This window comes from Streptomyces seoulensis, from assembly GCF_022846655.1.
Classification (GTDB): domain Bacteria; phylum Actinomycetota; class Actinomycetes; order Streptomycetales; family Streptomycetaceae; genus Streptomyces.
Genome location: NZ_AP025667.1, coordinates 4,586,563 through 5,047,935, shown reverse-complemented (window position 1 = coordinate 5,047,935; position 461,373 = coordinate 4,586,563). Strand labels below are relative to the sequence as shown.

399 protein-coding genes, 1 tRNA gene, 3 rRNA genes, 10 pseudogenes and 1 riboswitch (1 of these 414 only partly in view) are annotated in these 461,373 nt (G+C 70.2%); of the genes and pseudogenes, 225 read left to right on the top strand and 188 right to left on the bottom strand.

The features are described 5' to 3' along the window. The 3 genes from HEK131_RS23165 to eccE form a co-directional block, all read right to left on the bottom strand. Window positions 1-1,951, bottom strand: the 5' portion of a protein-coding gene (locus HEK131_RS23165; RefSeq protein ID WP_244336884.1) for an SCO5717 family growth-regulating ATPase. Its footprint begins 947 nt before the window's first position; the window shows 1,951 of its 2,898 coding nt (coding positions 1-1,951); its start codon is at window positions 1,949-1,951; its stop codon lies beyond the left edge, outside the window. Window positions 1,952-2,168: 217 nt separating this feature from the next. After that, entirely contained in the window at window positions 2,169-2,948 is a 780-nt protein-coding gene (locus tag HEK131_RS23160; protein ID WP_244336883.1) for a hypothetical protein, read from the bottom strand. Beyond that, on the bottom strand, window positions 2,945-4,279 hold the full coding sequence (eccE, locus tag HEK131_RS23155; RefSeq protein WP_244336882.1) for a type VII secretion protein EccE: 1,335 nt from the start codon (window positions 4,277-4,279) through the stop codon (window positions 2,945-2,947). Before eccE ends, HEK131_RS23160 begins: the two co-directional genes overlap by 4 nt. Before the next feature lie 185 nt (window positions 4,280-4,464). On the opposite strand from eccE, the gene eccB reads away from it, so the two are divergent. Genes eccB through HEK131_RS23140 form a run of 3 tightly spaced genes read left to right on the top strand, consistent with a single transcriptional unit; the run spans window position 4,465 to window position 8,714 of the window. Then, window positions 4,465-5,988: a type VII secretion protein EccB gene (gene eccB / locus HEK131_RS23150; RefSeq protein WP_244336881.1), complete on the top strand. Its 1,524-nt coding sequence runs from the start codon at window positions 4,465-4,467 to the stop codon at window positions 5,986-5,988. A gap of 27 nt (window positions 5,989-6,015) precedes the next feature. Next, entirely contained in the window at window positions 6,016-7,242 is a 1,227-nt protein-coding gene (gene mycP / locus HEK131_RS23145) for a type VII secretion-associated serine protease mycosin (protein ID WP_217461002.1), read from the top strand. Beyond that, window positions 7,239-8,714, top strand: a complete 1,476-nt coding sequence (locus HEK131_RS23140) for a PQQ-binding-like beta-propeller repeat protein (RefSeq protein WP_244336879.1) — start codon at window positions 7,239-7,241, stop codon at window positions 8,712-8,714. Before mycP (HEK131_RS23145) ends, HEK131_RS23140 begins: the two co-directional genes overlap by 4 nt. Window positions 8,715-8,782: 68 nt before the next feature. Here HEK131_RS23140 and HEK131_RS23135 read toward each other — a convergent pair whose 3' ends face one another. Next, window positions 8,783-9,070, bottom strand: coding sequence for a DUF397 domain-containing protein (locus HEK131_RS23135; RefSeq protein ID WP_244336878.1), 288 nt, complete (start codon window positions 9,068-9,070; stop codon window positions 8,783-8,785). 293 nt (window positions 9,071-9,363) lie between these two features. Here HEK131_RS23135 and HEK131_RS23130 point away from each other — a divergent pair, with 293 nt between their 5' ends. Then, entirely contained in the window at window positions 9,364-9,702 is a 339-nt protein-coding gene (locus HEK131_RS23130) for a WXG100 family type VII secretion target (RefSeq protein WP_161150876.1), read from the top strand. Between the two features lie 34 nt (window positions 9,703-9,736). Then, a complete protein-coding gene (locus HEK131_RS23125; protein WP_244336877.1) occupies window positions 9,737-10,048 on the top strand; it encodes a WXG100 family type VII secretion target in 312 nt (103 codons plus the stop codon). A 1,062-nt stretch (window positions 10,049-11,110) separates the two neighbouring features. On the opposite strand, the gene HEK131_RS23120 is transcribed toward HEK131_RS23125, so the two are convergent. The 7 genes from HEK131_RS23120 to eccCa form a co-directional block, all read right to left on the bottom strand. Then, window positions 11,111-13,375 carry a ribosome-recycling factor gene (locus HEK131_RS23120; RefSeq protein WP_244336876.1) on the bottom strand — a complete coding sequence of 755 codons (2,265 nt, stop codon included), beginning with the start codon at window positions 13,373-13,375 and terminating at the stop codon, window positions 11,111-11,113. Between the two features lie 10 nt (window positions 13,376-13,385). Beyond that, window positions 13,386-13,820, bottom strand: a complete 435-nt coding sequence (locus HEK131_RS23115; protein ID WP_244336875.1) for a hypothetical protein — start codon at window positions 13,818-13,820, stop codon at window positions 13,386-13,388. Between the two features lie 10 nt (window positions 13,821-13,830). Beyond that, window positions 13,831-14,460, bottom strand: coding sequence for a hypothetical protein (locus tag HEK131_RS23110; protein ID WP_244336874.1), 630 nt, complete (start codon window positions 14,458-14,460; stop codon window positions 13,831-13,833). Between the two features lie 111 nt (window positions 14,461-14,571). Further along, the gene (gene mycP / locus HEK131_RS23105) at window positions 14,572-15,906 is read right to left on the bottom strand and encodes a type VII secretion-associated serine protease mycosin (RefSeq protein ID WP_244336873.1); all 1,335 of its coding nucleotides are present in this window, start codon (window positions 15,904-15,906) and stop codon (window positions 14,572-14,574) included. 29 nt (window positions 15,907-15,935) lie between these two features. Continuing rightward, entirely contained in the window at window positions 15,936-17,474 is a 1,539-nt protein-coding gene (locus HEK131_RS23100) for a WXG100 family type VII secretion target (RefSeq protein WP_244336871.1), read from the bottom strand. Further along, window positions 17,471-17,998 carry a hypothetical protein gene (locus HEK131_RS23095; RefSeq protein ID WP_244336869.1) on the bottom strand — a complete coding sequence of 176 codons (528 nt, stop codon included), beginning with the start codon at window positions 17,996-17,998 and terminating at the stop codon, window positions 17,471-17,473. Before HEK131_RS23095 ends, HEK131_RS23100 begins: the two co-directional genes overlap by 4 nt. An 87-nt stretch (window positions 17,999-18,085) precedes the next feature. After that, complete coding sequence (eccCa, locus tag HEK131_RS23090; protein WP_244336867.1) at window positions 18,086-22,045, bottom strand: type VII secretion protein EccCa; 3,960 nt, start codon at window positions 22,043-22,045, stop codon at window positions 18,086-18,088. 162 nt (window positions 22,046-22,207) lie between these two features. Between eccCa and eccD the strand changes: the two genes are divergently transcribed. From eccD to HEK131_RS23060, 6 genes are all read left to right on the top strand, one after another. Beyond that, entirely contained in the window at window positions 22,208-23,677 is a 1,470-nt protein-coding gene (eccD, locus tag HEK131_RS23085; protein WP_217460983.1) for a type VII secretion integral membrane protein EccD, read from the top strand. A 179-nt stretch (window positions 23,678-23,856) separates the two neighbouring features. Continuing rightward, entirely contained in the window at window positions 23,857-24,144 is a 288-nt protein-coding gene (gene rpsO / locus HEK131_RS23080; protein ID WP_030816847.1) for a 30S ribosomal protein S15, read from the top strand. A gap of 308 nt (window positions 24,145-24,452) precedes the next feature. Beyond that, on the top strand, window positions 24,453-26,672 hold the full coding sequence (locus HEK131_RS23075; RefSeq protein WP_161150863.1) for a polyribonucleotide nucleotidyltransferase: 2,220 nt from the start codon (window positions 24,453-24,455) through the stop codon (window positions 26,670-26,672). Beyond that, window positions 26,669-28,048: a M16 family metallopeptidase gene (locus HEK131_RS23070; protein WP_217460982.1), complete on the top strand. Its 1,380-nt coding sequence runs from the start codon at window positions 26,669-26,671 to the stop codon at window positions 28,046-28,048. Before HEK131_RS23075 ends, HEK131_RS23070 begins: the two co-directional genes overlap by 4 nt. A gap of 38 nt (window positions 28,049-28,086) precedes the next feature. Next, complete coding sequence (gene dapB / locus HEK131_RS23065) at window positions 28,087-28,839, top strand: 4-hydroxy-tetrahydrodipicolinate reductase (protein WP_244336865.1); 753 nt, start codon at window positions 28,087-28,089, stop codon at window positions 28,837-28,839. Window positions 28,840-28,852: 13 nt separating this feature from the next. Beyond that, window positions 28,853-29,305, top strand: a complete 453-nt coding sequence (locus tag HEK131_RS23060; RefSeq protein WP_217460980.1) for a hypothetical protein — start codon at window positions 28,853-28,855, stop codon at window positions 29,303-29,305. Between the two features lie 65 nt (window positions 29,306-29,370). Here HEK131_RS23060 and HEK131_RS23055 read toward each other — a convergent pair whose 3' ends face one another. Continuing rightward, on the bottom strand, window positions 29,371-29,925 hold the full coding sequence (locus tag HEK131_RS23055; RefSeq protein ID WP_244336863.1) for a hypothetical protein: 555 nt from the start codon (window positions 29,923-29,925) through the stop codon (window positions 29,371-29,373). A gap of 92 nt (window positions 29,926-30,017) precedes the next feature. Beyond that, window positions 30,018-30,254: a hypothetical protein gene (locus HEK131_RS23050; protein WP_161150858.1), complete on the bottom strand. Its 237-nt coding sequence runs from the start codon at window positions 30,252-30,254 to the stop codon at window positions 30,018-30,020. 216 nt (window positions 30,255-30,470) lie between these two features. On the opposite strand from HEK131_RS23050, the gene thyX reads away from it, so the two are divergent. From thyX to HEK131_RS23010, 8 genes are all read left to right on the top strand, one after another. Next, a complete protein-coding gene (gene thyX / locus HEK131_RS23045) occupies window positions 30,471-31,199 on the top strand; it encodes an FAD-dependent thymidylate synthase (RefSeq protein WP_217460978.1) in 729 nt (242 codons plus the stop codon). Between the two features lie 221 nt (window positions 31,200-31,420). Continuing rightward, window positions 31,421-32,320 (top strand): 4-hydroxy-tetrahydrodipicolinate synthase, encoded by a 900-nt coding sequence (gene dapA / locus HEK131_RS23040; protein ID WP_217460977.1) that lies wholly within the window; start codon window positions 31,421-31,423, stop codon window positions 32,318-32,320. 157 nt (window positions 32,321-32,477) lie between these two features. Continuing rightward, window positions 32,478-34,163: a ribonuclease J gene (locus HEK131_RS23035; protein ID WP_030816864.1), complete on the top strand. Its 1,686-nt coding sequence runs from the start codon at window positions 32,478-32,480 to the stop codon at window positions 34,161-34,163. 700 nt (window positions 34,164-34,863) lie between these two features. Next, window positions 34,864-36,389, top strand: a 16S ribosomal RNA gene (locus HEK131_RS23030). Window positions 36,390-36,681: 292 nt separating this feature from the next. Then, a 23S ribosomal RNA gene (locus tag HEK131_RS23025) occupies window positions 36,682-39,803 on the top strand. Window positions 39,804-39,892: 89 nt separating this feature from the next. Beyond that, a 5S ribosomal RNA gene (gene rrf, locus HEK131_RS23020) occupies window positions 39,893-40,009 on the top strand. The 16S, 23S and 5S rRNA genes sit together here, the layout of an rRNA operon. 117 nt (window positions 40,010-40,126) lie before the next feature. Beyond that, window positions 40,127-40,792, top strand: coding sequence for a DegT/DnrJ/EryC1/StrS family aminotransferase (locus HEK131_RS23015; RefSeq protein WP_244452126.1), 666 nt, complete (start codon window positions 40,127-40,129; stop codon window positions 40,790-40,792). A gap of 85 nt (window positions 40,793-40,877) precedes the next feature. Next, a tRNA-Thr gene (locus HEK131_RS23010) sits at window positions 40,878-40,950 on the top strand. Window positions 40,951-41,031: 81 nt separating this feature from the next. Here HEK131_RS23010 and HEK131_RS23005 read toward each other — a convergent pair. Then, the gene (locus HEK131_RS23005; protein WP_217460733.1) at window positions 41,032-43,788 is read right to left on the bottom strand and encodes a SpoIIE family protein phosphatase; all 2,757 of its coding nucleotides are present in this window, start codon (window positions 43,786-43,788) and stop codon (window positions 41,032-41,034) included. Window positions 43,789-44,211: 423 nt separating this feature from the next. Between HEK131_RS23005 and HEK131_RS23000 the strand changes: the two genes are divergently transcribed. The 10 genes from HEK131_RS23000 to HEK131_RS22955 all read left to right on the top strand — a co-directional run bounded on the left by HEK131_RS23000 (window position 44,212) and on the right by HEK131_RS22955 (window position 58,978). Then, window positions 44,212-49,671 carry a HAMP domain-containing protein gene (locus HEK131_RS23000; protein WP_217460734.1) on the top strand — a complete coding sequence of 1,820 codons (5,460 nt, stop codon included), beginning with the start codon at window positions 44,212-44,214 and terminating at the stop codon, window positions 49,669-49,671. Window positions 49,672-49,912: 241 nt separating this feature from the next. Next, the gene (locus HEK131_RS22995) at window positions 49,913-50,590 is read left to right on the top strand and encodes a response regulator (protein ID WP_217460735.1); all 678 of its coding nucleotides are present in this window, start codon (window positions 49,913-49,915) and stop codon (window positions 50,588-50,590) included. Window positions 50,591-50,715: 125 nt separating this feature from the next. After that, complete coding sequence (locus HEK131_RS22990) at window positions 50,716-53,430, top strand: DNA translocase FtsK (RefSeq protein WP_244336862.1); 2,715 nt, start codon at window positions 50,716-50,718, stop codon at window positions 53,428-53,430. Between the two features lie 281 nt (window positions 53,431-53,711). Further along, window positions 53,712-54,557 (top strand): helix-turn-helix domain-containing protein, encoded by an 846-nt coding sequence (locus HEK131_RS22985; protein WP_244336861.1) that lies wholly within the window; start codon window positions 53,712-53,714, stop codon window positions 54,555-54,557. Window positions 54,558-54,660: 103 nt separating this feature from the next. Beyond that, complete coding sequence (rimO, locus tag HEK131_RS22980; RefSeq protein WP_217460738.1) at window positions 54,661-56,133, top strand: 30S ribosomal protein S12 methylthiotransferase RimO; 1,473 nt, start codon at window positions 54,661-54,663, stop codon at window positions 56,131-56,133. Beyond that, a complete protein-coding gene (gene pgsA, locus HEK131_RS22975; RefSeq protein WP_217460739.1) occupies window positions 56,130-56,873 on the top strand; it encodes a CDP-diacylglycerol--glycerol-3-phosphate 3-phosphatidyltransferase in 744 nt (247 codons plus the stop codon). Before rimO ends, pgsA begins: the two co-directional genes overlap by 4 nt. Continuing rightward, window positions 56,870-57,415 carry a CinA family protein gene (locus HEK131_RS22970; protein ID WP_244336860.1) on the top strand — a complete coding sequence of 182 codons (546 nt, stop codon included), beginning with the start codon at window positions 56,870-56,872 and terminating at the stop codon, window positions 57,413-57,415. Before pgsA ends, HEK131_RS22970 begins: the two co-directional genes overlap by 4 nt. Before the next feature lie 109 nt (window positions 57,416-57,524). Then, complete coding sequence (locus HEK131_RS22965; protein WP_031183054.1) at window positions 57,525-57,899, top strand: helix-turn-helix domain-containing protein; 375 nt, start codon at window positions 57,525-57,527, stop codon at window positions 57,897-57,899. Window positions 57,900-58,094: 195 nt separating this feature from the next. Further along, on the top strand, window positions 58,095-58,565 hold the full coding sequence (locus HEK131_RS22960; protein WP_217460741.1) for a Dps family protein: 471 nt from the start codon (window positions 58,095-58,097) through the stop codon (window positions 58,563-58,565). A gap of 122 nt (window positions 58,566-58,687) precedes the next feature. After that, window positions 58,688-58,978, top strand: a complete 291-nt coding sequence (locus tag HEK131_RS22955) for a hypothetical protein (RefSeq protein WP_217460742.1) — start codon at window positions 58,688-58,690, stop codon at window positions 58,976-58,978. 41 nt (window positions 58,979-59,019) lie between these two features. Here the strand turns inward: HEK131_RS22955 and HEK131_RS22950 are convergent, their stop codons facing one another. Both HEK131_RS22950 and HEK131_RS22945 read right to left on the bottom strand, forming a co-directional pair. Beyond that, window positions 59,020-59,865, bottom strand: a complete 846-nt coding sequence (locus HEK131_RS22950; protein WP_244336858.1) for an Fpg/Nei family DNA glycosylase — start codon at window positions 59,863-59,865, stop codon at window positions 59,020-59,022. 60 nt (window positions 59,866-59,925) lie between these two features. Further along, window positions 59,926-64,872, bottom strand: a complete 4,947-nt coding sequence (locus HEK131_RS22945; protein WP_244336857.1) for an ATP-dependent helicase — start codon at window positions 64,870-64,872, stop codon at window positions 59,926-59,928. Between the two features lie 100 nt (window positions 64,873-64,972). Between HEK131_RS22945 and HEK131_RS22940 the strand changes: the two genes are divergently transcribed. Genes HEK131_RS22940 through HEK131_RS22930 form a run of 3 tightly spaced genes read left to right on the top strand, consistent with a single transcriptional unit; the run spans window position 64,973 to window position 66,931 of the window. Next, the gene (locus HEK131_RS22940) at window positions 64,973-65,851 is read left to right on the top strand and encodes an AraC family transcriptional regulator (RefSeq protein ID WP_244336856.1); all 879 of its coding nucleotides are present in this window, start codon (window positions 64,973-64,975) and stop codon (window positions 65,849-65,851) included. A gap of 10 nt (window positions 65,852-65,861) precedes the next feature. Continuing rightward, the gene (locus tag HEK131_RS22935; protein ID WP_244336855.1) at window positions 65,862-66,626 is read left to right on the top strand and encodes an AzlC family ABC transporter permease; all 765 of its coding nucleotides are present in this window, start codon (window positions 65,862-65,864) and stop codon (window positions 66,624-66,626) included. Next, the gene (locus HEK131_RS22930; RefSeq protein WP_217460747.1) at window positions 66,623-66,931 is read left to right on the top strand and encodes an AzlD domain-containing protein; all 309 of its coding nucleotides are present in this window, start codon (window positions 66,623-66,625) and stop codon (window positions 66,929-66,931) included. The genes HEK131_RS22935 and HEK131_RS22930 overlap by 4 nt, the downstream gene beginning before the upstream one ends. A gap of 8 nt (window positions 66,932-66,939) precedes the next feature. Here HEK131_RS22930 and HEK131_RS22925 read toward each other — a convergent pair whose 3' ends face one another. Beyond that, entirely contained in the window at window positions 66,940-67,884 is a 945-nt protein-coding gene (locus HEK131_RS22925; RefSeq protein ID WP_244336853.1) for a hypothetical protein, read from the bottom strand. A gap of 79 nt (window positions 67,885-67,963) precedes the next feature. Between HEK131_RS22925 and HEK131_RS22920 the strand changes: the two genes are divergently transcribed. Both HEK131_RS22920 and HEK131_RS22915 read left to right on the top strand, forming a co-directional pair. After that, entirely contained in the window at window positions 67,964-68,158 is a 195-nt protein-coding gene (locus HEK131_RS22920; RefSeq protein ID WP_217460749.1) for a DUF3046 domain-containing protein, read from the top strand. A 298-nt stretch (window positions 68,159-68,456) separates the two neighbouring features. Continuing rightward, window positions 68,457-69,644, top strand: coding sequence for an AI-2E family transporter (locus HEK131_RS22915; RefSeq protein WP_244452125.1), 1,188 nt, complete (start codon window positions 68,457-68,459; stop codon window positions 69,642-69,644). Here the strand turns inward: HEK131_RS22915 and HEK131_RS22910 are convergent. Continuing rightward, window positions 69,641-70,210, bottom strand: a complete 570-nt coding sequence (locus tag HEK131_RS22910) for a CGNR zinc finger domain-containing protein (RefSeq protein WP_244336852.1) — start codon at window positions 70,208-70,210, stop codon at window positions 69,641-69,643. The two genes, HEK131_RS22915 and HEK131_RS22910, sit on opposite strands and share 4 nt — an antisense overlap. A 56-nt stretch (window positions 70,211-70,266) precedes the next feature. On the opposite strand from HEK131_RS22910, the gene HEK131_RS22905 reads away from it, so the two are divergent. The 3 genes from HEK131_RS22905 to recX all read left to right on the top strand — a co-directional run bounded on the left by HEK131_RS22905 (window position 70,267) and on the right by recX (window position 73,595). After that, window positions 70,267-71,436 carry an MFS transporter gene (locus tag HEK131_RS22905; protein WP_244336851.1) on the top strand — a complete coding sequence of 390 codons (1,170 nt, stop codon included), beginning with the start codon at window positions 70,267-70,269 and terminating at the stop codon, window positions 71,434-71,436. 231 nt (window positions 71,437-71,667) lie between these two features. After that, window positions 71,668-72,804 carry a recombinase RecA gene (gene recA, locus HEK131_RS22900; RefSeq protein WP_217460752.1) on the top strand — a complete coding sequence of 379 codons (1,137 nt, stop codon included), beginning with the start codon at window positions 71,668-71,670 and terminating at the stop codon, window positions 72,802-72,804. A gap of 2 nt (window positions 72,805-72,806) precedes the next feature. Then, window positions 72,807-73,595 (top strand): recombination regulator RecX, encoded by a 789-nt coding sequence (gene recX, locus HEK131_RS22895; RefSeq protein ID WP_244336850.1) that lies wholly within the window; start codon window positions 72,807-72,809, stop codon window positions 73,593-73,595. A gap of 118 nt (window positions 73,596-73,713) precedes the next feature. Here the strand turns inward: recX and HEK131_RS22890 are convergent, their stop codons facing one another. The 8 genes from HEK131_RS22890 to HEK131_RS22860 all read right to left on the bottom strand — a co-directional run bounded on the left by HEK131_RS22890 (window position 73,714) and on the right by HEK131_RS22860 (window position 80,173). Beyond that, window positions 73,714-74,121, bottom strand: coding sequence for a rhodanese-like domain-containing protein (locus tag HEK131_RS22890; protein WP_432215669.1), 408 nt, complete (start codon window positions 74,119-74,121; stop codon window positions 73,714-73,716). After that, window positions 74,118-74,648, bottom strand: coding sequence for a cysteine dioxygenase (locus tag HEK131_RS22885; RefSeq protein WP_244336849.1), 531 nt, complete (start codon window positions 74,646-74,648; stop codon window positions 74,118-74,120). The genes HEK131_RS22890 and HEK131_RS22885 overlap by 4 nt, the downstream gene beginning before the upstream one ends. A 67-nt stretch (window positions 74,649-74,715) precedes the next feature. Beyond that, complete coding sequence (locus tag HEK131_RS30240) at window positions 74,716-74,802, bottom strand: putative leader peptide (protein ID WP_324608464.1); 87 nt, start codon at window positions 74,800-74,802, stop codon at window positions 74,716-74,718. 77 nt (window positions 74,803-74,879) lie between these two features. After that, window positions 74,880-76,499 carry an FAD-dependent monooxygenase gene (locus tag HEK131_RS22880; RefSeq protein ID WP_244452123.1) on the bottom strand — a complete coding sequence of 540 codons (1,620 nt, stop codon included), beginning with the start codon at window positions 76,497-76,499 and terminating at the stop codon, window positions 74,880-74,882. 235 nt (window positions 76,500-76,734) lie between these two features. Further along, window positions 76,735-77,637 (bottom strand): amino acid ABC transporter permease, encoded by a 903-nt coding sequence (locus HEK131_RS22875; protein WP_244336848.1) that lies wholly within the window; start codon window positions 77,635-77,637, stop codon window positions 76,735-76,737. Then, window positions 77,634-78,299: an amino acid ABC transporter permease gene (locus tag HEK131_RS22870; protein ID WP_217460756.1), complete on the bottom strand. Its 666-nt coding sequence runs from the start codon at window positions 78,297-78,299 to the stop codon at window positions 77,634-77,636. Before HEK131_RS22870 ends, HEK131_RS22875 begins: the two co-directional genes overlap by 4 nt. 130 nt (window positions 78,300-78,429) lie before the next feature. Next, window positions 78,430-79,263, bottom strand: a complete 834-nt coding sequence (locus HEK131_RS22865) for a glutamate ABC transporter substrate-binding protein (protein WP_244336847.1) — start codon at window positions 79,261-79,263, stop codon at window positions 78,430-78,432. A gap of 133 nt (window positions 79,264-79,396) precedes the next feature. After that, on the bottom strand, window positions 79,397-80,173 hold the full coding sequence (locus HEK131_RS22860; RefSeq protein ID WP_217460758.1) for an amino acid ABC transporter ATP-binding protein: 777 nt from the start codon (window positions 80,171-80,173) through the stop codon (window positions 79,397-79,399). A 292-nt stretch (window positions 80,174-80,465) separates the two neighbouring features. Here HEK131_RS22860 and HEK131_RS22855 point away from each other — a divergent pair, with 292 nt between their 5' ends. Continuing rightward, window positions 80,466-81,155 carry a response regulator transcription factor gene (locus HEK131_RS22855; protein WP_217460759.1) on the top strand — a complete coding sequence of 230 codons (690 nt, stop codon included), beginning with the start codon at window positions 80,466-80,468 and terminating at the stop codon, window positions 81,153-81,155. Between the two features lie 9 nt (window positions 81,156-81,164). Next, entirely contained in the window at window positions 81,165-82,598 is a 1,434-nt protein-coding gene (locus tag HEK131_RS22850) for a sensor histidine kinase (RefSeq protein ID WP_244336846.1), read from the top strand. Here the strand turns inward: HEK131_RS22850 and HEK131_RS22845 are convergent. After that, window positions 82,577-83,593, bottom strand: a complete 1,017-nt coding sequence (locus HEK131_RS22845) for a TAXI family TRAP transporter solute-binding subunit (RefSeq protein ID WP_244336845.1) — start codon at window positions 83,591-83,593, stop codon at window positions 82,577-82,579. The two genes, HEK131_RS22850 and HEK131_RS22845, sit on opposite strands and share 22 nt — an antisense overlap. A 121-nt stretch (window positions 83,594-83,714) precedes the next feature. Here HEK131_RS22845 and HEK131_RS22840 point away from each other — a divergent pair, with 121 nt between their 5' ends. The 3 genes from HEK131_RS22840 (at window position 83,715) to HEK131_RS22830 (ending at window position 86,513) form a co-directional block, all read left to right on the top strand. Beyond that, the gene (locus HEK131_RS22840) at window positions 83,715-84,119 is read left to right on the top strand and encodes a MazG nucleotide pyrophosphohydrolase domain-containing protein (protein WP_217460762.1); all 405 of its coding nucleotides are present in this window, start codon (window positions 83,715-83,717) and stop codon (window positions 84,117-84,119) included. Window positions 84,120-84,195: 76 nt separating this feature from the next. Then, the gene (gene miaB, locus HEK131_RS22835) at window positions 84,196-85,722 is read left to right on the top strand and encodes a tRNA (N6-isopentenyl adenosine(37)-C2)-methylthiotransferase MiaB (protein ID WP_244336844.1); all 1,527 of its coding nucleotides are present in this window, start codon (window positions 84,196-84,198) and stop codon (window positions 85,720-85,722) included. A gap of 83 nt (window positions 85,723-85,805) precedes the next feature. Beyond that, window positions 85,806-86,513: a class III extradiol dioxygenase subunit B-like domain-containing protein gene (locus HEK131_RS22830; RefSeq protein WP_244336843.1), complete on the top strand. Its 708-nt coding sequence runs from the start codon at window positions 85,806-85,808 to the stop codon at window positions 86,511-86,513. Here the strand turns inward: HEK131_RS22830 and HEK131_RS22825 are convergent. Beyond that, window positions 86,510-86,764: an antitoxin gene (locus HEK131_RS22825; protein ID WP_217460765.1), complete on the bottom strand. Its 255-nt coding sequence runs from the start codon at window positions 86,762-86,764 to the stop codon at window positions 86,510-86,512. The genes HEK131_RS22830 and HEK131_RS22825 overlap by 4 nt on opposite strands. 182 nt (window positions 86,765-86,946) lie before the next feature. Between HEK131_RS22825 and miaA the strand changes: the two genes are divergently transcribed. The 6 genes from miaA to hflX all read left to right on the top strand — a co-directional run bounded on the left by miaA (window position 86,947) and on the right by hflX (window position 95,165). Further along, on the top strand, window positions 86,947-87,885 hold the full coding sequence (gene miaA, locus HEK131_RS22820; RefSeq protein WP_244336842.1) for a tRNA (adenosine(37)-N6)-dimethylallyltransferase MiaA: 939 nt from the start codon (window positions 86,947-86,949) through the stop codon (window positions 87,883-87,885). Between the two features lie 107 nt (window positions 87,886-87,992). Continuing rightward, on the top strand, window positions 87,993-88,493 hold the full coding sequence (locus tag HEK131_RS22815; protein ID WP_217460767.1) for a hypothetical protein: 501 nt from the start codon (window positions 87,993-87,995) through the stop codon (window positions 88,491-88,493). Window positions 88,494-88,537: 44 nt separating this feature from the next. Then, window positions 88,538-89,428 carry a diaminopimelate epimerase gene (gene dapF / locus HEK131_RS22810; RefSeq protein ID WP_244336841.1) on the top strand — a complete coding sequence of 297 codons (891 nt, stop codon included), beginning with the start codon at window positions 88,538-88,540 and terminating at the stop codon, window positions 89,426-89,428. Between the two features lie 284 nt (window positions 89,429-89,712). Continuing rightward, window positions 89,713-91,839 (top strand): RelA/SpoT family protein, encoded by a 2,127-nt coding sequence (locus HEK131_RS22805; RefSeq protein ID WP_244336840.1) that lies wholly within the window; start codon window positions 89,713-89,715, stop codon window positions 91,837-91,839. Between the two features lie 99 nt (window positions 91,840-91,938). Further along, the gene (locus HEK131_RS22800) at window positions 91,939-93,450 is read left to right on the top strand and encodes a M1 family metallopeptidase (protein WP_244336839.1); all 1,512 of its coding nucleotides are present in this window, start codon (window positions 91,939-91,941) and stop codon (window positions 93,448-93,450) included. A 221-nt stretch (window positions 93,451-93,671) separates the two neighbouring features. Then, window positions 93,672-95,165 (top strand): GTPase HflX, encoded by a 1,494-nt coding sequence (hflX, locus tag HEK131_RS22795; RefSeq protein ID WP_217460771.1) that lies wholly within the window; start codon window positions 93,672-93,674, stop codon window positions 95,163-95,165. A gap of 82 nt (window positions 95,166-95,247) precedes the next feature. On the opposite strand, the gene HEK131_RS22790 is transcribed toward hflX, so the two are convergent. Continuing rightward, a complete protein-coding gene (locus HEK131_RS22790; protein ID WP_217460772.1) occupies window positions 95,248-96,465 on the bottom strand; it encodes a trypsin-like serine peptidase in 1,218 nt (405 codons plus the stop codon). 285 nt (window positions 96,466-96,750) lie between these two features. On the opposite strand from HEK131_RS22790, the gene HEK131_RS22785 reads away from it, so the two are divergent. From HEK131_RS22785 to HEK131_RS22770, 4 genes are all read left to right on the top strand, one after another. Then, complete coding sequence (locus HEK131_RS22785) at window positions 96,751-98,190, top strand: diaminobutyrate--2-oxoglutarate transaminase family protein (RefSeq protein ID WP_244336838.1); 1,440 nt, start codon at window positions 96,751-96,753, stop codon at window positions 98,188-98,190. Window positions 98,191-98,438: 248 nt separating this feature from the next. After that, window positions 98,439-100,382: an IucA/IucC family protein gene (locus tag HEK131_RS22780; RefSeq protein ID WP_244336837.1), complete on the top strand. Its 1,944-nt coding sequence runs from the start codon at window positions 98,439-98,441 to the stop codon at window positions 100,380-100,382. A 19-nt stretch (window positions 100,383-100,401) separates the two neighbouring features. Next, window positions 100,402-101,181, top strand: a complete 780-nt coding sequence (locus HEK131_RS22775; protein WP_432215668.1) for a GNAT family N-acetyltransferase — start codon at window positions 100,402-100,404, stop codon at window positions 101,179-101,181. Between the two features lie 161 nt (window positions 101,182-101,342). Next, complete coding sequence (locus HEK131_RS22770) at window positions 101,343-103,328, top strand: ATP-dependent DNA helicase (protein WP_244336836.1); 1,986 nt, start codon at window positions 101,343-101,345, stop codon at window positions 103,326-103,328. Window positions 103,329-103,461: 133 nt separating this feature from the next. On the opposite strand, the gene lexA is transcribed toward HEK131_RS22770, so the two are convergent. Further along, window positions 103,462-104,238: a transcriptional repressor LexA gene (gene lexA / locus HEK131_RS22765; protein WP_030803240.1), complete on the bottom strand. Its 777-nt coding sequence runs from the start codon at window positions 104,236-104,238 to the stop codon at window positions 103,462-103,464. 582 nt (window positions 104,239-104,820) lie between these two features. Here lexA and nrdR point away from each other — a divergent pair. Together nrdR and HEK131_RS22755 are read left to right on the top strand one after the other, a co-directional pair. Next, on the top strand, window positions 104,821-105,372 hold the full coding sequence (gene nrdR / locus HEK131_RS22760) for a transcriptional regulator NrdR (RefSeq protein WP_161147348.1): 552 nt from the start codon (window positions 104,821-104,823) through the stop codon (window positions 105,370-105,372). A 166-nt stretch (window positions 105,373-105,538) separates the two neighbouring features. Beyond that, the gene (locus HEK131_RS22755) at window positions 105,539-108,433 is read left to right on the top strand and encodes a vitamin B12-dependent ribonucleotide reductase (RefSeq protein WP_244336835.1); all 2,895 of its coding nucleotides are present in this window, start codon (window positions 105,539-105,541) and stop codon (window positions 108,431-108,433) included. 131 nt (window positions 108,434-108,564) lie between these two features. Here HEK131_RS22755 and HEK131_RS22750 read toward each other — a convergent pair whose 3' ends face one another. Then, window positions 108,565-108,918 carry a MerR family transcriptional regulator gene (locus HEK131_RS22750; RefSeq protein WP_244336834.1) on the bottom strand — a complete coding sequence of 118 codons (354 nt, stop codon included), beginning with the start codon at window positions 108,916-108,918 and terminating at the stop codon, window positions 108,565-108,567. Between the two features lie 95 nt (window positions 108,919-109,013). On the opposite strand from HEK131_RS22750, the gene HEK131_RS22745 reads away from it, so the two are divergent. Beyond that, on the top strand, window positions 109,014-109,799 hold the full coding sequence (locus HEK131_RS22745) for an amidohydrolase family protein (RefSeq protein WP_244336833.1): 786 nt from the start codon (window positions 109,014-109,016) through the stop codon (window positions 109,797-109,799). A gap of 105 nt (window positions 109,800-109,904) precedes the next feature. On the opposite strand, the gene HEK131_RS22740 is transcribed toward HEK131_RS22745, so the two are convergent. Beyond that, the gene (locus tag HEK131_RS22740; protein WP_244336832.1) at window positions 109,905-110,438 is read right to left on the bottom strand and encodes a TerD family protein; all 534 of its coding nucleotides are present in this window, start codon (window positions 110,436-110,438) and stop codon (window positions 109,905-109,907) included. 151 nt (window positions 110,439-110,589) lie between these two features. Between HEK131_RS22740 and HEK131_RS22735 the strand changes: the two genes are divergently transcribed. The 5 genes from HEK131_RS22735 to HEK131_RS22715 all read left to right on the top strand — a co-directional run bounded on the left by HEK131_RS22735 (window position 110,590) and on the right by HEK131_RS22715 (window position 114,347). Next, window positions 110,590-111,195, top strand: coding sequence for a YdbC family protein (locus HEK131_RS22735; protein WP_217460781.1), 606 nt, complete (start codon window positions 110,590-110,592; stop codon window positions 111,193-111,195). An 81-nt stretch (window positions 111,196-111,276) separates the two neighbouring features. After that, window positions 111,277-111,936, top strand: coding sequence for a histidine phosphatase family protein (locus tag HEK131_RS22730; RefSeq protein ID WP_244336831.1), 660 nt, complete (start codon window positions 111,277-111,279; stop codon window positions 111,934-111,936). 12 nt (window positions 111,937-111,948) lie between these two features. Continuing rightward, a complete protein-coding gene (locus HEK131_RS22725; RefSeq protein WP_217460783.1) occupies window positions 111,949-112,860 on the top strand; it encodes an ADP-ribosylglycohydrolase family protein in 912 nt (303 codons plus the stop codon). An 84-nt stretch (window positions 112,861-112,944) separates the two neighbouring features. After that, window positions 112,945-113,646: a ribonuclease HII gene (locus tag HEK131_RS22720; protein ID WP_217460784.1), complete on the top strand. Its 702-nt coding sequence runs from the start codon at window positions 112,945-112,947 to the stop codon at window positions 113,644-113,646. A 68-nt stretch (window positions 113,647-113,714) separates the two neighbouring features. Then, on the top strand, window positions 113,715-114,347 hold the full coding sequence (locus HEK131_RS22715) for a hypothetical protein (RefSeq protein ID WP_244336830.1): 633 nt from the start codon (window positions 113,715-113,717) through the stop codon (window positions 114,345-114,347). Between the two features lie 150 nt (window positions 114,348-114,497). Here the strand turns inward: HEK131_RS22715 and HEK131_RS22710 are convergent, their stop codons facing one another. Both HEK131_RS22710 and HEK131_RS22705 read right to left on the bottom strand, forming a co-directional pair. Further along, complete coding sequence (locus HEK131_RS22710) at window positions 114,498-115,118, bottom strand: hypothetical protein (protein WP_217464974.1); 621 nt, start codon at window positions 115,116-115,118, stop codon at window positions 114,498-114,500. A 256-nt stretch (window positions 115,119-115,374) separates the two neighbouring features. Next, window positions 115,375-116,856: an MFS transporter gene (locus tag HEK131_RS22705; protein WP_244336829.1), complete on the bottom strand. Its 1,482-nt coding sequence runs from the start codon at window positions 116,854-116,856 to the stop codon at window positions 115,375-115,377. Window positions 116,857-116,968: 112 nt separating this feature from the next. Here HEK131_RS22705 and HEK131_RS22700 point away from each other — a divergent pair, with 112 nt between their 5' ends. Continuing rightward, entirely contained in the window at window positions 116,969-117,358 is a 390-nt protein-coding gene (locus HEK131_RS22700; protein WP_217464972.1) for a winged helix-turn-helix transcriptional regulator, read from the top strand. 28 nt (window positions 117,359-117,386) lie between these two features. On the opposite strand, the gene HEK131_RS22695 is transcribed toward HEK131_RS22700, so the two are convergent. Then, window positions 117,387-118,091, bottom strand: coding sequence for a ScbR family autoregulator-binding transcription factor (locus HEK131_RS22695; protein ID WP_244336828.1), 705 nt, complete (start codon window positions 118,089-118,091; stop codon window positions 117,387-117,389). A 190-nt stretch (window positions 118,092-118,281) separates the two neighbouring features. On the opposite strand from HEK131_RS22695, the gene HEK131_RS22690 reads away from it, so the two are divergent. The 10 genes from HEK131_RS22690 to HEK131_RS22645 all read left to right on the top strand — a co-directional run bounded on the left by HEK131_RS22690 (window position 118,282) and on the right by HEK131_RS22645 (window position 132,369). Then, window positions 118,282-119,268, top strand: coding sequence for a ScbA/BarX family gamma-butyrolactone biosynthesis protein (locus HEK131_RS22690; protein WP_244336827.1), 987 nt, complete (start codon window positions 118,282-118,284; stop codon window positions 119,266-119,268). Next, a complete protein-coding gene (locus tag HEK131_RS22685; protein WP_244336826.1) occupies window positions 119,265-120,248 on the top strand; it encodes an NAD-dependent epimerase/dehydratase family protein in 984 nt (327 codons plus the stop codon). Before HEK131_RS22690 ends, HEK131_RS22685 begins: the two co-directional genes overlap by 4 nt. Window positions 120,249-120,442: 194 nt before the next feature. Beyond that, entirely contained in the window at window positions 120,443-121,717 is a 1,275-nt protein-coding gene (locus tag HEK131_RS22680; RefSeq protein WP_244336825.1) for an MFS transporter, read from the top strand. A 50-nt stretch (window positions 121,718-121,767) separates the two neighbouring features. Next, window positions 121,768-123,930: a RecQ family ATP-dependent DNA helicase gene (locus HEK131_RS22675; RefSeq protein WP_244336824.1), complete on the top strand. Its 2,163-nt coding sequence runs from the start codon at window positions 121,768-121,770 to the stop codon at window positions 123,928-123,930. 102 nt (window positions 123,931-124,032) lie between these two features. Continuing rightward, on the top strand, window positions 124,033-125,505 hold the full coding sequence (locus HEK131_RS22670; protein ID WP_244336823.1) for a DUF4192 domain-containing protein: 1,473 nt from the start codon (window positions 124,033-124,035) through the stop codon (window positions 125,503-125,505). 105 nt (window positions 125,506-125,610) lie between these two features. Continuing rightward, window positions 125,611-126,369 (top strand): NUDIX hydrolase, encoded by a 759-nt coding sequence (locus HEK131_RS22665; RefSeq protein ID WP_217464965.1) that lies wholly within the window; start codon window positions 125,611-125,613, stop codon window positions 126,367-126,369. A 161-nt stretch (window positions 126,370-126,530) separates the two neighbouring features. Continuing rightward, a complete protein-coding gene (locus HEK131_RS22660; protein WP_244336822.1) occupies window positions 126,531-128,375 on the top strand; it encodes an ABC transporter ATP-binding protein in 1,845 nt (614 codons plus the stop codon). Between the two features lie 162 nt (window positions 128,376-128,537). Beyond that, complete coding sequence (locus tag HEK131_RS22655) at window positions 128,538-129,425, top strand: FadR/GntR family transcriptional regulator (RefSeq protein WP_161146426.1); 888 nt, start codon at window positions 128,538-128,540, stop codon at window positions 129,423-129,425. A 434-nt stretch (window positions 129,426-129,859) separates the two neighbouring features. Continuing rightward, window positions 129,860-131,386, top strand: a complete 1,527-nt coding sequence (locus HEK131_RS22650; protein ID WP_217464963.1) for an RNA polymerase sigma factor — start codon at window positions 129,860-129,862, stop codon at window positions 131,384-131,386. 122 nt (window positions 131,387-131,508) lie between these two features. After that, window positions 131,509-132,369, top strand: a complete 861-nt coding sequence (locus HEK131_RS22645; RefSeq protein ID WP_244336821.1) for a serine protease — start codon at window positions 131,509-131,511, stop codon at window positions 132,367-132,369. 110 nt (window positions 132,370-132,479) lie between these two features. On the opposite strand, the gene HEK131_RS22640 is transcribed toward HEK131_RS22645, so the two are convergent. Then, the gene (locus HEK131_RS22640; RefSeq protein WP_161146423.1) at window positions 132,480-132,710 is read right to left on the bottom strand and encodes a DUF7455 domain-containing protein; all 231 of its coding nucleotides are present in this window, start codon (window positions 132,708-132,710) and stop codon (window positions 132,480-132,482) included. 439 nt (window positions 132,711-133,149) lie between these two features. On the opposite strand from HEK131_RS22640, the gene HEK131_RS22635 reads away from it, so the two are divergent. From HEK131_RS22635 to HEK131_RS22610, 6 genes are all read left to right on the top strand, one after another. Next, window positions 133,150-135,273, top strand: a complete 2,124-nt coding sequence (locus HEK131_RS22635) for a DNA gyrase/topoisomerase IV subunit B (protein WP_217464961.1) — start codon at window positions 133,150-133,152, stop codon at window positions 135,271-135,273. 297 nt (window positions 135,274-135,570) lie between these two features. Continuing rightward, window positions 135,571-136,110, top strand: coding sequence for a DUF1453 domain-containing protein (locus tag HEK131_RS22630; protein ID WP_244336820.1), 540 nt, complete (start codon window positions 135,571-135,573; stop codon window positions 136,108-136,110). Further along, window positions 136,107-137,258, top strand: coding sequence for a sensor histidine kinase (locus HEK131_RS22625; RefSeq protein ID WP_244336819.1), 1,152 nt, complete (start codon window positions 136,107-136,109; stop codon window positions 137,256-137,258). Before HEK131_RS22630 ends, HEK131_RS22625 begins: the two co-directional genes overlap by 4 nt. Further along, window positions 137,255-137,941: a response regulator transcription factor gene (locus HEK131_RS22620; protein ID WP_244336818.1), complete on the top strand. Its 687-nt coding sequence runs from the start codon at window positions 137,255-137,257 to the stop codon at window positions 137,939-137,941. Before HEK131_RS22625 ends, HEK131_RS22620 begins: the two co-directional genes overlap by 4 nt. A gap of 69 nt (window positions 137,942-138,010) precedes the next feature. Further along, window positions 138,011-138,565, top strand: a complete 555-nt coding sequence (locus tag HEK131_RS22615) for a DUF485 domain-containing protein (RefSeq protein WP_244336817.1) — start codon at window positions 138,011-138,013, stop codon at window positions 138,563-138,565. Then, window positions 138,562-140,154, top strand: coding sequence for a solute symporter family protein (locus HEK131_RS22610; protein ID WP_217464956.1), 1,593 nt, complete (start codon window positions 138,562-138,564; stop codon window positions 140,152-140,154). Before HEK131_RS22615 ends, HEK131_RS22610 begins: the two co-directional genes overlap by 4 nt. A gap of 44 nt (window positions 140,155-140,198) precedes the next feature. Here HEK131_RS22610 and HEK131_RS22605 read toward each other — a convergent pair whose 3' ends face one another. After that, window positions 140,199-140,891 carry a response regulator gene (locus HEK131_RS22605; protein ID WP_161146417.1) on the bottom strand — a complete coding sequence of 231 codons (693 nt, stop codon included), beginning with the start codon at window positions 140,889-140,891 and terminating at the stop codon, window positions 140,199-140,201. A 157-nt stretch (window positions 140,892-141,048) separates the two neighbouring features. On the opposite strand from HEK131_RS22605, the gene HEK131_RS22600 reads away from it, so the two are divergent. Genes HEK131_RS22600 through HEK131_RS22590 form a run of 3 tightly spaced genes read left to right on the top strand, consistent with a single transcriptional unit; the run spans window position 141,049 to window position 143,832 of the window. Next, window positions 141,049-141,864 carry an ABC transporter ATP-binding protein gene (locus tag HEK131_RS22600; protein WP_161146416.1) on the top strand — a complete coding sequence of 272 codons (816 nt, stop codon included), beginning with the start codon at window positions 141,049-141,051 and terminating at the stop codon, window positions 141,862-141,864. Then, a complete protein-coding gene (locus tag HEK131_RS22595; protein ID WP_244336816.1) occupies window positions 141,854-142,723 on the top strand; it encodes an ABC transporter permease in 870 nt (289 codons plus the stop codon). Before HEK131_RS22600 ends, HEK131_RS22595 begins: the two co-directional genes overlap by 11 nt. 59 nt (window positions 142,724-142,782) lie before the next feature. Continuing rightward, window positions 142,783-143,832, top strand: coding sequence for an ABC transporter substrate-binding protein (locus tag HEK131_RS22590; protein WP_244336815.1), 1,050 nt, complete (start codon window positions 142,783-142,785; stop codon window positions 143,830-143,832). A 21-nt stretch (window positions 143,833-143,853) separates the two neighbouring features. On the opposite strand, the gene HEK131_RS22585 is transcribed toward HEK131_RS22590, so the two are convergent. Next, window positions 143,854-145,548, bottom strand: a complete 1,695-nt coding sequence (locus HEK131_RS22585; protein ID WP_244336814.1) for an ATP-binding protein — start codon at window positions 145,546-145,548, stop codon at window positions 143,854-143,856. A 50-nt stretch (window positions 145,549-145,598) separates the two neighbouring features. Then, window positions 145,599-146,540 carry a sucrase ferredoxin gene (locus HEK131_RS22580; RefSeq protein WP_244336813.1) on the bottom strand — a complete coding sequence of 314 codons (942 nt, stop codon included), beginning with the start codon at window positions 146,538-146,540 and terminating at the stop codon, window positions 145,599-145,601. Window positions 146,541-146,664: 124 nt separating this feature from the next. Here HEK131_RS22580 and HEK131_RS22575 point away from each other — a divergent pair, with 124 nt between their 5' ends. Beyond that, a complete protein-coding gene (locus HEK131_RS22575; protein WP_244336812.1) occupies window positions 146,665-147,729 on the top strand; it encodes a CobW family GTP-binding protein in 1,065 nt (354 codons plus the stop codon). Window positions 147,730-147,733: 4 nt separating this feature from the next. Here the strand turns inward: HEK131_RS22575 and HEK131_RS22570 are convergent, their stop codons facing one another. Further along, window positions 147,734-150,187, bottom strand: coding sequence for a DNA gyrase/topoisomerase IV subunit A (locus HEK131_RS22570; protein ID WP_244336811.1), 2,454 nt, complete (start codon window positions 150,185-150,187; stop codon window positions 147,734-147,736). 311 nt (window positions 150,188-150,498) lie between these two features. On the opposite strand from HEK131_RS22570, the gene HEK131_RS22565 reads away from it, so the two are divergent. The 4 genes from HEK131_RS22565 to HEK131_RS22550 all read left to right on the top strand — a co-directional run bounded on the left by HEK131_RS22565 (window position 150,499) and on the right by HEK131_RS22550 (window position 155,293). Further along, window positions 150,499-151,893 carry a M16 family metallopeptidase gene (locus HEK131_RS22565; protein WP_217464948.1) on the top strand — a complete coding sequence of 465 codons (1,395 nt, stop codon included), beginning with the start codon at window positions 150,499-150,501 and terminating at the stop codon, window positions 151,891-151,893. Continuing rightward, window positions 151,890-153,278 carry a M16 family metallopeptidase gene (locus HEK131_RS22560; RefSeq protein WP_217464947.1) on the top strand — a complete coding sequence of 463 codons (1,389 nt, stop codon included), beginning with the start codon at window positions 151,890-151,892 and terminating at the stop codon, window positions 153,276-153,278. Before HEK131_RS22565 ends, HEK131_RS22560 begins: the two co-directional genes overlap by 4 nt. A 231-nt stretch (window positions 153,279-153,509) precedes the next feature. Then, a riboswitch (cyclic di-AMP (ydaO/yuaA leader) is annotated at window positions 153,510-153,664 on the top strand. Between the two features lie 12 nt (window positions 153,665-153,676). Continuing rightward, complete coding sequence (locus HEK131_RS22555) at window positions 153,677-154,420, top strand: M23 family metallopeptidase (RefSeq protein WP_244336810.1); 744 nt, start codon at window positions 153,677-153,679, stop codon at window positions 154,418-154,420. A gap of 192 nt (window positions 154,421-154,612) precedes the next feature. Further along, a complete protein-coding gene (locus HEK131_RS22550) occupies window positions 154,613-155,293 on the top strand; it encodes a GntR family transcriptional regulator (RefSeq protein WP_217464945.1) in 681 nt (226 codons plus the stop codon). Between the two features lie 211 nt (window positions 155,294-155,504). Here the strand turns inward: HEK131_RS22550 and HEK131_RS22545 are convergent, their stop codons facing one another. Continuing rightward, the gene (locus HEK131_RS22545; protein WP_244336809.1) at window positions 155,505-155,786 is read right to left on the bottom strand and encodes an HPr family phosphocarrier protein; all 282 of its coding nucleotides are present in this window, start codon (window positions 155,784-155,786) and stop codon (window positions 155,505-155,507) included. Window positions 155,787-155,973: 187 nt separating this feature from the next. Between HEK131_RS22545 and HEK131_RS22540 the strand changes: the two genes are divergently transcribed. From HEK131_RS22540 to HEK131_RS22525, 4 genes are all read left to right on the top strand, one after another. Next, window positions 155,974-158,775, top strand: coding sequence for a bifunctional GNAT family N-acetyltransferase/acetate--CoA ligase family protein (locus tag HEK131_RS22540; protein ID WP_217464944.1), 2,802 nt, complete (start codon window positions 155,974-155,976; stop codon window positions 158,773-158,775). A gap of 226 nt (window positions 158,776-159,001) precedes the next feature. After that, a complete protein-coding gene (locus tag HEK131_RS22535; protein WP_217464943.1) occupies window positions 159,002-159,589 on the top strand; it encodes a DUF5998 family protein in 588 nt (195 codons plus the stop codon). After that, window positions 159,589-160,779 (top strand): alkaline phosphatase family protein, encoded by a 1,191-nt coding sequence (locus tag HEK131_RS22530; protein WP_244336808.1) that lies wholly within the window; start codon window positions 159,589-159,591, stop codon window positions 160,777-160,779. Before HEK131_RS22535 ends, HEK131_RS22530 begins: the two co-directional genes overlap by 1 nt. A gap of 44 nt (window positions 160,780-160,823) precedes the next feature. After that, on the top strand, window positions 160,824-161,474 hold the full coding sequence (locus HEK131_RS22525) for a thymidine kinase (protein ID WP_217464941.1): 651 nt from the start codon (window positions 160,824-160,826) through the stop codon (window positions 161,472-161,474). Between the two features lies 1 nt (window position 161,475). On the opposite strand, the gene HEK131_RS22520 is transcribed toward HEK131_RS22525, so the two are convergent. Next, window positions 161,476-162,273: a VOC family protein gene (locus HEK131_RS22520; RefSeq protein WP_244336807.1), complete on the bottom strand. Its 798-nt coding sequence runs from the start codon at window positions 162,271-162,273 to the stop codon at window positions 161,476-161,478. A gap of 286 nt (window positions 162,274-162,559) precedes the next feature. Here HEK131_RS22520 and HEK131_RS22515 point away from each other — a divergent pair, with 286 nt between their 5' ends. Continuing rightward, window positions 162,560-163,402 (top strand): sulfurtransferase, encoded by an 843-nt coding sequence (locus HEK131_RS22515; RefSeq protein ID WP_244336806.1) that lies wholly within the window; start codon window positions 162,560-162,562, stop codon window positions 163,400-163,402. A gap of 97 nt (window positions 163,403-163,499) precedes the next feature. On the opposite strand, the gene sepH is transcribed toward HEK131_RS22515, so the two are convergent. After that, entirely contained in the window at window positions 163,500-164,540 is a 1,041-nt protein-coding gene (gene sepH / locus HEK131_RS22510) for a septation protein SepH (RefSeq protein ID WP_244336805.1), read from the bottom strand. Window positions 164,541-165,034: 494 nt separating this feature from the next. Between sepH and HEK131_RS22505 the strand changes: the two genes are divergently transcribed. Further along, window positions 165,035-165,796, top strand: a complete 762-nt coding sequence (locus HEK131_RS22505) for a hypothetical protein (RefSeq protein ID WP_244336804.1) — start codon at window positions 165,035-165,037, stop codon at window positions 165,794-165,796. Here HEK131_RS22505 and HEK131_RS22500 read toward each other — a convergent pair. Together HEK131_RS22500 and HEK131_RS22495 are read right to left on the bottom strand one after the other, a co-directional pair. Then, window positions 165,720-167,039 carry a D-arabinono-1,4-lactone oxidase gene (locus HEK131_RS22500; protein ID WP_244336803.1) on the bottom strand — a complete coding sequence of 440 codons (1,320 nt, stop codon included), beginning with the start codon at window positions 167,037-167,039 and terminating at the stop codon, window positions 165,720-165,722. The genes HEK131_RS22505 and HEK131_RS22500 overlap by 77 nt on opposite strands. After that, the gene (locus tag HEK131_RS22495; protein ID WP_244336802.1) at window positions 166,999-168,237 is read right to left on the bottom strand and encodes an MFS transporter; all 1,239 of its coding nucleotides are present in this window, start codon (window positions 168,235-168,237) and stop codon (window positions 166,999-167,001) included. Before HEK131_RS22495 ends, HEK131_RS22500 begins: the two co-directional genes overlap by 41 nt. 175 nt (window positions 168,238-168,412) lie before the next feature. Between HEK131_RS22495 and HEK131_RS22490 the strand changes: the two genes are divergently transcribed. Together HEK131_RS22490 and HEK131_RS22485 are read left to right on the top strand one after the other, a co-directional pair. Continuing rightward, the gene (locus HEK131_RS22490; protein WP_244336801.1) at window positions 168,413-169,540 is read left to right on the top strand and encodes a ferrochelatase; all 1,128 of its coding nucleotides are present in this window, start codon (window positions 168,413-168,415) and stop codon (window positions 169,538-169,540) included. An 8-nt stretch (window positions 169,541-169,548) separates the two neighbouring features. Further along, a complete protein-coding gene (locus HEK131_RS22485; RefSeq protein WP_244336800.1) occupies window positions 169,549-170,364 on the top strand; it encodes an inositol monophosphatase family protein in 816 nt (271 codons plus the stop codon). Window positions 170,365-170,438: 74 nt separating this feature from the next. Here the strand turns inward: HEK131_RS22485 and HEK131_RS22480 are convergent, their stop codons facing one another. Then, a complete protein-coding gene (locus tag HEK131_RS22480) occupies window positions 170,439-170,612 on the bottom strand; it encodes a hypothetical protein (RefSeq protein ID WP_202495507.1) in 174 nt (57 codons plus the stop codon). A gap of 414 nt (window positions 170,613-171,026) precedes the next feature. Here HEK131_RS22480 and HEK131_RS22475 point away from each other — a divergent pair, with 414 nt between their 5' ends. The 4 genes from HEK131_RS22475 to HEK131_RS22460 all read left to right on the top strand — a co-directional run bounded on the left by HEK131_RS22475 (window position 171,027) and on the right by HEK131_RS22460 (window position 174,622). Further along, a complete protein-coding gene (locus HEK131_RS22475) occupies window positions 171,027-171,680 on the top strand; it encodes a response regulator transcription factor (RefSeq protein ID WP_007387794.1) in 654 nt (217 codons plus the stop codon). A gap of 6 nt (window positions 171,681-171,686) precedes the next feature. Then, window positions 171,687-172,976, top strand: a complete 1,290-nt coding sequence (locus HEK131_RS22470) for a sensor histidine kinase (protein ID WP_244336799.1) — start codon at window positions 171,687-171,689, stop codon at window positions 172,974-172,976. A 406-nt stretch (window positions 172,977-173,382) separates the two neighbouring features. Beyond that, window positions 173,383-173,679, top strand: coding sequence for a DUF4193 domain-containing protein (locus HEK131_RS22465; RefSeq protein ID WP_005481602.1), 297 nt, complete (start codon window positions 173,383-173,385; stop codon window positions 173,677-173,679). 13 nt (window positions 173,680-173,692) lie between these two features. Then, window positions 173,693-174,622, top strand: coding sequence for a hypothetical protein (locus tag HEK131_RS22460; protein WP_244336798.1), 930 nt, complete (start codon window positions 173,693-173,695; stop codon window positions 174,620-174,622). 14 nt (window positions 174,623-174,636) lie between these two features. On the opposite strand, the gene HEK131_RS22455 is transcribed toward HEK131_RS22460, so the two are convergent. Beyond that, window positions 174,637-175,101: a DUF3093 domain-containing protein gene (locus HEK131_RS22455; protein ID WP_217464930.1), complete on the bottom strand. Its 465-nt coding sequence runs from the start codon at window positions 175,099-175,101 to the stop codon at window positions 174,637-174,639. Window positions 175,102-175,202: 101 nt separating this feature from the next. On the opposite strand from HEK131_RS22455, the gene HEK131_RS22450 reads away from it, so the two are divergent. The 7 genes and pseudogenes from HEK131_RS22450 (at window position 175,203) to HEK131_RS22420 (ending at window position 181,795) form a co-directional block, all read left to right on the top strand. Next, window positions 175,203-175,781 (top strand): PaaI family thioesterase, encoded by a 579-nt coding sequence (locus HEK131_RS22450; RefSeq protein ID WP_217464929.1) that lies wholly within the window; start codon window positions 175,203-175,205, stop codon window positions 175,779-175,781. Then, a pseudogene (dut, locus tag HEK131_RS22445) lies at window positions 175,778-176,328 on the top strand (dUTP diphosphatase). Before HEK131_RS22450 ends, dut begins: the two are co-directional and overlap by 4 nt. Before the next feature lies 1 nt (window position 176,329). Further along, window positions 176,330-177,085 carry a DUF3710 domain-containing protein gene (locus tag HEK131_RS22440; RefSeq protein WP_161145737.1) on the top strand — a complete coding sequence of 252 codons (756 nt, stop codon included), beginning with the start codon at window positions 176,330-176,332 and terminating at the stop codon, window positions 177,083-177,085. Window positions 177,086-177,284: 199 nt separating this feature from the next. Then, on the top strand, window positions 177,285-179,840 hold the full coding sequence (locus HEK131_RS22435) for a sensor histidine kinase (protein WP_217464928.1): 2,556 nt from the start codon (window positions 177,285-177,287) through the stop codon (window positions 179,838-179,840). Continuing rightward, the gene (locus HEK131_RS22430) at window positions 179,837-180,523 is read left to right on the top strand and encodes a response regulator (protein ID WP_217464927.1); all 687 of its coding nucleotides are present in this window, start codon (window positions 179,837-179,839) and stop codon (window positions 180,521-180,523) included. The genes HEK131_RS22435 and HEK131_RS22430 overlap by 4 nt, the downstream gene beginning before the upstream one ends. A gap of 66 nt (window positions 180,524-180,589) precedes the next feature. Next, a complete protein-coding gene (locus HEK131_RS22425; RefSeq protein WP_217464926.1) occupies window positions 180,590-180,988 on the top strand; it encodes an OB-fold nucleic acid binding domain-containing protein in 399 nt (132 codons plus the stop codon). 3 nt (window positions 180,989-180,991) lie between these two features. Continuing rightward, window positions 180,992-181,795 carry a DUF3159 domain-containing protein gene (locus HEK131_RS22420; protein WP_244336797.1) on the top strand — a complete coding sequence of 268 codons (804 nt, stop codon included), beginning with the start codon at window positions 180,992-180,994 and terminating at the stop codon, window positions 181,793-181,795. A 69-nt stretch (window positions 181,796-181,864) separates the two neighbouring features. Here the strand turns inward: HEK131_RS22420 and HEK131_RS22415 are convergent, their stop codons facing one another. The 3 genes from HEK131_RS22415 to HEK131_RS30180 form a co-directional block, all read right to left on the bottom strand. After that, window positions 181,865-182,536 carry a potassium channel family protein gene (locus HEK131_RS22415; protein WP_161145732.1) on the bottom strand — a complete coding sequence of 224 codons (672 nt, stop codon included), beginning with the start codon at window positions 182,534-182,536 and terminating at the stop codon, window positions 181,865-181,867. Continuing rightward, on the bottom strand, window positions 182,536-183,207 hold the full coding sequence (locus HEK131_RS22410) for a potassium channel family protein (RefSeq protein WP_217464924.1): 672 nt from the start codon (window positions 183,205-183,207) through the stop codon (window positions 182,536-182,538). Before HEK131_RS22410 ends, HEK131_RS22415 begins: the two co-directional genes overlap by 1 nt. Window positions 183,208-183,319: 112 nt before the next feature. Then, on the bottom strand, window positions 183,320-183,454 hold the full coding sequence (locus HEK131_RS30180) for a hypothetical protein (protein WP_279614271.1): 135 nt from the start codon (window positions 183,452-183,454) through the stop codon (window positions 183,320-183,322). A 160-nt stretch (window positions 183,455-183,614) separates the two neighbouring features. Between HEK131_RS30180 and HEK131_RS22405 the strand changes: the two genes are divergently transcribed. Both HEK131_RS22405 and HEK131_RS22400 read left to right on the top strand, forming a co-directional pair. Next, the gene (locus tag HEK131_RS22405; RefSeq protein WP_217464923.1) at window positions 183,615-185,663 is read left to right on the top strand and encodes an APC family permease; all 2,049 of its coding nucleotides are present in this window, start codon (window positions 183,615-183,617) and stop codon (window positions 185,661-185,663) included. A gap of 101 nt (window positions 185,664-185,764) precedes the next feature. Next, entirely contained in the window at window positions 185,765-187,093 is a 1,329-nt protein-coding gene (locus HEK131_RS22400) for a class I SAM-dependent RNA methyltransferase (protein WP_244336796.1), read from the top strand. Window positions 187,094-188,349: 1,256 nt separating this feature from the next. Here HEK131_RS22400 and HEK131_RS22395 read toward each other — a convergent pair. Both HEK131_RS22395 and HEK131_RS30365 read right to left on the bottom strand, forming a co-directional pair. After that, window positions 188,350-188,766: a DUF5958 family protein gene (locus HEK131_RS22395; protein ID WP_244336795.1), complete on the bottom strand. Its 417-nt coding sequence runs from the start codon at window positions 188,764-188,766 to the stop codon at window positions 188,350-188,352. A 315-nt stretch (window positions 188,767-189,081) separates the two neighbouring features. Further along, on the bottom strand, window positions 189,082-189,495 hold the full coding sequence (locus HEK131_RS30365; protein WP_432215667.1) for an STAS domain-containing protein: 414 nt from the start codon (window positions 189,493-189,495) through the stop codon (window positions 189,082-189,084). Between the two features lie 238 nt (window positions 189,496-189,733). Between HEK131_RS30365 and HEK131_RS22390 the strand changes: the two genes are divergently transcribed. Further along, the gene (locus HEK131_RS22390; RefSeq protein WP_244336794.1) at window positions 189,734-189,991 is read left to right on the top strand and encodes a hypothetical protein; all 258 of its coding nucleotides are present in this window, start codon (window positions 189,734-189,736) and stop codon (window positions 189,989-189,991) included. 163 nt (window positions 189,992-190,154) lie between these two features. On the opposite strand, the gene HEK131_RS22385 is transcribed toward HEK131_RS22390, so the two are convergent. The 3 genes and pseudogenes from HEK131_RS22385 to HEK131_RS30235 form a co-directional block, all read right to left on the bottom strand. Further along, window positions 190,155-190,523, bottom strand: a complete 369-nt coding sequence (locus tag HEK131_RS22385) for a hypothetical protein (protein ID WP_244336793.1) — start codon at window positions 190,521-190,523, stop codon at window positions 190,155-190,157. Beyond that, a pseudogene (locus HEK131_RS22380) lies at window positions 190,523-190,714 on the bottom strand (IS256 family transposase); the annotation flags it as partial. The pseudogene HEK131_RS22380 and the gene HEK131_RS22385, both read right to left, overlap by 1 nt. Before the next feature lie 481 nt (window positions 190,715-191,195). Then, window positions 191,196-191,309: pseudogene (locus tag HEK131_RS30235) on the bottom strand (transposase); the annotation flags it as partial. A 20-nt stretch (window positions 191,310-191,329) separates the two neighbouring features. On the opposite strand from HEK131_RS30235, the gene HEK131_RS22375 reads away from it, so the two are divergent. Next, on the top strand, window positions 191,330-191,476 hold the full coding sequence (locus HEK131_RS22375) for a hypothetical protein (protein ID WP_244336792.1): 147 nt from the start codon (window positions 191,330-191,332) through the stop codon (window positions 191,474-191,476). A gap of 166 nt (window positions 191,477-191,642) precedes the next feature. Here HEK131_RS22375 and HEK131_RS22370 read toward each other — a convergent pair whose 3' ends face one another. Next, window positions 191,643-193,142, bottom strand: a complete 1,500-nt coding sequence (locus tag HEK131_RS22370) for an MFS transporter (protein WP_244336791.1) — start codon at window positions 193,140-193,142, stop codon at window positions 191,643-191,645. Window positions 193,143-193,277: 135 nt separating this feature from the next. Here HEK131_RS22370 and HEK131_RS22365 point away from each other — a divergent pair, with 135 nt between their 5' ends. Next, complete coding sequence (locus HEK131_RS22365) at window positions 193,278-193,862, top strand: TetR/AcrR family transcriptional regulator (RefSeq protein ID WP_244336790.1); 585 nt, start codon at window positions 193,278-193,280, stop codon at window positions 193,860-193,862. 158 nt (window positions 193,863-194,020) lie between these two features. Here HEK131_RS22365 and HEK131_RS22360 read toward each other — a convergent pair whose 3' ends face one another. Both HEK131_RS22360 and HEK131_RS22355 read right to left on the bottom strand, forming a co-directional pair. Further along, complete coding sequence (locus tag HEK131_RS22360; RefSeq protein ID WP_244336789.1) at window positions 194,021-194,206, bottom strand: hypothetical protein; 186 nt, start codon at window positions 194,204-194,206, stop codon at window positions 194,021-194,023. 342 nt (window positions 194,207-194,548) lie between these two features. Next, a complete protein-coding gene (locus tag HEK131_RS22355) occupies window positions 194,549-195,172 on the bottom strand; it encodes an NAD(P)-dependent oxidoreductase (protein WP_244336788.1) in 624 nt (207 codons plus the stop codon). A gap of 289 nt (window positions 195,173-195,461) precedes the next feature. On the opposite strand from HEK131_RS22355, the gene HEK131_RS22350 reads away from it, so the two are divergent. Further along, window positions 195,462-196,286, top strand: coding sequence for an IS5 family transposase (locus HEK131_RS22350; protein ID WP_244452120.1), 825 nt, complete (start codon window positions 195,462-195,464; stop codon window positions 196,284-196,286). Window positions 196,287-196,482: 196 nt separating this feature from the next. Here the strand turns inward: HEK131_RS22350 and HEK131_RS22345 are convergent. After that, a pseudogene (locus HEK131_RS22345) lies at window positions 196,483-197,057 on the bottom strand (IS5 family transposase); the annotation flags it as partial. A 120-nt stretch (window positions 197,058-197,177) separates the two neighbouring features. On the opposite strand from HEK131_RS22345, the gene HEK131_RS22340 reads away from it, so the two are divergent. Next, a protein-coding gene (locus HEK131_RS22340) for an IS5 family transposase (RefSeq protein WP_244452119.1) occupies window positions 197,178-197,977 on the top strand; the annotation gives its coding sequence in 2 pieces (ribosomal slippage) (window positions 197,178-197,517 and window positions 197,517-197,977; 801 coding nt in all). 204 nt (window positions 197,978-198,181) lie between these two features. Here HEK131_RS22340 and HEK131_RS30360 read toward each other — a convergent pair. Beyond that, window positions 198,182-198,379 carry a putative PEP-binding protein gene (locus tag HEK131_RS30360; RefSeq protein ID WP_432215666.1) on the bottom strand — a complete coding sequence of 66 codons (198 nt, stop codon included), beginning with the start codon at window positions 198,377-198,379 and terminating at the stop codon, window positions 198,182-198,184. A gap of 233 nt (window positions 198,380-198,612) precedes the next feature. Between HEK131_RS30360 and HEK131_RS22335 the strand changes: the two genes are divergently transcribed. Together HEK131_RS22335 and HEK131_RS22330 are read left to right on the top strand one after the other, a co-directional pair. Next, a complete protein-coding gene (locus HEK131_RS22335) occupies window positions 198,613-199,137 on the top strand; it encodes a hypothetical protein (protein ID WP_244336787.1) in 525 nt (174 codons plus the stop codon). Between the two features lie 487 nt (window positions 199,138-199,624). Further along, window positions 199,625-200,038 carry a hypothetical protein gene (locus tag HEK131_RS22330; protein WP_244336786.1) on the top strand — a complete coding sequence of 138 codons (414 nt, stop codon included), beginning with the start codon at window positions 199,625-199,627 and terminating at the stop codon, window positions 200,036-200,038. Between the two features lie 111 nt (window positions 200,039-200,149). Here the strand turns inward: HEK131_RS22330 and HEK131_RS22325 are convergent, their stop codons facing one another. The 9 genes from HEK131_RS22325 to HEK131_RS22285 all read right to left on the bottom strand — a co-directional run bounded on the left by HEK131_RS22325 (window position 200,150) and on the right by HEK131_RS22285 (window position 214,472). Then, on the bottom strand, window positions 200,150-201,496 hold the full coding sequence (locus HEK131_RS22325; protein WP_244336785.1) for a DUF2254 domain-containing protein: 1,347 nt from the start codon (window positions 201,494-201,496) through the stop codon (window positions 200,150-200,152). 154 nt (window positions 201,497-201,650) lie between these two features. Further along, the gene (locus HEK131_RS30175; RefSeq protein ID WP_279614291.1) at window positions 201,651-201,989 is read right to left on the bottom strand and encodes a hypothetical protein; all 339 of its coding nucleotides are present in this window, start codon (window positions 201,987-201,989) and stop codon (window positions 201,651-201,653) included. Window positions 201,990-202,765: 776 nt separating this feature from the next. Then, window positions 202,766-203,627, bottom strand: a protein-coding gene (locus HEK131_RS22315) for an IS5 family transposase (protein ID WP_432215665.1) whose coding sequence is annotated in 2 segments (ribosomal slippage) — window positions 202,766-203,263 and window positions 203,265-203,627 — 861 coding nt in all. Because the reading frame shifts where the segments join, the coding sequence is not laid out codon by codon here. 239 nt (window positions 203,628-203,866) lie between these two features. Further along, complete coding sequence (locus tag HEK131_RS22310) at window positions 203,867-205,165, bottom strand: SLC13 family permease (protein WP_244336783.1); 1,299 nt, start codon at window positions 205,163-205,165, stop codon at window positions 203,867-203,869. Then, window positions 205,162-206,430, bottom strand: a complete 1,269-nt coding sequence (locus HEK131_RS22305) for a cation:proton antiporter (protein ID WP_244336782.1) — start codon at window positions 206,428-206,430, stop codon at window positions 205,162-205,164. The genes HEK131_RS22310 and HEK131_RS22305 overlap by 4 nt, the downstream gene beginning before the upstream one ends. Window positions 206,431-206,685: 255 nt before the next feature. Next, complete coding sequence (locus HEK131_RS22300) at window positions 206,686-207,147, bottom strand: CBS domain-containing protein (protein WP_244336781.1); 462 nt, start codon at window positions 207,145-207,147, stop codon at window positions 206,686-206,688. 149 nt (window positions 207,148-207,296) lie between these two features. After that, a complete protein-coding gene (locus HEK131_RS22295; protein WP_244336780.1) occupies window positions 207,297-207,497 on the bottom strand; it encodes a hypothetical protein in 201 nt (66 codons plus the stop codon). Next, entirely contained in the window at window positions 207,497-212,365 is a 4,869-nt protein-coding gene (locus HEK131_RS22290; protein WP_244336779.1) for a DNA repair ATPase, read from the bottom strand. The genes HEK131_RS22295 and HEK131_RS22290 overlap by 1 nt, the downstream gene beginning before the upstream one ends. 73 nt (window positions 212,366-212,438) lie before the next feature. Beyond that, window positions 212,439-214,472 carry a flotillin family protein gene (locus HEK131_RS22285; protein WP_244336778.1) on the bottom strand — a complete coding sequence of 678 codons (2,034 nt, stop codon included), beginning with the start codon at window positions 214,470-214,472 and terminating at the stop codon, window positions 212,439-212,441. A gap of 245 nt (window positions 214,473-214,717) precedes the next feature. On the opposite strand from HEK131_RS22285, the gene HEK131_RS22280 reads away from it, so the two are divergent. Next, a complete protein-coding gene (locus HEK131_RS22280; protein WP_244336777.1) occupies window positions 214,718-215,776 on the top strand; it encodes a PucR family transcriptional regulator in 1,059 nt (352 codons plus the stop codon). Between the two features lie 26 nt (window positions 215,777-215,802). Here HEK131_RS22280 and HEK131_RS22275 read toward each other — a convergent pair whose 3' ends face one another. The 5 genes from HEK131_RS22275 to HEK131_RS22255 all read right to left on the bottom strand — a co-directional run bounded on the left by HEK131_RS22275 (window position 215,803) and on the right by HEK131_RS22255 (window position 219,965). After that, window positions 215,803-216,234 (bottom strand): PRC-barrel domain-containing protein, encoded by a 432-nt coding sequence (locus tag HEK131_RS22275; RefSeq protein WP_244336776.1) that lies wholly within the window; start codon window positions 216,232-216,234, stop codon window positions 215,803-215,805. Between the two features lie 2 nt (window positions 216,235-216,236). Next, complete coding sequence (locus HEK131_RS22270) at window positions 216,237-216,800, bottom strand: PRC-barrel domain-containing protein (RefSeq protein ID WP_244336775.1); 564 nt, start codon at window positions 216,798-216,800, stop codon at window positions 216,237-216,239. 261 nt (window positions 216,801-217,061) lie between these two features. After that, window positions 217,062-218,219 carry a permease gene (locus HEK131_RS22265; protein ID WP_244336774.1) on the bottom strand — a complete coding sequence of 386 codons (1,158 nt, stop codon included), beginning with the start codon at window positions 218,217-218,219 and terminating at the stop codon, window positions 217,062-217,064. Window positions 218,220-218,326: 107 nt separating this feature from the next. After that, window positions 218,327-218,842 carry a MarR family winged helix-turn-helix transcriptional regulator gene (locus tag HEK131_RS22260; protein WP_244336773.1) on the bottom strand — a complete coding sequence of 172 codons (516 nt, stop codon included), beginning with the start codon at window positions 218,840-218,842 and terminating at the stop codon, window positions 218,327-218,329. Window positions 218,843-218,876: 34 nt separating this feature from the next. Continuing rightward, window positions 218,877-219,965, bottom strand: coding sequence for a PP2C family protein-serine/threonine phosphatase (locus HEK131_RS22255; RefSeq protein ID WP_244336772.1), 1,089 nt, complete (start codon window positions 219,963-219,965; stop codon window positions 218,877-218,879). Window positions 219,966-220,125: 160 nt separating this feature from the next. On the opposite strand from HEK131_RS22255, the gene HEK131_RS22250 reads away from it, so the two are divergent. Beyond that, window positions 220,126-220,629, top strand: coding sequence for a nitroreductase family deazaflavin-dependent oxidoreductase (locus HEK131_RS22250; RefSeq protein ID WP_244336771.1), 504 nt, complete (start codon window positions 220,126-220,128; stop codon window positions 220,627-220,629). 269 nt (window positions 220,630-220,898) lie between these two features. After that, window positions 220,899-222,584, top strand: coding sequence for a chloride channel protein (locus tag HEK131_RS22245; RefSeq protein ID WP_244452117.1), 1,686 nt, complete (start codon window positions 220,899-220,901; stop codon window positions 222,582-222,584). 8 nt (window positions 222,585-222,592) lie between these two features. On the opposite strand, the gene HEK131_RS22240 is transcribed toward HEK131_RS22245, so the two are convergent. Continuing rightward, window positions 222,593-223,003 carry a MerR family transcriptional regulator gene (locus HEK131_RS22240; RefSeq protein ID WP_244452116.1) on the bottom strand — a complete coding sequence of 137 codons (411 nt, stop codon included), beginning with the start codon at window positions 223,001-223,003 and terminating at the stop codon, window positions 222,593-222,595. A 415-nt stretch (window positions 223,004-223,418) separates the two neighbouring features. On the opposite strand from HEK131_RS22240, the gene HEK131_RS22235 reads away from it, so the two are divergent. From HEK131_RS22235 to HEK131_RS22225, 3 genes are all read left to right on the top strand, one after another. After that, window positions 223,419-224,921, top strand: a complete 1,503-nt coding sequence (locus HEK131_RS22235; protein ID WP_244336770.1) for a SulP family inorganic anion transporter — start codon at window positions 223,419-223,421, stop codon at window positions 224,919-224,921. Window positions 224,922-225,468: 547 nt separating this feature from the next. Beyond that, entirely contained in the window at window positions 225,469-225,813 is a 345-nt protein-coding gene (locus tag HEK131_RS22230) for an ArsR/SmtB family transcription factor (protein WP_432215664.1), read from the top strand. Window positions 225,814-225,986: 173 nt separating this feature from the next. Beyond that, window positions 225,987-227,384: an amino acid permease gene (locus HEK131_RS22225; RefSeq protein ID WP_244336769.1), complete on the top strand. Its 1,398-nt coding sequence runs from the start codon at window positions 225,987-225,989 to the stop codon at window positions 227,382-227,384. Between the two features lie 504 nt (window positions 227,385-227,888). On the opposite strand, the pseudogene HEK131_RS22220 reads toward HEK131_RS22225, so the two are convergent. Together HEK131_RS22220 and HEK131_RS22215 are read right to left on the bottom strand one after the other, a co-directional pair. Further along, window positions 227,889-228,768 (bottom strand): annotated as a pseudogene (locus HEK131_RS22220) (IS5 family transposase). A 155-nt stretch (window positions 228,769-228,923) separates the two neighbouring features. After that, window positions 228,924-229,779, bottom strand: a pseudogene (locus HEK131_RS22215) (IS5 family transposase). A gap of 135 nt (window positions 229,780-229,914) precedes the next feature. Here HEK131_RS22215 and HEK131_RS22210 point away from each other — a divergent pair. Then, window positions 229,915-231,006 carry an IS630 family transposase gene (locus HEK131_RS22210; RefSeq protein ID WP_244336768.1) on the top strand — a complete coding sequence of 364 codons (1,092 nt, stop codon included), beginning with the start codon at window positions 229,915-229,917 and terminating at the stop codon, window positions 231,004-231,006. Window positions 231,007-232,243: 1,237 nt separating this feature from the next. Here the strand turns inward: HEK131_RS22210 and HEK131_RS22205 are convergent. After that, window positions 232,244-232,567 (bottom strand): hypothetical protein, encoded by a 324-nt coding sequence (locus HEK131_RS22205; protein ID WP_244336767.1) that lies wholly within the window; start codon window positions 232,565-232,567, stop codon window positions 232,244-232,246. 498 nt (window positions 232,568-233,065) lie between these two features. On the opposite strand from HEK131_RS22205, the gene HEK131_RS22200 reads away from it, so the two are divergent. The 5 genes from HEK131_RS22200 to HEK131_RS22180 all read left to right on the top strand — a co-directional run bounded on the left by HEK131_RS22200 (window position 233,066) and on the right by HEK131_RS22180 (window position 239,477). After that, window positions 233,066-233,215, top strand: coding sequence for a hypothetical protein (locus tag HEK131_RS22200; RefSeq protein ID WP_244336766.1), 150 nt, complete (start codon window positions 233,066-233,068; stop codon window positions 233,213-233,215). 693 nt (window positions 233,216-233,908) lie between these two features. Beyond that, complete coding sequence (gene nhaA / locus HEK131_RS22195) at window positions 233,909-235,201, top strand: Na+/H+ antiporter NhaA (protein WP_244336765.1); 1,293 nt, start codon at window positions 233,909-233,911, stop codon at window positions 235,199-235,201. Between the two features lie 890 nt (window positions 235,202-236,091). Then, window positions 236,092-236,529 (top strand): NfeD family protein, encoded by a 438-nt coding sequence (locus tag HEK131_RS22190; protein ID WP_244336764.1) that lies wholly within the window; start codon window positions 236,092-236,094, stop codon window positions 236,527-236,529. Between the two features lie 50 nt (window positions 236,530-236,579). Then, complete coding sequence (locus HEK131_RS22185) at window positions 236,580-237,680, top strand: SPFH domain-containing protein (RefSeq protein ID WP_244336763.1); 1,101 nt, start codon at window positions 236,580-236,582, stop codon at window positions 237,678-237,680. 900 nt (window positions 237,681-238,580) lie between these two features. After that, on the top strand, window positions 238,581-239,477 hold the full coding sequence (locus HEK131_RS22180) for a DUF5655 domain-containing protein (protein WP_244452114.1): 897 nt from the start codon (window positions 238,581-238,583) through the stop codon (window positions 239,475-239,477). Window positions 239,478-240,680: 1,203 nt separating this feature from the next. Here HEK131_RS22180 and HEK131_RS22170 read toward each other — a convergent pair. The 33 genes from HEK131_RS22170 to HEK131_RS22005 all read right to left on the bottom strand — a co-directional run bounded on the left by HEK131_RS22170 (window position 240,681) and on the right by HEK131_RS22005 (window position 271,562). Beyond that, complete coding sequence (locus tag HEK131_RS22170; protein ID WP_244336761.1) at window positions 240,681-241,349, bottom strand: hypothetical protein; 669 nt, start codon at window positions 241,347-241,349, stop codon at window positions 240,681-240,683. A 19-nt stretch (window positions 241,350-241,368) separates the two neighbouring features. Next, on the bottom strand, window positions 241,369-242,727 hold the full coding sequence (locus tag HEK131_RS22165) for a DUF317 domain-containing protein (RefSeq protein ID WP_244336760.1): 1,359 nt from the start codon (window positions 242,725-242,727) through the stop codon (window positions 241,369-241,371). Window positions 242,728-242,783: 56 nt separating this feature from the next. After that, on the bottom strand, window positions 242,784-243,881 hold the full coding sequence (locus HEK131_RS22160; RefSeq protein ID WP_244336759.1) for a DnaB-like helicase N-terminal domain-containing protein: 1,098 nt from the start codon (window positions 243,879-243,881) through the stop codon (window positions 242,784-242,786). Continuing rightward, window positions 243,881-245,158 carry a DNA cytosine methyltransferase gene (locus HEK131_RS22155; protein WP_244336758.1) on the bottom strand — a complete coding sequence of 426 codons (1,278 nt, stop codon included), beginning with the start codon at window positions 245,156-245,158 and terminating at the stop codon, window positions 243,881-243,883. Before HEK131_RS22155 ends, HEK131_RS22160 begins: the two co-directional genes overlap by 1 nt. Then, window positions 245,155-246,000, bottom strand: coding sequence for a hypothetical protein (locus HEK131_RS22150; protein ID WP_244336757.1), 846 nt, complete (start codon window positions 245,998-246,000; stop codon window positions 245,155-245,157). Before HEK131_RS22150 ends, HEK131_RS22155 begins: the two co-directional genes overlap by 4 nt. 181 nt (window positions 246,001-246,181) lie before the next feature. Next, on the bottom strand, window positions 246,182-246,634 hold the full coding sequence (locus HEK131_RS22145; RefSeq protein WP_244336756.1) for a hypothetical protein: 453 nt from the start codon (window positions 246,632-246,634) through the stop codon (window positions 246,182-246,184). Between the two features lie 160 nt (window positions 246,635-246,794). Continuing rightward, window positions 246,795-247,253 carry an XF1762 family protein gene (locus tag HEK131_RS22140; protein ID WP_244336755.1) on the bottom strand — a complete coding sequence of 153 codons (459 nt, stop codon included), beginning with the start codon at window positions 247,251-247,253 and terminating at the stop codon, window positions 246,795-246,797. Next, the gene (locus HEK131_RS22135) at window positions 247,250-248,974 is read right to left on the bottom strand and encodes a type IV secretory system conjugative DNA transfer family protein (RefSeq protein WP_432215663.1); all 1,725 of its coding nucleotides are present in this window, start codon (window positions 248,972-248,974) and stop codon (window positions 247,250-247,252) included. The genes HEK131_RS22140 and HEK131_RS22135 overlap by 4 nt, the downstream gene beginning before the upstream one ends. 93 nt (window positions 248,975-249,067) lie before the next feature. Continuing rightward, window positions 249,068-249,850 carry a DUF317 domain-containing protein gene (locus tag HEK131_RS22130; protein ID WP_244336754.1) on the bottom strand — a complete coding sequence of 261 codons (783 nt, stop codon included), beginning with the start codon at window positions 249,848-249,850 and terminating at the stop codon, window positions 249,068-249,070. A 2-nt stretch (window positions 249,851-249,852) separates the two neighbouring features. Beyond that, window positions 249,853-250,134, bottom strand: coding sequence for a hypothetical protein (locus tag HEK131_RS22125; RefSeq protein ID WP_244336753.1), 282 nt, complete (start codon window positions 250,132-250,134; stop codon window positions 249,853-249,855). 310 nt (window positions 250,135-250,444) lie between these two features. After that, a complete protein-coding gene (locus HEK131_RS22120) occupies window positions 250,445-251,266 on the bottom strand; it encodes a DUF317 domain-containing protein (RefSeq protein ID WP_244336752.1) in 822 nt (273 codons plus the stop codon). Continuing rightward, the gene (locus HEK131_RS22115; RefSeq protein WP_244336751.1) at window positions 251,257-251,613 is read right to left on the bottom strand and encodes a hypothetical protein; all 357 of its coding nucleotides are present in this window, start codon (window positions 251,611-251,613) and stop codon (window positions 251,257-251,259) included. Before HEK131_RS22115 ends, HEK131_RS22120 begins: the two co-directional genes overlap by 10 nt. 26 nt (window positions 251,614-251,639) lie before the next feature. Further along, window positions 251,640-252,443: a DUF317 domain-containing protein gene (locus tag HEK131_RS22110; protein WP_244336750.1), complete on the bottom strand. Its 804-nt coding sequence runs from the start codon at window positions 252,441-252,443 to the stop codon at window positions 251,640-251,642. After that, window positions 252,440-252,823, bottom strand: a complete 384-nt coding sequence (locus tag HEK131_RS22105) for a hypothetical protein (protein ID WP_244336749.1) — start codon at window positions 252,821-252,823, stop codon at window positions 252,440-252,442. The genes HEK131_RS22110 and HEK131_RS22105 overlap by 4 nt, the downstream gene beginning before the upstream one ends. A gap of 282 nt (window positions 252,824-253,105) precedes the next feature. Next, entirely contained in the window at window positions 253,106-253,531 is a 426-nt protein-coding gene (locus HEK131_RS22100) for a hypothetical protein (RefSeq protein WP_244336748.1), read from the bottom strand. Then, window positions 253,528-254,283, bottom strand: a complete 756-nt coding sequence (locus tag HEK131_RS22095; RefSeq protein ID WP_244336747.1) for a hypothetical protein — start codon at window positions 254,281-254,283, stop codon at window positions 253,528-253,530. Before HEK131_RS22095 ends, HEK131_RS22100 begins: the two co-directional genes overlap by 4 nt. A 22-nt stretch (window positions 254,284-254,305) precedes the next feature. Next, entirely contained in the window at window positions 254,306-255,001 is a 696-nt protein-coding gene (locus HEK131_RS22090) for a hypothetical protein (protein WP_244336746.1), read from the bottom strand. A gap of 74 nt (window positions 255,002-255,075) precedes the next feature. After that, entirely contained in the window at window positions 255,076-255,513 is a 438-nt protein-coding gene (locus HEK131_RS22085; RefSeq protein WP_244336745.1) for a hypothetical protein, read from the bottom strand. 186 nt (window positions 255,514-255,699) lie between these two features. Continuing rightward, a complete protein-coding gene (locus HEK131_RS22080; RefSeq protein ID WP_244452112.1) occupies window positions 255,700-256,173 on the bottom strand; it encodes a hypothetical protein in 474 nt (157 codons plus the stop codon). A 228-nt stretch (window positions 256,174-256,401) separates the two neighbouring features. Then, entirely contained in the window at window positions 256,402-258,201 is a 1,800-nt protein-coding gene (locus HEK131_RS22075) for a hypothetical protein (RefSeq protein WP_244336744.1), read from the bottom strand. After that, on the bottom strand, window positions 258,198-259,337 hold the full coding sequence (locus tag HEK131_RS22070; RefSeq protein WP_244336743.1) for an AAA family ATPase: 1,140 nt from the start codon (window positions 259,335-259,337) through the stop codon (window positions 258,198-258,200). The genes HEK131_RS22075 and HEK131_RS22070 overlap by 4 nt, the downstream gene beginning before the upstream one ends. A gap of 194 nt (window positions 259,338-259,531) precedes the next feature. Beyond that, complete coding sequence (locus tag HEK131_RS22065; RefSeq protein ID WP_244452111.1) at window positions 259,532-259,753, bottom strand: hypothetical protein; 222 nt, start codon at window positions 259,751-259,753, stop codon at window positions 259,532-259,534. A gap of 185 nt (window positions 259,754-259,938) precedes the next feature. Beyond that, window positions 259,939-261,123, bottom strand: coding sequence for a hypothetical protein (locus HEK131_RS22060; protein WP_244336742.1), 1,185 nt, complete (start codon window positions 261,121-261,123; stop codon window positions 259,939-259,941). A gap of 469 nt (window positions 261,124-261,592) precedes the next feature. Then, a complete protein-coding gene (locus HEK131_RS22050; RefSeq protein ID WP_244336741.1) occupies window positions 261,593-262,777 on the bottom strand; it encodes a hypothetical protein in 1,185 nt (394 codons plus the stop codon). A 30-nt stretch (window positions 262,778-262,807) separates the two neighbouring features. Further along, window positions 262,808-263,533, bottom strand: coding sequence for a hypothetical protein (locus HEK131_RS22045; protein WP_244336740.1), 726 nt, complete (start codon window positions 263,531-263,533; stop codon window positions 262,808-262,810). A gap of 175 nt (window positions 263,534-263,708) precedes the next feature. Further along, window positions 263,709-264,221 (bottom strand): hypothetical protein, encoded by a 513-nt coding sequence (locus HEK131_RS22040; protein ID WP_244336739.1) that lies wholly within the window; start codon window positions 264,219-264,221, stop codon window positions 263,709-263,711. A gap of 62 nt (window positions 264,222-264,283) precedes the next feature. After that, window positions 264,284-265,798, bottom strand: coding sequence for a VirB4 family type IV secretion system protein (locus HEK131_RS22035; RefSeq protein WP_244336738.1), 1,515 nt, complete (start codon window positions 265,796-265,798; stop codon window positions 264,284-264,286). A 28-nt stretch (window positions 265,799-265,826) separates the two neighbouring features. Continuing rightward, complete coding sequence (locus HEK131_RS22030; RefSeq protein ID WP_244452109.1) at window positions 265,827-266,288, bottom strand: DUF6238 family protein; 462 nt, start codon at window positions 266,286-266,288, stop codon at window positions 265,827-265,829. Between the two features lie 27 nt (window positions 266,289-266,315). Then, window positions 266,316-267,812 (bottom strand): SCO6880 family protein, encoded by a 1,497-nt coding sequence (locus HEK131_RS22025; RefSeq protein WP_244336737.1) that lies wholly within the window; start codon window positions 267,810-267,812, stop codon window positions 266,316-266,318. An 82-nt stretch (window positions 267,813-267,894) separates the two neighbouring features. Beyond that, the gene (locus HEK131_RS22020) at window positions 267,895-269,268 is read right to left on the bottom strand and encodes an SCO6881 family protein (protein WP_244336736.1); all 1,374 of its coding nucleotides are present in this window, start codon (window positions 269,266-269,268) and stop codon (window positions 267,895-267,897) included. A gap of 35 nt (window positions 269,269-269,303) precedes the next feature. Continuing rightward, window positions 269,304-269,996 carry a hypothetical protein gene (locus tag HEK131_RS22015; protein WP_244336735.1) on the bottom strand — a complete coding sequence of 231 codons (693 nt, stop codon included), beginning with the start codon at window positions 269,994-269,996 and terminating at the stop codon, window positions 269,304-269,306. Continuing rightward, entirely contained in the window at window positions 269,996-270,310 is a 315-nt protein-coding gene (locus tag HEK131_RS22010) for a DUF6112 family protein (protein WP_244336734.1), read from the bottom strand. Before HEK131_RS22010 ends, HEK131_RS22015 begins: the two co-directional genes overlap by 1 nt. Window positions 270,311-270,416: 106 nt before the next feature. Then, on the bottom strand, window positions 270,417-271,562 hold the full coding sequence (locus tag HEK131_RS22005) for a C40 family peptidase (protein WP_244336733.1): 1,146 nt from the start codon (window positions 271,560-271,562) through the stop codon (window positions 270,417-270,419). A 439-nt stretch (window positions 271,563-272,001) separates the two neighbouring features. On the opposite strand from HEK131_RS22005, the gene HEK131_RS22000 reads away from it, so the two are divergent. From HEK131_RS22000 to HEK131_RS21920, 17 genes are all read left to right on the top strand, one after another. After that, window positions 272,002-272,757: a DNA-methyltransferase gene (locus HEK131_RS22000; protein ID WP_244336732.1), complete on the top strand. Its 756-nt coding sequence runs from the start codon at window positions 272,002-272,004 to the stop codon at window positions 272,755-272,757. Between the two features lie 177 nt (window positions 272,758-272,934). Beyond that, a complete protein-coding gene (locus HEK131_RS21995; protein ID WP_244452108.1) occupies window positions 272,935-273,480 on the top strand; it encodes a DUF4913 domain-containing protein in 546 nt (181 codons plus the stop codon). Beyond that, window positions 273,477-273,965 (top strand): hypothetical protein, encoded by a 489-nt coding sequence (locus HEK131_RS21990; protein WP_244336731.1) that lies wholly within the window; start codon window positions 273,477-273,479, stop codon window positions 273,963-273,965. Before HEK131_RS21995 ends, HEK131_RS21990 begins: the two co-directional genes overlap by 4 nt. A 17-nt stretch (window positions 273,966-273,982) precedes the next feature. Then, entirely contained in the window at window positions 273,983-274,681 is a 699-nt protein-coding gene (locus HEK131_RS21985; protein WP_244336730.1) for a hypothetical protein, read from the top strand. Beyond that, window positions 274,651-275,448 (top strand): hypothetical protein, encoded by a 798-nt coding sequence (locus tag HEK131_RS21980; RefSeq protein ID WP_432215662.1) that lies wholly within the window; start codon window positions 274,651-274,653, stop codon window positions 275,446-275,448. The genes HEK131_RS21985 and HEK131_RS21980 overlap by 31 nt, the downstream gene beginning before the upstream one ends. A gap of 183 nt (window positions 275,449-275,631) precedes the next feature. Continuing rightward, a complete protein-coding gene (locus HEK131_RS21975; RefSeq protein ID WP_244452106.1) occupies window positions 275,632-275,946 on the top strand; it encodes an SH3 domain-containing protein in 315 nt (104 codons plus the stop codon). Between the two features lie 75 nt (window positions 275,947-276,021). Further along, window positions 276,022-276,492, top strand: a complete 471-nt coding sequence (locus HEK131_RS21970; protein WP_244336729.1) for a hypothetical protein — start codon at window positions 276,022-276,024, stop codon at window positions 276,490-276,492. Next, entirely contained in the window at window positions 276,489-276,932 is a 444-nt protein-coding gene (locus HEK131_RS21965) for a hypothetical protein (protein WP_244336728.1), read from the top strand. Before HEK131_RS21970 ends, HEK131_RS21965 begins: the two co-directional genes overlap by 4 nt. 10 nt (window positions 276,933-276,942) lie before the next feature. After that, entirely contained in the window at window positions 276,943-277,350 is a 408-nt protein-coding gene (locus HEK131_RS21960; RefSeq protein WP_244336727.1) for a hypothetical protein, read from the top strand. A gap of 40 nt (window positions 277,351-277,390) precedes the next feature. Continuing rightward, the gene (locus HEK131_RS21955) at window positions 277,391-278,221 is read left to right on the top strand and encodes a winged helix-turn-helix transcriptional regulator (RefSeq protein WP_244336726.1); all 831 of its coding nucleotides are present in this window, start codon (window positions 277,391-277,393) and stop codon (window positions 278,219-278,221) included. Then, window positions 278,218-278,733 (top strand): regulator, encoded by a 516-nt coding sequence (locus tag HEK131_RS21950; RefSeq protein WP_244336725.1) that lies wholly within the window; start codon window positions 278,218-278,220, stop codon window positions 278,731-278,733. Before HEK131_RS21955 ends, HEK131_RS21950 begins: the two co-directional genes overlap by 4 nt. After that, the gene (locus tag HEK131_RS21945) at window positions 278,730-279,965 is read left to right on the top strand and encodes an MFS transporter (protein ID WP_244336724.1); all 1,236 of its coding nucleotides are present in this window, start codon (window positions 278,730-278,732) and stop codon (window positions 279,963-279,965) included. Before HEK131_RS21950 ends, HEK131_RS21945 begins: the two co-directional genes overlap by 4 nt. A 35-nt stretch (window positions 279,966-280,000) precedes the next feature. Beyond that, window positions 280,001-280,303 carry a hypothetical protein gene (locus HEK131_RS21940; RefSeq protein ID WP_432215661.1) on the top strand — a complete coding sequence of 101 codons (303 nt, stop codon included), beginning with the start codon at window positions 280,001-280,003 and terminating at the stop codon, window positions 280,301-280,303. A gap of 48 nt (window positions 280,304-280,351) precedes the next feature. Beyond that, window positions 280,352-281,581, top strand: coding sequence for an ATP-grasp domain-containing protein (locus tag HEK131_RS21935; protein WP_244336722.1), 1,230 nt, complete (start codon window positions 280,352-280,354; stop codon window positions 281,579-281,581). Next, window positions 281,578-282,450, top strand: coding sequence for a DUF317 domain-containing protein (locus tag HEK131_RS21930; protein ID WP_244336721.1), 873 nt, complete (start codon window positions 281,578-281,580; stop codon window positions 282,448-282,450). Before HEK131_RS21935 ends, HEK131_RS21930 begins: the two co-directional genes overlap by 4 nt. A 25-nt stretch (window positions 282,451-282,475) precedes the next feature. After that, window positions 282,476-282,964 (top strand): hypothetical protein, encoded by a 489-nt coding sequence (locus tag HEK131_RS21925; RefSeq protein WP_244452105.1) that lies wholly within the window; start codon window positions 282,476-282,478, stop codon window positions 282,962-282,964. Between the two features lie 31 nt (window positions 282,965-282,995). Next, the gene (locus HEK131_RS21920; protein ID WP_244336720.1) at window positions 282,996-284,012 is read left to right on the top strand and encodes a SpaA isopeptide-forming pilin-related protein; all 1,017 of its coding nucleotides are present in this window, start codon (window positions 282,996-282,998) and stop codon (window positions 284,010-284,012) included. 279 nt (window positions 284,013-284,291) lie between these two features. Here HEK131_RS21920 and HEK131_RS21915 read toward each other — a convergent pair whose 3' ends face one another. Both HEK131_RS21915 and HEK131_RS21910 read right to left on the bottom strand, forming a co-directional pair. Beyond that, window positions 284,292-284,873 carry a hypothetical protein gene (locus HEK131_RS21915; protein WP_244336719.1) on the bottom strand — a complete coding sequence of 194 codons (582 nt, stop codon included), beginning with the start codon at window positions 284,871-284,873 and terminating at the stop codon, window positions 284,292-284,294. Then, the gene (locus tag HEK131_RS21910) at window positions 284,870-285,190 is read right to left on the bottom strand and encodes a hypothetical protein (RefSeq protein ID WP_244336718.1); all 321 of its coding nucleotides are present in this window, start codon (window positions 285,188-285,190) and stop codon (window positions 284,870-284,872) included. The genes HEK131_RS21915 and HEK131_RS21910 overlap by 4 nt, the downstream gene beginning before the upstream one ends. 343 nt (window positions 285,191-285,533) lie before the next feature. Here HEK131_RS21910 and HEK131_RS21905 point away from each other — a divergent pair, with 343 nt between their 5' ends. The 3 genes from HEK131_RS21905 to HEK131_RS21895 all read left to right on the top strand — a co-directional run bounded on the left by HEK131_RS21905 (window position 285,534) and on the right by HEK131_RS21895 (window position 287,096). Then, window positions 285,534-285,887: a DUF317 domain-containing protein gene (locus HEK131_RS21905; protein WP_244452104.1), complete on the top strand. Its 354-nt coding sequence runs from the start codon at window positions 285,534-285,536 to the stop codon at window positions 285,885-285,887. An 81-nt stretch (window positions 285,888-285,968) separates the two neighbouring features. Then, complete coding sequence (locus tag HEK131_RS21900; protein ID WP_244336717.1) at window positions 285,969-286,259, top strand: hypothetical protein; 291 nt, start codon at window positions 285,969-285,971, stop codon at window positions 286,257-286,259. A gap of 15 nt (window positions 286,260-286,274) precedes the next feature. Beyond that, entirely contained in the window at window positions 286,275-287,096 is an 822-nt protein-coding gene (locus HEK131_RS21895; RefSeq protein ID WP_244336716.1) for a DUF317 domain-containing protein, read from the top strand. A 171-nt stretch (window positions 287,097-287,267) separates the two neighbouring features. On the opposite strand, the gene HEK131_RS21890 is transcribed toward HEK131_RS21895, so the two are convergent. Beyond that, a complete protein-coding gene (locus HEK131_RS21890; RefSeq protein WP_244336715.1) occupies window positions 287,268-287,885 on the bottom strand; it encodes a hypothetical protein in 618 nt (205 codons plus the stop codon). Between the two features lie 219 nt (window positions 287,886-288,104). On the opposite strand from HEK131_RS21890, the pseudogene HEK131_RS21885 reads away from it, so the two are divergent. Then, window positions 288,105-288,348 (top strand): annotated as a pseudogene (locus tag HEK131_RS21885) (Ku protein); the annotation flags it as partial. Window positions 288,349-288,812: 464 nt separating this feature from the next. On the opposite strand, the gene HEK131_RS21880 reads toward HEK131_RS21885, so the two are convergent. The 10 genes from HEK131_RS21880 to HEK131_RS21835 form a co-directional block, all read right to left on the bottom strand. Further along, window positions 288,813-289,505: a hypothetical protein gene (locus HEK131_RS21880; RefSeq protein WP_244336714.1), complete on the bottom strand. Its 693-nt coding sequence runs from the start codon at window positions 289,503-289,505 to the stop codon at window positions 288,813-288,815. 75 nt (window positions 289,506-289,580) lie between these two features. Further along, window positions 289,581-290,024 carry a hypothetical protein gene (locus HEK131_RS21875; RefSeq protein ID WP_244452103.1) on the bottom strand — a complete coding sequence of 148 codons (444 nt, stop codon included), beginning with the start codon at window positions 290,022-290,024 and terminating at the stop codon, window positions 289,581-289,583. Window positions 290,025-290,136: 112 nt separating this feature from the next. Next, window positions 290,137-291,885 carry a relaxase/mobilization nuclease domain-containing protein gene (locus HEK131_RS21870; RefSeq protein WP_244336713.1) on the bottom strand — a complete coding sequence of 583 codons (1,749 nt, stop codon included), beginning with the start codon at window positions 291,883-291,885 and terminating at the stop codon, window positions 290,137-290,139. A 15-nt stretch (window positions 291,886-291,900) separates the two neighbouring features. Then, window positions 291,901-292,344 carry a plasmid mobilization protein gene (locus tag HEK131_RS21865; protein WP_432215660.1) on the bottom strand — a complete coding sequence of 148 codons (444 nt, stop codon included), beginning with the start codon at window positions 292,342-292,344 and terminating at the stop codon, window positions 291,901-291,903. A 164-nt stretch (window positions 292,345-292,508) separates the two neighbouring features. Beyond that, window positions 292,509-292,745 carry a hypothetical protein gene (locus HEK131_RS21860; RefSeq protein ID WP_244336711.1) on the bottom strand — a complete coding sequence of 79 codons (237 nt, stop codon included), beginning with the start codon at window positions 292,743-292,745 and terminating at the stop codon, window positions 292,509-292,511. An 85-nt stretch (window positions 292,746-292,830) separates the two neighbouring features. Next, complete coding sequence (locus HEK131_RS21855) at window positions 292,831-293,022, bottom strand: hypothetical protein (protein ID WP_244336710.1); 192 nt, start codon at window positions 293,020-293,022, stop codon at window positions 292,831-292,833. Continuing rightward, window positions 293,019-294,503 carry a hypothetical protein gene (locus HEK131_RS21850; RefSeq protein WP_244336709.1) on the bottom strand — a complete coding sequence of 495 codons (1,485 nt, stop codon included), beginning with the start codon at window positions 294,501-294,503 and terminating at the stop codon, window positions 293,019-293,021. Before HEK131_RS21850 ends, HEK131_RS21855 begins: the two co-directional genes overlap by 4 nt. Continuing rightward, the gene (locus HEK131_RS21845; RefSeq protein WP_244336708.1) at window positions 294,500-295,141 is read right to left on the bottom strand and encodes a WhiB family transcriptional regulator; all 642 of its coding nucleotides are present in this window, start codon (window positions 295,139-295,141) and stop codon (window positions 294,500-294,502) included. The genes HEK131_RS21850 and HEK131_RS21845 overlap by 4 nt, the downstream gene beginning before the upstream one ends. Window positions 295,142-295,296: 155 nt before the next feature. Then, window positions 295,297-296,013, bottom strand: a complete 717-nt coding sequence (locus HEK131_RS21840; protein WP_244336707.1) for a zinc finger domain-containing protein — start codon at window positions 296,011-296,013, stop codon at window positions 295,297-295,299. Between the two features lie 25 nt (window positions 296,014-296,038). Further along, window positions 296,039-296,905, bottom strand: a complete 867-nt coding sequence (locus tag HEK131_RS21835; protein WP_244336706.1) for a helix-turn-helix domain-containing protein — start codon at window positions 296,903-296,905, stop codon at window positions 296,039-296,041. An 866-nt stretch (window positions 296,906-297,771) separates the two neighbouring features. Between HEK131_RS21835 and HEK131_RS21830 the strand changes: the two genes are divergently transcribed. From HEK131_RS21830 to HEK131_RS30170, 5 genes are all read left to right on the top strand, one after another. Further along, window positions 297,772-298,215, top strand: a complete 444-nt coding sequence (locus HEK131_RS21830; protein WP_244336704.1) for a helix-turn-helix domain-containing protein — start codon at window positions 297,772-297,774, stop codon at window positions 298,213-298,215. A gap of 253 nt (window positions 298,216-298,468) precedes the next feature. Then, window positions 298,469-298,768, top strand: coding sequence for a secondary metabolite protein (locus HEK131_RS21825; RefSeq protein WP_244336702.1), 300 nt, complete (start codon window positions 298,469-298,471; stop codon window positions 298,766-298,768). Then, the gene (locus HEK131_RS21820; RefSeq protein WP_244336700.1) at window positions 298,765-299,973 is read left to right on the top strand and encodes an MAB_1171c family putative transporter; all 1,209 of its coding nucleotides are present in this window, start codon (window positions 298,765-298,767) and stop codon (window positions 299,971-299,973) included. The genes HEK131_RS21825 and HEK131_RS21820 overlap by 4 nt, the downstream gene beginning before the upstream one ends. Beyond that, the gene (locus HEK131_RS21815; RefSeq protein ID WP_244336698.1) at window positions 299,970-301,388 is read left to right on the top strand and encodes an amidase family protein; all 1,419 of its coding nucleotides are present in this window, start codon (window positions 299,970-299,972) and stop codon (window positions 301,386-301,388) included. The genes HEK131_RS21820 and HEK131_RS21815 overlap by 4 nt, the downstream gene beginning before the upstream one ends. A 329-nt stretch (window positions 301,389-301,717) precedes the next feature. Further along, window positions 301,718-301,840 (top strand): hypothetical protein, encoded by a 123-nt coding sequence (locus HEK131_RS30170; protein ID WP_279614270.1) that lies wholly within the window; start codon window positions 301,718-301,720, stop codon window positions 301,838-301,840. Between the two features lie 56 nt (window positions 301,841-301,896). Here HEK131_RS30170 and HEK131_RS21810 read toward each other — a convergent pair whose 3' ends face one another. Then, complete coding sequence (locus HEK131_RS21810) at window positions 301,897-303,264, bottom strand: tetratricopeptide repeat protein (RefSeq protein ID WP_244336696.1); 1,368 nt, start codon at window positions 303,262-303,264, stop codon at window positions 301,897-301,899. Between the two features lie 152 nt (window positions 303,265-303,416). Next, complete coding sequence (locus HEK131_RS21805) at window positions 303,417-304,310, bottom strand: glycosyltransferase family 2 protein (RefSeq protein ID WP_244336694.1); 894 nt, start codon at window positions 304,308-304,310, stop codon at window positions 303,417-303,419. A gap of 603 nt (window positions 304,311-304,913) precedes the next feature. On the opposite strand from HEK131_RS21805, the gene HEK131_RS21800 reads away from it, so the two are divergent. The 7 genes from HEK131_RS21800 (at window position 304,914) to HEK131_RS21770 (ending at window position 312,208) form a co-directional block, all read left to right on the top strand. Further along, window positions 304,914-305,423: an RpiB/LacA/LacB family sugar-phosphate isomerase gene (locus tag HEK131_RS21800; protein WP_244452102.1), complete on the top strand. Its 510-nt coding sequence runs from the start codon at window positions 304,914-304,916 to the stop codon at window positions 305,421-305,423. Between the two features lie 69 nt (window positions 305,424-305,492). Further along, window positions 305,493-306,347: a sugar phosphate isomerase/epimerase family protein gene (locus HEK131_RS21795; RefSeq protein WP_244336692.1), complete on the top strand. Its 855-nt coding sequence runs from the start codon at window positions 305,493-305,495 to the stop codon at window positions 306,345-306,347. Then, on the top strand, window positions 306,344-307,537 hold the full coding sequence (locus HEK131_RS21790; RefSeq protein WP_244336690.1) for a DegT/DnrJ/EryC1/StrS family aminotransferase: 1,194 nt from the start codon (window positions 306,344-306,346) through the stop codon (window positions 307,535-307,537). Before HEK131_RS21795 ends, HEK131_RS21790 begins: the two co-directional genes overlap by 4 nt. A 61-nt stretch (window positions 307,538-307,598) precedes the next feature. Then, entirely contained in the window at window positions 307,599-308,810 is a 1,212-nt protein-coding gene (locus HEK131_RS21785; RefSeq protein WP_244336688.1) for a metallophosphoesterase, read from the top strand. Window positions 308,811-308,827: 17 nt separating this feature from the next. After that, entirely contained in the window at window positions 308,828-310,609 is a 1,782-nt protein-coding gene (locus tag HEK131_RS21780; RefSeq protein ID WP_244336687.1) for a radical SAM protein, read from the top strand. Next, on the top strand, window positions 310,606-311,475 hold the full coding sequence (locus HEK131_RS21775) for a nucleoside phosphorylase (RefSeq protein WP_244336685.1): 870 nt from the start codon (window positions 310,606-310,608) through the stop codon (window positions 311,473-311,475). The genes HEK131_RS21780 and HEK131_RS21775 overlap by 4 nt, the downstream gene beginning before the upstream one ends. Then, on the top strand, window positions 311,468-312,208 hold the full coding sequence (locus tag HEK131_RS21770) for a hypothetical protein (protein ID WP_244336683.1): 741 nt from the start codon (window positions 311,468-311,470) through the stop codon (window positions 312,206-312,208). Before HEK131_RS21775 ends, HEK131_RS21770 begins: the two co-directional genes overlap by 8 nt. A gap of 25 nt (window positions 312,209-312,233) precedes the next feature. Here the strand turns inward: HEK131_RS21770 and HEK131_RS21765 are convergent, their stop codons facing one another. From HEK131_RS21765 to HEK131_RS21700, 15 genes and pseudogenes are all read right to left on the bottom strand, one after another. Next, window positions 312,234-312,371 (bottom strand): hypothetical protein, encoded by a 138-nt coding sequence (locus tag HEK131_RS21765; RefSeq protein WP_244336681.1) that lies wholly within the window; start codon window positions 312,369-312,371, stop codon window positions 312,234-312,236. Window positions 312,372-312,452: 81 nt separating this feature from the next. Continuing rightward, entirely contained in the window at window positions 312,453-312,902 is a 450-nt protein-coding gene (locus HEK131_RS21760) for a DUF6082 family protein (RefSeq protein WP_244336679.1), read from the bottom strand. 103 nt (window positions 312,903-313,005) lie between these two features. Further along, window positions 313,006-313,581 carry a Scr1 family TA system antitoxin-like transcriptional regulator gene (locus HEK131_RS21755; protein ID WP_244336677.1) on the bottom strand — a complete coding sequence of 192 codons (576 nt, stop codon included), beginning with the start codon at window positions 313,579-313,581 and terminating at the stop codon, window positions 313,006-313,008. 102 nt (window positions 313,582-313,683) lie between these two features. After that, a pseudogene (locus tag HEK131_RS30355) lies at window positions 313,684-313,905 on the bottom strand (helix-turn-helix domain-containing protein); the annotation flags it as partial. Next, window positions 313,902-314,477, bottom strand: a complete 576-nt coding sequence (locus HEK131_RS21750; protein ID WP_244336676.1) for a DUF6624 domain-containing protein — start codon at window positions 314,475-314,477, stop codon at window positions 313,902-313,904. The gene HEK131_RS21750 and the pseudogene HEK131_RS30355, both read right to left, overlap by 4 nt. Continuing rightward, window positions 314,477-315,082 (bottom strand): hypothetical protein, encoded by a 606-nt coding sequence (locus tag HEK131_RS21745; protein WP_244336674.1) that lies wholly within the window; start codon window positions 315,080-315,082, stop codon window positions 314,477-314,479. The genes HEK131_RS21750 and HEK131_RS21745 overlap by 1 nt, the downstream gene beginning before the upstream one ends. Further along, window positions 315,079-315,528, bottom strand: coding sequence for a helix-turn-helix domain-containing protein (locus HEK131_RS21740; RefSeq protein ID WP_244336673.1), 450 nt, complete (start codon window positions 315,526-315,528; stop codon window positions 315,079-315,081). Before HEK131_RS21740 ends, HEK131_RS21745 begins: the two co-directional genes overlap by 4 nt. A 196-nt stretch (window positions 315,529-315,724) precedes the next feature. After that, window positions 315,725-316,975, bottom strand: coding sequence for an acyl-CoA dehydrogenase family protein (locus HEK131_RS21735; protein WP_244336671.1), 1,251 nt, complete (start codon window positions 316,973-316,975; stop codon window positions 315,725-315,727). A gap of 88 nt (window positions 316,976-317,063) precedes the next feature. Beyond that, window positions 317,064-317,750 (bottom strand): GAF domain-containing protein, encoded by a 687-nt coding sequence (locus HEK131_RS21730; protein WP_347881867.1) that lies wholly within the window; start codon window positions 317,748-317,750, stop codon window positions 317,064-317,066. A 13-nt stretch (window positions 317,751-317,763) separates the two neighbouring features. Next, complete coding sequence (locus HEK131_RS21725) at window positions 317,764-318,342, bottom strand: GTP-binding protein (RefSeq protein WP_244336669.1); 579 nt, start codon at window positions 318,340-318,342, stop codon at window positions 317,764-317,766. A 10-nt stretch (window positions 318,343-318,352) separates the two neighbouring features. Continuing rightward, window positions 318,353-318,700 (bottom strand): DUF742 domain-containing protein, encoded by a 348-nt coding sequence (locus HEK131_RS21720; RefSeq protein ID WP_244452100.1) that lies wholly within the window; start codon window positions 318,698-318,700, stop codon window positions 318,353-318,355. Window positions 318,701-318,783: 83 nt separating this feature from the next. After that, a complete protein-coding gene (locus HEK131_RS21715; protein ID WP_244336667.1) occupies window positions 318,784-319,287 on the bottom strand; it encodes a roadblock/LC7 domain-containing protein in 504 nt (167 codons plus the stop codon). A 66-nt stretch (window positions 319,288-319,353) separates the two neighbouring features. Next, window positions 319,354-320,916: a sensor histidine kinase gene (locus HEK131_RS21710; RefSeq protein WP_244336665.1), complete on the bottom strand. Its 1,563-nt coding sequence runs from the start codon at window positions 320,914-320,916 to the stop codon at window positions 319,354-319,356. Between the two features lie 38 nt (window positions 320,917-320,954). Then, a complete protein-coding gene (locus tag HEK131_RS21705; protein ID WP_244336664.1) occupies window positions 320,955-322,844 on the bottom strand; it encodes a glycoside hydrolase family 15 protein in 1,890 nt (629 codons plus the stop codon). Then, the gene (locus HEK131_RS21700) at window positions 322,841-323,446 is read right to left on the bottom strand and encodes a DUF6624 domain-containing protein (RefSeq protein ID WP_244336662.1); all 606 of its coding nucleotides are present in this window, start codon (window positions 323,444-323,446) and stop codon (window positions 322,841-322,843) included. Before HEK131_RS21700 ends, HEK131_RS21705 begins: the two co-directional genes overlap by 4 nt. A gap of 657 nt (window positions 323,447-324,103) precedes the next feature. Here HEK131_RS21700 and HEK131_RS21695 point away from each other — a divergent pair. Further along, complete coding sequence (locus HEK131_RS21695) at window positions 324,104-325,060, top strand: hypothetical protein (RefSeq protein ID WP_244336660.1); 957 nt, start codon at window positions 324,104-324,106, stop codon at window positions 325,058-325,060. Between the two features lie 3 nt (window positions 325,061-325,063). On the opposite strand, the gene HEK131_RS21690 is transcribed toward HEK131_RS21695, so the two are convergent. Beyond that, window positions 325,064-326,095, bottom strand: a complete 1,032-nt coding sequence (locus tag HEK131_RS21690; protein WP_244336658.1) for an NAD-dependent epimerase/dehydratase family protein — start codon at window positions 326,093-326,095, stop codon at window positions 325,064-325,066. 669 nt (window positions 326,096-326,764) lie between these two features. Between HEK131_RS21690 and HEK131_RS21685 the strand changes: the two genes are divergently transcribed. Both HEK131_RS21685 and HEK131_RS21680 read left to right on the top strand, forming a co-directional pair. Beyond that, a complete protein-coding gene (locus HEK131_RS21685) occupies window positions 326,765-327,061 on the top strand; it encodes a helix-turn-helix domain-containing protein (protein WP_244336656.1) in 297 nt (98 codons plus the stop codon). 59 nt (window positions 327,062-327,120) lie between these two features. Beyond that, on the top strand, window positions 327,121-328,209 hold the full coding sequence (locus HEK131_RS21680) for a tyrosine-type recombinase/integrase (protein ID WP_244336655.1): 1,089 nt from the start codon (window positions 327,121-327,123) through the stop codon (window positions 328,207-328,209). Between the two features lie 442 nt (window positions 328,210-328,651). Here HEK131_RS21680 and HEK131_RS21675 read toward each other — a convergent pair whose 3' ends face one another. Beyond that, window positions 328,652-329,692, bottom strand: a complete 1,041-nt coding sequence (locus HEK131_RS21675; RefSeq protein ID WP_244336653.1) for a LuxR C-terminal-related transcriptional regulator — start codon at window positions 329,690-329,692, stop codon at window positions 328,652-328,654. Window positions 329,693-329,945: 253 nt separating this feature from the next. Here HEK131_RS21675 and HEK131_RS21670 point away from each other — a divergent pair, with 253 nt between their 5' ends. From HEK131_RS21670 to HEK131_RS30350, 10 genes are all read left to right on the top strand, one after another. Continuing rightward, the gene (locus HEK131_RS21670; RefSeq protein WP_244336652.1) at window positions 329,946-330,701 is read left to right on the top strand and encodes a thioesterase II family protein; all 756 of its coding nucleotides are present in this window, start codon (window positions 329,946-329,948) and stop codon (window positions 330,699-330,701) included. Between the two features lie 94 nt (window positions 330,702-330,795). Further along, window positions 330,796-331,509, top strand: coding sequence for a thioesterase II family protein (locus HEK131_RS21665; protein ID WP_244336650.1), 714 nt, complete (start codon window positions 330,796-330,798; stop codon window positions 331,507-331,509). 2 nt (window positions 331,510-331,511) lie between these two features. Further along, window positions 331,512-332,336, top strand: coding sequence for a mycofactocin-coupled SDR family oxidoreductase (locus HEK131_RS21660; protein ID WP_244452099.1), 825 nt, complete (start codon window positions 331,512-331,514; stop codon window positions 332,334-332,336). Window positions 332,337-332,504: 168 nt separating this feature from the next. Beyond that, window positions 332,505-335,426 carry an amino acid adenylation domain-containing protein gene (locus tag HEK131_RS21655; protein WP_244336648.1) on the top strand — a complete coding sequence of 974 codons (2,922 nt, stop codon included), beginning with the start codon at window positions 332,505-332,507 and terminating at the stop codon, window positions 335,424-335,426. Between the two features lie 43 nt (window positions 335,427-335,469). Further along, window positions 335,470-339,237, top strand: a complete 3,768-nt coding sequence (locus HEK131_RS21650) for an amino acid adenylation domain-containing protein (RefSeq protein WP_244336646.1) — start codon at window positions 335,470-335,472, stop codon at window positions 339,235-339,237. A gap of 28 nt (window positions 339,238-339,265) precedes the next feature. Then, window positions 339,266-344,572: a non-ribosomal peptide synthetase gene (locus HEK131_RS21645; protein ID WP_244336644.1), complete on the top strand. Its 5,307-nt coding sequence runs from the start codon at window positions 339,266-339,268 to the stop codon at window positions 344,570-344,572. 123 nt (window positions 344,573-344,695) lie between these two features. After that, entirely contained in the window at window positions 344,696-345,559 is an 864-nt protein-coding gene (locus HEK131_RS21640) for an AzlC family ABC transporter permease (protein WP_244336642.1), read from the top strand. Further along, window positions 345,556-345,876, top strand: coding sequence for an AzlD domain-containing protein (locus tag HEK131_RS21635; RefSeq protein ID WP_244336641.1), 321 nt, complete (start codon window positions 345,556-345,558; stop codon window positions 345,874-345,876). The genes HEK131_RS21640 and HEK131_RS21635 overlap by 4 nt, the downstream gene beginning before the upstream one ends. 79 nt (window positions 345,877-345,955) lie before the next feature. Further along, window positions 345,956-346,765, top strand: a complete 810-nt coding sequence (locus HEK131_RS21630) for a carbon-nitrogen hydrolase family protein (RefSeq protein ID WP_279614290.1) — start codon at window positions 345,956-345,958, stop codon at window positions 346,763-346,765. Beyond that, complete coding sequence (locus HEK131_RS30350; protein WP_432215659.1) at window positions 346,762-347,496, top strand: 4'-phosphopantetheinyl transferase family protein; 735 nt, start codon at window positions 346,762-346,764, stop codon at window positions 347,494-347,496. The genes HEK131_RS21630 and HEK131_RS30350 overlap by 4 nt, the downstream gene beginning before the upstream one ends. A 143-nt stretch (window positions 347,497-347,639) precedes the next feature. On the opposite strand, the pseudogene HEK131_RS21625 reads toward HEK131_RS30350, so the two are convergent. The 8 genes and pseudogenes from HEK131_RS21625 to HEK131_RS21590 all read right to left on the bottom strand — a co-directional run bounded on the left by HEK131_RS21625 (window position 347,640) and on the right by HEK131_RS21590 (window position 353,720). Next, window positions 347,640-348,422 (bottom strand): annotated as a pseudogene (locus HEK131_RS21625) (IS5 family transposase). Window positions 348,423-348,546: 124 nt separating this feature from the next. Beyond that, window positions 348,547-348,870: a hypothetical protein gene (locus HEK131_RS21620; RefSeq protein ID WP_244336637.1), complete on the bottom strand. Its 324-nt coding sequence runs from the start codon at window positions 348,868-348,870 to the stop codon at window positions 348,547-348,549. A gap of 306 nt (window positions 348,871-349,176) precedes the next feature. Beyond that, on the bottom strand, window positions 349,177-349,938 hold the full coding sequence (locus tag HEK131_RS21615; RefSeq protein ID WP_244336636.1) for a hypothetical protein: 762 nt from the start codon (window positions 349,936-349,938) through the stop codon (window positions 349,177-349,179). 1 nt (window position 349,939) lies between these two features. Continuing rightward, entirely contained in the window at window positions 349,940-351,028 is a 1,089-nt protein-coding gene (locus HEK131_RS21610) for a ComEC/Rec2 family competence protein (protein WP_244336634.1), read from the bottom strand. 736 nt (window positions 351,029-351,764) lie between these two features. Next, on the bottom strand, window positions 351,765-351,917 hold the full coding sequence (locus HEK131_RS21605; RefSeq protein WP_244336632.1) for a hypothetical protein: 153 nt from the start codon (window positions 351,915-351,917) through the stop codon (window positions 351,765-351,767). Between the two features lie 526 nt (window positions 351,918-352,443). Next, window positions 352,444-352,746, bottom strand: a complete 303-nt coding sequence (locus HEK131_RS21600) for a type I restriction enzyme endonuclease domain-containing protein (protein WP_244452098.1) — start codon at window positions 352,744-352,746, stop codon at window positions 352,444-352,446. Next, window positions 352,743-353,003 (bottom strand): hypothetical protein, encoded by a 261-nt coding sequence (locus HEK131_RS21595; RefSeq protein WP_244336630.1) that lies wholly within the window; start codon window positions 353,001-353,003, stop codon window positions 352,743-352,745. Before HEK131_RS21595 ends, HEK131_RS21600 begins: the two co-directional genes overlap by 4 nt. A 24-nt stretch (window positions 353,004-353,027) precedes the next feature. Further along, a complete protein-coding gene (locus HEK131_RS21590) occupies window positions 353,028-353,720 on the bottom strand; it encodes an SDR family oxidoreductase (protein ID WP_244336628.1) in 693 nt (230 codons plus the stop codon). Between the two features lie 117 nt (window positions 353,721-353,837). Between HEK131_RS21590 and HEK131_RS21585 the strand changes: the two genes are divergently transcribed. Continuing rightward, a complete protein-coding gene (locus tag HEK131_RS21585) occupies window positions 353,838-354,398 on the top strand; it encodes a TetR/AcrR family transcriptional regulator (protein WP_244336626.1) in 561 nt (186 codons plus the stop codon). A 382-nt stretch (window positions 354,399-354,780) separates the two neighbouring features. On the opposite strand, the gene HEK131_RS21580 is transcribed toward HEK131_RS21585, so the two are convergent. Continuing rightward, window positions 354,781-356,505 (bottom strand): styrene monooxygenase/indole monooxygenase family protein, encoded by a 1,725-nt coding sequence (locus HEK131_RS21580; protein WP_244336624.1) that lies wholly within the window; start codon window positions 356,503-356,505, stop codon window positions 354,781-354,783. Between the two features lie 71 nt (window positions 356,506-356,576). Then, entirely contained in the window at window positions 356,577-357,797 is a 1,221-nt protein-coding gene (locus tag HEK131_RS21575) for a styrene monooxygenase/indole monooxygenase family protein (RefSeq protein WP_244336622.1), read from the bottom strand. A gap of 322 nt (window positions 357,798-358,119) precedes the next feature. On the opposite strand from HEK131_RS21575, the gene HEK131_RS21570 reads away from it, so the two are divergent. Continuing rightward, a complete protein-coding gene (locus HEK131_RS21570; protein ID WP_244336621.1) occupies window positions 358,120-359,100 on the top strand; it encodes an AraC family transcriptional regulator in 981 nt (326 codons plus the stop codon). 48 nt (window positions 359,101-359,148) lie between these two features. Here the strand turns inward: HEK131_RS21570 and HEK131_RS21565 are convergent, their stop codons facing one another. After that, window positions 359,149-359,880, bottom strand: coding sequence for a spermidine synthase (locus HEK131_RS21565; RefSeq protein WP_244336620.1), 732 nt, complete (start codon window positions 359,878-359,880; stop codon window positions 359,149-359,151). Between the two features lie 272 nt (window positions 359,881-360,152). Here HEK131_RS21565 and HEK131_RS21560 point away from each other — a divergent pair, with 272 nt between their 5' ends. The 9 genes from HEK131_RS21560 to HEK131_RS21520 all read left to right on the top strand — a co-directional run bounded on the left by HEK131_RS21560 (window position 360,153) and on the right by HEK131_RS21520 (window position 368,323). Then, on the top strand, window positions 360,153-360,413 hold the full coding sequence (locus HEK131_RS21560) for a CopG family transcriptional regulator (protein WP_244336619.1): 261 nt from the start codon (window positions 360,153-360,155) through the stop codon (window positions 360,411-360,413). Beyond that, window positions 360,410-360,853, top strand: a complete 444-nt coding sequence (locus HEK131_RS21555; protein ID WP_244336618.1) for a PIN domain-containing protein — start codon at window positions 360,410-360,412, stop codon at window positions 360,851-360,853. The genes HEK131_RS21560 and HEK131_RS21555 overlap by 4 nt, the downstream gene beginning before the upstream one ends. A gap of 550 nt (window positions 360,854-361,403) precedes the next feature. Then, a complete protein-coding gene (locus HEK131_RS21550) occupies window positions 361,404-361,976 on the top strand; it encodes a fasciclin domain-containing protein (RefSeq protein WP_244336617.1) in 573 nt (190 codons plus the stop codon). A 231-nt stretch (window positions 361,977-362,207) separates the two neighbouring features. After that, window positions 362,208-362,630, top strand: a complete 423-nt coding sequence (locus tag HEK131_RS21545) for a hypothetical protein (RefSeq protein ID WP_244336616.1) — start codon at window positions 362,208-362,210, stop codon at window positions 362,628-362,630. Window positions 362,631-362,650: 20 nt separating this feature from the next. Then, window positions 362,651-364,996 carry a hypothetical protein gene (locus HEK131_RS21540; RefSeq protein WP_244336615.1) on the top strand — a complete coding sequence of 782 codons (2,346 nt, stop codon included), beginning with the start codon at window positions 362,651-362,653 and terminating at the stop codon, window positions 364,994-364,996. Next, the gene (locus HEK131_RS21535) at window positions 364,996-365,706 is read left to right on the top strand and encodes a hypothetical protein (protein WP_244336614.1); all 711 of its coding nucleotides are present in this window, start codon (window positions 364,996-364,998) and stop codon (window positions 365,704-365,706) included. The genes HEK131_RS21540 and HEK131_RS21535 overlap by 1 nt, the downstream gene beginning before the upstream one ends. 329 nt (window positions 365,707-366,035) lie before the next feature. Further along, window positions 366,036-366,239 (top strand): cold-shock protein, encoded by a 204-nt coding sequence (locus HEK131_RS21530; RefSeq protein ID WP_008743748.1) that lies wholly within the window; start codon window positions 366,036-366,038, stop codon window positions 366,237-366,239. A gap of 216 nt (window positions 366,240-366,455) precedes the next feature. Continuing rightward, a complete protein-coding gene (locus tag HEK131_RS21525; protein WP_244336613.1) occupies window positions 366,456-367,931 on the top strand; it encodes a DEAD/DEAH box helicase in 1,476 nt (491 codons plus the stop codon). A 77-nt stretch (window positions 367,932-368,008) separates the two neighbouring features. Then, on the top strand, window positions 368,009-368,323 hold the full coding sequence (locus HEK131_RS21520) for an SCO5918 family protein (protein ID WP_217464909.1): 315 nt from the start codon (window positions 368,009-368,011) through the stop codon (window positions 368,321-368,323). 17 nt (window positions 368,324-368,340) lie between these two features. Here the strand turns inward: HEK131_RS21520 and HEK131_RS21515 are convergent, their stop codons facing one another. Together HEK131_RS21515 and HEK131_RS21510 are read right to left on the bottom strand one after the other, a co-directional pair. Then, on the bottom strand, window positions 368,341-368,700 hold the full coding sequence (locus tag HEK131_RS21515) for a hypothetical protein (RefSeq protein WP_217464908.1): 360 nt from the start codon (window positions 368,698-368,700) through the stop codon (window positions 368,341-368,343). 100 nt (window positions 368,701-368,800) lie between these two features. Next, entirely contained in the window at window positions 368,801-369,148 is a 348-nt protein-coding gene (locus tag HEK131_RS21510) for a MerR family transcriptional regulator (RefSeq protein WP_161147409.1), read from the bottom strand. A 612-nt stretch (window positions 369,149-369,760) separates the two neighbouring features. On the opposite strand from HEK131_RS21510, the gene HEK131_RS21505 reads away from it, so the two are divergent. Beyond that, window positions 369,761-370,036 carry a DUF3253 domain-containing protein gene (locus HEK131_RS21505; RefSeq protein ID WP_244336612.1) on the top strand — a complete coding sequence of 92 codons (276 nt, stop codon included), beginning with the start codon at window positions 369,761-369,763 and terminating at the stop codon, window positions 370,034-370,036. 86 nt (window positions 370,037-370,122) lie between these two features. On the opposite strand, the gene HEK131_RS21500 is transcribed toward HEK131_RS21505, so the two are convergent. Further along, a complete protein-coding gene (locus tag HEK131_RS21500; protein WP_244336611.1) occupies window positions 370,123-372,930 on the bottom strand; it encodes a lectin in 2,808 nt (935 codons plus the stop codon). A gap of 290 nt (window positions 372,931-373,220) precedes the next feature. On the opposite strand from HEK131_RS21500, the gene HEK131_RS21495 reads away from it, so the two are divergent. From HEK131_RS21495 to HEK131_RS21480, 4 genes are all read left to right on the top strand, one after another. After that, window positions 373,221-373,940 (top strand): SDR family NAD(P)-dependent oxidoreductase, encoded by a 720-nt coding sequence (locus HEK131_RS21495; protein WP_244336610.1) that lies wholly within the window; start codon window positions 373,221-373,223, stop codon window positions 373,938-373,940. A gap of 38 nt (window positions 373,941-373,978) precedes the next feature. Next, complete coding sequence (locus HEK131_RS21490; protein ID WP_244336609.1) at window positions 373,979-374,707, top strand: YqjF family protein; 729 nt, start codon at window positions 373,979-373,981, stop codon at window positions 374,705-374,707. A gap of 80 nt (window positions 374,708-374,787) precedes the next feature. Next, window positions 374,788-375,249, top strand: a complete 462-nt coding sequence (locus tag HEK131_RS21485) for a pyridoxamine 5'-phosphate oxidase family protein (protein WP_244336608.1) — start codon at window positions 374,788-374,790, stop codon at window positions 375,247-375,249. A gap of 82 nt (window positions 375,250-375,331) precedes the next feature. Then, the gene (locus tag HEK131_RS21480) at window positions 375,332-376,366 is read left to right on the top strand and encodes a tetratricopeptide repeat protein (RefSeq protein ID WP_244336607.1); all 1,035 of its coding nucleotides are present in this window, start codon (window positions 375,332-375,334) and stop codon (window positions 376,364-376,366) included. 124 nt (window positions 376,367-376,490) lie between these two features. On the opposite strand, the gene HEK131_RS21475 is transcribed toward HEK131_RS21480, so the two are convergent. Next, the gene (locus HEK131_RS21475) at window positions 376,491-377,393 is read right to left on the bottom strand and encodes a LysR family transcriptional regulator (RefSeq protein ID WP_217464902.1); all 903 of its coding nucleotides are present in this window, start codon (window positions 377,391-377,393) and stop codon (window positions 376,491-376,493) included. After that, complete coding sequence (locus tag HEK131_RS21470) at window positions 377,390-377,947, bottom strand: PadR family transcriptional regulator (protein WP_244336606.1); 558 nt, start codon at window positions 377,945-377,947, stop codon at window positions 377,390-377,392. The genes HEK131_RS21475 and HEK131_RS21470 overlap by 4 nt, the downstream gene beginning before the upstream one ends. A 54-nt stretch (window positions 377,948-378,001) precedes the next feature. On the opposite strand from HEK131_RS21470, the gene HEK131_RS21465 reads away from it, so the two are divergent. Continuing rightward, on the top strand, window positions 378,002-378,394 hold the full coding sequence (locus HEK131_RS21465; protein ID WP_217464901.1) for a nuclear transport factor 2 family protein: 393 nt from the start codon (window positions 378,002-378,004) through the stop codon (window positions 378,392-378,394). Between the two features lie 25 nt (window positions 378,395-378,419). Here HEK131_RS21465 and HEK131_RS21460 read toward each other — a convergent pair whose 3' ends face one another. Then, window positions 378,420-379,115, bottom strand: a complete 696-nt coding sequence (locus HEK131_RS21460; RefSeq protein WP_244336605.1) for a type 1 glutamine amidotransferase domain-containing protein — start codon at window positions 379,113-379,115, stop codon at window positions 378,420-378,422. A gap of 159 nt (window positions 379,116-379,274) precedes the next feature. Further along, the gene (locus HEK131_RS21455; RefSeq protein WP_217464899.1) at window positions 379,275-380,240 is read right to left on the bottom strand and encodes a GlxA family transcriptional regulator; all 966 of its coding nucleotides are present in this window, start codon (window positions 380,238-380,240) and stop codon (window positions 379,275-379,277) included. Between the two features lie 87 nt (window positions 380,241-380,327). Here HEK131_RS21455 and HEK131_RS21450 point away from each other — a divergent pair, with 87 nt between their 5' ends. Then, window positions 380,328-381,263, top strand: a complete 936-nt coding sequence (locus tag HEK131_RS21450; RefSeq protein ID WP_244452097.1) for an NADP-dependent oxidoreductase — start codon at window positions 380,328-380,330, stop codon at window positions 381,261-381,263. Between the two features lie 65 nt (window positions 381,264-381,328). On the opposite strand, the gene HEK131_RS21445 is transcribed toward HEK131_RS21450, so the two are convergent. Together HEK131_RS21445 and HEK131_RS21440 are read right to left on the bottom strand one after the other, a co-directional pair. Beyond that, window positions 381,329-381,526 (bottom strand): DUF397 domain-containing protein, encoded by a 198-nt coding sequence (locus HEK131_RS21445; RefSeq protein WP_244336604.1) that lies wholly within the window; start codon window positions 381,524-381,526, stop codon window positions 381,329-381,331. Next, a complete protein-coding gene (locus tag HEK131_RS21440; RefSeq protein WP_432215658.1) occupies window positions 381,523-382,392 on the bottom strand; it encodes a helix-turn-helix domain-containing protein in 870 nt (289 codons plus the stop codon). Before HEK131_RS21440 ends, HEK131_RS21445 begins: the two co-directional genes overlap by 4 nt. 147 nt (window positions 382,393-382,539) lie before the next feature. Here HEK131_RS21440 and HEK131_RS21435 point away from each other — a divergent pair, with 147 nt between their 5' ends. Next, window positions 382,540-383,037: an ATP-binding protein gene (locus HEK131_RS21435; RefSeq protein ID WP_244336603.1), complete on the top strand. Its 498-nt coding sequence runs from the start codon at window positions 382,540-382,542 to the stop codon at window positions 383,035-383,037. Window positions 383,038-383,188: 151 nt separating this feature from the next. After that, complete coding sequence (locus HEK131_RS21430; RefSeq protein ID WP_244336602.1) at window positions 383,189-384,268, top strand: PASTA domain-containing protein; 1,080 nt, start codon at window positions 383,189-383,191, stop codon at window positions 384,266-384,268. 72 nt (window positions 384,269-384,340) lie between these two features. On the opposite strand, the gene HEK131_RS21425 is transcribed toward HEK131_RS21430, so the two are convergent. Then, a complete protein-coding gene (locus HEK131_RS21425; protein ID WP_244336601.1) occupies window positions 384,341-385,576 on the bottom strand; it encodes a cytochrome P450 family protein in 1,236 nt (411 codons plus the stop codon). A gap of 129 nt (window positions 385,577-385,705) precedes the next feature. Further along, window positions 385,706-386,413 carry an SDR family NAD(P)-dependent oxidoreductase gene (locus HEK131_RS21420; RefSeq protein ID WP_244336600.1) on the bottom strand — a complete coding sequence of 236 codons (708 nt, stop codon included), beginning with the start codon at window positions 386,411-386,413 and terminating at the stop codon, window positions 385,706-385,708. A gap of 102 nt (window positions 386,414-386,515) precedes the next feature. On the opposite strand from HEK131_RS21420, the gene HEK131_RS21415 reads away from it, so the two are divergent. Both HEK131_RS21415 and HEK131_RS21410 read left to right on the top strand, forming a co-directional pair. Beyond that, the gene (locus HEK131_RS21415; protein ID WP_244336599.1) at window positions 386,516-387,361 is read left to right on the top strand and encodes a helix-turn-helix transcriptional regulator; all 846 of its coding nucleotides are present in this window, start codon (window positions 386,516-386,518) and stop codon (window positions 387,359-387,361) included. A gap of 67 nt (window positions 387,362-387,428) precedes the next feature. Further along, the gene (locus HEK131_RS21410; RefSeq protein WP_217464894.1) at window positions 387,429-387,785 is read left to right on the top strand and encodes an SCO4225 family membrane protein; all 357 of its coding nucleotides are present in this window, start codon (window positions 387,429-387,431) and stop codon (window positions 387,783-387,785) included. Here the strand turns inward: HEK131_RS21410 and HEK131_RS21405 are convergent. The 5 genes from HEK131_RS21405 to HEK131_RS21385 form a co-directional block, all read right to left on the bottom strand. Beyond that, complete coding sequence (locus tag HEK131_RS21405) at window positions 387,782-388,258, bottom strand: nucleotide triphosphate diphosphatase NUDT15 (RefSeq protein WP_244336598.1); 477 nt, start codon at window positions 388,256-388,258, stop codon at window positions 387,782-387,784. The genes HEK131_RS21410 and HEK131_RS21405 overlap by 4 nt on opposite strands. Before the next feature lie 32 nt (window positions 388,259-388,290). Then, entirely contained in the window at window positions 388,291-389,250 is a 960-nt protein-coding gene (locus HEK131_RS21400) for a DUF4232 domain-containing protein (RefSeq protein ID WP_244336597.1), read from the bottom strand. Between the two features lie 67 nt (window positions 389,251-389,317). Continuing rightward, a complete protein-coding gene (meaB, locus tag HEK131_RS21395) occupies window positions 389,318-390,313 on the bottom strand; it encodes a methylmalonyl Co-A mutase-associated GTPase MeaB (protein ID WP_244336596.1) in 996 nt (331 codons plus the stop codon). A gap of 7 nt (window positions 390,314-390,320) precedes the next feature. Beyond that, window positions 390,321-392,495 carry a methylmalonyl-CoA mutase gene (scpA, locus tag HEK131_RS21390; RefSeq protein WP_217464890.1) on the bottom strand — a complete coding sequence of 725 codons (2,175 nt, stop codon included), beginning with the start codon at window positions 392,493-392,495 and terminating at the stop codon, window positions 390,321-390,323. Beyond that, window positions 392,495-394,303, bottom strand: a complete 1,809-nt coding sequence (locus HEK131_RS21385; protein WP_244336595.1) for a methylmalonyl-CoA mutase family protein — start codon at window positions 394,301-394,303, stop codon at window positions 392,495-392,497. Before HEK131_RS21385 ends, scpA begins: the two co-directional genes overlap by 1 nt. A gap of 239 nt (window positions 394,304-394,542) precedes the next feature. Between HEK131_RS21385 and HEK131_RS21380 the strand changes: the two genes are divergently transcribed. From HEK131_RS21380 to HEK131_RS21350, 7 genes are all read left to right on the top strand, one after another. Beyond that, the gene (locus HEK131_RS21380) at window positions 394,543-394,926 is read left to right on the top strand and encodes a cell division protein SepF (RefSeq protein ID WP_217464888.1); all 384 of its coding nucleotides are present in this window, start codon (window positions 394,543-394,545) and stop codon (window positions 394,924-394,926) included. A 162-nt stretch (window positions 394,927-395,088) separates the two neighbouring features. Continuing rightward, on the top strand, window positions 395,089-396,258 hold the full coding sequence (locus HEK131_RS21375; RefSeq protein ID WP_217464887.1) for an ATP-binding protein: 1,170 nt from the start codon (window positions 395,089-395,091) through the stop codon (window positions 396,256-396,258). Then, complete coding sequence (locus HEK131_RS21370) at window positions 396,255-396,599, top strand: nucleotide pyrophosphohydrolase (protein ID WP_217464886.1); 345 nt, start codon at window positions 396,255-396,257, stop codon at window positions 396,597-396,599. Before HEK131_RS21375 ends, HEK131_RS21370 begins: the two co-directional genes overlap by 4 nt. A 175-nt stretch (window positions 396,600-396,774) precedes the next feature. Continuing rightward, a complete protein-coding gene (locus HEK131_RS21365) occupies window positions 396,775-397,245 on the top strand; it encodes a DUF6099 family protein (RefSeq protein ID WP_202494822.1) in 471 nt (156 codons plus the stop codon). A gap of 85 nt (window positions 397,246-397,330) precedes the next feature. After that, a complete protein-coding gene (locus HEK131_RS21360) occupies window positions 397,331-398,254 on the top strand; it encodes an LLM class F420-dependent oxidoreductase (RefSeq protein ID WP_217464885.1) in 924 nt (307 codons plus the stop codon). A 112-nt stretch (window positions 398,255-398,366) separates the two neighbouring features. After that, entirely contained in the window at window positions 398,367-399,842 is a 1,476-nt protein-coding gene (locus HEK131_RS21355) for a 3' terminal RNA ribose 2'-O-methyltransferase Hen1 (protein WP_244336594.1), read from the top strand. Next, the gene (locus HEK131_RS21350; protein WP_244336593.1) at window positions 399,839-402,382 is read left to right on the top strand and encodes a polynucleotide kinase-phosphatase; all 2,544 of its coding nucleotides are present in this window, start codon (window positions 399,839-399,841) and stop codon (window positions 402,380-402,382) included. Before HEK131_RS21355 ends, HEK131_RS21350 begins: the two co-directional genes overlap by 4 nt. A 24-nt stretch (window positions 402,383-402,406) precedes the next feature. On the opposite strand, the gene HEK131_RS21345 is transcribed toward HEK131_RS21350, so the two are convergent. After that, complete coding sequence (locus tag HEK131_RS21345; RefSeq protein WP_217464876.1) at window positions 402,407-403,774, bottom strand: alkaline phosphatase PhoX; 1,368 nt, start codon at window positions 403,772-403,774, stop codon at window positions 402,407-402,409. A gap of 214 nt (window positions 403,775-403,988) precedes the next feature. Between HEK131_RS21345 and HEK131_RS21340 the strand changes: the two genes are divergently transcribed. The 3 genes from HEK131_RS21340 to HEK131_RS21330 all read left to right on the top strand — a co-directional run bounded on the left by HEK131_RS21340 (window position 403,989) and on the right by HEK131_RS21330 (window position 407,917). Further along, the gene (locus tag HEK131_RS21340; RefSeq protein ID WP_244336592.1) at window positions 403,989-405,212 is read left to right on the top strand and encodes an arginine deiminase; all 1,224 of its coding nucleotides are present in this window, start codon (window positions 403,989-403,991) and stop codon (window positions 405,210-405,212) included. 121 nt (window positions 405,213-405,333) lie between these two features. Next, the gene (argF, locus tag HEK131_RS21335) at window positions 405,334-406,362 is read left to right on the top strand and encodes an ornithine carbamoyltransferase (protein ID WP_161146872.1); all 1,029 of its coding nucleotides are present in this window, start codon (window positions 405,334-405,336) and stop codon (window positions 406,360-406,362) included. A 109-nt stretch (window positions 406,363-406,471) separates the two neighbouring features. After that, window positions 406,472-407,917, top strand: a complete 1,446-nt coding sequence (locus HEK131_RS21330) for an amino acid permease (protein ID WP_217464874.1) — start codon at window positions 406,472-406,474, stop codon at window positions 407,915-407,917. Here the strand turns inward: HEK131_RS21330 and HEK131_RS21325 are convergent. Both HEK131_RS21325 and HEK131_RS21320 read right to left on the bottom strand, forming a co-directional pair. Continuing rightward, window positions 407,880-408,329 carry an ATP-binding protein gene (locus tag HEK131_RS21325; RefSeq protein WP_161146874.1) on the bottom strand — a complete coding sequence of 150 codons (450 nt, stop codon included), beginning with the start codon at window positions 408,327-408,329 and terminating at the stop codon, window positions 407,880-407,882. The genes HEK131_RS21330 and HEK131_RS21325 overlap by 38 nt on opposite strands. 298 nt (window positions 408,330-408,627) lie before the next feature. Next, the gene (locus tag HEK131_RS21320; protein ID WP_244336591.1) at window positions 408,628-409,440 is read right to left on the bottom strand and encodes a PaaX family transcriptional regulator; all 813 of its coding nucleotides are present in this window, start codon (window positions 409,438-409,440) and stop codon (window positions 408,628-408,630) included. A gap of 173 nt (window positions 409,441-409,613) precedes the next feature. On the opposite strand from HEK131_RS21320, the gene HEK131_RS21315 reads away from it, so the two are divergent. After that, on the top strand, window positions 409,614-410,042 hold the full coding sequence (locus tag HEK131_RS21315) for a DUF6299 family protein (protein WP_217464872.1): 429 nt from the start codon (window positions 409,614-409,616) through the stop codon (window positions 410,040-410,042). A 33-nt stretch (window positions 410,043-410,075) separates the two neighbouring features. Here the strand turns inward: HEK131_RS21315 and HEK131_RS21310 are convergent, their stop codons facing one another. Beyond that, window positions 410,076-410,858: a hypothetical protein gene (locus HEK131_RS21310; RefSeq protein ID WP_244336590.1), complete on the bottom strand. Its 783-nt coding sequence runs from the start codon at window positions 410,856-410,858 to the stop codon at window positions 410,076-410,078. A gap of 113 nt (window positions 410,859-410,971) precedes the next feature. After that, on the bottom strand, window positions 410,972-411,943 hold the full coding sequence (locus HEK131_RS21305) for an LLM class F420-dependent oxidoreductase (protein ID WP_217464870.1): 972 nt from the start codon (window positions 411,941-411,943) through the stop codon (window positions 410,972-410,974). A 282-nt stretch (window positions 411,944-412,225) separates the two neighbouring features. On the opposite strand from HEK131_RS21305, the gene HEK131_RS21300 reads away from it, so the two are divergent. Next, window positions 412,226-413,023, top strand: a complete 798-nt coding sequence (locus tag HEK131_RS21300; protein ID WP_244336589.1) for an AfsR/SARP family transcriptional regulator — start codon at window positions 412,226-412,228, stop codon at window positions 413,021-413,023. Window position 413,024: 1 nt separating this feature from the next. Here HEK131_RS21300 and HEK131_RS21295 read toward each other — a convergent pair whose 3' ends face one another. Continuing rightward, window positions 413,025-414,245: an HTTM domain-containing protein gene (locus HEK131_RS21295; RefSeq protein WP_347881866.1), complete on the bottom strand. Its 1,221-nt coding sequence runs from the start codon at window positions 414,243-414,245 to the stop codon at window positions 413,025-413,027. Further along, window positions 414,242-414,952, bottom strand: coding sequence for a DUF5819 family protein (locus tag HEK131_RS21290; RefSeq protein ID WP_244336588.1), 711 nt, complete (start codon window positions 414,950-414,952; stop codon window positions 414,242-414,244). Before HEK131_RS21290 ends, HEK131_RS21295 begins: the two co-directional genes overlap by 4 nt. A 245-nt stretch (window positions 414,953-415,197) precedes the next feature. On the opposite strand from HEK131_RS21290, the gene HEK131_RS21285 reads away from it, so the two are divergent. Further along, window positions 415,198-415,956, top strand: coding sequence for a hypothetical protein (locus HEK131_RS21285; RefSeq protein WP_217464868.1), 759 nt, complete (start codon window positions 415,198-415,200; stop codon window positions 415,954-415,956). 47 nt (window positions 415,957-416,003) lie between these two features. Here the strand turns inward: HEK131_RS21285 and HEK131_RS21280 are convergent, their stop codons facing one another. Next, the gene (locus HEK131_RS21280; RefSeq protein WP_244336587.1) at window positions 416,004-418,307 is read right to left on the bottom strand and encodes a tetratricopeptide repeat protein; all 2,304 of its coding nucleotides are present in this window, start codon (window positions 418,305-418,307) and stop codon (window positions 416,004-416,006) included. 268 nt (window positions 418,308-418,575) lie between these two features. Here HEK131_RS21280 and lanKC point away from each other — a divergent pair, with 268 nt between their 5' ends. Continuing rightward, complete coding sequence (gene lanKC, locus HEK131_RS21275) at window positions 418,576-421,158, top strand: class III lanthionine synthetase LanKC (protein WP_244336586.1); 2,583 nt, start codon at window positions 418,576-418,578, stop codon at window positions 421,156-421,158. Window positions 421,159-421,496: 338 nt separating this feature from the next. On the opposite strand, the gene HEK131_RS21270 is transcribed toward lanKC, so the two are convergent. The 5 genes and pseudogenes from HEK131_RS21270 to HEK131_RS21250 form a co-directional block, all read right to left on the bottom strand. Further along, window positions 421,497-421,724: a hypothetical protein gene (locus HEK131_RS21270; protein WP_244336585.1), complete on the bottom strand. Its 228-nt coding sequence runs from the start codon at window positions 421,722-421,724 to the stop codon at window positions 421,497-421,499. A gap of 1,646 nt (window positions 421,725-423,370) precedes the next feature. Continuing rightward, window positions 423,371-423,983: pseudogene (locus HEK131_RS21265) on the bottom strand (nucleotidyl transferase AbiEii/AbiGii toxin family protein); the annotation flags it as partial. Next, on the bottom strand, window positions 423,980-424,372 hold the full coding sequence (locus HEK131_RS21260) for a hypothetical protein (protein ID WP_244336584.1): 393 nt from the start codon (window positions 424,370-424,372) through the stop codon (window positions 423,980-423,982). The gene HEK131_RS21260 and the pseudogene HEK131_RS21265, both read right to left, overlap by 4 nt. 185 nt (window positions 424,373-424,557) lie before the next feature. After that, complete coding sequence (locus tag HEK131_RS21255; RefSeq protein ID WP_244336583.1) at window positions 424,558-426,087, bottom strand: helix-turn-helix domain-containing protein; 1,530 nt, start codon at window positions 426,085-426,087, stop codon at window positions 424,558-424,560. Between the two features lie 64 nt (window positions 426,088-426,151). Further along, a complete protein-coding gene (locus tag HEK131_RS21250) occupies window positions 426,152-426,349 on the bottom strand; it encodes a DUF4236 domain-containing protein (RefSeq protein WP_031181605.1) in 198 nt (65 codons plus the stop codon). Window positions 426,350-426,539: 190 nt separating this feature from the next. Here HEK131_RS21250 and HEK131_RS21245 point away from each other — a divergent pair, with 190 nt between their 5' ends. From HEK131_RS21245 to HEK131_RS21215, 7 genes are all read left to right on the top strand, one after another. After that, window positions 426,540-426,989 carry a hypothetical protein gene (locus HEK131_RS21245; protein ID WP_432215657.1) on the top strand — a complete coding sequence of 150 codons (450 nt, stop codon included), beginning with the start codon at window positions 426,540-426,542 and terminating at the stop codon, window positions 426,987-426,989. A gap of 14 nt (window positions 426,990-427,003) precedes the next feature. Beyond that, the gene (locus tag HEK131_RS21240; RefSeq protein WP_244336582.1) at window positions 427,004-427,636 is read left to right on the top strand and encodes a hypothetical protein; all 633 of its coding nucleotides are present in this window, start codon (window positions 427,004-427,006) and stop codon (window positions 427,634-427,636) included. Further along, window positions 427,636-432,354, top strand: a complete 4,719-nt coding sequence (locus tag HEK131_RS21235; protein ID WP_244336581.1) for a putative T7SS-secreted protein — start codon at window positions 427,636-427,638, stop codon at window positions 432,352-432,354. The genes HEK131_RS21240 and HEK131_RS21235 overlap by 1 nt, the downstream gene beginning before the upstream one ends. After that, window positions 432,347-432,649 (top strand): hypothetical protein, encoded by a 303-nt coding sequence (locus HEK131_RS21230; RefSeq protein ID WP_244336580.1) that lies wholly within the window; start codon window positions 432,347-432,349, stop codon window positions 432,647-432,649. Before HEK131_RS21235 ends, HEK131_RS21230 begins: the two co-directional genes overlap by 8 nt. Window positions 432,650-432,815: 166 nt before the next feature. Then, window positions 432,816-433,517, top strand: a complete 702-nt coding sequence (locus tag HEK131_RS21225; RefSeq protein ID WP_244336579.1) for a hypothetical protein — start codon at window positions 432,816-432,818, stop codon at window positions 433,515-433,517. A 69-nt stretch (window positions 433,518-433,586) separates the two neighbouring features. Further along, window positions 433,587-434,747, top strand: a complete 1,161-nt coding sequence (locus tag HEK131_RS21220) for a colicin immunity domain-containing protein (RefSeq protein ID WP_244336578.1) — start codon at window positions 433,587-433,589, stop codon at window positions 434,745-434,747. A 12-nt stretch (window positions 434,748-434,759) separates the two neighbouring features. After that, window positions 434,760-435,320 carry a hypothetical protein gene (locus HEK131_RS21215; RefSeq protein WP_244336577.1) on the top strand — a complete coding sequence of 187 codons (561 nt, stop codon included), beginning with the start codon at window positions 434,760-434,762 and terminating at the stop codon, window positions 435,318-435,320. 7 nt (window positions 435,321-435,327) lie between these two features. Here HEK131_RS21215 and HEK131_RS21210 read toward each other — a convergent pair whose 3' ends face one another. Next, the gene (locus HEK131_RS21210; protein ID WP_244336576.1) at window positions 435,328-435,732 is read right to left on the bottom strand and encodes a hypothetical protein; all 405 of its coding nucleotides are present in this window, start codon (window positions 435,730-435,732) and stop codon (window positions 435,328-435,330) included. 337 nt (window positions 435,733-436,069) lie between these two features. On the opposite strand from HEK131_RS21210, the gene acnA reads away from it, so the two are divergent. The 3 genes from acnA (at window position 436,070) to HEK131_RS21195 (ending at window position 442,956) form a co-directional block, all read left to right on the top strand. Further along, window positions 436,070-438,787, top strand: a complete 2,718-nt coding sequence (acnA, locus tag HEK131_RS21205) for an aconitate hydratase AcnA (protein WP_217463321.1) — start codon at window positions 436,070-436,072, stop codon at window positions 438,785-438,787. Between the two features lie 386 nt (window positions 438,788-439,173). Continuing rightward, window positions 439,174-442,440: a GH92 family glycosyl hydrolase gene (locus HEK131_RS21200; protein WP_244336575.1), complete on the top strand. Its 3,267-nt coding sequence runs from the start codon at window positions 439,174-439,176 to the stop codon at window positions 442,438-442,440. Between the two features lie 90 nt (window positions 442,441-442,530). Further along, window positions 442,531-442,956: a DUF6003 family protein gene (locus HEK131_RS21195; RefSeq protein ID WP_217463319.1), complete on the top strand. Its 426-nt coding sequence runs from the start codon at window positions 442,531-442,533 to the stop codon at window positions 442,954-442,956. 7 nt (window positions 442,957-442,963) lie between these two features. Here HEK131_RS21195 and HEK131_RS21190 read toward each other — a convergent pair whose 3' ends face one another. The 4 genes from HEK131_RS21190 to HEK131_RS21175 form a co-directional block, all read right to left on the bottom strand. Continuing rightward, window positions 442,964-443,728, bottom strand: a complete 765-nt coding sequence (locus HEK131_RS21190) for a phosphatase PAP2 family protein (protein WP_244336574.1) — start codon at window positions 443,726-443,728, stop codon at window positions 442,964-442,966. Beyond that, window positions 443,728-444,681, bottom strand: a complete 954-nt coding sequence (locus HEK131_RS21185) for a YihY/virulence factor BrkB family protein (RefSeq protein ID WP_161148418.1) — start codon at window positions 444,679-444,681, stop codon at window positions 443,728-443,730. The genes HEK131_RS21190 and HEK131_RS21185 overlap by 1 nt, the downstream gene beginning before the upstream one ends. A 1-nt stretch (window position 444,682) precedes the next feature. Beyond that, complete coding sequence (locus tag HEK131_RS21180; protein WP_432215656.1) at window positions 444,683-446,398, bottom strand: diacylglycerol kinase family protein; 1,716 nt, start codon at window positions 446,396-446,398, stop codon at window positions 444,683-444,685. A 149-nt stretch (window positions 446,399-446,547) separates the two neighbouring features. Continuing rightward, the gene (locus HEK131_RS21175; protein WP_244336573.1) at window positions 446,548-450,351 is read right to left on the bottom strand and encodes a GH92 family glycosyl hydrolase; all 3,804 of its coding nucleotides are present in this window, start codon (window positions 450,349-450,351) and stop codon (window positions 446,548-446,550) included. A gap of 341 nt (window positions 450,352-450,692) precedes the next feature. On the opposite strand from HEK131_RS21175, the gene ngcE reads away from it, so the two are divergent. The 8 genes from ngcE (at window position 450,693) to dxs (ending at window position 461,294) form a co-directional block, all read left to right on the top strand. Further along, complete coding sequence (ngcE, locus tag HEK131_RS21170) at window positions 450,693-452,141, top strand: N-acetylglucosamine/diacetylchitobiose ABC transporter substrate-binding protein (protein ID WP_244336572.1); 1,449 nt, start codon at window positions 450,693-450,695, stop codon at window positions 452,139-452,141. A 61-nt stretch (window positions 452,142-452,202) separates the two neighbouring features. Next, window positions 452,203-453,129 (top strand): carbohydrate ABC transporter permease, encoded by a 927-nt coding sequence (locus tag HEK131_RS21165; RefSeq protein WP_217463314.1) that lies wholly within the window; start codon window positions 452,203-452,205, stop codon window positions 453,127-453,129. Between the two features lie 6 nt (window positions 453,130-453,135). Continuing rightward, window positions 453,136-454,065: a carbohydrate ABC transporter permease gene (locus HEK131_RS21160; RefSeq protein WP_244336571.1), complete on the top strand. Its 930-nt coding sequence runs from the start codon at window positions 453,136-453,138 to the stop codon at window positions 454,063-454,065. A gap of 360 nt (window positions 454,066-454,425) precedes the next feature. After that, window positions 454,426-455,637, top strand: coding sequence for an ROK family transcriptional regulator (locus HEK131_RS21155; protein ID WP_217463312.1), 1,212 nt, complete (start codon window positions 454,426-454,428; stop codon window positions 455,635-455,637). A 133-nt stretch (window positions 455,638-455,770) separates the two neighbouring features. Beyond that, complete coding sequence (locus HEK131_RS21150; RefSeq protein WP_244452092.1) at window positions 455,771-456,874, top strand: sugar ABC transporter substrate-binding protein; 1,104 nt, start codon at window positions 455,771-455,773, stop codon at window positions 456,872-456,874. Window positions 456,875-457,050: 176 nt separating this feature from the next. Next, window positions 457,051-457,842, top strand: a complete 792-nt coding sequence (locus HEK131_RS21145; RefSeq protein ID WP_217463311.1) for an ATP-binding cassette domain-containing protein — start codon at window positions 457,051-457,053, stop codon at window positions 457,840-457,842. Continuing rightward, entirely contained in the window at window positions 457,839-459,155 is a 1,317-nt protein-coding gene (locus tag HEK131_RS21140; protein ID WP_217463310.1) for a sugar ABC transporter permease, read from the top strand. Before HEK131_RS21145 ends, HEK131_RS21140 begins: the two co-directional genes overlap by 4 nt. A gap of 210 nt (window positions 459,156-459,365) precedes the next feature. After that, window positions 459,366-461,294: a 1-deoxy-D-xylulose-5-phosphate synthase gene (gene dxs / locus HEK131_RS21135; protein ID WP_244336570.1), complete on the top strand. Its 1,929-nt coding sequence runs from the start codon at window positions 459,366-459,368 to the stop codon at window positions 461,292-461,294. Window positions 461,295-461,373 lie beyond the last annotated feature (79 nt).

Here is a 461,373-nt window from a genome sequence, read left to right as displayed (position 1 = left end):
CGATGGCGAGGATCTTGTCCTGCCGCTCGGAGGCGAGGGTGGACCCCAGCGCGGTGGTCGTGGTCGTCTTGCCGACCCCGCCCTTGAGGCTGATCACCGCTATCCGGTAGCAGGACAGCACCGGGGTGCGGATCAGCTCCAGCTTGCGCTGCCGCTCCGCCTCCTCCTTCTTGCCGCCCAGCTTGAACCGGGACGCGGCCGCCGCGGAACGACCGCTGCGCGTCTTCTGCCGCTTGTTGTTCAGCAGCCGGTCGGAGGACAGCTCCACGGCCGCCGTGTAACCGAGCGGCGCGGCGCCCGGATGCGTCGGCTGCCGCTGGTCGTGCTGCACGGGCTGCGGCCACGCGGCACCGGCACGAGGGTCGGGCGCCTGCCCCTCCGGACCCTGCGGGAAGCCGTAACCGGCGTGCGGGGCAGGGGGGTTGGCGGGCTGCGGGGAGTCGGTCTGCTGCTGGGGGAAGCCGTAGCCGGGGGGCGGGGTGGGTCCGGCCGGGGGCTGCTGGGGGGCACCCTGCTGCTGAGGGAAGCCGTACGGGGGCGGCTGGGCAGGGGAGTTGGCCTCCGCCGGGGGGTGCGGGGAGTTGGTCTGCTGCTGGGGGAAGCCGTAACCGGGGGGCGGGGTGGGGCCGGCCGGGGGCTGCTGGGGAGTGCCCTGCTGCTGGGGGAAGCCGTAACCGGGCTGCGGGGCAGGCGGGTTGGGCTGCGCGGGGTTCGGGAAGCCGTAGCCCTGCGCAGGGTCGGGGCCCGCCGGGGGATGCTGCGGGGCGCCGTGCGGGGGCGGGAAGCCGTAACCGGGCGGGGGAGCGGGCTGGTTGGGGCCCGCGGGGTGCGCGGGAGCGCCTGACTGGTCCCAGGCGGCGGGGGCCTGCTGCGGCGGGAACGGCGGCTGCTGCGGGGGCAGGGGCGGCTGCCCCTGCGCCGACGCGGGCTGCGGCCGGCCCGGCATGGGACCGGCCTGCGCGGGCCACTCCGCCGCCGGGGCGGGCGCGGCGGGCTGGTACGACGGCGGCAGCGGGGGGACGCCCTGCTGCGGCGCGGGCGGGGGAGTCCAGGCGGGGGGAGCGCCGGGTGCTGGGGCCTCTGCGACCGGCGCCTCTGTGGCCGGGGCTTCTGCGGCTGGTGCCTCTGGAGCCGGTGCCTCTGCGGCGCCGTCGCCCTCGGCGTCCTCCGCGTCAGCCTCCTGCGCAGGGGAGCTCTCCGTGGTGTCCTGCTCGTCGTCGGCAGCGGTGGGGCCCTCCTCGGGAGCCTCCGCCTCGGCCTCGGCGGCGACCGCGCCGCCGTCGGGCTCGGCCGTGCCGACATCCGGCTGGTCGTCGGCGGCTTCGGCCGTGTCGGCGCTCGGTGCGGTCTCGGCGTCCTTGTCACCGGTGTCCGCCTCGGCATCCGCGGCCTCGCGCTCCGCGATCTCCCGCTTCAGCGCGGCGGCGGAGAAGCGCATGGTCGCGCCGCTCTCCAGGTCCCCGTTCTCGGGCTCGGGCTCGGGTGCGGAGGGCGCCGGGGCGGAGGGCGCCGCAGCGGCCTCGGACCGCTGCGCTTCGAAGCCGGTGGGAAGCTGCGGCACCGGACCCGGGGTGCCGGCAGGCGGCGCGGGCGGTGCCGAGGGTGCAGGCGGCGCCGGCGGTGCGTACGGCGCGCCGGGACCGCCCGCCGGGGCAGGCTGCGTGAACGGCGCACCGGGCGCGGGCGGAGCCGAGGGGAACGGGGGGACCGGAGCCGTACCCGGCTCACCGGCACCGCTCGTGGCGTCACCGCCCGAGGCGACCGGGCCCGAGGCCGCCGGAGCAGCCGGGGCCGAAGAGGCGCCGGACGACGACGCGTTCTGCGTGTACCAGGCGGGCGGCGCGTAGTCGATGGTGAACTCGCCCGTGTTCTCGACGGCCGACTCCGCGTCGGGCTGGTCGTCGTCGGGTGTTGCCCAGCCCCCGCGCATACCGTCCCGATCGCTGCTCACAGTTCCTCCTGGTGTGGTCGAGCACTTTCATCGCGTGCCGGGGCGACCGAGTCGAGTGACAGCCCGGTTCACCGGTCCTCCCCCCAGGGACGGCGCCCGTCCACGGGTTCTGGCATCACGCCCGCACCCAGCCTAATCACCACGAGCCCCACCCCGGCAGGCCCGGTTGACCCTCGGAACGCGCAGAATGCGAACAAAGCGGGCGAGAAAGGTCGGTTCAGTCCATCCGGCGCGGGTTGCCCAGCAGCCCGATCTCGGCATCGGTGGGCTGCGTCAGCACGTACTGCCGGTCCCGGTCAGTGCACCACAGGGTCACCCCGTCGGGCAGCGCCGGCAACGACTCGACCTCGGTCGGCGACAATCCCATCGTGCGCCCCAGCTCGGCCGCCTCGTCCGGCGAGACCCGCTGGATGCCGGTGAGCCGCGCCTGGCGCAGCAACCGGGGCGCGACCGGGCTGAGATACGGCAGCAGCGTCACCACCGACTGCCAGGGGCCCGCCGCGACCCGCCCGCGCGGCGGCCGCATCCCGCAGTCCCGCACCACCAGCACCGGCGTGCCCGCGGACGCGCCCTGCGGCGGCACCCGGCCCACCTCGTACACCGAGAGCCCGTTCTGCCCGCCGCCCATGGCGTGCACCATCTGCATCCACGACTGCGGCCGGCCGGTCTCCACCGCGACCCGCGCACCCGTCGCCGCCGTGCGCAGCGCCAGCACCTGGGCCGTCCACAGGCCGCCGATCAGCACCACGTCGTACGGAGTGGGCCGGTTGACGCCCAGCACCGCCGGACGGCCCTCGGTGTCCACCCCGGCCACGACGCCGTCGTCCCCGATGGGCAGCGCCAGCTCGTCCAGTCGCGCGGCGGGCAGGAGATGCCGGCCGTGCCGGGGGCCGAGCAGCCCGAACCCCTGCCGAAGCCGCTCGCCGGCCCGGCGCAGCCCGGACACCGCCCGCGTGGCCTCCGCCTGCGGAGCGGTGGCCGTCTGTGTCCTCGTCATCGCGCGCCTCCCAGGGGCAACGTGGCCAGCATGCCCGGCAGTTGCTCACGATCCAGCCGGGCGAGAGCCGCACCGGCATGCCGGGCCGCGCCCTCCAGCGAACGGCGCGCGGCCACGAGTTCGTCGTCACTGCGCCCCGTCACCCGCAGATGACCGGTCAGCGACACCTCCTGCCGCTCCGCCCGCGCGAGCGTGAGGCTGAAGGTGGTGGCCAGAGCCGGGGTCGCCGTGACCAGCGCGACGAACTGAGGCAGCGTCTCGCCCCGCTCACCGCCCAGTCGCGGCCAGCGCCTTATCCAGTACGTGGTGTGCCGCCGGTTGTCGCACCGCCAGCCGCGCCCGGACTCCTCCGTACGCCGCTCGCGCCGCTCACCGCGCCCGGCCTCGGCCGTGACCAGCGGGTTGGCGCAGGCGGAGGTGGCGAGCGCGCCGATCAGCTCCTCCTCGTCGAGGATGGTCGCCCGCATGCCGGCGCCCGTCAGACGGCTCGCCAGATGGTCCGCGACCCGTGTCACGCACTTCTGCGCCCCCGCGAGCCCGCCCCCGCGCGCGGCCACGGCCTCCGCGCACAGCTCGGGATCGAGCTTCAGCGCGATCCAGGTGATCCGCACCGCAGGAGCGCCCGTCTGCTCCTGCAGCGGCAGGTAGTTGGCGACGGCCACCGACTGCTGGGGCAGATGCAGCGCGGGCGCGGGCTGGGTGTGCAGCACCACCTGGGCCGACTCCAGCCGGATGCCGTCGACCTCCAGCGCGTCCCGCACCAGGGCGAGGGGGAGCGGCTGGTGGTTGCGGTCCGCGCGCAGCGCCGTCGCGTCGGCCTCCACCTGGAGCACCGCGGTGAGGAACGTGCCGTCACCGGCCATCCCGACCGGCCTCCGGTCCCGTCCCCCGTACGAGTACGTCCGCAGCGCGGGTTCGCATTCGAGCGCGGGGACCAGCGCGGGCTCCGTGCCCGGCGGGACGGGTGTGTTCCTGGCGCGCTGTTGACGCGCCCGCAACGCCCGCGCGGTGACCAGCCATTCGGGAAGCGTGCGTCCCCGTCGGCGCACCACGGCCAGCAGCACCAGGGCCACCGCCACCAGACCCGCGGGTGCCAGCGCGAAGGGCGAGATCACCCAGCCGACGACCAGGACGGCGACGGCCAGCTCCAGAAGTACGAGCCGTTGCAGGCGAAACGATCCGACCTGCCCACCCGTCGTGCGGAAGTGGGCCCCGCCGGCGGCCGGCGGAGCCTGCGCACCCGCCGGACCGTCACCCTGCCCGGGGCCGGGCGCGCGAGGGTCCTCGGCCCGTGCCCGGCCCCGCAAGCGCGACCGCGTACCGGAAGCCATCACCGAATCCCCCCGTATCACTCACAACTCACAGGTCCCGGCATCCCATTCGGGCCCCTCGAAGGCCCCGGTACCCTACCCGCTCCACCAGCACCGGCGGCCACCATGCATAGTAGAGGGCCGGTCTGACATCGCGGCGCGGGACCGGTGCCCGCCACTGCGACAACGGGGAGAAGCAGGCACTTATGGCATCACGGCGGGATGAACTCAACGCCTACACGTTTGCGAAGAGGCGCACCCTCGCGGCCTTTCTCCAGCCGTCGCCGTCCGGGACCGAGGAAGGCGCCCCCAAGCCGCTGCGCGCCCTCGTCCCGACGCTGGTCGCGGGCGCGCTGACGCTGGCCGTCTTCGGCGCCTGGGGCATGTTCCAGCCCACCGCGCCCTCCGGCTGGGACGAGCCCGGCACCCGTGTCATCGTCGGCAAGCAGTCCACCACCCGGTACGTCGTCCTCAAGACCGGGAAGACGACCCGGCTGCACCCGGTGCTCAACCTCGCCTCCGCCCGCCTGCTGATGAACGACGCCGGCTACCAGGTCATCCAGGTCAGCGACAAGATCCTCGACTCCGGCAAGCTGTCCCGCGGCCCCATCCTCGGCATCCCCTACGCCCCCGACCGGCTCCCCGCCGCCGACGACGCGGGCACCGCCAAGCGCTGGGCCGTGTGCCAACAGCCCGGCGGCAAGGGCGAGACCGTCCAGCAGGCCACCTTCGTCCTCGCCACGCGGGACGCCCCGAAGACGGACGGCGCGGGCCGCCTCCACGGCGGTGACGTGCTCTACGTCAAGACCCGCACCGGCGCCCGATACCTCGTCGACGCCCACGGCACCGCGTACGCCCTCACCGGCACGGAGAACGACCTGCTGACCAACGCCCTCGTCGGCACGAAGCAGCCCCAGACGGTCACCAAGGAATGGCTCGCCACCCTCCACCAGGGCGCCCCCATCAGCTTCCCCCGGCTCCCCGCGAACGTCGGCGCCCCCGCCGGGGTGCCCGGCCAGCTCTCCCCCGAGGAGAACAGGGTCGGAATGGTCCTGAAGGCCGAGACCGGCGAGGGCACCAGGCACTACGTCGTCCTGCCCGGCAAGGTGCAGCCCATCAGCGACTTCACCGCCTGGCTGCTCATCACCTCGCCCCAGACCGGCAAGCTCAACATGAACAGCCAGGCCCGCAGCGTCGGGCTCCAGGACTTCACCGCCGACCCGGCCCCCTTCGCCGGACAGCCCACCGACTGGCCCCGGCTGCGCGCGGACCAGGTCAACGCCGCCGACTCGGCCTCCGGCCGCGACACCGTGTGCAGCGTGCTCCGCCAGGTCTCCGGCGACAACACCACCACCCTGAGCACCTGGGCGGGCAAGGACTACCCTGCCGAGATCACCGCCGACGGCACCAGCACCTACGTCACCCCCGGCACCGGACTGCTCTACACCCAGAGCCAGGGCACCGCGACCACCGCGGGCGGCCTCTTCCTGGTCACCGACACCGGCCTGCGCTACGCCGTCCAGAACAACGGCGACAGCGACAGCCGCACCTCCGACATCGGCGCCCAGGCCAAGAAGTCCTCCGACGGCACCCCTGAGCCCAGCGAGGCCCAGGTCAAGCTCGGCTACGAGAACGTCCGCCCCGCCAAGGTGCCCGCCGACTGGTCCGAGTTGCTCGCCAAGGGCCCCCGCCTCGACACCAACGGCGCCCGCCAGCCGCAAGGTTCGTGAGACCACGTCCCACGCGAAGACGACATGATGAGGAGCGCCGTAGGAGTGCTGCCCGCGAAGGCAACCCTGCTGACCGCCGCCGTACTGCTGACCACCCTCGGCACCGCCCCGCCCGCACCCGCCCTCCACCTGGACGGCAGCGGTGAGTGCACCTTCCCCGCCAAGACCGTCAAGGGCACCCCCTGGTTCCTCCAGCGCGTCCTGCTCGACGAGCTGTGGCGGGGCACCGGCAAGGGCAAGGGGGTCCGGGTGGCCGTCATCGACACCGGCGTCGACACCAAGAACCCCCAGCTCGGGCCCGCCGTCGACAAGGCGCTGGGCCGCGACTTCCTGACCAAGGGCAAGGGCGCCGACCCCACCGACGACCAGGTCGGACACGGCACCAAGGTCGCCGGCATCATCGCGGCCCGCCCCCGCGCGGGCACCGGCTTCGTCGGCATCGCCCCGGGCGCCACCATCATCCCGATCCGGCAGAACGACGCGGAGAACAGCGGCGATTCCGACTCCATGGCCCAGGCGATCGACCACGCCGTGGCCAAGGGCGCCGGCGTCATCAACATCTCCCAGGACACCACCAAGCCGCTCTCCGGCACCTCCGCGCTCGCCGGCGCCGTACGCCGGGCCATCGCGCACGGCGCCGTCGTGGTCGCCTCCGCGGGCAACGACGGCCTCGACGGCAAGGTCAAGAACACCTACCCGGCCGCGTTCCCCGGCGTCCTCGCCGTCGCCTCCTCGGACCGCAACAACGAACGCGCCGCCTTCTCCCAGGCCGGCTCCTTCGTCGGCGTCGCCGCGCCGGGCGTCGACATCCTCTCCACCGTCCCCGGCGGCGGCCAGTGCACCGACAACGGCACCAGCTTCTCCGCCCCCTTCGTCGCGGGCGTCGCCGCCCTCCTGAAGGAGAAGCACCGCGACTGGAGCCCCGCCCAGATCATCACCCGCATCGAGCAGACCGCCGAACGCTCGGTCAACGGCCACGACAACTTCGTCGGCTGGGGCGTCGTCGACCCCGTGCGCGCCGTGCAGGATTCCGACCGGGCCGTCGCGCCCGCCACCCCCACACCCGACCCCGGCCTGTCCAAGGCCCCCGTGCCCGACGTGGTCCCCTTCTCGCTGGCCGAGTCCCCCGAGGAGCGCGACCGGCGCTACGCCACCTACGCGCTCGGCATCGCCGTCGTCCTCGTCGCCGTCATCGCGGGCACGGCCATCGTCACGCGCGACCTGCGTCGCCGCCGGAAGGACCCCGCCGCGTGAGCTACGGCCCGCCCCCGTCCGTCTACACCGAGTCCGCCCGGTCCGCGGACAGGACACGAGCCGTACGCCGCGGACGCCTCCTGGGAGGAGCGGCCGCGGCCGTGGTGGCCGGCGCCCTCGTGATCGGCGCGGTGGCCCTCTGGCCCTCCTCCGGCGATGACCCGAAGAACACGGCGGCGGTGCGGCAGGCGCCGGACGAGGTACGCGAGACGCACGAGAAGACCCCGGCTTCGGTCGAGGGCCGGCTCGGTGTCCAGCACGACGAGGAGAAACTCACCTCGGACACCCGCTACGGCCCTGGCCTGTGGGCCACCGGGAATCTCGTCGTACGCGGCGTGGCCGACCGTCTGGAGGGCTACAAGTTCTCACCCGGCTACGACGAGACGGCCTGGTCCCTCAAGCTCGACGGCCACATCTGCGCCACCAGCCGGGACATGACGGCCGACCACCGCACCGCCGTCGTCGTCCAGCCGCCCCACAGCGGTGCCTCGGCCGGCAAGGGCGTCTGCGACGAGGTCGTCCTCGTCGACCTGGACACCGGCAAGAAGCTGTGGCAGCGCACGATGCCGGCCGCCGACTTCGCCTACGTCACCAACACGAACGTCGCGCTCACCAAGGGCGTCGTCGCCATCGCGTGGGGCCACGGCGCCGTCGCCTACGACATGGCGAGCGGCAGGAAGCTGTGGGGAGCCTCCACCGGCGCCGAGTGCCAGGACCAGGGGTACGCGGGCGGCCGCGCGCTGCTCGCCCTGGTCAGGTGCGGCCGGTCCGGCGACGCCACCTACCGGGTGCAGAAGCTGGACGCCCGCACCGGGAAGCCCCGCTGGACCTACCAGGTCTCCAAGGGCGTCCAGGGCGTCTACCTGCCCTCAGCGGACCCGCCCGTACTGGCCGTGGAGGCCGGGGACATCGACGTCACCGACCTGATCACCCTCGACGGCGCCGACGGCCACCGGGACGCCACCATCTCGATGACCGGCTACGAGCCCCTGTGCGGCGGCTCCGGGTACTTCGGCGTGCTCGACAAGTGCCCCGGCCTGGTCGTCGGACGGAGCCGCCTCTACGCCATGTCCGAGGAGAGCACCGACATCGACCAGCCCGCCGACCGCATCGTCGCCTTCGACGTCCATAAGGGCACCACGACGGGCAAGTTCGAGGGACGGGCCTTCCAGAACGTCGTCCCGCTGCGCGCCGACGGCGACGACCTGATCCTCTACCGCCGCAGCATGGACACCGTCCAGCCGGCCGCCGTGGTCGCGTGGAACTCCGGTACGGACAAGGAGACTCCGTACCTCTACTTCCACCTCCCGGAGGACGACGAGGGCGCCCTCAGCGACCCGGAGCGGACCCAGATCGCGTACGAGCACGGGCACGTGTTCTTCGGCCTCCGCGAGATGGAGCGCGACGACGAGGACGCGAAGAGCCCGGTGCTGTCGGTACTGGGCGTGGGATCGGTGGGGTTCCAGCACTGAGGTGACGTGACGCGAGAAGGCGGGAGTCGCACCCAGGTGCCCCCCCGCCTCCGCGCGGCCGGTGGGCCCTACTCGGAGACGGCTTCCCGCTCCGTCGGCTCCAGGTCGAACTCCCCGTCACGCGCGCCGAGTACGAAGGCGCGCCACTCGGCCTCGGTGTAGCGCAGCACGGTGCCGGGCTCGAGCGAGGACCGCATGGCCACGGCACCGTCGGGGAGGTAGGCGATCTCCACCCGTTCCTCGTGCTCCTCGGCGCCCGGCGCGCAGTGCCATTCGACGCCGGAGATGTCGAGGGCGTACAGCTCGTCGCGCTCGCGGTCCTTGCGCGCCTTCATCTCCTCAGCCGTCTCCGTCATGACGCGGCGACCCCTTCCCGGCGTTTCAACGCTCCGTGGTGACAGTGGTCGTCACGGTACCGGCAGCCGGAACTCCCGTATCTCGACTTTGCAGTTGGAAGGGCCAGACGAAATGACTAGAGTGGCTCCGGGTGCCACGACTGTGGTACCGCACGGGGGCGGTGCGACGCTGCGGCCACGCGGCGCGTGAACACGCAGCAGGTCTTGCCCGCCAGGAGGGCCGGGACTTCGGTTCCGGCGGACCCGTCGCGGTGGTGAAGGTCACCGTCGCACCAAGAGGAGGGCAAGCAGATATGGCTTCGGGCGTTGACCTCAGCGCACACGCGCTCACCGGTCTGGCCAACGACATCCGCGACTTCCACCACCAGGTGAGCGAGCGCGTGACGTCCCTCAACCGGGTTGTCGACATGATCCAGGCCGGCTGGAAGGGCGCGGCGGGCAAGGAGTTCGACACCGTCCAGCAGGGTGTGAACAAGAACCTCAAGAAGCTCCAGGACGACCTCGTCGACCTGGAGGAGGCCATGCGCGCGAGCGTCGGCGGGTTCACCGACCAGGAGCAGGAGCGGATCTCCGACATCCGCAAGGTCGACAACTCCTACCAGGTCACCAGCCGCATCACGGACCTCGCCTGATCCTCAGGCCGTATCCACGAGGGAGAGACGCATCATGAGCTACGCAGCAGACCGCACCGCCGTCAATTACGACACCGTCACCCAGGCCGCCAGCGACGTGCGCAGCACGGCCAAGAACCTGTCCGAGCAGCTCGAGACCCTGATGCGCCGGGTCAAGGCCGTCACCGAGACCTGGGAGGGCGAGGCGAAGACCGCCTACGCCGGCATCCAGCGCGACAGCAACGAGCAGATGGACCAGATGACCCACAAGCTCGCCCGCATCGCCAAGCTCCTCGACGACTCGGTCGTCGGCTACCAGGACACGGACCAGGGCAACGCGGCCCGGTTCCGGATGCTGATGGGCTGAGTCCGGCTGTGACTCGCTGAGGGGCGCCACGCTTGAAGCGTGGCGCCCCTCAGGCTTTCACCCGAACGAGACCGATTCAGCGCGGACCGTACACCCCGGAAACCGCCTCCGGCGCGCCCTTGGAGAGGTTGGTCCCCTTGCAGCCGAGCTGAAGGGAAACGTCCTTCTTCGGGCTCGTCATGCGGCAGTGGAAGTAGATGGAGGCCACCCGACCTGTGAAAGTTGTGGAGGCTCCGGTCCGACAGTACGTAAATGTTTTCTCGGACTCAGGATTCGCCTTCAGGATGACACGGTCTCCCGGAAATGCACGGTGACGAGTTGATCTCCTGCAGCGGCCGGTCGCAGGAGGAACTTCGGGACCCTGATCGATTTCAGAATAATCGCTGGTTACAAACTATTCCGCTATTCTCGGAGTTGATTCGGTGGCCCTGCGGGCAGGGACGCTGGATCTGAGCAGTGAGCTGAACTCTGCGCGTACTTGGCAAAGGAAAGTGCAACTTCTGCCAGGTCCGCGCGTGTCGACGGGCCCCTCTTGGTGCCGGACACAGTAATGCTCAGGTTCAGCGGAACTTGGATCTTGGAATCTACAGGGTCGCATTTCAAATAGATGGCGGCGGAGCGGGTGGCAGAGACCCCTCGGCCTTTGCTGCTGACGGTAAACTCCTTCCTTTCGCCGGAAGGCCCAAGGTCTCCGTTGGCGGCCAGCGATTCTTCCCATGCTTTGAAATCTCCGTTGTCCCCCAGCTCTGCGATCGCAACCAGAGGGGTCTGGCCATCAGCCTTAACGATGCAGGATGAGCGGTATCTAACGCTCGGAGAGGAAGTTCTAGAGTGCGAGCTTACGGCCTGAGCTGAACCGATCGTGCGGATCATGGCATTACGTGGTCCGGGACCCGAAATGACATCCGAGCAGACATCGTTAAGAGATGCCGATGAAACTGTGGAAGAGGCGCCTTGCGTAATGGCGTACGTAAGAACTCCACCAACTGCCAGACCAGCTGCCACTGCCGCTGCTAGTTGCTTCGTTCCGAACTTTCGATCCATTTATGAGTCCACGCCGTCCTAGTCGTTCGAGCTCTTCGGAATTTTCGGTGCTTCGCCCTGGAAATACCTTTCCACGTCGTCTTGTGCCGAACCGAATCCGCCTTCGACTGCCGTGGAGGCTTCATTCATGTAGAGTCCGGCGTCACGGCTGTGGCCCAGATTAGTCAGCATGATGGAGTCTTGAGTCGTGGTTACTGTGTCGATCTTCAAGTCCTCCCAGTCTCTTCCATTTCGGTACACCTGGTGGGCAAGGTGATCGTTCTTGTTTGCCCCCACAATCCCATTCAGGATTTCGCCGGTCGCGGTTCCCAGGAGGCCGCCAGCGATCGTACCGGAAGGGCCTGCGAATGGAGCTGTTCCGAGGCCCACCCCGATGCCGGCGAGACTTCCGGCCCAGGTTCCGGCCTTGCCTAGAGCAGTGTTGAAATTATCATCACCTTCCACAATTTTATTTTCCAGTGCGTAGGCGCGGCCTGCTCCGATGACGCCCTCGATCTCGCCTGCGTTCGCCGCGAAAGTAGCAACGGCACTCTTCATTGCATCTGGATTACGGGAAGTGAGACTGTTGACGTACACATCTGGATGCTGGGAGTGGAAGTCGATGATACTGGCGGTGTACTGGTGCTGCCCGAGGTTGACGGCCGCATAGCCATCCGGATCTCGGCCGACGGTATGCAGGAAGCGCGTTACATCGCCTTCTCTGAGTTGAGAATCAACCCCGCTGTTCGGGAACAAGGCATCCAAATCCCTCTTGTCCGGGTTAAAGGCTCTGTGGATATCTGACATGTATTCCGCTGAGATCTTTCCGAGGCTCCCCGCCATCCCGTCACGAACGAGATCGGTGTCCTTAGACATGGTGGTCACCAAGCGATTCATGATCTCAGCCTGTTCGGCCGAATGGATTGAGGTATTGCGTGATGGCCCGTCTTCATAGTTGTGGCCGGTCACTGCTGACTCCAACGCATGTCCGAGTGACTCAAATCCGGGTAGCTTTTGCTTCTGATCGGGGCTCGGAACGAAGCTTGCGCTGTCCTGCGGCCAGATCCTGGGCTCCGGGCCCTTCTTGGTCTCCACGCCGGTGAGGTAGTTGAAGTGTTCCTTGTCGTGGAAGAACTCGGTGGAAGCATGCGGGTTGTGCCCCAGGGCTTCGAGGAACCCAGTCATGGGATCCCTGCCGCCGTCGTTCTTCGCCGCTCCAAAGTTGAGTGCGTCGTAGTACTGGCCGCCATGCGACCACAACTGCGGGGCGTTGGTGTTCTTCTCGTAGTCGATCAGCTTGTCGCCGTAGTCGTTCAGGAACTTCTGGTCGAATTCCCCATGCCGCATGAGGCTGCTCGTGATCTGGAAGCCGAACGGCCCGGTGGTCTCCTTGGTCCGGTCAGTGATGAACTGCCGGTCGCCGAGGTCGATCACATCCTTCTTCCACTGCTGCATCTGCGCACTCTTGGAGTGAGTGGCTTCGGCGAGAGTGAGGCTGAAGTTCTTCTGTAGATCCTTGAGGGTGGCCAGTTCCTTCTTGGGCATGTTGCCCTGGTGGGAGTCGACGATCGCGGCCCAGTAGGTCATGGTGCCCTTGCCGCCCATGCCCGTCGCCACCTTCTCGGCGAACAGTCTGTCGCCGTTGTGCTCCCTGAGGAGTTGGTTCGCGTGGGCGAGTTCACTGGGTGAAGCATGGGCGCCCTTCCTGGAAAGGGCGACGAACTCCTTGGCGTCCTGGACCGCCTTCGCGTCCTTCAAGGAGTGGTAGTCGGTGCCGGAGAAGTTGTTCTCGTCCTTGCCGACCAGGGTGACCAGTGCACGGGAGGCCACTTCGTCCGCCTCGGTAGCCCTGTCGAGAGCGGCCTTCATCTCGGAGTGGACCTTGTCGAAGTCCGCTTGCTTCGGATCTGGTCCGTGGTAGTCCTTGCCGCGGCGGTCAGGGTGGATCAGGTAGCTGATGGATCCATCGGTGCCGATGCGCATCCCTTTGCCAGGAGCGGCGTCGACAATCTCCTCGAGCTTCTTTTTCGAGGCCTTGAACTCGGCGAGGGCGTCCCGAAGGATGTTCCGGATGCTCTCGGCCTCCTTGGCCGCGTCGCCGAACTCCTTGGCGGTCTTCTTGATGAAGGGGCGGGTGACGCCGGCGTTCTGGCCCTTCCAGTCCGCCTTCTCCGCCTTGCGCTGCATGCCGTTCTCGGCCTTCTCCTGCAGCGTCTTCAGCTTCTTGACGGTCTCCGACCAGTCGTTCACGGCGTCCTGCATGCCGCCTAGGCGGGCATGGAGGAGATCGTCGAACGCGACCATGCTCAGGTCCTCACTTGAAGTGCTTGTCGATCTTCTCGACGGAAAGGTTGGTCACGAGGGTTTCCTCATGGTTCTTGTGCGTCCACACCGTGTCCTCGAGGTGGTTGTGGATGTGCGCACAAGCGCTGAGCAGCGCCTCGGCCTGTGAACGCCATGTGTCCCAGGCGGTGTATAGAGCCGAGCCCGTCTTGAAACCGTCGTCGGACAGCTCGGTCGAGGCAGTGCTGGTCGTCGCGCCGGCGTGGAAGGCGTCGGTCTCGAGGTGGTGGAACAGCTCCTGCGCGTCGTTCCCGACCGCCTTCAGATCCGGGGAGGTGACGGTGTAGTCGGAGGCGCCACCGGTTGTGATACCGGGGTAGGGATCCGCGTGATTGAGCTGCATACTGCTCTGCTGCCGGGCCGCAGCGGTACTCCGCGCCTGACCCCACATCGCATCGAATGACATGGCTGGCTTTCTATTTCTTCTTGGGAGGCAGGTACTTCATCTCTGCGGGATCCGGGAACTGGATCGCGTTCTGGCACTTGAGGATCTTCGCCACCTTGAGCGACGATTGGAAGAGTGGTTGGAAACGCGCTCTGGAGCTCAGAGGGAAGTCGCTGTAAAATTTTCCGGTGACAGAAAGCGGACGCATCCAGTCTTTTGAGGCACACTGAAAATTGACGCTGGCGCTCTCCGGTTCGATTATGGCCTGCATGCCGTTACCTAGTTTAGATGATCTGTATCCGCCGTAGCTCTGTGTCTCGTCCGGAGAAAACAGGGGTCCGAGTCCTGGAATGAACTTGATGGAAAGCGCCCCGGAGTCGGACTTAGAAGAACTCTTGTCGTCGACGATGCAGGCGTAAGCCGCGTGATCCTCTTCCAGCATGGTTTTCACCGCAGAAGCGTGGGACCTCGTCCCGTCCGCAACATGAAGATCGCCGAAGTTGTCACTTTTTCTGGCTTCGGCGATCATTTTGGTGTCTAATACCCCTTCGCAGGCGTCTTTCAGTGCCGCCTCGCCGTAAGGTTTCGTTTCTACGCCGCAGCCAGCGCACGCCAATACGGCCAACGCCGCACCAAGCGCGAGCAAAATGTGTCGACTCACCTGCTGCCTCCGTGCGTGCGATTCTGGGCACGGCCCCACATCTCATCAAACGACATATGAGTCTTCAATCCGACGATGAGACGAGCGAGCCAGGCTTCCCGACCCGTCCACTCATGGGTTCTGCTCCGAGCGGTGGTGCGAGTCCGCCGGGGGCTGGTGCGGGCTCTGGGCCGGAACGTACTGGGGATAGGCAGGAGGGGGCGGCGGGGTTGTGCCCGTGCGGCGGCGGGAGCGGAACACCGCGAAGGCGGCCGCTGCGCCGACCAGCAGCGCGGCTGCCACGCCTGTGCCGGTCCAGAGGAGTGTGTTCCCGCCGTCGTCCGACTTCGGCGCCGCTTCCTCGTGCTTCACGGGGGCCGTGGGCTTCGGCGCCTTGGGGGAGGGGGACTTGGCGGCTGCGGCGGCCAGGTCGGGGAGTGGGTATTCGTCTGCCGGGCCGGGGTCGGGATTGTCCATCGCGGCCCGTAGACGGATGCCCCCGTAGCCGATGAAGTCATTCCGCTTCGCGCCGTCTGCCGGCTTGTTAAGTGTGTTCAGCATGACCCGGAGGACCTGGTTGTTGGTCCAGTCGGGGTGCTTGGACCAGATCAGCGCGGCAGAGGCCGAAGCGATCGCGGTCGCATCGCTGGTGCCCTTCGACTTGCAGAGCTGGGAACCCCCGGTACAGGCATGCACCATGTCCACGCCTGGCGCGACCATGTCCACCGAAGGTCCTCGCTGGGAGAAGGCAGCCAACCTGGCCTTCTGGTCCGCCGCTCCAACGCCGACAACGCCAGGCGTTGAGGCCGGGTAGGAAGGAAGATTCTCCTTGTCCCCCCTGTTCCCGACCCCCGCGAAGAGCAGCTTTCCCTTTGACAGCGCGTACTTGACGGCAGCCGCGAGCTCTGGAGTGCCGACGTCGTGGCGACCGCGTGATTCGCTCAGCGCAAGCGACATGTTGATGATCTGGGCCTTGGAATCGGCAGCGTAGCGAATCGCCTGCGTCAGCTTCTCCGAGTACTCCGTATTGGCATCCATCCGACCACTGACCTCTTGGCTGTCCAGCATCCGGATGGGCAGGATCTTCGCTCCCGGCGCGAGACCGTAGGAAGCGGACAGTCCCCCGCGTGCTCCCGTCGCCGCGATGATCGCGGCCATGGACGTACCGTGGCCCGCGACATCTGTGTGCTCGTTGCCGCGCAACGTGGAGAAGTCCTTCCCGTCCAGGACTTGGCCCTTGAGATCAGCAAGGGAGCCATCGACCCCGGAGTCGATGACGGCCACCGTCACTCCGCGTCCCGTACTGGACTTCCATACCTCCGGTGCGTGCATGGCATCGAGGTACCACTGCTGCGCCCGGATGGACTCCGCCTGCGCGGGACCGGCCGAGAGACCGACGAGTAGCAGGCCGAGAGCGGCCGAAGCCACGGAGATGACTCGATAGCGCTGCATGCCTCTGGTACGCATGTGCCTTCCTGGGGTTGGTGAGCGCGGACTCAGTCGACCACGGGAGGCAGAGTCCGGCGCCCGTCTCTGGTCCAGGTCTCCTCATCCTCCACGAGGTAGTCCGGCCGCTTGTCGTGCTGCTCCTGCGACTTGCGGGAGTCTGCGGACCGACCTGCCGCGCCAGTGCGGCCGACCTGGGAGCCCTGCGCTTGTTCGGCGCCCTTGACCGGCGGGCGAACAAGTCCGGAACCCCCCGAGGTGAAGGGACGACTACCGGATCGACCCAGCTGGCCAGGGCCTCCACCGGAGACGCCACCCGTCTCGCCTGCGAGTCGGCGCCCGGAGCCCATTCCTCCTGTGGACCGAGCTCCCTGGACAGAGCCGGGAGAGATGGCGCGACCGAGCGGAGTGCGGCCCTGCCCGTTCTCGCTCCCAATGACGGTTCCCCGCGGAATGCCGTTCGCAGGGCGGCCAGTTGCGTTGACCGGCCGGCCTCCGACGATGCCCGTCTCCCGAGGGGGTCGAGGCATGCCTTCGATCGGCTTCGCCAGGCCGGGCATCTGCGGGAGTCGGCCGATGCCCGGTACACGCGACGGCAACGTCGTACCGGGGGTGCGGCCACCTCCGGTGAAGGTCGGCGGCAAACCGGTCGGGAGCCCCGTCGGTGACACCTCACGCGGCGGCAGCGCCGGACCCGCCGACGGTGCAGTGAGCGGCGGCGCCGACGTGCGAGGGAGAGTGTCGGCGCTGTCGATGTTCAACGACACGGGCTCGGGGCGAACAGATACGTGGCTGCTCGAATGTCCCGGAGCTCCGATTACAGGGCCTGTCGAAATGTGTGGCAGCGCAGCAGATCGCACGCCGCCCTTAGATACGGCCGCCGTGCTGGCCGCACCTGAGGAGCCGCCACTCACATACTCAGTTGGCCCGCTCAAGTGCCCCTGATCGTTGACCCACCAGTCGCCCGGCCCCGCCCGACCCGCTGCCGGCGCGAAGGTGGGCGGCGTGATGCTGTTCACCTGCATGGCCGAGTACTCGTACGTCCCCGCCAGCCGCCGCATCTGCTGGATCGCTTCCTGGCGCACCGCGTCGATCCTGGACTGAGCGATGTCCGCGTGCGAGCGTGCCGTCTCCGCCGCCTTCCGGGCGTCAGGGTCGTTACGTGCGCCCGGCTGTTTCGCGGCGTCGATCGTCTTGTGGGCGTCCCCCAGGGCGGCTTTAGCGTCGGTGGTCTCCGCGATGTCCGGCATGGAACGCTTCGCCGCGTTGATGGCCTCTGAGACCGTTGCCATCCACTCGGATGCCGCCCCGGCGTACTGGCTCAGCCGCAGCGTGGCACTGGCCGTGTGACCGCCCCAATCACGGAAGGCGTCGCCGGCCTTGCCCTGCCATTCCAAGTCCTTGACGTGCTTCATGAGGTCTTCGCCGATGTTTTTGATCGTCGACGCCGCGTCGGACAGCTTGGAAGAGAGGTGAGCCGCAGAGGTCATGTCCGCGGAGGCCAACATGGCCGCGAGCTGCTCGTGCGTCATGGACTCGAAGTCCGTGCGGCTGAGCTTGGGCTCGGACTGCTTAGGCTGCTCGCTCAAGACCAATCCTCCTTACGCGGCTGGGCGCCCTCACCAGGCTTCTTCGGCGCATACGGATCCCGCTCAGCGTCATAGTGCTTCTCCGCCTCAGCGTTAACCTCCCGCATCCGCGCCTTGATGTCCTCATCCAGGTTCGCGTAGCCGACGCGCGAAGCGTGTACCGCGAGGCTCATGCTCTCGATCTGGGCGCTCAGCGCCTTCGAGAGGTTCTCCAACTCGTCGTGGACGATGGTGTACGAGTCGTGGAGGAACTGCGCCTCCTTGAAGGTGGACGCGCCGAGCTGGGCGCGCGGCAGGCGGTCCTCGCCGACCTTGCCCGGTGCCGCCTCCGACTTGTCCAGCTCGACGAGCAGTGCGTCGACCCGCTTCTTGAAGCTCTTCATGGCGTTGTGCTGGATGTCCAGCGCCATGGCCGGATTGACCCCCGCCAGGGTGTCGAAGCTCGTCCCCGTGTCGGGCACCTTCTGGCCACCCGAACCGTCGCCGCCCGAACCCGCGGCAACGCCGCCCCCGTCCGAACTCACCTCAGCCGCCTCCCCGTTCTCCCCGTGTCATCCCCGTTCCTTCGCTCGTTCGAACGCGGGAACGGGTTGTGGATTGCATCGATCACTCTAATGGCGTTGCGGAAGCAACCCCAGCTGAATTAGGGACGTTCCGCGCTTGCGCGAAACGAACACGCCACGGCCGGGCGGCATGGGACGCGCCCGTACCGTGCCGAGGATGTCCCCCTCGCTGGGGTCGCCCGAAAGGACCACGCCCTGTGCGCCCAGCTCCTTCACCCGCTGCATGAACGACTCGTACATGGCACGCGAGGCGCCGGCCTGGCTGCGGGCGATGATGAACTTCACGCCGACATCCCGCGCGAACGGCAGGTGCTCCACCAGCGCGGCGAGCGGATTGCCGGAGTTGGTCGCCACCAGCTCGTAGTCGTCGACGATGACGAAGAGCTGCGGGCCGGTCCACCAACTGCGGTCGCGCAACTGCTGCGGGGTGATGTCCGGTTTCGGCGCCCGCATCTCCATGAACTGCCGGATGGCGTCCATGTGGACCTGCATCGCCGAGGCCATCGGCGCGTACTCGAGCAGGTGCTCCTCCGGGACCGCCTCCAGCATGGTGCGCCGGTAGTCGCCGACGACGATGCGGGCCTCGGCCGGGGTGTACCGCTCGGCGATCTGCTTGGCGATCAGCCGGAGCAGGTTCGTCTTGCCGGACTCGCTCTCACCGAAGACCAGGAAGAACGGGTCGGTGTCCAGGTCGACGAAGACCGGCTCCAGGTTGGCCTCGTCGATGCCGATGGCGATGCCCGCCTGCGGGAACTCGAAGCCCTTGGGCAACTGGTCGGCCGGCAGCTTGCGCGGCAGCAGACGCACCGTGGGGGCGGCGGGCCCCTGCCAGTCGGCCTTGACCCGCTGCACCAGCGCGGCCGTCGCCTCGGACAGGTCACCCGCGGACGAGGAGCCGTCGATGCGGGGGAGCGCCGTCATGAAGTGCAGCTTCTCCGAGACCTGACCGCGGCCGGGCACGCCCGCCGGGACGTTCACCGCGACCTTGCGGTCGAACTCGGAGTCCATCGGGTCGCCGAGGCGCAGCTCCAGCCGGCTCAGGATCTGGTCCTTCAGGGCCGCGCGGACCTCCATGTAGCGCGACGCGGAGACGACCACGTGGATGCCGTAACCGAGGCCCCGGCCCGCGATGTCGTTGACGACACCCTCCAGGCCCTCGTACTCGGTCTTGAAGTTGCCCCAGCCGTCGATGACCAGGAACACGTCCCCCCACGCCTCGCCCGGCAGCTCGCCCGCCGCGCGGCGCCTGCGGTAGGTGGCGACGGAGTCGATGCCGTTGGTGCGGAAGAACTGCTCACGGCGGTTGAGGATGCCCGCCACCTCCGCGACCGTACGGCGCACCCGCTCCGGGTCCAGCCGGGACGCCACCCCGCCCACGTGCGGGAGGTCCGCGAGGGAGGCCAGGCCGCCGCCGCCGAAGTCCAGGCAGTAGAACTGCGTCTCCAGCGGGGTGTGCGTCAGCGCGAACGAGGTGACCAGCGAGCGCAGCAGCGTCGACTTACCGGACTGCGGGCCGCCGACGACCATCATGTGACCGGCCGCGCCGGAGAAGTCCCGGTACAGCACCTCGCGCTTCTGCTCGAAGGGCTTGTCGATCAGGCCCAGCGGCACCGCGAGCGCACCCGAGCGGTACTCCGGCGCGTGCAGGCCCCGCTCCGGGGACACCGACAGCGCGGGCAGCAACTGGTCCAGCGCCGGCGCCTCGTCCAGCGGGGGCAGCCACACCTGGTGCGCGGGCACGCCCTGGCCCTCGATGCGCTGGACGACCACGTCCAGCACCGTGTCCGCCAGCGCGTCGTCCTCCGCGCGCGCGGCCCGCTCCCGCTCCTCGGCCGGATCGGACGCTGCGTACGCCATCGGCACCGGAAGCGCCGTGAACCGCGCCGGACGGCGCTCGACGGGCACGCTGCCCTGCGTGACCTCGGCCCCGCCCGCGCGGTACGTGCCCGAGACGTAGGCCGCCTTGAAGCGCACCATCTCGTCCGTGCCGAACTTCAGATAGCCGGAACCGGGCACCGAGGGCAGGTGATAGGCGTCCGGCACACCGAGCGCCGCGCGGGACTCGGCCGCGGAGAACGTCCGCAGACCGATCCGGTACGACAGGTACGTGTCGAGACCGCGCAGCCGGCCCTCCTCCAGCCGCTGCGAGGCGAGCAGCAGATGCACGCCCAGGGAGCGGCCGATCCGGCCGATCTGGATGAACATGTCGATGAAATCGGGCTTGGCGGTCAGTAGTTCACTGAACTCGTCGATCACCAGGACGAGCGAGGCCAGCGGCTCCAGCGGGGCACCCGCCGCGCGCGCCTTCTCGTAGTCGTGGATGTTGGCGTAGTTGCCCGCCGACCGCAGCAGCTCCTGGCGGCGCTGGAGTTCACCGCGGATCGCGTCGCCCATGCGGTCGACCAGGGTGAGATCGTCGGACAGGTTGGTGATCACGGCCGCGACGTGCGGCATCTGGGACATGCCCGCGAAGGTCGCGCCGCCCTTGAAGTCCGCGAGGACGAAGTTCAGCGTCTCCGAGGAGTGCGTGACCGCGAGCCCCAGCACCAGGGTGCGCAGCAGCTCCGACTTGCCCGAGCCGGTCGCGCCCACGCACAGGCCGTGCGGGCCCATGCCGTCCTGCGCGGCCTCCTTCAGGTCCAGCATCACGGGCTGGCCGTCCTCGCCGACACCGATCGGCACCCGGAGCCGCTCCGGCACGGAGCGCGGCCGCCAGGTGCGCCGGACGTCCACCGAGGCGGCGTCCCCGAGACCGAGCAGATCGGTGAAGTCCAGGTTGGAGAGCAGCGGCTCGTCGTCGTCCCCGCCGCCCATCCGCAGCGGGGCGAGCTGGCGGGCCAGCGCCTCGGCGCCGGGCAGCGACAGCCCGTCGGGCGTGCCCTCGAAGGCCACGTCGCCACCGGAGTCCAGCCGCAGCCGCTCCGGGCGCACCACGATGGAGAGGTCACCGCGCGGGGTGTCCAGCTCGCCGGAGACGACCTCCACGATCGTCACGCCCTGCAGGCCCTCCGCGGCCGCGAACACCGACGTGGGCGGCACCATGCCGCCGTCCAGCACCACCATGATGTGCGGCTGGTCCAGCAGCGGCTGCCCGCCCCGGCTGAACCGGGGCCGCTCCTCCAGCCGGCCGGCGAGCAACTGCTCCAGCTCACCGAGGTCGTCGCTGAACAGCCGACGCGTGCCCGCGCCGTCGAACTGGCCCGGCAACTGGCAGTGCGGCAGCCACTTCGACCAGTCCCAGCGCTCCGCCGCGCCCCCCGAGGCCACCACGGCCACGATCAGGTCGTCGGGGGAGTGCAGGGTCGTCGCCTGCGCGACCAGGGCACGCGCGGCGGACTGGGCGCGCTCCTGATCGCCGGAGACCGTCACGTGGTAGAAGGCGCGCAGCGACAGCGCCACCGGCAGGCCGTCCAACTGGCCGTGCACCGACAGGAAGCGCTGCATGGCACCGGCGCACAGCGGCTCCAGCTCGTCCACGGGCGCGGTCTGCGGCGCCATCAGGGGAGTGGCGAGCTGCTGCGGGCCCAGCCCGATCCGGACCTGCCCGAAGTCTTCGTCCGCCACGCGCCGTTCCCACACCCGGCTGCCCTCGGCGACCAGGGACCACAACTGCTCGGGGGCGGGGTGCAGATAGAGCTGGGCGTCCCGCTGACGCAGTGCGGTCTTACGGACCGTGCGCCGCGTCTGGGCGAGGTAACGGAGGTAGTCACGGCGAACGTCGGCCATTTGCCCTTGCGTACCGCGACGGTGCCGGACGATCTGCGAGACCACCATCGCCGCCGTGGACACGAGCATGACCACACCCATGATCCGCATGAACGGATGGGCGTTCGGGGATGCGAAGTAGAACACCACGGAGGAGCCCATGCCGAGAGTCGGCAGGACCTGCATCAGCATGCCCTCCTGCTGCCCGCGCGGCAGCTCGGGAGGAGCCTCCAATTGCACCTCTTCCGAGGACACTTCGGGCGGCAGCGCGCGAGGCGGGCGCTTGATGACGAGCTGGCTCACCGGAGCGTCAATCCTCCTGCGCGGACGATCGGTTGATCACCGGCACCCCCGTGGCGACGGTCGTCCTCCGCTTGCCGGCGATCCTACTGGTCACCACTGACACCGGGCCCCGGTAGGGTGACGCCCGCAGCGTGCGCATCCGCGAACAGGGGGTCTGTGAAGGTGACTACGACAGCGGCGACGGGATTCAGCAGGGTCACGGTCGTGGCACCCGACAGCCGCATCGACGTGGCGCTCCCGGTGGACATCGCCGTGGCCGACATCTATCCGGAGATACTGCGGCTGACCGGCCAGACCCAGGAGGTCGGCACCCCGGCCGGCTACCACCTGGTCCGCCGTGACGGCCGGGTGCTCGACAGCGCCCGCACCCTCGCCGACGAAGGCGTCCTGGACGGCGAGGTGCTGAGCCTGCGCCCCTTCGCCGAGTCCCTGCCGCCCGCGGTCTACGACGACGTCTCCGACGCCGTCGCCTCCGCCGTCATGCGCGACCGGCACCTGTGGAGCGAGGACCTGCTGCGCGTCACGGGCCTCGCGGGCGGCGCCCTGCTCATCCTGCTGACCGGCTTCGTCCTCTGGTACGCCGATCCCGTGCGCCACGACATGCACGGCCTGCCCGGCGTCATCGCCGGCGGCCTCGGCGTGCTGCTCACCGCCTTCGCCGGGGTCCGCGCCCGGGTGTACGGCGACCGGGGCTCCGCGGTCGCCCTGGGCCTCGGCGCGCTGCCGCTGCTGATGATCGCGGGCTCCGGCGTCATCGGCGCACCGGCCGCGCAGGGGCCGGGCAAGCTCCAGTTCATGCTGGGCTGCGTGGCCGTGCTGATCGCCTCGGTCGCCCTGGTGGCGCTCACGCCGGGCGGGGACGCCCCGTTCGTCGCCGCGTCCTTCCTGGCGACCGTCGGCACCCTGGCGACCTTCGTGGCCCTCCTCACCGACGCCTCCGCCACCGCGACCGCCGCCGTCTGCGCCCCGGTCGCCATCGGCCTGGTCGCGTTCCTGCCCGGCCTGTCCGCCCGTTTCGCCCGGCTGCCCATCGGCTACGCTTCGCCGCACTCCGCCACCGACGACGCCTTCGACCCGGACGCCGCGCAGGGCGCCGACGCCGAACCGCTCGACGCCGACCTGGTCGCCGCGCAGGCCCGGCGCGGGCACGAGATGCTGCTCGGCCTCGTCGGCGGTACGGCGGCCCTGGTCGTCGCCTCCGCCGCCGTCCTCGGCTTCTGCGACAACGTCTGGGGCCAGCTCCTGGCGCTCACCACGGGCCTCGCGATGCTGATCCGCGCGCGTCTGTTCCGCTACACCGCCCAGGTGTCCTGCGTCCTGGTCGCCGGTCTCGCCGCGATCGCGCTGCTGCTGCTCGGTCTCGCCCTGAACCCGCCCCAGGACGCCCTCACCGACTTCGTGCTCCACCACGACCGCGGCGCGCTCGACCTGCGCACCGCCTGGCTGACGGCGGCCGTCGCCGTGGGCGCCGTACTGATCACCGCGATCGGCCTGATCGTCCCGAGCAAGGGGCTGTCACCCTTCTGGGGCCGCTTCCTCGACCTCGCCGAGGGCGCCGTCCTGCTCGCCCTGGCCCCGCTCTGCCTGGCCACGCTGGGTGTCCTCGCGGACGTACGCTCGATGGTCGGTTAGGCACCGTGAAGGCGGCCCGGAGCGCCCTGGTACCCTGAGTGACGGCCGTTCGTGTACGCACCCCCGGAGCTCACGCCCTGGAGGCCGCGCTCAGCGAGTCCCCGCCTCCCGAGTAACGGAAGCTCCCCCGAGATTCAGACCGGGGGCACTCGGCGGCACCACCATCATGAGGAGTACGCGTGTCTCTCGACGCCGCTACGAAGAAGCAGATCATCGCCGAGTTCGGCCAGAAGGAGGGCGACACCGGCTCCCCCGAGGTCCAGGTCGCCATGCTCTCGCGTCGGATCTCCGACCTGACCGAGCACCTCAAGGCCCACAAGCACGACCACCACTCCCGCCGTGGTCTGCTGATCCTGGTCGGTCAGCGTCGCCGCCTGCTGCAGTACCTGGCCAAGAAGGACATCCAGCGCTTCCGCGCCCTGGTCGACCGCCTCGGCATCCGCCGCGGTGCGGCCGGCGCCAAGTAAGTCGCCATGAGGGAGCGGTTCCCGACCGGATCGGGAGCCGCTCCCTTTGCTGTACGTACCCGCCGAACGTGCGGGAACGTGCGGAGTGTCACTCCCCCTTTGTAGGGTGTTAGCACAACGCATCACGTACGACACAGAACGAGGAGACGCGCACCGCGCCGCCGCCGGTCCTCGGTAGTGGCTCCCAGGGGGGAAGCGATCCCCTGGGTGCTTCGATCGAAGACCGGCCCGCACCAGACGGAGCGCTTCTCCCACCACCGTCCCCCCGCCACACGGGCGAGAGGGACGAAGACGAGGAGAAAACGCTAGTGGAGAACGAGACCCACTACGCCGAGGCCGTCATCGACAACGGTTCCTTCGGCACCCGCACCATCCGCTTCGAGACGGGCCGCCTGGCCAAGCAGGCCGCCGGCTCCGCCGTGGCGTACCTGGACGACGACACCATGGTGATGTCGGCCACCACCGCCTCCAAGGCCCCCAAGGACCAGCTCGACTTCTTCCCCCTCACGGTGGACGTCGAAGAGCGCATGTACGCCGCAGGCAAGATCCCCGGCAGCTTCTTCCGCCGCGAGGGCCGCCCCTCCGAGGACGCGATCCTCACCTGCCGCCTGATCGACCGCCCGCTGCGCCCGTCCTTCAAGAAGGGCCTGCGCAACGAGATCCAGGTCGTCGCCACGATCATGGCGCTCAACCCGGACCACCTGTACGACGTCGTGGCGATCAACGCCGCTTCCGCGTCGACGCAGCTCGCCGGCCTGCCCTTCTCCGGCCCGATCGGCGGCGTCCGCGTCGCGCTGATCCGCGGCCAGTGGGTCGCGTTCCCGACGCACACCGAGCTCGAGGACGCCGTCTTCGACATGGTGGTCGCCGGTCGCGTCCTGGAGGACGGCGACGTCGCAATCATGATGGTCGAGGCCGAGGCCACCGACCAGACGATCAAGCTCGTCGAGGGCGGCGCCGAGGCGCCGACCGAGGAGGTCGTGGCCGCCGGGCTCGAGGCCGCCAAGCCCTTCATCAAGGTCCTGTGCCGCGCGCAGTCGGACCTCGCCTCCAAGGCCGCGAAGCCCGAGGGCGAGTTCCCGATCTTCCTGGACTACCAGGACGACGTGTTCCAGGCGCTGAAGAAGGCTGTCCAGCCCGAGCTGGCCCAGGCCCTCACCATCGCCGGCAAGCAGGAGCGCGAGGCCGAGCTCGACCGCGTCAAGGGTCTGGCCGCCGAGAAGCTCCTGCCGGAGTTCGAGGGCCGCGAGAAGGAGATCTCCGCCGCTTACCGTTCGCTGACCAAGCAGTTGGTCCGCGAGCGCGTGATCAAGGAGAAGAAGCGCATCGACGGCCGCGGCGTCACGGACATCCGTACGCTCGCCGCCGAGGTCGAGGCCATCCCGCGCGTGCACGGCTCGGCGCTGTTCGAGCGTGGCGAGACCCAGATCCTGGGCATCACCACCCTGAACATGCTCCGCATGGAGCAGCAGCTCGACACCCTCTCCCCGGTGACGCGCAAGCGCTACATGCACAACTACAACTTCCCGCCGTACTCCGTCGGCGAGACGGGCCGCGTGGGCTCCCCGAAGCGCCGCGAGATCGGCCACGGCGCCCTCGCCGAGCGCGCGCTCGTGCCGGTGCTGCCGACGCGCGAGGAGTTCCCCTACGCGATCCGCCAGGTGTCCGAGGCCCTCGGCTCCAACGGTTCGACGTCCATGGGCTCGGTCTGCGCCTCGACCATGTCGATGCTGAACGCCGGTGTGCCGCTCAAGGCCCCCGTCGCCGGTATCGCCATGGGCCTGATCTCCGAGCAGGCCGACGGCGAGACGCACTACGTCACCCTCACCGACATCCTCGGTGCGGAAGACGCCTTCGGCGACATGGACTTCAAGGTCGCCGGCACCAAGGACTTCGTGACCGCCCTCCAGCTCGACACCAAGCTGGACGGCATCCCGGCCTCCGTCCTGGCCGCGGCCCTCAAGCAGGCCCGTGACGCCCGTCTCCACATCCTCGACGTGATGATGGAGGCCATCGACCGGCCCGACGAGATGTCCCCGAACGCCCCGCGGATCATCACCGTCAAGATCCCGGTGGACAAGATCGGTGAGGTCATCGGCCCCAAGGGCAAGATGATCAACCAGATCCAGGAGGACACCGGCGCCGACATCACGATCGAGGACGACGGCACGATCTACATCGGCGCGGTCGACGGACCGTCCGCCGAGGCCGCCCGCGCCACGATCAACGGCATCGCCAACCCGACGATGCCCGAGGTCGGCGAGCGCTACCTGGGTACGGTCGTGAAGACCACCACCTTCGGTGCGTTCGTCTCCCTGCTCCCCGGCAAGGACGGTCTGCTGCACATCTCGCAGATCCGCAAGCTCGCCGGCGGCAAGCGCGTGGAGAACGTCGAGGACGTCCTCGGTGTGGGCCAGAAGGTCCAGGTCGAGATCGCCGAGATCGACTCGCGCGGCAAGCTCTCCCTCATCCCCGTGATCGAGGGCGAGGACGGCTCGGACGACAAGAAGGACGACGCCGACCAGTGACGTCCCGTAGCTTCAAGGCGACGGCCCGCACCTCCTCGGAGGCGCGGGCCGTCGCCCGTACCCAAACCCTCGTCAAGGGCCGGGACGGCATCGGCACCGTCCGCAGGACCACCCTCCCGGGCGGCCTGCGCATCGTCACCGAGACGCTGCCCTCCGTGCGCTCGGCCACCTTCGGCATCTGGGCGCACGTCGGCTCCCGTGACGAGACCCCGTCGCTGAACGGCGCCACCCACTACCTGGAGCACCTGCTCTTCAAGGGCACCGACAAGCGCTCCGCCCTCGACATCTCCGCCGCGATCGACGCGGTCGGCGGCGAGATGAACGCGTTCACGGCCAAGGAGTACACGTGCTACTACGCACGCGTGCTCGACACCGACCTGCCGCTCGCCATCGACGTGGTGTGCGACATGCTGACCGGCTCGCTGATCCGTGAAGAGGACGTCGACGTCGAACGGGGCGCGATCCTCGAAGAGATCGCCATGACCGAGGACGACGCCGGCGACTGCGTGCACGACCTGTTCGCGCACACCATGTTCGGCGACAACGCCCTCGGCCGCCCGGTCCTCGGCACGGTCGACACCGTCAACGCCCTCACCGCCGACCGCATCCGCCGCTTCTACAAGAAGCACTACGACCCGACCCACCTCGTCGTCGCGGCCGCCGGCAACATCGACCACGCCAAGGTCGTCCGCCAGGTCCGCGCAGCCTTCGAGAAGGCGGGCGCCCTCGGCGACACCGGTGCCGAGCCCATCGCCCCGCGCGAGGGCCGCCGCACCATCCGCACCGCGGGCCGCGTCGAACTGGTCGGCCGCAAGACCGAGCAGGCACACGTCATCCTCGGCATGCCCGGCCTCGCCCGCACCGACGACCGCCGCTGGGCCATGGGCGTGCTCAACACCGCCCTCGGCGGCGGCATGTCCTCCCGGCTCTTCCAGGAGGTCCGGGAGAAGCGCGGCCTGGCCTACAGCGTGTACTCCTACACCTCCGGCTTCGCAGACTGCGGCCTCTTCGGTGTGTACGCGGGCTGCCGGCCGAGCCAGGTGCACGACGTGCTCAAGATCTGCCGGGACGAACTCGACCAGGTCGCCGCGAACGGTCTCACCGACGACGAGATCAGCCGGGCCATCGGCCAGATGAAGGGCGCCACCGTGCTCGGCCTGGAGGACACCGGCGCGCTGATGAACCGTATCGGCAAGAGCGAGCTGTGCTGGGGCGACCACATGTCCGTGGACGAGATGCTGACCCGGATCGCCGCGGTGACCCCGGACGAGGTCCGTTCCGTCGCCCGCGACATCCTGGGACAGCGCCCGTCGCTGTCGGTCATAGGCCCGCTGAAGGACAAGCAGGCCGCCCGGCTGAACGACGCGGTCGCCTGACCCACCCGGCACCTCAACTGCGGTAAGGAAACGAAGAGATGAGCAAGCTGCGCGTGGCGGTCCTCGGTGCGAGTGGTCGCATCGGGTCCGAGGCGGTACGAGCCGTCGAGGCCGCCGAGGACATGGAGCTGGTCGCCGCCCTCGGCCGGGGCGACAAGCTGGAGACGCTGGTGGACGCCGGCGCCCAGGTCGCCGTCGACCTCACCACCCCCGCCTCGGTCATGGGCAACCTCGACTTCTGCCTGCGCCACGGCATCCACGCGGTCGTCGGCACCACGGGCTGGACCGAGGAGCGCCTCGCGCAGCTCAAGAGCTGGCTCGAGCTGTCCCCGGAGACGGGCGTGCTCATCGCCCCGAACTTCTCCATCGGTGCCGTCCTCACCATGAGGTTCGCGCAGATCGCCGCGCCCTACTTCGAGTCCGTCGAGGTCGTCGAGCTGCACCACCCCAACAAGGTGGACGCCCCCTCCGGCACCGCCACCCGCACCGCCCAGCTCATCGCCGAAGCCCGCCGCCAGGCCGGTACCGCCCCGGCGCCGGACGCTACGGTCACCGCACTGGACGGCGCGCGCGGCGCAGACGTGGACGGCGTGCCCGTGCACGCGATCCGGCTGCGCGGCCTCCTGGCCCACCAGGAGGTCCTGCTCGGCGGCGAGGGCGAGACCCTCACCCTCCGCCACGACTCGCTGCACCACAGCAGCTTCATGCCGGGCATCCTGCTCGGTGTGCGCCGGGTGGGGTCCGCTCCGGGCCTCACCTTCGGCCTCGAACACTTCCTTGACCTGGGCTGAGTACCCCTACCTCATGCGCGCGAAGATCACCTATCTCGTCACGGCCGCCGTCCTGGTCTTCTACTTCGTCCTGGTCGGCAGCCGGGGCGTGATGCTCATCCAGTCCGGCACGCTCCTCACCGTCACCTTCGGCGTGGCCGTGCTGATCCTGCCGGTCATCGGCATCTGGTTCCTGTGGAAGAACACCCAGTTCGTCCGCCGGGCCAACCAGCTCGCCGCCGAACTGGAGGCCGAGGGCGGTCTGCCCGTCGACGAGCTGCGCCGCACCCCGGACGGCCGGATCGACCGCGACTCGGCCGACGAGGTGTTCGCCCGGCGCAGGGCCGAGACCGAGGCCGCCCCGGACGACTGGCGAAGCTGGTTCCGCCTCGCCGTCGCCTACCACGACGCCCGCGACACCCCGCGTGCCCGCAGGACGATGCAGCGCGCCATCGCCCTGCACGACGGCAGGAACCTCCCCGCCTGACCCCGCGACGCCGAAGGGGCCGCTCCGCGACAGCGCGGGCGGCCCCTTCGGCGTCTGTGCGGTTCTCAGCCGCGCCGGTACTCCGCGGCCCACGCCTCGATCGTGTCCGAGGCCAGGTCGAAGCCGGCGGGACGGTTCAGGAAGTCCAGGCTGTGCGTGGTGAGCAGCGGGGGAGTGTCGTCGGGCGCGCGGTCCTCGCGGACCAGGGTCAGCGCCTGTCCCTGCACGGTCCGGGGCAGGCCCAGCCAGCGCACCGGCTGCTGCGCCGTCCGCAGCGAGACCACCCGCTGCCACGGGACCGTACGGGTCACGAGGAAGCCGACCTGGCGCAGGCCGTTCGCGCTCACCCAGACGCCCATGCGCAGCACCCGCAGCGCGCTGATGACGATGGCGGCGGCGAGCAGGAAGGTGACCCCGGCGGAGGCCGTGGTGCCGGTCAGCGCGGTGAGTACGGAGCCGAACAGCACGAACGAGGAGAACAGCAGCCCCAGCGCCGCTCCGCCGACCCGCCACGGGCCGGGGCGGTACGGGCGCCGCCAGCGGTCCCGGTCGTCGTAGGGCAGCGAGCTCTCGTCGGCCGCCTCGAAAGTGCGGTCGGCCGTCAGGAAAGGCAGGGGCACGGCTGTTTCCTCGCAAGGTCCTCGCACGGGCTTGTGCCCGGTGAGGCTATCCGCCTGTGGTCCACCTCACCAGCCGTGGGCGGCCGTAAGGGTCAGTGCCCCTGCGCGGCCTGCGACTGCCCGGCCGGCGGACCCGACGGGGTGGACAGCGCGGGCATGCCGACGACCAGGGCGCCGACTATCCCGGCGACGAGCGTCAGCATGAGCAGCCCGCGCCCGGCCATCTCGCCTCGGGACGCGCGCTGCGGGGGTGGGGGAGTGACATTGCCGCGGAACCTGTCGGCCTCGGCGATGAAGGCGAAGGGTACGGGCTCACGACGACGGAACATCGGGGGTGGATCTCCTTCCGGGGGGTGCGGGAGCTGTCGGGAGCTGTGGAGCAGCGTCACCGGAGCGGCCTCACCCCTCTAGACGCACGGGTGACCCAAAAGGTGCCCATGTCCCGAAAACCGCTGGATGCGATTTTTGAGGTGAGGTAGTTGCTCTGACCGGTGCGCGTGCCCCGTATGGTGGGCGCAAACCGCAGAAGTGATGGAAGGACTCTAGTGACCACCCCCGAGCCGCTCACGCTCCGTAGCGATGTCACCGTCGAGCTGGTGAAATCCAGCGCGTCGGACAGCGATGTCCTCTTCGCCGCCCGTGTCTCCACCCTGGGCGAGCAGTCCCTGGACGAGCTGCAGAAGGACCCCGAGCGCTCCAAGGGCCTCATCAACTACCTGGTGCGGGACCGGCACGGCAGCCCGTTCGAGCACAACTCGATGACCTTCCTCATCAGCGCCCCGATCTTCGTCTTCCGCGAGTTCATGCGGCACCGCGTCGGCTGGTCGTACAACGAGGAATCGGGCCGCTACCGGGAGCTCCAGCCGGTCTTCTACGTCCCCGACACCTCCCGCAAGCTGGTCCAGGAGGGCCGTCCGGGCAAGTACGTCTTCGTCGAGGGCACCCCGGCCCAGTACGAGACGGTGCGCGGCACCCTGGCGGAGTCCTACGAGCGGGCATACGCCGACTACCAGAAGCTGCTGGCCGAGGGTGTGGCCCGCGAGGTCGCCCGCGCGGCCCTGCCGGTCGGCCTGTACTCCTCGATGTACGCCACCTGCAACGCCCGCTCCCTGATGCACTTCCTCGGCCTGCGCACCCAGCACGAGCTGGCCAAGGTGCCGTCCTTCCCGCAGCGGGAGATCGAGATGGTGGGCGAGAAGATGGAGGCCGAGTGGGCCCGTCTGATGCCGCTCACCTACGCCGCCTTCAACGCGAACGGCCGTGTGGCCCCGTAGCGAAGCCCTGTTCCCCCACGCGGAACGGATGTACGGATCGCCCACCCGAAGTGTCCGTATTGCGGCATTTAGAGAAGTTCATCTAGCCTGATCAAACGGACCCGGCACTGCTTGAACCCCCGAGCAGGCAGTGCCGGGCTCCTCCTTGTCCCGACTTTGTCCTGACTTTCCCGATACCCCACGGGCAGACCATGGATCGAGTACCGAGTAGCGTGTCACCCATGGCTCCGACCTCCACTCCGCAGACCCCCTTCGGGCGGGTCCTCACCGCTATGGTCACGCCCTTCACGGCGGACGGCGCACTCGACCTCGACGGCGCGCAGCGGCTCGCCGCCCACCTGGTGGACGCAGGCAACGACGGCCTGATCGTCAACGGCACCACCGGCGAGTCACCCACCACCAGCGACGCGGAGAAATCGGACCTCGTACGAGCCGTCGTGGAAGCGGTCGGCGACCGCGCCCGCGTCGTGGCCGGAGTCGGCACCAACGACACCCACCACACCCTCGAGCTGGCCCGCCAGGCCGAGCGCGACGGCGCCCACGGCCTCCTGGTCGTCACGCCGTACTACAACAAGCCCCCGCAGGAGGGCCTGTACCGCCACTTCACGGCCGTCGCCGACACCACCGGCCTCCCGGTGATGCTCTACGACATCCCCGGCCGCAGCGGCGTCCCGATCAGCACCGAGACCCTGGTCCGCCTCGCGGAGCACCCCCGGATCGTCGCCAACAAGGACGCCAAGGGCGACCTCGGCCGCGCGAGCTGGGCCATCGCCCGCTCCGGCCTCGCCTGGTACTCCGGCGACGACATGCTGAACCTCCCCCTGCTCTCCGTCGGCGCCGTCGGTTTCGTCTCCGTCGTCGGCCACCTCGTCGCCCCCGACCTGCGCGCCCTCGTGGACGCCTACACCTCAGGCGACGTGGTCAAGGCCGCCGAGATCCACCAGAAGCTGCTCCCGGTCTACACCGGCGTCTTCCGGACCCAGGGCGTCATGACCACCAAGGCCGCGCTCGCCCTGCTGGGCCTGCCCGCCGGACCCCTGCGCGCCCCCATGGTCGAGTGCTCCCCGGAGGAGATCGCCCAGCTCAAGATCGATCTTGCTGCCGGCGGGGTACAGCTCTGACAACAGACTTCAGCACCATCCGAGCCACACAAGCGCAGTACACAACCGAACAGCGGGCGCACCGGTGCCCGCACCCCCCTTATGACAACCGCACGCACTGAACGTCATGCGCGCCACGTGCCCACCGGTACGTGGCGCGTGTGGTCAGGAGAGTCTTTTGAGTCATCCGCACCCTGAACTGGCCCCGCCGCCGCCGCTCGCCAAGGGCGGCCTGCGCGTCACCCCGCTCGGCGGTCTCGGTGAGATCGGCCGGAACATGACGGTCTTCGAGTACGACGGCCGTCTGCTGATCGTCGACTGCGGCGTGCTCTTCCCCGAGGAGGAGCAGCCCGGAGTCGACCTGATCCTGCCGGACTTCTCGTCCATCCGGGACCGCCTCGACGACATCGAGGGCATCGTCCTCACGCACGGCCACGAGGACCACATCGGCGCGGTCCCGTACCTGCTGCGCGAGAAGCCGGACATCCCGCTGATCGGCTCCAAGCTCACCCTCGCGCTGATCGAGGCCAAGCTCCAGGAGCACCGCATCCGCCCCTACACCCTTGAGGTGGAGGCGGGCGACCGCGAGCGGGTCGGCCCCTTCGACCTCGAGTTCGTCGCGGTCAACCACTCCATCCCGGACGCCCTCGCGGTCGCCATCCGCACCCCGGCCGGCATGGTCGTGCACACCGGCGACTTCAAGATGGACCAGCTCCCGCTGGACGGCCGGCTCACCGACCTGCACGCCTTCGCGCGGCTGAGCGAGGAGGGCATCGACCTCCTTCTCTCGGACTCCACGAACGCCGAGGTCCCCGGCTTCGTCCCGCCCGAGCGCGACATCTCCAACGTGCTGGACAACGTCTTCGCGGGCGCGCACAGCCGCATCATCGTGGCGAGCTTCGCCAGCCATGTGCACCGCATCCAGCAGATCCTGGACACCGCCCAGAAGTACGGCCGCAAGGTCGCCTTCGTCGGCCGCTCCATGGTCCGCAACATGGGTATCGCGCGGGACCTCGGCTACCTGAAGGTCCCGCCGGGCCTGGTCGTCGACGTCAAGCAGCTCGACGACCTGCCGGCCGACAAGGTCGTCCTGGTCTGCACGGGTTCCCAGGGCGAGCCGATGGCGGCCCTGTCCCGCATGGCCAACCGGGACCACCAGATCCGCATCGTCGAGGGCGACACGGTCATCCTGGCCTCGTCCCTCATCCCCGGCAACGAGAACGCGGTCTACCGCGTGATCAACGGCCTGACCCGCTGGGGCGCCAACGTCGTGCACAAGGGCAACGCCAAGGTGCACGTCTCGGGCCACGCGTCCGCGGGCGAGCTGCTGTACTTCTACAACATCTGCCGCCCGAAGAACCTCATGCCGGTCCACGGCGAATGGCGCCACCTGCGGGCCAACGCCGAGCTGGGCGCCGCGACCGGCGTCCCGCACGACCGGATCGTCATCGCCGAGGACGGCGTGGTCGTCGACCTGGTCGAGGGCAAGGCGAAGATCGCGGGCAAGGTCCAGGCCGGTTACGTCTACGTCGACGGCCTCTCGGTCGGCGACGTGCGCGAGCCCGCGCTGAAGGACCGCAAGATCCTCGGCGACGAGGGCATCATCTCGGTCTTCGTGGTGATGGACGCGTCCACCGGCAAGATCACGGGCGGTCCGCACATCCAGGCCCGTGGCTCCGGTATCGACGACGGTGCCTTCGCGGAGGTCCTCCCGAAGATCACGGAGTCGCTGGAGCGGTCGGCCCAGGACGGCGTCGTGGAGCCCCACCAGCTCCAGCAGCTCATCCGCCGGACGCTCGGCAAGTGGGTCTCGGACACCTACCGCCGGCGCCCGATGATCCTTCCGGTCGTCGTCGAGGTCTGACCTCCGACGCTCTGACCTGCACTGGGGCCCCTCGACACCGGTCGAGGGGCCCCAGTCGTGTCCCCGCTGGAAAAAATCTTGACAGGGTGGGTTGACACCCCCCGGGTCGATCCGTAGAGTTCTTGGTCTGCCCCGGAGCCGTAACGGTTCTGTGGTGGCACCTCCGCCGCGACAGCGGCACTCCAACCATCAGTTCGACCCTCCCGTTCGGGATTACTTTCGGCGCGTCCGAATTCAATTCGAATGGGGACCGGCAGCCCGATTAGGAACTGCCGGGGGTGATCGGCTAAGGTTTGAGACGTCGGAACGGCCCAGCGGGCCGGGAAGACAACCCCCTCTGACTGGGAATCAGACGCCGAAAGGATCTGATAGAGTCGGAACCGCCGGAAAGGGAAACGCGAAAGCGAGAACCTGGAAAGCACCGAGGAAATCGGATCGGAAAACGATCTGATAGAGTCGGAAACACCGAAGGGAAGCCCGGAGGAAAGCCCGAGAGGGTGAGTACAAAGGAAGCGACCGTTCCTTGAGAACTCAACAGCGTGCCAAAAATCAACGCCAGATATGTTGATACCCCGTCTCCGGTCATCACGACCGGGACGAGGTTCCTTTGAAATAAACACAGCGAGGACGCTGTGAACCATCGGACTATTCCTCCGATGGTTCCGCTCTCGTGATGTGTAGTCCCGATTACGGGAAAACATTCACGGAGAGTTTGATCCTGGCTCAGGACGAACGCTGGCGGCGTGCTTAACACATGCAAGTCGAACGATGAACCACTTCGGTGGGGATTAGTGGCGAACGGGTGAGTAACACGTGGGCAATCTGCCCTTCACTCTGGGACAAGCCCTGGAAACGGGGTCTAATACCGGATAACACTGCGGATCGCATGGTCTGCGGTTAAAAGCTCCGGCGGTGAAGGATGAGCCCGCGGCCTATCAGCTTGTTGGTGAGGTAATGGCTCACCAAGGCGACGACGGGTAGTCGGCCTGAGAGGGCGACCGGCCACACTGGGACTGAGACACGGCCCAGACTCCTACGGGAGGCAGCAGTGGGGAATATTGCACAATGGGCGAAAGCCTGATGCAGCGACGCCGCGTGAGGGATGACGGCCTTCGGGTTGTAAACCTCTTTCAGCAGGGAAGAAGCGAAAGTGACGGTACCTGCAGAAGAAGCGCCGGCTAACTACGTGCCAGCAGCCGCGGTAATACGTAGGGCGCAAGCGTTGTCCGGAATTATTGGGCGTAAAGAGCTCGTAGGCGGCTTGTCACGTCGATTGTGAAAGCCCGAGGCTTAACCTCGGGTCTGCAGTCGATACGGGCTAGCTAGAGTGTGGTAGGGGAGATCGGAATTCCTGGTGTAGCGGTGAAATGCGCAGATATCAGGAGGAACACCGGTGGCGAAGGCGGATCTCTGGGCCATTACTGACGCTGAGGAGCGAAAGCGTGGGGAGCGAACAGGATTAGATACCCTGGTAGTCCACGCCGTAAACGGTGGGAACTAGGTGTTGGCGACATTCCACGTCGTCGGTGCCGCAGCTAACGCATTAAGTTCCCCGCCTGGGGAGTACGGCCGCAAGGCTAAAACTCAAAGGAATTGACGGGGGCCCGCACAAGCAGCGGAGCATGTGGCTTAATTCGACGCAACGCGAAGAACCTTACCAAGGCTTGACATACACCGGAAAGCATCAGAGATGGTGCCCCCCTTGTGGTCGGTGTACAGGTGGTGCATGGCTGTCGTCAGCTCGTGTCGTGAGATGTTGGGTTAAGTCCCGCAACGAGCGCAACCCTTGTTCTGTGTTGCCAGCATGCCCTTCGGGGTGATGGGGACTCACAGGAGACTGCCGGGGTCAACTCGGAGGAAGGTGGGGACGACGTCAAGTCATCATGCCCCTTATGTCTTGGGCTGCACACGTGCTACAATGGCAGGTACAATGAGCTGCGAAACCGTGAGGTAGAGCGAATCTCAAAAAGCCTGTCTCAGTTCGGATTGGGGTCTGCAACTCGACCCCATGAAGTCGGAGTTGCTAGTAATCGCAGATCAGCATTGCTGCGGTGAATACGTTCCCGGGCCTTGTACACACCGCCCGTCACGTCACGAAAGTCGGTAACACCCGAAGCCGGTGGCCCAACCCCTTGTGGGAGGGAGCTGTCGAAGGTGGGACTGGCGATTGGGACGAAGTCGTAACAAGGTAGCCGTACCGGAAGGTGCGGCTGGATCACCTCCTTTCTAAGGAGCACTTCTAGGCCGCCTAGCGGTCCAGAGGCCAGTACATCGGCGAATGTTCGATGCTGGTTGCTCATGGGTGGAACGTTGATTATTCGGCACACTTCACTGACTTTCTCCTAGTACTGCTTCGGCGTGGAACGGAAAAGACGGGAAGGGTGTCGGGCACGCTGTTGGGTGTCTGAGGGAATGGATTTCCTCAGTCGCCGGCCCCAGTGCACTCACCAGTTCGTCTGGTGGGGTGATGGGTGGCTGGTCGTTGTTTGAGAACTGCACAGTGGACGCGAGCATCTGTGGCCAAGTTTTTAAGGGCGCACGGTGGATGCCTTGGCACCAGGAACCGATGAAGGACGTGGGAGGCCACGATAGTCCCCGGGGAGCCGTCAACCAGGCTTTGATCCGGGGGTTTCCGAATGGGGAAACCCGGCAGTCGTCATGGGCTGTCACCCGCTGCTGAACACATAGGCAGTGTGGAGGGAACGAGGGGAAGTGAAACATCTCAGTACCCTCAGGAAGAGAAAACAACCGTGATTCCGGGAGTAGTGGCGAGCGAAACCGGATGAGGCCAAACCGTATACGTGTGAGACCCGGCAGGGGTTGCGTGTACGGGGTTGTGGGATCTCTCTTCTGTCGTCTGCCGGCGACAGGACGAGTCAGAAACCGTTGATGTAGGCGAAGGACATGCGAAAGGTCCGGCGTAGAGGGTAAGACCCCCGTAGTCGAAACATCAGCGGCTCGTTTGAGAGACACCCAAGTAGCACGGGGCCCGAGAAATCCCGTGTGAATCTGGCGGGACCACCCGCTAAGCCTAAATATTCCCTGGTGACCGATAGCGGATAGTACCGTGAGGGAATGGTGAAAAGTACCGCGGGAGCGGAGTGAAATAGTACCTGAAACCGTGTGCCTACAAGCCGTGGGAGCGTCGGATATGTGCTTGCACATATCTCGTGACTGCGTGCCTTTTGAAGAATGAGCCTGCGAGTTTGCGGTGTGTTGCGAGGTTAACCCGTGTGGGGAAGCCGTAGCGAAAGCGAGTCCGAATAGGGCGATTCAGTAGCACGCTCAAGACCCGAAGCGGAGTGATCTAGCCATGGGCAGGTTGAAGCGGAGGTAAGACTTCGTGGAGGACCGAACCCACCAGGGTTGAAAACCTGGGGGATGACCTGTGGTTAGGGGTGAAAGGCCAATCAAACTCCGTGATAGCTGGTTCTCCCCGAAATGCATTTAGGTGCAGCGTCGTGTGTTTCTTGCCGGAGGTAGAGCACTGGATAGGCGATGGGCCCTACCGGGTTACTGACCTTAGCCAAACTCCGAATGCCGGTAAGTGAGAGCACGGCAGTGAGACTGTGGGGGATAAGCTCCATGGTCGAGAGGGAAACAGCCCAGAGCATCGACTAAGGCCCCTAAGCGTACGCTAAGTGGGAAAGGATGTGGAGTCGCAGAGACAACCAGGAGGTTGGCTTAGAAGCAGCCACCCTTGAAAGAGTGCGTAATAGCTCACTGGTCTAGTGATTCCGCGCCGACAATGTAGCGGGGCTCAAGCGTACCGCCGAAGTCGTGTCATTGCAGCAATAAGCCCCAACGGGTGCTGTGATGGGTAGGGGAGCGTCGTGTGCCGGGTGAAGCAGCCGCGGAAGCGAGTTGTGGACGGTTCACGAGTGAGAATGCAGGCATGAGTAGCGATACACACGTGAGAAACGTGTGCGCCGATTGACTAAGGGTTCCTGGGTCAAGCTGATCTGCCCAGGGTAAGTCGGGACCTAAGGCGAGGCCGACAGGCGTAGTCGATGGATAACCGGTTGATATTCCGGTACCCGCTGTGAAGCGTCAAACATCGAGCATCGTGATGCTAAGGCCGTGAAGCCGTTCCGGACCCTTCGGGGAAAGGAAAGTGGTGGAGCCGCCGGCCCAAGCGGTTAGTAGGTGAGTGATGGGGTGACGCAGGAAGGTAGTCCAGCCCAGGCGATGGTAGTCCTGGGGTAAGGGTGTAGGACGTTGTCCAGGTAAATCCGGGCAACACATAGTCTGAGACCTGATGCCGAGCCGATTGTGGTGAAGTGGATGATCCTATGCTGTCGAGAAAAGCCTCTAGCGAGTTTCATGGCGGCCCGTACCCTAAACCGACTCAGGTGGTCAGGTAGAGAATACCGAGGCGTTCGGGTGAACTATGGTTAAGGAACTCGGCAAAATGCCCCCGTAACTTCGGGAGAAGGGGGGCCATCACTGGTGATCCGATTTACTCGGTGAGCTGGGGGTGGCCGCAGAGACCAGCGAGAAGCGACTGTTTACTAAAAACACAGGTCCGTGCGAAGCCGTAAGGCGATGTATACGGACTGACGCCTGCCCGGTGCTGGAACGTTAAGGGGACCGGTTAGCTCTGTTTCGACAGGGCGAAGCTGAGAACTTAAGCGCCAGTAAACGGCGGTGGTAACTATAACCATCCTAAGGTAGCGAAATTCCTTGTCGGGTAAGTTCCGACCTGCACGAATGGCGTAACGACTTCTCGACTGTCTCAACCATAGGCCCGGTGAAATTGCACTACGAGTAAAGATGCTCGTTTCGCGCAGCAGGACGGAAAGACCCCGGGACCTTTACTACAGTTTGATATTGGTGTTCGGTTCGGCTTGTGTAGGATAGCTGGGAGACTGTGAACTCTGGACGCCAGTTCAGGGGGAGTCGTCGTTGAAATACCAGTCTGGTCGTGCTGGATGTCTAACCTGGGTCCGTGATCCGGATCAGGGACAGTGTCTGATGGGTAGTTTAACTGGGGCGGTTGCCTCCTAAAGAGTAACGGAGGCGCCCAAAGGTTCCCTCAGCCTGGTTGGCAATCAGGTGTTGAGTGTAAGTGCACAAGGGAGCTTGACTGTGAGACCGACGGGTCGAGCAGGGACGAAAGTCGGGACTAGTGATCCGGCGGTGGCTTGTGGAAGCGCCGTCGCTCAACGGATAAAAGGTACCCCGGGGATAACAGGCTGATCTTCCCCAAGAGTCCATATCGACGGGATGGTTTGGCACCTCGATGTCGGCTCGTCGCATCCTGGGGCTGGAGTCGGTCCCAAGGGTTGGGCTGTTCGCCCATTAAAGCGGTACGCGAGCTGGGTTTAGAACGTCGTGAGACAGTTCGGTCCCTATCCGCTGTGCGCGTAGGAATATTGAGAAGGGCTGTCCCTAGTACGAGAGGACCGGGACGGACGAACCTCTGGTGTGCCAGTTGTCCTGCCAAGGGCATGGCTGGTTGGCTACGTTCGGGAGGGATAACCGCTGAAAGCATCTAAGCGGGAAGCCTGCTTCGAGATGAGTATTCCCACCTCCTTGAGAGGGTAAGGCTCCCAGTAGACGACTGGGTTGATAGGCCAGATATGGAAGCCTGGTAACGGGTGAAGTTGACTGGTACTAATAGGCCGAGGGCTTGTCCTCAGTTGCTCGCGTCCACTGTGTTGGTTCTGAAACCACGAACAGCATCCATGTGCCACACATGGGTTTTGGCTGAAACAGTTTCATAGTGTTTCGGTGGTCATAGCGTGTGGGAAACGCCCGGTTACATTCCGAACCCGGAAGCTAAGCCTCACAGCGCCGATGGTACTGCAGGGGGGACCCTGTGGGAGAGTAGGACGCCGCCGAACTAATTTTGATAAAAGGGTTGGTCCCTGAACTTCGGTTCAGGGACCAACCCTTTTTTGTTTTCCGTAACTTGTCGTTCACGTGGCCCCCCGAGCATCTCCTCCATGGGTACCGCAGCAATGCTCAGGGCCGCCGGCGTGGGAGCCGGGGACGAAGTCGTCGTGCCTGCCTTCGGGAACGCCGAAGTCGCCGAGGCGGTGGCCCTGGTGGGCGCGCTGCCGGTGTTCGCCGACATAGACCCGGACACCTACTGCCTGGACGCGGAGTCCGTCGCGGCGGCCGTGACAGCCCGGACCGCGGCCGTCGTCGTGGTCCACCGGTTCGGCCGGCGGGCCGACGTGCGGCCACTGCGCGAACTGGGACACCGGCACGGGCTGTTGGTGCTGGAGCGAGGAGAAGCCGAAGCACCGGACGAGGAGTTGGTGCGGCGGCGCGAGCGGGCGGCCTATCTGGACGCCAGGCTCAGGGGAGTTCGGACGCCGGACAGCGGTGACGGTCACACCTACCAGCAGTACGTGGTCCGGGTGCCGGGGAACGGGCGGCCCGACCGGGACGCGTTCGCACGCGCCCTGCGGGCCAGGGGGGTTGCCTGCCGGATTCCCGTGCAGACGCCCGCCCACCGGCTGCCCCGGTTCCGGCACCCCGCCCGGATGCTGCCCGAGACCGAGCGGGCGGCGGACGAGACGCTCGCCCTGCCCGTCGACCCGGCCCTGACGAAGCGGGAGATGCAGCGGATCGTCGCCGCCTGCAATGCCCTTGGCGGACTGCTGCAGCCCGCTTTCTGAACGGGCCGCGAACGGATTTGGGAAGCCGAGCCCGTTCAGGGTACGATCTTCTTGTTGCCGCGAGGGAAACCTCGAAAGCGACAAGGCCCCCATAGCTCAGTCGGCAGAGCGTCTCCATGGTAAGGAGAAGGTCAACGGTTCGATTCCGTTTGGGGGCTCAGCCAAAACGAAAGGCCCCACCCGTCTCGGGTGGGGCCTTTCGTGTGTCCGCTCGCAGGACGCCCGGCCGGGCCGGGGCCTCAGTCCTGCTGAAGCCCCGGAACCCGCATCGCCAGGATCGCCATGTCGTCGGACGGGGCGTCGGACGCGAACCGCTCCACCGCGCGCAGGACGCGCGCGGCGACCGCGCCCGCGGTGAGCCCCGTACAGGTCGTCAGGACGTCCGCGAGGCCGTCGTCGCCCAACATGCGGGTGCCCTCGCGGCGTTCGGTGACGCCGTCCGTGACGCACAGCAGGACGTCGCCGGGATCGAGGGTGACCGTCTCCTCGTACAGCTCCAGGTCCTCGATCACGCCGAGGAGCGGCTGCGGCTCGGCGGCCGGGGTGACCGTGCCGTCCTGGCGCAGGCGCAGCGGGAGGGGGTGGCCGGCGCAGACCACCTTCAGCTCGGCGCCGCCGTTCTCCTGCGGGCGCATCTCGCCGTACAGCAGGGTCAGGAAGCGGCTGCGGTCGCCCTCGTCGAGGATCGCGGAGTTCAGGCGCTCCAGCACCGCCGGGCCGCTCAGGCCCTCGCGGGCCAGCAGGCGCAGGGCGTGCCGCGCCAGGCCGGTCACGGCGGCCGCGTTGGGGCCGGTGCCGCAGACGTCGCCGATGGCGAAGCCGTACGCGCCGTCGCCGATGGGGAAGAGGTCGTAGAAGTCACCGCCCACCTCGTTGCCCTCGCCCGCCGCGCGGTAGATGACGTCGACCTCGACGCCGTCGATGGGCGGCAGGCCGGGGGGCAGGAGGCTGCGCTGGAGGGACTGGCTGATGGCCGTGCGCTCCGAGTACAGGCGGGCGTTGTCCAGGGCCAGGGCGGCCCGGCGGGACAGGTCCTCGGCCAGCTCCAGGATCTCCTGGCGGAAGTGGTCGTCGGTGGGCTTGCCGAGGGTCAGCATGCCGATGACGCGGTTGCGGGCCACCAGCGGCAGCACGACCGTCTCGCCGCCGACCGCCGAGGCCGTCGCCAGCGTCGGGCCGATGCTGGAGGCGAGCTGCTGGGTGGGTCCGCCGGACAGGCCGAGGCTGCGCATGGAGCTGCGCAGGGCGGCCTGGTGTGCGACCTCGCCGGGCAGCGGCCAGACCCGGGCGCCCGGCGTCAGTACCGGGTCGGGCGGCGGGATCTTCGACAGCAAGGACTTGATGCCGTCGATGAACTCCTCGTCCTCGTGCAGGACGTACGACAGGTACGGGTCCGCGGACTGCTCGCTGATCGTGTAGACCGCGCACCAGGTGGCCAGGGTCGGCACGGTCATCTGTGCCATCAGGGCGAGGGTCTGGTCGCGGTCCAGGGTGCCGGCGAGCAGGTCGGACGCCTCGACCAGGAAGCTGAGCGAGCCTCTGCGCAGCCGCTCCAGCTCGCCGAGGCGGGCGGACTCCACGGCCAGCGCGATGCGGTCGGCGGCGAACTGGAGGCGCAGTGCCTCCTCGTTGGAGTACCGGCCGGGCGCCTCGGCCGCGACGCCGAGGGAGCCGGTGAGACGGCCCTCGACCTTGAGCGGCACGGTGACCACCGAGCGCATGCCGGTGCCTGCCAGCAGCGGGACGGCGGCGCTGGGGACGGCGCTCAGGTCCTCGTGGACGGCGGGCATGCGCGCCGAGCCGTAGCGGCCGGGGCCGGCCTCGACGGGGACGCGGGCGAAGCGCTGGCGGGTGGAGGGCAGCCCGGTGGAGGCGCGGACCTCGAGTTCGGTCTCGTCGTCGGTGGCGAGCAGCAGGAAGGCGGAGTCGCCGTCGAGCATGTCGCGGGCGCGCTCGACGGTGCGCTGGAGGAGTCCGTCGAGGTCGTCGGGTGCGGGGGAGCCGATGAAGACCTCGAAGGGGTCCGCGCTCTGGCCGTCGGAGCCGCCCTGGTCGCCCGCGGGGACGCGGGAGGGCGTCTGGAGGACGGCGCGCTCGTGGTCGCGGACCAGGAGGCAGACGGTGGAGGGCTCGCCGCCGGTGTCGCGGACGCGGAGATGGGAGGCGTAGACGGGGGCGACGCGGCCGTCGGCGCCCCGGACGCCGTAGCTGCCCTCCCAGCGGGAGAGCAGGAGCGCCTCGGCGATGCCGGTGCCGGTGCCGGGGGTGTGCGGCCAGGCGGCGAGGTCGGTGAGGGGCTTGCCGATGACCTCGTTGGCCGGGTAGCCGAAGAGTTCCTCGGCGTCCTCGTTCCAGGCGCTGACGCAGCCGTTGCGGTCGATCTGGAGGACGGCCACGCGGACCCGGCTGTCGGCCAGGGGGAGCAGGTCGGGCGGCAGGGCCGGTCCGGCGGTGCGGGTGCCGACCGGGCGTTCGGGCAGGTCGAGCTGGAACCAGACGTTCTTGTGCGTGGGGGTGTACTCGACGCCCCAGCGGGTGGCGAGGGCCGCGCACAGTTGCAGGCCGCGGCCGCCCTCGCGGTCGGGGCTGCCCATGACTGCGTGCGCGCTCTGGAGCGGCACCTCGCGCTCGGGGTAGCGGTCGGAGACCTCGATGCGGACGCCGTGCTCGGTGCGCAGGCACAGGACCTCCGCCTCGGTGCCCGCGTGGACCACGGCGTTGGTGACCAGCTCGCTGGTGAGCACCACGGCGTCGTCGACGATGTCGGCGAACCCCCAGCCCTGGAGGGTGTCGCGGACGAAGGCGCGGGCGGTCGCGACCGAACGCCCGACGGGCTCGAAGCTGGCGGCCGCGCGGGCGGTGATCACGGAACTCCTTGCTCTGTCGTCGACGTGCGGGGCGGGGTGGCCGTCCGGCTCGGACCGCTGCTGCGGCGTCCGCTCGCCCTTCGGCCGTGGCTCCGGGGGAGGTCCCCCCGGGATCAGTCCGGTGGTCATGCTCTGCGGCCGCCCCTCCGATGCCCGTGTCCTTCTCGTGCCGCCGCCCATGCCGGTCGGGCCGGTGCGGCTGGACAGCCGGATGCAAGGTTACTTACCTTCGCCGTCGCAGTGGATGCCGGTCGCCGGTGATTACCCCCCACGGTGTGCGAACCGTGTGCGAAGCTGCCGAACTGTTATGGCCTGGTTCGGCAGGGGTGAAACACTGGGCAGGATTTTGATGAAGGTCCGTTCGGGCTGCGTGTGTTCCGTGCACGAAGGGCAGCAGCCCCTGGATGCCGCCGGATCACCGGTCCGGTGGCGGCACCTGGCAGTACCGAGCGGTAATGAGTACGCGGAAGCAACCGGTGTGCCGGTCCCCGGCAAGCCGGGCCGACGCGGCCGGGTACGGCAGTGACGGTCTACCCCTCCGGGAGGGACACAGTGGAGTCTGGCGCAGCGACGCGGGGCAATAAGACGCGCGCGAAGGGCCGGCCGTCCCCGCGCAGGAGCGGCGGCGTCACCGAGGTGGACACGGCTGCCCTGAACCGGTTGCTCGCCGCGCTGGAATCCATGCGCGACGGGAACTTCCGCAAGCGGCTCACGGTGTCCGGCGACGGTGTGATGTCGGAGATCGCGGCGGTCTTCAACGAGGTGGCCGACCGCAATCTGCATCTGACCGGTGAGCTGGCGCGGGTGCGGCGCACGGTCGGGCGTGAGGGAAAGCTCACGGAGCGGCTGGAGACGGGTGCCTGCGAGGGCTCCTGGGCGGCCGCCGTGGAGAACTCCAACGCGCTGGTCGACGATCTGGTGTGGCCGGTGTCCGAGGTCAGCCGGGTGCTGACGGCGGTCGCGGAGGGCGATCTGTCGCCGCGCATGGACCTGCGCACCGAGGCGCCGGACGGGACCGGGCATCCGCTGCGGGGCGAGTTCCTGAAGGTCGGCCGGACCGTGAACAACCTGGTCGACCAGTTGTCCACGTTCACCGACGAGGTCACCCGCGTGGCCATCGAGGTCGGCACCGACGGCAAGCTCGGCGGGCAGGCGAAGGTGCGGGGCATGTCGGGGTCCTGGAAGGACCTGACGGAGTCCGTCAACACGATGGCGAACCGGCTGACGGCGCAGGTGCGGGACATCGCGCTGGTGACGACGGCGGTCGCCGGCGGCGATCTGTCGCGCAAGGTCACCGTGCAGGTGGCCGGCGAGATGCTGGAGCTGAAGAACACCGTCAACACGATGGTGGAGCAGCTCTCCTCGTTCTCCTCCGAGGTGACCCGGGTGGCCCGCGAGGTGGGCACCGAGGGCATCCTGGGCGGCCAGGCGCAGGTACCGGGCGTGGCCGGGGTGTGGAAGGAGCTGACCGACTCCGTCAACACGATGGCCGGGAACCTGACCGCGCAGGTGCGCGGGATCTCCCAGGTGACGACGGCCGTGGCCAACGGTGACCTGTCGCAGAAGGTGACGGTGCCCGCGCGCGGCGAGGTGGCGCAGCTCGCCGAGACGATCAACCAGATGACCGAGACGCTGCGGATCTTCGCGGACGAGGTCACGCGCGTGGCCAACGAGGTGGGTGCCGAGGGGCGGCTCGGCGGCCAGGCGAACGTGCCGGGTGCGGCGGGTACGTGGAAGGATCTGACGGACTCCGTGAACACGGTGTTCCGGAATCTCACCACCCAGGTGCGGGACATCGCCGCCGTGACGACCGCCGTGGCCAGCGGTGACCTGTCGCAGAAGGTCACCGTGGACGTGGCCGGCGAGATGCTGGAGCTGAAGAACACCGTCAACGGGATGGTGGACCAGCTCTCGGCGTTCGGTGCCGAGGTGACGCGGGTGGCGCGGGAGATCGGCGTCGAGGGTGAACTGGGCGGCCAGGCACAGGTGTCGGGCGCGGCCGGTACCTGGAAGGACCTGACCGACTCGGTCAACACCGCTTTCCGCAACCTCACCGGCCAGGTGCGCAACATCGCCCAGGTGACGACGGCGGTGGCCAACGGCGATCTGTCGCAGAAGGTCACCGTGGACGTGTCCGGCGAGATGCTCCAGTTGAAGAACACCGTGAACACGATGGTGGACCAGCTCTCCAGCTTCGCCGACCAGGTGACGCGGATGGCCCGTGACGTGGGCACCGAGGGGCGCCTCGGCGGTCAGGCGCGGGTGGACGGGGTGTCCGGCACCTGGAAGGAGCTGACGGACTCCGTCAACTTCATGGCCGGGAACCTCACTTCCCAGGTGCGCAACATCGCCCAGGTGACGACGGCGGTGGCCAACGGTGACCTCTCGCAGAAGATCGACGTGGACGCGCGCGGCGAGATCCTGGAGCTGAAGAACACCATCAACACGATGGTGGACCAGCTCTCCGCCTTCGCCGACCAGGTGACCCGCGTGGCCCGCGACGTGGGCACCGAGGGCCGCCTCGGCGGTCAGGCGCAGGTGCCGGGCGTGGCCGGTGTGTGGCGGGACCTCACCGATTCGGTGAACGGTATGGCGGGGAACCTCACCGCGCAGGTCCGCAACATCGCCCAGGTGGCCACCGCGGTGGCGCGGGGTGACCTCTCCCAGAAGATCACCGTGGACGCGCGCGGGGAGATCCTGGAGCTGAAGAACACCCTGAACACGATGGTGGACCAGCTCTCGTCCTTCGCGCAGGAGGTCACCAGGGTCGCCCGTGAGGTGGGTACGGAGGGCATGCTCGGCGGTCAGGCCGAGGTGCAGGGTGTCTCCGGCACCTGGAAGGACCTCACCCAGTCCGTGAACTTCATGGCCAACAACCTGACGATCCAGGTGCGGAACATCGCCGAGGTCACGACGGCCGTGGCCAAGGGTGACCTGTCGAAGAAGATCACCGTCGACGCCAAGGGCGAGATCCTCGAACTGGTCACCACGGTCAACACCATGGTCGACCAGCTCTCCAGCTTCGCCGAGCAGGTGACGCGGGTGGCGCGTGAGGTGGGCACCGAGGGCATCCTGGGCGGCCAGGCGCACGTACCGGGTGTCACGGGCATCTGGAAGGACCTCAGCAACAATGTGAACCTGATGGCCAACAACCTGACCATGCAGGTGCGGAACATCTCCCAGGTGGCCTCCGCGGTGGCCAACGGTGACCTGACGCGCCAGGTCACCATCGAGGCGCGCGGTGAGGTGGCGCAGCTCGCCGACACCATCAACACGATGGTGAAGACGCTGAGTTCGTTCGCCGACCAGGTCACCAAGGTGGCCCGTGAGGTGGGTACGGACGGCATCCTGGGCGGCCAGGCGCACGTACCCGGTGTGGCGGGTACGTGGAAGGACCTCACCGAGTCGGTGAACGGCATGGCGTCCAACCTGACCGGCCAGGTGCGCAACATCGCCATGGTCACGACGGCGATCGCCAAGGGCGACCTGACCAAGAAGATCGACATCGACGCGCGGGGCGAGATCCTCGAGCTGAAGACGACGATCAACACGATGGTCGACCAACTGTCCAGCTTCGCCGAGGAGGTGACCCGCGTCGCCCGCGAGGTGGGCACCGAGGGCGCTCTCGGCGGCCAGGCGCGGGTGCTGGACGTGGACGGCACCTGGCGGGACCTCACCGAGTCGGTGAACGAGATGGCCGGGAACCTGACCCGGCAGGTGCGCGCCATCGCCAAGGTGGCGACCGCGGTGACGCGCGGTGACCTGAACCTGAAGATCGACGTGGACGCGTCCGGGGAGATCCAGGAACTCCAGGACTACATCAACAAGATGATCGCCAACCTGCGCGACACCACGATCGCCAACAAGGAGCAGGACTGGCTCAAGGGCAACCTCGCCCGCATCTCCGCGCTGATGCAGGGCCGCCGGGACCTGGAGGACGTGGCCTCGCTGATCATGAGCGAGCTGACCCCGGTGGTCTCCGCCCAGCACGGCGCGTTCTTCCTGACCATCCCGCTGGTCGACGGCCAGGACCTGGCCGCGGACGGCGAGGAGGAGTACGAGCTGCGCATGCTCGGCTCCTACGGCTGCTCCACGGGCGCGATGCCGACCTCCTTCCGGCCCGGTGAGGGGCTGATCGGGACGGCCGCGCAGGAGAAGCGGACGATCCTGGTCAAGGACGTGCCCAGCGGCTACCTGAAGATCTCCTCCGGGCTGGGCGAGGCCCCTCCGGCGCAGGTCATCGTCTTGCCGGTGGTGTTCGAGGGCAATGTGCTCGGCGTGATCGAGCTGGCGTCCTTCACGCCGTTCACCCACATCCAGCGGGACTTCCTCAACCAGATCGCGGAGATGATCGCCACCAGCGTCAACACGATCTCCGTCAACACCAAGACCGAGCAGTTGCTGAAGCAGTCCCAGGAGCTGACCGAGCAGCTCCGGGAGCGCTCCGAGGAGCTGGAGAACCGGCAGAAGGCGCTGCAGTCCTCCAACGCCGAGCTGGAGGAGAAGGCCGAGCTGCTGGCCCGGCAGAACCGGGACATCGAGGTGAAGAACACCGAGATCGAGGAGGCCCGGCAGGTCCTGGAGGAGCGTGCCGAGCAGCTCGCGGTGTCGATGCGGTACAAGAGCGAGTTCCTCGCCAACATGTCGCACGAGCTGCGTACCCCGCTCAACTCGCTGCTGATCCTGGCCAAGCTGCTCGCCGACAACGCCGAGAGCAACCTGTCCCCGAAGCAGGTCGAGTTCGCGGAGACCATCCACGGCGCCGGGTCCGACCTGCTCCAGCTCATCAACGACATCCTGGACCTGTCCAAGGTCGAGGCCGGCAAGATGGACGTCTCCCCGACCCGGATCGCGCTGGTCCAGCTCGTGGACTACGTGGAGGCGACCTTCCGGCCGCTGACCGCCGAGAAGGGCCTGGACCTGTCGGTGCGGGTCTCCCCGGAGCTGCCGGCCACCCTGCACACCGACGAGCAGCGACTGCTCCAGGTGCTGCGCAACCTGCTGTCCAACGCGGTGAAGTTCACCGACTCCGGCTCCGTGGAGCTGGTGATCCGGCCCGCCGGTACGGACGTGCCGCAGGTCATCCGGGAGCAGTTGCTGGAGGCCGGGGTGCTGACCGACCCGGACGCCGACCTGATCGCGTTCTCGGTGACCGACACCGGCATCGGCATCGCGGCCAGCAAGATGCGCGTGATCTTCGAGGCGTTCAAGCAGGCGGACGGCACGACCAGCCGCAAGTACGGCGGCACCGGCCTCGGTCTGTCCATCTCGCGGGAGATCGCCCAGTTGCTCGGCGGTGAGATCCACGCGCAGAGCGAGCCGGGCCGCGGCTCCACGTTCACGCTGTACCTGCCGCTGCACCCGAGCGAACTCCCGCCGCAGGGCTACCAGCAGTCGGTACCCCCGCTGGAGGCCGGTGAGCTGGTGGCCTCCGAGGCGCATCTGTCCGCCAGGCTGGCGGCGCCCCAGGTCGAGACGCCGGCCGAGGTGAAGTCGTACCGGGAGACGCAGAACGGGCCCGCCGCCCTCTTCCGGCGCCGCCGCCGGAGCCTGCCGTCGGCCGAGCAGCGGCCGGAGCAGTCCATCACCATCGAGCAGCCGGAGGGCTCCGAGCGGCCGGTGCGCACGGTGCGGTTCGGCGGCGAGAAGGTGCTCATCGTCGACGACGACATCCGCAACGTGTTCGCGCTCACCAGTGTTCTGGAACAGCAGGGCCTCTCGGTCCTCTACGCCGAGAACGGCCGCGAGGGCATCGAGGTCCTGGAGCAGCACGACGACGTGGCGGTGGTGCTGATGGACATCATGATGCCCGAGATGGACGGGTACGCGACCACGACCGCGATCCGCAGGATGCCGCAGTTCGCGGGCCTGCCGATCATCGCGCTGACCGCGAAGGCGATGAAGGGCGACCGGGAGAAGGCGATCCAGTCGGGCGCCTCCGACTACGTCACCAAGCCGGTCGACCCCGATCATCTGCTGGGTGTCATGCGACAGTGGATGCGGCCGGAGTGACGGCACGACAGGACCGGTCACGGGGGCGCGGTTCAGTACGCGGGTCAGGTGTGGGAACCTCGGATTCCGGGAACCTTCCAGGCTCTGCCCGCGTTTGAGCCGTGTGCACCGTGACATCGCGGTGACAGGGTGTGGCGACGGGCGGGGTGCGGCTACGATGACCGGCACAAGGACGGGCGGCGAAAGGGAGTCGTCCCCTGGGGCGGCGCCCGGTGTACCGCCGGGGCGAGGAGGGCGGGCCATGGTGCAGAAGGCCAAGATCCTCCTGGTCGATGACCGGCCGGAGAATCTGCTGGCGCTGGAGGCCATCCTCTCTGCGCTCGATCAGACGCTGGTGCGGGCATCTTCCGGGGAGGAAGCGCTCAAAGCACTGCTCACGGACGATTTCGCGGTCATCCTGCTGGATGTCCAGATGCCGGGCATGGACGGCTTCGAGACGGCCGCGCACATCAAGCGGCGGGAGCGGACTCGGGACATCCCGATCATCTTCCTCACCGCGATCAACCACGGCCCGCACCACACCTTCCGGGGTTATGCGGCGGGGGCGGTCGACTACATCTCCAAGCCGTTCGACCCGTGGGTGCTGCGCGCCAAGGTCTCGGTCTTCGTCGAGCTGTACATGAAGAACTGCCAGTTGCGCGAGCAGGCCGCGCTGTTGCGGCTCCAGTTGGAGGGCGGCGGCAAGGACACCGTCGACAGCAAGGAGCCCGCCGGGCTGCTGGCGGAGCTGTCCGCGCGGCTCGCGGCCGTCGAGGAGCAGGCCGAGGCGCTCTCCAAGCAGTTGGACGACGAGTCGGCCGACGCCGCGGCGGTGGCCACGGCCGCCCATCTGGAGCGCAAACTCACCGGACTGCGCCGGGCGCTGGACGCCCTGGAGCCGGGCGCCGACGGCTCGGCCCCACTGCCACCGCAGGGCTGACGTCCCGCCAGGTGCGGCGGACACCATGAGCGGGCGTCAGTTTCGTGCCCCGGCAAGGGCGACACGAACGGGTGAAGCCGTGGGCACACGTGTCCGCTGTCGTCTCCCCCGGTAACCTCGGACCCATGGCCTCACGTCCCTCCGCAGCCAAGAAGCCGCCCGCCAGGAAGGCGGCCGTTCCCGCGAAGGCTCCGGCGCGGAAGGCGGTCGCCAAGAAGGCCCCGGCCAGCAAGGCCCCGGCCAAGAAGGCGCCGGCCCGCAAGCCCGCGGTCCGCAAGGTGCCGGCCAAGCCCGCGCCCAGCCCCACCGGGGGCGTGTACCGGCTCGTGCGCGCCCTCTGGCTGGGCATGGCGCACGCGGTCGGTGCCGTCTTCCGGGGCATAGGGCAGGGAGCGAAGAACCTCGACCCGGCTCACCGGAAGGACGGCGTGGCGCTGCTGCTGTTCGCGGTCGCGCTGATCGTCGCCGCCGGAACCTGGGCCGACCTGAGCGGACCCGTCGGCGACCTGGTGGAGATCCTGGTCACCGGCGCCTTCGGCCGCCTGGACCTGCTGGTGCCGATACTGTTCGCGGTCATCGCCGTGCGGTTCATCCGGCACCCGGAGCAGCCGGAGGCCAACGGCCGGATCGTCATCGGGCTGTCCGCGCTGGTCATCGGCGTCCTCGGCCAGGTCCACATCGCCTGCGGCTCGCCCGCGCGGGACGACGGCATGCGGGCGATAAGGGACGCGGGCGGGCTCATCGGCTGGGCCGCCGCCACCCCGCTGACGTACACGATGAGCGAGGTGCTCGCCGTACCTCTGCTGGTGCTGCTCACGGTGTTCGGCCTGCTCGTGGTGACCGCCACACCGGTCAACCACATCCCGCAGCGCCTGCGCGCCCTCGGCGTCCGCCTGGGCGTGCTGCACGACTACGCGGCCGACCTGGACGACGTCGAGGGCTACGACGAGCAGTGGCGCGACGAACCGCCCGCGCGCCCCCGCAGCCGCCGTGGCGGCCCGCAGGGCTACGACCCCGACGCCGCCGAGGACGAGGCGCTCACCCGGCGCCGCCCCCGCCGGGCCGCGCGGCCCGAGCCGCGCGAGATGGACGCCATCGACGTGGCCTCCGCGGCCAACGCCGCGCTCGACGGCGCCGTGCAGCACGGCATGCCGCCGTCCCCGGTCGTCGCCGACCTCACCCAGGGCGTGAGCGTGGGGGACCGCGAGGAGACCACCCCGGTCCCCGTGCCCTCCCCGGCGCCGTCGTCCCGGCCGGTGCCGGGTAAGAGGAACACCGACTCCGGTGTCCTCGACCTCACCAAGGCGCCCCCCGAGGTGCCCCGCGAGATGCCCGCCCGCGCGGAGCAGCTCCAGCTCTCCGGGGACATCACCTACTCGCTGCCCTCGCTGGACCTCCTGACGCGCGGCGGCCCCGGCAAGGCGCGCAGCGCGGCCAACGACGCGGTGGTGGCCTCCCTGCGCACGGTCTTCACCGAGTTCAAGGTGGACGCCGACGTCACCGGCTTCACCCGGGGGCCGACGGTCACCCGCTACGAGGTCCAGCTCGGCCCCGCCGTGAAGGTCGAGCGGATCACGGCGCTCGCCAAGAACATCGCATACGCGGTCGCCAGCCCGGACGTGCGGATCATCAGCCCCATCCCCGGCAAGTCGGCCGTCGGCATCGAGATCCCCAACACCGACCGGGAGATGGTCAACCTCGGGGACGTGCTGCGGCTCGCGGAGTCCGCCGAGGACGACGACCCGATGCTGGTCGCCTTCGGCAAGGACGTCGAGGGCGGCTACGTGATGCACTCGCTGGCGAAGATGCCGCACGTCCTGGTCGCCGGCGCCACCGGCTCCGGCAAGTCGTCCTGCATCAACTGCCTGATCACCTCGATCATGATGCGGGCGACCCCGGAGGACGTCCGGATGATCCTGGTCGACCCCAAGCGCGTCGAGCTGACGGCCTACGAGGGCATCCCGCACCTGATCACGCCGATCATCACCAACCCCAAGCGGGCCGCCGAGGCCCTCCAGTGGGTCGTGCGCGAGATGGACCTGCGCTACGACGACCTCGCCGCCTACGGCTTCCGGCACATCGACGACTTCAACCGCGCCGTGCGCGAGGGCAAGGTCACCCCGCCGCTCGGCAGCGAGCGCGAGCTCCAGCCGTACCCGTACCTGCTGGTGATCGTGGACGAGCTGGCCGACCTGATGATGGTCGCCCCGCGTGACGTCGAGGACTCGATCGTCCGCATCACCCAGCTCGCGCGGGCCGCCGGAATCCACCTGGTGCTGGCCACCCAGCGGCCCTCGGTGGACGTGGTCACCGGCCTCATCAAGGCCAACGTGCCCTCCCGGCTGGCCTTCGCCACCTCCTCGCTCGCGGACTCCCGCGTCATCCTCGACCAGCCCGGCGCCGAGAAGCTCATCGGCAAGGGCGACGGCCTGTTCCTGCCCATGGGCGCCAACAAGCCGACCCGAATGCAGGGCGCCTTCGTCACCGAGGCCGAGGTCGCGGTCGTCGTCCAGCACTGCAAGGACCAGATGGCGCCGGTCTTCCGGGACGACGTCACCGTGGGCACCAAGCAGAAGAAGGAGATCGACGAGGACATCGGCGACGACCTCGACCTGCTGTGCCAGGCAGCCGAGCTGGTGGTCTCCACCCAGTTCGGGTCGACGTCCATGCTCCAGCGCAAGCTCCGGGTCGGCTTCGCCAAGGCGGGCCGGCTGATGGACCTCATGGAGTCCCGGAACATCGTCGGCCCCAGTGAGGGCTCCAAGGCCCGTGACGTTCTTGTGAAGCCTGACGAACTGGACGGCGTGCTCGCCGTGATTCGCGGGGAGTCTGACGGATAGGGCTTCGGGCCATCCGGCGTGTCGGGACTGCGCCGGGTGGCGGCACCACCGTGATCCACCCGTTAAACATCGGCGGGCAACCGTTTCCCTTCGCAGTACGTCAAGTTGAGCGAGAGCAGGGGTACAGGTACCGGCCTGGGCCTCCCGCTCCCGTCCGCCGTCGGGCTGACCGGCCATTCCGATGGCGTACAAAGTCCGTTCGCCTGCTTGCCCCACCCTTTCGTACCCCGCCTAGACTGAACGCTCAGCACAGGTGGCTCACACGCTCGAAAGGCGCCCCCGTGTCCATCGGCAGCAACTCCCCCGAAGACGAGCCCCCGTTCCCCGACGTCCCCGAGCACGACGGACCCTCCGTCGGCACCGCCCTGCGTCAGGCCCGCGTCGCGGCCGGGCTGAGCGCGGGTGATGTCAGCAACGCCACCCGCATCCGCCTCGGCATCGTGCACGCCATCGAGGAGGACGACTTCACCTCCTGCGGCGGTGACGTGTACGCGCGCGGCCACATCCGCAACCTCGCCAAGGCCGTCGGCCTCGATCCCGCCCCCCTGATCGCGCGGTTCGACGCCGAACACGGCGGCCGGCCCGCGCCCACCCCCGCGGCCCCCCTGTTCGAGGCGGAGCGCATCCGCCCCGAGCGCAGGGGCCCGAACTGGACCGCGGCCATGGTCGCGGCGATCGTCGTCGTCATCGGCTTCGTCGGCTTCACCGCCGTCAAGTCGCAGACCGGCGGCGACACGGACACCCAGGCCGTCGAGGGCAAGGCCTCGCCGACCGCCACCAGGTCCGCCGCGCCCACCCCGAAGACCGGGCAGTCCGCCACGCCGAAGTCCGACCCGTCCGACAGCGCCATCGCGGCCGCCCCGCAGGACAAGGTGACCGTCCAGGTCAGCGCCCCCGACGGGCGTAGCTGGATCTCCGCCAAGGACCACAACGGGCGCATGCTCTTCGACGGTCTGCTCAACAAGGGCGAGTCCAAGACCTTCCAGGACAGCACCAAGATCAACCTGATCCTCGGTGACGCCGGGGCGATCGAGCTGTACGTCAACGGCAAGAAGATCGACGACGACTTCCGGCCCGGTGCCGTGGAGCGGCTCACGTACACCAAGGGCGACCCCGAGGTCGGGTGACGCCCTTCCGGGCGCCCGGGGCGAGCGGACAGTGACGGGGTTGGCCGGCAACGGCCAACCCCGTCGACATGGGGTGCCAGACAGACAAAGTAGTCTTGAGCCCATGCCTGAACGCCGTACCGTCGCACTAGTCACTCTCGGCTGCGCCCGTAACGAGGTGGACTCGGAGGAGCTCGCAGGCCGTTTGGAGGCGGACGGCTGGCAGCTCGTCGAGGACGCCGGGGACGCCGATGTCGCCGTGGTCAACACCTGTGGGTTCGTCGAAGCCGCCAAGAAGGACTCCGTGGACGCCCTCCTGGAGGCCAACGACCTCAAGGACCACGGCAGAACCCAGGCCGTCGTGGCGGTGGGCTGCATGGCCGAGCGGTACGGCAAGGAACTCGCCCAGGCGCTGCCCGAGGCCGACGGCGTGCTCGGCTTCGACGACTACGCCGACATCTCCGACCGCCTCCAGACCATCCTGGCCGGCGGTGTCCACGCCGCCCACACCCCGCGCGACCGCCGCAAGCTGCTGCCGATCAGCCCGGCCGAGCGCCAGGAGTCCGCGGCCGCCGTCGCCCTGCCCGGCCACGGCCCGACCGACCTCCCCGACGGCCTGGCGCCCGCCTCCGGCCCGCGCGCGCCCCTGCGCCGCCGTCTGGACGGCTCCCCGGTCGCCTCGGTCAAGCTCGCCTCCGGCTGCGACCGGCGCTGCTCCTTCTGCGCCATCCCGTCCTTCCGCGGCTCCTTCATCTCCCGCCGCCCCAGCGACGTGCTCAACGAGACGCGCTGGCTGGCCGAGCAGGGTGTGAAGGAGGTCATGCTCGTCTCCGAGAACAACACCTCCTACGGCAAGGACCTGGGCGACATCCGCCTGCTGGAGTCCCTGCTTCCCGAGCTGGCCGAGGTCGACGGCATCGAGCGGGTGCGCGTCAGCTACCTCCAGCCGGCCGAGATGCGTCCCGGCCTGATCGACGTGCTGACCTCCACCCCGAAGGTCGTGCCCTACTTCGACCTGTCCTTCCAGCACTCCGCGCCGAACGTGCTGCGCGCCATGCGCCGCTTCGGTGACACCGACCGCTTCCTGGAGCTGCTGGACACCATCCGGGGCAAGGCTCCCGAGGCCGGCGTCCGCTCCAACTTCATCGTGGGCTTCCCCGGCGAGACCGAGGCCGACCTCGCCGAGCTGGAGCGCTTCCTGACCGGCGCCCGCCTGGACGCCATCGGCGTCTTCGGCTACTCCGACGAGGAGGGCACCGAGGCGGCCACCTACGACACCAAGCTCGACGAGGACGTGGTCGCCGAGCGTCTCGCCCACATCTCCCGGCTCGCCGAGGAGCTCGTCTCGCAGCGCGCCGAGGAGCGCGTCGGGGAGACCGTGCGGGTGCTGGTGGAGTCCGTCGACGGCGAGGACGGGGTGTACGGCCGCGCCGCGCACCAGGCGCCCGAGACGGACGGCCAGGTGCTGCTCACGAGCGGCGAGGGTCTCACCGTGGGACGTATCGTCGAGGCCAAGGTGGTCGGCACCGAGGGGGTCGACCTGGTGGCCGAGCCGCTTCCCGGTTCGTCGGTGTGTAGCGAGGAGGCGGCCAGATGACCGGAGTCCCGGCATCCGCCTCGGGCGGCTCCTCCGGCGCGCGCAGCGCACCGGGTCACGCCGCCGACGGCGCTCCGGAGGTCTCCGACCCGGCCGCCGCGCTGGAGGCGCGGCACCCGCGCGGCGGCAAGCTGGCCGCCGCGGCCGTCAACCAGGCCAGCGTCTGGAACGTCGCCAACCTGCTCACCATGCTCCGGCTGGTCCTCGTGCCCGGCTTCGTGGCGCTGCTGCTCGCGGACGGCGGCTACGACCCGGCCTGGCGCTCGTTCGCCTGGGCGGCCTTCGCCGTCGCCATGATCACGGACCTGTTCGACGGGCATCTGGCGCGCACCTACAACCTGGTCACCGACTTCGGGAAGATCGCCGACCCGATAGCGGACAAGGCGATCATGGGCGCCGCGCTCATCTGCCTGTCCTGGCTGGGCGACCTGCCCTGGTGGGTGACGGCGGTCATCCTGGGCCGGGAACTCGGCATCACCCTGCTGCGTTTCGTGGTCATCCGGTACGGCGTGATCCCGGCCAGCCGGGGCGGCAAGCTGAAGACGCTCACCCAGGGCGTGGCGGTCGGCATGTACGTGCTGGCGCTGACCGGCTGGCTGGCCACCCTGAGGTTCTGGGTGATGGCCGCGGCGGTCGTCCTCACGGTCGTCACCGGTCTCGACTATGTGAGACAGGCCATCGTGCTGCGCCGCCGGGGAATCGCCGAGCGGGCGGCGGCGTTGGAAGAGCGAGAAGCGTGAACCCCACGGCCACCGAGCTGGTTCGGCTACTGAAAGTGAGCGGCGAGACGCTCGCCGTGGCCGAGTCGCTGACCGGTGGTCTGGTCGCCGCCGAGATCACCTCGGTCCCCGGCGCCTCCCAGGTGTTCCGGGGTTCGGTCACCGCCTACGCCACCGAGCTGAAGCACCGGCTCCTCGGCGTCGACGCCGGCCTGCTGGCCCGGTCGGGCGCGGTGGATCCGCAGGTCGCGGCCCAGATGGCGGCCGGTGTGCGCGAGGTGCTCGGCGCCGACTGGGGCATCGCCACCACCGGGGTGGCCGGCCCCGATCCGCAGGACGGGCAGCCCGTCGGCACGGTGTACATAGCGGTCGACGGACCCTTCCGGCAAGGCTCTCCTTCCGCCCCCGGCGGAAAAGTGGAGGCCCTGCGGTTGAACGGCGGCCGTGCGGAAATTCGTATGGAGAGTGTACGGAGCGTACTCGCACTGCTTCTGCGGGAGCTTGCGGGCGAACAGACCGGAAATGAGCGGGCACAGGATACGGAACGGAACGGGGGGTTTTGATGTTTGCAGCCCTGAGTGAACACGACATCGCTCCCCGCACGGCCGCGGCGCGAGGCGGTACGGTGGGGCGAGAAGGATGCGGCTACGCGGTCCGAGGAGGGAGCCACCGATGATTCTGCTCCGTCGCCTGCTGGGTGACGTGCTGCGTCGGCAGCGCCAGCGCCAGGGCCGTACTCTGCGCGAAGTCTCCTCGTCTGCCCGGGTCTCGCTCGGCTATCTCTCCGAGGTGGAGCGGGGGCAGAAGGAGGCTTCCTCCGAGCTGCTCTCCGCGATCTGCGACGCGCTGGACGTACGGATGTCGGAACTCATGCGTGAGGTGAGTGACGAACTGGCACTCGCCGAGCTGGCCCAGTCCGCGGCCGCCAACGATGGTGTCCCGGCCCCGGTCCGCCCGATGCTGGGTTCCGTGTCGGTGACCGGTGTGCCACCGGAACGGGTGACCATCAAGGCGCCCGCCGAAGCGGTGGACGTGGTCGCCGCGTGACCTGCGCGCACGCGGCCTAGCGCCCGAGAACGTGAGCCCCGGCCGGGCCTCCCTGGATTTTCCGGGTGAGGCCCGGCCGGGGCTTTTTCCTGCGCGGACCCGGCCGCGGCCGTCCGGTTTGCTCCGTTTGCCGGGGTGGGGCGGGCCGGTCATGGTGGGAGGGACGTGAAGCCCGCCGAGCCCTGAGGACAGCGGATGTACGTGGTGAAGAGTCCCCTTCCCGAGGACGATCTGAAGACCGTCTCCGAGGCCCTCCAGGGTGCGCTCGTGGATCTGGTCGACCTCTCGCTGGTCGCCAAGCAGATCCACTGGAACGTGGTCGGGCCACGCTTCCGGTCCATCCACCTCCAACTGGACGAGGTGGTCGCCTCCGCCCGCCTGCACTCCGACTCGGTGGCCGAGCGCTCCTCGGCGCTGGGCGTCCCGCCGGACGGACGCGCGGCCACGGTCGCCTCCGGCACCGGCATCAAGGTCCCTCCGTCGGGCTGGATCAAGGACACGGACGCGGTCTCCGGGATGGTCGCCGCTCTCGGCGCGGTCATCGCCCGGATGCGGGAGCGGGTGAAGGCGACCGGTGACGCCGACCCGGTGTCCGAAGACCTGTTCATCCAGATCACGGCGGATCTCGAGAAGCACCATTGGATGTTTCAGGCCGAGACCGCTTAGAAGAAGCGGGTTCCCGGATCCGGCGGTCGGCCTGTCTGCCCGGCGCTGCTCCGGTGAGCCCTTCGGTGCGCCTTCCGCAGGTGGCAGGCGGTGTTCTAGCTTCCGGCCGGAGGTGGCGGACCATGATGGGGCGAATAGTGCGCTGGGGGGCAGGGCTCGGGCTGGGCGCGGTCTGGTGGTGGGCGGTGCTGCGGCTGGCCCTGGGGGACGGCGCGGGCGTGCTGGAGGGCTCCGTGGTCCTCGGCGGGTGGGGGCTGGGCGTGCTGCCGGTGCACTGTGTGGCCAAGGAGCGGGCCGAGGGAGCTGTGCGGACCGGGCGGTGGCGGGAGGCTTGGCGTATCACCGGGAAGGACGGGGGTACGGGGGCCGGGGGTGCTGGGGTCCCTCGTTCGGGTGAAGCCGGAGCGGGGTGAGCGGGGTCGCTGTCGGTGAGCGGCGAGGTCGGCCGTGTGCCTTATCGCGCCGGGCGCGGATAGCGCTCACGCCAGCGCTGGGCTGAGCCCGGTGCGGGGGCGGGGCCGCTCTGGCAGGTGGGGCACCAGTAGGTGGGGCGGTCCTGTGAGCCGTCGCCCTGGTCGGCCACGCGTACCGGGGTGCGGCAGCGCAGACAGGGTCGGGAGGCCCGGCCGTAGACGAACAGGTCGTTGTGGTCCAGTCCGGTGGTCCGGCGGACCGGCCGGGCCCGGTTGGCCTCCAGCAGGCGCTGGGCGACGCCGGGGAGCTGGACGGCGCGGTCCGCGGGGAGCGAGCCGACGGGGAGCCAGGGGGTCACGCCGAGCAGGAAGCACAGCTCGCTCTTGTAGACGTTGCCGATCCCGGCGAGATTGCGCTGGTCGAGCAGGGCTTCGCCGAGGGGGCGGGCGGGGTCGGCGTACAGGTTGGCGAGCGCGCGCTCCGGGTCCCAGTCCGGGCCGAGGAGGTCGGGCCCCAGATGGCCTACGACCCGCTCCTCGTCCTCGGTGCGCAGCAGCTCCAGCACCGAGAGGCGGTAGCCCACGGCCATGCGGTCGTCGGCGCCCAGGACGATGCGGATCTGGTGACCGGCGCCGCCCCGCCAGCGTTCGCCCCGGCCGTACACCTTCCAGGCGCCCTCCATCCGCAGATGCGTGTGGAGGGTCAGGCCGCCCTCGAAACGGGTGAGCAGGTGCTTGCCGCGTGGGGCGGTGTTCAGCACGGTACGGCCGGTCAGGTCGACCGTCGCGTACTGCGGCACCCGGAAGTCGCTGTGGTCCAGCACCCTGCCGGCGAGCGCGTCGTGCAGCCGCTTCGCGGTCTGCCACACCGTGTCACCTTCGGGCATGCGTCCAGGGTGCCACGGCGGGGCCGGGACGACCGGCTTCAGCGGCCCGGTGCGGCGGGCTCAGGCGCGCAGACGCAGGCCGCGCGGGGTCGCCACGAAGCCGGCACCCTCCAGCAGGGTGCCCAGGGGTGAGGTCAGGGCCGCGGTGCCGTTGATCCGCTCGACGGTGACCGTGCCCAGGGAGCCCGCGCGGGCGGCCGCCGCCAGGGCCTCGGCAGCGGCGCGCAGGCGGGGGTCGTCGGTCGCGGAGGCGTCCGGGTCGGCCGGCCAGGCCAGCAGGGACTTGCCGCCGCGCTCCATGTAGAGGGTCAGTTCGCCCTCCACCAGGACGACGAGCGAGCCCGCCTTGCGGCCCGGCTTGTGCCCGGATCCGGTCGGCGGCTCCGGCCAGGGCAGCGCGGCGCCGTACGCGTTGGCGGGGTCGGCTGCGGCGAGGACCACCGCGCGGGAGTCGGCGGAGGTGTCACGGGCCCGGGGGCCGTAGCCACGGTTCGGCGGGGTGCCGTAGCCCGGACCGCCGCGAGGGCCGCCCTGGCCGGGGGAGTCGTAGGAGCCGGGGATGGCCGCCGGGCCGAAGGGGCGGGGGAGACCGCCGTCGTCCCCGCCCCGGGGCGGCCAGGCGAAGTCGCCGTCGAGGCTCGGGTGGCCGAAGGCGCCGGCGGACGGGTCGAACGCGTCGGACGCGGCGTGGCCGTCGCCGGGGAAGGGCGGGAGACTGCCGGCGCCGTCGCCCGCCGGGCCCGGCTCGGGTGCCACGCGCTCGCCCCGGTCACGGGCGTTGGACACCGCACGGAGCCGGTCCACGGCGCCGTCCATGGCGAACTGGGCGGCGCCCAGCCCCTCGACCACGTAACCGCGCCGTGCCTGGCCGCTCTCCTCGAACACCGACAGCACCCGGTACACCGCCGAGAAGCCGCCCTCCACACCCTCGGCGCCCACCGCGCCCCGGGTCACCACACCGTGCCGGTCCAGCAGGGCGCGGGCCCGCGCGTGGGCGCGCACGGTGGCGTCCGGTTCGGGCACGGGCAGCAGCGACCAGCGGCCTCCGACGGTCGGCGGGCCGGACCGGGAGGTGGCTCGGGCTGCGGCGGTCAGGGAGCCGTAACGCCCGCGCGGGACATTGCGTTTGGCGCGGTGGGCCGTCGCACCGGCGGTACGGCCCGAGCCCAGCAGGGCGCGCATCGGCGCCAGGGTGTCGTTGGTGAGCCGGCCCGACCAGGCCAGGTCCCACAGGGCGTCGGCCAGGTGGGCGTCGCTCGCCGCGGGGTGCGTGGTGGCGCGGACCTGGTCGGCGATCTGGCGGAAGAACAGGCCGTACCCACCGGAGAGCGTGTCCAGGATCGACTGGTGGAGCGGGCTCAGTTCCAGGGGGTGCGGGGGCGGGAGGAGGAGGGGGGCCGTGTCCGCCAGGTAGAGCGAGACCCAGCCGTCCTTGCCGGGCAGGGAGCCCGCCCCGGCCCATACGACCTCGCCCGCCGCGGTGAGTTCGTCCAGCATCGACGGCTTGTAGTCCGCCACACGGGACGGCAGGACCAGCTTCTCCAGCGCGGACGCGGGCACCGACGCGCCCTGCAACTGCTCGATGGCGCGCACCAGTCCGTCCGTGCCGCGCAGCGCGTGGCCCTTGCCGATGTGCTGCCACTGCGGCAGGAACTGCGCCAGCGCGGCGGGCGGCACCGGCTCCAACTCGTGCCGCAGCGCGGCCAGGGAGCGGCGGCGCAGCCGCCGCAGCACCGTGGCGTCGCACCACTCCTGGCCGATGCCCGCGGGATGGAACTCGCCCTGTACGACCCGGCCGCTGCCGGCCAGCCGTTGGAGGGCGCCCTCGGTGACCGCCACGCCGAGGCCGAAGCGGGCGGCGGCGGCCGTGGAGGTGAAGGGGCCGTGGGTGCGGGCGTAGCGCGCGAGGAGGTCGCCGAGCGGGTCCTTGACCGGCTCGGTGAACGCCTCGGGCACGCCGACCGGCAGCGCGGTGCCGAGCGCGTCACGCAGGCGGCCCGCGTCCTCGATGGCCGCCCAGTGGTCCTCGCCCCCCACGCGGACCTTGATGGCCCGCCGGGCGGCGGCCAGCTCCCGCGCCCACTCCGGCTCGGCGCCCCGCGCGCCCAACTCGGCGTCGGTCAGCGGGCCCAGCAGCCGGAGCAGATCCGCGACCCCCTCCACGTCCTTGATCCGGCGGTCCTCGGTGAGCCACTGGAGTTCGCGCTCCAGCTCGGTCAGCACCTCGGCGTCGAGCAGTTCCCGCAGCTCCGCCTGGCCCAGCAGCTCGGCCAGCAGCCGGGAGTCCAGGGAGAGCGCGGCGGCCCGGCGCTCGGCGAGCGGGGAATCGCCCTCGTAGAGGAACTGGGCGACGTAGCCGAACAGCAGGGAGCGGGCGAAGGGGGACGGCTCGGGGGTGGTGACCTCGACCAGGCGGACCTTGCGGGACTCGATGTCGCCCATCAGCTCGACCAGGCCGGGCACGTCGAAGACGTCCTGGAGGCACTCGCGGATCGCCTCCAGGACGATCGGGAACGACCCGAACTCGCTCGCCACCTCCAGAAGTTGCGCCGAACGCTGGCGCTGCTGCCACAGCGGGGTGCGTTTGCCGGGGTTGCGGCGCGGCAGCAGCAGCGCGCGGGCCGCGCACTCGCGGAACCGGGAGGCGAACAGGGCCGAGCCGCCCACCTGGTCGGTGACGACCTGATCGACCTCGCCCTTGTCGAAGGCGACGTCCGCCGCGCCGACCGGGGCCTGTTCGCCGTCGTACTCCGCGCCGGCCTTCGCGGGGCCCTGGTCCAGCAGGTCCAGGCCCATCAGGTCGGCGTCGGGCAGGCGCAGCACGATGCCGTCGTCGGCGTGCATGACCTGTGCGTCCATGCCGTACCGCTCGGAGAGACGGGCGCCGAGCGCCAGCGCCCACGGGGCGTGCACCTGGGCGCCGAAGGGGGAGTGGATGACGACCCGCCAGTCGCCCAGCTCGTCCCGGAAGCGCTCCACGACGATGGTCCGGTCGTCCGGGATGTGCCCGCACGCCTCGCGCTGCTCGGCCAGGTAGGACAGGACGTTGTCCGCCGCCCACGTGTCCAGGCCCGCGGTGAGCAGGCGCAGCCGGGCGTCCTCCTCGGACAGCGACCCGACCTCGCGCAGGAACGCGCCGACCGCGCGGCCCAGTTCGAGCGGTCGGCCGAGCTGGTCGCCCTTCCAGAACGGCAGCCGGCCCGGCACGCCCGGCGCGGGGGAGACCAGGACCCGGTCGCGGGTGATGTCCTCGATGCGCCAGGAACTCGTGCCCAGCGTGAAGACGTCGCCCACGCGGGACTCGTACACCATCTCCTCGTCCAGCTCGCCGACCCGGCCGCCGCCCTTCTTCGGGTCGGAACCGACGAGGAACACCCCGAACAGGCCCCGGTCGGGGATCGTGCCGCCGGAGGTGACGGCGAGCCGCTGGGCGCCCGGCCGGCCGCTGATCGTGCCGGTCACGCGGTCCCACACCACGCGGGGGCGCAGTTCCGCGAACGCGTCCGAGGGGTAGCGGCCCGCGAGCATGTCGAGGGTGGCGGTGAACGCGGACTCCGGGAGCGAGGCGAAGGGTGCCGCGCGGCGGACGGTGGCCAGCAGATCGTCGTACTGCCAGGCGTCCAGCGCCGTCATGGCGACGAGCTGCTGTGCCAGGACGTCCAGCGGGTTGGACGGCACCCGCAGGGACTCGATCCCGCCCGAGCGCATCCGCTCGGTGACCACGGCCGCCTGCACCAGGTCGCCCCGGTACTTGGGGAAGACCACACCGGTGGAGACGGCCCCCACCTGGTGTCCCGCGCGGCCCACGCGCTGCAGGCCCGAGGCGACCGACGGCGGGGACTCGACCTGGACGACCAGGTCGACCGCGCCCATGTCGATGCCCAGCTCCAGGCTGGAGGTGGCCACCACGGCGGGCAGCCGCCCGGCCTTCAGGTCCTCCTCGACCAGCGACCGCTGTTCCTTGGAGACCGAGCCGTGGTGCGCGCGGGCGATCACCTGGGGGGCGCCCTGGGCCGCGCCCGAGCCGCCCATCAGCTCGGCCGGGGAATGGTGCTCGTCCAGCTTCTCGCCCGTGGCGCGCTCGTAGGCGATCTCGTTGAGCCGGTTGCACAGCCGCTCCGCCAGGCGGCGGGAGTTGGCGAACACGATGGTCGAGCGGTGCGACTGGACCAGGTCGGCGATCTTCTCCTCGACGTGCGGCCAGATCGAGGGCTTCTCCGCCTTGTCGTCGCCGTCGGCGGCGGGGGAGCCGCCCAGCTCGCCCATGTCCTCGACGGGCACGACCACCGACAGGTCGAACTCCTTGCCCGACTCGGGCTGGACGATCTCCACCTTGCGCCGGGGCGAGAGATAGCGGGCCACCTCGTCCACCGGCCGCACGGTCGCCGACAGGCCGATCCGGCGGGCGGGCTTCGGCAGCAGCTCGTCCAGCCGCTCCAGGGACAGCGCGAGATGCGCGCCGCGCTTGGTGCCCGCGACCGCGTGCACCTCGTCCAGGATCACGGTCTCGATGCCGGTGAGCGCGTCCCGCGCGGACGAGGTCAGCATCAGGAACAGCGACTCGGGGGTGGTGATCAGGATGTCCGGCGGGCGCGTGACCAGCGAGCGCCGCTCGGCGGGCGGGGTGTCGCCGGAGCGGATGCCCACCTTCACCTCGGGCTCGGGCAGGCCCAGGCGCACGGACTCCTGGCGGATGCCGGTCAGCGGGCTGCGCAGGTTGCGCTCCACGTCCACGGCGAGCGCCTTCAGCGGGGACACGTACAGCACCCGGCAGCGCTTCTTCGGGTCGGCCGGGGGAGGGGTGGAGGCCAACTGGTCCAGCGCGGCGAGGAAGGCGGCCAGGGTCTTGCCGGAGCCCGTCGGCGCCACCACCAGCGCGTCCGAACCCTCGTTGATGGCCTTCCACGCGCCCGCCTGGGCTTCGGTGGGCGCGTGGAACGCCCCCGTGAACCACTCGCGGGTCGCGGGGGAGAAGCCTTCGAGGGCCGGGTGGGCGGATCTCACCATGCATCCATCCTGCACCCGCCCACTGACAATCGGGCTGACCTGGGCAAACGGGGCGGATCGCGGCGTGCGGCGACCGGCGGGCGTGGCCGACAATGGGCGTATGGCGGGTTCAGGGGAGCGGGCACGGCACTGGCGGTACGCGGAACTGCCCGGGGTCGACCTGCTCCGCGCTCGCTACATCCGCAAGACCTTCGCCCGCCACACCCACGAGAACTTCGTGATAGCGGCCATAGTGGACGGCGTGGAGGTCTTCCACCACCAGGGTGCCGACGTGTCGGTGGGCGCGGGCGCCCTCGCGCTGGTCAACCCGGACACCCCGCACACCGGCCGCGCGGGCGTCCCCGAGGGCTGGCGGTACGGCGCGGTGTACCCGTCGCCCGAGGTGGTGGCCCGGATAGCGGCCGAGACCAGCACCGTCCGGGGGACGCCCGGCTTCGCCGCCCCGATGGTGGACGACCCGTACACCGTCCGTCTCGTCCACCAGGTGCTGCGCGCCGCTGAGGAGGGCAACGCGCTGGCCGCCGACACCCTGCTGAGCGTGGCGGTGACCCGGCTGCTGCGGCTCAACGGCGGCCCGCTGCCCGAGCGCCGGGCCCGCTCGGCCGGTTCCGGTGTCGCCGCACGCGCGCGTGCCGTGCTGGAGGAGCGGATGGCGGCCCCGCCCAGCCTGGAGCGCCTCGCCACCGACCTCGGCACCAGCCGCTTCGCCCTGCTGCGGGCCTTCCGGGACGCCTACGGCATGCCCCCGCACACCTGGCTCACCGACGCGCGCGTGCGCCGCGCCCGGCTCCTGCTGGACGCCGGCACCTCGCCCGCCGATGCCGCCGCCCTGGTCGGCTTCACCGACCAGCCCCACCTCAACCGCCACTTCACCCGGATCGTCGGCGTGCCTCCGGGGGCCTACCAGCGCGAACGCGAGACCGTGAGAACACTGCCGGGCGCAACAACGTACAAGACCCCGCCGGGCGGGCCACCGTAGCGTCCGGGGCGTGGCACAGCGACAGACAGCACTCGCGGACAGGGCCGCCGAGGACGTGGGAAAGCCGGACAGCGCCGTCGTACGGGACGCCCTCGGGGTCGGCGTCGCCGTAGGGCTCTCCGGCTTCGCCTTCGGCGTCACCTCGGCAGGCAGCGGACTCGGACTCCTCCAGACCTGCGCACTCAGCCTCCTGGTCTTCACCGGCGCCTCCCAGTTCGCCCTGGTGGGAGCGCTCGCGGCAGGCGGAAACCCCTTCACCGCCGCGGCGGGCGCGTTCTTCCTCGGCGTGCGCAACGCGTTCTACGGGCTGCGGCTGTCGCAGTTGCTCGCCCTCCCGCGCGCGTTGCGGCCGTTCGCCGCCCAGTGGGTGATCGACGAGACCACCGCCGTCACCGTGGCCCAGCCGGACCGGCGCTCCGCGCGGCTCGGCTTCACCGTCACCGGGCTCAGCCTGTACGTGCTGTGGAACCTCACCACCCTGCTCGGCGCGCTCGGCGCGCAGGCCCTCGGGGACACCGACGCCTGGGGGCTGGACGCGGCGGGGCCCGCCGTCTTCCTGGCGCTGCTCGCCCCCATGCTGACCACGTTCACCGAACGCGCGGTCGCGGCCCTCGCGGTCGTCCTGGGCCTCGGCCTGCTTCCGGTGCTGCCCGCCGGGGCGCCCGTACTGGTGGCGGCCCTGGCGGCGCCCCTCGCCCTGTTCGTACAAGGTCTGCGCGCCCGCGCCGCCCAGAGCCGCCCGCAGGACCCGGACGCACCGGAGGAGGACCGTTGAACACCTGGCTCGCCATCGGCGTCACCGCGCTCGGCTGCTACGCCGTCAAGCTCGCCGGGCTGCTCGTCCCCGCGAGCGCCGTGGAGCGGCCGCTCGTCAAGAAGCTCGCCGCGCTGCTGCCGGTCGCCCTGCTGGCCGCGCTCACCGCCCAGCAGACCTTCGCCGACGGCCGCACCCTCGTCCTGGACGCCCGGGCCGCGGGAGTCGCGGCGGCGGCCGTCGCCCTGCTGCTGCGCGCACCGTTCCTGCTCGTCGTCGCGGTGGCCGTGGCCGTGACGGCGGGGGTGCGCGCCCTCACCGGCTGAGCGCCGGGTCAGCCGACGTAGCGGCCGTAGGCCCTCAGGGTGCGCAGCGCCTCGATGGTCACCCCGGCGCGCGCCTCCAGCGCCGGAGCCGCGGCCCAACGGCGCCACCGCACGGGCCAGCCCCCGTCCGCCTCCTGCTCGGCGGCGAGGTGATCCAGCGAGCGCTCCATCTCCTCGTCCGTGAACCACGCACGCGCCAGCGAATCGGGGGTGCGGGCGAAGTCGTGCGCGAAGTGGTGCTCACCGGGCGCGTAGCCGGGGGAGACGGGGTACGCGTCCAGGCGGTCCGGCTCCAGCGCCGCGAGCCGCCGCTCGCGCACCAGGCGGCCGAGCCGGTCCGCGGCCGCCTGCGCGCGGGCGCGGTCGGGAGCGGAGTCGAGGAACGCCACGGCGGCCTGCACCTCGTACGGATGCGACACCTCCAGGGCGTCCACCGCCTGCCAGCAGAAGTCGGTGGCCCGGAACAGCCACGCGTGCCACACCTCGTTGCGGTGCAGCAGGCCCACCACCGGCCCCGTCGCCAGCAACTCGCTCGGCGGGTCGTCCACCACCGGCACGAACGGCGCCACCGGATACCCGCGCTGGCTCGGATGGACCGCCGGCAGCGCGCCGTCCGCGGTGGACACCGAGGTCAGATAGCGGCACACCCGTTCCACCCGCTGCCCGCCGCACCGGCCGACCGAGGCCAGCACCCGCAGCGCGCGAGCGGTGTGCAGCGGCTGGCTCACCGGGCCGCGCAGATCGGGCTCCAGCGCGTGACCGTAGCCGCCGTCCTCGTTGCGATAGGCGTCCAGGGCCCGCTCCACCGGGTCCGCGCCGCCGTTCAGGAAGTGGTGCGCGAAGAGCCGCTGCTCCAGCACGCGCGCGGTGAGCCAGACGAAGCGCTCCGCACGGAAGAGGGGGGAGTGCGCCGGGGGCGCGGAGGGGAGCGAGGGAGCACCTGATTCGGCCATGGACCAGACCGTAGGGCCACCGGAGGCCGCCGAGAACGGTCCCGGACGCACCCGCCCCCTGAGGCGGGATACTTGAGGCATGCGGTTGACGGTCTTCTGGCAGCGGATGGCGGAGCACTTCGGTTCGGGGTACGCCGACTCGTTCGCGCGCGATCACATCATGTCCGAGCTGGGCGGACGGACGGTGCACCAGGCACTGGACGCCGGCTGGGACGCCAAGGAGGTGTGGCACGTGGTGTGCACCGTGATGGACGTGCCGGGGGACAAGCGCTGAGTCACGGTCGTCGTCGGGTGCCGGGCGGGGTCGGCCGAAAGACGGGGACGAATTACGCGGATCGCCGGTCCCCCGGTCGACGGACGAGCCGACGGGTGTGTTGACGGCCACATACCGAGTCGGTCACCGAGGCCCCCAGACGGTCGGGGCTGTCGGTGGCGTGGGCCAGACTTGGCCCGTGGCACGCATCGACGACATCGAGCCGACCGACCCGCAGACGGCACCCCCGGCCGGGCCCGCCCCCGCTGCCGGCCCGCCGCCGCGCGAGCCCGCGGCCGGTGCCGTCGCGGGCGCCAAGATGCCGCGCTGGCTGCCGCGCGCCATGGTGCTCGCGCTCGTGCTGGTCGCCCTGTTCCAACTGGGAAGCTGGGCCTTCCACCAGTTGATCGGGCTCCTCGTCAACATCCTGATCGCGTTCTTCCTGGCCCTCGCCATCGAGCCCGCCGTGAGCCGGATGTCCGCGCGCGGGATGCGCCGGGGGCTTGCCACCTTCCTGGTCTTCCTCGGCTTGGCCGTCGTCACCGCGGGCTTCTTCACCCTGCTCGGGTCGATGCTCGCGGGCCAGATCATCAAGATGATCGAGGGATTCCCCGAGTACCTCGACTCGGTCATCAACTGGATCAACCAGACCTTCCACCTCGAGGTGCGCCGGGTCGACGTCCAGGAGGGCGTGCTCCACTCCGACTGGCTGCGCAAGTACGCCCAGAACAGCGCGGCCGGGGTCCTCGACGTGTCCGCCCAGGTGCTCGGCGGCCTCTTCCAGATCCTCACCGTCGGCCTGTTCTCGTTCTACTTCGCCGCCGACGGCCCCCGGCTGCGCCGCGCCCTGTGCTCGGTGCTGCCGCCCGCGCGGCAGACCGAGGTGCTGCGCGCCTGGGAGATCGCCGTCGACAAGACCGGCGGCTACATCTACTCGCGCGGCCTCATGGCGCTCATCTCCGGCGCGGCGCACTACATCCTGCTCCAGGCCCTCGGGGTGCCGTACGCGCCCGTGCTCGGTGTCTGGGTGGGCCTGGTCTCGCAGTTCATACCGACCATCGGCACCTACCTCGCGGGTGCGCTGCCGATGCTGATCGCGTTCACCGTGGCGCCCTGGTACGCGGTGTGGGTGCTGATCTTCGTCGTGGTCTACCAGCAGTTCGAGAACTACATGCTCCAGCCCAAGCTGACGTCCAAGACCGTCGACATCCACCCGGCCGTCGCCTTCGGCTCGGTCATCGTGGGCACCGCCCTGCTCGGCGCGGTCGGCGCCCTGATCGCCATCCCGGCGGTGGCCACGCTCCAGGCGTTCCTGGGCGCGTACGTGAAGCGGTACACGGTCACTGACGACCCGCGCGTGCACGGACACCGGCTGCGGCGGCAGGGGCGCCCGGACACCTTCATCCGCCTTCGCCTGGGACGCCCGCGCGCTCCGGAGCCGGAGCCGGAGACGGAGTCGGTGTCGGAGTCGGAGGGGTCGACCCAGGGGCCTGGCGACAGGCCCTAGCCGGGGTCCTGTGCGGCGCGGGCGCGGCGGTGGGCGGCCACGCGCTCGCGGGTGGCGCAGCGGCGTGAGCAGTAGCGGCGGGGCGGGCCGCTGCCCTGGGTGACGTAGACGTGGTCGCAGCTCGGGGAGTCGCAGATGCCGCCCGGCGGTCGTTGACGGTCCCAGACGAGGACGGTCAGCGCCATGCAGGACGAGGCGAGGAACCACTCGGCCCAGGGGGCGTCGTCGGCGCTGTCGAGGTGGGGGTGCCAGGGGGTGGTGCCGTCGTGCGAGGACAGCCGCAGCGGGCCCGTGTGCTCGCGCAGGAGGCGGTTGAGGGCCGAGGCCGCGGTGTCGGTGTCCCCGGCGGCGAACACCTCGCGCAGTCCGGCGGCGGCCGCGCGCATCTCGGTCAGGTCGCGCGCGGAGAGGTCGATGGGGTCGCTCTCGCCGTACGCGCGGAGCACGTCGGCCACGTCGGCCGGCTCGGGGTGGCCGTCGGCGAGCGCATTGACCAGGTCGGCGGTGCGCTGGGCCGTCGTCAGCACCGAGTGCCGGGTGGACCAGTCGGCGGGAGTGGAGGACACCGGCCGAATGTAACGCACGTTGCGGAGTTTTGAGTTACCTCCGTAACGTCACTGCGATGCCAAGGCGTTACGCGCTCACTTCCTACCTAGCCGGTGCGGTGGCCGCCCGTATCGGGGACGAGACGTCGGGGCCGGCCCTGATGCTGGCCGGGTTCGCCCTCACCGGCTCGGCCTCCGCCGCCTCCGCCCTGCTCGCGGGCGTCACGATCTCCGCCGTGGTGGGCGGACCCTTGCTCGGCGCGGTTCTTGACCGGGCGGAGCGGCCAGGGCGTCTGCTCGCGGGGGCGCTCGGCCTGTACGCCGGGGGGCTGGGGGTGATTCTGCTCGGGCTCGGCCGGCTGCCCTTCGCCACGACCCTCGTGCTCGCTGTGGCGACCGGGTTGTCGGCGCCTGCCGTCGCGGGCGGGTGGACCGCGCAGTTGGCCCGGGTCGCGCCGGGCGGGCTGCTGGAGCGGGCGAACGCCCTCGACGCGATGACGTTCGGCGCGGCGGGTCTGGCCGGTCCGGCGCTTGCCGGGGGTGTGGCGGAGGGGCTGGGCGCGCCGACCGCCGTGGTCGTCGCCGGGGTGCTCGTCGGGTCGGCGGTGCCGGCCGCCTGGCGGCTGCCCAGGGTGCCGGTCCGAGAGCGGGGGTCGGTGGCCGGGGACCTCGTCGCCGGAGTGCGGTACGTCGCGAGGAACGCGGCCCTGGCGCGGGCGACTCTCGTCTCGGTCGGCTCCTGCGCGGCCCAGGGTGTGCTGACGGCCTGCCTTCCCCTGCTGGGCGAGCGCTGCCTGGGCGGGGCGGCCCGAGGAGCGGTACTGCTCACCTGCGCGGCCGCGTCGGCCCTGCTGGCCAACGCCGTGCTCGCGCGCCGCGCGCCCGCCTGGGCTCCGGACACCGTTATCCGGGTCGGTGCCCTGGTCCAGGCGGCCGCTCCGGCGCTCGCGGCGTCGGCTCGACCGGCCTTCCTCGTCGTGGCCGCGCTGCTGCTCGGTGCCGGTGAGGGACCGCAACTGACGGCCCTGTTCGCCGTCCGGCACAGGGAGGCGCCGGAGCGCCTGCGCGGTCAGATCTTCACCACGGGTGCCAGCTTGAAGATCACCGGGTTCGCCGTGGGCGCCGCCTGCGGCGGACCGCTCGCGGCCTGCTCGCTGCCGGGCGCTCTGCTGCTGGCGTCGGGGGTCGGCGCCGCGGCCTGTGTGGGGTTCCCCGTGAGGGGCACCCGCTCGGCGGGGCGACTGTGAATAGCGGGTGTCCTCCGACTCGCGGGTGGCTCCTGAGGTGCTTGACACGAAAATCGAACATCCATTCTCATGGAAGCTCAGGCGAGGCCGTCGACGGGGACTTCGTAGCGGTTCGGGTAGGTATGTCCCTCGGTTATCCACAGGCCGGACCGGCGTCGGGGCGCGTTGTCAGTGGCAGGCGTTAGCGTCTTTGACGTGAAGCGATCGACTCAAGCAAACCGGGTGGAACCCATGGCAGGAACCGACCGCGAGAAGGCGCTCGACGCCGCACTCGCACAGATTGAACGACAATTCGGCAAGGGCGCAGTGATGCGCATGGGCGAGCGGTCGATGGAGCCCATCGAGGTCATCCCGACCGGCTCGACCGCCCTCGACGTGGCGCTCGGCGTCGGTGGTCTGCCGCGCGGCCGTGTCGTGGAGATCTACGGCCCGGAGTCCTCCGGCAAGACGACCCTCACCCTGCACGCCGTGGCCAACGCGCAGAAGGCCGGCGGCCAGGTCGCCTTCGTCGACGCGGAGCACGCCCTCGACCCCGAGTACGCGAAGAAGCTCGGCGTCGACATCGACAACCTGATCCTCTCCCAGCCGGACAACGGTGAGCAGGCGCTGGAGATCGTGGACATGCTGGTCCGCTCCGGCGCGCTCGACCTCATCGTCATCGACTCCGTCGCCGCGCTCGTCCCGCGCGCGGAGATCGAGGGCGAGATGGGCGACAGTCACGTGGGTCTCCAGGCCCGCCTGATGAGCCAGGCCTTGCGGAAGATCACCAGCGCGCTCAACCAGTCCAAGACGACCGCGATCTTCATCAACCAGCTCCGCGAGAAGATCGGCGTCATGTTCGGCTCGCCGGAGACCACGACCGGTGGCCGCGCGCTGAAGTTCTACGCCTCCGTGCGCATCGACATCCGCCGCATCGAGACCCTGAAGGACGGCACGGACGCGGTCGGCAACCGCACCCGCTGCAAGGTCGTCAAGAACAAGGTCGCCCCGCCGTTCAAGCAGGCCGAGTTCGACATCCTCTACGGCCACGGCATCAGCCGCGAGGGCGGTCTGATCGACATGGGCGTGGAGCACGGCTTCGTGCGCAAGGCCGGTGCCTGGTACACGTACGAGGGCGACCAGCTCGGCCAGGGCAAGGAGAACGCCCGCAACTTCCTCAAGGACAACCCCGACCTCGCCAACGAGATCGAGAAGAAGATCAAGGAGAAGCTGGGCGTCGGCGTGCGTCCCGAGAAGCCCACCGCCGAGCCGGGCGCGGACGCCGTCGCGGTCACCACCCCGGGCGCCGACGCCAAGGCCACGGACGCCAAGGCGGCCACCGCCCCGGTCAAGGCCACCAAGCCCAAGGCCGCCACCGCCAAGAGCTGACCGTGACGCGACGAACCGACTGGGCCGAGTACGAGCACACCGCGCCCGGTGCCCCACGGGGGAGGGGCATCGGGAACGACCCGGCGACGGCCGTGCCCGGTGACGACGCGGACGGACACGAGGACGGCCACCCGGCGCCGCGCCGATCCGGGTGGGACGGCACACGCTCGGAGGGGTCCCACGGGGGCGGCTCCTCCCGGCGAGGCCGTCGCCGGCGCGGCTTCGGGGAGCCGTCCGGCACGGACGAGGACACCTCCAGCTCGTCGAGGGCCGAGCCAGGGGTGTCCTCCACGGACCCGGCCGAGAAGGCGCGGAACATCTGTCTGCGGCTGCTCACCGGGACCCCGCGCACCCGCAGGCAGCTCGCGGACGCCCTGCGCAAGCGGGAGATCCCGGACGAGGTGGCCGAGGAGGTGCTGTCGCGGTTCGAGGAGGTCGGACTCATCAACGACAGCGCGTTCGCGGACGCCTGGGTGGAGTCACGGCACCACGGCCGGGGGCTGGCCCGCCGCGCCCTCGCCCGTGAACTGCGCACCAAGGGTGTCGACTCGGCGCTGATCGACGAGGCCGTGGGCCAGCTCGACTCCGAGCAGGAGGAAGCGACCGCCCGCGAGCTGGTGGACCGCAAGCTGCGAGCCACCCGTGGGCTCGACCGCGACAAGCGGCTCCGCCGCCTCGCCGGGATGCTTGCCCGCAAGGGCTACCCCGAGGGCATGGCCCTCCGCGTCGTCCGTCAGGCGCTGGAGGAAGAGGGCGAGGACACCGAGTACCTGACGGAGGACGGCTTCTGAGGGGCGGTCGGCACCGGGCACGAGCCACCGGAGTCAGGCCGGCCACGCAGCTCCGGGCCATGTCGCCCGCAGGAAGGAAGGTCCGCTCAGGGCGCCAGGTCCCGAGCGGACGCACCCCTCACCCCGCCGCCTCCACCGGCAGCCCCGCCGCGCGCCAAGCCTGGAAGCCGCCCACCAGGTCGGTCGCGCGACGCAGGCCGAGCTGGTGCAGGGAGGCTGCCGCCAGGCTGGACGCGTAGCCCTCGTTGCAGATGACCACGACGCGTAGATCGTGTCCGGCGGCCTCCGGCACCCGGTGGCTGCCCTGCGGATCGAGCCGCCACTCCAGCTCGTTGCGCTCGATCACCAGTGCACCGGGGATCAGGCCGTCCCGTTCGCGCAGGGCCGCGTACCGGATGTCGACGAGGAGGGCGTCACCGTCGCGCGCCGCTTGGTGTGCCGCTCGCGCCTCGATGCGCCGGTAGCCGGAGCGGACCCGGTCCAGCAGTTCGTCGATCCCGACCGGGCGCAGTGCGTCGCCGCTCACTGCCAGTCCTCCGGCCGCTCGACCTGCTCCAGCCGGAGCACCTGCCCGGTGCGGCTGTAGCGGCGGATGCGCGGCAGCGGCGGGTAGTAGGCGTGGACGGAGACCGCGTGCCGGTCGGGGGAGTCGTTGTACACCTCGTGCACATGGTGCCGGCCGAACGCGCGGCCCTGACCGGAGGGCAGCCAGCGTTCGCGGTCGACGTCCTCGGTGAGTTCGAGGGTCCGCCAGCCGTCCGTGGGCAGCCGGGCGGCCAGCGAGTTCTCGTGCAGTTCGCCCGACGCGGTGAGGAAGGCGCCGACCGAGTCGGCGTGGTCGTGCCAGCCCGTGCCGGTGCCGGGCGGCCAGCCGATCAGCCACGCCTCGCTGCCGCCCGGACCCTCCAGCCGGAGCCAGGTGCGGCCCTCGGGGTCGAGCGGGAGAGAGGCGATCAGTTCCGCGTCGGCGGCGGCGCGCCGGACGAAGTCGAGCAGTTCGGCCTGGCCGGGGGCCGAGGTGGGCGTGGGGGAGGCGAGGGGGGAGACAGACACGTGCACCGTCCTGAAGATGGTTCGCCGAACGGGCGCACGACGGCGCCCGGAAAAGGGGGATGCGAATTCAGCAGGACGGACGACACACGCAGCCCGCGTAGCGGAGCAGGTCCATATGGACCCTCCGCCACAGGCGTACACGGGTGTCGGTCACGATCCGGAGTACAGCATGCCGCCGCACTCCGGTCAATCGGTCGTCATCATGTGGACAGCCAGGGCCCGGACCCGGGGTCAGCGCACCCCCGAACCCGCCTCCGCCTCCTCCTTCAGCGCGTCCTCCAGCGGCACCGCGCCGCCCAGCGTGGCCTCCGCCGCCGCGTACAGATCGGCGGGCCGGACCCCGCTGAGCGCGGTGACCAGATGGCCGTCCGGACGCACCAGGAGCACGCTGTGCGCCGGGGCTCCCGGATAGTTCTCCGCCACCAGCAGCTCCGACCGGTGCGGCAGCGCGGTCACCGCGGCCGCCAGCCGCGGCATCACCCCGGCGGACATCCAGTGCTTGCGGTCCCACACCCCCGTGCCCGGCGCGATCAGCACGACGAGCAGTGCGCCCCGGCCCATCCGGTCGCGCAGGCGGACGAAGGAGCCGTCCTCCGCGGTGACCCGTACATCGGTGACGGGGGCGCCCGGACCGGTGTCGACCGGGATCTCGCCCTCCAGGTACCGGGGCGCGAGCGGCGAGTCGGCGTACGCCCCCGGTTCGCCGAGCGCCCCGCGTCCCAGGTGACCGTCCGTCATGAGGGTGTCCTGGTTCCGGGTCGCGCCGGGCACGTAGCCGCGCAGCCCGCCCGTGCCGCGCAGCACCGGCAGCAACTGGTCGGCGGCCCGCAGCCGGGCGGCGACCACTGCGCGCCGTTCCGCCTGGTAGCTGTCGAGCAGCGCCTCGTGCGGGCCGTGGTGCCAGGAGACGGCCAGCTTCCAGGCGAGGTTGTCGGCGTCCCGCAGCCCCTCGTCCAGCCCCTGCGTGCCGAGCGCGCCCAGCAAGTGGGCGGCGTCCCCGGCGAGGAACACCCGGCCGACGCGCCAGCGGCGGGCCAGGCGGTGGTGCACGGCGTGCACACCGGTGTCGAGGAGCTCGTAGGCCGGGGTCGCGCCGCCGGTCCAGCCCGCCAGTGTCTTGCGGACGTTGCTCACCAGGAACTCGGGCGTGATCAGGTCCTTGCCGGACGGCAGCAGCCAGTCCAGGCGCCAGGTGCCGTCCGGGAGCGGCCGGGCGCTGACCTCGCTGGAGGGGTGCCCGGAGGACCGCCACGGCGGCGTCCGGTGCAGCAATGCCTGGCCTTCCCAGGGAAGTTCGACGCGCAGGGTGGCGACCGCGTGCCGTTCCACCGCGGTCCGGCCGGGGAAGCGGATGTCCAGCAGCTTGCGGACCGTGGAGCGGGGGCCGTCGCAGCCGACCAGATGGCTGCCCCGCCACCAGGTGCCCTGCGGGCCGCGCGTGTGCGCGGTGACGCCGGAGCGCTCCTGCTCGAGCGCGTCGAGCCGGCTGTCCAGGGCCACCTTGATCAGCGGCTCGGCGTCGACGGCCGCGCGCAGAGCCGCGCTGAGGACGTGCTGTTCGATGTGGAGCGGGGCGGGGTCGTCCGCCGCGAAGGCGATCTCGCTCACCACCTGCCTGCGCCGCTGCGACCGCCATCCGGCCCAGCGCAGCCCCAGCTCGCCGAGCGGGAACGCGGTCAGCCGCTCCAGCAGCGCGGTGGTGTCCTCGCGCAGGACGACGGTGCGAGCGGGCCGGGGCTCGTCCTTGCCGCCGGTCTCGTCCAGGACGACGGACGGCACCTCCTGGCGGGCCAGCGCCAGGGCGAGCGTGAGCCCGACGGGCCCCGCTCCGACGATGATCACCGGGTCCACGGTGCGGCGCCCCCTGCCCATGACGATGCCTCGACGAACACGCGGGAACAGGAAGGTGAAGCGGGGTGCACGATCACAGAACGTATGCAACCCATTGGCAGGGTATGCGTCAAGTGACCGGGGCCCGTGGCGATCACCCCTCCAGGATCGGGCACGGAGCCCAGGACCGCAATGGGGGGCCGGGAGGGCGCTCGCGCGCCGTCTCGGCCCCCCCAGGGGCTCGTCTGAGCGGGTGTCAGCCGGTCTTCCCCGCGGGGACCGCGCCGCCGGTGTCGCCCGTGTTGAGGTCCTCGACCGTACCGGCCCCGAGGACCGCGCCGGTGCCGCGCGTGCTGCGGCGCAGCCTGCCCTCCAGCCAGGAGGCGAAGGAGGTGAGCAGGAAGTTCAGCGCGATGTAGATGACCGCCACCACGAAGAAGCTCTGGATGACGTTGGCGTAGTTGGCCGCCAGGGTGCTGCGGGCGTTGAGCAGGTCGGTGAACTGGAGCATGACACCGCCCAGCGCCGTGTCCTTCACGATCACCACGAGCTGGCTGACGATGGCCGGGAGCATCGCGGTGACGGCCTGCGGGAGCAGGATGCCCGCCATCGTCTGGCCCTTGCGCAGACCGATGGCGTACGCGGCCTCCGTCTGCCCCTTCGGCAGCGAGAGGATGCCCGCCCGGACGATCTCGGCGAGCACCGAGGCGTTGTACAGCACCAGGCCGGTGACGACGGCGTACAGCGGCCGCGCGTCGCTGGGGATGTCGGTGGAGCGGACGTAGAACTCACCGGCGAACAGCATCAGCAGCAGCACCGGGATGGCGCGGAAGAACTCCACCACCACGCCCGCCGGCACGCGTACCCAACGGTGGTCGGACATCCGGGCTATGCCGAATATCGCGCCGAGCGGCAGCGCGATGACCATGGACAGCGCGGCCGCCTTCAGCGTGTTGCCGAGGCCGGGCAGCAGATACGTGTTCCAGGCGTCGCCCGTGGTGAAGGGCTTCCACAGGTCCCAGGCCAACTGGCCCTTGTCGTCCAGCTTCATGACGGCCCACCACAGCAGCAGGCCGAGCAGGGCGAAGAAGACGAACGAGAGGACGACGTTGCGCACCCGGGCGCGGGGGCCCGGTGTGTCGTAGAGGACGGAACTCATCGCTTCACCGCCAGTCGCTTGCCGAGCCAGCCGAGGAGGAGGCCGGTCGGCAGGGTCAGTACCACGAAGCCGAGGGCGAAGACGGCGCCGATGGCCACGGTCTGGGCCTCGTTCTCGATCATCGTCTTCATCAGGGTCGCGGCTTCGGCCACGCCGATGGCGGCCGCCACCGTGGTGTTCTTGGTCAGGGCGATCAGGACGTTGGCCAGCGGGCCGATGACCGCGCGGAACGCCTGCGGCAGCACGATCAGCCGGAGCGTCTGGGAGAAGCTCAGCCCGATGGCGCGGGCCGCCTCGGCCTGGCCGAGCGGCACCGTGTTGATGCCTGAGCGGATCGCCTCGCACACGAACGCCGCCGTGTAGGCGATCAGTCCGAGCACGGCCAGCCGGAAGCCCTGGATCTTGAAGTCCTGGGACCCCATGGTGACACCGAAGATGTCGGCGAGGCCGAGCGAGGTGAACAGGATGATGATCGTCAGGGGGATGTTCCGGACGATGTTGACGTAGGCGGTGCCGAACCCGCGCATCAGCGGGACAGGACTGACCCGCATGCCGGCCAGCAGGATGCCCCAGACGAGGGAGCCGACGCCGGAGAAGACGGTGAGCTGCACCGTCGTCCAGAACGCCCCCAGGACGTCGTAGCCTTCAAGAAAGTCGAACACGTTCTCCCGCGCTTCCGGGTCTGTGGCCTACGGGGTGGTCGGGGCGCGCCGCCGTCCGGGAAGCGGTGGACGGCGGCGCGGACCGTGGACCGTGCGGAGCCCGCCAGGTCCTCGCGTCGTGATGCCGGGACTACTTGACGATGTCGCCGATCTTCGGGGCGCGCTCGTTCTTGTACTGGGCCGGGCCGAAGTTGTCCTTCACGGCCTTGTCCCACGACTTGTCGGAGACCATCTGCTCCAGCGCCTTGTTGATCTTGTCGACGGTCGCGGAGTCGCCCTTCTTGACGCCGATGCCGTAGTTCTCGTTGCTGAGCTTCAGACCCGTGAGCTTGAACTGACCCTTGTACTTGTCCTGCGCGGCGAAGCCCGCGAGGATCGAGTCGTCCGTGGTCAGCGCGTCCACGGCGCCGCTCTGGAGACCGGCGACGCACTCCGAGTAGCCGGACAGCGGGCGCAGGTTGGCGTCCGGGGCGATCGTCTTCTTGACGTTCTGCGCCGAGGTGGAACCGGTCACGGAACACAGCTTCTTCTTGTTGAGGTCCGTGCCCTTGGTGATGTCCGAGCCCTTCTTCACCAGCAGGTCCTGGTGGGCCAGCAGGTACGGGCCGGCGAAGTCCACCTTCTCCTTGCGCTCGTCGGTGATCGAGTAGGTGGCCGCGATGAACTTGACGTCGCCGCGCTGGAGCGCGTTCTCGCGGTCGGCGCTCTTGGTCTGGACCCACTCGATCTGGTTCGGCTGGTAGCCGAGCTGCTTGGCGACATAGGTGGCCACGTCCACGTCGAAGCCGGAGTAGGAGCCGTCCGGCTCCTGCAGACCGAGACCCGGCTGGTCGAACTTGATGCCGATCTTGATCTTCTTGCCGCCGCCCGAGGCGTCGTCCTTCTTGTCGCCGCCGCACGCGGTGACGGACACGGCGAGGGCGAGCACGACGGCGGAGGCGGCGGTGACCTTGCGGAGCTTCATGGTGGACATCCTTTGCGTGATGCGTGACGAGCGAAGTGGGGAAAGAGCGCGAGGGCACGGGCCGCCGCACCGACGACTCCGGGCCGCCCGGTCACCCGGACGGCTCGGACGGTGCGGGAGCCCGGCCCGCGGCTCAGTGGTGCAGGATCTTGGACAGGAAGTCCTTGGCCCGGTCGCTGCGCGGATTGCTGAAGAACTGCTCGGGTGCGGCCTCTTCGATGATCCGGCCGTCCGCCATGAAGACCACGCGGTTCGCGGCCGAGCGCGCGAAGCCCATCTCGTGGGTGACGACGACCATCGTCATGCCCTCGCGGGCGAGCTGCTGCATGACCTCCAGGACCTCGTTGATCATCTCGGGGTCCAGGGCCGAGGTCGGCTCGTCGAAGAGCATCACCTTCGGGCCCATCGCCAGCGCCCGCGCGATGGCCACGCGCTGCTGCTGACCGCCCGACAACTGCGCCGGGTACTTGTCGGCCTGGCTGCCGACGCCCACCCGGTCGAGCAGGGCACGCGCCTGCTCCTCGGCCTTCTTCTTGTCCGTCTTGCGGACCTTGAGCTGGCCCAGCATCACGTTCTCGAGCACGGTCTTGTGCGCGAAGAGGTTGAAGGACTGGAACACCATCCCGACGTCCGCCCGCAGCCGGGCCAGCGCCTTGCCCTCCTGGGGCAGCGGCTTGCCGTCGATGGTGATGCTGCCGGAGTCGATCGTCTCCAGGCGGTTGATGGTGCGGCACAGGGTCGACTTGCCGGACCCGGACGGCCCGATGACCACGACGACCTCACCGCGGCCGATCGTCAGGTCGATCTCCTGGAGCACATGCAACGCGCCGAAGTGCTTGTTGACGCTCTTCAGGACGACCAGGTCGTCGGACGCGGCCACGTCTTCCTTGGCCACCGCTACTTCGGTCATCGCTCTCAGGCTCCGTCCTCCTCGGTTTCGGAGGACAGTAGTGACGACCCCCCGCCAGCGTCACCACATCTGAGGTGAATCTGAGCATCACGATCCGATAGCAATCGGACACGTGTCGTAGCTCTTGCCTTCTGTGTGCGTATCGGCCGGATAACGGAAGTCATGGGCAACCGGAACGCTCTTGACGGCGTCGTCCTTCATCGGCGTCACTGCATGGTGCACACGCGCGCACCATCGGTACGCGCCGGAGAAGAACCCGGACCGTACGACCGCTGAACCGAAGGGGGCCGGAATGAGACTTCTGCTCGTCGAGGACGACAACCACGTCGCCGCGGCCCTCTCCGCCGTCCTCGCACGGCACGGCTTCGACGTGACCCACGCCCGCAGCGGCGAGGAGGCGCTCCAGGCGCTCGTCCCCGAGGGCCCCGGCTTCGGCGTGATCCTGCTCGACCTCGGCCTGCCCGACCAGGACGGCTACGAGGTCTGCGGGAAGATCCGCAAGCGCACCGGTACGCCGGTCATCATGGTCACCGCCCGCTCCGACATCCGCTCCCGCATCCACGGGCTCAACCTGGGCGCCGACGACTACGTGGTGAAGCCCTACGACACCGGCGAACTCCTCGCCCGGATACACGCCGTCAGCCGCCGTACCGTCCCCGAGGACGCCCTGACCGGCGACGACAGCGCCGCCCTGCTGCTCGGCACGGTCCGCATAGAGCTCCCCACCCGGCAGGTCAGCGTGGCCGGGGCCACCGTTCCGCTGACCCGCAAGGAGTTCGACCTGCTCGCGCTGCTCGCCCAGCGGCCCGGTGTCGTCTTCCGGCGGGAGCAGATCATCAGCGAGGTGTGGCGCACCAGTTGGGAAGGCACCGGGCGCACGCTGGAAGTGCATGTGGCGTCCCTGCGCGCCAAGCTGCGCATGCCCGCGCTGATCGAGACCGTGCGCGGCGTCGGCTACCGGCTCGTCGCCCCGGCCGGATAGCGGGGCCGGGTGCGCACTCGGCTTCTGCCGCTGCTGATCGTGCTGATGGCGGCCGTGCTCCTCGCGCTCGGCGTACCGCTCGCCGTCAGCGTGGCCGCCGCACAGCAGCAGGGCGTCATCGTGGACCGCATCGACGACACCGCACGCTTCGCCGCGCTCGCCCAGTTCGTCACCGACACCCCGAGCGGCAGCCGCTCCACCGCCCCGGACGAGCGCCTGCAGACCCTCCACCGGGAGCTGGAGAGCTACCACGACGTCTACGACATTCGTGCCGGTGTCTTCTACAGCGACCGCTCCGCCATGGTCAACGCCCCCGGCGACTGGTTCGTACCGCAACAGGGGGTGGTCCGGGCGGCCTTCGAGGAGGCGCTGCTCAGCCGCCGCAGCCACGACCCCGGCCAGGTGTGGCCCTGGCAGCGGTCCCGGCTCGTGGTCGCCTCGCCCGTCATCCGGGACGGGGACGTGGTCGCGGTCGTCGTGACCGACTCGCCCACCGAGCAGATGCGGTGGAGGGTGCTGCGCGGCTGGGCGCTGATCGCGGCCGGCGAGATCGCCGCCATGCTGCTCGCGGTCGGCGCCGCCCTCCGGCTGACCGGCTGGGTGCTGCGGCCGGTCCGCATCCTGGACGCCACCACCCACGACATCGCCACCGGACGCCTGAAGTCCCGCGTCGCGGTCGGCGGTGGTCCCCCCGAACTCCGGCGGCTGGCGAAGTCGTTCAACGAGATGGCGGACAACGTCGAGGACGTGCTGGAGCAGCAGCGGGCGTTCGTCGCCGACGCCTCCCATCAACTGCGCAACCCCCTCTCCGCTCTGTTGCTGCGTATCGAACTGCTCTCCCTCGAACTGCCCGAGGGCAACGAGGAGATCGCCTCCGTGCGCACCGAGGGCAAACGGCTCGCCCAGGTGCTGGACGACCTGCTCGACCTGGCGCTGGCCGAGCACGCCGAGACCGAGGCCCGGCTGACCGACATCGGCGCGCTGGCCGAGGAACGGGTCGCCGCCTGGACGCCGACCGCCGAGGCCAAGGGGGTCCGACTGGTGGGCGACTGCCCGCCCACGACCGCCTGGGCCGACGCGATCACCCTGTCCAGCGCGCTGGACGCGGTGATCGACAACGCCGTCAAGTTCACCCCCGAGCACGGCACGGTGGAGGTCGGCGTCTTCGCGGGCGGCGACACCACCACGGTCCAGGTCACCGACACCGGGCCGGGCCTGACCGATGACGAACTCGCGCGCGTGGGGGACCGGTTCTGGCGCAGCGGACGCCACCAGAACATCAAGGGCTCAGGTCTGGGCCTGTCCATCACCCGTGCCCTGCTCGCCGCGACGGACTGTTCCATCGCCTACGGCCACCACGACCCCGAGGGGCTACGGGTCACGGTCACCCTGCCCCGGCACGCCCCCGCCGCCGCACCGCGTCAGGGCTTGACCGAGCGGTAGTAGCGCCGGGCGCCGGTGTGCAGGGGGAGCGGGTCGGTGTAGATGGCGGTGCGCAGATCCACGCGCTGCGCGGAGTGCACATGCTTGCCTATCTCGTCCCGGCTCTTGATCACGATGCGGGTCATCCACTCCGTGAGCCTCGGGTCCAGGTCGGCACGGGTCATCAGCAGGTTGGACACCGCGATGGTGGCCACCGTGGAGCCGTCCTGCACGAGCGGATACGCGGACTCGGGCATGTTGGTGGGCCGGTAGTAGCGCGCCGCCTCTCCCTCGGCGTGCAACCGGGAGACGAGCTTTCCCCCTATCGGTATGAACCGGAACCCCGACTTGTCCGCCAGCTCCGCGAGACCGCCCGTGGGCAGGCCGCCGGACCAGAAGAAGGCGTCGATCTCGTGGTCGGCCAGCATGTCCGGACCGGTGTCGATGCCCGCGGAGACCGGGACGATGTCCTTGCCCGGGTCGATCCCGGCGGCCTTCAGCACGCCGTTCGCTATCAACCGCACACCGGAGTTGGGCAGTCCCGTGGAGACCCGCTTGTGCCGGAGGTCGGCCACGCTGTCGATGTCGGAACCGGGCGCCACGATGAGCTGGACATAGTCGTCGTAGAGCCGGGCCACCCCGCGCAGCCGGTGCTCGGCGGGGTGCGCCTGCTCGTACGTCTCCACCGCGTCGGCCGCGGCGATGGCGAAGTCCGCCTTCCCGGTCGCCACCCGCCGCACGTTCTCCTGCGAGCCGGCGCTGCTCGTGAGCTTCACCGTCAGACCGGGCATGTCCTTCGCCAGCTCGTTGCGCAGGCGGCGGCCGTACTCCTCGTACACCCCGCGGGTGCCGCCCGTGCTGAACACGATCGTCCCGCTCGGCGGCTTCTCGCCGAGCGGCACCAGCCACCACAGCAGCAGGCCGAACACCACGACTCCCGCGCCCGACGCCCACAGCATGCGGCGCCGGCCGGGCAGGCGGGCGGAGATCTCGGCGAACGGGAACACCTTGGACATGCGGGCGATCCTGCCAGGCCGGAAGCGGTGCGACCAGGGCTGTGGACAACCGGACGGCCCGGCATCCGCCTGCCTGTGGACAACTTCCGGGGCTGTCCGAGGTGGCCGTTAGAGTCGCCGCATGAGCACTTCTCCCGCCCGTCTCGTCGGCGAGTTCCACCGCGCCTTCGGCCTCGACGCCCGCACCGTACCCACCGAGATCGGTGCCGAACTGGCCGCGCACCGAGGGGAACTGCTCGCCGAGGAGGCCGCCGAGGTGGCCGAGGTGTCGGTCACCGGCCCGCTCGACCATCTCGCGCAGGAACTGGCGGACGTGGTGTACGTGGCCTACGGCACCGCGCTGGTCCACGGCATCGACCTCGACGAGGTGATCGCCGAGATCCACCGCGCCAACATGAGCAAGATCGGCCCGGACGGCGAGATCGCCCGCCGCGAGGACGGCAAGGTCCTCAAGGGCGACCACTACCGCGCCCCCGACGTCTCGGCCGTCCTGCGCCGCCAGGGCTGGACCCCCACCGGGGCCTGACGACCCGCTGTGTCCCCGGTCACGGGCGGCCCGGAGCGGGGACGGAGGGCCTCCGGGGACCGCCTACCCTTGACCCATGACCATCAGCAGCGACCGGAGCCCGGCAGTGGACGTTCGAGAAGCCAAGACGTACGAAGTGCGCACCTACGGGTGCCAGATGAACGTCCACGACTCCGAGCGATTGTCCGGCCTGCTCGAGGACGCCGGGTACGTGCGCGCGCCCGAGGGGTCGGACGGGGATGCCGACGTGGTCGTGTTCAACACGTGCGCGGTCCGGGAGAACGCCGACAACCGTCTCTACGGCAACCTCGGCCGTCTGGCACCGCGGAAGGTGTCCCGGCCCGGCATGCAGATCGCGGTCGGCGGCTGTCTCGCGCAGAAGGACCGGGACACCATCGTCAAGAAGGCGCCCTGGGTGGATGTCGTCTTCGGTACGCACAACATCGGCAAGCTGCCCGTCCTGCTGGAGCGCGCCCGCGTCCAGGAGGAGGCGCAGGTCGAGATCGCCGAGTCGCTGGAGGCGTTCCCCTCCACCCTGCCGACCCGGCGCGAGAGCGCGTACGCGGCCTGGGTGTCGATCTCCGTCGGCTGCAACAACACCTGCACCTTCTGCATCGTCCCGGCGCTGCGCGGCAAGGAGAAGGACCGCAGGACCGGCGACATCCTCGCCGAGATCGAGGCGCTGGTCGCCGAGGGCGTCAGCGAGATCACCCTGCTCGGGCAGAACGTCAACGCCTACGGCTCCGACATCGGCGACCGCGAGGCGTTCAGCAAGCTGCTGCGGGCCTGCGGAAAGATCGAGGGCCTGGAGCGGGTCCGCTTCACCTCCCCGCACCCCCGCGACTTCACCGACGACGTGATCGCCGCCATGGCCGAGACGCCGAACGTGATGCCGCAGTTGCACATGCCGCTCCAGTCCGGCTCGGACACCGTCCTGAAGGCGATGCGCCGCTCGTACCGGCAGGAGCGCTACCTCGGCATCATCGAGAAGGTCCGCGCCGCCATCCCGCACGCGGCCATCACCACCGACATCATCGTGGGCTTCCCCGGCGAGACCGAGGAGGACTTCGAGCAGACCATGCACGTGGTCCGCGAGGCCCGGTTCGCCCAGGCATTCACCTTCCAGTACTCCAAGCGTCCCGGCACCCCGGCCGCGACCATGGACGACCAGATCCCCAAGGAGGTCGTGCAGGCGCGCTACGAGCGCCTCGTCGCCCTCCAGGAGGAGATCTCCTGGGAGGAGAACAAGAAGCAGGTCGGCCGCACCCTGGAGCTGATGGTCGCCGAGGGCGAGGGCCGCAAGGACGGCGCCACCCACCGCCTGTCCGGCCGCGCCCCCGACAACCGCTTGGTCCACTTCACCAAGCCGGACGAGGAGGTGCGCCCCGGCGACGTGGTCACCGTCGAGGTGACCTACGCCGCCCCGCACCACTTGCTCGCCGAGGGCCCGACCCTCGCCGTGCGCCGCACGCGCGCCGGTGACGCCTGGGAGAAGCGCAACGCCGCCGAGACCACCGAGAAGGCCGGCGTCATGCTCGGCCTGCCGAAGATCGGTGTCCCCGCGCCCCTGCCGGCCGCCACCGGCGGCTGCGGCTGCGAATGACCGGCTGCGACCGACCCGTCCCGCGCCTCACCCGCGGCCCACGACGTGCGCGGGCGCGGGTGAGGCGGGTTACGCTGCCGATCATGCTTGTCGCAGCCGCCGTCTGCCCCTGCCCCCCGCTGCTCGTCCCCGAGGTCGCCGCGGGTGCCGCGCCCGAACTGGACGCCGCCCGAGCCGCCTGCGCGGACGCCCTCGGCGTGCTCGCCGCCGCCCGCCCCGACCGCCTGGTGGTCGTCGGCCCCGCCGAGCGCGGCGGCCGACACCCGCAGGGTGCGCCGGGTTCCTTCCGGGGCTTCGGCGTCGATGCCGACGTGACGCTCGGCCCCGCCGCCCGGACCGCACCCGGCCCCGAGCTGCCCGTCTCGCTGGCCGTCGCCGCGTGGCTGCTGAAGCGGAGCGGCTGGGCGCAGGTCCCGGTCGAGGGAGTGGCCGTGGACATGGCACTCGCGGCCGAGCGGTGCGCCGGACTCGGCGCGGAGATCGGCGGCGGGAGCGACCGGGTGGCCCTGCTGGTGATGGGCGACGGCAGCGCCTGCCGCACGCTCAAGGCCCCCGGCTACCTCGACGAACGCGCGGCCCCCTTCGACACCGAGGCCGCACGCGCCCTTGGCGCCGCGGATCTCGGCGCCCTCGCCGCACTCGACGCCGGGCTCGCCCGCGAACTCCAGGCATCCGGCCGCGCCCCCTGGCAGGTCCTCGCCGGGGCGGCCGAGGGCGCGGGCCTCGACGGCACCCTGCTGTACGACGAGGCGCCGTACGGAGTCGGCTACCTGGTCGCCGCCTGGAGCTAGCTCTTCGGCGGGGTCTGCGGGCCGCCCTCGCCGGGCTTGTGGCCCTCCTGGCCGAGGCGGTCCACCGCTTCCTTCGCCTTGTCCGTACCGGCGTGGATCTTGTCGGTGTACTTGCCCTTGGTCCGCTCGTCGACCACCTGAGCGGCCTTGTCGATGCCGCCCTGCACCTTGTCGCCGTGCTGCCGGGCCAGGTCCGTCACCTTGTCCTTGGCCGGGCCGAGCGCGGCCTTCACATTGTCGAACAGACCCATGATCCACCTTCCGGAACAACCCAAATGCGCCTGATTGCGGCACTCGGGAGGGACGCTACCCCTCCTCGGGAGGCGTCACACCACGCGCTCACCTGGACCCCACCCGTCACCCTTGCCCGCCCGAGGGCCCGGCATTCCCCGTCGGCCGCCGACGGCACCGGAACGTTTGCGAGACTGGTGCGGTGAGCAGTGCATCCCCCGCCCCCCGTGTCATCGCCGTCGTCGGCCCCACCGCGGCCGGAAAGTCCGACCTCGGCGTCTTCCTGGCCCAGCAGCTCGGCGGCGAGGTCATCAACGCCGACTCGATGCAGCTCTACCGGGGGATGGACATCGGCACCGCCAAGCTCACCCCCGAGGAGCGCGGCGGCGTCCCGCACCACCTGCTGGACATCTGGGACGTGACGGTCGCCGCCTCCGTCGCCGAGTACCAGAAGCTGGCCCGCGCCCGCATCGACGCCCTGCTCTCCGAGGGCCGCTGGCCGATCCTGGTCGGCGGCTCCGGACTGTACGTGCGCGGCGCCGTCGACAACCTGGAGTTCCCCGGCACCGACCCCGAGGTCCGGGCCCGCCTGGAGGACGAGTTGGCCCTGCGCGGCCCCGGCGCCCTGCACGCCCGGCTGGCCGCCGCCGACCCCGACGCGGGCCGCGCCATCCTGCCCAGCAACGGGCGCCGCATCGTCCGCGCCCTGGAGGTCATCGAGATCACCGGCAGGCCCTTCACGGCCAACCTCCCCGGTCACGACTCGGTCTACGACACCCTCCAGATCGGCGTCGACGTCGCCCGTCCCGAGCTCGACGAGCGCATCGCGCGCCGCGTCGACCGCATGTGGGAGGCCGGGCTCGTCGACGAGGTGCGCGCGCTGGAGGCCCAGGGCCTGCGCGAGGGGCGTACCGCCGCCCGCGCGCTCGGCTATCAGCAGGTGCTCAACGCCCTCGCCGGGGAGTGCACCGAGGAGGAGGCGCGCGCGGAGACCGTGCGCTCCACCAAGCGCTTCGCGCGCCGCCAGGACACCTGGTTCCGGCGGGACCCCAGGGTGCACTGGCTCAGCGGGGCCGTGGCGGACCGCGGGGAACTTCCGGGGCTGGCGCTGGCGTTGGTCGAACGACCGGTCACAGCCTGATCACGTCCTGGCATCGGGATGCGCCACCGGTCAACCCGGCCTCCGGCGCCGTGCCATCATCGAGCTTCGATCGACCAGTGAAGTCCTAGTTGGGAGGGCGCGTGGCGATGGAGGCCAGCCCTCGTGACACCGCAGCAGGCACCGAGCACATCACCACCGACAGTGACGAGCCCGGCGTCGAGGACCGTCTGACCGACGACGGTCCGGACGACCTCCCGGTCGTGGTCACCGCCGACGGACCGACCCCCGAGGAGATGTTCGCGGGCGGACCCGAGGTCGAGGTCGAACTGCGTCCCCAGCGGCGGCTGCGCATCTGGCAGCTCGCGCCCATCGTGGGCCTGGCCGCCCTCGGCTCGCTGATGTTCGCCTTCCCGCTCGCCTTCGACTTCGGCGACAGCGGCGCGGTCATCGCCATGCTGGGCCTGCTGATCTGCTCCTGCGCCGCCGGCTGGGGCATGATGGCCGCCCGCCGCGTCGGCTACACCTGGCCGGGCCTTCCCCCGCGCGGCTCCGGCCGCCGTGCCGACTGGCGCGTCGTGCTCACCTACGCCCTGCTCGTGGGCGTCGTCGCCGTCCTCGCCGTGTGGCGGGTCGCCCGGCTCCGCTAGGGCCGTCCCCGGACGCCGTGGCGGCCACCCCGTACGATCGAGGGATGAGCACGCGGATCGCATTCCTCAAGGGACACGGCACCGAGAACGACTTCGTGATCGTGCCCGACCCCGAGAACGCCATCGATCTGACGCCCGCCGCCGTGGCCGCCCTCTGCGACCGCCGTGCCGGCATCGGCGGCGACGGTGTCCTGCACGTGGTGCGCTCCGCGGCGCATCCCGAGGCCCGTGACATGGCCGCCGAAGCCGAGTGGTTCATGGACTACCGCAACGGCGACGGCTCGATCGCCGAGATGTGCGGCAACGGAGTGCGTGTGTTCGCGCGCTACCTCCAGCACGCCGGACATGTGGGCGAAGGTGACCTCACCATCGCCACGCGCGGGGGCGTGAAGCGGGTCCACATCGCCAAGACCTCCGAGGACGGTTCCGGCGCCGGAGACGTCACCGTGGGCATGGGCCGGGCCCGCCTGCCCGAGGGTGAGGTCACGGTCAGGGTCGGCGCACGCGAATGGCCCGCGCGGAACGTGAACATGGGCAACCCGCACGCCGTCGCCTTCGTGGACGACCTCGATCACGCCGGTGACCTCTACACCGCGCCGCCGGTCGGCCCGGAGGGGGCCTACCCGGACGGTGTCAACGTGGAGTTCGTCGTCGACCGGGCCCCCGGGCACGTCGCGATGCGCGTGCACGAGCGGGGTTCCGGCGAGACCCGTTCGTGCGGCACCGGCGCGTGCGCCGTCGCCGTGGCCGCCGCCCGGCGCGACGACGCCGACCCGGCCGTCACCGGCACCCCGGCGACCTACGTCGTTGACGTGCCCGGCGGCCGGCTGGTCATCACCGAGCGGCCGGACGGGGAGATCGAGATGACGGGCCCCGCCGTGATCGTCGCCGAGGGCGAGATCGCCCCCGAGTGGCTGGAAAACGCACCCCGCTGACCTGGACGTACCGCTCCCTGGCGGCTCCGGAAGCCGGGGACCAGCGGTTCTCCGACAGCAAGGCACTTCGAAACCGCTGACGACTGGAGGGCACGTGGCGCAAACTCTAAACCTCCCCGTCGTCGCTCGAATGGGTGATCCGTTTCACGCTGGCCGAGAGGCGGTCGGTCGCACGTGATGGGCTCGGTAGCATCAAGCACCGGCACGGACGGGGGAACGTCGCCAACCCTGAGTCGCGTATGCCCTTCGGGCCCCGTCCGCCGGTCCACGAGCCGGAGGTGCCCATGAGTGCGGAGGCCACGAACCCTGCGAGCCCAGGCCCGGTAGCGCCCACGGCGCCCACGGTGGCCCGCAGGAAGTCCCGGCCGCGGATCGACCTGCGCAGGCTCGGCCGGGCCGCGCTGCTCGGCCCCGCAGTGCGGAGCAGACTGCCCGACGCCATCGGGCACGTGGCCGAGGCCCACCGCGCCCACCACCCCGACGCCGACCTCGACCCCCTGCGCCGCGCCTACCTCCTCGCCGAGTCCTCCCACCGGGGCCAGATGCGCAAGAGCGGCGAGCCGTACATCACCCACCCCCTCGCGGTCACCCTGATCCTCGCCGAACTGGGCGCCGAGACCACCACCCTGACCGCCTCCCTCCTCCATGACACGGTCGAGGACACCGAGGTGACGCTCGACCAGGTCCGCGAGGAGTTCGGGGAGGAGGTCCGTTATCTCGTCGACGGCGTGACCAAGCTGGAGAAGGTCGACTACGGCGCCGCCGCCGAGCCGGAGACCTTCCGCAAGATGCTCGTCGCCACCGGCAACGACGTACGCGTGATGTCGATCAAACTCGCCGACCGCCTGCACAACATGCGCACCCTCGGCGTGATGCGCCCCGAGAAGCAGGCGCGGATCGCCAAGGTCACCCGCGACGTCCTCATCCCGCTCGCCGAACGACTCGGTGTGCAGGCCCTGAAGACCGAGCTGGAAGACCTCGTCTTCGCCATCCTCCACCCCGAGGAATACGCCCGCACCAGCGAACTCATCGCCGAGAACGCCGCCCGCGAGGACCCCCTGGCCGAGGTCGCCGACGAGGTGCGCGCCGTGCTGCGCGAGGCCGACATCCCGGCCGAAGTGCTCATCCGGCCCCGCCACTTCGTCTCCGTCCACCGTGTCTCCCGCAAACGCGGTCCGCTGCGCGGCACCGACTTCGGCCGCCTGCTGGTGCTCGTGAACGAGGACGCGGACTGCTACGCCGTCCTCGGTGAACTGCACACCTGTCTGACGCCGGTCGTCTCGGAGTTCAAGGACTTCATCGCCGTACCGAAGTTCAACCTCTACCAGTCGCTGCACACCGCCGTGGCCCGCCCGGACGGCCAGGTCGTCGAAGTCCTCATCCGCACCCACCACATGCACCAGGCCGCCGAGGCCGGCGTGATCGCCCTCGGCAACCCCTACACGCCGCCCGCCGAGGAGCAGACCGCGAGCCTCGACGGCGAACGCGCCGACCCCACCCGCCCCGGCTGGCTCTCCCGCCTGCTGGACTGGCAGCAGGGTGCCTCCGACCCCGACACCTTCTGGTCCACCCTGCGCGACGACCTCGCCCAGGACCGCGAGATCACCGTCGTCCGTCCCGACGGCGGCACCCTGGGCCTCCCCGAGGGCGCCACCTGCGTGGACGCCGCCTACGCGCAGTACGGGGAGGACGCCCACGCCTGCATCGGCGCCCGCGTCAACGGCCGCCTGGCCACCCTCAGCACCGTCCTGCGCGACGGCGACACCGTCCAGTTGCTCATGGGGCAGGACCCGGCCTCCGAGCCCTCCCGCGAGTGGCTGGACCACGCCCACACCCCGGCCGCGCGCATCGCCATCCAGCGCTGGCTGGCGGCCCACCCCGGCGCCGACGGCCGCTCCCCGGACGCCGCCGACGGACCCGGCGGGACGCGTCCCACCAGCAGCGCCCCGGCCGCGCGCCCCAGGGGCGCCGACGTCCTGCTGGACGAGCCGGGCGGCCCGGTGCGGCTCGCCGGATGCTGTACGCCCGTGCCGCCCGACGGCATCGTCGGCTTCGCCGTGCGTGGGGGAGCGGTGACCGTGCACCGGGTGGAGTGCTCCATGGTCGCCGACATGAAGAACCGGGGGCGCGCGGAGATCGCCGTGCGCTGGGGAGACACCACCGCGTGCCGGGTCACCCTGGTCGCCGAATCGTTCAGCCGTCCGCATCTGCTGGCCGACCTCACCGAGGCGATCGCCCAGGAGGGCGCCGAGATCGTCTCCGCCACCGTGGAGTCACCCAACCAGCAGCGCGTCCGCCACACCTACACCCTCCAGCTCCCCGACGCCGGCGAACTGCCCACCCTGATGCGCGCGATGCGCGACGTGCCGGGCGTGTACGACGTGAGCCGTGCCCAGGCGCCCGCCGCCTGACCGACGGAAAGCGCGGAAGACCCCGCCGGACCGACCCGATCGGGTGGGTCCGACGCGCGCCGTCGCCGCCGGACGGCGGCGCGCTGGTAGCGGTGGGGCATGCTGCTCACTCGCCCCACGCGCCCCCACCCCGCACGCCGGTTCCTCCGGCGCCCGAAGGCGGCCCTGCTCGCCTCGGCCGTCACGGTCTGCCTCGTCGCCGCCGGAGCCCCCGCCGAACCGCTGGGCGTCGGCGACCGGATCTTCCCGGACCTGGGCAACCCCGGCTACGACGTGGCCGCGTACGACCTGGCCTTCACCTACCCCGGCAGCAACGACAAGCCGCTCCGTGCCGTCACCACCATCGAGGCCCGGATCACCAGCTCCCTGAAGCGGATCAACCTCGACTTCGCGCACGGCACCGTCGAGTCCGTCGAGGTCGACGGCCGCGAGGCCGACTTCACCGGTGCCGGTGAGGACCTCGTCGTCACCCCGGACCACGCGCTGCCGCTGGGCAGCCTGACCCGGATCACCGTCCGGCACACCAGCGACCCCATCGCCGCCGAGGATCAGGACGGCGGCTGGGTGCGGACCACCGACGGCCTCGCCATGGCCAACCAGGCCGACGCCGCGCACCTGGTCTTCCCGTGCAACGACCACCCCTCCGACAAGGCGATGTTCACCTTCCACGTCACCGCCCCGAACGGCTACACGGCCGTCGCCAACGGGCTGCCGACCGGCGCGGTGAAGGCCGGCGACTCCACCACCTGGAGCTACCGCTCCCAGCACCCCATGGCCACCGAACTCGCCCAGGTGTCCATCGGCCGCTCCGCCGTCGTCCACCGCGAGGGCCCGCACGGGCTGCCGCTGCGCGACGTGGTGCCCGCGGCCGACAAGCAGGAGCTGGAGCCCTGGCTCGCGAAGACGCCGGACCAGATCTCCTGGATGGAGAAGAAGATCGGCCCCTACCCGTTCGAGACCTACGGCGTGCTGATGGCGCAGGCCAGCACCGGTTTCGAGCTGGAGACCCAGACCCTGTCGCTGTTCGAGAAGGACATCTTCACCGAGCCCGCCTACCCCAAGTGGTACATCGAGTCGGTCATGGTCCACGAGCTGTCCCACCAGTGGTTCGGCGACAGCGTCAGCCCCCGCACCTGGTCCGACGTCTGGCTGAACGAGGGACACGCCACCTGGTACGAGGCCCTCTACGCCGAGGAGAAGGCGGACCGGCCCCTGGAGGCCCGCATGAAGGCCGCCTACGGTGCCTCCGACCGCTGGCGTGCCGCCGGGGGACCGCCCGCCAGGCCCAAGCCGCCCGCCCCCGGCCAGAAGATCGGCATCTTCCGCCCCAACATCTACGACGGGGCGGCGCTGGTGCTGTTCGCGCTGCGCCAGGAGATCGGCGACGCCGCCTTCGAGCGGCTGGAGAAGGTGTGGGTCCAGGAGAACCGGGACACCAGCGTCGGCACCGCCGACTTCGTCCGCCTCGCCTCCGCCATCGGCGGCCGCGATCTGACCGGCTTCTTCCAGGACTGGCTGTACGCCGAGAAGACCCCGGCCATGCCCGGCCACCCCGACTGGAAGCAGGTCCCGCCTCCGGCGCCCTCGGACTCGGCCGAGCGGAAGAGCTGACCCTCCGGTGCCCCTCGCCCTGGTGCCGGACGGCCCGGCGCCACGGCGGATAACACGATGACGCGGTGGTCCGCGCCGTGCGAACATCTTCCGGTCGGCGCGGCGCGGCGCACGGGAATCTCTCGGGACACCCGCGCGTTGTCCCTGATGCACACCGGTCCCTCGCCGACTGAAGGTCGTACGACCGTCGGACCGGTCCTCCCCTCGACGTTAAGGATCCAATGACCTCCTCCTCTTCTTCCCCTTCACAGGACGCCAAGCGCCTCGCGCACGCTTACCCCGAAGGTCTTCGGGCCGATGCCCTGATGGAAGAGGACGTCGCCTGGAAGCACGACATGGACGGCGAGCGTGACGGCGACCAGTTCGACCGCTCCGAGCGCGCGGCCCTGCGCCGTGTGGCGGGGCTGTCCACCGAGCTGGAGGACGTCACCGAGGTCGAGTACCGCCAGCTCCGCCTGGAGCGGGTCGTGCTCGTCGGGGTGTGGACCACCGGCACCGCCCAGGACGCGGACAACTCCCTCGCGGAGCTGGCCGCCCTCGCGGAGACGGCGGGCGCCCTCGTGCTCGACGGCGTGATCCAGCGCCGCGACAAGCCCGACGCGGCCACCTACATCGGCTCCGGCAAGGCCCTGGAGCTGCGCGACGTGGTGATGGAGACCGGCGCGGACACCGTCATCTGCGACGGTGAGCTGAGCCCCGGCCAGCTCATCCAGCTCGAGGACGTCGTCAAGGTCAAGGTCATCGACCGTACGGCCCTGATCCTCGACATCTTCGCCCAGCACGCCAAGTCCCGGGAGGGCAAGGCGCAGGTCGCGCTCGCGCAGATGCAGTACATGCTGCCGAGGCTGCGCGGCTGGGGTCAGTCGCTGTCCCGGCAGATGGGTGGCGGTCGCGGTGGCCTGGCCACGCGTGGTCCCGGTGAGACCAAGATCGAGACGGACCGGCGCCGTATCCGCGAGAAGATGGCGAAGATGCGCCGGGAGATCGCGGAGATGAAGACCGGCCGCGAGATCAAGCGCCAGGAGCGCCGCCGCAACAAGGTGCCCTCCGTCGCCATCGCCGGTTACACCAACGCGGGCAAGTCCTCCCTGCTCAACCGCCTCACGGGCGCGGGGGTCCTGGTGGAGAACGCCCTGTTCGCCACCCTCGACCCGACCGTCCGCCGCGCGGAGACCCCGAGCGGCCGGCTGTACACCCTGGCCGACACCGTCGGCTTCGTACGGCACCTGCCGCACCATCTGGTCGAGGCGTTCCGCTCCACCATGGAGGAGGTCGCCGACTCCGACCTCATCCTGCACGTGGTGGACGGATCGCACCCGGTCCCGGAGGAGCAGCTCGCCGCCGTGCGTGAGGTGATCCGGGAGGTCGGCGCGACCGGCGTACCCGAGATCGTCGTGATCAACAAGGCGGACGCGGCCGACCCGCTGGTCCTCCAGCGGCTGCTGCGGGTCGAGAAGCGGTCCATCGCCGTCTCGGCACGCACCGGTCGGGGTCTGGAGGAGCTGCTCACCCTGATCGACGACGAGCTGCCCCGTCCCTCGGTCGAGGTCGAGGCGCTCGTGCCGTACACGCAGGGCAAGCTCGTCGCCCGCGCCCACACCGAGGGCGAGGTGCTCTCCGAGGAGCACACCGCCGACGGCACCCTGATCAAGGTCCGGGTGCACGCGGAGCTGGCGGCCGACCTGGCCCCGTACACGCCGGCCGCCTCCGCCTGACCGGCGGTCCACCGGAGCACGAAGAGGCCCGCCGTCCCCTTGCGAGAGGGGGCGGCGGGCCTTCGTCATGCGTGCGGGGCGACTACCGGCCCGCGAACTTCGCGCTCACCGAGTCGTACACGCCCTTGGCCACCTCACCGAGCCGGGGACCGGCCAGCCAGCCCGAGGAGGCGGGGCCGATCGAGGTGTTGGAGACCAGCGTGGGCTCGCCGTCCGCGCCCTGCTCCACCCAGCCGCCGCCGGAGGAACCGCCGGTCATGGTGCAGCCGATGCGGTACATCGTCGGGTCCGCCTTGGTGACCGACAGCCGGCCCGGCTTGTCCTGGCACTGGTACAGCAACTGGCCGTTGTACGGCTCCGCCGCCGGGTAGCCCGTCGCGGTGATCGTGCTCACCTCGGTCGCGGCGGGAGCGGCGAAGTCCACCGGCAGCGCTCCGCCGACCGTCTCCTCCAGCGACTTGCCCCCGTTGCCCTGCTCCGGCGTCACATGGATCACCGCGAAGTCGTACGGGGCACCGTTGCCGCCCGTCTCGCCGCCCCCGTCGATCCACTGCTGCGAGGTCTTGGCGGCGTCCGCCCACCAGACACCGTAGGGCGCGACCTTCTCGCGGGAGGCGCCCTCCATCTCCGAGGAGGACAGGCTCTGGTTGTTGTACGACGGCGCGAAGGCGATGTTGCGGTACCAGCCGCCCTTCTTGCCCGCGTGCACGCAGTGGCCGGCCGTCCAGATCAGGTTGGACTTGCCCGGGTGCGCCGGGTCCTCGACGACCGTGGCCGAGCAGACCATCGTGCCCTTGGGGGAGTCGAAGAACACCTTGCCCGAGGTGGCCGCGTTGGTGTGGTACGGCGGCCTGACCGCCTTGGCCTGCACCGGCTGCGGCGTCGGGTCCGTCACGCCCTGGTCGCCGGAGAGGTCGTCGTCGCCGACCCGCTTGGCCGGGTCGTCGGCGCCCCGCATCCGGTCCTTGTCCCACAGACCGTTGATGATCGGGTTGATGAAGTCGTTGGCCTCGCGCAGCCAGTCGTCCCGGTCCCAGTTCTTCCAGGCGCCGTCCTTCCACTTGTCCATGTCCATGCCGTGCTGCCGGAGCTTGTCCTGAAGGTCCTGCGGGACCCGGACCTTCCCGTCGGAGCCCCGCGCGGCCGCGGACGGATCGCCGCCGGCGTCGTCGTCCCCGCCGCAGGCGGTGGCGGTCAGCGCCAGCGCCGAGGCGAGGGTGACGGCCGCCAGCACGCGGGAGGCCCGGCGGGGCGCACCCCTTCCTCGGCGAGCGGTGGACGACGGCCGTATGGATCGCATGGTGGTGACTCTCCCTGTTGTGACGGAACTTGGCGCTTCGGCCCGGTACCGGCGCCCAACTCGCTCCGAGTCGGGGCAGGTTCCAGGGCTGCCGGGAACGGGACCACACACTATGCGCTCGTCGTAGGGGACATCTGACGGGACCGCAACAGTTACGTCACGGCAAGGATCTTGACGCAACCCGTAACCAGGCGGCCGGACGGCTGTTGGTAGCCGTGGGGGACCGCTGCCTGCGCCCGTCCCCGACGAGCAACTCGCCTCTGGACAGCGGGAGGACAGCGAGCCGTGGCCGTGACCGAGTCGGAGGCCGACAGCACCCACCGGGGAACTCCGGCCGTGCACGAGGGGATTCTCAGGCGCCAGTCGGCGCACGAGTCCGCCGCGCGTACCTACGCCCGAGCCCTGCCGATCGTGCCCGTGCGGGCGCGTGGCCTCACCATCGAGGGCGCGGACGGCCGTCGTTACCTGGACTGCCTCTCCGGCGCCGGAGCGCTGGCCCTCGGCCACAACCACCCCGTCGTGCTGGAAGCCATCCGCACGGTCCTCGACTCCGGCGCGCCCCTCTCCGTGCTGGACCTGGCGACCCCGGTCAAGGACGCCTTCATCACCGAGCTGTTCCGCACCCTGCCGGCCGGGTTCGCCGACCGGGCCCGGGTGCAGTTCTGCGGCCCGGCCGGGACCGACGCCGTCGAGGCCGCCCTCAAGCTGGTCCGGGCCGCGACGGGACGCAGCGGCATCCTCGCCTTCACCGGCGCCTACCACGGCATGACCGCGGGTGCCCTGGCCGCCTCCGGCGGCGCCCCCGACCTCCAGGTCGGCCGCCTGCCCTACCCGCAGGACTACCGCTGCCCCTTCGGCGTCGGCGGCCCGCGCGGCGCCGAACTCGCCGCCCGCTGGACCGAGTCCGTCCTCGACGACCCCAAGTCGGGCGTGCTCAAGCCGGCCGGGATGATCCTCGAACCCGTCCAGGGCGAGGGCGGTGTGATCCCGGCGCCGGACGAGTGGATGCGGCGGATGCGGCGGCTGACCGCGGAGCGGTCCATCCCGCTGATCGCCGACGAGGTCCAGACCGGCGTCGGCCGCACCGGCGCCTTCTGGGCCGTCGACCACTGCGGGATCACCCCCGACGTGATGGTGTTGTCCAAGGCCATCGGCGGCAGCCTCCCGCTGGCCGTCGTCGTCTACCGCGAGGAACTCGACGTCTGGCCGCCCGGCGCCCACGCGGGCACCTTCCGGGGCAACCAGCTCGCCATGGCCGCGGGCACCGCGACCCTCGCCTATGTGCGCGAGAACGGCCTCGCCGGACGGGCCGCCACCCTCGGCACCCGCATGCTGAACCAACTCCGCCAACTGCAGGACGACTTCGCCTGCGTAGGAGACGTGCGGGGGCGCGGCCTGATGATCGGGGTGGAGATGGTGAACCCGGAAGGCGCACCGACGGGCGGGGCCGTGCCCGAGGCCCGCGGCTCCGGTACGGACCACTGGGACTCCGCGACGGTGCCCCACCCCGCCGACCCCGAACTCGCCGCGGCCGTCCAGCGCGAGTGCCTCGACCGGGGCCTGATCGTGGAACTCGGTGGCCGCCACAACAGTGTCGTACGGCTTCTCCCCCCGCTGACCATCAGCGACGAGCAGGCGTCGGCCGTACTGGACCGGCTCGCCGACGCGGTGACGGCCGCGAATCGCGACCACCACCCGGACTGCCCCGCCGAGCGCACGGGCTAGCCACCCCGGCCGGGCCGCCCCACTGCCGACGCACACCATCCGCGCGCGTCGGCGGACTCCGACGAGCCCACCCCGACGGCCGTCACCCCGCACCCTCGCCACACCTCCGTCGGGGCGGCCCCACCGCGCCCGGACACCCGTCCGGTGCGCGCCCGCACACCCGGCTCCCGTCACCGCCCCACCTCTCCTCCGCCACGCGGAACCCTCCGCGACCGACCCCGCACCCGCATCACCCCCGAGGAACCGTCATGAACGCCACCCCCGCACCCGACGGCCGTTCCGAGACCCCCGACGAACCGGCGGACCCCGGCGCCCACGGCGCCCCCGTGCCGCTGGCCGACGCGGTGCCGCACCAGAAGCGGCGCACACCGGGCGCCGGACGGCCGGGCGAGCCCGACGCCGACCCGCTGGAGGCGCCCGACCCGCACATCGCGGCCCAGGCGGCGGCCGTGGAGAACCTCCTGCGCTGCTGGGTGCGGGAGACCGGCCTCGCCTCCCCGGCCAGCGGCGTCCTGCACATCCCGCTGCCCGCCAGCGGCACCGCTCTCATCACCCCCGTCCGGCACTGGTCCCCGACCGGCTGGCACCGCTTCGGCCCGCCCCGGCTCGCGAGCGCCCCCGAGCACGCCCCCTCCGTCGACGCCGTCACCCTCGCCGCCCTGCTCACCCGTGAGACCCCCGGAACCGGCCCCGGCCGGGCAGCCACCGCCGAACCGCACGGCACCGCCGCGGCGGACGGCGCCGACCTCGTCGCCCGCGTCGCCGACTCACAGCGCCACACCGCCTCCTTCCTGCGCGACCGCCGCACCCACCCCGAGGACGGAGCGGACCTCTTCCTCAGCGCCGAACAGGCCCTGCTCCTCGGTCACCCCCTGCACCCCACCCCTAAGGGCCGCGAAGGACTCACCGAGGCCGAAGCCCGGCAGTACGCGCCGGAAGCGCGCGGCTCCTTCCCGCTGCACTGGATGGCCGTCGCCCCCGCCCTGCTCGCCTCCGACTCGGCCTGGACCGAGCGCGGCCGTCCGGTCCCCGCCGACCAACTCACGCGGCGACTCGCCGGAACCCCCCTTCCCTTGCCCGAGGGATACGGAGCCCTTCCCCTGCACCCCTGGCAGGCCCGCGACGCCCGGCACCGCGCACCGGTGGCCGCCCTGCTGGACTCCGGTCTCCTGCGCGACCTCGGCCCCCTCGGCACACCGTGGCACCCCACCTCCTCCGTGCGAACCGTCCACCGCTCGGGCTCCCCGGCGATGCTCAAGCTGTCGCTCGGACTGCGCATCACCAACTCCCGCCGGGAGAACCTCCGCAAGGAACTCCACCGGGGCGTCGAGGTGCACCGCCTGCTGCGCACCGGACTGGCGAAGCGGTGGCAGGCGGCCCACCCCGGCTTCGACATCGTCCGCGACCCCGCCTGGCTCGCCGTGGACGGCACGGACGGACTGCCCGTGCCCGGCCTCGACGTGATGATCAGGCACAACCCGTTCGCGCCCGCCGAGGACGTCGGCTGCGTCGCCGGACTCGTCTCACCCCGCCCGGCCTTCGGGCCGGGCTCGACGGCGGACCCCAGGTTCCTGCGCTCCCGCCTGGCCCAGCTCGTCGCGCGGCTCGCCGCCCGCACCGGCCGACCGGTGGGCGCCGTCGCCGCCGAGTGGTTCCTGCGCTACCTCGAACACGTCGTCCGGCCCGTCCTGTGGCTCGACGGTGAGGCGGGCATCGCCCTGGAAGCGCATCAGCAGAACACCCTGCTCCGTCTCGACCAGGACGGCTGGCCTGCGGGCGGCCGCTACCGCGACAACCAGGGCTACTACTTCCGCGAGTCCCGCCGGGCCGAACTCGACGCCCGGCTGCCCGGCATCGGCGAGCGCAGCGACACCTTCGTCTCCGACGAGGTCACCGACGAACGCTTCGCCTACTACCTCGCCGTCAACAACGTGTTCGGCCTCATCGGCGCCTTCGGCTCCCAGCGCCTTGCCGACGAACACCTCCTCCTCGCCGCGTTCCGCCGCTTCCTCACCACCGCCGCCTCCGGACCCGCCGCCCTGCGCAGCTCCCTGCCGGGAAACCTGCTCGACTCACCCGTACTGCGCTGCAAGGCCAACCTGCTGACCCGGCTGCACGGCCTGGACGAACTCGTCGGACCCGTCGACACCCAGTCCGTCTACGTGACCATCGCCAACCCCCTCCACTCCTGAACCCGTTCCCGTCCGCCCCATGAGAGGAGCGCGCGTGTCCCTCACCGACACCGGCGCCGAAGCCCTTCCCGTCCCGGTCGCCCCCGACGGCCCGGACCCGCGAGCCGGCGCGGACCCTGGTGCGAGCGCACTCCTCGGGGACGGCGAAGAGACGCTGAACCTGCGACTGCCCGCGGAATTCACCGCGCTCCGGGCGGAGTTGCCCGGCCAGGCCCCACCGCGGGAGACCGACCTGCTGGACGGCGTCCACACCTGGGGCCCGACCGCCACACCGGTGGGCGTCTTCGAGCTCGTCCCGGTGAACATCGACCGCGATCTCCCCCTTCTCCAGGGGTGGATGAACGACCCCACGGTCGCCGCGTTCTGGGAACTCGCCGGGCCCCAGGACCGCACCGAGCGCCATCTGCGGGCTCAACTCGACGGCGACGGACGCAGCGTGCCCTGCCTGGGCATGCTCGACGGCACCGCACTGAGCTACTGGGAGATCTACCGGGCGGACCTCGACCCGCTGGCCCGCGTCTACCAGGCGCGCCCGCACGACACGGGTATCCACCTGCTCGTCGGGGAGGCAGCGCACCGGGGGCGGGGGCTCGGCTCCGCCCTGCTCGCGGCCGTGGCCGAGCTGATCATGGAACGCCGCAGCGCCTGTACACGCGTCGTCGCGGAACCTGACATGCGCAACACCCCCTCGGTGACAGCTTTCCTCAATGCCGGGTTCCGGTGCTCGGCGGAGGTCGGCCTGCCCGGCAAGCGGGCCGCCCTCATGATCCGGGACCGGGTCCGGCGCGAATTCTCGTAGCACCACGTGACCGGGCGCTCACCTGTTGTACGTACGGCTGTTCCGTCGAGTTCCCGCCTTCGCGGAAAAAAGTTCAGGAGTTCGGAAGTGACCGCATCCCGCTCCGCACGCCCCGGCGGCCGGGCACGATTGTCAGTGGGGGGCCGTAGGGTGGTCGGGCTATGACGAAGCCCTCACTCCCCGAACTTCTCCACGCCGCCGTCTCCGCCGTCGGCGGCACGGAGCGCCCCGGCCAGGTGACCATGGCCGAAGCGGTCGCCGAGGCGATCGACGACAACTCCCATCTGCTGGTCCAGGCCGGTACCGGCACCGGAAAGTCGCTCGGTTATCTCGTGCCCGCGCTCGCGCACGGGGAGCGGGTCGTCGTCGCCACCGCCACGCTCGCGCTCCAGCGCCAGCTCGTGGAGCGTGACCTGCCGCGCACGGTCGACGCCCTGCATCCGCTGCTGCGGCGCCGGCCCGAGTTCGCCATGCTCAAGGGCCGGTCGAACTACCTGTGCCTGCACCGGCTGCACGAGGGCATGCCGCAGGACGAGGAGGACGGGCTCTTCGACCAGTTCGAGGCGGCCGCGCCCACCAGCAAGCTGGGTCAGGACCTGCTCAGGCTGCGCGACTGGTCCGACGAGACGGAGAACGGCGACCGGGACGACCTCACGCCGGGCGTCTCCGACCGGGCGTGGGCCCAGGTGTCGGTGTCGTCGCGGGAGTGCCTCGGCGCGTCGAAGTGCGCGTACGGGGCCGAGTGCTTCGCGGAGATGGCCCGTGAACGCGCCAAGCTCGCGGACGTCGTGGTGACCAACCACGCCCTGCTGGCGATCGACGCGATCGAGGGCGCCCCGGTGCTGCCCCAGCACGAGGTGCTGATCGTGGACGAGGCGCACGAACTCGTCTCCCGTGTCACCGGCGTCGCCACCGGAGAACTCACCCCCGGCCAGGTCAACCGGGCGGTGCGCCGCGCTGCGAAGCTCGTGAGCGAGAAGGCAGCCGACCAGCTCCAGACCGCCTCCGAGGGCTTCGAGCGGCTGATGGAGCTGGCCCTGCCGGGCCGCCTGGAGGAGATCCCGGAAGACCTCGCCTACGCCCTGGCCGCCCTCCGCGACGCGGCCCGCACGGTGATCACCGCGCTCGGCTCGACCCGCGACAAGTCCGTGCAGGACGAGGACGCCGTCCGCAAGCAGGCGCTGGCCTCGGTGGAGACGGTGTACTCCGTGGCGGAGCGGGTGCTGAACGGCTCGGAGTGGGACGTCGTCTGGTACGAGCGCCACGAGCGCTTCGGTGCCTCCCTGCGAGTCGCTCCCATGTCGGTGTCCGGGCTACTGAGGGAGAAGCTCTTCACCGACCGCAGTGTCGTCCTCGCCTCGGCGACCCTGAAGCTCGGCGGTGACTTCAACGGCGTGGGCGCCTCCCTGGGGCTCGCCCCGGAGGGGACCGAGGGCGACGACCTGCCGGAGTGGAAGGGCATCGACGTCGGCTCGCCCTTCGACTACCCCAAGCAGGGCATCCTCTACATCGCCAAGCACCTCGCCCGCCCCGCGCGGGACGGCGACCGCGGCGACATGCTGGACGAGCTGACCGAGCTGATCCAGGCCGCCGGCGGCCGTACGCTCGGTCTGTTCTCCTCCATGCGGGCCGCTCAGCTCGCCGCGGAGGAACTGCGGGTGCGCATCCCCGAGTTCCCCATCCTGCTCCAGGGCGAGGAGACGCTGGGCGAACTGATCAAGAACTTCGCGGCCGACCCCCGCACGTGCCTCTTCGGCACGCTGTCGCTCTGGCAGGGCGTGGATGTGCCGGGTCCCAGTTGTCAGCTCGTGGTCATGGACAAGATCCCGTTCCCGCGTCCCGACGATCCGCTGATGAGCGCCCGCCAGAAGGCGGTGGAGGACGCGGGCGGCAACGGCTTCATGGCGGTCGCGGCCACCCACGCGGCGCTGCTCATGGCGCAGGGCGCCGGCCGGCTGGTCCGGGCCACCGGGGACCGCGGTGTGGTCGCCGTACTGGACCAGCGCCTGGCGACCGCCCGGTACGGGTCGTATCTGAAGGCGTCACTGCCCGACTTCTGGTCCACGACGGACCGTAATCAAGTGCGCAAGTCGCTCGCGGCGATCGACGCGATGGCCAAGGAAGCCGAGGGGGCCGACGGGAAGTGAGCCGAGGGCGGGGGCGGCTCGGTGTACCGGCCCGCCCTCGCCGCTGACGGCAATGGCAGGGCCCCGGAACCGGCGCAGGGGTTCCGGGGCCCGGTGCGGGGGGACTAGCCGTGCGGCTCGTCCGGTGCGGGCGTCACACGCGGCGCAGTACCGCGACGACCTTGCCGAGGATCGTGGCGTCGTCGCCGGGGATCGGCTCGTAGGCCGCGTTGTGCGGGAGGAGCCAGACGTGGCCGTCCTCGCGCTTGAAGCGCTTGACCGTGGCCTCGCCGTCGAGCATGGCGGCCACGATGTCGCCGTTCTCCGCGACCGGCTGGCGGCGGACCGTGACCCAGTCTCCGTCGCAGATCGCCGCCTCGATCATGGAGTCGCCGACGACCTTGAGGACGAACAGCTCACCGTCGCCGACGAGCTGCCGGGGGAGGGGGAAGACGTCCTCGACGGACTCCTCCGCGAGGATCGGGCCACCGGCCGCGATACGGCCGACCAGCGGGACGTACGACGCGGCGGGCTTGCCGGCGGTGTCCGTCGGCTGGACGCTGACCGCCTGGTCGGAGCCGCGCACCTCGTACGCGCGGGGCCGGTGCGGGTCGCGGCGCAGGAAGCCCTTGCGCTCCAGCGCCATGAGCTGGTGCGCGACGGAGGAGGTGCTGGAAAGGCCGACGGCCTGGCCGATCTCCCGCATGGACGGCGGGTAGCCACGACGCTGCACGGAGTCCCGGATGACCTCGATCACCCGGCGCTGGCGGTCGGTGAGCCCCGAACTGTCCGCGCGGATGCCTGGAGGTCGGCCCGGCAGGGAGCGCTTGTGGCCCTCGGGCGCGGCTTCGTTCATCGCGTGCACCGGCTCCACCCGGCCCTGGGAGCGGTCCTGGGCGGTGATGGCGGCACTGTCTGCGGTCGTGGTCACGTCGGCCCCTCTCGATGGTCTCCCTGCTGCACAACGGTAGTAGCTTTCGAAAGGTTGCGCCAAACACACGTTCGAGTGAAAAAGTGCGATTCGCCTGACGCGATCAAGTGTCCAGGTGTATGGCTTACGCGACGTCCGGCGGGCAAAAGTGCCCATTGTTGTACTCTTCACCGCCGGGGCGGATGACCTCGCGGCCGTCGCCAGTGTGCCATTCGAACGGTGACCGGCCGGTGGCCGGGTCCCGCGGCGGTGTGATCCCCGCCGTGATTCCCCGAGGGCTCCGTGCGGTGTTCACGGTATCCCCGTAGGTCTGCTGGGCACTGCGGGGCGCCTGTGCGTGTCGCCCCGACGGGCTCCCTGGCCGCTCCCGGCGCCTCGGTCCGCAGCGACACGCGCGTTTCCCGCGAAATCTGAGCCATCCCCACATGTAGTGGTGAGACGGCTACAGAGCCCCACAAGTTGTGGTTGATCTTGGACCCTGGGTCTTCCGGCCCTCCGCGATCGCCTATGCTTGGGGCTGCTTCGTGAGGCCCCTGAGGCCCGGCGAGGCCATCGAGTCTGCTGTGAGGAGGGTTGGAGATCATGCACTGCCCCTTCTGCAGGCACCCCGACAGCCGTGTGGTCGACAGTCGTACGACCGACGACGGCACGTCGATCCGCAGGCGCCGCCAGTGCCCCGACTGCTCCCGTCGTTTCACGACCGTGGAGACGTGTTCGCTCATGGTGGTGAAGCGGTCCGGGGTCACCGAGCCGTTCAGCCGCACCAAGGTCATCAACGGGGTGCGCAAGGCGTGCCAGGGGCGTCCCGTGACCGAGGACGCGCTCGCCCAGCTCGGCCAGCGGGTCGAGGAGGCGGTGCGTGCCACCGGGAGCGCCGAGCTGACCACCCACGACGTGGGGCTGGCCATACTCGGCCCCTTGCAGGAGCTCGACCTCGTCGCCTATCTGCGGTTCGCCTCGGTCTACCGGGCGTTCAACTCGCTCGAGGACTTCGAGGCCGCCATCGCCGAACTGCGCGAAGTGACGCCGGACCCCGCCGCGGACGACGAAGACGCGGACGCGGGGAGCCAGGAAGACCAGCGCGGGCCGGGACGGACCACCCAGGTCCCCGTGCCCGCACGCGCCGCCGACTGACCGACCGGCAGGACCAGGGGAGAAGTCCCCGGTCCGGCCGGCAGGCGGCGCACCGAAGACCTGTCGCGGGTCGTAGCTGAAGGCGACCGCGACACCAGACAGAGCACCGTGCCCTGGGAACAATCAGGGCACTTCAGGGCGTTTTCGCCCGTACATGGGAGGCGGCATGACAGAGACGGCGAGCGGTCCGGCACGAGGTTCCCGCGCCAAGGGAACCAAGGCCGGCAAGGGGCTGCGCATCGAGCGCGTTCACACCACCCCCGGCGTACACCCGTACGACGAGGTGACGTGGGAGCCCCGTGACGTCGTCATGACCAACTGGCGCGACGGCTCGATCAACTTCGAGCAGCGTGGCGTCGAGTTCCCCGACTTCTGGTCGGTGAACGCGGTCAACATCGTCACCAGCAAGTACTTCCGGGGCGCCGTCGGCACCCCGCAGCGCGAGACCGGTCTGAAGCAGCTCATCGACCGCATCGTGAAGACCTACCGCAAGGCCGGCGAGGACTTCGCGTACTTCGCCTCGCCCGCCGACGCCGAGATCTTCGAGCACGAGCTGGCCTACGCCCTCCTGCACCAGATCTTCAGCTTCAACAGCCCGGTCTGGTTCAACGTCGGCACGCCGCAGCCCCAGCAGGTCTCCGCCTGCTTCATCCTGTCCGTCGACGACTCCATGGAGTCGATCCTCGACTGGTACAAGGAAGAGGGCATGATCTTCAAGGGCGGTTCGGGCGCCGGTCTGAACCTGTCCCGCATCCGCTCCTCCAAGGAGCTGCTCTCCTCCGGTGGCAACGCCTCCGGTCCGGTCTCCTTCATGCGGGGCGCCGACGCCTCCGCCGGAACCATCAAGTCCGGTGGCGCCACCCGCCGCGCGGCCAAGATGGTCGTCCTCGACGTCGACCACCCGGACATCGAGGACTTCATCCAGACGAAGGTCAGCGAGGAGGAGAAGATCCGCGTCCTGCGTGACGCGGGCTTCGACATGGACCTGGGCGGCGACGACATCGCGTCCGTCCAGTACCAGAACGCCAACAACTCGGTCCGCGTGAACGACGAGTTCATGAACGCGGTCGAGAAGGGCACCGACTTCGGCCTGCGTGCCCGCATGACCGGTGAGGTCATCGAGGAGGTCGACGCCAAGGCGCTCTTCCGCAAGATCGCCGAGGCGGCCTGGGCCTGTGCCGACCCGGGCATCCAGTACGACGACATGATCAACCGCTGGCACACCTGCCCCGAGTCCGGCCGGATCACCGCGTCGAACCCGTGCAGCGAGTACATGCACCTGGACAACACGTCCTGCAACCTCGCCTCGCTGAACCTGATGAAGTTCCTGAAGGACGACGGCAAGGGCAACCAGTCCTTCGAGACCGAGCGCTTCCAGAAGGTCGTCGAGCTGGTCATCACCGCGATGGACATCTCGATCTGCTTCGCGGACTTCCCGACCCAGAAGATCGGCGAGAACACCCGCGCCTTCCGCCAGCTCGGCATCGGCTACGCCAACCTCGGCGCCCTGCTGATGGCCACCGGCCACGCGTACGACTCCGACGGCGGCCGCGCCCTCGCCGGCTCCATCACCTCCCTGATGACCGGCACGGCCTACCGCCGCTCCGCCGAACTGGCCGCGGTCGTCGGCCCGTACGACGGCTACGCCCGCAACGCCGACGCCCACAAGCGCGTCATGAAGCAGCACTCCGACGCCAACGCCAAGGCCGTCCACATGGACGACCTGGACAACCCGGTCTGGGCCGCTGCCACCGAGGCGTGGCAGGACGTGATCCGCCTCGGCGAGAAGAACGGTTTCCGTAACTCCCAGGCGTCCGTGCTCGCCCCGACCGGCACCATCGGTCTGGCGATGTCCTGCGACACCACCGGTGTCGAGCCGGACCTCGCGCTGGTGAAGTTCAAGAAGCTCGTCGGCGGCGGCTCGATGCAGATCGTCAACGGCACCGTCCCGCAGGCCCTGCGCCGCCTGGGCTACCAGGAGGAGCAGATCGAGGCGGTCGTCGCCCACATCGCCGAGAACGGCAATGTGATCGACGCCCCCGGCCTCAAGCCCGAGCACTACGAGGTGTTCGACTGCGCCATGGGCGAGCGCGCCATCTCCCCGATGGGCCACGTCCGCATGATGGCCGCGATCCAGCCGTGGATCTCCGGCGCCATCTCCAAGACGGTCAACATGCCGGAGACGGCGACCGTCGAGGAGGTCGAGGAGATCTACTACGAGGCGTGGAAGCTGGGCGTCAAGGCGCTCGCCATCTACCGCGACAACTGCAAGGTCGGCCAGCCCCTCTCCGCCAAGAAGAAGGAGCAGGAGAAGACCGAGGTCACCGACAAGGCCGAGGCCACCATCCGCGAGGCCGTCGAGAAGGTCGTCGAATACCGCCCGGTCCGCAAGCGCCTGCCCAAGGGCCGTCCCGGCATCACCACGTCCTTCACGGTCGGCGGCGCCGAGGGCTACATGACCGCCAACTCCTACCCGGACGACGGTCTCGGCGAGGTCTTCCTGAAGATGTCCAAGCAGGGTTCGACTCTCGCGGGCATGATGGACGCCTTCTCCATCGCCGTGTCGGTGGGCCTCCAGTACGGCGTGCCGCTGGAGACCTACGTCTCGAAGTTCACCAACATGCGCTTCGAGCCGGCCGGTATGACCGACGACCCGGACGTGCGGATGGCGCAGTCGATCGTCGACTACATCTTCCGCCGCCTGGCGCTGGACTTCCTGCCCTTCGAGACCCGGTCCGCGCTCGGCATCCACTCCGCCGAGGAGCGCCAGCGTCACCTGGAGACCGGTTCGTACGAGCCGTCGGACGACGAGGTCGACGTCGAGGGTCTGGCCCAGTCCGCCCCGCGCCACACCGAGCTGACGGCCGTCGCCACGCCGAAGGCCGAGTCGGAGTCCGCCAAGCCGGCCCCGAAGCAGGCGCACACCAGCGCGGAGCTGGTGGAGATGCAGCTGGGCATCCAGGCCGACGCCCCGCTCTGCTTCTCCTGCGGTACCAAGATGCAGCGCGCCGGTTCCTGCTACATCTGCGAGGGCTGCGGCTCGACCAGCGGTTGCAGCTGACCGTGAGCCCCCTGTGGGCTTGAGTTAGTCGTTCAGGTGGGGTGTCGGCGGTTTGCGCCGGCACCCCACCTGCGCGTTCTGCGGACGCGGCCGCTTGCCCGTGGTGCGACCTCGCCGGGAGAACCGTGTGGCTACTCGCCGCGTTCGGCGGCCGCGATGGCTTGGTGCAGGGCTTGGCGAGCCTCGGCCAATTCCTCCGCGCGCCGGTCGAGACGGTCGAGCTGGGCGTGGAGCTTGTCCAGTACTCCGGGGCACGGGCGCAGCGAACCGTCAGCGAGGGCGCACGGCATCACCTGGCGGATCAACGTGGTGGACAGCCCGGCCGCCAGCAGGGCACGGATCTGCCTGACAGCCTGCTCGGCTGCATCGTCGTAATCGCGGTACCCGTTGGCCTGACGGGTCGAGGTGAGAAGGCCGACGCGTTCGTAGTACCGGAGCAGGCGCTCACTGGTCCCGGTTCTCCTGGCCAACTGCCCGATCAGCATTGCTTCTCCACGGAGCTTGACCTTGGCATGGTGTCAACCTTCAACGATGGGGTCGGCGGCAGCATTCCGTCACCGGCCCCGACCAGGAGAACCCGTTGATCCTCGACGCGCACAGCCATGTCCACGACCCCGTGCACCGTCACATCGCCCTGCTGGACGAGGCGGGAGTCGACCGCGCCGTGCTCTTCAGCACCCGTCCGCATCCCGAGCGGGCCACCGATCTGGCCTCGTTCCGGCGCGAGATGAGCGTGCTGGACGAGACGATCGGCGGGCGGGTCGGACATACGGACGACCACCAGGCCGCAAGGCGGGAACTGTCCTCGGCATGCGCGGCCTACCCCGATCGTTTCATCGGCTTCGGCAAGGTCGGTCTGGAACTGCCGGCTCAGCGGATCGCGGCGGAGGTCGAGCGGGAGGTCGTCGGCCGGGGCTTTCGGGGCATCGGTGAGCTGACCCCGCCACCGGACGGGGCCGGTCGGATCGAGCCGGTCCTGCGGGCTGCCGCCGATCACGGTGGGCTGCCCGTCGTCGTACACGGTTTCGCGCCGACCACGGCGGGAGACCTGGCGACCCTGGCCCGCCTCGCGCGCCGTCATCCGACCGTCCCCCTGGTGATCAGCCAACTCGGTGGACTCAACTGGCTGACGGCGATCGAGCTGGCCCGTGACACCCCGAACATGTACCTGGAGCTGTCGACGGCGAACATCGTCTTCGCGGTGCGGCTGGCCATCGACGAACTGCCTGACCGCACCCTGTTCGGCTCGGACGCGCCCTACGGTGACCCGCTCCTCGCCCGCGCCACCGTCGAACGCGTCACCGCGCCGGGTGCGCTGCGCGATCGCGTCCTGGGCGGAACCCTCGCGGAGCTGCTCGGTCTCTGACCATCAGGAAGTCTCGTTCGGTCGTGGACGTTCACGACGGTCGTTCGACAGCGCACCACCGACAACGCCCCGGCCGGCGGACGAGCGGCCGGGGCGCGGCAGGGCTCAGGTCCGACGTCTGGTTCCCATGACCCGGGTGAAGGTCGCGGGATCCTCGTCGAAGCCATGGACGCCCGCGTGGAAGGTCCATTCGCCGGAGCCGTCGCGAACGAACTCGGCGACCACGGCCGCCGTGGCGTCCGGGGCGGCGCCGAAGTCGCCTTCGAAGAGGGCCGTGTAGCCCTCGGTGACGCGGATCGCCGGGTTCAGGACCGAGGCGAAGGTGGTGCGGGCCTCGTTCTGCTGGATGACGACGCCGACGACCACGCGCGCGTAGCGGCCGTCCAGGCGGTGGAGTTCGAGGTCCATGACCTCGTCCCAGCCGAAGCCCTTGCCGTCGGGGCTGTCCCGGTCGAGGAAGATCGTGCCGTCCGGGGAACGGCTGTCGAAGTGCACCAGATAGGCCGGCTCCCCGTACGCGTCGTCCGCCGTGAACGTCGCGGCGACGATGTCCAGGTCGGAGGGCGGCCGCCCCGCAGGACTGGGGTCCCACTTGAGCGCGACCTCGACCTCGCGGATTCCCTTGCTGAACCCGGTCACCAGGCTTCCCCTTCCCCCTGAAGCGCCATCATCCCCAACTCCCTTGCCGTCGGGACTCCTTGCCCATCGTGTCACGCATACGGCACCGGTGCGCGGGCGATCTCCGCCAGAGAGTGACCGACGCCACGCCCGGTGGCCTTACGATGGCGCGGTGCTGGTCAAGTGGATTCGCTGCACCGTGGTGGACCGTCGCGGGTTCGAGCGCGGGCAGCGGAAATGGGCGGGGCTTCTGGGGGAGCCGGGGTTTCGGGGACAGGGCGGAGGCTGGAGCCGGCACCGGCCGGGAGTGGCGCACATCTTCGCCTTCTGGGAGAGCCGGGCCTTCTACGACTCCTTCATGGCCCGCTCGCACGACCGGCTGGCCGCGGCCCAGTCCGGCACGTTCAAGGACGCCCAGGCCAAGCTGTTCGAGTACCGCTTCGACGTGAAGACCGGCTTCGAACCCCGGTTCACGGACGCGGACCTGGTCCGGGTGGCCCTCAGCCGGGTGCATGAGGAGCGGGTCGAGCACTTCACGCTGATGCAGGAGAAGGTCTGGAATCCGGCCATGGCGGGCTCGCCCGGCATGATCCGGGGCATGTTCGGCGAGGGGCCCGAGAACGACTTCCTGGTCCTGTCGATGTGGCGCTCGGCGGCCGAGCACGGAAAGTACCGCACCGAACGCGTGGAGCGGCTGGCCCTGCGCGCCCAGACCGAGGCCGACATAGCCTCCCTGACCGGCGACATCGTGGAACTGGAGCCCTCCTGGACGGTCTGAGCCGTGCGAGCGGTGTGACCTACGCCGTATGAAGGCCGTACGAGTGCCCTACCCGGCTCCGGGCCCCGTAGGGTTTCCGACATGGCACGACCACGGCGCATCGTCCTTGTCCGGCACGGAGAGTCAGTGGGCAACGTCGATGACTCCGTGTACGAGCGCGAGCCCGACCACGCCCTCGCGCTGACCGACCGCGGCCGGGAGCAGGCCGCGGAGACCGGCGAGCACCTGCGCGAGATATTCGGCCAGGAACGCGTGAGCGTCTACGTCTCCCCGTACCGCCGTACCCACGAGACCCTGGACACCTTCCGCCTCGACCCCGGTCTCACACGCGTGCGCGAGGAGCCCCGGCTGCGTGAGCAGGACTGGGGCAACTGGCAGGAACGCGACGACGTCCGGCTGCAGAAGGCGTACCGGGACGCGTACGGGCACTTCTTCTTCCGCTTCCCGCAGGGCGAGTCCGGCGCCGATGTGTACGACCGCGTCGGCGGCTTCCTGGAGAGCCTGTTCCGCAGCTTCGAGGAGCCCGACCACCCGCCGAACGTCCTCCTGGTGACGCACGGACTGGCGATGCGGCTGTTCTGCATGCGGTGGTTCCACTGGACGGTGGACGACTTCGAGTCCCTGTCTAACCCCGGGAACGCGGAGGTGCGCATGCTCGTGCTCGGGGAGGACGGCAAGTACACCCTGGACCGGCCCTTCGACCGCTGGCGGGACCCGGTTCCGCACTGGGCCGACCGATAGAGTGGCGGGAAGATGATCCCTGATTCCTTCTCCGTCTCCTCCCGGCGCCTGGAGCGCGCCCTGTCCAGCCTGCGCGGCCTCGCGGTGGGCGACGCGCTCGGCTCCCAGTTCTTCGTCCCGGTGAACCACCCGCTGCTCAAGCGCCGCGAGCTGCCCGCCGGGACCTGGCAGTGGACCGACGACACCGAGATGGCCTGCTCGGTCGTCTCCGTCCTCGCAGGTCACCAGCGCATCCACCAGGACGAGCTGGCCCGTTCCTTCGCCGATCACCACGACTTCGACCGCGGCTACGGCCCCGCCGTGAACAGGCTGCTCCGGCTCGTCCGCGAGGGCGCCGACTGGCGGGAACTGGCCGCCCAGCTCTTCGAGGGCCGCGGCTCCTGGGGCAACGGCGCCGCGATGCGCATCGCGCCCCTGGGCGCCTGGTACGCGGACGACCCCGAGCAGGCGACGCACCAGGCCGAGATCTCCGCCTACACCACCCATCAGCACCGCGAAGCGGTGGCCGGCGCCATGGCCGTGGCCGCCGCCGCCGCGCTGGCCGCCGCTCCCGGTGGCCGGCCGAGCCCCGAGGACCTGCTGGACGGCGTGATCGCCCTGGTGCCCAGAAGCGCCGTGGGCGCCGGACTGCGCCGCGCGCGGGACATGCTCGACTACGGGGACGCGGCCACCGTCGCGGCCGTCCTCGGCTGCGGGCGCCGGACCAGCGCGCACGACACCGTGCCGTTCGCCCTGTGGTCGGCCGCGCGCTCCCTCGGCGACTTCGAGCACGCCTTCTGGACGACCGCGCAGGTCGGCGGGGACGTGGACACGACGTGCGCGATCGTCGGCGGCGTCCTGGCGTCCGGCGAGGCCGGAGCACCGCCCGCGGCCTGGGCGGAGCGGACCGAGTCGCTGCCGGACTGGGTGCCGGGGCGCGCCTGACGCACGGGCCGGCGATGTGATGTTCCCGGCTAGGAGGGGCCGGGGTGTCGAGGCGGCGGCGGGGCGGCGTAGTCTAAGTGCGCCATGCCGTACGAACCACCCACTCATACCGTCGAGCGCTCCCTTCGCGCCACGACCGGGGCGAAGGTCATCGCCGGCGTCGACGAAGTGGGGCGGGGTGCCTGGGCCGGACCCGTCACCGTCTGCGCGGCGGTCACCGGACTGCGTCGCCCGCCCGAAGGGCTCACCGACTCCAAGCTCCTGACGGTCAAGCGCCGTGCGGAACTGGACGGGATACTGCGGTCGTGGGTGACGGCCTTCGCCCTGGGTCACGCCTCTCCGGAGGAGATCGACGACCTGGGCATGACCGCCGCCCTGCGGCTTGCCGCCGTCCGCGCCCTGGAAGCCCTGCCGGTCCGGCCCGAGGCCGTCATCCTCGACGGCAAGCACGACTACCTCGGCGCGCCCTGGCGGGTGCGCACGGTGATCAAGGGTGACCAGTCCTGTGTGGCCGTCGCGGCCGCCTCGGTGATCGCCAAGGTGTACCGCGACAACATGATGGCCGAACTCGGTGCCGGCCATGCGGACTTCGGATTCGCGGACAACGCCGGGTATCCGTCGCCGGTGCACAAGGCGGCACTGGAGGAGCGGGGCCCCACCCCGTACCACCGCCTGTCGTGGGCGTATCTTGATGCGCTGCCCCGGTGGCGGCACCTCAAGAAGGTCCGCAGCCTCGCGGACGGCGGCGTCCCGGTGATCGAGGGCCAGCTCGGCTTCGATTTCTGACGCTTCCGCCCGCGCCGATGTGCCACCCGGCCATCGGCGTCGTACCAACGTTTGATAAAGATCAGCTCATGCCTCTCCTTCCCGAGGAGCCTCAGATTCACGAGAGTGCCCAGGGTCCCGTTGCGACTCCGGCCAGCAGCCGCGTCGCGCCGACCCCCCGTCCCGTACCCGGCCCCCGCCCCGCGGCTCCGGCCCGCCCCGGCCGTCCCGGACCCCCGCGGCCCGCGCCGCCGGCGCAGCGCGCGCCGCGTGACGTGGCTCCGGCCAAGCCGGGCCCGTCGGCCCCCGCCGCACCCGCCGCGCCCGCGGCCGGTCCCCAGATCCAGCTCATCCCGGCCTCGGCCGAGGGTGCGCTCGACGCCGCCGAGGAGGCGCTGGACCTGCTGCTGGACTCCGGCCGCGCCCCCAGCGAGGTGCTGGTGCTCACCACGGGTGCCCGGCACCCGTGGGCCGAGCACGAGCTGTCCTTCGGCGAAGCGTCCTACTGGGCGCAGCAGGACGCCGGTGACGACGTCTTCTACGCCGACGGCGCCGCGGCCGACCGTGCCGCCACCCGGCCCGTGGTCATCGTGGCCGTCAACGGCGGCCCGGCCGCCGCTGCCGCCACCGTCCTTCCGCTCGCCCACACGCGGGCTGGAACCCTGCTGATCGTCTGCGGCGACCCGCAGCAGATCAACTCGGTGCTGGGCACCGGGGTCTGACCCCACCGCACGACTGACGGCGCCGCGCGTGCCGGACAGCCGCTCTGCCCGGACGAGGCAGCAGGCGACTGCTCGGCCCGCTCGGCGCCGCAGTGGCGTCCAGGGCCCGGAGCGGCGCCGAAGTGTCCGGCGCCGCCGACGTGTTCCCGCTCAGCGGGCCGCGACCCGGCGCATGACCTCCGAGACCGGTCCCCCGGTGCGCGGCATCAGGGGCGGCGACTCCGACAGGGCGAAGGGCTCCGGCGCGGAGTGCGCGTTGGGATGGCGTCCGCCGCGTCCCTCGCCGAGCACCTGCCAGCCGTCGTGCGTCAGCGTGATGTACGCGCCGCAGCGCAGCCCGTGCAGCGTGCAGGCGTCGCGCAGCCCCCACATCCAGGCGCCGTCCTCCTCGGTCCAGCGTGCGTCGCCCTCGCGGCAGTAGAGCAGCACGGCGGTGCGCACCGGGGTACGGCGGCGCAGGTCGTGCGGGATGACCCGGCGCAACTGGTCCAGCAGCGCGTTGCGGAACATCCAGCCGTCCGCCGGGGCGGAACGCCGGGTGAACGAGGCGCTGGCGTGGAGCCGTTCGTCCGGATCGAGGACGGCCACGATCGCGGTGGACGGCTTGGGGCGATGGCGGACGTGCAGGCCGCTGACGACCTCGCGCGGGTTGCGCAGCAGGGGGATTCCGGCGGCAGCCCACTCCGCGGGCTCGAGCAGACGGCTGACGGAAGCGGCGGACGCGGACGTCGTCAACGAGGCCGCCGAGGACGAGGCGAATCCGAAGGTCACGTTCCTCCCTTCGGCTACGCGCCCACACTGCGGGCGAGGTCGGATTCGGGGGAGCGCGCACCGCAGTGAAGCCCAGCCGGAACACGGGCGAGCCGTGCGGGGAGCGGACTTCAATTCTTCCTGTCGAACTTGGATGCGGCAACGAGCAATTGAGGCTGCCGACACTTATCTGGTGGTCCGGGGCTTATATCCCTACCCACAGAGGCCGTTGATGACGCCTGGGGCGGGGCGGTGTCCGCGATCGGGCTCCTCAGGTTCAGGAGGAAGTGGTCGCGGAAGCCGACGGCTTGCCCCTCGGCAGCAGGACCAGTGTCAGCACCAGCCCCGCGGCGGCGAAGCAGGCTCCGGCGAGGAACGCGTCATGGAAGACCTCGGTGCGGGCCTGGGTGACCCGTGCGGGCACGCCGTCCGCCCAGGTGGTCAGCTCCGCGACCCGGCGGAAGGCGTAGGTGGCCGCCACGGCCAGGCCGAGCGCGCCGCCCATTTCCTGTGCGGTGTTGATCAGACCGGCGGACAGCCCCGACTCGTCCTCGTCGGTGCCCGCGAACGCCGAGACCTGTACCGGCACGAAGGACAGGCCGAGACCGAGGCCGGCGACCAGGAAGGCCGGCAGCAGGCCGGTGAGGTAGCCGGAGCCGGACGGGGCCCGCCACAGCAGGAACATGCCCGCGCCGGTCAGTGCGAGCCCGGCCGTCAGCACCGGCTTGGCGGCGACCTTGGTGACCAACTGTGAGGCCACACCCGCGCCGACCGCCACGATCACCGCCAGAGGTACGTACGCCAGACCGGTCCGCAGCGGCGAGTAGTCGAGTACCTGCTGCATGAAGAGGCTCGCGAAGAAGAACAGGGTCACGCAGGTGCCCAGCAGGAGCACGGCGACCACGTTGGCGGCCCGCAGAGACTTGCGTCCGAAGACCTCGAGCGGGATGAGAGGTGCCTTCGCCCGGCGCTCGACCAGCACGAAGCCGGTGAGCAGCACGGCGGAGAGCGCGAAGCCGCCGTACACGCGGCCCATGGGCACATCGGAGTCGTCGACCGTCTGGCCCAGGCTGAAGATCAGCAGCACCAGTCCGGTGGTGAGCAGTACGGCACCGGCCACGTCGAAGGACCTCCGGCGCTCCGGCGACCTGCTCTCGGCGACGACCAGGGGCGCCACCAGCGCTCCCAGGAGACCGATGGGCACGTTGATGAAGAACACCCAGCGCCAGCCCGGCCCGTCGGTGAGGAGTCCGCCGAGAGTGACACCGGCGACGGCGGCGACACCGCTGAGGGCACCCCACGCGCCGAGCGCCTTGTTCCGCTCGGGGCCCTCGGCGAAGCTGCCGGTCAGCAGGGAGAGCGCGGCGGTGGCGATGAACGCGGCCCCGAGCCCCTGGGCGGCCCGCGCGCCGATCAGCGTGGCCGCGTTCTGCGCCAGGCCCGCGCCCAGCGAGGCGAGGGCGAACAGCACCAGACCTGTGCGCAGCATGCGGCGGCGGCCGAAGGTGTCGGCCAGCCGTCCGGTCAGCAGCAGGAAGCCGCCGAGCAGCATGCCGTAGGTGGTGACGACGTACTGCAAGGCCGTCTGGGAGAAGCCCAGTTCGTCCTCGATGGTGGGGAGGGCGACGTTCACGATGGACACGTCGAGGAAGGTCATGAAGCCGGCCAGGCACAGGAAGGCCAGGACGAGACCGGGGCGGTGGGGCGGTGCCGGGGCCGTGCTGCGGGTGGAGTCGCGCAGGGATTCTCGGGTGGGCATGGCACTCCCTGGGAGAGGCGTCCGGAGCGGACGGAGGCGGGATCTGCCGGGAAGCTAGCACCCTGAGTAAAGTAGGTACCTAGAGGAAAGTGACTTACCTGGGAGGGGTCGCATGACCGCACCGGCCGTACGGAAGACCCCTGTCGACCCGGAGCTGGCCTGTCCGGTCTCGCCGGTGCTCGACATCGTCTTCAGCCGCTGGACCACCCCGATCCTGTGGTGCCTGAACGAGTTCGGGCGGCAGCGGTTCGTCGTGCTCCAGCGGAACATCGCCACCATCACGCCCAAGGTGCTCACCCAGCGGCTGCGCCAGCTCGAGCGGGACGGCCTGGTGGTACGCACGTACCACCCCGAGGTGCCGCCGCGCGTCGAGTACGAGATCAGCGAGCTGGGGCGCAGCCTCGCCCCGATCTTCGCCCAGCTCGCCGAGTGGTCGGCGGAGAACCTGCCGAAGGTCGACCTGGCGCGCAGGGAGTTCGACGAGGGCACCGGGGCGCGCTGAGCCGGGGTACCGCGTCGCGGCGGGTGCCTCAGGCGCTGATGCGGGCGGAGGTGTCACCCTCGTCGTCCGCGCCCTCCTCCGTCTCCACGGGGCGCTGGGCCAGGAGGCGTTCGGCGCGGTCGGGGGCGAGGTCCAGGGTGGGCATCAACTGCGGGAGCGTGATGCTGGGCAGGAGGTGCCGCAGCAGGACCGTCACCCGCTCGCTGAGGTCCGCGCGCTCGCACAGGATCTGCGACATCCACTGGATGCCGGTGAAGGCACCGGCGAGCATGTCGGCGGTCTCCGCCGGGTCGACGTGCGGCAGCAACTCCCCGCGCTCCCGCGCCTCCAGGAGCAACTGGGTGAGCCGGTTCGCCCAGGACTGGAACGGCGTGCCGTGGAACGGGTTGCTCCGCTCCGGGCCCTCTCCCCACTGGTCCATCGCCAGGCCCACACTGGCCCGCGTCAGCGGATCGTGCCGCAGTTGGTGCGCGAAGAGCAGCCCTTGGTCGATCAGTTCCTGCACCTTGGTGCGCTGCGGGGGCAGGGGGCCCACTTCCAACTGGGCCGCGATGACCCCGAGGGCCAGTTCCTCCTTCGACGCGAAGTGGAAGTAGAGGCCACCCTTCGTGACCCCGGCGCGCGCGAGGATCTCGGTGATCGTGGCGGCGCTGTAACCGCGTTCGTCGAAGACGGCGGCCGCTGCCAGCAGGATCGTCTTGCGGGTCTGGATCGCGCGTGCTTGGCGTGCCATGGGCTGTCGCCCCTGTTTCTATGTCAGAGCTTGGTCGGGTTCGCTCACGAAGCGAACCGGACTGTCAGTATTTTGTCGAGGGGGAACGAGCCTCGATCGCACCAGACTCAAAGGGCAATCCATGTCTGAAGGCATTAGCTTCATAGCCGTTCGCGCCGCCGTCGGCACCTCATCGGCCGGACGGACGGTCATGACACAAGCCCCGGACCCCGCCGCACCGCCCGAAGAGCAGACCGATCCGCTGGTTCTTGTACCGGACTCCGCCGACACCGGTCAACCTCCCTCGTACGGCGGCCGGGCCACCGGCGAACTCGTCCACCGGCCGGACGCCGCCGACGCCTTCCCCGTGGAATGGACGCGGCTCGCCGAACACCACTACCTGGTCGCCGCCGACTGGCCCGTCGGCCACCGCTTCTTCGCCCCGCTCCCCGGCGGTGTCCAGGACCCGCTGCTGGTCGCGGAGACCACAAGGCAGACCGCGATGATGCTGGCCCATGCCGAGTACGGCGTTCCGGCCGGCCACCACTTCGTCATGTGGGACGTGGAATACGCCCTCGCCACGGCCGACTTCGGCCTCTCGGACGCCTCGGGGCGCATCGACGTCGTGGTGGAGTGCTCCGAGGTCCAGATGCGGGCCAGGAGCCTGGCCGGGATGAGGGTGCGGCTCACCTTCCGGCGCGGCGGGCGCCTACTGGCCACGAGCGCGGGCAGCCTGAGCTGCACCTCGGAGCGGGCCTACCGCAGGCTGCGCGGCGACAAGCTGGCCGCCGCCGGTGACCCCGTACCGCTGCTGGACGGCGTACCGCCCGAGCGGGTCGGCCGTCGTGACCCCGGGGACGTCGTGCTCGCGCCGGCCGAGGACGGGTCCGGCTGGCGGCTGCGGCTCGACACCGCCCATCCCACGCTCTTCGCACGGGCCAACGACCACGTCCCCGGCATGGTGCTCCTGGAGGCGGCCCGGCAGGCCGCCGTCGCGCTGGCACCCGAGGGCCGTTTCCTGCCCGCCTCGCTGACGATCGCGTTCCACCGGTACGCCGAGCTGACCGAGCCGTGTCTTGTCCGCGCCCGGCGCGAAACCTCGCCCGAGGGTGACGTCTCGGTCCACGTCGAGGGCGTCCAGGGTGACGAGGCCGTCTTCACGGCCACCCTCGGCGACACCCCGGAGGTGGTCCGATGACCCGGCGCGTCCTCATCACCGGATCGAGCGGTTTCATCGGCGGACACGTCCTGAGCGCCGCCCGCGCCGCCGAGGACGTGCGGCTCCGCCTGCTCGTCCGCACCCCGCCGGCCACGCCCGACCCGGACGTCGAGTACGTGCGCGGCGACCTGACCGACCCCGCCTCGCTGCACGGCGTCTGCGCGGACGTGGACGCCGTGGTGCACTGCGCCGGGCGGATCGGCGGCGACGCGGAGCTGCTGCGCCAGGCCAACGACCTCGGTACCCGCGCCCTGGCGCACGAGGTACGGCGGGCGGGGGTCGAGCGGTTCGTGTACCTCGGCACGGCGGCCGTGCACGGACGCGGGCCCTTCCGCGACGTCCGGCCCGGCGAGGTGCCCCTCACCCCGGCCTCCGAGACCAGCCGCACCCGGGCGGCCGCCGAGGAGCACGTCCTCGCGGCGGGCGGCACGGTCCTGCGCCCCCATCTCGTCCACGGCAGGGGCGACCGCTGGGTGGTCCCCGGCATCCTGGCCCTGCTGCGTACCCTGGGCGGCCTGCCGGACGGCTGGGCCGGGCTCCAATCGATGATCGACGCGGACACCCTGGGGCGGATCGCGTTCGCGGCGGCCACGACAGGCCCCGCGGACGGTGGGGGACGCGTCCACTACGTCACCCATCCCGATCCCGTGCCGGGGGAACTGCTGCTGTCCGCCGTGGCCGAGACGTTCGGGCTCTTCGCCGACGACGCACCTCGCATCTCGGCCGACACCGCCCAGGAGCGGGTCCACGACCACCCCGCCGCCCGGCACCATCTCGGCATGCTCGCCACCGACCACTGGTTCACCGACGAGCAGCTCTGGAGCGGGCTCGGCATCGCACCGGGCGACGGATTCGCCGCGCGCTTCCGGGAGTACGCCGACTGGTATCGCGGGCAGGCCGGGCTGCCGCCGTCGGACGCCCGGCGCCGGCCGGCGGCAGCGTTCGAGGGGACGCGGTGAGTTAACGGCGCGTTCTCGTATCCCGGCCACGCGCGCGTGGCCGGGATACGAGCCGCGAGCGCGTGGCCGGGATACGAGCCGCGAGCGCGTGGCCGGGATACGAGCCGCGAGCGCGTGGCCGGGATACGAGCCGCGAGCGGTTCCCCTTCGGCGCGGCTCGGCTCACATCCGGGCGCCCCTGGTAGGACCGGATCATGACGCGAGGACCCGGCCGCCACCTGCTCGCCACCAGCCTGCGCTCCCTGACCGTGCGCAACTTCCGGCTCTTCGCGGTCGGCCAGATCGCCTCCGCCACCGGCACCTGGATGATGGCGGTCGCCCAGGACTGGCTCGTACTGGAACTGACCGGCAACTCCGGCGCGGCCCTCGCCACCGTCACCGCCCTCCAGTTCACCCCGGTCCTCCTGCTGACCCTGTACGGCGGCCGGCTCGCCGACCGGTACGACAAACGCGCCCTCCTGACCGGCGCCAACATCGCCTCCGGCGTCTTCGCCCTGGCCCTCGGCCTCCTGGTGACCGCCGACGCCGCCCGGCTCTGGCACGTCTACGCCGCGGCCGCCGCGCTCGGCGTGGCCAACTCCGTGGAGGTGCCGGCCCGGCTGTCCTTCATCACCGAGCTCGTGGGCCCAGAGCTGCTCCCCAACGCCTCCGCGCTCAGCGGGGCCTACTTCAACATCGCGCGCGTGCTGGGCCCGTCGCTGGCCGGGCTGCTGATCCAGTGGTCGGGCACCGGCACCGCCATGCTCCTCAACGCCGTCAGCTACACGGCCACGGTCGCCGGACTGCGCGCCATGCGCCCGGCGGAGCTGCACCGCGCACCCCGCCCGGCCACGCCCCCGCGCGTCACCGAGGGCCTGGCCCACCTGCGCACCCGGCCCGACCTGCTCACCACGCTCGCGCTGGTCGCGGCGGTCGCCCTCTTCGGTCTCAACCTGCCGCTCACGCTGCCGCTCATGGCCCGCGTCGTGTTCCACACCGAGGCCGCCTCCTTCGGGCTCCTCACCGCCGCGCTCGCCGGAGGCTCCCTGCTGGCCGCGCTGGCCGGCACCCTGCGCCGCGACCGCCCCTCGGCGCGGCTGGTGGCCGTCTGGGGATGTGCCTTCGGCGCCCTGGAGCTGATCACGGCGTGGGCGCCGAACCTGCCGGTCGCGCTGGCGCTCCTGGTGCCGACCGGATTCGCCTCGCTCTACTTCGTCCAGGCGGCGAACCACCGCATCCAACTGGGCGGCGACCCGGCCCACCGAGGCCGGGTGATGGCCCTCTACACCGTCATCCTGCAAGGCAGCACACCGCTGGGCGCCCTCTTCGTCGGCGCCGCCACCCACACCCTCGGCGCCCGCTCCGGACTGTGGGCAGGCGGCCTCGTCGCGCTGCTCGCCGCGCTCGTGGCTCTGGCGGTGGCCCGCGACGACGCGCCTGCACCGGTGCCCGGGCATCCGCAGGCCAGGCCGACGGGCAGCCGTCCGTAGCGGCGGCGGGCGAGTGGCCGGATGTCGGTGCGGTGCGGTTGCATGGGGGCATGAACGATCTGGAGCCGCTGCGTACCGAAGCCGACGCCGTCCTCGCCGAGCTGGTCGGCGCCCCGGAGGGGGCGGCGCGGCTGCGGGAGGACCAGTGGGAGGCGGTCAAGGCCCTGGTGGTCGACCGTCGCCGGGCCCTGGTCGTGCAGCGCACCGGCTGGGGCAAGTCGGCCGTGTACTTCGTCGCCACCGCCCTGCTCCGCCGCCGCGGCTCCGGCCCCACGGTGATCGTCTCGCCGCTGCTGGCGCTGATGCGCAACCAGGTCGAGTCGGCGGCGCGGGCCGGGATCCAGGCCCGCACCATCAACTCGGCCAACCCCGAGGAGTGGGACGCCATCCATGAGGAGGTGGAGCGCGGCGAGGTCGACGTGCTGCTGGTGAGCCCGGAGCGGCTCAACTCCGTCGACTTCCGCGACCGCATGCTGCCCAAGCTGGCGGCCACCACCGGCCTGCTGGTCGTGGACGAGGCGCACTGCATCTCCGACTGGGGCCACGACTTCCGCCCCGACTACCGCAGGCTCCGCACCATGCTCCAGGAGCTGGCGCCGGGCGTGCCCGTGCTCGCGACCACCGCCACGGCCAACGCGCGCGTCACGGCGGACGTGGCCGAGCAACTGGGCACCGGCGCGGGCGAGGCGCTGGTGCTGCGGGGGCGGCTGGACCGGGAGAGCCTGCGGCTCGGTGTGGTCCGGCTGCCGGACGCCGCGCACCGGCTGGCGTGGCTGGCCGAGCACCTGAACGACCTGCCGGGCTCCGGGATCATCTACACGCTGACCGTCTCGGCCGCCGAGGAGGTCACCGCCTACCTCCGCGCACGCGGCTTCGCCGTCGCCTCGTACACCGGCCGCACGGAGAACGCCGACCGCCAGCAGGCCGAGTCCGACCTGCTGGACAACCGGGTCAAGGCCTTGGTGGCCACCTCCGCGCTGGGCATGGGCTTCGACAAGCCTGACCTGGGCTTCGTGGTCCACCTCGGCTCGCCGTCCTCACCGATCTCCTACTACCAGCAGGTGGGCCGCGCTGGCCGAGGCGTCGAGCACGCCGACGTGCTGCTGCTGCCGGGCAAGGAGGACGAGGCGATCTGGCGGTACTTCGCCGAGGTCGCCTTCCCGCCCGAGGCGCAGGTCCGCCAGACCCTGGCCGCCCTCGCCGACGCGGGCCGCCCGCTGTCGGTGCCCGCGCTGGAGTCGCTGGTGGATCTACGGCGCACCCGGCTGGAGCTGATGCTGAAGGTGCTCGACGTGGACGGCGCCGTCCACCGGGTGAAGGGCGGATGGACGGCCACCGGCGCCGACTGGGTCTACGACGCCGAGCGGTACGCGTGGGTCGCCCGCCAGCGCGCCGCCGAGCAGCAGGCCATGCGGGACTACGTCGGCACGGACGAATGCCGGATGGCGTTCCTGCGCCGCCAGCTCGACGACGTGGAGGTCACTCCCTGCGGCCGCTGCGACAACTGCGCCGGCGCCTGGATCGACACGGGCGTCTCCACCGAGGCGTTGTCGGCCGCCGCCGGTGAACTGGACCGGCCGGGTGTGGAGATCGAGCCCCGCCGCATGTGGCCGACCGGGATGCCCGCTCTGGGGATCGACCTCAAGGGCCGCATCCCGGCGAAGGAGCAGTGCGCGACCGGACGTGCCCTCGGGCGGCTGTCGGACATCGGCTGGGGCAACCGGCTCAGGCCGCTGCTGGCCGAGCAGACGCCCGACGGTCCCGTCCCGGACGACATGCTGAAGGCCGTGGTCGAGGTCCTCGCCGACTGGGCGCGCTCGCCCGGCGGCTGGGCGTCGAAGACCCCGGACGCCATGGCCCGCCCGGTCGGCGTCGTCGCCATGCCCTCGCTGAACCGCCCGCAGCTCGTGGCTTCCCTCGCGGAACGGGTGGCCGCGATCGGACACCTGCCGTTCCTCGGAGCGCTCGCGTACACGGGGGAGGCCGGCGCGCATCAGGCGCACCGCAGCAACTCCGCCCAGCGGCTCCAGGCGCTGGCCTCCGCGTTCACCGTGCCCCAGGATCTGGCGGCCGCTCTGGCCGCCGCTCCCGGCCCGGTCCTGCTCGTGGACGACCGGACCGAGTCCGGCTGGACCCTGGCGGTCGCGGCGCGGCTGCTGCGGCGGGCGGGGGCGCAGGAGGTCCTGCCGCTGGTGCTGGCCGCGACGGGGTGAGGTCGCGGGCGCTTCGGGGTGCGCCGGGTCGCTTGTCGTGTCCCTGCTTCGACTTATCCACAGGCTCGAGCGGGATCACGGGATTCGCGGGATCGTCAGCGCATGACGAATCACGGCGAAACGACCGGACCCTTCGAAAACGGTGACATCGTCGCGGGAGCGCCCTTCAGCGGGCAGACCGCGCCCGACTCCCCGATCGCCCTGCGCACCCCGGCCGAGCTGGCCGACGCCCTGCCCTACCTCCTCGGCTACCGCCCGGAAGACAGCATGGTGCTGGTCTGCCTGCACGGCCGTGGCAGCTTCGGCGGCCGCGCCCGCCTGGGCATCCCGGCCAAGGACGAGGACTGGCCGGCCGCCGCGCGGCAGATGGCCAGAGGGCTGGTGATCTCCAGCGAACGGCGCAGCACACGGCCCGACCGGCTCGTGGCCTACCTCTGCCAGGAGCCACGGCCGGGCGAGACGGGGCAGGACGTGATGCGCAGGCTCGCCCCGCTCGCCCAACTGCTGCGCACCGAGTGCGGCAGCCTCGACGTGCCGGTGATCGAGGCGCTGTGCGTCTCGGACAACCGCTTCTGGTCCTACGTCTGCCCGGTCGAGAGCTGCTGCCCGCCCGAGGGCACCCCGATGGGCCTCTCGGGCACCTCGGTACTGGCGGCCGCGGCCACCTATGCAGGGATGCAGGTGCGGGGCACCCTGAAGGAACTGCGCGCGAGGATGCAGCCCTGGGAGACCTCGGCCGCCCTGGAGCAGGAGGTCGCGCTCGACACCGCGGGCATGGCTCTCGTGCCCCGCATCCTGGACGACGCGAGCCGCGCCGAGGTGGCCGGGGAGACGCTGGACCTGGCCGGACGGATCATCCGCCGGTTCGCCGAAGCCGCACCGGTGTCGGGCAGCCACCCGGCGGACGTCCGCGACGACGCGCTCCTCGGCCACGACGAGGCGGCCACCCTCATCCTCGGCCTTCAGGACCGGACGACCCGGGACCGGGCGGCTGCCTGGATGGAGGGCGACGAAGGAGCTCCCGCCCTGCGGCTCTGGCGAGCACTGGCCCGCCGTTGCGTCGGCCCGTACCGCGAGCACGCGGCGGCTCCGCTGACCCTGGCCGGGTGGGTGGCCTGGTCGACCGGCGACGAACTGGAGGCCCGCGAGGCCCTGGCCATGGCCCTCGGAGCGGACCCCGAGTACTTGTTCGCCCAGCTCCTGCACCGGGCGTGCAACGAGGGTCTCGACCCCGAGTCCATCCGCCGCTGCCTCCGCCTGGAGCGGGAAGGGCGCGCGTCCGCCAAGAAGGACGAGCAGCCGCCGAAGGGGAGCGTTCCCGAGCAGAAGACCCGCTCCCAGCTCGCTCCGGGCGCCCCGCCCGCCGCAACGGACTCCCAGGCGAAGGCCGACCGGGACCCGGCCGACCCCGCCCGCCGAAGGCGCCGGAACCGCTCCACCGGCCCCGCCGAACCGGGCCCCCGCCCCCAGCGGCCGCAAGGCCGAAGCTGCCGACCGCCCCGCTCGCAGTCCCAGCCGTCACGCTCCCAGCCGTCCGCCGCCGGCCGGGTATGCGGCAAGAGGAGGGACGGCTGAGCGGTCGCTCCCACCTGCCCGATCCTCGCGTCCGGCACCGGCGGATTCACCGATCCTCCCAGCGAACGGAGTGTTTATCGTCAGGAAGACGACTATGATCGCGGCATGCCCTACGACCCGTCAGCGTTCCCGCCCTTCGCCGTCACCGTGGACCTGGTCGTGCTGACCGTGCGCCGCCACGCCCTGTGTGCGCTGGCGGTACGGCGAGGCGAGGCTCCCTTCCAAGGGCGGTGGGCGCTCCCCGGCGGCTTCGTACGGGACGACGAGGACCTGTCCCAGGCGGCGGCGCGCGAGCTGACCGAGGAGACCGGGCTCTGCGCCCACGATCCGGCGACCCCGGCGCAGGACAACGGCGCCCATCTGGAACAGCTCGCCACCTACGGCGACCCGAAGCGCGACCCCCGCATGCGTGTGGTCAGCGTCGCCCACCTGGCCCTCGCACCCGACCTCCCGGCCCCGCGCGCGGGCGGCGACGCGAGCAACGCGCGCTGGGCACCGGTGGAGGAACTGCTCCAGCAGGGCGGGCACGGCCGCGACGGCGAACCGATGGCGCCCCTGGCCTTCGACCACGCCCAGATCCTCTCCGACGGGGTGGAGCGCGCCCGCTCCAAGATCGAGTACTCGTCGCTGGCCACCGCCTTCTGCCCGCCGGAGTTCACGGTCGGCGAGCTGCGGCGGGTCTACGAGGCCGTCTGGGGCGTGGCGCTCGACCCGCGCAACTTCCATCGCAAGGTCACCGGAACCCCCGGATTCCTCGTCCCCACGGGCGGCACCACCACCCGCCAGGGCGGCAGGCCCGCCCAGCTTTTCAGGGCCGGCGGCGCCACCCTGCTCAACCCCCCGATGCTTCGCCCCGAGGTCTGAGACCGCGCCTCGAACCACCGTCCGCACGGCAGTTGGGCAGGCGGTACGCGCCGGATGCTCATCGGGCAAGTGGGCCATGCAGGTTGACCATGCGCCGAACAACTGCCGGACAGAAGAGGCGATACCCGGAAAACGGGACATAGCGCGCTAGCCTGCTGCAGGTGATCCAGGCTGTCGGACTGACCAGTGATTTCCCCAAAGCCCAGCCACCCGCGGTCGAAGACGTCTCCTTCGAAGCGCGCTCCGGCCATGTGACCGCCCTCCTCGGAGCGGCGGGAGCGGGCAAGACGACGGTGCTCAGGCTGATGCTCGAACTCCAGCGAGGGCGCGGCATCACGTACTTCAGGGGCCGTCCCCTGCACTGCATCGCCCACCCGTCACGCGAAGTCGGCGTACTCCTCGGTGATGTGCCCGGACACCCCGCCCGCACGGTCCGGGGCCACCTGCGGATGCTCTGTGCCGCGGCGGGAGTCCCCGCCCGACGGGCCGACGAAGTCCTCGAAGCGGTCGGCCTCGTCAGTCTCCGCGAGGAACGGCTCGGCACGCTGTCCCTGGGCATGGACCGCCGGCTCGGCCTGGCCTGCGCCCTGCTCCCCGACCCGCACACCCTCGTGCTGGACGAACCCGCGGCCGGACTCGCGACCCCCGAGGCGCGCTGGCTGCACACCACCCTGCGGGAGTACGTCGACCAAGGCGGCGCCGTACTCCTCGCGACCGCCGACCCCAAGGAGGCCGCCCGCAACGCCGACCACGTCGTCACCCTCGAAGCTGGCCGGATCGCCGCCGACCTGGAGGCGGAGGAGTTCGCCCGCACCCGGCTCCGCCCGCGTGTCGCCGTCCGCAGCCCCCACGCGGCACGCCTGGCGAACCTGCTCGTCAAGGAGGCCCGCACCGAACGGCGTCCCGTGGAAGTCGTCCGCGAGGACGGCAACCGGCTCTCGGTCTACGGCAGCACGACCGCCGACGTCGGGGAGGTGGCCTTCCGGAACGGCATCCTCATCCACCAACTCGCCGATGAGGCGGGCGACATGCGGGGCGGTGCGGAGGGGCAGCCGACCGACTGCGCCGAGCCGGCCGGAGAGCAGGACGCGTCACCGCCGCCGGACGCCCCCGACGAGGCTGCCCCGCAGGAGATCGCCGCGCAGGAGGCCGCCCCGCAAGAAGGCGCCGCCCTGGAGGGCGCTGAGACCGCCCAAGCCCCCGACCCGCTGCCGCTCCCCGTCGCCGTCCGCTCCTTGCGCAGTCCGCTCCGCCCCCTCCGCTACGAACTGCGGCGTGCCGCCGGCATCGGCACCGGGTTCGTCATCTGCGGGACCGCGCTCGTGGTGTCCGTCGTCACCGCCGTGGTGCTGGCCCGCATCGGGCACACTCCGCAGGCGCGTCTCTTCGCCGCCTGGCCGCGCGAACTGCCGTTGCCGCCCGTCGCGCTCGCGGCCGGGCTGCTCGGTGCGCTCTCCTTCGGGGACGAATTCCGGCACCCCGCGCTGGCGACGGATCGCGGCACCGTCCCCCGTCGGCTCGGGCTGCTCACCGCGAAACTCGCCGTCTGCGGAATCACCGCCGGAATGCTGGCCTTTCTCGCCCTGGGCTGCGACGCCGAACTTCTCTATCTCGTCTACGGCCGGGAATTGGTCCAGGTCCCCGGAGACTGGCTCCCGCTGTGCGCGAGTTGGCTGGCGCTCGTGGTCGGCTGCGCGTGGGCCGGCGTGCTGGCGGCCGGTGTCTTCCGGTCCACCGCGGCGGGACTCGCCGCCGTCCTCGCGGTGCCGGTGGCCGTCGTGCCGCTCGTACACCGGATGTTCGAAGGTTCATATGTGCGAGCGGCGGCCGGTATCCACTTGCGTATGCGGGAGGTTCTCCTGCTCCAGTGGCCCTTCGGGGGTGAGCGCTATCTGCTCGGGCTGGCGCGGGTCATCGCCCAACCCGTGGGTGGCGCGATGACGTTGTCGCTGGCCGCGCTGCTGTGCGCGTACCTGATCACGACACTGCGCGCCCGGGTGCGATGACGCCCTCAGGAGCGGTTTCAGCGGCGCCGTGCACACAACTCCCCACAGAAAGCCCGTTTATTTCCGATAAGGCGTCAATTGCGACGGGGTGAGCGATCACCCTTTCGTGTGCTTTTCACCAAAGCCCTCAAGGCAGTTGGAGGCAGCGCCGACAAATGATGCGTGAGTACCCTTGCGCACACCATGATGACCGCCGCCCGCTCCGCTGACTCCGGCCTCGCCGGACCGGGCGAACTCGACCGCTACCCCTACGCCGAGGCCCCGATGGCCGACCGCGTGGCGGCGCCCGCCTGGGAAGGCGCCGATTCCGACCTGGGCCGCGTGGGCCGGCGCGCCGCGGGCAGCCGTGGGCGCGGGCTGCACGGCCAGCTCGTCCAGCAACTGGGTCAGATGATCGTCTCCGGTGACCTGGGAGCCGATCGCCCGCTGGTGCCGGAGGAGATCGGCCAGCGTTTCGAGGTCTCCCGCACCGTCGTGCGTGAGTCCCTCCGTGTCCTGGAGGCCAAGGGCCTCGTCAGCGCCCGGCCGAACGTGGGCACCCGCGTGCGCCCGGTCGCCGACTGGAACCTGCTCGACCCGGACATCATCGAATGGCGCGCCTTCGGCCCGCAGCGTGACGACCAGCGCCGCGAGCTGAACGAGCTGCGCTGGACGATCGAGCCGCTCGCCGCCCGCCTCGCCGCCGGGCACGGCCGCGAGGACGTGCAGCAGCGCCTCGTCGACCTGGTCGAGATCATGAGCCACGCCCTCGCCCAGGGGGACGCGCTGACCTTCTCGCGCGCCGACTCCGAATTCCACGCGCTGCTCATCCAGGTCGCGGGTAACCGGATGCTGGAGCACCTGTCCGGGATCGTCTCCTCCGCCCTCCAGGTCTCCGGCGGCCCCGCCACCGGGTGCGAGCGGCCGACCGAGGCGTCCGTCGCGCAGCACGCCCGGATCGTGGACGGGCTCGGCAGCGGCGACGGTGCCGTGGCCGAGGGGGCCATGCGGCAGTTGCTCACCGTCCACCCCGAGGTGGAGCGCGTCGTTCCCGCGCCGCGCGAACACTGACGGGCGAGTGGTCGGGGCGCCCGCCCTCGCGGTGTGCCCCGGTGATCGGGACTGCGGTACCGCGACCGGGGTCCCGCCGTCGCCGGACTCGGCCGGACTCCACGGATTCCGGCCGAGTCCGGCGGTGCGACGGGCCTCCTGGACCGGCTGCGTGATCAAGACGGAATAGGCAGCGGACCGCTTCGTTCACATCTGATCGCTTTCGTCTGTCGACAGGGTGTGACTCGGGCCACGCGGATTGGGCGTAACGCTCCCGGAAACAGCGCGATGACCTAAGAGGTGAACAGCCGCGGAGGGAATACGGACGCCGTGCCAGGCGCTGTGTATCTTCCCGGCCCCGCCCGCGCCGTCGGCCCATCCCCAGGCCGGTGGTCGGCTCCTGTCCTCGCTGGACGGTGCCGAAAGCCGCTTTCCAACGTTCCGAGAGGTTGTTCGTGTCGGCCAGCACATCCCGTACGCTCCCGCCGGAGATCGCCGAGTCCGTCTCTGTCATGGCGCTCATTGAGCGGGGAAAGGCTGAGGGGCAGATCGCCGGCGACGATGTGCGTCGGGCCTTCGAAGCTGACCAGATTCCGGCCACTCAGTGGAAGAACGTACTGCGCAGCCTCAATCAGATCCTCGAGGAAGAGGGTGTGACGCTGATGGTCAGTGCCGCGGAGCCTAAGCGCACCCGCAAGAGCGTCGCAGCGAAGAGCCCGGTCAAGCGCACCGCCACCAAGACGGTCGCGGCGAAGACGGTGACCACCCGGAAGGCCACGTCCGCCCCGGCCACGTCCGCCGACGGCGAGGACTCCGCCGACGAGGCGGCCTCCGCCAAGAAGGCCGCGGCCAAGAAGACCACCGCCAAGAAGACGGCCGCGAAGAAGACCACGGCCAAGAAGACGGCGGCGAAGAAGACCGGCGCCAAGAAGGACGACGCCGAGCTTCTTGAGGACGAGGTCATCGAGGAGACCAAGTCCACCGACGAGCCCGAGGGCACCGAGGCCGCCGGCTTCGTGCTGTCGGACGACGACGAGGACGACGCGCCCGCTCAGCAGGTCGCCGCGGCCGGCGCCACCGCCGACCCGGTCAAGGACTACCTGAAGCAGATCGGCAAGGTCCCCCTGCTCAACGCCGAGCAGGAAGTCGAGCTGGCCAAGCGAATCGAGGCGGGTCTGTTCGCCGAGGACAAGCTGGCCAACTCCGACAAGCTCGCCCCGAAGCTCAAGCGCGAGCTGGAGATCATCGCCGAGGACGGCCGCCGCGCCAAGAACCACCTGCTGGAGGCCAACCTCCGTCTGGTGGTCTCCCTGGCCAAGCGCTACACCGGCCGCGGCATGCTCTTCCTGGACCTCATCCAGGAGGGCAACCTCGGTCTGATCCGCGCGGTCGAGAAGTTCGACTACACCAAGGGCTACAAGTTCTCCACGTACGCCACCTGGTGGATCCGTCAGGCGATCACCCGCGCGATGGCCGACCAGGCGCGCACCATCCGTATCCCGGTGCACATGGTCGAGGTCATCAACAAGCTCGCGCGTGTGCAGCGCCAGATGCTCCAGGACCTGGGCCGCGAGCCCACGCCGGAGGAGCTGGCCAAGGAACTCGACATGACCCCCGAGAAGGTCATCGAGGTCCAGAAGTACGGCCGCGAGCCCATCTCCCTGCACACCCCGCTGGGCGAGGACGGTGACAGCGAGTTCGGTGACCTCATCGAGGACTCCGAGGCCGTCGTCCCGGCCGACGCCGTCAGCTTCACGCTCCTCCAGGAGCAGCTGCACTCGGTGCTCGACACCCTGTCCGAGCGCGAGGCCGGCGTCGTCTCGATGCGCTTCGGCCTCACCGACGGCCAGCCGAAGACGCTGGACGAGATCGGCAAGGTCTACGGCGTGACGCGTGAGCGCATCCGCCAGATCGAGTCGAAGACCATGTCCAAGCTGCGCCACCCCTCGCGCTCCCAGGTGCTGCGCGACTACCTCGACTAGATCGAGCCGGTTCGCACACCGAAGGCCCGTCTCCCCTCGTGGGAGCCGGGCCTTCGTGCTGCGGGCCGACGCGTGCTGGATGACTCTGGGTGTTCCAGAACCACCCTGAGTGAGGAGTCCGCATGCGCCGTTCCGTTGCCCGGGCACTGATCCGGCCGCTCGCCCTGGCGGCCACGCTGACCGCGATACCCCTGATCGGCGCGGCTCCGGCCGCCGCCGACGGCGTCGTGGTCGGAGGCTTTCCGATAGATGTCTCCCAGGCCCCGTGGACGGTGGCGCTCTCCAGCCGTGACCGGTTCGGGGGTAGCCGCGCGGGCCAGTTCTGCGGCGGGGTGGCGATCGCCCCGACCACCGTCCTCACCGCCGCCCACTGCGTGGCCAACGACGTCCTGGGCACGCCGCCGAACCGGGTGCGCGACCTGAAGGTCATCACGGGCCGTACCGATCTGCTGGCGACCGACGGCCAGGAGACGGCCGTGCGGGAGGTGAAGGTCAACCCGGAGTACGACCCCGCCACCAATGAGGGGGACTACGCCGTCCTCACGCTCACCGAGCCGGTGCCGCGGAGCGCCGTCGTGCCGATGGCCGCGGTCGGTGACCCGGCGTACGCGACCGGCACGGAGGCCCTGGTCTCGGGCTGGGGCGACACCAGCGGCAATGGCGCCTACACGACCCGGCTACGCGCCGCGCGGGTCCACGTGCTGGCCGACGACCTCTGCGCCCGCGCCTATCCCGGCGGGCGGAACGGCACCTACCGCGCCGCCTCCATGCTCTGCGCGGGAGAGGCAGCAGGAGGGCCGGACGCGTGCCAGGGCGACAGCGGTGGCCCGCTGGTCGCCGAGGGGCGCCTGATCGGGCTGGTGTCCTGGGGGAGTGGCTGCGGGCAGGCCGGGAGCCCCGGTGTCTACACCCGCGTGTCCGAGGTCGTACGCATGCTGGAGCCGACCGTGGAAGGGTCCCAGGAGGCCCCCAGGCGCTCCTGAGAGGGTCTGCGGGCCCTTTTCGGGTACGCGTACGGGCGGCCGCTCCCTGGGGGAGCAGCCGCCCGTACACCGGCCTATGCCGGGGCTGGCTCGTCGGTTGGGTGCGAGATTCAGCGCTCTTCGGTGTCAGAGGTGCTGGGAACGGACGTCAGCCGCTCCGTCTCGTCCTGTATCTCAGCGGCGATCTTCTTGAGTTCCGGCTCGAACTTGCGCCCGTGGTGGGCACAGAAGAGCAGTTCTCCGCCGCTCAGCAGGACGACGCGCAGGTATGCCTGGGCGCCGCAGCGGTCGCAGCGATCGGCGGCCGTCAGCGGGCTCGCGGGGGTCAGAACAGTAGTCACGTCGCCTCTTCTCTAGCTCGACGAGCTGTCGTACCAGGGTCAACATCCAACCAGGCCGAAATCGTTCCCGCTCGTGGCTTTCCGTCGAAAATTTCTTTCCGGATGGCTGGCTGTTGCCGGTTGGCGGCGAATGTGCCGTAGTGCGTGGTCTGGTGCGTACGGTTTCGCGCGGTCTTGGGGGTCTGTCCTCCCGGCTGGGTTGCCGGTCGTTGATGAGGACGTGCCCGGAGCCTAAATGGTTCATGCCTCGAAGGGAACGTGATGTGTGCTTCACTCCATCGAGGGATCGAACGCCCGTACGACCCTCGGCTAGTCTGAGTTTCCCGACGAGGGTGGCGTTACCCCTGCTCCACCAGGCATCGGTACCCTCTGAGCGGCGACCGAAGCCGGCCCCGTACCCACCAGGGGCCCATCTGAAATTCAGCGAGGAGCGAACCGCGTGACCGCCGATACGTCCGTGCCGTCCACAGCGCTGCTGGCAGGAGCAGACCGGGACGGTTCCAACTACACCGCGCGGCACCTGCTCGTCCTTGAGGGCCTCGAAGCCGTGCGCAAACGTCCGGGCATGTACATCGGGTCGACGGACAGCCGCGGCCTGATGCACTGCCTCTGGGAGATCATCGACAACTCCGTGGACGAGGCCCTCGGCGGTTACTGCGACCGCATCGAGGTGATCCTCCACGACGACGGCTCCGTCGAGGTGCGGGACAACGGCCGCGGCATCCCCGTGGACGTGGAGCCCAAGACCGGCCTGTCCGGCGTCGAGGTCGTCATGACCAAGCTGCACGCCGGCGGCAAGTTCGGTGGCGGCTCCTACGCGGCCTCCGGCGGCCTGCACGGCGTCGGCGCCTCCGTGGTGAACGCGCTCTCCGCCAGGCTCGACGTCGAGGTGGACCGGAGCGGGAACACCCACGCCATCAGCTTCCGCCGAGGTGTTCCGGGCGCCTTCGCCCGAGGCGGCGCGGAGGCCAAGTTCGAGGCCGGGACCGGCCTGGTCAAGACCAAGAAGATCCCGAAGAACCGCACCGGCACGCGCGTGCGCTACTGGGCCGACCGCCAGATCTTCCTCAAGGACGCCAAGCTCTCCCTGGACAACCTGCACCAGCGGGCCCGGCAGACCGCGTTCCTGGTTCCCGGCCTCACCATCGTCGTACGCGACGAGATGGGCCTCGGCGACGGCGGCAGCAAGGGCGAGGAATCCTTCCGCTTCGACGGCGGCATCAGCGAGTTCTGCGAGTACCTGGCGGCCGACAAGCCGGTCTGCGACACGCTCCGTTTCTCGGGCCAGGGCACCTTCAAGGAGACCGTCCCGGTCCTCGACGAGCACGGCCAGATGACGCCCACCGAGGTCACCCGCGAACTGGGTGTCGACGTGGCGATGCGCTGGGGCACGGGCTACGACACCAACCTGAAGTCCTTCGTCAACATCATCGCCACCCCCAAGGGCGGCACGCACGTGGCCGGCTTCGAGCAGGCGGTCACCAAGACGATGAACGAGGTGCTGCGCACCAAGAAGATGCTGCGCGTCGCCGAGGACGACGTCGTCAAGGACGACGCCCTGGAGGGCCTGACCGCTGTCGTCACGGTCCGCCTGGCCGAGCCGCAGTTCGAGGGCCAGACCAAGGAGGTGCTCGGCACCTCTGCGGCCCGCCGCATCGTCTCCACCGTGATCGCCAAGGAACTCAAGGCGTTCCTGACCTCCTCCAAGCGGGACGACGCAGCTCAGGCCCGCACGGTCATGGAGAAGGTGGTCGCCGCGGCCCGCACCCGTGTGGCCGCCCGCCAGCACAAGGACGCCCAGCGGCGCAAGACCGCCCTGGAGTCCTCGTCCCTGCCCGCCAAGCTCGCCGACTGCCGCAGCGACGACGTCGACCGCAGCGAGCTGTTCATCGTCGAGGGCGATTCCGCGCTCGGTACGGCCAAGCTGGCCCGGAACTCCGAGTTCCAGGCGCTGCTGCCCATCCGGGGCAAGATCCTCAACGTCCAGCGCTCGTCCGTGACGGACATGCTCAAGAACGCCGAGTGCGGCGCGATCATCCAGGTCATAGGAGCGGGCTCGGGCCGCACCTTCGACATCGACGCCGCCCGCTACGGCAAGATCATCATGATGACCGACGCCGATGTGGACGGCTCCCACATCCGCTGCCTGCTGCTCACGCTGTTCCAGCGCTACATGCGGCCCATGGTCGAGGCGGGCCGGGTCTTCGCCGCCGTGCCCCCGCTGCACCGCATCGAGCTGGTCCAGCCGAAGAAGGGCCAGGACAAGTACGTCTACACGTACTCCGACCGTGAGCTGCGGGACACGCTCATGGAGTTCCAGCGCAAGGGCGTCCGGTACAAGGACTCCATCCAGCGCTACAAGGGCCTCGGTGAGATGGACGCCGACCAGTTGGCCGAGACCACGATGGACCCGCGCCACCGCACGCTGCGCCGGATCAACCTCGCGGACCTCGAAGCCGCCGAGCAGGTCTTCGACCTGCTGATGGGCAATGACGTGGCGCCGCGCAAGGAGTTCATCTCCAGTTCCGCGGCGACGCTGGACCGCTCGCGGATCGACGCGTAGGCGCTGAGCGTCCGGCCCTGGCCGGGTGCGCAGGGCGACGGGAGTACCGGCCTCGGCCGGTGCTCCCGTTTTCGTTGCCCTGCCCTGCCCTGCCCTGCCCTGCCCTCTGCGCACGGCGCCTCGGGGCCGGCTCAGGGTTCACCCCAAGATCTCTCCACCCCTGGGTGGAGAAGACCGGTCGCCTGAGTTCCACCCGTGATCCACCCCGGCTCCGATCCCGTGGCCTGCGGATTTCCGTAATTTCGAGGGTGTCGGGAGCGACCGCCTCCGACATCCCTCTCGCACACGGAGGCTCTGATGTCCGGGTTCGTCGACGTGGTGGTGATCGTGGCCGTCGCGGTCCTCGTGATCGCCAGGCAGTTCCGCACCCACCCCGTCGACGCCGAGCGGCGCTGGTGGCTGGCGCCCGCCATCCTTGCGGTCATGGCGCTGCGCGGGCCCGGCCTACTCGACGCGCACCACCGCATCGAGTCCCTCGCACTGCTCGCCGCCGAAGTGGCCGTCGGGCTGGCCACCGGAGCGGGCTGGGCGTGGACCACCCGGCTCTGGGCGGCACCGGACGGAGTCGTGTGGAGCCGTGGTACCAAGGCCGGCGCCGCCGTCTGGGCGGGTGGGATAGCGCTGCGCGGCGCTCTCTTCGGCCTCGGAGACGCCCTGGGGGTCCGGCAGGACAGTGCCGCCCTGATGCTGGGCCTCGCCGCGACGCTGCTGGTCCGCGGCGGCATCACCGCCTGGCGGGCGCGGCTGCTGGCCTCCGCGCCCGGCTCGGCACCGACGTACGGTGACGGAACGCCATCGGCACCGGCCGCACGGCCGGCGCGGAAGGAGCGGGTGTGAACGAGAACTCCTGGACACGCTGGCCCTCACGCGAGGCGCTCAGCAGGGAGGGCGTCAGCCGTCCCAGGCGTCTGCTGGCCCAGGCCATCAGGGTGGTGCTGCTCGGGCTGCTGCTGTGGGCCGCGCTCAGTCAGAACCACGTGTCCCTCTGGGGCGAGGCCGCCGCGGTAGCGGGCGTGGTGCTGGCCTCCGCCGCGGCGTGGGGCTTCTTCCGCACCACCTACGCGCACCGGCTGCTGCCGTCCCTGGCGCTCATCGGGGTACTGCCGGCCGTGGCGGTCGCCGCGCAGACCACCGGCTTCCGCGGACCCGCCCTGGTGCTCTGGTGCGGCTGCGGCATCCTCGCCCTGGAGCGGCTGCCCCTCGCGGCGGCGGTCCCGGTGACATCGGTCGCCCTGGCCTCGTATGCCGCCTTCAACAACGACATGTGGCTCACCACCGCCGCCACCGTGGCCGGACTCGCGCTCGCCGGGTACGTCACGCGGCTGGACGCGGAGGCGCGGGGCAACGCACAGCGGCTGCTCGCCCAGGAACGGGCCGCGCGGGAGGCGGAAGCGAGGTCGGCGGCGCTCACCGAGCGGGCGCGGATAGCGCGGGAGATCCACGACGTGCTGGCGCACAGCCTCTCGGCGCAGATGGTGCACCTGGAGGCGGCCCGCCTGCTGCTGGAGCGCGACGCGAGTCGTGAGCAGGTGCTGGAGCGGGTGGTCGCCGCGCGGGGAATGGCCCGTGACGGACTCGCCGAGACCCGACAGGCCCTGTCGGCACTGCGTGGCGAACTGACCCCGCTGGAGGAGTTCCTGACGGACCTCGTCAGCGCGGCCGACGGCGGCGAGGTCACCGTCACGGGTGAGCGCAGGGCCCTGCCCGCCGAGGCGTCCCAGGCCGTGCGCCGGGTGGCCCAGGAAGCGATGACGAACGTCCGCAAGCACGCACTGGGCGCCGAAGTGCGTGTCCGGCTCGACTACAGCGACCACCAAGTGACCCTCGACGTGCGGGACAAGGGTGGTCGTCCGGGCGAACTGGCCGCGTCCGGCGGCGGGTACGGTCTGCTGGGCATGCGCGAGCGCGCCGAGCTGCTGGGCGGCTCGCTGGACGCGGGGCCGGACGAGGAGGGGTTCGTGGTGACGTTGAAGGTGCCGGTATGACGGCGCCGGAGGGGGAGCCGAAGCCCGCGCGGGTGGTGGTCGCCGACGACCAGACCGTGGTGCGGGAAGGCATCGTGATGCTGCTCGGACTGCTGCCCGGCATCGAGGTCGTCGGCGCGGCGGGGGACGGTGAGGAAGCCGTGCGTCTGGTGGGTGAACTCGCCCCGGACGTGGTGCTGATGGACCTGCGGATGCCGCGATGCGACGGGGTGGAGGCCACCCGCCGAATCCGGCAGGGATATCCCGGTACCCAGGTCGTGGTGCTGACCACGTTCGCCGATGACGAGTCGCTGTTCGCCGCGCTGCGCGCCGGAGCGCGGGGATATCTGACCAAGGACGCGGGCGGGGACGAGATCGTGCGCGCGGTGCGGAGCGTCCTGTCGGGAGAGGCGGGACTGGCGCCGGGCATCCAACTCCGGCTGCTGGAGAAGCTGTCCGAGGCCGAGGTGCGTACGACGGCACCGCCGGAGCCCCCCGACGGGCTGACCGTCCGCGAGAGCGAGGTGCTGGTGCTGATCGGGGAGGGACTCACCAACCAGGAGATCGCCCGCAAGCTGCACGTGTCCACCGCGACCGTGAAGACGCACATCAACAACCTCTTCGCCAAGACGGGCCTCAAGGACCGTGCGCAGGCGGTGCGTTACGCGTATGCGAAAGGCATGGTGCGGCCGAGGGCGGAGTGACTCACCTGATGGGGTGAAGTGGTACGGCAAGATGTGTCGCGGATCTTCCCGATCTGTCCATCCTTGGGTATGCAGTCAAGCAATGGTCGACTCTTCGGAGCCGGGGACGGTTCCGGAAGTTCGGCCGACAACCAGGAAGAGCAGGGCGTGACTTCCCGCGACGTGCGGCACGAGGACCCTTGGCACGACACCCTGACCGCCGGCTGGGGCGAACTGGACGGGGCGGGGATGCCCGCGCCGGCCGTCCCGCACCCCCGCGGTGAAGGCGAGCGGGAGATCGCTGCGGCCCGTACCCGCGACGTGTATCTCGCGGTGCAGCAGAGCGAGGCGTTCCAGGAGGTGCGCAGCCGGTACCGGAGGTTCGTGGTGCCGGGAGTCGCCGCCTTCCTCTTCTGGTACGTGGGGTACGTGGTCACCGCGACGGCAGCGCCCGGCCTGATGGCGCGGCCCGTCATAGGGGCGGTGAACGTGGGGATGCTCGCCGGGCTGGGGCAGTTCCTCAGCACCTTCCTGCTCACCTGGGCCTACGCGCGCCACGCGCGTCTCAGGCGCGACCGGCCCGCGCTGGAACTGCGCTGGGACACCCAGGAGCTGACCCGTGGCGTCCAGGGAGGAACCTCGTGACCAGCCACCACCAGACGCTCGCGCTGGTTCTGTTCAGCGTGTTCGTGGCCGTGACGTTGGGCATCACCACCTGGGTGAGCCGTCGCAGACACGGCTCCGCCGAGGAGTTCTACGCCGGTGGGCGCCTCTTCACCCCGTTGGAGAATGGGTTCGCCATCTCCGGCGACTATCTCTCGGCCGCCTCCTTCCTCGGCGTGACCGGGCTCATCGCGCTGTACGGCTACGACGGGCTGCTGTACGGCGTCGGATTCCTCGTGGCCTGGCTCGTCGTGTTGTTCCTCGCGGCCGAACTGGTCCGCAACTGCGGCCGGTTCACCCTCGCCGACGTGGTCGCCGCGCGGATGAGCGAACGGCCCGTGCGTATCGCCACCGGCGCCTCCTCGGTCACCGTGTCCGTGATGTACCTCGTCGCGCAGATGGTCGGCGCCGGAAGCCTGGTGGCGCTGCTGCTCGGCGGCAAGGGCGGGGCCGCGCAGGCGTGGACGGTCATCGGCGTCGGTGCGCTCATGGTGATCTACGTGTCGCTGGGCGGGATGCGGGCCACCACCTGGATCCAGATCGTGAAGGCCGTCCTGATGCTGGTCGGGACGATCGTGATGACCGTGCTGGTCCTGATGCGGTTCCACGGGGACATCAACCAGTTGCTGCTGACGGCCGCCGAGCGCAGTGGGCACGGGGAGTCGTTCCTGGCGCCGGGGCTCAAGTACGGCGGTGACTGGACCGCGCGGATGGACTTCATCAGTCTGGGTCTGGCGCTGGTGCTGGGCACGGCGGGCCTGCCGCACATCCTGTCCCGCTTCTACACCGTCCCCACGGCGCGGGCCGCCCGGCGCTCCACCGTGTGGTCGATCGGGCTCATCGGCGGCTTCTACCTGATGACGATCGTCCTCGGCTTCGGCGCGACCGCCGTGGTGGGCGCCGACGCGCTGCGCCGGTCCAACGCGGCCGGGAACACGGCGATCCCGCTGCTCGCGCTCGACCTGGGCGGCGGTGCCTCCTCCACCGGTGGCACCGTGCTGTTCGCGATCGTGGCCGCCGTCGCGTTCGCCACCATCCTCGCGGTGGTCGCCGGCATCACCCTCGCCTCCTCGGCGTCGGTGGCCCACGACCTGTACGCGTCCCTCAGGCGTACGCCCACCACCCCGCGTGGTGAGGTGGCGGTGGCGCGGGTCGCGGCGGCCGTGATCGGTGTCATCGCGATCGCGCTGGGACTGCTGGCCCGCAACCTCAACGTGGCCTTCCTGGTCGGCCTGGCCTTCGCGGTGGCCGCCTCGGCGAACCTCCCGACCCTGCTCTACTCGCTGTTCTGGCGGAACTTCACCACGCGCGGCGCCGTCTGGGCCGTGTACGGCGGGCTGATCCCCGCGGTGCTCCTGGTGCTGCTGTCGCCGGTGGTGTCGGGGAGCCCCGGCTCGCTGTTCCCCGGCGTCGACTTCCAGTACTTCCCGCTGCAGAATCCGGGCATCGTCTCCATCCCGCTCGGCTTCGTGGCGGGCTGGCTGGGCACGGTCACCTCGGACGAGGTGCCGGACGAGGCCAAGTTCGCGGAGACCGAAGTGCGTTCGCTGACCGGCGCCGGCGCCGTGTGAGGACGGGGCCTGGGTGGCGTCACCCGCGTCATGGCGTCATGGCGTCACGGCGTCACCCAGGCGTAGCGGTGCTCGGGGCGGCCGGTGTCGCCGTACCTGAGTGACAGCCGCAGACGGCCCGCCTGTTCCAGGTGGCGCAGATAGCGCTGGGCCGTCGAGCGGCTCAGCCCCGTGCGGGACGCCACCTCGTGAGCGGACAGGGGCTGGTCCGCGCCGTGCAGGACACCGCAGATCAGGTCGCTGGTCGGCTCCGAATGGCCGCTCGGCAGCCCCGGAGCCGAGGGCGCGGGGGCCGTGCGCAGGGCGCCGAAGATCCGGTCGACCTGCTCCTGGCCCGTCACCCCGCGTCCGCCCACGCGGTCGACGGTGCGGCGCAGGGCGGCGTAGGAGTCGAGGCGGCCGCGCAGCGCGTTGAAGGTGAAGGGTTTCACCAGGTAGTGCAGGGCGCCGAGCCGCATCGCCTGCTGCACGGTGGTCACATCGCTGGCCGCCGTGATCATGATGACGTCGGTGCCGTGTCCGTGCTGGCGCATGCGGTGGACGAGTTCGAGGCCGGTCTGGTCCGGCAGATAGTGGTCCAGCAGCACCAGGTCGACGGCGCCGCGCTCGACGGCGGCCAGCGCCTGGGCGGCACTGTGGGCGCGGGCGGCCACCCGGAATCCGGGAACCTTCGCCACGTACCTGGCGTTGATCTCGGCGACACGGAAGTCGTCGTCCACGACCAGCACGTCAATCATCGGGCCTCTCCTTCAACGCCGGCGAGCGTTAAGCCCGTGTTTCGGCTCCGCAGTTGTAGCGCGAGCAAAACGAGCACAACAGGTTCTTGCGAGCAAAAGAAGGGGTTGCGCGCACAAGACTGCTGCCGGAGCGGCCCCGCCCCTACCGTCCCGGTGCATGAGCGCAGACACCAGCCCCGCCATCGAGCTGAGGGGCGCGAGCAAGATCTTCAGAACCCCTTCCGGTGATCCGCACACCGCGGTGCGCGGCCTGGACCTCACCGTGGAGCGTGGCGAGTTCGTCGCCGTCGTCGGCCCGACCGGCTGCGGCAAGTCCACCACACTGACCCTGGTCAGCGGGCTGGAGGAGCCCACCGAGGGCGAGGTGCTGGTGGCCGGACAGCCGGTCGACGGCGTCGGCGACCGGGTCGGCTTCGTCTTCCAGCAGGACGCCACCTTCCCCTGGCGCACCGTGCTGTCCAACGTGATGGCCGGCCCCCGCTTCCGGGGCGTGCCCAAGGCGGAGGCCCGTGAGAAGGCCCGTGAGTGGCTGGCCCGCGTCGGACTCGCCGCGTTCGAGGACCGTTACCCGCACCAGCTCTCCGGCGGACAGCGCAAGCGCGTCGCCCTCGCCGCGACCTTCGTCAACGACCCCGAGATCCTGCTGATGGACGAGCCGTTCTCCGCGCTCGACGTGCAGACCCGGGCCCTGATGTCGGACGAGCTGCTGGAGCTGTGGGAGGGCACCGGCGCCTCCGTCGTCTTCGTCACCCACGACCTGGAGGAGTCGATCGCGCTGGCCGACAAGGTCGTCGTGATGACCGCCGGGCCCGCGACGGTCAAGCAGGTGTTCACCATCGACCTGCCCCGGCCCCGCAAGGTCGAGTCGGTACGGCTGGAGCCCAAGTTCATCGAGATCTACCGCGAGATCTGGGAGTCCCTCGGTGAAGAGGTCCGCATCACCCGTGAGCGAGGTGCCGCCGATGTCGCCTGAGACCGTGACCGCGCCACCCGGCCCCGTCGACACCGCCAAGCCGCAGGCCCCCGCCCGTTCGCGGGCGCAGGCCGCCCGCAGGCGCCGGGTGATCGTCGTGGTGGCCCGGGTGCTGCTGCTGGTGGTCGTGCTCGGCCTGTGGGAGGCGCTGTCCCGCGCCGAGGTGATCGACCCGTTCAACTTCTCGATGCCGTCCGAGATCTGGGACCAGATCACGTCCTGGGTCCTGCACGGCACGGCGCTCGGCTCCCTGGGCGAACAGATCTGGTACACGCTGTACGAGGCGCTGCTCGGCTGGGTCATCGGAGTCGTGGGCGGTGTCGTCCTCGGCATCGCGCTCGGCCGGGTCGCCTTCCTCGCCGACCTGTTCGGCCCCTACATCAAGGTGCTGAACTCCATCCCGAGGATCGTGCTCGCCCCGATCTTCCTGATCTGGTTCGGCCTCGGCCCCGCCTCCAAGGTCGCCTCGGCCGTGGTGCTCGTGTTCTTCCCGGTGTTCTTCAACGCCTTCCAGGGCGCGCGGGAGGTCAACCGCGATCTGGTCGCCAACGCCCGGATCCTCGGCGCCACCGACCGCCAGGTCACCCTCCAGGTGGTCATCCCCTCGGCCACCTCCTGGATCTTCACCAGCCTGCACGTCAGCTTCGGCTTCGCGCTCATCGGCGCCATCGTGGGGGAGTACATCGGCGCCACCCGGGGCATCGGCCTGCTCGTCGCCCAGTCGCAGGGAACCCTCAACTCGGCCGGTGTGTACGCCGCGATGGTGATCCTCGCGGTCGTGGCCCTCGTCGCCGAGGGGCTGCTGACCTTCGCCGAGCGCCGTGTCTTCCGCTGGAAGTCCTCGGACTCCGAGCACTGAACCGCCGCTCCGCGCGCCGCCCCCCTCGCACCCGCACCGCCACAAGGACGTGACCCGTCATGCGCAAGCGCACCAGAATCGTCTCGCTCTCCACCGCCTGTCTGCTCTCCCTCGCCTCGCTCACGGCCTGCGCCAACGAGGTGGCCAGTCACGGGGGTTCGGGGGGTGACGGCAAGGGGACCCACGTCAAGATCATGGTCGGTGGTCTCGACAAGGTCATCTACCTCCCCGCGATGCTCACCCAGCGGCTCGGCTACTTCGACGCCGAGGGCCTGGACGTGGAGCTGCTCACCGAGCCCGCCGGGGCCCAGGCGGAGACGGCGCTCGTCTCGGGCCAGGTCCAGGGCGCCGTCGGCTTCTACGACCACACGCTCGACCTCCAGGTGAAGGGCAAGTCGGTCGAGTCCGTCGTGCAGTTCTCGCACGCGCCCGGTGAGGTGGAGGTGGTCTCCGCGAAGAGGACGGGGGACATCCACTCGCCCGCGGACTTCAAGGACCGCAAGCTCGGTGTCACCGGGCTTGGCTCGTCGACCGACTTCCTCACCAAGTACCTCGCGGTCAAGCACGGGGTGCAGGTGAACGAGTTCAGCCCGGTCGCGGTGGGAGCCGGTCCGACGTTCATCGCGGCCCTCAAGAAGGGCTCGATCGACGCGGGCATGACCACCGACCCGACCGTCGCCACGATCCTGGCCAAGAAGGCCGGCCGCGTCCTCGTCGACATGCGGACCCCCGAGGGCTCGCAGGAGGCGCTCGGCGGCCCGTACCCCTCGTCCAGTCTGTACATGAACACCGACTGGGTGAACGGGCACAAGGACACCGTCCAGAAGCTGGTCGACGCGTTCGTGAAGACGCTCAAGTGGATGTCCACCCACAGCGCCGACGAGATCGCGGCCAAGATGCCCGCCGACTACTCCCAGGGCGACCAGAAGCTGTACGCCGCCGCGATCAAGAGCACCCTGCCGATGTTCACCGAGGACGGCATCATGCCGGCGCGTGGCCCGGAGACCGTCGAGAAGGTCCTGAAGGCGTTCAGCCCCAACATCAAGAACGCCGACGTCGACCTCGACAAGACGTACACCACCGAGTTCGCCGAGAAGGCCGCCAAGTAGGCGCTCACGGGCGCGGGGTGCTCACCGCCCCCGCGCCTCCCCGGTGCCCGGAGGCACCGGCTCGCCCAGCCCCGGAGGCACCGGCTCACCGGGCCCCGGAGGCACCGGCTCGCCCAGTGCCTCCGGCAGCACCACCGTGAACTCGGCGCCGCCGCCCGCCGCCGCGCCCACCGAGGCCGAGCCGCCCTGCCGTTCGGCAAGGCGCCGCACCAGGGACAGCCCGATGCCGCGCTTGCCGTGCGCGGGCGGCTTCTTCGTGGACCAGCCCTCCGTGAAGACCGACTCCCGCTGCTCCTCGGGCACCCCCGGCCCGGTGTCCCGTACCCGGAGCACCACGGTGCGGCCCTCGGTGCGCAGTTCGGCCTCCACACGCGCGTGCGGGGTGCCCGCGACCGCGTCGAGCGCGTTGTCCACGAGGTTGCCCACCACCGTGACCAGCCCGCGCGGGTCGACCAGCCGGTCCGGGAGCCAGGTCCGCTCCGACAGCCTGAGCGCCACCCCGCGTTCGGCGGCGACGGTCGCCTTGCCCACCAGCAGGGCGGCCAGCAGCGGGTCCTGGATCCTCTCCGTGACCTGCTCGGCCGTCGCCCGGTGCTCCCCGACCAGTTCCCCGATGAACTCCGCCGCCTCGTCGTACATCTCCAGCTCCAGCAGGCCGAGCAGGGTGTGCATCCGGTTGGCGTGCTCGTGGTCCTGGGCGCGCAGGGCGTCGATCAGGCCGTGCGTGGAGTCGAGTTCCCGGCCGAGGCGTTCCAGCTCGGTGCGGTCGCGCAGGGTGGCCACCGCGCCGCCGTCCTCCGTGGGCATCCGGTTGGCGACCAGGACCCGCGGGCCGCGCACGGTCAGCAGATCGGTGCCGGTGACCCGTCCGGCCAGCACGTCGGTCGTACGGCCCGCGCCGAGCGCCTCGTCCGGCGACCGCCCGACGGCCTCGTCCCCGATGCCGAGCAGCCGCCCCGCCTCGTCGTTGAGCAGCCGTATCCGGCCGCCGCGGTCCAGCGCGACCACGCCCTCCCGGATGCCGTGCAGCATCGCCTCGCGCTCCGCGAGCAGTGCCGAGATGTCGGAGAAGGCCAGGTCACGGGTCTGCCGGTGCACCCGGCGCGAGATCAGCCAGGCGGCCAGCGCCCCCACCGCCAGCGCGCCCCCGGCGTAGGCGAGCAGGCCGGGTATCGCGCCGAGCAGCCCGGCGCGCACGCTGTCGTACGCGATGCCCACCGAGACCGCCCCGACGATCCGGTGCCCGGCGTCGTAGAGCGGCACCTTGCCGCGCGCGGAGCGGCCCAGGGTGCCCCGGTCGATCTCCATCACCTGGCGCCCGGCCAGGGCGCGGCTGGGGTCGGTGGAGACGCGGCGGCCGATCTCCCCGGCGGTCGGGTGGGACCAGCGCGTCCCCCGCGCGTCCATCACGACGATGTACTCGGCGTGCGTGGCCCGCCTGATCCGCTCGGCCTCCCGCTGCACCGGACCGTCGCCGGTGGGCCGGGTGTGCAGCACGCCCTCGGCGATCGCCGGGTCCTGCGCGGTGGTCTGCGCGATGACCAGCGCGCGGCGCATCGCCTCCTGGTCGAGCTGTCCGCTGAGCGGCGCGAGGAAGAGCCCGGTCGCCAGGACCGCGACCCCCGCCGCGATCGTCACCTGGGTGAGCAGGACCTGCGCGAACGCCCGCCGGGGCAGGCCGAGTCGTGGGCGTCGGGCCGGGGGAGTGGAACGCATGCGCAGACGGTACGCGGGAGCGCGGGTGCCTCCCCAGGGGCATGCCCGGCTCAGCCGGCCAGGGCCGCCGTCCACAGGGCCCGGATGCCCACGACCTCCATCCGCGCCGGGGTGCCCAGCACCTCCACCCCGCAGCTCTCCGGTCGCGGCGGCTGTGCGGCGCCCTGGTCCACGGTGACCCGCCACGCCCGGCCGTCCACGTGGGCGACGGTGACCTCCCAGCGCGGCGCGGCACCCTCGGTCCGTACGACGTGCAGCGCGTCCGCCGTGTACTCGGCGGTCGCCGTCCGCACGGCCAGTTCGGCGGCCTGGCCGGGGCGGTCCCAGGCGGAGCGGCCGCGGCAGTCCTCCAACAGCACCTGCCCGTCCCGTGCGCGGTGGAGGGCCTCCTTGACCGTGTGCGCCTCGGCGCGGGCGTAGGCGTAGCCGTACGGCAGCACGAGCACCGTCGGGGCGAAGCGATGACCACCCAGATGAGTGACCTCCCAGACGCCGGGCACGTCCGAGGCGGTCAGTTCGGCGGCGAGCGGGCGGCCCAGCAGGGCGCAGCAACGGTCACGCTTGCCGTTGGTGCACACCAGGGCGAGCGGGTCACCGGTCTGCGGGCGTCCGCCGAGCACCGACGCGAAGGAGCGGGGGTCGCCCGCGCCCAGCGCGGCGAAGTCCAGGCCGAGCAACTGGTGCGGATCGAGGGTGGTGGTGCCGTACAGCCACACGCGTCCGGGAACCGTGTGGGCCACGTACACGTGCCGTACGGGCGTCGTGCCCGGGTCGGCGTGCCGGCCGGGGCGCCGGATCAGCGCCACCCGTACACCGGTGTCCTGGGCGGCGGCCTCCAGGGCGCGGCCCAGCACGGGGTCCAGATGGCTCGCGGTCAGCGCTTTCGCGCCCCAGGGGCCCGGCTGTTCCAGCAGCAGCCACGTCGTCGCCGTGGCCGCCGTGCCGGAAACGGGCTCGTCGAGGCTCCGGGAGACGGTCGCACACCTACTCACACAGGTGAGCCTAACCTGAGTTGCGGGTGCCCGAGCGACCGGTGGGGTGCGTCCGGCCGGGGGAGGTGCGGGCCCTCGTATCCTGGCCAGGTCGAAGTCCGTCCGTCGGGAAGGGTGCACCCCGTTGGCGAAGAGCCGTGGTCCGCAGGTTCCGGTCGTCGTGCTGGCCGGGTTCCTGGGGTCCGGGAAGACCACGTTGCTCAATCATCTGCTGCACCGCAGTGGGGGCAGCCGGATCGGGGCCGTCGTCAACGACTTCGGGTCCATCGAGATCGACGCGATGGCCGTGGCGGGCGCGCTCGGGGACTCGACCGTCTCGCTGGGCAACGGCTGCCTGTGCTGTGCGGTCGACGCGAGTGAGCTCGACACCTATCTGGCCCGGCTCGCCGCTCCTGCCGCCGGGATCGACGTCATCGTCATCGAGGCCAGCGGGCTCGCCGAGCCGCAGGAGCTGGTGAGGATGGTGCTGGCCAGCGAGCAGCCGGAGATCGTCTACGGCGGGCTCGTCGAGGTCGTGGACGCCGCCGAGTTCGACGACACCCGCGCCCGGCACCCCGAGATCGACCGGCACCTCGCCCTCGCCGACCTCGTCGTGGTCAACAAGCTCGACCGGGCGCCGGACGCCGACCGCGTGCTCGCCCTGGTCGGCTCGCTCACCGACGGCGCGGCCGTGCTGCCCGCCACCTACGGCCGTGTCGACCCGGAGTTCCTCTTCGACTGCCGCCCGAGCGAGGAGCGCGTCGGCCAGCTCTCCTTCGACGACCTGCACGACCACGGCGGCCATGGTGGCCCGGATGAAGGCAGCGGCCACCTGCACTCCGGCTACGACACGCTGTCCTTCGTCTCCGACGTGCCCATGGACCCCCGCGCCCTGATGCGCTTCCTGGACAGCAGGCCGGAGGGGCTGTACCGGATCAAGGGGTACGTGGACTTCGGCGCCCACGACCCCGGCAACCGGTACGCCGTGCACGCGGTGGGCCGCTTCCTGCGCTTCCACCCCGAGCCCTGGCCGCCGGGCGCCGATCGCCTCACCCAGCTCGTCCTGATCGGCACCGGCATCGATGCCGACGCCCTCGCCAAGGAGCTGGACGCGTGCCGGGGCGGCGAGGCCGAGAGCGACGAGCAGGCCATGTGGGGCGTCCTGCGCTATGTGCCGGGCTCCGAGGACGAGCCCGGCACACCGTGGTGAGCGGCTAGAACACCGGTCCCGCCACCACCGACACCGTCTTCTGCAGCGAGGTGCCCGAGCCGTCGCGGCGTGGGTCCGGCTCCGGCAGCTCCACCGGCAGACCGGTCTTCTGCGCCGCCCGTGCCGGCGTGGGGCCCGCCCACGCCAGCGCCAGGCAGTCCTCGCCCTTCAGGAAGCGCTGGCAGCGCACACCGCCCGTGGCCCGGCCCTTGCGTGGGAACTGGTCGAACGGGGTCAGCTTGGCCGTGGTCTGCACCGAGTCGTCCAGCGTGCCCCGCGAGCCCGCCACCGTGAACACCACCGCGTCGGCGGCCGGATCGACCGCCGTGAACGAGATCACCTTCGCGCCCTCGGAGAGCTTGATGCCCGCCACACCGCCCGCCGGGCGGCCCTGCTGGCGCACCTGGCCCGCCTGGTAGCGCAGCAGATGGGCGTCGTCGGTGATGAACACCAGGTCCTCCTCGCCGGTGCGCAGCTCCACCGCGCCGACGATCCGGTCGCCCTCCCTGAGGGTGATGACCTCCAACTCGTCCTTGTTGGACGGGTAGTCGGGCAACACGCGCTTGACCACGCCCTGTTCGGTGCCGATCGCCAGGCCGGGCGAGGACTCGTCCAGCGTGGTCAGGCAGATGACGGTCTCGTCGTCCTCCAGGGACACGAACTCCGCCAGCGGCGCCCCTCCGGAGAGGTTCGGCGCGGTCGCCGTGTCCGGCAACTGGGGCAGGTCGACCACGTTGATCCGCAGCAGCCGCCCGCTCGAGGTCACCGCGCCGATCTCACCGCGCGCGGTCGCCGGGACCGAGGAGACGATCACGTCGTGCTTGGCACGGCCGCCGTCCCGCGGGACCGGCTCGGCGCCGGTCGTACGGGCCAGCAGGGCGGTCGAGGAGAGCAGCACCCGGCACGGGTCGTCGGCCACCTGGAGCGGCACCGTGGCCACCTGGGAGGCCGCGGACTCCAGCAGGACCGTACGCCGGTCGGAGCCGAACTTCTTGGCCACATCGGCCAGTTCGCCCGAGACCAGCTTGCGAAGCTCAGCGTCCGAATCCAGGATGCGGGTCAGCTCCTCGATCTCCTTGTTGAGCCGGTCCTTCTCCGCCTCCAGCTCGATCCGGTCGTACTTGGTGAGGCGGCGCAGCGGCGTGTCGAGGATGTACTGCGTCTGGATGTCGCTCAGGCCGTAGCGCTCCATCAGGCGCTCCTTGGCCTGCGCGGAGTTCTCGCTGGACCGGATCACCCGGATGACCTCGTCGATGTCGACGAGCGCGGTCAGCAGGCCCTCGACCAGGTGCAGCCGGTCGCGGCGCTTGGTCCGGCGGAACTCGCTGCGCCGGCGCACGACCTCGAAGCGGTGGTCGAGATAGACCTCCAGCAGCTCCTTCAGGCCCAGCGTGAGCGGCTGGCCGTCCACCAGCGCCACGTTGTTGATGCCGAAGGACTCCTCCATGGGGGTCAGCTTGTAGAGCTGCTCCAGGATCGCCTCCGGCACGAAGCCGTTCTTGATCTCGATGACCAGGCGCAGGCCGTGCTCGCGGTCGGTGAGGTCCTTGACGTCCGCGATGCCCTGGATCTTCTTGGCGTTGACCAGGTCCTTGATCTTCGCGATGACCTTCTCCGGGCCGACCGCGAAGGGCAGTTCGGTGACGACCAGGCCCTTGCGGCGGGCGGTCACCGGCTCGATCGTCACCGTCGCGCGCATCTTGAAGGAGCCGCGGCCGGCCGCGTACGCGTCCCGGATGCCGTCCAGGCCGACGATCCGGCCGCCGGTGGGCAGGTCGGGGCCCGGGACGTGCCGCATCAGGGCGTCCAGGTCCGCGTTCGGGTGCTTGATCAGGTGGCGGGCGGCCGCGATGACCTCGCGCAGGTTGTGCGGCGGCATGTTCGTCGCCATGCCGACCGCGATGCCCGAGGAGCCGTTGACCAGCAGGTTCGGGAAGGCGGCGGGCAGCGCGACCGGCTCCTGCTCCTGGCCGTCGTAGTTCGGCGCGAAGTCGACCGTGTCCTCGTCGATGGACTCGGTCATCAGGCTCGCCGCGGCGGCCATCCGGCACTCGGTGTACCGCATGGCGGCCGGCGGGTCGTCGTTGCCCAGCGAGCCGAAGTTGCCGTGGCCGTCGACCAGCGGGACGCGCATCGAGAAGGGCTGCGCCATGCGCACCAGCGCGTCGTAGATCGACGCGTCGCCGTGCGGGTGGAGCTTGCCCATGACCTCGCCGACCACGCGGGCGCACTTCACGTAGGCGCGCTCGGGCCGCAGGCCCATCTCGTTCATCTGGTAGACGATGCGGCGGTGCACCGGCTTCAGGCCGTCACGGGCGTCCGGCAGGGCACGCGAGTAGATGACCGAGTACGCGTATTCGAGGTAGGAGCCACGCATCTCGTCCACGACGTCGATGTCGAGGATCTTCTCCTCGTACGCGTCGTCGGACGGCGGGGTCTTCGTGCTGCGGCGGGCCATCGCTGCCGGCTCCTTGCTTAAGGCGTGGGACGGATCGGACGCGGACCATTGTGGACCGGGGCACTGACAACGCGGGCCGCGACCCGGTCCGTACGGGTCCGTCCCGGTGCTCGGCGGCCTTGCGTTCCACCGCCGTACGCCGGCCGGGGACCGCGCTCGCCATGAGCACGCCTGACGCAGGCTAGTCGATCCGCTGTGGGCGTACGTCGGGCGGGAACTCCGCCGGGCCCTCGCACGCTTTGCATACAGTGGCAGGAACGGCAGGAAAACCGCGGTTTCTTTCAACCGCCTCCGCTTGCGAAGGGACGTACATGCCCATGGGTCACACGACCACAGCCCAGGCAGGCTCCGGGGGCCTGACAGCGACCGAGCACCGCCTGGCCAACGGTCTGCGCGTGGTGCTCTCCGAGGACCACCTGACCCCGGTCGCGGCGGTCTGCCTCTGGTACGACGTCGGCTCCCGCCACGAGGTCGCGGGCCGCACCGGCCTGGCGCACCTCTTCGAGCACCTGATGTTCCAGGGCTCGGGGCAGGTCAAGGGCAACGGCCACTTCGAGCTGGTCCAGGGCGCCGGCGGCTCGCTCAACGGCACCACCAGCTTCGAACGCACCAACTACTTCGAGACGATGCCCGCCCATCAGCTCGAACTCGCCCTCTGGCTCGAGGCCGACCGCATGGGCTCCCTGCTGGCCGCGCTGGACGACGAGTCGATGGAGAACCAGCGCGACGTCGTCAAGAACGAGCGCCGCCAGCGCTACGACAACGTCCCCTACGGCACCGCCTTCGAGAAGCTGACCGCGATGGTCTACCCCGAGGGCCACCCCTACCACCACACGCCGATCGGCTCCATGGCCGACCTGGACGCGGCCACGCTGGAGGACGCCCGCGCGTTCTTCCGTACCTACTACGCGCCCAACAACGCGGTGCTCTCCGTGGTCGGCGACATCGACCCCGAGCAGACGCTGGCCTGGGTCGAGAAGTACTTCGGCTCCATCCCCGGCCACGACGGCAAGCCCGCCCCGCGCGACGGCTCCCTGCCCGAGGCCATGGGCGGCGAGCTGCGCGAGGTCCTCGTCGAGGAGGTCCCGGCGCGCGCCCTGATGGCCGCCTACCGGCTCCCGGAGGACGGCACGCGCGCGTCCGACGCGGCCGACCTCGCCCTCACCGTCCTCGGCGGCGGCGAGTCCTCCCGCCTCTACAACCGCCTGGTGCGCCGCGACCGTACGGCCGTCGCCGCCGGGTTCGGGCTGCTCCGCCTGGCCGGCGCGCCCTCGCTCGGCTGGCTGGACGTGAAGACCTCCGGCGACGTCGAGGTCCCGGTCATCGAGGCCGCCATCGACGAGGAGCTGGCCCGCTTCGCGCAGGAGGGCCCGACTCCGGAGGAGATGGAGCGCGCCCAGGCCCAGTTGGAGCGCGAGTGGCTGGACCGGCTCGGCACGGTCGCGGGCCGCGCCGACGAACTGTGCCGGTACGCCGTCCTGTTCGGCGACCCGCAGCTCGCCCTGACCGCCGTACAGCGCGTCCTGGAGGTGACCCCGGAGGAGGTCCGCGAGGTCGCGGCGGCCCGCCTGCGCCCGGACAACCGCGCGGTGCTCGTCTACGAGCCGAAGTCCCCGGAGGCGGTCGAGGACACCGACCTGCCCGACGACCCGGAGCACGAAGCCACCGTAGAGGCCGGCAACGACGACGAGGAGACGGCCAAGTGACCGAGCTCGCCCCCATGGAGTTCCACCCCCAGCCGCAGGCCGGTGAGGCCAAGCCGTGGGCGTTCCCGGCCCCCGAGCGCTCCACGCTGGACAACGGCCTGACCGTGCTGCGCTGCCACCGCCCCGGCCAGCAGGTCGTCGCCGTCGAGGTCCTGCTCGACGCCCCGCTGGAGGCCGAGCCGGCCGGTCTCGACGGCGTCGCCACCATCATGGCGCGCGCCTTCTCCGAGGGCACCGACAAGGACTCCGCCGAGGAGTTCGCCGCCGAGCTGGAGCGCGCGGGCGCCACGCTGGACGCGCACGCCGACCACCCCGGCGTCCGGCTCAGCCTGGAGGTGCCCGCCTCCCGCCTGGAGAAGGGCCTCAACCTGCTCGCGGACGCCCTGCGCGCCCCCGCCTTCGCGGAGAGCGAGATCGAGCGCCTGGTCCGCAACCGCCTGGACGAGATCCCGCACGAGCTGGCCAGCCCGGCCCGCCGCGCCGCCAAGGAACTGTCCAAGGAGCTGTTCCCGGCCTCCGCGCGTATGTCCCGGCCGCGCCAGGGCACCGAGGAGACCGTCGAGAAGATCGACGCGGGGGCCGTCCGCGGCTTCTACGACCGCCATGTGCGGCCCGCCACCGCCACCGCGGTCGTCGTCGGCGACCTCACCGGCATCGACCTCGACGCGCTGCTCGCCGACACCCTGGGCGCCTGGACCGGTACGCCGGGCCAGGCCCGCCCCGTGCCGCCGGTGACCGCCGACGACACCGGCCGCGTGGTCATCGTGGACCGGCCCGGCGCGGTGCAGACCCAGTTGCTCATCGGCCGTATCGGCTCCGACCGGCACGACCGTGTGTGGCCCGCCCAGGTGCTCGGCACGTACTGCCTCGGCGGCACCCTCACCTCCCGCCTGGACCGGGTCCTGCGCGAGGAGAAGGGCTACACCTACGGCGTGCGCTCCTTCGGGCAGGTGCTGCGCTCCGCCCCGGACGGCACCGGCGCCTCGATGCTCGCCATCAGCGGTTCCGTGGACACCCCGAACACCGGCCCGGCGCTCGCGGACCTGTGGACGGTGCTGCACACGCTGGCCGCCGAGGGCCTGACCGACGCCGAGCGGGACGTGGCCGTGCAGAACCTCGTCGGCGTGGCCCCGCTGAAGTACGAGACGGCCGCCGCGGTCGCCGGCACGCTGGCCGACCAGGTCGAGCAGCATCTGCCGGACGACTTCCAGGCGGAGCTGTACCGCACGCTGGCCGCCACCGGCACCGTGGAGGCCACGGCCGCCGTGGTCAACGCCTTCCCGGCCGACCGGCTGGTCACGGTCCTGGTCGGCGACGCCGCCCAGATCAAGGAGCCGGTCGAGGCGCTCGGCATCGGCGAGGTCAAGGTGGTCTCCGCCGAGTAGCGGAGCAGGCACGCGCGCGTGGGCCCTGATGGCGCATGAGTCGTCGGGGCCCACACGTGTGTTCGGGAGACACATCGAACAGCGGTTGGTAAATGTCCGGATTGGGGCGGAGGTTACCCCTCTGGCGTGTGGGATGCGCTACAAAAGTCCGGACCCGTTTGAAGATCCGCTCCCGTCCCCTTTAGCTTCTTCCGGGCTGTTCGTCAGGCAGTGCGCCGCGTCCGCGGCACCGGACAGTCATCGCCGAGTCCCCCGCAGGGGGGAGCCGGGGACCCACCGCAGTCCCTGGGGTGAATCGGACGCCCGCGCGTGAGCGAGGGCGGCCGTAGGAGACCTTCCTGCTCCGAACCCGTCAGCTAACCCGGTAGGCGAGAGGGAAGGAAAGGACCAGCCAGCTCATGGCGTTCATGTGCGCCACCGGGAAGCACCGCAAGCCCGGCCGGGTCAAGCGCACCACCGCAACTGCGGCCGGTGTCGCGGCCCTCACCACCGGTGTCGTCGGCACCCTCGCGGCTTCCCCGGCACTCGCCGCGGACAACTCCGTCGAGAACACCGGCCTCACCCCCGTCATCACCGTCAGCGACACCCTCGCCGACGAGATCGCCGCGCAGGCCACCGCCCAGAAGGCGACCGCCGAGCGCAAGGCCGCCGAGGAGGCCGCGGAGCGCGCCGCCGCCGAGCGGGCCCGCGAGGCCAAGGAGCGCGCCGCCCGCGACGCCGCGCGCAAGCTTCTCAACTCCTTCGTCATGCCGATCACCGGCTCCTACGTCTCCACCGCCTACCAGTCGTCCAGCTCCCTGTGGTCGTCCGGTTCGCACACCGGCATCGACTTCCACGCCGCCAGCGGCACCACGGTCCACGCGGCCGGTGCCGGGACCGCGGTCTCCACCGGCTGGGGCGGCGCGTACGGCAACGAGATCGTGATCAAGATGGCCGACGGCATGTACACCCAGTACGGCCACCTGTCGTCCATCGGCGTCAGCGTGGGCCAGCGGGTCGTCCCCGGCCAGCAGATCGGCCTGTCCGGCGCCACCGGCAACGTCACCGGCCCGCATCTGCACTTCGAGGCCCGCACCGGCCCCGACTACGGGTCCGACATCGACCCCGTCGCCTACCTCCGCAAGCACGGCGTCGACGTCTGACCCCGAGCCCTGCGAAAGCCCCGGCCCGCCAGGCCGGGGCTTTCGTCGTTCCCGGCGTCCTTTCCACCGGCCCGCTGTCCAAAAAATAGCCATGGATTCCGGTCCGCCATCGGAAATTCCGCCGTATTGCAATAGAGTCACGGAACGGGCGCTGTCGTCGGCGTTTCACGGGGATTAAGGCGGAGGTGGGTCATGCGCATTCCGGCGCACTCGGTGTGCACGGCGATCCGGGACGACATCGTCGCCGGGGTCCACGAGCGCGGCAGCCGGCTCACCGAAGAGGTCCTCGCCCGCCGCTACGGCGTCTCCCGCGTCCCCGTCCGCGAGGCGCTGCGCACGCTGGAGGCCGAGGGCTTCGTCGTGACCCGGCGGCACGCGGGCGCCTGCGTGGCCGAGCCCACCGAGCAGGAGGCCGCCGACCTGCTGGAGATGCGCCTGCTGCTGGAGCCCCTCGGTGCCGCGCGGGCCGCCCAGCGGCGCACCGAGGCCCATCTGAAGGTGCTGCGCGGCCTGGTCAGGCTGGGCCAGGAGCGGGCGCGGCTCGGCAACAGCGACGACCTGCGGGCACTGGACGGCTGGTTCCACGAGACCCTCGCCCAGGCGTGTGGCAGCCACCCGCTGACCTCGGAGCTCACCCGGCTCCGCCACAAGATCGCCTGGATGTACACCGTGGAGGGCCCGGCCAGCCCGCCGGAGTCCTGGGCGGAGCACGGCGCGATCGTGGACGCGGTGGCGCGCGGCGACAGCGAGCGCGCGCGGGCGCTCACGGCGCTGCACACCGAACGCGCGACGCTCGCGCACCGGCCGCGGTCCGCCGCCGACCGGGCGCGGCAGGCGCAACATGCTGTAAACACAGCGGGACTCCGGAATTAACACGGGCGCTGTATACAAAGAGGGATATTCGATCGCCGGGCATTTTCGCTGCCCTTCATCGGCGTGCCGTCAAATTCCGGCGGCACGCTTTTGGTGCTGCCGGAATTCCCTGCACGGAAAACACGCGCCCGCCCGGAAAACACGCCCGCGCGGAAAACGCAGAAGCCGCGCCGCCCCTCAAAGGGGCGACGCGGCTTTCCGTGAGTACGGGTCAGACCGTCTCGGGCAGCTCGTCCAGGCCCTCGGCGACCAGCTTGGCCAGGCGCTCCAGCGCGGCGTCCGAGCCGTCGGCGTCGGAGGCGAGGACGATCTCCTCGCCACCCTGGGCGCCCAGGCCCAGGACGGCCAGCATCGAGCCGGCGTTGACCGGGGTGCCGCCGGACTTGGCGATGGTGACCGGGACGCCTGTGGCCGTGGCGGCTCGGACGAAGATGGAAGCGGGGCGGGCGTGGAGGCCCTCGGCCCAGCCGACGTTGACGCGGCGCTCAGCCATGTGATGCTGCCCTTCAGTCTCTCAGGTTGTCTAGACCAGTTTCCCACACCGGGAAGCGTGTCCGGAGCGGTACTTCACCCCTCCGGAACCTCTCCGGACCAGTCGTCGGACCGCGGCCTCGGCCCGACTTCCGTGTCCCACACACTGCCTCGCGCCGTACGCCCGCGCGAGCCGTACCCTGGGGCCCATGCAGACCCCGGCGGACCGGCAGGACCGGCACGAGTACCCCGCCCACTGGGAGGCGGACGTGGTGCTGCGCGACGGCGGGACCGCGCGCATCCGGCCCATCACCGCCGACGACGCCGACCGTCTCGTCAGCTTCTACGAGCAGGTGTCCGACGAGTCGAAGTACTACCGCTTCTTCGCGCCGTACCCCCGGCTCTCCGCCAAGGACGTGCACCGCTTCACACACCACGACTTCGTGGACCGGGTGGGGCTCGCCGCCACCGTGGGCGGCGAGTTCATCGCCACCGTACGCTACGACCGCATCGGCGCCGACGGCATGGCCGCCTCCGCCCCGGCCGACGAGGCCGAGGTCGCCTTCCTGGTGCAGGACGCCCATCAGGGCCGGGGTGTCGCCTCCGCGCTGCTGGAGCACATCGCGGCCGTCGCCCGCGAGCGCGGCATCCGCCGCTTCGCCGCCGAGGTGCTGCCCGCCAACAGCAAGATGATCAAGGTGTTCACGGACGCCGGGTACACCCAGAAGCGCAGCTTCGAGGACGGCGTGGTCCGGCTGGAGTTCGGGCTCGAACCCACCGACCGCTCGATGGCCGTGCAGTTGGCGCGGGAGCAGCGCGCCGAAGCCCACTCCGTGCGGCGGCTGCTGGCCCCCGGCTCCGTCGCCGTCATCGGTGTCGGCCGCGCGCCCGGCGGCGTCGGCCGCAGCGTCCTCGGCAACATCGGGGCCGCCGGCTACCGGGGCCCGCTGTACGCGGTGAACAACGCCTACCCGGACGGCCTCCACGAGGTCGACGGAGTGCCCGCGTACCGCTCGGTCCGGGAGATCGAGGGCCCGGTGGACGTGGCCGTGGTCGCCGTGCCGGCCGACGCGGTGCCCGCCGTGGTCGCCGAGTGCGGCGAACACGGGGTGCAGGGACTCGTCGTGCTGTCCGCCGGGTACGCCGAGAGCGGCCCCGAGGGGCGTGAGCGGCAGCGGGCCCTGGTCCGGCAGGCACGCGCCTACGGCATGCGGATCATCGGCCCGAACGCCTTCGGCGTCATCAACACCGCCGAGGACGTGACGCTCAACGCCTCGCTCGCCCCCGAGATGCCCCGGCCGGGCCGCATCGGGATGTTCGCCCAGTCCGGCGCCATCGGCATAGCCCTCCTCTCCCGGCTGCACCGGCGCGGGGGAGGGGTCACCGGGGTCACCGGCATCTCCACCTTCGTCTCCTCCGGCAACCGCGCCGACGTCTCCGGCAACGACCTCCTGCAGTACTGGTTCGACGACCCCGACACCGATGTCGTCCTCATGTACCTGGAGTCCATCGGCAACCCCCGCAAGTTCACCCGGCTCGCCCGGCGCACCGCCGCCGCCAAGCCGCTCGTCGTGGTGCAGGGCGCGGGCTCCGCCCCGCAGGGCCACGCGGTACGGGCCACCCAGCTCCCGCACGCCACCGTGTCCGCGCTGCTGCGGCAGGCCGGGGTGATCCGCGTGGACACCATCACCGAACTGGTCGACGCCGGGCTGCTGCTGGCCCGCCAGCCCCTCCCGGCCGGCCCGCGCGTCACCATCCTCGGCAACTCCGAGTCCCTCGGCATCCTCACCTACGACCGCTGCCTCGCGGAGGGGCTGCGGCCCTCCCGCCCGCTGGACCTGACCACCGGCGCCACCGCCGCCGACTTCCACCGGGCGCTGGCCCACGCCCTCGCCGACGACACCTGCGACGCCGTCGTGGTCACCGCCATCCCCGCCATCGGGGAGGGCTCACCGGACGACGCCGAGCTGGCCGAGGCGCTGCGCTCGGCGGCCGCCGCCGTGCCCGGCAAGCCGGTGCTGGTCGTGCACGTGGAGCTGGGCGGCCTCGCCGAGGCGCTGTCCGCCGCCACCAGCACCCACCCGCAGGCGGGCGCCCCCGTGCTGCCCCCCGTACCGCTGCCCGACGGCGACGCCGACGAGGGCGGTCCGCGGCTGATCCCCGCCTACCCCGCCGCCGAGCGCGCCGTCCGCGCGCTGGCCGAGGCCGTCCGGTACGGGCAGTGGCGCCGGGAGGCCGCCGAGCCCGGCAAGGTGCCCGAGTACGACGACGTCGACGAGCGCAAGGCCGCCGAGATCATCGCCGGGCTGCTGGAGCGCGGCGAAGGGCTGGCCGTCGGGCCCGAGGACACCCGTGAGCTGCTCGCCACGTACGGCATCCACGTCCGCCCGGCGCTCCCCGCGCCCACCCCGGACGCCGCCGCCTCCGCGGCCCGCTGCCTCGGCTACCCGGTCGCCCTCAAGGCCACCGCACCCCACCTGCGGCACCGCGCCGACCTCGGCGGGGTCCGGCTCGACCTCACCGACGAGGAGCAACTGCGGCGGGCGTACGCCGAATTGACCGAGCTGTTCGGGCCGCCCGGGCAACTGCGGCCGGTGGTGCAGGCCATGGCACCCAGGGGCGTGGACACCGTCGTACGGTCGGTCATCGACCCGGCGGCCGGTGCCGTGCTGTCCTTCGGGCTGGCCGGGGCCGCCTCCCAGCTCCTCGGTGACATGGCGCACCGGCTGGTCCCCGTCACCGACCGCGACGCCACCTCCCTGATCCGCTCCATCCGCACCGCCCCGCTCCTCTTCGGCTGGCGCGGCTCCACCCCCGTGGACACCCCCGCGCTGGAGGAGCTGCTGCTGCGGGTCTCCCGCCTGGTCGACGACCACCCCGAGGTGGTGGCCATCACCCTGGAACCGGTCGTCGTCGCCCAGCACGGCCTCACCGTCCTCGACGCCACGATCCGCCTGGCACCCCCACCGGCCCGCAACGACCTCGGCCCACGCACGCTGCCGGTGTACTGAGCGGTCCCGCGGCACTGAACGAAGGGAGACCGTGTGCGAGGTGTCCCACAGCTCACTTCTCGCACACGAGGCCCGTCCCTTCCCGCCGGCCCCAGCGGACGCGGACCCTTGTCCTGCCTCATCACCGCCGAGAGCGTCGAGGTGCCGGTCGGACTGGTCCGGCGGGACGCCTCGGGTCCCCGTGACTGGCCCGGAGCGCCCCCGCCCACGGATTAGGATGGACGCCATGGCCAAGACCAGTACGACGACCCAGGGGCTTCGCGCGGCGATCGAGCGCAGCGGCTACTACCCGGCCCTCGTGGCCGAGGCGGTGGAGGCCGCTGTCGGCGGCGAGCCCGTCCGGTCGTACCTGGTCCACCAGGAGACCACGTTCGACCAGAACGAGGTCCGCCGCCATGTGACCGTCCTCGTGCTCACCGCCAACCGCTTCATCGTCAGCCACACCGACGAGCAGGCCGCCGACGGCACCTCCCCGACGCCGTACGCCACCACGTCCACGGAGTCCGTGAAGATCGGCCGGATCTCCTCCGTCGTGGTCAGCCGGGTGGTGGCCAACCCGGAGCAGTACACGCCGGGCACCCTGCCCCGCGAGGTCGTCCTCACCATCGGCTGGGGCGCGGTCAGCCGTCTCGACCTGGAGCCCGCCGCCTGCGGCGACCCGAACTGCGAGGCCGACCACGGCTACACCGGCAGCTCCACCGCCGACGACCTCAGCCTGCGCGTGAGCGAGGCCGGGGACGGCCCGGAGACCGTGCGCCAGGCGCTCGTCTTCGCCCAGGCCATCTCCGAGGCGACCGCGGACGTCACGCGCTGATGTCCCACCCCTCGCCCTGGGACGCCCTGGAACCCCTCGCCCTGGACACCGCGCCGCTGCCCGAGTACGGCAGCGGCTCCCTGGCCGACCTGCTGCCGACCCTGGCCGCCGGCCTGAGCGTCCCCGGCATGACCCCCACCATCGCCGAGCTGACCCCGGCCGACCGGGTCTGCGTCTTCCTCGTCGACGGGCTCGGCTGGGAGCAGCTACGCGCCCACCCCGACGAGGCGCCGTTCCTGAACTCCCTGCTGGCCTCCTCGCGCGGCGGCACCGGCCGCCCCCTCACCGCCGGTTACCCCGCGACCACCGCGACGTCGCTGGGCTCCGTCGGCACGGGCCTGCCGCCCGGCGCGCACGGCCTGCCCGGCTACACGGTGCGCGACCCCGCCACCGGCCAGTTGATGAACCAGCTCCGCTGGCAGCCCTGGACCCCGCCGCACGCCTGGCAGCCGTACCCGACGGTGTTCGAACTGGCCGACCGCGCCGGAGTGCACGCCGCCCAGGTGTCCTCGCCCCACTTCCAGAACACCCCGCTCACCAAGGTCGCGCTCAGCGGCGGCACCTTCCTCGGACGGCTCAGCGGCGAGGACCGCATGGACGTCGCGGCCGAACAGCTCGCCGCCGGGGACCGCTCGCTGGTCTACACGTACTACGCCGAACTGGACGGCGCCGGGCACCGCTACGGCGTCGGCTCCGACACCTGGCGCGGCCAGCTCATGTACGTCGACCGGCTCGCCCAGCGGCTGGCCGAACAGCTCCCGCCGCGCAGCGCGCTCTACGTCACCGCCGACCACGGCATGGTCGACATCCCCTTCGACGAGGACCACCGCATCGACTTCGACGCGGACTGGGAGCTGCGCGCCGGCGTCTCCCTCCTCGGCGGCGAGGGCCGCGCCCGGCACGTGTACGCCGTGCCCGGCGCCCAGAACGACGTGCTGACCTGCTGGCGCGAGGTGCTCGGCGACCGCTTCTGGATCGCGTCCCGCGACGAGGCGATCGACGCGGGCTGGTTCGGGCCGCACGTGGACGAGCGTGTGTACGCGAGGATCGGCGACGTGGTCGCCGCCGCGCACGACGACGTGGTGATCACCGCCTCCGAGCGCGAGCCCAAGGAGTCGCTGATGGTCGGCAACCACGGCTCGATGACCCCGGCCGAGCAGCTCGTCCCGCTCCTCGAAGTCCGCTCCTGACCCTCCCCCCCACCGTCTATTCGCCGAAAGGTGCTCAACCCCTCATGCCCGAGCTGGTGTTCTTCTCCGGAACGATGGACTGCGGGAAGTCGACCCTGGCTCTGCAGATCGAGCACAACCGCTCGGCGCGAGGACTCCAGGGCCTGATCTTCACGCGGGACGACCGCGCCGGCGAGGGCAAGCTGTCCTCCCGCCTCGGCCTGGTCACCGACGCGGTCGAGGCGATGCCCGGCATGGACCTGTACGGCCATGTCGTGGCCCTGATGTCGCGCGGCGGCAAGGTCGACTACGTGATCGTGGACGAGGCGCAGTTCCTCGGCCCCGAGCAGATCGACCAGTTGGCCCGCGTGGTGGACGACCTGGACCTCGACGTCTTCGCCTTCGGCATCACCACCGACTTCCGCACCAAGCTCTTCCCCGGCTCCCAGCGCCTGATCGAACTCGCCGACCGGATAGAGACGCTCCAGGTCGAGGCGATGTGCTGGTGCGGCGCCCGCGCCACGCACAACGCCCGCACGGTCGGCGGCGAGATGGTCGTGGAGGGCGAGCAGGTGGTGGTCGGCGACGTGAACCGCCCCGCCACGGCCATCGGCTACGAGGTCCTGTGCCGCCGCCACCACCGCCGCCGGATGACGGCCGCCGCCACCCAGGCCGGCGCCCTGTCCCCCGACGTGCTTCCGGTGACCTCGGGCTGAGTCACCTCCGGGGCCGTGGCAGCGCCCCCGGTCTGCGCACCACGCCGAGCCGGGCCCCGTGCGGGTCCGCCACCGTGGCCACCCGGCCGTACGGGCTGTCGTGGGCCGGCTCCAGCAGACGGCCACCGAGGTCCAGCACCTGCCGGACCGAGGCGTCCGTGTCCGTCACCTCGAAGTGGGGCATCCAGTGCGCGCCCAGGGAGCGGGGGAGCGCCTGGCCCATGCCGCGCAGCGCCACCACCGGACGGCCGCCGCTGCGCAGGGTGATGTGGTCCGGCGCCGACGGGGGCTGTGCCTCGTAGCCGAACACCCGCGTGTAGAACGTCGTCACGCGCACCGCGGAGGCGGTCCGCAGCTCGGTCCACGCGGGCAGGCCCGGTCCGCCGCCCGCCTTGGCGGGGTGCGCCCAGGCGGTGCAGAAGCCGAAGACCGCCCCGGACGGGTCGGCGGCGATGGCCACCCGGCCGTTGTCCCCGGCGTCCAGCGGGCCCACCGCGACCGTGCCGCCGGACAGCCGCACCCGCTCGGCCGTGAGGTCCACGTCGTCCGAGGCGAGGTAGGGCGTCCAGGCGGCCGACAGCCCGGCGTCCGGGGGCAGTTGGTTGATGACCGCCACCTCCTGCCCGTGCAGCGACGCCCGCACCGGGCGGCCGAGCGGGCCGGCCCGGAACTCCCAGCCGAACACGGCCCCGTAGAAGTCCTCGGCGGCGTCCGCCGCCCGCGTCATCAGGCTCACCCAGCACGGCGTGCCGGGCGCGTGCGGGGCTCGTGGGTCCGCCGACTCCGGTGCCTCGGTCATCGATCACTCCCTCTCCGGTCCCTCCTGGGGGCCGTCTCGCATCCGCTCCCCGCGGGCGGGGCCGGTAGCCGGCGCCCGCGTGCCCGTGCCGCCACCGGTACGTGACGGCGCGTGATTCTGGCGGAAGGTCCGGTCGGCCGCCGTTCGCCGCGCGGGCGATGACCGGCGAGTGCCGCCGAACGCACACTGTGTGCCCGATACCGTACGCCGTGTGATCGGGTCCGTCCGGCCGAGCAGAGTAGCCGGAGCCGGGCGTGGCGGCCACCCCGTGCGCGAGGATGGCGTCATGACAGTCATCATCACCGCCTCCGAACTCGCCCGGGACCTGGCCGGACCGACCCCGCCGACGCTGCTGGACCTGCGCTGGCAACTGAGCGCGCCGGACGCCCCCGCCTTCGACGCCCGCGCCGCGTACGAGGCCGGACACCTCCCCGGCGCGGTCTTCGCCGACCTGAACAGGGAACTGGCGTCGGCCCCCGGTCCTCGCGGGCGTCATCCCCTGCCGGACATCGCGGAGTTCGGCGCTGCCATGCGCCGCGCGGGCGTGTCCACCGGCACCCCGGTCGTCGTGTACGACGGCGGCCAGGGCTGGGCGGCCGCCCGAGCGTGGTGGCTGCTGCAGGCGACGGGTCACCCGAACGTGAGGGTGCTCGACGGCGGGTTGACGGCGTGGGAGGGGCCGCTGTCCACGGACGTACCGACCCCGGCGGAGGGCGACTTCGAGCCGCTGCCGGAGGCGACCGGGGTGCTCGACGCCGCAAGCGCGGCCGAACTCGCGGGCTCGGGTGTCCTGCTGGACGCGCGCGCGGGGGAGCGGTACCGGGGCGAGGTGGAGCCCATCGACCGGGTGGGCGGGCACATTCCGGGCGCGCTGTCGGCGCCGACGGCGGAGAACGTGGGCCCCGACGGCCGCCTCCTGTCCGCCGCCGACCTGCGTGACCGCTTCAAGGCGCTCGGCGTCTCCGGGGACGCGCCGGTCGGTGTCTACTGCGGCTCCGGCGTCTCCGCCGCCCACGAGGTACTGGCCCTCGCGGTCGCGGGCATCCCGGCCGCGCTGTACGTGGGCTCCTGGTCGGAGTGGTCGGCCGACCCGTCCCGCCCGGTCGCGGTGGGACCGGACCCGCGGTAGGGCCGCAGTCGCGGGGCGGGGCGCAGGGTGGACCTGTGTCGCCGCCAGGCGAGGGCCGAGTGGGGGAAGGTGCCCCCACTCCACCCCGACAGCCGGGCTACTCCTGCTTCTTGCGCCGGGTGCCGAACACGATCTCGTCCCAGCTCGGTACGGCGGCCCGGCGGCCGGGGCGCACCCCGTCGGCCTCGGCCTGGCGGTCGGTCGCGCCGGTCAGCCGGTCGCGGTGGCTGGAGACGGCGCGGGGCATGAGCACGTCCGCGTACGCGGAACCGGCCGACGCGGCGGGCGCCGGGGGCTCCTCCTCCAGGACCTCCTCGGCCGGCTCCTCCGGAGGCTCCGGGGGCCGTTCCGGCACCACCAGGTCGCCCCGGAAGCTTGGCACGGCCTCCAACAGGCTGGTCAGGGAGTCGCGTTCGCTCGTGCTCTCGTCGACGGGCTCGGACGGCTGCGCGGGCAGGCTGGGCCGCTCGCGGTCGCCCCGGTCGAGGGCGCGGTCCATGCCGCGGTCGCGCGGCAGCCGCGCGATGCGCGGGACGAACGGGAAGCTGGGCTCGGGCACCGCGAGGTCGTCGGACTCGCCGATCAGCGAGCGCGCCTCGTCGTCGACGGCCTGGACGAGCCGCCGGGGCGGGTCGTACGTCCAGCTCGCCGAGTGCGGTTCACCCGCGACCAGGTAGACGAGCAGGACCTCCCAGGTGCCGTCGTCCCGGCGCCAGGAGTCCCACTGCACGGTGTCCTTGTCGGCGCCCCGCAGCAACAGCCGCTCCTGCACGGCCTCGCCGAGCAGCGGGCCGGAGTTCTCGCCGGGGCGGCGGACGGGGGTCTTGCGGGCGCGCTCGGCCATGAAGGCGCGCTCGGCGAGTACGGGTCCCTCGAAGCGGCGGACCCGGTCGACCGGGATGCCGGCGAGCTGGGCGACCTCTTCCGCGGTGGCACCTGCTCGTATCCGCGCCTGGATGTCCCGGGGGCGGAGGTGGCTCTCCACCTCGATCTCGATCTGGCCGAGGCGGGGGCGGTCACCGCGCACGGCGGCGCGCAGCCGCTCGTCGATCGGAAGGGTGTACTCCGTCGCGTCGGCAGCCTTGAGCACCAGCCGTGTGCCGTCATTCGAGACGGCCACGACACGCAGTTCGGGCATGGGGACCTCCCGGATGGTGCCTGCCGACGTCACGTGCGTCGCTGCTTCCGCTAGTCGAGTGTGGCCTGCCCGAGCGCAACCTGCCACAACCTTGCCGAGTTGCCCGGCGTGTCGGGCACTGGCCCAGCACTGCCGTTATGACACGGTTACTTGTTCGCAACGCTGAGTGACGAACTTCATCACCCTGTGCAACTTTCCCCCTCCTGGCGGCCCTGCGGGCCCCCGGACATCCCTATGGGACACCGGTGCCCAGGGCTCGCAACAGTACTCCATTCGGGCCATGCGCGTGCTTCGGCGCGCCATTCAACTTCAGTCGCGGGGTGCGACTTGGCCGCCCATGGGCGGGTTCCGCCATGCACCAACGTGGCGAAGTTCACGCAATCCGGCGAAACGGAACTAATGGTTTCGTCCGCACGTCCCTCACTCGTGCGATCCACCGGCCGGCGGTGGTCGCGCATCTGATCGAGTACGGGAAAGGCAGGCAGGTTCCGGGTATGCGTGAAACGCCCGATGCGGGTCGAAAGCGGTTCGACCTGAACGTCCCCCAGGTCGCGGGCAGTGCGCTCGCGGCGATCGTGGCGGCCAAGATGGCCTCCTACTTCGGGGTGTACGGCACGATCCTGGGCGCCGGAGTGGTCAGCATCGTCGCCACGTGCGGCGGCTCGGTCTTCCAGCAGCTCTTCCGGAGCACGGGGGAGCAGATCCGCGAGGCCAGGGACACCACGCGCCCCCGTGTGGGGGCCGTCGCGGGTCATCCGGAGCCGGTGGAGGGCACGTTCACCGAGGGCACCGTCTACCGCGCGAAGGTCAAGAGCTGGAAGCGCCCGCTCCTCGCCGCGGCCCTGGTCTTCGGCGTCACGATGGGTGGCATCACCGCCTACGAGGCGGCGTCCGGCAACAACTTCAGCGGCGGCTCGGGCACCACCGTCAGCGACGCCGTCGGCGGCCGTGGCTCCTCCCACCACCACCGCAGGGACGACGACGACCCGGCGCCCGTCACCACCCCGTCCGGGACGACGGCCCCGACCGAGGAGACCCCGTCCGGCGGTGGCGGTGCCACGACGCGTCCGACCACGCCCGAGACCACCAGGACCCCGAGCGGCCGGCCGAGCACCGAGCCCGGCCAGGACGCGACCACCACGGCCCCCACGCCCAGCGAGGGGACGACCGGGTCGACGCCTACCGCCCCAGAACCCTCCGCAAGTAGTCGTTCTGGAACAGGCGTTCCGGATCCAGTCGGTTCCGCACTGCCGTGAACTCGGTGAAGCGCGGATACACCCCTTCGAGGTACCCCGCGTCCCGCGTGTGCACCTTCCCCCAGTGCGGCCGCCCCTCGTGCGCGGTGAACACACGCTCGGCCGCGCTGAAGTACGCCTGATACGGGGTGCCCCGGAACATGTGCACGGCGATGTACGCGCTGTCCCGGCCCGAGGCCGTGGACAGCGCGATGTCGTCCGCCGGGGCGGTGCGCACCTCGACCGGGAAGCTGATCCGCAGACCCGAGCGTTCGATCACCGCCTTCAGCTCGCGCAGCGTCTCCGCCAGCGCCGCGCGGGGCACCGCGTACTCCATCTCCACGAACCGCACCCGGCGCGGTGAGGTGAACACCCGGTACGGGATGTCGGTGTAGGACCGCGCCGACAGGGCCCGGCTGGAGATCCGGGCGATGGTCGGGACGGAGACGGGGGCCGCGCGGCCAGCCCACTGGGCCACCTGGAAGACGCCGTTGGACAGGAACTCGTCCTCGAACCAGCCGGCGGCCCGCCCCACCGGTCGCGCGGGGCCCTCGCTGCGGTTGTTGCGCTTGGTGTTGGTGCTGCCGGTGTGCGGGAACCAGTAGAACTCGAAGTGCTCGTTCTCCGCCCAGAGTTGATCGAACTCGGCCAGTACCCGGTCGAGCGGCATCGGCTCCTCGCGCGCGGTGAGGAGGAACAGCGGCTCCACGGCGAGGGTCAGCGCGGTGACGACACCCAGCGCGCCGAGGCCGATCCGGGCGGCCGCGAACACCTCGGGGTTCTGCCCGGCCGAGCAGGTGAGCACCGAGCCGTCGGCGGTGACGAGTTCGAGCCCCGTGATCTGGGCGGCTATGGAGCCGGACTCCCGGCCGGTGCCGTGGGTGCCGGTGCTGGTGGCCCCGGCGACCGTCTGCTCCATGATGTCGCCCATGTTGGTGAGCGACAGACCCTCGCGCGCCAGCGCCGCGTTGAGGCGCTTGAGCGGAGTGCCCGCCTCGACCGTCACGGTCATGGCGGTGCGGTCGATGCCGCGGATGCCGGTCAGCAGATCCGGGCGGATCAGCACCCCGTCCGTGGCGGCGACCGAGGTGAAGGAGTGTCCGGTGCCCACCGCCTTCACCCGCTGACCGCGTTCGGCGGCCCCGCGCACCTCCGCGGCCAGTTCCTCGACCGAGGCCGGCGTCACCTGCCGGGCGGGCCGGGCGGTCACGTTGCCGCCCCAGTTACGCCACGTTCCGTGCTTCCCGCTCGCCGTGCTGCTCAACGGTGCCTCCCCGCCCCGTGACCGGCCTGTGCAGCCGGCGGTACCCGAGGAAACCGCCCACGACCGCGGCCGCCCCGGCGACCGCCGGGACCCAGTACCCGGCGCGCGCGTCGGCCGCGTCGATCACCCAGCCCGCCATGGCGGAGCCGAGCGCGACCCCGACCGCCAGGCCGGTGCCCACCCAGGTCATGCCCTCGGTGAGGTTCGCGCGAGGTACGTGCTTCTCGATGAGGGACATCGTCGTGATCATCGTCGGTGCGATGGACAGCCCCGCAACGAACAGTGCCGCGGCCAGAAGCGCCAGGTTTCCGACCAGTAGGAGTGGGATCATACTCATGGCCATCGCGCCCACGCCCAGCAGCCAACGGCGCTGCGGCGGACCGGAGAAGCGCAGCAGCCCGAAGACCACGCCCGCGAGGCAGGACCCCGCCGCGTAGAGCGCGAGGACCACGCTGGCCGCGCCCTTGTGGCCGCGCTCGTCGGCGAAGGCGACGGTGACCACGTCGATCGCGCCGAAGATCGTGCCCGTGGCCACGAACGTCGCCACCAGCACCTGGAGTCCGGGGGAGCGCAGCGCGCTGCCCGTGCCGTGCTGCTCGCGCGAGTGCGGCACCGGCTCGGTGGCCCGCTGGGCGGTCAGCCAGAACACGCCCACGGCCAGGCAGCAGGCCGCGAGCAGCGGGCCCGCCTCCGGGAACCAGGCCGTGGACAGGCCGATGGAGAGGATCGGCCCGAAGATGAAGCAGACCTCGTCGACGACCGACTCGAAGGAGTAGGCCGTGTGCAGCCTCGGGTCGCCGCCGTACAGCGCGGCCCAGCGGGACCGGATCATCGCGCCCAGGCTGGGCACCGCGCCGACGCCGGCCGCGAAGGCGAACAGCGTCCAGTCCGGCCATCCGAAGTGCGCGGCCAGCAGCAGCCCGGCGGCCGCGGCGAGCGCCACCAGGGTCGCGGGGCGCAGCACCCGGCGCTGGCCGTGCCGGTCCACCAGCCGGGAGATCTGCGGTCCGAGCACGGCGGCGGAGAGCGCCATGGTGGCCGAGAGCGCGCCCGCGAGGCCGTAGCGCCCGGTGAGCTGGGAGATCATCGTGACCACGCCGATGCCCATCATCGACAGCGGCATCCGGCCGACGAGACCCGCGGCGGAGAAGCTCTTGGTACCCGGTTCGGTGAACAGGGCGCGATAGGGGCTGGGCACGCGGGACTCCGTCTGGACTGCTCGGTAAGGCGCGAAGAAGGTGGATACAGCTTACGAGTTAGGTGACCCTAATGCAGCCGCCCGTCGCATCGGGTGAACCACCGCATAAACCTCCTTTTCCGGCGTACCCCCGTGCCGTTTCACCCCTGTCGGTGCCGGGTGGCAGGATCGAGTCATGCCAGACGAGCTCGATGCCGCCCCCTATGACGCCCTCCTCCTGCTCTCCTTCGGCGGTCCCGAAGGGCCGGACGACGTGGTCCCGTTCCTGGAGAACGTGACCCGCGGCCGCGGGATCCCCAAGGAACGCCTCAAGGAGGTCGGGCAGCACTACTTCCTGTTCGGCGGGGTCAGCCCGATCAACGAGCAGAACCGCGCCCTGCTGGACGCCCTGCGCAAGGACTTCGCCGACCACGGGCTGGACCTGCCGGTCTACTGGGGCAACCGCAACTGGCAGCCGTACCTCACCGACACCCTGCGCGAGATGACCGCCGACGGCCGCCGCCGCGTCCTGGTCCTCGCCACCAGCGCCTACGCCTCCTACTCGGGATGCCGCCAGTACCGGGAGAACCTGGCCGACGCGCTCGGGACGCTCCGGGCCGAGGGCCTGACGCCCCCGGAGGTCGACAAGCTGCGGCACTACTTCAACCACCCGGGCTTCGTCGAGCCCATGGTCGACGGTGTGCTGCGCTCGCTCGCCGACCTCCCCGAGGAGGTCCGCGACGGCGCCCACATCGCCTTCACCACCCACTCCATCCCGACCGCCGCGGCCGACACCTCCGGCCCGGTCGAGGACCACGGGGACGGCGGCGCCTACGTCGCCCAGCACCTGGAGGTGGCCCGGCTGATCGCCGACGCCGTCCGGGAGCGGACCGGCGTCGACCACCCCTGGCAGCTCGTCTACCAGTCCCGCTCCGGCGCCCCGCACATCCCCTGGCTGGAGCCGGACATCTGCGACCACCTCGAGGAGCGGCACGCCGCCGGGGTCCCGGCCGTGGTCATGGCGCCCATCGGGTTCGTCTCCGACCACATGGAGGTCCTCTACGACCTCGACACCGAGGCCACGGCCAGGGCGGCGGAGCTGGGCCTGCCGGTGCGCCGCTCGGCCACCGTGGGCGCCGACCCCCGCTTCGCGGCCGCCGTCCGCGACCTCGTCGTGGAGCGCGCCGGCACCGAGCGCGGCGAGGCCGTCACGCCGTGCTTCCTGGGCGCGCTCGGCGCGAGCCACGACCTGTGTCCGGTCGGCTGCTGCCCGGCGCGGGCCCCGCGCCCGGCCGCCGCGGGCGCCGACAGCCCCTACGCCTGAGGAGACCCGTGACCGACCCCCTCCACTCCGAACTGCTCCGGATCGCCCAGCAGGCCGCCCGTGAGGCGGGCGCGCTGCTGCGCGACGGCCGCCCGGCCGACCTCGCGGTGGCCGCGACCAAGTCCAGCCCGGTCGACGTGGTCACCGAGATGGACCTCGCCGCCGAGAAGCTGATCGTCGACCTGATCTCCGGCCGCCGCCCCGAGGACGGGTTCCTCGGCGAGGAGGGCGCCAGCGCCGAGGGCACCAGCGGGGTGCGCTGGGTGATCGACCCGCTCGACGGCACGGTCAACTACCTGTACGGGCTGCCCACCTGGGCGGTGTCCATCGCGGCCGAGGTGGACGGGGAGACCGTCGCCGGTGTGGTCGCGGCCCCGATGCGCGGCGAGACCTACCAGGCCGTGCTCGGGGGCGGGGCCTGGGCCACCGGCGCGGGGGAGGGTGAGCGCCCGCTGGCCTGCCGTCCGCCGGCCCCGCTGGACCAGGCACTGGTCTCGACCGGCTTCAACTACGTCACCGAGGTCCGTGCCCGCCAGGCCGCGATCGCGGCCCGCCTGATCCCGCTGGTCCGGGACATCCGGCGCGGCGGCTCGGCGGCGATCGACCTGTGCGACCTGGCCTGCGGCCGCCTCGACGGGTACTACGAGCGCGGACTCAACCCGTGGGACGTGGCCGCGGGGGACCTCATCGCGCGGGAAGCGGGCGCCGTGACCGGTGGGCGGCCCGGAGAGCGCCCCTCGGGCGAGCTGACACTCGCGGCCACGCCGAGCGTCTTCGAGCCCCTCCAGCGGCTGCTGGGGGACTTCGGGGCCTGGCAGGACTGACCGCGCCGCGCACATGACCGAAGCGGGACCCTGGGCACGGGCGTGCCGGGGTCCCGCGGATGTCTCCGGGCCGGTCAGGCGTGGGTGACGCCGACCTCCACGCCGTGCTCGGCCGCGAGGCGGCGCAGGTCGTCCAGCTCGCCCTGCTCCACCTCGACGAGGAAGTCGTCCCCCTCGTCACGAGCCCGCGTCAGGTCGGACTCGGTCGCTTTTATGCGCTGCAGAAGTCCCGTGGTGAAAGCGTCCATGCTGCGCCCCCTCGTCCTGGGTCGTGGGTCGGTGGCACGGGTGTGCCTGTTTTCAAGGAAGGGGCGATCATCGCCGCGGGTGCCCAGCGCTGCCCTGCTGGGCGGCGGCGGTGCCGGACATCCGCGCCCGCTCCGCGGAGTGATCGCGGAGTACCGCATGGTGCTGCGGCACATGCAGAGCGTGATCGCGGGGTGTAAAGCCGTCCTCCCCGCGCGCCAAGTCGGGGAAACCTCACCGACGGGAGAAATTCCGGCATTCTCGTCCCGCCACCCCCGGCCCTGCGGCCCCGCACCCGGCTTACAGCCGACTTATGGCCGAAAAGGGCAGGATGGAGGCCACGATCCCACGGACGGCTCCGCCCGCCCGCGCCCCGGCGCGGCTCACGCGGGTGGACTTCAGGAAGGACTAGCGACGTGCGTGTACTCGTCGTCGAGGACGAGCAGTTGCTCGCCGATGCGGTGGCCACCGGACTGCGCCGGGAGGCCATGGCCGTCGACGTCGTGTACGACGGTGCGGCCGCCCTGGAGCGCATCGGCGTCAACGACTACGACGTGGTCGTCCTCGACCGCGACCTCCCGCTCGTGCACGGCGACGACGTCTGCCGCCGCATCGTGGAGCTGGGGATGCCCACGCGCGTGCTCATGCTCACCGCCTCCGGTGACGTCAGCGACCGCGTCGAGGGGCTGGAGATCGGCGCGGACGACTACCTGCCCAAGCCCTTCGCCTTCAGCGAGCTGATCGCGCGCGTGCGCGCGCTCGGCCGCCGCACCAGCGTCCCCCTGCCCCCGGTCCTGGAGCGGGCCGGCATCAAGCTCGACCCCAACCGCCGCGAGGTCTTCCGCGACGGCAAGGAGGTCCAGCTCGCGCCCAAGGAGTTCGCGGTGCTGGAGGTGCTGATGCGCAGCGAGGGCGCGGTCGTCTCGGCGGAGCAACTGCTGGAGAAGGCGTGGGACGAGAACACCGACCCCTTCACCAACGTGGTGCGGGTGACGGTGATGACGCTCCGCCGCAAACTCGGCGAGCCCCCGGTGATCGTGACCGTCCCCGGCTCCGGCTACCGGATCTGATCCGCCGTGGCCGCCACACCCGCGCCGCCCCAGGCGCCCCCGAAGCCCACCTGGGACCCCCGGCCGCAGCCGCCCTTCCCCTGGCTGCGCCCGACCATCCGGATACGCCTCACGCTGCTGTACGGCGGCATGTTCCTGATCGCGGGCATCCTGCTGCTGTCGATCATCTACCTGCTGGCCGCGCAGGCGATCAGCACCGGCAACCAGCCGCTGTTCAAGATCGTCGGCTATCAGGACCTCCGGGTCTCCAGCAGCAACTGCCCGGCGATCAACAACACCACCAGCCTCTCGCTCCAGGACTTCAACACCGCGATCAGCCAGTGCGTCGACCACCAGCGCCAGGTCGCCCTGGACAACCTGCTCAGCCGCTCGCTGCTGGCCCTGCTGGGCCTCGCGGTGATCGCCTTCGCGTTCGGCTACGCGATGGCGGGCCGGGTGCTCTCCCCGCTGGGCCGGATCACCCGCACCGCCCGTCAGGTGGCCGGGTCCGACCTGTCCCGCCGGATCGAGCTGGACGGCCCGGACGACGAGCTGAAGGAGCTGGCGGACACCTTCGACGACATGCTGGAGCGGCTCCAGCGGGCCTTCACCGCCCAGCAGCGCTTCGTCGGCAACGCCTCCCACGAGCTGCGCACCCCGCTGGCGATCAACCGCACCCTGCTGGAGGTCCACCTCTCGGACCCGAACGCCCCGGTGGAGCTCCAGCAGCTCGGCAAGACGCTGCTGGCCACCAACGAGCGCAGTGAGCAACTGGTGGAGGGCCTGCTGCTGCTCGCCCGCAGCGACAACCAGATCGTCGAGCGGGGTCCGGTGGACCTGGCCGAGGTGGCCGGGCAGGCCATCGATCAGGTGCGCGCCGAGGCCGAGGCCAGGAGCGTGGAGATCCGCAGTGGTCTGGAGCCCGCCGTGGTGCGGGGCAACGGGGTGCTGCTGGAGCGCATCGCGCTCAACCTCGTGCAGAACGCGGTGCGCTACAACGTGGCTCCCGAGGAGGGGGCTGCCGGCAAGGGCGACGATGAGGCGCCGGAGAGCGGCTGGGTGGAGGTCGACACGGCGGTCGAGCACGGCCGCGCGGTGCTGACCGTCTCGAACACCGGTCCCGTGGTGCCCGCCTACGAGATCGACAACCTCTTCGAGCCCTTCAGGCGGCTGCGTACGGAGCGTACGGGGAGCGACAAGGGGGTCGGGCTCGGCCTGTCCATCGTCCGGTCCGTGGCCCGTGCGCACGGCGGCCACATCGCGGCCGTCCCGCGCGAGGGGGGCGGTCTGGTGATGCGCGTGACGCTGCCGTTGTGACCGTGCTTGTCACAGATCCCGACACTCGCGGAGGATGTTCGCTTCGCGCGGAATTTTCCGACCACCGAAAGAGGTTTTCCCTGTGTGATCAATCACATGGGCGGATTTCCAGCCATGCACTCACTGTGATCATGAAGGGGGCCGTAAAGCCGGGAAAATCCGGGTTTTCAAGGCTCCTGATCACGGGAAGTACACGATGAGGCGCCTTTGAGGTGCGGCATTCGGACCGTGTACGGTCCACACCGCCATCCAAGCCGATCACTCACGAGGGGCCGGGTTGGGTGTCGATTGAGTAACAGACCTTGATGTGAGGCAAAATCTCCGCCTCAGGTCGGGCACAAGTCCGGCCTCTCACGCGTTACGTGCGCTGAAGACACCGCAGACACCCAGAGGGGGAGAGCGACCCATGGCAACCGATTACGACACTCCACGCAAGACCGACGACGACGTCGACTCGGACAGTCTCGAAGAGCTGAAGGCCCGCCGGAACGACAAGTCCACCTCCGCGGTGGACGTCGACGAGTTCGAGGCCGCTGAGGGCCTCGAGCTCCCGGGAGCCGACCTCTCCAACGAGGAGCTGGCCGTCCGCGTGCTGCCCAAGCAGCAGGACGAGTTCACCTGCATGAGCTGCTTCCTGGTCCACCACCGCAGCCAGTTGGCCCGTGAGAAGAACGGCCAGCCGATCTGCCGCGACTGCGACTAGGGACGGGTCGGCCGTGACTGGCTCGACCCCTCCGCGGAAGCGCCGCTTCCATCTCCCGGGAGCGGACAAAGGGCCCGTCAAGGGCTCGCACGGCACGCGTGACGACGACGAGCGGGGCCCCGACGCAGCGGGGGCCTCGCTCGAACCGGCGCCCGGGTCCGCGACGGCCAGGACGGAGGATTCCCCCGGCCGCGCGGAGCCGCGACCGCCGGGCCGGGCGGCCGCGATCCGCGACCGCGCCCGGTTGCTGGCCCGCGAAGGCACCCGGAGAGGCGGCACCCACGCCCGCGCGGGAATCGCCTACCTCGCCGACCGGATCATCGACCTCGCCCCGCGCGTCCCCGTACGCGACCTGGCCACCCTGCGCCGGCAGTTCCCGGGCCTCGGGCCCGAGCAGCTCGCCGACAAGCTGGTGTCCGGAGCGGCCACCGGGACGTCCACGGTCGGCGCCGGGATCGGCGCGGCCGCCATGCTCCCCGTACCGCCGGCCATGCCCACCGAGCTGGCCGCCGAGATCACCGGGGTCGCCGCGATCGAGCTGAAGCTCATCGCCGAACTCCACGAGGTCTACGGCCTGCGCCCGCCGGGGAATCTCAAGACCCGCAGCACCGCGTACCTGTCCTCCTGGTCGGGGGAGCGCGGGATCGACGTGATGAAGCCGTCGAGCATCGACGTCGCCCTCGGCGGCCGGATGAAACGCGAACTGCGCCAGCAGATCATGAAGCGCATGGTCCGCAATCTGCCCAACCTCATGCCGTTCATGGTCGGCGCCGCCGTGGGCGCGGTCATGAACCGCCGGGACACCAGAAAGCTCGCCGCACGCATCCGCACCGACCTGCGCAAGAGCCAGGTCCCGTGGGACAGGCTGCCCGAGCTGCCGCCGCTGGAGGAGCCCGAGGACCCGCTGCGGATCGCCGGGTACCCGGAGGGCACGGGGAGCTGACGCCCCCGCGTGGCTCAGGCGGCCGGGGCCTTGGCGCCCGCGATCGCCGCCGCCAGCTTCTCCGGCTCGCGCGTCGACAGGTACAGGTACGGCGTCGGGTCCTGCGGGTCGGTCACCTCGACCCGCAGCGCCGTCGGGATGTAGGCGCGCAGCAGCAGGAACGCGCGGGTGTCGGCCTTGTACGTGCGCCAGGCGCGGGCCTCCTCCGCGTCCAGCACCTCGGCCGCGCCGAGCGCCGACACCGGGATCCGGGCCTCGCCCGCGATCAGCGAGTCGCCTACCACGCGGATGCGCGGGGAGCCGTAGGCGCTGGCCATCACCGCCGCGACGGCCGTACCGCCGACCAGGCCGCCGAGCAGCGGCAGCGTGCCGAAGGGCAGCAGGATCAGGGCGAACGAGACACCCACGAGCACGCTGATCAGCCACCACGAGCGCGGGGCGGTCAGGCGTTCTTCGTAGGGGGCGGCGGAGAGCTGCATGGGCCAAGCTTGGCACGGTGTCCGGACATGCCGGACGCCGGGGCGCCGCCCGTACGGCGGCGTGGTGGCGGCCACAGGGTGGACCGGTAAGGTCTGCGCCTGTGAGTTCCGCAAGCCTTCAGCCCCCCGCCGACGCGACGCAGCCCGTACGGCACCCCGACGCTCCCGGACCCGGTGAGCTCCTCGGTGCCCACTACGAACACTGTTTCGGCTGCGGCCCCGGACAGCCGCACGGGCTGCACCTGGAGGCACGCGCGGGCGACGGCGTCTCGCTGACCGCCGAGTTCACCGTCCAGTCCGCCCACCAGGGCGCCCCCGGCCTCGCGCACGGCGGGGTCCTGGCCACCGCGCTGGACGAGACCCTCGGCTCGCTGAACTGGCTGCTGCGCACCATCGCCGTCACCGGCCGCCTGGAGACAGACTTCGTGCGCCCCGTGCCCGTCGGCACCGTGCTGCACCTGGAGGCCGAGGTCACCGCCGTCGCCGGACGCAAGATCTACTCCCGCGCCACCGGCCGCATCGGCGGCCCCGACGGCCCCGTGGCCGTCCGCGCCGAGGCGCTGTTCGTCGAGGTGAAGGTCGACCACTTCACCGACCACGGCCGCCCCCAGGAGATCCAGGCCGCCATGAGCGACCCCGACCAGATCCGGCGCGCCCGCGCCTTCGAGGTGAACCCGTGAGCCGCACCCCGCTCGACGTCCGGCTCCGCCGCATCGACCCCGACGTACCGCTTCCGGCGTACGAGCACCCCGGGGACGCCGGGGCCGATCTGCGCACCACCGAAGCGTGCGAACTCAAGCCCGGTGAGCGGGCCGTGCTGCCCACCGGCGTGGCCATCGCGCTCCCCGAGGGGTACGCGGCCTTCGTGCACCCCCGCTCGGGTCTGGCGGCCCGCTGCGGAGTAGCCCTTGTGAACGCCCCAGGGACCGTTGATGCCGGGTACCGTGGAGAGATCAAGGTGATCGTGGTGAATCTCGATCCGCGCGAGACGGTGCGGTTCGAGCGCTTCGACCGGATTGCCCAACTGGTCGTCCAGCAGGTCGAGAGGGTCCGCTTCCAGGAGGTCGCGGAACTTCCCGGTTCGGTGAGGGCGGAGGGGGGCTTCGGGTCCACCGGAGGCCACGCCTCGGTGGACGGCTAGCGCGGCACGACGGTCCGGCCGCCGAAGGTGGCCGGGCGGGTGGGAATCGATACGCTTCGGTCGTATCCGACCGGGAAGGACAGTGACGTGTTCGGACGTCGCAACAAGAAGGGTGCCGCCGAGGGCGCGGCCGGCGAGGCCGAGCAGGTCGTCGACAGCGTCGGCACCGAGGCGGACGAAGAGCGCACGCGTGCGCGGCTCGAGCCCGAGCCGCGGCCCGACGGACCCTGGGACTCCTCCGAGGTGCGCGACCCGGCCGAGGGTCGCGTGGACCTCGGCGGTCTGTTCGTACCGGGGGTCGACGGCATGGAACTGCGGGTCGAGGTCGCCGGTGACGCGATCGTCGCCGCGACCGTCGTGCTGCGCGACAGCGCCGTCCAGCTCCAGGGGTTCGCCGCTCCCAAGCGCGAGGGCATCTGGGGCGAGGTCCGCGACGAGATCGCGGGCGGCATCACCCAGCAGGGCGGCATCGTCGACGAGGTCGAGGGTCCCCTCGGCTGGGAGCTGCGGGCCCAGGTGCCGGTGCAGTTGCCCGACGGCACGGGCGGTTTCCAGGTCGTGCGGTTCATCGGCGTGGACGGCCCGCGCTGGTTCCTGCGCGGTGTGATCTCCGGCCAGGGCGCGGTGCAGCCGGAGGCGGCCGGGCTGCTGGAGCAGATCTTCCGGGACACGGTCGTGGTGCGCGGCGAGGGCCCGATGGCGCCCCGCGACCCGATCGTCCTCAAGCTGCCCAACGACGCCCAGATGGTTCCCGAGGGCGTCCAGCAGCAGGAGGAGGGCTCCCGCTTCTCCGGCGGCATGGGCCAGCTCCAGCGCGGCCCGGAGATCACCGAGGTCCGCTGAGCCGAGAGGCGCATCAGGCACGAGAAGCACACACGCAGGGCCGTACCCAGGGGGTGCGGCCCTGCGCGCGCTCCCGCCGCCCGAGGCGTCAGGGTTGCGTCAAAGCGCCCCGGCGCGAGGCCCCCCGCCCGCTTTGTCCGCACCGCCCGCCGTAAGGTCGACGCGGCGTAGGCGGCAGTCACCGGAAGACAATGGGGCCATGGCACGCGGCAAGCTTCGGATCTACCTCGGCGCGGCACCGGGCGTGGGCAAGACCTACGCCATGCTCGCCGAGGCGCAGCGGCGCGTGGAGCGGGGCACCGACTGCGTGGTGGCCTTCGTCGAGCACCACGGCCGGCCCCGCACCGAGGTCCTGCTGCACGGCCTGGAGCGGATCCCGCGCGGGCGCCTGGAACACCGGGGCGGAAGCTTCGAGGAGATGGACGTCGACGCCGTACTGCGCCGCGCCCCCGCCGTCGCCCTGGTGGACGAACTCGCGCACACCAACGTCCCCGGCTCCCGCAACGCCAAGCGCTGGCAGGACGTGGAGGAACTCCTCGCCGCCGGGATCGACGTCGTCTCCACCGTCAACATCCAGCACCTGGAGTCCCTCGGCGACGTGGTCGAGTCGATCACCGGGGTGCGCCAGCGGGAGACGGTGCCCGACGAGGTCGTCCGGCGGGCCGACCAGATCGAACTGGTCGACATGTCCCCGCAGGCCCTGCGCCGCCGCATGGCCCACGGCAACGTCTACCAGCCGGACAAGGTCGACGCGGCCCTGTCGAACTACTTCCGCCCCGGCAACCTCACCGCCCTGCGCGAGCTGGCCCTGCTGTGGGTGGCCGACCGGGTCGACGAGCATCTGAACGCCTACCGCAGCGAGCACCGGGTCTCCCGGATCTGGGGCTCCCGCGAGCGCATCGTGGTCGGCCTGACCGGCGGACCCGAGGGGCGCACCCTGATCCGCCGTGCCGCCCGGCTCGCCGAGAAGGGCGCGGGCGGCGAGGTGCTGGCGGTCTACATAGCCCGCAGCGACGGCCTTACCGCCGCCTCCCCGAAGGAACTCGCCCTCCAGCGCACCCTGGCGGAGGACCTGGGCGGCACCTTCCACCACGTGGTCGGCGACGACATACCGGCCGCCCTGCTGGCCTTCGCGCGCGGCGTCAACGCCACCCAGATCGTGCTCGGCTCCTCACGCCGCAAGGCATGGCAGTACGTCTTCGGACCCGGCGTCGGCGCCACCGTGGCACGGGAGTCGGGACCCGACCTCGACGTGCACATCGTCACCCACGAGGAGGTCGCCAAGGGCCGCGGACTGCCCGTGGCGCGCGGCTCCCGGCTCGGCCGGGGCCGGATTGTGGCGGGCTGGGCGATGGCGCTGGCGGGCCCCGCCCTGATGGCGCTGCTGCTCAACGCCGTCGACCTCGGCCTCGCCAACGACATGCTGCTGTTCCTGGCGATCACGGTCGCCGCAGCCCTGCTCGGCGGACTGCTGCCCGCGCTCGCCTCGGCCGCGCTGGGCTCCCTGCTGCTGAACTTCTTCTACACCCCGCCCCTGCACCGGCTGACCGTCTCCGACCCGCGCAACATCGTCGCCATCGCGATCTTCTTCGGCGTCGGCATGGCGGTCGCCTCCGTGGTCGACCTCGCCGCCCGCCGCACCCACCAGGCGGCCCGGCTGCGCGCCGAGTCGGAGATCCTCTCCTTCCTCGCCGGCAACGTCCTGCGCGGCGAGACCAGCCTGGAGGCGCTTCTGGAACGGGTCCGGGAGACCTTCGCCATGGAGTCCGCCGCCCTGCTGGAGCGGGCGGGCGACCTGGAGCCCTGGACCTGCGCGGGCCGCGCCGGGGTCGGGCCCCCGCTGGAGCGGCCCGAGGACGCCGACGTGGACATGCCGGTCGGCGACCACATGGCGCTCGCGCTCACCGGACGGGTGCTGCCCGCCGAGGACCGCCGGGTGCTGGCCGCCTTCGCCGCGCAGGCCGCCGTCGTGCTCGACCGCCGCCGCCTGAAGGCCGAGGCCGACCGGGCCGGCGCGCTCGCCGAGGGCAACCGCATCCGCACCGCCCTGCTCGCCGCCGTCAGCCACGACCTGCGCACCCCGCTCGCCGGGATCAAGGCCGCCGTCTCCTCCCTGCGCGCCGACGACGTGGCGTGGTCGGAGGAGGACCGGGCCGAGCTGCTGGAGGGCATCGAGGAGGGCGCCGACCGGCTCGACCACCTCGTGGGCAACCTGCTCGACATGTCCCGCCTCCAGACCGGCACCGTCACCCCGCTGATCCGCGAGATCGACGTGGACGAGGTGGTGCCGATGGCCCTGGTCGGCGTGGACGAGGACAGCGTCGGCCTGGACGTCCCCGAGACGCTGCCCATGGTCGCCGTCGACCCCGGTCTGCTGGAGCGCTCGGTCGCCAACCTGGTGGAGAACGCCGTCAAGTACAGCCCGCCCGGCCAGCGCGTCACCGTGTCCGCCAGCGCCCTGGTGGACCGCGTCGAGGTGCGCGTGGTGGACCGGGGGCCCGGAGTGCCGGACGACGCGAAGGACCGTATCTTCGAGCCGTTCCAGCGGTACGGCGACGCCCCGCGCGGCGCCGGGGTCGGCCTCGGCCTCGCGGTCGCCCGCGGCTTCGCCGAGGCCATGGACGGCACCCTGACCGCCGAGGACACCCCCGGCGGCGGACTCACCATGGTGCTCAGCCTCCGCGCCGCCCGGCCCCGCCCCGAGCCGCTCCGCACCGCGGAGGACACCGCAGAACAGGAAAGGCAGCCGCAATGACCAGGGTGCTGGTGGTCGACGACGAACCGCAGATCGTGCGGGCCCTCGTGATCAACCTCAAGGCGCGCTCGTACGACGTCGACTCGGCCCCCGACGGCCGCACCGCCCTCCAGCTCGCCGCCTCACGCCACCCCGACGTGATCGTCCTCGACCTCGGCCTGCCCGACATGGACGGCGTCGAGGTGATCCGGGGGCTGCGCGGCTGGACCCGTGTGCCCATCCTGGTGCTGTCCGCCCGCCACTCCTCCGACGAGAAGGTGGAGGCGCTGGACGCGGGCGCCGACGACTACGTCACCAAGCCCTTCGGCATGGACGAACTCCTGGCCCGGCTGCGGGCCGCCGTGCGCCGGGCCGAGCCGGTCGGGCCGGGCGAGGACGACGTGACCACCGTGGAGACGGCCGGCTTCACCGTCGACCTGGCCGCCAAGAAGGTCGACCGCGCGGGCAGGGACGTACGGCTCACCCCGACCGAGTGGCACCTGCTGGAGGTGCTGGTCCGCAACACCGGCCGGCTGGTCGGCCAGAAACAGCTCCTGCGCGAGGTCTGGGGGCCCTCCTACGGCACCGAGACCAACTATCTGCGGGTCTACATGGCCCAGCTCCGCCGCAAGCTGGAGGCCGACCCGGCCCACCCCCGGCACTTCATCACCGAACCCGGCATGGGATACCGCTTCGAGAAGTGAGCCGGGGGCGATCAGGGTGCCCTCTGGAGTACGGCCTCAGGGGCCCGCCCCGGTAGGCTTTCAGACATGAGTGGCGTTCCTCGTTCCGAAAAGCCGGCCGGCCGGTTCCGCCGCATGCTGGACCGGCTCTCCACCTCCCAGGAGGAGCTGGAGTCGGAGGAGCTGCGCGAGGACACCGAGACCGCGGGATGCACCCGGATCGGCGACTGCCAGGACCGGCAGATCGTCACCGTTACTGGTACCTTGCGCACGGTCACGCTGCGACCGCGGGCCGGTGTCCCGGCGCTGGAGGCGGAGCTGTTCGACGGCACCGCCGCGCTGGACGTGGTGTGGCTGGGCAGGCGCTCCATCACGGGCATAGAACCGGGACGCAAGCTGATCGCATCGGGCCGGATCTCGATGAGCCGGGGCCGCCGCGTGCTGTTCAACCCGAAATACGAACTGCGACCCCTCGGACGGGAGTAGCCGGTGACGTCCCTCGACAAGCCGACCCAAGACGCCGGACAGAGTCCGCCGGACGGCACCGGCGAGGCCGAGCAGGTACACGACTCGCGGGCGGTCACCGAGGCAGCGCTGTTCGAGGCGTTCGGCGGCATCCGCGGCATGGTCGAGACGGTGCTGCCCGGCCTGCTCTTCGTCACGATCTACACGATCAACAAGGACCTGCACCTCTCCGCGATCGCCGCGCTCGGCGTCGCGGTCGTGATGCTCGTGGTCCGGCTGCTGCGCAAGGACACCGTCAAGCACGCCTTCAGCGGGGTCTTCGGTGTCGCCTTCGGCGTCGTGTTCGCCATGTTCACGGGCAACGCCAAGGACTTCTACCTGCCCGGCATGCTCTACACCCTGGGCCTGGCGCTCGCGTACATCATCACGACCCTCGCCGGGGTGCCCCTGATCGGCCTGATGCTCGGCCCGGTGTTCAAGGAGAACCTCTCCTGGCGCACCCGCAACCCCGGCCGCAAGAAGGCGTACACCAAGGCGAGCTGGGCCTGGGGCCTGATCCTGCTCGCCAAGTGCGCGATCCTCTTCCCGCTCTACTGGTGGGCCGACACCACCCAGCTCGGCTGGATCCTGGTCATCCTGAAGATCCCGCCATTCCTGCTGGCGGTCTACCTCACCTGGGTCTTCCTGGCCAAGGCGCCGCCGCCCATTGACGTGTTCGCCGAGATGGAGGCCGCCGAGAAGGCGGAGGAGGCCGAGAAGGCCGAGCGTGAGCGCGCGGCCGCCGAGAGCGGCGACTCCGCCGCAGGACGGCACCGCAGGGGCGCGTAGGCGCTCCGCACGCACGAGCGCAGGAGGGCGCCCCCGGAAGATTCCGGGGGCGCCCTCCTGCTACGTGTCTCAGGCGCTTTCGCGGCGCACCGACAGCAGGTCCTCCAACTGCTCCTCGCGGGCCTGCGCGGCCACGAAGAGGAGTTCGTCGCCCGCCTCCAGGGAGTCCTCCTTGGACGGCGTCAGCACGCGGGTGCCGCGGATGATGGTGACCAGGCTGGTGTCCTCGGGCCACTCCACGTCCCCGACCTGGGTGCCGGCCAGCGCCGACTCCTCGGGCAGGGTCAGCTCGACCAGGTTGGCGTCTCCGTGGCTGAAGCGCAGCAGCCGGACCAGATCGCCGACGCTCACCGCCTCCTCGACCAGGGCGGACATCAGACGCGGCGTGGACACGGCCACGTCCACACCCCAGGACTCGTTGAACAGCCACTCGTTCTTGGGGTTGTTCACCCGGGCGACGACGCGCGGGACGCCGTACTCCGTCTTGGCGAGCAGCGAGACGACCAGGTTGACCTTGTCGTCGCCGGTCGCGGCGATCACGACGTTGCAGCGCTGCAGCGCGGCCTCGTCCAGGGCCGTGATCTCACAGGCGTCGGCCAGCAGCCACTCCGCCTGCGGCACCCGCTCCACCGAGATGGCGGTCGGCGCCTTGTCGATCAGCAGGACCTCGTGGCCGTTCTCCAGCAGTTCCGCCGCGATCGAGCGGCCGACCGCCCCGGCTCCGGCAATGGCGACCCTCATCAGTGACCGCCCTCCTCTTCGGGGCCCTCGGCGAACGCCGCCTCGACCTTCTCGACCTCGTCCGTACGCATCATCACGTGCACCAGGTCGCCTTCCTGGAGGACCGTCTGCGAGGTGGGCAGCACGGCCTCGCCCAGCCTGGTCAGGAACGCCACGCGGACGCCCGTCTCCTCCTGGAGCTTGCTGATCTTGTGGCCGACCCACTTCGCGGAGGCGTGCACCTCGGCGAGCTGCACCCCGCCGGTGGGATCGCGCCACAGCGGCTCCGCGCCCGAGGGCAGCAGCCGGCGGAGCATCTGGTCGGCGGTCCAGCGGACCGTGGCGACGGTCGGGATACCCAGACGCTGGTACACCTCGGCACGGCGCGGGTCGTAGATCCGGGCGGCCACGTTCTCCACGCCGAACATCTCGCGGGCGACGCGGGCGGAGATGATGTTGGAGTTGTCACCGCTGGAGACCGCGGCGAAGGCGCCCGCCTCCTCGATGCCGGCCTCGCGCAGGGTGTCCTGGTCGAAGCCCACACCGGTGACCCGGCGGCCGCCGAATCCCGGTCCCAGCCTGCGGAAGGCGGTGGGGTCCCGGTCGATCACCGCGACCGTGTGGCCCTGTTGCTCCAGGGTCTGGGCGAGAGCGGAACCCACTCTGCCGCAGCCCATGATGACGATGTGCACGACCGTCCTTCCGGTGTCCAAAAGTTGCTGCTCGGCATCAGGGTCTCAGACCGAGGCCCAAAGCTGCACACGCGTGCTTCCGGTATCCGGCGTCGACCCGCGGTGACGGCGCTCATCGGCGCTGTTCCGTGACCCCGGTCACCCCCGGCGCCCGGCGTCGAGTGATGCTGCGCACGCTGCAACCGGTGAGGACGGCGAGGACGGCCAGGGCGAGCACGGCCCCGAGCAGCTCGGCGACGGCGGGCATGGGACCTCCGAGGTGCGATGACGGGCCGGGGCTGACATCTAGGCACGGGGGCGCGCACACCCGGCACACCCCACTTCCGCGCGCCCCCGATTTCACTCGTGAGGCAGAACGTGACCGCCGGGTGGGCGGCTGCCTGTTCGAAGCCTTACGATCCTCTCTCGTGTCCAAACTGACCGACGTGCCCAAACGGATCCTGATCGGGCGCGCACTGCGCAGTGATCGGCTGGGCGAGACGCTCCTGCCGAAGCGCATCGCCCTCCCCGTCTTCGCCTCCGACCCGCTGTCCTCCGTCGCCTACGCGCCGGGGGAGGTTCTGCTGGTCCTGTCCATCGCGGGCGTGTCGGCGTACCACTTCAGCCCCTGGATCGCGGTCGCGGTCGTGGTGCTGATGTTCACCGTGGTCGCCTCCTACCGGCAGAACGTCCACGCCTACCCCAGCGGTGGCGGTGACTACGAGGTGGCGACCACCAACCTCGGCCCCCGGGCCGGACTCACCGTCGCAAGCGCCCTGCTGGTCGACTACGTCCTGACCGTCGCCGTGTCCATCGCCTCCGGCATCGAGAACCTCGGCTCGGCGATCCCCTTCGTGGTCGAGCACAAGGTGCTGTGCGCCTGCGCGGTGATCGTCCTGCTGACGCTGATGAACCTGCGCGGGGTGAAGGAGTCCGGCAAGCTCTTCGCCATCCCGACCTACGTGTTCGTCGGCGGCGTCTTCATCATGATCGCGTGGGGCGCGTTCCGGGGGCTGGTCCTCGGGGACACGATGCGCGCCCCGACGGCCGACTTCCACATCAGGGCCGAGCACCAGGGCCTCGCGGGCTTCGCGCTGGTCTTCCTGCTGCTGCGGGCCTTCTCCTCCGGCTGTGCCGCGCTCACCGGCGTGGAGGCCATCTCCAACGGCGTCCCCGCCTTCCGCAAGCCCAAGTCGAAGAACGCGGCGACCACGCTCGCCATGATGGGCCTGCTGGCCGTCACCATGTTCTGCGGCATCATCGCCCTCGCCATGACCACCAAGGTGCGCATGGCCGAGTACCCGGCGACCGACCTGCTCCGCGACGGCGTGCCCATCGGCTCCGGCTACGTCCAGAACCCGGTGATCTCCCAGGTCGCCGAGGCCGTGTTCGGCAAGGGCAGCTTCCTGTTCATCGTCCTCGCCGCCGCGACCGCCCTGGTCCTCTTCCTCGCGGCGAACACGGCGTACAACGGCTTCCCGCTGCTCGGCTCGATCCTCGCCCAGGACCGCTATCTGCCCCGCCAGCTCCACACCCGGGGCGACCGCCTCGCCTTCTCCAACGGCATCGTGCTGCTGTCCGGCACGGCGATGCTGCTGGTGGTCGTCTACGGCGCGGACTCCACCCGGCTGATCCAGCTCTACATCGTCGGCGTGTTCGTGTCCTTCACCCTCAGCCAGACCGGCATGGTCCGGCACTGGAACCGGCACCTGGCCACCGAGAAGGACCCGGCCAAGCGCAGCCACATGGTCCGCTCCCGCGCGATCAACACCTTCGGCGCCTTCTTCACCGGCCTGGTGCTGGTCGTCGTCCTGGTCACCAAGTTCACCCACGGTGCCTGGGTCGCCCTGCTGGGCATGTGCATCTTCTACGCGACGATGACCGCGATCCGTAAGCACTACGACCGGGTCGCCGACGAGATCTCCGCCGTCGACGGTCCCACCGACGACAGCGTGCGCCCCTCCCGCGTGCACTCCCTGGTCCTGGTCTCCAAGATCCACCGTCCCACGCTGCGCGCCCTGGCCTACGCCAAGCTGATGCGCTCGGACACCCTGGAGGCGCTCACCGTCAACGTCGACCCGGCGGAGACGAAGACGCTGCGCGAGGAGTGGGAGCGGCGCGGCATCGACGTACCGCTGAAGGTCCTGGACTCGCCGTACCGCGAGATCACGCGGCCGATCATCGAGTACGTCAAGAGCCTGCGCAAGGAGTCCCCGCGCGACGCGGTCTCGGTGATCATCCCCGAGTACGTGGTGGGCCACTGGTACGAGCACCTGCTGCACAACCAGAGCGCGCTGCGGCTCAAGGGCCGGCTGCTGTTCACGCCGGGCGTGATGGTCACCTCGGTGCCCTACCAGCTCGAGTCCTCCCAGGTGGCCCGCGACCGGGCACGCAGGCGGCAGGAGTGGAGCGCGCCGGGCGCGGTGCGGCGGGGGCCCGCGGAGCGGTCGAAGGACGGGGCCGGGGCGAAGGAGTGAGCGAAGGGGCGTGCGGGACCCCGTAGACTGGACGGCTGTTGTCCTCGCGGGCCGGTCCACGGCCGCCGCCCCACCCTCCCCGACCTTGGAGTCACCCCACCATGCAGGCAGAACAGAAGAAGTCTCTGGTGGGCGAGGAGTACGAGGTCGAGATCGGCCCCGTCGCCCACGGCGGCCACTGCATCGCCCGTACCGCCGAGGGCCAGGTGCTGTTCGTCCGGCACACGCTGCCGGGGGAGCGGGTCGTGGCGCGGGTGACCGAGGGCGAGGAGGGCGCGCGCTTCCTGCGCGCCGACGCGGTGGAGATCCTGGACGCGTCCAAGGACCGCGTCCCGGCGCCGTGCCCCTTCGCGGGCCCCGGCCGCTGCGGCGGCTGCGACTGGCAGCACGCCAAGCCGGGCGCCCAGCGCCGCCTGAAGGGCGAGGTCATCGCGGAGCAGCTCCAGCGGCTCGCGGGCCTCACCCCCGAGGAGGCGGGCTGGGACGGCACCGTCATGCCGGCCGAGGGCGACAAGCTGCCGTCGGGCGAGGTCCCGCAGTGGCGCACGCGCGTGCAGTACGCGGTCGACGCGGACGGCAACGCCGGCCTGCGCCGCCACCGCTCGCACGAGGTCGAGCCGATCGACCACTGCATGATCGCCGCCCCCGGTGTCAGCGAACTCGGCATCGAGGACCGCGACTGGTCGGGCATGGCCTCCGTCGACGCGATCGCCGCGACGGGCTCGCAGGATCGCATGGTCATCCTGGAGCCCCGCCCCGGCGCCCGGCTGCCGCTCGTCGAGCTGGACAAGCCGGTCTCGGTCATGCGCGTGGACGAGAAGGACGGCGGCGTCCACCGCGTCCACGGCCGCGCGTTCGTGCGCGAGCGGGCCGACGACCACACGTACCGCGTCGGCAGCGGCGGCTTCTGGCAGGTCCACCCGAAGGCGGCCGACACCCTGGTCAAGGCGGTCATGCAGGGCCTCCTCCCGCGCAAGGGCGAGATGGCCCTCGACCTCTACTGCGGCGTCGGCCTCTTCGCCGGCGCCCTCGCCGACCGCCTGGGCGAGAAGGGCGCGGTGCTGGGCATCGAGTCCGGCAAGCGGGCGGTGGAGGACGCGCGGCACAACCTCGCGGACTTCCCGCGCGTGCGCATCGAGCAGGGCAAGGTGGAGGCGGTCCTCCCGCGCACGGGCATCACCGAGGTCGACCTCATCGTCCTCGACCCGCCGCGCGCTGGCGCCGGCAAGAAGACGGTCGAGCACATCACCACGCTGGGCGCGCGCCGTATCGCCTACGTGGCCTGCGATCCCGCTGCGCTGGCCCGGGACCTGGGGTACTTCCGGGCGAACGGGTACCGGGTGCGGACGCTGCGGGCGTTCGATCTGTTTCCGATGACCCACCACGTGGAGTGTGTCGCGATCCTTGAGCCTGCCGAAAAGGGCCGCTGACCTGCGGTTTTAGCGGGTGCGCATGATGTGCGCTATGTGCATTACGGGCGATATCTTGACGCTGAAATGACGCTCTCCGAGGCATCTTGACGCTCATTTGACGCTCGTTCTGATGGGGCGTCAGGTGCCCTGCGCCACTGGTCAGACGGTCTGCTGGCTGCATGGGGCGTGGGCGGTGGCCGGGAAATTTCAGCGGATTTTCCGTCTGTTGGTGGTACGGCGGCAACGTGTCGTCGGCCTGCGCACATAGCGTCCATGGGTGTCGTTGGCCCGGGAACGGTCCGGATCTTGTTTGGCCCGGGTCCATCGCAGGCTGGCAGGTAGCAGTCGGGGCCCTGCGGCACCGCTCGTACTCTCTGGCCAGAGGGTGGCACCGTCAACACTGTCCTGCGCGCTGAAGCCTGCACGGGGTCCCCGCAGGCAGTGGCCAAGCGCTCTGACAGGACGGTCCCACCTGGCACATGTCGTAGAAGCCGTCCACGGGCGTCCAGCGGGTCCAATGTGGACGTGTATATCCAGTAAAGGGCCGTCCGGCGGAAGGGTGTCCATGGGGTCTGTGATACCTGTGTGATTCGCGGTGACACGACGAAGCCCCGCCGGTCTACTCCGGCGGGGCTTCGTCGTGCGACTGATCAGGATCGATCAGTGCGCGTGATGGGGGTTCCGTTGTACTCGGGCTCGCCGCTTTCAAGTACGCGGAGGAGCGAGGCGGTGACGACGCGGGTTGCGCGGCCGATCGGCAGCACGCGGCAAGGGAACTCCCCACGAAGCGCGAGGTCGTAGCCCTTCGATTTCGACATATGCCGAACGCCTGGGCGGCGTCTTCGACGCTCGCGGTACCACTCCAGGTGGAACGGATGCGCTCGGGGCTGAACGGCTCGTGGTGCAATTCGCTGTTCTGGCTGGGCATTCCTGTCAGCAGTGCCTTTCGCGTTTGGTTGCTTTCGGGGCAGAGGGGCAGCGGGGAGACGCAATGGACTGACAATGTTCCGAGGGATCACCGGTTTCGGTAACCGGTCATTGACGCCTACCCTGCTCCGCTCGGCGCTGTCTCGGCTCGGCTCTTTCACGCGGCGCGACGGGCCGCTGCCGCGCTGACGAGTGCGTGCGGCTTTCCCGTCGAGGTTCAGCCGGTGCTCGCCTTCGTCGCGGTGGCGCGGCTTCAGGCTGTGCCTCCACTCCGGGTCGTGTGTGTCCTTCAGGGGCGCGACATCGGCCACCGCGCCATCTTCAGAAGTCCACACAACTTCTGATGATCACGCGGTGGCCGCTTCCGCGTCGGCCCCTGTCAACAACTGGTGCCAGGCATGGGTGCATCCGTCGGCGCAGAACCGCTCCCGGCGGCGCTTGTCCGCCACCCGGAGCAGGGCGACCATCAGCCGAAACGCCTTCACGCGCTCGTCCTGCGGCAGATTGATGATCTTTGTCAGCTGTCTGGCCAACTGCCCCCGCGTGATCAGCACCGCCGGGGTATGCGTCGGCCGGATACCGGCGAGTCGCACGCTCTCAGGCCCGTCCTCCACCGTTGCGCGCGCCTGAATGCAGTGTCCGCCCAGATCCCGAAGGACCTCGAACTGGTCCTCGGAGGAGAGGGCTTCGAACGACTCGACCCCCTGCCCCAGCGGGCGCAGCCCCTGCGCGAGTTCGTTCAAAATGACCGTGCGCTCGTCCATCCGCCACCTTCGCGACTCGACTGAGGCCAGTGGACCCCGCAGGTCATCGAACCAGATCACTAAGTGTGACTGGAGTACTAGGTGGAAAAGGCTCATTGGGTGGTATGGCGGAGCCGTTCCACTGCCTGCCGGAGATCGTTGAAGGCCCGCTGTTCCTCCCGCGGGGATGCCCGGCTGGCTGCAAGCACGCTGTCGAGGGCTCCCCGAGCGCGGTCGTAGGCGTTGAAGTAGGCGATGACCTGCTGAATTGCCTGTTCGTAAGGGGCGGGGGAGGGAGAGCGCGTTGTCACTGGTGATGTCTCATCCGGTCGGAAGCTACTGGTCAGAGGGGAGGGCCACGTCGAGGAACTGCTCCAGGCCCAGCTTGCGCAGAACGCGAAGACTTTGCCGGGTGCCGTGTGTGATTACGAGCCGCTTACTGGCCATGCGGGCGTCTCGCGCGGTGGTCAGGAACACGGCAGCGCATTCGGGGGATAGGTACGTGACTTTGCTCAGGTCGACTTCGAGTGTGGCGGGGTTACGAGCGAGAGCTCTCGAAAGCCTCCGACGGAGTCGGTCGGCCTTGTGGTGGTCGAGACTGCCACGCAGCCGAACGGAATCGGGGGTGTGCGGGCGGAGGAGAAATGAGAGAGGCACAGGAAGCCTTCCGAGTACGAATTCACTGTCGCCGACCAGACTTCCCGGCACGCCAGCTGCCTCCACGGGGTGGCGAGGCGAGCCTGCGTTCATGCTAGCCCCCAGTGAGCAACTGGACGTGACCGGTAATGCCAGTGAGCTGGGAGGGGTCGAGGGATCCTTTCGCCCTTCGGCCGACGTATGGGCCCAAAGAGCCGGCTGCGCGTTGGTTTGTACTCCCGGGCCGGGGTGAGGGAGGTACGGTGGCGGGAACATATCTTGCGATGTGCGGTGTGCCGGGAAGTCTGGTCGGCGGGTGCTGAGTTGTTCCCTCGTCGAAGCCGGAGAGTCCGTGTTGCTGCTGCCCGCCCTCGTGATCATCGCCGCCCTGCTGATACGAGTCGGCATGGCCGAGTTGAAGGAGCCTGGGTGCGTTCGGCGGGAGGTGCGCTTTCTCCGGAACGGCCGTGCCGTATGTGTCGGCCTGTTTGCGCTGGTGCACACTGCCGTTGTGGCTTGGGTCCTCGGGAGCCCTGGCGTTTTTCTGTGGGCGCTGTTGGCGGGGCTACTGGTTGCCTTCATCGTTGATCGGGTGTTGGAGCGATCCTGAAGCGTGACGAACGGCGCTTAGAACTCCCACCGAAATGATCTTCGAGATGGTGGGTCACTCCGGGACTGTTGATCCGGGGGTGCGAGGTGGCTCGGCCGCAGCCATGGGAAGTCGACGATGGGCGCTAGGTGGTGATCGAGGAGCAATTGTCAATAGTTGTGGATCAGTTCCGTGTTCGACCGCTCGTAGGGTTGGTCGTCTCCATAAGGTGGCGCAGGCGCCTGATCTCGGCGATGAGACGGGGGACGGAGCTGCGGGCGGCTGCGATGAAGTGCGCGTTCTCGTCCCATCGCTCATCGGCGGCATCGACATAGCGGGGTTGTTGGACGAGGGTCGCTGCCACGATGTCGTGATGGTCGAAGCCAGGCCACCGCTCGCTGAGGCCAGTGTCGGGCACGGTACTCACGGCGACAATGCTCATGGCGTCGGTATCGTCGAGGCTGCGGACGAACCACGGGCCGGGAGTCGCGGCCCCTGCCAGCTCGTCGAGTTCGTCCAGTTCCTCTTCGGTGAGGGGATCCGGGGCGGTCATCAGGCCGCGACCTCGTTTCGCTCCACGAGCTGGCCATTCTCGAACATCGAGCCCGCGCGGACCAGTGCCACCAGGTGTGCGCCGGTGATCGCCCGCCAGCGGGCCTGAGCGGTTTCCACGAGCTTGAACACCATGGCGAGGGCCGCGGCCGGGCTGCCGGCGCCGCGAGTGACCTTGGTGCGGAGCTTGACCGCGTCGTTCGACCCTGGCGGAACTCCTGCACCTCGCGGTAGCCCAGCCGTTGCGGTACGGCGCGGCGGAGCCGGCGGTCCTGGCCCGCCTCTACATGCTGCTACGTGAACTGGCGTGGCACAGCAGGCCCGAACAACGCCCCGCCATCGCCGACCAGCTTGCGCGAGTACGTTCCGCTGCCGAGCGAGAAGAATTCCACCCCAACGACAGGGCAGACCTCACCCACCTCGCCGACAGCGTCGACCAAGCCCTGACCGGCAACTGGCCCCCCATCACACCCTGATGCACGAGCAAGCCACACTGCAGCCGGAGCAGGGAGCAGAGCGAAGGCCAACCGGCTCATACGTATCGGGCCATCTGAGAGGGCGGTCCGGGAGGTTATGTCCGTTCCGGGTTGAGGGTGAATAGGCCGGGTTGGCTCTCGGTCAGGATCTGCCGATTGACCAGGCGTTTCAGCTTGGCTCGGACACCTTCGGTGTCTTTGGGTTCGGTGTCATGCGGCAGATACGCCCGCTGACACCCGGTCCGGTTCTGATAGAAGATCGAGTTCAAGATCTCCCGCAACGAGTTACGGCCCTGATGCCCCGATACCGCAGCGTCGGCTGGCCGAAGCCATGGATCACATCCACTCTCTGGAGCACGACAACGACATGCTCGCCCGCATCGTGAACTTGCTCGCCACCGAGAACACCCAGTTCCCGGAGCCGCTCCACACCGCCCCATCAGCCGTCGTCCGCCCTCTCCGCCAAGTGCCGATGTAGCCCCAGCGACTCCATCGGCAAGCTCGGGCGCCGTGATACATGTGGTGGCCACCGTTTCTGCCGGGCAGGAACCGTTGCGTACCAGACGCCAGCAGATCACTTCGGCACCGCCACCAGCCCGTTGTCTGCATACGTGTCGCCGAAGGAGCGACACCGAAGCGGCGTGTCAGCCGATGTGTACGGGCGCCGCGTCCTCGGTGCGCTGCTGGGGGCTTGCGTTGAGCGTGGTGACGGTGATGACCAGCGCGGCCAGCAGGAAGCCGACGGCGGAGGCGAACGCGACGGTGTAGCCGTGGGACAGCGCGTCGGCCGCCCGCTGGATCAGGGGCTGGTCGCCGCTGGCCAGGGCGCGGAAGAACGCGACGTCGGCGTGCGGCAGTTTGTCATCGGCGGCGCTGGTGGAGACGGTGGCCAGGACGGCCAGGCCGACGGCGCCGCCGATCTGCTGGGCGGTGTTGAGGATGGCCGAGGCGATGCCGGTGTCGTTGCGGTCGACGCCGGAGATCGCGCCGAGCGTCATCGGCAGGAAGCTGGCGCCCAGGCCGAGGGCGGTGATGAACATGGCCGGCATCAGGTGGGTGAAATACGACGAGGACGGTTCGAGTGGGCTGAACCAGAGCATCCCGCCGGCTGCGACGACCAGGCCGGTGCCGGCGAGCGTGCGTGGCGAGAACCGGCCGGCCAGGCGTGAGCCGATCCCGGCGGCCACCCCCATGCCGAGGCTGAACGGCAGATAGGCGAACCCGGCACGAACCGGGCTGTAGCCCTTGACCTGCTGCATGAAAAGCGACAGGAAGTAGAAGGTGGCGAACATGGCCGCACCGACGAACAGCATGGTGACGTAGGACCCGGCCCGGTTGCGGTTACGCAGTAGCCGCAACGGCAGCAGCGGGTGCCGGCTCCTGCGCTGCGAGCGCAGGAAGGTGATCAGCAGGATTGCCGCGACGGTGAACATGCCGAGGGTGACGGGGTCGGTCCAGCCGCGGTCACCGCCCTGGGTGATGGCGTAGACCAGAGAGGTCAGGCCGCCGGTGGCGGTAGCCGCGCCGCGCACGTCCAGTTCGCCGTGCAGCTTCTCGCCGCTGGCCAGCACCCGGGCGCCGAGCAGTACGAGCACGCCGATCGGGACGTTGACGAACATCACCCAGCGCCAGCTCAGGTAGTCGGTGAGCACGCCGCCGAGCAGCAGGCCGACGGTGGCGCCGAGCCCGGACATCGCGGCGTAGACACCCATCGCCCGGTTACGGGCGGCACCCTCGGCGAACGTGGTCGCGATCAGCGACAACGCGGTCGGCGCGATGACGGCCGCTCCGAGGCCCTGCAGGACCCGGGCGGCGATCAGCAACTTCACGCTCGGGGCCAGGCCGCCCAGCAGGGACGCGCCGGCGAACACGGTCAGGCCGATCCGGAATACCCGCCGTTTGCCGTAGAGGTCGCCGGTGCGCCCGCCGAGCAGCAGCAGCCCGCCGAAGGCCAGGACGTAGGAGTTGACGATCCAGGACAGGCCGGAGGCGGACACCTCGAGGTCCTTCTGGATGCTCGGCAGCGCGATGTTCGTGATCGTGCTGTCCAACACGACCATCAGCTGCGCGGCCGCGATGACGATCAGTGCGAGGGCCGGATGGGTGGAGGTGCGCGGCGGAGCCAATTGTGCGGGGATGGACATCAGAAACTCCAGAGCTAGACGGATGTTGAGTTTTCATGAAGGCGCGCGACAATATCTCAACGGTTGTCTAGTTTTTCAAGTAGGGGTGTGCCGGCTTGTAGGATCGGATGCCGACGTACGGAAGGGTGCTGCACGATGACCGAGGCCGCCGCAGGGGCTCCACAGGGTGAACGCAAGGGCGAGCGCACCCGGCGGCGCATCCTGGAGGCCGCTCGCGCCCTGTTCGCCGAGCTCGGCTACGAGCGCACCACGATCCGTGGGATCGCCACGGCGGCCGAGGTCGACAAGTCGTCGGTCCTGCAGTACTTCGGCAGCAAGCAGCAGCTGTTCCGGGCCGCAGTGCACTGGCACATCCCGATTGCGGAGCTGACCGCCGACGATCCGGCGCAGAGTGTGCACAACTTCATGCACGGCATGCTGAGCAGCTGGGCCGCCGACCCGAACAGTCCGATGGCGGTGCTCGTGCGCGCGAGCATGACCAGCGAAGAAGCCGCCGAACTGCTGCGACATCACATCACTACCGAGGTCGTCGACGCGATCGCCGGGACCGTTGACGATCCGGAGGCCCACCTGCGCGCTTCCCTGGCCGGCGCCATGATGATGGGCATCGCCGCGCAGCGCTACCTGCTGCGGATGCCCTACATCGCCGACGCCGACCTCGACGACGTCCTGCGCCTTGCCGGCCCGGCCATTCGCAACGTCATCGCCCCGCCGGCCTGACGCCTACGCATCGGCGCCGATCGCCGGCACAAGCTCGGCTGCAAGGATGCTGAAAGCCGCCTGCTCGAACTGCTCTCGCTCGCCCTGTCGGCAGGTGCGCGACGGCACACCGCATCATGAAGTGCTCCCCCCCGGCTCGCAGCGTGGCGTGCCGGGGGTCAGCGGCTGGCCTCATCGAGGCGTACAGATCCCTGACCACGTTCCGCGAGGCCGTCGTCCAGGTTCAACAGACCACGCGCCTTCATCCAGAGGCAGCCGCAGTCGATACAGCCGACGAGCTGATGCTCAGGGTTCTCGATGAAGCGCTGGCGGCCCTCCAACTCCCGTTTCCAATCGCGAGACATGCCCTCAGTCCCGCCGGGTCGGCACCTGCCGATCGGCAGCGTCGCGACGATCTCCGCGACCTCGGCAAGGTGAATGCCGAGTCACCGAGCAACGAGGATCAGCGAGACGCGGCGCAGCATGTGCCTGCGGCCAGACACTGGTTGCCCTCACTGTGCTCTGCGACGATCAGCCCTTTGCTCTCGTAGAAACGCAGAGCGGGGGCCGCCATCCGGTACGGGCGGTGACCTCCCCCAGCGTCAGCAGATCCTCCGGGCTCGCCTGCTCGGAATGCTCCGCCGTCGTACGCATCACATCCTCGCCGTGCCTTCTCGCCGTACCTAGAAACTGAACCCACGATGAGATCAATAGGTCAGCGTCGGGGCAGCCTTGCTCCACCGGCTGGTGTCGAGTTCGTCGAGCAGGAAGTTCGCCAGATCGGCGCGGCTGAGCCGCGACCCACCGGGCGGGTTCTTCCCGTCCTCGACCCGGAACGTCCCGGTGGCCGGCTTGTCGGTGAGGTAACCGGCGCGGACCAGAGTCCAGTCGAGCCGGCTAGACCGCACGATGTCCTCCATCACGCCCATGTCCTCGTACAACTCACGCAGGAACAGCGGAATCATCAGCCGGAACCACCAGGGCAACCCGGGGTCCTTGGGCTCCACCCCGCCGGAGGAGACGACGATCAACCGCTGCACCTGAGCGTCCTGCAGCGCAGTGACTACCGCCTGGCCACCCTTGGAGTAGATGCCGTTCGGATTCCGGGCCGTGCTGCCGATCGCGGAGATCGCCGCGTCGTGCCCGACAGCGATCTCCCGCAGCGGGCGGCCATCGGCCAGCACGTCGGCGGGTTGCAACGCGAGATCGGGATGTGACGGCAGCCCGTCGAGGTGGCGGGCCACCGCGGTCACCTGGTACCCGCGGTCGAGCGCGCCGGAGACCACGAGGCGTCCGGTGCCGCCACTGGCCCCGAAAACGATCAGCTTCATACGAATTCCTCAACCTGGTGGGTTCGTCGCAGGCAGGTCCCGGCAAGGGCGGAAGCCTCACCGGCAACCCAAAAAATAGACAAGCGTTGAGATATTAGTCAGGCCGTTCCGGGGAAGCAACCCCGGCGCTCACCGCAGCGGCGACGTCACCCAGAGTGAGTCGATCTGCACCCGAGCACTGCCGCACTGGGGGGCGGTTTGTGTGCTGTCTGTAGTTCGTCATCGCTCGATGCCATGACCTTTGAGCTGCGCCGATGCCTGGTTGGTGGGCATGCTGGTTGAGCAGGTCATGGGCGAGCGGAGGGCGTACCCCAGCGATCTCACCGATGAGCAGTGGGCGGTGGTGGGCCCGTTTCTGGACGCGTGGAAGGCAAAGCATCCGTCGGTATCGGGGCATCAGGGCCGTTACTCGTTGCGGGAGATCTTGAACTCGATCTCCTATCAGAACCGGACCGGGTGTCAGCGGGCGTATCTGCCGCATGACTTGCCGCCGAAGTCCGCGACGTACTACTACTTCGCGTTGTGGCGTGACGACGGCACCGACCAGGCCATTCACGATCTGCTGCGCTGCCGGGCGCGGGAGAGGGCTGGCCGCCGGGAGGATCCGTCCGCGATCATCTTGGACACCCAGCCGATCCGGGCCGCGAGCCGTGTTCCGGCCGCCACGACCGGCAGGGACACCGGGAAGAAGGTGTCAGGCCGTAAGCGAGGGCTGGCCCTCGACGCTCTGGGACTGATCATCGCGGTGGTGGTGACCGCGGCGTCGGTCACCGACACCGTGATCGGGGTGCGCCTGCTGGACAAGGTCGTCGAGCACACCCCGACCGTCACTCGGGCGTGGGTGGACGCCGGGTTCAAGCACGACCTGGGCATCCATGGTGCCGTGCTCGGTGTCGATGTCGAGGTGGTCAAGCGATCCGACACCAAGCCCGGGTTCGTGCCGATCGCGAAACGGTGGGTCGTCGAGCAGGTCAACGGCACGTTGATACTGCACCGGCGCCTCGTGCGTGAGTACGAGAGTCGCCCGGAGCCATCGGTATCGCGCACGTTGTGGGCCTCGACAGCCAACCCCGTGCGTCGGCTGACCAGCACGAGCACACCGTCATGGCGGTGACCTGGGCGTGAATACCACGACCGTTCTCGACCTGATCGCCGCCCGCGAAATGGCCGCGTCGGCTGCCCGCGACGAGTTACTCCAGCAGTAGGCCAAGCTTGCTGCCGAGGCGGCCGCCATAGACGCGGAGCTGGCCGACCTGGCCACTACCCGTCAGACACTGACCAAGATCCTCGAAGACGAGATGACCTCATCCGTCGTGGTCGTAGCCTCGGTCGGCGAAGACCGACTGGGGCTTTCGGCGGGGCCGTCCCGGCCGGCCGCGGAGAGGCGGGACGGCGTCGAGCAGCGGCATGAGCTGGGTGACGTCGTTGCGGTTGCCGCCGGTGAGGATGACCGCGAGCGGGGTGCCGTGGCCGTCGGTGATCAGGTGATGCTTGGAGCCGGCCCGTCCTCGGTCGACTGGCGACGGTCCGGTCTGGAGCCCCCTTTTAGGGCCCTGACGTGGCTGGAGTCGACGACCGCTCTTGACCAGTCGAAGCGGGCGGCGGCATTCAGCTCGGTCAGCACCTCGTGTAGCCGTTGCCAGACGCCGGCCTTGTTCCAGTCCCACAGCCGTCGCCAGCACGTCATACCGGACCCGAAGCCGAGCTCCTAAGGCAGGTGTTCCCACTGAATGCCGGTTTGCAGCACGAACAGAATCCCGCACAGCGCCTGCCGGTCCGGGACCGGCCTTCGGCCCGGGAACCTGAACCGCCTCTCCCGCTTCGGCAGCAGCGGCTCGATCCGCTCCCACAGGTCATCCGACACGATCCACGGCGAAGCCCCCATGGCCCGGACAACGCCGAACCCACCGACCGGACACGGCCACCAGGACCGATCCACCTCATTGTGTTAGGCGTACTAAGAGGTCATCTCATTTGGTTGAGTAGGCTGTCCGCTGTGGTGGGGATCGTTGAACGGCTGGTGCCGGACGAGTTGTGGGAGCTGTTCCAGAGGGTCGTGCCGGAGGCGCCATCGCGGCCTCAAGGTGGCGGGCGGCGCCGGCATGGCGACCGTGAGGTGCTGGCAGCGATCGTGTTCGTGGCGACGTCGGGCTGCACGTGGCAGCAGTTGCCGACGTCGTCGTTCGGACCGTCCGGGGCGACAGCTCACCGCCGGTTCACCGAGTGGACGAAGGCTCGCGTGTGGGCCAAGTTGCACCGCTTGGTCCTCGACGAACTCGGGTCCCGCGGGGAGTTGGACTGGTCCCGCTGCGCGATCGACTCGGTGAACATGCGGGCCCTGAAAAAGGGGACCTGACAGGTCCGAATCCTGTCGACCGAGGCAAGTATGGCTCGAAGATCCACCTGATCACCGAGCGGACCGGTCTGCCCCTGTCTGTCGGCATCTCCGGTGCCAACGTCCACGACAGCCAGGCCCTGATGCCGCTCGTGAAGGGCATACCGCCGATCCGATCCCGGCGAGGACCCCGTCGGCGCAAGCCCGGCAAGCTGTACGCCGACAAGGGATACGACTACTCCCACCTGCGGCGATGGTTATCCCAGCGAGGCATCCGACACCGCATAGCCCGCAAGGGAGTCGAGACCTCTCAGCGACTCGGCAGGCACCGCTGGACCATCGAACGCACCATGGCTTGGCTCGCTGGATGCCGTCGCCTCCATCGTCGCTACGAGCACAAAGCCGAGCACTTCCTCGCCTTCACCAGCATCGCCTGCACCCTCATCTGCTACCGCCGACTCGCCAAATGAGATGACCTCTAAGGGGCGACGGGTAAATGCGTCAAGGCGCACGACCCCCTCCCGTCAGGACGGCGCCGGCACCTGGGGTGTTCCACTCAGAGACGCTGAGACCACAGCCCCTACTGGATCGCCGGTCAGTCCCCGCTAACCCGGACGTGGGCATTCTGGTGGCGGAGCCGGCCACAGCTATCGACCTCACCGTGCGGGTCAGGGCTACGTCCAAGAGGTCGAAGTCGTGGGTGAGAGCGGGAGCCGACCGAGATGCTGGGCGAGGTAGTTCGTGCCGATGCTGAGGAAATCGACGCGCTCAACGAACTGGTGGATGGCCGAAGCACAGGCCGGAACTTCAACCATCACCCCAAAGGGGAAGGTGGGACGAGGTCCGGCAGGCTCAGGCGCGGGACCCTGCATCCCGAGGGGCACTTGTACTCACGCGGACAGGTTCAGCGCCAGCATGTCCTTGTCACCGCCGCTGTCCAGCGTTCGCAGGGCCACAGGTGAATCTCCCCACTCCCCCGAGCGATGTCACGGCAAGCCCGGACTTCTCCCTGTAGCCGTAGCCATCCAGGGCAGGGAGACTGCCGGCGGTCAGCGGTAGGGCGTGTAAGCGTGTTATCCCGTCGCTGTGCGGTGAAACTGGGGGCGTGAGTATCAGGAGCCAGCATCCGGCGAGTGCGGATCAGATCTTTCGAGCCCTGGTTGCGCTAAAGGCGGAGCCTGTACTTGATCCGGAGTTGCGTCCGGACGGTCCGCAAGAAGAAGACCGCTTGCGATTGCTCGGTTCTCTGCTGGCCAAGGTGGAACTAGAGATCACCGCTGCGACCAGGCTGGATGAAGGCGAAGAAGCTGACGATGTCGCCCACACGTTGACGGGGTGGATGGAACAGGCTGGTCCGACCGCACTAGAGGTGAACGTGCTACTCAATCGGTTGCAGCGTACCGCCCTGCACCTCATTGGGCCGGGCCGAAGAGGAGATCCCCCGGTTGGCCGCAGCGCAGCCGCGGCAGCCGTGGTCACGGCGGCCGGCATGCTCAGCGCTCACCTGGCGTTCGAAGGCGGGGAGACCGACAAGACCCGGCGGGCTCTGGGCAGCACAGAGTCGCCCATCATCGCAATCTTGGAGGGCATGCACGCACTCCGAGTAGCCATCGGTGATGCGGAGGAGTAGCTACACAACTCGATGGCGCGGAAGACAGGCACCGTCACCGAAGGGCCCGCCCTAACTGCTCGCGAGACCCCCGGGCTGGGCGGCGGGAGAGGCGTTCCCCCGGCCAGCTTCCGACAACCTTGGAACTCCGTTTCGGCCCTCGCACGACGTTCCTGTGATCGTCTTGCAGCCTGCGAGGAGGAGGTTGCCGATGCATAGTCGCCGATGGCCGCATCGCAGGCGGTGCCCGTGATCGGATCAGCCTCGGCGCCTTGCAATTCGGCATGGCGTGCCCGTTCCGTCTGTCTGCCTGTCTGTCCAAGCGCGCACGACGATCAAGTTGTCGCAATGCTCACTAGCCGTTGTCCAGTGCTGTCCGGTTGAGCACTGTCCCTCACCACAGCGGTTCTTGCGCGAACCGGCGGGAGAGTTCAGGGCCAGTCCCCGTTGGACGTCGATCCGGTCGAGGCGTTCACTATAGATACGGCGTAAAAATTTGGAGGATGCCATGTTTGTCGTCGGCCTCATCATCCTCGTCGTCGCAGTTGTCGTGGGCGTGGCCGGTGTGCTCAGCAATGCCGGCAGCGGGCACGAGCTTTCCTCCTTCACGGTGTTCGGCTACCACGTCACTGGTTCTACGGGCACGCTCTTCCTGTCTGGCATCATCGTTGGGGCAGCGGCCATGATCGGGCTGAGCCTGTTGCTTACTGGCTATGGACGCACCGCCCGTCGAGGCCGTACCGCGCGTCGCGGGCTGGATGAATCCCAGCGCCGGTCGGCAGCCATCAGTAAGGACCGTGACGATCTGGTCGTCCAGCGCGCGGCTGAAGCGGACAGGAACGAGCCCACCGGCGATGAACACCAAGGCGCCAGGGAGCACAGTCGATGGCGTCTTTTCGGACACCGCCCGGCCCACAGGTGACCTCATGAAGGACGTTTGTACGCCGCGCCAGTGTCAGATGGCCGGATACGTATGAGCCGGTTGGCTTTCGCTCTGCTCCCTGCTCCGGCTGCAGTGTGGCTTGCTCGTGCATCAGGGTGTGATGGGGGGCCAGTTGCCGGTCAGGGCTTGGTCGACGCTGTCGGCGAGGTGGGTGAGGTCTGCCCTGTCGTTGGGGTGGAATTCTTCTCGCTCGGCAGCGGAACGTACTCGCGCAAGCTGGTCGGCGATGGCGGGGCGTTGTTCGGGCCTGCTGTGCCACGCCAGTTCACGTAGCAGCATGTAGAGGCGGGCCAGGACCGCCGGCTCCGCCGCGCCGTACCGCAACGGCTGGGCTACCGCGAGGTGCAGGAGTTCCGCCAGGGTCGAACGACGTAGGACGACGCGGATCCGGCCGTGATCGTCGTACAGGAGCAGAGGGGACAAGTCGCGCTGCGCGAGATCGGACAGCAGCGCGGAGGAATGCGAGAGCGCATGGACCGCGGTGGTGGGGTCGTTGATGCCGGGGGAGAGCGCCTTGATGGCCACATCGGTGAGCTGGCGCAGACCGTAGGCGATGTCCTGGTCGGGGATGAGTTCGGACTCCGTGGTGAGAGCACTGGCGGCCTGCTCGACCAGGCGGTGCCGCGTGTGCGGGGCGAAGGGCTCGCCGGTGCGGGACCAGGCGGCGCCAGCTGGAGTGCCGGCAATCAGTGAGCTTCCTGGGCAGCGGTCGATAAGGACGACTGCGTCCGCGTCGATGGCTGCGGCGAGGAGCGTCTTTCTGTTCACGGCGGCCAGAAAGCCTGAAGCTCCGGCGGGCAGGGGCAGTGCGTCGGAAGGGGGCAGTGCGCCGGAGGGGAGCTGCGACTCCTCTGTGCGGCGCCCGGACGAGGGGCCGGATTCCGTGAGGAGCTTGCGGATGGTTCCTTCGGCGTCTCGGTGGACGTCTCGCAGCATGGTTTCCACTCGGATCTTGCGTGCCAGGTGGGACAAGAAGACCACGAGCGCGAACACACTCGCCAAGGTGAGGAGGAAGGCCACGGTGACCGACAGTTGCGGAACGAACATGGCTTGTCCACTGGCCTCAGTGCGTACCGTGCGCAGCACGGTCAGCGCGTAGGTGAAGGTCGCGAGGAAGAGTGCCAGCGTTGTCTGCACATAGCGGTCCTGGCTGAACGTTCGCAGCAGACGAGGGGAGAACTGGCTGCTCGCCAGCTGCAGAGTCACCACCGTGAGCGAGAAGGTCAAAGCCGTGACACTGATCAAAGATCCGGCGATCGCCTCCAAAACGGCCCTCGCCGCAGACGGACCGCCCCCGAACAAGTACTCAGCGAGCGAAGGCCGGATGTCGCGCAAGATCCGCCTGTCCAACCGGGGCAGGCCCACGCCTGCGGCGACCGCAAGCAGGACACCCAGGGCTGGTAGCGGCCACAGCTGCGCCCGGAGCGCATCACGCATTGACGGAAGGCGGACCACTACGCTTCTCGCGGGTTCGTCATCGGATGCAGCACAGCCCAACCCTGAGATCTGGCAGCATCCGAAGACCATGCGGACATGACGGTTCCGGCCGCAAAAGCCAGGACCCTCCGGTCAGCGCCGCTAGTCTGCTGCCTCATCTTGACCGCCGCTCACCCTCCATGGACAGCGCCTCCAGAAGCCGATCGGCTGTGATCACTCCGCAAACACGTCGCCCTGCATCGTCACCTTCGGCCACCACGGCTAGCGGACTGCCGGTTCTGGCCATTGCGGTACCGACCTGGAGCGCCGTGGCCCGGGGCCCAACGACAAGAGCCGGCAGGGCCTCTTGTGGAAGCCAGGAAGCGACCGTGACTCCTGCCAGTGCTTGCGATGTTCGACGGTGATGGAGCAGGCGCTCGCGATGTGCTCGCGTCAGCAGCTGAACCAGGCACGAGGCTGGTACAACAGCACACGGCCAACCAGTTCCGTCCATCACCAACAGCGCGGGCATCCGCTGTTCAACCATGAGGCGTACGGCCACCAGCGCATCATCGTCGAGGGTGACGGACGCATAGGGTGCGGCCAAAGCACGTGCAAGCAAAAACGCCTCCTCCGCCACCCGATTGCATTTGACTCGCCGTTCCTGCATGTCTTCGGCCGATCGGCCGGAGACATGCAGGAACGGTCCGGCACTTTCCCAAGCCGACCGCGCAGGGAGAGACGGGTCGCGGTACGACCGCTCAGTTCGTCGCCTTGCGTGCTCGTGCCTGGGCCCGGCATCTCATCCGTTCCGGCTGCAGACCCAGATCCGCAGGTCAAAACGATCACCGAGGCGGCGACAGTTCGGCGAGGAACGCCGGCATGCGCCAGGTAGTTGACCCTCGGCGGGTGAGGGCCAGCAGGGGACCCGGCCGCTACGGAACAAGCACTGGCCGGCTCGCTCGGTGACGGAGTAAGGGCAGCAAGACAAAGTCGTGGACCATCGCAGCCTCGCCGAACCAGGTGCCTGCCAATATGTCCCCGCGCAGCCGGATCGACCGGCTGCGAAGAACTGCCACCCGGACGGTCCGGACCGTCAAAACTCGCCTCCACCCCAGGACACCTCCCGAACACATGACGGCCTGGCGGGCCAAACAGTGAGGAAAAACATCCCGCACCCAGCGTCAGGAACTCTCCAACGACACTCCGGCTCCAACAGGCGATACCGCAGCTCCCACCCAGACCACCCGAATGCCGGAAGAGCAGTTGCACTGATCCGGGATCGCGGCTTCAGGGCTGCCCAGGACACCGATAGTTAAGAGCCCGGAGCTTCTTCAGTCGTCGCCAGCAGATGATGCTGCAAGCGAGGCCGAGGAAGGCTTCGTGGATGTCGTCCCGGATCTCCCAGCGGATCCGCAGGCGGCGGAACCAGCGCAGGTGAGCGAACGCGCGCTCCACGACCCATCGTTGTTTGCCGAGCCCGGAACCGTGCTCGGTGCCCCGTCGGGCGATCTGCGGCTTCACGCCGAGGTCCCAGACCAGACGGCGGAGTTTGTCGTGGTCGTAGCCGCGGTCTCCGAGCACCACGTCTGGGCGGCGCCGGGGCCGACCGCGCTTGCCCCGCACCGGCGGTATGGCCTCAAGCAGCGGGATCAGCTGGGTGACGTCGTTGCGATTGCCGCCGGTCAGGGTGGCGGCGAGTGGGATGCCGGTCGCGTCGGTGATCAGGTGGTGTTTGCTGCCCGTCCTGCCCCGGTCGACAGGACTTCGTCCCGTCTTGGAGCCCCTTTAACGCGCGGATGTGGGAGCCGTCGACCGCCGCGCGGGAGAAGTCCAGGGCGTTCGCGCTGCGGAGCTTCGCGAGAAGTACCTCGTGCAGCTGGGGCCAGACACCCGCCTCGGTCCATTCGGCCAGGCGGCGCCAGCACGTCATGCCGGAGCCGAAGCCGAGTTCCTGCGGAAGGTGTTCCCATGCGATCCCGGTGTGCAGCACGAACAAGATGCCCTGAAACACCAGCCGGTCCGGATGCCGCTTGCGCCCCGGATGTCGAGCCCGACGCTCGACCCTGGGCAACAGCGGCTCGATCACCGCCCACAAGTCGTCATCGACTTCCCACGGCTTCGTCCGCGCCACCCTACACCTCCGGATCATTGGTCCCGGAGTGATCCAATCACCTCGAAGATCATTTCGTTAGGAGTTCTAAGGGTCGTTGCCCCTTGCTCCACCCGTCCGACGTGTCGGCGGCGAAGGGCTGACCGCCGCGCTGGAGCAGGCAGCCGCCCAGGACGAGGAAACCGGCGTCCCAACTGCCTGGTGGGGGCCGTCGTGGACGTGCTGGATGCCCGGGTGTCCGCGCGTGTTCGCCACCGCTGTCGCGGCCCGTGATCACGTCAGGACAGCGCGAAGTAGCGCAGCCAGACGTAGACCAGGGAGACGCTCACCGTGGCGGCGGTAACGACCAGGCCGTACTTGGTGAACTGCCAGAAGCTGATGGGCCGGCGGCTGCGTTCCGCGATGCCGAGGACGACGACGTTGGCGCTGGCGCCGATGGCGGTGGCGTTGCCGCCGAGGTCGGCGCCCAGGGCGAGGGCCCACCACATGACGTGGTCCTTGCCGCCGCCCATGTGCTGTACGAGGTCGGCGGTGATCGGGGCCATCGTGGCGACGTAGGGGATGTTGTCGACGACTCCGGAGAGGACCGCGGAGGCGCCCAGCAGGGTCAGGGAGCCGGCGAGTTCGTTCGTGCCGATGAGGGTGGCCAGGCCCTTGGAGATCTCGCTGATGACACCGGTGTGGATGAGGCCGCCGATCATGATGAAGAGCCCGGCGAAGAACGCCAGCGTGGGCCATTCGACCTCGGCCAGCACCTCACTCGTCTCGGCCGTGGAGACGGCGATGAGCAGGCCCGCGCCGAGGAGGGCGACGATGCTCGGCGCGTAGTGCAGCACGGGGTGGAGGACGAAGCCGACGACCACCAGGGCGAGGACGACCAGACCCTGGACCAGCAGCCTGCGGTCCTTGATGGCTTCGCGTTCCTCCAGCGCCATGATCTCGGCGGCGCGGTCCTCGTCGTAGACGAAGGACGAGCGGAACATGAGCCGGCAGAGCGCGATCAGTACCGCGACCAGGACCACGGCCAGCGGAGCCAGGTGGACGAGGAAGTCGTTGAACGTCAGGCCGGCCCGGCTGGCGATGATGATGTTCGGCGGGTCTCCGACCAGGGTCGCGATACCGCCGATGTTGGAGGCGAACACCTCGGCGATCAGGAACGGGGCGACGGGCAGCGCCAGCCGTTCGCAGACCAGCAGCGTAACCGGGGCGACCAGCAGGACCGTGGTGACGTTGTCGAGCAGTGCCGAGGCGACGGCGGTGAGGACGACCAGCATGGTCATCACCCGGAAGGGGCGCGCTCTGGCCCGCTTGACCGCCCAGATCGCCAGGAACTCGAACATGCCCGTCTTCTTCAGCACGCCGACGATCATCATCATGCCCATCAGCAGGAAGATGACGTTCCAGTCGATGCCGGAGTCCTCCGAGTAGAAGGCCGAGACGTCGTCCGTCGCCCCGAGTGCCAGCATCAGCCCCGCGCCGCCGAGGGCGACGGCGACGCGGTGGATCTTCTCGCTGATGATCAGGGCGTACGCGCCGACGAAGACGACGACCGCGGCCCAACTGTGCCAGTCGTTCACGATCCCGAGGTTCCTCCGGTTCCTCCGAGGGGTTGCAGATCCTTGGCCCGGCCGCTCTCCTCGCCCCGGCCGTCCTCCTCGCCCGGGATCCCGGCCAGGTCCTCGACGTCGAAGGCGCGGGCGATCGGTACGTCCGTGGAGCTGTGGGCGATGATCGAGAAGGCGATGCACACGGCGATCAGCGTGAACGCCTCCTCCCCCTGCGGGATGCCGGACTGCAGGACCAGCAGCCCGTACACGACCGACGCGAAGCCCTTGGGTCCGAACCAGGCCGCCACCAGCTTCTCCTTGCGGGAGATTCGGGTACCGAGCAGCGACAGCAGCAGGGAGGCGGGACGGATCAGGACGATCGCCAGGACGACGGCCGCGTAGCCGCCGAGGGACAGGTCGCCGAAGAGCCGCGGGGTCAGCAGCGCGCCGAAGACCAGCAGCGCGGCGAACTTGGCGAGTTCGGCCAGGGCCTCACCGAGCGGCTCGAAGGACGCCTTCGCCTCCGGAGAGGTGTGCGCCAGCGCGGCACCCGCCGAGAACGCCGCCAGGTAGGGGTTCGCGTGGGTCAGGTGGCAGGCCGCGTACAGGAGGACACCGATGGCCAGCGGCAGCAGGGGCTGCAACTTGGGCTCGGCGCCGAGAAGCCGGAAGCGTACGAGGCCGTTCACGACCAGCGGCAGTGCGATGCCGAGGACCAGGCCGAGCAGCAGCTCCAGCGCGATCTTTCCGGGGGCGGCGGCCGCGGTGCCGGCCGTCGGACCGGCCGCGGCGATGAGCAGCAGGACGACGGGCAGGGCCAGTCCGTCGTTGACGCCGCTTTCCACGTTCAGCAACTGGCGCAGCTTGGCCGGTACTTCGGCTCGCCCCACGATCGCCGAGGCGAAGACCGGGTCGGTCGGGGCGAGGACCGCGCCGACCAGGAACGACGTCGTCCAGTCCAGCCCCGCCACGTAGTGGGCGACCAGTCCCATGAACACGAACGCGAGGGGCATGCCCAGCCCGAGTGCGCGTGCCGGGTTCCTCCAGTTGGCCCGCAGCCTGGGCAGCGACACGTGCATGCCGTCGGTGAACAGCACCGCGAAGAGAGCGAGGTCGGCCGTCACGGACACGATCCCGCTGTCCGGCGTGATGTGGATCAGCCCCAGGAACCCGTCGCTGACGAGCGCACCGCCGACGAGGAAGAGAAGGGACGTGGACAGCACCGTCCGCGCCGCCAGGCCCGACAGCAGCACCGCCACCAGCAGCGCCACGCCGAACACCATCACGAGTACCATGCCGGCACCCCCCGATCGGAAGAGAGAGTTGTCCTCTGTTCGCCGACCAGACTTCCCGGCACACCGAGGGGAACCCTACAGGCCCTTGACGCGGTATTGACAGTTTCCTTACGGGCACTGTGCCGACGGAGGGGTTGCCGGGTTCCGGCAACCAAGGGGTGTCGAGCGCGGCCTCACGATCCGCCAGAACCGCATTTCACCGGCCCTGTCGGGGTACCGCTACCCGCAGAAACGGCTTCCGGGTCGCGGAAAGCCTCAGGACGTGGCCGCGAGCAGCCGTTCGAGGAGGTGCGAGGCGGTGATCACGCCGAGGAGCCGTGCTCCGGCCTTGTCCTTCTCCACGACCGCCACAAGAGGGCTGCGGGCCTGCGCCATCCTGGCGGCGACCTCCAGCGCGGTGTCGTCTGCCGCGGCGACGGCGGGGGGCGGCACGGTCTTCGTCAGACAGTCGCGCACCTTGAGCCCGGCCAGGTTCGCGCACAATCGGTCGGCGTGGCGTTCGTCCACCACCGCGGCGAGGGTCGGGTCCTCGATGACGTAGCCCGGCACCAGCAGCCTGACCATCTGGGAGGCGGGCAGGATCGCCTTCGGCGCGCCCTGTTCATCGAGCACCAGGAGCGCGGGCAGCCGGTATTCGGCCAGTAGCCGCGCGGCGTCCAGCGCGTCATGGTCGAGGCCGACCGTCTCGTACTCCACCGCCAGGTCACGTGCCCGCACAGCCGGCTCCCGTCCCGCGTCCGACGACGTCGCGGCCTCGCCTCTTCGGCATGGTCCGGAAAGGGAGGGCCGCGGGAGCACGATACCGCCGCACCCGCTGCCGCTGCCGCTGCCGCTGTCCGGCCCGCGCGAGGCGGGTCGGGACGAGTTCACTCGGGTTCACGGGGGAACCGGCTCCGGCAGACCTGCGGACCGGGCTGGGTGTCGCGTTCGTCGCGCGGGGCGGCGGCCTCGATCCGTACGGTGTCGGGCCCGTCCGCCATCCACCGGCGGTCCCGGCGGACCAGTACGGCCGTGTCGACTGCCACGACCAGCATGGCGGCGGCCAGCGGGAGCAGGAACGCGAGCATCACTCCTCCTTCCGCCCGGCCGTGTGCCGGGCGAGCGTGGTCCGGGGGGCGGTGGCCCGGTCGATGGCCGACTCGACGGCGGCCACCCGGTCGGCGAGCAGGCCGAGTGCGGCGACGGCCCGGGTGAGCGGGTCGTCCTCCGGGCCGCCCAGGACCTGTGCGCGGACGTGAGCGGCCTTCAGTTCGGCCCACCGACCCGCCTGGACGGGAGTGAGCGTGCCGCGCAGCTCGGCCAGTTTCAGCAGGTTCGCCTCGGCCCCGCCGGTCAGGGTCTGGGCCTCGGCGGTGAAGTGGTCGTCGATGAGGGCGCCGAGTTCGGCGTCGTTCATCACGGGACGGATCCGGCCGGCGATCTTGTTCAGGGTGCGGTACGAGCCCTGGAGGCGGAACGGGGGCTCGGTGCGGGTCGCGTCGGACTGCGCGGCGGAGGCGATGTAGGCGGCGTTGACCGCCAGCACCGTCTCGCGTGCCGCGAGCAGGTGACGCACCACGGCCACGATGCGCTCGGTCTCGGCGGGGGCGTAGGGATGGATGAACCGGTCGGCCCGTGCCGTGGGGTCGCCCTCGGCGAGGCGGACGAACAGCTCGACGTCCGCCCGGTCGCGGCCCGCGAGCGGGGCGAGCACCGGGTTCGAGGTGAGGGCGTTCTCGAGGAAGCTGTACGCGAAGACGTCCTCCTTGCCGGTGAGGACGTCACCGAGATTCCAGACGTCGGCGCGGTTGGCCAGCATGTCCGGTACCTGGAATCGCGCACCGGACTCGGTGTAGGGGTTGCCGGTCATGCAGACGGCGAAGCGTTTGCCGCGCAGGTCGTAGGTGCGTGCCTGCCCGTCCCACACGCCGTCGACCCGGCGGGTGGCGTCGCACAGCGGGATGAACTTCTGGAGCAGTTCCGGGGAGGTGTGCTGGATGTCGTCGAGGTGGAGGAGGGTGTTGTTGCCCGCCGCCAGCGCGAAGTTGATCTTCTCAACCTCCTGGCGTGCCGTGGCGTTCGGTGCCTCGGCGGGGTCGAGCGAGGTGACAGCGTGCCCCAGTGCCGGGCCGCTGACCTTGACCAGCATCAGGCCGAGACGGTCGGCGACGTACTCCATCAGGGTCGTCTTGCCGTAGCCGGGCGGGGAGAGGAGGAGCAGCAGCCCGCCGGTGTCGGTGCGCTTGGCGTCGCCGGACGTGCCGAGCTGCCGGGCGAGGCTGTCGCCCACGAGCGGGAGGTACACCTCGTCGACGAGTCGGTTGCGGACGAAGGACGCCATGGGGCGCGGGCGGTGGTCGTCCAGTCGCAGGCGGGCATGTTCGGCGGCCAGCACGGCGGTGCGCCGACGCTGGTGAGTGCGGAGGGCGGGTACCTCCCGTTCGGCGAACCGCTGTGTGCGGGTGAGGAATTCGTCGATGCGGAGGGTCAGCCTGCCGTCGGTGACGCGCGGATGCGTGCCGAGGAGTCCCTCGACCGTCGCCGCAGAGGAGGCGTCGGACTCGTAGCGGACGAGATCGGCGCACAGTTCGGCGGCGACCGCCTCGGCCAGGTCTCCGGCGGTGAGTTCCGTGCCCGTGGAGATGGCGTACGCCGACAGCCAGGCTCCGGCCAGTTGGTGGCGCGCCACGAGGTCGTCGAGAGCGACCAGGTCTTCGGCGTACGCCGAACTGCCTGCCGTGGCGCGGAACTTGTCGAGTAGCGCACGGGTGTCGGCCGCCAGGACGAAGCCCTGGGGTCCGGTCGTCAGCTCCTCGAAGAGGTAAGCGGCGCACGCGGCGGGGTCGGCCTGCCGGGTCCATGCCGCGATCGCCTCCGCCAGTTCCTCCTGCAGTTCGGCGATCGCAGGTGACAGTCCGAACGTGTCGCGGGCCCGGGCGAGGGACACGGCGCGGCGGGCCCAGGCGGTCCGGGCTCCGGCTGTCGTGCCGTGCGCCCAGAACATGTGGGCGGCGGCGCGGGCGGCGGGTTCGTGGCGCAGGGTGCCCGCCCGTTCGTACAGCGGGAGGAGGGCGGTGAGGATCAGCGTCGCGTCGTGGTCGTGGACGCCGTGCTCGTAGCCCTCGTCGTACGCTTCCCGCGCCGTGCGGCGCACGAGGTCCGGAAGGTCGGCCGTCGTGAGGGCCTCCGCGTCGTGTTCCCGGAGCAGGCGGGCGGCGAGGTGTTCGGCGCGGCAGACCTCGGGGGACTCCGAGGGCAGGCTGCGGTGCCAGTACGGGCGGGCGGCCGTGATCTCCGGGTCGGTGACCGGGGAGCGGTAGTCGGTGCCGGTGAGTGCGAAGGCGAGGCCGTCGCCGTGCGGGACCAGGGTGAGGTCGAGGGGCTGGGTGGTGACGGCGAAGCGATGGCCGCCCAGGCGGAGGGTGCGGCCTCCATCGGTGTACAGGTCGCCGCGGTCGCGCAGCGCGCGGGACGCCTCCTGGCGCGCGGCTTTCAGCCTGCCGTCGAGTTCCTCCGCCCGTACCGGGTCGCCGAGTCCGCGCAGTTCGTCGGCGCTGCGGCGGACCTTGGCGGCCATGGGGTCGGAGGCGAAGTAGGTGCTGAGGGCGTCCGTGTCCGGCAGGGTGGCGGCGCGCCGGGTGACCGTCTCCAGGGCGCGGTCGGCGGAGGCCGCGACCTGTTCCGCGCGGCGAGCCCGGGTGTCGAGAAGGGACTGCTTGCGGGCGGTGAACGCCTCGTGGATCTCGGTGCGGCGGTCGGCGAGTACGGCGAGGAGGTCGTCGGCGTCCGCGAAGCGGGACTCCAGGTTCTCCAGCCGGACCAGGCTCGCGGTGAGCTGCTCGTCGCAGGCGTCCGGGTCGTCGGCCGCCGCGAGTGCGCCGGTGACCGCCTGGCCGAGCAGGGCCAGTTCCGCCGCGAACTCGGCGCGCCCCTCGCTCTCACCGAGGCTCCGGCGGCGTGCGTCGAGCAGGGCACGGGCGCGGTTGACGCCGCCCAGCACGTCGGCGACGCGCTCCAGGACGGACATCCGCACGGTGCTGTCACCGATGTCGAGGCCGGCGACGACCTCGGTGACCGTCCGCAGCGCCTCGGCGAGGTCGTCGATGCGGGCGGCGACGGGCGCGGCCTCGGCGGCGGTGGTGATCGCCTCGGCGTCTTCGGCCAGCCGCTCGACCTCGGCGTGCTGCTCGGCGAAGGCGTCCTCGCGGGCCAGGGAGGAGACGGCCCGTTTCCCGAAGGCGGCGAGGTCGGCCTCGGTCGCTGAGGCGAGGGTGTCGATGCGGGCGGTGTCCGCGTACCGCGTCTCTCTCAGCGTCAGCAGGCGGCCCTGCGCGTGCCGCAGTTCCGTCAGTCCGCCGACCCAGGCCGCGGCGCCGCGGGGCGCCTCTCCCCTCAGGCGACGCACCACTGCGGCGAGGCGTTCGGCGGCCTCGTCGAATGCCTCGGCGGCCTGCCGGGTCAGGGCACGGACCGTCCGGAATTCGTCCACCACCTGCTCGGCGGTCTCGCGCACACCACGCAGCGGGGTGAGCAGGTCGCCGAGGTCCGGTTCGCCCAGCCAGTGGTGGGCGTCGGCCGTCCGGACGCAGTCTGCGACCAGCGCTTCGTACCGCTCGGTCGTCGCGGAGGTCCCGGCTGCCAGACGGCTGACGGACAGGCAGTCCGCGATGCCCCGGACGAGGCCGGCGTTGCCGACGCGCGCCAGCGGCCAACTGCCCTCGCCGGCCGCGGCGTGCGTGTCGGAGACGTACGGCGAGGTCCACATCTGGACCGGGTGGATGTGAGCCGGTTCGTCCTGCTCGGCCCGCAGGAGCACCAGGGTGCCGTCGTCGAAGGATGCCCAGCCGTGGCAGGGCATCGGAGCGGCGACCTCCTTGCGGATCGTGTTGTACGACAGCAGCAGGCCGCGCTCCCCGGCGCGGGAGCGGAAGGCGTACAGCACGTCCTCGCCGTACGGGGAGCGCACCTCGCGCTCGAATTCCAGGTCCGTCGTGTCGAGGTCGAAGGTCTTGTGTGTGCCCGCGGCGAGGCAGTAGCCGCCGGGGAAGACGACGCCCTGGTCGTCGGGCAGGCGCCGGCAGCCCTGTCCGATGCCGTCGAGGCGGACGACCGTCCTGGTGAGGGTGTTGAAGACCAGGTGGCGGTCGGTCTCCTCCTTGTAGGGACGGAGCCGCAGCAGGATCAGCGCGCCCACCCGGGCGTGGGCGACACCGGCGTCGGCGAGGGACTGCAGCGGCTCGGACACCGGCTCGTCGTAGAGGTCTTCTCCCGCCTCCGTCCGGACGGTGAGCAGGCCGCCGACGGTCGAGACACGCACCTCACCCTGGACCAGGGCGTACGGGTGCGCGCCCGCGACGTGTTCCTCGCGAGTGGTCTCCGTCCACGTGAAGTCGTGGGAGTGCGCGTGCTCGTGGTCGCGCTCGCCGCGCGCGTCCAGGAACTGCGCGCGGCCGTCCTCGGCCAGTGTCCAGCGCAGCACCCGGATGTCGTCCGTCCTGTCACCGGTCTGGAAGACGGCCAGGAGCCGGTCGTCGGCGCGGAGGAGGCGGAGGAGACGAGCCTGACGGTAGTAGCGGTGCAGTGCCGTGAACTCCCGCAGGAATCCCGGGTCGTCCAGCAGGCCGGGGACCGCGTCGTCGGGCAGTCGGCCGAGGTCGCGGTCGTACAGGGCGAGCAGGTCGGCCGGCTGCTTCCCGGGGCGGCTGCCGTTGTACCCGAGCAGCAGGCGGTCCCCCACGGCGACGACGTCCTGGGGAAGGCGCGGGTGTCCGGTGCGCAGGTGTCCGGTGCCGGTGAGGGCTAGCCGGGTGGCGCCGAACTCCGCGGCGCGGCGGTCGTTGAGCCGCTGCGCCGCGGCGGCGAGCTCGGCTGCCCGGGCGGTGAGGCGGTCACGCAGCACCTCGTACGTCCCAGCGTCGACGGCGTCGTACGTCTCCGCCTCCACGACGGTCGTCATGGGTCGCGTCCCTTTCGTCGAGGGCGGGCCGGAGCCGCCGTCCCCTGTGCGGCGGCTCCGGTCCCGCTGGTCGTCAGGCCCTGGCCGTGCCGTTCAGGGCGGTGAGCGGAGTGTCGGCAAGACCCAGCTCCCCGGCGCGGTCGAGGAGTTGCCGCACCTGACCGGCATCGGCGCCGCCGGACTTCATCAGCTTCATGAGCAATGCGGAGACGGTGAGGTTCTGCACGTCGGCCGTGGTGAGCGAGCCCAGGACGCGGCTCAGGTCGGCGGTGAAGTCGGCGCTGCCGTCGAGCCAGGGCCCGGCAAGGGTCCGGGCGGTCTCGGAGTGCTGGACAAAGCCGTCGAGGCCCTTGCCGAGGGCGATCGAGGACATCAGCCGGTCGAAGAAGACCGACTCGCCGCCCACGATGTCGATGTCGGCGTTCTCCAGACCTGTGGCGAGCACGGTGGCCTGCGCCTCGGCGATCTGCCGCTGGACGTCGAGCCCCGCGAGCCGGATGTCCTTCTCCGCCTCCAGGCGCAGCCGGTACTCCTCGTGCGTACGGGACGCCTCGTCGAGCGCGGCCATCGCCGCAGCCTTCTCGGTGAGGCCGGCCGCCTCCGCCTTCAGCTTCTCCTCGATGGCCGTGGCCTCGGCCAGCGCCTTCGCCCTGGCACCCTCGGCCTCGGCGCGCAGCCGGGCCTCGGTCGCCCCGGCCTCCGCCCGGCCCGCCTTCTCCACGACCTCGGCCTCCTTGTCACGGACCTGGACGGCTGCGAGCCCCTCGGCGGCGGCCTCGGCCCGGATACCCTCGGCGAGCCGCTGCTTGGCCTTCGCCTCCAGGTCGGCGGACTTCAACTGCGCTTCGGCGAGCGTCAGTTGCTCGGCAGCCCGGTGGGTGGCGGCCTGTTCGGCGGCTTCGGCGGCCTTGATGTCCTTGACCAGCCTCTCCTGCGCCTCGGCCTCGGCCGCGATGACCACGGCCTGCCGCTGCCGCTCGGCCTCCTCCACGGCCCGCAGCCTCTTGATGGACTCCTCCTGCTCGGCGACCGTACGGTCCACGGCGACCCGCTCGCGGACGACCTCGGCGATCTGCCGCTTCTCCGTCTCGACCTCCTTGTCGGCGGCGATCCGCGTCAACTGGGTCTCCCGTTCCCGGGCGATCACTTCGAGGAGCCGGTCCTTCTCGATGCGCTCGCTCTCGACAGCGATGACCCGCTCACGGTTCTTCGCGGCGACGGCGATCTCACGGGCCTGGTTCTCGCGCTGGACACCGAGCTGCTCCTCGGTACGCAGGAAGGCACCCTGCGCCCGCAGCCGCTCCTCCTCCACCACGCGCGCGGTCTCGGCCTCCTCCCTGGCCCGGGACGTCTCGATCTCCCGCCGCTGCTTGATCTCCGCGTCGGCCTGCCGGCGCTCCAGTTCCAGGATGGCCTCGCGGGCGTCGACGTTCTGCCGCGTGATCTCCTTCTGCTCCGTGCGCTGCGCCTCGTTGGTGCGCACGTGCTCGACCACGGTCAGTTCCGTGATCTTCCGGATGCCCTGGGCGTCGAGGACGTTGGCCGGATCGAGCTGGGTGAGCGGCGTCTGCTCCAGGTAGTCGATCGCCGCGTCCTCCAGGTGGTAACCGTTGAGGTCGACACCGATGACCTCGATGATCCGGTACCGCAGTTCCTCCCGCTTGGTGTACAGGTCGGTGAAGTCCAGTTGCTTGCCGACGGTCTTGAGCGCCTCGGAGAACTTCGCGTGGAACAGCTCCTGGAGCGTGTCCCGGTCGCTGGCCCGCGCCGTACCCACGGCCTGGGCGACCTTGACGACGTCCTCGACGGTCTTGTTGACCTTGACGAAGAACGAGATGCGGATGTCGGCACGGATGTTGTCCCGGCAGATGAGCCCTTCCTTGCCGGCCCGCGTGATCTCGATGGTCTTCACCGAGATGTCCATCACCTCGGCCTTGTGCAGTACGGGCAGCACGACCTGACCGGTGAAGGTGACATCGACTTTTCGCATCTTCGAGACGATCAATGCCTTGCCCTGCTCCACCTTGCGGAAGAGCCGCGACACGACGAGCAGCACGACGGCGACGAAGAGCAGGCAGCAGGCGGCGAGCACGCCGATGGCGTTCATGGCATACGTCCTCAGGGCATCAGGGAAACCGGGAGGGGAAGTCAGCGGTGCCACGGCGTGGGCGGTCCGGTGCCGGGCACCTGCCGGTGTCCGGCACCGGAACCATCCGTAGTGCTCCCCTGACGCCATGTTGCCTGGCCCGCGCCCACCGACGCATTGCCGATCTCCGGCAGTCTTCATTAAGGTCTGCGTGCCGGTGAACCGCTAAGAATCCGTCACCGGGACGTCAAGAGGCGGGGGACAGCATGGCGGACCGGGGAGTTCCCGAGCAGTATCTGGACGGGTATGCCCGCATCCTGGCCGACGTGGCGGCCACCGGGCGGCGACTGACCCGGCAGGAGCTCGAATCCCGGCGCGTGCACGGCGAACAGGCCGCCGACGCCGGGCACGGACTGCGTGCCCTGGTCGGCGCCCATCTCGCCGCGGCCCGCGCACTCTGGCCGGACACACCCGGCGCCGCCGACAGCACACTGGCCGCCGTGCAGCAGATCATCGACGCCTTCGCCGAGGGATACGAGCGGGCCCAGCGGCACGCCGTACGCCAAGAGGAAGCCGCACGCCGGGAGTTCATCGACGACCTGCTCTACGGCCGTAGCGACCTGGGCAGACTCGCCGAGCGCGCCGAACGCTTCGGGCTGCGTCTGTCCCACGCGCACGCCGTCGCCGTGGCACAGGGCCCCGCCGCCTACGACGAGGGCGGAGCCGTTCCCCGGCGGGTGGAGCAAGCCCTGATGACCCGCTTCGGCAACCGTGACGTCCTGCTGACCACCAAGGACGGCCGTCTGCTGTGCATCGCTCCCGGTCACGAGGACGAGGTGCTGCCCTACTTCGCCAAGCAGGCGTACGCCGCCACCGAGGGCGGCCGGGTCGCCATCGGACGGCCGCAGCCCGGCCCGGGAGGCGTGGTCCAGTCGTACGAAGAGGCCCTCAACGCCCTGGAGATGGCGGAGCGCCTCGGGCTCGACGAACCCGTCCTGCGCGCCGCCGACCTGCTCGTCTACCCGGTCCTCACCCGCGACCGCCAGGCCATGACCGACCTGGTCCTCGGCACCCTCGGACCGCTCACGGCCGCGCGCGGGGGTGCCCGGCCGCTCCTGGAAACCCTCACCGTGTACTTCGAATCCGGCTGCGTCGCCGCGGAGGCCGCCCGCCGTCTCTCGCTGAGCGTGCGGGCCATGACGTACCGTCTGGAGCGCATCCACCACCTCACCGGCGCCGACCCCTCGGACCCGACCCATCGCTACATGCTGCAGACGGCCGTCATCGGGGCGCGGCTGCTGGACTGGCCGGCCACGGCTCTGTGACGCGGTCCCGCTTCAGGTCGGCGACTTCAGTTGTCGGCGACGACGACGGCGTAGGTGCCGACACCCAGGAGGCGGTCGCCGGAGATGTCCTGACCGGGGGTGATGATGCGCCGGATGTGACCGGTGGCTTCGTCGAACTCGAGGTCGTCCACGGATCCGAGGTCCTGTCCGGTCTCCGTCAGGACGCGCTTGCCGATGGGGTCGTGGTGTTTGTCCGCCAGGATCTTGGCGTCGTCCTCGGTCTGGATGTCGTCGGCGGAGCGGACTGTGACGGCGTCGGACCCGAACGCCTGGAGGCGGTCCCAGGCCACGAGGGTGCCCCGGGCTCTGGTCTTCACCCGCAGCGCGGCGATCCGTGCGGGTGAGGGTGCGATGGCGCATCCGGAGACGGTGGCGAGGGTCTCGGCGGCGACCAGAGAGACGACACCACGGCCCTTGGCCTCACTGAACAGCGGCATCGTCATCTCTCCTGTCCGAGGCGCGCGCGCAGACCATGGGCCGCTTCCGGGAACCCGGTCAGGTCGGCCGCGGTGAACTCGCTGGTCGCGTCGGGAACGAGGACCATCTCGCCGGAGACGGCCACGGGCTCGACCACGGGCAGCAGGGCCCGCTGATGACCGCGATCCGCGGTTTCGATCTCGTAACCGGCCACGGTCGGCGTCCGGCCCGTCTCGAGGATGACATCGACGATCTTGCCGAGGTGGGTACCGCCGTCGGTCATGATCCGGGTGCCGAGGACGTTGCCGCCGCCCGCGGCCGTGAGGCCCTTGGTCGTGCGGTCGTCGTCGGCCAGCGCGCTCTCGTCCCGGATCATCACCGCGTCCGGGCCCAGCGCGTGCACCTCGCTCCAGGGCAGATCCCGCTTCAGGGGGCCGGAGAGCAGCCCTCGGCCGCTGAGAGTGAAGCACTGCACGCTGCCATGGGCGGCGTCGAAGACGATGTCCTTGACTTGGGCGATGTCCTCGCCGCCGAGAGTCACCACAGGCAGCTTGGCGATCTCACGCGCCCGCACATAGCCGGTCATGGCCTGTTCCCGCGGCGCTCGCGCGGAGTACGCCCGCCGGCGATGACCCCGCCCCCGCGTCGGCGCGCCTGCACCAGGAGCGCCGACACGGCACACAGCGTCACAACCACCACGGCGATGACGACCCAGATCCACCAGTCCATGTGCGCCGACCTCCCTGGGGCTTCTCCGCCCTCACCTCAGTATCCGTGGAATCCGCCGTCACCGACAGCGCTGCGCGCGCCCCGTGCGACGCTTTCAGGAGCGGCGGGCCATCGGCGGTCAGTGGCGCGCGTGATCCGGCCCCGTGTCGGGGGCTCCGCCCATCATGCTCAGCATGTCCCTGCCGCCTGTGCGCAGGAACCGGACGACCAGAGCCGCCGCCAGCAGGAGGAAGGCGATGTTGAGCCAGGTGGTGTAGTTCCAGCTCACCCCGCTGTCCGGGACGGTGGCGTGGGCGGAGTCGGGGACGAGACCGAGGCCGCCGAAGGTGAATTCGACGACGTATCCGGCCAGGACCATGGCGGTGTAGAAGGTACCGAGTACGAAGAGGGCCATCCGCGTGCCGTAGTACTTCCGGTAGATGTTCAGGATCGGAAGGATCAGCAGGTCGGCGAAGAGGAACGCCACGACACCGCCGAAGCTGATGCCGCCCTTCCACAGCACGACGGCGAGCGGCACGTTACCCACCGAGCACACGAACGAGGCCATCGCCACCAGCGGGCCGATCAGCGGACCCCACAGCTTCGACGCGAGCGGGTGGCCGTCGAAGAAGAACGTGCGCCAGAAGGAGTCGGGCACCCAGGCGGCGATTGCGCCGGCGATCAGCAGACCGACGACGAGATCACGCAGGATCGCCGCCCACTCCATGACGAAGACGTGAGAGACCGACGTGAAGCCGTCGCGGGAGAACAGCCTGCGCGTGAAGGAGCCCTCGCGCTGGACGGACATGTCCATCGCGGCGTGGCCTTCCATCGAGCCTGCCACACCGCGCTCGGCCTGCTCGCGAGCCCCGCGCAGCAACTGGTCGCGCAGGAAGAGGCGGAACAGCACCGCCAACGCGACGATCATGACGGCGCCGCCGGTGAACTCGGCCGCCGTGAACTGCCAGCCCATGAGCAGGGCCAGGATCACGCCGAGTTCCACGACGAGGTTGGTGGAGGCGATCTCGAACGCCATCGCGGCGGTGAAGTCCGCGCCCTTGCGAAACAGCGAGCGGGCCAGGGCGACGGCGGCGTAGGAGCAGGACGAGGAGGCGATGCCCAGTCCGGTCGCGGTGACCAGGGTGCGTGGCCGGTCGTCGCCGAGCAGGGAGACGACGGTGGACTTGCGGACCACGGCCTGGACCACGGCGGAGAGGGTGAAGCCCAGGATCAGCGCCCAGGCGATCTCCCACGCCATGGACCCGGTGATCGACAGGGCGTGCCAGATCGCATCCATACGTCTCCTCCTGCCCCGGCCGGGCCCGGTGCACCGTTCGGATCGGCTACCTCCAAGGGATAGCCGACGCGGGCTCCACGGATACGGCCCGCAACTCCTCGTACCCCTCAGATCGCCCAGCCGAGTGGATGCGGATCCGGCGTGTCCGCGGTGGGTGCGGGCGGCTCACCCCCTGCCTCGTTGAAGGCGTTGAGGGCTTCGACGAGTGCCAGGCGCTCGGTCGGACGCAGGCGTTCCACGATGGCGGCGATCTCGGAGCGGCGCCGGGCGGTGACGTACTCGACGGTGCGCCGTCCCTCCTCGGTCAGCCGGAGCAGCGTCTCACGTCGGCTGTCCGGGTTCGCGTTCCGCTCGGCGAGCCCCGCGGCGATCAGTCGGTCGACCATGCGCATGGCGGTGGAGGGCGCGACCTGGAGGAGTTCGGCGACGGTCACCAGCTTGGTGGCCCCCCGGGTCGCCAGCACGACCAGCATGCGGAACTGCGGAAGGGTCACCCGCTCCTCCATCCCGGCCAGCGAGCGGGCGGAGACCGCCACCAGCAGCCGGGAGGCGGTCAGTACTGCCCGCGTGACCGCGTCTACGTCGTCCATGGCCCCTGGGACGGGGGAATCTCGCTCCGGCATGAGTCCTTTCTACCGCGCCGTGTCACAGGCCCACTCACGCGGTCGGCCCCGAGCCTCGGCCCGCGGGCGCGTGATAGCGAAGCAGTAGCATCGCGGCATCGTCGTGAAGGGGCCCCGCGGCATGCCGCACCACGTCCTCGCGCAGGGTCTCCAGCGCCCGGTCCGCGTCGGGCTCCTTGAGCAGGTAGGCGCGGTCCCCGAGAGGATAGAAGGTTCCGTCCACGTCCCTGGCCTCCGTGACGCCGTCGGTGTAGAGGAGGATCTGGTCACCGGGCGCGAAGGCCACCCGGTGGGGTACCGGCCCGTCGGCGCCGTGCAGACCGAGGCCGAGCGGGAGAGCGTAGCCGGGAGGTCTCGGGAACTCGACGGAGCCGTCGTCGCGGACGAGCAGGGGACTCGGGTGACCGTAATTGAGAAGGACCGCTTCGTGCTCCGAGCCGATTTCGACGAGCACGGCGGTGACGAACCTCTCCCCCTCCAACTCTCGTGCCACACTGCGCTCCAGACGCTCGCCCAGCCTGAGCAGGTCGGGTTCGTCGTGTGCCGCTTCCCTGAACGCGCCGAGCACCACGGCGGCGGCCTCCACGGCGGCCAGCCCTTTGCCCTGCACGTCCCCCACGATCACCCGAATGCCGTGCGGCGAGGCGACGACCTCGTAGAGATCCCCGCCGATGCGGGCCTCGGCCACGGCCGAGGTGTACGACACCGCCGCCCGCAGCGGTCCGGCCGTTCGGGGAACCGGCCGCAACAGCACTCGCTGGGCCACCTCTGCGATCGACCGCACACTGGCCAGCTCCGCCTCCCGGCGCGAACGCATCACGGCCGCCGCGATGCCCACGGCGGTCACTCCGGCCACCGACGCCATCGCGGTGAAGCCGCGCCGCTCCTCGAACAGGCCGTCGTACAGACCGAGCCCCACGCACAGTGCGAGCGCCACCGCACCGAACAGCGCCGTACGCCGCCATCCACCGATCAGCCCGGAGAACGCGGGCCCGAGCGAGATGAGCGGCAGAAAGCCCACCCCTGGCCCCGCCACGACGTCGGCCCCAGCCACCACGGCCATCGCCGCCACCGGCATCCAGGACAGCGTCGCGGATCCGGAAGCCGGTCGCCACACGCCCATGCACCCTCCCGTCATGTCGCATATGGGAGAGCCGCCCGATCGTTACGGCGCAGTCACCCCCAGACCTTTAGACTATGCAAACATGACCGAGAGGAGACTTTCCCGGCAGGCCCTTTACCGAAGAGAGGCCGAAGGGTGACCGGCCACACGGAAGACGAAGATGCCCCGTAGACAGACCGTTCCGCTCCCGGCTCGACCAGCGGCCGGATGGCGACGCCTCGCCGGACGCCTGCCGATCCTCGTCTACCAGGTGGGGATGGGGCGGCTTCTCGGTAGACGCCTGCTGCTGCACCACACCGGCCGTGTGAGCGGACTCGACCGCCGGGCCGTGCTCAACGTGCTGGAGGGCGAGCCCGGAGCCGGCATGTGGGTGGTCGCTTCCCGATCCGGCACCAGGGGGGACTGGTACCGAAATCTGCACGCACGGCCGAAAATCGTCGTCCAGGTGGGCAGCCGCCACTACGCCGTCACCGCGCATTTCCTCACTCCCGACGAGGGTGCCGACGTCATGGGAGGTTATGCCTGGCGACACCCTCGCTCCGCGCGCCGCCTGTGTTCGCTCCTGAACATCCCGTGCGACGGTACCGAGAGTGGATTCCGGGAGGCGGGCACAGCCATCGCCTTCGTCCGGCTGGACACCGATGGCGGCCATCGGCCGCGGTGACGAGCATGGCGGGCCGTTCGCCCGAACGGCCTTGCGCGAGGTCAGCCGCAGAGTCCGGTGACCGGGCAGATGAAGTCCTTCGTGCCCCCTTCAGGCCCGCACCGGTGGTCCGATCCTGGCGTATGTTTGCATAATGCAAAGGTAAGGAAGGGGAATCGATGAGTGCCGTACCGGCAGCGACCGGCGGGAAGCAGACCCAGAGCGCGGTGTCAGGCGGCTTCACGGCCGTACCCAGGTTCGCGGGACTGCGCAATGCCTCCTGGGGTGTGATGGCGGCGGCCGTGCTGGTCGGTGCGGGAGCGGGCGCGGGCTCCGTCGCCTTCCGCTGGTGCATCAACGTCTTCACCAGGCTGCTGTCCGGACACGCCGACTACGCGGGCGCTCCGGGGGCGGGAAATCCGCACGTCCCCTGGCTGGGGCCGTATTTCGTGCTCCTGGCACCCGTGGTCGGCGGCCTGCTGTACGGCCCGCTGGTGAACCGGTTCGCCAGGGAAGCCCGCGGGCATGGCGTGCCCGAGGTGATGCTGGCGGTGGCCCAGCGCGGCGGACAGATCAGTCCCAAAGTCGCGGTCGTCAAGACGCTCGCTTCCGCGCTGACCATCGGCTCCGGCGGTTCGGTGGGCCGCGAGGGCCCGATCGTGCAGATCGGCGCGGCGTTGGGTTCCACGCTCGGCCGTGTGACGAAGGCGGCCGAGGGCCACATGAAGCTGCTCGTCGCCTGTGGCGCGGCGGGCGGCATCGCCGCGACCTTCAACGCGCCCCTGGCCGGAGTGTTCTTCGCCATGGAACTGATCCTCGGCACCTTCTCGGCGGAGGCGTTCGGCGCGACCGTGCTGGCCAGCGTCACCGCGAGCGTCATCGGACGGGCCGCGTTCGGAGACGTCGCCTTCCTGGCGCTCCCCCCGTTCCACGTCGACCACCTCGACCAATACGCCCTGTTCGCTCTGCTCGGTCTCGTTGCTGCCGTAACAGGGGTGGGCTTCTCCAGGGCGCTCTACCTGATCGAGGACGCCTGCGACTGGCTCTGGCGCGGCCCGGAATGGCTTCGCCCCGCCGTCGGCGGACTGGCGCTCGGTCTGGTGCTGCTCGCGCTGCCGCAGATGTACGGGGTGGGTTATCCCGTCCTGGAGAACGCGACCGAGGGCCGCTACGCGCTCGGCTTCCTGCTGCTGCTCCTGGTCGGCAAGGTGGTGGCCACCAGTCTCACCATCGGCATCGGCGGGTCGGGCGGTGTCTTCGCTCCCAGTCTGTTCATCGGCGCCATGCTGGGCTCGGCGTACGGCATCGGCGTGCATCACATGCTGCCGGGCACGGCCGGTGCGGTGGGCGCGTACGCCCTGGTCGGCATGGGTGCCACGTTCGCCGGTGCGGCGCGGGCGCCGATCACCGCGGTGGTCATCCTCTTCGAACTCACGGGCGAGTACTCCATCATCCTGCCTCTGATGCTGGCCGTCGTGATGGCGACCGCCACCAGCCGCCTGCTGACCCGCGACACCATCTACACCCTCAAGCTGCGCCGTCGCGGCATCGACCTCGAGGGCGCGGCCCCCGGAGCCCGGATCGGCGCCCAGCACGTGGGCGCCGTCATGGAACCGCTTCCTTCCTCGCTGCCCGCAGCCACCGCACTCACGGACGCGGCAGTCCTGCTGAGCCTCTCCGGCCACGGAGCGCTTCCGGTCGTCGGTGACACCGGGGAGTACGTCGGTGTCGTCACCGCGCAGGCGGTGGCCGAAGCCCTCGCCGATCAGCCGGATTCGGCGCCGTCAACCGTCGGACCGCTCGCCGAGCCGCCCGAGCCCCTCACCGCCGACCAGCCTCTCACCCAAGCCCTGCACACCCTGCTCTCGGCCGCCGGTACGGGAGTACCCGTGCTCGACGCGGAGGGGGGCAGTCCGGTCGGCTGGCTCAGCCATCAGAGCGCTCTGCGCGCGGTGGGCTCCGGCGGGACTTCGTGACAAGCCGCTCACTCGCGGAGCGGAGCGGCCGCAGCCCGCGCCGATGACTCCAGCCGGGCGCCCAGCGCGCCGGCGAACTCCTCGGCGCGGGCGAGTTGGACACGGAGCTTCTCGACCTGCTCCCCGGCGGACTGTTCGTAGACGCGGAGACGGTCGAGCAGGGCCTGGTGCTCGTCGGCTTCGAGTGCGTCACCGCTGTCGAGGCGGGCGGTGATGTCCAGGAGGTCGCGCATCTGATCCAGGGTGAATCCGAGCGGCTTCATGCGGCGGATCAGCATGAGACGGGCCACGTCGTGGTCGGTGTAGAGGCGGAAGCCGCCCTGGGACCGGGCGGAGGGGATGACGAGCCCGGTCTCCTCGTAGTGGCGGATGGTGCGCAAGGAGAGTTCGGTGCGCGCGGCGACCTCGCCGATCTGCATGTGCTTCTCGTGCACGGCGGTGACCGTGACCCTTCCAGTCGTGGCGGGTCGTCTCCCGTACGACCCATCCAATGTCTACTCTAACGTTAGGGTAGAGTTGAAGTTGGCGAAGAGGCTGGCTCAGCCGCCCCGCCATGGCCGTTGCGGGCCACGTCAAGCGCCCCGTCGGACATCCGACATTCCGCAGGAGAGAACCGTGCGAGAGTCTGTGCCGCCGATCGCCGTCGCCTGCCCGCCGTGACATTGCGCCCACAGGGGTGACCTCTGGGCGCATCCGCCTCGTTCACCTGCGCTCTTCTCCTTCGACTCCGGCCCGTCCGGGCCGTTCGCGGGCGCCGCTCCGGCTCTCGCACATCGCTCCCGCACGCTCCGTCCGCCCGTCGGCGCGTGCCCGAGATCGACAGGTACCTATCTCTTGTCCTCTTCCGCAGTGACTACTGCCTCATGGCTGCGCGACCTGCGCCCCGACTGGCTGAGCGATCCGAAGGTCTGGCGCATCGAGGTTCTGGCCGGCCTGGTCGTCGCCCTGGCCCTGATCCCGGAGGCGATCTCCTTCTCGATCATCGCGGGGGTCGATCCGGCGATCGGTCTGTTCGCCTCGTTCACCATGGCCGTCACGATCTCCGTCGTCGGCGGCCGCCCGGCCATGATCTCCGCCGCCACCGGTGCGGTCGCCCTCGTGATCGCGCCGGTCAACCGCGAGCACGGATTCGGCTACCTGGTCGCGACCGTGATCCTGGCCGGCGTCTTCCAGGTGATTCTGGGCGCGGTGGGAGTGGCCCGGCTGATGCGGTTCGTGCCGCGCAGTGTGATGGTCGGCTTCGTCAACGCCCTGGCGATCCTCATCTTCATGGCGCAGGTGCCGGAGATGACGGACGTACCGTGGCCGGTCTATCCACTGATCGTCGGTGGACTGGCACTGCTGGTCTTCTTCCCGAAGGTCACGAAGGTGGTGCCCGCGCCGCTGGTGTCGATCGTCGTCCTCACGGTCATCACGATCGCCGCCGGGATCGCGGTACCGACCGTGGGCGACAAGGGCGAATTGCCGGCCTCGCTGCCGGTACCGGGTGTGCCGGACGTGCCGTTCACTCTGGCCACCCTGAAGATCATCGCCCCCTACGCGCTCGCCATGGCGCTGGTCGGCCTGATGGAGTCGCTCATGACGGCCAAGCTGGTCGACGACATCACCGACACCCGTTCCTCGAAGACCCGCGAGTCCATCGGCCAGGGCATCGCCAACATCGTCACCGGGTTCTTCGGCGGCATGGGCGGCTGCGCGATGATCGGCCAGACCATGATCAACGTGAAGGTCTCCGGGGCCCGTACCCGTCTCTCCACGTTCCTGGCGGGCGCGTTCCTGATGGTGCTGTGCATCGTCTTCGGTCCGGTCGTCTCCGACATTCCCATGGCCGCCCTCGTCGCCGTCATGGTCATGGTCTCCTTCGGCACCTTCGACTGGCACTCCATCGCCCCGAAGACGCTCAGGCGGATGCCCGTCGGCGAGATCACCGTCATGGTCATCACCGTGATCGTCGTGGTCGCCACGTCCAATCTCGCCATCGGCGTGGTCGTCGGCACCCTCACCGCGATGGTCATCTTCGCCAGGCGCGTGGCCCACCTCGCCAACGTCACCGCCGTCACCAGCCCCGATGGCGAGACCGTGGTGTACTCCGTGACCGGCGAACTGTTCTTCGCCTCCTCCAACGACCTCGTCGGCCAGTTCGACTACGCCAGTGACCCCGGCAACGTCGTGATCGACCTGTCGGCGGCGCACATCTGGGACGCCTCCTCCGTCGCGGCCCTGGACGCCGTCGAGACCAGGTACGGGCAGCGCGGAAAGACCGTGGAGATCATCGGCCTGAACGTCCCCAGCGCCGACCTACACGGCAGGCTCAGCGGGGAACTTCCCGGCCACTGAGCCGAAGGTTCCCGGCCTACCCGGGTACCTGTGACCGCGCTTTGAGGAGGCCGCACTTGAGTCGGCGGGAACTGGTTTCCCCAGCCTCGAGTGCGGCGCGCCGCGGCGGGTGACAAGCACACGGTTGCGGCCAGGTCATCCACGTGGGCGCTGCGCGCACCGTCTCGCGCCGCAGAGCCCGTTCAGCAGGTGGATCGAGCCGGTTCCCGGGCCGACGGCACGAACGCCAACTCTGCCGGAGCGCTCGGCGTACCCCGACGGCTTCGAAAGCTCCACGTGCCGCCGCCCGCGCGAACCTGGGCTAGTTTTCGACCTCCCAGTGGTCCAGCCGATACAAAATCTGGGCCGCCTCAAAACCGCCGGCACGTCCGCTGCCGCAGCGGCCGGACATCAGAGGATCATGAACGAGGGGCAGTCGGTGAGAAGCAGTCTGCGCAGCGACCGGCGGACGCGCGACAGAAATCGGCGATGCGGCGATACAGGCATGGGTACGACTCCCTCGACAACGGTAAGGTACGTGAAGTTGCGTACCTCAAGGAAGGTACGCATGGATGCGTACCTTGTCGAGGGGGAAGTGGGAATGGCAGGCGAGTTGGCGCACCCTCGCACTGAGGAACTGGAAGTGGGCCCCGTCCTCCTCGCCCTGGCCGACGCGAACCGGCGCCGAGTCGTGGCTGAACTCGCCGAACGGCCGGAGGAGGAGCGGCTCTGTGCCTCCTTCGATCTGCCGGTGAGCAAGTCCAGCCGAACCCGCCACTGGCGAGTGCTGCGCGAAGCGGGGCTGGTCCACCAGCGCGACGCCGGAAACGGCCTGTACATGCGCCTGCGCAAGGAAGACCTGGACCGCAGATTCCCTGGCCTGCTCGAAGCCGTTGTGAACGCGGACCGCTGAGCCGCGCCCTCGGGGACATCTCTTTCACCGGCCGGGCGTCGGCCTTTTGTTGACGTTTCCTTGACGGCTCACTGATGGCATGTCGGCGGCTTACTGACGTAACTTTGACGTCGGTGTGCCGGGAAGTCTGGTCGGCGATGTCCCTCTCCGTTCTCCTGACAAGAGGTCTTCGCTTGCCTGCCACCACCAGGGCCACCGTCCCGTCGGCTACCACCGCCTCCCCGCGCGGCGGTGCACCTCGCCGCAGCATTCTCGCCTTCGCCTTCGCCTTCGCGGTGATCGCCGACCCGGTCTCCTCCGTCGCGTACGCCATCGAGGCGGCACTGCGTGCCCTCCACGGCGACCTAGCGCTCCTGCTGCCCACGATGAGCCTTGTGATCGGGCTCGTCGTCGTGGTCACCGCTAACTACTGGCAGCTGGTGCGCCGATTCCCCCGAGGCGGCGGAGCGGCCGCCGCGGCGGCCAGGGCCTTCGGGCCCCGCTGGACGTTCCTGCCCATCGGCGCACTCGTGGTCGATTTCGTCCTCACCATCGGCATCTCCATCGCGGCGGCCGCGAGCGCGGTGATCGCCCTGTTCCCGGGCCTGGCGCCCCTGCGCGTCCCGCTCGCCCTGGTACTGCTCGTGGTGGTGGCCGGGCTGACCTGGTTCGGACACGGCGGCCGCCTGCTCTTCGCCGTCATGACCGTGGCGTTCGTGGTGATCTCGGCGGCCGTCGTGGTCCTCGGCTTCGCCGCTCCCCACACCGTGGGACACGCGGCCGCCGCACACGACCCCGGTCACCCAGCGATGATCGCGGTGGTCCTGGCCTTCCCCGTGGCCATGGCACTGGCCACCGGTGTCGAGGCACCGTCGACCGCGATCGCCCAGCTCGACCAGCTCGACGACACCGACCGCCGCCGCTTCGGCCGGGGCACCCTGGCCCTGCTGGTGGTGATCGTCGGTGGCCTCACCCTGACGCTAACCACGCTCGCCGTGCGGCTGCACATCGGCATCCCGGGCGCCGACTCCACGCAGATCGCCGACATCGCGCACGCCGCGGCCGGGTCGGGCCGGCTGTACGGCGCCTTCCAGCTCACCAGTTCGCTGCTGCTGCTCGCCGCCGCCAGCTCCTCCTTCCAGGCGGGCCCGGGACTGCTGAAGGCACTGTCCGGTACCCCTGACAAGCCCGGCGTCCTGCCGCCGGTCCTGGGCCGGACCAACCGCCACCACACTCCGTACTGGTCCGTGGTGGTCTACCTGGCCGCCGCCGCGCTCATCATCGTCGCCGCGGCCGGCCGGGAGCAGGAACTCGTCCTCTTCTACGCCGTCGCGGTCTTCGTCAGCTTCCTGGTGGGCCTCCTCGCGATGACCCGCTTCGCCCGGACCGAGAACAAGCCCGCCCTGGCGTGGATCAACGGGATCGCCGCGTTCGCCGTGGCGTTCACCCTCGCGGTGAACCTGCTGCGCGGCTGGCCCGTGCTGTCCCTGGTGGCCACACTCCTCATCGCCCTGGGCCTCTACGCCCGCTGGAACCGGGCCGGCCGTCCCACCGGCATCGAGGACGTCGAGGCGCAGGCGGAAGGCACCTGAACAGGGGCTCAGGGGCGACGAGGGCGCATCAAGGCGTCACATGAACGCGTTTCCGGCTGGTGTTCTTGTCCGTCTGGACGCCCGCAATCACCTGCCGAGTTGTCGACCGACACCGCGGTGACCTCAGTACTCCGCTTGTCGGCACGCGTCGCATGACTGGGCTTTCACTCAAACGACACCTCGTAGAGGTCGTTAAGTCCGTTTCTGGTAGCGGCTTCGTCCGGGTTGGGCGAGGAAACCTTGGCGGGTGAGGCGTCCGAGTCGGCTGCGGGTGATGTTGACGGACGCCTCGTCGGTGGGCATGCCGAGGAGTTCGTGCAGCTCACGGGCTCGGAACTCTTGGCCGGGGTGCTGGTTGAAGGCATTCACGATGGCCTGGTAGGCGGTGTTGGTATCGGGCGGTGCGGGTTGACCTCCAACCGGTGCGAGTTCGGCGATGACCTTCCGGGGGGTGGCCAGGTCCGCGAGTCGCGCTTCGGTCTCGGCTAGGTTCTGTCCGGCGGATCACTGGCGGAGCCAGAGTCGGATCGCTGCGGCGGTGACGGTGCCGTGGAAGACGTAGGCCCGCTGTCGTAACGGGTTGCGACCGCGCGGGAGTTCTTGAGCCGGTTGATGGTCCGCTCGACCTCGTTGCGGCGCCGGTAGTGGTCGCGGTCGAAGCCGGTGGGCCTGCCGCCTTCTCTGCCTTTGCGGCGGCGGTTGGCTCGCTGGTCCTTCGGCTCCGGGATCGTGTGCCGTATGTGGCGTCTTCGCAGGTAGCGGCGGTTTCGGCGGGAGCTGTATGCCTTGTCCCCGCTGACGTGGTCCGGCCGGGTCCGGGGTCGTCCGCCCAGCGGCCGGGGAACTCTGATCCGGTCCAGGACCTCGGCCATCTGCGGTGCGTCGCCCCACTGGCCCGGCGTGAGCAGAAGGGCCATAGGACGGCAGCCGCCTTCGCCGGCGAGGTGGATCTTGCAGGTCAGGCCGCCCCGGGACCGTCCGAGTCCCTCGTCGGGGCGGTGGTGCCGGGGCGTCGTCCTTTTTTCGGGACCCGCGGACGGGCTTTGCGGGCGCCGGCCGCGTGCTGATGAGCCCGGCAGGACGTCGAGTCGACGTCGACCATCGACCAGTCGATCCGCCCCGCCAGGTCGGCGTCGGCCTGGACCGACTGCAGGATCCGGTCCCAGGTGCCGTCCGCCGACCAGCGGCGATGCCGTTCGTAGACGGTCTTCCACGAGCCGTAGCGTTCCGGCAGATCACGCCACGGGACACCCGTCCGGATCCGGAACAACATCCCATTGACCACGGTGCGGTGGTCGTTCCACCGGCCGCCCCGGCCACCCGAGGGCGGCAGATGCGGCTCCAGTAACGACCACTCGCGATTCGTCAGATCCCCCCGACCCATGACCGGGCCAACGAGCGACCGGTCAGAAAGTCACCTGATCCGCCGGACAGAACCTAGGGCGGCCGTCAAGTGCTGGATCTGCTCGCGCAGTTCACTGGCCCGGACGGTGGTCTCGTCGTGCTGGGCTTGAATGTCGGCCAAGAGCTCGATGACGTTCACGCGGTCAGCTCGAGGGCGTTACGCCAGGTCGGACTCGGTGTGGTGAGGCGGCGGGCCATGTTCGCGATCGAGGCCCAGTAGATACGCGAGGTGGAGGTGTCGGGCCGGTGGTCGTACTCACGGGCCAGGCGCCGGTGGAGCATCAACGTGCCGTTGACCTGCTCCACGATCCACCGCCTGGGCTGCGGGACGAACCCTCTCCCCTGGTCAGCCGGATTACGGCGGACCACTTCGACATCGATGTCCAGCAGTGCGCCGTTAATGAGAACCGCGTCCTTGAAGCCCTGGTCTACGAGGGCCTTCTCCAGGCGCATCCCGCACCGCTCGGCCGCTTGGTCGAGCAGGGCGGTGCCAGCGGCGTTGTCGTGCGCGGACGCGGCGAACACGACGACGCCGATGATCAGCCCCAAGAACATCGACGGCCAGGCCCCGCTTGCGGCCCGACATCCTCTTGTTGGCGTCCAGTCCCGTCGTGGTCTTCGGGACACCGGCGGCCGCGCGCACGGACTGGGTGTCGATGATCACGAGGGACGGGTCCTTCAATCGGCGGGCTCTCTCCCTCACCTGGCAGCGCAGGAGTTCCTGGATCCGCTGGTCGAGTCCGTCCTGACGCCACAGGGTGAAGTAGTAGAACACCGCCGACCAGGCCGGCAGGTCGTTGGGCATATAGCGCCACTGGCAGCCCGTCTGGTTCTGGTAGAAGATCGCGTTCACGACCTCCCGCAGATCGCAGGACCCGGGATCCCCGGTCGCCGACCGCGCTACCCGGCCCTGCTTTCAGGCCGTGATCATCGGCTCGATCAATACCCACTGCTCATCCGATAAGTCGCTCGGATACGGCCTTCGCTCCATGCCCGCATCTCGGCATGGGCATGACGAGCAGACCTGGACGAGGATCAGTACCACGTTCGAGCGACCACAAATCAGGGAAGATCGGACTTAACGACCTCTTAGTGACCTGAGTCAGAGATTGGTCGTTAGTCGGGTATGAGTCGTTCGGGTCCGAGGATTCCGCCGTTGTCGGTCACTGGTGCCCAGCGGGTGGTGCTGGAGGGCTGGGTGCGTCGTCGTTCGACGGCTCAGGCTCTGGCTCAGCGGTCGCGGATTGTGCTGGAGTGCGCCGAAGGACACTCGATCATGGAGGTGTCGCGGCGGCTGCGGATGGCTCCGGACAGGGTCCGCACCTGGCGGCGCCGCTTCATCGAACGGGGACTGGACGGTTTGTGCGATGATCCGCGGCCCGGCGTCCCCCGGAAGATCACCGACGCCGACGTCGAGCGGGTCATCGTCAAGACGCTTGAGCAGACGCCGAAGAACGCGACCCACTGGTCGACGAGGTCGATGGCCGCGGCCACGGGGATGTCGCAGTCGACCGTCTCGCGTATCTGGCGGGCGTTCGCCCTGGCGCCGCACCGGTCGCAGACGTTCAAGCTGTCCACCGACCCGCTGTTCATCGACAAGGTCCGTGACGTCGTCGGTCTGTATCTCGATCCGCCGGAGAAGGCCCTGGTGCTGTGCGTGGACGAGAAGTCACAGATCCAGGCCCTGGACCGGTCTCAGCCGGTCCTGCCGATGATGCCCGGCGTTCCCGAACGCCGCAGCCACGACTACGTCCGGGCCGGCACCACGACCCTCTTCGCCGCGCTTGAGGTCGCCACCGGCAAGGTCATCGGCTCCCTCCACCGCCGCTACCGGGCGGCGGAGTTCCAGAAGTTCCTCGCGAAGCTGGACAAGGAAGTCCCGGCTGATCTGCAGGTTCATCTGATCCTGGACAACTACGCGACTCACAAGATGCCCGACATCAAACGCTGGCTGCTGGTCCACCCACGGTTCCACCTGCACTTCACGCCGACCAGCGCGTCCTGGCTGAACCTGGTTGAGCGGTGGTTCGCCGAGCTGACCCAGAAGAAGCTCAAGCGCGGCGCCCACCGCTCAGTCCAAGCCCTCGAACGCGACATCCGGGCATGGCTCACCGACTGGAACGAACACCCCAGACCATTCGTCTGGACGAAGACAGCCGACGAGATCCTCGACAAAGTCGCCGCCTACTGCCGCCGAATCTCTGACTCAGGTCACTAGGAACTGTCCGCCGGATCTCGAGCAGCCGGTGCGCAGACGGCAGTGGTGAAGCGCGGTTATTGCCTGGCACCGGCATAGTCGGGCACCGCCAGGTCCAGCAACAATGTGGGCGTCTTCGGGCCAGACGTGATTCGCGTTTCTGGCCTGTCAGCGGTCAGAGTGGAGCAGCACCATGGCATGGGTAGTAGGAACGGGCGGGCTCTTGGGGCTGCTGGCGATCGCTTTGGGAATCGTGACACTACGGACTGGGTGGATCCTGCCCACGGCGCGTCGCCACGTCACCAGGCCGAAGCTCCACGGCCTCGGTGCCCTACTTACGGGCGCGTCCCCGCTTTTGCATAGCCTCTTCTACTTTGGAATCTTGCCGAGCGTTCCCTGGGAGGTCCGTTTTTTCGGTGCAAACGTCTTCCTGTTCACTGGGCTCCTTCTCCTCGCTCGCAGCCAACTGCTGCCGCTCCGTCGAAACCCGGACCACACCGATCCCTCAGGCGTCTGAAAGATGTCAGCGGATCGCGGCCGAAGCCATAAGCGGATCGCGGCGGCGGTGACTGTGCGGTGGAAGACGTAGGTGTGACTTCGGGACATCGTCGTGGGCGGCCACGTAGCCGCGAGAGCCCCCGCGACCGTCAGCTCGCTTTATGTGCCGACACCGCCACGAGGGGCCGACGGTCATCGTCGGCCCCTTCGGTCCCTCTGGCCAGTCATGTGACCGCCGCCCCCGATCCAGTTGTCGTAGCCTCGACGGAAGTTGCTCCGGCCGCAGTGACGAGGTGCCGTCGTGGCCGGATTCGCCCTCGCCACAGTGCTGTTTGACGCCGACGAGCGCTGCGAGACTCAGGCAGAGGAAGTCCGTATCCGCCCCGCATGGCTTACGGTATCGGCCAACGACTGGGGGGTTTGATGAGGCGTCTAAGTGTGGCCGTGGTTGGTGTACTGCTGGGGGCTGGCCGGCTGCTCGGCCAGCAGTGAGGCGTCGTCTTCGGCTCCAAGTCCCCCGACGCAATCGCGAGGCGACGTGCTGCACGAGGCGCTGCAGAATCCAGGCAACGTGGACGTGGCGGCGTGGGGCGGAGCGAGTGTGAAGGCGGTGAATGCTGGGGCTCGGGCAGTGTGCGCAGACGTCCAGTCGCACAACTACCCGACGGCTGCGGTACGGGAACGCGTGATGCACAGGGTTCGCCGACGACGTCCATGGCCAGCCACTCGTCCATCTCCCACAAGCACGCCACGACGGCGCCTACGGCAGTCGTGGCCAGGGAACAGCGGCGCGATGCAGGCGTACGTCGTCGGGTGAGGGCAGCAGCCAGCAGTGGAAGAGCAACAGATGCACGGCAGCAGCGACCGCCCCCGGGGTCACGAAGTGAACGGTGTCGTACCAGACGACCATGCGGTACCAGTGCCAGACCTCCGACCACGTCGCCAAGGTCAGACTCGCGCACACCAGCAGGCCGAGAAGGGGCGGAAGCCGTGCGAGGCGGGGCACGGGCAGGGCGAGGAAAAGCAGGGCCAGAAGCGGTGCCCTCCCGGGAAGCAATGCCCACAGCCACGCGCTGGCGAGCATCAGAAGCCTCACGCCGTCGGCGGTGACGCGCAGAACCCCAAGGTCCTGGTGAGCCCCCTCCGCTTGGTGGCCGAAGCCCCTTTGGCCACACCTTCCGGGATGAGCTTCCCAGCGGCTACGCCTTCAGCTCGCTGGTGCCCTGCGGCGTGCCGCTCCTGGTCTTCCTGCCTGCGATGGTCCGAACTCGGCGCCGGGTCTTCACGGCGGGAGCCGCGACGATCGTCGCCCTGGTCGGATTCACCTGGATCGCCCTCGGAGTGCGACGTGAACCGGCGCGCGACAGCCCTCGCTGAGCGATGGCGGCAAGCGTCGGCCCGAGGGGGAGGGGTACCCGATCGGCAACCGCCCATGGCGGTGCACGCGACCGGTCAAGACAGTACGTCACGGACAAGGGGTTGCATGCCATGGCCCGAACCGCTCAGTGCCTATGCTTCGGAGGATCGTTCAGAACCTCCTGGCGGTCTTGCGAGCCCGGGCGTGGGAGTCGGCGGCGTCATCATGCGTCGCGCCATGGCCGGCCAGGCCGAGACCGAACGGAACTCCACCCTCATCTTCCCGCCGCCGATGGAGATCCTCCGCCTCGTCGCCATGCTCCGGCGGTCGCAGGAGGAGGCCGGTTCCGGCCCTCTCACACAAGAACTGAGGTGAGGGACATGAACCCCGAGATGAACGACGGACGGATCCTCGCCCAGCTCGAACGGCGACTCGCCCAGGACGATCCCTCGCTGGCTGAGACCAGGGCAGCCCTCAACCAGCAGTTCCCCGACAACCCCCCGCGAAGAGACAACCGGCAGCGAGCAGAAAACCGACAGTCGACAGGAAGGGGACAAGCGGCACCGTTGGTGGCTGATCGCCATCACCGTGCTCGCCATCATCGCCTTCCTGGGCATCTTCATCACCACTGTGCTCAACAGCAGTCCGCACCAGACCGACAAGCAACCGGGACCCCCGCAGGGCCTGGTTCCAGCCGTGACCCTGTACACCCAGCAGCGCTCGCGGACCCAGCCGCGCCGACGCCTGACGGACCCGAGCCACGGGCATCCCCCACCGCCCGCCCGAGAACGTGTCCAGAAGGCAGCCGTGCGTGCGCGTTATCTAGGCCGCCCCGTCTCCTGGTCACCGACGCCGAGGGGCAGCCAAGCCGTTCGCTGCCCTGCCCGCCTGCCAGGTGGTCGCAGCGGTCGTGCCGGGCTAGGTGCAGGAAGACCCCGGCCTGGCCGGAATGATCGTCGAGTCACATGCCGTCTCGGTGTGGTCACCGCCACGCGCCTGCTGGAACGCCTCCTCGGGGCCGCCTGACCTCCTGCTGAACTCACCCCCAAGCGAAAGGCAGCTGACGGTATGCCTCGCAGCAACGGCAGGTCCCGCACGTTTCCCGGCCGTCTCCCCCTACCGGAGCGCGCAGTCGTGGCAGACGCTCTGCGTACGGAGACTGTCGGAGGCATCGTGCTGCTGGTTGCGGCCACCGCCGCACTGGTGTGGGCGAACACGCCGTTGAAAAGCTCCTACGAGACGGTACGGGACTTCCACTTCGGTATTCCGGCACTGGGCCTGGACCTCTCCGTGGCCCACTGGACGGCCGACGGGCTGCTGGCGGTCTTCTTCTTCGTCGCCGGCGCCGAACTCAAGCGCGAACTGGTGATCGGTGAGCTGCGCGACCCCAAGGCTGCCACCGTGCCAGTGGTGGCGGCGCTCAGCGGCATGGCCATCCCTGCCCTCGTCTACGGCATCGTCGCTGCCTCCCGGCACGGAACGTGGAACGGCTGGGCCGTACCCATGGCCACCGACATCGCCTTCGCCCTCGGCGTGCTCGCGGTCATCGCCACGCACCTGCCCTCCGCCTTGCGCGCCTTTCTGCTCACCCTGGCGATCGTCGACGATCTGGGTGCCATCCTTGTCATCGCCCTCTTCTACACCTCGAGGATCAACCTGCCGGCCCTCGTCGGCGCTGCCATCGGGCTCGGTCTGTTCTTCTACCTGCACCACCGGAAACGGGTGCACGGCTGGTACTGGTACCTTCCCCTCGCCCTGGTCATCTGGGGCCTGACCCATGCCAGCGGCGTCCATGCCACCGTGGCCGGCGTCGCCATGGGCCTAATGCTGTGTGTGGCGAAAGACAAGGAGGCAGACCACCGGCCGGCCGAGTATATTGTCCACCTGGCCCGGCCTTTCTCGGCGGGTGTGGCGGTTCCGCTCTTCGCCCTGTTCGCGGCGGGAGTGAGCGTGTCCGGCGACACGCTGTCAACCGTAGTCACTGGCCCGGAACCCCTCGGCGTGGCCCTGGGACTCCTCGTCGGCAAGGCCCTGGGCGTCTTCGGCGGAACCTACCTGGCCATCCGCTTCACCCGCGCCCGGCTCGGGCCGGACCTGGCCCTGGCCGACGTGTTCGCCCTGGCCGTCCTGGCCGGAATCGGTTTCACCGTCTCTCTGCTCATCGGCGAACTGGCCTACCCGAACTCCGTGGAACAGGAGCACATCAAGGCCGCCGTCCTGCTCGGTTCGCTGGCCTCCGCCCTGGTGGCCACGATCCTGCTGAGGCTGCGGAACAACCGGTACTGGCGGCTGTATGAAGCCGAGGCCGCCGCCGCCAACACCAATAGCGGCTCCGACGGCCCGCCTCGCGCCGACGGGTGAGCGTGCCAGGACTGGAGGGCACCGAAGGGGCCGTGCGCTCAGCGTGGGCGAGCGGCGCGTCATAGGGCCAGGGCCGCGATGGTGATCGCGCAGCTCATGATGAGCAAGACGCCCTCGAACCTCAGCCGCCACCGACCGCGCCGCTGCCGTACCAGCCAGACCGCCGAGCAGGACGGCCGTCATCACCAGCGCGCCCGCGGTCAGGAAGCAGCTTCGGCTGCCCCGCGTGGTACGGGGAGCCGCTCTGGTAGGCCACGTCCCCGACCGCGAGATGACGACCGCGGCCGCTCCGGTGAGGACGAGTTCCGCGACACTTCAGCCCAAGGACCACATGCCAGTCACCTGGCCGAGGACCAAGGGACTCCCTCTGTGCGCTGAGTGTCGCCCAGCAGGGCGTAGCCCTCGACGGCTGCGGCATGGAACCTTTGCGGAGGCTCCCGAGCAGCGGATTGAGTGGTTGCGGAATCCCGCTCCCTGGCGGGGCGTGTACCCGGCCCCGCAGGGGTGTCACCTCATGCTGGAGCGCCACGATGACAGGGCAGTGTGCATGACGGAGCACGACCTGACTGATCGAGCCCAGAGCAGTCCGGTGAATTCGCCGCATCCGGACGCCCGCGAAGCGCGCGGAATTGCTGGCGCGGAGCCGCGGTTTCGAGCGGGCCGCCCAGCAGGGGGCGAGGACCTGCGCACCCAGCTCTCCCACGCCGAGGAGTTCGCCGCCACCCTGGCCGGCCGTCTCACGCGCACCCCGCCCCTTTGATCGGCAGGGGTGTCCCTACTGGTCAGGGCACACGCCTCTGCTGCAACGAACCGTGACTCCTGCATGTCTGTCCTGTCCGACGTCGCAGGGAGTAACTTGGTAAAGAGAGCCCCAAGAGAAGGGCGATTCGATGCCGTGGTTCGTCTGGTTGCTCGCCGCCGCGGCCCTGGGGGCTGCGGAGTTCTTCACCCTGACACTTGTCTTCGGACTGCTGGCGGGCGCCGCCCTGGTCACCGCCGTGGTCGCCGGCGTGGGGGTCGGCGCTCTCGGTCAGGTCGTGGCCTTCGCGGTGGCGGCGGCCGCGGGTCTCGTCCTCGTCCGCCCTGTCGCGTTGCGGCTTCTGGCACAGCAACCCCTGACTCGTGAGGGCAGCGACGCGCTGGTCGGCAAGCGGGCTGAGGTCATGCAGGAGGTCACCGCGACGCGCGGCCTGATCAAACTGTCCGGCGAGGAGTGGTCCGCCCGGGCCCTCGACGAGAGTCTGGTGATCCCGGCGGGAGCGCTCGTGGACGTCATGGAGATCGAGGGCGCCACGGCGATCGTCTACCCCCGCGAACTCCTGCCGTGAACGGCCGAAACGCCAGCATGAACAGCTGAACGCATAGCAACGGAGGCACTGTGGACCCAGTGGTCATTCCCGCCATCGTGGCGGCCATCGTCGTCATCTTCCTCGTCGCCTCCACGGTGCGGATCGTCCCGCAGGCGCGCCGCCACAACATCGAGCGGTTCGGCCGGTACCGCCGGACGCTGCAACCCGGCCTGAACTTCGTCCTGCCGGTGGCGGACCGCGTCAACACCAAACTCGACGTGCGCGAGCAGGTCTACTCGTCCGACCCCAGGCCGGTGATCACCGAGGACAACCTCGTGGTGAACATCGACACCGTGCTCTACTACCAGATCACCGACCCCAGAGCAGCGGCCTACGAGGTCGCCGACTACCTGCAGGCGATCGACCAGCTCACCGTGACCACGCTGCGCAACGTCATCGGAAGCATGGACCTGGAGGAGACGCTCACCTCACGCGAGGAGATCAACTCCCGGCTCCGCGCCGTCCTCGACGACGCCACCGGGAAGTGGGGCATCCGGGTCAACCGTGTCGAGATCAAGGCCATCGATCCACCGGCCACCATCAAGGAAGCGATGGAGAAGCAGATGCGGGCCGAGCGTGACAAGCGTGCGGCGATCCTGCACGCCGAAGGGGAGCGGCAAGCCAAGATCCTTACCGCGGAAGGCACGCGGCAGAAGGACATCCTGGAGGCACAGGGCGCCCAACAGGCCATGATCCTGCGGGCGGACGGCGAGGCCAAGGCGGTGGAACTCGTCTTCCAGGCGGTCCATCGCAACAACGCCGACCCGAAGGTTCTGGCCTACAAGTACCTGGAGACGCTCCCGCACCTGGCGAGCAGCGACAACAACACGTTCTGGGTGATCCCGGGGGAGCTGACCGAGGCGGTGCGGACGGTCACCAGCGCGTTCGGGGACCAGTCCACGGCAGGCCGTCCCCAGCCCGCGCAAACCGAGGAAGCCGCCGACGCCGAGACGCCGCGCGACGGCCGGGTTCCGGAACTCGACGCGGGCTCGACGGTCTCACTCGACGCCGCGACGGCCGCCGACCAGGCCGAGAAGCAGGCCGCCGCCGCAGTGAGCGACGCCAAGGCGGAGGCCGAAGCCGCGATGTCGCCCCAGGCGCCCCGCCGCGGGCAGAGGTCCGGCGACTGAGCCCACTCCTGGGCAACGCCGGAACCGCACTGACGGTTCCAGTGCTCTCGTTCGGCCCGCGCGCGTTTGGGTACCCGGGAAATGCCACAGGCTGTTGAACTCGTGAACTTCCTGCGGGACGGGGGCGCAGCAACCATCGGCTGCGCGACGACGACATGCTGCCGCATCTGGTCCACACCGCCGGGAACTGCCGCCTACCCCCGACGTTTACGTTGATCCGACACTGCGCCAGGACCCCGGCGGAATCACGCTGCGGCCGATGAGGGCGGCTGGGACGGCGCGGCCAGCTCGCAGTGATCGGTTGTCGCGGCCTACGGCTGGGTCTCCCCGAGCCGGACTGCTCTGCTGTACGAGGAACGGCGATGTGCTGTTGTCGGCTCACGAGCCCGTTTGAGCCTGCGTGGAAATCCTCAGATGGCTGACACGGGCGAGTACGGAAGGGTAACTTGAGTGATCGTCTTTCCTCTCGTCCTTTGTGCGGCGCCCGTGCTGGATCGGTGCTGGATAGATGGACGTTTTCCCAGGTCAGAGGCTTATTGTGGAATTCCGCTTCAATGTGTAGCGGGTGACATACCACCACGTCGCTGATCTGGCAAACATGCAGGTCAGATGGGGTCCGACTCTTCGGGGTCGGGCCCCTGATTTTTTCCCGTGCTGGGATGGTGCTGGGATAGCTGACCCCTCGTCACCCGTCATCACCCCTGCTCACCCCTACCGTGCTGGGATCGTGCTGGGATGTCCGTGAGACCCCGTGCTGACCCCCGAGTGACCGTCGGCAATGCAGCGCGTAGATGGGCCCAGACGGCCTTCGTGAACCTCTGGCTCGACCGGTCGGGAGAGTTCCGCGGAAATAAGCCTGCCGGTCCTGGCGTTGTGGATCTCCGTACCGAGAAGGGGGAGGTGTCGGGCCTGAAACTGTTCCGGGCGAACACGATGAGTAGCGGCATGACTGAGGTCATGCCGCGTCTTGCTGACGTCGAGGCTGATGTACAGGGACTTGTCGAGGCGCACATGGAGACGTTGCTGGGCGTCCGTTTCCTGGCGAGCGAGTACGGCACCGGGCCGGTTCACGGGGGCCGCATCGACTCGCTTGGGCTGGACGAGAATGGATCGCCGGTCATCGTCGAATATAAGCGGGGCATTGATGCCGGTGTTATCAACCAGGGTTTGTTTTACCTGAGCTGGCTTGTGGACCATCGGGCCGAGTTCGAGTATCTGGTGCGCGACCGGCTCGGGGCGACGGCCGTGTCTCAGGTGCGGTGGAGTGGGCCGCGCCTGATCTGTATCGCCGGGGATTTCACCCGCTATGACGTGCACGCTGTGCGCGAGCACCGGCGGTCGATCGACCTGGTCCGCTATCGACTCTTCGGCAGCGACCTGCTGGGTCTTGAGACTGTCGCCTCTGTAAGCGGCGGCATGCAGGTGGTTCGCCGGGCGCGTCGCCAGGGCGCTGCACGGGCGGCGGCCGGTATCCAGAGCACGTCGATGGTGGAGCTGGCGAGCGCGGTCGACGAGGCCCTGCTCGGTCTCGGGGACGGCGTGACCCGTGTGCAGCGCAAGCAGTACACGGCCTTCCAGCGGCTGCGGAACTTTGCCTGCGTGTGCCCGCCTCAGAAGGTCAAGCTCCTGGTGTATCTGAAGGTTGACCCGACGCAGGTCGACCTCGTACCCGGGTTCACCCGGGACGTGTCTGGGCTCGGACACCACGGAACGGGCGACCTGGAGGTGCAGCTTCGTACGCCGCGGGACGTGGAGCGGGCGCAGGATCTGTTCCAGGCCAGCTACGCGGCGGCCTGATCGTCGGCCGTCCGCCCCTCGGATGGCCTCGGTGTGCTGCCGGGGGCACCCTGAAGAGGTGGTAGGTGGAAGTGCGGCTCCGATTGGCGTGCACCGGCCTTCGGCTGCCGGCGGCCGCCGTGTCACTGCGCGCACTCGCGGGTACGAAGAGTTCCTCGGAACAGCCTATTCGGATCATGATTTGATTGTTTTCCTCGAATCCGCTGGCATTGATAACCCCGAAGGGATTCTGGATGATGCTGGCTGGGTTGAATGGCGTGGCGCCAATCCGCACGACTGGGAAGCATAGATCCCTCGCGAATTCCTGACCTCGTATTCGCTTCGGCTACTACGTTCCCTAGTGCCTCCCGTGTGTATTGTCGCGCAGCTGGAGAAGCGCTGGTGGTTGTCTGGATCGTCGCTGCGATGGGTGCTGGAGGCGTCTTTCGGCGTGTGCGAGGAGGGTGGCGGTGGACCGTTAATTTTCCGGAGTGACCCCGGTTAGGCCAACCGGTGACCCCGTGCTATTTTCTGCCGCTCCTTCTGGCATGGTGAAAGCCGCCGTCGATCTCGCGCGGTGATTGGGGCCCGAGGGGCTCTCGCCACACCAGGCGCTCCCTCCGAAGGCGGCGGAGGTCACGGCATCGCGGTACCACCGGTGCGGTGAGGCGTGGCACCTGCAATCAGGTGAAGACCGGGCCGTAAGCACCACTCGGGACAGGTCCCGCGCGTTGGCACGGAGAAATTCGATGAGAGGATCTTGTTGTGCCGACGTGGCGAGACGAGCCAGGTGCCAATCAGTGGAGGCAAGCTGAGCAGGCGAAGGATCTTCTGCGGGAGCCGGGAGTTCCTGTTCGTGAACTCTCCGGGTATCGCCGGGGCTGCGTCGAGCTGAACGAGGCGCTCCGTTTGGCCGCGAGCCCGGAGACACCGGGAAATCTCACCGCGCTCCGTTCCGCCCTGCGCCGCGCTCTCGGTCTGTTCCCCCAGTCCGGGCCGGACCAGCTGTGCTACGAGCATCGCTGGCGGTCCAGCCGGTGGGGAAGTGAACGCTCGGAGGTGTGCGACCGACGGACATGCGGCCGGTGCCTGCCGCTCAGGGCCGCCGCCGAACGCGATGCGGCACCCGCGTAGTTCGGCCCCCGGCCGACGACAGGCATGAGACTGTATGCGGCGTTGGAGCGCATCACCCGCGGTGAGCCGAACTAGCCCGACTGGGCTGCGTTATCCGGCGTGGGCGTCGGCCCAGGATGAACACAGGTCGTGGAAGTGGGTCTGCAGACCGGCAAGCTGATCTTCTTGGATCTGAGTGGCCAGGGGGAGGAGGTAGACGTTGGCCCGGTAGGGGGTGAAGCCGACGCTCTTCCAGGCTGCGGCGATCTTTGCGTTGATCTGGTCGAACTCGGCCTGCTCCGGCAGCCAGCCTTCCTCGTGCGCGCTGATGCCGGGCGAGCAGGCCACGGCGCGGACGCCGGGTGAGAGGCGGTTGATCGCTTCGGCGGCGAGGATGGGTCCGAGTCCGAAGCCGCGCCAGGCGGGGGCGAGGGTCACCCGCTCCATGATCAGCAGGTTGGTGCCCACGTATTCGAGTCGCTGCTCGGCCTCGGGGGTGAAGTAGCCGGTCGCTGGATCCAGGAGGGCGTTCCCGATCTCGAACAGTTCCTCCGACTCCTCCTCCATGGCCATCCAGGCGTTCATGCCCTGGGTGAGGCGGACGCGGTGGAACACCATGGTGCCGACGTCGTGGCTGGTCCCATCGTCGCTCTGGTACTGGATGAGGACGTCCCATTGCTCCAGGGTCTGCTCCTGGGGGCTGTCGAGTAGTCGGTGCCGGTGGCTGTACTGCAGTCGCAGTCGCGCGGGGTTCGTGGGCAGGTCCTGGGGCGGTCTCACTCACCGAAGGCTAGACGTGTCAGCGGGTCCGGCCGGTCTGCGGGGGAGCTGGCGGCGCGGGCCGGGTGGCTGGGGCGGCGGCGAGGCGCGGGGCTGCCCTGGGCGAGGGCTGGGTCCGGCGGCCGGTGCCGTGGGCGAGTTCTTCGCCGAGGTCGGCCAGGAGGGCGGTGGGGGTACTGGGCGAGGCGTGGATGGTCCAGGTGGCCTGGTCTGGGCTGGGACCTGCCCACAGCGTCCAGGCCGAAAGCGTGCCGTGCGGACGTTGGGCGGCGACGGAGTCGAACTGGACGCCCGCACCGCCGGGAGTCTGCCAGCGCATCGACCGTCCAACGACCGAGTGCTGCCATCCGGCGTCCGCAAGAGGACGGGTGGCCTCGGCGACTGCCTTCTCGGTAGGGGGGCCTGCAACGGGGTCTCCGATCTCACCTGAACCGAGCGTGATGAGCAGGGCCTGCAGGATCGGGGCCGGGGTGGCTCCCGTCGCGGTGAGATGCCAGAGCCGGTCGGAGACGGGCGTCTCGTAAGCGGCCACGGTCCAAGCGGTCTCGCGGGGGTGGGGTTCGTGGACCTGCTCGATGCGCAGGGTGTGGTCTTCTGCGAAGAGGTGAGTGGTTGCGTCGTCCCAAGTGCGCCACTTCTCCCAGTCGCCGTGTTCGGCGAGGAACGCGTCGGTGAGGGCATCGTGGTCGCCAGGGTTGGCCGCGTAGGCGGGGACGGTCTCAGCGCGCAGACCGGTTGGTTCTGGGGTCGCGGCGGGCGTGCCGAGGCAGGTGCGTGCCTCGGCCGCCTGGAGTTCGGCATCAGTCGCGGGTGCGGGGCCCGGGCGCATGCGGGCGCCGTGGTGGCGTGCGAAGTCGGTGAGGGCCTTGGCGGGGGAGTCGTAGTCAGCTTCTATTTGACGCAGGTGGTTCTCACCATGCAGGAGGACGCTCTTGCTGGTGTCGCGGTAGGTGCCGACGGCAACCTTGGTCCAACCGTCGTCGGCGTGGGCATGGACGACCAGACGGCCGTGACGGATGTCCTCGTAGATCCTGTTGGCCGCGTCGGAGACCTCCCGGATTTCCGTGCGAGTGCACCAAGACATGGGGTACGCGGGCCAGGTCCACTCTTCGTCGATCGCCGCGCGCAGCGCGGGCGTGATCTCCGTGACGATGCCCTCGCCGGTGAGGGCCCCGGCTGCCCGCTCGGCCCAGAAGGGCTCCTCCCTGTCGATGCGGGCCATCACCAGGGTGTGGTCGTCGACGGGCTCGAAGCCGCGCGCGGTCAGCAGGGCGCGGGCCAAGGTGTGTTGGGAGCCGGTGACGGTGGCGGTCACAGCGCTGGTGTGGAGGGGGTGGGTATCGAAGCGGACGTGCGCGTCGAGAGGGGATGCGGGCACGGTGGATCTCCTCTGTCGGTGGCCGGGCCTTACGGTCTGGCCACCGTCGTGGGGTGTTATCGGGTGAGGCGGGCGGTCTTCGCCGTCGGCGGACCGGCGCGAGCGCTCGACGTAGGTTGCGGTCGTGCGGGCGGGGGTGGTCCGGTGGCGTGCTGCCAGCGGACGCGGACGGCACCGATGTCGGCGAGGGATCGGCGGGCACCGACGACGAGCTGGAACGGCGTGTTCGCCGGATCGTCGGCGTACGCCGCGATGTGCCGTCCGGCGTAAGCGGCTGTGGCCAGGAAGGAACGCTGCAGGGCGCGTTCGGCCCAATGCTCCACCGACCCGGCCGGTTCGGCCAGCAGACGGAGCACGTCGCCCGGCTCGCTGCCGCTGTCCAGCAGACCGCGCTGCTGGGCTTCCCAGAGAACGGTCACCGGGTCGACGGGCTCCTGACGGCGCGCGAGCGCGGTCAGGCACTGCCACAGTCCAGCGTGCAGCGGCTGGGTGAAGTCCTCCGCGAGCAGCCACCGGACGGAGTCGAGGTCCGCGGGGCCTGCGGTGGCGGTCGCGAGCAGCAACTGCTCCTCCTCCACCGCCTCGGCGTAGTCGGGAGCGAGGGCGGGCGACGGCGCGGGGGTACGGGGCAGGACGCCGGCGCGCGGCGGGAAGCGTGCCCCGATGTCGTCCACTACCGCTGCCAGCGCGCCCGCCTCGGCGAGGACCGCCTGGACGGGGTGCGGGAGGGAGGTGTCATGGACGGTCTGGACGAGGTGCTCGGCGGCGGTCCGTAGGCGGCGGCGGGCGTGCTCGGCCTCCACCATGCGGGCGTAGGCCGGTGCGTGGCGGGGCCAGGGGCAGACCTGGATGAGGTGGTGCAGGTGGCCGGCAGTCAGCCCGCGCGCCTGCTCGCGGCCGGTGGCGAGCACGTGGTCGAGCCAGATGGTGTTCTTCGCGTGCTCGGCCGGGTCGGGCGGGGGGAGGGTGCTGATCGCGGCGAAGACGGCAGCGTGCTCGGCGGTGGAGAACGAGTCGGCGCCGATGCCGGTGATGTCGCCGAGGCGGTGCGGATCGAGGAGGAGGGCACCGAGGAGGGCCTGCTCGACGTGGAACACCGGGTGCGGCGGCGCGGTCTCGAGGTTGTCCTGGTCGGGTTCGGGGCTGTGGGACATCAGGCGGCGAGGGCGAAGTCGTCGGGGTTGAGGTGGACGCCGAGGTGGGGGGCGAGGAGGTGGCCGGCCAGCAGTGGAGGCACGGCATTGCCGATCTGCGAGAACTGCTGGCCCTTGTTGCCCGCCCAGGGATAGTCGGCGGGGAACGTCTGCAGGACTCCCGCCTCGCGGGCGGTGATCCGGATCGGATCCGGCCTGGCCTGGTCCTCCGCAGCCCCCGGCTGCGGGCCGACGGGTTCGGCGATCCAGGTGCACTCGTTGGCCCGGTGCCCGAAGAACAGCGTCCCCGCCGGCTCGCACAGTGACCGGATGGTGGCGTTGGTTTGGCTGTTGCTACGCAGGGACCACCGCCACGAACCGGCATGCCCCGTGAACGTAGGGGCGGGGCCGTCGGCGCGACTTGCGCCGCGCGTGCCATGACGGGCCGTCCAGCCCGCGCCCCGTGCGTGCGGTTCGAGGACCACGTGCGCGGCAGGGTGCTGGGGCAGCCAGTCGCCGCGGTCGCGGGCGTTAACAAGGGTCTGGCGAGAACCGGACGGGAACGGCTCAGGGCCGCCGCCAGGCCCGCCGCCCGCACAGACGGTGGGAACGGGGCGGAGGGTGGCGCCCCATCCGAGAGCCTCGGCCATGCTGACCCAGCGGGCACGGCCCGGCCCGAACAACGAGTCCGGCTCGGCGACTTTGGCGTGCGTCGGCGACGGCGGCTGCGCCGTACGGACCCGGGAGGCGAGCAGGATCGCCCGCCTCCGCGTCTGCGGCACCCCGTAGTCGGCCGCGTTAAGGATCCCCGTCCACACCGAGAATCCCCAGCTGCGGAGCACTGCGGCGTACTGCCGCCACAGAGGCAGGACATCGGGGACCTCCTCCATGGCGACCCACTCCGGCTCACCGACCTGGTGGAGGGCGTGGAGGTAGCGCATCGGTTCCGCCGCGAGCAGGGAGCGCTCGTCACGGCAGGCAGCGAGGAGGCGCTCGCGGGTGTCGCGGCCCGCGGCGAGATCCTCGACCGCCGCGTGGACGAGAGGCTGGTCCACCAGGCCCAGGCGCTTACCGGCCATGCTCCACGCCTGGCACGGCGGGGACGCGATCAGCCCACGCGTGCGGCCGACGAAAGGCCCCACCGGATACCTGGCCACATCGGCCCGAATCGTCAGTTGCCCTGCCGCGGCACGCGTCTTACAGGCCCACTCGTCCCATTCCAGACCGACGTCCCGCACGCCGAGAACACCCAGCGCACTGCTCCAGCCACCCGGCCCCGCGAAGAGGTCGAGAATCACGCGGCCAGCTCGAAGCCGTCCGGTGCCGGCGCGTCCGCATCGCTGCGGCACGCCCAGGGCGAGCAGCCGTCCATGGCCCCGATCTCCAGCTCGTCGGCCCCGTTAGCGGCTCGCTCGGCGGCGGTGACGTGATCGATGGGGGCCTGGTCCAGCGGGACGCGGGAGCGGTGCAGGAATGCCTGCCCGAGCAGATGGTGACCGGCCGCGGTCGCGCGGGCGTTGCCCTGGCGGATCGCCGCGTCGAAGGAGACGACGTCCTCCCATTCCTCGGGGCTGTCTCGGATGTGCCGCCACTGCGCGTTGCCGTGGAAGGGGCAGCCGAGGCACGACGACTTCGGGGTGTCCGCGAGGCCAAGGGAGGTGAGGTACCGGACGCAGTCGGTGCGCGACCAGTTGAGGTCGATCAGGGGGTGGCGGTTGCGCATGTAGCGGACGCCGGAGTCCTTGGCGCGGTGGAACTCGTCGGTGGAGATGCCGACCCACTGCTCGACGAAGACGTCCTTGGGAATCCGCTGAGGGTAGGGGTAGCCGAGGAGATCCCGAATTTGTCGTTTAATCGGTTTGATCTTGTACTCCCCGGTGCACTGGCGCCGGGTCATTCCTGCCTTTCCATCCTGATTCAGGATGTAAAGGGGCATGGATGCAAAGCGATGGCTGGGGTCGAGAGCGTCGTCGCGGATGTTCCCGGCCGAGACGCGCAGGACTGGGATCCCGGCGGGGGCGGCGATCTCGCGCTCGATCCGGTCGAGATGGGCGTACACGGCGCGGGGCTCCCAGCCGGTGTCGGCGAAAACCGCGTAATCGACCTTGGGGAGCACACCATTGGCGGACAGGGCAAGCATGGCGGTGGACTGAACGCCCGCGCCGAGAGATATGGCGCGGAAGGCGGGAGTGCTGGAGATACGTGTTCCTAGGAGGGGATAGAGGGAGGCGGGGAAGGCGTCCGACGCACGCGGCCGTGCCTGGGAAGTGGAGTCCCGGACGGGTTCGGCCGAAGAGCCTGGGCCCAGACGGACGGCATGCTCAGCGGCGGCGTGGCGCCGGCTGTGAGGGACTTGTCGGCAGTGCGGTGGCGTGTCGTGCCTGGGGGTTGGGTGGCACGGGTGCCGAGGTCTGGCTGGCGAAGGCGGGGGCGACGAGCGTGAGGGTCTCGGCGATCTGCAGGGTCTGAGCGTGTGCGGCCCGCAGCTGTTCGGCGACGTCGTCGGGGAGCCGGTCCCACTGCGCCCGGTATTGGTAGCGCTGGATGATCTCTGCGGCGTTGCCCAGTTGGTCGGCGATCTGCCGCAGGATGGCGGTCTTCTGTTCGGGGGCGGTCGCGGTGTGGGTGGCCTGCAGGAGCGCGTCGAAGGCGGTGGGCAGCGGTGTGTCGTCTGGGGGGAGGCCGTAGAGGTGTGCGTGCAGTGCGTGGGCGAATGCCGTCACGGGGCCGCCGCGGGAGCGGTGGTGGTACTCGGCTGCTGCCTGTCGGCGCACGCCGAAGCTGATGGTGACGTCTCGGGGTGCGGCTCCGGGGCTTAGTTGGTCGGCCAGGGCTTGCGCCAGGTCGTGCGCTGTGGGGGAGGAGGAAGGCGTGGGTAGTCTCTGGGAGGGGCGGTCAACGGGCGCTATGGGGGCCCTCGTTGAGTGAGTGCGGTCATTGGGCTTGCCACAGTGTCCGGGCGATCTGCACGGGCCCGTGGTCTGTTCGCGGCCGGGAGGATGTGTGCCAGCCGGGCCGGGGCGGGCGCTGCGCGAGGACGCGCCATCCGGCCCCCCGCAGTGAAGCTCCGCTCTCGCCCGCCTGGGTGTAGGTGATCAGGCATCGGTATCCGAGTGCCTTGGCCGCTCTCCAGGCGGCGCCGTACAGCAACGAGTTGGCGTTGGGCGTGCCGTCGCTGGCGGTGCGGGTGACTTCGAGGGTCGTGCCGTCGTCCAGGTGCCGGGCGACGGGGCGGCCGACCACGGCCACGGCGCGCAGGACGCCGGCCTCGTCCGCGGCACCGACCGAGAAGATCTGCCCGACGGGCGGCGGATGGTGGCGGTGCCAGAGGCGGACGAACTCCTTGGCGTCGCGGGAGCGCACGGGCACCAGGTGCAGGCGGGTCTCGCTCATGCGGCCGGTCCGAAGTCGGCCTGCGTGGGCTCGTGTTTCGCGACGGCGCGGGCGGTGATCGCCTTCGATGCCCGGTCGGATGCTGAGGCCAGTTCCGCTGCGCCGGGCTCCAGGTACCACGGGCGGAGGTTCAACATCGCGGCGCGCAGACCGGTGGCGAAGAGCAGCGCGGTGCCCTTGGGCAGGGCACGGATCGCGTCGGCGGGCAGGATCCGCTCCTGTCGCATGCTGATTGAGGTCGACGTGCCGGACTCCGACTGGGAGGTGGAGGTGGTCTCGACGTCGTGGTCGCCGATCAGCCGGGAGAGCTTGTCGGCGAAGTCGGGGTCGTCGATACCGGAGCCGATGACCTTGATGGTGGAGGCGGACCACATGGCGTCCATGCCGGCGTCGCCCCACACTTTCTGGCCCTGGCGGTAGGACTGCAGGATGGTGATTGGGATGATGCCGCGCGATCCCAAGTGTGAGTACAGGTCGGGGAGATCGCTGATTTTGCAGACGTTGGCGGCCTCGTCGAGGATCGCGAGCATCGGCGGGTCGAGTCGTCCGTCGGCGCGTTCGGCCTGGGCGGTCGCGGCTCGCATCACCGAGTCCGCGCACGCCGCGATCAGCGCCGATGCTCCGCCGCCGCCGTCCTTCGACAGCAGGAACAGCGTGTCGGTGGACGTCACGAAGTCGGCCGGCTTGAACTCGCGCACGCCCTTCTGCGGGGTGACCCAGGCGGCGATCTCGCTGTTCAGCAGCGCGGCAGCGTACTGGCGGGCCGTCTCGTAGATGCCGTCGCGTGTTTCGGGCGGTCCCTCGACCGTGCCCTTGAGCTGGGCGGCGACCGCGGTGAAGCGGTGGTCGCGGAGGATGTCCAGCGGGGTGCGGTCGGCGGGGAAGGCCAGCCACTGCATGACGTCGGTGATCGGCCGCTCGTCGAGCGCGGCGGCGAGGAACAGCTGGCTCAGGATGTTGCTGCCGGCCTTGGACCAGAAGTCGCCCTGCTGGCTCGCGTCCACCGACGCGGCGAGGAAGTGCCCGGCCAACCTGCCCGCACCGTCCAGGGTTTTCGCGGAGGAGAGTGGGTCCCACCACATGTCGCGTGCGGCATGTGCGATCTGCTGCGGGTCCATCGCCCACACCTGACCGACGCGGGACCGGGCGTCGTACGTCGCGGTGAAGGCGTCACCGGCGGCCTTGTTCGACGTCAGGAGGACCGGCCCGGGTGCCGCGAGGATCGAAGGGATCGCGAGGGAGGTGGTCTTGCCCGAGCGGGGGGCCATGATAGCGACGGCCACGTCCTCGTAGCCCATGCGCACCTCGTGCTTGGTGCCCTGCAGGTCGCCGAGCAGGATGCCGGTGTCGCTGGCCTCGATGTGCTTGACGTCCTTCAGGCTCGGGCGCAGGGAGCGGGCCTTGACGGTGATGGCCTTGGCCATCAGCGGCTCGATGTCGGCGGCCTTGGCCATGCTCGTGATCTTCTTCCGGCCGCCGCTGCGGTTCTTGTGCCGGGCCCATGCGATGCCGGCCGCCACCCCGAGGATCAGGAGCAGGAGGGCGGGCACGATGCGGGCGCCGATCAGCAGGGACGCTTCCCCCGCGGCGGGCCAGACCTGCGCAGGGTGGAGCAGCGCGGCGGCCGGCTTGTACGGCGCCCAGTCGCCTCGGGTGAGGTAGGCGGTTATGTTGCCGGACAGCCAGGCGAGGTGGGCGAGGGGGACGACGATCGCGAGCATGCCGAGCAGGAGGCGAAGGACGAGGTCGTACCCGTCGGTAGAACTGTTGGATGAGGAGGGAGACAGAGGGGTGCTTCCGGAGCGGGGACAGGGTTAGCGGCTGCGGGGGTCCCTGGCCGCTGGCCGCAGCTGGGGGATCGGGCCTGCTGGTGAGCTGCTGCGGCGGGCAGCGAGGGACTGGACGCGGATTTCGAGCGCAGCGGCGACCAGGCTGGTGCGGACGTCGATGGATCGCCGGGTCACGACGCGTTCGGCGCGGGCGGGGACACCGCGCCGGCTGCTGGGACGCCAGAGGGGTTTCGGATCAGCGAGCGCCGCGGTGAACGCGGCGACGAGGTGCGGCGGCGTGTGCTCGTCGAAGTGGGCCTGCCATATCGGCCGCCGATCCGGGTCGAGCGTGGCCTCGGCGAACCAGGCGCCTGGGTTCTCCGCGCTGCCGAGCCGCTGGACGTAGGCGGTGCCGTGGGGTGACACCAGGCCCTCGCCTCCGATGGTGGGAGGCGACCAGGCGAACTGCCGGAGCGTCTCGTACGGATCGCACGATGCGGCCGGGTTCGGCGTGGGGGCGGTGAGGGTGTCGGTGACGGCGGCGATGAGTTCGACCGGGGTGTGGGCGCCGAAGCTGGCGTACCAGGCCGGCCGGTCCGGCTCTGCGGCATGGCTCAACGTCCACCCCTGGCCGTCGGCATCGGGCTCCAGGCGCAGGAGGGACTTCTGGTCGGGACTGGATGGCAGGACCCGCGCCAGCAACGAGTCGTCGCCGTGGCTCCAGCCGCTGGCACGGTGAAGGGGCACGGTGACCCAGGCCGGGTCACCACCGCCGGCCAGGTGGCGCGGTGCGATGAAGTCGACCTCGACGGTCTCGGGAAACGCCATGCTCACTTCCGCAGCGCGTTACGCCGGTCGTTCGCCGAGGCGCGGGCCGGTGCGGGCGCCAGGGGCGAGGGGGCCGCACGGGCGGCGGCGTTGATCTCCTGGAGCGTCTTGCCGTGAGTGGCCCAGTCGTCGAGGTAGCTCCAGCATTCGGCGTGATGCTCCGCGAGGACGTCGTCGAATTCCGGCGTGCCGGGCACGGCGGTGGAGGGGAGGGCGTCCCGGGCCAGCAGCCACTGCTCGTGCAGTGCGTCGAGCCGGTCCAGGGCAGCCTTCAGAACGCCCAACTGGTAGACCCAGCGGCCCTGGACGGCCCTTTCGGACAGGTGGGTGAGTTGAGCCTCGGCCGTGGCCAGCAGATGGCGGGCGCCGTACCGCAGCGGCTCGAACGCCGTGAGGGTGTCGGCGTCGCGCTGGCTGGCACGCAGGCCGTAAGCGTGATCGTCGTAGGGCCAGCCGTCCAGGCCGGTGTGCTCGTCGGAGTAGGCGTCCCAGGCGTCGAGGATCTCCTTGCTGTCGCTCAGGTAGCGGTCGAGGTAGCGCAGGAAATCACGGTGTGCGCGGTGATCGGTGGAGATGAGGAAAGGGTCCTGTCGGTCAGCGGCGAGCAGCCGGCTGGGAGGAGCCGGGCTTCGCCGGGATCGTCATGGGCTCCGCCTGCTGCCGACAGACGGAGCGTGCGTGCGCGCGGAGAGACGAGAGGCGGTCGGCGTGGGCGTCCACCACCTGCTGCGGGCGCAGAGAGCTGGGCTTCTGCGCGGCACTGTGATGGCCGGTGCGTTCGTACATGCCCCGCTGGAGCGGGCCCCGGTCGACCATCGCGGTGAGGAAGGAGCCGACCAAGGCGGCGGGCACGTGTTCGTTGAAGTAGGCGTGCCAGATACGCGGGCCGGGGAACGGACCGTGGCCGAGCTCGCGGGTCTCGATGTGCCAGGACGGCCGGTCGTGAAATTCGTTGAGCCTGCGCAGTTCGACGTGGCACAAGGCGTCCGGTGAGCGCGCGGCGCTCTCCGACTCGCGATGCCAGCCTGCCGAGATCACGGCCTGCCATGGATCCGGCTGCTCCGGCGGCGCAACGACGAGGGCGTCCGTGAGGGCGGCGAGGACCTCGGCGGGGACGAGTTCACCGAACTCGGCGTACCAGCTCGGGGCGGTGTCGGTGGACGCGGACACCAGCCGCCACCACGCGGCTGCGGCGCCCCGCGGGTCGAACTGCATCTGGTGCCGGCCGTCGGGGCTGCGCAGGTCGACTTCGGCGCTCAGGGGGTCGGAGACGAGGTTCCATCCGGCGGCGGCCAGGCCGTGGGTGACATGGCGGATATCCCCCGGGCCTGCGAGGTGGCGGGGGCTGGTATCGAACGGGATCTGGCTGGTGTGCTTGTCGGTGAACGCGGCGAGCTGCCGTTTGTTCACCGGCACCCGTCGTCCACCTGCTCCTTCACCGCGCCGTTGCCGTACGGGTTGCGCAGTCCGTCCAGCACGTAGTGCAGGGCGTGCTGGTCGGCCTGCTCCCATGCGGCGACGCGCAGTTCGGTGATGAGCCGGTTGCCGGCGGCGGTGCGCGGGGCATCCGGGTGATCCTGGAGAGCGCGGGCGAGGGCACGCAAGGTGTCGGCGAGCTGGACGGGCAGGCCCGTGTACTCGTCGAGGAGCGGTTCGACGAGGGCAAGAGCCTCCACGGGGTCGGGGCTCTCGCGCAGGTAGTCGGTGAGGTCTGCCAGGGTCTCGGTCGCGGTGCGGATCGCGGCAGGGGTGAGGGCGGGCATCGGGCTCCTAGGGACGGGGCGGATGGTCAGCGGCGGGTTTTGGCGGCGCCGGCGGCAGTACGGAGCCGGGCGGCGGTGCGCGGTCGGGCGCTTTGGGCGCTGTTACGGGCCCAGGTGGCGGCGCGGGCGGCCGTGATCCGGGCCTGCTGCCAGGCACTGAGCTGGGAGGGTGTGACGGAGACCGACCAGGTGCGGACCTCGGCGCTCAGCGGGACATGTCCGCGCGGGCGCATCACGGGATCGGGGCTGGCCAACGCGGCCGCGAAGGCTTGCACCAGGTGCATCGGGGTGGTGGGTGTGAAGGTGGCGGTCCAGGCGGTGCCGCGGCTGTCCTTCGCTCCGCTCCACCACCGTGCCGAACCATCGGGGCTCTGGCGGTACTGCATCCAGGCGGTGCCATCCGGGCTGGCTGCGGTGTAGTGCTCGCCCTCGACCCGTGCGTGCCAGCGCTGCTCCTCCAGAGGCGCCCAGACGTTGGGCGCGTGCGCGGAGCGGGGGAGGGTGAGAGCATCGGTCAGCCCGGCGACGATCTCCACGGGCGTTTCGCGTCCGAGATGCGCCGACCACGAGTTGTTCAAGCCGTCGGCGGCGCCGTTGATGGCCCATCCACCAGGCCGGCCATGGGGGTCGTAGGCGATGCGGACGGTGCGGTCCGGGCTCATCATGGCCAGGGGACCATCCTCTTTGGAGTGGTCTCGCCAGCCTGAGGCGCGCAGGAACTCGCCGACGTGCCGGATGTCGCCGCCGCCGGCCAGGGCCCGGGGATGGACGAGGTAGTGCTGCTCGGCCGGGTCGCCTGGCCCCCAGCCGTGCCACTGCTTCTTCTTCACCGACGTCGCCGGACGACGAGCGGCACGGGTGCGGGCGGCGTTGCCGCGATGGTGGTGGGCTGGGTGCTGATACGGCGCAGGGTGTCCTGGTGTTCGTCCAGGTCGAAGACCATGTCGTCGAGCATGTTCGCGGCGCGGCCCAGCGCGAGCCACACCTCCGCCGGCAGCTCGCCGCGTTCGGCCTGGTCCTTGGCGAACCGGCTGCCGGTGATCATGAGATGGGTGATGCCGCCGAAGACGCCGTTGTCCGCGTCCAGCACACGGGCGATGACCTGTGTGGCCTGGGATGGGGGGAGTTGGGAGAGCCGGTCGGCGAGTCGGCCGAGCTGGCGGGTGATCTCGTCGGCCAACTTCAGCGGGTCAGGTGAGGGATGGGACATGCTCCTCCGGATCGAGAGGACTTCTCAGGCGGGTGGTGGCCGGCGGGCTGTGCTGAGGCGGTTCTTGCTTCCGAGTGGATCCCCGGCGGCGGCGAGGCGCGGTCGGGGACGGTGAGGATGCAGGCGCGCAGGTAGCGACGGAACAGGGCAGTGACGAGGCGGGGTTTGAGTCGCTGGCTGATCGGTGGTGGCGTGCGGGGCGCTACGGGTTTCTCCGGTGGATTGAGCGGTGCGCGGGGCGGGCGGCCCCAGCCGGGTACCGGGGCCGCCCGAAAGGGAGCCTTACGGAGTGCGCCGTGGTACGGGACGCGAGGACGCGGCCGGTACCGGGTGCTTCGCGGCGGCCTGGGACGTGCTGGCGGGCACCTCCCGTACGGCCTGCCGGTAGGCGGCTTCGTCAAAGACTGCGGGGGCGCAGTTGACGTCGTACCCGGCCAGGAGGAGGGCGGGATCGAGGTGGACGCTGAATCCTGCGGCGAGCAGGGCGTGCGAGGCGGCGGTGGCCTTCAGACGCTGCTGCTCGGCGGGGAGGCCGTGTGGCAGTCGGTGATAGTCCCCGCGGGGGCCGGCCCAGGAGAGGAATCCACCGGTGCGCTGGAGGATGTCCGCCGCCTTCTCGGTTCCGCCGATGGCGACGACGAGTTCGGTGCGGGGGTCCTTGGTGATGGTGACGTACTCCAGCACCCAGAAGTCGGGCTCGGGTGTCATCGCGTCTTGGCGGCCGGCGCACGGGTGGTGGCCGGAGCGGGAGGCACGGTCGCTGGGGTGGACGTGGGCGCTGTGCCTGCGGCGGGGTGCTGGAGTGCGGTGACGATGCCGAGCGTGTCGAACTGCGGGCCGATCTGGCGCAGGGTCTGGGCCTGCGCTCGGGTGTCTTCGCCGCTGAGGCGGTAGATGCCGCTGTGAGGGTCCTGGAGGAAGCCGTGTGCCTCAAGGACGGCGCCGGCGGTGTCGCCGACGGACGCGGCGGCGACGCTGCCGTCCTGCTGCCAGGTCAGCACGACCCGGTCCGGCTGGGACGGCTGGATGCTGTCCAGGGCGTTGTTCCGGGCTCGGGCGAGCGCGATGTCGTACCGGGGAAGCAGGTCTCCGGCGACCTGCTCGGCGCTCAGGAACGGGTCATCGGTCAGCGCGACGCCGTTGGGCTCGGCCACGGAGCGGTATGCCTCGTCGGGCAGTGCGCGGGGGGCGACGGCGGCGAGGAGGAATCCGTCGCGTACGTCATGCCGGTCCAGGACGACGAGCTGGGCGCCGTCCGGGCGGCTCAGGACGGATGCCCGGCGCAGCGGGTGCTCGGCGAGGGACTCAGCGACCAGGTCCAGGTCCCAGATGCGCTCGGCCAGGTCGGCGAGGTCGTCCTTGGCTTCCGGAGGGAGATGGGAGCTGGTCCAGGTGTCGGGGAGTTCGCCGGCGAGGACGTCGGCGAACGAGGCGAGACGGTCAGAGGTGTGATCGTGCAAAAGGGTCCTTGAGCGAGATGAATCAGCGGCGCGGCCCGGCGGCCACCAGCGGCGGCGGGACCGGAAGCGTGCGCGGCGGGGGCAGGTAGGCGCACACAGCGGAACGTTCGCGTTCCGAGGCGGGAACCTCTTCGGTGCAGACGCTGCGGCCGGGGTGCGGGGCGTGCCGGTCAGCGAGCTGGTTGCGGGTGTGGACGAGGTCGCTGTGCAGGACGCGGAGGTGCTCGTCGGCGAGGTAGCGCAGCCGCCGGGCGGTGTACGGATCGGCCGCATCACCGAGTCCCTCGTGGAAGTCGGCGACTGCGCTGAGGACGTCGCCCAGGGCGGTCAGGACGCCGTCGTGGCTAGCAGTCAGCTCGGTGAGGACGTCGGCCACCTCCTCCGTCGTGGTGGCCTCGCGGATCCGTTCGCCGAGATGGGCGACCGAAGAACCCAGCGTGGGGTAACTGGCTGGCAGGGAGTCGGTGTCGAAGTCATCGTCGCAGTCGACGTGGTACCCGGCGGAGCGAAGCCGCGCGACGGCGTCGGTGGCCAGCTTCTGTTCCTCTTCATCGCTCAGGCCGGTGGGTGCGCGGTGGTAGGTCTCGTGGACGCGAACGACGGAAACAAAGCCCGCGCGCTGCAGGACGCTGTGTGCCTCGGGATCCCCACCGCGGGCGAGAACCTCGTCAGAGTGCGGATCGCGACGGATGGTCAGGAAACGGTCGGCCAGGGACAAAGAGACGTGTCTCCTACGGTGATCGGCGGGCAGTGTGCGGGTGTGCGTGCGGGATCACGACGCGGTGTCCACCGTCACCGTGCTGCTCCGCGGTCGGCGACGTGGACGATCTGGCCGAGGTCGGTCGTGGTGTACCAACCGCAGTCGACCAGGTCCTCGCGGGCGGCGAACGCAGGGAGGACGGACCTCTCTATGGCGCGCAAGTAGATAAGGCAGTCGGGGCAGGCGGTGCCGAGATGGATCAGGTAGCGGGGGTGCGCGGTGACGAAGGTCTGCTGGCCGCCGGTTGGGTTCCGCAGGCGCCAGCCGTCCTCGTCCGTCGGCGTGTGCCAGGACGGCGTCACGACGCTCATCGACTCGCCCCAGAGTTCACCGGCCATCACACCCTTCAGGACGATCACTTGGTCGCCAGCCTTGAAGTGCTGGTGGGTGATGTCGCGACCGGGCGTGAGCCGGTCTGGGCTGGGGGCGAGCTGGGGAGGGTGAGGTGGGCGCTGGGAGCGGTGGAGCAACGAAGGTCCTTCCACGGGGCGGCGGGAGGATCAATGGTCCGTGTGATTACCGGTTTGGCTAACCGGCGAGCGTCACGTACGTTCCTGGCGCAGCCGCTGGTCCGAAAGGTTCGACCGGACGGGCTTTAGTCCGGAAGCGACGACATCGGTCGGGCCTGGTGACGGTCCGGAGCGTCTGGCCAGTGATCAGCGGAAGGGGTTTTCCGTCCCGCGGTCCTTCTCCCCCGCAGCCTCAAGGAGTTCGACCAGGTCGGCCCCTTCGGCGTCGCGCTGGTCTATCCACCATCCGGCTCGTGTGACTGCACGGGCCTTCTCTTCCAGGACCGTCCAGTCTGTCTCGTCCCAGGTGCCCTCCAGGACGAGCGCGGTGTGCGCGGCGGTCACCAGCTGGTGTCGGGATCGCTCTCCCCAGTCCAGGGCCTTCTCCGGTCCCTCCAGCGGCGGCATGTCGAACTTCTCCGCCCATGCCACGGCGGCCTGCTGTTCTTCGGCCCGCTTGGCGGCGAGCCAGTCCTTCTTGGACCCCGTGTCGGTGTCGCGCGCTGCCTTCCAGCAGTCGGTGCAGTCGCGGTCGGCGAGCCAGCGGGCGAAGCCTGCCCGCCGGTCGGCGGGCCTGTCGGACAGGTCTCGGACGACCTCGTGGCCGCAGGTGTGCTGGATGGTCCACTGCTTAGGGACCCCCGGTGAATTCCGTTTGATGGGCGTTGCGTTCGAGGTCGGACTGCTGGTCTGGGGCTTCAAATCGAGTGGCTTTCGTTGGCGGTTGGGGTGGTGGCCTGCGTCGTTGCTGCGGGGGGCGTGCGTCAGATGCACGAGTCATGCGGCGGACGGAGGTGGTCTGGAGCGCTTGGCGGTGGTCTCGGTGACGCTGCCGCCTTCTGCGTCGTCTCAGCGTGTCCTGCGGATGGCGTCTGTGGCCGCCTTGGCGATGGCGGCGGGAGCGCTGGAGGGCTGGGGCAGGTGCAGCAAGGTGGTCCCCGGCAAGTGCAGGGACTTCGCGGTGAGGGTGAGCTGGAGTACGGCGCAGCCGGCGCTCGTGAGCTGCTTGACGCGGGTGACGGCTTGAGCGGTCTCGTCGCTGCCGTAGTGGGCGTCGGTGACGATCACGAGGAGGCGGCCGGTGCGGGGCCGGCTGAGTTCGAGGCCGTGGTCGAGTGCGTCGATGGCGTCGCCGAGGTTGTGGTGGCCGCCGTTGGCATTGAACGTCGTCACGCGCTCTGGTGCTCGGTGGGTGGGTCGGGTCAGCGCGGTCAGGTGCCTGTCGTAGGCGATGGTGGCGGTGAGGGAGTCGGGGTCGGTCAGGGCTGCTGCGCGTGCCACGATCCAGGCAGCGGACGCGACGGGCGCGCAAGCGGCACGCATGGACCCGGAGACGTCGACGGCGATACCCACACGCAGCGGTGGGGTGGGGGAGTTGCGGCGGCGGGTCTGGGTGAACGGCTCTGCAGTCGGTATCGATCCGGCGGCGCGCTGGGCATCGCGCGCGAGGGCACGGCCCATGTTGAGGCGGCCGGGCGGGGTGGGGCTGGTGGTCCGCTCCTCGGTCCGCTCGCGGTAGGCGGCGGCACGCAGGGCGCGGCTCAGGCGCGCGGCGGCGCTCTTCTCGGCGGCGGTGGGCCTACGGGTGCCGGTGACCGGGTTGCCGTAGGGCGCCGGTGTGCCGTCGGGGTTGACGGTGGTGCCACGGGTGTTGAAGACCGACTTGGCGGTGGCGGCGGCTTTGCGTCGCTGGCCGGCCCGCTCGGCGCGGTCCTGCGCCTGCGCCTTGGACCGCGAGGCCACGGCGTTGGTCGCCGCGGCCTGCGCCGCGAGGTCGGCGGCGTCGGAGGCTGCCGCGCTGTCCATGACGACCCCCACGGCGCCGGACAGCAGATCGGTGAGGTTCTCCGGCACGGGCAGGGCGGGGGCCGCCGCGTCCAGAGCGTCGCACCATTCTCGACCGTGCGCGAGCATGGTCGTGGCGTCGTGGTCGGCGCACTGGTGGGCCGCGGTCCAGATGCGGGTGAGGGCGTCCAGCAGGGGTGCGCCCAGCACCTTCTCGCACAGATCGGCGACGGCCCGGGTCTCGCCGGCGTCCAGGATGCCGACGTCACGGCGGCCGAGGACCAGGGCCGCCACGCCGGCGGCGTGCTCGATGCCCTGAAAGGTGGGGCGGGCGATGTCGGGCATGACCAGGGTCCGGGCACTGGTGCGCAGGTACGTGCGGTCCGTGGGCCGCGTGATCAGATGTGCGCCTTCGACACGGCTCTCCTCCAGCAGGAGCGCGGCCTCGACGACACGGGGGTCCGCTCCGGCAGGCTGTGTCCAGACGGAGTGGGCCGCGTGCGCGGCCTCGTGGACGAACACTCCCCAGGCGGCGGGATACCGCTCCTCGTCGCCCACGATCCGCGGATGGATCTCGTGGGGCTTCAGCGGGGCGAACAGGGCGGCGTCGAACTCGACCTCGCCCAGCGTGGGGAAGAACGCGGCCGGTGCGCCGCTGCGGGTGCCGGGGCGGCAGGTGACGAGGAGGTCCTGGCGGCCGGAGAGGTCGACCAGCCGGTCGCCGAGTTCGGCTCCCACGCGCAGCCACGCGGCCGGGGAGGAACGGGGTTGCGCGGGCGGGGCGCCGTCGTCGTCCCAGCGCGCGAGGTCGGCGTCGTCGTCCGGCCTGGTGGCGGGGGACTGGACGTGGTGGTGGGCGCTCATCGCGAGCGGCCCCGGTGCGCGGAGACGGTGCTCGGGGGCTGCCGGACGGCCGAGGCGGAGAGCTGCTTGCCGAGGGTGAGGGGCGCGACCTCCTTGACACCGACAGCCTTGATGACGGCAGCGGCGACGGCGTCGCGATCCTCCACAGGAGCAATACCGACCAGGTTCGCGAGCGCGGCCTTGGTGCCGAGGACCGCCTCGGTCTTCTGGTAGCTCAGCAGCTCCCGAAGCTGGGGGGCCCAGCCCAGCTCGCCGAGTTCGACCTGGTGGGCGAGGTGTCGGGCGACCCGGACCACCCGGGCATCGATCCTCAACGCCTTGGCGAGGTCATAATCCGTGCCGATCTGGATCTGCACGCTGAACCGGGACGACAGCGCCTCGGTCAGAATTGCCCCGTGAACGCCTGGATTGTGGCCCGCCACCACGTAGAAGCCCGGCTCGGCCTTGATGGTCTCGCCCTTGTGGGCCTTGACCTGGATCTGCCTGCGTCCGTCCATCGCGGGATACAGCGCCGCCAGGACCTTCGGTGAGATCAGGGTGGCATCGTCGATCAGCAGGGCGCGGCCCTCGGTCATCGCGGTGACCAGCGGACCGTACTGGAAGACGTAGGCTCCCGCGTCGTCCTGCGTGTACTCGCCGATCAAGTCGCCGACCGTGGTGTCGCCGTCCCCGGCGACGGTGAGCAGGTCCGGGAACGCCGCCTCGACCAGACTCGTCTTGCCGGTGCCCGGAGGGCCGTAGAGCAGCACCGGCACGTCGGCGTCGCGCAAGCGATTCAACGCCTCGACGTCGGGCAGATCGGCCAGCTCCCGGGGGTGGTAGAGCTGGCCCCCCGCGCGGCGGATCGGGCCGGTCTGCCTGGGCGTGGCTGCTGCGGGCGTGGTCGTGCGGGCTGTGGTCGTCTGGGCGCGGGGCGCGTGGGTGCCCGGTGGGCTGATCACAGCGGTCTGCGCCGCTGCGGCGGTTTTCGCGTTCGCACGGAACTCGGGTTGTCCGCTTCCGCTTTGGCCGGCCTCGCCGCGTCGCACCAGGGTGAGGGCGGCGTTGCGGACGGCGCCGTGGGAGTGGCCCAGCTGCCTGGCCATGTCCCCGATGGTGAGCGTGTCCGCCGGCCGGTCGGCCATCAGTCGGGCCACCTTGGCCCGCAGCTCACCGCCCTTGGTCCGCGCGGGACTGGTAGGCGTTCCGGGTGTGGTCAAAACGAGGGCCCTTCAACAGAGGCGGGTGCGGGCGGGGTTGGCGATGTGCTGGAGAGGCTGGCCGCTCTCGGAGCGGATCACGGACTGTGCCGACATCGGCGACCGGGATAGCCGGGGCGTACCGTCGGCGCTCACCGGCCGACCGAGGGCTCGGTCCAGGTGCAGGGGATGGCCGGCGACGAGCAGCTTGCTGGCTGCCGAGCAGGTCCGTGCGTCGGCTCCGTACCGGGTTCCGTCGCTCGGCAGGCGCAGCCGGGCGTCTCTTCGAAGCCGTCCTGGAGCAGGATCCGCCGGGCGGCGGCGTTGTAGCCGGTGGTGGTGATCTCGCCGGTGATGCTGTGCCTGATCGTCATGAACGGCTCTGGTGCTTCGGGCAAGGCGGATCTCCTATCGGTGGTGGGCGGGAAAGCGGTGGGGTGTTGGGCGAAGGCGAGGCGGGCCCGGAGCTTCCAGCACATCAACGGTGCGTGGCTGGAAACGAACGATGGGCAATGACTGTCGACATGTTCGTACAGGCCGGGGATACCGCGAGCGGCGCCTAGCGGAGGTGGGCAGCCGTAGCGGCCCGGGGCGGCGGCGTGGGCGGGGTGGTGTCCACGGCAGGGCGCGGGCGGGCTCTCGGGCGGGGGGTTCGGTGGGGTGGCAGGACGGCGACGGTCGCGCCGAGGTCTTCGGCCGCGTCGTGCACTTCGGTGGCGAGGAACTCCAGTTGCCGGCTGAGTGCCGCGAGCCGGACAGCGATCTGCTGGCCGTCCGGGGCCTCCAGAGCACCGGCGAACTGTGCTGTGGTGCCCAGCAGTTCCTGGAGGCGGATTACGGGGCCTGCGGCGTAGCCGCGCTGGGTTGCGGTCAGCAGCGCGTTGGACGCGTCGCCGGCGGACTGGGCCTCGACGACGTCCTGGACGAGTTCCTGCAGCGACACCTCGGGTACCGGCTCGGGCCGGGTGAACCGAGAGGCGTCCGCGCGCAGCACCCCTGGCGGGACCGGGGCAGGCAGCGCCCGGCCGGCCTCGTATTCGTGAGCGAACTGTCCGATCACCCGCCAGCCCGTTGTGTCCGGGGTGCCTTCGAGGGCAATCACCGTCGAGTCGTCGTCTTCGATCAGGTGGGCCAGGCTGATCAGACGACCGTCGGCGGCGTACCAGGACTCGATCAGGTCCAGGTCGCCCCGCCTCCGGGCGGCGGCTGCCGCCTCGGTCCACTGCCGCTGATCGTCACCGGTCAAGGGAGCCTGGGGCGAAGGATGGTGCTCCAGGAGGCTGCTGGCGATCAGTGCGTGGTCCGCCCAGGCGGCGAGATGAGGCCACAGCGCCGCGTGCTGAGTGTGTTCGGCTGTCGTGCCCGGGGCGGCGGGCCGGTCGAGGGCCCTGCGGATCTCGGAGGCCGAGGTACCGAGTCCGTGGAGCACACTGCGCCAGCCGGTGGTGTGACGTGCGGCCGGCCGCACGTCCAGCGCACGCTCGGCGGCAGCGAGGAGCTCCTCGGTGTGCGAGGCCAGATACGTGGTGTACGTCTCCAGCGCGGTCTTGTTGCGGCGTGCAACGGCGGCAGCCGCGAGATCGGCGTGCACGTTGCGGCCGTAGCGGTCGCGGGTCGTGTCGAGTGCGGTCTCGGTCTGCTGGACGAGGGTCAGCATGCGCGAGCGATAGTCGCCAACTCGACGCACGAGGTCGGACTTCACCGACAGACGGTGGGCAGCATCCAGGCTGCTCTCGAACGTCATCGGGATCGTCCACGGTCCGCAGGGCTCGGGAGGCTGGCTCGTACGGAGGCGGTGCGCGGCGGGACCGTGCGGGCGGAGGCGGCTGCGGTGGTGGGCGCAGTGCCACGCTGGGTGGTGCGGGCGGCGGCGGCCTCGGCGAGCCGAACGCGGCGCTCGGACTGCCTGGTGGGCAGGACCGCTTGAGGCTCTCCCGGGGTGAGCGAGGGGTCGAGTGCGTAGTCGCCCCGTACCCCGTAGCCCTGGCGGCGCAGATCGAGGACGGCCTGGCGGGCCCGGCGGAGGCCGTCCTGCCCGGGATCGGTGAGCCGGTACAGGCCCGGGGTCTCGGGGACGGGCTGGAACTGGAGGCGGACGAGGAACCAGTCGGCCAGGTGCGGGGTGATGTCTGCGGTGGGCTTGGCGACGAAGCCGTGGTCGGGGTGGGTGCCGAAGTGGAAGTGGGGCAGGGAAGGGTCCTTTCCGCGTCCGATCAGCGGTGCGCTGTCGGGGCTGGGGAGGCGGGCGGCAGGGCAGGGCGCGTGGCGAGCAGCTGGGGGCTGGGGCGTGAGAGGGCGACCGAGCCGCCGGGCACGGCGCTACGCGCCTGCCTCTCAAAGGCATTGCTGTCGGCGACCCATGTCTCGATCGCTGGCAGGACGGCGAGGCCGAGCTGCCCGCGGACCTGGCTCCACTCATCGTGCGACAGCGTCGCGGGGATCGAGTACAGGTCGCGACGGAGGTCGTTCCACTGGGTCCATGCGTCCTGGCTGTCGGCGAGTGCCGCGCGCAGACGGCCCAGGGCCGTCGCGTCCTCGGGCCAGGCGGTGGAGGCCGGGTGGCATCGGCCGAGGAGGACCGGTGCGTGCTCCAGGACCCGAGCGAAGGAGATCCAGGCGATGTCGGCGAAGTCCCTCTCGAATTCGTCGACCAGTCCGGCGTAGCGCAGGGGGACACCGTCGCTGAAGCGGCCGGACGCCTTGATCGCCTCAAGGGTCTCGTGCTCCTCCCGGATACGGGCCAGGGCATCTACGACGGTGTTCAGATCCCGCTCGTGCAGGGCTCGCCGCAGGGAGGGCAGGAAGGTGTGCGTGATGGTCTGCGCGGCCAGGTGCACGTCGGTGGGCAGCAGCGTGCTGCGCGGCGTCGCCGGATCCCGGCGGACATCCTCCTTCTCGTGCTCGGTGAGCGCACCGATGAGGTAGCCCTCGCGGTGACCGGGGCGCTCGATCAGCAGCAGCTCGGTGCCGACGTCGTTGTTCAGCACGGATGCGAAGGGGATCCGGTGCTCGGCGAGAGCCCGGAACATCTCGCCGCCTTCCCACAGCGCGGGCCAGAGGTCCTCCTGCCATGCCGGGTGGCTGTATACCTCAAGCCTTGCGCTCCACGAGCCGGGCAGGCGGGCGGCGATCTCGGCGCCGATGTCGCCGAGGTAGGGCCGCCGGCTGGGGCTGACCGTGACTCCATGCTTGTGGGCCTGGTGCATCAGGGCGCTGGCGGTGGAGCGAGCGTCCCGGTCGTCAGCCAGCGGGAAGACGTGCACCCCGCTGGCCAGCCGGGTGAAGCCCGCGTCCTCCAGAGCCTGGTGTGCTGTCGCGTACTTCTCGCCGGAGGCGATGGCCACTAGCCCCAGGGTCGGGCTGGTGGTGAGCGTGATCTCGGTAGTGGGCGTGAGCATGCAGATCCTGGTGGGGGTCGCGCGGTGCCGTCAGCGGGTGTGCCGGGGCTGCGCCGGCGACGGGACGGGCAGACACGAACGGGCAGTTGCCGGGCGTGGGAGCGGCGGTGACGAGGTCAGGACGCGCATATGGTCCTCGGCTGCATTGAGGACTTCGACGAGTCTGCGGACTTCGACGGCGGCGTCCGCCAGGTCGTACGACAGGTCGAATCCGTCGTCCTGCTCGGCTTCCTTGGCCTTCTCACCGGCCGCCTCGAAGAAGTCGCCGAGCCGCTTCAGCAGGCCATGGACCGGATCGGCGATCTGGTGGATCAGGGCTGCCGCCTCGGCGTAGGCATAGGCGACCGCGGGGTGGGGTGTGCCCCTGCTGGGGGTGGGGGCGACGGGCAGGAGCCTGAGCTGGGTGAGCCGCTGCTCGATCGCGTCGATCAGGTGGGTGGCGCTGCCGCCGTGACGGGCTTCGGGTCGTTCAGGGGCACCCGGGTCGGAGGAGGGGACGGAGTCGTAGATCACCTCGAACAGATCGTTGTCGGGGTGCTGACGGGTCACGATCCAACCCTCGGGGTCTCCCGGCGGGCGACGGGAGGGCGGCTCCTGGGGCGGGCTGATGATCAGGTAGCTGCCGTCGGAGAGCGACACCTGCACGTAGTGCGCGCTGAGCCCCAATTCGATGTCGCACTCCAGCCCGTGCTGGCGCAGGGGCGTGGTGATGTGCGCGTGCTGGCGCCACAGTCGCTGCCACCAGTCGGTGTGCACCGCCCGGTGGTCAGGAAGCGGGGCGATCGGGATGTTCAGAGGGTTCCTTCGGTCAGGGACGACGGGGGAGGGAGGTAGGGGCCATTGCGGGGCTCGCCGGGCAGGATCCTGCGCGTTCCGGGAAACAGTGGGCGGGGCGGTGGGGGTGTGGTGATCGACCCTGCCTGCACATGGATCAGGTACGCCGCCGCGACTTTGCGATGGCCTGCCCCCGGTGAACGCGTCCAGAAATGCTCGGGGTTGCCTGCGGCTCGGCGGCATCGCGCAGCAGGGTGGCGGCCATGGCCAAGCGACGGCGGGCGGAGCCGAGGCTCCACACCAGGCCCTGGTGGGCGAAGGCCGCGGCCTGGTCGCGTGCGGGGCCGGGAGGCCGGTCACGGCAGGCATCGGCGCGGCTGAGACAGGCCACGGCGGCGTTGAGGTCGCGTAGCGCGGTGCTGACCGGGTCGGCGGATCGTACGAGCGCGCCGGCCGCGACCTGCGCGGTGGAAGCGGGCGGGAGTGGCTCGCGGACGCCGGCGCGGGTACGGAAGGCGGACTCGCTGGTGAGATGGGCCAGCACCTGCTTGACCTCGCTGGTCTGCTCGGCGAGGACCCGGGCCAGGACCGGGGAGGGTTGCACCGTGTCAGGCGCCTGCAGCCGGTCGACCACGGCGGTCAGCTGCTCGGCGAGGCCGGTCAACAGCATCCGCTGATTGAGAGGGGGCAGTACTACCTCCCGCATTCGGTCGGGTGATGGAGTCGGGTGAGTCACCGCATCCGGGCATCGGTGTCGAAGAGCATCAATTCCTTCTTGTGGAGCAGATGTTGAACGACGAAGGATCTGCCCGCGACGCGCCACAGTCCCCGCCCGCGGTTGAGGTGTGCGACGGCTTCCTGCTCGACGGAGGTGAGGCCGAGCAGTGAGGCGGCGGCGTGGAGCTGGTCGGTTTCCTGGCGGTAGATGATGCGGGTGGAGCAGTCGGCGAGGAGGCCCTCGGCGAGGGCGCGGCCCTGGGATCCGGCGTCGCCGGCGGTGAGCAGGTCGGAAAGCCGGTGGATCACCATCAAGTTGGCGATGCCGAGTCCACGGCTCAGCTTCCACTGGGCCTGCATGCGCTGCAGAAGGCCGGGATGCCTCATCAACCGCCACGCCTCGTCGTAGACGATCCAGCGCCGCCCGCCGGACGGGTCGGTCAGGGCGGACTCCATCCAGGCGGAGGCGCAGGTCATCGCCAGGACAAGCGCGGTGTCGTCACCGGATCCGCCGAGCCGGGACAGGTCGATGGTGAGCATCGGCGCGCTCGGGTCGAAAACGACGGTGGAGGGCGCGTCGAACATGCCGGCCAGGTCGCCGTGGACAAGGCGGCGCATCGCGTGAGCCAGGTCGCGGGCGGCGTCGCCGAGGTGTCCCGCCATCATCCCCGCGGCCTCGTCGAGGGTGCGGGGGCTGTTGAGGGTGGCGGCGATGTCACCGAGGAGCGGAGTGCGGCCGGTCTCGGTTGCCCGGGTCACGACGGTGTCCAGGGCGATGTCCAGAGCGGTGTGCTCCATGGGCATCAGCTCTCGGCCCAGGACGGTGCGGGCAAGGCTGCCGAGCAGGAGCAGGCGGCGCTTGCGGATCTCGCCGACCCAGTCGGCCTCGGATACCGTCGCGGGGCGCGGGGCCGCGTCCAGCGGGTTCAGCCTGCCGGGCAGCCCGGGGCCGAGGGCCACAGACCGGCCGCCGAGTGCCTCTGCCACCGCGCTCCACTCACCCTTGGGATCGCACGGCACATAGACGCGGTAGCCGAAGGCCACCGAGCGCAGCGCGAGAGCCTTGGCCAGCGCAGACTTGCCCTGGCCGATGACTCCGGCGAGCAGGATGTTGGGGTTGGTGAAGCCCTCGATGCGTCCGTAGAGCGCGAAGGGGTCGAAGACGAAGCTGGCTTCGGCGTGAACATCGCGCCCGATGTAGATGCCTTCGGGGCCGAGGCCGCCTTCGGCGAGGAAGGGGTACGCCCCGGCCGCCACGGCGGTGGTCATGCGGTGGGCGGGCAGCTTCAGCCGGGACCCGCGGGCGGAGGCCGGCCCGGGACGTCCGCTGGGCGGGTAGAGCGCGGCGGGCATCTCCTGCTCGGCGGTTGCGCTCTCGGCCAGGTAGGCGCTGGCTTCCGCGCGAACCTTGGCGGTGGCTTCGGCGAGTTGGCGGCGGGCTGCCCGGCGGCTGGCCCGGTCGGCGCCGTGTGGGGTGAACAGCGGGCTGGCGGAGGCGCGTCGGGCGCGACGGGCGGGCCGGTGGCTCATCGGGGGCCTTCGATTCTGCGGGTGGTGCTCATCGCACGCAGGCCGTGGTGTGCGGGCGGAGATCGGTGGGGGTGGTCTTGCGCCGGATGCTGTGCCCGGCGGCCAGGTGGCGCTGGCAGATGGTCAGCACCGGAGGCCCCTCGGGAAACCGTTCCGGATGGCAGCTCGCTTCGGCGTCCTCGGCGGTGGGGGTGGTGGGCAGCAGGTGGAAGGCGGCGTGGATCTCGGTGGCTGCCTGCCAGAGACGGGTGTGAGCGCCAGCGAGGTGGCGGCCGCCCGCGGGGTGCAGAGGCCGGGTCCCTTCGGTGACCTGGTCCATGAGTTGGTGAAGGGCGGTGAGGTGGGTGTGCAGCACGTCCAGGTGGGCACGGTCCGCCGGGTTGGGCGAGCCGTTGTCCGCTTGTGGCAGTGCGCGAGTGTGGTGGCGAATGCCCGCGCTTGCGGCACGGAGGTAGGGGTGCGCGTCGCCGGGTGCGGAATGCGGTGGGATCAAGAGGGCCTTTCTGAGGGGTCCGGGTCAGGGAGTGAGGCCGTACTTCGTTGGGACGTTGGTGCGCGCGAGGGGGAGGGCGGCGAGAGTGAAGGCCGGGGGCTGCTGAAAGAGCAGGCGACGCAGATCGACTCCGGCGCCGACAGCGGCGGTTTCGATCTGGGCGCAGGCCGCGTCCAGGAGGGCATCGGTCTCGGCCGTGACGGTGACCAGGCCCGTCAGGGCCACGTCCGCGTGCCCGGCGATGAGCTGGCGCTCTCGTGTCTTGATGTCGGCGTACTCGACGGAGTCCTCTTCGCGGTCGACCTGTCCGCGGCGCGCGCGCTCGCTCGCGTCGGAGATGATCGCGGCCTTCTTGCGCTGCACGTCCCGCAGCGCGGACTCGAGCCCCTGCGGCACGTATGTAAGGGACAGGCTGCGTCGGACACCGGCCGTGAACATGACCCCGTGCAGGAACCCGGCACCGGTCTCGGTGCGCGGCCAGTTCTCCACCCAGTAGGTGGCGTGCCGTGCGCTGTCGGTGGCCAGGCGGTCGTGCTCCTCGACCTGGACGACGGGGCCAGCGGCGGCGGGGTCCGCTTCGGCGCGGCCCGTCTCGGACCACTGCTGGAGCGCGGCCAGCGCCTTGGGGTCGTAGGCGGTGCGGATGACGGCGGCGATCTCCCGCGTGGTCAGCCACCCGGTGACCTGGAGTCCGGCACTGCGCGCGGCCTGGGCGATGGACCCGGTCGTCTGCTGCATCACGGCGAACGCCCCGGGCAGCCCACCGCCGGCCTGAGCGATCAGGCGCTTGGCGGACTTCAGATCGAGGGAGATGGCGAGGTAGGTCTCGTGCGGGGCGGCGGCGGGACCGGCGGAGGCGACCAGCTCGGAGTAGATCTCTCCGGCGACCGGGGCCTGGGGCCGGCCGTTCCGGGTCCAGTGGCGGGTCAGGGTGTCGCCGCTGTCGGGAACGGTGCGTTCCAGCACCTGCACGGCGGCGACGTGCCCGTTGCGGGCGATGCCCGCGAGTGCGCGCCCCCAACTGCTGACGTTGTGGTTCTGGGTGGCGGGGTCGAGGAGAGCGAAGGCCCGGGAGCTGACGCGGGCGATGGCGGTGAGGGTCTGGTTGTGCGGGTCGTGGACGGCTGCGGCGTCGCTGGCGGAGTCGCCGGGGGTGACCACCGTGAGGGAAGCGGTGGTGCCGGGCAGGTGAAGGATGCCGTCCTGCCGGGGGCGCGAGAGGGGCCGGGCGAGCCAGGTCGTCTGGCCGGTGCGCCGGCGATGAACGTAGCGGGCGACGATGGGCGCCCAGTCGACCAGTGAGCGGCCGTGCCGACGGATCGCGACCAGCGCACCCGCGGCCAGCCACAGCGGAGTCAGGGCGAGAGCACCCAGCAGCCCGGTGGAAAGCACCGTCATCATCAGCAGCGCCACCGTGCACGAGACGAGGACGAGCTGGGGCAGGGAGAGCCCGAGGAGGATGCCGCGGCGGGACCGGTGGGGGAATTTCACCGTGACCGGGGCGGGGGAGGGATCAGTCAAGGGGCGGGTCCTGGAAGGCGCGGGGGAACCCGGGGGCGGAAGGCGATGTGCGCCTCCCGCCCCCGGTAGGCGGGCAAGGGGGTCAGAGACCGGTCGGGGGCGGCGGCGGTCCGGCAGCCGAGTGGGTGCCGGCGGACTGCTGCCCGGAAGAGGCGGGCGGTGCGCCCTGCGGCGGGGGCGTCGTGGTCGGCGGAGCGGACTGCCATCCGCCGCCGGTACCGAACGCTGCGCCGGACGCCGAGCTCTCCGGGCTCGGGGCGCCTCCGATGTGGCCGCTGGTGTCGTCGGACGCGCTCATCGGCGGAGGCTGCACGGCCTTCTCCAGAGCGGGCTTGAGACCGTCACCACCGGATGCCGTGCCGGGTTCTCCTTGCGCGTGGCCCGTGTCGCCGCTGCTCCCACCAGTGGGACTGGCAGCGATGTCGCCGGGGAAGCCGCCAGCGGCGTCGGGGCCTTGCGGGGCGGCGCCCGCTCCTGCTGCCGCGCCGCCGGTTCCGGCGGTGGCCACCGCCGATGCGGCCTTACGCGTGGCCTTCTCGGCGTGGGCCCGGGCGATCTGTGCTCCGGCACCACCGGCGCGGTGGATGCTCTCACCGTCGGTGCCGTCGGCCGCCCAGTGCACGAACTTGAAGACTGCGTACGGGCAGAGCAGCACCAGGACCATGATCACGATGCCGGACATGACATCGGCGAGGGCGCCGATGCCGTCCTTTGCGTCGGTCTTGCCCATGGCGGCGATACCGAGGACGAAGATCACGGTCATCAGGAGCTTGGAGACAACAAGGGTGGCGGTGGCTTCGATCCAGCCCTTGCGCCAGCGGCGCGCGACCTCCCAGCCTCCGCCGGCCGAGGCGAACACGGCCAGGGTGACCATGACGAGGATGCCGACCTTGCGGACCATCATCACGCACCAGTAGAGGAACGCGCCGATGGCGGCGCCGAGCCCCACGGCGACCGCGACGAGCCAGCCCAGTCCGGACAGGGCCGCGATCTCGCCGACCTTCACGATGCGACGCACGGCCGTCTCGATGTCCAGGTGTGCGGCGTGGAACAGGCCGTCGCTGACGGCATCGACGACCTCGATGGCGATCGTGGTCAGGGAGATGGCGCAGAAGGCGAACAGGACACCGGACGCGGTGCCGGTGAACGCTTGCTTGAGGGCTTGTCCGTCGCGTCGGACCGCGGCGCGGACGAGTTGCGCGCAGAAGGTCGCGACCAGCAGGACCAGCCCGATCGGGAGCAAGGTCTCGTAGTTGTCGACGAACCAGCCAGCGTTCAGGTCGACCTTCGTTGTGGTGTCGACCGCCTCGGCAGCCAGATCGGCTGCCGCGGAGGCGAGTTCACCTGCGGACTTCGCCATCCAGTCCCCGATGGCCTTACCGGGATCGGTGGCGAAATCGACCGCGTCGCCGACCGCACACAGCTTGTCTGCCAGAGGGAAATCACAGAAACCCAAGGGACGTCATTCCTCCATTTTTGTGTCGCTGTGGGTCACTGCGTGACGCTGGGAGCGATGGCGGCGAGCGTGCAGTCGTGTCCGGGGCGGCACTGCACGGCCAGGGTCACGGCGCGCTCCTCGGCCCCGGAGCCGCCCTTCGTCCACGTGATCTGCTGCTTGCCGTTGACGGTGACCACGTAGATGTATGCCTCGGTGATCGCGGACGGGTCGTCGGCGAGGGCCGCCTTGAACGCACCGGGGTAGTGGCCTTCGGTGACGTGCGCGGAGGCGTGCTGGTCCTGGTCGGCCATCCGCGACCACAGCAGCGGGTCGGGGACCTGGCCGGAGACGGATGCCCAGTCGGCGTACTTGGTCTCGCGGGTCATCCAGGCGTGCATTCCTGCGAGTTGCTGGTCGCGGCTAGTGTCGCGGGTGTCGTAGGACCACAGCATCCGGGCGGCGGCCCGGGCGTAGGCGACGGGCTCGGAGATCTGTGGCGGCTTGGCCACAGCCCCGGTCTCGGAAGCGGCCTTCGGCGCGGGCGCGGCAGAACGCGGGTTGCTTGTTGCCGCCGCCGCGGTGGTGCGGGACGGGGAGGGGGCGCCGCCGCGGCCGGACACCCAGGCCACCGCGGCCGCGGTGGCGAGCAGGACGCCGATGACCACGGCGACGACCGTGAGGCGCTGGGTGACCGACCAGCTGCTGCCGAAGGGGGACCCCGATGAGGGGGAAAGGCGGTTCCGCATCAGTGGACCTGGGACCCGAGGGCCGAGAAAAAGCTCACGATTCCGTTCGCGGCGCCGAGACCGAGGGCGGCGCCCGCGGCGACGACCGCACCCTTCTTGCCGTTGGCCTCGGCCTGATGGCCACCGGTGTGGTGGCCCCAGGCCCAGACCCCGAGCGAGACGGCCAGGGCGCCGACGACGGCGATGATCCCGAAGAGGTTGATGCTGTTGACCACGTTCTTCAGCACGCTCAGGCCGGGCAGGCCACCGCCCTGAGGGGAGATGCCCGGGTCGTAGGCGAGCTGAATGACACGGTCGGAGAGGGGGAGGAGCATAGGCAGGGCGGGACTCCTTGCAGACGCCGGCCACGCAGAGGACCAGCGGAAAAGAGGGGGAAGAAAGGGGAGCGCGCAGGGGGCGCGGGAAGCGGCCGCCGCAGCGTCAGAGGACGCGGCGGGCGGCGAGCACCGTCCAGTCCTTGATCGCGGTGATCCTGACCGGCTTGGTGGTGCGCGGAGCCTCGATCACGAGGCCCTCGCCGATGTACATGCCGACGTGCTCGGGTCGGCTCGCGCTGCCGCGGCTGAAGACCAGGTCACCGGGCTGGAGATGGGCGGGCGAGACCGCCTTGCCCTCGTGGACCTGCGTGTACGTGGTGCGGGTGAGCGTGACGCCGGCGTGGGCGTACGCCTGCTGCACCAGCGAGCTGCAGTCGCACCGGCCCATCGGATCGGGCCCGTGGGCGTTGGTGCAGGACCCACCCCATTGGTAGAGCGTGCCGAGCTGGGCCATGGCCCACTCGATGGCCTTGCGCGCCTTCGGGACGGCGCCCTTAGGGATCGTGTATCCCTTCGGGACGCTTCCCTCGGGGATGGGACCGAAGGAGGAGCCGTCCGCGCAGCCGGTCGTGGCGGACGCGGGCGCCCTGTGCCCGCCAGGATCCTTGCCGCCTGTGTCGGTGGCGCCGCCCGGGAAGGTCTTGGCGATGGCTTCCTGCAGCGCGGTGGCGAGCTGCTGCCACTTCGCGTACGCGTCCGGGAAGCCGGACCTCTGGACGGCCTGCGCGGCCTGGGCGACGGTCATCTGCTGCCAACCGTGCACCGCGAGCAGATGCTTGTAGAACTGGGTGGAGGCATAGACGGGGTCGCGGATCTGCTGGGCGGTTCCCCAGCCTTGCGAGGGGCGCTGCTGGAACAGGCCGAGAGAGTCGCGGTCGCCATAGTCGAGGTTGCGCAGCCGGGACTCCTGCATCGCCGTGGCGATCGCGATGACCTGCCCCTTCTGCGGCACGTCGAGACTGATGCCCGTGGCCACGATCGTCCGGGCGTTGGGAATCTGCTCCGCAGGTAGATCGAGCCCCTTGATGTGGACGTCCTTGCCGGACGCCCCGTCGAGGATCTTGCGGACCTGCTGCGCGACTTGGTCGGTATCGACGTCGTTCAAACAGGTGCTGGCCGAGTCGGCGCTCTGAGCAGCCGCGGAGGAGGAGGCCAGCATCATGCCGGTGCCGGCGAGCAGGAGCGGGGAGAGAAAGACGACCCCGATGCCGGCGGCGAGCGCCGCCTTCAACGGGAAGGAAGCACGCACTCATCCGGAACTGCGGGCATAGGTGGGTAACGCGACGTCATGAGGAAGTCCTTCGAGGATGTCCGGCGGACCGGGGAGGAGCGAGGCGAACCGGCGGACGAGCAGCCGCTCACGGCACCTGGTCAGGCGACGGGATGACGGCGCCTGGGCAACGGGGCAGGCACGGAAGCGTTGCTGAGAGCGGTGTGCGCCGGGCGGTTCAAAAACTGTAGGCAGGTAACGGCGGTTGACCAAAAAAGCGGCGTGAGGTGCCGAAATCCGGCACCCCTGTAGCGGACTTCTTGGTCGTCTCCGTGTTCGCTTCTACAGTTTTCGAACTCCCCTCGCCCGATTCCTCGAAGTGAGCCTCCTCGGCTCACGCATGCCCGAACGCGGTCACAAGAGTCCGGGTCGAGTGAGAAGTTCCCTCCGCCTTCCATACCCGAATCGGGGTTCCTCTTTGCCGTTTTCCCTGCACCACGGCGACGCTCTCAACGTCCTTTCCGGTCTTCCGGACAACTGCGTCGACTCCGTCATCACCGACCCGCCGTACAACAGCGGGGGACGAACCGCGAAGGAACGCACCACGCGCTCCGCGAAGCAGAAGTACACCTCCGCCGACGCCAAGAACGGCCTTGCCGACTTCACCGGCGAGAACATGGACCAGCGCAGCTACGGCTTCTGGCTGACGCAGATCATGACTGAAGCCCACCGCCTCACCCGGGACGGTGGCACCGCGCTGCTGTTCACCGACTGGCGTCAGCTGCCGATCACGACGGACGCGATCCAGGCGGCCGGATGGCTGTGGCGCGGGGTGCTGGCCTGGCACAAGCCGCAGGCCAGGCCCCAGAAGGGCCGGTTCACCCAGAACTGCGAGTTCATCGTCTGGGCATCGAAGGGATCGATCGACGGCTCCCGTAACCCGGTCTACCTGCCCGGCCTGTATTCGGCGTCACAGCCGTCGGGTGCGGCACGCCAGCACATCACGCAGAAGCCCATCAATGTGATGCGCGAGCTGGTCAAGATCAGTCCAGAAGGCGGAACGGTGCTCGACTTCTGTGCCGGCTCCGGTTCCACGGGCGTGGCCGCTCTGCTGGAGGGCAGGGACTTCATCGGCGTGGAGAAGACCGCGCACTATGCGTCGATCGCCGCCGACCGGCTCACCGAGACGCTCCGAGAGACCCGCACCCGGGACGACATGGTCCTCGCCACGTAAGACCAGTTCCCGGGCCGCCGCTGGCATCTCCGAATCTCCTTTTCCGCCCTGCGTGTCTTGTAGGAGGCCGTACCTTTCATGCCTGAATCCATAGAGCCCGCAGATGACGGGATGCTGGAGCCGGTCCGTATTCCGGACCGGCAGCTGGAGGGAATCGAGGCGAGCGTCCGACGGCTTATGGAGCAGTCGGCCGAGCATGCCCAGCAGCTCGATCATCTCGCATCCGCCCCGGCCGCGTCGCCGTTCGCCGCCTTCGGTCTGCCAGGGCTCGGCGGCCCGCCCTCCGCAGCCCCGCCCGAGCCCCGCCCGATCCTGGAACTGGCCGGGGAAGAACGCGAGGACGAACTGGACATGCTCAGCGACTGGGTGGACGACTTCCTCCTGCCGGTCTACGGGGCAGAAGTCACCACCGCGGCGCCCTGGTGCCTGCGATGGCAGGAGCACGACGACGTCGTCGCCTGGCTTCACGCCCTGTGGCTGGCCTACCAGCAGCACAAGGACCCCGAAGCCGGACTGTCCGGTCTGTTCGTGTGGCACCGGGACTTCCTCACCCACGCCGTCGCGGCGGTCCGCGCCCCGGGCGGATCATTGTCGGCCTGCATGACCTCTCCCGACCGGCCCGCGCACCGGCTGCTGCCCGGCCCACCGCCGTCCGTGCGCACGGAGGCAGCCGCCACCACGGCGAGCCACGGTCCTGCTGAGCCGGACGAGCCGGCGTCATGACCGAGGCACAGGGACAGCCCGCCTTCGGCCTGAGCTTCGACCCCCGTGCCCTGACCGACCTCCTCCAGGCACCCAGCGACATCCGCGACCTCACCCTCGCCTACCTGCAGGAAGTCGTGAATGCGCGCCGCTTCGGACTGCACCTCACGGGGGATCTGGAGGGCTACCGCAAGCTGTTCGTGGACTCCCGCAAGGAGTGGCGAGTCGTTTACGGCGTCCGCCCCGCGCCCGCGGAGTCCACCTACCGGCGCGAGATCCACGTCGTCGCGATCCGGCCGCGCGCGGGCAACGACGTCTACGACGAGGTCGGGCGCCGCCTGGGCTTGGCCCGTCGGCCGCTGAGCGCCCGCACCCACGCAGCACGCTCACGCTCCCCGCAACTGACCACCCGCGGACCCGCCCCCCGTCCCGGGCCGCGGCCCCCTGCCGCACTGCCGGGCCTTCCCCGTCCCGCGCAGAGCCTCGGACACTCTCCCACCCGCTGACCCACGGAGTTCCACCTATGCCCGCTGACCCCGCCCGGGCCGCAGGCCGGCGTGCGGTTTCCCCCCTCGATCACCGCGTCGAAGCCGCTACCGGATACGACATCGACACCCTGTGGACCTACCGCGACCGTGGTGTTCTCGTTGAACCCCACGCCGAACTGGTCGACCGGCATCGCGAGTTGTCGGCTGCCCAGACCGGTGTCACCTTCCACCTGCGGCTCCTGGCCCATCTGACCAGCGGCGAGTTCCCTGTCGACTACGCGCTGCTCGACCGCATCGACCGCACCGTCGATCAACTCAAGGATGCGGCCGGCGTGCGGGAAACCACGGCCCGCTGGGTGCTCGCGCTTCTGGAGCCCATCGAGGCCGCCGCAACAGCCACGACGCCGGACGAACGCACGCTCTCGGGCGACGACCAGGCAGCGCTGCTCGCGCTCGCGGGCGGAGCCAAGCTTCGCGAGCACCTCCTGACCGGCCGCATGTCCGTGACCACTGCCTCCGGCACCCGCATCCCGCACACCACGCTGCAGAGGCTGGAGGAGGCCGGACTCGTCGTCCGGGACACCAGCCACCCCGTGCACGCCGGCCAGCCGGTCGCCCTGACCGACACGGGCCGCGCCGCGTTGCTGACCTCCCGCCGGCCCGCCGCGTCTCCGGTGCCGGTGCCCCCGGCTCGACCCGGGGCATGGCCCTCCACTTCCCCGCAGCGGCGCTGACGTCCACCGAAAGGCCCTTGTTGCCCACCGCTGACCCACAGCCGAGCCCCAAGCCCATCCCCGAAGTCGACTTCGGACTCGACGACTTCGACGCTGACGAAGAGGTCCACCGCGACTTCTACAGGCAGGTCGCCTCCCACGAGGACATGCTCGTCCCCCTCGCGGAACATCACACCGACGACGGCGTGCACAGCTACTACGTCCTCTACGACCGCACTGCCACCTGGGGAATCCCTGGCGATCCTCAACTGATCGCAGTTCACCTTCAACGGGACCGGATGCAACGGACCTTCAGCTTCGAGCAGGCCCCGATGCCGCTGCCCGCGATGGCACAGTCCTGGCTCATCCACCGCGGCTGCCCCCAAGACGCCATCGGCCTCAAACCCGAGCTGGGGCCCCCGCCGGCGGACCAGACGACGAGAGCGCTCGGGCAACGCCTCGCGAACGACGGCGACCACTACGCGATGGGCTACTCGTACACCTGCGACGACCCGGACGACATGGTCACCGTCGTGGTGCTGCGCGCCCTGAAGGAGCGAACTGCTTCACCGTTCCGCGTCGTGGTCGAGGAAGTCGACACCGACGCGTGGACCCACACCTTGCGCGAGGGCGGCTTCGACACGGCGGCCGAGGCGCTGCAGTGGTGCGATGAGCGGCTCACCGGTGAGGCCAGCCCGCTGCCACCGGTCGGCCTCGCAGCCACGGCCCGTCGTCCCGTTGGCCTGCCCAAAACCCCTGTTTCGCGCCCGCCCGGCCGCTCACGCTGAGCGCACTGGTCAACGGCAGCGGCGAAACATAACCGGCAATCGCCGGTTAGCCAAACCGGCGATTCCCCGGACTCTTATACAGCCGCCGGACCACAACCCTGCGACACCAAACCTTTCTATTCCTCGTGCCTTCTCGGAGGTTTCTTCCGCATGCGCTCCACCCGAATTGCCGTATCCGCAGCGATGCTCGGCGCGCTCGCCCTGCCGGTGCTGGCAGCAACGACCGCCAGTGCGGCCCCCGCAGCCGTCACCGCGGCCTCTTACACCAGCTGCTACTCGCAGCCGCCGCTGCCGTACACGGTCCACACCGCCGCCGTGACCATCCGGTCCAAGGCCACCACGAAGTCCACCGCGGTGGGCGTGCTCTACAAGAGCCACAAGTTCACCGTCACCAAGAAGAGCGGCAACTGGCTCTACATCACGGACCGGACCACGGGCGTCAAGGGCTGGGTCTCCGGTACCTACGTCTACCGCGACGTCCGTATGTGCCTGGACTGACAGTCGCCCACACCTGAAAGGGCTGGAGGAGTCGCCAGCCGCGAATTCCCCTAGGCAGTCGGAAGGAGTGCTCCCTTGACTGACCCGATTTCCGATGAAGGCCAGGACGTCGTGGGCGTTCTCACCGCACATGTCGAATCCTATTTCGGCATGGAATTGGCCCAGTTGAAGGCTGCAGTCGTGGCCGCGCCGACGGTGAACCCTGGTGCCACCGACGTCGTGCGGTGGCACGGCCTCCTCGTCGAGGCCCAGTCGGTGCTCGACCGTGCGGAGGACGACCTCCTTGCCGCGCTGGAGACCCAGCCCGACGAGGTCGACGACCCGACGTTGGGCCTCGCCCACCGCGTGAACGCGGCCGTCGTCGTCCGCGACGGCCGGGCCCAGGTCCTGCAGTGGCTCCTCGACCCGGACGCTCCGGGGCGCAAGGACCTCGCCGCCAAGCGCCTGACGCGCTCGAACGGCCCGGCCGTGCAGACCAGCGCCCCGCCTCGACCCGCAAGTTCCCTCCCGTCGGCGTCGCCGGCCACAGGGAGGGTCCTGCGATGAGCCGGCTCCCGTCCAGCACCATGGACGACGACCTGCAGACCGTCTTCGGCGCCCCCGTGTACGAGCTGTACGACACGGTGGCCGGCCCCGACGCTTCCCCTGCGCTCACCCGAGCCCTGGAGCTCCACCGCTTCCTCGCTCTGGCCGAGGAACAGGTCGCCCAGGTCCGCGACCGCGTGCACGCGAACATGCGCCCGGACTGCGACATGGACGAGCTGTCGGCAGACCAACTCCGGTTCGACGCACAGTGGCTGGAGGCAGCACTCGACGCCCGCACCGGCTACCGCCGGGCGCTCGGTGAACTGCTGCGCACCATGCCACCGCTTCACCAGCAGTCCCGTCCCGTGCGCACCACGCAGTACAGGGCCAGCGCCACCCTGCCTCCCTCCGCCGCCCCGGCACCGCCACGTGCCGGGGCGGCCCCGGCCCACCGACCGTGAAAGCCCCCGCTTGCCCCACCTCACGTCCACCCAGATAGCCGGACGGATCGAGGACCTCTACGGCGCACCGCTCGCCGCACTCGAAGCCCACGCGCGGGATAAGCCGCCCGGGATGCTCTCCGCCCTGCTCGGCATGCACGCCGACCTCGCCCTCGCCGAGCGCAGCATCGACCTCCACCGCGACCACCTGGCCCGGTTCATCCACCCCGAGCGGCAGATCGGCCGGCACGAGGTCTCCCACCTTCTCGACGGCTCCCGCCAGCTCGCGGCAGCGGTCGCCGTCCGCGACGTACAGGCCAAGTCGATCTCCGCCGTCCTGCAGAGCCTCGCCCGCCTCCCGGCCTCGTCCCCGCCGACCGCGACGACCTCCCCACCGGTTCCGCCTCGCCCAGCCGAGAGCACGGCGCGAAGCCGCTGACCGGCAGACGAGTTCCCCTCCCCACCCAGGAGTTCCTTCCTTGACCGCCACCGCTCTGCCCCCCGACACCGGCGCCGACATCGCCCGGGTCACCGAAGCCCTCGCCATGATCACCCCGCGCTGGAACGTGCGGATCCTTCTCGCGCTGGCCGGACCGCCGCAGCGCTACAGCGAACTGGCGGCCAAGGTGTCCTGGCTGCAGGGCGGCCAGCTCCACCCCAAGCTCAAGGCGCTCTGCGACTCCGGGCTCGTCCAGCGCACCGAGCACACCTCCCGGCACGTCACCTACTCCCACACCGACCGCGGCGAGGCTCTTCTGCCGGTCCTGCCGCTGATCGTCACCTGGGCCGAGGCACACCTGGAAACGCCGGAGCGCCCGCTGCCCGCAATCGAGCAGATCGAGGACAGTCTCACCCTGCTCACCCGCCGCCACGCCGCCGCCATCCTGTGGGCGCTCAAGACCCGCACGGAGGTCAGCGGCCGGGCCCTGGCCAGCATCGTCATGCCCTCCAGCGACTGGACCAACATCTACCCGCCGCTGCGCCAGCTCGTCGCAGACGGCCTGGTGCACACGGAGGGGCTCGGCGCGCCCTACCGGCTGTCCGCGGCGGGTGATGGTCTGGGGCCCGTTCTCGGCGCGCTGTCCGCGTGGTCCGCCGGGAAGGCCCTCGACCAGGCGACCCAGCACCCCGTGTGGGGGCGCCCGAGGACGATGCCCCCGGCGAAGCCCTGGGTCAGCAACCAGTCCCGGCCGACCCCCGCGACATCCTCGCGCCTTCAGAGCGGCGCAACCTGGCAGAACCGGGCTCTCTTCTCCCACGCCACCGTCCGCCCCCTGGAGGCGCTTGCCGCAGGAGGCCCGCGCCGATGAGCACCCTCTTCGCCCCGACCGAACTGCGCCCCGTCATAAGCTTGCTGGCCTCCCGCTCCCTGATTCGGCTCATCACCGAGATCGACGGCAACGGGGCGATACCGCCACGACGGCTGACCGGCATCTTCCCCGATGTCTCTCGCCACCGCCTGCGCCGCACCACCGAAGCAGCCCGCGCCCGCGGTCTCGTCCGGATCACCCCCGGCACCGGCCTGGAACTGACCGAGACCGGCATGGAGTTGGCCGACCTCTACGACGCGAGCGCCCGCTGGGCCCGCCACCACGCCTACCCGACGCCGAGCTGCGACTTCACCAGCCGCATCCGTCACTGCCTCCGCCTGCTGGAGTCCTCGCTCGGCACCGAGCTCTCCGACGGCCCTGGCCACCCGCACACCGGACTACTTCCCACTGCCGAGGCCGAAGAGGACCTGGCCCGCCCGCGCGCCCTGCTGAGCCGGTGGCTGACCGCCCACCCGCAGATCACCGGGTCGCCTGCGGAGCCTGCCGCGTGAGCACAGGCGCCGCACCCCGGCACGCACCCCACACTGGTGGACCGCTGCACAGCGTCTACCTGCCACGCTCGGCAAGCGCCCTCACGTCGGCCATGGCCACCTACGGCATCCCACTGCTGGTCCTGGCCACGACCCGCTCGGCCGCGCTGACGGGCCTGGCGTTCGCCCTGGAATGGATCCCGAGACTGGCCGCGTTCGGATGGGCCGGCGCTCTCGTAGACCGGCGCGGGGCAGCCAGCGTTGCCTTCCTCGCCTCCATGGGACGCGCGCTGGCCCTGGCCGCCGGAGCGGTACTCCTGCACCTCCATCCCTCCGGCACCACGGCCAGCGCGACCGTGATGGCGCTTGCGGCCACCACCGGGGTGCTCACCGAGTTCAGCTACGTCGCGTCCGAAACCGCCGGCGCCTCCGCCGGCCGCAAAGCGGGCACGCGAGCCCACCGGGTCCAGGCGGTCCTGTTCGGAATCGACCAGACCGCGACCCTGGCCGGACCGGCCCTCGCCGGGCTCCTCCTGCTCACCGGACCAGCCCGCATGCTCGCGGTAATCGCCGCGCTCTCCCTCCTCACCGCGCTGCTCGCCCTGCGCACAGCCTCCTCGCCCGAAGCCCCGCCCCAGGGACCGCAGGCGCAGACGAATGCGGGGCTGCTCATCGGGCTGCGCACTATCCGCTCGCTGCCCGCGCTCGGCTGGCTCGTGACCGGCCTCGCTCTCTCCAACCTGGCCGGCGCCGTACTCCAGGCTGCCGGTCCGGTCATCGTCGTCACCCACTACGGGCAGTCCACCACCGCAGTCGGCCTGGTCTGGTCCGCCGCTGCCGCAGCGACCCTCCTCAGCATCACGCTGTGCCGGTTCGCGATCGACCGCTGCGGCCTGTGGCCGGTCGGCGTCGCCTGCGCCGCCCTCGCCTCGCTCGCCTGCTTCGCCACCGCCCGAGCCCCGGACTACCTGACCTACCTACTCCTGGTCGCGGTCCTGATGGCCGCCGACGGCGGCATGACGGTGGTCCTGCGGACGCTGCGCTCCCGCCTGATCCCGCCGGACAAGTTCGGCAGCACCCTCTCGGCCGCCATCCTCATCCTGCTGCTGCCCTACCCCGTCGCCGGTGTACTCACCGCGCTGACCCCGCCCGACGCGCTCGGCCCCGTCATCACCGCGTGCGCCGTCCTGCAGGCCCTCGGACTGGCCACCGCCTTTGTCCGCCTGCGCACCGATCCCGCCCTGCGTACCTGACCCTTGCGCATCCCCAGCCTGTGGAGAACTTGCCTGTGTCCACTGCCATTTCCTGGGCGAACCGTACGAACGGTCGCACCATCACCGAGCGGTTCCACGCCTTCGACGCCGAGCACCCGCACGTCTACCGCGAGCTGGAGCGCATGGCCGCCCGACGTCTTGCAGGCGGTGCCACCCGCGTCAGCCTCAAGGACCTCTTCGAAGACCTGCGCCGCCAACTCCCGCACGGAGTAGCCGGGCTGAACAACAACTTCACCGCCCTGTACGCCCGCCGGCTGATTGCCGCCCATCCCCACTGGGCGAGCGCGTTCGAGTTGCGCCGCCGCCGTTCCGCCTGACACCCCCAGTACCTGATCCTGTCGTCCACCGTCTCGGAGAACTCCTACGTGTCCGCTCGTCCCCTCCTGCTCGTCGTCTCCGCAGGCGATCAGACGTTGCGCGGCTACTGCCTTGAGCAGGCCGCCGCCGCGTACGACATCGTCCTGCTGACCAGCACCGAACCGTCATGGGAGAAGCCCTACATCGTCGACCACGCCGTCGCCGATCTCCACGACACCACCGAGCTGCTCGCCGCCGGCCGGGCCCTCGCCGCACGCCACCACCTCGCCGGCATCGTCACCTGGGACGAGTGGAACCTCATCTCCACCGCCCGTCTCGCCCGCGCCCTGGACCTGCCCGCGAACTCCGCCGAGGTGATGCGAGCCTGCCGCAACAAGGCCACCGCCCGCTCCCTGTTCGCCCACCACGGGGTGCCGTCAGCCCGCTCGGTGAAGGCCCGCACCCTGACAGAGGCAGCACGGGCAATCTCGAGCCTGGGCTATCCGGCGGTCATCAAGCCCACCGCGTTCGCCGGCAGCATCGGCGTGATCCGCGTCGACCGCCCCGAAGAGCTGCCCGCGGCCTTCGCGTTCGCCTCGGCTGGTGCGAGCCGCAGCCGCGAGGACACTGACGTCCTGATCGAGGAGTACCTCGACGGCCCGGAGGTCTCCGTCGAGTGCGTCACCATGCGGGGCGTGACCACCGCGGTCGCCGTGACTCGCAAGAGCCTGGGCCCGGAACCGTACTTCGACGAGACCGGGCACACCGTCGCCGCCGCCGACCCGCTCCTGCCGCAGGTCGCCCCCGTAGCCGCTGCTGCCGTCAAGGCCCTGGGAATCACCCACGGCGTGCAGCACGTCGAGATGCGCCTGGTCCACGGTCGGCCCCGGCTGATCGAGGTCAACGCCAGGATCGGCGGCGACATGATCGGCCATCTCGTCCGCCTCGCCACCGGCATCGACCTGCCCCAGGCCGCCGCCGACATCGCCTGCGGCAAGACCCCGGACCTGGCTCCGACCCGCCACGGGGCCGCTGGCATCCGCATGCTCTACCCGGACGTCTCGGGCACGCTCGCCGAGCGGCATATCAACCAGCCGTTCGCCGCCCACACCCCCTGGCTGCAGCAGGTCCAGTGGATCCGTGAAGTCGGCGACGCCCTCCTCCTGCCGCCGGAGGGCGACCTGTTCACCTCGCGGGCCGGCTTCTACATCGTCACCGGCCGCGACACCGCCCAGGTCACCGAACGCCTCGACACCGCCGCCGACGAGATCACCGTGACCACACGAGCCGACCGATGACCCCGCAGCGCCATCTGCGGCGCGACATCGACGGCGACGTCTACGTGTCCCCGCGCTACCTCGCCTCCACCACAGGGACCGGCGACCCGGCCCTCGCCCCCCTCCTCGACCTCGGCTGGGACCTCCAGCACGACGATCTCGGCAACGTCTACGTGACCGCGCCCGACCGGCGTGTTCGACTGGGCTACCTGCCCGAAGGCGAGGACGACGGCCTCTGGCGCATCAACGCCTACCGCGATCCGTTCGGGCCGCCGACCTGGGGCGTGTGTTTCAACGATTCCGTTCCCACGGAGTTCGTGGCCGCCTTCACCACCGCGCTCGCCACGGCCTACGAGCAGGGGCCGGGCACGTACCTCGCCCGACCGGATGCCCGGACCGACGAACACGAGCCCTTCCGCGTCGTCGTCCCGCTGCTGCAGCAGAACTGGATGATCGACCGTCCCCGCTGGGGTGCCTTCTCGATCCAGGCGCCGGACGGACTCGCCGGCCTGGAGTACATCACCGGCGATCTCGATCCGGAAGCCGAACTGACCACCCGCGAAGCCCGCTGGCAGCTATGGGCGGGCAACTCCATCGACCGGCCCGCCTGGTACACGACGGCCAGCACCAACACCCCCGTCGCCCTGCTCGCCTCCGTCACCCGCTGCGTCGCCGATCCGGCGCCCCTGCCCCGCTGGCGCGAGTACAAGTCCAGCTACACCGAGGGCATGGTCCAGCTCACGCCGATCCTTCCGCCGCAGCCGCCGGCCCCCACCCCACTCGACGTACGGCGGGCCTCGGCATCCCGCCGGCCGGCCGCGATCCCCGCGACCAGCGTCCCACGCTGGAGCACCACCAGCCGCCCGGCCCTGCCCGGCCCCCGCCGCTGACGCCGACCGGAGATCTCCCTTGCCCCTGTCCCTGTACGCCCCGGAGTTCTTCGCCGAACTGTGCCTGCCCTTCGCCGACGGCACCGTCGTGGGCAACACCTACTTCGCCACCCCAGCGGATACCTCGCTGCGGATGCGGATCGATTTCACCCGCACCATCTACGCAGACACCTACGGCGGACTGCGCGTAGCGATCGTGCACCCGGATCGCGGCGAGATCGACGCCGTGGCGCTCAGCTTCCTGGACCACCAGACCTTCCATCGCCGCGACGAGGCCGCCAACACCCGCCCCGACACGCACGGATACGGCACGTTCGACAAATACCACCGCCCCGGCCGACCGCCGTGGGACGGAGCCGTGCTCACCGGGCTCAGGGACGCCATCGAGCAGTACACCGCCGTCTGGTTCCCCGGCGCATGGACTGCGTCCGTGCCCGCCCGCGCTGCGGGCCGGACCGCACTCAGGGCTGCTGTCCCGCCGCCCGCGGCGCACGTCGTCGGCCGTTCCCGGTGACCCACCCTCTAATGCTCAAGGAGCCCTCCCCGTGCACGTTCGATTCGTCGGCAGCGCCGTCCGCACCGTCACCGTCGCGGCCGCGCTGACCAGCATGGCCACCTGGGCGCCGGTCGCGAACGCTGCCGAACCGGCTCCGTCGGCCTCAGCCGCCCTCGCCGAGACATCGGCCCCGGACCTAGGCAGCGTTGAGATCACAGCGAAGAGCCCCGCCGACGAGGTGCTCCCCGGCGCGGCGTTCCTGCTGCTCGACTCCCACGGCCAGCAGGCCGGTGTCGGGAACACCGACGCGCAGGGGAAGCTGGTCTTCCCCGGCCTCGCGCCGGGCGTCTACCGGCTCAAGGAGACGTCCTCCGGCAGTCCGCTCCACGGGATCGTCTCCGACCAGGACGTCATCGTCACCCCGGGCGCGGCCACGCGGCTGACGATCACGGATCCGTTCAAGACCGTTACGGTCCACCTGCAGGTCAGGGACCGCGAGACTGGTAAGCCGCTGCAGGGCGCGAGGGTGAACATCGGCACCGGGGATACTTCGACGCCGCTCACCCTGACCACGGGTGCTGCAGGCACGGCCGCCGGAGACCTGCCGATGTCGAGTCGGAAGTCGGAGTTCTCGGCTACGCAGATCAAAGCCCCCGCCGGCTACGCCCGCTACACGCCGTCCAAGACGTTCACCGCCCGCCCCGGCACCTCGGTGACCGTGACCTTCACCAACGCCCAGCAGGCAGCGCGCTCGCAGCCTGGCTCTGCCGATCAGCCGACGCACGAGCCTGCTAGCCGACCGCCGGTCCACGCAGACAGACCGAGCACCGCGCCTCGGCCGAGCGTCTCGGCCACCAGATCCTCGTCCACCGCTGCCGCGGTACCGACCGGCGACGAAACACCGAAGGCCCCCGGAGGCTCCCTCGCCCACACTGGCGCCGATGCCACACCGTGGATCGCCGCGAGCGCGGGCCTCCTCACCGCCGTCGGCGCGATCACCCTGTTTATCGCACGCCGACGTATGACCAATCGGTTCGAACCCGACGATGGCGGCGCGATCACCTAACCGAAGACCAACTGTGCAGGCCCCCGGGACGTGATTCCCGGGGGCCTCCTGGCATCTATAGACGCCGACCTGGTCGTGCCCTCGATACCAGCATCGCCAATCCCTTGCCTTGCCCAAGTTTGAGCGCGAGCACGAGCATGGTCGCGGTGTCGCAGTCAACAGCGGCGCACGTTCCGTCCTGAATCGGTGCGTTCACAGCTTCCAGGGTGCGACGTCCGGGGGAGGTCCAGCGACAGCGCCCTAGTCCTGGTCGCGGGTGCCCGTCCCCCCCTCCCCAGGTCAGGACTCCGGCGGTTTCTTGGCGAGGATGCCGTCGGTGAAGAAGTTCAGAAGGGCAACGGCGAGATGCACTGCGGCCCGCGCTTCGGCGACGGTCTCGTCACGCGTGGGGTGAGAACCGCCGTGTCGGCTGGTCTGGCCAGTCCACAGCAGGCGCATCATCCGTGCGACCGTCTCTGCTCCGGCGCTGCTGGGCTCGGAGCCGATGCCGACCACCCATCGGTCCCGGGTGTTCTCCATGACCTTGATCATGGTGCCCAGCGTGGCTTTGCTGTTGTTCGGCTCCACCGTGGCGTGCGCTGCTGCTTCGACGGCCTTGATCGCCTCGCCGTACGCCTTCCCGGGTTCCGGATGCAGCGCGTACGCGGCTGTCCAGGCCCGCTTCAGGTGGTCGCCGGCCGACCCGCGTGCCGGGTCCTGGTCCGCGCTCGTCACGGCGGCCTTGGCGAGTGCTTCCACCGTCGGGTCGACGCGCTGACGCAGGCCCGCCCGGTCGGCGCGCAGCGTGTACGCAGACCTGCCATCGTCCAGGAGTTGTTGCAGCTCATCGCGCAGCAGGTAACGGGGCTGCAGCGCGCTCATCGCACCCACGGCAGCCAGGCGTCGATGACGTCCGGTAGTAGCGCGCGGGGCGTGCAGTAGGCAAGGTGGTCCACCCCGGGGTTCCAATCGGCGGGCGGATTTTCCCCCTCCACCAGCTCGTGCTGCCGACACCGGTGGGACTCGCGCAGGTCGCAGCGCAGCACGATGCGGTCCAGGTCTGTGTCGTTCTGGCTGATCGCGCGGTATGTCCAGTGCCGGAGCTGGGTTTCCAGCGCCCCGGAGACCGAAGTCCGCAGAGCAGGCGCAGTAGAGCTGGCCCGCTCGGACAGCGGTCGCCACAGGTCGTTCGTCGTCACAGGTCCACACTAGAGGCCCAGTTATTGAGGCAGAACGCAATTTCGCTTTGCCGAGCAGCGACGCCGGGAAGCGCGGGACATCGTCCCTCGCCGTCGAAGCCGCGCTGCCCTCTCCCTGGGACGGGCCGAGGCCAGCGGCGACCGCGCCGGTTCGGCCGGTGGTCATTGGTCCTCGTTGGGCTACAGCCGACGCGTCAGGGCGGCAGGTCGGGAGACGGCTTTGCTGTTGTGGGCCAGTTCGCCGGGGGCAGACAGGAAAAAGCACAGAAACACTGGCCAACCCGTGCGAGAGCATGTCAACGTAGACAACCTTGCAAAACCCCAGGTCAGAGAGGTGATTGCCTTGAGTGCCGTGCCCGACGCCCCTGGTTTCTCCACCACGATCGAGGCCCTGCGGCTGCGTGAATGGCAACTCGGTCCGGGCCAGCCCACGCTCGTGACGGATCTGTTCTCCGCAGAAGACTTCCACCTGATCGTGGACGACCGCGCGGACGTGCACGTCAGCAGCAAGGACGGCAGGTTCTACCTCGGCTGGTTCCCCAACGGCCGCCCCGGCCCCGACAGGGAGGGATGGATCATCGCTGTCACCGGTACGGCCCGTGTTCCTGGGTACCGCATGATGTTCGGCACGGAGACGCCGGCTGACATCGTTGTCGCCGCCGTGGCGCGCGTGCTGGAGACCTCGCGTCGCGTCTGACGGGTGCCGACAAGTAGTCCCTGACCGGAGGACACATTTCGTGTTCCATCGCTCACCGATCCCCGCCCCAGGAGGCTTTTCGTGACGTCCCCAGAGATGACCGTCCGCGAAGTGATCGATCTGCTGTCCGGCTATGACCCGGACGCCCCGGTCCGCCAGGCCGTGAATCCGTACTTCCCGATGGCTCACCGGCTGGCGCGGGTCGTGCAGAGCGTGGACGAGACCGGCCGGACCGTCGTCTACCTCGCCGAGACCAACGACGCTGACGCGCAGCTCGGCCACCTGCCGCCCGAAGTTGCCGTCGCCCTGGCCTGGCAGGGTCCCGTTCAGGCGCCCCCGCGCCGTCCCCGCCGCATTGCCGGCGGCCAGTAGAACCGCATCGAGCCCTTGGAGGCGCCCCTGTACCCCGACGTCCCTCTCTCTCCGTCCGCTTCGTCCGGCGGCCAGCCCGCGTTCTGGGTCGGTCCCCGGCATCTGGCCGGTGACGATGGGCTCCTCTACGACGCCGTCGCCGACACGCTCTCCGGGCTGGGTTGGACGAGCCTGACGATCGTCCGCGGGCGGCACGAACCGCACGACACGGACGAGGATCGCCAGGTCCTGCGCAGCACCGTCCTGCACATCAGCCCGGACACCCTGCGATGGGCCCAGTGGAGCTTGGTCGACGAGCCGTTCCTTCTGGGCGACCTCCCGATCGCGTGGCAGATCTCCGCCCGCGCCGAGACGGGCAGCCCCCTCGCCCAGTGGTCGGCCTACTTCACCCCCGACGTCCCGGGCGAGGCCGTGGCCGACTTCCTGGTCGCGCTCGACGCCCGCGATCAGCCGGCCGAACCCTTGGGGGGAGCCGAACTGGTCCTCGACGCTGTTGCCACGCACGGCTGGCTCCGCGACATCGACCGGCCCCAGGCGGCAGCAACGGACCCGACCTTCACCTCGCACCTCAGCCTCGGCGACGTACCGCCCCTCATCCAGGACGCCGACCCGCGCGCCCTGACAGCTCAGGCCGACGAGCCGGGACCAGCTGGATGGCAGGCGTGGGCCGAGCCCGCGCTCGGCGCCCCGTGCCTGTGGGCGGTGTCCTTCGGCCCGAGCGTTCCGCACGACCTCGTGGCCGCCTTCGCCTCGTCCCTCAGCTCGACCGCGCCGGTCCTGCGCCGGGTCCTGCCCGAAGCAACCCGGGAGCGCCTCCTGCGCGCCCCGGCCAACTAAGTAGGACTCGGCGCCTTCGAGCTCGAGGAGCGGGGCCTTCACGGGCAGGCCGACCTCCTGGACGATGTGATCGCCTACGTGCGGGCGGTCGGGCCCCGGCCGCCCCTGCGTCGATGGAGCGAGAGCCACTGAACGAGCTGCACCCGACCTCTCGCCAGCTCTACTGCTGAGTTATCCCACCGGCTTGAACGTCCCGCACTCCTGCCTGAACAGCTCCCCGACGTGCAAGGTCACCGTCAGCTTCGTCGCCTGGGTCACGAACTGGTTGGCGATGATCGTGCCGTCGGCGGCCGTCCGTTCCCAGTAGCAGTCCGAGAAGTGGCCGGACGCCACGTAGGTGCCGGGGCCGATCTCCTGCACACCGCCGGCGCCACTCTGGTCCAGCGCCTTCGGATGCGTCTTCACCTCGTAGTCGCCGCCGCTGATGTAGCGCTCGTAGGTGCCGGATGCTGCCTGCTGTACGGCGTCCGTCCACTTCGGACACAGCTTCGGAACGCCGAACTTCAGCATTGCCGCGCCGTCGTCGTCCATTTCGCCTGCCTCGGCAAGCCACTGCCCCGGCGACGAGTTCTCTGCCTGATCTGGCAGAGAATCGCAGATGTCCTGGACGAAGGCCGATGCCGAATCGTAGAAGCGGTCGTCGTACGCCCAGCCCTCCTCATCGGCCTTCTGGTCGATCTCGCCCTCGGGCCCGGACGCGTAGACCGGCTCCTCGTCCTCAACGGCTTCCTCGTCGCCCAGGCCCGCGTCCGGAAGCGTGTCGTCCAGCTCCTCCGTCGAAGCGGACACCGACGGACTGGCTCCCGATTCCTGGCCCGCCGCTGACTGGTTACTCCCGCAGCCCCCAGGGCTATGACCGAGATCACCGCAGCGGCTCCGGCCAACCCCCTACGCAATACCTTCATATTGCACATGCTTCCTTCACTTCGACCCTGAGGGAATATGTCAGCCGCGATCGATGATCATCTGTGACCGGGACGGCTTCGAGTTACGCCTTCGTCAAGCGCGGCGATCGACCCGATCAGGATCGGCGCCGGCTACTACCTCCAATCTGATGGCCCTGTCGCAGCGAAGCCGTACCGCCTCCTGGTGGAGGCGCTCGGCCGGTCTACCCGGGTCGCCATAGCGAAGTTCGCCTGGAGCGGGAGGGAGCGGCTGGGAATCCTCCAGGTTCGAGACGACGCCTCGTGCTGCACGGCTTCACTGGCCCGACGAAATCCTTGATCCCGCTACCCTCGCCCTGGCGCCTTTGCCACCAGTACCCGCGACGGGGCGACATCCGGCACACCATCCCCGAGAAGACCAACAGTTAGGCCGCCCGCCTGCGCTAAGGCTCACGCGGTGGACGACCACCGGGCTTCGACGAACAGCGATACAAGAATCGCAACACCCTTGAACGGGCCCTCAACCGTCTCAAACAGCACCGGGCAGTCGCCACCCGCTACGACAAACGCCGCTACGGCTACCTCGGCACTGCAACCGCCGCAGCCCTCAGTGTCTGGCTTCGAACATGATCGGCCGGACACGGCTTAGGGGAATGGCACCCACGGGCTCCGCCTGCCTCACCAGAACGAAGGTCCGCCTCCGGTACGCCGGAGGCGGACCTTCGCGCGTTACGGCCAGCGATCAGCCGAGGTCCTACGGCCCACGGGAGTGCGTCGATACGAAGGAGCCCCCAGCCGCGTGATGGCGGCTGGGGGCTGGGACTTTTCCGGCTCAGTTCGCCACCGTGGCCTTGGCGAGAGCCTTCTCAAGCTGGAGGTCGACGAGGGCAGGGGAGCCGGAGACGATCACCAGCACACTTCCCTTCCGGATCGCGACCTGCTTCATGACGGTGCTGCGCCCCGCGGCGGAGAAGGTCAGGAGCTGGCTCCACTGCTCATCTCCGAGTCCGTGGGGTGCGGGCAGCTTCTGGGCGGAGACGTCGATCGGGGTGTCGCCGGTGACGACCTGATAGGTCGGGCAGCCGGTCATCGCGTCGAAGATGCGGCCGGTGCCGTCGGACAGCGTGTTCGCACGGTCGCTGTAAAGCTCCTCGGAGACGTCCGAGTTGCTGCCCCCCGCGTACGTGAAGGCGGCCTTCGCCTGGTGCGCGAAGGAGGGCGAGCCGCCGGTCGCCGCGTCGCCGCCCAGCTTGCTCAGGGCCGGGCAGCCTACGACGGTGACGTCGTCGTGGCGGGTCGGCCGCTCGGGCTCGCGCAGGTAGCCGCTGCCGAGGTCGTGCTCGTCGAGCAGGCGCGCCTCCAGCGCGGCCGAGGACAGCGGAGCCGCCTGCGTTCCGGTGTCGGCCGGCTTCCGGGCGGAGGTGGCGGTGTCGGAGGTGGTAGGGGTGATTTCGGTGGAGCAGGCGGGCAGGGCGAGGAGGGCGGCGGTGATGCCGAGGGTGGTGGTGACGACGCGAACGCGCATGGCGGAACTGACCCCTTGGTGCTGGACGGTTGGTCAGTGCGGGCTCGTGGGCCCGGTGGGTTGTCGGGGTGGGGGTCAGTGGCCGAGGTGACGAAGGCAGTCCTCGAACGTGGCGTGTATGGCGTCCGCCGGCCCGGTGTGCCGGTTGTACCAGGCGGTGTCGAGACGGGTCTCCTGCTGCTGGTGGCCTGCCCGGCAGCGTAGCCAGATCTGATCACGGGTGGAGAGGATCAGCCAGTCCCGGTACGTGCCGCAGTCGGCGCAGGCGACCACTTCGCCATCGAGGACCAGGGGCTGCGGCCATGCCGTCATCCTGCCGTCGAGCTGGTCGTGGCTGGGTACCCGCAGCTCCGGCGGGAGGAAGTCGCCGACCGTGACGGCCGGCTCGCTGCGTTCCGGCTCGGCCGCCGGGTTCCCGAGGCCGGGAGGGACCAGGTCTTGCATCTGCTCCACCATCTCAATGAATTGGCGTTGTGCCTCGTTGGGCCCCTTCGCCCGACGGCGTATCCGGTGAAACACTCCGGCGTCCTCCTTGCTTCGTCCTGCTCGCGTCATGATCGTGCCTGACACGCCGGGTGGCTTCAATTCACAAAGCCCACAGTGGCCTTCGGGCAGCTCGGAAGCGCCTTCGTCACCGGGTCTTGCCCGATGCTTCCTCCCCGCCGCGTGACCGGCCGGGCGCCAGGGGCCGGGATGCTGCCTTGGGCGTCACGGACGGCGCCGCCGTCGTTGCGCTCTCAGACAGGCCCGAGGTGTCGGCGGGCAGGGCGGCCGTCTGCCGCAGTCGCCAGACCAGTACGTCGCTCACCGAGTCCGCGGTGGTGAGCTCACGGCGCTCCACCGCATCGGACAGGAGGGTGGCAGGGTCGTGGCCTGCTGCCTCGGCGTCGGCGATGGTCGCGGCCAGGGCGTACCAGCCGGGTTCTGCGAGGATCTGCTCCGCCAACTGCGGCAGCGCTTCGCGCAGCAGCACCGTCTGCCGCTGGAGCAGCGGCTGTCCCAGGCGACGGCCGCGCGCGTGGAGCACGCCGATGGGCTGGGCGGCGGCGGCCTGGTAGGCGGAGCGCAGATGTTCGGCGGCTTGCTGGGCGGCGGCGGCCTGCTGCGCATGTCCCTTCTTTGCGTGCCAGTGCATGGTCGTGGTGATGAGGAAGAGCAGCATGTCGATCGCCATCGCGGTGGTGGCGCCGTCCTCACCGCGGCCCAGCGCCGGCCCGCCATGGACGAGGTCGCGGGCAGCCTGCCGCAGGGCCCGGTCGTGCCCCCGCTCGGCCCGGACGTGGGAGCGGGAGGCCCGCTCGAAGGCAGCCGCAGCCTCTCGCAGTTCGCGACGGGTGTGGGCAGCAGACGTCTTCGCGAGCGCGTCTAGGACCTCCCCTGTCGCGGCGATGTGAGCGGCGGCGACCGCGTCGTCGCCGTGCTCGACGACGGCCACGGCCTGCCACGCGACGGCGGCCGTCCTGCGGCGGGCACCGGCAGGAGCGCGCGGTCCAAGACGGACCGCACCATCCTCCTGCCGGGACACCAGAGCGGACTGAATGCCGGTGCCGGACCAGCGCTCCCGGATGCGGGGCAGGGAAAGATCGGGGGCGAGGCGTGCGCCGGGGTAGAACACCGGCTCGTTGTCCTTGTTCAGGTCGTCGGGCAGGGCGACCTTGTATCCGAGGAGGTCTCCGGAGGGCGCGGCGCGCTTGCGGATCAGGAGGCCGGCAGCGGCCAGCCGGTCGAAGAACTCCTCCTCACCGGCCGTCCCGGCGACGGCGCGTCGCACCGTCTCCCGCAGTTCCTCGCGGGCGGTGCGTTCGCGGCCCTGGCGCTTGGCCTTGTGACGTTCGGCGCTGGTCGGGCGTTTCGCGGCGGTGTCATCCCCCTTGTTCAGGCGGCGCAGGCCCAGCTCGACTTCAAGGGCGCGAGCCTGGGCCTGGACGCGGTGGGCGTCGTGGTCGAGGTCGGGGTTGAAGCCGTCCTCGCGCACGAGGGTGGCGATGATGTGGATGTGGTCGTCGGCGTGCCGTACGGCCGCCCACCGGCACCCGGCACCCTGCGCGGGGGTGTCGATGCCGGCGGCGGCCACCATGCGTCGGGCGACCTCGCCCCACTCCTCATCACTGAGGATCCGGTCTTCCGCGGCGTTGCGGACCGAGAGGTGCCAGACGTGTTTCTTCGGTCGGGCCGCCTGCTCGACGTTCTCCACGGGCTGGTCGAGGAGCTGCTGGAGTTGCTGCAGCGTGGCGTTCGGATCACGGCCGGGGTCGCGGGCGTTGTTGTCCCAGGAAGCGACGAGGTGCGGGTCGGTGTGCTCCTCGAACTGGCCGGGCCCGTAGAGGTAGTAGAGGAGGCCGATGGTGCGCTGCCCGCGCTTCTGGATCCTGGGGATCATGCCGTTGGGAGGGTCCTAGTCCTGGTCGAGGAGCCGGTCGGTGGCGTGCTGAACGCGCTGGACTGCGCGGTGGGTGGCGGCGAGGACCGCATCCAGTTCGGCCGGGTGTGCTCCGGCGTTGACCGCTCGGGCGATCTGGTTGAGATTGCTGCCGACGTGGCCGAGGTACCGGCGGGCGGCGAAGAACTCGGCGATGACCTCACGCTCGCTGGCGACGGCACTTGCGGTCCGTTCGAGGTCGCGGGCGGCGGACAGCGCGGCGCGGGCGAGGAAGCCCGCCGGGGTGAGGCCCGCGGCCTTCGCGCCGGCGGTGATGCGATCGAGTTCGTCGTCACTGAAGCGGGCGTTACGCACGTGCGGGCGCTGGCGGCGCTGGTACTTGCGGCGGCGGACACGCGGCTGCTCAGGTCTGTCCTGTGTCCCTGCTGGCTGCGATCCGCCCTCGGTCGCAGCCTCCACGTCTGGCGACCCCCGGCGCCGGACGAGCCCCTGCCCCACGGGGGCGGGGGAACCCTTGGATACTCCGCTCAAGGCGGAGTATCCAAGGGGATAACTTGCTCGCCCCGAGAATGAGTTGGAGTCGGGAGCAGGTTCCGGGGTGGTGCCCTTTCGGGGCGGGATCGTCACGGGAATTCGGGCCTCACAGAGCGGATGCGGTGCTGGATGGTCGCGGCCAGCGTGATGACCTCGGCCGCTCCCGTCAGGACACGGACGGGCCCGTCGGGCTGGTCCTGGACGAGCCATTGGCCGTTCGGCGCGCGGACGGCCGAGTGCAGGAGGCGCCGGCGGACGAGGACGTCCGCCCAGGCGCCGGCCTCTGCGGCCGTGGGCTCGCATGAACGAAGCGGGAGCGGAATCACGATGCCTCCTTGAAGGGGCGGGTGGCCCGGCCCGCTGGCCGGGCCACCCGATACGGATACTGCGCTGAGCTGCGGATTTGCCGGGCTATCCGCACTCGGGGCAGCGCCCGACGTGGCTGTTGAGCGCCCTCGCCATCCGCTGCTTCGCCGAAACAGCCTGTTTCGCGCTGGACTTCGCCGACGGCCTGCCCGCGTGTCGCTCGGAGTGGGCCAGCATGAAGCCGATCTCCCGCTCGTACTCCGCACGGACGATCTTGAACTTCGGGCAGGTCTTCATCGGGTGCTCCTTGTCTTCGTGGTGTCCTCGGTCCGCAGCTCCTGGAGGACGAGGCTCAACCGGTCGTTCCGGCCGCCCTTCAAGCCCTCTCGGCGGAGGATCTCCCGCAGCTGGACCCGAGTGACGGACTCGTTGCCGTCCCGGTCGAGCAGGGCCGGGACATGGGGACGAACCTGCTGGACGAGCTGGCCCACCGACCGCTCCGGCTCACGCGACGGATGCTGCGTCTGCGGAGTCCGGGACCGGCCCCCAATCCCTGGGCCTTTCGTCTTCGGCGACGTCTCCCGCCGTAGGGGAACCTTGTGTCCCTGGTCCCCGGTGGGTTCGGTCCCCGCGTGGGTCGGTCCCTGGTCCCCGGTGGGTTCGGTCCCCGCGTGGGTCGGTCCCTGGTCCCCGGTGGGTTCGGTCCCCGCGTGGGTCGGTCCCTGGTCCCCGGTGGGTTCGGTCCCCGCGTGGGTCGGTCCCTGGTCCCCGGTGGGTTCGGTCCCCGGGTCCATAGGAGCCAGGGAGTCCGTCAGACCGGTGCTCGGTTCCCGTGGCTCCCGGTCCCCGGCCGACCCTCCGGGACCGGCCGCATCAGTCGGCGTACCCGGGGCTTTCTGCGAGGGGACCGCGGCAGCCGCAGCGACCTGGTGTACCGGGGACCAGGGTGAGGCCAGTGGGACCGTGGCCAGCGCGAGTGCGTGGCGTCGGGCGGCGAGCAGATCGAGCAGCAGTGCGCGCTGGCGCGGGTCGGTGCCGACCGAAGCCCTGCCCAGTGCCCGCGACAGCCGCCGGGTAAGCCGCCGGCCGCGCCATGACTGCTGCTCCTGGGCCGTCCGCTCGGCGAGGCGTGCGGCGAGGTCGACCGCGCGAGCGGTGGCCCGATCCCGGGTGATCTGGGCAGCGTCGCGGTCTCGCGCGGCGATCCCGAGGCGGGACAGAAGCCGCTCGCGTGCCTCCCGGCTCAGGGTGGCGAGCAGGCCGTGTGAGGCGGCGCCCGGGGTACGCAGGCGTACCTCGATTCCCATGGCCAGATGCCACAACGTCGCTGCCATGATCGGGCCGACGAAGGCGCGGACCGTGCCGCCGATGGGGCCGCTCTCGGCGAAGGCGGGGATCACCTGCACCGTGGTGATCACCCAGACCAGGGTGCCCGGCAGCCCAGGCGTGCCCTGGACGGCTAGGTTCTGCCGTGCCATCAGCGCGGTCGCGAAGAGCGACAGCTCGGCCGCGGCGAACATCCCGGCCCGCTCGGCGGTGCCGGCCATGTCGAGGTAGTCGGCGGCGAAGCGCCAGCTCGTGTCCGCGCTGTAGGCGGTGCAGCCCAGGGCGGCCAGAGCGGCGACGTGGACCGCCGGGCCACGCAGGTTCTTCCCCGGTGGTGTGCCGCGGCGCCTGACGGTCCAGGCGGTGAGGGCCAAGGCGAGAGCGGCGGGCACGCCAGCGGCGAGGAGGAGGGGGAGGTCGACGGCGGCGCCGAGGGCCAGAAGGTGGGTCATGCGGCCTTTCCGAGAGAGGCATGCGCCGGAAGCTGTGCCACCGGACGGGACGTCGGCTTCCGCGTGCCGGGTGCTGTGAGCGCCGGTCGGGCTGCGGCGGGGGCGGTCTTCTTCCGCTTCTTGGCGGGCCGTGGCACGCCGTGGTTACGGTCGCGGTCGAACACCTTGTTGGCGGCCTGTCGGAGCAGGTCACGGGCGTGCTTGGGGCTGATGCGCAAGGCGGAGGCGAGCCGGTCGGGCCGCCAGCCGCTGACGTAGGCGTGGTCGATGACGACCTGCCGCTCGGCCTCGGTCAGGTGCACGTCCCGCCCCTGGAAGAACGCGCGGATCCGCTGGTAGTCGAGGCGGTGGCGCAGACCGTCGTGCCACGGACGTCGCTCGGCCTGGGTGAGCCCGCCCCAGACGCCCTCCTTGAGATCGTTCTCCAGGGCGTAGGTGAGGCAGTCGCGACGGACCGGGCACAGGCCGCAGAGTTCCTTGGCCTCAGCGATCGCCTCGTGGTCGCGGGGGAGTGGGAAGAAGACGGCGTCGGCGTCTTCGGGGTCCATGCCGTGGCAGACGCCGCGGGACTGCCAGCTGGTGTCACCGATGCCGCGCAGGCCGGTGACGGGCGCGTCGTGGGTGGTGATGTGGCGCAAGGGATGTCTCCGATGTGCTGCCGCGTCGGCCGGTCTGGGCCTGGCCGTGGAGGTACGCGGCGTCGGGTGCCGGCGGCAGCGCGGACGTGCGCTGCCGCCGTGGCGGGACGGTGGTGAGGCGGCGGTGCAGGGAGGGCACCAGCCGGGTGGGCCGGTCAGGCCATGGCGGGCTGCTGGAGCCGTTCGGTCTGCTGGGCCTGTTGGGCGGTGGCGAGTTCGAGGCGGCACGGGTGCGGCTCGGTGCGCAGGGTGGTTCCGCGTACAGCGCCGGTAGGGCTGATCCGGCGGCGGCGGCATGGTTCTCCCTGCTGTGCCTGGCACCAGTCGCAGCGGACACCGAGGGCGTCGGCCTGTCCCTGGGCGATGGCCTCCTCGCGTGCGGCTCGGGCGGGCCGGTAGGGCGCGAGGGCGGCTCGGGCGGCGGGCGGGATCGGGGATCCGACCTGCTTCAGCCGGGCCTCCAGCTTCGGATCGATCTCGTCGCGACCGCTGGTGATGGCCCTGGCCTGGGCGGGCTGGGCGGTGCCCACGGCGACGGCGTGGCGGGTGCCGATCAGTTCGGCGGTCCAGGCGGACTGGTCGTCCGGATCGATCGACGGCGTGGGGTCGGAATGCCGGGCCAGGCGGTCGCGCCGGTAGCCCTCCCAGGGGCGGCCGATGTCCGCGGGCAGGATCGGGTACGGCGAGACGCGGATGTGCTTCTTGGCGGTGACGCGGGCGTCCCAGCCGTACGGGGTGGCGATCGGCACGTCTTCGAGCAGCTCGTGCCACTGATCGAGCTGTTCGCGGACCTCACCGTCGTCGGTGCGGATGAGGCGGGGGTCGAGCCGGCCGATGTAGGCCAGCAGGGCGGCAATTTCGCGGCGGTCCACGGTGGGGCTACTCCGTTCCGGTCGGTCAGAGGGCAGCGAGGAGGGCAGCCTGGTGCGCCTCGGTGCGGGTCATGGCGCGTGCAGGGCGGTCCCCGGAATCCGGCGTGGCGTGCAGGGCGCGGGGAGCCGGGGGGTGCTCACGGGCCACCCACGCTCGCCAGTCGGCAGCCCAGGCATCCGGGGAGCGCGGCTTGAAGTCCGCTCGGTGCTGGCGCCACTTCGCGTCGGCCGCCAGCAGGCCCTCCTCGCCGAGGCGGTCGAGGTGCCCGTGCTCCTGAGTCCAGGTGTGGGTGGCTGGGTCGATCTCCCACGCGGCAGCCGGGACGACCGCGGCACCACCACTGCTGTACCTACGGTTCAAATCCGGTTCACTACGGTTCTGTGTAGCGGAAACCGGTACACCGCTGTGCCGGTTTCCGGTACGTCGAGGTGCCGGATTCCGTCGGGACCTGCCGGTTTCCGGTACTGCCGGTTTCCGGTCCCTCGCGGGGGAAACCGGCACCTCGCGGGGGCGGATTCCGTACCGGCGCAGGACCGAGAGCCGCAGCTGCAGGTGTGGCTCGGGCTCGTCCGCCGCCTCCTGATCCTCGCCCTCCTCCTCGGCCTCGGCCAGGGCAAGGGCCTTCGCGGCGAGGGGGAGGCGGTAGACCGTGCTGCGCTGCGGGCCGACGAGGTCGTCGAGTTCCTCCAGCTCGTCGGCCTCCTTCAGGCGGACGAGGGCTTCACGGACGGTGGAGACCGAAGCGCGGGTTCGCTTGGCGAGGCTCGACAGAGAGGCCCAGGAGACGCACTGCTCGTCGGGCACCCGGTCGGCGATCGACAGCAGGACCAGGCGCGAGACCCCCTTGCTGGCGCTGTGTTCCCACACCCACTCGCGGGCTTCGCTGCTCATCGGCCGCTCCCGCCGGGGGAAAGGCGCCGGCGGGTACTGGGCGTCGTGGTGACGCGCTCCGGCCCGGGGCATGAGGGCGCCGAGGCGGAGGTGTCTGCCGCGCAGGCCGAGCGGAAGGGCCTTTTGCGCAGGGCAGGAGGCATGTAAGAATCCCCTTTGCAGTGTTGCCACGCTGACGCGCCCCGTAGCAAGGGATCAGCGTGGTGATGGTGGGCACCCCGCCTCTCAGGACTTAGCCGAGTCCTGGCGATGAGGCGTTACGTGCCGTCAAGCGTTCGGCGTCCGGGATTAGCCGTCTCGGGCGCCGTCGCTGTATACGGATCCAGGTAGTCCGTGCTTGCTGTGCTCCTCTCGCCGTGCGGCCCTCGGGGTTGGCCGGGGGACGACGAACATACGCACGCAGCCGCGTCAAGATCCAGAGTTGGTACTTAATCTCTGTAGTAGTTGCAGAGAGTGATGCCTCTTTCGGATCGCGTAGCCGCGCGATCGCAGGAGGGGCAGGCGCATCGCCCTGCCGGGCTGTACCCGACCTGGGATGGTGCGCGGTGGAGGCGCAGGGCAGGGCGTGCCGCACATGCGTTGCGGATCACGTGCTTCCACTGCCGTTCGCGCTTTCCGCTCGAAGATCAAAAAATCGATGTCGCGCCAGACGTGATGCAAGTCGCTACTTGAATGTGGTGTGCGCCACCTCATTCAATGTCTCGCCGCCGGTAAACACGAAGGAGTCACCCTTGGGGGCGGCCCGCGTCACACGGAAACGTGCTGGCGAGGAAGAACTTTCCATATTGGGGATCATCGCGTCAACTGGTGTTAATGACGAGGTAGGGTGGTTGAACCGTGACGGGATCTCGTGTCTGGAAAGGATCATGGAAGAGTCAGCAGAGGGCGGTCCGCCGAGTTGCCAGGCGGTAACTCTGGGCGAGCGGCTCAATCGCCTCTTTGAAGCAGTGCACCCCCCTGGCCGTGGCCCCTACAGCAACGCTGAAGTTGCAGCTCTGATGGGGGAGCGGGGTCTGGAGTCGGTGACTGCCACGTATCTGTGGATGTTGCGCACCGGCAAGCGGGATAACCCGACGAAGCGTCACCTGCAAGCGCTGGCAACCTTTTTCGGTGTCCCCCCGGGTTACTGGTTCGACGATGAAGTCGCCGAAAAAACGTCGCAGGAACTGGAGTTGCTCCAGTTGCTCCGCGATTCGAAGATCAAGAACGTCTTGCTCCGCCTATCCGATGTATCCGCGGACGGAAAGGATGCGGTTCTCGGTCTCGTGGACAGTGTCAGGGAAATGGAAGGGCTTCCGCCCTCCGAATAGCCGGTCTCCGGCTGCAGTTCAGAAAAGATCAAGGAACGCAATGTGGCCTGCGCGTAGGCGCCGCCAGGGTGATCTCCTGGCCGAGCTAGACCTGCCCCACGTGACAAATATCCGCGACTTGCGCAACGAGGTCGCTCGTCGTGCGGGTCGGACGGTAGTCCTGGAACCGAGGGAACAGGCTCCCTCGGTGTGCGGGGCCTGCGCCGTCACGCAGAGTGCGATCTACGTGTTCTATGACCCGCGGACGAGCCCCATGCACCAAGATCACATCATCGCCCACGAGTTCAGCCACTTGCTCCTGGGCCACCACGAGGACCGCCCGATCTCGGCCCTGGCCTCATCGCTCATCACCACGATGGACCCTGCGGTGGTGCAGATGATGCTCGGCCGAACCAAGTACGACGACGCCGAGGAGCGCGAAACCGAATCCCTCGCGTCACTCCTGCAGCGCCAGATCATCGACTGGTCGCTCCGTAGCGACGACTCATCAGGAGACGACGTGCAAGACCGCGTCACGCACACCCTGCTGCGCCGGCGGGAGGCACGGTCATGAAAGACGCGCTCCACCCGATCAGCCTCGTCGTCGCCATCCTGGGATTCCTCTGCCTCCTACGCGACCTTCCCGGACGGCGCCGCGACCCTGCCTCCATTGCCCTGGCCGCGTTCTTCCTTCTATCGGGCATGTCCTTCGCGTTCTCGATCACCCCAACATGGCAGTACCTCGACCGCGCGCTGGGCATCGTGAACTTCTCCGTACCACTGGCGATGGGATGCGTGGTCGCACTCATGGCCTGCCAGCAGGTCGTCCTCACGTACTGGGGCTCCACGCCGGACGTGGCGCGCCGGAGAGCGAAGGCATGGCTCGGCGCCGGCCTCGCGGTGATCGCGGGCCTCCTGGCCCTGTTCGCCCAACTCACGCCCAGCACATCGCGGCCGGAAAACTTCACGCTGTACTACGCCCACGACGACGCCTACGCCGCCTACCTCACCCTCTACATCGCGGCCTACACATTCGCCGAGGTGTACCTCACCCGCGCCTGCTGGCGCCTGGCACGCCGCAGCCCCCGCCTCTCCGTACGCTCTGGTCTTCGCATCGTCGGTGCCGGAGCCCTCGTCACCCTGGGATACAGCGCCGTCCGGATCGGCGACGTCGTCGCAGGAATCTTCGGCGGGTCCCTCGCGAACTGGGAGAGCTTTGCCTGGATCTGCGGGGATACCGGCGCGCTGCTCACCCTCGTCGGCTTCCTCATCCCCGCCGCCGCCGACCAGTTGCAGCAGACCCTCTACCGGATCAAGCAGTACCGCAGCCATCACGGCCTGCGCCCCCTGTGGCTGGCCTTCTACAGCGAAGCCCCGGAGATCGAGCTGCCCCTCGACCGCGTCGATCCGGCGCAGCGCCGTCGCTTCCGCGGAATCGGAATCCGCCTCTACCGACGAGCGATCGAGATCAGGGACGGTCGCTTCGTGATCCGTCAGTACCTCGATGCTGACGTCCGTGAGCAGAGCGAGGCTCGCCATCGGGCAGATGGCCTCATCGGCCACGAACTGAACGCGGCCGTCACCGCCGACCAGATCCGCGCCGGCATCCAGGCCCGCGCTGCCGGAGTACGCCCTGCCGCCGGCCGCCTCACCGACTTCGCCGACGCAGAACGCCAGACCGCCCAGCCGATGGACGACATCAACGCCCTCCTCGACGTCGCCCACCACCTGACCCGTGAACCTGCCCGCGCCCCCCACCGTGAGCGAGTCCCCGCATGACCCCCGACCTGACCGCCCAGCCCGCCCACGCTCAACTGCGAGCCCTGCAAAGCGGCGAGATATCCAGCCGCGAACTTCTCGACCTCCACCTGGCCCGCATCGACGCCAGCTCGATCAACGCCGTGGTCACCCGCGACGATGACGCGGCCCACCGCGCGGCCGAGGCCGCAGACAACCGCCGCGCCCGCGGCGCAAGCACCGGAACCCTCGACGGCCTCCCGCTCACGATCAAGGACGCCTTCGAGACCGCCGGCCTGCGCACCACCAGCGGCGCAGAGGATCTGAAGGACCACGTTCCACAGCACGACGCCGACGCGGTCGCCCGACTCCGCCACCAAGGCGCAGTGATCATGGGCAAGACCAACCTTCCCGCCTACTGTCAGGACCTGCACACCGACAACAGCCTGTTCGGCGCGACCCTCAACCCGCACGACCCACGTCACACCGTCGGCGGTTCTTCCGGCGGCTCTGCTGCGGCCGTCGCCGCCCACCTCACCCCCGCCGACCTCGGCAGCGACCTCGCTGGCTCGCTTCGCCTTCCGGCTCACTACTGCGGCGTCTACGGCCTGCGACCCACGCTCGGCCTCATCCCGGCCCGGGGCCACATACCCCGCCCGCCGAGATGGATCACCAGCAGCGACATGGTTACCCCCGGCCCCCTGGCACGCCACCCTCGCGACCTCGCTCTGCTCCTCGACGCACTGACGACACCAGCGCCCGCCGAGAACACCCCTTGGCGCCTCCAGCTGCCCCTCGCGCACCGATCGATGGACCAGCTCCGCGTCGCGCTCTGGGTCGAGGACCCGAACTGCCCCGTCGACGAGATGACGGCCCAGACACTCGACGCCGTCCAGCATGCGCTGACTGCCGCTGGAACGAAGGCCCGCCGCACCACGGGGCCCGTCAGCTTCGCTGATTCCCTCCGGCTGTTCGAGCAGCTCCTGCACGCCACCGCGACCGCCACCAGCGACGACGCAGCCGGCGCCGCCGAACTTGCCGCCGCTCGGGAACTGCAGGAAGACGACACGAGCCCGCGCACCGTGATGCTTCGTGCCCGGACGCAGACACACCGCACCTGGCTCCGCGCCAACGAAGAACGCCTCCGCCTCCGTGAGACCTGGCAGCGCTTCTTCACCGACGCCGAGTGCGACGTACTCATCACGCCGGTCGCCCCGACCCCTGCCATCCCGGCTGGCAGCCGATCCCTCGCGGTCGACGGCGTCCAGCGGAGCTTCTTCGACCAGACCGCCTGGGCCAACCTCACCAGCCACGTTGGTCTGCCCAGCCTGGTCGTACCGGTACTCCGAACCGAGGGAGGACTCCCGATCGGCGTGCAACTCGTGGGACCGGCGTACTCGGATCGAACCCTGATCGCCGTAGCCGAAGAACTTATGTCACTGGAGATACCTCGCTAAGCGTCGAGGGAAGAAGCATAGCGAGCCAGCGGCACATCACTTCGAGACAGGAAGTGACGGCGTTCTCCCATGGCTCACCATGGTCGCCAGCCCTAGGGCGGATCGGCCCGGGCGCCGCCCCACGGCGAAAGGGCGGCAATACCCGGGCCAGCGCCAGCTTCTACTGCGGCCCGCCCCCCGTGGTTGCCCGAGGCTGATGGTGATCCTTGAAAGGCAAAGAGCGCCATCAAGCGGGCGCAGTAGGCTCGAACCAACGTCCGCTCCGCCGCTCAGCGTGAGGCTCGGCTACGCGAGAGCTTTCGATTCGGGATCTTGTGGGGGAGAGTCCCGTGGCGGACAAGTCGGGCCTGCCCCAGGAGCCCCCGCCCATGTCGCCCCAGGCGAACTATGTGTACGACGAGGCCAGCGCTCACCACTGGGCGGAGGTCACGCGTGACGCCCCTGATGCGTGAAGGAGCCCAGGCAGCCGAGTAGATGTCTCGACAGGCGCCCAGCAGCTCCGTGTGCGTCATGCTGGGGGCGCACTGAGAAGAGAGACGCGCTGGTCAAGGTCTGCGGCACCGTGGATCTTCCGCTTCGTGTAGAGCGTCAGAGTGGCGCGGATCTGGTTCAGCTCCTGGCGGGCACGGTGCGAGTCGAGGTCGCCCATCAAGTCCAAAGAGCGGCCCCACATGATGACGGCCTCCTCGGGGCGGATCTGGGCGGCGAGCGCGTTGCCGATGTTGGCGAGGGTGAGTGCGCGCCCCCGGCGATAGGTGTCCTCGACTCGTTCGTTCAACGCTTCGCGGTAGTGACGTTCGGCCGCCGCGTGGTCGCCCATTTCCGTCAAGGTCCGGCCTGTGTGGGAGGCCACGACCGCGGCAGTGGGGCCGGCGGCTGCCGCGTAGAAGGGGAGGCCGCACGATCCGGCGGATGCGGCTTCCTGTGCTGCGGCGATCAGACTTGCAGCTGCAGCGCGGTTGCCGTTGGCACCGTGGGCTCGGGCGGCAGTAATGAGCAGGAGCGCCTCGGTGTGCCGGTCGACGCGGCCCCGCGCGCGGGCGAGCGCGGCTTCGGCCAGATCAACGGTTCCCGCCGGGTGACCGAGGTCGAGGGCCTGGTGGGCGAGTGCCCGCATGGTCCACGCGGCCAGCCCGGCCGGGTCGGCCTCGCAGGCGAGTTGGAAGGCGAGGTTGTAGAAGTGCTGTGCGGGGCCGGGTTTTCCGGCGTCGTGGCATTTCCAACCGACCAGCGTTGCGTGGGCGGAAGCGGCCTCGAATGCGCTGCGGCGGACGTCGCTGTTCTGAAAAGTGCCGCTGAGCATGGGGGAGATGACGTCGCTCAGGAACACGGCGATGACGGCGAGCCCGTGTCCGCCGCCGAGACGTTCGTCAGCCGCCCGGAAAGTCTCGGTGAACTGACGCACCGTGGCTACTTCGGAGGTGCTGACTCGGCGGTTCGTTCCTGCGTCGCGCAGGGTCGCAGCGGCGGTCTGGGGGGTGATCACCGAGAGCGGGTATGTGAGCGCGGTGTAGGAGAAGGCGACCTTCAGAAAGTCGCGGCGGTTGTTCACGATGAGTCTCCCGAGGTCGTATGCGCGGGCCTCGGGGGGCGCGACCGTGAGCTCGGTGCTGTTTCCTTGGCCTAAGCCGAGTTCGGTGACCGTCACGGGCCGCCGCAGTTTCCTGCTGAGCGCCTCGGCCACGTAGAGGGGGGTGTCCCCGGCCGGTATGGCACCGCTTGCGACCCAGGCATGGACAGCGGAGCGGGAGGTGCGCACGGTGACTCCCGCTTCTGCCGCGATCGCCCTGGTCGCCTTGGCCAGCGTTTCGTACGTGAGGCCGGACTCCGCGAGGATCTCGGCCAGTTTGTCGTTGCGCTCTCTGCGTGCTGTCACAACCCCCCCTGGCGGTTGCGGAGAACAGTGCACCTGTCCTGCGCCCGTCCACGCTATCGCCGCGACGCTCCGCAGACTTTCGGACCGACGATGCTGCGGGCCGACCGATCGTCCTCGCCTGCTGATGCTCAGCCATGTTCACGGCCTCGTGTCTAGAGCACCGGCGGGCGTCCCGCGCGAGTCAACCGCCATACGGTGGTCCAGGAGATGGGGCTGCGCTCCCCGTGACCGCCGCGCAGCCCCTCCCACAGACCGACGAACCAGGTGGCCAGCGCCCTGGGCGAGGAGAGGGTTCGGTAGCTGGTGATGCCGATCCAGGCCCCGATGTAGAGGGGGACCAGCAGCGCCGGCAGACGTCGGTAGGCGACCCAGACACGGTTGCGCGCGACCAGCCGCATGTACAAGGCGTGGCGGGCCGGGTCCGTTGCCGGGTGGTGGACGATCACCTCGGGGGCGTACCAACCGGTGTGACCGGCGTCCCAGATACGGAACGCCAGATCGAATCCCTCGTGGTAAAGGAAGAAGTGGCCCGGCCAGCCGCCGACGCGGTCGAAAGTCTCGCGACGGACAAGGAGGACGCCCTCCGCCATCGTGGTGACGGTTCCGGGGCGGGTGGGGTCACCTGCCCGCAGCCGGGGCACCCACCGGCGGACGGTGACACCGGTGTCGGGGTCGCTGATGCGCGGCTGGATGTAGGCGGCCTCGGGGTGGCGACGGGCCTGCGCGACGAGCTGGGCCAGGACATCGTGTGTCGGCAGAACGGCGTCGTTGTCGAAGAAGAACAGGTACTCGCCCGCGTCAGGCCCGGCGAGGGCGGCGGCTCCGACATTGCGGCCTTCGGGGATGCCCACGTTCTCCGGCAGGGTGACGACCTTGACACCCTCCGGGACGTGATCGGGGTGGCAGCCGTTGCCGACGATGACCACACGCAGGTCGATGCCCTGCTGGGCGAGGAGGGAGGCCATGGCCTTCGGGAACTCCTCCGGCCGGTCGTTCATGGTCAGCACGACCGCATCGACCTGGGCGAGCTTCGGGGGGACGCTCATGCCGGCTCCGGGATCACGCTGCGGGTCCGCGGTGGCTCTCGCTGCCAGCCAGTCAGCCACCTTGCTCTCCCTCGTGTCGTTCTACGGCCCACCATACTGGTTGCGATGTCGGCTTCTGTGCTGATGTTGGCGGGCCGGCTCCAGGTCGTCAGCGAGAAGAACTCCCGTTCGCATGGGATGCCCGGCTGCACGAGATTCCGGTGATCCCAGTGAACAGCCCTGTGACAAGCAGCGACAGGGCCTGACGCCGGTGAAGCCGTTCATCTTGTTCATGATCAGTAAGGCTGGTTGGTGATCACGAACGCGATGAACAGGGTCGTGTCCGCTCGTGTCTATCGGTGAGCGGGACGGCGTCGTTCACTGTGAGAGCTTCGATCCGCCAGACGCTGGACCCCGGGTGGAGAGAAGACCGCCGCCGGTCGACACCGCCATGGCCGGCCCTGATCGGCTGGCTGCTCCCGCCCCTGACCGGAGCGCCACGCACCATCCCTGTCCTCACGCCGGCTCGGCGTGCACTTCGCGCAGCGGGCGCGCCCGAAGGGAGAGCCTCGTATGCAGTCCACGACGAACCCGGCTGCCTCGGCTGCGGGCTTACTGTCCGCGATGACCGTCCGGAACGCGGCGACCGTGGCGGTACCGCTGCCGGGGCGGCTGCGGATCGTGGTGGCCTCGGACGCGGCCGGCGCGCTCCACCGGCGTCAACTGGCCGCCGACCTTGCTCTCCATCCGCTCGTCGCAACCCTCATCGACCTGACGCCCAGCACCCCGCCGCCCTATCCGGACGCGGCCTTCGCCGCCGCCCGGCTGATTGCCGAGGGGCACGCGGACCGGGCCTTGCTGGTCTGCCACACAGGCATGGGCATGGCGGTCGCAGCGAACAAAGTGCGCGGCGTTCGCGCCGTCACCGCTCATGACCCTTACAGCGTCGAGCATGCCGTCCGCTACACGAACGCCCAGGTGCTGTGCCTGGGGCAGAAGATCGTCCCGCTGGAGTCAGCCCGCGAGCTGCTGGCCGTCTGGCTCGCCCACCGCTTCGATCCCGCTTGCTCCGCCGCGGTGAAGGTTGCTGCCATCACCGACTTCGAGCATGCCCGGGATCACCGGCCGGCCTGAACGCTGTCGAGACCGCTCGGGCCATGCGGCCCACATTCCGATCCGCACCCGAAAGGGGGGGGCTCCGGCATGGAGCTGTCCATCACCCGCTCGACCTTGAACAAGCGCAGCCCGTACGCCGAAGCAGTGCGCTCGGCCCACGCGGCCGGCTTCCGACACGTCGAACTATCCGCCGACAAGTGGCGTACCGCCCTCGCCCAGGACCCCGCCCTGATCAACCTGCTCGACGCCGATGGGTTCGGACCTTGGCACGCCGGGTGGAACCTGCGCCTGGGCTGGAACACCGCCCGCTGGGCGCAGGCCGTCACCGGCACCCCGGCCGCGATGGACTTCACCGCCGGCCTCGGGGCTCGCAGCGGCACGCTCGTCCTGCCGCACGTCGACGACACCGGCGCTCCGATCCCTGGTCCGGCCGAGGTCGAGGACCGCATCGGAGCCGTGGCCGATCTCGCCGCCGAGCGCGGCCTGAACGTCTGCGTCGAGTACATGGGGCTGCGCCCCAGCGATCCGCCGGAGAACGGCGTGCGGACCCTGTCCGGCACGCTCGGTGTGCTCGCCCGGGTGGGCCGATCGAACGTCGGTCCTCTGATCGACTCCTACCACTGGCACCTGTCCGGTTCCCCCGGCCTTGAGCAGATCCCACCGGAGATGCCGCTGTGGGTGCACTTCAACGACGCCCCGGCCGGCATCGAGGCGGAGCGGCTGCGCGATGAGCACCGGGTACTGCCCGGCGAGGGCGTCATCGACCTGCCCCGGCTCCTGGCCGAGCTGGTTGCCTGGGGCTGGACGGGACCGGTGAGCGTGGAGGTCAAGCACCCCGACCTGCACGCCATGCCCACGCTGGACGCCGCCCGCGTCGCCTACCGTGCCGCACACCATGTTCTTGACCGCGCAGGCCATGCCCCCGCTGGGGGCCGGCCGTGACCACTGCCCGCGCCGACGTCTCGGAGACGGCACTGCGCTGGCCGGAACAGCCCGCCCTCGGCGGCTGGTACACCCAGGACGAGATCGACGCGGTCATGCAGACCCTGACCGATTCCGCCGACTGGCGCACCGGTTTCCGGGCCAAGGCGCAGGAGATGACGTTCGAGGACGCCTTCGCCGCGCACGCCGCGGTCCCGTTCGCCATCGCCTACAACGGCGCTGGCACCGCGATGGACCAGGTCCTCGCCTGCCTCGACCTGCGACCGGGCGACGAGGTGATTTCCGGCGCGCTTAACTTCGTTGGCCCGCATCTGTCCGTCCTGCGCGCCGGCGCCCGCCTCCTCCTCGCTGAACCGTCGCCCGGCGGGTTCAATCCCGACCCCGAGCACGTCGCCCGCCTCCTGACTGGCAGAACCCGGGCCATCCTCGTCACCCACATGAACGGCCAAGTCGCGGACCTGCAGCCGCTGCTCGACCTGGCCGAGCGCCACCCTCACCCTGAGTACGGCCCCGCCCGGATCGTCGTGGATGCGGCCCGCGCGGTGGGCGCGGAGACCGACCTCGGGCCGGTCGGCCGCGCCGGCTGGGCAAGCGTCTTCTCCTTCCAGAGTAAGAAGGGGATGACGACCCTGGGCGAGGGCGGCATGATCACAACGCGTGATGAGGCCCTGGCCGTGCGGCTGCGCCGCCTGCGCAGCTTCGGCAAGGGCCGCTTGCTGGGCAGCAACTTCAAGATGACCAAACTCCAGGCCGCCGTCGGACTGGTCCAGCTTCGCCGTCTGCGGGACATGAACGACCGCCGGATCCACCTGGCTGAGCAGCGCACCGAGCATCTGCGCGACCTCCGTATCCCGGGGCTGGTGCTGCCGCCGAGTATCGGCCGTGCCCACACCCACTACCTCTACAACGTGCTGCTCCCCGAGGACTGGGGCGCGGCAGGGCGTGACGAGGTGCGCCGCCTGCTCGCCGGGCGGCACGGCGTCGGCAGTCTGACGGGCGAGCGGCCCACCCCGCACGGGCACGAGCTGATCGCCCGCGCGACCGCCGGGCAGCACCTGCCGGCTGCCAAGCGGACCGCCGACCGAGCGCTGCACCCCTGCCTGCACCCGCTGATGAGCGACGCGGAGAACCGCGAGATCGCCGAGGCGATCGGCGATGCCGTCCGCACGGCGGCCGCCACCCGCACCTGAGGACGCGTGCACCGGCCGGGCCCGCCCCGGCCCTGGTCCCACCCCCGAGGGGAGTACCTGGATGACAGCCCGGCCGCTGACCGGTATCACCGCCACCACCGACGTCCACTCCAGCCTTCAGCGCGCCCCCGCGCTGCTCGCCCACCTCCACCGGGCCCGTCAGCGGCACCTGGTCGTCGACGCCGGCGACTGGTTCGAGGGCACCGGCTACCACCAGCTCGGCGGCGGCGCCGTCGAACGAAAGATCCTCACCCGCCTCTACGACGTCGTGGTGCCCGGCAACCATGGCTTCGTCAACTACCTGCGCGACCAGGACCTGCACCGCGTCGCCGTGTGCGCCAACATCACGCGCGCCGACGGCAGCCCCGCGTTCCACACCCTCTACCGAACCCTCATCGGCGGCCGGCGCGCCGCCGTCACCGGCATCATGGGCCCCGAGGCGTTCGACGCGATCCGTGTCTCCCAGCGCCCCGGCCTCCGCCTGGTCGATCCAGTACACGCCCTCAAACGCCTGGCCGCCGCCACTGCCGACGTCGACACGTGGGTGCTGCTCAGCCACGCCGGCTTTGACCACGACCTCGCCCTCGCCGACGTTGTGCCCCACCTCGACCTGGTCTTCTCCGGCCACTGCCACAGCGGCGCCCGAGGCCCCACCACCGCTGGGAAGGCCCTGGTCCTCAAGGGCTGCGAGCACGCCCGCGGCTACGCCCAGGCCGAACTCCACCCCGACAGGCGCTGGAGCGGCGGCCACCACGCTCTGCCCGAACGCAGCAGCGTCCCGACCGAGTTGGCCGACATTACGGCCTCGATCGACCGCCTGTCGGCGCGCCTCACCGAACCCCTCGGCGCCATCTCCTCCTCCTGGGCCCGTACCACCCCCGACCGCCACGCCCTCCTGACCGCTGTCGCCCGCCGCCTACATCACCAACACGACCTGCCAGTCGTCCTCTCCGACAGCGGACTGCGCCCAGCCCGACTCGGCACCACGCTCACTGCCGCCGACCTGTTCGCCCTGGAACCCTTCGCCAACCAGCTGATGATCGCCGACGCCCCCGCCGACTGGACCGCCTGGCTCCGGCATCACACCGCCGCGCATCTGGCCGGCCCGATCGCCACATGGCCCGAGACACTCCCCGCCACAGCGCGCCGCGTCCTCACCAGCGACTACATCGCCGAGACCTTCCTGCCCGGGGAGCCGCAGCCGACCGGACTCATGGTCGCCGACACGCTGCGCGCCGTCCTCGCCCCTTCGCCCCTCACCGACTCCCGCTGACGCGACAGGACAAGCCCGTGACCGCAATCGCCAGAGAGACCGACCGCATCCGCCGCCGCGAAATTCACCTCCACGGCCCTTACACCCGCCCTCGCCGCCCCGACGACCTTCGCGTGGTGTTCCTCTCCCCCTACCAGCACGCCTACAGCCTGCTCGCCACCGGACCCATGGCCTTATACGACCTCGTCAACCGGAACCCCGACATCCCGGCCATCGCGGAACGAGCCCTCGCCTACGAGTGCCTCGTCGCCGACGCCAACCGGCTGCGCACCCCTGACGGCGAGCCGTACCGCTCGATCGAGAACCCCACCCCCGTCGCCGACGCCGACATCGTCGGCGTGAGCGTCACCAACGCCGGCGACCTGCACTCCGTGCTGCGCCTGCTGGACGTCGCTGGCATTCCGCGGCGTAGTGCCGACCGCGCCGTGGGCCGCCATCCCCTGGTCGTCGGCGGCAGCGGGGGCTTGGCAAACCCCGAACCCATGGCCGACTTCCTGGACATCGTGGCCCTCGGCGAGGCCGAGCGCTCCTTCCTCGACCTGATCCGTCTGGTCCACCAGCATCGAGACGGCGCCCGTGCCGCGCTCCTGGAACAGGCCGCCCGCATCCCCGGCCTGTATGTCCCATCTCTCTACGAGCACGCCTCACTGCCCGGCGGCGGCACCTCCGCGATCCACGCGCGCACCCCTGCCGCCCCCGACACCGTTCGCCCGCAGTACCTCACCCCCCGCGACCTCGGACCCGCGCACTTCACCTCGCCGATCAGCGACGGAACCTGCGCGCTGATCATCGCCAACCTCGGATGCAAGCACTCCTGCCACATGTGCACCCTCGGCACCCCGCCCTTCCGCAACGCCCCGATCGAACAGCTCACCGACTACGTCGACACCCTGGAGCAGCACGGCATACGGAAGATCATCATCAGCTCCCCGACCTTCACCCAGTACCGGCATCGCGACGCGCTCCTTGACCGCATCGCCGCCTACGCCGACCGCGCCCCCGAGCCCGTGAGCGTGATCATCGGATCGGTCCGCGCCGACGAGGTCACCGCCGGATACCTCGACACGGTCGCCCACTTGGACCCCGGCCACCTGTTCACCGAACTCAGCCTCGACGCCCCCCGCGGCGTGATCACCATCGCCCCCGAGTTCGCCGCCGACAACCTCGTCTCCCTCTTCGGTAAGACGATGGACGAGGCCAAGGTCGGGCGCGCCCTGGACCTGTGCCGCGCCACCACGCACTTCGGCACCGTCATGCTGTATTTCATGGTCGGCGCCCCCGGCGAGACACAAGCGGAGCGCCTGGCCATCGCCGACTACGCCCTGCGCGTCTTCGAGCGCCTGGGCCGCCCGGACGGCGCGGTCATCGTCAAACTGCAGCAGTTCATGCCCCAGCCCGGCACCGTCAGCCAGCGTCTGCCCATGGCGGACCCCGACCTCGTGAACGGGTGGGTCACCGCAATCCGCGACCGCCTCACCTACCTGGCCGGCCCCACCCACGACCGCTTCCGAGTTCTGTGGGGCGAGCACTCCCGGCTGCTGCTCGAAGCCGTGTGCGGCCGCGGCGACCGCCGCGTCGGTCACGCCCTCGAACACCTCCACGACGCCGGCACCGACTTCACCCACCTCACCAAGGCACAACTCGACCATGCCTTGGCCCTCCACGGCCTCACCTTCGACCAGCACCTGCGCACCATGGACACCGCGCTCCTGCCCTGGCACGTCATCAACACCGTCAACCCCGAGCAAGAGCGCACGCTCGCCGCCGCCCTACACGCACGCACGGCGATCCCCGCGTGACGCGCCACCGCCCGGCGCTGCGCACCGCCCTGCCCGGCAAGCACCGCCTGCCCTCGGCGATCGACCCGGCCGAGCACGCCTTCTACGTCCGCACCCGTCATACTGGCGCCACCCTCACCCACCTCGCCGGCGCCGTCCTCGTCCACCAGAACAGCCTGCTGCGGCACGCCTTGGCCGCCCACCCCGACGCCCAGCTTCTTACCGGGTGGTCGAGCGCCGACCTTCATCTGCTGCGCCACCGCGATCACGACGTGGCCCTGTGCTCGGGCATCGGCGCCGGAGCACCGGCCACCGCGCTCGTCATCGAGCAGCTCACCGCGCTAGGCGTCCCCGCGATCGTCTCCATCGGCACCGCCGCCTCCCTCATCCCCACCCTCGGGCCGGGCGACATCGTGCTGTGCGAGAAGGCGCTCCGCGGGGAAGGAACTTCCGGTCACTACCTGCGGCCGAGCCTCTTTGCCCACCCCGAACCGCAACTCACCACCGCGCTCAGCAGCGAGCTGAGCGCCATCGGCGCGACGTGGAGCACGGGACCGTCCTGGACGACTGACGCTCTCTACCGCGAAAGCACCACCGAAGCCGTCCTGTACGCCGGGCACGGCATCCTCACCGTGGAGATGGAAGCGGCCGGGGCGTTCGCCGTCGGCCAGCGCCGTCACCTGCCGGTCGCCGCCGCGTTCGCGATCGCAGACTGCCTGGTCAACCGAGCACCCCGCACCGACTCCCCCCACACCGGCAACGCCTTACGGCAACTTCTGACAGCGGCCCTCAACGCCCTCACCGCGCACGGCCCGCCCCCGGACAACGCTCCGATCGGTACGGGGATGGACGACCACGACAGGGAGCAGGCGAAGCCCCGTGGCTGAAGATCCACTCAAGGGCCTGTTCGTCGTCATTGAGGCCGCCGACGGCTCCGGCAAGACCACGATCGTCGACCACCTCGTGCCCGCCCTCTTAAGCACGGGCCGGGTCGTGCGCAGGATCGACCGGGCCCTGCCCGACGGCGACCACGCTCACGCCGACCTCGTCCGCGCCGTCGACCGCCTGTTCCGCTCCGCCGACGCCACCGACGCCGGCTGGGAACACCTCAGCCTCGCCGCCGCCGTCCAGTACCGATCCATCCTGCACGCCCAGATCGCCCCCGCCATCGCCGCAGGCGAGATCGTCATCGCAGAGAGCTGGTGGGACAAGACCTGGATCCGCCTGGGCGTCGAAGCCGCCATCTACCACGGTCACAGTCCCGAGCAGCAGCACGCGTTCACCGCCTGGCAGCGCAGCCTCCTCCCGGCCGACCCGCAGTGCTTCACCGTCCACATCGACACCGCCCAGGAGGACCGCACCGCCTGGTACCGGGCTGCCGGCTGTCCCGACCCGTACCTCGACCACACCGGCAACCTCAGCCACGACCCCCACGGCTTCGGATGCTTCACAGAACGCATTGCCACCGGCCTGCGCGCACTCGCCACCGAGCTGCACTGGCCCACCGTCACCAACGATGCCAGCCGCACCGCCGCCTCGGTCGCCGCCAAACTCCACCGCCTCATCGCCGACCGCGGCAGCACGTGCACCCGACGTATTGGGAGCGCTGGTTCGAGTTGAGCGTGAGCATCTTCGTGCCGTTGTGTCAGTAGCCCCGTACGGCGTCGTCGTCCTCGTTGCCGACGACCATGCCGACCCGCTCACCGTGCAGCCGCAGCCCATACTCGTCCACCTCGAACGGCGAGTCCTCACGGCTCAGCGAGAGACCTGCGACGTTGTGCACTGGACCGGCACGCGCGCAGGCTCGCGCGCGTGCCGCTGACAGGGCTGCGTCCGAAGGGTGGGCCCCGGGGACGCAGCGGGATTACGCGTCCTGGTGGGCCGTTTCCGTGTGTGCCGCGTACGCCACGTTCATCGCGCGGTTGAAGCGGAGACCGTACGGGTCGTGGCTGCTCTGAGCCTCCCTCTCCCGGAGGGCGCCGAAGCGGTGCCAGTACCGTCGGCCGGGTTCCCGGCTCATGAACTCGTCGGCGAAGAAGCGCAGCGCGTCGGCGCCGGCGAAGCCCAGCCGGTGCCTGAGCGAGATGGCGCACAGCATCCTGTTGGCGTTCAGGAGCTCCACGTACTCCGCGGCGCTCAGGCCCTCGGGCTTCCACTGTTCGGCCAGCTCGGGATGGGTGATCAGGCTGGTGAGCCAGTCGAGCTGGATGCGTGCCAGCAGGGCCTCGTGGTGCTGGCGTTGGTGGCGCTCGCGTTGGAGGAGGTGGGCACCGACGCCGAGGGCGGCGAGTACGAGGCCAGAAGACGGTTTCATCCGAAGGTCCCTTTCTGCCGCGGGCAGTGAGAACGTTTCGGGGCGGTGGACTGCGGAGGGGCGGCGTCGGGCCGGGGCTTGGGGGCGAGCAGGCTTACGGGGATCATGAGGCTGCCTCCCACCGCTCGGCGGCCTGCTTGATCAGCCGGTACGACACGTCGTGGTCCTGGGCTCGCTGGACGGTGTCGCGGAGGCGTTCTTGCACGCTGCGGGCGTCTTCGGAGCGCGCCTCGTACCGGGGGAGGAAGCGGCAGCCGGCGATCATCCGGTGCCCGTGGACGGTGTACTCGGCTACCTCGCTGTTCGCGGGCGTCCTGTACCCGCGTTGGGCGATGCGGATGGTCACCGGGCTCGTCGCCCGGGGGTGGTCCATGAGGTGCATGAGATGCCTCAGCTGCTCGGCCATCACCTTCGGGCCCCCGATTGAGCGGCGTAACACGGTGTCGTCGAGGATCAGCGTCAGGCGCTGACCGGGCGGGATGGGGACGTGGGCGAGCCACGGAGGTATGACCCATCTCCTTCCTTCGGGCTCGTCCGGCGTCGGGGCGGAGGCTGTGACGACGCCGCGGTAGAGGGGCGTACGGAAGGCGGGCGGGATGCGGGCATTTGTGTAGTGCACGCTCTCGGTCGCGGTCCGGGCGACGGCTGCGTATCGTGCGACCGCGTCGCTGCCGGCCACGTCGGCCCATTGATCCCACTGCGGGTGGCTGGCGAGGTCTGGCTGGCTGTGGGGACGGAGCGGGTACGCATGCAGGAGACCGGGGATGCCCGCCGGGGACACCCCGTAGGAGCGCAGGAGTGTCTCCAGGGCCGCCAGAGGTACGGGAGGTGCGGCGTGTTCCCATCTGCTGGCGGTGGAGAGCGAGGTCCGGGTGCGCTGTGCGGCGTCGTCCAGCGTGGCCCCTGCGGCTTTGCGGACGGCTCGCAGGTAGACGGCCAGGACGACCTCGATCGGCGCTGGCGCTACTCGTGTCCGTAGGGGTGGGCGTGCGGCGGGGCTCATGCGGCATCCGCCAGAGCGGTCAGGATGATCGTCTCTGTGACCTCGTGCGGAGACACGACCAGCTGCTCGCGCAGCTCAGCGAGCGCGGCGACCGCAGGCGGCAGGCAGACCGCGGCTCGGCGGTCATCGAGACGGACCGGGTCACGCACCGGGTATGCCTGCGGCCCGTCCAGGCCGAGGTGGCACTGTGTCCCGAACTCTTGCTGCTCACCGTTGTTCAACAGCGCCCGGTCGTGGAGAAAGGCCCACTGGTGCGCCGGGGCGTCGCCCGCGTCGACTGCTCGTCGTAGCAGGAGGGCGGCGACGTGCTGGAAGCCGGGTTGGTCGTCGGCGTGCATGGCGAGCTGCCATGCGGCGCGCGCGGCGTCGGGGCCGACGAGGCGATGACCGGGCCAGCCATACTCGCCAACGACGCGGCTGAGGATCTTGCCCGAGGCGTAGTCCTGGTGGCGGCCCTGGCCGAGGAGGATCCCGTCAAGGTCGTCGCGGACGTGGCGGGTCCAGCGGTCTGCGGCCTGATTTGCGCGGGCGAGTAACTCGCGCGCGAGGAACGGCTGGAGCGGCGGATGCATCACGAGTCGCTCGGTTCGACGGGGAGGGCGAAGCGGACGAGGTGCTGGATGGCGGGACGCCGCTTCGCGGGCACGCGCAGGTGGACGACGCGCGCTCCGACCGGTCCGTTGCTGATCCTGAGGGTGGTCCAGCCCAGTTCGTGAAGGTAGGTGATGTAGCGGGTGATCAACACGCTGGGCGTGCCGATGCCCTCGGCGAGCAGCGCCTCGACATGCACGTGCGCCAGACCGTTTTGGGCTGCGTGGTCCGCCGCCCACAGCGTCAGCAGCCGTGCCACGCCGTTGCTCGTGCTGCCGGGGGCGGAGTAGACGTGTCGGAGCCAGATTTCCGCCGGGGTCTGGTCGAGGACGAGGCAGCAGACCAGCCGCCCTCCATTCTCGAACATGCCGACGGCGGCCGGCTCCTGGCGGAAACGCGACGCGATACTCGTGGCCGCCGGGCATGGCCGATGGCGGCGGGTCAGCCAGATGTGTCTGTCGGTGACCAGGGCTTCGGCTTCCGCCCGTTCGGCTTCGGTGCGGAGCTGTCGCATCTCGTACGCCGCGTACCCCGGAGTGCCGGTCAGCTCCTGGTCGCGGAGGGGCCGGGAATTCGCAGCGCTCATCGGCTCGCACCCCCGAGCAGGTCCCAGGAGTGGGCGCGGATGACGAGCTCGGTGATGTCGGCCGCACCGGTTTTGGCAAGCAGCGTCCCGAGCGCGACGTTGTAGTCGCCCGGGGGAATCCGGGCTCCCCGCGCGATGGCCAGGTGCCTGCTCCATCGTGTGACCGCGCGGATCAGCCGCAACTCCCGCTTGTTCAGCGCTGGGGCGGGCGTGCCAATGATGGGTGTCTCGGCGTGCCCGCCGGCGAGCAGATGGTGCACCAGGATGGCGTTGTAGGAGTGGGTCGGGCAGCCGAGTTTCCTGCGGATCTGAGTCCGGTGCCACCGGACCGTGCTTGGCGCGATTCCGATCTGAGGGGCTATCTCCGTGTCGCGCAGGCCGCGCGCGAGGAACGGAGCTATCCGTTGCTCGCGCGGGGTGAGCTGTGCCGGCTTCGTGGTGGTCATCGATCTACCTGAGGTCTTGTGAAGGGTGACCCGTACGCGGCGGTTGTCAGGAGGGGCCGCCGCGCACGGGAGATCTTGCGCGAGTTGCATCTGGTGGGAGCCCTGGAGCCGACCCCGGAAGGGGGGCCAGCTCCAGGGCGTGGCCCGTGCACGGTGGTGTGACCTCCCTGATGTGGGATCCGCCGTGCACGGGGGTCTATGCGGGGGCTGGGTCCGCGGGCGCCCAGGCGTTCAGCGCGGCGAGGTGTTCGGACCAACTGCGGTCGTCCTCGCCAAGGGCCGCGTCGCCCAGGCGGAGGCGCTGGACCTCGCCCGTCCCGGCCGGCGCGTAGGTGTGGGGGGCGTCCCGCCACAGGCGGGTCAGGACAGGGTCGGTGAGCCCGGTCGCACCGTGCAGCTCCATCGCGTCCTGCGCGGTCCGCATCATCGCGGCGTGCCCCTGATACTTGCCGTTGATCAGCTCCGCGTCGCAACTGCGGCCCTGGTCCAGCAGGAACGCGGCCGCATAGGCGAGCGTGCGAGCCGCGAGGAGGCGTCCTTGCATCTCGCCCAGACGCCCCCGGACCACCGGCTGGTCGGAGAGGGGACGGCCGTAGCGGGAACGGTGGGCGAGATTGTGGCTGGTCACCTCCACGAGGGCTTCGTGGATGCCGAGGCTGACGGCGCTGATGTTCGAGCGGCCGCACAGGATGCTGGCGGACTGGGCCACGGACGAGCCCTGGCCGACTTCCCCGACGCGCGCGGTATCGGGGACGCGGACGCGGTCGAGGCCGACCTGGCCGAAGGAGAAGCCGTGCAGACCGAGACCACGACGATGGCGGTCGAGGGTGAGTCCCTTGCTGCCGGACTCGACGAGGAACGCGGTGAGTGCGGCGCTCGTCGGGACCCCGCTTTCGGCGGTGCGGGCGATGACGAGGTGCGCGCCCGCGAGGTGGCTGTTGCCGACGTGGGCTTTGCTGCCGGTGATCACCCAGCCGTCGCCGTCGCGCTCGGCGACGGTCTCGATCCCGCCGATGTGCCCGCCAGCCTCCGGCTCGGTGGAGGCGATGGAGAGCAGCACCGAACCGTCCGCGACCTGCGGCAGCCACCAGGCCCTCTGCTCGGCCGTGCCCCACATGGTGACCGCGGTGGTCGGGATCTGGCTGGCCTGCAGGATGGCCCCGGCCGCCGCCAATTCCCGGGAGATCCGGTGATTCAGGATCAGCTTGTCCAGGTGCCCACCGCCCAGGCCACCGAACGAGGCCGGGACGGCGACGGCGAACCAGCGCCGGGCGGCCATGAGCTTGGCGAGCGTGCGATCGAGCCGGTCCGGGTGCGCTTCTACGCGGGCGATACGCGGGCCGATGTACTCGGCGGCGAAGGTGTCAGCCTCCTTCCACAGTGCCTCGTGCTGGTCGGTGAGGTACGGGCCGAGCGCGGGTGGCGGTTCGGTGGGTTGGACCGTCATGTCCCTCTCCCTGGGTGAAGATCGCACGGTGGACGGCGGCCGGAGCCGCGCGGGCTTCCGGGTGGGGGGCGCGAGAGATGGCTGCGGGTCAGCGGAGATGGGCGCCCTGCATGATCGCCTTCATGGTCCGCTCGCCGTGGCCGGCGACGAGGTCGCGCAGTCGCGTGGACTCCTCCAGCTTTCGCTTCTCGGGGTCCGCGACGCAGACGGTGCCCAGGGGGACGCCGCTCGGGTGGATGAGGGGCGAGCCGTAGTAGGAGCGGATGCCGACGGCGTCGACGACCGGGTTGCCGCTGAACCTGGGCGCGGCGTGGACGTCGTGCAGGGGCAGGCTCTTCTTGCGTCGGACGACATCGGGGCACCACCCGTGGTCCAGGCGCATGCTCCGGTCGAGGACGGGATGGCCCGCCTCGGGCAGCGGCTGGAACAGGCCGGTGAAGTGCTGCGCGTTCGGGCCAAAGAGGTTGACGAAGCCGTACAGGAAGCCGGTGGCCTTGCCCAGGTCCTCGGCGATCTCATCGAACAGGCTGTGCCCGGACAGCTCCAGCCCCAACTCCGCCAGGAGCTGCGCGCGGGCGGCTTCCTCCTCGGTCATGACCACGCCGGTGTGGATCTGGTGGTCGCCGGCGGGAGAGGCGGCGTGCCGGGTGGGGAGAGTGGGGCCGTGTGTGGTCAGGCCCGCGGTGCGGGTGGCCCGGGTCGGCAGGTGGCGCAGGTCGGGGAGCGGCTGGCCGGGCTGCGGCTGCTGTATCGGGGTGTAGCGCGGGTGAGTCATCGAGTATCCAGGACTAGAAGGTGGCGGGCGCGGGCGGGGAGTTGGTGAGGCCGTGGCGGGTCAGTGCGTGGCCCGCGAGGGTGAGCAGCACGCTGGCGACCTGGTCGGGCTGGCGGGCGTCGAAGGACACGACGGGGATGTCCGCGCTGAGCGCCAGTGCGTCGCGGACGTCGTCGGTCGCATGGTGGTGCGCGCCGTCGAAGCGGTTGAGAGCGACCACGAACGGCATCCGGAGGTGCTCGAAGAAGCTGACGGCGGTGAAGCTCTGCCCCAAGCGGCTGGTGTCGACCAAGACGACGGCTCCGACAGCCCCCTCGGCGATGTCACGCCACAGCGGCACGAAGCGGTCCTGGCCAGGGGTGCCGAACAGGAACAGCTCCAGCGGGAGCGCGCCTCGAAACGTCCGGCGCCCGAAGTCGAGAGCGACCGTGGTCGTCTCCTTCAGCGCCTGGATGCCGTCGAGGTTGTCCACCGCCTCGCCTCGCGCGGTCATGTACTCCTCGGTAGTGAGCGGTGGAATCTCGGAGATCGTGCCGACGAAGGTTGTTTTGCCGGCACCGAGACCGCCACTGACCACGATCTTCAGCGGCATTGGGTCGTGATCAGCTGGCGTGGCGTAGGTCCCGGGCATTGGGACACTCCCTCCTCAGCCCCGCGATCAGGGCTTGCACCAGCGCGGTGGTCGGTTGGTCGTTGTCGTCGTAGGGGACGGCGACGTGCACGACGAGTTCCTTCGTGTCGATCAGGTCCGCGACGAGGACCCTGACGGCAACGGCCGGTCGGCCGAGCGTGCCCGCCAGCTCGGCGACGGTTCGGCGCCGCTCCCGGCAGAGCGTGAGAATCTGCCGGGCTTCCTCCACCCGGCCCGGGGGGCTGGTCCGGCTGGGCCCGACCCGGAGGATCGTGTCCACGCTGAGTTGGTGCCTCGTCTGGGTTCTGCCGCCGGTCATCGTGTACGGCCGCACCAGCGCGCCACCGTCGGACAGCTCGCCGAAGGGAGGCCCGCTGGACGCCCTCGGGGTGTCGGGCCCGTTCATCGCTTGGTGTCGTCGGCGGTGGCGCGGGCGTCGACGGTGAGGTAGGGGCGGAACCGCTCGATCAGCGAGGCCATCTGGTAGCCGATGGCCGCCAGGTCGGCGTTCGGGGCCGCGATCACACCGAGGATGGTGCCGGTCTGGGCGTCCCTGCGCCCCGGGGTCGTCGGGAAGACGTTGGAGGCGCCGGCGTGCTGGAGGAAGAGGAAGCAGTCGCCCCGCTCGACGAGTATCTGGTTGGGGTCCACTCGGCGGTTGCTGGGGCCGGTGAAGGCCGCGCCGAGCGAGGCCATCCCGCTGATGGTCGCCGCGAGCGCGTCGGCCCAGTCCGGGTCCACGTCGCTGTCCAACAGCTTCAGGCCGTCGCGGGAGACCAGCACGGCATGGGTGACGGCAGGATTCTCCGCCACGAACTTGGTCAGCAGAAACTTCATGCGGTCCTTCGGTCCGCTGGTGGGGTCGAGGACCTGCTGGGTGTTCGGTATCGCTCCGCCGCTGTTCATGACGCATCCGCTCCAGAGAGTGAGGGGGGATAGAAGAGAGGTAGGGGGAGGTGAGGTGGTCGGGGGTCAAGGACCGCCGCCGGGCGCGGGCTGAGGCAGCGCGCCCTGGTCCCAGGAAGCCGGCGCGCTGTCGGCCTGGGCTTCGGCGTTTCGGGCCGAGCGGGCGCCCGCCCGGAAGGCCGCGCCGAGCTGCGGGTTGGCTTTCACCGAGGCCGGAGCCTCCGGTCGTTCGAACTCCGTGCTCTGCTGCGGGATACGCCGGGGCAGGAGAGGAGCCCCAGCGGGACCACCTGCCGCACCCGCAGCAGTGTTTTCGGGCGCTGTGCCGTGGTGCTGGTGACCGCGTTCCAGCAGCCGCACTGGTGCCTGCGGGGCAGGGCTGGACGGAGCCGGGACGTCGGCGGAGGGAGCCGTCGCCTCAGGCAGTTTGATCAGGTGCGTGGTCGGGACGACGACCAGTGCCGTGGTGCCGCCGGTGGAGTTTTCCGAGAGCCGGATGGACAAGCCGTGCCGCTGGCCGATCCGGGCGGCGGTCGGCAGGCCGATCTGTCCGCCGCGCACCTGGCGACTGAAGTCCACCGTCTCCGGGTTGTCCAGCAGCTGATTGAGGTGCTCGCGCAGCCGCGGGTCCATGGGGATCGCCCGGTCGACGACCTCGAAAGCCAGTCCGTTGGGCACCGGCTGCACCGCGACCTCCACACGGGTGGACGGGGGCGAGCAGGCCAGGGAGTTGTCAATCAGCTCGGCCAGTACGTGGGCGACATCGCGGCCCACGTATCCGGGCATGGCCAGGTCCGCCGGCACCGAGGGAGTGATCGCAGTGCAGCGCTCGTACCCGACGACCTCGCCGATCGCACCGCGCACCGTGGCGATCACCGAGACCGGGCTCCGGCGCCCGCTGCGCAGGCTCTCCCCGCCCAGCACCGCCATGCTCTCCACGTGGCGCCGCACCATGGTTACCTGGTGATCGATCCGCCAGATCTTCTCCAGCAGCTCCGGATCGTCGGTGAGTCCTTCAAGGGCCTGCAGGGCATCGAGGGCCCGTCCGACCTGGACGTGCTCGCGTTTGGCCAGCTGACGCAGCAGCGCCAGGTCCACCTCGGACCGCGCCTCGGTCCGGACCCGGAGCAACCCCTTGACTGCATCGGCCTGCAACCGGCCAAGCGCCTGCAGCACGACGCCGGCCGCACCGACCTCGACATGCTCCGTGTCCGGGACCGGCGGCATCCCGCCACGGCACAGCTCCTCCGCCGACCAGCTCACGGCTTGGCCCACCGCAGCCACCCCTTGCTGGATCCGCCGGAATTCCTCCGCATATTCCTGCGCGTCGGCCTCCTGCGCCGCCGACCACGCCTCGCCAACCGTGTTCGCAATGGATCGCGTGCGGCGGACGGCCACGGCCACAATGCCCAGCAGGGCCACGACGACCCCATAAGCCAGGAGGTCGCCGGGTATACCCGCCGCCAACCGCAGGACGGCGGCCAGCACCAGCACCACCATGACGGGCCCGGCGAACGTGACGATCACCGCCGAGCGGACCTCACTGAGCAGCAGGCGCTCGATGTTCGAGGGGTGCCGCCGTCGGCGTCCGTGGGCGGCCGAGCGGCTGGGCGAAGCGCGGTCCGACATCAAAAATCCTCAACTGGTGGCGAACGGATAGGGAATGGTCATGCAGCGGGCGTGTGCCACGGGGGCGGGGCGATGTGCGCCAGCACCGCGCTCTCCGGGGGGAGCACGACGTCGGGGGAGCTGGCTGCCCACGCGCAGCGCTGCAGGAGCAGGGCGCTCTCGATGAGGCCGGCGTGACTGAACGCCTGGGGGAAGTTGCCCAGCTGGCGGCGGGCCACCGGGTCGTACTCCTCGGCGAGCAGGCCCAGGTCGTTGCGCAGGCTCAGCAGGTGCTCGAACAGCACGCGGGCCTCCGCCAGGCGGCCGGTCAGGGCGAGGGCATCCACCAGCCAGAACGAGCAGAGCAGGAAGGTTCCTTCGCTGCCACGCAATCCGTCCACCCCGACGTCGCTCCCCTGGGTCGGGTAGCGGTGGACCAAGCCGCCTGCCGTGGCCAGCTCGCGCTGGACCGCTGCCACGGTGCCGATCACGCGCGGGTCGTCGGCGGGGAGGAAGCCCACGCGGGGGATCAGGAGCAGCGCGGCGTCCAGCTCGCGGGAGTCGTAATACTGCGTGAACGTGTTGCGGACCGGGTCGAAGCCGCGTTCGCAGACCTCGCGGTGGATCTCCTCGCGCACCGCCCGCAGCTCGGCCAGGTCCACGTCGAGGACGCCGTCCTCGGCCATGCAGATCGTGCGGTTCAAGGCGACCCAGGCCATCACCTTGGAGTGCACGAACGGGCGGCGTGGACCGCGGATCTCCCAGATCCCCGCGTCCGGCTCGCGCCACCGTTCGATCACCTGCTGGACGAGTCGCTGGTGCAGGACGACCGTGTCCGGGCAGGGGGCGAGGCCGTGGCGGTAGGCGAGGTAGAGGGCTTCGATGGCCTCCCCGTACACGTCCAGTTGGAGCTGGTCCACGGCACCGTTTCCTACCCGGACCGGTGCCGAGTCCTCGTACCCTGGCAGCCAGCCCAGCTCCCGCTCGGGCAGCTCCCGCTCCCCGCAGAGCCCGTACATGATCTGAAGGTTCTGCGGGTCCCCGCCCACCGCCGCCAGCAGCCATCGCCGCCACGCCAGCGCACCGCTTCGGTGGCCGGTGCGGAGGAGGGCGGCGACGGTCACGGCGGAGTCGCGCAGCCAGGTGTACCGGTAGTCCCAGTTCCGGACACCGCCGATCTCCTCCGGCAGCGAGGTGGTCGGCGCGGCGACGATCCCGCCGCTCGGTGCGTAGGTCATCGCCTTCAGCGCGATGGCCGACCGGGCGACGGCCTTGTGGTACGGACCGGTGTAGGTGCACCGCAGCGCCCAGTCCTGCCAGCCTGCGAGCGTCGCGTCGAGCGCGGCCTCCGGATCCGCCACCTCCGGCGCGTCGGCGGCGTGCGCGGGCCAGTAGCTGAGCACGAAGGCGACGCTCTGCCCGGCGGCCACCGCGAAGCCGCTGACGACCGCGCCGTCCTTCTCCATCTGCTTCGCGGAGGTGTCGAGCCAGTACGCGTCCGCGCCGGCCTGGGCGACCATCCGCCCGCCCTGGTCGTGGATCCACGGCACGGTCCGGCCGTAGCCGGGCATCGGCCGCAGCCGCGACACCATCCGCACCTCGCCGGTCAGGCCCTCCACGATCCGGATCACCTGTGGGGTGGACGTGCCCGGCGGCATGAAGTCGACCACACGCACGCTGCCGGCGCCGGTCCTCCACTCCGTCTCCAGGACGAGCGTGTCCCCCCGGTACCCCCGCGAAGCCGCCGAGAGATGATCGGCGTCGTCGCCCGGGGCTGGGGCGAGGGACCAGGAGCCATGCTCCGGGCCCCCGAGCAGCGCCGCGCAGACAGCGTCCGAGTCGAATCTCGGCAGGCACAGCCAGTTGATCGATCCGTCGTCGCGGACAAGGGCGCATGTGCGCAGGTCGCCTATCAGGGCGTGCCGCTCGATGTAGGGGGTGGTGGTCATTGTGAGAGGGCTCCGTGAGACGTCCGGGTCGGGGGCGGGGTGGTGGGTCGCGGCGCGCGCTCCACGGCGGTGCGCAGCTGGGTCAGGGTGGTGGCCAGGGGCGGGAGGCCGACGGCGGCCCGTCGGGCATCGATGGACGTCGCGTCGTGAATCGGGAAGGGCTCCAGACTCCGGGGCTCGACCTGGGTGCCGTAGGTCTGCCGCTGTTTTCGGAGCACGGCGAGCAGGTCGACCACATAGGCCAGGTGGATTGCGGGCGTGCTTTCCTTCGCGACGGCCTCGGCGATGAGTGGCTGACACAGGGCGAGCAGGTGCTGGCTTCGGGCACCGAGGAGGACCGTCACCGCCGCCGTCGACGCTTCTTCACCCACCGCCTTGGAAGTCGGCCACCCGGACCTGCACACGATGTCGCGGAGCCACCGTCCGTGATCAGCCCTGGCAACGAACAGCGCTTTCGCCGGAGTCGCGTCGGCCGGCAGCGTGGCTGCCTCACGGGCGAGGCGTCGGTCTTCTGCGGCGACCACGAGGAGCCGTTCGGCCAGACCGGGCGCACACGCCTGCTCTCCACTCGGGGCAATGACGGGTGTGGGGCTCTGGCTCATGGCGTGCCTCGGCTTCGTAGGGGTGCAGACCGGGTCTCGCCGCCGTCACGACGCGTGTCGCAGAGACAGCGGGAGGGAGGTCAAGGTTTCCGCCGAGCGCCAATCAGTGCCATGTCACGAGGGGTGTCATCTGCACTCCAGCAGGTGATGGGGGGTATCACCGACATGTCATCTGCACCCCACATGAGGTCAAGATCGTTATATGTGGTCAAAGTTGAGCGATAGTTAGGTTGCGGGGCTTGGCCTCGGCTCGACACGGGTGGTCGGAGGGAACCGTTGGCGATTAGGGCGCGCACGCTGCTTCAGCTGCTGGTCTCGGACCGCGGCTGGACGTACGTCATGTTCCGGAGGGCGTACGAGAAGGCGGCGATCGAATTGGCCGCCGCAGCCGGCGAGCGTTCCACGGCGACTGTCGAGGAGCAGACTTTCCGCCGGTGGACCTCAGGACGGGTGAAGGGCATCCCCAACCAGCCGGCACCCGCGGTCCTTGAGCACATGTTCGGATACAACGTCCGAGCGTTGCTCAGCCCTCCGGACTTACTTCCACCCGATGCGAGCGGAGCGTATCTACCTACGATCGATGAGAGTGATCTTGCAATGACTGCTCGGGATGCCGCTTCGCACGCCGGGGACGCAGCTTCCCTGAGCGTGCCGGACATGACACTCGACCAGCTTGACGACGATGTCGTCGCCCTGGCGCGCGAGTACAGCCGTACGCCCCACGTCGAGGTCTACCGGAGGGCGAAGGAACTGCTCGGCATCGCGCAGGCGATGCTGGAACGGACCCAGGTGCCGCGCCAGCGGGAGCGGGGGTATCTGGCTGCTGGGCGGTCCGCCGCGATTCTCTCGGCCGTCTGTTTCGACCTGGGGTCTCTTCCAGCCGCTGTGTCCTTGGCACGTACTGCGGCACTGTACGGACAAGTCATCGAGTACGGCCCGCTTCAGGCTTACGCCCATGGCGCGCTGGCTTTCCTGGCCTTTTGGAGCGGCCGCCCGACAGAGTCCCTTCGCCTCGTCCGCACTGCGCAGCAATTCGGAGGGCTCGGCGACACCGCCATGACGCGCCTCTTCGTGATCGAGGCTCGAGCCCACGGACACTTGGGCGATCAGGCAGCCGCAGAGAGGGCGGTACGGTGCGCCTTGGATCAAGGCGCTGGGCGGCGGGACGAGCTTCACGATGGCATTGGTGGCGAGTTCGGGTTTCCGGCTGACCGCGTAGCGATGAGCAATGCGACCACCCACCTCCTCCTGAATGACGCTGATGGCGCCGAGGACGCTGCGACACAGGCTCTGCACCTCCTCAGCGCTAAGCCGGAGGATCAGCGGCCGCTGCTCATCTCGACTCAGGCGTCTGCGGACCTTGGCCGTGCACGGCTTCTTCGCGGTGATCTCGATGGGGTGCAAGATGCCCTTGGGCCCGTCTTCGAAGTACCGACCGATTGGCGGGGAGCCGGGACTCTTGAGCGCATGGCTGCGGTCCGGGCAGGTCTCACCCATTCGGACTTCCGCGGTGCTCAAGAGGCGGCCGACCTCGGTGAACGCATTGAAGCGTTCACCGAAGCGTCTTCGGCAAGCCGACTCGGAGGCTTGGCGCCTCTGGCTGTTGAGGGCTGATCCTCAGCCACTCACCTTCGAGAGGATCTCCTCTTCCTTCTGTGTTGAGATGCCGTGCTCGGCCCAACGGGGATGCTCAACCGGTACGCCACCGGACTGCAACCACTCCCACGTCGCAGCCACCGTTTCGGCCAAGGGGCGGCACCGCAGCCCAGCCGCCTCTGCGGAAGCAGAGTCGACTGCCCACGCTCCAGCGTGAGTGCGCCAGAGCGGAAGCTCCGTCCACTGCACCACTCCATGCTCGACCAGGAGATCGTCGGGTGCCCAGACGAGACGACCTGCACTTCCCGTGGCATCAAGGCAGGCTGCGAGGAAGCCGCCCATGGACTCGCGTCCCAAGGGAGCAGTGACGTTGAATGCGCCGCCCCCCGACGCAGCCGCCTGATCGAGCGCGAACTCCGCCACGTCTCGTACATCTACGGGCTGGATGGACTTTGCGGGGTCCCCGGGAGCGAGGATTGAGCCGCCCTTTGACACTCGGCGCAGCCACCAGGGGAGCCGGCCAACGTATTCTCCGGGGCCAAGAATCACGCCGGGGCGAAGGATGGCCACGCGTGATGCACCGAAGGCGGCCAGCGCTGCTCGCTCGGCACCTGCCTTCTGCCTCCCGTAATACCAGTCAGGTCCATCCCAGTTCGCTGGCAGTCTGCCGTAGGACACGTCCGCGTTGGGCGGGGCGTCCAGCAACTCCGATTCCTCAGTCAGCGGCTCATTCGGCCACCCCCGGTACGCGTTCACCGTGGAAACGTAGACGTACCTTCCCGCCGCGGGTTCCAGAGCCTTGGCTCCCGCCAGCACATCAAGCGGGGCAAGCTCCGAGGCGGAGGTATCGATTACGGCATCCCAGGGCCCTTGATGCGCTAGCCGGAGCACGTCTTCGTGCACGGTCCGGTCGCCGTGAACTTCACGAGTACCTTCCGGCGGAGCACCGGACCTTCCCCTGTTGAAGACGGTCACCGACCACCCTCGATCCAGGGCAGCTTGTGCTACAGCCCTTCCGAGGAACCACGTACCTCCAAGCACCAGAATCTTCATGCGGGCGATCCTGCCCGCTGGCTGCTTTGCGCGCCAGCGCTTCATGGCAGAGCGGGTCTCCCCGCGCGCCCGGGGGCCGCACCGACCACCAACAAAACCCCTGTCCCGACGCTGCGCGGCATCGCCAGCCACAGTCGAACCTCGCCGCCCGCACGCAGCAAGTCGAGTCGAAGATCGCGGGCCTTGTCGGCGGCGGCGAGCAGGACCGCCGAGTAGCCGCCGCGGCGCGGGGCGGTGATGCGGTGTGCTGCCGCGGTTTCTGCGAATGAGGCCGTTGCGATATCAGAGGCTGAGCTTGGGAATCCGCTCACGGCAGACGAGAAAGAACTCCAAAATACTGGATACCCGCGCTGGACCCATGTCAAGGTACACACCCCCTCGGGAAATGTCAGGCCGGACGGTGTGGTCGGTGGCTGGCTAACCACCTGAGATTGCCGCGCGTACCTGGTCCGCATTTGGGAGGTTCATCTGCATGAATTTGCTGTCCAGTCCGTTCAGATGGCGGCCGGACCTCGCTTGCGGCGAGCGCAGAGCGGCGCCGGTTACGTGACACGGCGCGCAACATAGACCACGATCGCCGGTTATCCAAACCGGCAATCGTCGCCATCATGGAGGAGTTCGCAATCGGCTGTGCTTGGCGGTGGAGCCGAAGCGAATGCAGGAAGCTCCGTGCAGTTGAATGAGCTTGCGGAGCAGCTCGGCCACGGGCGTTCCCTGCATGCCCCGTCCAGTCGATCCCGTCACCTCAAGGTTCCCGTGATGTCTGCACGTCTGTTGTCCATTCCATCTGTCGCCGCTGCCCTGGATGTCGATCGCCGCACCGTCTACCGCATCATCGCCGCCGGCGAGCTGCCAGTGGTCGACCTCCGCACCGGACCAGGCCGGTCTCGTGTACGGGTGCCCGCAGGCGCTCTCGACGAATTCATCAGCCGTCGCGCCGTGGCCCCGTCTGTCGTCCGTACCTGACTGTGCCATCCCGGCACCGTCATTGTTGAACAAGGAGTAGAAACTCGTACCTTCGCAAGTTGAGTTCCGGAAAGTGGCAGGTGACTGTTCGGAACCGAGAAGGAGACCGGTTCAGCGAGTCGTTCCCCCTGAAGGTGCAGGCACGCGCCTGGGGAACCGAGATGGAAACCCAGTTCGCCCGTGGTGGCATGCGCGACCCACGGGCCGGAGAAATAGCGTTCCGCGAGTGGCACGATCGGTGGTGGAACGCGCGAATCGTTGAGCCCCATACACTTCGTGGCGACGCATCCAGCATCAAGAACCACGTCATGCCCTACTGGGCGGACTGGGAGATGCGGGCCATCACCCGCATGGATATGCAAAGTTGGATCCGAACCCTGGTCGAGAAGGGTGCGGGGGCCGCGGCGATTAAGCGGGCCTATAACCTGACGTCCTCTATACTGCGCGCGGCCGTCGACGACGATGTCCTAGCGGTGACCCCGTGCCGCAGCATCGACTTGCCGCAGATCGCGGTCAAGCCGCCGCAGTGGTTCACTGTCGACCAGGCTCAGAGCATCCTGGACGAGCTTCCCGTCGCATGGCGCACGATGTGTCTGCTCGGCTTTTATACCGGGCTGAGGTGGGGCGAGCTCTCCGGGCTGCACCGCCACCGCATCGACCAGCGCCGCTCACGCCTATTCGTCGTCGAGGTCAACACCGCCAGCGGCATCAAGGAATACCCGAAGAGCTCCAAGAGCCGCCGGGAGGTGCCGCTGCCACCCCACGTCCTGGAGGCGCTCGAACGTCACATTCATCGGCTCGACCGCGACTCCGTGGTGTTCACCACCACCACCAAGGGCCGGGCGGGCCGACTCCTCAGGGACGGGAACTGGCGCACGCAGACCTGGTGGCCGGCCGTGGACGGCTCCTACTACTTCGACGGTGATGGCGAGCAGCAGCTCGTCCCCCGGTACCCGCCCCACTCGATGCGTCACACCTGTGCCTCCTGGCTGGTTCAGAAGGGAGTCTCGCTCTACGAGGTCCAACACCTTCTCGGACACGAGAACTTCCAGACCACCCAGCGCTACGCACACCTGCAGCCAGATGCACATAAGGCAGTGCTCGGAGCCTGGGACCGCATGGATGACCCGCTCACTATCGCGGCATAAGCGACGTTCCCTTCGCCCTCTCCTCTGAGGACAGGGCGAGGGCGGACGTTCCTCAGCCCCCGGATACCCCCCCGGCGGGGTCCTGCCGCTCCCGACGCTGAGCCCGCCCCCTCGTTCCCTGGTTGAACTCTGGTCGTGCAGCCGCTGGGAGGTCGGTGAGAGCGGATTCGAACGGTCCCGCGCGGGCTGACCAGCGAGGTCCATCTGGCTTGCGACGGGAGGGGCCTTCCGAAACCCGCCGGGGTGTTGTCAGGCTCTTCGCAGCTTAGTGGCGGCGCGCGGGTTCGTGGGTAAGTTCCGCGTGAACGTGATAGGCGGCGCAGCAACACCGCGCTGGTGATGTGACAGACATGCAGATCAAGAAGGGGCCGGGTTCATGTGGGCGCGACCCCTTCGTTGATCCATGTTGGAACTGGGCCGGATGCGATCCGGCAGGGTGAGGTCAGGTAGCCAGTTTCTGCGAGGGGTCGGGAATCGGCCGGTCGAGCAGGTCATGCTGGGAGATGAGGTAGCCGGCGTGGAGCCGGTTCCGGGCGCCAATCTGCTTCATGATGTGTGCGACGTGGCGCTGGCAACTGCGCAGGGACAGCCCTACGCGTGCGGCGATGCGTCGGTCCTCCTCTCCCGTGACCAGCAGGCGCATGATGGTGCGTCTGACATCCTCGGAGGCTTCGCGGACCTCGACGTGGTCGTAGGCGATGCGGAACGGAGCCGCGGCCACCCAGGCGCGTTCAAACGCGGCCGTTGCGAAGCTGACGATGCTGGGGTCGCTGACCAGCGTCGCCCCGTCGGACCCCTCGTGCAACGGAACGAGCACGGAGCGCTGATCGAAGATCATCAGCTGAGGGAAACCGTCGGCCAGGGTGCGGAACTGGGTGCCCATGGCGGTGAAGTGCTCGACGTATGCGGTGGTGCCGGCGTCGAAAGCCGCGCTGTGCTGATAGAGAGTCCGAATGGCAACGCCGCGCTCCAGCAGGTCGCGCGACCTGGCGACCGATTCATGGAGTACTTCCTGCGGCCGTGGACCGCCCGGGTGGGACGTGAACACCTCGGTAGTAGACAGGGCCGCCAGGCCATTGATGGTCCGCCGGACGTCGCCGCGGTTCGGAATGACCTCGATGCCCGATCGGCGTGAGCGGTTGGTTGCGACCGTCTCGTAGACGTGGATGAAACCGTCGTACGCGGTACGCATCTTCTCGGTCCGTTCCTGCAGGCGCTGTAGTTCGCCGAGCAGCGGCGCAAGACGTCGGAGCTTCGCACCCTCCGGTGACGCGGCGACGAACTGGCCGTCCCCATCGTTCGTTTCGCGCACCAGGTGCAGGGCTCGCAGGTTCTGGATGGCCGCCCGGATCTCGTGCTGAGGCGCCTGGGTCTCCGCTTCGACGTCGCCGAGGGTGATGGAACCCTCTTCGCAAGCGCGGGCGTAGACCCATTCCTCCAGGTCACGCAGGGCGGCGGTCGGATCGCTGTGTACTACTGTCACACGGGGTGAGCATAGTCCCTTTTGTGTGCCTGTCGTATTCGCGCCGCCGGGGAGACGACACCTCGACGATCTTGATGACCCGTTCCGGCCATGGATACCGTGGATCGCGCCTCACAAGGGCTCAGTTTGCTTAGCACGAAATGTGGTTCCGTGATTCACCTCGCTTCTTCTCGCACCTGCTTCGCTGCCTGCCAACCCAGGCAGGCTCCACAATCGACGACGGAGCGCTGCCGGATTCGGCGGTAGTCGTCGCATGCCGTACGAACCCTGGCTAAGCCCCCTGCGGCGGCCGACATCCCTCCCTCTGGCACGGATCGTGGTCATCCCGCATTCCGGTGCTGGTCCCAACTCCCTGCTGCCCCTGGTGAAGCACGTCCCGGCGCCGTTTGAGGTCGTCGGGGTGACGCTTCCCGGTCGCGAACGGCGGTTCGGCGAAGAGCCCGAGATCTCGCCGGAAGACCTCCTGGGAGGCATTGCCCGTGAGCTGTCCGCGATGCCTTCCCTTCCAACGGTTCTGTTCGGGCACAGCCTTGGCGGATCCATCGCCTTCGCCCTGTCGGTGATGGATCCGTGCCTGTGTTCCGCGTTGGTCATCAGTGCTCAACTGCCCTGCGGATCACAGATCGAGCGACCGAGGGAGTGGGGCGACGATGCGCTGATGGGCGTGCTTCGGCGGGGCGGCGGAACCCCCGCTCAGATGCTGGACGATCCGGCCTGGCGCGACCATACGCTGCGGCTCCTGCGAGCCGACCTCGCCCTGGGAGGGCAGCTCGCACTCCGCAACGCGCACTCAGGGGTGGCGCATCCGCTCACTGTGATCGGAGGCGAGCAGGACCTCCTCGTCCCCGTGGAGCGCCTGGGCGCCTGGTCTGAGCGGGTGGACGCCGCGGTGGATGCCCGTGTTCTGCCTGGCGGTCACTTCTATCTTCTCGACGACGCGAACGTCGAGGCCGTGGCTGATGTCGTCACGGCTGCCGCAAGGGCGATTGCGGCTGTCCCTGACGCCTGACGACCGGACCACGTGCCGTGTGCTCGTCCGCGTCCTGGGGCCGCGCTCCGCTTTCTGTTTCATTCACAACCATCCCTATGAGGGGAATGCAGTCATGCCCACGACTCATCTCATATGTCTGCCCTTCGCAGGTTCCGGTGCCTCGTTCTTCAAGGAATGGCAATCCGTCGCTCCGGAAGGGCTCCGGATCGTCCCTGTTCAGCTCCCTGGTCGTGAGGAACGCTTCATCGACGCTCCGCACACCGAGGTCGCCCGGGCCGTGGAGGAGATTCACGCCGGCGTGCTCAATCAGCTTGCCGACGCCGAACGCATTGCCGTCTTTGGGCACAGCCTGGGCGCCGTGCTGGCGTACGAGCTGATGCATCAGCTCTCGGTGTCGCAGCCCGCGTCGCTGAGCCGGCTGTTCGTCAGCGGTTCACCCGGCCCGTGGAACGGCCGCGAGCACCGGGCCACCGGCCTCGACGACGAGGCGTTCCTGGCGCAGGTCCGCGCGTTCGCCGGCTATGACCACCCCGCGCTCGCCCATCCCGAGATGCGGGCGCTCTTGCTGCCCATGCTGCGAGCCGACGTACAGATGCACGAGAGCTATCGCCCGACTTCCGAAAAGCCCCTGGATGTGGCGGTCACGGCCCTGCGCGGCAGGGATGACGAACTGGTCGACGCCGAACAAATCACCCAGTGGCGCGATGCCACGACAGCCGACTTCCGCACGGCGGAGCTGAATGGCGGGCACATGTACCTGGCCGACGGCACAGAGGCACTCCTGCGGCTCATTGCCGCCGAGCTTGAGCTGGTGGATGCTCGATGACCCTGCGATTGTTCGGCAAGACCGCCGTCATCACCGGCGCCGCCCGCGGCCTTGGACGGGCCACCGCGGTGGCGTTCGCCCGTGAAGGCGCCGACCTGATGCTGCTTGATCTGGCAGAAGACCTTCCGGGCGTCCCCTACCCGCTGGGATCCGAGAGCCAGTTGGCCTACACCGCGGAATTGTGCCGTGAGTACGGTGTTGCTGTCTCGACGGAACGGCTGGACGTACGAGACCTCGAGGCGGTGGAGGCGGCAATGGCCACCACCCGCGAGCGGTTCGGGCACATTGATGTACTCGTCAACAACGCTGGGATCGCCGCCCCTTCGGGCAAAGCTGCCCATGAGATCGACGAGCGTGAGTGGCAGTTGATGATCGACGTCGACCTCTCCGGAGCCTGGCGGACCATCCGTGCGGTAGCTGGCCACATGGCCGAGCAGCGCTCGGGCAGCATCATCAACATCGCCTCTACCGCCGGTCTGGTGGGCTACCGCCACTTTGCCGGGTACGTGGCCGCCAAGCATGGCCTCGTCGGCCTGACTAAGGCCGTGGCGCTGGACTACGCACCGCTCAAGGTGCGCGTCAACGCCCTCTGCCCCGGCTCGGTCCGGGACGACTCGCAGGTCGAGGGCAGGATGCTGTCTGAGATCGCGCGTGCCCTGGACGTGCCGGTGGCCGAGCACGAGGAGACCTTCATGCAGGCCCAGCCGATGAATGCCCTGATCGAGCCCGAGGACATCGCGTCGGCAGCCGTGTGGCTGGCCTCCGACGAGTCCCGTCAGGTCACCGGCAGTGTCCTCACAGTGGACGGCGGCTTCACCGCCCGTTAGGACTCGTTTACGAACCTGTCCGGCGGCGCAACGCCGCTGGCCGGGACCGCCCCAACGCCCGCCACGTGGACGAGGCCCCGCCGCGCACTCCACTCCGGGCCGAGCCGTACGCGCCGCTGCCTTCGACGGTTCGCCCCTGTCACTGATCACCGTTCCGGAGACCACCCCATGCCGCCCACCCTCGTCCATTCCCAGCTGATCCCGGCCGACTGCCCGCCGTCGGGGCACACTCATGCATGGCGGGTTCGGCTCCCCGAAGGCGCCGACGCCGTCCGCCTCTCCCACCTGCTCGACACCGCGGTCGCTCGGTGGTGGCCCGAGGCCACCGTCCGTCCGAAGTTCTGGAGCGAATTCGTTCCCGCGGCCACCGATTCCACCGTCGCGAACTGCCGCGTGCAGGCCGAATTGCACCGCCCGCTGGGCACCGGCCAGGCGCAGCTAAGGGTGGTGCTCCTCGCCTACACGGATGGCCGGGCCGACCTAATCCTGGTCGCCCACCGCGGTTTTCTGGACGCCGCGTCGCTGCGCCATGTGGCCGACGTACTGCTCGACCGCGTGCCTGCCGTGCAGTACGCCATGTCCGCGAACGTACCGCTCGCGCCGGTCGACGCCGAGCTGCGCAAGACATGGAGCGTGGGAGAATTCGCCGGCCGGGTCGAATGGGCAGCGGGTGACGATCTGGCCGGGGATCGCACTGCTGTGGTGCGAACGGCCGTGCCTGAGGCGGCCGCTGACATGTCGGGGGACGCGCTCGCGGTCGCGACCGGACTGGTTCTCGGGCGGTACGAGAACCAGGATGTCCCTGTCGTCGGCGCCCTGACCGGCTGTCCAGGGCGCCTGGCCAACGCCCTTGGGGCGGATGCGGGCACTCTTCTGGCCCCGGATCTGTCCGGTGCGCGCTCGACCGCCGAGGTGCTGCGCGAAGCCGCGCACACGTTGGCGGACTCGTGGTGCGACGGACAGACCTACGCTGAGTTGGTTGCCGAGTCGGGCGGCCGCGTTCTGGCGGGAGTGCTCGATCCGGGCGCTCATCCCGCGGACGGCGCCCTTGAGACCTATCTGCCCTGCCAGACCGCCCCATTCCCGCTTACCGTGATGATCCGCCGTCGTGCTGACGGCGAGCCGGCACTGGAGATCCACCACCGGCTCGCCGACATCGACAAAGAAGCGGCCCGGCGGTTCGCCCGGCACCTGGCGATGGCCCTGGAACAAGTGGCCGCGAGCACCGAGGCGACGGCCCCCGCGGACGTCGACCTGCTGGACGACGAGGAGCGGGACGCCATAGTGGCCCTCGGCCGTCCGACCCGAGCCCTCGACTGGCAGCCGCAGCGAATCGACGAGGTCTTCGCGCACCGCTCTTCCGAGCGCCCCGAGGCGATCGCCCTCAGCTGCGAGGGCCACTCGCTGACGTACGCGGAGCTGAACGAGCGGGCTGACCGCTTCGCCGGAGCGCTGCATGGTCTCGGCGTGCGACCCGGCGAACGGGTCGGCATCTGCCTGGAGCGCTCGCTGGATCTGGTCGTCACGATGCTGGCCGTGCTCAAGGTCGACGCCGTCTACGTGCCGATGGACCCGGCTTACCCGGCCGACCGGCTCGCCTACACCGCCGAGGACTCTGGGCTGCGTTTCGTCGTCACCGCCCTGGAGGACTTCCCCGCCGAAAAGGCCCGCACCATCCACCCGGACGAGTTGGCAGCGAGCACCTCCACGGCCGCGCCCGCATCCGTCCGGGGAGACGCGGAGGCCGCTTACATCATCTACACGTCCGGCTCGACCGGTCGTCCCAAGGGCGTCGTCGTTCCACACCGCAACGTGATTGCCCTAATCGGTGCAACCCGCAAGGACTTCGACCTCGGCCCGGACGACACCTGGACGCTGTTCCACTCTGCCGCCTTCGACTTCTCGGTTTGGGAAATCTGGGGTCCGCTGCTCACCGGTGCCCGGCTCGTCGTCGTGCCGTACTGGGTCTCGCGCTCACCGCATGAGTTCCACTCGCTGCTGCGGGACGAGCGGGTCACGGTGCTCAACCAGACGCCGTCCGCGTTCGCCCAACTGATGGAGGTGGACCGGCAGGACGAACCCGAACTCGCGCTGCGTCTTGTGGTGTTCGGTGGCGAGCCGCTCGATGCGCGTGGTCTGCGCGGCTGGTTCGACCGTTACCCGGAGCGCCGCTGCCGCCTGGTGAACATGTTTGGCATCACCGAGACGACCGTCCACGTCACCGCCCAGACGGTCGGCCGCAGGGAGGCTCTGGCCGGCTCACGCTCTGTGGGCCCGGCGCTGCCCGGCTGGTACCTCTACGTACTCGACGAGCGGCAGCGGCCCGTCCCGCTGAACGTCCCCGGCGAGATCTACGTCGGCGGCGAGGGCGTGGCGCTGGAGTATCTCGGTCGTCCCGAGCTGACCGCAGAACGCTTCGTCACTGATCCGTTCACCGGTGGCCGGATGTACCGCAGCGGTGACAAGGGGCGGCTGCGGCCGGATGGTCGGCTGGAGCACCTGGGCCGCCTGGACACCCAGGTCAAGCTGCGCGGCTTCCGTATCGAGCTGGACGAGATCCGCAATGTGCTGCTGGACGACCCCATGGTGACTGCGGCAGCCGTGGTCCTCGGCGGCACCGACGGTGGAGACGCGGCTGCGGCGCGTTTGGACGCCTACGTGGTTCTCGACGGCGGCGACACCGCCGCGGTGCGCCGGCGGGCCGCCAAAGTGCTGCCCGAATACATGCTGCCGGCCACCGTCACGGCGCTGCCCGCGCTGCCACTGACCGCGAACGGAAAGCTGGACACCCGCCGACTGCCCGCTCCCGCGACGCCGACTGCCCCATCCGTGCAGCCGTCCCCGGAATCCACCGAGGTCCCGGGAGAGGGACTGACCGCGGCGCTCATCGAGGTCTGGCAGAACGTTCTCGGCGTGCCGGTCGGCCCGGACGACAACTTCTTCGAGTTGGGCGGCAACTCCCTCTACGCGGTGCGCCTCGCGGGCGCCATGAACGAGCGGAACCTTCCCCCGATGCCGATGCGGGAGCTGTACCTGAACCCGACCGTCACCCGCCTCGCCGCGGCCCTCGCGCCCGGAGCCCAGGCATGAGCGAGTGTTTCCTGACTACCCGGGAGGTGACCGCTTGAGGTCCGTGGACAAGCCGGTACCAGACGGCGAGTTGATGGCCTGGCTGCCGACGCCGACCGATCCGGCTGCGAGTGGCGCGTACGCTCCCGAGGAGGCGGCTGGCGCGGAGCCGGTTGCCGTCGTGACCGCCGGCCGGTCGGGGTCTGCCCGGGTACTCGCGGCGTGGGCGGCGCTACTGCACCACCACACCGGCCAGACCGACCTCGATTTCGGCTACCGTGCCGAAGCGGGGACATCCCCGGTGACGGTACGACTCCGAGTTGAGCCAGCCGCATCGCTCGCGACGCTGGAAGAGGCCGCCGCGCGAGCGCTGCGCTCGCCGACGCCCGGCGAGCCGGCCGCCGGCACTCCGTGGCTGGTCCGGCGCGTGGCCGCCGACCCGGCCGGGTCCTGCCCCGCCGCGCCGATCGTGGCGGAACTGGACGAGTCGGCCGATAGCGGCGTGCTGCGGCTGTTGCACGACCCCGCCGCGCACCGCGCGGACGCGGTGGCCCGGCATGCTGTGCACCTGCGCCGCGCTCTGGCCGTCCTGGCGGACGACCCGGCGCTGCCGGTGCGGGAACTGGACCCGCTCACCTCCGTCGAACGCACGCGGTTGCTGACGGACTTCAACCGGACGGCTGTCGAATATCCGCGGGACAGCCGTGTTGAGGAGTTGTTCGCCGAACGGGCCCGCAAGGCACCCGAACGCCCGGCCGTGGTCCATGGCGACATTGTCCTGAGCTACGCCGAGCTCGACCACCGGTCACAGCTACTCGCGGCCCGCCTCCGCGAGGACGGGCTCGAACCAGGCGAGCCAGTAGCCCTGCTCCTGAGGCGTGAGCCCACTCTGGTGGTCGCCGCGCTCGCCGTCCTCAAGGCCGGCGGCGTCTACCTGCCGATCGACCCCGACTACCCGGCCGACCGGGTGGCGTACCTCCTCGCGGACAGCGGTGCCCGACGGGTACTGACCGCTGGCGACCTGGCAGGGAGACTTGCAGCTGTCCACGAGCGGGCGGACGGACACCTCACGGTCTTCGCCGTCGACACTTGGGGCTGGCAGGAGGATCCTGGTGCGACCCCGCCCGCGTCGACCGGCGTGCAGCGGGGCGCCGACGACGCGGCCTATCTGATGTATACCTCCGGTACGACGGGCAAGCCCAAGGGAGTGCTAGTCCCGCATCGAGGCATCACGCGTCTGGTCAGCGGGACCGACTACGTGCGGCTGGACCCGACGACGAGGATGGCTCAGGTCGGCACGACCGGTTTCGACGCCTCTGTATGGGAGATGTGGGGCGCACTGCTCAGCGGCGGCACTCTGTGCATCCTGGACCGCGAGACCCTGCTCGACACCGAGGAACTCAGCCGTGCACTGCGCGAACAGCAGATCACCACTGCGCTGTTCACTTCCGCCCTGTTCAGCCGGCTCGTCGACGAGGACCCGTGCCTCTTCCGTCCGCTGCGCGACCTGCTGGTGGGCGGCGACGTGCTCTCCGCACGGCACGCCCGCGAGGCGCTGGCCGCCAACCCTGGCCTGCGGCTGGTCAATGCGTACGGGCCGACAGAGAACGCGGTGATCTCCACCTGCCAGATCGTCGGAGACCATGTCGGTGCCCGGGTACCGATCGGCCGCCCGGTGCCCAACGCGACCGTGTTCGTGCTCAACCAGGACGGACTGCCGCTGCCCACGGGTGTCCCCGGCGAGCTCTACGTGGGCGGCGACGGCCTGGCACTCGGCTACCTCGGCCGTCCTGACCTCACCGAACGTGCTTTCGTGCCGCACCCGTTCGTAACCGGTGAGAAGCTCTATCGCACCGGGGACCGGGTGCGGATGCTGCCGGACGGCGCGGTCGACTTCGTCGGCCGGACCGACCACCAGGTCAAGGTGCGCGGCTTCCGCGTGGAGCCGGGCGAGATCGAGACCACCCTGTCCATGCTGCCCGGCGTGCGGGCCGCAGTCGTGCTGGCCCGGCGTCTACCCAGTTCCTCCGACAGCTACCTGTGCGGTTATGTCGTGGGGGATCCGGACCTGGACACCGGCCGCCTGAGTTCGGCCGCTGCTAAGTCCCTGCCGCCGCACATGGTTCCCGCCCACCTGATGGTGCTCTCCGCGCTGCCTCTAACCGTCAACGGCAAGGTGGACCGCGCCGCGCTGCCTGAGCCCGCCACAGTGACCGGCGCTGCGTCCGGCGGGCGCCCGCCGCGCGACGAACTGGAGCGGGTGCTGATCGGGCTGTGGGAGGACACCCTCGGCATCACGGGCATCGGCCCCGACGACCTGCTGAGCGCCTACGGTGCTGGCTCGCTGACCGCCACGCGGCTGTCTGCCCGGATCCGGCGCACCCTGGGTCTGGCCTGCCCCGTCTCGCTGGTGCTGACCGCGCCGACGGTGGCCGCGCTCGCCGAGCTGTTGCGTGAGGCAGAGCCTGCCGGCCACGGTTCGCTGCTGCCGGACGCCCGCCCGAGCGGCCCCCAGGAACCGGCCCCGCTGTCGCCACAGCAGCACGGGATCTACGTCGAGCAGGTCAAGGACCCCAGTGGGACCGAGTACAACCTGCCGCTGGTCGTCGACCTGCCCGAGGTGCCGTCGGTCGAGCGTCTGCGCACCACCCTGGCCGCTCTCGTGGCCCGGCACGACGTGCTGCGCACCGACTTCATCCTGGACGCCGACGGGCGCCCCTACCAGCGAGTGCACAGGGAACTGCAGGTGGTCATCGAGGAGGTGGACCTGCCGGACGACGCCGACCTGGACGGTTGGACCAAGCGGTGGATCAGGGCCTTCGATCCGCATCGGGCGCCGCTGTGGCGCGCAGCGCTGCTGCGTCAGCAAGGCCGCGCCCGGATTGCCCTCGACATCCACCACTTGATCACCGACGGCTACTCCCTCACTCTGCTGGTCACCGAGTGGGCACAACTGTTGAGCGGCGCCGAGCCCGCGCGGCCGGACGTCAGTCATGGCGACTACGCCCGCTGGGCCGACGGCCAAGCGGGCCGCGAACATGCGCTCGCTCAGGGGGACTTCTGGCGTCGCACCTACGCCACGCCGGTACGGCCGCTGGACCTGCCCACCGACCTGCCCCGGCCCCCGGTTCGCCGGGCCGAAGGCGCCCACCTGCCGTTCGCGTTCGGCGCGGGACTCAGCCGGGCGATCCGTGAGCTGGCGCGTGCGGAAGGGGTGACCCCCTTCCACGTCCTGCTTGCCGGTTACACAGCACTGCTTGGGCGGCTGAGCGGCAGCGACGACGTCACCGTGGGCACACCTGTGTCCGGGCGACATTTGCCCGGTGTGGAGCGCTCCCAGGGCATGTTCGTCAACACCCTGTGCCTGCGGATCGGCCTGCAGCCGGAGCTCTCATTCCGCGCCCACCTGAAGGCGGTGGCCGAGCACGCTATGGCGGCCTTCGACCACCAGGACTTCCCGTTCGGGGAACTCGTGGCTGCCGCGGGAGAGCGGGACTACAGCCGCCATCCCATGTTCGACACGCTGTTCGCGGTCCAAGACACCGGACTGCAGCAGGTTGACTTCCTTGGGGGCCGTCCGCGCTGGACCCCTGAAGCCACCGGGCGCACCCTCTTCGATCTCAACCTGCAGATCGACGATGCCCCAGAAGGCTTCACGGCCCACTGGGCCTACAGCACGCATCTGTTCCTGCCACAGACCGTCGAGTTTTTCCGCGACGAACTGCTGGCTCTGTACGACGCGGCCGTCACGGGGCCAGACAAGGCCGTGCACAGCATGAATGCGGTGGCAGTCACCGCGCAGCCCGTGCTGGATTTCGACTTCGACTTCTGATCTCGCACTCTCGTTTCTGGAAGGTATCGTGCAATCCCTCGAAACTCTCGGTCGGCTCAAGGTTGCCGCGGCGCAGCGTCCCCGCGAGGGCGCGTTCTGGCGCGCGGCACTCGCCGCTCTGCCCGAGCGCACCGGCTTCCCGTCTGATACCCCGGGCCGGGCCGCCGGGACGGCCCCACACACGGCGACCGTGGTGCCTCTCGGCGCCGACCTGACCGCCGGACTCGACAAGCTGACTCGTGGACAGGCGATGGCGCTGCACACAGTGCTCGTCGCCGCCGTCGCTGGCTTGCTCCAGCGCTACACAGGCGGTGAGGAGGCCGTTGTCGCTGTTCCCCCCGTACCTGCGGACGAGTCGACCCCCGCGCTCGCCGACGGGCTGGTGCTGCGTCTGCCGTTCACGCCTGGGTCCACGTTCCGCACGGTGCTCGCCGACGCCAAGCCCCGGCTGGTCGCAGCGCTGGAGTATCAGGACTTCCCCGTCGAGATCCTTGCCGAGGAGTTCGGCGCCGCCGGCTACGCGACGCACCCCTTCGCGGATGTCTTGGTCGATGTCGCACGCGAGCCGCACGAGACCCCGGCCACCCGGACGCGGTTTCCCGTGGTGTTTGCCTTCATCCGCGACGGCGAAGAGCTGAGCCTGGAACTGCGTCACCGGGTCGAGCAGCACGGCGCCGACACCGCCGAGCGGCTGCTCGCGCATTGTGCGGCGCTGCTGGCCGGCGCCATCGCCTCCCCGGACAGCGCGCTGGCCGCGCTTGACCTGCGTGCGGACGCCGACCGGGCCGTGATCGAGCAGGCCAACGATACCGACGCCGCGTTCGAGGACACAGTCCGTCTCGACGAACTCTTCGCCCGCCAGGTGCAGCTGACCCCGGATGCCATCGCCCTCGTGGGAGGCGATCTCCGGCTTACCTACGCCGAAGTCGACTCCCGAGCGAACCAGTTGGCAAGGGTTCTGCGCGCCCGAGGTGTGGGCCGTGACGACCTTGTCGCGGTGCTGGCCGACCGCTCGCCGCAGATGCTCGTTGCCGTCTACGCTGTGCTCAAGGCTGGCGGTGCCTATCTGCCGGTGGACCCCGGCTACCCGGTCGAACGCATTCGCTACGTTCTGGACGACAGTGCCGCTCGCCTCGTTCTCACCACGCCGCGCCACGGCGGCCTGGTCCACGAGGGACTCGATGTCCTCGACCTGACCGACGAGTCCTCTTACGCCGAGGACTGCACGCCGCTGGAGATCATCGGCGACGCGCGGGACATGGCGTACGTCATCTACACGTCTGGCTCGACCGGCAACCCCAAGGGCGTCCAGATCGAGCATCGGTCAGTGGTCAACCGCATCAACTGGATGCAGCGTGCCTACCCGATCACGTCCGCTGACGTCATCATGCAGAAGACGCCCACCTCCTTCGACGTGTCCGTCTGGGAACTGTTCTGGTGGATGTTCGAAGGGGCTGCGGTCTGCCTGCCCGACCCCGGCGCAGAGCGGGATCCAGAGGCTCTGGTTGGTGCCATCGAGAAGCATGGCGTGACCACCATGCACTTCGTGCCCTCCATGTTGGGCGCCTTCCTTGACTTTGTTTCAGGAGCGGGCGTGCAGGCAGCTCTTGTGTCGCTACGCCAGGTGTTCGCCAGTGGTGAGGCGCTCACGCCGAACCACGTCCGGCGCTTCAGTGACATCGCCGCAGCCACCGCAGGTCCGGCCCCGCGTCTGATCAACCTGTACGGCCCTACCGAGGCCACCGTCGACGTGACCCACCACGCGTGCGGCCTTGACGACACGGGCCGGGTCCCGATCGGCCGGCCTATCGACAACACCCGCATTCTCGTTCTCGACTCCGCGCTGCGGCCTCAGCCGGTCGGCGTTCCTGGCGAACTGTGCATCGCCGGCGTCGGTCTGGCCCGCGGCTACCTGGGTCGGCCGGACCTGACCTCCGAACGGTTCGTCGCCGCCACCGCCGCCGGTGAGGAGCGGGTCTACCGCACCGGCGACCTGGCCCGGTGGCTACCTGACGGCAGCATCGACTACCTGGGCCGTATAGACCACCAGGTCAAGGTTCGCGGATACCGCATCGAGCTCGGTGAGATCGAGGCGTCGCTGCTCCGCCACCCGCAGGTCAAGGACGCCGTCGTGCTCGCCCGTAAGGCAGAGGACGGCCAGACCCACCTGTGCGGCTACGTCCAGTCGGCGGCCCTGCTCACGGAAGGGGAGCTCAAGCGCCATCTCGGCCTGACGCTGCCTGACTACATGGTTCCGGCGCGCCTCGTGATCCTGGACGCCTTCCCGCTCTCCCCGAACGGCAAGCTCGACCGGCGCGCTCTGCCCGAGCCCAGTCCGGCGGAGCCCGATGCCGCTGCTTACGTGGCCCCCGGCACGCCCGAGGAGACTGAACTGGCCCGCATCTGGGGCGAGGTGCTCGGCCACGAGCGCATAGGCGTGAATGACAACTTCTTCGCGCTCGGCGGCAACTCGATCCACTTCGTCACCGTGCTGGCCAAAGCTCGTGCGGCGGGACTGGACTTCACGTTCCAGCAGTTCTTCCAGAACCCCACGGTGGCGCAGCTGGCGCGCAGTCTTGCGGAGCCCGGGCGGGGTGAGCAGCAGACCGCGCTGCGCCCGTTCGAGCTGCTGCGGCCAGAGGACAGGGTGCTGATCCCGGGCGGCGTTGAGGACGCGTACCCGATGACGCAACTGCAGGCCGGCCTTGTCTTCCAGAGCGAGTTGTCGCATGGCACTGCCGAGTACCACGACATCCTCAGCTACATGATCCAGAGCTCCTTCGACGCCGCGTGCTTCGAGGAAGCAGTGCGCGTCCTGGTCCGCCGTAACCCGATCTTCCGGACCAGTTACCACCTGACCGGCTACAGCGAGTACCTCCAGCTGGTGCATGAGGACGCCCCGCTGCCGCTTTACATCGCCGACCTGCGTGGGATGAGCGAGACCGAACAGGAGGAGTGGTACCGCGATTGGGCCGCAAGGGAGAAGGCGTACCAGTTCGTCTGGACTGAGCCGGGTCTGGTCCGGCTGCACGTGCATGTGCTCTCGGACGACCTGTTCCGCTACAGCCTGAGCCAGCACAACTCCGCGCTCGACGGCTGGAGCATCACCCTGGTGCACACCACGCTGTTCGACCTGTTCCACCGGCTGCGCGATGGCCGGGAACTGCCGGACGCCACCGTGGTCAACCACGCGCGCACCTACGTGGCACTGGAGCGCGGCTCGCTTGCCGACGACGAGCATCGCGCTTTTTGGGCGGACTTGCTGGAGGACAGTACCTTCACGGCGCTGCCGCGGACCCGGCATGAGGCCGAGGCGGACGTCTTCCCCGTGATGTTCCACGAGGTCGAGTTCGCCCGAGGTCTCTCCGACCGCATAGTGGCGCTCGCCAATCAGCTGTCCGTGCCGGTGAAGAACGTGCTGATGGCCGCGCACGCAAAGGTGCTCGCACTCGTCTCGGGCGAACCCGACGTGATGGTCGGTTACGAGCACAGTGGCCGTCCCGAGGCGGAGGACGCCACCCGTGCCATCGGGCTTTTCCTCAACACTGTTCCCTTCCGGGTGGACGCCGCCGCAGGCACCTGGGAGGAGCTGATCCGGCAGGTCTACCGCTCCGAGACCGACCTGCTGCCCGCTCGCCGGTATCCCATGGCTCAGATGAAGAGGGACATCGGCACGCAGAAGGAGCTCTTCGAGACCGCCTTCAACTTCACGCACTTCTACCTGCTCAAGCAGCTGGAAGCGCAGGAAGGCTTCTCCCTGCTTGACGTGCGGGCCAACTCCGAGACGGAGTTCGTGCTGCGGGCCGAGTTCTCCCGGCACTTCGTCACCGACGAGGTCCGCCTGAGCCTGCACTACCACGCTCATCTCTTCGAGCCGTGGCAGATCGCCCGGATGGGTTCTTACTACGCCGCTGCGTTCGAGCAGATGACAGCCAGCCCGAGCGCCTCGCACCACCTGGCGAACCTGCTGGCCGGGGACGAGCTGGCCGAACTGGAGCGGGCAGAGCGGGCCGACGTCCTTCCCGCAGAGCTGGCGACCCTTCTCCCACAGCGCAGCTTCGCTGCCCGGGCCCGCGTGGTCGACGAGCACGGTCTCGTGGTGCCCTTCGCCACCACCGGCCGGGTCGTGCTGGTCGCCGACGGCCGGGACGAGTCGGTTGAGACGGGATGGTACGGGCGCCGGGACCGTGACGGTCTGCATCTGCTGGGTGAGGAGCGAGAGCGGTACACCTTCCGTGCCGGCCTGGACGAGGCGGCCGGGAGCGCCCTGGCGCTGGAGCGGCCGGCTGACCGGCGGCCCTGCGACGAAGTCGACCGGCGCATCGCGCGGGTGTGGGCCACGGTGCTGGACACGCCGCTGGAGGAGATCTCCCTCGATGACAACTTCTTCCTGCTCGGTGGCGCCTCGCTCGCCGCGATGCGGGTGGTCATGGAACTTGATGGACTGGTCTCTCTCACCGACCTGATGCGTAACTCCACTCTGTCGGCCCTCGGCGAGGCCGCCCGCGCCAATCTCGCGGCGGCGGACGAGCCGGAACAGGGCACGCAGGAACTGCTGTTGTCGCTGTCCGCCGAGGCCAGCGATGCCGAATGCACGCTGGTCTGCTTCCCGTACGCGGGTGGCAACGCGATCAACTTCGAGCCGCTGGCACAGGCTCTGGACGCCGCCGGTGGCGCGGTGGCCGTGTACGGCGTAGAGCTGCCCGGACACGACGCTACCCGTCCGGACGAAGCGTTCTCGTCGCTGGAGGACACTGCCCGGCGCGTGGTCGAGGAGATCCGCAGCAAGGCGGGTGACCGGCCCGTGATGCTCTGGGGCCACTGCGTTGGATCCGCTCTCGCGGTGGAGACGGCGCGGCTGCTGGAAGCCGAGGGCAGCACCCCGACGGAAGTCTTTGTCGGCGGCAAGCTTCTGCACGATGCGGCGACCACGCGGCGGGGGATCGAGCAGGCGGCGGCGATGGCCGACGAGGACATCGTGCGCTGGCTCGTCGAGGAGACCGGTTTCGCCGGTTTCGAGAGTCTGCGGCCCGAGCACGCCGCGTTCGTGGCCCGCGTGTTCCGCCACGACGCTGGCTCCGCTAACGGCTACCTGCTCGCGGCCGATGAAGACGGCCCGAAGGCACGGCTATCCGCGCCGCTGACCACCGTGTTCGCCATGGACGACCCGCTCACCCCCAGGCACGCCGAGCGCTACACCGCCTGGTCACTCTTCGCCGATCAGCCTCAGCTGGTCGAACTCGGTGTTGGCGGCCATTACTTCTGCCGTACCGCGGCTCCCGCCGTCGCCGACCTGGTCCTGGACCGCTGGCAGGCGGCCTGCGGACGCGGATGAACCGCCCGGCGGGCCCGGGCGCCACGCGCCCGGCCCGCCGGCTTCCTTGGCGGCTTGCCGCCGGCTCCCGTCGGCGGCTTCCCGTCGGCTTTCACCCAAGGCACGAACGAGGTGCGATGTCACATGAGTAATCCACAGGCCCGGCGAGAAGCGGTGCGCCCCGGCCCCGAATCCCCCTTGCGCGCCGGGGCGATGAGCATGCTGCCGTTTCTCGCGTCGGCCATCCCCATGGGCCTGGCCGGAGGCATCCTGGGGCCCGCCAACGGGCTGTCCGGCTGGGCCACGCTGGGGCTGGCGATGGCCGTCAACTCGGGCACCGCCCAGTTCATCGGATTCGCCATGATCGCGGGCCACTCCGGCGCGCTGGCCATCCTGCTGACAACCCTGATCCTCGGGCTCAGAATGCTGATCTACTCGACCATTCTGGTCCCGCACGTGCGGGAGGTCCCGCAGCGCTGGCGGGTGCTGCTCGGCTTCGGTCTGATCGACGCCGTCTTCTTCGTCGCCGTCGAGCGACTTAAGAAGGGCGAGCTCGGGGATCGCAAGCACCTGTTCTTCCTCGGTGCGTCCGGGATCATGTATGTCACCTGGATGCTGTGCACCCTGTTGGGCATGGCGCTGGGCAGTGCCGTACCGGACCTGGCGAATCTCGGTCTGGACTTCCCGATGACTGCCATGTTCGTGGCCATGCTGGCCGGTTCACTGACCAACTGGCGCGTGGGCGCGGCCGTCGTGAGCGCCGGTCTGACAGTCCTGCTCGGCCATGGTCTGCCCTACAACCTTGGCGTGGTGCTTGCCACCGTCATCGGAGCCGCGGTGGGCACCGCCTGCGAGTACCTCGAGAGGCGCTGGAACTTGGAGAGCTCTGCCACCAAGGAGCTCGTGGAGCCCTCGCCCGACGAGGACGAGGCAGAGCAAGTCGGCGGATCGCTGAGCGGGGACAAGGCGGCGAGCACGACCAAGACGAACGAGGAGAGTTTGGCATGACGATGGCACTGTTGATCCTGGGCATGGGCCTGTGCAGTTTCCTGCCGCGTTACCTGCCCCTGGTCCTACTCGCCGACCGTGAGATGCCCCCGCTGGCCAAGTCTCTGCTGGGCTACACGCCGCCGGCGGTGCTGGCCGCGCTGGTGGTCCCGGAGATGTTGATGCCCGGTGGGCATGCCATTCACCTGAGCATGTCGAATCCCTATCTCATCGGTGGCGGCGTGACCTTCGTCGCGGGTCTCTTCTCGAAGAAGTTCCTGCTGGTGACTGCGATCGGCATTACCGCCTTCTACCTGAGCCGCTGGTTGCTTGGCTGACCGCCTCCTCCGCAACGACAACGATCACCATGGAGTCGAATTGATCAACACCGGAACGTCCTCGCGTCCTCCGCTTCGAGTGGCGGTTGCACAGACCGTCGCCCGCCCGGGTGACACCATGCACAACGCGACCGAGGCAGCAGCGGCCATCACCCGCGCGTCGGATGCCGGGGTCCGGATAGTCCAGTTCCCTGAGCTCTCCCTCACCGGATACGAGCCCGGATGGCTTACGTCCCACCTGCCCGCGGGAGCCCTGACCCTGGACGGCCCAGAGCTGACCGTGGTTCGCGAGGCGTGCCGGGCCACTGGAGTGACCGCCATCGTCGGGGCGCCGACCCCAGCAGGTACGAAGTCGGCGATCTCTGCGATCGCTGTCGGCGGGAACGGTGAGATCCTGGCCGACTACCGCAAGAGCCGGCTCGAGGAGCATGAGCGACGCCTGTTCGTGCCGGGCACTGAGTGCCGCATGCTCACCGTGGACGGTTGGCGGCTGGCCATGGGCATTTGCTATGACGCCAGCTTCCCGGAGCACGCCAGGGCTGCGGCGCGCTCCGGCGCCGATGCCTATCTGTGCGGCGGTGCCTTTGTCCGGGGCGACTCCGATCACCGCCGGTCGGTGTATTTCCCCGCCCGCGCCCTGGAGAACACCTTCTACGTGCTGTTCTCCAACTTCGCTGGATCGCAGGGTCCGTGGGACTTCTGCGGCCGCAGCGCCGTCTACGGACCGGACGGCCGTGCCTTGGCGCAAGCCGGTACCCAGGAAGCGGAGCTCGTCGTGGTAGACCTCGACGATGCGGCCTTGGCCGAGACCCGTCGTGGCCTGACCATGCTCCGGGACCTCGCCCCCGCTGTGGCGGCGCCCCCGGCGCCGAGTATGTGTGTCGTATGACGGAGACGGGTGGCCTTTCGGCCGTTCCGTTCTCCGTGCCGACAGAGTTGAGCCGAGTGCCCGTTCCGCGAAGACCCGTCGCAGGACGCACGGTTGTCTGGCTTGTTGACACGGATCAGAGCTCCGAGGCCGCCGCCCGGCACGCGCCACAGCTGCTGAGTACCGACGAACGAGCCCGGGCCGGCTCCCTCCGTCGCCGCTCTGACCGCGAGGTGTATGTCACGGCTCATGTTGCTCTGCGCATCCTGCTGGGGCGTCTGCTGGAACGCCATCCGGGCGCTCTGCCGATGGAGAGGGAAGCCTGTCACGGGTGCGGAGCACCGCACGGCCGGCCGGTGGTGCGGTGTGGACAAACGCATTTCTCCCTCTCGCACAGCGGGCGCCTGATCCTGGTGGCCTTCGCCGTCGTACCGGTGGGAGTCGACATCGAGCAGACCGCGTCGAGCGGAGTAGTAGAAGAGGCTGGGAACACATTGCATCCCACCGAGTGCCAGGAGCTGGATGCGCTTCCCGAGTCGGGACGGCCTCAAGCGTTCACTGAAATTTGGACTCGCAAAGAGGCATATCTGAAGATGCTGGGCACCGGACTCCTGCGAGACACCCGCCTGGATTGTGTGGGAACAGGGCGGCCTGGGAGTACGAGTGGGATAAGCGATACAGGAGCTCAACTGACACCCGTAACAGTGCCGTCCGGATACGCGGCGGCTCTATGCGTTTCGACGTTGGCCTGAAGCGATTGTCGCGTCGACATGGGCGCGGTTCCGGCCGAGGCCGGAACCGCGCCCATTCAGGGGTACGGTGAGGCCACTGTGCTGACGCTTGTTCTGAGTGGTCGGCAGCGCCACCGCCTGGTCCGCAACCCTAACTGATCGTTTCAGAATGAGGTCCGCAGGCGGCGGAGGCATATGAGGCTGCAGGCCAGGTCGAGCAACCCATGGTGGAGGTCGGCGCGACGTTCGTAGCGGGTGCGGAGCCGTTTGAACTGGTGCAACCAGGCAAATGCGCGCTCGACCACCCAGCGGACCTTGCCCAGTCCGGAGCCGTGGGCTACGCCCCGTCGGGCGATCATGGGCTTGATGCCACGTTTCCACAGCAGGCGGCGATACTTGTCGAAGTCGTAACCCCGGTCGGCGTACAGGCGCCGGGGTTTGCGGCGAGGTCGTCCCCGAGCTCCCCGAATCGGCGGGACCGCGTCGAGCAGGGGCAGGAGCTGGGTGACGTCGTGTCGGTTGCCGCCCGTGAGCGTCACGGCGAGTGGGGTTCCGTGGCGGTCGACGATCAGGTGCTGCTTGGAGCCGGGGCGGGCGCGGTCGACGGGTGAGGGGCCGACGTGGTCCCCCCCTTTGAGGGCCCGGACATGCGATCCGTCCACGGAGCAGTCGTCCAGGTCCAGCAGGTCGGCGCGGCGAAGCTCGGTCAGCAGGGCGGCGTGCAGGCGTGGCCAGACGCCGGTCTCGGTCCAGTCCCGCAGTCGGCGTCAGGCCGTCACGCCGGAACAGCCCACAGTCTCCGCTGGGACGTCCCGCCAGGCGACACCGGTCCGCAGCACGAACAGGACGCCGGCGAGTGCTGTTCGGTCAGGAACACGCAACCGCCCGGGATGCCGGTGGCGCCGTTCGGGAGCGGGTGGCAGCAACGGGGCCACCCGCTTCCACAGGTCGTCCGGAACAAGATCAGCACGAACCCGGACACCTTGCCGACCGAGATCATCGAGTACAAGACCCGCGGCATCTCATCGTGATGTGAGCGCAGGATCTGGCGTCGTTCGCCAGATCGAGCGCTCAGCCTGAGGCGCCCTCCAGCGGAAGGTGGTCCCGGAAGTACTGCGAATCCAACCACTCCTCCTTCACGAAGAGCGGACGCGTCAGGCGCGCTGCCCCGACCTGCTGCGAGCGCAGAAGAACCCCCAGATCAGTCAGGGAAAGCGAGTCATCAGGCGTGTAGAGCAGACAGTTCCCATGCTCCGCAGCGTGGTCCAGCAGGAACTGCCGGCCCTGCTCCGGACCGCTTCCCGCCAGCGGGAAGCCAGACAGGAAGACTTGCGGACCGGCGACCGCATCCAGCGCAACACAGGCGAGCTTGCCCGCGTCGTAGAACGCTTTCACCCCATCCGGGAAGTCCTCCTGCGCAAACGGACCGCCAACCCGTTCCTGGGGTCCAGGAACCAAGAGTGCCTGGGCGACCTCGGCTGGAGACATCCCGAACTGCAACGGACCCACACCGGCTCCCGATCGCAGCTCCCAGCACTCCCGCCCCGCATCCACGCCCATCCATCCACCCCTACATTCCGACCAGTCCGGAGCAAGCCACATGCACAAGGCCATGGCCAAGATGCCAACTCACCTGCACAAGTGCCAACAGGGTCGCTGCCCTCGGGCGGAGTCATTCTGAAACGATCAGTAAACGGCCGTCTACGACGGCTGTTGTTCTGTTACGGATATGGCGCTCTTTTCGCCGTCGAGGACAACCGCAGCTTGGAGCAGCTCATACGCGTACCGTTCGGCTGCTCCTTGCAGTCGTGCGGATGAGGGGAGAAGCCACCACATCACGAGGCACCCCGCAGTGGCGACCAGGGCGAGGATGTTCACTGTGGTGACGGCAGGTTGGTGATCGATTTTGGCGAGCCACAGCATGTATGCCATAACGCCGAGTCCCACGCTGATCGCGATGGTTCGTGCGATCCACCGGATGCCGTAGACATTCCGTTGGAAGCCGTAGCTTCGGTTCTCGGCACGTACGAGAGGGAAGTTCTCGGCGTTCCGTGTGAGGTTGCGTAGCTGACCGACAGCAACCTCGATGGCTTCGTCAGCCTTCGCCGGGTTTCCATTCTCGCTACGGAGGTTGGGGAGGGCGATACCTGTCACAGACGACACGGCCTTCCGCCAGATCTCACGTTGCAGAGTATTCTGTCCCCCTTGTCGGAGGCGGAGCTTCTGGATGGTGGGCGATCCACCCCAGGACACCCAGAGCATCTCCTGGGCTTTGCGTCCTTGGTGGCGCACTATTTCGGCTAGGGCGACGGGGCCGCCGGCCAATGAGAGCGCCGTAACGACGGACACAACTACCGGCGCTTTGTTGAGTCCAAGGACTGCCAAAACTACGTTGATTGCCATGAGCGCGAGGAGCCCGGGTGCAAGACGGGCCCGGCGTTCGTAGTCATCGAGCCACAGCACGTTACGAGTCCCCTAGGTCTTCCACGGACGTGTGAAGCGGCTCAGGAGTGGATGTGCTGTACCCCAAGCGCTCTGGTGCGTTGTGACGGGAGCACTTCGACACTCCTTGCGTCAGATGCACGGGGTAGCCTCGCCGGAGGAAGGCGTTCGTCGTTTTCTTCGCGGGGTGCTTGTGCTCCGGGTTCTTCTTGGGGACGGACGCGAAGGCCGTCCCCACGCTGGTGGACTTTCCCTTGAATCCCAGCAGTCGATTGAGAATCGACGGACTGACGTTGCGTCGGCTGCCGTGGTGAGGTACTTGAATGAAACTCAGATCACCCGGTTGGAAGCCGTCCGCTTCCAGAACACCGAGGGCGTGACCGAGCGCGGGAACACCTGCATCTCCCGTGAACAGCAGCTTCCGCCCATCGACTTTCAGGAGGCAGATCGCGCTGGTGTTGTTCTTGGCGGTTGTCTCTGCGTTCTCGACCAGCGTCTCGATGTCAAGATCTTCGTAGACCGTTCCAGCGAGCATTTTTCGAAGGGTTGCTTCCAAGCTCGACTTGGATTCCAGGGCAGCGTTTGCCTCAACGATCTCTGCCAACAGCTCCCGGTAGTAGTCCTCGGTGGGACCGAGTATGCGGAGTACACCGTCTTCGCTTGTCCAATCGCGGAACGGTTCCTCGATAGGTACGCCCTGCGCCTTGGCGATTTCTTCAAGGTCGGTCGCCCCCTGAAGCGAGTCCCTCAGCTCCGTGCGCAGCGATCGAGCGTCGTAGGACAGGAGCATCTTGGCCCGTGCCATGTTCGCTGAATGACTCCAAGGCAAGTGCATGAGGAGCTTCTTGACGGTCAATTGCTCCAAGACGACCCGCAGCCCGTTGATGTGATCACGGTCCGGGTGCGTTGAAACGACAAGATCAACGACACCGGTCTTGTAGTAGTCGCGGATGTGCTGGACGAGGGCTTCCCCGTCGTCAAGGTAGCCGCCGTCGATCACCACCACGGTCTGGTCCTCGCGCGGACCGTAAAGGTTGCCATATCGAAGAGCGATGGCATCGCCACCGCTCGACTCATCCCCGACGGGGAGGAAATCGATCTCGTAGCCCATAGGGGACCCACCTGTCACACGTCGTTGTGTTCCTGGGGGAAGTCTGCCATCCAGGTGTGACAACGTGATGGGTGAGCAACCTGAGGCGAGTTTGCGTGCTTTGTCGCATTTCGCCGATGGATTGCGCCTCATGCTTCCTGCGGTACGAGAAGTGCTCGGGCAGCCCTTCGGGTCCTGAAAGGCTTGCGGGCTGACTGCAGCCGAAGCGGTAGAGCGGGATCGCTTGACCCGACGCGTCGACCGGAGCCCTGGCGTCCTCGTTTTCCCGGGGGTCCCTGCGGGAGATCGCCGGCAGGATCGGGCGGCGCGGAAGTTCACGGCGCACAGCGCATGAGTCTTACGCCTTGTCGCCCAGGGCGGACTCGGCTCGCCTTGCCGCATCGCGGGCGGCGAAGGTGGCGTTGACCGACCGAACCCGGCCGCACGCAGGTTGGTCGGGTTGCCGAATAGGTGCCGTACCGGGCGCAGAACGACCTCGCTCTCACTGTGCTTGCCGGTGACCGCGACCCCCTTGATGTCCATGTTCATGCCGAGCGCGAACAGAACCAGCGGCAGTCGACGCCGCAGCGCGGCCTCCCCGGTGGCGACCGAGGTGAACTCGAGGGTGAAGCCGGTGGCGAACTCGGCCTCCTTGAGGATGTTGATCAGGTTGATGCTGCCCCACCGGCGCTTGATCTCCGCCCTCAGTGCGACGAGGTTCTCCGGCTCCTCCCGCTTGCCCAGTGGAGACCTTGATCTACGGCTGGCCGTGCTTCTTGACGATGTCTACCCCGTTCGTGGTGCCCAGTTCCAGCGCAGTGCCGAAGCGGGTCAGGGCCTCGTGCAGCCGCTTCTGAAGGGCGTCGATGAACTTCGATGACGGTGTGGGTGTTGCGGGAAGCCATGCCACGCCAGATTGCCCGTGCCGAACCGACGTGCGACTGTGACGCTCATTTGACGCTCCGGGCGCCCGCTGACGCTCGTTCGGTGCCTGAAAGTTGCTCTGACCTGCTGTTTTATCGACTGCGTCCAGGTCGAGATGTTTCCGATGACGCACCACGTGGAGTGCGTGGCGATTCTGGAGCCGGTGAAGAAGGACGCGTGACCTGCGACTTTGTCGTAGTCGTCGGCTACTCGATCTGTTTTCGCCCGTCCAACGGATGAACGATGGCGATTGGCTGCGAAGGCCGCCTGACCCGGGGATTCAGGCGGCCTCAGCGACAGCGGCGCAAGCTGAGTCCGCGCGTTCCTCAGGCTACTGACGCTCGCATGACGCTCGTTCTGATGGGGTGTCAGTAGTGTGCGGGGCAGATCGCGGGCTTCGTGTGACGCTTGTCCGGTGCGCGGAACGCCGCGTCGTTGTTGAAGGACGGTCGGTGCAGACGAGGGCGGGTTGGTACGCCCGATACAGAAAGCTGCCGTCAGGCCGTGCGGCCTCAGATGTCCGGCATACCGGTGGTCGCCCACTCGTCGGCGAAGTGCTCCATCTGCTTCAGGACCAGCTTCACCGCCTCCGCGCGGCGGTCCGGCGGGTAGCCGTGGCGGGCCAGCAGGCGCTTGATGGCGCTGCGGAGACCGGCACGGACCGGCTCGCGGGCGATCCAGTCCGGCTTGAGCTTCTTCTGGACCTCCGCGACGAGATCGCGGGCGATGCTCGCCAGGATCTCGTCACCCATGAGTTCCTGAGCCGTGTCGTGCTCGGCCACGGCGTCGTAGAAGGCGAGCTCGCGCCGGTTCAGCGGAAGTACTCGGCGGCCCCGCCGGCGGCGTTGACGAACGCCTTCGCGGTCGGCTGCTCAAGACGTGCACGCCAGTTGAAGCCGCGCGCAGGATGCCGCTGAGGATGTCGTACTCGTTGCGCAGCTCGTCCAGCGCGCTCGTGCTGGACGCCCACGATCGGGGCCCAGTTCTTCAGGTCCGCGAGGGTTACCGCGCGCGAGACGCGCCAGGCCGGGAAGTTGGACAGTGCGGCGTGGTGGATCTTACCGGCGCTCACCAGGTCGTCGTGGAGGGGTGAGCGTCAGCCCGCGTTCGGCTGGGGTGCCGCGGCCAGGCTCTGCTTGACGTACCGGCTTGTGTCGTCGGCGAGAATCTCGGGCAGGCCCGTCTCGATGCCGTACAGGGCCTGAGCCGCGACGTCGGCGGCGGCGACCTTCTGGTCGGCGGGCACGCCGGCGGCCATGTCGGTGTCCATGTAGCCGACGTGCAGCGCCGAGACGGCGATGCCCCGGGGTGCCAGCTCTTCGCGAGTCGCGTCACTCAGCGCCCAGGCGGCGGCCTTGGACGCGGCGTAGGAGCCGAGGGCGGCCGGGTGGAACCAGGACAGGGCGGACAGGACGTTGAGTACGGCGCCGCCGCCGTTGCCCTCGATGACAGGGGTGAAGGCGCGGGTCGCGGCGAGCGGGCCGTAGAAGTTGGTCTCCATCTCCCGACGCACCTCATCGGTGTCGCCTCCGATCAGCGTCGCGCCGGTGGAGATGCCCGCGTTGTTGATCAGTAGGGTCGCATCCGACGCGATGCGGGCGGCCTCCCGCACCGATGCCTCGTCCGTCACGTCGAGGCGCAGTGGGACGGAGCCCGGCACATCGACGGTCTCGGGGCGGCGGGCCGCCGCGTACACCTTCGCGCCGCGCTCCACGAGCTGGGCGGCCAGGTGCCGCCCGAGGCCCCGGTTGGCGCCGGTGACGACCGCGACCGCGTTCTTCAGTTCCATGCCCACTCCTGGTCCACGGCGGGTGCCGTCGGGTCACCCGCACAATTTAGATTACGTAACCAATCTAAACACGGGTCTACGATAGATGCCAGTCGACATCCAAATGGGAGGGTGATCATGGGCCGCGTGTCGCAGGCGCAGGCGGAGGAGAACCGCAGGCGGGTGGTGGACACCGCCTCGCGGCTGTTCCGGGAGCAGGGCACTCAGGTGAGCGTCGCCGACCTGATGAAGGCGGCCGGCCTGACCCACGGCGCCTTCTACAAGCAGTTCGCTTCCAAGGAAGCGCTCGTCGACGAGGCCACCGCTCACGCCTTCGACGAGCTCGCCCGGGGTAACACCGCCGGGCTCGCGCAGTACGAAGGGCGGCGCGACGCCGCTCAGCGAGCGCTGATCGACGCCTACCTCTCCGTCGAACACCGCGACGACCCGGCGGACGGCTGCCCGGTCGCCGCGCTCGCCACGGACATCGCACGCGAAGGCGGGGGTCGAGAGGCCCGTCGTGTCTACACCCAGGGGGTGGCCGACTTCGCCGACTTCCTCGGCGGTGACGACCAGGACGGTATCGTTCGCCTCTGCACCCTGTTCGGTGCGCTGCTCCTGTCCCGGGCCACCAAGGGCTCCCCGCTCTCCGGGGAGATCCTCGCCGCCGCGCACGCGGCCTTGACCGAAGCAGGCTGATCACGGGCGCGGTGGCCGCGTCGTGGCAGCCGTCCGGTCCCCGGGGAAGTGGCGAGCCGGTCGTCATGACGCTCGTTCTGAAGCCCTCACGTAGGTAGGCGGCTGTGCCGCTCTGTCACCAGGTCCGTGCCGGCAACTGGTGTAACCATCGCGGATAGTTGCTGTTGTGGCGCCGGCTCGGCGGTGCTCCTCGCGTCAGGTGGATGAGTGCAACGCGCGTTGGAGGTCCACCCAGGAGCGGGAGTCGATCGCGCGACGGTGCTGCTGTCTACCAGGGCGTTTACCGCATTGTCAGCCCAACCGCCCTGTCTGTGAGGCAAGTTGGAGGGTGCTCACGTGTTTCCCCGCCCTCCCGGTCGACATCCGTTCACGGCCGAGAAGGTCACAGATCCGGATGCTTCGTCGCCACGTGGTAGTACCCCGAGTGGAACACCAGAGGGGCGCCGCCGTCGGCCTCGTACTCTTCGACCTCGCCGAGGAAGATGATGTGGTCGCCGGCGTCGACGCGTTGGACGGTGCGGCACTGGAAGCGGGCGACCGCGCCGTCCAGGAGGGGAGTGCCGGCGATTCCGGAAGTGGTGGGGGTGCCGCGGAACTTGTCGTCGGCCGGGGTGGCGAACTGGCGGGAGAGGTGGTGCTGGTCGGCGGCCAGCACGTGGACGGCGAAGTGCGAGGCGTCGGTGAAGTCCGGGAGGCTCGGGCTGTTCTTGCCGGGGCACCACAGGACGAGGGGCGGGTCCAGGGAGACGGAGGTGAAGGAGTTGGCGGTCATGCCGACGTTGCGGCCGTCGGGGGCGCGGGCCGTCACCACGGTCACGCCGGTGGCGTACTGGCCCAGCGCGCGGCGCAGTTCGCGGCCGTCGAAGCGGACGGCGTGCTGGACGCGTCTCTCGGCGAGGAAGCGGTGTGCCTCTGCCTCCTCGAACCACCAGCGGTAGAGCGTGCGCGGGTCGTCGAATCCGGCGGCGAGGGCGCCTGCGACCGAGGGGATCTCGGCCGCCGCCGTGAGGATGTCGCGGTGGTGGGGACTCAGGTCCGTGAGGAGGGAGTTGGTCCAGCCGACGTCCCATTGAGCCCAGCCGCGCCAGAAGTTGTCGAAGGTGCGCTGCATCCACTGCGGTGTGAACTCGGCCGTGCCGTGGCGGAGGATGCTTGCGAGGTAGTGGGTCGCGGCCTGGGCCGCGTTGTTCGAACCCTGGCCGGTGATGGGATCGTTGAGGACGACGGCGTCGGCCATGCCGAGGACGTGCCGGCCGGAGGCCAGACGCGCGACGGGGAGCCGGACGGTCGGCGTGAGCCTGCCGCGCAGAACGCCACCCTCGTCGGTGAGTCGGGCGTGCCGGCAGCGGTCGTACTCGTCGGGGAAGAACCGGTGGAGGATTTCCAGTGAGCGGGTGAGGTGTCCTTCGGGTGTACGGATGTCGTCCCAGCAGTCCATGGGACCGCCGGGGACACCTTCGAAGACCATGATCTCGCAGGGTCCGGTGGTGGTGAGGGCAGGGAAGGTGAAGTACTCGCCGACGCCGGGGACCATGCGGTAGTGGACGGCGGCCTCCCCCTCCCGTGGTGCCGTTCCCGTGACGTACGTCAGGGCCAGCGCACGGCGCGGCCGGTCGTACGGGGAGAGCTCGGCGTCGCGCGGGAAGAGCCGGCTCAGCTCGCCCTTGCCCGTGGAGACCACGACGAGATCGTGCGTACGGGCGTACCACTCGAGGTCCTCGACGCCCGCCTCGTGCAGCACGACCTCGCCGTGGCCACCGGCCGCGAACTGCTCAATCCACGCTGCACACTTGACCCGCTGGTCCACGGAGTGGGCGGGCCCTTCCAGCGGCGCGCGCCAGGAGATGTCCGGAGTGCCGTGCGGAGAGATGAGAGAGAACGCGATGCCGGAGATCTCCGGGGCCCGCTCCTCCCAGTGATGCAGGCCGAGTTCGCGCTCGCTCCGCATCGCGGTGTCGAACATGCACTGGCTGGACATGACCGGGCCGCGACGTATCTCGTCGGGGCCGCGGTCGGTGACCAGGGTGACGTCATAGCCGTGCGCCTGGAGCCCCAGGGCGAGTTGAGCACCCGCCTGCCCGGCACCGATCACCGCGATCCTTCTCATGTCCTGCCGTCCCGCTCTCGTTCCGTACGTCTCGCTGACGCGTCGCGTCTGTGCCTGACCCCGGTGGCTGCTCAGGCGCTGACCGCGGCCAGGTAGTTCTTCGCGGCGACCGGGTCCATGAACCAGTGGAAGAAGTCCCGCGGGTCGTCGAAGCCGTTCACGAAGCGGGCGGCGATACGGGAGTTGACGCTCGCCGCGCCGAAGAGCTCCAGAACGTGCTGCGGCGGGGCACCGAGCATCGCGTTGGTCCAGGTCGTGGCGTACTGGGCGTTGTCCCAGAAACGGCCGAAGGCCAGCTCCATGAACGCGGCGTCGTACGGGCGGTCGCCGTGGTCCAGGATGGCGGCGAGGTAGGAGGCCGCGCACTTCGAGGCGTTGTTCGAACCCTGGCCGGTGATCGGGTCGTTGAGGACGACCACGTCGGCGAGGCCGAGCACCTGCGCGCCGGACGGCAGCGTGGCGACGGGTCCCCGGACGGTCGGCGCGAAGCGGCCCGCGAGGGTGCCGCCCGCGTCGGTGAGCGCGATGTCGGTGCACCGCTCGGCCTCCCACGGGACGTACGCCCGCAGCAGTTCCTGGAACTTCGCCAGCACCTGGTCGGGGGTGAGCCCGTCGAAGCAGTCGAGCGGGCCGCCCGGGATGCCCTCGAAGAACATGATGTCGCAGGGGCCGCTGGTGGTGAGGCTGGGCATGGTGAAGTACTCGCCCACACCGGGGATGACGTTGAAGCTGACGCCGGGGCGGTCGGGCAGCGGCGCCATGCCGGTGACGTACGCCAGGGCCAGCGCGCGCTGCGGAGCGTCGTACGGGGAACGCCGGTCGTCCCGCTGGAACAGTCCGGCGATCTCGCCCTTGCCGGCCGCGACGATCACCAGGTCGGATTCGGCGGCGTAGCGCTCCAGGTCCTCGACGCCGGCCTCGTGGATGTCCAGACGGCCGCCACGGCGCGCGAACTCGCCCATCCAGATCGGCATCTTGACGCGCTGGTCGACCGAGCGGGCGGTGGCGTCGAGGCGGGCGCCGAAGGAGAGCGCCCGGCCGCCCTGGCCGTCGGCGATGTTCACACCGAGCCCGGCGATCGGCGGGCAGGCGTCGCCCCAGAAGTCGAGGCCGAGGTCGCGCTCGTGGGCCAGCGCGGTGCCGAACATGGCCTGGCTGGACATGACCCGGCCCTCGCGGATCTGGTCTCCGGTGCGGTTGGACACGATCGTGACGTCGTAACCGTGGCCGAGCAGACCGATACCGAGCTGGAGGCCGGCCTGGCCGGCTCCGACAATGGTGATCTTGCGCATGAGGGGGGACCTCCGGGGGTAGGGGTTGTGCGGCTTCGAGCCGTGCCGTGCGGTGCCGTCGGGTCACCTGTGGGACCGGGGGATGGGGCCCGGGTCACCCGGCCTGCTGAAGGGGCGGGTCCGGCCGACTCGGTGGGGCGGGGCCGGCAGGGGCAAGGGCGTGGCGACGTACGGGGTACGGCCCGGCACTCCCTGCATCGTTGATCCCCTGGTTCTTTCTCCGAGGCGGTCGGGCATCAACCTTGGTATGGAAAGATCATCTTTGCTATCCGGATCACGCGGGTTGCTGTCCTGATCGCGCATCTCGGCGGTGGAGGTTCACATGTCCGCTGAAGAGCTCCCCCTCGCAAACCATGAGCGGTTCCATACGGCCGACATCTGGGAGGCGCGGGCAGAGGTCGGCCGCGCCTTCTGTCCGCATGAGCTGCGCATCACGCAGCGCTCGGCGACGCTCGACGCCCGACTGCACGGCGCGCCCTTCGACCGGACGGGCCTGTACTACCTCGACTACGGAACGGAAGTCCGGATCACGCCGGGCGACCTGGAGAGCTTCTTCCTCGTCCAGATCCCGCTCGCCGGTCACGCCGAAATCACCTGCGGCCGCGAGGAGATCATCTCCACGCCCGAACTCGCTTCCGTCCCCTCTCCGGCCGGAAAGCTGGACATGCGCTGGAGCGGGGGCAATCCGCAGTTGATCGTGTGGTTCGACCGGTCGTCCCTGGAATCGCACCTGGGAAGTCTGCTCGGGCGCACCGTGCGCCGCCCGATCTCCTTCTCGCTCGGCATGGACCTCACCACATCGGGCTCGCGCTCCTGGCTCAACATCGTCGACCTCATGCGCCGGGAGGCGGAAGGGTCCGGCGGCATGACGAGCCAGCCCATCGTGACGAAACAGCTTGAATCACTGCTCATGACCCAGTTGTTGATGGCCCAGCCCCACACCTACACGCCGGCGCTGCTCGGCGAGCAACCGCGCGTCGCACCGCCCGCGGTCCGCCGTGCCATGGAGATCATCGAAGGCCACGCCGCCGAGCCGCTCACGGTCGCCGAGATCGCGGAATGCGTCGGCGTCGGCGTCCGGGCCCTTCAGGAAGGCTTCCGCCGACACCTCGACACGACACCGCTCGCGTACCTGCGCGAGGTCCGCCTGGACCGCGTACGCAAGGAACTCCTGGCCTCCGACCCGGGTGCCACGACCGTCACCGCCGTCGCGTACCGCTGGGGCTTCCTGCACCCGGGCCGCTTCTCCCTCGCGTACCGCCGGCAGTTCGGGGAGCCGCCTTCGAAGACGTTGCGGTCGTAGGGGGCATGCGTGTAGCTGGGGCCAGGCTGACGGCTACGGGTGACGGCCTCACGGAAGCCGGTGGGTACGGGCGAGGTAGACAGTGTTGGCCGCCTCGCGTTCCTGCAGTGGATTGTCGAAGGCGATGACCTCGGCCCGCGCCTCGGCGAAGGCTTGGGTGAGCGCCGCGAGGAACTCCTCGTCGGGCCGGTCGTTGGACCAGAGTGCGAACACCCCGCCGGGGTGCAGGTGTTCGCTGAGGCGCCGCAGGCCGTCGAGTTGGTAGAAGCCGACGTTGTCAGGGTGCAGCAGGTGGCGCGGCGAGTGGTCGATGTCGACGATGACCGCGTGGAACCGGCGCCCGGGGGCGAGGGGGTCAAGGCCCGTTGTGGACTGGGCCATTGAGAAGAAATCACCGTGCGCCAGCCGGCACCGCGGGTCCGCCGCGAGCCCGCCGGGGATCAGCCCGCGCTCATGCCAGTCGATCACTGCGTCGAGCATGTCGATGACGACGAGCGAGCCCACGTCAGGGTTCTTCAGCACCGCCTCGGCGGTGTAGCCGAGGCCCAGGCCGCCCACGGCCACGTCGAGTCCGGGGGTGGATGGGCAGGTGGTGAGTTCCGCCAGGGCGAGGTCGGCCAACTTCACCTCGGCGACCGTGAAGAGGCTGGACATCAGGAACTCGTCGTTGAGCTTGATCTCGTAGACCGGTTCGGCGACACCGGGGTAGCTGCGCCGCCGGAGGGCGAGCTCGCCCAACGGCGTTTCCCGCCAGTCGAGTTCTTCGAAGCGTGCGCTCACCGGAGCACTCCCCGTCTTTTGGTTCGAGACATGCGATTGCGGTCCGCGGGCTTCTTCGGCTTCCCGTCGGCCCGCTGTGCTCGTCCGAGAGATGACACCGTGCACTTCACAGCTGCGCCGGCGACGGACGGGCGGTCGCCGGCGCAGTGTATACAGCCCACCCTCGGCCGAACGGGTACGCCACGGCCGGCCCTGCGCTGCCTGCACCTGAGAGGGAAACTCTGGCCGGCTCCAGCCATACACCAATCTGGTACATACGCTACTCTAAGTACATGTCCATGAAGCGAACCAACGTGTACGCCGACCCGGAAGACCTCGCGATCATCAAAGAGGCCGCGAAGCGGCGCGGTATCAGCGAGGCAGAGATCATCCGCCAGGGCATCCACCTCGCGGCCATGGCCAACCGGGTCTGGGACGAGCCCCTCTTCTCGCGCACCTTCGAGGGGCGCGGTCGCACCCCGGGCAAGCGCGACGTGCGTGACACCGTTGCCGACGCGGTACGCCGCGAGAGCGGGAGTGGAACCGCCGCGTGATCATCGTCATCGCGGATACCTCCGGGCTCCTCGCGGCGCTCGACTCCGCCCATCCAGAACACCGGGCGTCGAACGAAGCGATCATGGCTGCGGGGCTCCTGGTGATGTCCCCGCTGCTGCTTGCTGAGATCGACCACGTCGCCACGCGTGAACTCGGCCGTGATGCGGCGCTCAGCGCGGTCGATGACATCCGGCACTGGATGCGTCGAGGCCGTATCGTCGTGCCCGAGATCACGGAAGATCACCTCGGGGCCGCCCAGTTCGTGCGCGCCCGCTACCGCGATCTCGGCTTGGATCTGGCGGACGCGGTGAATGTGGCCCTCGCCGCCGACCACGACACTGACGCCGTCCTCACCCTCGATCGTCGCGACTTCCGCGCAGTGCGTCCGCTCGGTCGGCACAAGGCGTTCCGGGTGCTGCCCGACGATCTTCCGCTCTGATGTCGCGGGGTCCGGTCGTGTCGTGGTTTCCGTCGGTCGTGACGCTCGTCTGACGATCCAAGGTCCCGCGGGGCGCCAGCAGGCCAAGGAAAACCTCGTTGACCTGCGCTTTCCTGGATGCGACTCCGGCTGACGTGTTCTCGATGACGCATCATGTGGAGTGCGTGGCGATTCTGGAGCCGGTCAAGTAAGGCGCCTCACCTGTGGTTCGCCGCCGTCCAACGCTGCTCGCTCCGTGGCGCGTTGGACGGCGGCGTCCGTCTGCGTGGGGTGGAGTTGTGGTCGGGGCGCGGTCATCGCTGGATCGAGGACGGTCATCTCTCCCGCCATCCCACCCTGCCGAGGGCATACCAGCGTGCCGGAGGTGTCCTCCACGGGTCGAGATGCGGCCATCGACCTGGGCTGCATATCCTCTTAGGGGTCCGGGCGGAGCCGCCCGGGGTGTGGCCGTGCAGGCCCGCACATCGCCCAGTGAAGAGGGCGTGTCCCGCAAGTCGCCTTCGTGGCGCTCACACCTCCATCGGAGGGAGTTGCGATGAGGCTCATCCGCATGAACAAGGTCAGGTTCACCGGAGCCGCTCTGGCTGCCATCCCGCTCGCGCTCGGTGCTCTCACAGCCCAGAGCAGCGCGCAGGAGGCGTCTCCCAGCCCCACGGGAACGTCGGGAACCTTCGGCTCGGGCTGTTCGGCGCTCTCGCAGAACGTCGACACGGCCAAGGACAAGGTCGTGGACGCCGCAGCCGCGTACCCGCAGCTCAGCCAGCTCGTCTCGGCGGCGGTCCGGGCGCATCTCACCGACACCCTGAACGACAAGCCCGCCATCACCGTCTTCGCGCCCAACAACGAGGCCTTCAAGAAGGTGACCGCATCCCAGCTCTCCTCACTCCTCAGCAACGAGGGGCAGCTGAAGAAGGTGCTCACCTACCACGTCGTGGACAAGGAGATAAAGCCGGACCAACTGTCCGACGGCTCCTTCACCACGGTGGAGGGCGGCAAGCTCACCACGTCCGGCTCGGGCACCGACTTCAAGGTCGACGGCAAGGCGAACATCGTCTGCGGCAACATCAAGGCGGCGAACGCCACCATCTACGTCATCGACTCGGTCCTCCAGCCCCCGTCCTGACCCGCCCTCCGTTCTCGCTTCACGTGACGAGGCACGGCGACGCACGCACATGCGGCCGCCGTGCCTCGTCAACGTCCTGCCTGGGGCTTTTCCCCTCGCGTCCGATCTTCCTTGGTCAATATCCCGCCTTCATGGGGGAGTCGGCGCACGATGTGCCGGTTGAGGACTTGAGCAAGTCGACGGCACGGTGGATATGGTGGTGGCGAGCCCGGATGGACTTGGGGGAAATCGGTGACGTTCGAGCAAGAATGGGCCGAGATGCGAGCGGCGGCGTCCCAGCGGACCGCCACGCAACTCAACAGCGTTCCGGCCGAGGGTGGCGGTGGCGGGTACGACCTGGTGGTCGATCGGGACGATCTCGGCGCTGTCGGTAATGACGCCTATGACCTGCTGGGGCGGCTGGGGAAGGACGGCGACATCGCCCGTTCCTCCACGTTCGACGCGGCGACGGCGCTGACCAACGGGAATTTTGCGAGCGGTTCGGCCGTGCTGAAGGTGCATGACTTCTGGCAGACGCATCTGAAGACGCTGCTGGACTCCTGCGCGCAGATCTCGAATCACCTCGATTACAGCAAGGCCCGGCACGCCGAGGACGAAGTGAAGATCGAGGGAGAGCTGACGCGGATCTCCGTGCTCACGGAATACATGAAATAGAGCTCGGGGGAGCGCGCGACATGCTGAAGTACGAGGACATCATCGATGCCCCGGTGGCGAAGCTGAAGGCCGCTGCCGACGACTGGTCCGAGATGGCGGGGAAACTGGACAAGCTCGCCGACGACGCCGCCCGCGGGATGAAGGCCAAGGCGGACAAGGCGGACTGGGAGGGCATCAACGCAGGGGTCACCAAAACCTTCATCGGCAAGACGGTCAAGGAGTTCGAGGACGCCGCGGCCGAGGCCAAGGGTGTGAAGCTGATCCTGGAGGACGGTCACGCGGCCATCAAGAAGGCCAAGGACGACCTCGTCAACATCCGGGACCACGAGGGGCCCGCGGCCGGCGTCCACGTGGACGGCAAGGGCAAGGTCACGGCGCGGAAGCCGTTGTCCGAGTTCCCCATGGCGCATCACGACCCCGACTACAGAGAGCTCCTGCAGCAGGAGAAGCGGAACATCGAGTCGTGGCAGAAGAGGATCGACCTCATCGTCGACAACTGCAACGACACCGACCTCGCCCTCAAGAACGCCCTCGAAGCCAACGTCACCGGCCGCAAGGACTTCAGCGCTCCCACGTACACGAAGCTGGACCAGGAGGAGGCCGCACGCGCCGCCGCTCTGGCCGGCAAGGGGCGAGAGCTGACCCACGCCGAACTCCAGCAACTCAACGAGTTGTTGAAGGACAACAGCTCGTCGCAGGAGTTCGCCAAGGGCTTCTACGGGAAGCTCGGCCCCGAGAAGTCGCTCGCGTTCTTCGGGCAGCTCTCCACGGACACGTACGAATACGGGAAGGTCGACCCGGAGCGACTCAAGGACGTCCAGGAACTTCAGAAGAACCTCGGCCTCAACCTGGCCACGGCCTCCCACGACAAGGCGTTCAGTGACCAGTGGGGTCCTGAACTGCGCAAGTTGGGTACGGAGCGGATTCCGCTGGCCAAGCACGACTACGGCGGCCCGTTCGGGTACCAACTGCTCGGCGGCATCATGCGGAACGGGAACTACGACGCGAAGTTCCTCAACCCGATCGCCGAACACGTGGCACAGCTGCACCAGAAGGACCCCTACATGTTCGCCGAGAACAAGGTGGTGAACAGCCCGTTCAAGAACCCGTTCAACCCCTCCGGCGTGAACGGAGCCGGGTACGACCCGGCCACCGCCATGCTCGAGGCGCTCGGCCACAGTCCTGAAGCGGCGAAGCACTTCTTCTCCGATCCGCCGACCGCGTACAACGAGGACGGCACGGTCCACCGCGGTGCCACGGCCGACCTCGGGAAGAACAAGGACGGCGAGGTGATCGGCAACTACCTCGATCTCTTCGGCAACGAGAAGTGGGAGTCCTTCCCCGACGTCAACTCGCTCGACGAAAAAGAGCTCAAGGCGTCGCTCGACCAGATGCCCGACGCCCTCGGTCATGCCCTGGAGGCGGCCACCCTCGGCTATCCGGCGGGGCACCCGGACGGCCATGTGGTGCGGGACGCGGACAACGCCGCGATCATGCAGAAGGTCATGGAGAAGTACGCCGCGGAACCGGACCTGCTCAAGGAGCACCAGTCGGCAATGGCCGACAGCCTGGGGGTCATGGGAGCCGGCTACATCGACGACATCAACTGGGCGCTCGACAGGAACGATCCGGGTAGCGTCTTCGCTCCAGGAAGGAATCCGGACGGGCACGTCGACTTCGCGGACACCCTGGACGGGAACGGGCGGAGCGTCGTGCGGGGATTCCTCAGCACCCTCGGTCAGCATCCGGACGCCTACGCGACGGTCTCGGCTGCGGAGCAGGTTTATACCCGCAGTGCGCTGGAAGAGACAGTGGGCGCGGACGGGAGAATCAGCGAGGGTGCCGCGAGGGCCACCGCGCGTACGGGCGCAGAGGTGCAGGGCATGCTCGACCAGTCCCGCGCCGACCAGGTGGAGGCGACGAACCTCAAGACCCACGAGGACTACGAGAAGGCCGTCGCCAAGCGCGCCGGCTGGGTCGAGTTCGGGGCCACGGCCGGCATCGCGGCGGGTGTCGCCTTCCTGCCTGCCACCGCGGCCGTGGGCGCCGCCGCGGTGCTCGTCCCATTGGCGACTGACACGGCTAGCGGTGCTGCCGAGCAGGTCGTCGGGCAAATCATCGGCGATGTCGCCGACAGTTCGGTGGACGAGCACAAGGAGAAGATGGAGGACCTCAACGAGGAGGAGAGGATCAAAATCTACTCCGCCGGTGAAAGCATGGCCGAGACGCCTGCGCGGGAGTTCTTGATTCGCCATGGGGTGGTCGATGGCCAATTCAGGGAGGACCTGCTCGAATCGATGCTGATCGGCTACGGAGTCGGCAACGACCGACAGAGGCAGCAGGGCAACGACCCGGAGACCGGCTGATGACGGACGCCCGAGGACATGTGAGGATGCGGACAGTGTTCGATGGTAGGTCGGTACGCGGGGGACTGCTCGCCGCTGCCACAGCAGGCTCGTTGCTTCTCGGCGTCACGGGTTGCGGTGGGGGCGAAGACAATGATGGCCTTCCGAAGGACTACAAGGTTGTTTCCGGGACACAACTCTGCGGTGGCAACGCCATCTCCGCCGAGGCGTCCAGGGCCCTCAAGGTGATCACGGGGTCGTCGCGCTTCGAGGCGTCGTCAGCCAAGTACACCGTCGCGCAGGCCGCGTCGGACCTTGTCCAGGTGTTCCCGACCGTCACCGACGGCAACGCCTGTCGTATCTTCACTCCGATCGGAACACGGAGTTTTCAGCTCAGAATCACCTGGAGTCTGGTGAGCGGCGCCCCTACGAGTGCGCCGGCCTCGAAGTTCACCGTGCTGAAGATGGGTGAGCGGACCGTGACCGCGACGGAAAAGGCGTACGTCTTCTTCGCATGCCGAAGTCCTAGGTTGCTCGACTCGACCAACGTGGCCCACATCGCACTCCGTGTGGAGTACTGGGGCATGCCGAAGGACCCCCAGGACAACGTGGAAGCGCTGAAGAACGCCTACGCCACCGTAGCCCACTCCTACTCCCTGGCCATGGCCAAGGAGCTCCGCTGCGAGAAGAACGGCGGGCTCCCCGCCAAGCCCGTGCTGGAGCCGGCGTAGCCGGTCTCCGTGTCCCCGAGGCGGCTCAACTGTGCACTCCGGGGTAACCAATATCTGTGCCCGGGAAATGAGAGTTTTACGGACCCGGTGGTGAGAGTTTTTGCCGTGACGGGCAAGGTGGAATTTCGTGGCGTGCACCGTCTGACCCCCCGTGCTACTGTCGCTCTCAGTTGCAGTTGTGGTTCCCAAGACTTCAAGTGCCCCTTCTTGGCTTCTGCCGGTGGGAGCGCTTTTGTATTTCCGGTCTTTTTCCGGGCGGGGTAATCATCGCGGCGACACGGTGTCCGCACGGTGTGGATTCCGATGTACTGCCCCAAAGGAGATATGACATGGCTGCTGGTACCGTGAAGTGGTTCAACGCGGAAAAGGGCTTCGGCTTCATCGAGCAGGAGGGCGGCGGTCCTGACGTCTTCGCCCACTACTCGAACATCGCCGCCCAGGGTTTCCGCGAGCTGCTCGAGGGCCAGAAGGTGACCTTCGACATCGCGCAGGGCCAGAAGGGCCCGACGGCCGAGAACATCGTTCCGGCCTGACGCTGACACAAAACTTGTAGCTGGGGCCCGCATCCTTCGGGGTGCGGGCCCCAGCTGCATGCATTTCCCGAACGGTTTGACCGACAGCACCTTTGTCCGCGTGGATTCGACCCCGCCGGATGTGCTTTCTTTTTACCCGGCCCATATTTGTGGTTTCTTGTGCCGCTCACTGCTGCGGGAATTCCTTGATATGCGCCACGCCGAGGAAGGTTCCGCATGAACCGCACGCGCATGAACGACCGCTCCGCCCGCACCTACGGTGCCCGTGCCGACGCCGGAAAGGGCGGCAGCCGCTTCGGCTCGCAGGGACCGCGCCGCACCGGCGGCCAAGGCCGCCGATCCGCCCCGGTGCAGGGTGAGTTCGCCCTCCCCGAGACGATCACCCCGGCACTGTCACCCGTCGAGGACTTCGCCGATCTCGGTATGCCCCCGGAGTTGCTGGCCGAACTCGGCAGGCAGGGCGTGACCGCACCGTTCCCGATCCAGGGCGCGACGCTGCCGAACTCGCTGGCGGGTCGTGACGTCCTGGGCCGCGGGCGCACCGGATCCGGCAAGACCCTCGCCTTCGGTCTCGCCCTGCTCGCCCGCACCGCCGGGCAGCGTGCCGAGCCCCGCCGCCCGCTGGGGCTGATCCTCGTACCGACGCGTGAGCTGGCACAGCAGGTGACCGACGCGCTCACTCCGTACGCCCGCTCCGTCAAGCTGCGGCTGGCCACGGTCGTGGGCGGAATGCCGATCGGCAGGCAGGCCGGCGCGCTGCGGGGCGGGGCCGAGGTCGTCGTCGCCACCCCCGGCCGGCTCAAGGACCTCATCGACCGTGGGGACTGCCGCCTGGAGCAGGTGGGCGTCACCGTCCTGGACGAGGCCGACCAGATGACCGACATGGGCTTCATGCCGCAGGTCACCGCGCTGCTCGACCAGGTCCGTCCGGAGGGGCAGCGGATGCTGTTCTCCGCCACCCTGGACCGCAACGTCGACCTGCTGGTGCGCCGTTATCTGACCGACCCCGTCGTGCATTCGGTCGACCCGTCGGCCGGTGCGGTCACGACGATGGAACACCACGTCCTGCACGTCCACGGCGCCGACAAGCACGCCGCCACGACCGAGATCGCCGCTCGCGACGGCCGCGTGATCATGTTCCTGGACACCAAGCACGCCGTCGACCGGCTGACCCAGGAACTGCTCGACAGCGGGGTACGGGCCGCCGCACTGCACGGCGGCAAGTCGCAGCCGCAGCGCACTCGCACCCTGGCGCAGTTCAAGACCGGGCACGTCAGTGTCCTGGTGGCGACCAACGTCGCGGCGCGCGGCATCCACGTCGACGACCTCGATCTCGTCGTCAACGTCGATCCGCCGACCGACCACAAGGACTACCTCCACCGGGGAGGCCGGACGGCCCGCGCCGGCAACGCCGGCCGTGTCGTCACCCTCGTCACGCCGAGCCAGCGCCGAGCCATGGTGCGCCTCATGTCGGACGCGGGCATCCGGCCGCGCACCACCCAGGTCCACTCGGGCGACGAGGCCCTGAGCCGGATCACCGGCGCCCAGGCCCCGTCCGGCATCCCGGTCGTCATCACCGCACCGGTGGTCGAACGCTCCAAGCGCGGCGCCTCCTCCCGGGGCAGGCGCCGTCCCGCTTCGGCGACCCGGCGCACGCCGGTGCGTGAGTCTCGCCCCGGCGCGGCCGCCTAGGGTTCGCGGAGGGACCCTCCTGGCCGCCCTCTGGCCCGCCCCCTCGGACCGTTCACCCCATCTCTTTGTGAGGCAAAATGCGTTGTGTCATCGCCCGCTTCCCGTTCGATCTCACGAAAAGCGGCGTGCTGGAATCGATGAAGGGCATCAAACCCGAGCCGGTCACCGGCGAATCGGTGATCATCGGCCGCCGTCACTACCCGGCCAAGCAGGTCGGCCAGGTCATCACGCGCCAGGACCGACGTGACTTCAGCGCCGCCGAGGTCCTGCGGGCCATGGCCAAGCTCGGCTTCACCTGCCGCACCATCCCCGAGGCCACCGCCGCGCCCGTGCACGAGCTCAGCCCGCTGCAGCGGGCTTCCGCGATGCTCGGCACCGCCGCGTCCGCCTGAACCGTCGCGGCGGTCGGTCAGTGGTCGGAGTAGCTGAAGTCGCCTACGGTCCAGGCGCTGACGTCCTCGATCGCCACGCGGTACATCCCGCCCGTCTCCGGGATCCCCACCGTGCCCTGCAGGATCCGGGCGACATGGAAGTGCAGGTGTGTGGGTACGCCGGCCTTCTGCGTGGGGGCCTTGAAGACGGCGGAGAACTCGCCCAGGCGGTCCGAATCCGTGAGGACGTCCGACACCCTCAGCTTCCACACCGCTTCGGGAGCGAGCCGACCAGTGATGACAGCGCCACTGGTGACCACGGTCAGGGACATCTGATTGCTTCGCCCGGATTCCACCAGGGCGGCGATGTCAACGAGGAGCTCGTCAGGCTTCGACATGAGGCGGATTGTATTCGTCGGCCGTACGACGCGGTTGTCCGGGACGCTGTCGTCCCGGGCAACAGGCGTGGGCGGCGGCCAGGCCCCTGGGACGCGGCTCTCAGTCGTCTCCGGCCGTGGTCGTGGGGTTCCCCGATTCGGCTGCGCGGCGGTATTCCGCGTTGATGCGCTGGGCTTCTTCGAGCTGGTCCTCGAGGATGATGATGCGGCAGGCCGCCTCGATGGGGGTACCCCGGTCGACGAGTTCCCGGGCACGTGCGGCGATGCGCAGTTGGTAGCGGGAGTAGCGGCGGTGTCCGCCTGCCGAGCGGAGCGGTGTGATGAGGCGGGCCTCGCCGATGGCGCGGAGGAACCCCTGGGTGGTACCGATCATCTCGGCGGCCCGGCCCATGGTGTAGGCGGGGTAGTCGTCGTCGTCGAGACGGTCGAACGAATCGTCTGCTGTCACTTGCACCTCTCTGCGAACACGCTGGAGGGGCCTTGGTGCCGTACGGCACCAAGGCCCCGAAGGAACTACTACACCATCTGCCGGTACTGATACTGCGCCGGCGTTCTGTTTCCGCATGCCCGGACGTGCTGCTGTCGGGGGTGCGGGGATCGCGGTTGCCTGACCGGAGACCACCTCACTATCGATGTCCTGCGGTACCCGGGCTCGAGAATTCCGTCCGGGCGATCCTGATGGCGCCGCTCCTCCGTTCTTCCCTCTGAAGCCGATGAAGCCGATCACTTGCCTGACGCTGTTCTGGCGGCCCCTGATCACTGCGGGCCCCCCGGCCCGGTCGCCAGTCCCGTCGCCGTCCTGCGTCAACCCTGGCTTCGGAACTCCGCCACCGTGCCGTCCTGCGAACTGCAACTGACTCTTTGCCGCCTGGCAGTTCATGTCTGCCAAGCCTTGCGATCTCTCTGGCTACGACAGAAACCATAATCACGCCGCGTCTCAATGTCTACTATGACCGCGATAGATTTTCGTGTCTGCGGCGTCGAGGTAATCGTCCCTGTCGACGCCCGGTCATGCCGGCGGGCTTCGGCAGGCGTAGGCGGGCGGTGCCACACTGGGGATGTGGCGGAGACCGGGCGGCAAGACGCTCAGCGGCTGAAGCGGGCCATCGTGGACCTGCTGGAGCGTCGTGCCGAGACCGCCTCGATCTGTCCGTCCGATGTCGCCCGCGCCGTCCACGAGGGGGACGACGACGGTTGGCGGGAGCTGATGGAGCCGGTTCGTCGGGCGGCCTGGCGGCTGGTGGCCGAGGGGGAGGTCGAGGTGACCCAGGGCGGGGAGGCCGTGGCGGAGGGCGAGGCGCGGGGGCCCATCCGTATTCGTCGCGCGCGGCGGTAGCGGCTGCCAGCGCGGGCGAGGCCGGTCCGGCGCGGCCCCGCCCGGAGACGGGACCGCCCTCTGCCGCGGGCCGCCGCAGGCGGGGCTCAGGCCGCCGGAAGCGTCCACTTCTGGGCCGCCGAGCCGTTGCAGGCGTAGATCTGCAACCGCGTCCCCTCCGCCGTGGCGGAGTCGGGGTCGTCCAGGCACAGCCCCGAGTTGGTGTTCTTCAGGGACGCGTCCGAGCTGGCGGTCCACTTCTGTGCGCCCGTGCCGTTGCAGGTGTAGAGCTGGACGAGGGTGCCGTTGGTCGTGCCGCTGTTCGTGACGTCCAGGCACTTGCCCAGTGTGCGCAGGGTGCCGTCCTGGGCGATCGTCCAGTCCTGGGCGTACGTGCCGTTGCAGGACCAGAGTCGGATCGCCGTGTGGTCGGCCGTACCGGAGTTGGCGTCGTCCACGCAGAGCGAGGAGCTGACGCCGGACTTCACCGGGCCCACCCGGGGCTTGGCCGGGGCGGAGGTGTCACCGGGGTAGGACGGGGGAGCGGCCGAAGCGCCACTGGCCCAAGCGGTGTTGGCGGTGGTGCCCAGGGTGAAGCCCAGGGTGCCGCCCGAAGTGAGCGCGGACGTCGGGGCGTAGGCGTTGTTCCACGCCGAGCCGTTGAACGTCGCCGACTGGACGTAGGGCGCGTTGTCCGCCGCGCCGGTGCCGTTGACGGTGAGCGTCCTGCCCGAGGGCAGGGTGAGCACGGCCTGGGGGAACAGCGGGGAGCCGAGGGCGAGATCGGACGTGCCCGGCGTCATCGGGAACATGCCGAGCGCCGACCAGACGTACCAGGCACTCATCGCGCCCAGGTCGTCGTTGCCGTCGGCCAGCCCCGCGGGGGAGTTGGACCAGATCTGGTCCTGGACCGCGCGCACGGTCGCCTGGGTCTTGTACGGCATGCCGATGTAGTCGTATTCCCAAGGGAGTTCGATGCTCGGCTCGTTGCCGACCCAGGCGTAGCCGTTCGCGCCGGTGTAGCTGCGCAGGACCGTGTCGAGGTAGTCGCCCATCACCTTGTCGCCGCCCTTGGCGGTGGCGAGGCCGGCCACGTCGAACGGCACCATGCCGGTGTAGATCCAGGAGTCGGCCTCCACCATGTCCGTCCCGCTGGTGGGGTCGAAGCCGCCGGTCCACGTGCCGTCGGCGTTGCGCGGCTGGACGAAGCCGGAGGCGGGGTTGAGGACGTTGCGCCAGTCCTGCGCCCGGTGCGCGTAGGTCTTCTGGTTCTGGCTGTCGCCGAGGGCGCCGGCGAAGGCGGAGAGGGCGAAGTCGGCGGTGTCGTACTCCAGGGTGGTGGCGACGGGGCCGTAGAAGTTGCAGCAGCCGTAGCTTCCGTCGTGCGGTTCGTAGCCCGGGTTGTCGAGGTAGTTCAGGCCCGGCCGGTCGTTGTTCGCGGTGCTCGCCTGCTTCACCAGGCCCGCGAGTGCCGCCGAGGTGTCGAAGTCCCGGGCGCCGAAGGCGTAGTAGTCGGCGATGATCGCGGCGGCCGGGTCACCGACCATGACGTAGGACTCGCCGTTGTTCTCCGACCACTTGGGGAAGATCCCGGTCTGCTGGTAGTCGTCGACCATCGACTGGGCGGTGTCGGAGGCCACTTGGGGGCTCACCAGCGCCTCCAACTGGGCCTGGGAGCGGTAGATGTCCCAGCCGGAGTAGTTGGCGTACGCCGCCCGGTGGCCGGAGTCGACCTGGTGCGTCCTGCCGTCGAAGCCGAAGTACTGGCCGTTGGTGTCGCTGATGACGTTCGGGTGCAGCAGGGAGTGGTAGAGCGCGGTGTAGAAGATCTTCTGCTGGTCCGTGGTCCCGCCGCCGATCAGCACCTTGCCGAGCGCCGAGTCCCAGGCGTCGTGCGCCGAGGTGCGCACGGCGTCGAAGTTCCAGTTCGGGTTCTCCGCGGTCCGGTTGGCGGTCGCGTTGGCGACGGAGACGTAGGAGAGGCCCACCTTGGCCTGGACGACCTGGTTCGCGGTGGTGTCGAAGGTGACGTGGGCGTTGGAGGCGGCGGCCTTCACCGTCGCCCCGGCGGCCGGCTTCGGGCCGATGCCGTGCAGTCGCGGGTGGTTGGGCTTGTCCGCCGCGTTCTTCCCGGCCCGCTCCACGCTCGGCGGGGGCTGCTTCGACGGGGCGAGGGAGCTGCCGCTGGAGGCGAAGGGCCGGTCGAAGACCATGTCGAAGTAGACGGTGTAGCTGTTCCCGGCGCCGCAGAACCTGCCGCTCGTCACCTGACCGCTGACCTCGGTGCCGGAGACGACGTTGAACTGGGTCGAACTGCCGCCGTTCTGGCTGCTGTTCAGCTTGAAGAGCAGATTCGCCCGAGTGGTCGCCGGGAAGGTGAACCGCGCCATGCCGCTGCGCGTGGTGGTGGCCAGCTCGGTCGTCACCTTGTTGTCGAGGGCGACCTTGTACGACCCCGCGGTGGCGGACTCGGCCGCGTGCGAGAAGGAGTCGCCGGCCGAGTTGTCGACGGCGCCGACCGTCGGCAGCACCGGTATGTCTCCCGCCGCCCCGCAGCCGGGCCCGGCGATGTGGGTCAGGCTGAACCCGGTGATCGAGGAGTCCTTGTACTCGTACCCGCCGCCCGGCGGCCGCGAGGAGGTGTCGGGGCTCCACTGCACCATGCCGAAGGGCACGTCCGCGCCGGGGAAGTCGTTGGCGTCGTTGGACGTGCCGATGAAGGGGTTGACCAGGTCGGCCGGGTGAGCCACGAGGTCTGCGGCCCGCGCCGGTACGGCCGAGGCGGCGGGCAGCGCGTACGCGCCGAACAGGGCGGCGCCGGCCACGGCGGCCAGGGCTGCGTAACCCCGGCGCGACCGGGACGGCCGCCGCCCGGGCGAGCCGTCACGGCGTCTGTCTGACGAGATCCAGGACATCGCGATGTGCCTCCTGCGGGAGTGGTGGAGGTGCGGAACCCAACGCTTTTCCTGGTGCGTGTGACAACGTTGTCGCGGGATCGGCCCGGTGAATCCGGTGACGCGGCGCTGTGCAACGTAGCGAGGGGTCGTGCTCACGTCAATGCTGTGGTGCGGGGTGACCGCCTTCGGCGGGGTGGGCCGTCACGGCGCATCTGCTCGGGCCCTCAGGGGCGAAGTCCTAGGGAGGCTGCCGTAGGGCCGAAAGCGTCCTGGCGAGGCTGCCGTATGGCGGAGAACGGGAGGCGCGGGTGGAGATCCGGGGTGCACGCATCCTCGTCGCCGGGGCGACCGGTGACATCGGCGCGGCGCTGGCCGAGCGGCTGGCCGGGCTCGGGGCGCTGACCGCGCTCGTGGGGCGGGACCCGGTGAGACTCGCCCAGGTGCGCGAGCGCTGCGGTCCCGGCCCCTCCCGGACGTTCGACGCCTGGGACCTCGATGCCGCCGAGGGTGCCGCGGGCTGGGCGGCGCGGGAACTGGGCGGGCTCGACGCCGCCGTGGTGTGCGTGGGGGTGGCCGCGTTCGGGCCGGTCGGCGAGATCGGCGAAGCGGTCGCGGAGCACCTGATGGCGGTGAACGCGCTCGCGCCCATGGCGGTCCTGCGCTCCGCGTCGACGCACGTCCCGCCGGGCGGACTGCTCGCCGCCGTCACGGGGACCGTCGCCCGCTCGGCACCGGCCGGCATGGCGGACTACGCGGCGGCGAAGGCGGCCCTGGCGACCTGGCTCACGGCTGCCCGCCGGGAGCTGCGCCGCACCGGAGTGGGGGTGTTGGAGATCTGCCTGCCCCACGTGGAGTCCGGCTTCGCCGGGCGCGCGGTGACCGGCACCGCTCCGCCTCTGCCGCAGGGCATCCCGGTGGCACAGGCCGTGGACGCCATCGTGGAGGGCATGTGTGCGGACGCGCGGTTCGTGGGACCCGGCGAGGGGGCCGGTGCGGTACCGGCCATGTCGAAGCGGGGTGTGTCGTGACGGGTGGTGCGTCGTCGCCGGGGCGGTCCCTCGATCCCGTGGAGGACGTCACGCCCCTGTCCCCGCGTCCCCTGTCGCGGGCCCTGTTCCGGCAGTGGTGGCGTGACTTGGTGTTCCTGCACTGGGCCGCCGATCCCGACGAGGTGGCCCGGCTGCTGCCTCCCGGCACGTTCCCCGACCTCCACCTCGGGCGTACCTACGTGGGCCTGGTCTTCTTCCGCATGGAGGACCTCGCCCTCGGACGGGGGCCCGCGCTGCCCTACCTGGGCAGCTTCGGCGAGGTGAACGTGCGCCTGTACAGCAGGGACGCGCTCGGGCGGCGCGGGGTGGTGTTCCGCTCCCTGGACTGCGACCGCCTGCTGCCCGTGCTGACGGCTCAGGCGGCGTTCGGGCTGCCGTACCGGTGGGCCCGTATCCGCGCACGGCGTCACGGCACCGCGATCTCCTACGACAGCCTCCGGCGCGGCGGTTCCGGGGCGGGCGCGCGGGTGCGCGCCGAGATCTCGCCCGAGCCGTACGCCGCCGACGCGCTGGAGGAGTTCCTCACTTGCCGCTGGGGGCTCCACGCACGCATCCGGGGGCGCACGTACTACCTCCCCAACACCCATCCCCGGTGGACGTTCACCCGGTGCGGGCTGAGCGGGTACGAGGAGTCCGTCGTCGCGGCGGCCGGCCTGTCCGCACCGCGCGGGGAACCCGACAGCGTGCTGTACGCACCCGGGGTCCCTGTCCGGTTCGGCCCGCCGCTGCGGATGCCCCAGGGATGACGGCCCCTCACCATGCCGCCGTCGGACCTAGGACCTGCGCCCCATGTGCGTCCGGAGCGCTCCGACTAGGGTCGGCACCCATGCAAGCTACCGACAGCGTCCGCCGCGACCCCGCGGAGCGCAGGCGCGACACCCTGGAACGGCTCCGCGCGGAGCGCGACATGTGGGTGTCCACGGCCCACCCCGACCACGGCCCGCACCAAGTGCCCTTGTGGTTCTGGTGGGACGGGCAGGCGGTGTGGATGTGCACCGGCGCGGGCTCCGCGACCGTGCGCAACGTGCGCGCGGAGCCGCGCGTGCGGCTGGCGCTGCCGGACACCTCCGACGTGGTGCTGCTGGAGGGGGAGGCGGAGTGTCATCCCGCGCCCGAGGTGCCGACGGAGGCGGCGGACGCGTTCGCGGGCAGGTTCGGCTGGGACCCGCGTACGGAGGAGGCACCCTTCGTGTACCTGCGCGTGGCACCGCGCACGGTGCGCGCCTGGTGCGGGACGCGCGAGCTTCGCGGCCGCGTCGTCATGCGCGAGGGGGTCTGGCTCGGTTAGAGGGGCCCGGCTCGGCCTGCCGTCGGTGCGGTCCGGAGGGGTGGCGGCGGCAACCCGGCCTGCCGTCCGAGAAGATGTCCCCATGACAGAAAGCAACCTGGCCGCCGAGGCCGGACAGCGCCTCGCGGCCGGTGACCCCGCCGCCGCTCTCACCCTCTACCTGCGGGCATGGAACCGTCCCGACGACGAGGTGGCGGAGAGGATCTTCGACCTCGTCTCCGAGTGGGGTGACATCGACGCCGCGCTGAAGACCGTCGAGGCGGAGGCCAGGGGTGGCAACGCCGCGGCCTACGAGGCCCTGGCCGAGCTGTTCGTCGAACTCGAGCGGCCCAAGGAGGCGTTGGCGGCGCTCCGGGCGGCGGCCGACGAGGGCCGTGACGTCACCCTGATGATCGCCTCGGTCCTGGCCGACGAGTTGGGGGACCGGAAGCAGGCCGAGGTGTACTACCGGCAGGCGCTCACCGACGACAACCCCCGCGCGCTCAACGACTACGGCGCCTTCCTCAGCGAGGACTTCGAACGGCTCGACGAGGCGGCCGACCTGCTGCGCCGGGCGATCGACCGGGGCGACGCGATGGCGGCCGGCAACCTCGGCCGGCTCCTCGCCGACGAGGAGAAGTACGAGGAAGCCCTTCCCTGGCTGCGGCAGGCGCTGGACGCCGGGCACCGTTCGGTGCTGGCGGTGCTCGGTGAGACCGAGCACGCCCTCGGCGACCTGGAGGCGGCCCGCACCCACCTGCGCGAAGCCCTGGCCGAGGAGATCACCGGCGCCCACTTCGCCTACGCGCTCCACCTCGCCGAGTCCGGTTCCCGCGAGGAGGCCGTACGGCACTACGAGGCCGCCGCCGAGGAGGACGGGGAGACCAACGCCTACCTCAACCTCGCCCTGCTCCATGAGGAGTTGGAGCAGTGGGGTCAGGCCGACCGCCGCTTCCGCGAGGCCATCGAGCACCAGGACGAGAGCGCCTTCGTCTACTACGCCCAGTTCCTCGCGGAGCAGGACCGGGGTGACGAGATCAGCGCGCTGCTGACCCCGGCGGCCCGACTCGGTGTCGACGAGGACGACATGGCCGAGCTGCGTGAGCTCGCCGACGAGGGTCGCTCCGGGAAGGGCTGACCGCTTCTCCACGCCGCCGACCTCGCCGAGGCCCGTCCAGCGGGCCTCGGCGGGAAGGCCGACGACGCCACAGCGGCCGAGCTGTACCCGCCGAGCGGCCGCTACGCCTCGGAGCGGGACGCCGTCACCACCCGCGTCCCGCGTCCAGCAGCACGTCCCGCACCCTGATCACGTCCGGGTTGGCCGGATGGCCCGGGCGCTGGACCAGGTAGCCGGTGTTCAGCGGCGGGTCCTCCGGGGTGTGCAGCGCGACCAGCGCGCCGGAGGCCAGCTCCGGTTCGCACAGGTACCGGGGGAGGACCGAGAAGCCCGCCCCGGCGGCCACCGCCGACTTCACCGCCCGCAGGTCCGGCACCGTGACCGCGGCCGGGCAGGTCAGGCGGGCGTTGAAGACGTGCCGCCAGTAGCGGCGGGCGATCGGGAGATCCTCCGCGTACGTGATCAGCGGCACGGGGTGGAGGGCCGACGGGCCTTCCAGCGCCAGCCGTTCCCGCACCCGGTCCGCCCAGACGGGCGCCGCCACCAGCACGAACTCCTCGTCCATCAGCGGTACCGCCGTGAGCGTGCGCCCGCGAGGGCGGTACGTGGCGATCACCAAGTCATGGCGGCCCGCGCGCAGTTCGTCCAGGAGGGGGTCTGTCAGGCCCGGTGTGACCCGCAGGCGGACGCCCGCCGCCGACAGCGGCGCCAGGGCGGGCAGGACCCGGGCCGAGAGGAGTTCGGCCGGGCCCGCCAGGTGGACGGGGGTCGCGCGTCCGGTGGTCGCCGTCTCCTGGCCCGTCGCGGCCGCGAGCGCGTCGAGCGGGGCCGCCACGCGGGACGCCAGGTCGTGGGCGACCGGGGTCGGGGCGACGCCGCGCGGCAGGCGTTCGAAGAGGGCACCGCGGTCCATGCCGCGTTCCAGCGAGCGGATCTGCGCCGTCACCGTGGACTGCGAGAGGCCGAGGAGGCCCGCCGCCGCCGTGAAGGAACCGGAGCGGTAGACCGCAAGGAACGTACGCAGCAGGTTCAGGTCGGCGGGGTTCATGCCGCGCGCGCCGCCAGGACACGCAGGGCCGTCTCGCCCCAGCGGATGTTCTCCTCCTCGAAGGAGATGCCCCGCAGCAGGGTCAGGTACGGGCCGACGCGCTCCGCCTCGGTCAGGTACTGGTCCTCGGTACGCCCTTGCAGCAGCCGTTCGCGCAGCCGCTCGTAGCGGGTGAGCTTGGCGCGGGCCCACTCCATCCGGTCGGCGATGTCGGCCTGGACGGCGGCGAGTTCACCTATGTCGGCGCACTGGACCTTGACCAGGAGGCCGTCCCGGATCGCGGTGGGGCGGCCGATCGGGTCGGCGATGTAGGCGCGCAGGGCGTCGTGGCCGGCGTCGGTCAGGGAGAAGAGGCGCTTGTCGGGGCGGCGGTCCTGGCGGATCACCCGCGCGGTAACGAGTCCCTCGCGCTCCATCCGGTCCAGCTCGCGGTAGAGCTGCTGGGGTGTGGCCGTCCAGAAGTTGGCCACCGAGGCGTTGAAGCCCTTGGCCAGGTCGTAGCCGGACGCCTCGCCCTCCAGGAGGGTGGCCATCACCGCATTGCGCAAGGTCACCTCCTCACTCTACTCTCCAACACACCTATTCAACTTGTTGAGTAAGGAGCATCCGTGCATCCCTTCCGTGCCGCCGTGGAGAACCGCGACGCCGCCGCCATAGAGGCCCTCCTCGCGGAGGACGTCGTCTTCACCAGCCCCGTCGCCTTCAAGCCGTACGCGGGGAAGGCGATCACCGCCGCCATCCTGCGCGGTGTGCTGCGGGTGTTCGAGGACTTCCGCTACGTCCGGGAGATCGCCGACCCCGGCGGGCGGGACCACGCCTTCGTCTTCACGGCCACCGTCGACGGCCGGGAGATCCAGGGCTGCGACTTCCTCCACTTCGACGAGGAGGGCCGGATCGACGACTTCACCGTCATGGTCCGCCCGCTCTCGGCGGCCCAGGCGCTGTCGGCGGCCATGGGCGCGCAGTTCGACCGGATCAGCCGCGAGGCGGCCGGCGCCTGAACAGGCGCCGGCACGGTCCCGCGACTCAGCCGAGCCGCTTCAGGACCTCTTCCGCGAGCGGAGCGGAGGACGCCGGGTTCTGGCCCGTGATCAGGTTCCGGTCGATCACGACCTTCGGCGCCCACGGCTCACCGACCTGCACGTCGACGCCCGCCTCGCCGAGTCGCGTCTCCAGCAGCCACTTGGCCTTGTCGGCGAAACCGGCCTGCGTCTCCTCGGCGTTGGAGAACGCGGCGACCTGGTAGCCGGCGAAGGCGTTGCTTCCGTCCGGGCGGGTCGCCGCGAGGAGCGCAGCCGGGGCGTGGCAGACGACGGCGAGCGGCTTGCCCGACTCGAGGGTGTCGATCAGCAGACGGCCGGAGGTGGCGTCCACGGCCAGGTCCTCCATGGGGCCGTGGCCGCCGGGGTAGAAGACGGCGTCGTAGTCGGCGAGGTCCACGTCCTCCAGCCGGACGGGGCGCTTGAACTCGTCCGCGGCCTCCAGCGCGGCGGCGATCCGGTCGGCGTTCTCCTGGCCGCCGTTGACCTCGGGCGCGAGGCTGCCCTTGTCGACGGTCGGCACGACACCGCCCGGCGTGGCCACGACGACCTCGTCACCGGCCGCCTTGAACGCCTCGTACGGCGCGACGGCCTCCTCCGCCCAGAAGCCGGTCGGGTGCTGGGTGCCGTCGGCCAGCGTCCAGTGGTCGGCGCCGGTCACCACGAAAAGGATCTTCGACATCAGGTCTCTCCAAGCAGTATGAGGTCAGGGGAGCACCGGCTCCCCACTCGACCGTAGACCGGTGCCCGGAGCGGCACCAATGAAGCGGCCGATGTCCGGTATCGGAAGGTCGATGGGTCCTACGGGAATACCCTTCGAGCCTCTGACCTGCACAGACGCCTATCCCGCGGTCGATCCGACCGTCGCCCCCCGGAACGTGCGCCGATACGCCAGCGGGGTCACCCCGATCGCCGCGTGCAGATGCTCGCGCAGCGAGGTCCCGGTGGCGAAGCCGACCTGTGCGGCGAGGTCGTCCACGGCCAGATCGGTGGTCTCCAGCAGGTGCCGCGCGCGGGCGACCCGCTGCTGGATCAGCCAGCGCCCCGGACTCGTGCCGACCTCCTCGTTGAAGCGGCGCGCGAAGGTGCGCACGCTCATCCGGGCGTGTCCGGCCAGCTCCGTCAGCGACAGCGGCTCGTGCAGGTGCTCCAGCGCCCACTGCCGGGTCGCCGAGGTGCCGCTGGCGGCTTCCTCGGGCACCGGGTGCTGGATGTACTGCGCCTGCCCGCCGTCGCGCCACGGCGGTACGACGCACGCGCGGGCCACGTCGTTGGCGACGGCCGCGCCGTGGTCCTGGCGCACGACGTGCAGGCACAGGTCGACCCCGGAGGCCGCGCCCGCCGAGGTGAGGAGCTCGCCGTCGTCCACGAACAGCACGTCCGGGTCGAGATCCACCTCCGGGTACCAGGAGCGGAAGGTGTCCACGAGGGACCAGTGGGTGGTGGCGCGGCGGCCGTCGAGCCGTCCGGCGGCGGCCAGGACGAAGGCGCCGGTGCAGATGGACACGATCCGCGTGCCGGGCGGTACGGCCGCGAGCGCCTCGCCGAGCTTCGGGGGCAGTCCGCGGCGCACCATGGAGACGTCGAACGGCGGCAGCACGACGGTGTCCGCCGTCGCCAGCACCTCGGGCCCGTGCCCGACGGTGACCGAGAAATCGGAGTTGGTGGCGACGGGCCCGCCGTCGACCGAGCAGGTCAGCACCTCGTAGCGGCCCCAGGCCGATCCGAAGACCCGGCTGGGGATGCCCAGCTCGAAGGGGTAGACCCCGTCCAGGGCGAGGACGACGACACGATGCGGAGCGGTCATGGCACGATCCCGTTGAAAGATGGCATTCATGCCATGGTACGCCCGGCCGGCCCGCGCGAACCTGGACGTATGACGAATCACCCCACCATGCGCGCCATCAGCCAGGACGAGTACGGCACCCCCGAAGTCCTGAAGGAGACCGAGCTGCCCCGCCCGGAGCCGGGCCTCAGCGAGATCCTGGTCTCCGTCCGCGCCGCCGGTCTCAACCCGACCGACTGGAAGCACCGCTCCACCGGCCTCTTCCTCGGCCGCCTCCCCCTCGTCCTCGGCTGGGACGTCTCCGGCGTCGTGGAAGCGGTCGGCTACGGCGTGACCCTCTTCAAGCCCGGCGACGAGGTCTTCGGCATGCTGCCCTACCCGTACGGCGTCGGCGCCCACGCCGAGTACGTGACCGGCCCCGCCCGCGCCTTCACGCACAAGCCGGCCTCCATCGACCACGTCCAGGCGGGCGCGCTGCCGCTGGCCGCGCTCACGGCGTACCAGGCGCTGGTGGACACCGCCCGGGTCCAGCCCGGCCAGCGGGTGCTGGTGCACGCCGCCGCCGGAGGCGTCGGCCACCTCGCCGTGCAGATCGCCAAGGCCCGCGGGGCGTACGTCATCGGCACCGCGAGCGAGCCGAAGCACGAGTTCCTGCGGTCGCTCGGCGCGGACGAGGTGATCGACTACCGGGCCGGCGACTTCCGCGACGCCGTGCGGGACGTCGACGTGGTGCTGGACCCCATGTCCGGTGACACGCGCGTGCGTTCGCTGGACGTACTGCGCCCCGGCGGCGTCCTCGTCTCCCTGCTGCCCGGCACCGATCCGGAGGAGGGGGCGAAGGCGGAAGCGCGCGGTGTGCGGGTGGAGACGCTGCTCGTCGAGGCCGACCAGGAAGGGATGAAGGCGGTCGCCGAACTGGCGGCCTCCGGCGCGCTGCGGGCCCACGTCGAGGCGGTGTTCCCCCTCGAGGAGGCGGCGAAGGCGCACGCGCTGGGCGAGACGGAGCGGACGACCGGCAAGCTGGTGCTGACGGTCGGTTCCTGACCCGGAACGTGGGTGAGCCCTGCCGCTCGTCGGGAAGCGGCAGGGCTCTCGCGCACGTACAGATGTCAGATGTACCGCTCCGCGGGGGTGGGGCGGATGAAGCCGGTCCATGCGGAGGGGGACACCTGGAGGACGGGTCCGGCCGAGGCTTTGGAGTCGCGGATGTGCACCGTGTTCGGGGTGAGGGCGACCTCTACGCAGTTGCCGCCTTCGGCGTCGCTGTAGCTGCTCCTGAACCAGACGAGGGGCTCAGCAATGCTCATAGCTCTCCCAGCAACCTCTCGATGAAGTTCGCTGACTCTCGCGGGCTGAGAGCCTGCGAACGGATGATCCCATAGCGGGCCGAGGCGAGACTCGTCTGTTCGGGGTCGGTTTCCAGCTTGCTGGTCGCCTGCGCCTCCACGTACAGGAAACGCTTGCCGTCGAGGCGGGTGACGACGGTGAAGGGGCCGCCCATGCCCGCGTTGTCCTCGCACTCGATCGGCATGACCTGGAGTTCGACGTTGTGCCGCCGGCCTGTCAGAAGGAGGTGTTCCAACTGACCACGCAGCACCTTCTTGCCGCCGTACCGGTGTCGTAGCACCGCCTCTGTCATGACGAAACTCAGCAGTGGCGTGGGGTGTCGGTCGAAGATGTCCTGTCGGGCCAGCCGGGCGGTCACTCGCTGCTCGACCGTGTCCGGGTCGAGGGCGGGACGCCGCATGGCGAACACCGCGCGCGTGTACTCCTCGGTCTGGAGCAGGCCGTTGATCAAGAGGGCGTCGTACTCCAGCAGTTCCAGTGCCTGCTTCTCCAACTGCGCCATGCCCTGGAAGAACACGGGGTACTGGGCCCGCTCCAACTCTTCCTTCCAGAGCTTCAACAGGCCGCCCGCATCGAGTGCTTCGTCGACGCCGTCGATCGCGCGAGGTGGTGGAATGCGGCGCCCCTGCTCGAAGGAGGCGATGGTGGCAGCCGAGTAGCCCAGCCGCCTGCCGAGTTCCTGGCGTTCCATCCCGGCCCGTAGGCGCAGGGTTTTCATGGTTTGCCCGAACGCTGCGACCACGCCTTGCGCGGTCTTGTCGGCCATGCGCGTACCGCCGCCGTCGGCGCCCTCGCCGCTCTTCGGGTTCGTCTCGATCTCCGTCATCACACCACCGCCTCCCCGGACCAACGCCCGTCCGGGGGCGCCGTCACGCCGTGCTGCTCGTACCGGTGTCGGCGCCGCGCGTACAACCGGTTCGCGTCAGTGCGTCACCGCTGGTCACGCTATGCCACCGGGAGGACCGTGGAGCCCATGATGAGCAACCTCGGTGGCCACACCGAGCACTTGGTGACCGACTTCGCCATGCGGTTCACGTCCACGCCTCGCGGAGCCCGCCTGGCTCGCCGGCTGGTCGGACTCCGCCTCCACGAGTGGGGCATCCCCCACGGCACCGACGCCCACGACGACATCGTCCTCGTCACGGCCGAGTTGACCGCCAACGCGGTACGGCACGGGCACGTCCCCGGGCGGGACTTCCACGTCCGGCTGTCCCTGGTGGGTCCGCCCTCGCGGAGGGCGCGGATCGAGGTCTCCGATACGCGCGGGGAGCGGATGCCGCCCAGGCCCGGGGAGTTGGAGGAGCCTGGGATGGGGGACGGAGGGAGGGGGCTGCTGTTGGTGTCAGGGCTGGCTGCGGCTTGGGACTGGCGTGTGCGGGGGGAGGGGCCGGGGAAGACGGTCTGGGCGGAGCTGGGGGTGGGGGAAGGGTGGGGAGCCGGGGGTGAGATGTCTTGGAAAGCCCCCACATAAGGACCTACACCTCACTAAAATCGGGCGACTTCGACGTATCCGAATTGGGGCGTAGCTCGACGTGAACCCGTACAGTTCCACACCTCGGCGGACCGCACCGGGGAGGCCATGGTGGAAGACCACCCCGGCCGGGCTGGGAATCCTGGCGTTGGTGACGATCGTCGGGGCGTTCAGCTTCCCGCTCGGGTTCCTCGTGCTGGTCGCCGCCGTCGGGCTGCTGTGGTTCCTGCCTCCGTGGCGCTGGTACGCCAAGCTCGGTGCGAGCGTCGGGGCGCTGTTCCTGCTGACGGTGGGCGCGGGCCTCGGCGGGCAGCTCCAGGAGACGGGAAAGACCGACGCCAAGTCCGTCGAGCCCCGCACGCCGAGCCCCAAGGCGTCCCCGAGCCGGGCGGTCGAGCTGAAGGCGCCGGACCTCCAGGGCAAGCATCTTGACGCCGCGGAGCACACCGCCCGCGACGCGGGCTACATCACGCGGCGCCATGACGCCTCCGCGGAGCACCGGGCGATCCTCCTGCGGTCCGGCTGGGTCGTGTGCTTCCAGGAGGCCAAGCGTGAGACGGCAGGCAAGGTGCTCACCTTCGCGGCCGTCAAGGCGGGCGAACCGTGCCCCGCGAAGGACGGCGAGGAGATCCCCTGGCCCACGATGCCGCAGTTGACGGGCAGGACCTGGCAAGCGTCCGTAGGAGCGCTGACGGACCTCGGGGTGGACAAGGACGCGATCCGGGCCGAGTCGCACTATCTGAACGACGAGCTGCCGGACGGCGACCATGACGCATGGCGCGTGTGCGAACAGGACCCCGCCGAGGGCGCTTCCATCACCGCAGCGGTGACACTCGAACTCGCCCACCCCCAGGTCGGCTGCTCCCAGGCGGGCGCCTCCCTCGCGGACAGGGACGCTGACGGCGACCCCGACTACCGGGACCACACCGACGACCGGGATCGCGGCACCGGATCGACCGGAGGCGCATCCGGCGAATCCGGATCGGCCGGATCAGCCGGGGGATCGACCGGATCGGCCGCGGGGTCGACCGGGGGCGGTGGTTCGTCCGGATCGGTCGGAGGGTCGACGGGAGGGGGCGGTGGTTCGTCGTCGTCCGGCGGGGGCGGCGCCGGGATCGTCCACCCCGGCTCCTACTGCGCACCCGCAGGCGCCACGGGCGTCACGCGGGCGGGCACGTCCATGGTGTGCGGTCCCGGCTCCGACGGCCGGAACAGGTGGCGGTCGGGGTGAGGGCCGGTGAGCGGCACGGCTACGGGGTCAGGGCACGATCGCGCTGCTCGGACCCCGCCGCTCGCCCTCGTCTCACTCCCCGCCGTCCCTCCCCAGCCGCACCGGCAAGGTCCTGTGTCCGTTGCTGATCAGGGACGGCACCGGGTGCAAGTCGGCTGCGGGGACGGCGAGTTCCAGGTCCGGGAAGCGGTCGAACAGGCGCCGTAGTGCCGTGCTCACCTCCAGCCGGGCCAGCGGAGCGCCCAGGCAGAAGTGGATGCCGTGGCCGAAGGCCAGGTGGTCCTTCGTCGGGCGGGTCGCGTCGAAGTCGTCGGCGGTCGGGCCGTGCCAGGACGGGTGGCGGTTGGCCGCCGCGTAGGAGGCGAGGATCGGCTCGCCCGCGCGGATGCGGCGGCCGTCGGGGAGGGGGATGTCGCGGACCGCGTAACGGAGGGGGAGGTGCTTGACCGCCGGTTCGTGGCGCAGGGTCTCCTCGACCACGTCGTTCCAGTCCGCGCGCCCCGCGCGGACGTGATCGAGCTGGGTCCGGTCCGTCAGGAGGGTGGTGACCGCCTGGTCGATGACGTTCACCGTCGTCTCGTAGCCCGCGCTGATCACCAGCAGCAGGGTGTCCCGCAGCTCCTCGCGGGTGAGGGCGTCGCCGGCGCCCTCCTCGTCGCGGGCCATGATGAGGAGGGAGGTCAGGTCGTCGGCCGGAGTGACCCGCTTCGCCTCGATCAGGGCGTCCAGCATCTTGTACAGGGCCCTGGTGCTCTGTGTCGCCTGCTCCACCGTGAGCGTCGTGTCGAAGACGCCGTCCACCGCGGCGCGGAACTCCGGCGAGTGCACCTCCGGTACGCCCATCAGCCTGCTGATCACCGTGATGGGCAGGGGGTAGGCGAAGTGTTCGCGCAGGTCGACGGTCTCGTCACCGGGCCGCTCCGCGAGGTCGTCCAGCAGGTCCGCCACGATCGACTCGATGACCGGCCGGAGTGCGGCGATCCTCCGCGCGCTGAACGCGGGGGCGACCATGCGGCGCAGCCTGCGGTGGTCGCCCCCGTACGCCGTGAACATGTTGGTCACCGCCACCCACAGCGCCAGCGGCCACGTCGGAGCCGTCTCGGCGAAGGCCGGCCAGTGGGCGCGCGGGTCCTTCGAGACGTCCGGGCTGGTCAGCAGTGCCTTGAGGAGGGCCGGGTCGCTCACGGACCAGGCCGTGAGCCCCAGGATGTCCACCGGCGTGGCCGGACCCCGGGCGTGCAGCGCCCGGTGCTCGGCGTGATGATCGGCGCCGGTGGGATCGAGGACCAGGGGCGGCTGCTCGGGCACGAGGGCTCCTAGGTGGGGGAAGTGGACACGGGCGCACCGTGGTCAACCGTAGGAGCGCCACTTCCCCCGGCGCAACGGTGAGCCGGATCGCCATCTCCCTTGATCAGTCAACTAGTTGGGGCGCCGGCCTCACCACCCCACCACCCCCGCCCCCTCCTGGAACGTCCCCGTCACCCCGTCCGCCCCCACGCACGCCAACCGCACGATCGCCTCGGCGCCCTCCTGCACACTCTGCGTCCCCGTGTCGTGGTTCAGGTCGGTCGCCGTGAAGCCGGGGTCCGCCGCGTTGATACGCAGCCCCGGGAACGCCTTCGCGTACTGCACGGTCAGCATGTTCAGCGCGGCCTTGGAGGCGGGGTAGGCGAGGTCCGGGTAGAAGTGCTCCGGCGCCGCCGGGTCGGCCAGCGCGCGGGTGAGGGCCAGGCCGGTGCTGACGTTCACCACGACCGGTGCGGCGGAGCGCAGCAGGAGGGGGAGGAAGGCCTGCAGCACCCTCACCGGGCCGAACACGTTCGTCTCGAACACCGTCCGCACCTCGTCGGCGGTGGTGGCCGCCGGGTCGACGAAGCCGCCGTCCGGGCGGCGCGGCTCGACGCCCGCGTTGTTCACCAGTACGTCCAAGCCGCCCGTCGCCTCCAGCGTGCGGACGGCCGCCGTCACGGACTCGTCGTCGGTCACGTCGAGCCGCACGAACCGCGCGCCCAACTCCTCGGCGGCCCGCTCGCCCCGCTCGGGGTCGCGGGCGCCCACGAAGACGGTGTGGCCCTCGGCCAGCAGGCGGCGGGCCGTCTCGAAGCCGAGGCCCTTGTTCGCTCCGGTGATCAGTGTGTTCGTCATGCCTCCAGCGTCCGCCGGGCGCCCGTCACCAGCCAGAGGAGCCGTTTTCCTGGGACCGGCGGTACCAGGCGGGCGGGCGCCCCGCGCGGCACACTGGACCGTATGGCGAGCGCGGAACTCGGGAGTACGATCCACCGCTGGCGGGACCGGCTCCCGCCCGGCCAGGCGGGCCTGCCTCCGGGCGGCCGCAGACGTACCTCGGGGCTGCGGCGGGAGGAGCTGGCCCAGCTCGCCGGGATCTCCGTCGACTACGTGACCCGGCTGGAGCAGGGCCGGGCCACCAACCCCTCCTCCCAGGTCGTGGAGGCGCTCACCCGGGCGCTGCGCCTGTCGGCGGCCGAGCGGGACCATCTGTACCGGCTCGCCGGGCTCGCCCCGCCGGCCCCGAAGACCGTGCCCTCCTTCATCCCGCCCAGCGTGCACCGGCTGCTGGACCGGCTCGGCCGGACCCCGGTCGCCGTGTACGACGCCACCTGGACCCTGCTGACCGCCAACCCGCCCTACGCGGCCCTCATGGGCGACTCCACCCGCTGGAGCGGGCGCCGACTCAACGGTGTCTGGCGGCACTTCGCCGGTCCCGGCTCCGGTGTGCGGCACACCCCCGAGTCGCTGGCGATGTTCGAGAGCGCCCTCGTCGCCGACCTCCGCGCGGCCGCCGGACGCTACCCGGACGACCGCGACCTCGCCGGACTGATCGCCGAACTGCGCGCGGAGAGCGCCCGGTTCGCCGAGTTGTGGGACCGAGGCACGGTCGGCGTCCATGACGCGGCGCGCAAGACCGTCGACCATCCGGTGGTCGGCCCGCTCACCCTGGACTGCGACATCCTGTCCGTCGCCGGCAGCGACCTGCGGATCATGGTCTACACGGCCGAGCCCGGCACCGAGGACGCCGAACGGCTGGCCCTGCTCATGGTGTTGGGGACACAGGAGGTGACCGTCGAGAGCTGATTCCTCGCCTCACCGGGTACCCGTACCCACACCCCGCCGCACCCCGGCCGCACGGAGAGGGACGAACATGGCGCCCACGACACGCCCCCGCTCAAGCCGACTTCGGGCCTGGCTGACCCTCGCCACGGACAACTGGCTCTCGCGCGGCTACCTCGTGGTGGCCGGGTCCGCGCTCGGGTTCTTCCTGTACGCCGTCTACCTGTCGCCCGACCCCGGCTTCGCCGCGATCTGGCCCTTCGCAGCCACCCTGCCGCTCAGCGCGGTCGCCTTCCTCGCGCCCTCGCCCGGACTGGACCCCTCGGCGGACTGGCTCAGCCCGCTGCTCTTCGCCGCCTGGGTGGTGCTGTGCGCACTGGTCGACGCCGGCCTGCTCGGTCTCGCGGTACGCGCGTTCCGCACCCGGCGGCACCGGTCGGCGGCCTAAGGAGTCCCGACCGGATACCGGTGCACCGGCGGCAGCCCGGTGAGCAGGCCCGGCCACACCGTGTCGATGACGTGCGCGCTCGGGGTGAACAGCGGCCGGGGCAGCTCGGCCGGGTCGTGCCACTCCCAGCGGTCGATCAACTCCGGCTCGCGCACGCTCGGTTCACCCTCGTACGCGATCAACCGCACCGCCGCCGTCACCCGCGGGATGCCGTGCGCGGAGTCCATCAGCAGCGCCAGCAGCCGCGCGTGGGCCGCGTCCGCCCGCAGCCCCGTCTCCTCCGCCAACTCCCGCACGGCGGCCTCCGCGAAGCCCTCCCCGGCGTCGTTCTTCCCGCCCGGCAGCTCCCACACCGCGCGCTTCCTCGACCAGCCCAGCAGCACCCGGCCCGCGCCGTCGGTCACCACGACCCCGGCACCGGTGAGCGCGTGCGGCGAGGGCCGCCCCTTGTCGGCGCAGGCGTCGTCCTCCACGGCTTCCCCTTCCTGTCGCGCGGAAGGCGCCGTCACTGCTCCTTCCGCCACACCTGGACCCCCAGTCTGCCGGTCGTGCCGAGGTCCAGTTCCGGCGTCACCATCACCGGCGCGGCGCCCGCCTTGGCCCGGACACGGAGGTAGGGGGCGTTCACGGCACCGCCGAAGGCCTCCACCCTGTTGCGCCAGACGATGCCGGACAGGGCGCGCTCGCCGGGCCGCAGGGTGAGGGGACGCGCCACGTCCGGCGGCCCGCCGAGCTGGGCCACCTGGGCGGAGGGGAGCACCTCCACCCCCTCGACGCGCTCGTGGTCGCCGTCGATGATCTCCAACTCGGGCCGGCCGTCGAGCGTGTACGGCTCCTTGCCGCAGTTCCGCAGGTGCAGGCCCACCACGCGCAGCCCCATCGCCGCGTCCCCCTCGTCGGCGTACACACGCACACCGGACGCGGGACAGGGGCCGCCGGGAGCCGGGGCCTCGGCGGTGGGGACGCTGCGGACGGACATGATCGACACGCTGGTGCCGCCCGCGATGTCACCGAGGCCACGGCTCATCGCCACCCTGCCGCGCAGGGTCCTGCCGGGCCCGACGCCCACGACCCGGCTCGCGCCGGTGTAGCCCCTGGCGTCGAAGACGACCGTGTACGTCATGGCGTGCGGGGCGGGGTTGGCCACCTCGAACTCCACCGTCAGCGAGCTCGAACGGCAGACACCCTCCTCGTCGATCGCACCGGCGTACAGGCGGGTGATGCGTACCCCGCCCTGGGCGGTGCCCGTGGTGGACGGCACCGGGGTGGGCGTGCCCGGCGGGCGCGGGGCGTCGGCGGTGGCCGTGGGGCGGGTGAGCGGAATCCCGCCGTAGCGCGGGACCTTGGAGGGGCACAACGGCTCCGCGCTCACCCCACCCGCACCGAGCGGGCCGGACCCGGCGGTGCCGCACCCGGCGAGGGTCAGAGAGGCGAGCACACTCAGTCCGGCGAATGATCTGCGCATCAGGCGAGTTGAGCAGCCGCCGCCCCCTGCGGCTGTGGCGGAGGCCACTCCTCCGGTCACAGGACTGCTACAGGGCCCCGTCCCGCCCCTCGAACGCCCGCAGAATCCGCTCCGCCGCCAGCGTCGCCGTCAACGAACCGTCCCGGACGTCCTGTTCGAGATCCGGCGCCAGCCGCCTGACCTCGGGATCGGAGTGCAGCCGGCCGAGCAGCTCGTCGCGCACCATCGACCAGGTCCAGCGCACCTGCTGGTCCCGGCGCTTGGCGGTCAGACGCCCGGTGGAGTCCAGCAGGGTGCGGTGCTGCTCCAGGCGCTCCCACACCGTGTCCAGACCGCTCGTCTCACGGGCGCTGCAGTGCAGCACGGGCGGGGTCCAGAAGGCGTCCCTGCCGTGCATCAGGCGCAGCGCGCCCGCCAGTTCACGCGCCGCCGCCTTCGCGTCCCGCTCGTGCGGGCCGTCCGCCTTGTTGACGGCGATCACGTCGGCCAGCTCCAGCACGCCCTTCTTGATGCCCTGGAGCTGGTCGCCGGTGCGGGCCAGGGTGAGCAGCAGGAAGGAGTCCACCATGTCGGCGACCGCGGTCTCCGACTGGCCGACGCCGACCGTCTCCACCAGGACCACGTCGTACCCGGCCGCCTCCATGACCACCATGGACTCGCGCGTCGCCTTCGCCACCCCGCCCAGCGTGCCCGCGCTGGGGGAGGGGCGGACGAACGCCCGCGGGTCCACCGCGAGGCGTTCCATCCGGGTCTTGTCGCCCAGGATCGAGCCGCCGGTGCGCGTCGAGGACGGGTCCACGGCGAGCACCGCGACCCGGTGGCCCTGTCCGGTGAGCATGGTGCCGAACGCGTCGATGAACGTGGACTTGCCCACGCCCGGCACCCCGCTCACCCCGATCCGCCGCGCCCGCCCGCTGTGCGGGAGCAGCTCGGTGAGCAACTCCTGCGCCAGCGCGCGGTGCTGCGGTCGGGTGGACTCGACGAGGGTGATGGCGCGGGCCACCAGGGCGCGCTTCCCGTCGAGCACGCCCTTCACATAGGTGTCGAGATCGATCGCGGCCATGCCGGGCTCAGAGGTCGTGGCCGAGATCGGCGGCGAGCCGCTTCACCAGGTCGTGCGCCGCGTCCGGGATGACCGTGCCGGGCGGGAACACCGCCGTGGCGCCCATCTCCAGCAGCGTCGGCACGTCCTGCGGCGGGATCACCCCGCCCACCACGACCATGATGTCCTCGCGCCCCTCCTCGGCCAGCTTCTCGCGCAGCGCCGGGACCAGCGTGAGGTGACCGGCGGCCAGCGAGGACACGCCGACCACGTGCACGTCCGCCTCCACCGCCTGCCGGGCGACCTCGTCCGGCGTCTGGAACAGCGGGCCGACGTCGACGTCGAAACCGAGGTCGGCGAAGGCGGTGGCGATCACCTTCTGTCCCCGGTCGTGCCCGTCCTGGCCCATCTTGGCGACCAGGATGCGCGGCCGGCGCCCCTCGGCCTCCTCGAAGGCGTCCACCAAGGCACGGGTGCGGTCCACCGAGGGGGACTCGCCTGCTTCGTTGCGGTACACCCCGGAGATGGTACGGATCTGGCTCGCGTGCCGGCCGTACACCTTCTCCAGCGCGTCCGAGATCTCGCCCACCGTCGCCTTCGCGCGGGCCGCGTCCACCGCCAGCTCCAGCAGGTTGCCCTCGCCGTCCGCCGCACGGGTCAGCGCGTCCAGCGCGTCCTGGCACGCCGTCTCGTCCCGCTCCGCGCGCAGCCGCCGCAGCTTCTCGATCTGCTGGGCGCGCACCGAGGAGTTGTCGACCTTGAGCACGTCGATCTGCTCGTCGGTGTCCACGCGGTACTTGTTGACGCCGATCACCGGCTGCCGTCCGGAGTCGATACGGGCCTGGGTGCGCGCCGCCGCCTCCTCCACCCGGAGCTTCGGGATGCCCGCGTCGATGGCCTGCGCCATACCGCCGGCCGCCTCGACCTCCTGGATGTGCTGCCACGCCTTGCGCGCGAGGTCGTACGTCAGCCGCTCCACGTAGGCGCTGCCGCCCCACGGGTCGATGACCCGCGTGGTGCCCGACTCCTGCTGGATCAGGAGCTGGGTGTTGCGGGCGATCCGCGCCGAGAAGTCCGTGGGCAACGCCAGTGCCTCGTCCAGGGCGTTGGTGTGCAGCGACTGGGTGTGGCCCTGGGTCGCCGCCATCGCCTCCACACAGGTGCGCGTGACGTTGTTGAACACGTCCTGCGCGGTCAGCGACCAGCCCGAGGTCTGCGAATGGGTGCGTAGAGAAAGGGACTTGGCGTTCTTCGGGTCGAACTGCCGGACCAGCTTGGCCCACAGCAGCCGGGCCGCGCGCAACTTGGCGACCTCCATGAAGAAGTTCATGCCGATCGCCCAGAAGAACGACAGCCGGGGCGCGAACGCGTCCACGTCCAGCCCCGCCTCCCGGCCCGCCCGGATGTACTCCACGCCGTCCGCGAGCGTGTACGCCAGCTCCAGGTCGGCCGTCGCGCCCGCCTCCTGGATGTGATAGCCGGAGATGGAGATGGAGTTGTAGCGCGGCATCCGCTGCGAGGTGTACGCGAAGATGTCGGAGATGATCCGCATCGACGGCTTCGGCGGATAGATGTAGGTGTTGCGGACCATGAACTCCTTGAGGATGTCGTTCTGGATGGTCCCGGCCAGCTTCTCGGGTGGTACGCCCTGTTCCTCGGCCGCCACGATGTAGAGCGCCAGCACCGGCAGCACGGCGCCGTTCATCGTCATCGACACGGTCATCCTGTCCAGCGGGATGCCGTCGAAGAGCTGCCGCATGTCCAGGATCGAGTCGATGGCCACGCCCGCCATGCCGACGTCGCCCGTCACGCGCGGGTGGTCGCTGTCGTAACCCCGGTGCGTGGGCAGGTCGAAGGCGACCGACAGACCCTTCTGGCCGGCGGCCAGATTGCGCCGGTAGAACGCGTTGGACTCCTCGGCCGTGGAGAAGCCCGCGTACTGCCGGATCGTCCAGGGCTGGTTGACGTACATCGTCGGGTAGGGCCCGCGCAGATACGGCGCCATGCCCGGATACGTGTCCAGGAAGTCCAGGCCCTCCAGGTCACGGCCGGTGTACAGCCCCTTGACCTCGATGCCCTCGGGGGTCTCCCACAGCGGCTCGGCGCCCTGGGTGTCCCGCTCGACGGCGGCACGCCACTCCTCGGCGCCGCCGTCGACGGCCGGGGTGCCCAGCTCGATGCCGGAGAAGTCGGGGATTCCCATCAGGACACTCCCATGCGGTCCAGAGTCGCGGACAGTACGGCGACGGCGTCGCAGCCCGCGAAGACGTAAGTGTCGACGCCGGTGTACTCGGCGGGACGGCCCGCCAGGTGCACCTGCCGGGCGCCGGCCGCGCGCAGGGCCTCGGCGGCCTGCTCGGCCTCCTCCGCGTACCGCGCGTGGCTGGAGCACAGCACGGCCTCGGTGGCGCCGCTCTCCTCGAAGTTCCCGGTGGCGACCGGCTCGATGCCGCCCGCCTGGAAGAGGTTGGCGGCGAAGGAGGCGCGGGCGGTGTGCTCGGCGGCCGGGCCGAGCGTGGCGAGGAAGATCCGGGGGCGGGTGCCGGTCGTCGCCAGGTGGGTGTCGGAGCGGGCCCGCAGAGCCTCGTACGCCTCGTCCCGGCGTACGCGCGGCAGACCGCCGGACCGGGGCTCGGGCGCGGGCTCGCGGCGCACCGGCTTCTCGTCCAGGAAGGGGAACTCGCTCACCCCGGTGATGGGTTCGCGGCGCTTGGCGAGCTTCGCGGACCGCTCCCGCCAGGTCTGCGCGAGGTCCGCGCGGAGCCTGCCGGAGCGCAACACGGCCGCCTGGCCGCCGTCCTGCTCGATCGACCGGAAGAACTCCCATCCCGCGTGGGCGAGTTCGTCGGTCAGCCGCTCCACGTACCAGGAGCCGCCCGCCGGGTCGACGACCCGCGCCAGGTGCGACTCCTCGACCAGGATCGTGGAGGTGTTCCGGGCGATACGGCGGGCGAACGCGTCCGGCAGGCCCAGCGCGTGGTCGAACGGCAGCACCGTCACGGAGTCCGCGCCACCCACCCCGGCGGCCAGCGTGGCGACCGTCGTGCGCAGCATGTTCACCCACGGGTCGCGCCGGGACATCATCACCGGCGAGGTCACCACGTGCTGCGTCTGCGCGCCCGCGGCCGGCGCCCCGCACACCTCGGCGACCCGCGCCCACAGCCTGCGTGCCGCGCGCAGCTTGGCGATGGTGAGGAACTGGTCGGCGGTCGCCGCGTACCGGAACTCGATCTGGGCGACGGCCTGTTCGGCGCTCAGCCCGGCCTCGGTCAGCTCCCGCAGATACGCCACCGCGGTGGCCAGGGAGGCGCCCAGCTCCTCGGCCGCCGAGCCGCCCGCCTCGTGGTACGGCAGCGCGTCCACGGTCAGCGTGCGCAGCGCCGGGTGGGTACCGGCGGTACGGGCGGCGAGCGCGGCCACGGGGGCGAAGTCGAGCGGGGTGCCGGTGCGGGCCTCGTGACCCAGCGGGTCGGCGCCCAGGTTGCCGCGCACGGCCTCGGGGGCCACGCCCCGCTCCTCGTAGAGCTTCAGCAGCGCGGTCGCGGCGGCCTCGGTGTCGGCACCGGCGTCCAGGACGACGGGGGCGAGGTCCAGATAGACGCCGTCGAGCGCGCGGCCCAGATCCGCGACCGGGATGCCGCCCTCGCCGAGCACCAGCCAGAGGGAGGTGACGCCGTTCTCCAGGTCGGCCAGCACCGAGCCGTCGGAGAGCGCCGCGTGCCGCTGCCGTACGTCCCACCCGCCGGGGGTGTTGCCGGCCGGGCGGCCGCCGCGCGTGAACGGCGCGAAGCCGGGCAGGCCGGGGTCGGGCGCGGCGTCGCGCGCGGTGTACAGCGGCCGGGTGCGCAGCCCGTCCTCGAGCGTCGTGGACAGGGCGTCCTCAGCCGCCGCGCCGGAGACTTCCTTGCCGGACTTGCGCAGTACACCCTCGACCAGGCGTTGCCACTGCTCGTGCGTCGCGTCAGGGAACTCGGCGGCCAGGGAGAGCCCGTCGTCAGGCAGGACCGTCATGCTCGGATGTTAGGACAGGGTGCTCAGGTGACAGCAGAACGATGGCCTGTGACGTTCCCCTCGTTGCGGTTGTGATGCGGGCCTCCCGCGGGGCCTTCGGGCGTCGTGGGCACGGCAGATGGGCCGGACGCCGGATCAGGGCCGTGTCGCACAGTGTGTCGTTGTTGGGCTGAACGGGTGACTTGGCGTAAGAATTGGCTGGTGCAGGCATCGAAAGCGAGTCAGGTCAGGGGGAGCCGGTGAGCCGTTACGACGTCACCGATGAACAGTGGGAAGGGCTCGCCCAGGTCGTGCCGCTGCGGGGCCGGGACGCGTGGCCGTCCGCGGTCAGCCACCGGACGCTCCCGGACGCGGACACCGAGACGCGCCGCCGGTTCGTCGTCCTGAGGGTCAACATCTTCGCGGACGCCCGCGACGTCGCCGAGACCCTGATGGCCGGGGTGCCGGTGCTGCTGGACCTGTCCGGAGCGGAGGGCGACGTCGCCAAGCGCGTCCTGGACTTCAGCACCGGTGTGGTGTTCGGGCTGGGCAGCGGGATGCACCGGGTGGACCGCAACGTCTTCCTGCTCACGCCGCCCGGGACCGAGGTCAGCGGGCTGATGGGCATGGAGGCGTCGGGCTGAGGAGCGTCGTTGCGCGACCTCGTCCTGAGCCCGGCGCTCGTAGGTTCGTAGGACGGTTGGGCCGAGTGGGTGGCGCGTCCGGGGACGAGGCGGTCGCCCGATCGTAGGAAGGTCGGGGGAGAAAAACGGTTCGTCCCGTGGGCGCGGTCCTACGGTCCGCTCATGTCCGTCTCCCCCGTCCCCTCCGTCTCCGCTCCGGTGCCGTTCCCAGAGGCGTACGACGTGCGTGCCCGGATCACCGAGCTGCGGCTGTCCGCGTTCGCCGGGCACCGCCGGGCCTCGTTCCCGCTGGGCGCCGTCACCCTGTTCGCCGGGCCCAGCGGGTCCGGCAAGTCGACCGCGCTCGCCGCCTACGAGGCGCTCGCCCGGCTCGGCGGCGGGGCCGTGCTCACCGAGGTGTTCCCGGACCCGTCGGCCTGGGTGCCCGACCGGGCGCGGCCGGACGCCGAGGGGCGGCGCGGTTTCCGGATCGGCTGCACGGCGGACGGCGTCGAGGGTCCGGTCCAGCTCGACGTGGCCGTGCAGGCCGAACCCCGGCTGCGCATCGTGGGCGAGCGGCTCAGCGCGGGCGGGGTCGTCCTGCTGGAGACCGCGCTGCGCGACCCGGAGCGCCGGACCGTGCAGGCCGCCTGGCACACGGCGGGCTCCGCCCCGGTGACCCGCGCCCCGCTGCCCGACGACATCCTCGGTACCACCCTGCTGCCGCTGCGGGTGGCGGGGAAGACCGACGGACAGCGCCGGGTGCTGGCCGCCGCCGAGCAGATGGTCGTCGCGCTGCGCTCCGTCTTCTCCTGCGACCCGGTGCCCGAGCGCATGCGCGTCCCGGTGCCCACCGGTTCGGGGCGGCTGCTGCCGGGCTGCGACAACCTCGCCGACGTCCTGAGCCGTACGCGCGCCGAATGCGGCCGCCGGCACGCCCGGTTGGTCGAGGTGGTGCGCGCCGGGTGTGCGGGCCCGGTGACCGACCTGGCCGCCGAACGGCTGCGGGACGGCACGGTACGGGCCCTGCTCGACCGGGGCGACGGCCACCGCACCGAGCTGGCCCGGCTCGGTGACGGCGAGCTGCGCTACGTCGCGCTGGCCCTGGTCCTGCTGACCGGGCCGGGGGTGCTGGACGTGGACGCGCCGGGGGAGGTGCCGGACGCGCTGCGCACCCTCACGGTGCTCGCCGACGGCTTCGACCGCTGCCTGGACCCCGGCCAGCGGGGCCAACTCCTGCTCACGGCGGCCGAGATGGGCGAGCGCGGCCACATCCGCTGGGTGGGCGCTGTCGGCGACGCGGCCTGGTGCGCGGGGAAGCCCGGTATCACGGTGGTACACCTGGAGCCGTGACCGAACACCCCGATCTGGCCGGACTCCAGCGCAGGCTGGCCGAGTTCGCCGCCGCCCGCAACTGGCAGCCGTACCACACCCCCAAGAACCTCGTCTCCGCGCTCAGCGTGGAGGCGGCCGAACTGGTCGAGATCTTCCAGTGGTTGACCCCGGACGAGTCGGCCGGCGTCATGTCCGACCCCGACACCGCCCACCGCGTCACCGACGAGGTCGCCGACGTCCTCGCCTACCTCCTCCAACTGTGCGAGGTCCTGGGCATCGACCCGCTGACGGCCCTCGCGGCGAAGATCGAGCGGAACGAGGGGCGGTTCCCGGTGCCGGGAGCCGGGGACGTGCCCTGATCCAAGGAGCGGACCGATCTGCTCCGCTATCACTCTACGGAGTCAATTTCCCTGTCGATTCCGAATTGTTGTCCACAGATTTCCGTCTTCCTCTGGCTTTTCGCCCCAAGTGCCATCACTCTGGGTAGTGAAGACGTATGTGCGGTCGAACGGACGGACGGGGACGGGGCGGCGGATGGACGCGTTACGGCTCATCGGGATCAGCAGAGAGGCGTTGGTGGCGGGCGCCGACGCGCCGGGGACCCTGCGGGAGGTGTGGCAGGCGCAGGCCCTGTCGCAGGCGATCGGCAGCAGGCTGGCGGTGTCCGGGCCGCCGGAGCTGCGGGGGGAGGCGCTGGGGCTGATGGAGCTGGCGGGGCGGGGCTGCGGGGTGCTGGACCCGCCCGAGCTGGACACCGGCGAGCTGCTCGCCGCCCGGCTCACCGAGCTCGCCGACGCGCGCCGGACCCTGCTGTGCCTGTGCGGGCTGCTCGGCGAGGTGGGCATGGCCCTGGTCGGCATAGCCAGCGCCGCGTCCGACGAGGCGGTGTACTGGCAGTGCATGGAAGCCATCGACGCGGCGGACGAGTCCCGCGACCGGGTCCTGGAGATGCTGCGCAAGCTGGCGGCCAGGGAGGAGCTGCTGCCGGAGGGGGAGCCGGGCTGAGCGGACGGAGGTGCCCTGGCCGGTACCGGCCCGCGCGGCGGTGCCGATGCGGTCCGCCGGGCCGATGACGTGCAGGATGGAGGTCATGGACCTTCGTATCTTCACCGAGCCCCAGCAGGGGGCCACCTACGACACCTTGCTCACCGTGGCGAAGGCCACCGAGGATCTCGGATTCGACGCCTTCTTTCGCTCCGACCACTACCTCCGCATGGGTGACGTGAGCGGCCTGCCCGGCCCCACCGACGCCTGGATCACGCTCGCCGGACTCGCCCGCGAGACCAGCCGCATCCGGCTCGGCACCCTCATGACCGCCGGCACCTTCCGGCTGCCCGGCGTGCTCGCCATCCAGGTCGCCCAGGTCGACCAGATGTCCGGCGGACGGGTCGAACTCGGCCTCGGCGCGGGCTGGTTCGAGGAGGAGCACAAGGCGTACGGCATCCCCTTCCCGAAGGAGAAGTTCGCCCGCCTGGAGGAACAGCTCGAGGTCGTCACCGGCCTGTGGGCCACCGAGGCCGGCAAGACCTACGACTTCCACGGCACCTACTACGACCTCACCGAGTCGCCCGCGCTGCCCAAGCCCGCCCAGCGCAAGGTCCCGGTGCTCATCGGCGGTCACGGCGCCAAGCGCACCCCGCGCCTCGCCGCCCGGTACGCCGACGAGTTCAACATCCCCTTCGCCTCCGTCGAGGACACCGAGCGCCAGTTCGGCCGGGTCCGTGCCGCCGCCGAGGAGGCCGGCCGCGCCCCCGACTCCCTCGTCTACTCCAACGCCCTGGTCGCCTGCGTCGGCCGGGACGACGCCGAGGTGGCCCGCCGTGCCGCCGTCATCGGCCGCGACGTCGACGAGCTGAAGGCCAACGGCCTGGCCGGCACCCCCGCCGAGGTGGTCGAGAAGATCGGCCGCTACCAGGCGGTCGGCTCCGAGCGGATCTACTTCCAGATGCTCGACCTCGACGACCTCGACCAACTGGAGCTGATCTCCGCCCAGGTCATGCCCCAGGTGTCCTGACGCCCGCCCGCGGGGCCCGCCGTCGTCCGTGCGGCCGGCCCCGCGGAAATCAGTGCACAGACTCCGGAAAAGCGGTGGTCAACGCGCCTTCCCTACCGCGAGACTCGTTCATGTGTTCCTGACGATCTCCACGAGCGGCACGGCCGCCGTCCCCGCCACCGACCTCGGGTATCTGCTGCACAAGAACCCGGGCAACGCCCAGACGTTCAGCACGTCCCACGGGACCGCGCACGTCTTCTACCCCGAGGCGGAGGTCGAGCGCTGCACGGCCGCGCTGCTGCTGGAGGTCGATCCCATCGCGCTGATCCGGCGCGGCAAGGGCAAGGGCCGGGGCGGCGCCCCCGACGCGGCCCTCGGCCAGTACGTCAACGACCGCCCCTACGCGGCCTCCTCGCTCCTGGCCGTCGCCCTGAGCGCCGTCTTCTCCACCGCCCTGCGCGGTGTGTGCAAGGCACGCCCGGAGCGCGCCGCCGCCCCGCTGCCGCTGCGCATCGAGGTGCCCGCCGTCGCCGCGAAGGGCGGCCCGGACCTGGTGCGCGCCCTGTTCGCCCCGCTCGGCTGGGACGTCACCGCCGAACCGGTCGCCCTGGACGCCGAGTTCCCCGACTGGGGCGACTCGCGCTACATCCGCCTGGTGCTGGAGTCGGAGAAGCTCACCCTCGCCGAGGCACTGCGCCACCTCTACGTCCTGCTGCCGGTGCTGGACGACGCCAAGCACTACTGGGTCGCCCCCGACGAGGTCGACAAGCTGCTGCGCGCCGGTGAGGGCTGGCTGCCCGGCCACCCCGAGCACCGCCTGATCACCAACCGCTACCTCTCCCGCCGCTGGTCGCTGACCCGGCAGGCGATGGAGCGGCTGGAGCTGGTGCGCCTGGCCGAGACCGACGACAGCGAGGTCGAGGACATCGACAACGCCGTGGAGGCGGAGGCCGAGGCCGAACCCCGGTCCACCCCGCTCGCGGTGCAGCGCCGGGAGGCGATCCTCACCGGACTGCGCGAGGCCGGCGCCGCACGGGTGCTCGACCTCGGCTGCGGCGAGGGCCACCTCGTGCGGGAGCTGCTGCGGGACGTGCGGTTCACCGAGATCACCGGCGTCGACGTGTCCGCGCGCGCCCTCGCCATCGCCGCCCGGCGCCTGGGGCTGGACCGCATGGGCGAGCGCCAGGCGTCCCGCGTCCACCTGCTCCAGGGCTCGCTCACCTACACCGACAAGCGGCTCACCGGGTACGACGCGGCCGTGCTCAGCGAGGTGATCGAGCACCTCGACCTGCCCCGGCTGCCCGCCCTGGAGTACGCCGTGTTCGGCGCTGCCCGCCCGCGCACGGTCCTCGTGACCACGCCGAACGTCGAGTACAACGTCCGCTGGGAGAGCCTGCCCGCCGGGCACGTCCGGCACGGCGACCACCGCTTCGAGTGGACCCGCGAGGAGTTCCGCACCTGGGCGGCCGAGGTCGCCGGACGGTACGGCTACACCGTCGAGTTCCGCCCCGTCGGGCCCGACGACCCCGAGGTGGGACCGCCCACCCAGATGGCCCTGTTCCACCGCGACACCACCGAGCAGGACAAGAAGGAGGCGAAGGCCGCATGACCGAGACCCGCACGGGACGGGCGCTGCCCGTCACCGACCTCTCCCTCGTCGTCCTCGTCGGCGCCACCGGCTCCGGCAAGTCGACCTTCGCCCGAAGGCACTTCGCGCCCACCGAAGTGATCTCCTCCGACTTCTGCCGGGGACTCGTCGCCGACGACGAGAACGACCAGAGCGCGACCAGGGACGCCTTCGACGTCCTGCACTACATCGCGGGCAAGCGGCTCGCGGCCGGCCGCCGTACCGTCGTCGATGCCACCAGCGTCCAGCCGGACGCCCGGCGCCAGTTGATCGACCTCGCCAAGAAGTACGACGTGCTGCCCATCGCCATCGTGCTCGACGTGCCCGAGGAGGTGTGCGCCGAGCGCAACGCGGCCCGCGCCGACCGCGCGGGCATGCCCCGCCGGGTGATCCAGCGCCACTCCCGCGAACTCCGCCGCTCCCTGCGGCACCTGGAGCGCGAGGGCTTCCGCAAGGTGCACGTGCTGCGCGGGGTGGCCGAGGTGGAGGCCGCCACCATCGTCACCGAGAAGCGGTACAACGACCTCACCCACCTCACCGGCCCGTTCGACATCATCGGCGACATCCACGGCTGCTTCGCTGAACTGGAGTCGCTGCTGGTCAAGTTGGGCTACTCCGACGGTGTGCACCCCGAGGGCCGTACCGCCGTGTTCGTCGGCGACCTGGTCGACCGGGGCCCGGACAGTCCCGCCGTGCTGCGGCGCGTGATGGGCATGGTCGCGGCCGGGACCGCGCTGTGCGTGCCGGGCAACCACGAGAACAAGTTCGGCCGCCACCTCAAGGGCCGCACCGTCCAGCACACCCACGGCCTCGCCGAGACCGTCGCCCAGATGGAGGGCGAGAGCGAGGAGTTCAAGGACGAGGTGCGCCGCTTCATCGACGGGCTGGTCAGCCACTACGTCCTCGACGGCGGGCGTCTCGTGGTGTGCCACGCGGGCCTGCCGGAGAAGTACCACGGCCGCACCTCGGGCCGGGTCCGCTCGCACGCCCTGTACGGCGAGACCACCGGCGAGACCGACGAGTTCGGGCTGCCCGTGCGCTACCCCTGGGCCGAGGACTACCGGGGCCGTGCCGCAGTGGTCTACGGCCACACCCCGGTCCCGGAAGCCACGTGGCTCAACAACACCATCTGCCTGGACACCGGCGCCGTCTTCGGCGGCAAGCTGACCGCGCTGCGCTGGCCGGAGCGCGAGGTGGTGGACGTCCCCGCCGAGCGGACCTGGTACGAGCCGGTCCGGCCGCTGCGCGTCGACGCGCCCGGCGGCCACGACGGACGGCCGCTGGACCTGGCCGACGTACGCGGCCGCGGCGGTGTGGAGACCCGGTACGCGGGCCGCGTCGCGGTCCGCGAGGAGAACGCGGCCGCCGCCCTCGAGGTCATGAGCCGCTTCGCCGTCGACCCGCGTCTGCTGCCGTACCTCCCGCCCACCATGGCGCCGACGCCCACCTCCCAGGAGGACGGCTACCTGGAGCACCCGGCCGAGGCGTTCGCACAGTACGCGCGGGACGGGGTCGAGCGGGTGGTGTGCGAGGAGAAGCACATGGGTTCGCGGGCCGTGGTCCTGGTGTGCCGGGACGCGGCGACGGCCGCCGAGCGGTTCGGTGTGCCCGAGGGGCCCACGGGCGCCCTGTACACCCGCACCGGCCGCCCGTTCTTCGACGACGGCACGGTGACCGAGGAGATACTCGACCGGCTCCGCTCGGCGATCACCGAGGCGGACCTGTGGGAGCGGCTCGACACCGACTGGCTGCTGCTGGACGCCGAGTTGATGCCGTGGTCGCTCAAGGCGCAGGGACTGCTGCGCCGCCAGTACGCCGCCGTGGGCGCCGCCTCCGGCGCCGTGTTCCCGCCGGCGCTCGCCGCGCTGGAGGCGGCCGGGGCCCGTGGCGCCGACGTGTCCGCGCTCCTGACCCGGCAGCGTGAACGCGCCGCCGACGCGGCCGCGTTCACCGACGTCTACCGCCGCTACTGCTGGACCACCGAGGGCCTGGAGGGCGTCCGGCTCGCCCCCTTCCAGCTCCTCGCGGTGCGCGGCCGCAATCTGGCCGGGCTCCCGCACGACGAGCAACTCGCCCTGTTGGACCGGCTGGTGGAGCACGACGGCTCCGGCCTGCTCCAGACCACCCGGCGCCTGTACGTCGACACCGGCGACCCGGAGTCGGTGCGGGCGGGTGTCGACTGGTGGCTGGAGATGACCGGCCGGGGCGGCGAGGGCATGGTCGTCAAGCCGCTCGGCGCCCTCGTCCGCGACGAGCAGGGCCGGCTGGTGCAGCCGGGCATCAAGTGCCGTGGCCGCGAGTACCTGCGGATCATCTACGGTCCCGAGTACACGCGCCCGGAGAACCTGGCCAAGCTGCGCCGCCGGTTCCTCAACCACAAGCGGTCGCTGGCGCTGCGCGAGTACGCCCTCGGCCTTGAGGCCCTGGACCGGCTCGCCGACGGGGAACCGCTGTGGCGGGTCCACGAGGCGGTGTTCGGCGTACTCGCGCTGGAGTCGGAGCCGGTGGACCCGCGCCTGTAGTCCACCGGCCGCCCTGGCGGGGGCCTACCTCCGCCAGGGCCCGGTCACCGCGAAGGTGGTGCCCGGTGTGTAGCAGTTGACGTACATCGTGCCGCCGTCCGGCGAGAAGGTGACGCCCGCGAACTCGCCCCACTCCGGCTTCTCCGGGGTGCCGGTGTTCTGCCTGCCGCGGGCCATCGCGTACACCTCGCCGCCGCGCGTGACGCCGAAGACGTGCTGGGCGCCGTTGCCGTCCTCGCAGACCATCAGGCCGCCGCTGGGGGCGAGACAGATGTTGTCCGGGGACTCGCCGGGCAACCGCACGTCGGTGTCGGGGCCGAAGACGATCACCAGGGTGAGGCGGCGGCGTCGCGGGTCGTACCGCCAGATCTGGCCGAAGTGGTCGGCGGCGGAGCCCTCCGCGCTGTGCGCGAAGGACGACACGAAGTACACGCAGGAGCCGCCCCAGTAGCAGCCCTCCAGCTTCTGCGCGTGGGTGATGCCGCGCGGGCCGTAGTCCTGCAGCCGGGTCGGGGTGGTGGCGGCCAGCGGGTCGGGGACGTCCACCCACTCGATGCCGTCGAAGGCGGCTCCCGTCTCCCGGACCGCCGACAGGTCCGGCACGCCCGGCACCCGCATCGCCTGCAGACGCCCGCCCGCGCGGAGCGAACCGACACCGCCCAGCGGCTTCTCGGGCAGGAAGCGGTAGAACAGCCCGAACGGCTTGAGGAAGGCGTCCTCGGTCTCGTAGACCACACCGCGTCCGGGGTCGACGGCGATCGCCTCGTGCTGGAAGCGGCCCATCGCGGTCAGCGGGACGGCGCCGGTGCGGTGCGGGTCGGTGGGGTGGACCTCGAAGATGAAGCCGTGGTCCTTGGTGTGGCCGTTGTCGCCCGCCCGGTCCTCGGTCTCCTCGCAGGTCAGCCAGGTGTCCCAGGGGGTGCGGCCGCCCGCGCAGTTGACGGCCGTGCCGGCGATGGCGACCCGTTCGGACAGGACGCGATCGCGGGAGTCCAGCGTCAGGGCCGTACAGCCGCCGTGGCCCTCGGGGTCGTAGGTCAGGCCCTCGACGGCGGGGACGCGGATCCTGGCGGTGGGGCGGTTCTCGTGATTGCGGACGAGGTGGGTGCGGCCGTCCCGGCCCGCGAAGGCGGCCATGCCGTCGTGGTTGGACGGCACCGGACCCTCGCCGGAGCGCAGGGGATCGCCCTCGCGGGAGAGCACCCGGTAGCGGAACCCCTTCGGCAGATCGAGCAGACCGTCCGGGTCGGGGACGAGCGGGCCGTAACCGGTGCGGCCCAGCGGCTGGGCGGCTGCGGTGCCCGCGAAGAGCTCGGACAACGCTCCGGTGAAGGCGATACCCGCCCCCACCGCGCTCGCGGAGGCCAGGACCTGACGTCGTGATGCGGACATGCGGGAGCAACCTTCCTGCTGGCGGACAGGAACACGTGCACCCGCTGTGTGTACCACCAGGTACGGACCACGGGAACCACGCGTGCGCCACCTGTCACTCTCCGAGCACGCGCCGCGGGAGACCGCCCCCGCTTCACGTCGCCACGACGGAAACAAGGGCGCGGAAACGGTCGGGAAGCGCGTGAACCCGGTCGCGGACGGCCAGGATGAAGGCATGGCATTCCACGTCGAATCCGAGGCCGGGCGGCTGCAACGGGTGATCCTGCACCGGCCCGACCTCGAACTCAAGCGCCTCACCCCCAGCAACAAGGACGCCCTCCTCTTCGACGACCTGCTGTGGGTGCGCCGGGCGCGCGCCGAGCACGACGGGTTCGCCGACGTCCTGCGCGACCGGGGGGTCGCCGTGCACCTCTTCGGTGACCTGCTCACCGAGACCCTGGCCCTCCCGGAGGCCCGGGCCCTGGTCCTGGACCGCGTCTTCGACGAGAAGGAGTACGGCCCGCTCGCCACCGACCACCTGCGCACCGCCTTCGACGCGATGGCCCCCGCCGAACTGGCCGAGGCCCTGGTCGGCGGCATGACCAAGCGGGAGTTCCTGGCGGGCCACCCCGAGCCCGCGTCGGTCCGCTTCCACGTCATGGAGCTGGACGACTTCCTGCTGGGCCCGCTGCCCAACCACCTCTTCACCCGTGACACCTCGGCGTGGATCTACGACGGTGTCTCCATCAACGCCATGCGCTGGCCCGCCCGGCAGCGCGAGACCGTGCACTTCGAGGCGATCTACCGGCACCACCCGCTGTTCGGGAAGGAGGACTTCAACATCTGGTCGCGCGGCCAGGCCGACTACCCCTCCACCATCGAGGGCGGCGACGTGCTGGTGATCGGCAACGGCGCCGTGCTGATCGGGATGAGCGAGCGCACCACGCCCCAGGCCGTGGAGATGCTCGCGCACAAGCTGTTCGCGGCCGGCTCCGCGCGGACCATCGTGGCGCTGGACATGCCCAAGCGGCGCGCCTTCATGCACCTCGACACGGTGATGACCATGGTCGACGGCGACACCTTCACCCAGTACGCAGGGCTCGGCATGCTGCGCTCGTACACCATCGAGCCCGGCGTCGGAGAGCGTGAGCTGAAGGTCACCGACCACCCGCCGGAGCACATGCACCGGGCCATCGCCGCCGCCCTCGGCCTCGGTGAGATCCGGGTGCTCACCGCTACCCAGGACGTGCACGCCGCCGAGCGCGAGCAGTGGGACGACGGCTGCAACGTGCTCGCCGTCGAGCCCGGAGTCGTCGTGGCCTACGAGCGCAACGCCACCACCAACACGCATCTGCGCAAGCAGGGCATCGAGGTGATCGAGATCCCGGGCAGTGAGCTGGGCCGGGGGAGAGGCGGGCCGCGCTGCATGAGCTGCCCGGTGGAGCGGGCCGCCGTGTGAGCGGGTCCCGGCGGGTCCGCCGTGTGAGTCTCCGCATAATCATGCTGCGAGCCGAATAGAAATGCCGATACTCGTATAGAATTCCGGAGTCAGTGCACCGCGTAACCCCTGGAGCGCCCCCATGGCGACAGTCCCGACCGCCCTCACCGGCCGCCACTTCCTCAAGGAGCTGGACTTCACGGCCGAGGAGTTCCGCGGGCTGCTCGCGCTGGCCGCCGAGCTGAAGGCGGCCAAGCGGGCCGGCGCCGAGACGCGGTACCTCACCGGGCGGAACATCGCCCTGATCTTCGAGAAGACCTCCACGCGCACCCGCTGCGCCTTCGAGGTGGCCGCCGCCGACCAGGGTGCCCACACCACCTACCTCGACCCGGCCGGCTCCCAGATCGGGCACAAGGAGTCCGTCAAGGACACCGCCCGCGTGCTGGGCCGGATGTACGACGCCATCGAGTACCGGGGGCACGGCCAGGGCGTCGTCGAGGAACTGGCCGCGCACGCGGGCGTCCCCGTCTACAACGGGCTCACCGACGAGTGGCACCCCACCCAGATGCTGGCCGACCTGCTCACCATGACCGAGCACAGCGACAAGCCGCTGGACCGCATCGCCTTCGCCTACCTCGGCGACGCCCGGTACAACATGGGCAACTCCTACCTGGTCACCGGCGCCCTGCTCGGCATGGACGTGCGCATCGTCGCGCCCCGGCTGCTCTGGCCCGACGAGACCATCGTCGCGCTGGCCCGGCAGCTCGCCGAGTCCTCCGGCGCCCGCGTCACCCTCACCGAGGACGTGAAGGAGGGCGTGCGCGGCGCCGACTTCGTCGCCACCGACGTGTGGGTGTCGATGGGGGAGCCCAAGCAGGTCTGGGACGAGCGCATCGCCCTGCTCGGCCCCTACGCCGTGACCATGGACGTGCTGCGCGCCACCGGCAACCCGGACGTGCGCTTCCTGCACTGCCTGCCCGCCTTCCACGACCTCGGCACCGCCATCGGCCGCGAGATCCACGAACGGTACGGACTGACCGAGCTGGAGGTCAGCGACGAGGTCTTCGAGTCCGAGCACTCGGTGGTCTTCGACGAGGCGGAGAACCGGATGCACACCATCAAGGCCGTGCTCGTCGCCACCCTCGGGGATACGTCACAAACCCTTGCGTGACCCACCTCACCTGGCCTTATCCTGACCGACGGCCTGGCCCCACCCCTTGCCGCGCCGACGCAGCGGCCTCACCGGGCCGTCCGCACCACCAGAAACGAGCACCACCCGCATGCCCGCTCCCCGCATCAAGTCCCCGCAACTGCTCGTCGCCGAATCCGGTGCCGACCGCGAGGGCCATGGTCTGAAGCGCACCATGGGCCTCTTCCAGCTCATCTGCTTCGGTGTCGGCGCTGTCGTCGGTACCGGCATCTTCGTCGGCCTGTCCGACTCCGTCGCGCAGGCCGGACCCGCCGTGGTCGTCTCCTTCGTCCTCGCCGCGATCACCTGCGTCTTCACCGCCTTCTCCTTCGCGGAGCTGGGCGGCGCGATACCGGTGTCCGGGTCCTCGTACTCCTTCGCCTACGCCGGTCTCGGCGAGTCCACCGCCTTCCTCGTCGGCTGGTGCCTGCTGCTGGAGTACGGCATCTCCATCTCGGCCGTCGCGGTCGGCTGGAGCCAGTACGTCAACGAACTCCTGCACAGCCTCACCGGCTGGCAGCTCCCCGAGGTGCTGTCCGCCGGGCCGGGCGACGGCGGTGTGGTGAACCTGCCCGCCGTGATCGTCATCGCGATGGCCGCCGTGCTGCTGATCCGCGGTGTGCGGGAGAGCGCGCGGGCCACCGCGGCCATGGCCGCCGTGAAGCTCGTCATCCTGTTCGCGTTCTGCGCCATCGGCTACAGCGCCTTCAAGGACGGCAACCTCACCCCGTTCTCCCCGGCGGGCCTGGGCGGCATCGGCGCGGGCACCACCGCGGCCTTCTTCTCCTACATCGGCTTCGACGCGATCACCACGGCCGGCGAGGAGGCGAAGAACCCGCGCCGGGACATCCCCGTCGCGATCCTCGTCTGCATGGGCCTGGTCACCCTGCTCTACTGCGCGGTCGCGCTCGCCGCCATCGGCGCGATCGGCGCCCCGAAGGTCGGCAACCGCCCCGCCGCGCTGTCCTACGTCGTCAACCAGGTCACCGGCTCCACCATCGGCGGCGGGGTCATCGCCTTCGGCGCGGTCGTCGCCATCGCCTCGGTCGTCCTCGCCGTGATGTACGGCCAGACCCGCATCCTGCTGTCGATGTCCCGCGACGGACTGATCCCGCGCGTCTTCGAGAAGGTCTCCCCGAAGACCTCCACCCCGGTGGCGGGCACGCTCATCGTCGCGGTCGTCTTCGCCGTCCCGGCGGCCTTCGCCTCGCTCGACGCCGTGGTGAACCTGTGCACCATCGGCACGCTCGCCCTGATGGCCGTCGTCAACATCGCAGTGATCGCCCTGCGCCGCCGCGAGCCGGGCCTGGAGCGCAGCTTCCGGGTGCCGCTCTACCCCGTCGCCCCGCTGCTCGGCGTCGCCTTCTGCCTCTACCTGATGTACGAGACGGGCTGGCAGACCTGGGTGCAGTTCGCGGTCTTCCTCGTGGTGGGCCTCGGCGTCTACTTCGCCTACGGGCGCCGGCACTCCACGCTGGGCCGCGCCCAGGCGGCCGGGGTCACGCCGAACGCTGAGCGGGAACGGCAGGAAGCCTGAACCACACCGCCTTGCCCGACGAGGTGGGGCGGTGACCGCAGGACGAACTGAGGGCGCGGATCAGCAACAGGCCGCGCCCTCCCTCCTGCCAGGGGTCGGGCTCCTCGATCACCGGGCGGGTCAGATGGCCGGGCGGCGCCGGGTCCGGGTCATGCACCTCGACCTGGCAGCCGGTCGGCCGCAGCTCCACCACCAGCTCGATCGGACCACTGCCCGCGGTGTGCTCCACCGCGTTCGCCACCAGCTCGGCGGTCAGCAGCTCCGCCGTGTCGCAGTCGGCGGTGTGCTCCACCTCGGCGAGGGCCGAACGCACCAGGGCACGCGCGACCGGCACCGCCGCGGCGGTGTGCGGCAGCGCGATGCGCCAGGAGGCCGATTCGGCGGGGCGTTCGTGCAAGGCGAGTCCGTTCATGGAGCAGGCTGTCCTGCCTTCGACTGTAGGAAATGGTACGGGTCCGGCCATCGAAACCGTCGGCGGGCACCGGCCCGCACCATGGGTCCCGATACCCGACCACGCACCTCGTCGAACGCCCCACCACCCCCTCCCGTGCCTGCTGTTACGTCCTTGTCGATCACCGGTGACAGCGGTGACGGGACGGGCACACGCACAGGGCCGCCGACCCCGCCGCGTGACCACAGTCACAGCGCGAGGACTCCTCTCACGGCCGCGCGATTCCGGGGAGCGAGCGGCCGGTCACCGGCCGCCCCGGTCACACCCCCACGAACGCCGCGCCCGCGTCCCGCAGCCGTGCGTGCAGCGCCCGGAAGACCTCGGCCGAACGGGCACCCGGCCAGTCGGCGGGCAGCAGCCGGGCGGGCAGGCCGGGGTCGGCGCCGGGCAGCCGGCGCCAGGAGTCCAGCGCCAGCAGATAGTCCCGGTAGGCGTCCTCCGCCGGAGTGTCCGCCCGGCCCTCCCAGGCACGCAGCACCGGCCCGTGCGCCGCGAGGAACCGCTCGTGCTCCCCGGCGATGGCCGGCAGGTCCCACCAGCGGCCGACCGACTCGACGGTGGGCGCGAACCCCAGATGATCGCCCCGGAACAGATCCACGTAGGCGGCCAGGCCCAGCCGGCTCAGGGTGTGCCGGGCATCCTCGTACAACCGGGCCGGGGCTATCCACACACCGGGGGCCGCCGCGCCGAAGCCGAGCGCGGACAGCCGGGAGCGCAGCACATGGCGCTTCTGCCGCTCCGACTCGGGCACCGAGAACACCGCGAGCACCCAGCCCGCGTCCTCGGCGGGCCCGGTGGCGTGGATACGGCGGTCGTCGGCACTCAGTAACCGGCGCGCCTCCGCCGACAGCTCGTACCCCGCCGCGCCTCTGGCGGTTCTGGCCGGCAGCAGCAGTCCGCGCCGCTTGAGCCGCGACACCGAGGAGCGCACCGAGGGCGCGTCCACCCCGACCGCGGCCAGCAGCCGGATCAGCTCGGCGACGGGCATCGGGCCCGGTACGGAACGGCCGTACGCCCCGTAGAGCGTGACGATGAGGGACCTGGGGGCGTGCTGCTCGGACACGTTGATCATTTTAGATCTTCGGCATACCTGCTGGTCACCATCGGTGCGGAGGTCCGCGGCGGAAAACGGGGGAGGACTGCGCCCGGCCCATTGACGCGCCACCGATGGGGTGACGTTCGCCGCCGGTCAGGGGCGCCGCCGGTACCTGTGGAGCCCCCACACCCGACACCGGGAGGCACCTCATGCCCGTACGCCCCGTCCTCGCCGCCACGCTCGGCGCGGCCGCCCTGCTCGGCGCCCTCGCCGCACCCGCCGCCACCGCCGCCCCGGCCGAGAGCGTCACCGTGGACGCCACCGCCCGCCTCGCGGCCGACGGCACGGTCACCCTCTCCGGCACCTACCGCTGCCTGCCCGGCACCGGCCCCGTCTTCGTCAGCTCCTCCGTCAGCCAGGCCGACCCGCGTGTCCGCCACGGCATCGGCGGCGGCGCCGCCCGCTGCGACGGCGCCGAGCACCGCTGGGAGAACTCCGGCAAGGTCTCCTCGGAGACGCTGAAGGCGGGCACCGCGCACGTCCAGGCCGACGTGATGGAGCTGCGCCCCGGCGCGCCCCTGCTGGTGCCCGTCTTCCACGCCGTGGAGGACCGGGACATCACCCTCGTCGGGAGCTGAACCCCGGCGGGCACCGGGCGGACGCCCCACCTTCTACGGCGGGGGCATCCGCCCGGTGTGCCGCCGCCACTCCAGGCGGGCGGCCTCCAGCTCGGCACGCGCCTCGACGAGACGGGGGTTGTCCTTGTTGCGGGCGCGGATCTCGCCCAGCCGCTTGCGGGCCCGGTCCACGTCCTCGGTGTCCTGCTCCAGCAGTTCATGGTCGCGCTGGGCCTGCTTCAACTGATCGGGCAGGGTCGCCCGGAAGACGTTCTCCTTGGCCACGGCGCTCTGCACCGCGTCGCCGAAGTCCCGCACCCGGTCCTCGGTGTACCCCGTCGCCTGGTCGCCCTCGCCCGTGCGGCGCGGGTAGCCGGTGCGCTCGGGGGTGCCGTCGGCCTTGAGGACGTAGAGGTAGTAGCAACTGTCGCCGGAGTCGATCCTGACCCGGAGGTCGGCCAGTTGCAGGGTGCGCCTGGCCCCGGTCGTGGACTGCTTCAGCAGCACGTGCTCGTACAGGGTGAGTTCGCCCAGCGCACCGAGCCGCCTGCCCCGGCCGGGCTTCTCCAGCGAGGCGACCCGCTGCTCCGCGCCGCGCAGGTCCCGCTCCCGCTTCTGCTCCAGCGTCGCCAGCTCGGACCGCGCGAGGGACTCCTCCGAGCGGGCCGTCTGCTCCAGCGTGCGCACGTTCGCCCGCGCCTGGGCCAGCGGACGCCGGTCCTCGGCATGCCTCGGCAGGACCGCCAGGGCGAGGCTGCCCGGAAACCTGCGTGCCCGGGCGAGGACCGCCCAGCCGGCCAGCGCCGCCGCGAACAGCACCACGATCACGTACGCCATACGCCCCCCTGAGGCTGCCACAAGGCCCCGCTGTCTGTTACTGCTCAGCGGGTGGCGACGGCAAACGGCCTTGTGGTGCGAGGGGGTTGGCGCCGGACGGATCGAGCCGCCGCTCAGCCGAAGGCGTGGCGCAGCGCGGGCAGCAGCGTCTTCTCCGACCAGTCGATGAAGGCGGGCTGGGTGTGGCCGCCGATCTGGACCAGGGCCACCTCCGTGAAACCGGCCTCCACAAAGGGCCGTACCGCTTCCACGAAGTCCTGCGGATCGTCACCGCACGGGATGGACGCTGCCACGTCCGCCTCGGTCACGAACCGGGTCGCCGACTCGAACGAATCCGGGTGCGGAAGCTCGGAGTTGACCTTCCAGCCCAGGCCGAACCAGCGGAACTGGTCGTGCGCGCGCCGGATCGCGGTGTCGCGGTCGGAGTCGAAGCTGACCGGGAGCTGCCCCACGCTGGGCCTGCCGGTGCCGCCGTGCCGGTCGAACGCCTCCAGCAGCTCCTTCTTCGGCTCGGTGGCGATGACCAGGTCGGCGAGGTGACCGGCCAGCGCGCAGGACTGCTCGCCCGAGACGGCGATCCCGACGGGCGGCGGCGGGTCCGGAAGGTCCCACAGCTTGGCCGACTCCACGTCGAAGTGCTTGCCGTGGTAGGTGACATGGCCACCCTCGAACAGGGCGTGGATGATCTCCACCGCCTCTTCCAGCATCTCGTGCCGTACGTCCACCGCCGGCCACCCCTGGCCCACCACATGCTCGTTGAGGTTCTCCCCGGAACCCAGCCCGAGCCGGAAGCGGCCCTCGGCGAGCAGTTGCAGGGTCGCCGCCTTCTGCGCGACCTCCGTCGGGTGGTAGCGGAAGGTCGGGCAGGTCACGTACGTCATCAGCGGTATCCGCGACGTGGCCTGCGCGGCCGCGCCGAGCACGCTCCACGCGTACGGGGCGTGGCCCTGCGAGCGCAGCCAGGGGAAGTAGTGGTCGGAGGTGACGGAGAAGTCGAAGCCCGCCTCCTCGGCACGGACCACATGGCCGACCAGCTCACGCGGCCCGGCCTGCTCGGTCATCATCGTGTATCCGATTCGCACCATGGACCACGAGTCCCCGTTGTGACGGACGGAAAACGGGCGGAAAACGGGTGTAAAAGGGCGGGGAACGGGAGCTGAGCAGGCGGAGAGCGGGGGTCGAGAGCCCCGGATACCCCCGGGCGCCAGGGGCTCCAAAGTGTGGCAATTGCCACAATTAGACAAACCCAGGCAGCCACAGCAAGCTGGTTCCACAGCGAGTTCTGCGGGTCGTCAGCCCTCTGAGCAGCGACCGCACGGCCGGGGCACGCGTGTCGCGGCTGATCCCTCTACGCGCTGAGGCGAGTTATGACCGCAGGTGACCAAGCCACCGCGTCCAGAGTCGTACAGATCAAACCCTCCGTACGCATCGCTCTCCTGGGTGGTTTCGACCTCATCGTCAACGATGTCCCGGTGACGGCCCCGGTGGGCTCCCGGCGACTCCTGGCGTTCGTGGCACTGAACCACCGCACCCCCGTCCCCCGGTCCCTGATCGCGGGCAGCCTCTGGCCCAAGGTTCCCGAGCACTGTGCGTACACGAACCTCCGGGCGGCGCTGTGCCGGCTGCGCGGGCTCGGGACCAGGGCGCTCGACATCACCGCGACGGACGTGCGTCTCGCACCCGACGTCACGGTGGACGTCCACGACGCCCGGATGCTGGCCCAGCACCTCCTCGACCCCTGTGTGCCGGCGATGGCACTCGGCCTCAGCACGGCGACCGTGGACCAGCTCTCCGCCGACCTGCTACCCGGCTGGTACGACGAGTGGGCGCTCCTGGAGGCCGATCACTGGCGGCAGTTGCGGCTGCACGCACTGGAGGCCCTGACCGAGACGTTCATCGACGCCACCGAGTACGCCGGCGCGGTGGTCGCCGCCCAGGCGGCCGTCCAGGCCGACCCGCTGCGCGAGAGCAGCCAAGCCTCCCTGATCCGCGCCTACTTGGCGGAGGGCAACCCGTCCGAGGCCGTGCACCACTTCGAGCGGTACGTACGGCGGCTGCGCGACGAGCTGGGCCTGTGCCCCACCCAGCGGCTGCACCAGTTGGTGGCCCGGGTGCGCTGGGCCGGGGACGGGGACGCGGCCCTGCGCCGGCGATCGCGCTGGTGACTCACGCCTCGGCGGTCTCCGGGTCCCGTCGGCCGCGCACCCGCTCGGCCAGCCGGTGCGCCGTGCCCGACACCCAGGAGCCGAGCCAGCGCAGGAAGCTCGTCGGCAGGAACACCGCGTCGGCGAACACCATGGCCATCGAGAAGAACGGCAGCCCGCAGAGCACCGCGATGGAGGCGTGTTCCGCCATCAGGATGGGCAGCAGCACGTTCTTCACCCGGCGGTTGAGAAGGGTGAAGGGGAAGGCCACCTGGAGGATGACCGTCCCGTAGGTGATGACGGTGACCAGTACGGCACTGCGGTCGACGGTCCGGGACAGCGGGCCCCACGGGCTGAAGTAGGCCAGGTGCAGCGGGTAGTGGACCGCCGTGCCGTCCTGCCAGCGAGGACCCTGGATCTTGTACAGCCCGGCCGTCGCGTACAGGATGCAGACCTGGGCGGCGATCACCAGCAGCGCCGCGTTGTGGACGACGTTGGCCGTGGCGTCCATGACCGCGCGCAACTCGGTGTGTCCGCCGCGCTCCACCCAAAACCAGAGCGCCTGGACGAGCCACATCCCCCACAGGAACAGCGCCCAGCCCCAGGACAGTTCCGCGAACCCGGTGAGCTGGGAGAGCGCGAGGAAGAGGCCGAGAACCGTCCAGAGCGCGACGCGGACCGGTACGCCGTCGTCCCCGCGGGAACCGTCCTCGGCCGCGCGCCGTCTCCGTCTGGCGTCCAGGGACCAGACCTGGCCGCAGCGGGTGAGCACCAGATAGCCGGCGACCAGGTGGATGAGGGTGTCGCCGCCGTCGCCCAGCAGGACGTTGCGGTTGAGCAGCGCCAGCACGCCCACCATGAACAGCAGCGACATCGTGCGGGTGTGCCACCCCAGCAGCAGGCCCAGACTCGCGGCGATCGCCACGAGGTAGACCACCTCGAACCACCAGCCGCTGTCCGACCACATCAGGATCGAGAAGGCGCCGTTCGAGGCGATCAGCCGCTGCGCGAGATCGAAGGACCACGGGCTGGTGGTGCCGTACAACTCCTGCCGGTTCGGGAACTCCCGCAGGAGATAGAGCAGGAAGGTCAGGGAGAAGCCGATCCGGACGATCGCCGCCTGGTACGGGAAGAGCGCCCGGCCCGTGATGTCGTTCAGGCACCTGATGATCCTGGCGTCGATCCGCCGGCTCATGCCCTTGAAGGGGGAGGGCGCCGGGGTGCGTTCCGTGTCGGCGGTCACCGGAAGTCCTCCTTCGAGACCGGCCACCAGGTCAGCGTCTGGTAGGTGACCGGCTCGGCGTCGTTCTCGTCGCTCCACCTCGGCGGGGCGATCGGACGGTACGTCGAACGCAACTGGACCTTGACCACCTGCCCGCCGAGCAGACCCGGACCGAGCCGGCCCGCCGCGATCCGGCGTACGTACGCCTCGGAGAGCTGCCCCTCCAGACCGACGGGCAGGCCCTTGGCGTCATGGGTCCGGGTGTAGAAGTCCCACGCCTGGCGCAGCAGGTTCTGGTCGGCGTGGCTGGGGGCGGGGTTGTCCCGGATGCTCTCGATGTCCTGCCCGGTGAGGGCCACCCAGTCGCTGGTGCGCCGGGAACCGTCGGGCATCTCCACCTCGGCGCGCGCGTCGACGTAGATGTTGCCCTGGAGCGGATTCGGGGCGAACAGTTTCCAGTTCTGGTCGAATTCCGGATAGACGTAGCTGTTCACTAGTTCCCGGTGTTCTTTGCTGATGGCGTTCGCGGGGGCCAGATAGAGGAAGAGCAGCAGCAGGTGAATGGTGACCGCCATCGCCGTCACCACGATCACCGCGGCGAGCCAGAGCCGCGCGGGCCTGGACCACGAGCCGTTCAGCCTGGGGGGCAGCGCACCGCTCGTGGTGGGCTCCCGGGGTGCCGTGTCCTGCGGGCCGGTGTCACCCACGCCCTCGTGTCGCTCCACCATGCTCCCCCTGATCTGGGGTTCCCGGACATTCGGAAATGAGCGCCGGGGAATTCCCCGGCCGCTTAGCCGATCATGTGAGATCAGCATAGGGAGGCGGGTGGGGAGAGGGGATTTCTGTTCGGCCGAACGGTGGTCGGTATCGATGCCGGGCCGGTGTCACGGCACCGTCACGCTGGACCAACGCCTCGGTCATGGCCGGTACCTCAGGTTGGAGAAGTATCTGGCCCATCCCTGAGGGAGGCATCATGGCGGCGCGCAAGTGGAGGCATCTGCCCAAGGCGGTCGGCGCCACCTATCTGGCCGTGGCGCTCGTGGGAACAGGCGGCGTCATGGCCGTCGGAGCACCGGCCGACACACCGAAGGCGCCGGCATCGTCGGCGGCCGCACCGAACATCGCCTGCAAGCTCGTCCTGCGCAACGGACAGATCATCGCGGTGAACGCGAAGACCGGCGTCCGCGTGGACCCGAGGCTCTGCAACCGCGGCGGCGGAGGCACCGGCGCCACGACCACCGGAGCGACCACAGGCGGCCGCGGCGGCACGGGCGCCACCACGACGGGCGCCACCACCACGACGACCGGAGCCACGAGTACCGGAGCCACCACGACCGGAGCCACCACCACCACGACAGGCGGCACCAGCACCACCGGAGCCACCACGACCGGCGCGACCACAGGTGGCGGCGGAGGTACGGGCGCGACGACCACCGGTGCCACGACAGGCGGCGGTGGCGGCACAGGAGCCACGACCACCGGTGCGACGACCGGCGGCGGTGGCGGTACCGGCGCGACGACCACCGGTGCGACGACCGGCGGTGGCGGCGGCGGTACCGGCGCCACGACGACCGGCGCGACCACTGGTGGCGGCGGAGGTACGGGCGCGACGACCACCGGCGCGACGACCGGTGGCGGCGGCGGAACCGGCGCGACCACGACCGGTGCCACGACAGGTGGCGGCGGTGGCGGTACCGGTGCGACCACCACGGGTGCGACCACCGGAGGCTGAGAGCGAGGACCTGATCGCCGGGGCCGGGACCGAACCGTCCCCGGCGCTCAGACCTGCCCGCTCACCTCCAGCTCGCGCAGAGCGGCCGTGGCCTCCGCCTGTCTGGGGCTGTTGAGCCTGCGCAGTGCCTCGTAGGCGGTGAGCAGGGTTCGGCGGGCCTCGTCGTGACGGGCCAGACGGCGCAGCACGATGCCGAGGTCGAGGCGGGTGGCCTCGGCCCAGGCGGCCATGTTCACGGTCTCGAAGATGTCCAGAGCCTCTCGCAGCGGCTCCTCGGCCTCCGCCCAGCGTCCCAGCGCCGCGAGGTCGTTGCCGATGTGCTGCAGGCTCGCCCCGAGATACACGGTGATCAGCTCGGTGGGCCGTCCGGGCTCCTCAGCACGGCAGATCGCCTCGCTGCGCCGGTGGATGGCCAGAGCCTCCTCGGCGCTGCCCGACTGACGCAGGTAGCTGCCGAGAATGTTCAGGGCGGTGAGTTCGGCCAGGCGCCCCTGCACGGAGGTCTGGTCGGCGAGGCGGTCGACGGCGTCGCGCAGCCGGGCCATGGCTTCCTCGGCCCGGCCGAGGCGGTGCAGCGCCGACGCCCCGTAGCCCAGCGCCCAGCCCATCTGGAGCCGGTCCCCGATGTCACGGGCCACCTCCAGCGCGGCGTCGGCGGTGACCAGAGCGGCGCCGGGATCGTGGACGCAGTTGTTGTAGGCCCAGGCCAGGAAGTTGAGGTGGACGGCCTCGTCCTGCCTGCTGCCCAGCGCGCGGGCCGCGTCGGCCCCGCACCGGAAGACCTCCACCCACAGCTCCCAGTGCTGGTTGAGGTCGGAGAACCAGTGCATGGCGCGGGCCGCGTCGATCACCTGCTGATGCAGTCCGGTGTCCTTCGCCCGGTGCAGGGCCGCGAGCCATTGGGCGCGCTCGGCCTCCAGCCAGGCGCGGGCCTCGTCGCGGTCCGCGGGAGCACCGGCGGGGTCGGGATCGCCGTACGGCAGTTCCTGGTCCGGGTCGGCGTCGAAGCGCAGCGCGGCCGCCGTGGCCCGGCGCAGCATCCACCGCGCGGTCCGGTCCAGTGCGGCTCCTGACACCTCGGCACCGTCCTCGACGCCCACCTGCTCGGTGGCGAAGAGCTTCAGGAGATCGTGGAAGTGGTAGCGCTCGGCGACGGCGTCGGGCTGCAGCAACCCGGCGTCCGTCAGTTCCTCGGCACACCGGGCCGCCTCGTCGATCGGCAGGCCGGCCAGGAGGGAGACGGTCTCCGGGCTGAAGTCGCCTCCGGCGGCCAGCGAGGCCCGGCGCAGCACGGTTCTGGCGGCCGGGCCCAACTGCCGGTAGGACAGGGCGAAAGCGGCCCGCACCTGGAGGTCCCCGGCCCGGAGCGTGTCCAGGCGGCGGCTCTCCTGGGCCAGTTGGGCGGCCAGCTTGCCGATGCGCTCGTGCGGCCGCCCGGCGAGGCGCTGCCCGGCGATCCGTACGGCCAGCGGCAGGAGTCCGCACAGGTCCGCGAGGTCGCGCGTGGCCTGGGCCTCCCGCCGCACCCGCTCGGGGCCGACGATGCGGCTCAGCAACTCGACCGCCTCCTCCCGGCGAAGCAGCGCCAGGTCGGTCCGGTGGACCGACTCGAGACCTGCCAGGGCGTGGCGGCTGGTGATGATCGTCAGGCAGCGCCCGGCGCCGGGGAGCAGGGGCCGGACCTGGTCCTCGCCGGCCGCGTTGTCCAGCACCAGCAGCAGCCGCCGGTCGCGGAGCACCGACCGCAGAAGTCCTGACCGGTCGTCGGTCGCGGCCGGGATCGCGCGCTCGGCCACGCCCACCGCCCGCAGCAGCGACGCGAGGGCGTCGCGCGCGCTGGTCGGCTCCGGGTCCATGCCGTGCAGGTCGAGGACGAGCTGCCCGTCCGGGAAGTGCGGCGCGAGGTGGTACGCGGCGTGCACCGCGAAGGCGGTCTTGCCGAGGCCCGGCTGACCCGACACCACGCTGACCGCACAGCGGTCGGTGTCGGTGCGCCCGGCCAGGGCGAGCAGCCCGGCCAGCGCCGGACCGCGGGCGACGAAGTCGCTGACGTCGCGGGGCAGGGCCAGCGGGCTGTGGGCGTGCGGCTCCGCGGCCGGCCGCGGGCGGGGCCGTCCCCGGCCGGCGGCCCGTTCCAGCTCGGCGGCGGTCTCGTCGTCCAGGCCCAGCCCGGCGGCCAGGGCCTGCACGGTGCGCTGCTGCGGCCCTCGGGAGCGACCGCGCTCCAGATCCGCCAGCGCGCGCACGCTCACCCCCGCGGCATGCGACAGCCGCTCCTGACTGAGCCCGGCGCGCGTACGCAGGGTCAGCAGCAGCCGCCCGAACTCCTCCGCGACCGGTGCAGTGCCCACGTCGAATACCCCCTGCTCAGCGCTGTCCAGCCTCGAACACCAGCTCCCCGGCAGAAGTATGACGGCCCGTATTCCTGCCGGACGAACTGCCTGGTGCCCCCCATGGCCCGGCTGATCAACTTGACCCGTTCGCACAACAAGGCCGGCCCCGCGGAATCCCGGCACTGTCCGGGCGCGGCGGCTTCGGCGGCGCGAGCCCGGCGGGTCGTACACCGGGGCGGCGTGATGCGGATCACGCCGTCGGTGTCCCCTTGAAGGAGAGAGTCTCGTGGAAAGAGCCAACCACCTCGCCTACTGCCGGGCCGGCGTGCGGTTCTACGACCACCCCGCCGCCTCGCGAGCCGGTACGCCGTTCCCCGCCACCGGGCGCCCGGCCCCGGCCGGCTGGCAGCGCGTGGAGAACAGCTCCTGGGTGTACCTGAGCCCCGAGGGCCTCCGACTCCCCGGCCAGGGCTGGAAGATCCACGTCTCCGCCACGGCCGACGACGCGGCCGAGGTCATCGACACGGTGTGGGAGTACTGCCTGTCCCGCTCCCTGACCTTCAAGTTCCTCCCGAACTCGCGGGTCCACCAGTCCACGAACAGCAAGTACGCGCCTCGCGGCAGCAGCGGCAAGCTGATCACGCTCTACCCGGTGGACGACGCCGAACTGAAGGACGTCCTGGAGGAGTTGGGCCCCCTCCTCGCCCACTACACGGGTCCGTACATCCTCAGCGACCTGAGGTGGCGGCAGGGGCCGCTCTACGTGCGCTACGGAGGCTTCGCCCGCCGCGAATGCCTGTCCGCGAACGGTGACCGGACCGCCGCCGTCGTCCGTCCCGACGGGGTGCTCGTCCCCGACGAGCGGGCCCCCGTCTTCCAGATCCCCGAGTGGGCGCCGGTGCCCGGGTTCATCGCCGAGCAGATCGCCGCCGGTCAGGCGTCGGCGGACGAACCGGCCTTCCCGTACACCGTGGAGAAGGCCCTGCACTACTCCAACGGGGGCGGCATCTACCTCGCCACCGACAACGCCACCGGCCGCCGGGTGGTCCTGCGGGAGGCCCGTCCGCTGGCCGGCCTGGACGGCGCGGGCGACGACGCGGTGACCCGGCTGCACCGGGAGGCGGCGACGCTGCGCCGCCTCGCCCATCTGGACAGCGTGCCCGCGCTGCTGGGCACCTTCACCGCGTGGGAGCACCACTTCCTGGTGCAGGAGTACATCGAGGGCCAGACCCTCCAGCAGTTCACGGCCACCGCCAACCCGCTGAACCGGCCGGGCCGGGACGCGGGGGAGCGCCAGGAGTACGTGGACACCGTGCTGGACATCCTGGACCAGCTCGAACGCGTCCTGGACGCCGTCCACGCCACCGGAACCGTGTTCGGCGACCTCAGTCCCAGCAACGTGATGCTCCGTCCCGACGGACGCGTCGTCCTCATCGACTTCGAGATCGCCTACCGGCCCGGCACCGACGACCCCGAGCCCAGCATCGCCACCCCCGGCTTCGTCGCCGGGCACGCCGTCGGCTTCGACCGGGACCGGTACGCGCTGGACAGTCTGCGGCTGGCGCTGTTCCTGCCGCTGACCACGACGCTGGACATCGACCCGGCCCGGGCCGCCCAGCTCGTGGAGGCGGCGGCCGGACTCTTCCCCCTGCCCGCCACGATGACCGACCGTGTACGCGCCGCACTCACCCCGCCCGACATCACGACCCGCACCGACCGGGCGATACCCGACCTGTTCGCCGCAGCCGCCGACGCCCCCGGCTCGGCCCAGGCCCGCGAGCTGGAGCGGGCGCTGGTCACCGCGATCCAGGCCGCCGCCACCCCCGAGCGCCTCGACCGGCTCTTCCCGGGCGAGCCCGCCGCACTGCACGACGGCGGCCACACCCTCGCCCATGGCGCCGCGGGTGTCCTGTACGCGCTGACCGTCACCGGACACGAGACCGACCCCGGACACCACGAGTGGCTGTGGCAGGCCGCCCGGCGCGACGAACAGCCGCGCCCAGGTCTGTACGACGGCCTGCACGGCGTCGCCCACACCCTGCATCTGCTCGGCCGCCCGGACCAGGCCCTGGACGTGCTGAACCGGGCGAGCGACCTCACCACCGAGGCGACACCGAGCGGGATGCACGACGGCCTGGCGGGCATCGGACTGAACCTGCGTCATCTCGCGCGGGCCCTGGACATGCCCGGCCTGCACACCGAGGCCCTGCGGACGGGTGAGCTCCTCGCCGCCCGGCTGACCGGTGTCACCCGGACCCCCGCCGTCCGCGCCGGACTCATGCGCGGCTGGAGCGGACCGGCCCTGTTCTTCCTCGGCCTGTACGAGGACACCGGCGAGACCCGCTGGCTGGACCTCGCCCGCCAGGCGATCCACCTCGACCTCGCCCACTGCCGGCGCGTGGGCACGGCACTCGCCCCCAGCGACGGAACCCGGCCGCTGCCCACCCTCGCAGGCGGCGCCGCCGGCATCGCCGTGGCCCTGTCCGCCTACCTCGGGCACCGCCCCGAGGAGGAGCTGACCGGCACCCTGGACGCCCTGCACTCCGCCCTGGACATGGACTTCACCGTCCACAGCGGGCTCGTCGCCGGCCGGGCCGGTCTCGCCGCGGCCCTCGCCCACAACCGGGCGGCCGACCGCGACCCGGCCCTGGCCGCTGCCCTCACGGCCCACATCCGCGACCTGGCCTGGCACGCGCTGTCCCAGGACGGCGGTATCGCCGTGATCGGCAGCCAGAACATGCGCCTGTCCATGGACCTGGCCACCGGTACGGCGGGCATCCTCCACGCCCTGCACACCGTCTCCGACGGCCTGCCCGTCCTGCCCCTGCTGCCCCGACCCGTCCGGAACGAACGAGAGGACCGAACGTGACCCTCACCGAAGTGCCCAGAAGCGCCGCGAAGGCGGCCCGGCGAAGACCGGGCACACAGGTCCGGGGCAAGTGGCCGTGATCAGTCCCGGGTGCCGAGCAGTCCGTAACGGCTGCTGATCCCTGGTCACGACATCAGAAGCACATACCAAGGAGAACTCACCATGAACGCGATCCTCGACCTCCAGATCCTCACCCCGCAGCTCGAGTCGGAGGAGCTGGACGGCGCCATCGGCCAGAGCAGCACCATCTGGTACTGCCACGTCGAAGCGAAGTAACCACACACGAAGGGCCCCGAGGTGCGTCCACCTCGGGGCCCTTCCTGTCTATGTATGAATGACTACGGTGTACGAATCGAGTGCACGTAGGTGGCCGCCGCGAAGAGGAAGGCGCCGGCACAGCCGGTACACCCCGCTCCCACGCAGATGGCCGTCCACCAGGGCTGCTTGAACGCCAGTGCCACCAGGATGGCCAGCGTCCCGAAGAGAAGACTGCTGGCGATGAGGAAGCCGACCTTCAAGTAGGGATACCAGAAGCGCCTAGCGTCGTCTGCGAATTGTGCGTTCATAGGGTCTCCTCAGGTTCGGTGCGATCGTTTTCATGAATCCGCCTTCGATGTGATGCATGCATGCAGGTGACGTCAGTGAACGCGACGTCAGATTCGTGAATTCGCTTCGAGTGGTGCGGTCAAGGGCCTCTCATCGTGACCTCCCGGAAAACAACCACGGACAAAGATCATGAATGCGCCTCCGCAGCGGGAGGTGACCGCCCGGCCCCGTCGGGGCGGGCATCCAGGGTGAATCGCTCGACCCTCACGTCAACATACGCCCCATCGCCGGGGAGAGTTCCCGAGTTCACTCGATCGTGGTGCTCGTACGGGGGTGCGTCTCACAAGGCCACGGAACCGGAGATGCCGAAAGGTCACTCGGTCGGTGGCAGCGACCTACGACCCCTGCACCCGGTCTCCCGACAAGCCGTGGGGCAAGAGATCGGCGCAGGCCCGTGGCGCCGGTTCGTGCGCAGGGCCGGTGACGGCGATTTCCGCGCCCCTTGCTGACTCCGCGAGGGGCGCGGTGTGGTGGCTGGTGTCAGGCCGCGTTCCGCTGACGACGACGGTGTGGTCGTCACCTGGACGGATTCGTACGGCGGCGCCGGAGGCCAGATCGCGTGCGGGTCCCGTGAGCCCGTCTAGGGGGGGGGCAGTCGACAGCCTCACCGGGCTGCAGTTCCGCGAGTTCGTAGTGGAAGCAGCGGAGGAGGTGGACCAGGACAGTCTCCGGTGCGCCGAGCGCTTGTTCCGGGCCTCGGCCCGTGCGACGCCCTCACGAACGGCCTTGGGGAAGGTGTACTCCTGTGGCCCCGCAGAGTAGGCGGGGGAGGCCAACGTCTGCGAGTGAGGCAGGACTGTCACGGTGGTGACGACTGCGGCGGCGCGCAGCAGGAACCCTCAGCGGGAGAACGGGGAGGCGGGGTCTGCGCTCACGTGTTCCTCGTCTCAGGATGGTCGGATGGGGTGGTGCGGCGGTGTTCGGCCACAGCAATCAGAGCGAGCGTCACCGCGATCACCGCGCAGCCCGTCATGACAGGCGTGAGGAATCCCGGGACGGCTGCCCCGTAGGAACCACCGGACGTCAGGCGACACTCAAGGGCGGGCGGCAGGTAGGAGACGCTGTAGCTGCCCACCTGCCCGTACAGCGCGGGGTTCGCGTCCTGGCACGCCCGTGCGGTTCCGCTCTCGTCACGGACAAGTGACGCCAGACCCCAGACGTAGGCGGACGCGGCGAGGGCTCCGGCGAGCGCGGCGGCGCCGCGTGCCACATTCTCCCGGCCGCCCTTGCCGATAGTGGGGAGTCCGTAGCCGGCGAGGCCGAAGGCGGTCACGACGACAACGACGATGCCGAGGAGCAGGGGCAGGGCAGCGGGATACGAGGAGGTCATGGTCACCATCTCACGCGCGGGCGACCTGCCGTACAAGGTCGTTGTACTTCTCGGTCCGCCCGGCTTGCCCGCGACGGCCCAGAGGTGAATCAGCGGCACGGTCCGCTTGGAGAAGGCGTTGTCCTTGTTGACCTTGTGCCACATTTCCCAGATGTCTGCGTCCTTGGTCGGTTCGGGTTCCGGTGACGACGTCACCTGGCAGGCATCGGTGTGGACCTGGCCGAGGTCCGCGCCTTCATCGAGGCGACCGGCGTTTACGCGGACCCGCTCGTGGCGCTCCGTGGCCCACGCGCGGAGTGCTGTGATGGTGGCGTCATCGAGTCCATAGGCGGCGAAGGCCTCGTCGTCCATTCGGCGCCCGTGAGGTTCGATTGCAGATCCTCGTGTTCGAAGCGGCCGCGGGCGTGGCGGCGGCCGAACTCCTCGAGCTCGGCATTGGCCCAGCGGCGAGAGGCCGCGAACACATCGATCAGATCGCGGGGCGCTCCGCGATCGGCCAGGGCACGGACCTTGGTCCCGATCACGTCCTCCGCCGCGAGGACGGGTCCGTACGGGCTCTGGGCGACCGGTCGCCAGAAGATCTCTTTGAGGATGCCGACTTCGCATTCCTGCCCGGTGGCCGGGTCGGAAACGGTGAAGCGGGCGGACAGCGGGGCGGTCTCCAGCGCGTGAACCTTCCAGCCGCGGGCTTCAAGACCGGTGCGGAGCGTGGCGGCGATGTCGGCCATGGGCGCCGGGTTCTCTGTGGCGACGTCGAGATCCTGGCTGGGGCGGCTTACGAGGCGGTGTGCCCGCACTGCATACCCGCCGGTGAGAACCGGGGATACGGGGAACCGAGCGCAATCACATCTGCCAGGAGTCGCGCGTGCAGCTCCGGCATGTCCGTCATGCGGCTGCCCGGGTGCGGGAGGCGAGCCGCGGGAAGGCGTCTTCCCAGACCGCGCGCACGGTGCGACCGACGAGTGTGCGCAAGTCCGGCCACAGCTGGAGGAGCAGGTCCTGGTTGAGGTAGCGGGGCAGGTTGTCGTGGAGGCCCTCGTGCAGGGCGGTGCGGTACAGGCCCATGCGCTGGCGTGGCTTGCCCAGGTCGTATGAGGTCGTGCCTGGCCAGGCGATGTGCAGCGGCAGATCCACGACACCTTGCGCCGGCCCGTGCAGCTCGTCCCGCGACTCCGGCAGACGGCGGCGGAACTTCTCCCGGTACAGCGCGAGGTCCTCGGCGTCCGCGCCCGGGACGTCCCCCGGGCTGGGCGCAGAGTGCGGTGGGCTGGAGGGCATGAGTCCATTCCGGCGTCCGGAGACGTTGCGAGGGTCCTGATGCGCGAGTCGGCGTCCGGAGCGAAGCGGGGGCGGATCCTCCGGCGAGCTTGTTGCGCCCAGAAGTCCCAAAGGCTCCGCGAGTCCCTCCTGCCTCTCATTTCTTCAGGTCAGGAGGGGCTTCGCGATTCTTTTCCTCAGAACCTTCAGATGTCCCGGAAGATCTCGATCTGCGCCCCGATCGAGTTCAGCCGCTCGGCCAGGTCCTCGTACCCCCGGTTGATGACGTACACGTTGCGCAGCACCGACGTGCCCTCGGCGGCCATCATCGCCAGCAGGACGACCACCGCCGGGCGGAGGGCGGGCGGGCACATCATCTCGGCGGCGCGCCAGCGGGTGGGGCCCTCGACCAGGACGCGGTGCGGGTCGAGGAGCTGGAGGCGGCCGCCGAGGCGGTTGAGGTCGGTGAGGTAGATGGCCCGGTTGTCGTAGACCCAGTCGTGGATCAGGGTCTGGCCCTGGGCCACCGCGGCGATGGCCGCGAAGAACGGGACGTTGTCGATGTTCAGGCCGGGGAACGGCATGGGGTGGATCTTGTCGATCGGCGCCTCCAGCTTGGAGGGGCGGACCGTGAGGTCTACCAGGCGGGTGCGGCCGTTGTCGGCGAAGTACTCGCGGCTGCGGTCGTGGTCGAGGCCCATCTCCTCCAGGACCGCCAGCTCGATCTCCAGGAACTCGATCGGCACCCGGCGCACCGTCAGCTCCGACTCCGTCACCACGGCCGCGGCGACCAGGCTCATCGCCTCGACCGGGTCCTCGGAGGGGGAGTAGTCGACATCGATGTCGATGTTCGGGACGCCGTGCACGGTGAGCGTGGTGGTGCCGATGCCCTCGACCCGTACGCCCAGGGCCTCCAGGAAGAAGCAGAGGTCCTGGACCATGTAGTTGGAGGAGGCGTTGCGGATGACGGTCACGCCGTCGTGACGGGTCGCCGCCAGCAGCGCGTTCTCCGTCACGGTGTCGCCGCGCTCGGTCAGGACGATCGGGCGGTCCGGGCGGACCGTGCGGTCCACCACCGCGTGGTACTGGCCCTCGGTCGCCGCGATGTCCAGGCCGAACCGGCGCAGCGCGATCATGTGCGGCTCGATGGTGCGGGTACCGAGGTCGCAGCCGCCCGCGTACGGCAGCATGAAGCGGTCCATGCGGTGCAGCAGCGGGCCGAGGAACATGATGATCGAGCGGGTGCGGACGGCCGCCTCCGCGTCGATCGCGTCCATCTCCAGCTCGGCCGGCGGGACCAGTTCGAGGTCGACGCCGTCGTTGATCCAGCGGGTGCGCACGCCGATGGAGTTCAGGACCTCCAGCAGGCGGTACACCTCCTCGATCCGGGCCACCCGGCGCAGCACCGTACGGCCCTTGTTCAGCAGGGACCCGCACAGCAGGGCCACGCACGCGTTCTTGCTCGTCTTGACGTCGATGGCGCCGGACAGGCGACGGCCGCCGACGACCCGCAGGTGCATCGGACCCGCGTAGCCCAGCGACACGATCTCGCTGTCCAGGGCCTCACCGATCCGGGCGATCATCTCAAGGCTGATGTTCTGGTTGCCGCGCTCGATGCGGTTGACCGCGCTCTGGCTGGTGCCGAGCGCGTCCGCGAGCTGCGTCTGTGTCCAGCCACGGTGCTGCCGGGCGTCACGGATGAGCTTGCCGATGCGTACGAGGTAGTCGTCTGACATGAGGTTGAGGCTATCTCAGATATGAGATGCCGCCTCCTGGGGGGTCCGTTCGGGTGACGCCCGGTCAGCGCTTCTTGGTCGTGGTCTTGCGCCAGCCGAACGGGCCGGGCAGATCCATCGAGGTCGTACGGCGTCCGGTGCTGCTGTGGGTGTGGCGGGGTCCGTGCTTGCCGCCGCCGGTCGTGATGGACCAGGAGTGGCGGTTGATGTTCAGCCGCACGCCGGGAAGGATGCGGAAGCTCTTGCGGAACGTCAGGCCCATGGCTGTCTCCTCCGATTGTTCGGCGCTCCTGAGTGGCGCTCAACCCGGATACCCCCATTCGGGGAACTGATGACCGGTTGCCTGCCCGGTGGCGTCCGCCGCCGGCGCCGGACGCGCCCGTCGTCACCTGTGGCAAGGATGTGACGGGTGCGAACTTGTTTTCGACCATTCCCGTCGTGATGATGGCTGGATGTCTGAGAACGGGGACCGGATATCGGACGGGGGCATGTCGCCCGCCGAGGCGGAGGCGGCGAGCCGGAGGAGAGAGTTCGCCGAGCTGCTCGGTGAGTTCCGCCGCACCCCGGTGCTCGTGCCGCTCGGCGAGGACCCGCAGGGTGGACAGGCCCTGCTCACCGCCGACTTGGGCGGCATCCGCTTCATCCTCGCCTTCTCCGACGAGCAGGCCCTCGCCCGGTACGCCGTCGCGCGCGGGGAGTCGGCACGGGAGTGGACGTACCGGACGGTTCTGGGCGCCCGGCTGCTGGACGCCGCCGTGCCCGCGGCGGGCGTGCCCTGCGGGGTGGCACTGGACTGCGCGGACGGCTCGGACGGGATGGTGTTCCCGCCGGTGGTGGGGATCGTGCCGGACGGCGCGGCGGTGGACCTGGGCGACGAGACGCGGCACAGGGGTGCGCTGTGAGTGGTGGGGGCGGGATGGATCTCCAGGCGCAGGGCCTGGAGGAGATCGCCAAGGGCCTGACGGAGACGCTCGGCGAGCTGGGCGAACTGGGCATGGTCGGCCAGGCCGGCGCCGGCCGTGGTTTCTCCGGCATCGCTCTGTCGGGGCTGGAGTTGGGTCACGAGGGTCTGACGGGTGAGCTGAAGACGTTCTGCGAGCGCTGGGAGTGGGGGGTGCGTGCCCTGGTCGCGGAGGGCAATGCGTTCGCGCAGAAGACGAACCTGTCGGCGGGGACGTACTACGAGACCGAGCAGTACCTCAAGGGCAGCGTGAAGGTCGTGGCGAACTCGGCCGTCGGCAACCCGTACGCGTCCGAGGAGGACGTGGAGAAGATGGGCTGGGGCGAGATGGCCGAGTCCGGCCGGACGGTGGACTATTCGCAGGAGTCCTTCGAGCAGGCGTGGGAGAACAGCAAGCAGGGCTGGAAGGACGCGGGCCGGGACGCGATGACCTCGAACATGGTCGGCGCGATCCCCGTCACCCCGGAGAACATGCGCCGCGCGGCGGGCGTGTCGGACAAGGAGTACGACCAGTTCCTGGACGACACCTTCGGCCCGTCCCCGGAGGCCCGCGCGAAGGCGGCCGGACAGCCTGGCGGTGAGGGCTGATGGGCCTGGGGGACGTCACCAACTCGCTGCTGGGCGGCGCCGAGGATCTCTACGACAAGGGCAAGAAGAAGGTCGGCGAGCTCGTCGACGCGGGCACGGACGAGCTGGGCGGCGCGATGGACCGCGTCGGCCTGCACGACTGGGCCGACGGTGTGGAGGACTGGGGCGACGACGTCGCTTCCGACCTGGGCGCGACCCCGGGGGAGCAGCAGCTCGGCGACACCGAGCAGGCGGATGAACTCGTGCACGGCAAGCCGGAGAAGATCCGGGAGAGCGCGAAGCATCTGAAGGACTTCCATGGGGCGTTCGACAAGGTCGGCTCGGGCCTGAAGAAGATCGACTCGGCGGGCTGGAAGGGCGAGGGCGGCGACGCCTTCCGGGAGAAGTTCGGCGTCCACCCCACCAAGTGGGCCCATGCGGCGGAGGCGTGCGGTTCGGCGGCGGGCGCGCTGGAGCGGTACGCCGACACGGTCACCTGGGCGCAGAAGCAGGCGGCGGAGGCCGTCGAGCTGTACAAGAAGGGCACGAAGGCGTTCGAGGACGCGGCCGACGACTACCAGAAGAAGGCCGACGCCTACAACGCCAAGGCCCGCGCGGGCGACGACCCCGGTGTGAAGCCGGTGCAGGACACAGGGGCGGGCAAGTCCGACATCAAGGCGGCGGTGGCCAAGCTGGCCGAGGCCCGCAAGCAGCGCAACACCGCCGCCGCGGAGGCCCAGGGCAAGGTCAAGGCGGCCCTCGCGCACGCCCCGGCCGAACCCCCGCCGCTGGAACGCCTCGGCAACGACTTCACCGACGGCTTCCAGGCCGCCAACACCGAGCTGACCCACGTCGTCGGCGGCGCCCTGAAGGGCACGGCCGGTCTGGTCAACTTCGCCCGCGGCCTCAACCCGACCGACCCGTACAACCTGACCCACCCGGCGGCCTACCTCCAGAACGTCAGCATGACGCTATCCGGTCTGGTCTCCGCGGGGACCCATCCCGAGCGCACGGTCCAGGCGGCCATCGATGGCCTGAAGAAGGACCCGTCGGAGTTCGTGGGACGGCTGATCCCGGAGCTGATCGGCACCAAGGGCGCGGGGCTGGCACGGGGCGGTCTTCGGCTCGCGGTGAAGGAGGGCGCGGAGGAAGCCGCCAGTCAGGGGATCCGCCGTACCGCCCGGAACGTGGTCGAGAAGGACGCGGACGACGTGGCCCGGCGTCCGGGCGAGAAGGTCTGCGAGAAGGACCCTGTCGACGTCGCCACCGGCCGCATGGTGCTGCCACAGACCGACGTGGCGCTGCCGGGCGTGCTTCCGCTGCTGGTCAAGCGGCAGTTCGAGTCGTCGTACCGGCTCGGCGGCTGGTTCGGCCCGTCCTGGTCCTCCACGCTGGACCAGCGACTGGAGACCGACGCCCAGGGTGTGGTGTTCGTCGGCGAGGACGGTCTCGTCCTGGCCTACCCGCACCCCGCGCCCGGCGTGCCGACCCTGCCCTCGCATGGCCCGCGCTGGCCGCTGGACCGGGTAGAGGGCGGCTACACCCTCACCGACCCCGAGTCGGGGCACACGCGGCACTTCGCCGACCGCTCCGACACCCTCGCGGTCCTGGAACAGCTCGACGACCGCAACGGCAACTGGATCACCTTCGAGTACGACTCCGACGGCGCACCGACCGCCCTCGTCCACAGCGGTGGCTACCACCTGGGGATATCCACCGCCGAGGGCCGCGTCACCGCCCTCCGACTCACGGGCGCCGACCAGGAACTGATCCGCTACGGCCACACCGGCGGCCACCTCACCGAGGTCACCAACTCCTCCGGCCGCCCAACCCGCTTCACCTACGACGACTCGGCCCGCATCACCTCCTGGACCGACACCAACGACAGCCACTTCACCTACGGCTACGACGACCAGGACCGCTGCGTCCACCAGTCCGGCGCGGCGGGCCACCTGCGCTCCACCTTCACCTACGGTGACCCGGACCCGGCCACCGGCGACTCCGTCACCACCATCACGGACTCCCTCGGCCACACCAGCCACTACCGAGTCAACCGCCACTGCCAGGTCGTGGCCGAGACCGACCCGCTCGGCGCCACCACCCGCTACCAGCGCGACCGCCGCAACCGGCTGCTGTCGGTGACCGACCCCCTCGGCCACACCACGGAGTTCCACCGCGACGCCGACGGCAACCCGCTCACGGTGATCCGCCCCGACGGCCGCGAGGCCCGCGCCGAGTACGACGCGCTCGGTCTCCCGGTGAAGGTGACTCGCCCGGACGGCACCACGGTCCGCCAGACGTACGACGACCGCGGCAACCTCACCTCGCTGACGGACGCGGCAGGCCAGGCCACGCACCTCGCGTACGACGATGCCGGCCACCTGGTCTCCGTCACCGACCCGCTCGGGCACGCCACCACCATCGCCACCGACCGTGCCGGCCTCCCTCTGCGCGTCACCGACCCGCTGGGCGCGACCACGTCCTACGAGCGCGACGCCTTCGGCCGCCCGGTCACGATCACCGACCCCACCGGCGCGGTCACCCGCTTCGAGTGGACGGTGGAGGGACACCTGGTCCGCCGCACGGCACCGGACGGCACGACCGAGTCGTGGACCTACGACGGCGAGGGCAACCGCACCACGCACACCGACGCCCTCGGCGCGGTGTCCCGCTTCGAGTACACCCACTTCGACCTCCTGACGGCCCGCACCGGCCCGGACGGGGTGCGGCACGCGTTCACGTACGACACCGAGCTGAGGCTGACGGAGGTCACCAACCCCCAGGGCCTGACGTGGACGTACACGTACGACCCGGCGGGACGCCTCGCGGCGGAGACGGACTTCGACGACCGCACGCTCACCTACGCCTACGACCCCGGCAGCCGCCTCACCGCCCGCACCAACGCCCTCGGCGAGACCATCGCCTTCGAGCGGGACGAGCTGGGCCGCACGGTCCGCAAGGACGCGGCGGGCGCGGTCACCACGTACGCCTTCGACCTCACCGATCAGCTGGCCGAGGCGGTCGGCCCGGACGGCTCCACCCTCCAGATCCTGCGCGACCGCTACGGCCGCACCGTCTCGGAGACGGCCGACGGCCGCACGCTGACCTACACGCACGACACCCTCGGCCGCCGCACCGGCCGCACCACCCCCACCGGGGCCACGACCACCTGGTCCTACGACCCGGCGGGCCGCCGCACCGGCATGGTCGCCTCCGGCCACAGCATCGACTTCACCTACGACGCGGCGGGCCGCGAAGTCGGCCGCCACATAGGCGAGTCACTCTCCCTGGAGCACACCTTCGACGTGCTGGGCCGCCTGAAGGCCCAGTCGGTACGCACCCCGCGCGGCGGTCTCCTCCGCCACCGCGCCTACGAGTACCGGGCGGACGGCAACGTCACCCGCATCGACGACGACCTGTCCTCCCGCACCTTCGACCTGGACGCCTCCGGCCGGGTCACGGCGGTCCACGCGTCCGGCTGGACGGAGCGGTACGCCTACGACGAGGCGGGCAACCAGACCGAGGCGAGCTGGCCCACGAGCCACCCGGGCAGCGAGGCGACCGGCCCGCGCGCCTACACCGGCACCCGCATCACCCGGGCCGGCGGCATCCGCTACGAACACGACGCCCTCGGCCGCACGGTCCTCCGCCAGAAGACCCGCCTCTCCCGGCGCCCGGACACCTGGCGCTACGAATGGGACGCGGAGGACCGCCTGACCGCGGTGACCACCCCGGACGGCACCCGCTGGCACTACACCTACGACCCCCTGGGCCGCCGCACGGCCAAGCTCCGCATGGCGGGCGAGACGGTGGTGGAGCGCGTCGACTTCACCTGGGACGGCACGACTCTCTGCGAACAGACCACGTCGTTTGCCGAGTTGCCCCACCCGGTGACCCTCACCTGGGACCACCAGGGCCTCCACCCCGTCACCCAGACAGAACGCATCACCTCCGCCACGACCGACACGGACATCGACTCCCGCTTCTACGCCATCGTCACCGACCTGATCGGCACACCGACGGAACTGGTCGACGAACAGGGAGAAACGGCTTGGCGTACGCGCAGCACGCTGTGGGGAACGACGGCATGGACGGCGGGCAGCACGGCGTACACGCCGCTGCGGTTCCCGGGGCAGTACTTCGACCCTGAGACCGGGCTGCATTACAACTACTTCCGGCATTACGACCCGGAGACGGCGCGGTACATCACCACTGACCCGCTCGGCCTCGCACCCGCTCCCAATCCGGCGACCTACGTCCTGAATCCGCACAGATGGGTCGATGTCCTGGGGTTGGCCCCTGCGGCCTGTACTGACGAGCACCTATTTCGGGGTACCACCAAGGGATACGAAGCCGGCTCGGGAAACCGGGCTGCCGGGACCACTCCGACGTCTACTGATCCGGGTGTGGCGACAACCTTCGCGCGACATTCGGAGCAATTCGGCGATGCAGTGGTTCAGGTTATACCTCGCAGCGCGCTCGAAGGAGTGGATCTCATGCCGGGGTTCATTCGCGCAGAGGCGGAAGTAGGGGTTAACCTCTCTGCGGGAGAACTTGCTAGCAGGGCCGCAGTAGAGCTTCCTGTGAGCACCGCGCAGAGGATTCTGGGCGATATGGGAATTGACATACCTAGAATAAAATCCTACGAGGGTATAAGTGATGCCCTCGCGTGGGATGTACCCAAGCTATCACCTGAACAGGTACAACAATTTGTCCGGGAGGCGTACAAGCATGGATGAACTCGATGCGGCAAGACTGCAGATCTACTCTTGTGAGCCGGATGGCCCTGAAGCCGCTATCTGCATTGTTCGCTGTGTGGGAGGAATTGTGCGTGTTGGTCAGGACCTTTATTTCAGTGCCAGCACATCAGGAGTTGACGTGAACTCACCTATGAGGCTGAACGGGATCATTCGCTATGAGAAGCAAGTCGATTTTGTGGATCCGCCCAATAGTGCGAAGGTTTATATCTCAGGAGTGGGTGTCGCAAGGCTTGAGCATGGCGTGATTATCACAGCTCGGCAAGCCGAGAGGTGACAACTTGAACGCATCTGACCTGGAGCCCCAAGGAATCTCTTTGATCTAGGAGAGTTCGCTTTTGCGTGGGAATTTCCTGTTCCCTGGTGGCGAAGAGTTTTTGGCATCGTCGGGGAATGGTCGGAGCTTAAATGTTACCGGTCAAAGGTCATGGGATGTGCATGGGATGGGCGACCGGTCGTCGGCCCTTGAGGGAAGTCTCGGAGACGTCTCCGCGCTCTGGATTCTGTGTGACCCGGGCCCAGACAGCGAGATGGATTGTCTACGACAGACTTTTGACTCCTTCACCGGTCATCGGCTGTTCACGTGGTCGTCTCGCCTGTCTGGGGAGGCTGGCGCGCCGGCCGAAGCCGACGCCCACGTGTACCTCAGGCGTTCCGTCAAGCGGGCGGGGCTGAAGGCGTTCCCTCAGCTGCCTTTCCTGGATTCTTCCTTCAGCAGCTACCTTGATTTCGGCAGCGAAGCCCAGGAAACGGTGGAGCCTTTTCTGCGCAGATCCTCAGGCTACGCGCTGGCCATCGGGTCGCCGGGCGCCGGACCGGAGCGGTGGGCGGGTGCGGCTCAACTGATGGAGGGCCACTTCTCTCTCGCGCGTGACTTCGAGAACACCCCAGAACTCGAATCGCTGCGGCGGAAATCGGTGGCGCTCTACATTTCGGCCGCGATTGTCATGGGGTTCATGCCGATCGTCCCACTGAACCGACACCCGGTTGCGGGGCATGTGATCTTCTGCCCTGCGGAATCGTACGATCGGGTGGCAAGAGCGCTGGCTGCCGGTGAACATCGCTTCTCGGTGAGGGATGCCGAGTTGCGTGAGCGAGAGATCGACAAGTTCTTCGCCGATGGTGGCGACCTCGCCTACCTGTGAAGACTGAAAGGGAGGCGTGTGCCGCACGAGACTGGGCGTCCAGGACACGAAGCGTCGGACCGCTCCGCGGTGCTCGATGCGGACGGAGCCTTCGAACCGGCCTGGCTGGAAGGGAAGTCTGTGGTGCCCCTGCCGGTGGGCCCGCAATGGGATGCAGATCTGGCACGCCGAATGACGGCCGGTTGCCGCGCTGTCGGGGCTTCGCGTGTCCTGTGGGCGGCGCTCGACGTCGACGAGCCCGTGGCGCAAAGTTCCGCCCTCCCTCTTGAGGCAGCGGCTCCGAATGTCCGTCCCCCGTCCCTCCTGTGGGCCCCGGGTCTGGAAGGAGCCGTCCTCTTTCCGGCGAGCGGGTACGCGCTTGTGGCGGGCACGGCACCCTTCATGGCGGCCGCGGTGGGGGAGGGGATCGACGAGGGGCGTACACGCTTCGCCCGTCACGTGCGAACACGAGCTGCTCGGGACCCCGAGCTGAACTCTGTGGCAGCCGCGTACGCCTCCGCACGGCGTGCGTGGTCCAAGCCTGCCGATGTCGAGCAAGGCAGTGCCGCAGCGCGACAACTCGAACTGCTCGGCCGGTTCACCGAAGGCGATCTCAGTGCGCGGAGCTTCGCTCAAGAATGGTGGCAAGCGCGCCGGGCCTCCCAGGCTGAGGGGGAGCGCATCCGCGGCTCGCTCGAAGAAGTCTTCGATCAGGTGTTCATGCTGCTGGAGGACTACGAGGTCGAGCCGGATCTCGCCGAACCAGGTGACCTGTCGGACACGGAACTCCATTCAGCGGTGGCCGAATTGTCGAAGGACATTCCCCAGGACTGGGTGGCGGTGCTGCAAAGGTGTGGTCTTCAAGTTGTGCAGGGCGACATAGGTGATGCTCCGCCAGTCCAGTCCGCCTTCTATGCGGTAAATGGAGTCGAAGTCGAGCCAGCGGCTTCGGTTCCTTTCTCCTCGGTCGATGCGATGGGCGAGCTGGGTCGTCGATGGCATTCCCAGTCTTCCCATCTCCCGCTTTACAACGAGGACGCGGAGTTCCTCATCATGCCTCCGGGGTCGGGAGGGTCGAAAGTCGGTTGGGTCAGGGTGAGGGACCAAGTGGGAGCCGACCTTCCCGCTCGCGTCGCCCAGGTGACAGGCTCCCCGGAGTTCATAGCGGTATCGCTTGACGGGTTCCGTCTGTGCGCCGTATCGGTTGAGGATGACGACTACTGGGTGGTCGTGTCCCAGGGTCTTGATTGAAAGTGGGGGCGCGTGCTGCACGGTATTGAGGGTGTCGCGCGGGAGTTGGCGCGAATTTCCGAACGGCCTGTCATCGATCCGGGAACTCCCGTTCTCACCTGTGTCGCGGTGGCTCCGGAAGGAGGTGCTGTGGAGGATTGTGCGTGTAGGTTGCGGGATGTTCTGAGTGCGGTTCTCTCTCTCGCCCTGGACGCGGACTTCGACGAGGAAGAACTTCCCGTGGACGGCATCGCGGACTGGTTCCTCAGTGCCTGCTCGGATGGTGGCGCGGTCGGTCCGACCGTCGGAGTGGCGCGGGCGCGGTACCGGGAAAGGACCGGTGCCGAGCCCTGGGGGATTCAGAACTGGCTTTTCCGCTTCGACCCGGAACTGGAGGCGCGCGGCTGGGAGTTCTGGGGTCTCACCCGTGCGGCTGACGGCGGTGGGCGGCTGGACCTCTGGCTCGATACGTGGGGTGAGCCGATGTTCTCCTGGGAGGAGTTGCGCTGGCTCCTCTACGCCTGCGGGGCTCAGGCGGTGGCCGATCCGGTGGTGGTCGGGTCCGGCTCCTGGGTCGCGGAAGCCACCGTCTGAGCGCCGGTCACCCCGCTCGCCTGCGCTCTTTCCGGCGCGGCGCCCGGCGCGCCCAGCCGAGGGTCTGCGAAAGTCCGCCCACCTCACACAGCTCGTGGCCCTCGCCGGCCCGGCACCACCAGACCGCTTGCCCGCCGTCCGACCGCGCCTCCGCGTGCACCCCGCCTCGGTGCTCGGGGCACACCGGCCACACCTGCCACAGCACCGCCTGGACCGTCTCCTGGGCCGCGTCGGCGATGTCGGCGGCGATGTCGGCGGCGACGGGGTCCGTCACGCCGTCGTGCCGGCGGCCGTCGGGCAGGGCCGCGTGGTACTGGTCCGGGACGTCCTCGTCGTCCGACGGCGTGCACGGCAGCCGCATCGGTCCGGCTTCCGGGAGAGTCGCCGCCAGGTCGCGGTTGACCGCCTCCATCGCGGCCTCCAGATCCGGGCGTGCGGCGGGTCGGGCTGCCGGTGCGGAATCTCCGGCCGGCCGGGACGGGAAGTGGCTCATCCCGTGATCGTTCCAGCCGCCCGCCCCGGTCCGCCTCTCCGTTCCGGGCGTGACGGACCGGTCACACCCGTCGTCCAGGCATGACCATCCAGCCCCCATGTACTAGAGTTATCTCGACATCGAGATATCTGCCGAAGGTGCACCGCGGCAGCCACCCCGGTAAGGGTTACCTAACTTAGCCTTACCTTAGCGGATCGGCCGGACCGGCGTGGCGGCAGGATGCGGTGGAACGCGCACATCAAAGAAGGAGACTGTCGTGTCGGCGAACAGCTTCGACGCCCGCAGCACGCTGCAGGTGGGCGACGAGTCGTACGAGATCTTCCGGCTGGACAAGGTCGAGGGCTCGGCCCGCCTGCCCTACAGCCTGAAGGTCCTGCTGGAGAACCTGCTCCGCACGGAGGACGGCGCGAACATCACCGCCGACCACATCCGCGCCCTCGGGGGCTGGGACTCCCAGGCCCAGCCCAGCCAGGAGATCCAGTTCACGCCGGCCCGCGTGATCATGCAGGACTTCACCGGCGTCCCCTGTGTCGTGGACCTCGCCACGATGCGTGAGGCCGTCAAGGAGCTCGGCGGTGACCCGGCGAAGGTCAACCCGCTCTCCCCGGCCGAGCTGGTCATCGACCACTCCGTCATCGCCGACAAGTTCGGCACGAAGGAAGCCTTCGGCCAGAACGTCGAGCTGGAGTACGGCCGCAACAAGGAGCGCTACCAGTTCCTGCGCTGGGGCCAGACCGCGTTCGACGACTTCAAGGTCGTCCCGCCGGGCACCGGCATCGTCCACCAGGTGAACATCGAGCACCTGGCCCGTACCGTCATGGTCCGGGGTGGTCAGGCGTACCCCGACACCCTGGTCGGCACCGACTCGCACACCACCATGGTCAACGGCCTCGGTGTGCTGGGCTGGGGCGTCGGCGGCATCGAGGCCGAGGCCGCGATGCTCGGCCAGCCGGTCTCCATGCTCATCCCGCGCGTCGTCGGCTTCAAGCTCACCGGTGAGCTGAAGCCCGGCACCACCGCCACCGACCTGGTGCTCACCATCACCGAGATGCTGCGCAAGCACGGTGTGGTCGGCAAGTTCGTCGAGTTCTACGGCGAGGGTGTGGCCGCCACCTCCCTGGCCAACCGCGCCACCATCGGCAACATGTCGCCGGAGTTCGGCTCCACCGCCGCGATCTTCCCGATCGACGACGAGACCCTGAAGTACCTGCGCCTGACCGGCCGCGACGAGCAGCAGGTCGCGCTGGTCGAGGCGTACGCCAAGGAGCAGGGCCTCTGGCTCGACCCGGCCGCCGAGCCCGACTTCTCCGAGAAGCTGGAGCTCGACCTCTCCACCGTCGTCCCCTCGATCGCCGGCCCGAAGCGCCCGCAGGACCGCATCGTCCTCGCGAACGCCGCCGAGCAGTTCAAGACGGACGTCCTCAACTACGTCGACGTCGTGGACGAGGCGGGCAAGGAGTCCTTCCCGGCCTCCGACTCCCCGGCCGTCGCCCCCAACGGCACCCCGTCGAACCCGGTCACCGTGACCGCCCCCGACGGCACGACCTACGAGCTCGACCACGGTGCGGTGACGGTCGCGGCCATCACCTCCTGCACCAACACGTCGAACCCGTACGTCATGGTCGCCGCCGCGCTCGTCGCGAAGAAGGCCGTGGAGAAGGGCCTGACCCGCAAGCCGTGGGTCAAGACCACCCTTGCCCCGGGCTCGAAGGTCGTCACCGACTACTTCGACAAGGCGGGCCTTACCCCGTACCTGGACAAGGTCGGCTTCAACCTCGTCGGTTACGGCTGCACCACCTGCATCGGCAACTCCGGCCCGCTGCCGGAGGAGGTCTCCAAGGCGGTCAACGACCACGACCTCGCCGTCACCTCGGTCCTCTCGGGCAACCGCAACTTCGAGGGCCGCATCAACCCCGACGTCAAGATGAACTACCTGGCCTCCCCGCCGCTGGTCGTCGCGTACGCCCTCGCGGGTTCCATGAAGGTGGACATCACCAAGGACGCCCTCGGCACCGACCAGGACGGCAAGCCGGTCTACCTGGCCGACGTCTGGCCGACCGAGGCCGAGGTCAACGACGTCGTGGCGAACGCCATCGGCGAGGACATGTTCAACAAGTCCTACCAGGACGTCTTCGCGGGCGACGCCCAGTGGCAGGCGCTGCCGATCCCGACCGGCAACACCTTCGAGTGGGACGCGGAGTCCACCTACGTCCGCAAGCCCCCCTACTTCGAGGGCATGGGCATGGAGCCCGCCCCGGTCACCGACATCTCCGGTGCCCGTGTGCTGGCCAAGCTGGGCGACTCGGTCACCACCGACCACATCTCCCCGGCCGGCGCCATCAAGGCCGACACCCCGGCGGGCAAGTACCTCACCGAGCACGGTGTGGAGCGTCGTGACTTCAACTCCTACGGCTCGCGCCGTGGCAACCACGAGGTCATGATCCGCGGCACCTTCGCCAACATCCGCCTGCGCAACCAGATCGCGCCGGGCACCGAGGGCGGCTACACCCGCGACTTCACCCAGGCCGACGCGCCGGTGTCGTTCATCTACGACGCCTCGCGCAACTACATCGAGCAGGGCATCCCGCTCGTCGTGCTGGCGGGCAAGGAGTACGGCTCCGGCTCGTCCCGCGACTGGGCCGCCAAGGGCACCGCGCTGCTCGGCGTCAAGGCCGTCATCGCCGAGTCCTACGAGCGCATCCACCGCTCGAACCTCATCGGCATGGGCGTGCTGCCGCTCCAGTTCCCCGAGGGTGCCACCGCGGCCTCCCTCGGCCTGACCGGCGAGGAGACGTTCTCCTTCACCGGTGTCGAGGAGCTGAACAACGGCACCACCCCGCGCACGGTCAAGGTCACCACCGACACCGGTGTGGAGTTCGACGCGGTCGTCCGCATCGACACCCCCGGCGAGGCCGACTACTACCGCAACGGCGGCATCATGCAGTACGTGCTGCGCAACCTGATCCGTAAGTAAGCGGGCAGGAAACGCAGTTGAGGGCCGCACTCCCGGTGACGGGGGTGCGGCCCTTCGCCGTGCCCGGGGAAGCGGGCGCGGGGGGTGCTCCGGGCGGGGCCGGGGGGACGGGGTGCCCGCCCGGAGCGGACAGAGGTCGTGCGCGGTGCTGAGCGGCTTGTGGCGGCGGGGCTTCGGGGCGCCTCGCCAGGTGGAGCGCGACAACGTTGTCTAGTGATTCCGTTCCTGACTCTACCGCCCCAACGGACAACGATGTCAAGCAACTTGAGGCAATGAGGTGGGGCGGGCGCGGCCCTCTTCCGTGGTGCGGCCGGCGCGCGTTACTGTCCCTGCGGCTTGTGCGACCAGTGGTGCGCGACCCGTCCGCAAGGAGGAAGGGCCGCGTGATGCGTTTTAGACCCATGCCCCTGCTGCTGGCCGCCGCGCTCGCGGTGGGCGGCGCCACCCCCGCCCTCGCGGCGGGCTCCGCACCCCCCGGCCTCGTCGACGACCCGACCTCGTACGTCGATCCGCTGATCGGCACCAGCAACGGCGGCGACACCTATCCCGGCGCCGTGGTGCCCTTCGGCATGCTCTCCTGGAGCCCGGAGACCACCAGAGGCGACGCCACCCGCACCACGGCGCCCGGCGGTTACCACCACGACGCCACCCGCGTCCGGGGCTTCAGCCTCACCCACATGTCCGGCACCGGCTGCGCGGGCGGCAGCGGGGACATCCCCTTCTTCCCGTACGCCGGTGAGGTCGCCTCCTCCCCGGCGAGCGACACCAAGGACGCCCTCTACGCCTCCGACTTCACGCACACCGACGAGACCGCCGAGCCCGGCCACTACAAGCTCGGCCTCGCCTCCGGAGTCACCGCCGACCTGACCGCGACCGCCCGCACCGGCTCGGCCCGCTTCTCCTACCCCGCCGGAAAGCCCGCCTCGCTGCTCGTGCGCACCGCCAACTCCGAGGTGGGCTCGGAGGATTCGAAGGTCAGCATCGACCCCGCGACCCGTACCGTCTCCGGCTCCGTCACCTCCGGCAACTTCTGCGGCTACCTCGACCCCGAGGGCCAACGCTCCTACTACACCCTGTACTTCACCGCCCACTTCGACCGCGCCTTCAAGGCCACCGGTACCTGGCAGGACGACAAGCTGAATCCCGGCTCCACCAGCGCCTCCGGCGGCACCGGCGGCTTCTCCCACGGCGGCCGGCCCGTCGCCGGAAAGGGCGCCGGAGGATACGTCGAGTTCGCGCCCGGCGAGGGCCCGGTGAACGTCAAGGTCGGTATCTCCTACGTCAGCCAGGACGCCGCCGAGGCCAACCTGCGCGCCGAGAACGGCCCGCGCCGCTCCTTCGACGCCGTCCGGGACGCCGCCCGCGCCGCCTGGCGGGAGCGGCTCGGGGCCATCCGGGTCGGCGGCGGCACCGACGCCGAGCGCACCACCTTCTACACCGCGCTCTACCACGCCCTGTTCCACCCCAACGTCATCAGCGACGCCGACGGCCGCTACCGGGGCAGCGACGGCGAGGTGCACCGGGTGGGACACGGCCACCGCGCCCAGTACGGCACCTTCTCCGGCTGGGACGTCTACCGCGACCAGGTCCAGTTGCTCACCCTGCTCGACCCGCGCACCGGCTCCGACATCGCCCAGTCGCTCTACGAGCTGGCCGGGCAGAACGGCGGCATCTGGGACCGCTGGCTGCACGGCGCGGGCGGCACCCACGTCATGAACGGCGACCCCTCGCCCAGCGCGCTCGCCGGCATCCACGCCTTCGGCGGCACCGGGTTCGACCTCAAGGGCGCCCTGAAGTCCCTGGTCAAGGCCGCCACCGTGCCCACGGAGCAGGATCTGTCCCCGGCCGGCAAGCCGGTGCTGTCCGTGGGCCAGCGCCCCTCGCTCGACAAGTACCTGAAGCAGCACTACATGCCCAGCGTCTCCAACGCCTGGGGCGGCGCCGCCGAGACGCTGGAGATGTCCACCGCCGACTTCTCCCTCTCGCAACTGGCAGCGGCGGCAGGGGAGGAGAAGACCGAGAAGCGGTTCGCCGAACGCGCCCAGTGGTGGCAGAACAACTTCAACGTCGCGGCCGACTCCACCGGCGGCTACATCGCCAACCGCAAGGCGGACGGCAGTTGGGTGACCGGCTTCACCCCGGACACCGGTAACGGCTTCGTGGAGGGCAGCGCCGCCCAGTACACCTGGATGGTCCAGCACAACCCGGCCGGACTGTTCGCCGCGCTGGGCGGCACCGACAAGGCGCTGGCCCGGCTGGACTCCTTCTTCCACACCGCCGACGGCAAGTGGGCCTTCACCGGCCAGGGCGGCGCCAAGTCCGAGATGGACAACGAGCCCTCGATCAACGTGCCTTATCTGTACGCCTACGCGGGCGCCCCCTACAAGACGCAGGACACCGTCCGCGCGGCGATGCGGCAGCTCTGGTCCACCGGGCCGGGCGGCATCCCGGGCAACGACGACCTCGGCGCGATGTCGGCCTGGTACGTCTTCTCGGCCATGGGCATGTACCCGCAGGTGCCCTCGCGATCCGAACTGGTCCTGGCCTCACCGCTGTTCGAGCGGGTGGAGATCAAGCGTCCACACGGCAACGACATCTCGATCCGGGCCGAGGGCGCTGCCGCCGACGCGCCGTACGTCCAGTCCCTGAAGGTCGACGGCCGCTCCAGTGACCGGGCCTGGCTGCCCGCGTCCTTCGTGCGGGACGGCGGCCGGCTCGACTACCGGCTGGGCACCACCCCGAACCGCGCCTGGGGCGCCAAGACCCCGCCGCCCTCCTTCCGCCAGGGCGAGCAGCCGTACCAGATCGGCGTCGGCCCGACCACCGCCACCCTCGCCCCCGGCGACAGCGCCACGATCGACGTACGGGCGCTGTCACTGAACGGCGGCACCGGCCCCGAGGTCCGCTTCAGGACCGAGACGCCCGCCGGAGTCACCGCCACCCCCGCGGAGGGCACGGTCAACGGCGGGGCACAACGGATCACCCTCACCGCAGCCCAGGACGCCACCCAGGGCTTCTACACCGCCAAGGTGACGGTGACCTCGGGCAGCACCTCCTACGAGCAGCCCGTCTCCCTGACCGTCGCCGCCCCCGGCAGCCTGCTGGCCGCCTACGACAACACCGGCGTCTCGGACGACACCGGAGACCACGACGAGGCGGACTACGACGGCGGCGGCTGGAGTTACTCGAAGCAGGCCCTCGCCGACGCCGGTCTCACCGCGGGCAAGCAGGCCACGGTCGGCGGCCTCGCCTACACCTGGCCCGACTCGCCCGCCGGCCGTCCGGACAACGCCTCCGCCCACGGCCAGACCGTCGAACTCACTGATCCGGCAGCCTCGTTGGCCTTCATCGGCAGCGCCGTCAACGGCAACCAGTCGGCCAAGGCCACCGTCACCTACACCGACGGCAGCACCTCCACCGCCGACCTCTCCTTCACCGACTGGACCGTCGGCGGGGGAGGCGGCAGCGTCCAGTACGGCAACGAGGTCGTCGCCAAGGCCGCGTACCGCAACGTCGCGGGCGCCGACAAGGACCCCGTCGCCACCTATGTGTTCGCCACCAAGCCGTTCAGCGCGCCGGACGGCAAGAGGATCAGGAGCGTGAAGCTGCCGGACGGCGGTGACCTGCACGTGTTCTGCCTCGCCACGGGCTGACCCGGGCCGGTTCCGCCTCCAAGGTGTGGTGCGGCGGCAGTAGCATCTGTCTCCGCACCCAAACCGACACCGACAAGGCGGAACCGCCCGATGGCCGACGAGGCTTACCTCTTCCTGCTCCCCGACCGTCACCCGAGCCTCGGCGCGGCCATGGCCGCCGTCGCCCCGCTGGAATGCGACCAGACCCCGGCCGTGCGGGGCTGGATCTCCGCCCATGACGTGGCCCCCTCCTCCGAGCAGTTGAGGATCCTGCCCGCGGGGTCGGAGATCCTCATCCCCGAGGAGGCCGAACGCCTGCCGATCCCGCTGACCGAGGCGGAGGAGGTCCGGGTCCAGCAGGAGTGCGCACCCCAGTCGGTCACCGACATGGAGCGCGAACTGCTGGACTTCCGCGACGCCACGCAGGGCTGGGAGACCCTGGTGCACCGGGCCCTGACCGCCGGGGTCCCGGCGCCGCGCATCGCCCGGCTGACCGGGCTCGACCCCCAGGAGATCGGCCGGCTGACCGGCGTGTGACGCGTCTTCAGCGGGGGGCGGAGTCCGGCTCGGGGCTCGGGCCGGTGAGTTCGGGCTCCAGCCCCTCCGCGACGTGCGTGGGCCGTCGGCCCGTGTCCGACCGCCACGCCTCGAAGGCCCGGCCGGTCAGGACGACGACGGCCAGCCCGAGCAGCCACCCGCCGAGCACGTCGCTGAACCAGTGCACGCCCAGCGCGACCCGCGTGAAGCCGACCCCGAGCACCGACAGCACCGCCACGGCCCAGCACACGACACGGGCGCGGCGCGGCACCAGGGGCAGCAGGACCAGCAGGAACACCGCGAACGAGGTGGTGGCCGTCATCGCGTGCCCGGACGGGAAGGAATAGCCCGGCGCGTGCGCCACGGGGTCCTCCAGCACCGGCCGCGCCCGCTCGACCACCGTCTTGACCCCGAGGCCGATCAGCCCCCCGGCCACCGCCGTCGCCGCCGCCCACGCGGCCAGCCGCCGGGCACCGCGCCACAGCAGCCAGCCGGTCAGCAGCGCCACGGCCACGCGCAGGGTCAGCGGGTCCCAGACGTAGTCGGACAGCACACGCAGGGTGCTCGTCCAGGCGGGATGGTCCACGGCGACCTGGTGCAAGCCGTTCGCCGCGTCGCGGTCGAGGTCGCGAAGCGGCCGCCATTGCCCCTCCACCAGGACCAGCAGCAGCGCGAACGGCACGGCGGCGGCAGCGGCGACCCCGGCCGCAGCGAGCAGCCGGACGCCGAACCGCCGGTCGGTGGCCTTCAGAGTCGTGGTTCTCGTGCGCATCAGACCCCCGGATCGGGTTGGATCGGTTCGGGCCGCCGCCCGCGCGCCGCCTCCAACTGCGCGGCGAAGGACAGCCCGAGGAACAGGGCCACCGAGGTCAGGTAGGCCCACAGCAGCAGGGACATGAAGGCGCTGAGCGGACCGTAGACGGTGTCGAAGGAGCCGCTCAGGTCGAGGTACAGCGTGAGCACCCAGGTCAGGGTCGTCCAGAGCACCAGGTACACCGCCGCGCCGAAGGCCAGCCAGGTGTAGCCCGGCTGCTTGCGGCGCGGGGAGCGCCGGAATATTGCGCTGGCGGAGATCAGGGCGAGCAGCAGCCCGAAGGGCCAGCGCACCACGTTCCACGTCATCTGGGCGGTGGAGCCGAGCCCGTAGACGGCGCCCGCGGCCGAGGCCAGGTCGTCCCCGGCGACCACGACGATGAAGCCCAGGCCGAGCGGGAACCCCGCGCACAGCGCCATGACCAGCCCGCGCGAGTACTTGAGGTGGAAGGGCCGGTCGCGTTCGTTGCCGTATATGCGGTTGGCGCCGCGCTCTATCTGGCACATGGCCGTGGTGACGTTGACGATGGAGAAGATCGCGCCGAACCAGAGGGCGACCTGGGCGCCGTCGCCCGCCTTGCGACGGCTGCGGTCGAGCGCGTCGTCGACCACCTCCGCGCTGGGCCCCTCGGCGATCCGGTGGATCGTCAGCTCGGCCATCCTGCCGATGTCCTCGGTGTGCAGGCTGGTGGACAGGCCGACGAACGCCAGGGCCAGCGGGATCACCGCCAGCACCGTCTGGAGGGCGAGCGCGCGGGAATGGCTGAACCCGTCGGCGTAGCGGAAGCGGAGGAAGGCGTCGCGCAGCAGCGACCAGCCGCCGTAGCGGCGCAGGGTCACCCACGCCTCGTCGGCGGAGAGTTCGTCCCCGCTCATGTCCCGGGTCTCGGGGACCTTGGTGGCGCTGCCCATGTCAGCCCTCCCGGTCCGGGACCAGTACGGTCAGCGCGCCCGGCCTGACCTCCACGGTCAGCCTGCGTCCCGACCCGACCGGGTCCCCGTCGATCTCGCGGGGCTGGGGTGCGTCGAAGGTGAACTCGGCCCGGCGGAAGGTGCGGAACTCCGGCTGCCCGTCGCCCTCCTGTGCGTCCCGCTTCCGGTGCAGCAGCAGCGTGCCCAGGGTGCGCAGCCAGCCGCCGGGGCCCCGCGGGTCGAGGATCAGCAGGTCCAGCACACCGTCGTCGGGCCGGGCGTCCGGGATCAGGCGCAGGCCGCCCTGGAGGGCGCCGGTGTTGCCGACGAGCGCCATGCGGGCCGTACGGCGCAGTGGCGCGGCCCCGTCGAGGCGGACGCTCAGGCGCATCCGGGGGCCGCGCATCGCCTTCGGGGCGGCGAGCACGTAGGCGGGCCAGCCCAGCAGGGACTTGGCCCGGTCGTGATCCTCCGCGTACTTCATCATCGCGGCGTCCAGGCCGACGCCGGACATGACGGCGAAGTGGGTGGCGGGCAGGCCGTCGCCCTCGACCCGAGCGAGGTCCAGGGCGCGGGGCGCGCCGCCGAGCGCGGCGTCCAGGGCCTCGGCCGGGGAGAGCGGCAGACCGAGGTTGCGGGCGAGGAGGTTGCCGGTGCCGCAGGGCACGACGGCGAGCGGGACACCGCTGTCGGCCAGCCGGTCGGCGGCCGCGCGTACGGTGCCGTCGCCGCCGCAGACCACGACCAGCGCGGCGCCCTCGTCGAGCGCCTGGGCGGTCTGGCCGCCGCCGGGGTCGGCCGCCGTCGTCTCGATGAACACCGGTTCGTGGTGGCCGTGCTGGGCGAGGACCCGGCGCAGTTCGTCCCGCGCGCTCTCGTCGACCGTGGTGGGGTTGACGACCACGGCGACCCGGCCCGGCAGCCGCTCGGCGCGGGCCGCCTCGGGGACGACGGGCAGGGCGGAGGGCGCCGAGACCCGGCCGTCGCGGAGCAGGGCGTGCCCCACGATCAGCAGGGCCAGCGCGCCGTTGACCATGCCGCCGAGCACGTCGGTGGGGTGGTGCATGCCCCGGTACAGGCGGGAGACGCCCACGATGACCGGCAGCAGGAGCAGCAGCGCGGCCAGCACGCGCCGCCAGGGGTTCCGTACGCGGGACAGCACGAGGACGGCGAGACCGCCGTAGACGGCGGTGGCGGCGCCGGTGTGGCCGGAGGTGTAGCTGGAGGTCGGCAGGGAGCCGTCGAGCCGGTGCACGTCGGGGCGCTGGCGGTCCACCGCGATGGTGATGACCAGGAACACCAGCGACTGGAGGGCGACCCCGAGCGCCAGGAACGACGCCTGACGCCACATCGGCAGCCTGGGTATCAGGATCAGCGCCAGGCAGGCCGCCAGCGTCACCCCGATCACGGTGCCCGTGTTGCCCAGCTCGGACCCGATCGAGGACAGCGTGGTCAGGGTGGAGGTGCGCAGCCGCTCCAGGCCCCGGTTGACGCCGTCCTCGGCCGTCATCGGCCACAGGTGCCGGGCGGGGCCGGTGATCAGGAAGCCCACGCCGATCATCAGCACGGCCTGGCACACGGCCAGGGCGCCGATGGACGCGGCAGCCCGGGCCACGCCGCGCGGCATCTCGCGGGGGCGTCCGGCGGCGGCTGCCTTCGCGGGGCGGGGCCCGTCCTCGGGCAGTCCGGCAGATCTCTCCGGTACGGCGGTCGGCATCGCTGTCGCTCCTCGGCTCGGTCGGCGGGGTCGGGCCGGACCGCGCGGGCCCGACCCACCGGCTAATGCCCCCTCATCGCCGGAGCAGACGGCACGAGGAAGGGGCGGTCCCCGAGGGAACCGCCCCTTCGTCCGTCCAGGAGGAGCCGTCAGGCCAGCAGTTCCACCTCCGCCAGCGTCGACTCCCCGTCCAGCACCAGCCGGTACCTGGTGTACGAACCCGGCGCGCTCACGCTGAACGCCCGGGTCTGGCGGTCCCAGGCGAAGGATTCACCCGAGCGCTTGTCCAGCGTCTGCCAGGACGTGCCGTCCGTAGAGCCCTGGAGGGTCCAGCCCGTCGGCGCCTTGGCACGGTCCGCCGACGAGGTCAGCGTGTACTGCACGGCCTTGGCCGGGGCACCGGCCGGCAGGTCCACCGAGGTGACCGCCGCGCTCGTCGCCGAGGTGTTGTCGAACAGCGGGCCCTCGCCCTTCAGCACGTCCGCGCGCGGGGTCGGCACCTTGTCGTCCTCGGTGACCGACACCGGAGCGGCGCCCTTGCCCGAGCCCCACGACGACGGCTTGGCGCCCATCGAGAACTCCAGCACCCCGCCCTTCGACAGCAGGGAGTGGGGGAGCGAGGTGGAGTTCCAGGAACGGCCGTTGAATCGGACGCCTTGGATGTACACGTTGCGGTCGCTGTTCTGTGGGGCCTTGATCACCAGGTCCCGCCCGTTCTCCAGGTGGACGGTCGCCTTCTTGAACTGCGGGGAGCCGATGGCGTACTCGCCGCTGCCCATGACCAGCGGGTAGAAGCCGAGCGAGGAGAAGAGGTACCAGGCCGACTGCTCGCCGTTGTCCTCGTCGCCGTGGTAGCCCTGCCCGATCTCGCTGCCCGTGTAGAGGCGGGACAGCGCCTCGCGCACGTTCTTCTGCGCCTTCCACGGCTCGCCGGCCGCGTCGTACATGTAGATCACGTGGTGCGCGACCTGGTTGGAGTGGCCGTACATGCCCATCCGGACGTCCCGCGCCTCGGTCATCTCGTGGATGACACCGCCGTAGGAGCCGACGTACTCGGGGGAGGCCGTCTCCGGGGTGGCGAAGTACTCGTCCAGCTTGTCGCCGAGCCCGCCCCGGCCGCCGTACAGGTTGGCCAGGCCGCGGCTGTCCTGCGGGGCGGTGAAGGCGTAGCCCCAGCCGTTGGTCTCCGTGTAGTCGTAACCCCACACGCGCGGGTCGTACTTGGCGGAGTCCACGCGCCAGTTGCCCTTGGCGTCCTTGCCCTGGAAGAAACCGGCCTCGGAGTCGTAGAGGTTGACGTAGTCGCGGGCCCGGTTGAGGAAGTACCGCGACTCCTCCTGGTACCGCTTCTCGCCCGTCTTCTCGTACAGCGCCTCGCCCATCTTGGCGATGCCGTAGTCGTTGACGTACCCCTCCATGGCCCAGGACAGGCCCTCGTGGGTGTCGCTGCTCGTGTAGCCGAGGAAGGGCGAGGTGCTCATGCCCTTGCGGCCCACACCGGAACTCGGCGGCACCACGGTCGCGTTCTTCACCGCCGCGTCGTACGCCGCCTTCGCGTCGAACTTCACGCCCTTGACGTAGGCGTCGGCGAACGCCACGTCCGAGGAGGTGCCGGTCATCAGGTCGGCGTAGCCGGGGGAGGACCAGCGGGAGGTCCAGCCGCCGTCCTTGTACTGCTGCACGAAGCCGTCGACCATCTCGCCGGCCTGTGAGGGCGTGAAGAAGGAGTAGGCGGGCCAGGTGGTGCGATAGGTGTCCCAGAAGCCGTTGTTGACGTACACCTTGCCGTCGACGATCTTGGCGCCGGTGTGCGTCGGGGTGTCCGGGTTCGGCATCGGGGAGAACGGCGAGGCGTACCGGTCCTTGCCGTCGACCTTCTCGAAGCCCGAGTTCGGGTAGAGGTACAGCCGGTACATGCTGGAGTACAGCGTGGTGAGCTGCTCCGGGGTGGCGCCCTCCACCTCGACCTTGCCCAGGATCTTGTCCCAGGCCCGCTGGGCGCGCGCCTTCACGGTGTCGAAGGAGGTGCCGTCCGGGACCTCCTGGCGCAGGTTGTCCTTCGCCTGGTCCAGGCTGATCAGCGAGGTCGCCAGGCGCAGGGTCACCGTGCGGTCGGCGCCCGCGGCGAACCGCAGATAGCCCTTGACCCCACTGGACGAGCCCTCGGTCACCGGCTTGTCGAAGGTGCCGTAGACGAACAGCCGGGTCGCGCCCGTCGACAGCCCCGACTTCACGTCGGAGTAGCCGGTGACGATCCCGTGCTCCTTGTCCAGGGTGAGCCCCGCCTGCTCGGTGACGTTGTCGAACAGCACGCTCGCGTCGTCGCCGGGGTAGCTGAAGCGCAGCACGGCCGCGTGGTCGGTCGGGGTCATCTCGGCCTTCAGGCCGTTCTCGAACTTCACCCCGTAGTAGTACGGCCGGGCCGTCTCGTTCTCGTGCCGGAATGCCAGCTCACGGGCCTCGCGGCCGGAGTCCGGGGTGCCCTTCGCGGCCGACGGCATGAGCTGGAAGGTCTGCCGGTCGCCCATCCACGGGCTCGGCTCATGGCTGGCGCTGAACGCTTGCACGGTCGGCAGGTTGTCGTCGTTGTTGGCCCGCGCGTACTCGTACAGCCAGCTCAGCGAGGACGCGTTGGTCACCGGGGTCCAGAAGTTGAACCCGTGCGGCATCGCGGCGGCCGGGAAGTTGTTGCCGCGCGAGAAGCTGCCGCTGGAGTTGGTGCCGCGCGTGGTCAGCGCGTAGTCCGACAGATGCGCCTTGGGCCGCTCGGGCGCCACCCGCTTCAGCGCCACGTCGTCGACCCAGCCCCGGAACTTCGCCGGGCCCTTGGGGGAGTCGTAGGCCACCAGGATCCGGTCGACGGTCTTGCCCGCCGCCACCGAACCGATCCGGGAGGCCACGTCGTTCCACTGGTTGACGTACAGCCCCTTGGCCGCGCCCTGGCCGCTCGGAGTCAGCGGGAACCCGTGCTGGTCCGTCGCGCCGAGCGAGCTGAGGTAGGTGCCGTCGGTGAAGGCCAGGTCGACGCTGACGTTGGTGGCGTCGTAGTCCCGGTCGCCGTCGGCCATCGACGGGAAGAGGCGGTACGACAGCCGGGTGTCGCGGGCCACCTTGACATCGACGTCGAAGACCTTGTCGTACGAGTAGCCCCGGCCGTCCGCGGTGTGCCGTCCGGCGTAGCGCAGCGCGTGGGTGCCGGTGAAGCCGGCCCGCGCCTTGGCGGTGGGGGAGCCGCTCGGGCCCTTGTCGACCAGGGCCAGCATGTCCTGCGGCGCCGGTCCGTCACCGCCGCCGGTGGAGAACTGCACATCGGCGAGCTGGAGGGCGTCGGAGGCGCCGTTGTTCTTCGTCACCTCGAGCCGGAAGTGCTGGTACTCGGCCGGTTCGGTGAGCTGGTACGACTTGGTCCCGAACCGGTCCGGGAAGCTCTCGCCGGTGCGGGTGTCGAGGGTCTTCCAGTCCTTGCCGTCCGCCGAGCCCTCCAGCCGCCAGTCCTTCGGGTCGCGCTCGGCGTGGTCGTTGGCCGAGGTGAGCGCGTAGGCGGCGACCTTCACCGGCTGGTCCAGGTCGAACTCGACCCAGCCGGTGGGCGCGAAGGTCAGCCATTTGCTACCGGGATCGACATCGGTGAGGTTCTCCTTCACCTCGCCGCCGCCCGTGTTCTCCCCGCTCGCCCGCAGATCGGTGACGTGGTCGGTGGCATTGCCCGGGATACCGGTGCTGTAGCCGCCGTCCACGCCCGAGGAGCGCTTGGCGCCGTCCGGTCCGGTCTCGACGGTGTTCAGCCAGTCGGGCGCCGGATCGCCGGACTCGAACGAGGACGCGAACTCCGTCGCCGCGGCCGGGGCCTTGGACGGCACGGCGACCGCCGCCCCTTGCGCGCCGACGCCCATGACAAAGGCGGTCGTGAGGACGACCGCCGGAGTCCATCTGTGCCGAGATCTCCGCTGCATCTACGGATTCCCCTCCCGCGCTCTTGGCGGACAACGTTGTCAACTTGCTGCGCAGGAACCAGTAGGTGGTCAAGTGGCCCGTGATGTCAAGGGTGTTGAGTGTGGCATTCAGGGGGCTATATCGGTAATTCATCCGGCAGGGCGTGCGGAGCCCGGCGATATTTCCACCAGGTCTCAACTCGGAAAAGACCGGCGGCCTACCTTGTATTCGATCTTGCCCCATTGGCGGGAAGTGGACTATACCTGTCGGCGTTTCCTGCACGAGCCAGCACAACCCGACCGCGGTGCCGGGGGGAGATCCGGTTCACCGCCTGAGTCCTGGAGAAGGCGAGGACTTGAGCATGGGGTCTACCGCAGCACAGCATGGTGGCGAAGGTGTCGGCCGTCGTGATCTGATCAAGCGCACCGCCGCACTCGGCCTGGTGGCCGCCCCCGGAATGGGGCTGCTGTCGGCCTGCGCGAGCAGTGGCGGCGACGGACAGAACAAGGCGAAGGCGGGCAAGAAGACCGCGAAGAACCCGCTGGGCGTCAATGACAGCGCCAAGCTGGAATTCGTCCTCTTCGACGGCGGTTTCGGCAAGGAGTACGCCGAGGACGCGGTCAAGCTGTACGAGAAGGACTTCCCGAAGGCCGAGGTGAAGTTCTCCGCGACCCAGAAGATCCAGTCCACCCTCCAGCCCCGCTTCAACCAGGGCACCCCGCCGGACCTCATCGACAACTCCGGCGCCGAGCAGATGGACATGGGCGTCCTGGTCGGCAAGAAGCAGCTCGCCGACCTCACCCCGCTGCTGGACGCGCCGTCCTACGACGACCCGTCCAAGAAGGTCCGCGACACCCTGCGCCCCGGCATCGTGGAGATGGGCCAGTTCGACGGCGACCCGGTGTGGATCCTGAACTACGCCTACACCGTGTACGGCGTCTGGTACTCCCAGAAGGCGCTGGACGGGCTGGACGAGAAGTACCCCGAGACCTGGGACGAGATGCTCAAGGTCTGCGCCAAGGCCAAGAAGAAGGGCATCGCGGGCTGGACCTACGCGGGCAAGTACCCGTACTACCTCCCCTTCTCGCTCTACCCGATGATCGCCAAGGTCGGCGGGCGCGAGGTGCTGGACTCCATCGACAACCTGGAGCCGAACGCCTGGAAGCACCCGGCCGTCAAGGCGTGTTTCGAGGCGTACTACGAGCTGTTCAAGAAGGGCTACATACTGCGCGGCACGCCCGGTCTCGACCACATCCAGTCGCAGACCGCCTGGGCCAAGGGCAAGGCGTTGTTCATCCCGAACGGCTCCTGGGTGGAGAACGAGTCGGCCAACGTCATCCCGGCCGACTTCGATCTGGCGGTCTCCGCGCCCACCGGGCTCGACAGCTCCGACAAGCTGCCGTTCGGCACCATCTGGGCCTCCGGCGGTGAGCCCTTCGTCGTCCCGGCCAAGGCGGCCAACCCCGAGGGTGGCATGGAGCAACTGCGCGTCATGCTCTCCGAGGCGTCCTCGCGGAACTTCACCTCCAAGGTGAAGTCGCTCTCCGCGCTCAACGGCGGCATCGACGGCATCGAGCTGACCCCCGGTCTGAAGGCGGGCGTCGCGGCGCTGGACAAGGCCGGGGGCAACGTGGTGAACCCGCGCATCCCGGACTGGTACGTCCAGTTGGAGAAGGAGAAGATCGGCGTCGGCGGCCTCGGCGAGATGATGGCCGGCCGGATCACCCCCGCCGAGGCGGTCAAGAAGATCCAGGGCTTCGCCGACGAGGCGGCCAAGGACTCCTCCATCAAGCACTACAAGCACAAGTAACACCCCCTCACGGGTTCGTCACCAGCGGCAGCACGTGTCCCAGGAACGGGGTCGTCCGGCAATGCAGCACGGCAAGTACGGGTTCATCACGGGGTTCCTCGCGGCCCCGCTCGGGCTCTACGCACTCTTCGTCATCTGGCCGTTCATCCAGTCCATCTACTACTCGTTCACGGACTGGACCGGCCTGAGCCCCGAATTCAGCATGGTCGGTGCCGACAACTACACCCGGATGCTGCACGACGACATCTTCTGGAAGTCGTTGACGCACAGCCTGCTCTTCGCGCTGCTGCTGCCGCTGGTGACGATCGGCATGGCCCTGTTCTTCGCCTTCATGATCAATGTGGGCGGCCGGCGCCGGAGGGGCGGACCGGTGATATCCGGGGTCCGCGGCTCCGGTTTCTACAAGATCGTCTATTTCTTCCCGCAGGTGCTCTCGATCGCCATCGTCGCCCTGCTCTTCGCCTTCGCCTACAACCCCGACAGCGGCGCGATCAACTCGTTCCTGCGCGGCATCGGGCTGGGCGGCCTCCAGCCGCTGTGGCTGGGCGACCCGGACCTCGCGCTGTGGTGCGTGATGGCGGTGCTGGTCTGGTCCACGACCGGCTTCTTCGTCGTCCTGTTCTCCGCGGGCATGGCCTCGATCCCGGCCGAGCTGTACGAGGCGGCCCTGCTGGACGGGGCCGGCCGCGCCACCACCTTCTTCCGGGTCACCCTGCCGCTGCTGTGGGACACCGTGCAGTCCGGCTGGGTCTACATGGGCATCCTCGCGCTGGGCGCCGAGTCGTTCGCGGTCGTACAGATCATGACGACCGGTCCGGGCGGCCCCGACTACTCGACCACGGTGATGGTCCTCTACGTGTACCAGAAGGCGTTCCGGGACGGTCAGGCCGCCTACGCCACCACCATCGGTGTCGCCCTGCTGGTCGTCACGCTCGCGTTCGCCGCGATCGTGATGCGGCTGGGCCGCCGCGAGCGGCTGGAGTACTGAGACCCCATGAAGACCACGAAGACCACGAAGACCACCGACGCTCCCGCCCCGCCGCCCGCGCCCGTCGTGAAAACCCACGTGCCCCCCGCCCGCCCAGGAGCCCGCCGTACCGAGGGCACGGTCCTCAACGTCTTCTCCCACGGGGTGCTGGTCATCTGGGCGGTCATGGTCGTCCTGCCGCTGCTGTGGGCGGTGATGACCTCCTTCAAGGACGACAGCTCCATCTTCGGCTCGCCCTGGGCGCTGCCGGACAAGCTGCACTTCGAGAACTGGTCGCGCGCCTGGACCCAGGCGAACATGGGCGACTACTTCCTCAACACCGTTCTGGTGGTGGGTGGTTCGCTGATCGGCACCCTGGTGCTGGGCTCGATGGCGGCCTATGTGCTGGCCCGCTTCGACTTCCCGGGCAACCGCTTCATCTACTACCTGTTCGTCGGCGGCATGAGCTTCCCGATCATGCTTGCGCTGGTCCCGTTGTTCTATGTCGTGAACAGCATGGGCCTGCTGAACACGATCCACGGACTGATCCTGGTCTACATCGCCTACTCGCTGCCGTTCACGGTGTTCTTCCTGACCGCTTTCTTCCGCACCCTGCCCACCTCGGTGGCGGAGGCGGCCTTCGTCGACGGTGCCTCGCACTCCCGGACCTTCTTCCAGATCATGCTGCCGATGGCCAAGCCGGGCCTGATCAGCGTCGGCATCTTCAACTTCCTCGGCCAGTGGAACCAGTACATGCTGCCGACGGTGCTGAACACCGACCCGGACAAGAAGGTCCTCACCCAGGGACTCGTCCAACTCGCCGTCAGCCAGGGCTACAAGGGCGACTGGTCCGGCCTCTTCGCGGGCCTGGTGATGGCGATGCTCCCGGTGCTGGCCGCGTACATCGTCTTCCAGCGCCAGGTGGTGGCGGGACTGACGGCGGGGGCGCTGAAGTAGCTCCGGCCCGCGCCCCTGTCCCGCTTCGATCCTCCGACCGGCCCCGGTGTGCCCCACCGGGGCCGGTCCACGTCCGGACACCGATGGTCACTTTGCGATCGTTACCGATCACCACGCGCGAACCCTGTCGTCAGCCGGTGAAGCCACTCCTGGTCACAGCTCCGTCACGCGATGAAACCTCCTCCGGGGAGGAACGGCGGAACGCGGCGAGTGTCAGCGATTTCCGTCAAGGACTTGACTGCGGTTACCCCTTCAGCAGAGCTTGGAGTTCATAACTTGTAAGTGGCCCGGTTCCGCAGATGTGACCTGGGCCACGGGTGGCGATGGGGCCGCCCGCCTATGTCGGGAGTGGATGGGTCGATGGAGACTCCGGGGTCGCAGTCGTCGCTGCACCGAGCCAACCTGGAAAGAGTCGTACGGGCGGTGCGGCTGGCCGGGTCGCTCACGCAGGCGGAGATCGCCCGCGCGACCGGCCTTTCCGCCGCGACGGTCTCCAACATCGTCCGGGAGCTGAAGGACGGCGGGACCGTCGAGGTCACCCCCACCTCGGCCGGGGGGCGCCGGGCCCGCAGCGTGTCGCTGAGCGGGGACGCCGGGATAGTCATCGGCATCGACTTCGGCCACACCCACCTGCGCGTGGCGATCGGCAACCTGGCGCACCAGGTGCTGGCCGAGGAGTCCGAGCCGCTGGACGTGGACGCCTCCTCGACCCAAGGGTTCGACCGCGCCGAGGAGCTGGTCGACCGGCTGATCGCCGCGACCGGCGTGGACCGGGGCAAGGTGGCGGGCGTCGGGCTCGGCGTACCGGGCCCCATCGACGTGGAGTCGGGCACCCTGGGGTCCACCTCGATCCTGCCCGGCTGGGGCGGCACCCGGCCCGCCGAGGAGCTGCGCGAGCGGCTCGGCGTGCCCGTGCACGTGGACAACGACGCCAACCTGGGCGCCCTCGGCGAGCTGGTCTGGGGCAGCGGCAGGGGCGTCCGCGACCTGGCCTACATCAAGGTGGCCAGCGGGGTCGGGGCGGGCCTGGTGATCAACGGGCAGATCTACCGGGGACCGGGCGGCACGGCCGGCGAGATCGGCCACATCACCATCGACGAGTCGGGCCCGGTGTGCCGCTGCGGCAACCGTGGCTGCCTGGAGACCTTCACGGCCGCGCGCTACGTCCTGCCGCTGCTCCAGCCGAGTCACGGCACCTCCCTGACCATGGAGGGCGTCGTCCGGCTCGCCAGGGACGGGGACCCCGGCTGCCGCCGTGTCATCGCCGACGTGGGCCGGCACATCGGCAGCGGCGTGGCGAACCTCTGCAACCTGCTGAACCCCAGCCGGGTCGTCCTGGGCGGCGATCTCGCCGAGGCCGGGGAGCTGGTGCTGGCCCCCATCAGGGAGTCCGTGGGACGCTATGCGATCCCCAGCGCGGGGCGTCAACTGTCCGTACTTCCAGGGGCACTTGGGGGCCGCGCCGAGGTGCTCGGGGCGCTCGCGCTGGCGCTGAGCGAAATGGGCGATTCGACCCTGCTCGACGGCTCGGCCACGGCCTCGCTCCCCGTGGTCGCTCCTGTCTTCACTTAGATAACGGATGGCACCGTTGCCATCTCGTTAAGGATTTACTTCTTGACGCCGAACGCGTGGCCGAGTTGACTTCCAGCCACCTCGGCCGCAACGACGCGGCCTCGTCAGGGAGGTTTCTGAAGTGAACACGCGTATGCGTCGTGCGGCCTTCGCCGTTGCTGCTGGTGCCATGGCCGTCTCGCTCGCCGCCTGTGGCAGTGCCAAGGAGTCCGGCGGCGGTGCCGCCAAGTCCGAGGACAGCAAGAAGAAGGGCGACGCGATCACTGTCGGTCTGCTCCTGCCGGAGAACCAGACCGCGCGTTACGAGAAGTTCGACCGTCCGCTGATCGAGAAGAAGGTCTCGGAGCTGACGAACGGCAAGGGCAAGGTCGTCTACGCCAACGCCAAGCAGGACGCGACCCAGCAGAACCAGCAGGTCGACACCATGATCACCAACAAGGTGGACGTCCTGATCATCGACGCGGTGGACGCCGCTGCGATCAAGAACTCGGTGCAGAAGGCCAAGGACGCCGGCATCCCGGTCGTGGCCTACGACCGCCTGGCGCAGGGCCCGATCGACGCCTACACCTCGTTCGACAACGAGACCGTCGGCAAGACGCAGGGCGAGGCCCTCCTGAAGGCCCTGGGCTCCAAGGCCAAGTCCGGCAAGATCGTCATGATGAACGGCTCCTCCACGGACCCGAACGCCGCGCAGTTCAAGAAGGGCGCGCACGACGTCCTCGACGGCAAGGTGAACGTCGGGAAGGAGTACGACACCAAGGAGTGGAAGCCGGAGAACGCCAACTCCAACATGGAGGGCGCCATCTCGGCCCTGGGCAAGAAGAACATCGTCGGCGTCTACTCCGCCAACGACGGCATGGCCGGCGGTATCATCACCGCCCTCAAGGCCGCGGGCATCGCCGACGTCCCGGTCACCGGCCAGGACGCCGAGCTCGCGGGTGTGCAGCGGATCGTCGCCGGTTCGCAGTTCATGAGCGTCTACAAGCCGTACGCCCCGGAGGCCGACGCCGCCGCGGAGATGGCCGTCAACCTGGCGCAGGGCAAGTCGCTGGACACCGTCGCCAAGGACAAGGTCGACAGCCCCACCACCAAGGCCGTCCCGTCGATCCTGGTCCCGGTCACCTCGCTGACCAAGGACAACATCAAGGACACCGTCCTCAAGGACGGCGTCTACACGGTGAACGACATCTGCACCGCCCAGTACAAGGCCGCCTGCGCCAAGGCCGGCCTGAAGTAACCGACGGACCCCTTCTCCACCCCGCCGACCGGATTCCCGTCGGCGGGGAGGTGAGGACCGCTCAGGCTCCTCCGGCGCCCCGCGCACCACACAGCCCCGCAAGCTCGGCGCGGGGCGCCGGACGGAATTCCCCCAAACTTCTGCACAACCTCCCGCCGGGTCAGGCGGCGAAGGAGATGGTTCACGTGTCCGCTACGCCCGTGCTGGCGTTGCGCGGAGTCTCCAAGCGATTCGGTGCCGTCCAGGCGCTCACCGATGTCACGCTGGAGATCCACGCCGGTGAGGTGGTCGCCCTGGTGGGCGACAACGGTGCCGGAAAGTCCACGCTGGTCAAGACGATCGCCGGCGTGCACCCCATCGATGAGGGTGTCATCGAATGGGACGGCAAGACCGTCCAGGTCAACAAGCCGCACGACGCCCAGAACCTGGGCATCGCGACGGTGTACCAGGACCTCGCGCTGTGCGACAACATCGACGTCGTCGGCAACCTCTACCTGGGCCGGGAGATCCGCCGCGCGGGCGTCCTGGACGAGGTCGAGATGGAGCGGCGCTCGCGTGAGCTGCTGGACCAGCTCTCGATCCGCATCCCGAGCGTCCGTATCCCGATCGCCTCGCTCTCCGGCGGTCAGCGCCAGGTCGTGGCCATCGCCCGGTCCATGCTCGGCGAGCCCCGGCTCGTGATCCTCGACGAGCCCACCGCCGCGCTCGGTGTCGAGCAGACCGCCCAGGTCCTCGACCTGGTCGAGCGGCTGCGGGAGCGCGGCCACGCCGTGATCCTCATCAGCCACAACATGGCCGACGTCAAGGCGGTCGCCGACAAGGTGGCCGTGCTGCGCCTGGGCCGCAACAACGGCGTCTTCGAGGTCAAGTCGACCTCGCAGGAAGAGATCATCTCCGCCATCACCGGCGCCTCGGACAATGCCGTCACCCGTCGTGCGGCGCGCACCAATGGGGAGATCAAGAAGTGAGCATCGAGAAGACCTCCACGCCTCCGGGGGACGCCGCCCCCAAGCCGTCCGGTGACGCCGCCGCGGTGAACCCGGAGGCCGCCCCCGGCGCCGGTGTCGCCGTCGACCCCCGGCTGCTCGTGCGTGAGCAGGGACTCGCGGGCTACGTGGGCGAGTTCAAGCGCAAGATGAAGGCCGGCGACCTGGGCTCGATGCCCGTCGTGGTCGGACTGATCGTCATCTGGATCATCTTCCAGAGCCTGAACTCCAACTTCCTCACCGCGGGCAACCTCTCCGACATCTCCGTCGCCATGGTCGGCACGGGCATGATCGCCGTCGGCATCGTGTTCGTCCTGCTGCTCGGCGAGATCGACCTGTCGGTCGGCTCCCTCTCCGGTGTCGCGGGCGCCACCTTCGCGGTGCTCAACATCACCAACGGCATGAACGAGGTGCTGGCCTTCGTGCTGGCGATCCTCACGGGCACCGTCGCCGGTGCCATCCAGGGCTTCTTCTTCGCCAAGATCGGTGTGCCGGCCTTCGCCGTCACCCTGGCGGGGCTGCTGTTCTGGAACGGCCTGATGCTCAAGATCCTGGGCGACAACGGCACGATCAACCTGAACAGCGACGGGCTGGTCGCCAACCTGACCAGCTACTACTTCTCCGACGTGGCCGCCGCCTACGGTCTGGCCGCCGTGGTGACGGTGCTGTTCTTCGTCAGCTCCTTCCTCGGCAACAAGCGCCGCGACGCCGCCGGGGTGCCGTCGAAGCCGCTGAGCGAGATCGTCCTGCGCACCGTGCTGCTGGGCGTCCTCTGCTTCGCCGTGGCGATCGTGTTCAACCAGTACAAGGGTCTGCCGCTGGCGGTCGTGATCTTCGTCGCGGTCCTCTTCGTCACCGACTTCGTGCTGCGCCGCACGGCCTACGGCCGCAAGGTGTTCGCGCTCGGCGGCAGCGTCGAGGCGTCCCGCCGCGCCGGTATCAACGTGGACCTGGTCCGCATCTCGGTGTTCGCCATCTCCGGCACCTTCGCGGCGCTGGGCGGCCTGTTCATCGCCTCCAAGATCGCCTCGGCCAACCAGGGCGCGGGCGGCGGTGACCTGCTGATGAACGCCATCGCGGCGGCCGTCATCGGCGGTACGTCCCTCTTCGGCGGCCGCGGCCGCACCTGGAACGCGCTCCTCGGTGTGCTGGTCATCATCTCGATCCAGTACGGCCTGGCCCTCCAGGGCATCCCCTCACCGGTGCAGTACATGATCACCGGTGGAGTCCTGCTGGCGACCGTCGTCATCGACGCGGTGACCCGCAAGACCCAGAAGTCGGCCGGCCGCGCGTAAGCTCGGCAGGCACTGGGGGCCCGGCGCGACGGAGCGTCGGGCCCCCTGTATTTCCCCTGGCCACACCCCCGCTCATCGGGGGTGGGGCCGTTCGCATGACCCGTGGGGGAACCCGGGGGGCACCGCCCGGCCACCGGCAGGCGGAGGGGAACATTAGACTCATCAAGCCCGGCAACAGCTCGATCAGCTCATACTTGCAAGGAGGCACGGGTGCCGCTGCTGACCCGCATCACGGGACCGCGCGATCTGGACCGGCTCAGCCTGGAGGAGCTGAACCAGCTTGCGGAGGAGATCCGGACCTTCCTCGTCGAGGCCGTGTCCAAGACCGGCGGTCACCTCGGCCCGAACCTCGGTGTGGTGGAGCTGACCATCGCCCTGCACCGCGTCTTCCACTCGCCCGCCGACAAGGTGCTGTGGGACACCGGACACCAGTCCTACGTCCACAAGCTCCTCACCGGGCGCCAGGACTTCTCCCGCCTGAAGATGAAGGGCGGCCTCTCCGGCTACCCGGCGCAGAGCGAGTCCGAGCACGACGTCATCGAGAACAGCCACGCCTCCACGGTGCTCGGCTGGGCCGACGGCATCGCCAAGGCCAACGAGCTGAAGAAGTCCGACGACCGCGTCGTCGCGGTCATCGGTGACGGCGCGCTGACCGGCGGCATGGCCTGGGAGGCGCTGAACAACATCGCCGAGGCCAAGGACCGCCCGCTCGTCATCGTCGTCAACGACAACGAGCGCTCCTACGCGCCCACCATCGGCGGCATGGCCAACCACCTGGCCACCCTGCGCACCAGCGACGGCTACGAGCGCTTCCTCGCCCGGACCAAGGACCTCCTGGACCGCACCCCGGTCGTCGGCCGCCCGCTCTACGACACCCTGCACGGCGCCAAGAAGGGCCTGAAGGACTTCATCGCGCCGCAGGGCATGTTCGAGGACCTCGGCCTGAAGTACGTCGGCCCGATCGACGGCCACGACATCGAGGCGCTGGAGTCCGCGCTCGCGCGCGCCAAGCGGTTCGGCGGCCCGGTCATCGTGCACTGCCTCACCGAGAAGGGCCGCGGCTACCAGCCCGCCCTCCAGGACGAGGCCGACCGCTTCCACGCGGTGGGCAAGATCCACCCCGACACCGGCCTGCCCATCGCCTCCTCCGGCGCCGACTGGACCTCCGTCTTCGGCGAGGAGATGGTGAAGCTCGGCGAGGAGCGCGAGGACATCGTCGCCATCACCGCGGCCATGCTCCAGCCGGTCGGCCTGGACAAGTTCGCCAAGCGCTTCCCGGAGCGGGTCTACGACGTCGGCATCGCCGAGCAGCACGGCGCCGTCTCCGCCGCCGGCCTGGCCCACGGCGGGGTGCACCCCGTCTTCGCGGTGTACGCCACCTTCCTCAACCGCGCCTTCGACCAGGTCCTGATGGACGTCGCCCTGCACAAGTGCGGCGTGACCTTCGTCCTCGACCGCGCCGGTGTCACCGGCACCGACGGCGCCTCCCACAACGGCATGTGGGACATGTCCATCCTCCAGGTCGTCCCCGGCCTGCGCCTGGCCGCGCCGCGCGACGCCGACCAGGTCCGCGCCCAGTTGCGCGAGGCCGTCGCCGTCGAGGACGCGCCGACCGTGGTCCGCTTCTCCAAGGGCGCCGTCGGCCCCGCCGTACCGGCCGTGCGCCGGGTGGGCGGCATGGACGTGCTGCGCGAGCCGGGCACCGAGCGTCCCGACGTGCTGCTGGTCTCCGTGGGCGCGCTCGCCCCGATGTGCCTGGAGATCGCCACGCTGCTCGACAAGCAGGGCATCTCCACCACCGTCGTCGACCCCCGCTGGGTCAAGCCCGTCGACGAGGCCATGGCCCCGCTCGCCGAGCGGCACCGGGTCGTCGTCACCGTCGAGGACAACAGCCGCGTCGGCGGTGTCGGCTCCGCGATCGCCCAGGCGCTGCGCGACGCGGGCGTGGACGTGCCGCTGCGCGACTTCGGCATCCCGCCCCGCTTCCTCGACCACGCCTCGCGCGCCGAGGTCATGGCCGAGATCGGGCTGACCGCCCCGGACATCGCCCGCCAGGTCACCGGTCTGGTCGCCAAGATCGACGGCCGCTTCGGCCAGAGCGCCGACGCCATGGACCCGGTGGAGTCCGCGCGCGACTGACCACCCGATCGCCGTAGCCTCCGGGCCGGTTCCGCCGCCTTCTCAGGTGGCGGAACCGGCCCGCTTGCGTGAATCTGCC

Excerpts from the sequence above, each read along its gene's own strand:
- HEK131_RS23160 (WP_244336883.1), bottom strand. The coding sequence starts at position 2,948 with ATGACGAGGACACAGACGGCCACCGCTCCGCAGGCGGAGGCCACGCGG.
- eccE (WP_244336882.1), bottom strand. The coding sequence starts at position 4,279 with ATGGCTTCCGGTACGCGGTCGCGCTTGCGGGGCCGGGCACGGGCCGAG.
- eccB (WP_244336881.1), top strand. The coding sequence starts at position 4,465 with ATGGCATCACGGCGGGATGAACTCAACGCCTACACGTTTGCGAAGAGG.
- mycP (WP_217461002.1), top strand. The coding sequence starts at position 6,016 with ATGAGGAGCGCCGTAGGAGTGCTGCCCGCGAAGGCAACCCTGCTGACC.
- HEK131_RS23135 (WP_244336878.1), bottom strand. The coding sequence starts at position 9,070 with ATGACGGAGACGGCTGAGGAGATGAAGGCGCGCAAGGACCGCGAGCGC.
- HEK131_RS23130 (WP_161150876.1), top strand. The coding sequence starts at position 9,364 with ATGGCTTCGGGCGTTGACCTCAGCGCACACGCGCTCACCGGTCTGGCC.
- HEK131_RS23125 (WP_244336877.1), top strand. The coding sequence starts at position 9,737 with ATGAGCTACGCAGCAGACCGCACCGCCGTCAATTACGACACCGTCACC.
- HEK131_RS23120 (WP_244336876.1), bottom strand. The coding sequence starts at position 13,375 with ATGGTCGCGTTCGACGATCTCCTCCATGCCCGCCTAGGCGGCATGCAG.
- HEK131_RS23115 (WP_244336875.1), bottom strand. The coding sequence starts at position 13,820 with ATGTCATTCGATGCGATGTGGGGTCAGGCGCGGAGTACCGCTGCGGCC.
- mycP (WP_244336873.1), bottom strand. The coding sequence starts at position 15,906 with ATGCGTACCAGAGGCATGCAGCGCTATCGAGTCATCTCCGTGGCTTCG.
- dapB (WP_244336865.1), top strand. The coding sequence starts at position 28,087 with ATGAGCAAGCTGCGCGTGGCGGTCCTCGGTGCGAGTGGTCGCATCGGG.
- HEK131_RS23060 (WP_217460980.1), top strand. The coding sequence starts at position 28,853 with ATGCGCGCGAAGATCACCTATCTCGTCACGGCCGCCGTCCTGGTCTTC.
- HEK131_RS23050 (WP_161150858.1), bottom strand. The coding sequence starts at position 30,254 with ATGTTCCGTCGTCGTGAGCCCGTACCCTTCGCCTTCATCGCCGAGGCC.
- dapA (WP_217460977.1), top strand. The coding sequence starts at position 31,421 with ATGGCTCCGACCTCCACTCCGCAGACCCCCTTCGGGCGGGTCCTCACC.
- HEK131_RS23015 (WP_244452126.1), top strand. The coding sequence starts at position 40,127 with ATGCTCAGGGCCGCCGGCGTGGGAGCCGGGGACGAAGTCGTCGTGCCT.
- HEK131_RS23005 (WP_217460733.1), bottom strand. The coding sequence starts at position 43,788 with ATGACCACCGGACTGATCCCGGGGGGACCTCCCCCGGAGCCACGGCCG.
- HEK131_RS22995 (WP_217460735.1), top strand. The coding sequence starts at position 49,913 with ATGGTGCAGAAGGCCAAGATCCTCCTGGTCGATGACCGGCCGGAGAAT.
- HEK131_RS22990 (WP_244336862.1), top strand. The coding sequence starts at position 50,716 with ATGGCCTCACGTCCCTCCGCAGCCAAGAAGCCGCCCGCCAGGAAGGCG.
- rimO (WP_217460738.1), top strand. The coding sequence starts at position 54,661 with ATGCCTGAACGCCGTACCGTCGCACTAGTCACTCTCGGCTGCGCCCGT.
- pgsA (WP_217460739.1), top strand. The coding sequence starts at position 56,130 with ATGACCGGAGTCCCGGCATCCGCCTCGGGCGGCTCCTCCGGCGCGCGC.
- HEK131_RS22965 (WP_031183054.1), top strand. The coding sequence starts at position 57,525 with ATGATTCTGCTCCGTCGCCTGCTGGGTGACGTGCTGCGTCGGCAGCGC.
- HEK131_RS22960 (WP_217460741.1), top strand. The coding sequence starts at position 58,095 with ATGTACGTGGTGAAGAGTCCCCTTCCCGAGGACGATCTGAAGACCGTC.
- HEK131_RS22955 (WP_217460742.1), top strand. The coding sequence starts at position 58,688 with ATGATGGGGCGAATAGTGCGCTGGGGGGCAGGGCTCGGGCTGGGCGCG.
- HEK131_RS22950 (WP_244336858.1), bottom strand. The coding sequence starts at position 59,865 with ATGCCCGAAGGTGACACGGTGTGGCAGACCGCGAAGCGGCTGCACGAC.
- HEK131_RS22945 (WP_244336857.1), bottom strand. The coding sequence starts at position 64,872 with ATGGTGAGATCCGCCCACCCGGCCCTCGAAGGCTTCTCCCCCGCGACC.
- HEK131_RS22940 (WP_244336856.1), top strand. The coding sequence starts at position 64,973 with ATGGCGGGTTCAGGGGAGCGGGCACGGCACTGGCGGTACGCGGAACTG.
- HEK131_RS22925 (WP_244336853.1), bottom strand. The coding sequence starts at position 67,884 with ATGGCCGAATCAGGTGCTCCCTCGCTCCCCTCCGCGCCCCCGGCGCAC.
- HEK131_RS22920 (WP_217460749.1), top strand. The coding sequence starts at position 67,964 with ATGCGGTTGACGGTCTTCTGGCAGCGGATGGCGGAGCACTTCGGTTCG.
- HEK131_RS22915 (WP_244452125.1), top strand. The coding sequence starts at position 68,457 with ATGCCGCGCTGGCTGCCGCGCGCCATGGTGCTCGCGCTCGTGCTGGTC.
- HEK131_RS22905 (WP_244336851.1), top strand. The coding sequence starts at position 70,267 with ATGCCAAGGCGTTACGCGCTCACTTCCTACCTAGCCGGTGCGGTGGCC.
- recA (WP_217460752.1), top strand. The coding sequence starts at position 71,668 with ATGGCAGGAACCGACCGCGAGAAGGCGCTCGACGCCGCACTCGCACAG.
- HEK131_RS22875 (WP_244336848.1), bottom strand. The coding sequence starts at position 77,637 with ATGAGTTCCGTCCTCTACGACACACCGGGCCCCCGCGCCCGGGTGCGC.
- HEK131_RS22865 (WP_244336847.1), bottom strand. The coding sequence starts at position 79,263 with ATGAAGCTCCGCAAGGTCACCGCCGCCTCCGCCGTCGTGCTCGCCCTC.
- HEK131_RS22860 (WP_217460758.1), bottom strand. The coding sequence starts at position 80,173 with ATGACCGAAGTAGCGGTGGCCAAGGAAGACGTGGCCGCGTCCGACGAC.
- HEK131_RS22855 (WP_217460759.1), top strand. The coding sequence starts at position 80,466 with ATGAGACTTCTGCTCGTCGAGGACGACAACCACGTCGCCGCGGCCCTC.
- HEK131_RS22845 (WP_244336845.1), bottom strand. The coding sequence starts at position 83,593 with ATGTCCAAGGTGTTCCCGTTCGCCGAGATCTCCGCCCGCCTGCCCGGC.
- HEK131_RS22840 (WP_217460762.1), top strand. The coding sequence starts at position 83,715 with ATGAGCACTTCTCCCGCCCGTCTCGTCGGCGAGTTCCACCGCGCCTTC.
- miaB (WP_244336844.1), top strand. The coding sequence starts at position 84,196 with ATGACCATCAGCAGCGACCGGAGCCCGGCAGTGGACGTTCGAGAAGCC.
- HEK131_RS22830 (WP_244336843.1), top strand. The coding sequence starts at position 85,806 with ATGCTTGTCGCAGCCGCCGTCTGCCCCTGCCCCCCGCTGCTCGTCCCC.
- HEK131_RS22825 (WP_217460765.1), bottom strand. The coding sequence starts at position 86,764 with ATGGGTCTGTTCGACAATGTGAAGGCCGCGCTCGGCCCGGCCAAGGAC.
- HEK131_RS22815 (WP_217460767.1), top strand. The coding sequence starts at position 87,993 with ATGGAGGCCAGCCCTCGTGACACCGCAGCAGGCACCGAGCACATCACC.
- dapF (WP_244336841.1), top strand. The coding sequence starts at position 88,538 with ATGAGCACGCGGATCGCATTCCTCAAGGGACACGGCACCGAGAACGAC.
- HEK131_RS22805 (WP_244336840.1), top strand. The coding sequence starts at position 89,713 with ATGAGTGCGGAGGCCACGAACCCTGCGAGCCCAGGCCCGGTAGCGCCC.
- HEK131_RS22800 (WP_244336839.1), top strand. The coding sequence starts at position 91,939 with ATGCTGCTCACTCGCCCCACGCGCCCCCACCCCGCACGCCGGTTCCTC.
- hflX (WP_217460771.1), top strand. The coding sequence starts at position 93,672 with ATGACCTCCTCCTCTTCTTCCCCTTCACAGGACGCCAAGCGCCTCGCG.
- HEK131_RS22790 (WP_217460772.1), bottom strand. The coding sequence starts at position 96,465 with ATGCGATCCATACGGCCGTCGTCCACCGCTCGCCGAGGAAGGGGTGCG.
- HEK131_RS22780 (WP_244336837.1), top strand. The coding sequence starts at position 98,439 with ATGAACGCCACCCCCGCACCCGACGGCCGTTCCGAGACCCCCGACGAA.
- HEK131_RS22775 (WP_432215668.1), top strand. The coding sequence starts at position 100,402 with ATGAGAGGAGCGCGCGTGTCCCTCACCGACACCGGCGCCGAAGCCCTT.
- HEK131_RS22770 (WP_244336836.1), top strand. The coding sequence starts at position 101,343 with ATGACGAAGCCCTCACTCCCCGAACTTCTCCACGCCGCCGTCTCCGCC.
- nrdR (WP_161147348.1), top strand. The coding sequence starts at position 104,821 with ATGCACTGCCCCTTCTGCAGGCACCCCGACAGCCGTGTGGTCGACAGT.
- HEK131_RS22755 (WP_244336835.1), top strand. The coding sequence starts at position 105,539 with ATGACAGAGACGGCGAGCGGTCCGGCACGAGGTTCCCGCGCCAAGGGA.
- HEK131_RS22750 (WP_244336834.1), bottom strand. The coding sequence starts at position 108,918 with ATGCTGATCGGGCAGTTGGCCAGGAGAACCGGGACCAGTGAGCGCCTG.
- HEK131_RS22730 (WP_244336831.1), top strand. The coding sequence starts at position 111,277 with ATGGCACGACCACGGCGCATCGTCCTTGTCCGGCACGGAGAGTCAGTG.
- HEK131_RS22725 (WP_217460783.1), top strand. The coding sequence starts at position 111,949 with ATGATCCCTGATTCCTTCTCCGTCTCCTCCCGGCGCCTGGAGCGCGCC.
- HEK131_RS22720 (WP_217460784.1), top strand. The coding sequence starts at position 112,945 with ATGCCGTACGAACCACCCACTCATACCGTCGAGCGCTCCCTTCGCGCC.
- HEK131_RS22715 (WP_244336830.1), top strand. The coding sequence starts at position 113,715 with ATGCCTCTCCTTCCCGAGGAGCCTCAGATTCACGAGAGTGCCCAGGGT.
- HEK131_RS22705 (WP_244336829.1), bottom strand. The coding sequence starts at position 116,856 with ATGCCCACCCGAGAATCCCTGCGCGACTCCACCCGCAGCACGGCCCCG.
- HEK131_RS22700 (WP_217464972.1), top strand. The coding sequence starts at position 116,969 with ATGACCGCACCGGCCGTACGGAAGACCCCTGTCGACCCGGAGCTGGCC.
- HEK131_RS22695 (WP_244336828.1), bottom strand. The coding sequence starts at position 118,091 with ATGGCACGCCAAGCACGCGCGATCCAGACCCGCAAGACGATCCTGCTG.
- HEK131_RS22690 (WP_244336827.1), top strand. The coding sequence starts at position 118,282 with ATGACACAAGCCCCGGACCCCGCCGCACCGCCCGAAGAGCAGACCGAT.
- HEK131_RS22685 (WP_244336826.1), top strand. The coding sequence starts at position 119,265 with ATGACCCGGCGCGTCCTCATCACCGGATCGAGCGGTTTCATCGGCGGA.
- HEK131_RS22680 (WP_244336825.1), top strand. The coding sequence starts at position 120,443 with ATGACGCGAGGACCCGGCCGCCACCTGCTCGCCACCAGCCTGCGCTCC.
- HEK131_RS22675 (WP_244336824.1), top strand. The coding sequence starts at position 121,768 with ATGAACGATCTGGAGCCGCTGCGTACCGAAGCCGACGCCGTCCTCGCC.
- HEK131_RS22670 (WP_244336823.1), top strand. The coding sequence starts at position 124,033 with ATGACGAATCACGGCGAAACGACCGGACCCTTCGAAAACGGTGACATC.
- HEK131_RS22665 (WP_217464965.1), top strand. The coding sequence starts at position 125,611 with ATGCCCTACGACCCGTCAGCGTTCCCGCCCTTCGCCGTCACCGTGGAC.
- HEK131_RS22645 (WP_244336821.1), top strand. The coding sequence starts at position 131,509 with ATGCGCCGTTCCGTTGCCCGGGCACTGATCCGGCCGCTCGCCCTGGCG.
- HEK131_RS22630 (WP_244336820.1), top strand. The coding sequence starts at position 135,571 with ATGTCCGGGTTCGTCGACGTGGTGGTGATCGTGGCCGTCGCGGTCCTC.
- HEK131_RS22620 (WP_244336818.1), top strand. The coding sequence starts at position 137,255 with ATGACGGCGCCGGAGGGGGAGCCGAAGCCCGCGCGGGTGGTGGTCGCC.
- HEK131_RS22615 (WP_244336817.1), top strand. The coding sequence starts at position 138,011 with ATGCAGTCAAGCAATGGTCGACTCTTCGGAGCCGGGGACGGTTCCGGA.
- HEK131_RS22605 (WP_161146417.1), bottom strand. The coding sequence starts at position 140,891 with ATGATTGACGTGCTGGTCGTGGACGACGACTTCCGTGTCGCCGAGATC.
- HEK131_RS22600 (WP_161146416.1), top strand. The coding sequence starts at position 141,049 with ATGAGCGCAGACACCAGCCCCGCCATCGAGCTGAGGGGCGCGAGCAAG.
- HEK131_RS22595 (WP_244336816.1), top strand. The coding sequence starts at position 141,854 with ATGTCGCCTGAGACCGTGACCGCGCCACCCGGCCCCGTCGACACCGCC.
- HEK131_RS22590 (WP_244336815.1), top strand. The coding sequence starts at position 142,783 with ATGCGCAAGCGCACCAGAATCGTCTCGCTCTCCACCGCCTGTCTGCTC.
- HEK131_RS22585 (WP_244336814.1), bottom strand. The coding sequence starts at position 145,548 with ATGCGTTCCACTCCCCCGGCCCGACGCCCACGACTCGGCCTGCCCCGG.
- HEK131_RS22570 (WP_244336811.1), bottom strand. The coding sequence starts at position 150,187 with ATGGCCCGCCGCAGCACGAAGACCCCGCCGTCCGACGACGCGTACGAG.
- HEK131_RS22565 (WP_217464948.1), top strand. The coding sequence starts at position 150,499 with ATGCCCATGGGTCACACGACCACAGCCCAGGCAGGCTCCGGGGGCCTG.
- HEK131_RS22555 (WP_244336810.1), top strand. The coding sequence starts at position 153,677 with ATGGCGTTCATGTGCGCCACCGGGAAGCACCGCAAGCCCGGCCGGGTC.
- HEK131_RS22550 (WP_217464945.1), top strand. The coding sequence starts at position 154,613 with ATGCGCATTCCGGCGCACTCGGTGTGCACGGCGATCCGGGACGACATC.
- HEK131_RS22545 (WP_244336809.1), bottom strand. The coding sequence starts at position 155,786 with ATGGCTGAGCGCCGCGTCAACGTCGGCTGGGCCGAGGGCCTCCACGCC.
- HEK131_RS22540 (WP_217464944.1), top strand. The coding sequence starts at position 155,974 with ATGCAGACCCCGGCGGACCGGCAGGACCGGCACGAGTACCCCGCCCAC.
- HEK131_RS22535 (WP_217464943.1), top strand. The coding sequence starts at position 159,002 with ATGGCCAAGACCAGTACGACGACCCAGGGGCTTCGCGCGGCGATCGAG.
- HEK131_RS22530 (WP_244336808.1), top strand. The coding sequence starts at position 159,589 with ATGTCCCACCCCTCGCCCTGGGACGCCCTGGAACCCCTCGCCCTGGAC.
- HEK131_RS22525 (WP_217464941.1), top strand. The coding sequence starts at position 160,824 with ATGCCCGAGCTGGTGTTCTTCTCCGGAACGATGGACTGCGGGAAGTCG.
- HEK131_RS22520 (WP_244336807.1), bottom strand. The coding sequence starts at position 162,273 with ATGACCGAGGCACCGGAGTCGGCGGACCCACGAGCCCCGCACGCGCCC.
- HEK131_RS22515 (WP_244336806.1), top strand. The coding sequence starts at position 162,560 with ATGACAGTCATCATCACCGCCTCCGAACTCGCCCGGGACCTGGCCGGA.
- sepH (WP_244336805.1), bottom strand. The coding sequence starts at position 164,540 with ATGCCCGAACTGCGTGTCGTGGCCGTCTCGAATGACGGCACACGGCTG.
- HEK131_RS22505 (WP_244336804.1), top strand. The coding sequence starts at position 165,035 with ATGCGTGAAACGCCCGATGCGGGTCGAAAGCGGTTCGACCTGAACGTC.
- HEK131_RS22490 (WP_244336801.1), top strand. The coding sequence starts at position 168,413 with ATGCCAGACGAGCTCGATGCCGCCCCCTATGACGCCCTCCTCCTGCTC.
- HEK131_RS22480 (WP_202495507.1), bottom strand. The coding sequence starts at position 170,612 with ATGGACGCTTTCACCACGGGACTTCTGCAGCGCATAAAAGCGACCGAG.
- HEK131_RS22465 (WP_005481602.1), top strand. The coding sequence starts at position 173,383 with ATGGCAACCGATTACGACACTCCACGCAAGACCGACGACGACGTCGAC.
- HEK131_RS22455 (WP_217464930.1), bottom strand. The coding sequence starts at position 175,101 with ATGCAGCTCTCCGCCGCCCCCTACGAAGAACGCCTGACCGCCCCGCGC.
- HEK131_RS22435 (WP_217464928.1), top strand. The coding sequence starts at position 177,285 with ATGGCACGCGGCAAGCTTCGGATCTACCTCGGCGCGGCACCGGGCGTG.
- HEK131_RS22430 (WP_217464927.1), top strand. The coding sequence starts at position 179,837 with ATGACCAGGGTGCTGGTGGTCGACGACGAACCGCAGATCGTGCGGGCC.
- HEK131_RS22425 (WP_217464926.1), top strand. The coding sequence starts at position 180,590 with ATGAGTGGCGTTCCTCGTTCCGAAAAGCCGGCCGGCCGGTTCCGCCGC.
- HEK131_RS22415 (WP_161145732.1), bottom strand. The coding sequence starts at position 182,536 with ATGAGGGTCGCCATTGCCGGAGCCGGGGCGGTCGGCCGCTCGATCGCG.
- HEK131_RS30180 (WP_279614271.1), bottom strand. The coding sequence starts at position 183,454 with ATGCCCGCCGTCGCCGAGCTGCTCGGGGCCGTGCTCGCCCTGGCCGTC.
- HEK131_RS22400 (WP_244336796.1), top strand. The coding sequence starts at position 185,765 with ATGCAGGCAGAACAGAAGAAGTCTCTGGTGGGCGAGGAGTACGAGGTC.
- HEK131_RS22395 (WP_244336795.1), bottom strand. The coding sequence starts at position 188,766 with ATGGACGAGCGCACGGTCATTTTGAACGAACTCGCGCAGGGGCTGCGC.
- HEK131_RS30365 (WP_432215667.1), bottom strand. The coding sequence starts at position 189,495 with ATGAACGCAGGCTCGCCTCGCCACCCCGTGGAGGCAGCTGGCGTGCCG.
- HEK131_RS22385 (WP_244336793.1), bottom strand. The coding sequence starts at position 190,523 with ATGACCGCCCCGGATCCCCTCACCGAAGAGGAACTGGACGAACTCGAC.
- HEK131_RS22375 (WP_244336792.1), top strand. The coding sequence starts at position 191,330 with ATGGATCACATCCACTCTCTGGAGCACGACAACGACATGCTCGCCCGC.
- HEK131_RS22370 (WP_244336791.1), bottom strand. The coding sequence starts at position 193,142 with ATGTCCATCCCCGCACAATTGGCTCCGCCGCGCACCTCCACCCATCCG.
- HEK131_RS22365 (WP_244336790.1), top strand. The coding sequence starts at position 193,278 with ATGACCGAGGCCGCCGCAGGGGCTCCACAGGGTGAACGCAAGGGCGAG.
- HEK131_RS22360 (WP_244336789.1), bottom strand. The coding sequence starts at position 194,206 with ATGTCTCGCGATTGGAAACGGGAGTTGGAGGGCCGCCAGCGCTTCATC.
- HEK131_RS22355 (WP_244336788.1), bottom strand. The coding sequence starts at position 195,172 with ATGAAGCTGATCGTTTTCGGGGCCAGTGGCGGCACCGGACGCCTCGTG.
- HEK131_RS22350 (WP_244452120.1), top strand. The coding sequence starts at position 195,462 with ATGGGCGAGCGGAGGGCGTACCCCAGCGATCTCACCGATGAGCAGTGG.
- HEK131_RS30360 (WP_432215666.1), bottom strand. The coding sequence starts at position 198,379 with ATGCAGGGTCCCGCGCCTGAGCCTGCCGGACCTCGTCCCACCTTCCCC.
- HEK131_RS22330 (WP_244336786.1), top strand. The coding sequence starts at position 199,625 with ATGTTTGTCGTCGGCCTCATCATCCTCGTCGTCGCAGTTGTCGTGGGC.
- HEK131_RS22325 (WP_244336785.1), bottom strand. The coding sequence starts at position 201,496 with ATGCGTGATGCGCTCCGGGCGCAGCTGTGGCCGCTACCAGCCCTGGGT.
- HEK131_RS30175 (WP_279614291.1), bottom strand. The coding sequence starts at position 201,989 with ATGGACGGAACTGGTTGGCCGTGTGCTGTTGTACCAGCCTCGTGCCTG.
- HEK131_RS22305 (WP_244336782.1), bottom strand. The coding sequence starts at position 206,430 with ATGGTACTCGTGATGGTGTTCGGCGTGGCGCTGCTGGTGGCGGTGCTG.
- HEK131_RS22295 (WP_244336780.1), bottom strand. The coding sequence starts at position 207,497 with ATGCTCGCGTTCCTGCTCCCGCTGGCCGCCGCCATGCTGGTCGTGGCA.
- HEK131_RS22290 (WP_244336779.1), bottom strand. The coding sequence starts at position 212,365 with ATGACGACCGTCGTGGAGGCGGAGACGTACGACGCCGTCGACGCTGGG.
- HEK131_RS22285 (WP_244336778.1), bottom strand. The coding sequence starts at position 214,472 with ATGAACGCCATCGGCGTGCTCGCCGCCTGCTGCCTGCTCTTCGTCGCC.
- HEK131_RS22280 (WP_244336777.1), top strand. The coding sequence starts at position 214,718 with ATGGCGGACCGGGGAGTTCCCGAGCAGTATCTGGACGGGTATGCCCGC.
- HEK131_RS22275 (WP_244336776.1), bottom strand. The coding sequence starts at position 216,234 with ATGCCGCTGTTCAGTGAGGCCAAGGGCCGTGGTGTCGTCTCTCTGGTC.
- HEK131_RS22270 (WP_244336775.1), bottom strand. The coding sequence starts at position 216,800 with ATGACCGGCTATGTGCGGGCGCGTGAGATCGCCAAGCTGCCTGTGGTG.
- HEK131_RS22265 (WP_244336774.1), bottom strand. The coding sequence starts at position 218,219 with ATGGATGCGATCTGGCACGCCCTGTCGATCACCGGGTCCATGGCGTGG.
- HEK131_RS22260 (WP_244336773.1), bottom strand. The coding sequence starts at position 218,842 with ATGCCGGAGCGAGATTCCCCCGTCCCAGGGGCCATGGACGACGTAGAC.
- HEK131_RS22255 (WP_244336772.1), bottom strand. The coding sequence starts at position 219,965 with ATGGGCGTGTGGCGACCGGCTTCCGGATCCGCGACGCTGTCCTGGATG.
- HEK131_RS22250 (WP_244336771.1), top strand. The coding sequence starts at position 220,126 with ATGCCCCGTAGACAGACCGTTCCGCTCCCGGCTCGACCAGCGGCCGGA.
- HEK131_RS22245 (WP_244452117.1), top strand. The coding sequence starts at position 220,899 with ATGGCGGCGGCCGTGCTGGTCGGTGCGGGAGCGGGCGCGGGCTCCGTC.
- HEK131_RS22240 (WP_244452116.1), bottom strand. The coding sequence starts at position 223,003 with ATGCAGATCGGCGAGGTCGCCGCGCGCACCGAACTCTCCTTGCGCACC.
- HEK131_RS22230 (WP_432215664.1), top strand. The coding sequence starts at position 225,469 with ATGGATGCGTACCTTGTCGAGGGGGAAGTGGGAATGGCAGGCGAGTTG.
- HEK131_RS22210 (WP_244336768.1), top strand. The coding sequence starts at position 229,915 with ATGAGTCGTTCGGGTCCGAGGATTCCGCCGTTGTCGGTCACTGGTGCC.
- HEK131_RS22205 (WP_244336767.1), bottom strand. The coding sequence starts at position 232,567 with ATGCTCGCCAGCGCGTGGCTGTGGGCATTGCTTCCCGGGAGGGCACCG.
- HEK131_RS22200 (WP_244336766.1), top strand. The coding sequence starts at position 233,066 with ATGCGTCGCGCCATGGCCGGCCAGGCCGAGACCGAACGGAACTCCACC.
- nhaA (WP_244336765.1), top strand. The coding sequence starts at position 233,909 with ATGCCTCGCAGCAACGGCAGGTCCCGCACGTTTCCCGGCCGTCTCCCC.
- HEK131_RS22190 (WP_244336764.1), top strand. The coding sequence starts at position 236,092 with ATGCCGTGGTTCGTCTGGTTGCTCGCCGCCGCGGCCCTGGGGGCTGCG.
- HEK131_RS22160 (WP_244336759.1), bottom strand. The coding sequence starts at position 243,881 with ATGTCCCACAGCCCCGAACCCGACCAGGACAACCTCGAGACCGCGCCG.
- HEK131_RS22150 (WP_244336757.1), bottom strand. The coding sequence starts at position 246,000 with ATGCTTGCCCTGTCCGCCAATGGTGTGCTCCCCAAGGTCGATTACGCG.
- HEK131_RS22140 (WP_244336755.1), bottom strand. The coding sequence starts at position 247,253 with ATGAGCGAGACCCGCCTGCACCTGGTGCCCGTGCGCTCCCGCGACGCC.
- HEK131_RS22135 (WP_432215663.1), bottom strand. The coding sequence starts at position 248,974 with ATGCTCGCGATCGTCGTCCCCCTCGCCCACCTCGCCTGGCTGTCCGGC.
- HEK131_RS22130 (WP_244336754.1), bottom strand. The coding sequence starts at position 249,850 with ATGGCGTTTCCCGAGACCGTCGAGGTCGACTTCATCGCACCGCGCCAC.
- HEK131_RS22115 (WP_244336751.1), bottom strand. The coding sequence starts at position 251,613 with ATGCCCGCCCTCACCCCTGCCGCGATCCGCACCGCGACCGAGACCCTG.
- HEK131_RS22105 (WP_244336749.1), bottom strand. The coding sequence starts at position 252,823 with ATGTCCCATCCCTCACCTGACCCGCTGAAGTTGGCCGACGAGATCACC.
- HEK131_RS22100 (WP_244336748.1), bottom strand. The coding sequence starts at position 253,531 with ATGACACCCGAGCCCGACTTCTGGGTGCTGGAGTACGTCACCATCACC.
- HEK131_RS22075 (WP_244336744.1), bottom strand. The coding sequence starts at position 258,201 with ATGAGCGCCCACCACCACGTCCAGTCCCCCGCCACCAGGCCGGACGAC.
- HEK131_RS22065 (WP_244452111.1), bottom strand. The coding sequence starts at position 259,753 with ATGACGATCAGGCACAGCATCACCGGCGAGATCACCACCACCGGCTAC.
- HEK131_RS22060 (WP_244336742.1), bottom strand. The coding sequence starts at position 261,123 with ATGACGTTCGAGAGCAGCCTGGATGCTGCCCACCGTCTGTCGGTGAAG.
- HEK131_RS22050 (WP_244336741.1), bottom strand. The coding sequence starts at position 262,777 with ATGCTCACGCCCACTACCGAGATCACGCTCACCACCAGCCCGACCCTG.
- HEK131_RS22040 (WP_244336739.1), bottom strand. The coding sequence starts at position 264,221 with ATGCTGTTGACCGGCCTCGCCGAGCAGCTGACCGCCGTGGTCGACCGG.
- HEK131_RS22035 (WP_244336738.1), bottom strand. The coding sequence starts at position 265,798 with ATGAGCCACCGGCCCGCCCGTCGCGCCCGACGCGCCTCCGCCAGCCCG.
- HEK131_RS22015 (WP_244336735.1), bottom strand. The coding sequence starts at position 269,996 with ATGCGGAACCGCCTTTCCCCCTCATCGGGGTCCCCCTTCGGCAGCAGC.
- HEK131_RS22010 (WP_244336734.1), bottom strand. The coding sequence starts at position 270,310 with ATGCTCCTCCCCCTCTCCGACCGTGTCATTCAGCTCGCCTACGACCCG.
- HEK131_RS21995 (WP_244452108.1), top strand. The coding sequence starts at position 272,935 with ATGGAGCAGTCGGCCGAGCATGCCCAGCAGCTCGATCATCTCGCATCC.
- HEK131_RS21990 (WP_244336731.1), top strand. The coding sequence starts at position 273,477 with ATGACCGAGGCACAGGGACAGCCCGCCTTCGGCCTGAGCTTCGACCCC.
- HEK131_RS21985 (WP_244336730.1), top strand. The coding sequence starts at position 273,983 with ATGCCCGCTGACCCCGCCCGGGCCGCAGGCCGGCGTGCGGTTTCCCCC.
- HEK131_RS21980 (WP_432215662.1), top strand. The coding sequence starts at position 274,651 with ATGGCCCTCCACTTCCCCGCAGCGGCGCTGACGTCCACCGAAAGGCCC.
- HEK131_RS21975 (WP_244452106.1), top strand. The coding sequence starts at position 275,632 with ATGCTCGGCGCGCTCGCCCTGCCGGTGCTGGCAGCAACGACCGCCAGT.
- HEK131_RS21965 (WP_244336728.1), top strand. The coding sequence starts at position 276,489 with ATGAGCCGGCTCCCGTCCAGCACCATGGACGACGACCTGCAGACCGTC.
- HEK131_RS21950 (WP_244336725.1), top strand. The coding sequence starts at position 278,218 with ATGAGCACCCTCTTCGCCCCGACCGAACTGCGCCCCGTCATAAGCTTG.
- HEK131_RS21930 (WP_244336721.1), top strand. The coding sequence starts at position 281,578 with ATGACCCCGCAGCGCCATCTGCGGCGCGACATCGACGGCGACGTCTAC.
- HEK131_RS21915 (WP_244336719.1), bottom strand. The coding sequence starts at position 284,873 with ATGAGCGCGCTGCAGCCCCGTTACCTGCTGCGCGATGAGCTGCAACAA.
- HEK131_RS21880 (WP_244336714.1), bottom strand. The coding sequence starts at position 289,505 with ATGCGCGTTCGCGTCGTCACCACCACCCTCGGCATCACCGCCGCCCTC.
- HEK131_RS21870 (WP_244336713.1), bottom strand. The coding sequence starts at position 291,885 with ATGATCCCCAGGATCCAGAAGCGCGGGCAGCGCACCATCGGCCTCCTC.
- HEK131_RS21855 (WP_244336710.1), bottom strand. The coding sequence starts at position 293,022 with ATGAAGACCTGCCCGAAGTTCAAGATCGTCCGTGCGGAGTACGAGCGG.
- HEK131_RS21850 (WP_244336709.1), bottom strand. The coding sequence starts at position 294,503 with ATGACCCACCTTCTGGCCCTCGGCGCCGCCGTCGACCTCCCCCTCCTC.
- HEK131_RS21835 (WP_244336706.1), bottom strand. The coding sequence starts at position 296,905 with ATGAGCAGCGAAGCCCGCGAGTGGGTGTGGGAACACAGCGCCAGCAAG.
- HEK131_RS21830 (WP_244336704.1), top strand. The coding sequence starts at position 297,772 with ATGGAAGAGTCAGCAGAGGGCGGTCCGCCGAGTTGCCAGGCGGTAACT.
- HEK131_RS21825 (WP_244336702.1), top strand. The coding sequence starts at position 298,469 with ATGCACCAAGATCACATCATCGCCCACGAGTTCAGCCACTTGCTCCTG.
- HEK131_RS21820 (WP_244336700.1), top strand. The coding sequence starts at position 298,765 with ATGAAAGACGCGCTCCACCCGATCAGCCTCGTCGTCGCCATCCTGGGA.
- HEK131_RS21815 (WP_244336698.1), top strand. The coding sequence starts at position 299,970 with ATGACCCCCGACCTGACCGCCCAGCCCGCCCACGCTCAACTGCGAGCC.
- HEK131_RS21805 (WP_244336694.1), bottom strand. The coding sequence starts at position 304,310 with ATGAGCGTCCCCCCGAAGCTCGCCCAGGTCGATGCGGTCGTGCTGACC.
- HEK131_RS21800 (WP_244452102.1), top strand. The coding sequence starts at position 304,914 with ATGACCGTCCGGAACGCGGCGACCGTGGCGGTACCGCTGCCGGGGCGG.
- HEK131_RS21795 (WP_244336692.1), top strand. The coding sequence starts at position 305,493 with ATGGAGCTGTCCATCACCCGCTCGACCTTGAACAAGCGCAGCCCGTAC.
- HEK131_RS21785 (WP_244336688.1), top strand. The coding sequence starts at position 307,599 with ATGACAGCCCGGCCGCTGACCGGTATCACCGCCACCACCGACGTCCAC.
- HEK131_RS21760 (WP_244336679.1), bottom strand. The coding sequence starts at position 312,902 with ATGAAACCGTCTTCTGGCCTCGTACTCGCCGCCCTCGGCGTCGGTGCC.
- HEK131_RS21750 (WP_244336676.1), bottom strand. The coding sequence starts at position 314,477 with ATGCATCCGCCGCTCCAGCCGTTCCTCGCGCGCGAGTTACTCGCCCGC.
- HEK131_RS21745 (WP_244336674.1), bottom strand. The coding sequence starts at position 315,082 with ATGAGCGCTGCGAATTCCCGGCCCCTCCGCGACCAGGAGCTGACCGGC.
- HEK131_RS21740 (WP_244336673.1), bottom strand. The coding sequence starts at position 315,528 with ATGACCACCACGAAGCCGGCACAGCTCACCCCGCGCGAGCAACGGATA.
- HEK131_RS21735 (WP_244336671.1), bottom strand. The coding sequence starts at position 316,975 with ATGACGGTCCAACCCACCGAACCGCCACCCGCGCTCGGCCCGTACCTC.
- HEK131_RS21730 (WP_347881867.1), bottom strand. The coding sequence starts at position 317,750 with ATGACTCACCCGCGCTACACCCCGATACAGCAGCCGCAGCCCGGCCAG.
- HEK131_RS21725 (WP_244336669.1), bottom strand. The coding sequence starts at position 318,342 with ATGCCGCTGAAGATCGTGGTCAGTGGCGGTCTCGGTGCCGGCAAAACA.
- HEK131_RS21720 (WP_244452100.1), bottom strand. The coding sequence starts at position 318,700 with ATGACCGGCGGCAGAACCCAGACGAGGCACCAACTCAGCGTGGACACG.
- HEK131_RS21715 (WP_244336667.1), bottom strand. The coding sequence starts at position 319,287 with ATGAACAGCGGCGGAGCGATACCGAACACCCAGCAGGTCCTCGACCCC.
- HEK131_RS21710 (WP_244336665.1), bottom strand. The coding sequence starts at position 320,916 with ATGTCGGACCGCGCTTCGCCCAGCCGCTCGGCCGCCCACGGACGCCGA.
- HEK131_RS21705 (WP_244336664.1), bottom strand. The coding sequence starts at position 322,844 with ATGACCACCACCCCCTACATCGAGCGGCACGCCCTGATAGGCGACCTG.
- HEK131_RS21700 (WP_244336662.1), bottom strand. The coding sequence starts at position 323,446 with ATGAGCCAGAGCCCCACACCCGTCATTGCCCCGAGTGGAGAGCAGGCG.
- HEK131_RS21695 (WP_244336660.1), top strand. The coding sequence starts at position 324,104 with ATGACACTCGACCAGCTTGACGACGATGTCGTCGCCCTGGCGCGCGAG.
- HEK131_RS21690 (WP_244336658.1), bottom strand. The coding sequence starts at position 326,095 with ATGAAGATTCTGGTGCTTGGAGGTACGTGGTTCCTCGGAAGGGCTGTA.
- HEK131_RS21670 (WP_244336652.1), top strand. The coding sequence starts at position 329,946 with ATGCCGTACGAACCCTGGCTAAGCCCCCTGCGGCGGCCGACATCCCTC.
- HEK131_RS21665 (WP_244336650.1), top strand. The coding sequence starts at position 330,796 with ATGCCCACGACTCATCTCATATGTCTGCCCTTCGCAGGTTCCGGTGCC.
- HEK131_RS21655 (WP_244336648.1), top strand. The coding sequence starts at position 332,505 with ATGCCGCCCACCCTCGTCCATTCCCAGCTGATCCCGGCCGACTGCCCG.
- HEK131_RS21640 (WP_244336642.1), top strand. The coding sequence starts at position 344,696 with ATGAGTAATCCACAGGCCCGGCGAGAAGCGGTGCGCCCCGGCCCCGAA.
- HEK131_RS21635 (WP_244336641.1), top strand. The coding sequence starts at position 345,556 with ATGACGATGGCACTGTTGATCCTGGGCATGGGCCTGTGCAGTTTCCTG.
- HEK131_RS30350 (WP_432215659.1), top strand. The coding sequence starts at position 346,762 with ATGACGGAGACGGGTGGCCTTTCGGCCGTTCCGTTCTCCGTGCCGACA.
- HEK131_RS21610 (WP_244336634.1), bottom strand. The coding sequence starts at position 351,028 with ATGGGCTACGAGATCGATTTCCTCCCCGTCGGGGATGAGTCGAGCGGT.
- HEK131_RS21590 (WP_244336628.1), bottom strand. The coding sequence starts at position 353,720 with ATGGAACTGAAGAACGCGGTCGCGGTCGTCACCGGCGCCAACCGGGGC.
- HEK131_RS21585 (WP_244336626.1), top strand. The coding sequence starts at position 353,838 with ATGGGCCGCGTGTCGCAGGCGCAGGCGGAGGAGAACCGCAGGCGGGTG.
- HEK131_RS21580 (WP_244336624.1), bottom strand. The coding sequence starts at position 356,505 with ATGAGAAGGATCGCGGTGATCGGTGCCGGGCAGGCGGGTGCTCAACTC.
- HEK131_RS21575 (WP_244336622.1), bottom strand. The coding sequence starts at position 357,797 with ATGCGCAAGATCACCATTGTCGGAGCCGGCCAGGCCGGCCTCCAGCTC.
- HEK131_RS21570 (WP_244336621.1), top strand. The coding sequence starts at position 358,120 with ATGTCCGCTGAAGAGCTCCCCCTCGCAAACCATGAGCGGTTCCATACG.
- HEK131_RS21560 (WP_244336619.1), top strand. The coding sequence starts at position 360,153 with ATGTCCATGAAGCGAACCAACGTGTACGCCGACCCGGAAGACCTCGCG.
- HEK131_RS21550 (WP_244336617.1), top strand. The coding sequence starts at position 361,404 with ATGAACAAGGTCAGGTTCACCGGAGCCGCTCTGGCTGCCATCCCGCTC.
- HEK131_RS21540 (WP_244336615.1), top strand. The coding sequence starts at position 362,651 with ATGCTGAAGTACGAGGACATCATCGATGCCCCGGTGGCGAAGCTGAAG.
- HEK131_RS21535 (WP_244336614.1), top strand. The coding sequence starts at position 364,996 with ATGACGGACGCCCGAGGACATGTGAGGATGCGGACAGTGTTCGATGGT.
- HEK131_RS21530 (WP_008743748.1), top strand. The coding sequence starts at position 366,036 with ATGGCTGCTGGTACCGTGAAGTGGTTCAACGCGGAAAAGGGCTTCGGC.
- HEK131_RS21525 (WP_244336613.1), top strand. The coding sequence starts at position 366,456 with ATGAACCGCACGCGCATGAACGACCGCTCCGCCCGCACCTACGGTGCC.
- HEK131_RS21520 (WP_217464909.1), top strand. The coding sequence starts at position 368,009 with ATGCGTTGTGTCATCGCCCGCTTCCCGTTCGATCTCACGAAAAGCGGC.
- HEK131_RS21515 (WP_217464908.1), bottom strand. The coding sequence starts at position 368,700 with ATGTCGAAGCCTGACGAGCTCCTCGTTGACATCGCCGCCCTGGTGGAA.
- HEK131_RS21500 (WP_244336611.1), bottom strand. The coding sequence starts at position 372,930 with ATGTCCTGGATCTCGTCAGACAGACGCCGTGACGGCTCGCCCGGGCGG.
- HEK131_RS21485 (WP_244336608.1), top strand. The coding sequence starts at position 374,788 with ATGCAAGCTACCGACAGCGTCCGCCGCGACCCCGCGGAGCGCAGGCGC.
- HEK131_RS21480 (WP_244336607.1), top strand. The coding sequence starts at position 375,332 with ATGACAGAAAGCAACCTGGCCGCCGAGGCCGGACAGCGCCTCGCGGCC.
- HEK131_RS21475 (WP_217464902.1), bottom strand. The coding sequence starts at position 377,393 with ATGAACCCCGCCGACCTGAACCTGCTGCGTACGTTCCTTGCGGTCTAC.
- HEK131_RS21460 (WP_244336605.1), bottom strand. The coding sequence starts at position 379,115 with ATGTCGAAGATCCTTTTCGTGGTGACCGGCGCCGACCACTGGACGCTG.
- HEK131_RS21455 (WP_217464899.1), bottom strand. The coding sequence starts at position 380,240 with ATGACCGCTCCGCATCGTGTCGTCGTCCTCGCCCTGGACGGGGTCTAC.
- HEK131_RS21450 (WP_244452097.1), top strand. The coding sequence starts at position 380,328 with ATGCGCGCCATCAGCCAGGACGAGTACGGCACCCCCGAAGTCCTGAAG.
- HEK131_RS21445 (WP_244336604.1), bottom strand. The coding sequence starts at position 381,526 with ATGAGCATTGCTGAGCCCCTCGTCTGGTTCAGGAGCAGCTACAGCGAC.
- HEK131_RS21440 (WP_432215658.1), bottom strand. The coding sequence starts at position 382,392 with ATGACGGAGATCGAGACGAACCCGAAGAGCGGCGAGGGCGCCGACGGC.
- HEK131_RS21435 (WP_244336603.1), top strand. The coding sequence starts at position 382,540 with ATGATGAGCAACCTCGGTGGCCACACCGAGCACTTGGTGACCGACTTC.
- HEK131_RS21420 (WP_244336600.1), bottom strand. The coding sequence starts at position 386,413 with ATGACGAACACACTGATCACCGGAGCGAACAAGGGCCTCGGCTTCGAG.
- HEK131_RS21415 (WP_244336599.1), top strand. The coding sequence starts at position 386,516 with ATGGCGAGCGCGGAACTCGGGAGTACGATCCACCGCTGGCGGGACCGG.
- HEK131_RS21410 (WP_217464894.1), top strand. The coding sequence starts at position 387,429 with ATGGCGCCCACGACACGCCCCCGCTCAAGCCGACTTCGGGCCTGGCTG.
- HEK131_RS21400 (WP_244336597.1), bottom strand. The coding sequence starts at position 389,250 with ATGCGCAGATCATTCGCCGGACTGAGTGTGCTCGCCTCTCTGACCCTC.
- meaB (WP_244336596.1), bottom strand. The coding sequence starts at position 390,313 with ATGGCCGCGATCGATCTCGACACCTATGTGAAGGGCGTGCTCGACGGG.
- scpA (WP_217464890.1), bottom strand. The coding sequence starts at position 392,495 with ATGGGAATCCCCGACTTCTCCGGCATCGAGCTGGGCACCCCGGCCGTC.
- HEK131_RS21385 (WP_244336595.1), bottom strand. The coding sequence starts at position 394,303 with ATGACGGTCCTGCCTGACGACGGGCTCTCCCTGGCCGCCGAGTTCCCT.
- HEK131_RS21375 (WP_217464887.1), top strand. The coding sequence starts at position 395,089 with ATGTCCGTCTCCCCCGTCCCCTCCGTCTCCGCTCCGGTGCCGTTCCCA.
- HEK131_RS21365 (WP_202494822.1), top strand. The coding sequence starts at position 396,775 with ATGGACGCGTTACGGCTCATCGGGATCAGCAGAGAGGCGTTGGTGGCG.
- HEK131_RS21360 (WP_217464885.1), top strand. The coding sequence starts at position 397,331 with ATGGACCTTCGTATCTTCACCGAGCCCCAGCAGGGGGCCACCTACGAC.
- HEK131_RS21350 (WP_244336593.1), top strand. The coding sequence starts at position 399,839 with ATGACCGAGACCCGCACGGGACGGGCGCTGCCCGTCACCGACCTCTCC.
- HEK131_RS21345 (WP_217464876.1), bottom strand. The coding sequence starts at position 403,774 with ATGTCCGCATCACGACGTCAGGTCCTGGCCTCCGCGAGCGCGGTGGGG.
- HEK131_RS21340 (WP_244336592.1), top strand. The coding sequence starts at position 403,989 with ATGGCATTCCACGTCGAATCCGAGGCCGGGCGGCTGCAACGGGTGATC.
- argF (WP_161146872.1), top strand. The coding sequence starts at position 405,334 with ATGGCGACAGTCCCGACCGCCCTCACCGGCCGCCACTTCCTCAAGGAG.
- HEK131_RS21330 (WP_217464874.1), top strand. The coding sequence starts at position 406,472 with ATGCCCGCTCCCCGCATCAAGTCCCCGCAACTGCTCGTCGCCGAATCC.
- HEK131_RS21325 (WP_161146874.1), bottom strand. The coding sequence starts at position 408,329 with ATGAACGGACTCGCCTTGCACGAACGCCCCGCCGAATCGGCCTCCTGG.
- HEK131_RS21320 (WP_244336591.1), bottom strand. The coding sequence starts at position 409,440 with ATGATCAACGTGTCCGAGCAGCACGCCCCCAGGTCCCTCATCGTCACG.
- HEK131_RS21315 (WP_217464872.1), top strand. The coding sequence starts at position 409,614 with ATGCCCGTACGCCCCGTCCTCGCCGCCACGCTCGGCGCGGCCGCCCTG.
- HEK131_RS21310 (WP_244336590.1), bottom strand. The coding sequence starts at position 410,858 with ATGGCGTACGTGATCGTGGTGCTGTTCGCGGCGGCGCTGGCCGGCTGG.
- HEK131_RS21305 (WP_217464870.1), bottom strand. The coding sequence starts at position 411,943 with ATGGTGCGAATCGGATACACGATGATGACCGAGCAGGCCGGGCCGCGT.
- HEK131_RS21300 (WP_244336589.1), top strand. The coding sequence starts at position 412,226 with ATGACCGCAGGTGACCAAGCCACCGCGTCCAGAGTCGTACAGATCAAA.
- HEK131_RS21290 (WP_244336588.1), bottom strand. The coding sequence starts at position 414,952 with ATGGTGGAGCGACACGAGGGCGTGGGTGACACCGGCCCGCAGGACACG.
- HEK131_RS21285 (WP_217464868.1), top strand. The coding sequence starts at position 415,198 with ATGGCGGCGCGCAAGTGGAGGCATCTGCCCAAGGCGGTCGGCGCCACC.
- HEK131_RS21270 (WP_244336585.1), bottom strand. The coding sequence starts at position 421,724 with ATGAACGCACAATTCGCAGACGACGCTAGGCGCTTCTGGTATCCCTAC.
- HEK131_RS21260 (WP_244336584.1), bottom strand. The coding sequence starts at position 424,372 with ATGCCCTCCAGCCCACCGCACTCTGCGCCCAGCCCGGGGGACGTCCCG.
- HEK131_RS21255 (WP_244336583.1), bottom strand. The coding sequence starts at position 426,087 with ATGTCAGACGACTACCTCGTACGCATCGGCAAGCTCATCCGTGACGCC.
- HEK131_RS21250 (WP_031181605.1), bottom strand. The coding sequence starts at position 426,349 with ATGGGCCTGACGTTCCGCAAGAGCTTCCGCATCCTTCCCGGCGTGCGG.
- HEK131_RS21245 (WP_432215657.1), top strand. The coding sequence starts at position 426,540 with ATGTCTGAGAACGGGGACCGGATATCGGACGGGGGCATGTCGCCCGCC.
- HEK131_RS21240 (WP_244336582.1), top strand. The coding sequence starts at position 427,004 with ATGGATCTCCAGGCGCAGGGCCTGGAGGAGATCGCCAAGGGCCTGACG.
- HEK131_RS21235 (WP_244336581.1), top strand. The coding sequence starts at position 427,636 with ATGGGCCTGGGGGACGTCACCAACTCGCTGCTGGGCGGCGCCGAGGAT.
- HEK131_RS21230 (WP_244336580.1), top strand. The coding sequence starts at position 432,347 with ATGGATGAACTCGATGCGGCAAGACTGCAGATCTACTCTTGTGAGCCG.
- HEK131_RS21225 (WP_244336579.1), top strand. The coding sequence starts at position 432,816 with ATGGGCGACCGGTCGTCGGCCCTTGAGGGAAGTCTCGGAGACGTCTCC.
- HEK131_RS21210 (WP_244336576.1), bottom strand. The coding sequence starts at position 435,732 with ATGGAGGCGGTCAACCGCGACCTGGCGGCGACTCTCCCGGAAGCCGGA.
- HEK131_RS21200 (WP_244336575.1), top strand. The coding sequence starts at position 439,174 with ATGCGTTTTAGACCCATGCCCCTGCTGCTGGCCGCCGCGCTCGCGGTG.
- HEK131_RS21195 (WP_217463319.1), top strand. The coding sequence starts at position 442,531 with ATGGCCGACGAGGCTTACCTCTTCCTGCTCCCCGACCGTCACCCGAGC.
- HEK131_RS21190 (WP_244336574.1), bottom strand. The coding sequence starts at position 443,728 with ATGCGCACGAGAACCACGACTCTGAAGGCCACCGACCGGCGGTTCGGC.
- HEK131_RS21185 (WP_161148418.1), bottom strand. The coding sequence starts at position 444,681 with ATGGGCAGCGCCACCAAGGTCCCCGAGACCCGGGACATGAGCGGGGAC.
- HEK131_RS21180 (WP_432215656.1), bottom strand. The coding sequence starts at position 446,398 with ATGCCGACCGCCGTACCGGAGAGATCTGCCGGACTGCCCGAGGACGGG.
- HEK131_RS21175 (WP_244336573.1), bottom strand. The coding sequence starts at position 450,351 with ATGCAGCGGAGATCTCGGCACAGATGGACTCCGGCGGTCGTCCTCACG.
- ngcE (WP_244336572.1), top strand. The coding sequence starts at position 450,693 with ATGGGGTCTACCGCAGCACAGCATGGTGGCGAAGGTGTCGGCCGTCGT.
- HEK131_RS21165 (WP_217463314.1), top strand. The coding sequence starts at position 452,203 with ATGCAGCACGGCAAGTACGGGTTCATCACGGGGTTCCTCGCGGCCCCG.
- HEK131_RS21160 (WP_244336571.1), top strand. The coding sequence starts at position 453,136 with ATGAAGACCACGAAGACCACGAAGACCACCGACGCTCCCGCCCCGCCG.
- HEK131_RS21155 (WP_217463312.1), top strand. The coding sequence starts at position 454,426 with ATGGAGACTCCGGGGTCGCAGTCGTCGCTGCACCGAGCCAACCTGGAA.
- HEK131_RS21150 (WP_244452092.1), top strand. The coding sequence starts at position 455,771 with ATGCGTCGTGCGGCCTTCGCCGTTGCTGCTGGTGCCATGGCCGTCTCG.
- HEK131_RS21145 (WP_217463311.1), top strand. The coding sequence starts at position 457,051 with ATGGTTCACGTGTCCGCTACGCCCGTGCTGGCGTTGCGCGGAGTCTCC.